This is a genomic window from Enterobacter sp. TMH.L2, from assembly GCF_050847315.1.
Classification (GTDB): domain Bacteria; phylum Pseudomonadota; class Gammaproteobacteria; order Enterobacterales; family Enterobacteriaceae; genus Cedecea.
On sequence record NZ_CP193791.1, the window covers coordinates 3,482,380 to 3,943,752 of the forward strand.

Annotated in this window: 408 protein-coding genes, 4 tRNA genes, 3 rRNA genes, 1 other RNA gene and 1 riboswitch (2 of these 417 cut by a window edge); of the genes, 180 read left to right on the forward strand and 236 right to left on the reverse strand. The window is 54.6% G+C overall.

Translation table 11 applies throughout. The features are described 5' to 3' along the window. A protein-coding gene (ebgR, locus tag ACREYP_RS16790; protein ID WP_008455976.1) for a transcriptional regulator EbgR crosses the window boundary here: on the reverse strand, positions 1-336 show its beginning. 648 nt of this gene lie to the left of the window's left edge; the window shows 336 of its 984 coding nt (coding positions 1-336); the start codon lies at positions 334-336; the stop codon falls past the left edge of the window. A 527-nt stretch (positions 337-863) separates the two neighbouring features. Between ebgR and ACREYP_RS16795 the strand changes: the two genes are divergently transcribed. Then, positions 864-1,529 (forward strand): EAL domain-containing protein, encoded by a 666-nt coding sequence (locus tag ACREYP_RS16795; protein ID WP_498881405.1) that lies wholly within the window; start codon positions 864-866, stop codon positions 1,527-1,529. Positions 1,530-1,742: 213 nt separating this feature from the next. On the opposite strand, the gene ACREYP_RS16800 is transcribed toward ACREYP_RS16795, so the two are convergent. Together ACREYP_RS16800 and ACREYP_RS16805 are read right to left on the reverse strand one after the other, a co-directional pair. Beyond that, on the reverse strand, positions 1,743-2,204 hold the full coding sequence (locus tag ACREYP_RS16800) for a YqeJ family protein (protein ID WP_166994516.1): 462 nt from the start codon (positions 2,202-2,204) through the stop codon (positions 1,743-1,745). A gap of 3 nt (positions 2,205-2,207) precedes the next feature. Continuing rightward, positions 2,208-3,014 (reverse strand): winged helix-turn-helix domain-containing protein, encoded by an 807-nt coding sequence (locus ACREYP_RS16805; protein ID WP_336818544.1) that lies wholly within the window; start codon positions 3,012-3,014, stop codon positions 2,208-2,210. Between the two features lie 533 nt (positions 3,015-3,547). Between ACREYP_RS16805 and tssB (ACREYP_RS16810) the strand changes: the two genes are divergently transcribed. From tssB (ACREYP_RS16810) to ACREYP_RS16885, 16 genes are read left to right on the forward strand one after another with little or no spacing between them, the layout of a single operon-like run. Continuing rightward, the gene (gene tssB / locus ACREYP_RS16810) at positions 3,548-4,036 is read left to right on the forward strand and encodes a type VI secretion system contractile sheath small subunit (protein WP_336818543.1); all 489 of its coding nucleotides are present in this window, start codon (positions 3,548-3,550) and stop codon (positions 4,034-4,036) included. Positions 4,037-4,047: 11 nt separating this feature from the next. Beyond that, positions 4,048-5,511 carry a type VI secretion system contractile sheath large subunit gene (gene tssC / locus ACREYP_RS16815; RefSeq protein WP_442892458.1) on the forward strand — a complete coding sequence of 488 codons (1,464 nt, stop codon included), beginning with the start codon at positions 4,048-4,050 and terminating at the stop codon, positions 5,509-5,511. A gap of 41 nt (positions 5,512-5,552) precedes the next feature. Beyond that, the gene (locus ACREYP_RS16820) at positions 5,553-6,035 is read left to right on the forward strand and encodes a hypothetical protein (protein WP_336818541.1); all 483 of its coding nucleotides are present in this window, start codon (positions 5,553-5,555) and stop codon (positions 6,033-6,035) included. A 46-nt stretch (positions 6,036-6,081) separates the two neighbouring features. Continuing rightward, a complete protein-coding gene (locus tag ACREYP_RS16825) occupies positions 6,082-6,504 on the forward strand; it encodes a GPW/gp25 family protein (protein ID WP_008455967.1) in 423 nt (140 codons plus the stop codon). Beyond that, positions 6,497-8,296 (forward strand): type VI secretion system baseplate subunit TssF, encoded by a 1,800-nt coding sequence (gene tssF, locus ACREYP_RS16830; protein WP_336818540.1) that lies wholly within the window; start codon positions 6,497-6,499, stop codon positions 8,294-8,296. Before ACREYP_RS16825 ends, tssF (ACREYP_RS16830) begins: the two co-directional genes overlap by 8 nt. Continuing rightward, the gene (gene tssG, locus ACREYP_RS16835; protein ID WP_336818539.1) at positions 8,287-9,249 is read left to right on the forward strand and encodes a type VI secretion system baseplate subunit TssG; all 963 of its coding nucleotides are present in this window, start codon (positions 8,287-8,289) and stop codon (positions 9,247-9,249) included. Before tssF (ACREYP_RS16830) ends, tssG (ACREYP_RS16835) begins: the two co-directional genes overlap by 10 nt. Further along, entirely contained in the window at positions 9,243-11,222 is a 1,980-nt protein-coding gene (locus ACREYP_RS16840) for a type VI secretion system Vgr family protein (protein WP_336818538.1), read from the forward strand. The genes tssG (ACREYP_RS16835) and ACREYP_RS16840 overlap by 7 nt, the downstream gene beginning before the upstream one ends. 9 nt (positions 11,223-11,231) lie before the next feature. Then, positions 11,232-11,681 (forward strand): DUF6931 family protein, encoded by a 450-nt coding sequence (locus tag ACREYP_RS16845; protein WP_008455958.1) that lies wholly within the window; start codon positions 11,232-11,234, stop codon positions 11,679-11,681. Beyond that, on the forward strand, positions 11,681-11,980 hold the full coding sequence (locus tag ACREYP_RS16850; RefSeq protein ID WP_166875959.1) for a PAAR domain-containing protein: 300 nt from the start codon (positions 11,681-11,683) through the stop codon (positions 11,978-11,980). Before ACREYP_RS16845 ends, ACREYP_RS16850 begins: the two co-directional genes overlap by 1 nt. A gap of 12 nt (positions 11,981-11,992) precedes the next feature. Continuing rightward, positions 11,993-13,051, forward strand: coding sequence for a type VI secretion system protein TssA (tssA, locus tag ACREYP_RS16855; RefSeq protein WP_336818537.1), 1,059 nt, complete (start codon positions 11,993-11,995; stop codon positions 13,049-13,051). Between the two features lie 14 nt (positions 13,052-13,065). After that, complete coding sequence (tssJ, locus tag ACREYP_RS16860; RefSeq protein ID WP_498880993.1) at positions 13,066-13,662, forward strand: type VI secretion system lipoprotein TssJ; 597 nt, start codon at positions 13,066-13,068, stop codon at positions 13,660-13,662. 1 nt (position 13,663) lies between these two features. Beyond that, positions 13,664-15,016, forward strand: a complete 1,353-nt coding sequence (tssK, locus tag ACREYP_RS16865; RefSeq protein ID WP_336818535.1) for a type VI secretion system baseplate subunit TssK — start codon at positions 13,664-13,666, stop codon at positions 15,014-15,016. Further along, on the forward strand, positions 15,016-15,627 hold the full coding sequence (locus ACREYP_RS16870) for a DotU family type IV/VI secretion system protein (protein ID WP_008455949.1): 612 nt from the start codon (positions 15,016-15,018) through the stop codon (positions 15,625-15,627). The genes tssK (ACREYP_RS16865) and ACREYP_RS16870 overlap by 1 nt, the downstream gene beginning before the upstream one ends. 5 nt (positions 15,628-15,632) lie before the next feature. Further along, a complete protein-coding gene (locus ACREYP_RS16875) occupies positions 15,633-19,043 on the forward strand; it encodes a type VI secretion system protein (RefSeq protein ID WP_336818534.1) in 3,411 nt (1,136 codons plus the stop codon). Between the two features lie 18 nt (positions 19,044-19,061). Further along, positions 19,062-21,587 carry a type VI secretion system ATPase TssH gene (gene tssH, locus ACREYP_RS16880; RefSeq protein WP_336818533.1) on the forward strand — a complete coding sequence of 842 codons (2,526 nt, stop codon included), beginning with the start codon at positions 19,062-19,064 and terminating at the stop codon, positions 21,585-21,587. Further along, a complete protein-coding gene (locus ACREYP_RS16885; RefSeq protein ID WP_336818532.1) occupies positions 21,584-22,690 on the forward strand; it encodes a VasL domain-containing protein in 1,107 nt (368 codons plus the stop codon). The genes tssH (ACREYP_RS16880) and ACREYP_RS16885 overlap by 4 nt, the downstream gene beginning before the upstream one ends. A 401-nt stretch (positions 22,691-23,091) precedes the next feature. On the opposite strand, the gene ACREYP_RS16890 is transcribed toward ACREYP_RS16885, so the two are convergent. Next, the gene (locus ACREYP_RS16890; RefSeq protein WP_008455939.1) at positions 23,092-23,433 is read right to left on the reverse strand and encodes a DUF1294 domain-containing protein; all 342 of its coding nucleotides are present in this window, start codon (positions 23,431-23,433) and stop codon (positions 23,092-23,094) included. A gap of 319 nt (positions 23,434-23,752) precedes the next feature. Between ACREYP_RS16890 and ACREYP_RS16895 the strand changes: the two genes are divergently transcribed. Continuing rightward, entirely contained in the window at positions 23,753-24,037 is a 285-nt protein-coding gene (locus tag ACREYP_RS16895) for a hypothetical protein (RefSeq protein WP_008455937.1), read from the forward strand. A gap of 31 nt (positions 24,038-24,068) precedes the next feature. Here ACREYP_RS16895 and ACREYP_RS16900 read toward each other — a convergent pair whose 3' ends face one another. Both ACREYP_RS16900 and ACREYP_RS16905 read right to left on the reverse strand, forming a co-directional pair. Further along, positions 24,069-25,355, reverse strand: a complete 1,287-nt coding sequence (locus ACREYP_RS16900) for a DUF445 domain-containing protein (protein ID WP_336818531.1) — start codon at positions 25,353-25,355, stop codon at positions 24,069-24,071. Beyond that, on the reverse strand, positions 25,355-26,263 hold the full coding sequence (locus ACREYP_RS16905; RefSeq protein ID WP_336818530.1) for a LysR substrate-binding domain-containing protein: 909 nt from the start codon (positions 26,261-26,263) through the stop codon (positions 25,355-25,357). The genes ACREYP_RS16900 and ACREYP_RS16905 overlap by 1 nt, the downstream gene beginning before the upstream one ends. 163 nt (positions 26,264-26,426) lie before the next feature. Here ACREYP_RS16905 and ACREYP_RS16910 point away from each other — a divergent pair, with 163 nt between their 5' ends. Then, a complete protein-coding gene (locus ACREYP_RS16910; protein ID WP_008455930.1) occupies positions 26,427-27,200 on the forward strand; it encodes an SDR family NAD(P)-dependent oxidoreductase in 774 nt (257 codons plus the stop codon). Between the two features lie 187 nt (positions 27,201-27,387). Continuing rightward, the gene (uspG, locus tag ACREYP_RS16915; protein ID WP_008455928.1) at positions 27,388-27,819 is read left to right on the forward strand and encodes a universal stress protein UspG; all 432 of its coding nucleotides are present in this window, start codon (positions 27,388-27,390) and stop codon (positions 27,817-27,819) included. Positions 27,820-27,863: 44 nt separating this feature from the next. Here uspG and ACREYP_RS16920 read toward each other — a convergent pair whose 3' ends face one another. Both ACREYP_RS16920 and ACREYP_RS16925 read right to left on the reverse strand, forming a co-directional pair. Then, complete coding sequence (locus tag ACREYP_RS16920) at positions 27,864-29,249, reverse strand: amidohydrolase family protein (protein WP_008455925.1); 1,386 nt, start codon at positions 29,247-29,249, stop codon at positions 27,864-27,866. A gap of 49 nt (positions 29,250-29,298) precedes the next feature. Then, entirely contained in the window at positions 29,299-29,904 is a 606-nt protein-coding gene (locus tag ACREYP_RS16925) for an ankyrin repeat domain-containing protein (protein ID WP_008455923.1), read from the reverse strand. Between the two features lie 178 nt (positions 29,905-30,082). Here ACREYP_RS16925 and ACREYP_RS16930 point away from each other — a divergent pair, with 178 nt between their 5' ends. The 16 genes from ACREYP_RS16930 to ACREYP_RS17005 all read left to right on the forward strand — a co-directional run bounded on the left by ACREYP_RS16930 (position 30,083) and on the right by ACREYP_RS17005 (position 43,181). Next, positions 30,083-31,012 (forward strand): LysR substrate-binding domain-containing protein, encoded by a 930-nt coding sequence (locus ACREYP_RS16930; RefSeq protein ID WP_008455922.1) that lies wholly within the window; start codon positions 30,083-30,085, stop codon positions 31,010-31,012. An 89-nt stretch (positions 31,013-31,101) separates the two neighbouring features. After that, positions 31,102-31,683, forward strand: a complete 582-nt coding sequence (locus tag ACREYP_RS16935; RefSeq protein WP_336818528.1) for a DUF2239 family protein — start codon at positions 31,102-31,104, stop codon at positions 31,681-31,683. Next, a complete protein-coding gene (locus ACREYP_RS16940; RefSeq protein ID WP_336818527.1) occupies positions 31,680-32,021 on the forward strand; it encodes a GIY-YIG nuclease family protein in 342 nt (113 codons plus the stop codon). The genes ACREYP_RS16935 and ACREYP_RS16940 overlap by 4 nt, the downstream gene beginning before the upstream one ends. Then, positions 32,005-32,886: an alpha/beta fold hydrolase gene (locus ACREYP_RS16945; protein ID WP_336818526.1), complete on the forward strand. Its 882-nt coding sequence runs from the start codon at positions 32,005-32,007 to the stop codon at positions 32,884-32,886. Before ACREYP_RS16940 ends, ACREYP_RS16945 begins: the two co-directional genes overlap by 17 nt. A 104-nt stretch (positions 32,887-32,990) precedes the next feature. Then, positions 32,991-33,341: a DUF1330 domain-containing protein gene (locus tag ACREYP_RS16950; protein ID WP_202801389.1), complete on the forward strand. Its 351-nt coding sequence runs from the start codon at positions 32,991-32,993 to the stop codon at positions 33,339-33,341. A gap of 217 nt (positions 33,342-33,558) precedes the next feature. After that, a complete protein-coding gene (locus tag ACREYP_RS16955; RefSeq protein ID WP_008460545.1) occupies positions 33,559-34,281 on the forward strand; it encodes a dienelactone hydrolase family protein in 723 nt (240 codons plus the stop codon). Between the two features lie 109 nt (positions 34,282-34,390). Beyond that, complete coding sequence (locus tag ACREYP_RS16960) at positions 34,391-34,642, forward strand: DUF1158 family protein (protein WP_008460543.1); 252 nt, start codon at positions 34,391-34,393, stop codon at positions 34,640-34,642. 234 nt (positions 34,643-34,876) lie between these two features. Next, positions 34,877-37,924, forward strand: coding sequence for a formate dehydrogenase-N subunit alpha (fdnG, locus tag ACREYP_RS16965; protein ID WP_336818525.1), 3,048 nt, complete (start codon positions 34,877-34,879; stop codon positions 37,922-37,924). Between the two features lie 11 nt (positions 37,925-37,935). After that, entirely contained in the window at positions 37,936-38,820 is an 885-nt protein-coding gene (gene fdxH / locus ACREYP_RS16970) for a formate dehydrogenase subunit beta (protein ID WP_336818524.1), read from the forward strand. After that, positions 38,798-39,463, forward strand: a complete 666-nt coding sequence (gene fdnI, locus ACREYP_RS16975) for a formate dehydrogenase-N subunit gamma (RefSeq protein WP_034809921.1) — start codon at positions 38,798-38,800, stop codon at positions 39,461-39,463. Before fdxH ends, fdnI begins: the two co-directional genes overlap by 23 nt. Before the next feature lie 210 nt (positions 39,464-39,673). Next, the gene (locus ACREYP_RS16980) at positions 39,674-39,937 is read left to right on the forward strand and encodes a YdgH/BhsA/McbA family protein (RefSeq protein ID WP_157141438.1); all 264 of its coding nucleotides are present in this window, start codon (positions 39,674-39,676) and stop codon (positions 39,935-39,937) included. A 32-nt stretch (positions 39,938-39,969) separates the two neighbouring features. After that, on the forward strand, positions 39,970-40,737 hold the full coding sequence (locus tag ACREYP_RS16985) for an alpha/beta fold hydrolase (RefSeq protein WP_008460535.1): 768 nt from the start codon (positions 39,970-39,972) through the stop codon (positions 40,735-40,737). 91 nt (positions 40,738-40,828) lie between these two features. Then, positions 40,829-41,095, forward strand: coding sequence for a BufA1 family periplasmic bufferin-type metallophore (locus ACREYP_RS16990; protein ID WP_008460533.1), 267 nt, complete (start codon positions 40,829-40,831; stop codon positions 41,093-41,095). A 16-nt stretch (positions 41,096-41,111) separates the two neighbouring features. Beyond that, positions 41,112-41,948: an MNIO family bufferin maturase gene (gene bufB / locus ACREYP_RS16995; RefSeq protein WP_336818523.1), complete on the forward strand. Its 837-nt coding sequence runs from the start codon at positions 41,112-41,114 to the stop codon at positions 41,946-41,948. Further along, on the forward strand, positions 41,945-42,691 hold the full coding sequence (locus tag ACREYP_RS17000) for an HvfC/BufC family peptide modification chaperone (protein ID WP_336818522.1): 747 nt from the start codon (positions 41,945-41,947) through the stop codon (positions 42,689-42,691). Before bufB ends, ACREYP_RS17000 begins: the two co-directional genes overlap by 4 nt. Positions 42,692-42,710: 19 nt before the next feature. Beyond that, positions 42,711-43,181 carry a DoxX family protein gene (locus tag ACREYP_RS17005; protein WP_336818521.1) on the forward strand — a complete coding sequence of 157 codons (471 nt, stop codon included), beginning with the start codon at positions 42,711-42,713 and terminating at the stop codon, positions 43,179-43,181. A gap of 250 nt (positions 43,182-43,431) precedes the next feature. Here the strand turns inward: ACREYP_RS17005 and ACREYP_RS17010 are convergent, their stop codons facing one another. Further along, positions 43,432-44,325: a LysR family transcriptional regulator gene (locus ACREYP_RS17010; RefSeq protein ID WP_008454704.1), complete on the reverse strand. Its 894-nt coding sequence runs from the start codon at positions 44,323-44,325 to the stop codon at positions 43,432-43,434. A gap of 157 nt (positions 44,326-44,482) precedes the next feature. Here ACREYP_RS17010 and ACREYP_RS17015 point away from each other — a divergent pair, with 157 nt between their 5' ends. The 4 genes from ACREYP_RS17015 to lldD all read left to right on the forward strand — a co-directional run bounded on the left by ACREYP_RS17015 (position 44,483) and on the right by lldD (position 48,715). Continuing rightward, positions 44,483-44,878, forward strand: a complete 396-nt coding sequence (locus tag ACREYP_RS17015; protein WP_336818520.1) for a (R)-mandelonitrile lyase — start codon at positions 44,483-44,485, stop codon at positions 44,876-44,878. A gap of 257 nt (positions 44,879-45,135) precedes the next feature. Further along, the gene (gene lldP / locus ACREYP_RS17020) at positions 45,136-46,791 is read left to right on the forward strand and encodes an L-lactate permease (RefSeq protein WP_008454702.1); all 1,656 of its coding nucleotides are present in this window, start codon (positions 45,136-45,138) and stop codon (positions 46,789-46,791) included. Then, complete coding sequence (gene lldR, locus ACREYP_RS17025) at positions 46,788-47,576, forward strand: transcriptional regulator LldR (RefSeq protein WP_166866296.1); 789 nt, start codon at positions 46,788-46,790, stop codon at positions 47,574-47,576. Before lldP ends, lldR begins: the two co-directional genes overlap by 4 nt. Beyond that, positions 47,573-48,715: an FMN-dependent L-lactate dehydrogenase LldD gene (gene lldD / locus ACREYP_RS17030; protein ID WP_008454700.1), complete on the forward strand. Its 1,143-nt coding sequence runs from the start codon at positions 47,573-47,575 to the stop codon at positions 48,713-48,715. The genes lldR and lldD overlap by 4 nt, the downstream gene beginning before the upstream one ends. Before the next feature lie 7 nt (positions 48,716-48,722). Here the strand turns inward: lldD and ACREYP_RS17035 are convergent, their stop codons facing one another. The 7 genes from ACREYP_RS17035 to cstA form a co-directional block, all read right to left on the reverse strand. Then, entirely contained in the window at positions 48,723-49,025 is a 303-nt protein-coding gene (locus ACREYP_RS17035; RefSeq protein ID WP_008454699.1) for an addiction module antidote protein, read from the reverse strand. Continuing rightward, entirely contained in the window at positions 49,015-49,344 is a 330-nt protein-coding gene (locus tag ACREYP_RS17040) for a type II toxin-antitoxin system RelE/ParE family toxin (protein WP_498880994.1), read from the reverse strand. The genes ACREYP_RS17035 and ACREYP_RS17040 overlap by 11 nt, the downstream gene beginning before the upstream one ends. 208 nt (positions 49,345-49,552) lie before the next feature. Continuing rightward, positions 49,553-49,849, reverse strand: a complete 297-nt coding sequence (gene ilvN, locus ACREYP_RS17045) for an acetolactate synthase small subunit (RefSeq protein ID WP_008454697.1) — start codon at positions 49,847-49,849, stop codon at positions 49,553-49,555. 3 nt (positions 49,850-49,852) lie between these two features. Continuing rightward, the gene (gene ilvB, locus ACREYP_RS17050) at positions 49,853-51,541 is read right to left on the reverse strand and encodes an acetolactate synthase large subunit (RefSeq protein WP_008454696.1); all 1,689 of its coding nucleotides are present in this window, start codon (positions 51,539-51,541) and stop codon (positions 49,853-49,855) included. A gap of 108 nt (positions 51,542-51,649) precedes the next feature. Then, a complete protein-coding gene (gene ivbL, locus ACREYP_RS17055; RefSeq protein WP_071842708.1) occupies positions 51,650-51,748 on the reverse strand; it encodes an ilvB operon leader peptide IvbL in 99 nt (32 codons plus the stop codon). A gap of 125 nt (positions 51,749-51,873) precedes the next feature. Then, complete coding sequence (locus tag ACREYP_RS17060) at positions 51,874-52,071, reverse strand: YbdD/YjiX family protein (protein ID WP_166866308.1); 198 nt, start codon at positions 52,069-52,071, stop codon at positions 51,874-51,876. 72 nt (positions 52,072-52,143) lie between these two features. Next, positions 52,144-54,249, reverse strand: coding sequence for a pyruvate/proton symporter CstA (gene cstA, locus ACREYP_RS17065; protein ID WP_008454692.1), 2,106 nt, complete (start codon positions 54,247-54,249; stop codon positions 52,144-52,146). Between the two features lie 391 nt (positions 54,250-54,640). Here cstA and ACREYP_RS17070 point away from each other — a divergent pair, with 391 nt between their 5' ends. Both ACREYP_RS17070 and gdhA read left to right on the forward strand, forming a co-directional pair. After that, entirely contained in the window at positions 54,641-56,869 is a 2,229-nt protein-coding gene (locus tag ACREYP_RS17070) for a TonB-dependent siderophore receptor (RefSeq protein ID WP_008454682.1), read from the forward strand. Positions 56,870-57,121: 252 nt separating this feature from the next. Next, entirely contained in the window at positions 57,122-58,465 is a 1,344-nt protein-coding gene (gdhA, locus tag ACREYP_RS17075; RefSeq protein ID WP_008454680.1) for an NADP-specific glutamate dehydrogenase, read from the forward strand. Between the two features lie 37 nt (positions 58,466-58,502). On the opposite strand, the gene ACREYP_RS17080 is transcribed toward gdhA, so the two are convergent. Continuing rightward, entirely contained in the window at positions 58,503-59,321 is an 819-nt protein-coding gene (locus ACREYP_RS17080; protein ID WP_498880995.1) for a GNAT family N-acetyltransferase, read from the reverse strand. A 62-nt stretch (positions 59,322-59,383) separates the two neighbouring features. Next, positions 59,384-59,998, reverse strand: coding sequence for a membrane protein YczE (yczE, locus tag ACREYP_RS17085; RefSeq protein WP_166994584.1), 615 nt, complete (start codon positions 59,996-59,998; stop codon positions 59,384-59,386). A gap of 91 nt (positions 59,999-60,089) precedes the next feature. Here yczE and yczR point away from each other — a divergent pair, with 91 nt between their 5' ends. Then, on the forward strand, positions 60,090-61,517 hold the full coding sequence (gene yczR / locus ACREYP_RS17090) for a MocR-like transcription factor YczR (RefSeq protein ID WP_336708312.1): 1,428 nt from the start codon (positions 60,090-60,092) through the stop codon (positions 61,515-61,517). 76 nt (positions 61,518-61,593) lie between these two features. On the opposite strand, the gene ACREYP_RS17095 is transcribed toward yczR, so the two are convergent. From ACREYP_RS17095 to ACREYP_RS17105, 3 genes are all read right to left on the reverse strand, one after another. After that, positions 61,594-61,818, reverse strand: coding sequence for a hypothetical protein (locus ACREYP_RS17095; protein ID WP_008454666.1), 225 nt, complete (start codon positions 61,816-61,818; stop codon positions 61,594-61,596). Beyond that, the gene (locus ACREYP_RS17100; RefSeq protein ID WP_008454659.1) at positions 61,815-62,069 is read right to left on the reverse strand and encodes a hypothetical protein; all 255 of its coding nucleotides are present in this window, start codon (positions 62,067-62,069) and stop codon (positions 61,815-61,817) included. Before ACREYP_RS17100 ends, ACREYP_RS17095 begins: the two co-directional genes overlap by 4 nt. A gap of 131 nt (positions 62,070-62,200) precedes the next feature. Then, on the reverse strand, positions 62,201-62,647 hold the full coding sequence (locus ACREYP_RS17105; protein ID WP_498880996.1) for an Lrp/AsnC family transcriptional regulator: 447 nt from the start codon (positions 62,645-62,647) through the stop codon (positions 62,201-62,203). Between the two features lie 105 nt (positions 62,648-62,752). On the opposite strand from ACREYP_RS17105, the gene ACREYP_RS17110 reads away from it, so the two are divergent. After that, on the forward strand, positions 62,753-63,646 hold the full coding sequence (locus ACREYP_RS17110) for a DMT family transporter (RefSeq protein ID WP_008454657.1): 894 nt from the start codon (positions 62,753-62,755) through the stop codon (positions 63,644-63,646). A gap of 17 nt (positions 63,647-63,663) precedes the next feature. Here the strand turns inward: ACREYP_RS17110 and ffs are convergent. Further along, positions 63,664-63,760, reverse strand: an RNA gene (gene ffs / locus ACREYP_RS17115) — signal recognition particle sRNA small type. A 171-nt stretch (positions 63,761-63,931) separates the two neighbouring features. Here ffs and ACREYP_RS17120 point away from each other — a divergent pair. Then, a complete protein-coding gene (locus ACREYP_RS17120; protein WP_008454656.1) occupies positions 63,932-64,243 on the forward strand; it encodes an MGMT family protein in 312 nt (103 codons plus the stop codon). Positions 64,244-64,271: 28 nt separating this feature from the next. Here the strand turns inward: ACREYP_RS17120 and ACREYP_RS17125 are convergent, their stop codons facing one another. After that, positions 64,272-64,844, reverse strand: coding sequence for a YbaY family lipoprotein (locus ACREYP_RS17125; protein ID WP_034807615.1), 573 nt, complete (start codon positions 64,842-64,844; stop codon positions 64,272-64,274). Positions 64,845-65,044: 200 nt separating this feature from the next. Here ACREYP_RS17125 and tesB point away from each other — a divergent pair, with 200 nt between their 5' ends. Next, positions 65,045-65,905, forward strand: coding sequence for an acyl-CoA thioesterase II (tesB, locus tag ACREYP_RS17130; RefSeq protein WP_008454654.1), 861 nt, complete (start codon positions 65,045-65,047; stop codon positions 65,903-65,905). Positions 65,906-65,996: 91 nt separating this feature from the next. On the opposite strand, the gene amtB is transcribed toward tesB, so the two are convergent. From amtB to ACREYP_RS17155, 5 genes are all read right to left on the reverse strand, one after another. Beyond that, positions 65,997-67,289 carry an ammonium transporter AmtB gene (gene amtB, locus ACREYP_RS17135; RefSeq protein WP_008454653.1) on the reverse strand — a complete coding sequence of 431 codons (1,293 nt, stop codon included), beginning with the start codon at positions 67,287-67,289 and terminating at the stop codon, positions 65,997-65,999. A 31-nt stretch (positions 67,290-67,320) separates the two neighbouring features. Next, positions 67,321-67,659: a P-II family nitrogen regulator gene (gene glnK / locus ACREYP_RS17140; protein ID WP_002891893.1), complete on the reverse strand. Its 339-nt coding sequence runs from the start codon at positions 67,657-67,659 to the stop codon at positions 67,321-67,323. 260 nt (positions 67,660-67,919) lie between these two features. Further along, positions 67,920-69,695, reverse strand: coding sequence for a multidrug ABC transporter permease/ATP-binding protein (locus tag ACREYP_RS17145; RefSeq protein ID WP_498880997.1), 1,776 nt, complete (start codon positions 69,693-69,695; stop codon positions 67,920-67,922). After that, entirely contained in the window at positions 69,685-71,466 is a 1,782-nt protein-coding gene (locus tag ACREYP_RS17150; protein ID WP_008454651.1) for a SmdA family multidrug ABC transporter permease/ATP-binding protein, read from the reverse strand. The genes ACREYP_RS17145 and ACREYP_RS17150 overlap by 11 nt, the downstream gene beginning before the upstream one ends. 74 nt (positions 71,467-71,540) lie before the next feature. Further along, positions 71,541-72,002, reverse strand: coding sequence for an Lrp/AsnC family transcriptional regulator (locus ACREYP_RS17155; protein WP_039290800.1), 462 nt, complete (start codon positions 72,000-72,002; stop codon positions 71,541-71,543). A 115-nt stretch (positions 72,003-72,117) separates the two neighbouring features. Here ACREYP_RS17155 and ACREYP_RS17160 point away from each other — a divergent pair, with 115 nt between their 5' ends. Continuing rightward, a complete protein-coding gene (locus ACREYP_RS17160) occupies positions 72,118-73,164 on the forward strand; it encodes a pyridoxal-phosphate dependent enzyme (RefSeq protein ID WP_166994436.1) in 1,047 nt (348 codons plus the stop codon). A 34-nt stretch (positions 73,165-73,198) separates the two neighbouring features. Here ACREYP_RS17160 and cof read toward each other — a convergent pair whose 3' ends face one another. Further along, a complete protein-coding gene (cof, locus tag ACREYP_RS17165; RefSeq protein ID WP_166994434.1) occupies positions 73,199-74,023 on the reverse strand; it encodes an HMP-PP phosphatase in 825 nt (274 codons plus the stop codon). A gap of 94 nt (positions 74,024-74,117) precedes the next feature. On the opposite strand from cof, the gene ACREYP_RS17170 reads away from it, so the two are divergent. Beyond that, the gene (locus ACREYP_RS17170) at positions 74,118-75,821 is read left to right on the forward strand and encodes an SgrR family transcriptional regulator (RefSeq protein ID WP_498880998.1); all 1,704 of its coding nucleotides are present in this window, start codon (positions 74,118-74,120) and stop codon (positions 75,819-75,821) included. Positions 75,822-75,895: 74 nt separating this feature from the next. Next, positions 75,896-76,591, forward strand: coding sequence for a 7-cyano-7-deazaguanine synthase QueC (gene queC, locus ACREYP_RS17175; protein WP_166876078.1), 696 nt, complete (start codon positions 75,896-75,898; stop codon positions 76,589-76,591). Positions 76,592-76,733: 142 nt separating this feature from the next. Here the strand turns inward: queC and ACREYP_RS17180 are convergent, their stop codons facing one another. The 9 genes from ACREYP_RS17180 to bolA all read right to left on the reverse strand — a co-directional run bounded on the left by ACREYP_RS17180 (position 76,734) and on the right by bolA (position 87,176). Next, positions 76,734-77,135, reverse strand: a complete 402-nt coding sequence (locus ACREYP_RS17180) for a YbgC/FadM family acyl-CoA thioesterase (RefSeq protein ID WP_008454627.1) — start codon at positions 77,133-77,135, stop codon at positions 76,734-76,736. Positions 77,136-77,266: 131 nt separating this feature from the next. Beyond that, entirely contained in the window at positions 77,267-77,623 is a 357-nt protein-coding gene (locus ACREYP_RS17185; RefSeq protein ID WP_008454624.1) for a ComEA family DNA-binding protein, read from the reverse strand. A gap of 139 nt (positions 77,624-77,762) precedes the next feature. Then, entirely contained in the window at positions 77,763-79,637 is a 1,875-nt protein-coding gene (ppiD, locus tag ACREYP_RS17190; RefSeq protein WP_008454622.1) for a peptidylprolyl isomerase, read from the reverse strand. Positions 79,638-79,873: 236 nt separating this feature from the next. Further along, a complete protein-coding gene (gene hupB / locus ACREYP_RS17195; protein ID WP_008454620.1) occupies positions 79,874-80,146 on the reverse strand; it encodes a nucleoid-associated protein HU-beta in 273 nt (90 codons plus the stop codon). 209 nt (positions 80,147-80,355) lie between these two features. Next, positions 80,356-82,710: an endopeptidase La gene (gene lon / locus ACREYP_RS17200; protein WP_498880999.1), complete on the reverse strand. Its 2,355-nt coding sequence runs from the start codon at positions 82,708-82,710 to the stop codon at positions 80,356-80,358. A gap of 176 nt (positions 82,711-82,886) precedes the next feature. Continuing rightward, entirely contained in the window at positions 82,887-84,161 is a 1,275-nt protein-coding gene (gene clpX / locus ACREYP_RS17205) for an ATP-dependent protease ATP-binding subunit ClpX (RefSeq protein WP_008454617.1), read from the reverse strand. Positions 84,162-84,293: 132 nt separating this feature from the next. Continuing rightward, entirely contained in the window at positions 84,294-84,917 is a 624-nt protein-coding gene (gene clpP, locus ACREYP_RS17210; protein ID WP_008454616.1) for an ATP-dependent Clp endopeptidase proteolytic subunit ClpP, read from the reverse strand. 294 nt (positions 84,918-85,211) lie between these two features. Continuing rightward, a complete protein-coding gene (gene tig / locus ACREYP_RS17215; protein WP_008454615.1) occupies positions 85,212-86,510 on the reverse strand; it encodes a trigger factor in 1,299 nt (432 codons plus the stop codon). A 348-nt stretch (positions 86,511-86,858) separates the two neighbouring features. Then, complete coding sequence (gene bolA, locus ACREYP_RS17220) at positions 86,859-87,176, reverse strand: transcriptional regulator BolA (RefSeq protein ID WP_008454607.1); 318 nt, start codon at positions 87,174-87,176, stop codon at positions 86,859-86,861. Positions 87,177-87,481: 305 nt separating this feature from the next. On the opposite strand from bolA, the gene ACREYP_RS17225 reads away from it, so the two are divergent. Both ACREYP_RS17225 and ampG read left to right on the forward strand, forming a co-directional pair. Beyond that, a complete protein-coding gene (locus tag ACREYP_RS17225; RefSeq protein WP_008454604.1) occupies positions 87,482-88,060 on the forward strand; it encodes a lipoprotein in 579 nt (192 codons plus the stop codon). Between the two features lie 57 nt (positions 88,061-88,117). Next, positions 88,118-89,593 (forward strand): muropeptide MFS transporter AmpG, encoded by a 1,476-nt coding sequence (gene ampG, locus ACREYP_RS17230; RefSeq protein WP_008454603.1) that lies wholly within the window; start codon positions 88,118-88,120, stop codon positions 89,591-89,593. 78 nt (positions 89,594-89,671) lie between these two features. On the opposite strand, the gene ACREYP_RS17235 is transcribed toward ampG, so the two are convergent. After that, positions 89,672-92,449 (reverse strand): flavocytochrome c, encoded by a 2,778-nt coding sequence (locus ACREYP_RS17235; protein WP_498881000.1) that lies wholly within the window; start codon positions 92,447-92,449, stop codon positions 89,672-89,674. Positions 92,450-93,095: 646 nt separating this feature from the next. Between ACREYP_RS17235 and ACREYP_RS17240 the strand changes: the two genes are divergently transcribed. Beyond that, on the forward strand, positions 93,096-94,607 hold the full coding sequence (locus tag ACREYP_RS17240) for an anion permease (protein ID WP_166876093.1): 1,512 nt from the start codon (positions 93,096-93,098) through the stop codon (positions 94,605-94,607). 47 nt (positions 94,608-94,654) lie between these two features. Here ACREYP_RS17240 and ACREYP_RS17245 read toward each other — a convergent pair whose 3' ends face one another. Together ACREYP_RS17245 and ACREYP_RS17250 are read right to left on the reverse strand one after the other, a co-directional pair. Continuing rightward, positions 94,655-95,974 carry a J domain-containing protein gene (locus ACREYP_RS17245; RefSeq protein WP_336818512.1) on the reverse strand — a complete coding sequence of 440 codons (1,320 nt, stop codon included), beginning with the start codon at positions 95,972-95,974 and terminating at the stop codon, positions 94,655-94,657. A gap of 2 nt (positions 95,975-95,976) precedes the next feature. After that, complete coding sequence (locus tag ACREYP_RS17250) at positions 95,977-97,677, reverse strand: molecular chaperone HscC (protein ID WP_166994418.1); 1,701 nt, start codon at positions 97,675-97,677, stop codon at positions 95,977-95,979. 540 nt (positions 97,678-98,217) lie between these two features. On the opposite strand from ACREYP_RS17250, the gene cyoA reads away from it, so the two are divergent. The 6 genes from cyoA to ACREYP_RS17280 all read left to right on the forward strand — a co-directional run bounded on the left by cyoA (position 98,218) and on the right by ACREYP_RS17280 (position 104,526). Continuing rightward, positions 98,218-99,180, forward strand: a complete 963-nt coding sequence (cyoA, locus tag ACREYP_RS17255) for a cytochrome o ubiquinol oxidase subunit II (RefSeq protein WP_008454597.1) — start codon at positions 98,218-98,220, stop codon at positions 99,178-99,180. Between the two features lie 19 nt (positions 99,181-99,199). Further along, on the forward strand, positions 99,200-101,191 hold the full coding sequence (gene cyoB, locus ACREYP_RS17260) for a cytochrome o ubiquinol oxidase subunit I (protein WP_336818510.1): 1,992 nt from the start codon (positions 99,200-99,202) through the stop codon (positions 101,189-101,191). Further along, entirely contained in the window at positions 101,181-101,789 is a 609-nt protein-coding gene (locus tag ACREYP_RS17265) for a cytochrome o ubiquinol oxidase subunit III (RefSeq protein ID WP_008454595.1), read from the forward strand. Before cyoB ends, ACREYP_RS17265 begins: the two co-directional genes overlap by 11 nt. Continuing rightward, positions 101,789-102,118, forward strand: a complete 330-nt coding sequence (locus tag ACREYP_RS17270) for a cytochrome o ubiquinol oxidase subunit IV (RefSeq protein ID WP_008454594.1) — start codon at positions 101,789-101,791, stop codon at positions 102,116-102,118. Before ACREYP_RS17265 ends, ACREYP_RS17270 begins: the two co-directional genes overlap by 1 nt. Before the next feature lie 11 nt (positions 102,119-102,129). Beyond that, positions 102,130-103,017 carry a heme o synthase gene (cyoE, locus tag ACREYP_RS17275; protein ID WP_008454592.1) on the forward strand — a complete coding sequence of 296 codons (888 nt, stop codon included), beginning with the start codon at positions 102,130-102,132 and terminating at the stop codon, positions 103,015-103,017. Positions 103,018-103,164: 147 nt separating this feature from the next. Then, a complete protein-coding gene (locus tag ACREYP_RS17280; protein ID WP_336818509.1) occupies positions 103,165-104,526 on the forward strand; it encodes an MFS transporter in 1,362 nt (453 codons plus the stop codon). Between the two features lie 69 nt (positions 104,527-104,595). Here the strand turns inward: ACREYP_RS17280 and ACREYP_RS17285 are convergent, their stop codons facing one another. Further along, a complete protein-coding gene (locus ACREYP_RS17285) occupies positions 104,596-105,087 on the reverse strand; it encodes a YajQ family cyclic di-GMP-binding protein (protein WP_008454581.1) in 492 nt (163 codons plus the stop codon). 141 nt (positions 105,088-105,228) lie between these two features. On the opposite strand from ACREYP_RS17285, the gene panE reads away from it, so the two are divergent. Both panE and yajL read left to right on the forward strand, forming a co-directional pair. Beyond that, positions 105,229-106,146, forward strand: a complete 918-nt coding sequence (gene panE, locus ACREYP_RS17290; protein ID WP_336818508.1) for a 2-dehydropantoate 2-reductase — start codon at positions 105,229-105,231, stop codon at positions 106,144-106,146. Beyond that, complete coding sequence (yajL, locus tag ACREYP_RS17295; protein ID WP_008454578.1) at positions 106,106-106,702, forward strand: protein deglycase YajL; 597 nt, start codon at positions 106,106-106,108, stop codon at positions 106,700-106,702. The genes panE and yajL overlap by 41 nt, the downstream gene beginning before the upstream one ends. Positions 106,703-106,834: 132 nt before the next feature. Here yajL and thiI read toward each other — a convergent pair whose 3' ends face one another. Then, positions 106,835-108,283 (reverse strand): tRNA uracil 4-sulfurtransferase ThiI, encoded by a 1,449-nt coding sequence (gene thiI, locus ACREYP_RS17300; protein WP_008454575.1) that lies wholly within the window; start codon positions 108,281-108,283, stop codon positions 106,835-106,837. A gap of 221 nt (positions 108,284-108,504) precedes the next feature. Here thiI and xseB point away from each other — a divergent pair, with 221 nt between their 5' ends. The 4 genes from xseB to ACREYP_RS17320 all read left to right on the forward strand — a co-directional run bounded on the left by xseB (position 108,505) and on the right by ACREYP_RS17320 (position 112,694). Beyond that, positions 108,505-108,747 carry an exodeoxyribonuclease VII small subunit gene (xseB, locus tag ACREYP_RS17305; RefSeq protein WP_039290760.1) on the forward strand — a complete coding sequence of 81 codons (243 nt, stop codon included), beginning with the start codon at positions 108,505-108,507 and terminating at the stop codon, positions 108,745-108,747. A gap of 1 nt (position 108,748) precedes the next feature. Continuing rightward, a complete protein-coding gene (gene ispA, locus ACREYP_RS17310) occupies positions 108,749-109,648 on the forward strand; it encodes a (2E,6E)-farnesyl diphosphate synthase (protein WP_336818507.1) in 900 nt (299 codons plus the stop codon). Positions 109,649-109,677: 29 nt separating this feature from the next. After that, complete coding sequence (gene dxs, locus ACREYP_RS17315; RefSeq protein WP_336818506.1) at positions 109,678-111,540, forward strand: 1-deoxy-D-xylulose-5-phosphate synthase; 1,863 nt, start codon at positions 109,678-109,680, stop codon at positions 111,538-111,540. Positions 111,541-111,719: 179 nt separating this feature from the next. After that, positions 111,720-112,694 (forward strand): aldo/keto reductase, encoded by a 975-nt coding sequence (locus ACREYP_RS17320; RefSeq protein WP_336818505.1) that lies wholly within the window; start codon positions 111,720-111,722, stop codon positions 112,692-112,694. Positions 112,695-112,779: 85 nt separating this feature from the next. On the opposite strand, the gene thiL is transcribed toward ACREYP_RS17320, so the two are convergent. The 5 genes from thiL to nrdR all read right to left on the reverse strand — a co-directional run bounded on the left by thiL (position 112,780) and on the right by nrdR (position 116,377). After that, entirely contained in the window at positions 112,780-113,754 is a 975-nt protein-coding gene (gene thiL, locus ACREYP_RS17325) for a thiamine-phosphate kinase (RefSeq protein ID WP_008454565.1), read from the reverse strand. A 63-nt stretch (positions 113,755-113,817) separates the two neighbouring features. After that, complete coding sequence (gene nusB, locus ACREYP_RS17330; RefSeq protein WP_008454563.1) at positions 113,818-114,237, reverse strand: transcription antitermination factor NusB; 420 nt, start codon at positions 114,235-114,237, stop codon at positions 113,818-113,820. A 19-nt stretch (positions 114,238-114,256) separates the two neighbouring features. Beyond that, positions 114,257-114,727: a 6,7-dimethyl-8-ribityllumazine synthase gene (ribH, locus tag ACREYP_RS17335; RefSeq protein ID WP_008454557.1), complete on the reverse strand. Its 471-nt coding sequence runs from the start codon at positions 114,725-114,727 to the stop codon at positions 114,257-114,259. 76 nt (positions 114,728-114,803) lie between these two features. Continuing rightward, entirely contained in the window at positions 114,804-115,922 is a 1,119-nt protein-coding gene (gene ribD, locus ACREYP_RS17340) for a bifunctional diaminohydroxyphosphoribosylaminopyrimidine deaminase/5-amino-6-(5-phosphoribosylamino)uracil reductase RibD (protein WP_008454555.1), read from the reverse strand. Between the two features lie 5 nt (positions 115,923-115,927). Continuing rightward, positions 115,928-116,377, reverse strand: a complete 450-nt coding sequence (gene nrdR / locus ACREYP_RS17345; RefSeq protein WP_008454553.1) for a transcriptional regulator NrdR — start codon at positions 116,375-116,377, stop codon at positions 115,928-115,930. A 153-nt stretch (positions 116,378-116,530) separates the two neighbouring features. On the opposite strand from nrdR, the gene ACREYP_RS17350 reads away from it, so the two are divergent. Together ACREYP_RS17350 and ACREYP_RS17355 are read left to right on the forward strand one after the other, a co-directional pair. Beyond that, complete coding sequence (locus ACREYP_RS17350; RefSeq protein WP_008454551.1) at positions 116,531-117,091, forward strand: SadB/YajI family lipoprotein; 561 nt, start codon at positions 116,531-116,533, stop codon at positions 117,089-117,091. Positions 117,092-117,638: 547 nt separating this feature from the next. Next, positions 117,639-118,493 (forward strand): nucleoside-specific channel-forming protein Tsx, encoded by an 855-nt coding sequence (locus tag ACREYP_RS17355; protein ID WP_008454549.1) that lies wholly within the window; start codon positions 117,639-117,641, stop codon positions 118,491-118,493. 41 nt (positions 118,494-118,534) lie between these two features. On the opposite strand, the gene ACREYP_RS17360 is transcribed toward ACREYP_RS17355, so the two are convergent. The 7 genes from ACREYP_RS17360 to queA all read right to left on the reverse strand — a co-directional run bounded on the left by ACREYP_RS17360 (position 118,535) and on the right by queA (position 125,423). Continuing rightward, positions 118,535-119,236: a helix-turn-helix transcriptional regulator gene (locus tag ACREYP_RS17360; protein ID WP_034807592.1), complete on the reverse strand. Its 702-nt coding sequence runs from the start codon at positions 119,234-119,236 to the stop codon at positions 118,535-118,537. A gap of 60 nt (positions 119,237-119,296) precedes the next feature. Then, positions 119,297-119,662, reverse strand: a complete 366-nt coding sequence (locus ACREYP_RS17365) for a VOC family protein (protein ID WP_166994395.1) — start codon at positions 119,660-119,662, stop codon at positions 119,297-119,299. Between the two features lie 132 nt (positions 119,663-119,794). Further along, positions 119,795-120,766: a protein translocase subunit SecF gene (gene secF, locus ACREYP_RS17370; RefSeq protein ID WP_008454542.1), complete on the reverse strand. Its 972-nt coding sequence runs from the start codon at positions 120,764-120,766 to the stop codon at positions 119,795-119,797. Positions 120,767-120,776: 10 nt separating this feature from the next. Then, complete coding sequence (secD, locus tag ACREYP_RS17375; protein WP_336818504.1) at positions 120,777-122,624, reverse strand: protein translocase subunit SecD; 1,848 nt, start codon at positions 122,622-122,624, stop codon at positions 120,777-120,779. Between the two features lie 27 nt (positions 122,625-122,651). After that, positions 122,652-122,984, reverse strand: coding sequence for a preprotein translocase subunit YajC (gene yajC, locus ACREYP_RS17380; RefSeq protein ID WP_166866388.1), 333 nt, complete (start codon positions 122,982-122,984; stop codon positions 122,652-122,654). A gap of 21 nt (positions 122,985-123,005) precedes the next feature. After that, positions 123,006-124,133 carry a tRNA guanosine(34) transglycosylase Tgt gene (tgt, locus tag ACREYP_RS17385; protein WP_039290735.1) on the reverse strand — a complete coding sequence of 376 codons (1,128 nt, stop codon included), beginning with the start codon at positions 124,131-124,133 and terminating at the stop codon, positions 123,006-123,008. A gap of 219 nt (positions 124,134-124,352) precedes the next feature. Further along, positions 124,353-125,423 carry a tRNA preQ1(34) S-adenosylmethionine ribosyltransferase-isomerase QueA gene (gene queA, locus ACREYP_RS17390; RefSeq protein ID WP_008454534.1) on the reverse strand — a complete coding sequence of 357 codons (1,071 nt, stop codon included), beginning with the start codon at positions 125,421-125,423 and terminating at the stop codon, positions 124,353-124,355. A gap of 114 nt (positions 125,424-125,537) precedes the next feature. Between queA and acpH the strand changes: the two genes are divergently transcribed. Together acpH and ACREYP_RS17400 are read left to right on the forward strand one after the other, a co-directional pair. Next, positions 125,538-126,119 carry an ACP phosphodiesterase gene (acpH, locus tag ACREYP_RS17395; protein WP_008454532.1) on the forward strand — a complete coding sequence of 194 codons (582 nt, stop codon included), beginning with the start codon at positions 125,538-125,540 and terminating at the stop codon, positions 126,117-126,119. A gap of 200 nt (positions 126,120-126,319) precedes the next feature. After that, on the forward strand, positions 126,320-126,922 hold the full coding sequence (locus tag ACREYP_RS17400) for a peroxiredoxin C (protein ID WP_336818503.1): 603 nt from the start codon (positions 126,320-126,322) through the stop codon (positions 126,920-126,922). Between the two features lie 52 nt (positions 126,923-126,974). On the opposite strand, the gene ACREYP_RS17405 is transcribed toward ACREYP_RS17400, so the two are convergent. The 3 genes from ACREYP_RS17405 to ACREYP_RS17415 form a co-directional block, all read right to left on the reverse strand. Further along, a complete protein-coding gene (locus ACREYP_RS17405; RefSeq protein ID WP_336818502.1) occupies positions 126,975-128,843 on the reverse strand; it encodes an amidohydrolase in 1,869 nt (622 codons plus the stop codon). Positions 128,844-128,863: 20 nt separating this feature from the next. Continuing rightward, positions 128,864-129,409, reverse strand: a complete 546-nt coding sequence (locus ACREYP_RS17410) for an antibiotic biosynthesis monooxygenase (RefSeq protein ID WP_336818501.1) — start codon at positions 129,407-129,409, stop codon at positions 128,864-128,866. Positions 129,410-129,475: 66 nt separating this feature from the next. Beyond that, entirely contained in the window at positions 129,476-130,117 is a 642-nt protein-coding gene (locus ACREYP_RS17415; protein ID WP_336818500.1) for a hydrolase, read from the reverse strand. A gap of 163 nt (positions 130,118-130,280) precedes the next feature. Here ACREYP_RS17415 and ACREYP_RS17420 point away from each other — a divergent pair, with 163 nt between their 5' ends. Beyond that, positions 130,281-131,198: a LysR family transcriptional regulator gene (locus tag ACREYP_RS17420; RefSeq protein ID WP_336983005.1), complete on the forward strand. Its 918-nt coding sequence runs from the start codon at positions 130,281-130,283 to the stop codon at positions 131,196-131,198. Between the two features lie 24 nt (positions 131,199-131,222). Here ACREYP_RS17420 and malZ read toward each other — a convergent pair whose 3' ends face one another. The 5 genes from malZ to phoB all read right to left on the reverse strand — a co-directional run bounded on the left by malZ (position 131,223) and on the right by phoB (position 138,502). Continuing rightward, positions 131,223-133,040 carry a maltodextrin glucosidase gene (gene malZ, locus ACREYP_RS17425; protein ID WP_336818498.1) on the reverse strand — a complete coding sequence of 606 codons (1,818 nt, stop codon included), beginning with the start codon at positions 133,038-133,040 and terminating at the stop codon, positions 131,223-131,225. Between the two features lie 254 nt (positions 133,041-133,294). Continuing rightward, positions 133,295-134,665 (reverse strand): proline-specific permease ProY, encoded by a 1,371-nt coding sequence (gene proY, locus ACREYP_RS17430; RefSeq protein WP_166994385.1) that lies wholly within the window; start codon positions 134,663-134,665, stop codon positions 133,295-133,297. Positions 134,666-134,737: 72 nt separating this feature from the next. Next, the gene (gene brnQ / locus ACREYP_RS17435) at positions 134,738-136,057 is read right to left on the reverse strand and encodes a branched-chain amino acid transporter carrier protein BrnQ (protein WP_008454510.1); all 1,320 of its coding nucleotides are present in this window, start codon (positions 136,055-136,057) and stop codon (positions 134,738-134,740) included. A gap of 425 nt (positions 136,058-136,482) precedes the next feature. Further along, positions 136,483-137,790, reverse strand: a complete 1,308-nt coding sequence (gene phoR / locus ACREYP_RS17440) for a phosphate regulon sensor histidine kinase PhoR (protein WP_008454508.1) — start codon at positions 137,788-137,790, stop codon at positions 136,483-136,485. Positions 137,791-137,812: 22 nt separating this feature from the next. Beyond that, positions 137,813-138,502 (reverse strand): phosphate response regulator transcription factor PhoB, encoded by a 690-nt coding sequence (phoB, locus tag ACREYP_RS17445; RefSeq protein ID WP_008454506.1) that lies wholly within the window; start codon positions 138,500-138,502, stop codon positions 137,813-137,815. Between the two features lie 199 nt (positions 138,503-138,701). On the opposite strand from phoB, the gene sbcD reads away from it, so the two are divergent. Next, positions 138,702-139,919, forward strand: coding sequence for an exonuclease subunit SbcD (gene sbcD, locus ACREYP_RS17450; RefSeq protein WP_008454503.1), 1,218 nt, complete (start codon positions 138,702-138,704; stop codon positions 139,917-139,919). After that, positions 139,916-143,071 (forward strand): exonuclease subunit SbcC, encoded by a 3,156-nt coding sequence (sbcC, locus tag ACREYP_RS17455; protein WP_336818497.1) that lies wholly within the window; start codon positions 139,916-139,918, stop codon positions 143,069-143,071. Before sbcD ends, sbcC begins: the two co-directional genes overlap by 4 nt. 480 nt (positions 143,072-143,551) lie before the next feature. Here sbcC and mak read toward each other — a convergent pair whose 3' ends face one another. After that, positions 143,552-144,463: a fructokinase gene (gene mak, locus ACREYP_RS17460; RefSeq protein ID WP_166994379.1), complete on the reverse strand. Its 912-nt coding sequence runs from the start codon at positions 144,461-144,463 to the stop codon at positions 143,552-143,554. A 125-nt stretch (positions 144,464-144,588) separates the two neighbouring features. Here mak and rdgC point away from each other — a divergent pair, with 125 nt between their 5' ends. Beyond that, a complete protein-coding gene (gene rdgC / locus ACREYP_RS17465; protein ID WP_008454497.1) occupies positions 144,589-145,500 on the forward strand; it encodes a recombination-associated protein RdgC in 912 nt (303 codons plus the stop codon). A 60-nt stretch (positions 145,501-145,560) separates the two neighbouring features. Here rdgC and ppnP read toward each other — a convergent pair whose 3' ends face one another. The 3 genes from ppnP to aroL form a co-directional block, all read right to left on the reverse strand. Next, on the reverse strand, positions 145,561-145,854 hold the full coding sequence (gene ppnP, locus ACREYP_RS17470) for a pyrimidine/purine nucleoside phosphorylase (protein WP_008454495.1): 294 nt from the start codon (positions 145,852-145,854) through the stop codon (positions 145,561-145,563). Positions 145,855-145,936: 82 nt separating this feature from the next. After that, positions 145,937-146,614, reverse strand: coding sequence for an AroM family protein (locus ACREYP_RS17475; RefSeq protein ID WP_336818496.1), 678 nt, complete (start codon positions 146,612-146,614; stop codon positions 145,937-145,939). Positions 146,615-146,943: 329 nt separating this feature from the next. Beyond that, a complete protein-coding gene (gene aroL / locus ACREYP_RS17480; RefSeq protein ID WP_008454483.1) occupies positions 146,944-147,468 on the reverse strand; it encodes a shikimate kinase AroL in 525 nt (174 codons plus the stop codon). A gap of 351 nt (positions 147,469-147,819) precedes the next feature. Here aroL and ACREYP_RS17485 point away from each other — a divergent pair, with 351 nt between their 5' ends. Then, on the forward strand, positions 147,820-148,563 hold the full coding sequence (locus ACREYP_RS17485; RefSeq protein ID WP_008454482.1) for a DUF2076 domain-containing protein: 744 nt from the start codon (positions 147,820-147,822) through the stop codon (positions 148,561-148,563). On the opposite strand, the gene ACREYP_RS17490 is transcribed toward ACREYP_RS17485, so the two are convergent. Beyond that, positions 148,560-149,021 (reverse strand): YaiI/YqxD family protein, encoded by a 462-nt coding sequence (locus tag ACREYP_RS17490; protein WP_008454481.1) that lies wholly within the window; start codon positions 149,019-149,021, stop codon positions 148,560-148,562. The two genes, ACREYP_RS17485 and ACREYP_RS17490, sit on opposite strands and share 4 nt — an antisense overlap. A 324-nt stretch (positions 149,022-149,345) precedes the next feature. On the opposite strand from ACREYP_RS17490, the gene proC reads away from it, so the two are divergent. After that, on the forward strand, positions 149,346-150,155 hold the full coding sequence (gene proC / locus ACREYP_RS17495; protein ID WP_008454480.1) for a pyrroline-5-carboxylate reductase: 810 nt from the start codon (positions 149,346-149,348) through the stop codon (positions 150,153-150,155). A gap of 192 nt (positions 150,156-150,347) precedes the next feature. Here proC and ACREYP_RS17500 read toward each other — a convergent pair whose 3' ends face one another. The 4 genes from ACREYP_RS17500 to ACREYP_RS17515 all read right to left on the reverse strand — a co-directional run bounded on the left by ACREYP_RS17500 (position 150,348) and on the right by ACREYP_RS17515 (position 154,025). Beyond that, positions 150,348-150,659, reverse strand: coding sequence for a PsiF family protein (locus ACREYP_RS17500; protein ID WP_008454479.1), 312 nt, complete (start codon positions 150,657-150,659; stop codon positions 150,348-150,350). Between the two features lie 102 nt (positions 150,660-150,761). After that, positions 150,762-152,180 (reverse strand): alkaline phosphatase, encoded by a 1,419-nt coding sequence (gene phoA / locus ACREYP_RS17505; protein ID WP_008454478.1) that lies wholly within the window; start codon positions 152,178-152,180, stop codon positions 150,762-150,764. 93 nt (positions 152,181-152,273) lie between these two features. Then, on the reverse strand, positions 152,274-152,534 hold the full coding sequence (gene iraP, locus ACREYP_RS17510; protein WP_008454477.1) for an anti-adapter protein IraP: 261 nt from the start codon (positions 152,532-152,534) through the stop codon (positions 152,274-152,276). Positions 152,535-152,807: 273 nt separating this feature from the next. Further along, positions 152,808-154,025 (reverse strand): multidrug efflux MFS transporter, encoded by a 1,218-nt coding sequence (locus tag ACREYP_RS17515; protein WP_498881001.1) that lies wholly within the window; start codon positions 154,023-154,025, stop codon positions 152,808-152,810. 232 nt (positions 154,026-154,257) lie between these two features. Between ACREYP_RS17515 and ddlA the strand changes: the two genes are divergently transcribed. Further along, positions 154,258-155,358: a D-alanine--D-alanine ligase gene (gene ddlA / locus ACREYP_RS17520; RefSeq protein WP_008454473.1), complete on the forward strand. Its 1,101-nt coding sequence runs from the start codon at positions 154,258-154,260 to the stop codon at positions 155,356-155,358. 3 nt (positions 155,359-155,361) lie between these two features. Here ddlA and ACREYP_RS17525 read toward each other — a convergent pair whose 3' ends face one another. Then, positions 155,362-155,574: a DUF2754 family protein gene (locus tag ACREYP_RS17525; RefSeq protein ID WP_034807641.1), complete on the reverse strand. Its 213-nt coding sequence runs from the start codon at positions 155,572-155,574 to the stop codon at positions 155,362-155,364. Between the two features lie 272 nt (positions 155,575-155,846). On the opposite strand from ACREYP_RS17525, the gene ACREYP_RS17530 reads away from it, so the two are divergent. Then, a complete protein-coding gene (locus ACREYP_RS17530; protein WP_039296508.1) occupies positions 155,847-156,185 on the forward strand; it encodes a DUF2755 family protein in 339 nt (112 codons plus the stop codon). Between the two features lie 39 nt (positions 156,186-156,224). Here ACREYP_RS17530 and ACREYP_RS17535 read toward each other — a convergent pair whose 3' ends face one another. After that, on the reverse strand, positions 156,225-157,337 hold the full coding sequence (locus tag ACREYP_RS17535) for a DUF1615 domain-containing protein (RefSeq protein ID WP_498881002.1): 1,113 nt from the start codon (positions 157,335-157,337) through the stop codon (positions 156,225-156,227). A gap of 136 nt (positions 157,338-157,473) precedes the next feature. On the opposite strand from ACREYP_RS17535, the gene ACREYP_RS17540 reads away from it, so the two are divergent. The 3 genes from ACREYP_RS17540 to ACREYP_RS17550 are packed head-to-tail and all read left to right on the forward strand — an operon-like array spanning position 157,474 to position 160,680. After that, a complete protein-coding gene (locus ACREYP_RS17540; RefSeq protein WP_008454465.1) occupies positions 157,474-157,929 on the forward strand; it encodes a transcriptional regulator, SarA/Rot family in 456 nt (151 codons plus the stop codon). Positions 157,930-157,955: 26 nt separating this feature from the next. Then, positions 157,956-159,134, forward strand: coding sequence for an HlyD family secretion protein (locus ACREYP_RS17545; protein ID WP_008454462.1), 1,179 nt, complete (start codon positions 157,956-157,958; stop codon positions 159,132-159,134). 10 nt (positions 159,135-159,144) lie between these two features. After that, positions 159,145-160,680, forward strand: coding sequence for an efflux MFS transporter permease (locus ACREYP_RS17550; protein ID WP_498881003.1), 1,536 nt, complete (start codon positions 159,145-159,147; stop codon positions 160,678-160,680). Positions 160,681-160,733: 53 nt separating this feature from the next. Here ACREYP_RS17550 and sbmA read toward each other — a convergent pair whose 3' ends face one another. Together sbmA and lpxP are read right to left on the reverse strand one after the other, a co-directional pair. Then, positions 160,734-161,951, reverse strand: coding sequence for a peptide antibiotic transporter SbmA (gene sbmA / locus ACREYP_RS17555; RefSeq protein ID WP_008454456.1), 1,218 nt, complete (start codon positions 161,949-161,951; stop codon positions 160,734-160,736). Positions 161,952-162,198: 247 nt separating this feature from the next. Further along, the gene (gene lpxP / locus ACREYP_RS17560; protein WP_498881004.1) at positions 162,199-163,125 is read right to left on the reverse strand and encodes a lysophospholipid acyltransferase family protein; all 927 of its coding nucleotides are present in this window, start codon (positions 163,123-163,125) and stop codon (positions 162,199-162,201) included. Between the two features lie 412 nt (positions 163,126-163,537). Here lpxP and ampH point away from each other — a divergent pair, with 412 nt between their 5' ends. Then, positions 163,538-164,695, forward strand: coding sequence for a D-alanyl-D-alanine-carboxypeptidase/endopeptidase AmpH (gene ampH, locus ACREYP_RS17565; RefSeq protein WP_008454453.1), 1,158 nt, complete (start codon positions 163,538-163,540; stop codon positions 164,693-164,695). 16 nt (positions 164,696-164,711) lie between these two features. Here the strand turns inward: ampH and ACREYP_RS17570 are convergent, their stop codons facing one another. The 6 genes from ACREYP_RS17570 to pheP form a co-directional block, all read right to left on the reverse strand. After that, positions 164,712-165,734 carry a sensor domain-containing diguanylate cyclase gene (locus tag ACREYP_RS17570; protein ID WP_008454451.1) on the reverse strand — a complete coding sequence of 341 codons (1,023 nt, stop codon included), beginning with the start codon at positions 165,732-165,734 and terminating at the stop codon, positions 164,712-164,714. Between the two features lie 133 nt (positions 165,735-165,867). Continuing rightward, positions 165,868-166,770 (reverse strand): EamA family transporter, encoded by a 903-nt coding sequence (locus ACREYP_RS17575; RefSeq protein ID WP_166876213.1) that lies wholly within the window; start codon positions 166,768-166,770, stop codon positions 165,868-165,870. A 111-nt stretch (positions 166,771-166,881) separates the two neighbouring features. Further along, the gene (locus ACREYP_RS17580; protein WP_336818494.1) at positions 166,882-167,307 is read right to left on the reverse strand and encodes a hypothetical protein; all 426 of its coding nucleotides are present in this window, start codon (positions 167,305-167,307) and stop codon (positions 166,882-166,884) included. Positions 167,308-167,483: 176 nt separating this feature from the next. Beyond that, a complete protein-coding gene (locus tag ACREYP_RS17585) occupies positions 167,484-167,906 on the reverse strand; it encodes a hypothetical protein (RefSeq protein WP_008454444.1) in 423 nt (140 codons plus the stop codon). After that, the gene (locus ACREYP_RS17590; RefSeq protein WP_008454442.1) at positions 167,899-168,603 is read right to left on the reverse strand and encodes a hypothetical protein; all 705 of its coding nucleotides are present in this window, start codon (positions 168,601-168,603) and stop codon (positions 167,899-167,901) included. Before ACREYP_RS17590 ends, ACREYP_RS17585 begins: the two co-directional genes overlap by 8 nt. Before the next feature lie 252 nt (positions 168,604-168,855). Next, entirely contained in the window at positions 168,856-170,250 is a 1,395-nt protein-coding gene (gene pheP / locus ACREYP_RS17595; RefSeq protein WP_008454440.1) for a phenylalanine transporter, read from the reverse strand. 141 nt (positions 170,251-170,391) lie between these two features. On the opposite strand from pheP, the gene ACREYP_RS17600 reads away from it, so the two are divergent. The 6 genes from ACREYP_RS17600 to ACREYP_RS17625 all read left to right on the forward strand — a co-directional run bounded on the left by ACREYP_RS17600 (position 170,392) and on the right by ACREYP_RS17625 (position 176,722). Continuing rightward, the gene (locus tag ACREYP_RS17600; protein ID WP_008454438.1) at positions 170,392-170,787 is read left to right on the forward strand and encodes a VOC family protein; all 396 of its coding nucleotides are present in this window, start codon (positions 170,392-170,394) and stop codon (positions 170,785-170,787) included. Positions 170,788-171,113: 326 nt separating this feature from the next. Further along, positions 171,114-172,823 carry an ABC transporter substrate-binding protein gene (locus ACREYP_RS17605; RefSeq protein ID WP_442892455.1) on the forward strand — a complete coding sequence of 570 codons (1,710 nt, stop codon included), beginning with the start codon at positions 171,114-171,116 and terminating at the stop codon, positions 172,821-172,823. A 53-nt stretch (positions 172,824-172,876) separates the two neighbouring features. Further along, on the forward strand, positions 172,877-173,836 hold the full coding sequence (locus ACREYP_RS17610) for an ABC transporter permease (protein WP_008454434.1): 960 nt from the start codon (positions 172,877-172,879) through the stop codon (positions 173,834-173,836). Next, entirely contained in the window at positions 173,836-174,783 is a 948-nt protein-coding gene (gene opp4C, locus ACREYP_RS17615) for an oligopeptide ABC transporter permease (RefSeq protein WP_008454432.1), read from the forward strand. The genes ACREYP_RS17610 and opp4C overlap by 1 nt, the downstream gene beginning before the upstream one ends. Further along, the gene (locus tag ACREYP_RS17620; RefSeq protein ID WP_336818493.1) at positions 174,780-175,760 is read left to right on the forward strand and encodes an ABC transporter ATP-binding protein; all 981 of its coding nucleotides are present in this window, start codon (positions 174,780-174,782) and stop codon (positions 175,758-175,760) included. The genes opp4C and ACREYP_RS17620 overlap by 4 nt, the downstream gene beginning before the upstream one ends. After that, the gene (locus ACREYP_RS17625; protein WP_008454429.1) at positions 175,757-176,722 is read left to right on the forward strand and encodes an ABC transporter ATP-binding protein; all 966 of its coding nucleotides are present in this window, start codon (positions 175,757-175,759) and stop codon (positions 176,720-176,722) included. Before ACREYP_RS17620 ends, ACREYP_RS17625 begins: the two co-directional genes overlap by 4 nt. 9 nt (positions 176,723-176,731) lie before the next feature. On the opposite strand, the gene ACREYP_RS17630 is transcribed toward ACREYP_RS17625, so the two are convergent. The 4 genes from ACREYP_RS17630 to ACREYP_RS17645 are packed head-to-tail and all read right to left on the reverse strand — an operon-like array spanning position 176,732 to position 183,372. Continuing rightward, a complete protein-coding gene (locus tag ACREYP_RS17630) occupies positions 176,732-178,351 on the reverse strand; it encodes a cyclic peptide export ABC transporter (protein WP_336818492.1) in 1,620 nt (539 codons plus the stop codon). A 33-nt stretch (positions 178,352-178,384) separates the two neighbouring features. After that, positions 178,385-180,382 carry an iron ABC transporter permease gene (gene fhuB / locus ACREYP_RS17635; protein WP_498881005.1) on the reverse strand — a complete coding sequence of 666 codons (1,998 nt, stop codon included), beginning with the start codon at positions 180,380-180,382 and terminating at the stop codon, positions 178,385-178,387. Beyond that, a complete protein-coding gene (locus ACREYP_RS17640) occupies positions 180,375-181,235 on the reverse strand; it encodes an ABC transporter substrate-binding protein (RefSeq protein ID WP_336818490.1) in 861 nt (286 codons plus the stop codon). The genes fhuB (ACREYP_RS17635) and ACREYP_RS17640 overlap by 8 nt, the downstream gene beginning before the upstream one ends. 4 nt (positions 181,236-181,239) lie before the next feature. Further along, positions 181,240-183,372, reverse strand: a complete 2,133-nt coding sequence (locus tag ACREYP_RS17645; protein WP_336818489.1) for a TonB-dependent siderophore receptor — start codon at positions 183,370-183,372, stop codon at positions 181,240-181,242. A gap of 180 nt (positions 183,373-183,552) precedes the next feature. Here ACREYP_RS17645 and ACREYP_RS17650 point away from each other — a divergent pair, with 180 nt between their 5' ends. The 3 genes from ACREYP_RS17650 to dcuR all read left to right on the forward strand — a co-directional run bounded on the left by ACREYP_RS17650 (position 183,553) and on the right by dcuR (position 186,720). Then, on the forward strand, positions 183,553-184,317 hold the full coding sequence (locus ACREYP_RS17650) for an AraC family transcriptional regulator (protein WP_166876253.1): 765 nt from the start codon (positions 183,553-183,555) through the stop codon (positions 184,315-184,317). Between the two features lie 64 nt (positions 184,318-184,381). Next, complete coding sequence (locus ACREYP_RS17655; protein ID WP_008454419.1) at positions 184,382-186,004, forward strand: sensor histidine kinase; 1,623 nt, start codon at positions 184,382-184,384, stop codon at positions 186,002-186,004. Beyond that, positions 186,001-186,720: a two-component system response regulator DcuR gene (gene dcuR / locus ACREYP_RS17660; RefSeq protein WP_008454417.1), complete on the forward strand. Its 720-nt coding sequence runs from the start codon at positions 186,001-186,003 to the stop codon at positions 186,718-186,720. The genes ACREYP_RS17655 and dcuR overlap by 4 nt, the downstream gene beginning before the upstream one ends. Here dcuR and ACREYP_RS17665 read toward each other — a convergent pair. Together ACREYP_RS17665 and ACREYP_RS17670 are read right to left on the reverse strand one after the other, a co-directional pair. After that, positions 186,701-187,672 carry an FAD:protein FMN transferase gene (locus ACREYP_RS17665; protein WP_336818488.1) on the reverse strand — a complete coding sequence of 324 codons (972 nt, stop codon included), beginning with the start codon at positions 187,670-187,672 and terminating at the stop codon, positions 186,701-186,703. The two genes, dcuR and ACREYP_RS17665, sit on opposite strands and share 20 nt — an antisense overlap. Before the next feature lie 58 nt (positions 187,673-187,730). Continuing rightward, positions 187,731-190,511: a flavocytochrome c gene (locus ACREYP_RS17670; protein WP_336818487.1), complete on the reverse strand. Its 2,781-nt coding sequence runs from the start codon at positions 190,509-190,511 to the stop codon at positions 187,731-187,733. Positions 190,512-191,130: 619 nt separating this feature from the next. On the opposite strand from ACREYP_RS17670, the gene ACREYP_RS17675 reads away from it, so the two are divergent. The 6 genes from ACREYP_RS17675 (at position 191,131) to ACREYP_RS17700 (ending at position 197,675) form a co-directional block, all read left to right on the forward strand. Further along, positions 191,131-192,642: an anion permease gene (locus ACREYP_RS17675; RefSeq protein ID WP_008454410.1), complete on the forward strand. Its 1,512-nt coding sequence runs from the start codon at positions 191,131-191,133 to the stop codon at positions 192,640-192,642. A gap of 55 nt (positions 192,643-192,697) precedes the next feature. Further along, a complete protein-coding gene (gene fumA, locus ACREYP_RS17680; protein WP_336818486.1) occupies positions 192,698-194,347 on the forward strand; it encodes a class I fumarate hydratase FumA in 1,650 nt (549 codons plus the stop codon). A 111-nt stretch (positions 194,348-194,458) separates the two neighbouring features. Then, entirely contained in the window at positions 194,459-195,766 is a 1,308-nt protein-coding gene (locus ACREYP_RS17685; protein WP_008454406.1) for a sensor histidine kinase, read from the forward strand. After that, entirely contained in the window at positions 195,766-196,383 is a 618-nt protein-coding gene (locus ACREYP_RS17690; RefSeq protein WP_336818485.1) for a response regulator transcription factor, read from the forward strand. Before ACREYP_RS17685 ends, ACREYP_RS17690 begins: the two co-directional genes overlap by 1 nt. Positions 196,384-196,475: 92 nt before the next feature. After that, positions 196,476-196,973: a GlcG/HbpS family heme-binding protein gene (locus ACREYP_RS17695; RefSeq protein WP_008454402.1), complete on the forward strand. Its 498-nt coding sequence runs from the start codon at positions 196,476-196,478 to the stop codon at positions 196,971-196,973. Between the two features lie 18 nt (positions 196,974-196,991). Continuing rightward, entirely contained in the window at positions 196,992-197,675 is a 684-nt protein-coding gene (locus tag ACREYP_RS17700) for an outer membrane protein (RefSeq protein ID WP_008454400.1), read from the forward strand. A gap of 35 nt (positions 197,676-197,710) precedes the next feature. Here ACREYP_RS17700 and zinT read toward each other — a convergent pair whose 3' ends face one another. Both zinT and ACREYP_RS17710 read right to left on the reverse strand, forming a co-directional pair. Beyond that, positions 197,711-198,355, reverse strand: a complete 645-nt coding sequence (zinT, locus tag ACREYP_RS17705; protein ID WP_166994334.1) for a metal-binding protein ZinT — start codon at positions 198,353-198,355, stop codon at positions 197,711-197,713. A gap of 62 nt (positions 198,356-198,417) precedes the next feature. After that, positions 198,418-199,611, reverse strand: a complete 1,194-nt coding sequence (locus ACREYP_RS17710; protein WP_336818484.1) for an MFS transporter — start codon at positions 199,609-199,611, stop codon at positions 198,418-198,420. Positions 199,612-199,719: 108 nt separating this feature from the next. Here ACREYP_RS17710 and ACREYP_RS17715 point away from each other — a divergent pair, with 108 nt between their 5' ends. Further along, positions 199,720-201,381: an SgrR family transcriptional regulator gene (locus ACREYP_RS17715; RefSeq protein WP_336818483.1), complete on the forward strand. Its 1,662-nt coding sequence runs from the start codon at positions 199,720-199,722 to the stop codon at positions 201,379-201,381. 166 nt (positions 201,382-201,547) lie between these two features. Here ACREYP_RS17715 and ACREYP_RS17720 read toward each other — a convergent pair whose 3' ends face one another. The 22 genes from ACREYP_RS17720 to tssH (ACREYP_RS17825) form a co-directional block, all read right to left on the reverse strand. Further along, a complete protein-coding gene (locus ACREYP_RS17720; RefSeq protein ID WP_336818482.1) occupies positions 201,548-202,054 on the reverse strand; it encodes a GNAT family N-acetyltransferase in 507 nt (168 codons plus the stop codon). A gap of 50 nt (positions 202,055-202,104) precedes the next feature. After that, on the reverse strand, positions 202,105-202,665 hold the full coding sequence (locus tag ACREYP_RS17725; protein ID WP_008454391.1) for a helix-turn-helix domain-containing protein: 561 nt from the start codon (positions 202,663-202,665) through the stop codon (positions 202,105-202,107). Positions 202,666-202,730: 65 nt separating this feature from the next. Beyond that, the gene (locus ACREYP_RS17730; protein WP_442892453.1) at positions 202,731-205,646 is read right to left on the reverse strand and encodes an autotransporter outer membrane beta-barrel domain-containing protein; all 2,916 of its coding nucleotides are present in this window, start codon (positions 205,644-205,646) and stop codon (positions 202,731-202,733) included. Between the two features lie 29 nt (positions 205,647-205,675). Next, positions 205,676-206,284, reverse strand: coding sequence for a helix-turn-helix transcriptional regulator (locus tag ACREYP_RS17735; protein WP_008454387.1), 609 nt, complete (start codon positions 206,282-206,284; stop codon positions 205,676-205,678). 626 nt (positions 206,285-206,910) lie between these two features. After that, positions 206,911-207,414 (reverse strand): type VI secretion system baseplate subunit TssE, encoded by a 504-nt coding sequence (locus ACREYP_RS17740; RefSeq protein WP_008454385.1) that lies wholly within the window; start codon positions 207,412-207,414, stop codon positions 206,911-206,913. Continuing rightward, positions 207,401-208,201, reverse strand: a complete 801-nt coding sequence (locus ACREYP_RS17745) for a type VI secretion system accessory protein TagJ (RefSeq protein WP_008454383.1) — start codon at positions 208,199-208,201, stop codon at positions 207,401-207,403. The genes ACREYP_RS17740 and ACREYP_RS17745 overlap by 14 nt, the downstream gene beginning before the upstream one ends. 14 nt (positions 208,202-208,215) lie before the next feature. Further along, complete coding sequence (locus ACREYP_RS17750) at positions 208,216-209,058, reverse strand: TagK domain-containing protein (RefSeq protein ID WP_008454380.1); 843 nt, start codon at positions 209,056-209,058, stop codon at positions 208,216-208,218. 3 nt (positions 209,059-209,061) lie between these two features. Then, the gene (locus ACREYP_RS17755) at positions 209,062-209,325 is read right to left on the reverse strand and encodes a PAAR domain-containing protein (RefSeq protein WP_008454379.1); all 264 of its coding nucleotides are present in this window, start codon (positions 209,323-209,325) and stop codon (positions 209,062-209,064) included. A 67-nt stretch (positions 209,326-209,392) separates the two neighbouring features. Next, positions 209,393-212,104 carry a type VI secretion system Vgr family protein gene (locus ACREYP_RS17760; protein WP_498881406.1) on the reverse strand — a complete coding sequence of 904 codons (2,712 nt, stop codon included), beginning with the start codon at positions 212,102-212,104 and terminating at the stop codon, positions 209,393-209,395. Positions 212,105-212,164: 60 nt separating this feature from the next. After that, positions 212,165-212,857 (reverse strand): hypothetical protein, encoded by a 693-nt coding sequence (locus ACREYP_RS17765; protein WP_008454376.1) that lies wholly within the window; start codon positions 212,855-212,857, stop codon positions 212,165-212,167. A 28-nt stretch (positions 212,858-212,885) separates the two neighbouring features. Then, positions 212,886-216,719, reverse strand: coding sequence for a type VI secretion system membrane subunit TssM (gene tssM / locus ACREYP_RS17770; RefSeq protein ID WP_336818480.1), 3,834 nt, complete (start codon positions 216,717-216,719; stop codon positions 212,886-212,888). 11 nt (positions 216,720-216,730) lie between these two features. Beyond that, positions 216,731-218,098: a type VI secretion system protein TssL, long form gene (tssL, locus tag ACREYP_RS17775; protein ID WP_336818479.1), complete on the reverse strand. Its 1,368-nt coding sequence runs from the start codon at positions 218,096-218,098 to the stop codon at positions 216,731-216,733. Continuing rightward, on the reverse strand, positions 218,098-219,444 hold the full coding sequence (tssK, locus tag ACREYP_RS17780; protein ID WP_008454372.1) for a type VI secretion system baseplate subunit TssK: 1,347 nt from the start codon (positions 219,442-219,444) through the stop codon (positions 218,098-218,100). Before tssK (ACREYP_RS17780) ends, tssL begins: the two co-directional genes overlap by 1 nt. A gap of 3 nt (positions 219,445-219,447) precedes the next feature. Beyond that, the gene (tssJ, locus tag ACREYP_RS17785) at positions 219,448-219,984 is read right to left on the reverse strand and encodes a type VI secretion system lipoprotein TssJ (protein WP_008454371.1); all 537 of its coding nucleotides are present in this window, start codon (positions 219,982-219,984) and stop codon (positions 219,448-219,450) included. Positions 219,985-220,124: 140 nt separating this feature from the next. Further along, entirely contained in the window at positions 220,125-220,610 is a 486-nt protein-coding gene (locus ACREYP_RS17790; protein ID WP_008454370.1) for an Hcp family type VI secretion system effector, read from the reverse strand. A 209-nt stretch (positions 220,611-220,819) separates the two neighbouring features. Next, on the reverse strand, positions 220,820-222,319 hold the full coding sequence (gene tssC / locus ACREYP_RS17795; RefSeq protein ID WP_008454369.1) for a type VI secretion system contractile sheath large subunit: 1,500 nt from the start codon (positions 222,317-222,319) through the stop codon (positions 220,820-220,822). A gap of 15 nt (positions 222,320-222,334) precedes the next feature. Further along, positions 222,335-222,859: a type VI secretion system contractile sheath small subunit gene (gene tssB / locus ACREYP_RS17800; protein ID WP_008454368.1), complete on the reverse strand. Its 525-nt coding sequence runs from the start codon at positions 222,857-222,859 to the stop codon at positions 222,335-222,337. An 86-nt stretch (positions 222,860-222,945) separates the two neighbouring features. Next, positions 222,946-223,533 (reverse strand): fimbrial protein, encoded by a 588-nt coding sequence (locus tag ACREYP_RS17805; RefSeq protein ID WP_336818478.1) that lies wholly within the window; start codon positions 223,531-223,533, stop codon positions 222,946-222,948. Continuing rightward, positions 223,524-226,160: a fimbria/pilus outer membrane usher protein gene (locus ACREYP_RS17810; protein WP_008454364.1), complete on the reverse strand. Its 2,637-nt coding sequence runs from the start codon at positions 226,158-226,160 to the stop codon at positions 223,524-223,526. Before ACREYP_RS17810 ends, ACREYP_RS17805 begins: the two co-directional genes overlap by 10 nt. 83 nt (positions 226,161-226,243) lie before the next feature. Then, positions 226,244-226,999, reverse strand: a complete 756-nt coding sequence (locus tag ACREYP_RS17815) for a fimbria/pilus periplasmic chaperone (RefSeq protein ID WP_498881407.1) — start codon at positions 226,997-226,999, stop codon at positions 226,244-226,246. A 115-nt stretch (positions 227,000-227,114) separates the two neighbouring features. Then, on the reverse strand, positions 227,115-227,648 hold the full coding sequence (locus ACREYP_RS17820) for a fimbrial protein (protein ID WP_008454360.1): 534 nt from the start codon (positions 227,646-227,648) through the stop codon (positions 227,115-227,117). A 77-nt stretch (positions 227,649-227,725) separates the two neighbouring features. Further along, positions 227,726-230,422 (reverse strand): type VI secretion system ATPase TssH, encoded by a 2,697-nt coding sequence (gene tssH / locus ACREYP_RS17825; protein WP_336818477.1) that lies wholly within the window; start codon positions 230,420-230,422, stop codon positions 227,726-227,728. Between the two features lie 369 nt (positions 230,423-230,791). Here tssH (ACREYP_RS17825) and tssF (ACREYP_RS17830) point away from each other — a divergent pair, with 369 nt between their 5' ends. The 7 genes from tssF (ACREYP_RS17830) to ACREYP_RS17860 are packed head-to-tail and all read left to right on the forward strand — an operon-like array spanning position 230,792 to position 239,513. Beyond that, the gene (gene tssF, locus ACREYP_RS17830; protein WP_008454358.1) at positions 230,792-232,672 is read left to right on the forward strand and encodes a type VI secretion system baseplate subunit TssF; all 1,881 of its coding nucleotides are present in this window, start codon (positions 230,792-230,794) and stop codon (positions 232,670-232,672) included. Then, positions 232,669-233,697 carry a type VI secretion system baseplate subunit TssG gene (tssG, locus tag ACREYP_RS17835; RefSeq protein WP_008454357.1) on the forward strand — a complete coding sequence of 343 codons (1,029 nt, stop codon included), beginning with the start codon at positions 232,669-232,671 and terminating at the stop codon, positions 233,695-233,697. The genes tssF (ACREYP_RS17830) and tssG (ACREYP_RS17835) overlap by 4 nt, the downstream gene beginning before the upstream one ends. Before the next feature lie 46 nt (positions 233,698-233,743). Continuing rightward, positions 233,744-234,826 (forward strand): type VI secretion system protein TssA, encoded by a 1,083-nt coding sequence (locus tag ACREYP_RS17840; RefSeq protein WP_498881006.1) that lies wholly within the window; start codon positions 233,744-233,746, stop codon positions 234,824-234,826. Between the two features lie 3 nt (positions 234,827-234,829). Continuing rightward, a complete protein-coding gene (locus ACREYP_RS17845; RefSeq protein ID WP_008454353.1) occupies positions 234,830-235,825 on the forward strand; it encodes a fimbrial protein in 996 nt (331 codons plus the stop codon). Between the two features lie 18 nt (positions 235,826-235,843). Beyond that, positions 235,844-237,190, forward strand: coding sequence for a UDP-N-acetylglucosamine transferase family protein (locus ACREYP_RS17850; protein ID WP_498881007.1), 1,347 nt, complete (start codon positions 235,844-235,846; stop codon positions 237,188-237,190). Beyond that, on the forward strand, positions 237,184-239,010 hold the full coding sequence (locus ACREYP_RS17855) for an OmpA family protein (RefSeq protein WP_498881008.1): 1,827 nt from the start codon (positions 237,184-237,186) through the stop codon (positions 239,008-239,010). Before ACREYP_RS17850 ends, ACREYP_RS17855 begins: the two co-directional genes overlap by 7 nt. 11 nt (positions 239,011-239,021) lie before the next feature. Continuing rightward, positions 239,022-239,513 (forward strand): DcrB-related protein, encoded by a 492-nt coding sequence (locus tag ACREYP_RS17860; RefSeq protein ID WP_008454347.1) that lies wholly within the window; start codon positions 239,022-239,024, stop codon positions 239,511-239,513. A 66-nt stretch (positions 239,514-239,579) separates the two neighbouring features. On the opposite strand, the gene ACREYP_RS17865 is transcribed toward ACREYP_RS17860, so the two are convergent. Beyond that, positions 239,580-240,266, reverse strand: a complete 687-nt coding sequence (locus ACREYP_RS17865; protein ID WP_498881009.1) for a glycosyltransferase family 25 protein — start codon at positions 240,264-240,266, stop codon at positions 239,580-239,582. Between the two features lie 501 nt (positions 240,267-240,767). Between ACREYP_RS17865 and ACREYP_RS17870 the strand changes: the two genes are divergently transcribed. The 4 genes from ACREYP_RS17870 (at position 240,768) to ACREYP_RS17885 (ending at position 244,818) form a co-directional block, all read left to right on the forward strand. Next, a complete protein-coding gene (locus ACREYP_RS17870; protein WP_498881010.1) occupies positions 240,768-241,907 on the forward strand; it encodes an SGNH/GDSL hydrolase family protein in 1,140 nt (379 codons plus the stop codon). 126 nt (positions 241,908-242,033) lie between these two features. After that, positions 242,034-243,152, forward strand: coding sequence for a membrane-bound O-acyltransferase family protein (locus ACREYP_RS17875; RefSeq protein ID WP_166876646.1), 1,119 nt, complete (start codon positions 242,034-242,036; stop codon positions 243,150-243,152). Next, a complete protein-coding gene (locus ACREYP_RS17880; RefSeq protein ID WP_498881011.1) occupies positions 243,149-244,582 on the forward strand; it encodes an acyl-CoA synthetase family protein in 1,434 nt (477 codons plus the stop codon). Before ACREYP_RS17875 ends, ACREYP_RS17880 begins: the two co-directional genes overlap by 4 nt. Before the next feature lie 17 nt (positions 244,583-244,599). Further along, positions 244,600-244,818 carry an acyl carrier protein gene (locus ACREYP_RS17885; protein ID WP_008454337.1) on the forward strand — a complete coding sequence of 73 codons (219 nt, stop codon included), beginning with the start codon at positions 244,600-244,602 and terminating at the stop codon, positions 244,816-244,818. A 106-nt stretch (positions 244,819-244,924) separates the two neighbouring features. Here the strand turns inward: ACREYP_RS17885 and ACREYP_RS17890 are convergent, their stop codons facing one another. The 8 genes from ACREYP_RS17890 to fimA form a co-directional block, all read right to left on the reverse strand. Beyond that, positions 244,925-246,400: an EAL domain-containing protein gene (locus tag ACREYP_RS17890; protein ID WP_498881012.1), complete on the reverse strand. Its 1,476-nt coding sequence runs from the start codon at positions 246,398-246,400 to the stop codon at positions 244,925-244,927. Next, the gene (locus ACREYP_RS17895; RefSeq protein WP_008454332.1) at positions 246,387-247,292 is read right to left on the reverse strand and encodes a fimbrial protein; all 906 of its coding nucleotides are present in this window, start codon (positions 247,290-247,292) and stop codon (positions 246,387-246,389) included. Before ACREYP_RS17895 ends, ACREYP_RS17890 begins: the two co-directional genes overlap by 14 nt. 16 nt (positions 247,293-247,308) lie before the next feature. Further along, entirely contained in the window at positions 247,309-247,812 is a 504-nt protein-coding gene (fimG, locus tag ACREYP_RS17900; protein ID WP_498881013.1) for a fimbrial protein, read from the reverse strand. A 12-nt stretch (positions 247,813-247,824) separates the two neighbouring features. After that, positions 247,825-248,352, reverse strand: a complete 528-nt coding sequence (gene fimF / locus ACREYP_RS17905; RefSeq protein WP_498881014.1) for a fimbrial protein — start codon at positions 248,350-248,352, stop codon at positions 247,825-247,827. A 9-nt stretch (positions 248,353-248,361) separates the two neighbouring features. After that, positions 248,362-250,995 carry a fimbrial biogenesis usher protein gene (locus ACREYP_RS17910; protein WP_008454326.1) on the reverse strand — a complete coding sequence of 878 codons (2,634 nt, stop codon included), beginning with the start codon at positions 250,993-250,995 and terminating at the stop codon, positions 248,362-248,364. A 72-nt stretch (positions 250,996-251,067) separates the two neighbouring features. Beyond that, on the reverse strand, positions 251,068-251,730 hold the full coding sequence (locus tag ACREYP_RS17915) for a fimbria/pilus periplasmic chaperone (protein WP_498881408.1): 663 nt from the start codon (positions 251,728-251,730) through the stop codon (positions 251,068-251,070). Between the two features lie 97 nt (positions 251,731-251,827). After that, positions 251,828-252,367 (reverse strand): type 1 fimbrial minor subunit FimI, encoded by a 540-nt coding sequence (gene fimI / locus ACREYP_RS17920; protein WP_008454322.1) that lies wholly within the window; start codon positions 252,365-252,367, stop codon positions 251,828-251,830. Between the two features lie 75 nt (positions 252,368-252,442). Beyond that, positions 252,443-252,982, reverse strand: coding sequence for a type 1 fimbrial major subunit FimA (gene fimA / locus ACREYP_RS17925; RefSeq protein WP_008454320.1), 540 nt, complete (start codon positions 252,980-252,982; stop codon positions 252,443-252,445). Between the two features lie 693 nt (positions 252,983-253,675). On the opposite strand from fimA, the gene ACREYP_RS17930 reads away from it, so the two are divergent. Further along, positions 253,676-255,181 (forward strand): EAL domain-containing protein, encoded by a 1,506-nt coding sequence (locus ACREYP_RS17930; protein WP_083845835.1) that lies wholly within the window; start codon positions 253,676-253,678, stop codon positions 255,179-255,181. A gap of 515 nt (positions 255,182-255,696) precedes the next feature. Here the strand turns inward: ACREYP_RS17930 and ACREYP_RS17935 are convergent. Continuing rightward, complete coding sequence (locus tag ACREYP_RS17935) at positions 255,697-255,834, reverse strand: hypothetical protein (protein ID WP_157141367.1); 138 nt, start codon at positions 255,832-255,834, stop codon at positions 255,697-255,699. Between the two features lie 358 nt (positions 255,835-256,192). On the opposite strand from ACREYP_RS17935, the gene ACREYP_RS17940 reads away from it, so the two are divergent. Further along, positions 256,193-256,657 (forward strand): hypothetical protein, encoded by a 465-nt coding sequence (locus tag ACREYP_RS17940; RefSeq protein WP_008454316.1) that lies wholly within the window; start codon positions 256,193-256,195, stop codon positions 256,655-256,657. Positions 256,658-256,947: 290 nt separating this feature from the next. Here ACREYP_RS17940 and ACREYP_RS17945 read toward each other — a convergent pair whose 3' ends face one another. From ACREYP_RS17945 to ACREYP_RS17965, 5 genes are all read right to left on the reverse strand, one after another. Then, positions 256,948-258,558, reverse strand: a complete 1,611-nt coding sequence (locus tag ACREYP_RS17945) for an MOSC domain-containing protein (RefSeq protein WP_336818470.1) — start codon at positions 258,556-258,558, stop codon at positions 256,948-256,950. A gap of 114 nt (positions 258,559-258,672) precedes the next feature. Then, complete coding sequence (locus ACREYP_RS17950) at positions 258,673-259,434, reverse strand: AraC family transcriptional regulator (RefSeq protein WP_336818469.1); 762 nt, start codon at positions 259,432-259,434, stop codon at positions 258,673-258,675. A 240-nt stretch (positions 259,435-259,674) separates the two neighbouring features. Then, a complete protein-coding gene (locus ACREYP_RS17955; protein ID WP_336818468.1) occupies positions 259,675-260,151 on the reverse strand; it encodes a WbuC family cupin fold metalloprotein in 477 nt (158 codons plus the stop codon). 199 nt (positions 260,152-260,350) lie between these two features. Beyond that, positions 260,351-261,499 carry an integrase core domain-containing protein gene (locus ACREYP_RS17960; RefSeq protein ID WP_498881015.1) on the reverse strand — a complete coding sequence of 383 codons (1,149 nt, stop codon included), beginning with the start codon at positions 261,497-261,499 and terminating at the stop codon, positions 260,351-260,353. Between the two features lie 289 nt (positions 261,500-261,788). Further along, positions 261,789-262,736, reverse strand: coding sequence for an NADP-dependent oxidoreductase (locus tag ACREYP_RS17965; protein ID WP_008457361.1), 948 nt, complete (start codon positions 262,734-262,736; stop codon positions 261,789-261,791). Positions 262,737-262,851: 115 nt separating this feature from the next. Between ACREYP_RS17965 and ACREYP_RS17970 the strand changes: the two genes are divergently transcribed. Further along, on the forward strand, positions 262,852-263,199 hold the full coding sequence (locus ACREYP_RS17970) for a winged helix-turn-helix transcriptional regulator (RefSeq protein ID WP_166994280.1): 348 nt from the start codon (positions 262,852-262,854) through the stop codon (positions 263,197-263,199). Between the two features lie 414 nt (positions 263,200-263,613). Here the strand turns inward: ACREYP_RS17970 and ACREYP_RS17975 are convergent. From ACREYP_RS17975 to proB, 3 genes are all read right to left on the reverse strand, one after another. After that, positions 263,614-263,689 (reverse strand) — tRNA-Thr (locus ACREYP_RS17975). 111 nt (positions 263,690-263,800) lie between these two features. Beyond that, positions 263,801-265,054 (reverse strand): glutamate-5-semialdehyde dehydrogenase, encoded by a 1,254-nt coding sequence (proA, locus tag ACREYP_RS17980; RefSeq protein ID WP_336818467.1) that lies wholly within the window; start codon positions 265,052-265,054, stop codon positions 263,801-263,803. Positions 265,055-265,065: 11 nt separating this feature from the next. Continuing rightward, the gene (proB, locus tag ACREYP_RS17985; protein ID WP_008457354.1) at positions 265,066-266,169 is read right to left on the reverse strand and encodes a glutamate 5-kinase; all 1,104 of its coding nucleotides are present in this window, start codon (positions 266,167-266,169) and stop codon (positions 265,066-265,068) included. Positions 266,170-266,467: 298 nt separating this feature from the next. Between proB and ompC the strand changes: the two genes are divergently transcribed. Beyond that, the gene (gene ompC, locus ACREYP_RS17990; protein ID WP_008457352.1) at positions 266,468-267,577 is read left to right on the forward strand and encodes a porin OmpC; all 1,110 of its coding nucleotides are present in this window, start codon (positions 266,468-266,470) and stop codon (positions 267,575-267,577) included. A 55-nt stretch (positions 267,578-267,632) separates the two neighbouring features. Here the strand turns inward: ompC and crl are convergent, their stop codons facing one another. The 3 genes from crl to gpt form a co-directional block, all read right to left on the reverse strand. Then, complete coding sequence (gene crl / locus ACREYP_RS17995; RefSeq protein ID WP_008457351.1) at positions 267,633-268,034, reverse strand: sigma factor-binding protein Crl; 402 nt, start codon at positions 268,032-268,034, stop codon at positions 267,633-267,635. 57 nt (positions 268,035-268,091) lie between these two features. After that, positions 268,092-269,339 carry an esterase FrsA gene (frsA, locus tag ACREYP_RS18000; protein WP_008457350.1) on the reverse strand — a complete coding sequence of 416 codons (1,248 nt, stop codon included), beginning with the start codon at positions 269,337-269,339 and terminating at the stop codon, positions 268,092-268,094. A 121-nt stretch (positions 269,340-269,460) separates the two neighbouring features. Then, complete coding sequence (gene gpt, locus ACREYP_RS18005) at positions 269,461-269,919, reverse strand: xanthine phosphoribosyltransferase (RefSeq protein WP_008457349.1); 459 nt, start codon at positions 269,917-269,919, stop codon at positions 269,461-269,463. A gap of 255 nt (positions 269,920-270,174) precedes the next feature. Between gpt and pepD the strand changes: the two genes are divergently transcribed. After that, positions 270,175-271,632, forward strand: coding sequence for a zinc-binding metallopeptidase family protein (gene pepD / locus ACREYP_RS18010; protein WP_498881016.1), 1,458 nt, complete (start codon positions 270,175-270,177; stop codon positions 271,630-271,632). A gap of 126 nt (positions 271,633-271,758) precedes the next feature. Here pepD and dinB read toward each other — a convergent pair whose 3' ends face one another. Beyond that, positions 271,759-272,814 (reverse strand): DNA polymerase IV, encoded by a 1,056-nt coding sequence (dinB, locus tag ACREYP_RS18015; protein WP_008457347.1) that lies wholly within the window; start codon positions 272,812-272,814, stop codon positions 271,759-271,761. A gap of 292 nt (positions 272,815-273,106) precedes the next feature. On the opposite strand from dinB, the gene dpaA reads away from it, so the two are divergent. Further along, positions 273,107-273,847, forward strand: a complete 741-nt coding sequence (gene dpaA, locus ACREYP_RS18020) for a peptidoglycan meso-diaminopimelic acid protein amidase (RefSeq protein WP_039300629.1) — start codon at positions 273,107-273,109, stop codon at positions 273,845-273,847. On the opposite strand, the gene ACREYP_RS18025 is transcribed toward dpaA, so the two are convergent. Both ACREYP_RS18025 and lpcA read right to left on the reverse strand, forming a co-directional pair. Then, the gene (locus ACREYP_RS18025) at positions 273,818-274,585 is read right to left on the reverse strand and encodes a class II glutamine amidotransferase (RefSeq protein WP_008457309.1); all 768 of its coding nucleotides are present in this window, start codon (positions 274,583-274,585) and stop codon (positions 273,818-273,820) included. The genes dpaA and ACREYP_RS18025 overlap by 30 nt on opposite strands. A gap of 55 nt (positions 274,586-274,640) precedes the next feature. Beyond that, complete coding sequence (lpcA, locus tag ACREYP_RS18030) at positions 274,641-275,222, reverse strand: D-sedoheptulose 7-phosphate isomerase (protein ID WP_008457307.1); 582 nt, start codon at positions 275,220-275,222, stop codon at positions 274,641-274,643. A 229-nt stretch (positions 275,223-275,451) separates the two neighbouring features. On the opposite strand from lpcA, the gene fadE reads away from it, so the two are divergent. Together fadE and ACREYP_RS18040 are read left to right on the forward strand one after the other, a co-directional pair. After that, on the forward strand, positions 275,452-277,896 hold the full coding sequence (fadE, locus tag ACREYP_RS18035) for an acyl-CoA dehydrogenase (RefSeq protein ID WP_498881017.1): 2,445 nt from the start codon (positions 275,452-275,454) through the stop codon (positions 277,894-277,896). A 96-nt stretch (positions 277,897-277,992) separates the two neighbouring features. Continuing rightward, entirely contained in the window at positions 277,993-278,760 is a 768-nt protein-coding gene (locus ACREYP_RS18040; RefSeq protein ID WP_008457303.1) for an amidohydrolase, read from the forward strand. A gap of 42 nt (positions 278,761-278,802) precedes the next feature. Here the strand turns inward: ACREYP_RS18040 and hpxK are convergent, their stop codons facing one another. The 3 genes from hpxK to ACREYP_RS18055 form a co-directional block, all read right to left on the reverse strand. Continuing rightward, positions 278,803-280,062, reverse strand: coding sequence for an allantoate amidohydrolase (hpxK, locus tag ACREYP_RS18045; protein ID WP_336818465.1), 1,260 nt, complete (start codon positions 280,060-280,062; stop codon positions 278,803-278,805). Further along, positions 280,062-281,303, reverse strand: a complete 1,242-nt coding sequence (locus ACREYP_RS18050) for a pyridoxal-phosphate-dependent aminotransferase family protein (protein ID WP_498881018.1) — start codon at positions 281,301-281,303, stop codon at positions 280,062-280,064. The genes hpxK and ACREYP_RS18050 overlap by 1 nt, the downstream gene beginning before the upstream one ends. A 186-nt stretch (positions 281,304-281,489) precedes the next feature. Further along, a complete protein-coding gene (locus ACREYP_RS18055; RefSeq protein WP_008457289.1) occupies positions 281,490-282,329 on the reverse strand; it encodes a MurR/RpiR family transcriptional regulator in 840 nt (279 codons plus the stop codon). Positions 282,330-282,451: 122 nt separating this feature from the next. On the opposite strand from ACREYP_RS18055, the gene ACREYP_RS18060 reads away from it, so the two are divergent. From ACREYP_RS18060 to hpxZ, 4 genes are read left to right on the forward strand one after another with little or no spacing between them, the layout of a single operon-like run. After that, a complete protein-coding gene (locus tag ACREYP_RS18060; protein ID WP_166994255.1) occupies positions 282,452-284,035 on the forward strand; it encodes a gamma-glutamyltransferase in 1,584 nt (527 codons plus the stop codon). Between the two features lie 11 nt (positions 284,036-284,046). Then, positions 284,047-284,235, forward strand: coding sequence for an oxalurate catabolism protein HpxX (gene hpxX / locus ACREYP_RS18065; protein WP_008457287.1), 189 nt, complete (start codon positions 284,047-284,049; stop codon positions 284,233-284,235). Continuing rightward, a complete protein-coding gene (locus ACREYP_RS18070) occupies positions 284,232-285,608 on the forward strand; it encodes an AtzE family amidohydrolase (protein ID WP_336818463.1) in 1,377 nt (458 codons plus the stop codon). The genes hpxX and ACREYP_RS18070 overlap by 4 nt, the downstream gene beginning before the upstream one ends. Then, the gene (gene hpxZ, locus ACREYP_RS18075; RefSeq protein ID WP_336818462.1) at positions 285,609-285,992 is read left to right on the forward strand and encodes an oxalurate catabolism protein HpxZ; all 384 of its coding nucleotides are present in this window, start codon (positions 285,609-285,611) and stop codon (positions 285,990-285,992) included. A gap of 227 nt (positions 285,993-286,219) precedes the next feature. On the opposite strand, the gene puuE is transcribed toward hpxZ, so the two are convergent. Genes puuE through ACREYP_RS18090 form a run of 3 tightly spaced genes read right to left on the reverse strand, consistent with a single transcriptional unit; the run spans position 286,220 to position 288,648 of the window. After that, positions 286,220-287,176 carry an allantoinase PuuE gene (gene puuE / locus ACREYP_RS18080; protein ID WP_336818461.1) on the reverse strand — a complete coding sequence of 319 codons (957 nt, stop codon included), beginning with the start codon at positions 287,174-287,176 and terminating at the stop codon, positions 286,220-286,222. Between the two features lie 18 nt (positions 287,177-287,194). Then, positions 287,195-287,932: an allantoin racemase gene (gene hpxA, locus ACREYP_RS18085; RefSeq protein ID WP_085542921.1), complete on the reverse strand. Its 738-nt coding sequence runs from the start codon at positions 287,930-287,932 to the stop codon at positions 287,195-287,197. 2 nt (positions 287,933-287,934) lie between these two features. Then, the gene (locus tag ACREYP_RS18090) at positions 287,935-288,648 is read right to left on the reverse strand and encodes a GntR family transcriptional regulator (RefSeq protein WP_336818460.1); all 714 of its coding nucleotides are present in this window, start codon (positions 288,646-288,648) and stop codon (positions 287,935-287,937) included. Between the two features lie 143 nt (positions 288,649-288,791). Between ACREYP_RS18090 and ACREYP_RS18095 the strand changes: the two genes are divergently transcribed. Together ACREYP_RS18095 and ACREYP_RS18100 are read left to right on the forward strand one after the other, a co-directional pair. Further along, the gene (locus ACREYP_RS18095) at positions 288,792-290,285 is read left to right on the forward strand and encodes an NCS1 family nucleobase:cation symporter-1 (protein WP_498881019.1); all 1,494 of its coding nucleotides are present in this window, start codon (positions 288,792-288,794) and stop codon (positions 290,283-290,285) included. Positions 290,286-290,431: 146 nt separating this feature from the next. Continuing rightward, positions 290,432-291,355, forward strand: coding sequence for a DMT family transporter (locus tag ACREYP_RS18100; RefSeq protein WP_336818458.1), 924 nt, complete (start codon positions 290,432-290,434; stop codon positions 291,353-291,355). A 112-nt stretch (positions 291,356-291,467) separates the two neighbouring features. Here the strand turns inward: ACREYP_RS18100 and ACREYP_RS18105 are convergent. Continuing rightward, positions 291,468-291,544, reverse strand: a tRNA-Asp gene (locus ACREYP_RS18105). A gap of 134 nt (positions 291,545-291,678) precedes the next feature. Continuing rightward, positions 291,679-292,410, reverse strand: coding sequence for a DNA polymerase III subunit epsilon (gene dnaQ, locus ACREYP_RS18110; RefSeq protein ID WP_008457272.1), 732 nt, complete (start codon positions 292,408-292,410; stop codon positions 291,679-291,681). Between the two features lie 66 nt (positions 292,411-292,476). Here dnaQ and rnhA point away from each other — a divergent pair, with 66 nt between their 5' ends. Next, entirely contained in the window at positions 292,477-292,953 is a 477-nt protein-coding gene (gene rnhA, locus ACREYP_RS18115; RefSeq protein ID WP_039290486.1) for a ribonuclease HI, read from the forward strand. Here the strand turns inward: rnhA and ACREYP_RS18120 are convergent. Continuing rightward, positions 292,907-293,671: a class I SAM-dependent methyltransferase gene (locus ACREYP_RS18120; protein WP_336818457.1), complete on the reverse strand. Its 765-nt coding sequence runs from the start codon at positions 293,669-293,671 to the stop codon at positions 292,907-292,909. The two genes, rnhA and ACREYP_RS18120, sit on opposite strands and share 47 nt — an antisense overlap. Positions 293,672-293,706: 35 nt before the next feature. On the opposite strand from ACREYP_RS18120, the gene gloB reads away from it, so the two are divergent. Both gloB and mltD read left to right on the forward strand, forming a co-directional pair. Then, on the forward strand, positions 293,707-294,462 hold the full coding sequence (gloB, locus tag ACREYP_RS18125) for a hydroxyacylglutathione hydrolase (protein WP_336818456.1): 756 nt from the start codon (positions 293,707-293,709) through the stop codon (positions 294,460-294,462). 70 nt (positions 294,463-294,532) lie between these two features. Further along, the gene (mltD, locus tag ACREYP_RS18130) at positions 294,533-295,903 is read left to right on the forward strand and encodes a murein transglycosylase D (RefSeq protein ID WP_336818455.1); all 1,371 of its coding nucleotides are present in this window, start codon (positions 294,533-294,535) and stop codon (positions 295,901-295,903) included. Between the two features lie 46 nt (positions 295,904-295,949). Here the strand turns inward: mltD and ACREYP_RS18135 are convergent, their stop codons facing one another. The 3 genes from ACREYP_RS18135 to ACREYP_RS18145 form a co-directional block, all read right to left on the reverse strand. Further along, positions 295,950-296,717: a class I SAM-dependent methyltransferase gene (locus ACREYP_RS18135; protein WP_008457263.1), complete on the reverse strand. Its 768-nt coding sequence runs from the start codon at positions 296,715-296,717 to the stop codon at positions 295,950-295,952. A 71-nt stretch (positions 296,718-296,788) separates the two neighbouring features. Beyond that, a complete protein-coding gene (locus ACREYP_RS18140) occupies positions 296,789-297,592 on the reverse strand; it encodes an endonuclease/exonuclease/phosphatase family protein (RefSeq protein WP_008457262.1) in 804 nt (267 codons plus the stop codon). A 146-nt stretch (positions 297,593-297,738) separates the two neighbouring features. Further along, on the reverse strand, positions 297,739-298,914 hold the full coding sequence (locus ACREYP_RS18145; protein WP_336818454.1) for an MFS transporter: 1,176 nt from the start codon (positions 298,912-298,914) through the stop codon (positions 297,739-297,741). 104 nt (positions 298,915-299,018) lie between these two features. Between ACREYP_RS18145 and yafC the strand changes: the two genes are divergently transcribed. Next, complete coding sequence (gene yafC / locus ACREYP_RS18150; RefSeq protein ID WP_336818453.1) at positions 299,019-299,921, forward strand: DNA-binding transcriptional regulator YafC; 903 nt, start codon at positions 299,019-299,021, stop codon at positions 299,919-299,921. Between the two features lie 6 nt (positions 299,922-299,927). On the opposite strand, the gene dkgB is transcribed toward yafC, so the two are convergent. The 7 genes from dkgB to gmhB all read right to left on the reverse strand — a co-directional run bounded on the left by dkgB (position 299,928) and on the right by gmhB (position 307,023). Continuing rightward, entirely contained in the window at positions 299,928-300,734 is an 807-nt protein-coding gene (dkgB, locus tag ACREYP_RS18155; protein ID WP_008457256.1) for a 2,5-didehydrogluconate reductase DkgB, read from the reverse strand. Positions 300,735-300,909: 175 nt separating this feature from the next. Next, positions 300,910-300,986 (reverse strand) — tRNA-Asp (locus tag ACREYP_RS18160). Positions 300,987-301,041: 55 nt separating this feature from the next. Next, positions 301,042-301,157: ribosomal RNA gene (rrf, locus tag ACREYP_RS18165) — 5S ribosomal RNA — on the reverse strand. Positions 301,158-301,255: 98 nt separating this feature from the next. Further along, positions 301,256-304,162: ribosomal RNA gene (locus ACREYP_RS18170) — 23S ribosomal RNA — on the reverse strand. 221 nt (positions 304,163-304,383) lie between these two features. After that, positions 304,384-304,459: transfer RNA gene (locus ACREYP_RS18175), tRNA-Glu, on the reverse strand. A gap of 85 nt (positions 304,460-304,544) precedes the next feature. Continuing rightward, positions 304,545-306,084 (reverse strand): 16S ribosomal RNA (locus tag ACREYP_RS18180). The 16S, 23S and 5S rRNA genes sit together here with 2 tRNA genes alongside, the layout of an rRNA operon. Positions 306,085-306,462: 378 nt before the next feature. Next, complete coding sequence (gene gmhB, locus ACREYP_RS18185) at positions 306,463-307,023, reverse strand: D-glycero-beta-D-manno-heptose 1,7-bisphosphate 7-phosphatase (protein ID WP_008456984.1); 561 nt, start codon at positions 307,021-307,023, stop codon at positions 306,463-306,465. Positions 307,024-307,211: 188 nt separating this feature from the next. On the opposite strand from gmhB, the gene metN reads away from it, so the two are divergent. From metN to proS, 6 genes are all read left to right on the forward strand, one after another. Beyond that, positions 307,212-308,243 (forward strand): methionine ABC transporter ATP-binding protein MetN, encoded by a 1,032-nt coding sequence (gene metN / locus ACREYP_RS18190; RefSeq protein WP_008456982.1) that lies wholly within the window; start codon positions 307,212-307,214, stop codon positions 308,241-308,243. Continuing rightward, positions 308,236-308,889, forward strand: a complete 654-nt coding sequence (locus ACREYP_RS18195) for a methionine ABC transporter permease MetI (protein ID WP_008456980.1) — start codon at positions 308,236-308,238, stop codon at positions 308,887-308,889. The genes metN and ACREYP_RS18195 overlap by 8 nt, the downstream gene beginning before the upstream one ends. A 30-nt stretch (positions 308,890-308,919) precedes the next feature. Continuing rightward, positions 308,920-309,735: a MetQ/NlpA family lipoprotein gene (locus ACREYP_RS18200; protein ID WP_008456978.1), complete on the forward strand. Its 816-nt coding sequence runs from the start codon at positions 308,920-308,922 to the stop codon at positions 309,733-309,735. Between the two features lie 113 nt (positions 309,736-309,848). After that, on the forward strand, positions 309,849-310,253 hold the full coding sequence (rcsF, locus tag ACREYP_RS18205) for an envelope stress sensor lipoprotein RcsF (RefSeq protein WP_008456976.1): 405 nt from the start codon (positions 309,849-309,851) through the stop codon (positions 310,251-310,253). Beyond that, a complete protein-coding gene (gene tsaA, locus ACREYP_RS18210) occupies positions 310,250-310,957 on the forward strand; it encodes a tRNA (N6-threonylcarbamoyladenosine(37)-N6)-methyltransferase TrmO (RefSeq protein ID WP_336818447.1) in 708 nt (235 codons plus the stop codon). The genes rcsF and tsaA overlap by 4 nt, the downstream gene beginning before the upstream one ends. Before the next feature lie 110 nt (positions 310,958-311,067). Continuing rightward, on the forward strand, positions 311,068-312,786 hold the full coding sequence (proS, locus tag ACREYP_RS18215; protein WP_008456972.1) for a proline--tRNA ligase: 1,719 nt from the start codon (positions 311,068-311,070) through the stop codon (positions 312,784-312,786). A 50-nt stretch (positions 312,787-312,836) separates the two neighbouring features. Here proS and nlpE read toward each other — a convergent pair whose 3' ends face one another. From nlpE to ACREYP_RS18230, 3 genes are read right to left on the reverse strand one after another with little or no spacing between them, the layout of a single operon-like run. Continuing rightward, entirely contained in the window at positions 312,837-313,526 is a 690-nt protein-coding gene (gene nlpE / locus ACREYP_RS18220; RefSeq protein ID WP_008456969.1) for an envelope stress response activation lipoprotein NlpE, read from the reverse strand. 36 nt (positions 313,527-313,562) lie between these two features. Then, positions 313,563-313,985 (reverse strand): alternative ribosome rescue aminoacyl-tRNA hydrolase ArfB, encoded by a 423-nt coding sequence (arfB, locus tag ACREYP_RS18225; protein ID WP_336818446.1) that lies wholly within the window; start codon positions 313,983-313,985, stop codon positions 313,563-313,565. Further along, positions 313,982-314,524: a YaeQ family protein gene (locus tag ACREYP_RS18230; RefSeq protein WP_008456965.1), complete on the reverse strand. Its 543-nt coding sequence runs from the start codon at positions 314,522-314,524 to the stop codon at positions 313,982-313,984. Before ACREYP_RS18230 ends, arfB begins: the two co-directional genes overlap by 4 nt. A 198-nt stretch (positions 314,525-314,722) precedes the next feature. Between ACREYP_RS18230 and ACREYP_RS18235 the strand changes: the two genes are divergently transcribed. Together ACREYP_RS18235 and rof are read left to right on the forward strand one after the other, a co-directional pair. Further along, positions 314,723-314,923, forward strand: a complete 201-nt coding sequence (locus ACREYP_RS18235; protein WP_008456963.1) for a YaeP family protein — start codon at positions 314,723-314,725, stop codon at positions 314,921-314,923. After that, positions 314,910-315,170 carry a Rho-binding antiterminator gene (gene rof, locus ACREYP_RS18240; RefSeq protein WP_336818445.1) on the forward strand — a complete coding sequence of 87 codons (261 nt, stop codon included), beginning with the start codon at positions 314,910-314,912 and terminating at the stop codon, positions 315,168-315,170. Before ACREYP_RS18235 ends, rof begins: the two co-directional genes overlap by 14 nt. 55 nt (positions 315,171-315,225) lie before the next feature. On the opposite strand, the gene ACREYP_RS18245 is transcribed toward rof, so the two are convergent. The 21 genes from ACREYP_RS18245 to rpsB form a co-directional block, all read right to left on the reverse strand. After that, positions 315,226-315,537, reverse strand: a complete 312-nt coding sequence (locus tag ACREYP_RS18245; RefSeq protein WP_008456960.1) for a c-type cytochrome — start codon at positions 315,535-315,537, stop codon at positions 315,226-315,228. Next, a complete protein-coding gene (gene tilS, locus ACREYP_RS18250; protein WP_336818444.1) occupies positions 315,534-316,841 on the reverse strand; it encodes a tRNA lysidine(34) synthetase TilS in 1,308 nt (435 codons plus the stop codon). The genes ACREYP_RS18245 and tilS overlap by 4 nt, the downstream gene beginning before the upstream one ends. Positions 316,842-316,902: 61 nt before the next feature. Next, entirely contained in the window at positions 316,903-317,292 is a 390-nt protein-coding gene (locus ACREYP_RS18255; RefSeq protein ID WP_008456956.1) for a VOC family protein, read from the reverse strand. Between the two features lie 57 nt (positions 317,293-317,349). Further along, entirely contained in the window at positions 317,350-319,491 is a 2,142-nt protein-coding gene (locus tag ACREYP_RS18260) for a lysine decarboxylase LdcC (protein ID WP_336818443.1), read from the reverse strand. Positions 319,492-319,606: 115 nt separating this feature from the next. Beyond that, the gene (gene accA, locus ACREYP_RS18265) at positions 319,607-320,566 is read right to left on the reverse strand and encodes an acetyl-CoA carboxylase carboxyl transferase subunit alpha (protein ID WP_008456951.1); all 960 of its coding nucleotides are present in this window, start codon (positions 320,564-320,566) and stop codon (positions 319,607-319,609) included. Between the two features lie 12 nt (positions 320,567-320,578). Continuing rightward, positions 320,579-324,061 carry a DNA polymerase III subunit alpha gene (dnaE, locus tag ACREYP_RS18270; RefSeq protein ID WP_166876682.1) on the reverse strand — a complete coding sequence of 1,161 codons (3,483 nt, stop codon included), beginning with the start codon at positions 324,059-324,061 and terminating at the stop codon, positions 320,579-320,581. Positions 324,062-324,095: 34 nt separating this feature from the next. Then, a complete protein-coding gene (gene rnhB, locus ACREYP_RS18275) occupies positions 324,096-324,692 on the reverse strand; it encodes a ribonuclease HII (protein WP_008456948.1) in 597 nt (198 codons plus the stop codon). Next, a complete protein-coding gene (gene lpxB, locus ACREYP_RS18280) occupies positions 324,689-325,837 on the reverse strand; it encodes a lipid-A-disaccharide synthase (protein WP_008456946.1) in 1,149 nt (382 codons plus the stop codon). Before lpxB ends, rnhB begins: the two co-directional genes overlap by 4 nt. Further along, the gene (gene lpxA / locus ACREYP_RS18285) at positions 325,838-326,626 is read right to left on the reverse strand and encodes an acyl-ACP--UDP-N-acetylglucosamine O-acyltransferase (RefSeq protein WP_008456945.1); all 789 of its coding nucleotides are present in this window, start codon (positions 326,624-326,626) and stop codon (positions 325,838-325,840) included. 3 nt (positions 326,627-326,629) lie between these two features. Next, positions 326,630-327,085 (reverse strand): 3-hydroxyacyl-ACP dehydratase FabZ, encoded by a 456-nt coding sequence (gene fabZ, locus ACREYP_RS18290; protein WP_039290428.1) that lies wholly within the window; start codon positions 327,083-327,085, stop codon positions 326,630-326,632. Positions 327,086-327,233: 148 nt separating this feature from the next. Then, on the reverse strand, positions 327,234-328,259 hold the full coding sequence (gene lpxD / locus ACREYP_RS18295) for a UDP-3-O-(3-hydroxymyristoyl)glucosamine N-acyltransferase (protein ID WP_336818442.1): 1,026 nt from the start codon (positions 328,257-328,259) through the stop codon (positions 327,234-327,236). A 3-nt stretch (positions 328,260-328,262) separates the two neighbouring features. After that, positions 328,263-328,763, reverse strand: coding sequence for a molecular chaperone Skp (gene skp / locus ACREYP_RS18300; protein ID WP_008456940.1), 501 nt, complete (start codon positions 328,761-328,763; stop codon positions 328,263-328,265). A gap of 124 nt (positions 328,764-328,887) precedes the next feature. Next, the gene (gene bamA / locus ACREYP_RS18305) at positions 328,888-331,293 is read right to left on the reverse strand and encodes an outer membrane protein assembly factor BamA (RefSeq protein ID WP_008456939.1); all 2,406 of its coding nucleotides are present in this window, start codon (positions 331,291-331,293) and stop codon (positions 328,888-328,890) included. A 33-nt stretch (positions 331,294-331,326) separates the two neighbouring features. Further along, entirely contained in the window at positions 331,327-332,679 is a 1,353-nt protein-coding gene (rseP, locus tag ACREYP_RS18310; RefSeq protein WP_008456937.1) for a sigma E protease regulator RseP, read from the reverse strand. Between the two features lie 11 nt (positions 332,680-332,690). Further along, positions 332,691-333,548: a phosphatidate cytidylyltransferase gene (gene cdsA, locus ACREYP_RS18315; protein ID WP_008456935.1), complete on the reverse strand. Its 858-nt coding sequence runs from the start codon at positions 333,546-333,548 to the stop codon at positions 332,691-332,693. Between the two features lie 18 nt (positions 333,549-333,566). After that, the gene (ispU, locus tag ACREYP_RS18320) at positions 333,567-334,319 is read right to left on the reverse strand and encodes a (2E,6E)-farnesyl-diphosphate-specific ditrans,polycis-undecaprenyl-diphosphate synthase (RefSeq protein WP_008456932.1); all 753 of its coding nucleotides are present in this window, start codon (positions 334,317-334,319) and stop codon (positions 333,567-333,569) included. A gap of 186 nt (positions 334,320-334,505) precedes the next feature. Then, the gene (gene ispC / locus ACREYP_RS18325; protein ID WP_008456931.1) at positions 334,506-335,705 is read right to left on the reverse strand and encodes a 1-deoxy-D-xylulose-5-phosphate reductoisomerase; all 1,200 of its coding nucleotides are present in this window, start codon (positions 335,703-335,705) and stop codon (positions 334,506-334,508) included. Between the two features lie 170 nt (positions 335,706-335,875). Continuing rightward, a complete protein-coding gene (frr, locus tag ACREYP_RS18330; protein WP_008456929.1) occupies positions 335,876-336,433 on the reverse strand; it encodes a ribosome recycling factor in 558 nt (185 codons plus the stop codon). A 138-nt stretch (positions 336,434-336,571) separates the two neighbouring features. Then, the gene (gene pyrH / locus ACREYP_RS18335; protein WP_008456928.1) at positions 336,572-337,297 is read right to left on the reverse strand and encodes a UMP kinase; all 726 of its coding nucleotides are present in this window, start codon (positions 337,295-337,297) and stop codon (positions 336,572-336,574) included. A 147-nt stretch (positions 337,298-337,444) separates the two neighbouring features. Next, positions 337,445-338,296, reverse strand: coding sequence for a translation elongation factor Ts (gene tsf / locus ACREYP_RS18340; protein ID WP_008456925.1), 852 nt, complete (start codon positions 338,294-338,296; stop codon positions 337,445-337,447). Positions 338,297-338,431: 135 nt separating this feature from the next. Beyond that, positions 338,432-339,157, reverse strand: coding sequence for a 30S ribosomal protein S2 (rpsB, locus tag ACREYP_RS18345; RefSeq protein WP_008456923.1), 726 nt, complete (start codon positions 339,155-339,157; stop codon positions 338,432-338,434). Positions 339,158-339,471: 314 nt separating this feature from the next. Between rpsB and map the strand changes: the two genes are divergently transcribed. The 4 genes from map (at position 339,472) to ACREYP_RS18365 (ending at position 344,425) form a co-directional block, all read left to right on the forward strand. Continuing rightward, positions 339,472-340,266 (forward strand): type I methionyl aminopeptidase, encoded by a 795-nt coding sequence (gene map / locus ACREYP_RS18350; protein WP_039300527.1) that lies wholly within the window; start codon positions 339,472-339,474, stop codon positions 340,264-340,266. Positions 340,267-340,330: 64 nt separating this feature from the next. Beyond that, on the forward strand, positions 340,331-343,003 hold the full coding sequence (gene glnD, locus ACREYP_RS18355) for a bifunctional uridylyltransferase/uridylyl-removing protein GlnD (RefSeq protein WP_336818441.1): 2,673 nt from the start codon (positions 340,331-340,333) through the stop codon (positions 343,001-343,003). 97 nt (positions 343,004-343,100) lie between these two features. Then, positions 343,101-343,925 carry a 2,3,4,5-tetrahydropyridine-2,6-dicarboxylate N-succinyltransferase gene (dapD, locus tag ACREYP_RS18360; protein ID WP_008456915.1) on the forward strand — a complete coding sequence of 275 codons (825 nt, stop codon included), beginning with the start codon at positions 343,101-343,103 and terminating at the stop codon, positions 343,923-343,925. Between the two features lie 110 nt (positions 343,926-344,035). Next, positions 344,036-344,425: a DUF3461 family protein gene (locus ACREYP_RS18365; protein ID WP_008456913.1), complete on the forward strand. Its 390-nt coding sequence runs from the start codon at positions 344,036-344,038 to the stop codon at positions 344,423-344,425. Between the two features lie 58 nt (positions 344,426-344,483). Here ACREYP_RS18365 and degP read toward each other — a convergent pair whose 3' ends face one another. Together degP and dgt are read right to left on the reverse strand one after the other, a co-directional pair. After that, positions 344,484-345,929 carry a serine endoprotease DegP gene (degP, locus tag ACREYP_RS18370; RefSeq protein WP_008456911.1) on the reverse strand — a complete coding sequence of 482 codons (1,446 nt, stop codon included), beginning with the start codon at positions 345,927-345,929 and terminating at the stop codon, positions 344,484-344,486. A gap of 142 nt (positions 345,930-346,071) precedes the next feature. Further along, positions 346,072-347,586, reverse strand: a complete 1,515-nt coding sequence (gene dgt, locus ACREYP_RS18375) for a deoxyguanosinetriphosphate triphosphohydrolase (RefSeq protein WP_498881020.1) — start codon at positions 347,584-347,586, stop codon at positions 346,072-346,074. A 94-nt stretch (positions 347,587-347,680) separates the two neighbouring features. Between dgt and mtnN the strand changes: the two genes are divergently transcribed. From mtnN to ACREYP_RS18390, 3 genes are read left to right on the forward strand one after another with little or no spacing between them, the layout of a single operon-like run. Continuing rightward, positions 347,681-348,379, forward strand: a complete 699-nt coding sequence (mtnN, locus tag ACREYP_RS18380; protein WP_336818452.1) for a 5'-methylthioadenosine/S-adenosylhomocysteine nucleosidase — start codon at positions 347,681-347,683, stop codon at positions 348,377-348,379. After that, positions 348,372-349,172, forward strand: coding sequence for a vitamin B12 ABC transporter substrate-binding protein BtuF (gene btuF / locus ACREYP_RS18385; protein ID WP_008456905.1), 801 nt, complete (start codon positions 348,372-348,374; stop codon positions 349,170-349,172). The genes mtnN and btuF overlap by 8 nt, the downstream gene beginning before the upstream one ends. Before the next feature lie 22 nt (positions 349,173-349,194). Next, positions 349,195-349,815, forward strand: a complete 621-nt coding sequence (locus tag ACREYP_RS18390) for a TRIC cation channel family protein (protein WP_008456904.1) — start codon at positions 349,195-349,197, stop codon at positions 349,813-349,815. A 49-nt stretch (positions 349,816-349,864) separates the two neighbouring features. On the opposite strand, the gene erpA is transcribed toward ACREYP_RS18390, so the two are convergent. Both erpA and clcA read right to left on the reverse strand, forming a co-directional pair. Beyond that, entirely contained in the window at positions 349,865-350,212 is a 348-nt protein-coding gene (gene erpA / locus ACREYP_RS18395) for an iron-sulfur cluster insertion protein ErpA (RefSeq protein WP_008456903.1), read from the reverse strand. Between the two features lie 80 nt (positions 350,213-350,292). Beyond that, positions 350,293-351,714 carry a H(+)/Cl(-) exchange transporter ClcA gene (clcA, locus tag ACREYP_RS18400; RefSeq protein ID WP_336818440.1) on the reverse strand — a complete coding sequence of 474 codons (1,422 nt, stop codon included), beginning with the start codon at positions 351,712-351,714 and terminating at the stop codon, positions 350,293-350,295. A 177-nt stretch (positions 351,715-351,891) separates the two neighbouring features. Here clcA and hemL point away from each other — a divergent pair, with 177 nt between their 5' ends. Continuing rightward, on the forward strand, positions 351,892-353,172 hold the full coding sequence (gene hemL, locus ACREYP_RS18405) for a glutamate-1-semialdehyde 2,1-aminomutase (RefSeq protein WP_336818439.1): 1,281 nt from the start codon (positions 351,892-351,894) through the stop codon (positions 353,170-353,172). A 107-nt stretch (positions 353,173-353,279) separates the two neighbouring features. Here hemL and fhuB (ACREYP_RS18410) read toward each other — a convergent pair whose 3' ends face one another. From fhuB (ACREYP_RS18410) to hrpB, 6 genes are all read right to left on the reverse strand, one after another. Beyond that, entirely contained in the window at positions 353,280-355,256 is a 1,977-nt protein-coding gene (gene fhuB / locus ACREYP_RS18410; protein WP_336818438.1) for a Fe(3+)-hydroxamate ABC transporter permease FhuB, read from the reverse strand. Beyond that, complete coding sequence (gene fhuD, locus ACREYP_RS18415; protein ID WP_336818437.1) at positions 355,253-356,155, reverse strand: Fe(3+)-hydroxamate ABC transporter substrate-binding protein FhuD; 903 nt, start codon at positions 356,153-356,155, stop codon at positions 355,253-355,255. Before fhuD ends, fhuB (ACREYP_RS18410) begins: the two co-directional genes overlap by 4 nt. Next, positions 356,155-356,952: a Fe3+-hydroxamate ABC transporter ATP-binding protein FhuC gene (fhuC, locus tag ACREYP_RS18420; RefSeq protein WP_008460370.1), complete on the reverse strand. Its 798-nt coding sequence runs from the start codon at positions 356,950-356,952 to the stop codon at positions 356,155-356,157. The genes fhuD and fhuC overlap by 1 nt, the downstream gene beginning before the upstream one ends. Positions 356,953-357,000: 48 nt before the next feature. After that, positions 357,001-359,238, reverse strand: coding sequence for a ferrichrome porin FhuA (fhuA, locus tag ACREYP_RS18425; RefSeq protein WP_008460369.1), 2,238 nt, complete (start codon positions 359,236-359,238; stop codon positions 357,001-357,003). A gap of 255 nt (positions 359,239-359,493) precedes the next feature. After that, a complete protein-coding gene (mrcB, locus tag ACREYP_RS18430) occupies positions 359,494-362,052 on the reverse strand; it encodes a bifunctional glycosyl transferase/transpeptidase (protein ID WP_008460368.1) in 2,559 nt (852 codons plus the stop codon). Positions 362,053-362,202: 150 nt separating this feature from the next. Further along, the gene (gene hrpB, locus ACREYP_RS18435) at positions 362,203-364,638 is read right to left on the reverse strand and encodes an ATP-dependent helicase HrpB (RefSeq protein ID WP_008460367.1); all 2,436 of its coding nucleotides are present in this window, start codon (positions 364,636-364,638) and stop codon (positions 362,203-362,205) included. A gap of 73 nt (positions 364,639-364,711) precedes the next feature. Here hrpB and thpR point away from each other — a divergent pair, with 73 nt between their 5' ends. The 9 genes from thpR to panD all read left to right on the forward strand — a co-directional run bounded on the left by thpR (position 364,712) and on the right by panD (position 371,672). Next, positions 364,712-365,251 carry an RNA 2',3'-cyclic phosphodiesterase gene (thpR, locus tag ACREYP_RS18440; RefSeq protein WP_008460365.1) on the forward strand — a complete coding sequence of 180 codons (540 nt, stop codon included), beginning with the start codon at positions 364,712-364,714 and terminating at the stop codon, positions 365,249-365,251. Continuing rightward, a complete protein-coding gene (sfsA, locus tag ACREYP_RS18445) occupies positions 365,252-365,956 on the forward strand; it encodes a DNA/RNA nuclease SfsA (RefSeq protein ID WP_166993583.1) in 705 nt (234 codons plus the stop codon). It begins immediately after the preceding gene. 191 nt (positions 365,957-366,147) lie between these two features. Further along, entirely contained in the window at positions 366,148-366,603 is a 456-nt protein-coding gene (dksA, locus tag ACREYP_RS18450) for an RNA polymerase-binding protein DksA (RefSeq protein ID WP_008460361.1), read from the forward strand. Positions 366,604-366,674: 71 nt separating this feature from the next. After that, a complete protein-coding gene (gene gluQRS / locus ACREYP_RS18455) occupies positions 366,675-367,559 on the forward strand; it encodes a tRNA glutamyl-Q(34) synthetase GluQRS (protein WP_336818435.1) in 885 nt (294 codons plus the stop codon). Between the two features lie 56 nt (positions 367,560-367,615). Next, positions 367,616-369,016 carry a polynucleotide adenylyltransferase PcnB gene (gene pcnB / locus ACREYP_RS18460; protein ID WP_213715251.1) on the forward strand — a complete coding sequence of 467 codons (1,401 nt, stop codon included), beginning with the start codon at positions 367,616-367,618 and terminating at the stop codon, positions 369,014-369,016. Beyond that, positions 369,013-369,492: a 2-amino-4-hydroxy-6-hydroxymethyldihydropteridine diphosphokinase gene (gene folK, locus ACREYP_RS18465; protein ID WP_008461854.1), complete on the forward strand. Its 480-nt coding sequence runs from the start codon at positions 369,013-369,015 to the stop codon at positions 369,490-369,492. The genes pcnB and folK overlap by 4 nt, the downstream gene beginning before the upstream one ends. A 44-nt stretch (positions 369,493-369,536) precedes the next feature. After that, positions 369,537-370,331: a 3-methyl-2-oxobutanoate hydroxymethyltransferase gene (panB, locus tag ACREYP_RS18470; protein WP_008461851.1), complete on the forward strand. Its 795-nt coding sequence runs from the start codon at positions 369,537-369,539 to the stop codon at positions 370,329-370,331. 13 nt (positions 370,332-370,344) lie between these two features. Then, positions 370,345-371,199 carry a pantoate--beta-alanine ligase gene (panC, locus tag ACREYP_RS18475; protein ID WP_008461848.1) on the forward strand — a complete coding sequence of 285 codons (855 nt, stop codon included), beginning with the start codon at positions 370,345-370,347 and terminating at the stop codon, positions 371,197-371,199. Positions 371,200-371,291: 92 nt separating this feature from the next. Then, entirely contained in the window at positions 371,292-371,672 is a 381-nt protein-coding gene (gene panD, locus ACREYP_RS18480; RefSeq protein ID WP_008461846.1) for an aspartate 1-decarboxylase, read from the forward strand. 70 nt (positions 371,673-371,742) lie between these two features. Here panD and ACREYP_RS18485 read toward each other — a convergent pair whose 3' ends face one another. The 4 genes from ACREYP_RS18485 to ACREYP_RS18500 all read right to left on the reverse strand — a co-directional run bounded on the left by ACREYP_RS18485 (position 371,743) and on the right by ACREYP_RS18500 (position 375,325). Beyond that, positions 371,743-372,993 carry a polysaccharide deacetylase family protein gene (locus ACREYP_RS18485; RefSeq protein ID WP_008461844.1) on the reverse strand — a complete coding sequence of 417 codons (1,251 nt, stop codon included), beginning with the start codon at positions 372,991-372,993 and terminating at the stop codon, positions 371,743-371,745. Positions 372,994-373,084: 91 nt separating this feature from the next. Beyond that, the gene (locus tag ACREYP_RS18490; RefSeq protein ID WP_008461841.1) at positions 373,085-373,516 is read right to left on the reverse strand and encodes a PTS sugar transporter subunit IIA; all 432 of its coding nucleotides are present in this window, start codon (positions 373,514-373,516) and stop codon (positions 373,085-373,087) included. A 115-nt stretch (positions 373,517-373,631) separates the two neighbouring features. Next, a complete protein-coding gene (locus tag ACREYP_RS18495) occupies positions 373,632-374,402 on the reverse strand; it encodes an ABC transporter permease (protein ID WP_008461840.1) in 771 nt (256 codons plus the stop codon). Next, positions 374,399-375,325 (reverse strand): ABC transporter ATP-binding protein, encoded by a 927-nt coding sequence (locus ACREYP_RS18500; RefSeq protein ID WP_008461839.1) that lies wholly within the window; start codon positions 375,323-375,325, stop codon positions 374,399-374,401. Before ACREYP_RS18500 ends, ACREYP_RS18495 begins: the two co-directional genes overlap by 4 nt. Before the next feature lie 97 nt (positions 375,326-375,422). Between ACREYP_RS18500 and can the strand changes: the two genes are divergently transcribed. Beyond that, positions 375,423-376,103, forward strand: a complete 681-nt coding sequence (can, locus tag ACREYP_RS18505; RefSeq protein WP_008461838.1) for a carbonate dehydratase — start codon at positions 375,423-375,425, stop codon at positions 376,101-376,103. Positions 376,104-376,169: 66 nt separating this feature from the next. On the opposite strand, the gene hpt is transcribed toward can, so the two are convergent. Continuing rightward, positions 376,170-376,706 carry a hypoxanthine phosphoribosyltransferase gene (gene hpt, locus ACREYP_RS18510; RefSeq protein WP_008461837.1) on the reverse strand — a complete coding sequence of 179 codons (537 nt, stop codon included), beginning with the start codon at positions 376,704-376,706 and terminating at the stop codon, positions 376,170-376,172. Between the two features lie 181 nt (positions 376,707-376,887). Between hpt and ACREYP_RS18515 the strand changes: the two genes are divergently transcribed. Then, a complete protein-coding gene (locus tag ACREYP_RS18515) occupies positions 376,888-379,293 on the forward strand; it encodes a glucose/quinate/shikimate family membrane-bound PQQ-dependent dehydrogenase (RefSeq protein WP_336818434.1) in 2,406 nt (801 codons plus the stop codon). Positions 379,294-379,329: 36 nt separating this feature from the next. On the opposite strand, the gene cueO is transcribed toward ACREYP_RS18515, so the two are convergent. Next, entirely contained in the window at positions 379,330-380,922 is a 1,593-nt protein-coding gene (cueO, locus tag ACREYP_RS18520) for a multicopper oxidase CueO (protein ID WP_336818433.1), read from the reverse strand. A gap of 144 nt (positions 380,923-381,066) precedes the next feature. On the opposite strand from cueO, the gene ACREYP_RS18525 reads away from it, so the two are divergent. Next, complete coding sequence (locus tag ACREYP_RS18525; protein WP_008461833.1) at positions 381,067-381,414, forward strand: YacC family pilotin-like protein; 348 nt, start codon at positions 381,067-381,069, stop codon at positions 381,412-381,414. A gap of 93 nt (positions 381,415-381,507) precedes the next feature. Here the strand turns inward: ACREYP_RS18525 and yacL are convergent, their stop codons facing one another. From yacL to pdhR, 6 genes are all read right to left on the reverse strand, one after another. Continuing rightward, entirely contained in the window at positions 381,508-381,870 is a 363-nt protein-coding gene (yacL, locus tag ACREYP_RS18530; protein ID WP_008461832.1) for a protein YacL, read from the reverse strand. 193 nt (positions 381,871-382,063) lie between these two features. Beyond that, complete coding sequence (acnB, locus tag ACREYP_RS18535; RefSeq protein WP_336818432.1) at positions 382,064-384,661, reverse strand: bifunctional aconitate hydratase 2/2-methylisocitrate dehydratase; 2,598 nt, start codon at positions 384,659-384,661, stop codon at positions 382,064-382,066. Between the two features lie 781 nt (positions 384,662-385,442). Then, positions 385,443-386,867: a dihydrolipoyl dehydrogenase gene (gene lpdA, locus ACREYP_RS18540; RefSeq protein ID WP_008461828.1), complete on the reverse strand. Its 1,425-nt coding sequence runs from the start codon at positions 386,865-386,867 to the stop codon at positions 385,443-385,445. A gap of 175 nt (positions 386,868-387,042) precedes the next feature. Next, a complete protein-coding gene (aceF, locus tag ACREYP_RS18545; protein ID WP_336818431.1) occupies positions 387,043-388,932 on the reverse strand; it encodes a pyruvate dehydrogenase complex dihydrolipoyllysine-residue acetyltransferase in 1,890 nt (629 codons plus the stop codon). Between the two features lie 14 nt (positions 388,933-388,946). After that, the gene (gene aceE, locus ACREYP_RS18550; protein WP_008461826.1) at positions 388,947-391,610 is read right to left on the reverse strand and encodes a pyruvate dehydrogenase (acetyl-transferring), homodimeric type; all 2,664 of its coding nucleotides are present in this window, start codon (positions 391,608-391,610) and stop codon (positions 388,947-388,949) included. A 145-nt stretch (positions 391,611-391,755) separates the two neighbouring features. Continuing rightward, positions 391,756-392,520: a pyruvate dehydrogenase complex transcriptional repressor PdhR gene (pdhR, locus tag ACREYP_RS18555; RefSeq protein WP_039290334.1), complete on the reverse strand. Its 765-nt coding sequence runs from the start codon at positions 392,518-392,520 to the stop codon at positions 391,756-391,758. Between the two features lie 537 nt (positions 392,521-393,057). On the opposite strand from pdhR, the gene aroP reads away from it, so the two are divergent. Then, entirely contained in the window at positions 393,058-394,428 is a 1,371-nt protein-coding gene (aroP, locus tag ACREYP_RS18560) for an aromatic amino acid transporter AroP (protein ID WP_166876758.1), read from the forward strand. 49 nt (positions 394,429-394,477) lie between these two features. Here aroP and ampE read toward each other — a convergent pair whose 3' ends face one another. Both ampE and ampD read right to left on the reverse strand, forming a co-directional pair. Then, positions 394,478-395,332: a beta-lactamase regulator AmpE gene (ampE, locus tag ACREYP_RS18565; RefSeq protein WP_336818429.1), complete on the reverse strand. Its 855-nt coding sequence runs from the start codon at positions 395,330-395,332 to the stop codon at positions 394,478-394,480. After that, positions 395,329-395,892: a 1,6-anhydro-N-acetylmuramyl-L-alanine amidase AmpD gene (ampD, locus tag ACREYP_RS18570; RefSeq protein ID WP_008461820.1), complete on the reverse strand. Its 564-nt coding sequence runs from the start codon at positions 395,890-395,892 to the stop codon at positions 395,329-395,331. Before ampD ends, ampE begins: the two co-directional genes overlap by 4 nt. Before the next feature lie 83 nt (positions 395,893-395,975). Between ampD and nadC the strand changes: the two genes are divergently transcribed. The 4 genes from nadC (at position 395,976) to hofC (ending at position 400,081) form a co-directional block, all read left to right on the forward strand. Continuing rightward, complete coding sequence (nadC, locus tag ACREYP_RS18575; RefSeq protein WP_008461819.1) at positions 395,976-396,866, forward strand: carboxylating nicotinate-nucleotide diphosphorylase; 891 nt, start codon at positions 395,976-395,978, stop codon at positions 396,864-396,866. 185 nt (positions 396,867-397,051) lie between these two features. Further along, on the forward strand, positions 397,052-397,507 hold the full coding sequence (gene ppdD, locus ACREYP_RS18580; protein WP_008461818.1) for a prepilin peptidase-dependent pilin: 456 nt from the start codon (positions 397,052-397,054) through the stop codon (positions 397,505-397,507). Then, on the forward strand, positions 397,504-398,883 hold the full coding sequence (gspE, locus tag ACREYP_RS18585) for a type II secretion system protein GspE (RefSeq protein WP_336818428.1): 1,380 nt from the start codon (positions 397,504-397,506) through the stop codon (positions 398,881-398,883). The genes ppdD and gspE overlap by 4 nt, the downstream gene beginning before the upstream one ends. Further along, positions 398,876-400,081, forward strand: coding sequence for a protein transport protein HofC (gene hofC, locus ACREYP_RS18590; protein WP_336818427.1), 1,206 nt, complete (start codon positions 398,876-398,878; stop codon positions 400,079-400,081). The genes gspE and hofC overlap by 8 nt, the downstream gene beginning before the upstream one ends. A 29-nt stretch (positions 400,082-400,110) precedes the next feature. On the opposite strand, the gene ACREYP_RS18595 is transcribed toward hofC, so the two are convergent. After that, the gene (locus ACREYP_RS18595) at positions 400,111-401,154 is read right to left on the reverse strand and encodes a GMP reductase (RefSeq protein WP_008461816.1); all 1,044 of its coding nucleotides are present in this window, start codon (positions 401,152-401,154) and stop codon (positions 400,111-400,113) included. A gap of 387 nt (positions 401,155-401,541) precedes the next feature. Between ACREYP_RS18595 and coaE the strand changes: the two genes are divergently transcribed. From coaE to yacG, 3 genes are read left to right on the forward strand one after another with little or no spacing between them, the layout of a single operon-like run. Then, positions 401,542-402,162: a dephospho-CoA kinase gene (gene coaE, locus ACREYP_RS18600; protein WP_008461815.1), complete on the forward strand. Its 621-nt coding sequence runs from the start codon at positions 401,542-401,544 to the stop codon at positions 402,160-402,162. Continuing rightward, complete coding sequence (zapD, locus tag ACREYP_RS18605) at positions 402,162-402,905, forward strand: cell division protein ZapD (RefSeq protein WP_008461814.1); 744 nt, start codon at positions 402,162-402,164, stop codon at positions 402,903-402,905. The genes coaE and zapD overlap by 1 nt, the downstream gene beginning before the upstream one ends. 9 nt (positions 402,906-402,914) lie before the next feature. Further along, entirely contained in the window at positions 402,915-403,112 is a 198-nt protein-coding gene (gene yacG, locus ACREYP_RS18610) for a DNA gyrase inhibitor YacG (protein ID WP_008461812.1), read from the forward strand. Here the strand turns inward: yacG and mutT are convergent. The 3 genes from mutT to secM form a co-directional block, all read right to left on the reverse strand. After that, a complete protein-coding gene (gene mutT / locus ACREYP_RS18615; protein WP_008461811.1) occupies positions 403,109-403,498 on the reverse strand; it encodes an 8-oxo-dGTP diphosphatase MutT in 390 nt (129 codons plus the stop codon). The genes yacG and mutT overlap by 4 nt on opposite strands. 62 nt (positions 403,499-403,560) lie before the next feature. After that, positions 403,561-406,266: a preprotein translocase subunit SecA gene (secA, locus tag ACREYP_RS18620; RefSeq protein WP_336818426.1), complete on the reverse strand. Its 2,706-nt coding sequence runs from the start codon at positions 406,264-406,266 to the stop codon at positions 403,561-403,563. Positions 406,267-406,329: 63 nt separating this feature from the next. Continuing rightward, entirely contained in the window at positions 406,330-406,836 is a 507-nt protein-coding gene (secM, locus tag ACREYP_RS18625; RefSeq protein ID WP_336818425.1) for a secA translation cis-regulator SecM, read from the reverse strand. Positions 406,837-406,858: 22 nt separating this feature from the next. Between secM and ACREYP_RS18630 the strand changes: the two genes are divergently transcribed. Further along, positions 406,859-407,374 (forward strand): DUF721 domain-containing protein, encoded by a 516-nt coding sequence (locus tag ACREYP_RS18630; RefSeq protein ID WP_008461805.1) that lies wholly within the window; start codon positions 406,859-406,861, stop codon positions 407,372-407,374. Positions 407,375-407,382: 8 nt separating this feature from the next. Here the strand turns inward: ACREYP_RS18630 and lpxC are convergent, their stop codons facing one another. The 20 genes from lpxC to leuO all read right to left on the reverse strand — a co-directional run bounded on the left by lpxC (position 407,383) and on the right by leuO (position 430,554). After that, positions 407,383-408,300, reverse strand: a complete 918-nt coding sequence (lpxC, locus tag ACREYP_RS18635) for a UDP-3-O-acyl-N-acetylglucosamine deacetylase (RefSeq protein ID WP_336818424.1) — start codon at positions 408,298-408,300, stop codon at positions 407,383-407,385. A 101-nt stretch (positions 408,301-408,401) separates the two neighbouring features. Then, a complete protein-coding gene (gene ftsZ / locus ACREYP_RS18640; RefSeq protein ID WP_008461800.1) occupies positions 408,402-409,553 on the reverse strand; it encodes a cell division protein FtsZ in 1,152 nt (383 codons plus the stop codon). Between the two features lie 63 nt (positions 409,554-409,616). Further along, positions 409,617-410,873 carry a cell division protein FtsA gene (gene ftsA, locus ACREYP_RS18645; protein WP_008461798.1) on the reverse strand — a complete coding sequence of 419 codons (1,257 nt, stop codon included), beginning with the start codon at positions 410,871-410,873 and terminating at the stop codon, positions 409,617-409,619. Then, complete coding sequence (ftsQ, locus tag ACREYP_RS18650; protein WP_008461795.1) at positions 410,870-411,706, reverse strand: cell division protein FtsQ; 837 nt, start codon at positions 411,704-411,706, stop codon at positions 410,870-410,872. The genes ftsA and ftsQ overlap by 4 nt, the downstream gene beginning before the upstream one ends. Position 411,707: 1 nt before the next feature. Continuing rightward, the gene (locus ACREYP_RS18655; RefSeq protein WP_336818423.1) at positions 411,708-412,628 is read right to left on the reverse strand and encodes a D-alanine--D-alanine ligase; all 921 of its coding nucleotides are present in this window, start codon (positions 412,626-412,628) and stop codon (positions 411,708-411,710) included. Continuing rightward, positions 412,621-414,096 carry a UDP-N-acetylmuramate--L-alanine ligase gene (gene murC, locus ACREYP_RS18660; protein ID WP_336818422.1) on the reverse strand — a complete coding sequence of 492 codons (1,476 nt, stop codon included), beginning with the start codon at positions 414,094-414,096 and terminating at the stop codon, positions 412,621-412,623. Before murC ends, ACREYP_RS18655 begins: the two co-directional genes overlap by 8 nt. A 70-nt stretch (positions 414,097-414,166) precedes the next feature. Beyond that, positions 414,167-415,234: an undecaprenyldiphospho-muramoylpentapeptide beta-N-acetylglucosaminyltransferase gene (gene murG / locus ACREYP_RS18665; RefSeq protein WP_008461791.1), complete on the reverse strand. Its 1,068-nt coding sequence runs from the start codon at positions 415,232-415,234 to the stop codon at positions 414,167-414,169. After that, positions 415,231-416,475, reverse strand: a complete 1,245-nt coding sequence (gene ftsW, locus ACREYP_RS18670) for a cell division protein FtsW (protein WP_039290282.1) — start codon at positions 416,473-416,475, stop codon at positions 415,231-415,233. The genes murG and ftsW overlap by 4 nt, the downstream gene beginning before the upstream one ends. Then, complete coding sequence (gene murD, locus ACREYP_RS18675; RefSeq protein WP_336818421.1) at positions 416,475-417,791, reverse strand: UDP-N-acetylmuramoyl-L-alanine--D-glutamate ligase; 1,317 nt, start codon at positions 417,789-417,791, stop codon at positions 416,475-416,477. Before murD ends, ftsW begins: the two co-directional genes overlap by 1 nt. Before the next feature lie 2 nt (positions 417,792-417,793). Then, entirely contained in the window at positions 417,794-418,876 is a 1,083-nt protein-coding gene (gene mraY, locus ACREYP_RS18680; RefSeq protein ID WP_039290277.1) for a phospho-N-acetylmuramoyl-pentapeptide-transferase, read from the reverse strand. After that, positions 418,870-420,228, reverse strand: a complete 1,359-nt coding sequence (gene murF, locus ACREYP_RS18685; protein ID WP_336818420.1) for a UDP-N-acetylmuramoyl-tripeptide--D-alanyl-D-alanine ligase — start codon at positions 420,226-420,228, stop codon at positions 418,870-418,872. Before murF ends, mraY begins: the two co-directional genes overlap by 7 nt. Next, positions 420,225-421,712, reverse strand: a complete 1,488-nt coding sequence (gene murE, locus ACREYP_RS18690; RefSeq protein WP_336818419.1) for a UDP-N-acetylmuramoyl-L-alanyl-D-glutamate--2,6-diaminopimelate ligase — start codon at positions 421,710-421,712, stop codon at positions 420,225-420,227. The genes murF and murE overlap by 4 nt, the downstream gene beginning before the upstream one ends. Continuing rightward, entirely contained in the window at positions 421,699-423,465 is a 1,767-nt protein-coding gene (locus tag ACREYP_RS18695) for a peptidoglycan glycosyltransferase FtsI (RefSeq protein WP_008461778.1), read from the reverse strand. Before ACREYP_RS18695 ends, murE begins: the two co-directional genes overlap by 14 nt. A gap of 15 nt (positions 423,466-423,480) precedes the next feature. Then, complete coding sequence (gene ftsL / locus ACREYP_RS18700) at positions 423,481-423,843, reverse strand: cell division protein FtsL (RefSeq protein ID WP_008461776.1); 363 nt, start codon at positions 423,841-423,843, stop codon at positions 423,481-423,483. Then, positions 423,840-424,781, reverse strand: coding sequence for a 16S rRNA (cytosine(1402)-N(4))-methyltransferase RsmH (gene rsmH, locus ACREYP_RS18705; RefSeq protein WP_039300407.1), 942 nt, complete (start codon positions 424,779-424,781; stop codon positions 423,840-423,842). The genes ftsL and rsmH overlap by 4 nt, the downstream gene beginning before the upstream one ends. Positions 424,782-424,783: 2 nt before the next feature. Then, positions 424,784-425,242 (reverse strand): division/cell wall cluster transcriptional repressor MraZ, encoded by a 459-nt coding sequence (gene mraZ / locus ACREYP_RS18710; protein WP_008461772.1) that lies wholly within the window; start codon positions 425,240-425,242, stop codon positions 424,784-424,786. Between the two features lie 562 nt (positions 425,243-425,804). Continuing rightward, positions 425,805-426,809: a catabolite repressor/activator gene (gene cra, locus ACREYP_RS18715; protein ID WP_008461770.1), complete on the reverse strand. Its 1,005-nt coding sequence runs from the start codon at positions 426,807-426,809 to the stop codon at positions 425,805-425,807. A 176-nt stretch (positions 426,810-426,985) separates the two neighbouring features. Then, positions 426,986-427,477, reverse strand: a complete 492-nt coding sequence (gene ilvN, locus ACREYP_RS18720; protein WP_008461768.1) for an acetolactate synthase small subunit — start codon at positions 427,475-427,477, stop codon at positions 426,986-426,988. A gap of 2 nt (positions 427,478-427,479) precedes the next feature. Then, positions 427,480-429,204, reverse strand: a complete 1,725-nt coding sequence (gene ilvI, locus ACREYP_RS18725) for an acetolactate synthase 3 large subunit (RefSeq protein ID WP_336818418.1) — start codon at positions 429,202-429,204, stop codon at positions 427,480-427,482. A 405-nt stretch (positions 429,205-429,609) separates the two neighbouring features. Continuing rightward, positions 429,610-430,554: a transcriptional regulator LeuO gene (leuO, locus tag ACREYP_RS18730; RefSeq protein WP_336818417.1), complete on the reverse strand. Its 945-nt coding sequence runs from the start codon at positions 430,552-430,554 to the stop codon at positions 429,610-429,612. 427 nt (positions 430,555-430,981) lie between these two features. Between leuO and leuL the strand changes: the two genes are divergently transcribed. From leuL to leuD, 5 genes are all read left to right on the forward strand, one after another. Beyond that, on the forward strand, positions 430,982-431,065 hold the full coding sequence (gene leuL, locus ACREYP_RS18735) for a leu operon leader peptide (RefSeq protein ID WP_139827388.1): 84 nt from the start codon (positions 430,982-430,984) through the stop codon (positions 431,063-431,065). 90 nt (positions 431,066-431,155) lie between these two features. Further along, positions 431,156-432,733, forward strand: a complete 1,578-nt coding sequence (leuA, locus tag ACREYP_RS18740; RefSeq protein ID WP_336818416.1) for a 2-isopropylmalate synthase — start codon at positions 431,156-431,158, stop codon at positions 432,731-432,733. Continuing rightward, a complete protein-coding gene (leuB, locus tag ACREYP_RS18745) occupies positions 432,733-433,824 on the forward strand; it encodes a 3-isopropylmalate dehydrogenase (protein ID WP_166993533.1) in 1,092 nt (363 codons plus the stop codon). Before leuA ends, leuB begins: the two co-directional genes overlap by 1 nt. A 2-nt stretch (positions 433,825-433,826) precedes the next feature. Continuing rightward, entirely contained in the window at positions 433,827-435,227 is a 1,401-nt protein-coding gene (leuC, locus tag ACREYP_RS18750) for a 3-isopropylmalate dehydratase large subunit (protein ID WP_336818415.1), read from the forward strand. 11 nt (positions 435,228-435,238) lie between these two features. Continuing rightward, a complete protein-coding gene (gene leuD, locus ACREYP_RS18755) occupies positions 435,239-435,844 on the forward strand; it encodes a 3-isopropylmalate dehydratase small subunit (protein WP_008461753.1) in 606 nt (201 codons plus the stop codon). A gap of 36 nt (positions 435,845-435,880) precedes the next feature. On the opposite strand, the gene ACREYP_RS18760 is transcribed toward leuD, so the two are convergent. Both ACREYP_RS18760 and sgrT read right to left on the reverse strand, forming a co-directional pair. Beyond that, on the reverse strand, positions 435,881-437,059 hold the full coding sequence (locus tag ACREYP_RS18760; RefSeq protein ID WP_336818414.1) for a sugar efflux transporter: 1,179 nt from the start codon (positions 437,057-437,059) through the stop codon (positions 435,881-435,883). Positions 437,060-437,171: 112 nt separating this feature from the next. Beyond that, entirely contained in the window at positions 437,172-437,351 is a 180-nt protein-coding gene (gene sgrT, locus ACREYP_RS18765) for a glucose uptake inhibitor SgrT (protein ID WP_008461749.1), read from the reverse strand. An 87-nt stretch (positions 437,352-437,438) separates the two neighbouring features. Between sgrT and sgrR the strand changes: the two genes are divergently transcribed. From sgrR to thiQ, 4 genes are all read left to right on the forward strand, one after another. After that, positions 437,439-439,097 (forward strand): HTH-type transcriptional regulator SgrR, encoded by a 1,659-nt coding sequence (gene sgrR / locus ACREYP_RS18770; RefSeq protein WP_336818413.1) that lies wholly within the window; start codon positions 437,439-437,441, stop codon positions 439,095-439,097. Between the two features lie 49 nt (positions 439,098-439,146). Then, positions 439,147-439,248, forward strand: a riboswitch (TPP riboswitch). Between the two features lie 31 nt (positions 439,249-439,279). Beyond that, a complete protein-coding gene (thiB, locus tag ACREYP_RS18775; RefSeq protein WP_336818412.1) occupies positions 439,280-440,263 on the forward strand; it encodes a thiamine ABC transporter substrate binding subunit in 984 nt (327 codons plus the stop codon). After that, positions 440,239-441,849, forward strand: coding sequence for a thiamine/thiamine pyrophosphate ABC transporter permease ThiP (gene thiP, locus ACREYP_RS18780; protein WP_336818411.1), 1,611 nt, complete (start codon positions 440,239-440,241; stop codon positions 441,847-441,849). The genes thiB and thiP overlap by 25 nt, the downstream gene beginning before the upstream one ends. Continuing rightward, entirely contained in the window at positions 441,833-442,531 is a 699-nt protein-coding gene (gene thiQ / locus ACREYP_RS18785) for a thiamine ABC transporter ATP-binding protein ThiQ (RefSeq protein ID WP_498881021.1), read from the forward strand. The genes thiP and thiQ overlap by 17 nt, the downstream gene beginning before the upstream one ends. Here thiQ and ACREYP_RS18790 read toward each other — a convergent pair. Beyond that, a complete protein-coding gene (locus ACREYP_RS18790) occupies positions 442,528-443,295 on the reverse strand; it encodes a DedA family protein (RefSeq protein WP_336818409.1) in 768 nt (255 codons plus the stop codon). The two genes, thiQ and ACREYP_RS18790, sit on opposite strands and share 4 nt — an antisense overlap. Before the next feature lie 198 nt (positions 443,296-443,493). Between ACREYP_RS18790 and polB the strand changes: the two genes are divergently transcribed. The 3 genes from polB to rluA all read left to right on the forward strand — a co-directional run bounded on the left by polB (position 443,494) and on the right by rluA (position 449,779). Further along, entirely contained in the window at positions 443,494-445,854 is a 2,361-nt protein-coding gene (polB, locus tag ACREYP_RS18795; RefSeq protein WP_336818408.1) for a DNA polymerase II, read from the forward strand. A gap of 222 nt (positions 445,855-446,076) precedes the next feature. Then, complete coding sequence (gene rapA, locus ACREYP_RS18800) at positions 446,077-448,983, forward strand: RNA polymerase-associated protein RapA (protein ID WP_498881022.1); 2,907 nt, start codon at positions 446,077-446,079, stop codon at positions 448,981-448,983. Positions 448,984-449,119: 136 nt separating this feature from the next. Then, a complete protein-coding gene (gene rluA / locus ACREYP_RS18805; protein WP_008461732.1) occupies positions 449,120-449,779 on the forward strand; it encodes a bifunctional tRNA pseudouridine(32) synthase/23S rRNA pseudouridine(746) synthase RluA in 660 nt (219 codons plus the stop codon). A 29-nt stretch (positions 449,780-449,808) separates the two neighbouring features. On the opposite strand, the gene djlA is transcribed toward rluA, so the two are convergent. Then, positions 449,809-450,627, reverse strand: a complete 819-nt coding sequence (gene djlA / locus ACREYP_RS18810; RefSeq protein ID WP_008461730.1) for a co-chaperone DjlA — start codon at positions 450,625-450,627, stop codon at positions 449,809-449,811. A gap of 181 nt (positions 450,628-450,808) precedes the next feature. Between djlA and lptD the strand changes: the two genes are divergently transcribed. The 6 genes from lptD to apaH are packed head-to-tail and all read left to right on the forward strand — an operon-like array spanning position 450,809 to position 457,563. Beyond that, the gene (gene lptD, locus ACREYP_RS18815; protein ID WP_498881023.1) at positions 450,809-453,172 is read left to right on the forward strand and encodes an LPS-assembly protein LptD; all 2,364 of its coding nucleotides are present in this window, start codon (positions 450,809-450,811) and stop codon (positions 453,170-453,172) included. 58 nt (positions 453,173-453,230) lie between these two features. Continuing rightward, positions 453,231-454,523, forward strand: coding sequence for a peptidylprolyl isomerase SurA (gene surA, locus ACREYP_RS18820; RefSeq protein ID WP_336818405.1), 1,293 nt, complete (start codon positions 453,231-453,233; stop codon positions 454,521-454,523). Further along, positions 454,516-455,505, forward strand: coding sequence for a 4-hydroxythreonine-4-phosphate dehydrogenase PdxA (pdxA, locus tag ACREYP_RS18825; RefSeq protein ID WP_008461723.1), 990 nt, complete (start codon positions 454,516-454,518; stop codon positions 455,503-455,505). The genes surA and pdxA overlap by 8 nt, the downstream gene beginning before the upstream one ends. Continuing rightward, complete coding sequence (gene rsmA, locus ACREYP_RS18830) at positions 455,502-456,326, forward strand: 16S rRNA (adenine(1518)-N(6)/adenine(1519)-N(6))-dimethyltransferase RsmA (protein ID WP_039300352.1); 825 nt, start codon at positions 455,502-455,504, stop codon at positions 456,324-456,326. Before pdxA ends, rsmA begins: the two co-directional genes overlap by 4 nt. Positions 456,327-456,329: 3 nt before the next feature. Next, entirely contained in the window at positions 456,330-456,707 is a 378-nt protein-coding gene (apaG, locus tag ACREYP_RS18835; RefSeq protein ID WP_008461718.1) for a Co2+/Mg2+ efflux facilitator ApaG/CorD, read from the forward strand. A 4-nt stretch (positions 456,708-456,711) separates the two neighbouring features. After that, a complete protein-coding gene (gene apaH, locus ACREYP_RS18840) occupies positions 456,712-457,563 on the forward strand; it encodes a bis(5'-nucleosyl)-tetraphosphatase (symmetrical) ApaH (RefSeq protein WP_008461716.1) in 852 nt (283 codons plus the stop codon). A gap of 36 nt (positions 457,564-457,599) precedes the next feature. Here the strand turns inward: apaH and folA are convergent, their stop codons facing one another. The 5 genes from folA to carB form a co-directional block, all read right to left on the reverse strand. Next, on the reverse strand, positions 457,600-458,079 hold the full coding sequence (gene folA / locus ACREYP_RS18845) for a type 3 dihydrofolate reductase (RefSeq protein ID WP_008461713.1): 480 nt from the start codon (positions 458,077-458,079) through the stop codon (positions 457,600-457,602). Between the two features lie 205 nt (positions 458,080-458,284). Next, positions 458,285-460,147, reverse strand: a complete 1,863-nt coding sequence (kefC, locus tag ACREYP_RS18850; protein ID WP_008461711.1) for a glutathione-regulated potassium-efflux system protein KefC — start codon at positions 460,145-460,147, stop codon at positions 458,285-458,287. Continuing rightward, positions 460,140-460,670 (reverse strand): glutathione-regulated potassium-efflux system oxidoreductase KefF, encoded by a 531-nt coding sequence (kefF, locus tag ACREYP_RS18855; RefSeq protein ID WP_336818404.1) that lies wholly within the window; start codon positions 460,668-460,670, stop codon positions 460,140-460,142. The genes kefC and kefF overlap by 8 nt, the downstream gene beginning before the upstream one ends. 104 nt (positions 460,671-460,774) lie before the next feature. After that, on the reverse strand, positions 460,775-461,008 hold the full coding sequence (locus ACREYP_RS18860) for a YgdI/YgdR family lipoprotein (protein WP_336818403.1): 234 nt from the start codon (positions 461,006-461,008) through the stop codon (positions 460,775-460,777). A gap of 139 nt (positions 461,009-461,147) precedes the next feature. Continuing rightward, on the reverse strand, positions 461,148-461,373 hold the final stretch of the coding sequence (carB, locus tag ACREYP_RS18865; protein WP_498881024.1) for a carbamoyl phosphate synthase large subunit. It continues 2,999 nt past the right edge of the window; the window shows 226 of its 3,225 coding nt (coding positions 3,000-3,225); the start codon falls outside the window, past its right edge — the gene reads right to left on this strand; it ends in the stop codon at positions 461,148-461,150.

Consider the following 461,373-nt stretch of genomic DNA (forward strand, 5'->3'; position numbering starts at 1 on the left):
CATCTCAGGCAAAGAATGCCCGAGATAACAATTCGTTAGTTCGATCCCGAGTTTCTCACATTGCGTCTCAATACCGTGGCGAATAGCCAGATAGTAGGGATCGTTAATTTCCAGATCTTGCTGATAGCTGTAGAGAGCCAAAAAATGATGCTGACCCACGGGATTAGCCAGCATTCTGCGCGAACTGCTGTTTTTGTATTCCAGCTTTTCCGCGATTTCAAGGATCCGCCGCTTGGTCTCTTCTTTCACATTCAGGCTGGGGTCGTCATTCAACACCCGTGAAACCGTCGCCAGCGAAACGCCCGCCTCAACCGCAATGTCTTTCAATGTCGCCATCTTTTTTCCTATCGGACGCAGCTCTTTGTTTGCCACATAGTGTAAAGCAAGCCAAGGGACATGCATCTGTTTTTAGTAAAAATAACCGTTTTTTCAGTCCTAACGGCTAGTAAACTCGATGAAAAAATACCGACGGTAAGCCTTTATGCATAGCAAACGGCGAAGTTCTCTTTTTCACGGACTACTGCGCATAAATCGCCCCATTAAGACTTTTTTTTCGATGATAAAAAAATAAGAATTATTTTTAACACCCTCACGTTGTTCCACCAGGTGCTTAAGACTAAACAGGGAAAATTAAGTTTGTATTTATTTACAGATAACAATTTTATCGTTAAAGTTTAGCCCTGCTTAGGGTCATTAAAAGGAGCCAATCATTAAAAAAACATCAAAAAGACTGAAGACAATCAATAACAACTTCACCTGAAATTATCTGAAGGGAAATTATGCGGTATTATTTTCTATTAGATTCAATACACTTATAAAGGCTTACAGTGTTTAAATATATTATAGAACCGTATTCACAGCCAGTGACAAACTGTAACACAGGCCGCATTATTGGCTTTGAAATATTACTTAGGGTGATGAAGGAAACGCCCATTAAAAAATACCTATCACCAGACTCACTGGTACACATCTTCAAGTCAAACGTAGAATACAACCACTTGACGATATCCTTAATGAGACATGTCAATGAGCGAATAGAGGAGATCACTGACAAGCTACCGCCTGATGGCTTCATCAGCTTCAATATTATTCCCAATCAACTATTGTCCACCTCTTTCATGAAGTATTTGCTCTCGTTCAGGAAAAAGATAAGAGAAGACATAAAACTCGTTCTGGCGCTGGTGGAAGGCAATGGAGCAATACTGACAGATAGCATGATTGATGCAATAAAATCACTGTCAGAAAACAATATAGATATTGCAATTAATTTTTGCAACAACTCCATATCCATAAAATACATTGAAGCAATGGGGTTTTATATGCTCAAACTCGACAGGGAATTGTCTCTAACTCATGGTAACAGTCTGATTTATGAAAGTACGATAAAATCGTTAGTTTATTTATCTTCTCTGGTCAATACCATACTTGTTGCTGAGGGTGTTGAAACAAAAAACCAAAGAGATTTACTTCATAAATGCGGAGTAAATTATATGCAAGGATACTATTTTGGTGCGCCGGTATCAATTTAGAAGACACTACCATCCAGGTCAACTAAATAAATAGATCAATGCAAAAAAAATGGCATTCACTGAATAACAATGACATTCTAATTTAACATTAAGCAACACCATTTCATCCCTATTAAATAAAAATTAAATATATAGGAAAAGACCACCCCACGCTTGAGGTGGCATAACGTGTTTTTTTTAAGAAAGCCTGAACTATAAATGAATGGAGCTATATTATCGCTTGCAGAAAAATACCGGAATCCCTCCTCTTAAAAAAAGGTAATCGTCTCCCTGAGGAAGAATATCATAAATCACACTCGACCCTTTGTTATAATAAAACTCCGGCAAAATCCTTTCAATCTTTTCTTTTTCATCACTTAGTTCAACTGTATTTTTTGTTGCAGTCAGTACAAATGATTCTTTAACCCTCTTAACATCAAACATTGTAGAAATAACAATATTACTGACTTTAGTTGAATCACTTTCGAGTACTCCACTTAGAACAGCCGTTCCTTCACTGCCGGAAAATGTCATTCGCGCATTAGCATGAAGCACAACGTCATTGTAAGATACAGAATATACCCCATTACAGCTAAAGTGATTGGCATGATAACGCCGTAGCACGCCCACCGAGATGACAACAATAAGTAAAAAAACAAGAAATGATATCATCATTAAATATCGTCTATTATTCACACATCAACTCCCCACAAAAAAATAAGCTGACTTGCAACTATTTTTTTTATTGCTTCCCAGCGGCTGCGCACATGAAATAACAGAAATATCAGAAAATAGATTACTGTAGGAAACATAATTCCATGGCGTTCTTTCACATTTGCTGATTAACTTATCGGTAACAAACTTGATATCTCTTTGTGTCGTTACTGAGGTATATATATTGCAACCATCATTATTAAGGTACGCATGATAGCTAAGAAAGTACGAAGACTGACGTGATGTACTGGAAACAAATAACGCCGAGGCAATGGTAGTCAAGACAGCCAATGAAATGATGACCATAGGATGGAGTATTTTATTTTTTACAACGTCGTTTGGAGCAACATTAACACCAGGAGCTGGCTCTTTTTTTACCTCTATCGGATTTTCATGGCGCTCATGGCTTTCATCATACTCAACTTTCTCCGAAGGAATTTTTTCAACTTTTATCTCGGTATCTATCGAAAAACCTATTCTGGGGATTGTTTTTATTAAATTGATACCTGGACTTAACTTTGATAGCGCGCGGCGAATGAGCGAAATATTTTGATATAGATTGTTGGGTGTGATCATGCTCTCATTTTCACCCCAGACATATGAGTATATAGTTGCCTGGTCAACGATTCCGTTGCGTGATATTAGCAAAAGAAAGCATTTTGTTGTGGGGGTATTAAGAGTTTCAACATTGGCCTCGTCATCCACACGATACAAAACTCGCTTATCAGGATTGAAGATTATCTCATCATTTATCATATAGTTATATGAACCACTTGAGCTACACTGCTCCATTTCCACTTATCCTTAGTCTCCAATAGGCATGTATTCAACTCCGTGTACTATTCAATTATGAGAAACCACAATAGGCAACAGTACCGGAGAAAGGACCATACCCAAATAATGATCTTAACACAAAGACAAAAAGCTAAACAAGTTAAGGCCCATCTTAATTAAGACCGGAAATTTAATTTCCTACCCATTCACTTTTACTGTTTTGATTAATAATGATTAATTAATAACATTTTCATTGCTATGAAATACACCTTCCTGTCTAATTTCTCAACTAACAGATAATGGCGATTGCACTTGCCGGTCACAGACATGATAAATAATAAGGATCATAGCAATATCATTTCATGATTCTGATTGTGAGGATTTAGCTATAAAAACCTCAGTAGAGTTGTTAAATATTTTTTGTCATCGGTGTTTTCTTTCATAACACCACATTTAAGAAATGGCTTCCAACGGCCTTGACGCTAACTGCATGGCTTTTTTTTTGCTAAATAATGTTTTAACACTCAATCTTTTATTTAATGGATAAACTTATGAGCAATACACAACATAAATTGGATAAAGCTCGCCCACCGCGAGTACAAATTACCTATGATGTTGAAATAGGTGATGCACAAACGGCAAAGGAACTCCCTTTGGTTGTGGGTGTGATGGGTGATTTCACCCAAAGTTCCGATACATTGAAAGATCGTAAATTCATTAATGTTGATAAAGACAACTTTAATGAGGTTATGCGTTCAATGAAACCTGAAGCTGAGTTTTTGGTGGATAACACGCTTACGGGTACGGATGGAAAACTGGCCGTTTCGCTGACCTTCAATAGCATTGATGATTTTTCTCCAGACAATGTTGTACGCCAGGTAGAACCGCTTAAAAAGCTCATGGATTTACGTGAGCAGCTTAGCGATCTCAAAAATCGGGCTGCAAGTAATGAACGTCTAAAAGAACAACTCCTGGAAATGGCTAAAGAGCAAAATACCTTAGCAGGTAAAACTGAGATAGGTGGGGACGATCAAGAATGAGCACCGAACAAATGCAGGAAGCAGTGGTAGAATCCTCGTTTAACGATGATTATCTTAATCAGGTTATCGATAATACCCAGGCTATTCGTCGTGAGTCCGACCGCGACCGCATGAAGTCTCAGCTGAATAATTTCCTGTCCGAAGTCCTTTCCGGCGAAGTTGTTATATCCAGCGATCTGATTGGCAGTATTGAACAGCGAATTGCCGCTATTGACGTCCTGTTGTCTGAACAAGTGAGCCAAATTATTCATGCTCCAGAGTTTCAGAAAAAAGAATCTTCCTGGCGCGGTTTGCATAAACTCATCCAATCCAGCGTAACTGAAAATACGCAGGTTCGCTTGCTGCAATGTACCAAGCAGGATCTGATTAAAGATTTTAAATCCGCCAGTGATTTTGACCAGTCGATGCTCTTTAAGTGTGTCTACGAAAGTGAGTATGGCACATTTGGTGGCACACCTTTTTCTGCCTTTGTCGGTGATTTCCAGTTCGACAATACCCCTCAGGACATCTCTTTACTGGAGCAAATTTCGCACGTTGCCGCTGCGGCACATGCACCGTTCCTTAGCGCCGTAGCCCCTGGCATGCTGTCAATGAATGATTTCTCGGAGATCCCACGCCCGCGCGATCTTGCAAAAATGTTCGACACCACCGACTACGCCCGCTGGCGTTCTTTCCGTCAAAATGACGACAGTCGCTATATTGGCCTTACGCTGCCTCGCGTCCTTGGCCGACTCCCTTACGGTACAAAAACAATCCCGGCGGAAACTTTCACTTTTGAAGAGTCCATCAAGGAAGATGCCGCAGGACAGGATTACCTCTGGATTAACTCCGCGTGGGAGCTCGCGGGTCGTATTGTTGAATCATTTGAAGAATATGGCTGGTGTGCATCCATTCGTGGTGTAGAAGGCGGCGGACTGGTTAAGTCACTGCCGGCTTATACCTATGTTTCTGAAAGCGGAGAGCACACTTTGCAGTGCCCAACGCAGGTAGCCATTTCCGATCGTCGCGAAAAAGAACTGTCCGATCTTGGTTTTATTCCCTTAGTACATTGTAAAGGCACCGACTATGCGGCCTTTTTTGCCGTACAGTCTATTAATAAACCGCGTCTTTACAACTCCGATGAAGCAAATGCCAACGCTCGCTTATCAAGCCAGCTACCTTATTTGCTTGCGACATCCCGTTTTGCGCATTACCTCAAATCTATCGTCAGGGACAAAGTCGGTAGCTTTATGTCCCGCAGTGAATGTGAGGAATATTTGCAGAAGTGGATCATGCAATATGTCGTCGCCTCAGATAATGCAGGCCCTGAAACCAAAGCACGTTTTCCACTCCGTGAAGCCCAAATTAATGTTGTAGAAGTACCAGGATTACCGGGTACCTACAAAGCAATTGCATGGTTAAAACCTCATTTCCAACTTGAGGGATTAAGTATGTCTCTACGCCTGGTAGCTGAATTGCCATCTGCTGCGGGCTAATTATTTCATGTTGTTAATATCACCACTAGAGGAAGTTTTTTATGGCTAAATTGCAAGACTGCCAATTTATTGAAGTTAAGATTGATGGAAAAACCATTGCAGGCTCTTCAGAAGAGAAGAAATACAGCAAATGGATGGAGGGCTACGCCCCTGCTGGTCTGAATACTTTTTCTGGCCCTGACGGAACCTATTTTGACTCCGTTCAGATGTCTATTCTGGTAACGAAAGAAACCAGCAAGATATTTGAAAACTATCTAAAAAGAGGTCACAAAGACGTAACGATTACCATCGTACACCGTGGTTCTGATAAATTTGACGCGGACTATGAAATACAGCGCGCTGTATATTCCACTTGTACAATTCAAAGCCTTAGCTTTGAAATGCGTGACCAACTTTTCATTAACCTGACCTTCTCATTTGAAGGAATGGTTGAAGTTGTCTTTAACGTTGCCAATGCTACAGAATCAGGCCTCGATAAGATTGGGCCGATTAAATATAGCATTCCAGAAAAAGTGCTGAAATAAAATTCTCCCGCCCATAGTCCCTATGGGTGGGAACAGGAACGCCATAATGATACCTTCGCTTCTTTCCAGACTCAGTGATAATCATCCTTTTGAATTTGAGGATGATTACCACTGTGAAGAAAGGCCAGAGGATACATTATTAAAAGAGTTGATGATGCTGCTGACTTCCCGCTCACGCACTCCGGACATTGAAACGGTCCAGTATGTTAACGCATCGATATTAAATTATGGCATAGACGAATCATTCAGCAGAGTACATGAAGTAAATACGCGTAAATCAACAATAGAAAAACGCTTAATGAATACTATTGACAGATTTGAACCTCGTCTGACAAGCATTTCGGTAGCAAGCCATACGGGCAATAACCAAAACATTATTTTCACGCTGCAAGGATATTACGATCAATCCCCTGTGCTCTTCGAGCTGGAATGGGACGACTGTAACGGAAGATTTTATCTCCATGAATAAATTACTTTCTTATTATCAGAAAGAACTTCGGTTTTTAAAGGAACACGGAAAGGTTTTTGCATACCGTTTTCCGAAAATCGCGCGTCGTCTCGGATTTGTTGAAGGTGAGTCAGAAGACCCTCATATCAGTCGCCTCATTGAGTCTTTTGCACTATTAACATCCCGCATCCATCAACGGCTGGATGATGACATCCCCGAAGTTGTTGATGCATTACTCAACACCCTTGCACCTCAATTTCTACGGACATTACCGTCAACGTGTATTGTAACGATCACGCCGGATACTTTGCGTTCCGGAATTACTGACAAAAATAGGTTTGATGCAGGTACGTCTCTTTTTACACGACAAAGCCCAGAGCTACCTTATCAATTTCAAACAATCTATCCGGTAACGTTGTTACCTTTGTCTGTTAACGAGGCAAAACTTAGTTTTGACAGCGATGCGTTAAGCTGGAAGCTACAATTACTTTTCCAGGTTTGGCCTGGAGCAAAACTGGCTAACGAGCGAGTGCGTATTTATCTGCATGGTCCCGTTAATGCCGTAAATACGCTTTACACTTTACTCTGCTCTGAGGTTGAAAGGTTATTTCTCCGCCAAAATGATATCAGCATATCTTTAGAGCCCCATGTATTGTCCTCAGTGGGATTTGATGCTGGTGAAGCGCTGCTCACGCCAGATCCCCGGATCGCCCCCATTCATATCTTATTAATGGATTATTTCTGGTTTCCACAGAAGTTCTCTTTTATCGACATCCAGCTTCCTGATGGCTTCAGTGTACAGGGCAATGGGGTATTTGAATTACAGGCAGTAATAAAACGGAATGCATTAACTGAACGTCTGGAAAAACTGGCCGAATTAGTCGACAAAAACTTTTTCCGCCTCAACTGCACGCCAGCCATTAATCTATTTCCGCAGCGAGCAGAACCGATCACGCTGACCAATAGCCAGCCAGACTATCCCATTGTGCCCGATGCTCGTCATCAAAATCAGATTCATGTGTGGGCAGTGCATCAAGTTTCCCTGCAGCGGAAAGTGAATAACAGTATTGAACATCTGCCCGTGCAGCCTCTCTTAGAGAGCCACGTTGCCTCCGCCAACGAGCAGGACGCTGGACTTAGCTGGCAGGTATTACGTCGTGAACTCCCCACCGGAAACAGTCTGGAATTAAAACATTTTATCGCATTTAGCGAACACAAAACGCGTCAACCTTCTGAAAGCCCAGAAATTATTACCATCAACACGACCTGTACTAACCACGCGCTGCCACATCAACTGCAGTATGGCCATCATGAGGGCGATTTTGACTCCTCAGCCCCTATTGCAGGATTGAAGATTACCTGCCTCACGCACCCTACCAGCCCGATAAGCCCACTGGAAAAAAGCGCTCTGCGCTGGCGTTTCCTTTCACAGCTTTCACTCAATCATCAGTTGCTGGATGGCGTGCATGGGGCTCAACGCCTGAAAGATATGCTGGCACTTTACAATATTGCAGGAGACACCGAAAAAGCCCGCCTGGTCAATATGATAAAGCACTTATCCTGTGAACCCGTGACGGCCAGGCTGATTAGCAACGATCCTCACTCGCTTGCACGGGGAATATCAATATCCCTGACGTTTTGCCACGATGCGTTGGGAGAACCCGATTATTACCTGCTTTGCTGCTTACTCGATCGCCTGTTGGCGCTTTACGCACCGGTCAACAGCTTCACCCGCCTGACAACCGTCATTGAACAAGAATCACAAACCACGCGCATCTGGCCCGTGAGAGCGGGGAGACTGTCATGGCTATGATCCCCGTTATCAGCAAATTCAACTGGTACCAGCAGATCCGCTTGCTGCTACGTAAGCTGAGAAAGGGCAATATTCCTGATGAAAAGCTGCTTGATAAAAAACTGCGAATAACCTCCACGCTTTCGATGGATGCACCCGATGGGCAAGTCGAAGCCCTGAGTCAGGCCTCTGATGATGCCCCCATCGCAGTTAGTACCTGGATCAACGGATTAACGGGTGCAATGGGTGCACTTCCGACGGCGTATACGGAATGGATGATTGAACGCCAGTACCGTTACAGCGATCTCAGCGCTAAAGCCTTTATCGATCTCTTCGGGCACCGCCTTTACTGCCTTGATTACCTGGCATGGCAAAAGCATCACCTTTGCGCCCAGGCAGAATCTCAAGAGGAAAAACCGCTGCAGCTTGCGCTGCTATCGTTAACAGGCCTGCTGGCTGAAGCTAACGCGCAGGCGCTAACAATGCATGCCCCTCTTTTTTCATCCCCCGTGAGATCAATGGTGAATCTTGAGCGCTGGCTTAGCCAAAGATTTGGCGTTGAGGCCAGCATCGTGCCCTTCACTGGCGGATGGCGCGAAGTGAAAAAAGAAGAGCGCTGCCAACTAAATAACCCAACCCAAACATTATCCACGGCGCCAATGATTGGAAGCGCGCGCCTCGAAGTCCATTCCCATTTCGACGTGATACTTGGCCCCATGTCACCAGAAGTATCACGCCAGTTTGCCTCTTCAGGCCAGGCCAGAGAGGCCGTCTGGTCTTGCATCCGGGACTATGTCGGTCCCGTGGTGGATTTCTCTGTCTCTCTGGTAATCAGTAGCGCCAACCTGGCGCCGCGTGGGCTTGGTATGAGTGCCTTAGGGTTAGATCTCTGCGTTGGACAAAATAACGAGTCGCACTTGCATCTGGTACGGCTCCCTGCCCCTGTCCTCTCATCAGGATGTACTTCATGTTAAATAGCAATCAACTTAAAACGGATCAGGAAAACCACTTCATTCGGTGGAATGGGGATATTGCCAACGACCTGCGCCTCGTTTCTCTGGCTGGAAAGGAGTCGTTGTTCGTTCCTTATGAATACGAACTCCATTCGTTGACGCATAAAAAGGAAGCGGAATTACTGCGCTGGCACGGGCAGGAAGTTTCCTGCCAGATAGGGGGCGGCGGTAATGAACTCCCCCAGCGCGTTTTGCATGGCGTTGTGACCCGGATTCGCTATGCCCAACGCACATCTGAAGAAGGCGAATGCATCCTGACGCTGGAGCCTGCATTTTCTCAGCTGAAACACGGCCGGGGAATGCGCGTCTGGCAAAATATCAGCGTACCGGATCTGGTTCATGACTTGCTCAATGAACACAAGATTAGCCAGCTAGACCTTCAGCTCAACGGCACGTATGACAAACGCGAATATTGCGTGCAATACCGCGAATCGGCCTTTGACTTTATTCAGCGGCTTTTGCAAGACGAAGGGATCTACTACTACTTCAAACACAGTGAAAGCGGGCACACCTTAGTCCTGACCGATCACGCAGCCGGCCATAAGCCGACGCCTGGAAAAGCGTTACTCTGGCACCATCATGGCGATGTGATTTCTGAGGGCACCATCACCAAACTTGAGTCCTCGGCAACGCTGCTTCCTGGAGGCGTGGCGCTGCATGGCGTCAATATGCAGCAGTCTGCTGCAATTGAAGATCTACAAAAAACCAGCGGCAAAGCGGCTAACAACGAGTCCGTCATGTTTGTCGACATCACCCCGCAGGGTGAACGCGCGCTGATTACTCAGGAAGCCAAAAACACCCTTGCGGCCTGTGAAGCCAATAATCAGTTCTTTTCTGCAACAGTGCAGGCTCACTGGTTAAATGCAGGGGAAACGTTTGATCTTAAAGAACATCCAGCCGGAGACCAGGCATACCTTATCCACGCGATAAGCATTGTGGTAAGCAATAATTTTGATGACAGCAGCAGTAGCCAATGCCAGATTGAAGCCACCCACGCCGACAAGCCCTGGCATCCCCCTTTTCTCCACCAGCAGCCTCAAATCCCAGGCATTCTGACGGCCACCGTCGTCGGCCCCGACTCGGAAGAGATCCACACCGATGAGTATGGCCGTATCAAAATCCAGTTCCCCTGGGATAAAGAAAACAAAAACGACGATGCCAGCTCCTGTTGGGTGCGCGTGGCGCAAACCTGGGCCGGTGGGAAGTTTGGGGCGCAGTTTATTCCCAGAGTCGGTAGCGAAGTTCTGGTGAGCTTTATCCAGGGAAATCCCGATTATCCCCTGGTCACCGGTACGGTCTACAACGGTCAAAACAAACCACCTTTCGACCTGCCGGCGCAAAAAACACAGAGCGGATTCGTGACCCGCAGTGCAACAAAAGGCAGCGTCGAAGACGGGCACCGCCTGAGCTTCGACGACAAAAAGGGCGAAGAGTTAATGACCATTGTCGCTCAGAAGGATCTCGAGCTGACCGTTAAAAATGATGTTACCAGCACCATCGCAGCCAACCGCAGCACCGAACTCACCAAAGGTAATGACCTGCTGCTGCTGAAAGAGGGAAATTTGAACCTCACCCTGGAAAAAGGGAACTGGCAACAGGAAATCAGCGGGAACATCACCACCAAAATTAAAAATGGCCACTACATCCTGGACGTCGCAGGCGGCAGTGGCAGCGTCAAAGTGGAGAAAGCGCTAAGCATTGAATCCACACAGTCTATCGAACTAAAAGTCGGCAACAACAAGATAGCCATTTCAACCAGTGGCATCACCATCAACGGTGCAGCATTCAAGGTTGAAAGCAGCGCTGGCGCTGAATTGAAAGGCGCCATGGTGAAAGTTGAAGGCAGCGGAACCGTCGAACTTAAAGGCGCGATGGCCACCGTTTCTGGCAGCGGCATGACCACTATCTCTGGCGGCATTATCAACATTGGATAAAAACAAACCATGACACAGAACGAATTCAATCCAGACAAGCTGCTGGAGGAAGGTCGGTGGGAGGAGGCTCTAACATGCTGGGCACATTCCCTGCCCGCCAATCGACTCGGTTCGCAGCTCGTCGCATTGCTTCGCGAAGCCGTTCCGCCGAGCCTACATCCACTTCTTAGCGAGATGAATCAGCAGTTTAGCCAGTACGATAACGCGCGCAGATGGCGTATTTTTGAACAGGCTCAAAGCCAGGACCTTAACTCCCCCACAGGTGCCCTGGCACTTTCGCTGTTTTGGGCCAACGGTAGCATGAGCCCAGACGATCTGCCCCCGGTGTATCCCGAGCCGCAGCTTTCCTCCCGGATGCTTGAGTGCGCGCTCGTTATGCTGGCCGTCGAGCTGGGAGAAACTCCCGTTGAAGGCGCTCGTCACCTTATACAGCGATGCCTGACTAAGGAGGCTTCCTGATGGCTCAACCTGCAGCCCGCGTCTCTGACATGCATGTCTGCCCGATGGTCGCTCCGGGTCTCCCGCCTCTGCCTCATGTAGGCGGCCCCATTTTACCCCCCGGCGCTCCCACCGTGTTGATCGGTGGGCTACCCGCGGCGACGGTAGGTTCAATGGCAACCTGCGTAGGCCCGGTGGACTCCATTGTGATGGGCAGCACAAAGGTGCTGATCGGCAAAAAACCAGCAGCGCGTATGGGCGATAGCTGTGCCCACGGCGGCACCATCGTGGCCGGATGTCCCAAAGTATTAATTGGATAATTGAGGTTCTCTATGCAGTCAGATTTTTCAACTCTGCTGGCACCAATATCGCTCGACAACCCTATGGGAAATCACCTCGAGTATGAACCCGTCTTCGACCAAATCCGCCAGGCGCGAGAAAGCGATGAGGACGATCTTCCCCAAGGTGATTGGGCCGTTAGCGAGCCTCGCCAGGCGGACTGGCATCTTGTTCAATCCTTGAGTGAACAAGCGCTGGCGGAACAAAGTAAAGACCTGCAGCTTGCGTGCTGGTTTGTCGAAGCAACATGCCACCAGAAAGGGCTGGAAGGCCTGCTGGGCAGTATTGATTTTCTGAGTGAGTTCATGACTCGCTTTTGGTATCAATGCTGGCCGTCGCTGGAAGAAGAAGGTCTCACCATCCGCCGTAGCAAGCTGGTGCGGTTGGATCGCGAGCTCAATCAAATTTTATTTACCCAGCCGATGCTGCGCCAGACCAACACCACCCTGGCAAAATGGCGGCAAATCCTCGCCTTTGAACACAAAATCAATAGCAACCCGGAGTCCCTTGATGCGCTGATAGAGCAAGAGGGGGATCTGACGATGGCGACCTTTGACAAACAGGCCGCCGCATTTTCCTCCATTGAAATCAGTCAGCAGGCCGCTCGGGTAGAACAAATCACCACCCTATTGAAATCGCTGGAAAGTCGCTATGCCTCGCTGAGCCAGGATCAGGAGGGGGAATTATTTACCCAAACCCGCCAAACGCTGAGCGATCTTAGAGACTACCTTCAGCGCCTGACACAGCGTGCGATCCCACTTCCTGATGAAGCCCTCACGCTTACCCAAGTTCTTGAAGACTCTCCGCCGCAGTCAACAGAAGCGCCAGTGCGCCATTCACCACAGGCAATGAGCCGTGAGCTTGCCATCAGCCAAATGTTGGCGATCGCGGCCTATTTTCGCCAGTCAGAACCCTCCAGCCCGGTTCCTTTCCTGATGGAAAGAGCCGCACGCTGGGCAAACATGACGCTAACTGACTGGCTGCAGGAAATGATCGAAGACAGCAGCAGTATCAGGGAAATCAATAATGTACTGACAGGAAAAGTGGACTGATGCGCAGAGCAACCATGTTAATCGCGCTCCTCTCCGTCGTGTTACTAAGCGGCTGCGCTGCCGATGCCGACTCACAGGCATCTGAAAAACTGGCTATAGAGCAGGTTAAAGCACCTTTTTCATCCGGGGCCATCACGGTGCAACTTCAGGCGGATCCGGATCTCAATTCTCTGAATGGGATTGCAAACAGCTGCACCGTTTTGATTATTCAGGCAAACAAGGCTGAGACGCTAACACAGCTATTTTCAACGCCCCTGACGCTGAAAAACCTGTTCCGTGCCGCCGGCAGCCATAACGACATTCTCAAGATAGATCGCTACGCCGCCATGCCGGGGCAAAACGCCACTCTGCATATAGACCGCAGCGAGAATACGCGCTTTTTTGCCGTCGTGGCGGGGTATTACCCCTTTCCACAGAGTCAGCATATGGCCCTCGTACCCGTGCCCGTCACCAGCACAAAATCAGGCTGGTTGCGGCCTGGCTGGCAAGCACATCTGACCCCCGTCACGCTGAATATTCGGCTTGGCAGCGACAGTATTAGCCAGTTCTCCGGGGCAGAAAAAGCCCCCTTCACGCTCAATAACACCGCGCCAACGGACACAGGAGAATAACGTGTATCCAGAACTTCAACAGATCTACTGGTACTCCGGCGTGTACCTTCAGCCACAGCATCTACAGTCGGTCGATTTACACCACAACTATATGTTGGCGCGGCATCGCCAGCTGTCGCAACCCTGGAACACCGGCCTTATTCACTGTGATTTCAATCCTGAAACACTGGTGGACTTCACCCTCAAGATAGACCGATTGCAGGCTATATTGCCGTCCGGTGATTATCTCGAATATCCCGGAAATTGCTTTTTACAGCCTCGCATGTTCCGTGAAGCCTGGAAGCAAATTGAAAAACCCTTCACGCTTTGGCTAGCTTTACGCCGGTTCGATCCAGGCCATGTCAATGTTGGGGACTCCCCCAACAGTCGATGGCTAAAACCTCGCCAGGAAGATGTCATGAAAGACGTTTACTTCAACGGCCCGGAATGTAGCGTATCCCGAATTTTATATAATGTTCAGATCCTTAGTGACGATGAAAAAGCCTCCGTCGTCGACTGTGAATTTTTACCTTTATTAAGGCTTCGCTATGAAAATGACAGGGTAGTCATCGATCCAAACTTTGCTCCTCCCGTAATCACGCTGAATGGGTCGCCGGCGCTAAAAACGCTCCTGGACGGTCTGTATGCTGAACTGGCTAATCGCGCGCACCAGCTAGCGGAGTACAAACGTTCGGATCAGCTCAAAAACGCCAGCTCGGGGGACATGACTCAACTGCTGGTCATGCGTTCATTAAACCGCGCTCTTCCTCTGTTACAGCATTGCTGCCGCGTATCCTCCATGCATCCATGGCACATTTATGGGCAGCTGTTGCAGCTTATCGGTGAGCTCTCCAGCTTTAGCGAGCAGTGTTCTTTCAACGGTGAGTGGGAAGGTGAAACCCCTTTACTGCCGTACGACCATTTCAACCTCTGCGCCTGCTTCACCAGCGCCAGAAAATTCATTCTTGCCCTTCTGAATAACCTGACGTTAGAAGACAACACCTGGGTGTCGTTAGTTGCAGACGAGCAGCGCGTTTTTTACGGCGATTTGCAGGCATTACCGTGGGAAAAAACCGGCAATGTTCTCTTAATGCTGAGTTCAGAAACCGCGTCCAACCCGGACAGTTCAAACTTTAAAGTTGCCGCAAAATCGGCCATTCACACCTTGATTCAGCATGCCCTACCGGGCATTCCAGTTTCCCGGCTAACGCCAACCCCACGAGGCGTACCTAACCGTAAAGATGCTTTCTACTTCATGATACAAAAGCAAGATGACCTATGGAAAAGCATTGAAAATCAAAAAAATATTGTTTTTTACTGGGATGACGCTCCCGACGATCTTGTGGTTCAGGTGATTTTTATGGGGGCGGAATAATGCAGCTCCTTGACAGCTATCTTCCGGTATTCAAGCAGGTATTACATATCACGGGGGGAAACGAGCTGACCGACTATGAGCAAAGCCGTCAGCTCTGCATCAAGCTGTTCGAAAAAGCAGAACAGGACGCTGCGTTACAGGATACCTGCGGGGATGAAAAAGAAGCGGCACGTATCGCCGTTATCGCCTGGCTGGATGAAGCCATTCTCAGTTCTGACATTCCCTGGCGGCATCACTGGAGAAGTGAGCTGCTGCAGCGTAAGTATTTAAATATCACAACGGCAGGAGAACTTTTTTTTACTCAGCTTGAGAAGCTTAACCCCGCGTATGGCCAGGCACGCAAAGTGTTTCTCTTTTGCCTGCAGCAAGGTTTTCAGGGCCAGTACAGCACGTCTGAAGACAAACAGCCTCTTCATATCGTGATCGAAGAACAGCGAAAACTTTGCTTGCCCGAAAAATGGCAAAAATGGCCGAATGAGGCGGAAATCATGCCGGAACGAATGCCAAAATCCACCTCCATCTCCCAGCGGCTGCGCCCGCTTCTTTTGGCCGCGCTGGTCGTATTCCTGCTTTATTCGATTCTCTTTTTCGCCCTTTACGATATGTCCTGAATACTATGCTTAAAAAATTAGCGTGTTTTACCGGCTGGCTGCTGGTTCTTTGTTTCTCGGTTTTATTTAGCTTTACCCTCGGCTTATGGCAAAACTGGAGTACAACCTCAATACTGGTCTTTTGCCTGTCAATGCTGCTCATTACCGTCTTGTTATGGTGCGCTGGGCATGGCCTTGTTCTGATAATAAAGGGCAAAAAAGGGCGACGCCTCTTTGAAAAATATCGTCTTTCCCGCCGTGAATTTGTGCTGAAAGCGCACTGGAAAACCGGGGCCAGCATTATCAAAGGGGCACGCCGTCAGCGAGAGACAGTCCCGCTATATTTGATATTGGGCGATCGCTGCGGAAAGAGCACGCTGTTGGCCAGCGCTGGTTTGCCAACATTTTATAATAGCGCCGATGATACCGAGATAAGACCAACCAGAACGCTGCGCTGGTGGTTCTTCCGCCAACTTTGCGTCCTGGACGTCTCCAGTAATTTTCTCTCCGGTTCACCAGCTATCGCCCAGGCATGGAAAAGGCTGGTGCAATGGTGCACAAGCATGCCAGCCCCCGCAGGCGTGATTATTGCGATTCCGGTAACTTCGCTGCTAAACCAGGATCTTAGCGCATTGCATTCACTTATCCGCCAGCAAAGAGCGCTTCTCGAGCCGCTGGTTCGTCGTTTTGGTGAACAGCTGCCGCTGCATATTTTAATTACCCAATGCGATCGTTTTCCCGGCTTCAGCCTTTGGGCTCAGCAGCTCTCCTCTGAGCAACGCCTACAGCCGTTGGGCTACACATGGAGCCAACCCCCGCATATAGATGGGCAAGATGAGCAGATCCTGCAACCGCTGTTTTCAGCGTTAAGACAGGGTATGTCACACATCAGGCTCAGCATGGGGCGCTCTGACGGTCTCACGGCAACTGAATACGCCACGCTACTCGACTTCCCGGAAGCGTTCTCCCGGCTGGAGCCTTCACTTTGCTATACCGTGGCGTCTTTGTGCGAACCCAACGCGTATTTTCGACACACCACTCTCAGCAGCATATGGTTCTGTGCGACGGAACCTTTAGAGGAAAATCGCAGCCGCCGGACGGGGCTTTTTATTCATCATCTACTGGCCCACCATTTAAAAGATCTTGGCCTGCGTCGGGGCAATCAACACTGGTTCCAGCGCTCCCATGCCAGAAAAATATGCTCCGTTGCAATCGCATTTATCGCAGTTTGGATCACGGCCAGCGCGTGGCTAAGCTTTGACTATCTAAACGCCAAAGCCCCCCAACAGTCCCCCGATAGCCTGGCGGCATTTTTAGCCAAAGATGAAGCGCGACATTCTCTTTCCCCTCGCTATCTGCCGTTTTTGCCTTTACTTGAGCAGCGGCGAGAGAAAGCAGAAACACGTTTAGTGCAGTCGCCATCCAGTAAACGTCAACCAGAGGCTGCTCTGGATGCCTATCAATGGCAGGTATTACGTGCGGCCCCTGAAGAGCAGCGAGCTCTTATCCTCTCCCTGGCCAATGCGGTAATTACCTGGCAGCAAATGCGGGCTGGCGCCACGCTTGATGAACTGCAAAAAAACGCATCGGTAAAAGAAGCCTTGCTGCAGCGTGATTACCCACAAACGCTCTCTCCGCTGACTGTTATGGCGATAGAACGCCACTTCATGCGCAGCCCGGACGGCGAAAAGTGGCTGCATACGGCCCAACGGCTGCTGGAGAGTTTAGTGAATCACGATCCAGCTCTGCAGTGGCTCGTTGCACCTGGCGCTATGCCATCCCCACTTCAGGCAGCGGCCTGGTGGCCGTCGCTCTCCGATTCGATAGCGCTCTCAAGTCTCTGGACACTCGAGGGTGAAAAAACCTATTTCGGGTGGATAAATACCCTGGAAAAAGCGGTCGCTCATCCCCTGCCTATTCTTACGCAGGAAAAAATGCGATGGCCGGCACGGCGACAGGATGCCTGGCAGCGATATCTGATTGAGGTGAGCGCCCATTTGTCTCCTACAACGCCCTCAAAGGTGTCGCATCCGCATCTCATCGCAATGGGGCAAAATAAAAGTGCGGCGATGCAATTTATGCACCGCACACTGAACGAACTTCAGGGCATAACGGCTGCCCAGGCGCAGCCATGGCTGCAAACGCTTCGCCAGCTTCAGCAACTGTCAGCCGATGCAAACACCAGTGCCATGGTACGCCGTACCAGGCAAATAGACAGGCAGGTTCGCCAGTCTTTTATCGCCTGGCTACAAGGCAGAAAAGATAACAACATCCCCGGCGGTTCCGCGCCCGCCGATCGGGCATGGCTTCACTGGCAGGACGTTCGAAACAAAGCCGTCAAAGAGGCCGTATCACAGGGGATCCCTGACGCACACCTGACCCGAGCCCTTTTTGCAAAAAATGATAACGGTGACGGTAATCCGCTAACCGATTTATTACCGGCTCTCACCGCGCTTCAGGAACACCTGACACCTCAGAATACCGACGCAGGAATCAACGCCGTATGGCTGTTTTATCAAAATGATGCCCGCCGCTTAGCGGCGAATGCCATCCATCAGAGCGCCTGCTGGCTTAATGAACAATGGAAACGATCTGTCATCTGGCCCCTGGGGAAAAATAACGAAACCCGTGACTACGAACAGCAGCAGGCGCTAAGCCAACAGCTGGTAGGCGATTTTTTGCGTGGCCCCGCCAGCCCTTTCCTCGCAAAAGCTAAAAACGGCCTGGGGGCAGTCAGTTTTACCGGCATACAGGCTCCTCTGACCGAGGAGTTTATTCATCTCGTCAGGCACAATTTTTCGGCAGAAAAGCTTCTGGAAGTTCAGGACCGGCAATCAACGCGAGACGGAGACCAAATGGCGGCGTTGGTGGCAAAAGTGGCCACCCTGGAAGGCGAACAAACCACGCTGTCGAAAAAAATCTGGAAGCTCAATGTCGCCAGTATGCCAGCCTCCGTGCCAGGTGGCGCACAGCTAGTGCCTACCGGTACGCAGCTAACGCTGAGCTGCCAGAAGGGTGAACAGAAATTTCTCAGCATGAACTTTGCCGACAAACATGACTTTAGCTGGCAGCCCGGCCAGTGTACCGACGTCACTGTCAGCGTCATTTTCCCTGGGTTCACCGTCCACCATCGCCTTTATGGCGAAGACGCCTGGCCGGCCTTCATTCGCCGCTTTAATTCCGGCGAAGCATTATTCCAAAGCGATGAATTTGGCGACGATGAAGACTTGCTCAAACAGACCGGAATCAAACATCTGCTGGTGCGGTTTGCCCTCTCCGACACGAACCAACTGGAAACGGCCTGGCAAAGCTGGGATGCCCTGGCGCAAAACATTGACAGTCTTAACACGCAAATTGCCGACCTTGCCTTTCGTTCAGAAACACAACTTAGCAACCCTATTTCAGCGCTGCCCGGCGATATCGCTCAGTGCAATTAATACCTGATGGGAGAAATGATGAACCATTATTTAAAATCTATTATCAGCAGACTTAATACCGATACCCGAGCCGCGCTCGATACTGCCGTTAGTCATGCAGCCTCCCAGCAGCATACGGAGGTGACGCCAGAGCACCTGCTGCTGGCTATCATTCAGCAGCAAAGCACCTTATTTGAAACGCTAAGTTTGCAAACAGGTTTACCCGTCAGCCAGTTATTCAGTGCGCTGCAACATGCGCTGACCCAGGCGAATAAAGCGCAGGTGCCCACGCCGGTATTTTCCACCGAGCTGGTAGAGTGGTTAACGAATGGGTGGATGCTGGCCAGCGCACGGTGGGGAAGCGGCACACTAACGCCTGAAGCGCTAATTGCCAGCGCTTTCAGCGATATAGTTAAACCGCTTTTCACTAAACAGGTTCAGGATGCCCTGCACTGCGAATCGGACAAAGTTAATGAACTTCTTCGTGCTTCTTCGCCAGCCAGTTCCCAGCCAAATAATGACCACCTTGCCACGCAGTCTTCACTGAAAAAATATACCCGCAATCTGAGCGAATTGGCCCAAAAAGGTGCCCTGGATCCCGTGCTCGGACGTGAATCTGAAATAAGGCAAATGGTCGATATCCTGCTGCGACGCCGGCAAAACAACCCGATTTTGACGGGCGAACCGGGCGTGGGTAAAACAGCTATCGCCGAAGGGCTGGCGCTACGGATTGCCGAGGGCACGGTGCCGCCTGAACTGAGAGCGATGGAAGTTCTGACCCTGGATCTTGGGTTGCTGCAGGCCGGAGCCAGCGTAAAAGGAGAATTTGAAAACCGTCTTCAGGCATTGCTAAAAGAAATCACGCGTGCCCCCAAACCCATTATTTTGTTTATTGATGAAGCCCATATGCTGATTGGCGCCGGTGGCCAGGCGGGTCAGAACGACGCGGCCAATCTCCTGAAACCCGCCCTGGCTCGCGGCGAACTGCGCGTGATTGCCGCCACTACCTGGGCTGAATATAAAAAGTACTTCGAAAAAGATGCCGCATTAACCCGCCGCTTCCAGGTTGTCAAAGTCGCAGAACCTGATATCGAAAATGCGACAACCATGCTCAGAGCAATGTCTCCGGCAATGGAGCAACACCACGGTGTGCCCGTATTAGAAAGCGCGATCCATGCGGCGGTTACTCTTTCCAATCGCTATATCGCCGGGCGGCAAATGCCGGACAAGTGCGTCAGTCTGCTGGATACGGCCTGTGCCCGAGTCGCCGTGTCTCAAACCCACGAACCCAAAGAAATTGAAGCGCTCAACGTCCAGCTACGGGCGATTAGCAGTGAATGTGAAGCCCTGAGACGAGAAGACACAGCGCCAAAGCGCCTTGAAATATTGACGCGGCAAACCACAGAGTTAACGCAAAAGCTTGAAGCCCTTACCAAGGAATGGAGGGAACAAAATGACCTGGTTCAGCAATTGCTGAACAGCAAAGATGCCGCATTTATTTCCCACGGCCGGGAGAGACTGTCGGCCAGACATCAGCAACATGCCATGGTATTTGAATGTGTCGATGCGACCTGCATTGCAGATGTAGTGGCCGACTGGACGGGCATTCCACTAGGGCGAATGCTGGAGAAAGAGCATCAGCAAATCGATGCTTTATTTGAGCGACTGGCCGGAAGAGTGATTGGTCAGGATCACGCTCTCAAACAGATCGCGCAGCAGGTACGAATCAGCCGGGCAGGTATGGGGGACCCGCTCAAGCCAATGGGGGTCTACATGCTGGCAGGTCCATCCGGCACGGGAAAAACGGAAACCTCGCTTGCGCTGGCCGAATTGCTGTTTGGCGGTGAGGAAAGCATGGTGATCATCAATATGTCCGAATACCAGGAAGCGCATTCAGTTTCCGGCCTGAAAGGCTCCCCTCCAGGCTATGTCGGCTTCGGCCAGGGTGGCGTACTTACTGAAGCTGTTCGTCGCAATCCCTACTCTGTCGTCTTGCTTGATGAAGTAGAAAAAGCCCACCCGGACGTTATGGAGCTATTTTATCAAATCTTTGATAAGGGCCAGATCGAGGACGCAGAAGGCCAGCAGATCAACTTCCGCAATACGCTGATTATTATGACGTCCAACCTCGCCAGCGAAACGTTGATGGCAACCTATGATTCAGGGGAAATCAGCCCTGAGGCGCTGTGTAATGCCATTCGCCCGGAATTTGAACGCGTATTTAGCCCGGCACTCATGGGGCGCATGACGCTGACGCCCTATCTGCCGCTCTCTTCTGACGCGATGAATGAAATCATTGGTCTTAAATTGCAGCGTTTGTGCCAGCGATACCAGAAAGCAGCAGATGCCTCCGCGCAGCCGGGTTACAGCAAACGAGCCGTCAGTTGGATTGCCGAGCGCTGCCGAGTGGCTCAAAGTGGTGCCCGCGATATTGATCAGGTTTTGAATCAGCATCTGCTCCCGCTGATGGCCGACAGCGCATTGCATGGCGCGCCGGGAATCCCCTTAAGAATCGACGTCAGTAAAAAAGTCCTCACCCTGCGCGCAGAGAAGGTCACAACATGAGCGAGTCCATCCATTCTGAGCATACCCGCACGCTGAAAATTAACAGCCACGATCCGCGTGGCCATCATACTTTTCTCCAGTTCAGCAACGACATGCACCGCTGGAAGATTTATTCAGACGACGGTAACTGGTGGAGAGAACGGGAAAAGGACTGCAATCAGCTATTCCAAAAATTTGGCTACGACCTTCAAATTGGGATGTGGTACTGCCTGATTGCCTGTCAGCGAAATGGCTGGAAAGGTGTTGCCAGTGCAACCCAGGTCTTTACCAGTGGTTTTGCCAAACAGCATCCTCCCTGTTGGCCTCCCCTGTCAGCGCTCGATCTGCGTCGCCAAATGATCGATAGCTACTGCCGGTACCTAACGCCGTTAATTTATTGCCTTCCGCTACAGACGGACAACATCCCGGCGATGGAACAGTTGCTAATGTCATCGGGGATGTTAGAAGCCCAGGCCGTTGAGCTGCAATCTTCCCAGGGAGATGTTTTTCGGCAGCTCTCACTGTGGCTGGAGATGAACATCAAAATGCTCCAGCAGCAAACCCAGCAGAGCAAACCCGCCGTACCGGCAGCGCCAAAGCTGGAACCCACGATAACACACCTGCAGCTCCCCGAATCCCGGCCATTAACCTGGCCCAATAAGCTTTGCTGGAGTGCAGCTGGCGCAGCCTTTGCACTTTCCATTTTGTCCCTCTACCAAAGTGCCGATAATCCAGACGTACTGCGAGTGACCAACAGCATCTGGCAAGATAATCCGTTGGTCACTCAATGGAAAAACAAGCAGGAAATTGCCAGCAAATCTGCGCCGGCTAATACAACCTATGAAGAGTTGATTTCACAGCTTACAGCCATTGAAAAACGACTTTTAGAGGCGGAACAAAAACGAACCTCCTATATGACTATTTCCGAGTTAAAAACGGCAATATATCAATTACGTGAAACAGTTTACCGGCAGAGCACTATGGTAGAGAATCAGCTCAATCAGATCCAACGTTTAAAAGATAACGACAGGCAGATACCACCGGCGCAACTGTATGCGCTATCAGCCAAAATAGAAGGATTGAAAAGTAAATTCTTGCTATTGAAAATGGAAGATGGAATTTAATTAATAAATAACACTCAAAAAAACCCTTAATTTAAATAGCGTTAAGGGTTTCTCAGTGTTCAGATTATGAATATTTATCAACGCGCATTCATTCAATACGCTCCCTGCAGCAAGAAAGATAAAAATGCCATGTATTATCCACATGGCATTTAGCTTTCTTAATTTATCCTGCTTTATGCTTCAACCGAAAACATTCACCGGCAACATTAAAAATATACACATCCGGGCGTAACGTAGATAATATTGTTTTGATTCTGCTTTCCGCGAACAAGACAGGTATTTGCCACGTCATCCGCTTTTTCGGCATTCGGCCAGATGTAATGCTTCCCCCGGCAGCTAAACTGCCCTGACATCACCTCATCCCCGGCGTTTATCGCTTTCATGAACATACAAAATTAATATTACCTGGGTAAATAAAACTCATATGCCACGACAATAACGGCAATTAAATTTATTATCACAGTAATAAAAAACCAGCGTCTGAACGGCTGTTTCTGAGTTTTATGGCGAAAACTTTGCTGAGCCAGAATCGCCCCGGGCCAACCGCCCGTCAGCCCAAAGAGAAGCAATGTTGCCTCCGGCACGCGCCGCCAGCCTTTTACCGCAGCCAGTTTGTCAGCACCGTAAACCAGCAGCGTGAGCACATTCACCAGTACAAACCACATGCCCAAAGAGTGAGGCATAAAAGTGCTGCCCAGCGCGGCGAACATCAGAAGACAATAGCAGAAATGGTTAAGGGTCATCAGTTACCGCAGTAATATCCCATTGAAAATAAGACGAAATGATACCTAAAAATTGTTCATGGGTCCTGCCGGGTTATTGGGCGGTTCAGTCACTTAATAAATAACGGCCATTATCATTAGCGAATTAATTATTTCACAAGAAACATATTCACTGTCTATCTTATTGAATAGTTTGATATCGTCGGTAAGCAATTGTGGCAAATGACACGCTCTTTTACTTTTCCTCGCCAGCGCATATTTCTCGCCGCAGTAGACTTATCGGTACCGCCATCTCCTCCGGAGCTGGCACCCAAAACGCTAATGTCAGCAGGTGAATAACATGCATAAAGCCATCAAAATGCTGCTTGCCAGCTCGATTTGCTTGCCTTTATTCGCCGCAGCGGCCGACCCCGTCATTCCCTGGGCCGACAACAGCGGTGGAACAGAAAGCCAGCACATCGCCGCCATGGGGCAAAACCTTAACGGCCAGCATCAGGCCATCAGCAAAACGCAGGAAGGTGTCTGGGCGGATAACAGCGGTTCGATAGGCGCTGACGAACAGGCTCTAAGCAGCAGTAAACCCGCTTTTGCCGGTGACCCAAAACTGATGCCTCATCAGGGCTAACCACGCTGCACAGGGCTTTGCGCCCTGTGCCTTAAAACCGCAGCCCCCAGCCCTCAATCACGCCCGGCAATTGTGAAAGTAAATAGAGCACCAGTCCGACCGAGCCCCCCACCAGAGTGCCGTTAATGCGAATGAACTGCAGATCTTTGCCGATGTTGAGTTCAATCTGCCGCGACATGTCTTTTGCGTCCCAGCTTTTCACCGTGTCGGTAATGTGCCGGGTGAGAAAAGCTGAGAAATCCGGCGCGATATGCCGGGCAGCCTGCTCAAGGTGCTCATTCAGCGAGGCCCGCAGCGAAGCATCGGCCGTTAGCGTTTCCCCGAGCCATTGCCCCGCTTCGGCAATGCGCTTTTGCACCCGCGAATCATCGCGGGCGATATCTGTTTTCAGCCAGCCCCGCAGGTCATTCCAAAGCTCGCCGAGGTAGAGATTAAACTTCTCATCCTCCTTCAGGTAACTTTTGATCGTTTCCGCTTTAGCCGCCATTTCCGGGTCATTTTTCAGGCTGTCGATAAGCCGCTGCACGGCGCGATCGAATGCCCGGCGAAGCTGATGCGTTTTGTCCTGGCTCACGTCATCCAGCAGAGAGTTAACGGCGTCGGACACCAGCTCTGCGCTTTGCTCGCCCAGCCATTCGGTGGGCAGCACTCTGGCCTTAACCGGGTGCTCAGTTTCCAGCCAGTGGACGATCTGGCGGGCAATAAATTCCCGGCTGGCCGGTTTCTCGAGCAGCGCCAGCAGTTGAGCTATGACCGAGTCGAGCAAGGCCTGATGACGGTTGTTTTTGGTCAGGCTTTCCAGCAGCAGCGCGCTGGAATAACTGAGGTCGACTTTATCAATAGCTTTGTGCACCGCCCGGCGAATCAGCCCCTGAATCCGCGTGTCATCGGTCAGAGACAGCCAAGCCTCCATCACCTTGAGCATATGCCGCCCTACCTGCTGAGCATTTTCGGGCTGCCGGAACCAGCTCCCCATCATCTGCGCCGGCTCATGGCGACGAATCAGGTCAATCAGCGACTGGGTATCCAGAAACTTTTCCTGCACGAACTTGCCGAGATTCTCGCCGATACGGTCTTTATTACGCGGAATAATGGCGGTATGCCGGGCGATAAACGGGATCGGTACGCGGCGAAACAGCGCCACCACCGCAAACCAGTCGGCCAGGGCGCCGACCATCGCCGCTTCAGAAATTGCTTTCAGGCCGCTCACCCAGAAATTAGGGGGCAAGAACAAAGTGGCGACAAACGTCGCGGCGGCAATCAGCAAAAGTGAGAGCGCCAGGCGTTTGGCGCGCTTTAATTCGATGAGTTTTTCCATTACTTAAGCGTAGCGCCCGTCTCTGCCACCAGCCAGTCATGGAACAGCGTCACCTCCGGGCGTCGACTGGAGCGCTCTGAACGCACGATAAAATAGGACCAGGTCAGCGGCCATTTGTGCTGCGGGAAAAGCTGGCGCAGCTGCCCAAGATCGATTAGCTGCTGGACCAGCGCTTTGCGCACCACCGCCACACCACGCCCGCTTAGGGCTGCCAGGATAACGGCCGACGTAGAGTTAATGTGCAGGCCGTTTTGCTCACACAACGCCACGCCAATGTCCTGAGAAATCGTTTCCCACTCCGGGAAATTCGCCCCGGGATGCGGTGTATCATCATAAATAAGCTTCTGTTTCGACAGCCAGTCAGCTTCGGTGACGCCAGTCAGCAAATGCGGACTGCAGACAATCACCGCCTCTTCGTCCATTAACCACGTTGACTGTAAACCGGGCCAGCTGCCGGGACCACAGCGTAGGCCGACATCGGCCTCGCCGTGCAGCACATCGGTCAGTTTTTCCGTGACGTTAAGGCGCAGGTCGATGCTGTCATGCTCCTCGGAAAAGCGGTTGAGGCGCTCCATCAGCCAGTTCATCATCAGTACCTGAGAAGCGGTAATCACCACCACCGCGCGGGCTCTGGCACCTCGCAGCTTATTCAATCCCTGCTCCAGGCTGTCCAGCCCAACGGTAATGTCCTGCAGCGCCTCCCTTGCTTCCTCCACCAGCGTAAGTCTTTCTTTTCCGCTGCGCGTGCGGTGCAGCAGCGGATGGCCGACCCACTCTTCCAGGGAACGAACAAGCTGCCCCACAGCGGCGGGCGTTACGCCCAGCTCTTCCGCCGCGCCGGTAAAACTGCCGTGGCGCGCCGTGGCTTCAAAGGCGTGCAGCCATTTCAGGCGATTCAGCGATCTCATATTTTCTCTTCGACAAGGACGACATACCGACAAGATAGTTTTTCTTTCTCGATATGCAAGTTCTTATGCTTCGCCAGGCCGAAATAGGTTTGGCATTCTGTCGCCATTCCGAAGCGCCAGGCAGGCTGCTTCACCTTATTAAGCAAAGAGAAACGAGGTCATCATGTCTACATCATTCGCAGGTAAGAAACTTTTAGTTGTTGGCGGCACCAGCGGTATGGGTCTGGAAAGCGCCCGTCAGGTGCTGGAAAACGGCGGGAAAGTTGTGCTGGTCGGGAATCGCGCGGAGAAAGCCGAACAGGCACGCCAGGCGCTGTCTGCCCTCGGGGAAGTGTCCGTCATCGTCGCAGACCTGATGAGCAGCGAAGGGATGCATAAAGTGATGGACGTGATTAACGCCGAGCACCGCGACATCAGCCTGCTGGTGAACGCCGCCGGGGTCTTCTTCCCGAAAGCCTTTACCGAACACGAAGAGGCGGATTACGACATGTACATGAACATCAACCGCGCGACCTTCTTCATTACCCGCGAAGTGGTGAAAAACATGGTTGCCGCCGGCATCAAAGGCTCAATCGTCAGCATCGGTTCCATGTGGGCGCAGCAGGCCATCGGCGCAACACCATCTTCCGCCTACTCCATGGCGAAAGCCGGTCTGCATGCGCTGACGAAGAATCTTGCCATTGAGCTGGGTTCGCACGGTATTCGCGTCAACGCGGTTTCTCCGGCCGTGGTGCATACGCCAATTTATGAAGGCTTCATTCCTAAAGAGGATGTGGCGGGCGTGATGGGCAGCTTTGATAGCTTCCACCCGATTGGCCGCGTAGGTACACCACGCGACGTTGCCGAAGTAGTGAGCTTCCTGCTGTCCGACAATACCACCTGGGTGACAGGCGCCCTGTGGGACGTTGACGGCGGCGTGATGGCGGGTCGTAACTAGGCGCGATCGCCCCTCACCTCAGCCCTCTCTCCAAAGGGGGAGGGAGAAAATAAAAGCCTGGGAAACATTGGTTATCCCCTCTCCCTTCCAGGGCGAGGGGATAAATGCCTTATTTCCCCGCCAGATCACGGCGAAACCGCATCGTTAGTGCCAGAATGGTTGAAACGTTACCAAAAGGAGCTGAACGATGTATAAAACCATCTTAATGCCGGTGGATGTTTTTGAAATGGAGCTCACGGATAAAGCTATTCGCCATGCCGAATATCTGGCGAAAGAGTCTGAGGGCACAATCCACCTTCTGTACGTTCTGCCTAAATCCCCGCTGTTTAATACCCACGGTTTTTCCTCTGACATCCGTAAATTCGACGAATACCTGAAGAAAAACGCCGAAGAAAAGATGGAAGAATTGCGCGGGCACTTCTCACTGCCTAAAGAACGCGTCGTGCTGGAGATTCGCTACGGCTCGGTGAGGGACGAAGTGAACGAAGTCGCACAGGACATTCATGCGGATGTGATCATTGTAGGTTCGAAGAACCCGTCTATTTCCACCCACCTGCTCGGCTCCAACGCTTCCAGCATTATTCGCCATGCCCGCTTCCCGGTCTTTGTGGTTCGGTAAAGTGTCAATAAATAGCCTGCTTTTGCAGGCTATTCTACCTCGGATTAAATCACGCTTCCCCAGACTAAATTGCCCTGATGGAAGGTCGCGGTACGCGGCGAAATACGCGCCACCGCTTCCGCTGAGCATGATGCATCCACCAGCACAAAACTCGCCTCATCCTGCGCCTTCGGCCACACCTGTTTACCTTTATCATCCAGCGGCAAAACATTGCCGGTGGCAATGGCCAGCGAACGCGACAGGCTAAACTCGCTCGGGCGAACGTAGAGCTGCGCATACAGGTTGGCTTTTTCCAGCATGTCGCCTAGCCCGTACGGCGACCAGTGATCGATCACGCTGTCGGTGCCGGTCATCACCAGCACGCCTTTGTGCTGGAGCTGCTTCAGCGGCATATGCAAAGTCCCGATGGGCACCGTAGAAGCGAGACTGATCTGCTGGGCAGCCATGCGCGTGGCAATATCATCCACCTGCTGCGGCGTAAGGGTCGCCAGTGCAAAACCGTGGCTGATGGTCAGTTTTCCCTTAAGCTGCGGGGTTTTCTCAACCGTTTCCACCATGTAATTCACCGCCGCCACGCCCGCCGGGCTGGTTTCATGCAGGTGAATATCCACGCCTTTGTCGTAATCAAGCGCTATCTGGAACATGGTATCAAGGGATTTCTCCATCGCGCCATCCACGTTGGTTGGATCCAGCCCCCCTACGTAGTGGGCCCCGGCCTGCATCGCTTCGCGCATCAGCGGTTCAGATTTTGAAAGCAGCAAGCCATGCTGCGGAAACGCCACAATTTCACAGTTCAGACCTGACTTTCTCTCCGCCAGCACCGCCTGCAGGTTTTCAAGGTTTTTCAGCCCGGAAACCGGCTCAATGTTGCAGTGGCTACGGGCAATCGTCGACCCTTTGGACTGGATAAGATCGATAAGCTTGCCGGCGCGCTCGCGGGTGTAGGGCTGCAGCTCCGGCAGAATTTTACGCTCCCAGGCAATCATATCCATGATGGTGGTACCTTCCGGGCGGTTATGTACCTGCCACGGGCCGCCATAAAACGTCTTGTCCAGATGGATGTGCATATCACGCATCGCCGGCAGCAACAGCTTACTCCCGGCGTCATAGCTGTGCAGCGTGCCGTCAGGGTGCGATTTATTGGCACGAACTGCCGCAATTTTGCCGTCTTTGATTTCTAACGTGTGCAGTTCGGTGCGGGTACTGACGGCGGTTTCGCCTTCATAATTAAACCCGGTTTCCAGCAGCACATTGTCGAGGTAATAGTGTTTTTCGCTGATAGCATTCATTTGGTGGCTGCTCTCACAGGCGGTTGCAGGTGTTTTCACGGCCCAGGCTGCGGTGCCGCTAGCCCCAAACAGCGCGCAGGCTGCGGCGACCTTGCCGCCTCCGCTAATAAAGTCGCGACGGCTTTTCTCAATCTCAGTCATTATTATTTTTCTACCCAGAGTGTGATGGTGGTTGTCAGGCATACAGCGGCTAAGCGCCCGCCTCTCTCAGCAATTGAGCGATTTCGCGGTAGCCTTTTTCTTCGGCCAGTTCCCGCGGCGTTTTACCGTATTTATCCGTCATGTGCGGGTTGGCGCCGTGTTCCAGCAGCAGCGAGATAATCTCCTGCTGCTTTTTGCCGCCGTCGTTCAGCACGATAGCCTCAAGCAGCGGCGTCCAGCCGAGGAAGTTGGTGTGATTGACGTTAATCTCGGTATGCACCAGCAGCTCGCGCACAATCTCGACGTGGCCTTTCTCGCTGGCAGGCGTAATACCCACCCCGCCAAAACGCGTTAAGCGAGTCAGGTCAGGCTTCGCGGGTAGCAACAGGCGCAACAGCTTGAGATCGTTATTCAGGCAGCTAATCAGGAAGGGATTAAAGCAGGTTTCATCCTGCTGATTAATGTCCACACCCGCCTCAATAAGCAGCGCCACGCAGTCATATTTTTGGTTCAGACTGGCGATGGTGATGGCCGTTCTGCCCTGCCGGTTGGTGACGTTAATATCCACGCCCTGCGCCACGCATGCTTTCAGCGTTGACACGTCCCCGTTCAAAGCCGCCGTCAAAAACCCGGTTATCAGCTCGTTGTCAGACATCATGTTCTCCTGTCGTTCGCGGTTATGGTCGAAATTCGAGAATAACAACGCCCTGGCGGGAAAAACATCCGCTTAAAAAAGATTCATCGCTGATGCCGCTATTGTTGAATGTGTTTTAATAATCTTTTTCAGAATGTGTCAAACTCCCCGCATCACGCGTCATCGAAGGGAGCCCGGAATGCACTCCATCTTTACCGAAGAGAACCTGCAGGCTTTCACCTGCGCCGCCCGCTACGGCAGCTTCAGCCGGGCTGCCGAAGAGCTGGGCGTGACCACCTCCGCCATCAGCTACACCATAAAACGTATGGAAACGTGGCTCGATGCGCCGCTGTTTATCCGCAACACCCGCAGCATTGAGCTGACCGAATCCGGGATCTATCTCTACCGCAAGGCCAGCGACTTGTTGAATGATTTTCAAGGGATCCGGCGGGGCATTGAGACCATTTCGCAGGGCATTGAAGCGAAAGTCAGGATCTGCATTAACCATCTGCTGTACACGCCTCAGCACACGGCCAGACTGCTGAATATTTTGAAAAAGCAGTTTCCCGGCTGCCAGATTGCCGTCACCACCGAGGTGTACAACGGCGTCTGGGATGCGGTGCTCAACAATCAGGTGAATATTGCCATCGGCGCGCCGGATGCGCTGCTGGGCGGGGGCGGCATTGACTACACGGAGATTGGCGTTATCCGCTGGGCGTTCGCTATCGCGCCAGATCACCCTCTCGCCGCGGCACAGGAACCAATCCCCGAAAGCCAGCTCAGGCTGTATCCGAATATCATGGTGGAAGACACCGCCTCCACCATTAATAAAAAAGTGGGCTGGCTGCTGCACGGCCAGGAAACCCTGGTGGTACCGGACTTCCCGACCAAATGCCAGTGCCAGATTTTAGGCGACGGCATTGGTTTTTTGCCGGATTACATGGCGCGTCGCGAGGTAGAAAACGGCCTGCTGGTGACCCGCCAGGTCCATAACCCACGCCAGCATTCCCGCATGTTGCTTGCCACACAGCACGCGGCGACGGGTCAGGTTACTCGCTGGATCAAACAGCAATTTCGCCCCGGCGGCGTGCTCGCAGAGCTGTATCAGGACTTGATGCACCAGGCCTGACCTCACCCACCTATTTTACCCGGGTATAATTGACAAGGTCGGGCTACCCCGATAGGCTACTATTTTTACCCGGATAAAATAGGTCACCCATGTCTTCTGTCACCCTTACCGCCTTTATGCAGCGGCAGTTGATTGCCCACGGCAGCCTGAACGAACTGTTGCGGCAGCTAAAGGCCACGCCAATCGGTAACGAGCCGGTGTTTATCTTCCATGACCAGACCGGCAAACGGCTGGATATCCACGTCCACGGGGACGAAGCCAGCGCCATTGCGGCTTACCCCGAGTTGGCCGAACAGCTAACCGAAGAGACCGCTGCGGTTAAAACTCGCGGCAGGCCTAAGCTTGGCGTATCGGCGAAGGAGGTCACCCTGCTGCCCCGCCACTGGGAGTGGCTGGCCACGCAGCCGGGCGGCGCTTCTGCAACCTTACGTCGACTGATCGAACAGGCCAGAAAAGCCAGCGAACCGGCGGACAACAAGCGCCGCAGGCACGAAAGCGCCTACCAGTTTATGCACGAGGTGGCGGGCGATCTGCCGGAGTATGAAACTTGCCTGCGCGCGCTGTTTGCCGATGACGAAACGGCCTTCAACGCCGCGATGGAAGGCTGGCCGCAGGATATTCGCCGCTATGCGGCAACGTTAGCTTTTGGCAAGCAGGAGTCCAAAAAATGACTGAGACACTAAGCAAAAAAGATCTGAAGCAGAGCTATAAAGACAGCCCGACCACGGCGGGCATCTATTTGATAGCCAATACGCAAACCGGCCATAAGCTGCTCGCCAGCGCCGCAAACGCTCAGGGCGTGTTAAACCGCCATCTGTTTGAACTGAAGTTCGGGCAGCACCGCAATAAGGCGCTGCAGCTGGCCTGGAACCAGTATGGTGAGTCCGCTTTCGAGTTCACCGTGCTTGAAAAGGTCAAGCCGGATGAGCAAAACGTTAAAGCCGCGCTGGAAAATCTGCTGGAAGCCTGGCAGAAAAAAATGAGGATCGCCCATGAACACAGCGACTAACCTGCCGGTCTCCCTCTACTTCGACAGCTTCGGTGATAAAAAGCACCCGGCAATAGTCCTGCTGCCGGGGCTGGGAAGCCAGAGCATCAGTTGGTCGCAGCGTTTTTGCCAGCGGCTGGCCGACGCTGGTTTCTATGTTTTACGGGCCGATAATCGTGACTGCGGGCTGTCCCCCTCCTTGAACCACGCGGGCGTGCCCGACCTGCAGGCGCTCTCCCAGGGCCAAAGGATCCCCATCGCCTATACACTCCGGGACATGGCGGCGGACGTTGCCCTCACGCTGGACAACGCCGGTATTCCGGCGGCGCACATTGCTGGGCGCTCTATGGGCGGCATGATTGCCCAGCTGTTTGCCGCGCAATATCCGCAAAAAACGCTGTCTCTGTGCGCTATCATGTCCAGCACAGGCAATCCTCAGCTTCCGCCTCCGGCCCCGGATGTGATGGCAATGCTAATGGGGCCTAAGCCCGATCCGCATTCGCACCAAAGCGCCTGGCTTGAGCAGCAACTCGCGTTCTTCAGGCGCATTGCCTCAACGCACCTCCCGTTTGACGAGGAGTACTACACGGCGCTGCTACAAACCTCGCTGGCGCGCGCCAGTTCTATGCCAGGCATGCTGCGTCAGATTGCAGCGATGGCGGCCACAGGCGATCTTCGTCAGGAGATAAAACAGATCGTAGCCCCCACGTTGGTGCTTCACGGCACTCACGATCCCCTCTTCCCCGTAGAAGCCGGGCAGGACATTGCCGAGACGATCCCCGCCGCAAAATTGCAGCTCATTGCAGGCATGGGGCATGAAATTCCTCCTGCGCTGGAAGAAGACGTGGCCTCTCTGCTTCTCGCTCATTTTGCCGCTGGAAAATAACAGGAATAATTATGGTCACGTCCTCAAACACGACTCCTTACCTGCAGCCCACCCCGCAGGCCGCGCGACATTTTGTGATGAAACAAATTTACGGGGAGGTTTATATGCTCAACCTCCTGCGTTTTAGGGCAATGGCGGATTACTCAGCCACCCCGGAATTAATGCCGCTTAGCCCGATTAGCGGCGCGGAAGCTTTTCAGCGCTATATACAGCACACGCTGCCGTTTTTACGCCAAAGCGGCGGGGACATTATTTTCTTTGGCGCCGCAGACAGCTGGCTGATTGGCCCGCAGGATGAACGCTGGGACTGCGCCATGCTCGTGCGGCAGAGCAGTGCCGAAGCTTTTCTGGCCTTCGCGAATAATGAAGCCTGTATGCAGGGAATTGGCCATCGCACGGCGGCGCTGGAAGACTCTCGCCTGTTACCGATGACGCAGCGTGATGCCCTAATGTGAATAAGGCCTGGAGATAGAATGGATATTCCCTGCCCGAACATCGTTAATTACAATTATTCACATAAATTATTTATCGCTAACAAATAAACGTTTTTTAAATTAAATTAAATAGCATTTCATGCGCTTGTAAATTTAATAAATTGCTAATTTGTTAGCATTATGAAATTAATTAGACTTCACCTGCCGACCAATAAATTTTATTTAGGGGTTAATTCTGATGTCAGAAATTATTTCAACACCCGTTACTTATCAAGTCGAGAATCAAACCTTTGAAAGCGTACTGGTCTACCAGGAAAACCAGAGCGCTGCGCGGCCCGGCGTCCTGATCGCACCTAACTGGATGGGCGTGAGCACTGGAGCGGTTGAACAGGCCAAAGGGATCGCCGCCCAGGGCTATGTCGTGCTAGTCGCCGATCTCTATGGCCAGGGCAAGCGCCCTACCAACGCCGATGAAGCCGGTGCCCTGATGATGGGCGTGAAGGACACCCCGGCGGAAGTAGGCCGTATGCAGGCCGCGCTGGACACGCTTGCCACGCAGAAAATTGCCGCCGTCGACGGCAGCAAACTGGCGGTAGCGGGCTTTTGCTTCGGCGGGCACTGCGCGCTGGAGCTCGCAAGAAGCGGCGCGGATATTAAAGCGGCTGTTTCCTTCCACGGCACGCTGAATACCCTAAAAACCCACGCCGCCGGAGAGATCAAAGCCTCTATTCTGGTGCTGGACGGTGCGGAAGATCCGCTGGTGCCGCGCGAGCAGCTGAGCGAGTTTGTCAGCGAAATGAACGCCGCATCGGTAGACTGGCAGCTGGTGAGCTACGCCGGTGCCGTGCACTCGTTTACCGACCCGGGCGCGAACGTTGAAGGCGTCGCGAAATACCACCCGGAAGTGGCAAAACGCGCTTTCACCCAGATGTACACGCTGCTGCAAAACGTTTTTAACTGATGATGATGGCCTCTGTTCGCAGGGGCCGCTTTTTTACCCTTTCTCAAATGGTTTACACTTGGGTGCACTTTCCCGGACAATAGCCTTTTAACTTCAGGCTAACAACGTCATGAACCATCCACATCAAGCGCTGTTGAGCGCGGGCGGCATTTTGCTGCTGGCCTTTCTGTCATGCCTGCTGCTCCCGGCCCCGGCGTTAACGCTGACGCTGGCACAAAAGCTGATAGACACTTTCCACCTGGTCGACCTTAGCCAGCTTTACGTGATCCTGTTCTGCATCTGGTTCCTCGCTTTGGGCACCATTGAATATTATCTGCTGCGCTTTATCTGGCGCCGGTGGTTCACAATCACCCGCATCTGACTCAACGCCTGCCTCGTGCCGTTTCCCTGATAAACGGCACCGCCTCTAACCACGCCGCTTTACTCCCCTTTTCTCTGCCCCAGGCACACGCCAGTGTTATCTCCGTCAAATAACCACTAATACCAAAGGGGTAATCACCTACCCAATGTTTATCGAATTGATTTCACGCAATATCTGAATGGCTATAGCTGCTATTTTCGCCCGTACTAAAAACGTCATAACAATGAGGTGACGATGAACGTCAGTCGCAGGAAGTTTTTCAAAATCTGCGCCGGCGGAATGGCAGGTACAACGGCGGCGGTGCTGGGCTTTGTCCCAAAAGCCGCGCTGGCGGAAACGCGCAACTACAAGCTGCTGCGTGCAAAAGAGACTCGCAATAGCTGTACTTACTGTTCTGTTGGCTGTGGTTTATTGATGTATAGCCTCGGGGATGGCTCGAAAAATGCCAAATCCAGCATTTTCCATATTGAAGGGGACCCGGATCATCCGGTCAACCGCGGCGCGCTGTGCCCGAAAGGCGCGGGGCTGCTGGACTACATTCACAGCGATAATCGCCTGCGTTACCCGGAATACCGTGCGCCTGGGTCAGACAAATGGCAGCGCATCAGCTGGGACGAGGCGTTCTCCCGTATTGCCCGCCTGATGAAAGACGACCGCGATGCCAACTTCATCGAGAAAAATGAACAGAACGTGACGGTTAACCGCTGGCTTTCTACCGGGATGCTGTGCGCCTCGGCGGCCAGCAACGAAACCGGCATGTTAACCCAGAAGTTTGCCCGCTCGCTGGGCATGCTGGCGGTAGATAACCAGGCGCGCGTCTGACACGGACCAACGGTAGCAAGTCTTGCTCCAACATTTGGTCGCGGTGCGATGACCAACCACTGGGTTGATATCAAAAACGCCAACGTGGTGATGGTGATGGGCGGTAACGCCGCTGAAGCCCACCCGGTCGGTTTCCGCTGGGCGATGGAAGCCAAAAACAACAACGACGCCACGCTGATCGTGGTCGATCCGCGCTTCACCCGCACGGCATCGGTGGCGGACATTTACGCGCCGATCCGCTCCGGCACCGACATTACCTTCCTGTCGGGCGTGATTCTGTACCTGATCTCCAATAACAAAATCAACGCCGAATACGTCAAACACTACACCAACGCGGCCCTGCTGGTGCGTGAGGACTTTAGCTTCGAAGATGGCCTGTTCAGCGGCTACGACGAAGAAAAGCGCCAGTACGATAAAACCACCTGGAATTATCAGTTCGACGAAAACGGCTTTGCGAAGCGAGATGACACGCTAACCGACCCGCGCTGCGTCTGGAACCTGCTCAAAGAGCACGTTTCCCGCTACACGCCGGACGTCGTCGAGCATATCTGCGGCACGCCGCAGGCAGATTTCCTCAAAGTCTGTGAAGTGCTGGCCTCCACCAGCGCAGTCGATCGCACAACTACGTTCCTGTACGCGCTGGGCTGGACTCAGCACACCGTGGGCGCGCAAAACATCCGCACCATGGCGATGATCCAGCTGCTGCTCGGCAATATGGGAATGGCGGGCGGCGGCGTCAACGCGCTGCGTGGCCACTCCAACATTCAGGGCCTGACCGACCTCGGCCTGCTGTCCACCAGCCTGCCGGGCTACCTCTCTTTACCGTCCGACAAGCAAACCACGCTCGACGGTTACCTGGCCGCCAACACGCCAAAAGCGACGCTGCCGGGCCAGGTGAACTACTGGGGGAATTATCCGAAGTTCTTCGTCAGCCTGATGAAAACCTTCTACGGCGACGACGCGCAGAAAGAGAACGGCTGGGGCTTTGACTGGCTGCCGAAGTGGGATCAGGCGTACGACGTGCTGAAGTACTTCGACATGATGGATCGCAACCTCGTCACCGGCTACCTGTGCCAGGGCTTTAACCCTGTCGCCTCATTCCCGGATAAAAACAAGGTTGTCGCCTGCCTGAGCAAGCTGAAGTACATGGTGGTTATCGACCCGCTGGTGACGGAAACCTCCAACTTCTGGCAAAACCACGGCGAGATGAACGACGTTGACCCGGCGAAAATCCAGACCGAAGTGTTCCGCCTGCCGTCCACCTGCTTTGCGGAAGAAGATGGCTCCATCGCCAACTCGGGCCGCTGGCTGCAGTGGCACTGGAAAGGCGCGGATGCGCCGGGTGAAGCGCTGAATGACGGGGAGATCCTTGCCGGACTTTACTACCGTCTGCGCCAGATGTACCAGGCCGAAGGCGGTAAAGGTATTGAGCCGCTGATGAAAATGCGCTGGCACTACGAACAGCCCGATCATCCCGAGTCCGAAGAAGTCGCTCAGGAGAGCAACGGCTACGCGCTGGAAGATCTGTTTGACGCCAACGGCAACCTGCTGGCGAAAAAAGGCCAACTGCTTGATTCCTTCGCGCTGCTGCGTGATGACGGCTCCACGGCTTCCGGCTGCTGGATTTACGCCGGAAGCTGGACCAGCAAAGGCAACCAGATGGCAAACCGCGACAACGCGGATCCGTCCGGGCTGGGTAATACGCTGGGCTGGGCATGGGCGTGGCCGATGAACCGCCGCGTGTTATACAACCGCGCCTCGGCAGATCTGCAGGGCAAGCCGTGGGACGCCAAACGTATGCTGATTGAGTGGAACGGCACGAAATGGGTCGGGAACGATATCCCGGACTTCAGCACTGCCGCCCCGGACAGCGGCGTCGGGCCGTTCATCATGCAGCAGGAAGGTTTGGGCCGTCTGTTTGCCCTCGACAAACTTGCCGAAGGGCCGTTCCCGGAGCACTACGAGCCGTTTGAAACGCCGCTGGGCACCAACCCGCTGCACCCGAAAGTGGTTTCCAACCCGGCGGCGCGCCTGTACGAAGCGGACGCTAAACGCATGGGTAACAGGAAGCAGTTCCCGTATGTCGGCACCACTTATCGCCTGACTGAGCACTTCCACACCTGGACCAAGCACGCGCGGTTGAACGCCATCGTGCAGCCGGAACAGTTCGTAGAAATAAGCGAAGGGCTGGCGAAAGCGAAAGGCATTGCGCACGGCGATCGGGTGAAAGTCAGCAGCAAACGCGGCTTTATTAAAGCCGTGGCCGTGGTGACGCCACGCCTGCAAACCCTGCAGGCGGGCGGCCAGGAAATCGAAACCATCGGGATCCCGTTGCACTGGGGCTTTGAAGGCGTGGCCCGCAAGGGCTATCTCGCCAACACCCTGACGCCGTCGGTGGGTGACGCCAACTCGCAAACGCCGGAGTACAAGGCGTTTCTGGTCAACATTGAGAAGGCGTAAGGGAGGAAACAATGTCCATGCAATCTCAGGATATTATCAAACGCTCGGCGACCAACAGATTCACCCCGCCGCCGCAAGCACGTGACTTCAAGGAAGAAGTCACCAAGCTCATCGATGTCACAAGCTGTATCGGCTGCAAGGCCTGCCAGGTGGCCTGCTCGGAGTGGAACGATATCCGCGACGAAGTCGGCCACTGCGTGGGGGTATACGACAACCCCGCTGACCTGAGCGCCAAGTCCTGGACGCTGATGCGTTTTTCAGAAACCCGTGAAAACGGCAAGCTGGAATGGCTGATCCGCAAAGACGGCTGTATGCACTGCGAAGATCCGGGCTGCCTCAAGGCCTGCCCGTCCGCTGGGGCAATTATTCAGTACGCCAACGGCATCGTGGACTTCCAGTCCGAGCACTGCATCGGCTGCGGCTACTGCATCGCGGGCTGCCCGTTCAACATCCCTCGCCTGAACAAAGACGATAACCGCGTGTATAAATGCACCCTGTGCGTTGACCGCGTTAGCGTAGGCCAGGAACCTGCCTGCGTGAAAACCTGCCCGACAGGTGCGATTCGCTTTGGTATTCGCAAAGAGATGCTGGACATGGCAGAGCAGCGCGTTGAGAAGCTGAAAAAACGCGGCTTTGAACAGGCGGGCGTTTACAACCCGCAGGGCGTGGGCGGCACACACGTCGTTTACGTGCTGCACCACGCGGACCAGCCGGAGCTGTACCACAACCTGCCGAAAGAGCCGAAGATTGATACCCCAATCAACCTGTGGAAAGGCATTCTGAAGCCGCTCTCGGCTGCCGGGTTTGTTGCTACCTTCGCGGCCCTGATTTTCCACTATGTCGGGATCGGGCCGAACGAAGAGGTGGACGAAGATGAGGAGGACAAGCATGAGTAAGATGATCGTCAGAACCAAATTCATCGACCGTGCCTGCCACTGGACGGTAGTGATTTGCTTCTTCCTCGTGTCGCTGTCCGGCATTGCCCTGTTCTTCCCGACGCTGCAATGGCTGACGGAAACCTTCGGCACGCCGCAGATGGGGCGCATTCTTCACCCGTTCTTCGGCGTGGCTATCTTTGTGGCGCTGATGTTTATGTTCGTGCGCTTCGTGCATCACAACATTCCCGACAAGCAGGATCTCCCCTGGCTGAAGGGCATTGTTGAGGTGCTGAAAGGCAACGAGCATAAAGTGGCGGACGTGGGCAAGTACAACGCCGGGCAGAAGATGATGTTCTGGAGCATCATGAGCATGATCTTCGTGCTGCTGGTGACCGGGATTATTATCTGGCGGCCCTGGTTTGCGCACTACTTCCCAATGTGGATGATTCGCTACAGCCTGCTTATCCACGCCGCTTCAGCCATTATTTTGATCCACGCCATCCTGATCCATATGTACATGGCGTTTTGGGTGAAAGGATCGATTAAAGGCATGGTCATTGGCAAAGTCAGCCGCCGATGGGCGAAGAAGCACCACCCGCGCTGGTATCGCGCCATCGAGGCTGAAGAAGCCAAAAAAGAGAGCCGGGAAGGCATAAACTAACCCCACGCTTCCCCTCTTCCCGCTCGGGGAGAGGGGTTATCCAGGCTCAGCACAAAAGAATTGTGTTGTTTTGTATCCACACCGCCCACGGCTAAACAACAAAACAAATCCCCTTCCCTCTGACACAGCCCACATACAAACCAGGCGTTAAATAAGCGCATCCGCCACCTTCAGGCGGCAACGTATTCAACGACCCGATATGTGAGGCTTATGATGAAACTGTTCCGCACCGTTATTCTCCCGCTCGTCCTGGCCGCTGCTGTAGCGCCTGCCTTTGCTGCCAAAGAAGTCCACAGCGCTCAGGGCCTGGTCAAAATTGGCACCGTCACAGAAAGCGATAGCACCACGCTGTCTCTCGATCAGCTCAATGAAAAACTGGCTGCAAAAGCTGAAAAAGCCGGGGCCAGCGCCTGGCGAGTGGTCTCCGCCGGCGGCAACAACAGCTACTTCGGCAGCGCCGATATTTACCGCTGATTTATTCCCTCCCCCTAAAACAGGAAAAGAAGATGAAACCCACGCGTAAAACGCTGCTGGCGCTGGCTGCGGCTGGCCTGATGACCGGATTTGCCGCCCAGGCGGAAACTCAGCACACCATCGTGTTAGTGCACGGCGCCTTCGCCGACGCGACCGGCAGTTGGGAGCAGGTGATCCCGGTTCTGCAAACGCGCCATTACGAAATCATCACCGCGCAGATCCCATTAACCTCACTCGCAGACGACGTGGCGGCGACCAAACGCGCCATCGCCCGTGCCAAAGGCGACGTTATTCTGGTAGGTCATTCCTGGGGCGGGACGGTGATTACCGAGGCGGGTAACGATCCGAAAGTGAAAGGCCTGGTGTACATCAATGCCTTTGCACCATCGCCGGGTCAGTCCACGGCCGATCTGGCCAACAGCTTCCCGGCCCCGCCCGGCAGCGCAAAAATCATCAAGGGTGCGGACGGCTTTCTGAGCCTCGATCCGAAGGCCGTCGCCACCGATTTTGCCCAGGATGCGACGCCTGAAGCGCAGAACATTATTGGCATCACCCAGATGCCGATCGCCGCCGCAAGCTTTACCGAAAAAGTGACCACCGCTGCCTGGCAGCAGAAACCGAGCTGGTTCCTGGTCGGCAGCAATGACCGGATGATCAACCCGGATCTGGAGCGAGCGATGGCGAAGAAAATTCACGCCCACGTCACCGAGTTACCGGTCAGCCATGTGCCGATGCTGTATGACCCGAAAAATGTCGCCCGCACGATATTTAAAGCCGTGAATATTACGTCGGGAAATTAATGCGTCTTATTCAATGAGGAGGAAATAACGCTCTCAATAAATAGCCGATGATTGCCGTCCCTAAATTCATTTTAATTATCTGGAGAACACGATGAACCGTATTGCTATGTCCGCGATTGCCCTGTCTTTGGTTTCTTTCAGCGCGGCATCCTTTGCCGCTGAATTAACCGGGCCAAACCTTGAGCGCTGTTTTGGCATTGCCAAAGCCGCAGACAACGACTGTAAGGCCGGCGCCGGTACCACCTGCGCGGGAACCTCCAAAGTCGATTACCAGAAAAATGCCTACAAAATGGTGCCAGCGGGGACCTGCACCGCGATCCAGACGCCGAATGGCCACGGCTCGCTGACCGAAGGCTAATCAAAGGGCCACTCCCATGACGATGACACACTCTTTAGGCGCCGGATTAAGCCTTAAGCCCGAGCATTACGCCGACGCCTGGGCCAGTCCATCCTCTCTCTGGTTCGAGGTTCACAGTGAAAATTATCTCATGGCGGGTGGCCCGCGCAGAGAGTGGCTGGCGGCCATCCGCCAGCAACACCCGATCTCGCTGCACGGCGTTTCGCTTTCACTGGCCGGTGACGAGCCACCGGACGCCCAACTGCTCGCGCAGCTAAAAGCGCTAGTGACTGACATCAAGCCAGCGCTTGTTTCCGAGCACCTCGCCTGGTCGCGCTGGAACGGGATTTATTATCCTGACCTGCTGCCGGTGCCGAGGACAACGCGGGTGATGCACCGCGTTATTGACAACATTAACCGCACGCAGGACACGCTGGGCTGCCAGATTTCACTGGAAAATCCTACGCACTATTTGCAGATGCCGGAACACGAATGGGATGAAATCGAATTTCTCGACGAAGTCAGCCGCCGGAGTGGGTGTGGCCTACTGCTGGATCTGAACAACGTCTGGCTCAGCGCCCACAACCTCGGCTTTGAGGCCGCAGCCTGGCTGAGCTGTTTCCCGGTCGAACGTGTGACTGAGATCCACCTGGCGGGCTTTAGCCCCGACGAAGGGGGCAGCGATTTGCTGATCGACAGCCACGATCAGTCAATATCCGAGGAGGTCTGGCGGCTGTATACGCAACTGATTCAGCGGGCGGGAGCAAAACCCACGCTTATTGAACGGGATGACAACCTGCCTGTGTTTAACGTGTTGCTGGCCGAACAGCAGCGTGCCCAGCGCATCCTCGACACAATGGGAGCCGCCGTATGAGCACTCAGTTAAGCCGCTACCACGAGGCATTTATTGGCCTGTTATATGGCGAAGCTCGCCCCGAACTTAGCCATTTCCAGACTCAGCCCGGCCTTGCCGTTTATCGCAACAGCGTGATCAAAGCCTGCGTTGACGCCCTGGACGCTAACTTCCCCAGCGTATCCAGGCTTACCGGAACAGATTTTTTCCGTCAAATGGCGCGCGGCTATGCGCTTGAACGCCCCCCATACGAAGGTGAACTGGTTCGCTATGGCGACGCCTTCCCCGCCTTTATTAGCGCTTATCCTCCGGCCAGAGAACTGACTTATTTAAGCGCCGTGGCCGAGCTGGACAAGCTGTGGCTGGAGGTGTTTTGTGCCCCGGCCTCGGCCCCGCTGGACGTGCATGCACTGGCAAGCACCACGGCGGATACCCTGGGCACCACATCATTACGGCTGCGGGACAGCGTTCGCTGGTACTGGCACCCCACGCTGCCGGTGTTCACGCTCTGGGCGTTCAACCGCGAACAAACCGCCGCGCCGGAGACGATTCACTGGCAGGGCGAAGGCGCTCTGCTGGTTCGCTGCCAGCAGCGCATTTTTGCCGAACCCTTAAGCCAGGGCGGATCGGTCTTCCTGACTGCCTGCCGCTTGGGGGCAACCCTCGATCAGGCTAGCGAACAGGCCCTGGCTGCCGAGCCAGCCCTCGCCCTCGGCCCTTTTTTCAGCAACCTGCTTAGTCGCGGCGTGTTCGCCGCATTTTAATCACACCTTTTGAGGCTAAATGATGAAAGTATCTGAACAACACATGACAGAACAAGGCGTGAGAGCGCTATGGAATAGACTCTGGGATCGCATCGAGAGAGGCGTCGGCGACAACTTGCTGTTGCTGATAGCCCGCGTGGGCGTTGCCGCCGTGTTCTTCCTTTCTGGCCGCACAAAAGTCACGGGGTTTATGACGCTAAAACCGTCCACCTACGAGCTGTTCCGCACCGAATATGCGCTGCCGCTTATCCCCTATGATATCGCCGCGCACCTGGCCACGCTGGCCGAACATACTTTCCCTGTTCTGCTGGTGCTGGGATTATTTTCACGCTTCGCTGCAACGGGATTGCTGTTTATGACCCTGGTGATTGAAATTTTTGTCTACCCGGACGCATGGCCCACGCACCTGATCTGGGGCGGATTACTGCTGCTGGTTATCGCCCGTGGCGCTGGCCGCTGGTCGCTGGACTGGGTTCTGAGGCTGGTATGAGAAAAACAGGCGAGGCACTTCATCTATCGCGCCTCGCCTGCTGCCTGTACGGCAGTGAACAGAGCTTTTCACAGCTAACGCCTTGTTGAAACTGATAAAGCTGTCTCTTTTCTCCTTCCTGTCCTTTTTGGGACACGACTCTGCTGAATGGATAAATCAATGAGTTACGAAGTGGGCCAGGAAAAGGGTCTGCGCGTCTTCGGGCTTTGATGTCGCTGAACCAGAATAAAATCCGCTTATCACCAACGGCTCAGGAAGAGTATCTCAGCGCATCCACCAGCAGGGAGAACGCGGTCGTGTGCTGCTTACGGCTGGGGTAGTAAAGGTAATAACCTGGGAACGGTTTGCACCAGGACTCCAGAACCCGGACCAGCCGCCCTTCGGCAAGCTCATCGGAAACCGTGTCGCTCGGCACAAATGCCAGGCCGAGACCTTGCAGCGCGGCATCAATGCGCTGGCTCAGGCTGTTGAACGTTAGTTGCCCATCCACGCGAATTTTCAGCTCACGCCCGTCCTTTTCGAATTCCCACGCATACAGTCCTCCCAGGGTAGGCAGCCGCATATTGATACAATTATGCTGCTGGAGATCCTGCGGCGTCGCCGGGTAGCCATGTTTCGCAAAATAGGTCGGAGAACCAATGACCGACATAGTAAGCTCCGGGCCAACGCGCACGGCCACCATATCTTTTGCCACCTGCTCGCCGAGACGAATCCCGGCGTCGAACTGCCCGCTGACAATATCGGTCAGGGCGTTATCCACGCTGATTTCTACATTGATGTCCGGGTAGTCGACCAGGAAAGTTTTCAACACCGGCCATAAAACCGACTGCAAGCTGTGTTCGGCCGCATTGAGTCGAATATTGCCCGCCGGCCGCGCACGCATTTCACTCAACGCAACCAGCTCGTTTTCAAGATCGGCAAAGCGAGGCGACAGGCTGGCAAGCAGCTTTTCACCGGCTTCAGTGGGCGCGACGCTGCGCGTGGTGCGGGTCAGTAAGCGCAGTTGAAGACGCTCCTCAAGACCACGAATCGCGTGGCTGAGCGCGGACTGGGACACGCCAAGCTTTGCCGCTGCTCGGGTAAAGCTGCGCTCGCGTGCCACTTCGATAAATGACATTAGATCGTTGAAGTTTTCTTTCAGCATGGCCGAAACAAGCCTCACTAAGGAACAGAATATTCCCAGTATAGCGAGATTAATGAACTGGATTCATAAGCTCTTGTACTTTTCCCTGGCTAGTTCTCTACAGCGTTCGGGACTACCGTATGAGAACGAACGATGACCTTCTCGACTGGAGCATTTGATGAAAATTATCCGCAGCGGTTCACAACCTTCACAGCAGGGCCCGGAAAGTTATTTCACCGGCACAGTACGCATTGATTCACCTTTTAGTGGCACTGAAAACGCCCGCGTTGGCGGAGCAATTGTCACCTTTGAGCCGGGGGCACGCACGGCCTGGCATACTCATCCCCTCGGCCAGACGCTGATAGTCACCCAGGGGCGAGGCTGGCTTCAGGCATGGGGCGAAGAAATTCAGGAGCTGAATCAGGGCGATATCGCATGGATACCTGAAGGCGTTAAACACTGGCATGGCGCATCGCCGGAGACGGCAATGACGCATATCGCCATAGCGGAGTCCTTAAACGGCAGCCCCGTTGAGTGGCTGGAAAAAGTCAGTGACGAGCAATACAAAAAATAAGCCGCAAAACCTGCGTTGTCATCCCCCCGGCAATCGCTTTCTCCCTTCACTGCTCTCCCGCCAGGAGAGCCGTTTTTTGGTCCTACCAATCTGACTAAAAACGTGCCCTTTTCTACAAAACGCTGATAAACACTCGTCGGGCCGTTGCCTTTCATTAACACAAGATTAACCATTAGCCATCATTTGCTCTACAAAGCAAAATTGGTCCTACCAATCTAATAAAAAACGATAAACGCCTCACCCTGGAGAACACCTGCATGCAAGTCTGGCCCCAACTCTACGACCCGCTCGGGAATATCTGGCTGTCGAGCCTGATTGCCGCGCTCCCTATTCTGTTTTTCTTCTTCGCGCTGATTAAGCTGCGGATGAAGGGCTACAAAGCGGCAACGATCACGGTATTTCTCGCCCTGCTGGTTGCCCTGTTTTTATACCGCATGCCGGTGGATCGCGCGCTTGCCTCGGTGGTGTACGGCTTCTTCTACGGCCTGTGGCCCATCGCCTGGATTATTGTGGCCGCGGTGTTTGTCTACAAAATTTCGGTCAAAACCGGGCAGTTCGACATTATTCGCTCCTCTATCCTGTCGATCACGCCGGACCAGCGCCTGCAAATGCTGATCGTCGGTTTCTCTTTCGGCGCCTTTCTGGAAGGGGCTGCCGGGTTTGGGGCGCCGGTTGCCATTACCGCAGCCTTGCTGGTCGGCCTCGGGTTTAAGCCGCTGTACGCCGCAGGTTTGTGCCTGATAGTGAACACCGCGCCGGTGGCCTTCGGCGCGATGGGGATCCCCATTATCGTTGCCGGGCAGGTTACCGGCCTGGACAGCTTCGAAATCGGCCAGATGGTAGGCCGCCAGCTGCCGTTCCTGACGATCATTGTGCTGTTCTGGATCATGGCGATTATGGACGGCTGGCGCGGAATCAAAGAGACCTGGCCGGCGGTAATCGTAGCAGGCGGCTCGTTTGCTATCGCCCAGTATCTCAGCTCTAACTTTATCGGCCCCGAGCTGCCGGACATTATCTCTTCGCTGGTGTCGCTGGTGTGCCTGACGGCGTTCCTGCGGGTCTGGAAGCCGGTGCGCATTTTCCGCTTTGATAGCGAGAACGCGGCTGCAACCGTGCAGGCGCAGACTGCGCAGAAATACACGACCGGGCAGATTGTCAAAGCCTGGATGCCGTTCCTGTTTTTAACGGCCACGGTTACGCTGTGGAGCATTCCGCCGTTTAAAGCGCTGTTCGCCAAAGGCGGCACGATGGCGGACTGGGTCTATAATTTCTCCGTGCCGTTCCTGGATAACCTTGTCGCCAAAATGCCGCCGGTCGTTACCGCCAGTGCGCCTTACGCCGCGGTGTTTAAGTTCGACTGGCTGTCAGCCACCGGCACGGCAATCCTGGTCGCGGCGCTGATCTCAATTGTTTACCTGCGCATGAAACCGAAAGCGGCGCTGGTTACTTTCGGTGAAACGCTCAAGGAGCTGGCGCTGCCGATTTACTCCATTGGCATGGTGCTGGCGTTTGCTTTTATCTCCAACTATTCCGGGCTGTCGGCGACGCTGGCCCTGGCGCTGGCGCATACCGGCCACGCCTTTACTTTCTTCTCGCCGTTCCTTGGCTGGCTGGGCGTGTTCCTCACCGGGTCGGACACCTCGTCTAACGCGCTGTTTGCCGCGCTGCAGGCCACGACCGCCCAGCAGATTGGCGTGTCGGACCTTCTGCTGGTGGCGGCCAATACTACCGGCGGCGTGACCGGGAAGATGATTTCACCGCAGTCGATAGCCATTGCCTGTGCGGCGGTGGGGCTGGTCGGGAAAGAGTCAGACCTGTTCCGCTTCACCGTGAAGCACAGCCTGATTTTCACCTGCATGGTGGGAGTGATTACCACGCTGCAGGCCTATGTTTTAACCTGGATGATCCCATGACCCAAGCTGTGCCGCGCCTTGCCGACCAGATGGTTGAGCGTGTTAAGGCGCTGATTGAAGAACGTAATCTGGAGGCGGGCATGCGGTTGCCCGCCGAACGCCAGCTGGCCGCCGAACTGGGCTGTTCGCGCTCGATTTTACGCGAGGCGATTCAAAAGCTGATTGGCGAAGGCGTGCTGGCCAGCCGGCGCGGCGGCGGCACTTATCTGCGTTACCAGACCGAACAATGGTCGGAACAGCGCATCGTACAGCCGCTGAAAACGCTGGTTGAGGGCGATCCCAATTACCAGTTGGATATCCTCGAAGCGAGGCACTCCATTGAAGGCAGTACGGCCTGGTACGCCGCCATGCGGGCGACGCAGGCCGACAAAGAAAAGCTGATCGCCTGCTTCGATGCCACGCTCAAATTTAAAGAGAGCGATGACCCGGATTTAGCCGCCCAGGCCGACGTCAGGTTTCACCTGGCGATTGCCGAAGCCTCCCACAATATCGTGCTGCTGCAGACCATGCGCGGGTTCTTCGACCTGCTGCAATCTTCGGTGCTGCACAGCCGCCAGCGCATGTACACCGTCCCGGCCATTTTTGCCGGGCTAACCGAGCAGCATGACGAATTATTGCAGGCGATTCTGGCCGGAGACGCCGAGCGCGCAAGGCGAGCCGCCCAGTCGCACCTCGGCTACGTCCACACCACTATCAAAACTCTGCAGGAAGACGAAGCCCGTCAGGCACGCATTACCCGCCTCCCGGACGAAGCAAGTGATGAAATAAGGGAAAAGAAACGATGATTATTTCCGCAGCAACCGACTACCGTGCCGCCGCCGAGCGCATTCTGCCGCCTTTTTTATTCCACTACATTGACGGAGGAGCCTATGCCGAGCATACGCTGAAGCGCAACGTGGAAGATCTGGCGCAGGTGGCGCTGAAGCAGCGCGTGCTGAAAAACATGTCGGCGCTGAGCCTGGAAACCCGGTTGTTTAACGAAACACTCTCTATGCCCGTCGCCCTCGGCCCTGTGGGGCTTTGCGGGATGTACGCCCGACGGGGAGAAGTTCAGGCCGCAAAAGCTGCCGCAGCAAAAGGCATTCCTTTTACCCTGTCGACGGTGTCCGTTTGCCCGATTGAAGAAGTCGCACCGGCGATTAACCGCCCGATGTGGTTCCAGCTTTATGTTTTGAAAGATCGCGGTTTTATGCGCAACGCGCTGGAGAGAGCGAAAGCCGCCGGGTGCTCCACGCTGGTATTTACCGTCGATATGCCGACGCCAGGGGCGCGCTATCGTGATGCTCACTCAGGCATGAGCGGCCCTAATGCCGCGATGCGCCGCTATTTCCAGGCGATGACGCACCCGCAGTGGGCATGGGACGTTGGCCTAAATGGCCGCCCTCACGATTTGGGCAATATTTCCACCTATCTCGGTAAACCAACCGGGCTGGAGGATTATATTGGCTGGCTGGCCAATAACTTCGATCCGTCCATTTCATGGAAAGATCTGGAGTGGATCCGCGAATTCTGGGACGGCCCGATGGTGATTAAAGGGATCCTCGACCCGGAAGATGCTCGCGATGCGGTGCGCTTCGGCGCCGACGGGATCGTGGTGTCTAACCACGGTGGCCGCCAGTTGGACGGCGTGCTCTCTTCCGCCCGCGCCCTGCCCGCCATTGCCGACGCGGTAAAAGGCGATCTTACCATTCTGGCGGACAGCGGCATCCGCAATGGCCTGGACGTGGTACGTATGATTGCGCTTGGCGCTGACACTGTGCTGCTGGGGCGCGCTTTCCTGTATGCACTCGCCACTCATGGTGAGGCTGGCGTTAGCAATCTGCTGAACTTAATGGAGAAAGAGATGCGCGTGGCGATGACGCTCACCGGCGCGAAGTCCATTGCCGAAATCACCCCTGACCTGCTGGTTCGCCAGGGTTTATAGCGTACGGTCAGCCCGCAATCTCTGAAAAATGAATCCCCACCGCGTGCAGAACCTTTTTGGTGGTTTTGATGGTGGGGTTTCCACGCTCCGACAGCGTGCGGTACAGCGTTTCACGGTTTAGGTTTGCCGCTCTGGCAATCTCCGTAAAGCCACCTCTGGCTTCTACCAGCCGACGCATGGCAATGAGAAACACCGCTTCGCCGTCGTCACCGTCCAGCCCAATAAAAGCTTCTTTCAGGTACTCCACGGCGAAGGCACGATCGTCGCGGAGCATATCAATAACCGTTTGATCAAATTCGCTAAATTTCATTTTTTCTCCCTTGATGTTCAAGCCACCATTCTTTTGCACGTTCGACATCCGCCTGTTGATTGCGTTTATCTCCCCCCGCCAGTAGCAGCCAGACTGCTTTGCCGTCCTGGGCGTAGTACACCCTATAGCCAGGCCCTTCATCGATGCGCATTTCCCATACGCCCTGTCCACAGGGTTTATGATCGCCAGGGTTACCAAAGGAAAGTCGGTCGATCCTCATGACTATTTTGGTTTTTGCCCTCGCATCTTTTAACGCCTTTAGCCAGGCTTTGAACGGCGTTTTTCCTTCTGTCGTTTTGAAGAACGTAATCATGTACATCCCTGACTCCCTAAGTGTAGCTTTAAAGCAACGGGCAAGCACGAACAAAATTTAATCGCACTTATTTTTCTCAGGGCAGGCTAACGAATTCTTGCTTGAGGTTGGTTGAAATCGTTCTTTGGTATGCAGGGTTTGCGGCACGGCTTCCGGGGAGTTATTCATCCTGGCGCGGGGCTTTCAAAAATATGCCTGAAAGCCCCTGGTTTATTTACTGCACAAATGCGGTCAGGCGGTTAAAGATGCCTGGGTCATCGGCGTGGCGAATGATCTGCACCACATCCTCCAGCTTATCGACCTGACTGACCATCTGCTCCAGCCGCTGATCGTCTGCTACCTGCAGCCAGATGCGGCTCTGATCGCCTTCCGGCAGCGGTAAACAGAGAATGCCTTCCACGTTAAATGCGCGGCGGGCAAACAGGCCGCAGATATGTGACATCACGCCCGGGTGGTTGCGCACCGTGAGTTCCAGAATGACGGTGGATTGTTTAGTGATAGATTGCTGCATGACTTACTCTCCAATCATCTGAGTGTTGGCGGCACCCGGCGGCACCATTGGGTAGACTTTTTCATCGGCGTCGATACGCACGTGGATCAGGCAAGGCCCAGGGCGAGAAATCGCTTCCTGCAGCGCGGCCTGCGGATCTTCCGCCTGGTTCAGGTCGCAGGTTGCCAGGCCAAAGCCACGGGCGATGGTCAGGAAATCCGTCATGCCGGGGTAAGTCGCGGCGAAGATATTCTGCTGATAGAACAGCGTCTGCTGCTGGTGTACCAGCCCCAGCGCCTGGTTGTTCATCAGGATGATTTTTACATCCAGATTATTTTCCGCCGCCGTCGCCATCTCCTGGATATTCATCATCAGGCTGCCGTCGCCGGAGAAGCACAGCACTTTACGGCCAGGTTCGGCCAGCGCCGCGCCAACCGCAGCCGGTAAGCCAAAGCCCATGGTGCCCAGGCCGCCGGACGTCAGCCACTGGCGCGGACGGTTGAGCGGATAAGCCTGAGCCACCCACATCTGGTGCTGGCCTACGTCGGTGGTAACAATAGCCTCATCGTCTACGCAGGCCGCTGCGGCTTTGATCAGTCCATAAGGCATCAGCGGATTATCTGCTCCCGGCGTGGCAAATGGGAACTCACGCTGCAACTCGCTCACCGTCTGCAGCCACTCGCTGCGCCGGGCGTTTTTGGTCTGCGGAATAAGCTGACTCAGCACTTCACGTACGTCACCGCGAATCGCCACGTTGGCCTGCTTAATTTTGCCCAGCTCGGCACGATCGATGTCAACGTGGATAATTTTGGCATTCGGGCAAAACTCCTCGGTTTTACCAATGGCACGGTCGTCAAAGCGTGCGCCCAACACGATCAACAGATCGGCTTCGTGCAGGATAAAGTTGGTGCTCCGCGCGCCATGCATTCCCAGCATTCCCAGAGAGAGCGGATGTCGGGCGGGGATCGTCCCCAGTGCCATCAACGTCATGGTTGTCGGCAGCCCGGCACGCTCCGCCAGCTCTCGCGCCTGCTCCGCTGCACCCGCGCTGATAATGCCGCCGCCCAGATAAAGCACCGGGCGTTTGGCTTCGTTGATCATCGCTGCCGCACGGGCGATGTCCTGATGGTCAAAGGCCGGGGCAGCGGAAGGCGCGGCTACCGCAGGCAGTTCGGCAATGTCGATTTCAGCGGTCTGAATGTCTTTAGGAATATCGATCCAGACGGGCCCTGGGCGGCCGGACTGTGCGATACGAAAAGCGTCGGTAATCACCTGCGGCAGCTCGTCAATGCTGCGCACCAGGTAGTTATGCTTGGTGATAGGAATCGAAATACCGTAGGTGTCCACTTCCTGGAAAGCATCGGCGCCAATCATCGAAGTGGGGACCTGGCCGGTGATACAAACCAGCGGAATAGAGTCGAGACGCGCGTCGGCAATGGCGGTGACAAGGTTTGTGGCCCCCGGCCCGCTGCAGGCGATGCAGACCGCCGGTTTGCCGCTGGTACGCGCCATGCCCTGCGCCATAAATCCCGCGCCCTGCTCGTGGCGAGCCAGAACGTGGCGAATGCGGGGGCTTTGGCTCAAGGCATTGTAGAGCGGCAGTACGGTGCCACCGGGAATGCCACTAACCGTTGTAATGCCATGATGCTCCAACATTTTTACAATCAGCTGGGCGCCGGTGATGCGTTGTGCGGGTGTGTCCGAAATTGCCATGCTCCAGTCCTTCTAATTAGCCGGTTCGCTTCTGGGCAGGCACTTAAAACAAGAAACCCCGCCCGGTTTGCGCCGGCGGGGTTTGGAATCGATGCGTTGATTCAGTCCCTACGGCGCATTGCCGACGACCACCACCACACGCACGACGACCACCGCGGCTGGTAGCGCGGTAACTAGTAGGGTCGAAGTCTGCAGGGAATGAGTCATGGGTTTCCTGAATCAAGATTAAAAGTCGATATTGATAAAATCATACTCGCTGGTTTCGCACAACAGGATTTTTACCGTCAGCTAAAAAACGAGCTAAATGTCACATTTTTGTTAAATGCTAAGTCTTAGCAGCAGCGTCCGCCGCCTTTACCGCTGTAGCGGGCATCCTGCCGCTCGCGGAAAAATTCTTCATAGGTCATTGGCGTCTGCTCAGGGTGCGTCAGGCGCATGTGCTGCACGTAGTTGTCGTAGTCGGGTACGCCAATCATCAGCTTCGCGGCCTGACCGAGGTATTTCCCGGCTTTGGCTAGACTATCGAACATGGTACCTCCAGTGGGTTGCCCCTCGCCCCAGCCCTCTCCCTTTCAGGGAGAGGGTTAGGGTGAGGGTAAAAATCAATGTACGCTCTTCGCCTGCGCCACGATCTGTTCGTAATTCTCAGGCATCGGCTCATACGGCGTTTCGCTCGACGTCGGTTGCTCAGACTTCAGCGCCTTAAGCGCAGTTTTCAGCGAGAACCAGCCGAGCACCACAACCACCACCATAAAGAAGATGGTCAGCCCCGCATCCAGGCGGTTGTTAAACACCAACTGGCTGAGCTGCGACTGCGTGTACTGCGCCGGAATATTACCGCTGTCAATCATCGCCTGGAACTTATTGGCGATGGCGAGGAAGCCCACTTTTGCATCCGAGCTGAACGCTTTCTGCCAGCCTGCGGTTAACGTGCACACCAGCAGCCAGGCGGTCGGCATCAGCGCCACCCAAGCATAGCGCTGCTTCTTCATTTTGAACAGCACAACGGCGCACAGCATCAGCGCCATGCCCGCCAGCATCTGGTTGGCGATACCGAACAGCGGCCACAGCGTGTTAATGCCGCCCAGCGGATCGACCACGCCCTGATGCAGGAAGTAACCCCAGGCGAGCACACAAAGCCCGGTGGCAAGCAGGTTGGCCGGCAGCGAGTCCGTCCGTTTCAGTCCCGGAGAGATTACGCCCAGCAGATCCTGCAGCATAAAACGTGCCGCACGAGTCCCGGCATCCACCGCCGTCAGGATAAACAGCGCTTCAAACAGGATGGCAAAGTGGTACCAGAACGAGACGTCCATCAGCCCGCCGAGCGCGCCGTGCAGAATATATGCCATGCCAACGGCCAGCGTTGGTGCCCCACCGGCGCGGGAGATGATGCTCTGTTCGCCCACTTCGTTGGCAATGTTGGTCAGCGTTTCCGGAGTGATATGGAAGCCCCACCCGCTCACCACCTGCGCGGCAGAAGCGACAACATCCGCCGTGCCAGCAGGCGCCAATACAGCCATCGGGCTGTTCATCGCGAAGTACACGCCCGGATCGATGATACAGGCTGCCACCAGCGCCATGATCGCGACGAAGGACTCCATCAACATGCCGCCGTAGCCAATGAAGCAGGCCTGATTTTCGTTCGCCAGCATTTTTGGCGTGGTGCCGGAAGCAATCAGCGCGTGGAAGCCGGAAACGGCCCCACAGGCGATGGTGATAAACAGGAACGGGAACAGATCCCCACTCCAGACCGGGCCGGTGCCATCAATGAATTTTGTTAATGATGGCATTTGCAGCGTCGGACGCATGATCAAAATGCCGATAGCCAGCCCGATGATGGTGCCGATTTTCAGGAAGGTGGAGAGGTAATCACGCGGGGCCAGCAGCAGCCACACCGGCAGCACCGAGGCCACAAAACCGTACCCTACCAGCATCCAGGTGAGCTGCACGCCCGTAAAATCAAAGTACGGCGCCCAGGTCGGGCTCTCCGCTACCCAGCCGCCGGAAATAATGGCAAACACCAGCATCACCAGGCCAATCACCGACACTTCGCCGATACGCCCCGGGCGCAAATAGCGAATGTAGACGCCCATAAACAGCGCCAGCGGGATGGTAAAGGCCACGGTGTAAGTCCCCCACGGGCTGTGGGTTAACGCCTTCACCACGATCATTGCCAGCACGGCCAGGATAATCACCATGATCATAAAGCAGGCGACCAGTGCGATAACCCCCGCAGTGTTGCCCATTTCTTCTTTAACTAACTCCCCCAGCGAACGCCCGTTGCGACGCGTGGAGACAAACAACACCATAAAGTCCTGCACGGCGCCCGCCAGCACCACGCCTGCCAGCAGCCAAAGCATGCCAGGCAGGTAACCCATTTGCGCGGCAAGCACCGGTCCCACCAGCGGCCCCGCCCCGGCGATGGCGGCAAAGTGGTGGCCAAACAGCACTTTTTTATCCGTTGGGACGTAATCAAGGCCGTCATTGTTTCGCACGGCAGGCGTCATGCGCGTGGCATCCACCGTTAGCACGCGTTTAGCGATAAACAAACCGTAGTAACGATAGGCAATCAGGTAGATACAAACTGAGGCAATAACAATCCACAGCGCATTTATCTGTTCACCGCGATTCAGTGCGATGTAGCCGAGGGCGAATGCGCCGATCAAAGCGAGCACGACCCAGACGAGGTGTTTCCCAAATCTATCCATCAATTTTGTCCGTTTTCTAAGTGGATACCGAGAGTTGTTACATTTTGTTTCTAGCCTGGAATAGCGATTCTCACAATCGGAAGGGGGCAAAACACGGGGCATTTACCTCAGTTTGTTAATGAGATCACCTAAATATGTATCGGAACCGTAACAGCGGAAGGTCAATTGTGGAGCATCAGGTTAATGAATGATTGATACGGGGAGTAATAACCCAGGCTGATTAATTAGCGGCTTTAATAGATTGCAAAAATGCAATTGATAAAGACATTGATAATTGTTTTCATTTGCAATAGCGTGTTTCCGCACTTTCAACTCCAGGCACTTTTGCCGCGTCCTTCCTCGTTTGGGAAAGGAACTTAAGGGACGCAGGCGGTGACACTCAGGATAAATAATGAACAATACATTATCGTACTCCCTCGCCACACTGGTGAGTCTGGGCCTCTACGGCACCGCTTTTTCAGCGGCAGCAGCAGAGGTAACCCCCGCTGAAAACGAAGACACGCTCGTCGTCACCGCAGCCCAGCAAACGCTGCAGGCACCCGGCGTGTCGGTGATTACTTCCGAGGAATTAAAGAAGCACCCGGTCGCGCGCGATGTCTCTGAAATCATTCGTACCATGCCGGGAGTTAACCTGACCGGCAACTCCACCAGCGGGCAGCGCGGCAACGGCCGCCAGATCGACATTCGCGGTATGGGGCCAGAAAACACGCTGATCCTGGTTGACGGTAAACCCGTCACCAGCCGCAATTCAGTGCGCCTGGGCTGGCGCGGCGAGCGTGATACCCGCGGCGATGCCTCCTGGGTTCCACCGGAAATGATCGAACGCATTGAGGTCCTGCGCGGCCCGGCAGCAGCCCGCTACGGCAATGGGGCGGCTGGCGGCGTGGTGAACATCATCACCAAACGCAGCAGCAACGAATTCCACGGCAGCTGGAACACCTATTTCAATGCCCCGGAGCACAAAGATGAAGGCGCAACGAAACGCACCAACTTCAGCCTGACCGGGCCGCTCGGTGACGACGTGAGTTTCCGTCTCTACGGCAACCTCGATAAAACGCAGGCGGACGCCTGGGACATCAACCAGGGGCACCAGTCACTGCGCACCGGGTCTTACGCCAACACGCTGCCAGCGGGCCGAGAAGGCGTAATCCATAAAGACCTGAACGGAATGATCCGCTGGGAATTTGCCCCGATGCAGGCGCTGGAGTTTGAAACCGGCTACAGTCGCCAGGGGAATCTCTATTCAGGTGATACACAGAATACGAATACCAGCCAGTTGGTGAAGGACAACTACGGCAAAGAGACCAATCGTCTCTACCGCCAGACCTATTCCGTGACCTGGACCGGCGGCTGGGATAACGGCGTCACCACCAACACTTATGCGCAATACGAACACACCCGTAACTCGCGCATGAATGAGGGCCTGGCGGGCGGCACGGAGGGGATTTTCTCCAACAACCAGTTCTCAGATATCGATCTCAGCGATGTCATGCTGCACAGCGAAGCAAGCATTCCGTTTACCCTGCTGGTGAATCAAAACCTCACCGTCGGTAGCGAATGGAATCAGCAGCGCATGAAAGACGGCACCTCCAACACCCAGTCGTTAAGCGAAGGCGGGCCGATTCCGGGGCTCTCATCCACCGGCCGAAGCCCTTATTCCAAAGCGGAGATCTTCTCTCTGTTTGCCGAAAACAATATGGAGCTAACCAGCAGCACCATGCTGACGCCGGGTCTTCGGTTCGATCATCACTCCATCGTGGGGGATAACTGGAGCCCGTCGCTGAATCTGAGCCAGGAATTGGTGGAAGACTTGACGCTGAAGCTCGGTATTGCCCGGGCTTATAAAGCGCCAAGTCTGTATCAGACCAACCCGAACTACATCCTTTACAGCCGCGGTCAGGGCTGTGCAGCCAGCGGCGGGGCGTGTTATCTGATGGGGAATGAGGATCTGAAAGCCGAAACCAGCGTCAACAAAGAAATTGGCCTGGAGTTCAAGCGTGACGGCTATCAGGCAGGGATCACCTGGTTCCGGAACGACTATCGCAACAAAATTGAATCCGGCTATTCACCTATTGCCTCTAACAGCAAGAAAACCGACATCTACCAGTGGGGCAACGTGCCTAAAGCGGTGGTGGAAGGTCTTGAAGGTACGATTAATCTGCCGCTGACGGAGACCGTAAGCTGGAATAACAACCTGACTTACATGCTGCAAAGTAAAAATAAGGAAACCGGCGATCGCCTGTCGATCATCCCTGAATACACGCTTAACTCCACGCTTAGCTGGCAGGTTCGCCCGGACATTTCGCTGCAAAGCACCCTGACGTGGTACGGCAAACAGGCACCGAAGAAGTACAACTATAAGGGAGTTCCTGTCACCGGCAGCGACACCAACGAGGTCAGCCCTTATAGCATCCTTGGCATGAGCGCGACCTGGGACGCGACCAAAAACGTCAGCTTCACCGCCGGGATCGACAACCTGCTGGATAAGCGCCACTGGCGCGCAGGTAACGCCCAGACCACCGGGAATGACACGACCAAATCCTACATGTACGGCGCTGGCGCGGAGACCTACAACGAGCCTGGCCGCACGTACTACATGAGCGTCAATACACACTTCTAAGCTCGGTTCGGGAGGCTAATAAGCCTCCCAAATTGATCGCCAACGGCCGAAAAACAGAGAAGACAATTTATTGTCTGTTATTAGACCGAAATTTAGATTTTTTTAGGGTTAATAGCCCGACTAAACGCTTCCCTTCTTTATTGCCTTTCCGGTGAAAAAATCGCTTGATGCCCGTTCATAAGAAAATGTTATAGTCGAAAAATCACCCAAAAAAAGACAGACAACATAATTTTCAACAAGGAGTTACCTCTGATGGCTCAAGCATTATCCCTCGAAGGCTTTTTAACCTCAGTACAGTCCCGCGATCCGCACCAGGTAGAATTCGCTCAGGCGGTTCGCGAAGTGATGAGCACGCTGTGGCCGTTTCTGGAAAACAATCCGCAATACCGCCAGCAGGCGCTGCTCGAACGTCTGGTTGAGCCAGAGCGCGTGATTCAGTTCCGCGTCGCCTGGGTGGACGACAACAATCAGGTGCAGGTGAACCGGGCCTGGCGCGTGCAGTTCAACTCGGCCATTGGCCCGTTCAAAGGCGGCATGCGCTTCCACCCTTCCGTTAATCTGTCGATCCTCAAATTTCTCGGCTTTGAGCAGACCTTTAAAAACGCCCTCACCACGCTACCAATGGGCGGCGGCAAAGGCGGCAGCGACTTTAATCCGAAGGGCAAAAGCGAAGGCGAAATCATGCGCTTTTGCCAGGCGCTGATGCTGGAGCTTTATCGCCACCTTGGCCCGGACACCGATGTTCCGGCAGGGGATATCGGCGTTGGTGGCCGCGAAGTCGGCTACATGGCGGGGATGATGAAAAAGCTCTCCAACAACACCGCCTGCGTGTTTACCGGCAAAGGGCTGTCGTTCGGCGGCAGTCTGATCCGCCCTGAAGCGACCGGCTACGGCCTGATCTACTTCACCGATGCCATGCTGCAGCGCCACGGCCTGGGCTTTGAAGGCCTGCGCGTGGCGGTTTCCGGCTCCGGGAACGTCGCTCAGTATGCGATTGAAAAAGCCATGTCGCTCGGCGCTCGCGTGGTCACGGCGTCTGACTCCAACGGCACCGTGGTAGATGAAGCAGGCTTTAACGCAGAGAAACTGGCCCGCCTGTGCAAAATCAAAGCCAGCCGCGATGGCCGCGTCGCCGACTATGCCCGAGAGTTTGGCCTGACTTATCTGGAAGGCCAGCAGCCGTGGAGCGTGCCGGTCGATATCGCTCTGCCTTGTGCTACACAGAACGAGCTGGACGTCGATGCTGCCCAAACGCTTATCGCCAACGGCGTGAAAGCGGTAGCCGAAGGGGCAAATATGCCAACCACGATTGCTGCGACGGACCTGTTTGTGGAAGCTGGCGTGCTGTTCGCGCCGGGTAAAGCGGCAAACGCAGGCGGTGTAGCAACGTCCGGGCTGGAAATGGCGCAGAATGCGGCCCGTCTGAGCTGGAAGGCCGAAAAAGTAGATATTCGCCTGCACCACATCATGCTTGATATTCATCAGGCCTGCGTGGATTACGGTGGCGAAGGAAAACAAACCCAGTACGTTCGAGGCGCGAACATCGCCGGGTTCGTAAAAGTTGCGGACGCGATGCTGGCTCAGGGCGTGCTGTAACTTGCAGGGTGAGGGCCTTCGCCCTCACCTTCTCTGCCTACAAGGTAAGCTTCATCTCGTATTGCCGAATCTTATCCAGGGTAAAGCCGCTGCCTAAAAACACCGGCGAAACGGTTTCGGGCAGGCTGGGAATAGTCACTAATCGGGGGAACTGGCGCTGAAGTAAAGCCAGCAGCTTTTTTGCCTTACCGGATCGTCGCGCAGACGGCTCAACAAACAGCCCTCTGAGCTTCGGTATTTCGCCGGGAACGACCATCGCATAAGCCACTTCATCCAGTACAAAAGCCTTACCGGGCAGCTTATACAGCGTTTCAGCCGCGCAAAGCCACGGCAGCGGCGCATCGTTAGCGGCCATCATTCTATGGGTCATTTGCAGCGGATCGATTTCCAGCAGTTCGCCGTCGGCCTCGCCTTCAGGAACACCTGCAGACTGGAAGCCCACCAGCGTTTGCTGGGGCACAAAGCCCATTCGCTCATAGAGCGCCAGCCCGCCTTCGTTGCCTAAAATCACTTCCAGATAAAATTGCTTATCCCCGCGCTCGCGCGCGGCATCAATAAGCTGCTGAATGAAGATCTTGCCTAAACCCTGCCCGCGCAGTTCCGGGCGAATCGCAAACGCGGCCAGGCGGCAGGTTTGCCCGCGTCGTGTCACCAGCGCCATTGCTTTGGGCTCTCCACGGTAAAGCCAGATAGGGCTGTCGCCTGGGAAAAGATCTTCTGAGGCAAAACGCCAGCCGAACGTTTCCCCTTCCAGACGAAAAGGCACCACGTACTGTTCAAAACAGTGGGTTAATATCTCTGCCAGCTGAAAGCTGTTCCAGTTCAGCGCGGGTTTACTCACAATCTCGTGCCGCATACTCTCTCCCGTTTTAAGCAATTATTATTCTCCGGAAGATACTGTTTAGCACAGCTACGGCATCAGAATGTAGCTTCCTGTGCAGGAGTCGCTGTGTTATTCAACGGCTTAACGCGAAACCACGGCAGGCAAAGCTGAATGAGAGGCCCGATAGCTAACGCATAAAGCACGGTGCCCACGCCAAAACTACCGCCCATCAGCCAGCCGGAGATCAGTACGGTCACTTCGATGGCGGTACGTACGCTGCGCACCGACCAGCCCGTTCTGGCATGGATCCCGGTCATCAGCCCATCTCGCGGCCCGGCACCAAAACCAGCGCCGATATACATGCCTGTCGCAAGGGCATTCACTATCAAAGCACCGACCAGCAAAACGGATCGCGCAAAAAGCGATTCCAGCGGCGGCATTAGCGCCAGCGTGGCATCCGCCGCCAGCCCCAACACAATCACGTTGCTAATGGTGCCAAGGCCTGGACGCTGACGCAGCGGGATCCACAGCAGCAACACCAGCGCCCCCACAATAATCATCACCAGCCCGAGGTTGAGCGAAAAAAGCCTGGCCACGCCGAGGTGGAAAACGTTCCACGGGTCCGCGCCCAGATCGGCACGCACGAACATAGCGGTTGAAATGCCGTAAAAGACCAGGCCGGTATAAAGCTGCAGCAGGCGACGAGCCATCATGACAAAGATCCTCAGTGTGTTTTTATGGCTATACCCTCTCGCAAAATGGACCTAGTATTAAGGTCCAGTTATCAGAAAGTGGACTGCTATGACGCTGCGCAGAATCGGAATTTCATCTTTAACACGCCTGCTGGGCCACTGGCATCAGGCCTCATCCCGCTCGCCTGTCTATCGGCAACTGGCGGACGGGCTACGGCTGCTGATCCTGGATGGCCGCTTACCACTCGACAGCAGGCTGCCAGGGGAAAGAGAGCTTTCTGGCGCGCTGGGCGTGAGCCGCACCACGGTGGCCTCTGCGCTGGCGCAGCTCCGGGAGGAAGGGTATCTGCTGAGCCGCCAGGGCTCAGGCTCTGTCACCATGCTGCCCGAAAGCAGCCCGGCCATTTCCCCCTTGCCCGGCAATGCTCCGGTACTGGATCTCTCCACCGCCGCCCTCAGCGCCGGGCCGGAAATTCATCGGGCATACTCCACCGCGCTCACTTTCCTGCCGGAACATTTGTCCTCAACCGGCTATGACAGCCAGGGCTTGCCGGAGCTGAGAGAAGCAATTGCGCGGCATTATGCGTCACGGGGATTACCCACGACGCCTGACCAAATCATGGTGGTCAACGGTGCCGTCAGCGGACTGGGGCTAATACTTAGACTGTTCACCGGCCCGGGCGATCGCGTAGTCGTAGACCATCCCACTTACCCGATGGCGTTGGCGGCGATTCGCGGCGCCTCCTGCCGCCCCGTGCCGGTCAGCCTGCCCGCAAGCGGTTGGGATGTTGACGGTTTAGCGGCGACTATCGCCCAGACTTCTCCCCGGCTGGCTTACTTGATTCCAGATTTCCATAACCCAACTGGCCGCTGTATGGACGCGGCCACGCGCCAAAGGGTGAACGAGATAGCCGCCCGCAGCCACACCACGCTGGTTGTGGACGAAACGATGGCCGATCTCTGGTTTGATGCCCCTCCTCCTCCTCCCCTGGCGGCTTTTGGCCCGGAAGAACACACCATCTCGCTCGGCTCCGCCGGGAAAAGTTTCTGGGGCGGGCTGCGCCTCGGCTGGATAAGGGCTTCAGGCAAAACCATCAGTTCGCTGATACAAATCCGCAATACCTTTGATTTAGGGACGCCTCTGCTGGAGCAACTGGCTGCCACGCAGTTGTTTGCCGACGCGGCGCAGTTCTTGCCTCAGCGCAGAGAGATGCTGCGCCAACGCTGCGAAAGCAGCTTCGCCGCGATGCAAGCGCTGTTCCCGGACTGGCAAACATCTCCCCCGGAAGGCGGCCTGTCGTGGTGGGTGGAATTACCGAAACCGCTGGCCACGATTTTTGCCGCCGCCGCCGAGAGTCAGGGCATTCGGATCGGTGCCGGGCCAAGGTTTGGGGTCGATGGGGCTTTTGAGCGCTTTTTACGCCTTCCCTTCAGCCTTGAACCCGCAGAGATGCAGCTTGCCCTGCAGCGGCTACAGCCGCTTTGGCATCACCTGGCGGCAACAAGAAATGAAAGTCTGCGGGGAATGGTATTTTAGAAAGCGAAATATTTCCCTCTAAAATAAAAGAGGGAAATATTATTCTGCAAGCACAGCAATAAGGCGATGCAATAAATTAGTTTTGTGAAATTCTGGGAATAGCGAACCCTTTTAGGGTGATGGTGAAATGTTCACCCTCTTTTTTAATACTGGCCCCGGTATCGCACCAGTCTGAAGCAATGCGGAAAAATTCATCGCTGCCAATATTCCAGCCAAGCTTCACTTTTTTCAGGTAACCTGAACGCAATAACTCACAGGCTTGCTGATAGCTGTAGGCGGTACTGTCCGTACCGGCGTTCATTTTTTCTTCTTCAACAGTTTACGCAATGCCTTGATCTCACGATCGTTTAATGGCGTCACGCGGGCCTCAGAAGTATGCTGACTGTCCACATCATCTTCATCGACGCCCACGTCGCTGTCGAGCTCGTCAAAGGCTTTGGACAGAAGTCGTTCCGTTACGCTTGCCAGGGTTTCACTATTCTCTTCCGCATAGTGACGAATCTTCTCTTTTAACTCGATGCTTATTTTTACGTTCAGCGTAGCCGTCGTCATTGCAAATCCTTAGTGCTTAAACAGAGGTTGGTGTTTAATACTATAGAGAATAAATAAGATCCAGCCAGTGAGATAAATTTAATATTTCTGTCATAATTCAAATACCCGGAAAATATATCAGGTTTATTTATTTACAAAGGCGGCAGCCTGCGTTTCACCGGCGTGCTTTTGACGATAGACGTATTGCACTGGGCAAACTCAGCCAGCTCATCAAGAATTTCATCAAGTTGCCCAATAGAGCGGATCACCAGCCGGATGATGAAGCAATCTTCACCGGTGATTTTGTCGCATTCTATACACTCGGGAATCGCCTGAATCATCTTCTCCACTTTATGCAGCATACCCGGTAACGGTTTCATGCGAACCAGTCCCTGCAGGGTGTAACCCAGAGCCGTGAGATTGGCGTTCATGGTGTAGCCGTTAATCACGCCGCGTTCCTCCAGCCGCTTTACTCGTTCTGCCGTGCTCGGTGAAGAGAGACCAATTTTTCCACTAAGCACTTTCAGGGAGATACGCGCATCCGCCGCAAGAATAGTCAGAATATGCCTGTCGATATCATCGGGAAGGTAATCACTCATTTTTATCTCATTTATAAAGGCAAAAGTATCTTATAACCTAATTTTTACACTTCAACGAGTTCGCAGCAGTGCGCAGAATAAAGTTCTTTATTCTGGAGAGACAAAATGATTCGCGAGATAAGAACCGGCAGCCTGCAAATGATTGTGGCGATGCTCATCTCCGGCACCATCGGCGCCCTCGTAGTAATATCTCAGCAGCCTATCGCCAACGTCGTTTTCTGGCGCTGCGTGTTTGCGACTATTACGCTGTTCATATTGGGCCTGATGAGCGGTAACTGGCGCAGCCATCTGACCCGCAGGGTCGTTGCGATATCCGCCCTCGGCGGCGTGGCGCTGGTCGTCAACTGGCTGCTGCTGTTCGCCGCCTATTCACGAACGTCCATTGGGCTTGCCACGGTCCTGTACAATACGCAGCCGCTGATGCTGGTCGGGATGGGCGTTTTTATCCTGAAAGAGAAAGTCAGCCGCAGCAAGTGGCTTTGGCTGGGAGCATCCTTTATCGGCATGCTGCTTGTGCTCTCAAGCGGGCTAAATCATGACGGGAATGGTGGCTGGCTTTTGGGCATCGTGCTGGCGCTGGGCGCAGCGTTCTTTTATGCCCTGACGGCGCTTATCACACGCCAGTTGAGGGGCATTCCTCCACAGCAAATCGCACTCGTTCAGGTGGCCGTCGGCACGCTGCTACTGCTGCCACTGGTAGATTTCCAGTCGCATATGACATTCACGCATTGGGGAATTGTCGCCACGCTGGGCATAGTGCATACCGGCATTATGTACCAGTTGCTGTATGGCGCGATCCAAAAGCTGCCGACGTCGATTACCGCCTCACTCTCGTTTATCTACCCCATCGTGGCGGTGATCGTGGATCGCTTCGTCTTCCATCACAGTCTGAGCCCGATTCAGTTTATCGGTGGCGTGATGATTTTGCTGGCAGCGGCTGGGATCAACTTAGGATGGGGAGAAAAGCGCATGACTAAAACATTGCTGGCTAAGGGGTAGCCAGAATTGGGTGGGGGCCCTGCCAGCTACATCCCGGCACACACGTCGCCTGCTGCGGCTGCTTCCTTCCGGACCTGACCGAGTTCACAAGTTAGTGTTGCGGGAGAACCAACAGGGCCCCCATTGAGAGCGTTGTTATCCAACGCGCTGGCGCATTATCCACATCCCCCCCGCGAATTGCAAGCCAGCGGCGGTCAGGTGTTGGTTTATTGCGCACCAACGGTTTAACTTGGTGCTTTCTCCGTCGCCGATTATCCTTAGAAGCGATTTTTCCAGGAGTTCTCTATGGATAAGCACGATTCCTTTCCACAGCGCGTTTACCAAATTGTTGCCGCCATTCCCGAAGGTTGCGTGACCACCTACGGCGAAATTGCCGCGCTTGCCGGGTCGCCCCGGGCTGCCCGCCAGGTGGGTGGCGTACTCAAGCGTCTGCCCGAAGGCAGCCGTTTACCGTGGCATCGGGTGGTGAACCGGCAGGGTGTGATTTCATTGACAGGACCCGATCTCCAGCGTCAGCGGCAGGCGCTGCTTTCTGAAGGAGTGATGGTGTCAGGCGACGGTCATATTGATATGCTGCGTTACCGCTGGAAATATTAAAACGCCCCCAATTTGGGGGCGTTTCGCTTTAGTAAGTTGTTGGCGCAGGCACCGCTGAAGATGGCGTCACCTGAGTCGGCGAGGTGGATGGCACCGTTGTTGCCGCCCCACCGCCTTGCTGAACTGGAATCGCCGTATTTTGTACCGGCACCAGCGTCAGATCTGCCTTCGTCCCGCCCTGGTTGATCACCGGCTGGAAGGTATCGGTGATAAACATCAGCTTACCGTCCACGGTGATGGCGGCACTCAGCAGGATACGCGCGTTCGGCTGAATGTCAGCCGGGTTGAACGGAATCACGAAGCTGAAAGGCGCCTGTTTACCTTCGGTACGCGTAACTTTCTGGGCAATGACTTTGGAAGGGGCATCGGCCAGCGAAGCGTCGGAGACGGTCACCGTCAGCACGGCATCTGGCGGCAGAGCAACCCGCTGACGGATCCATGCCGTACCGGATACGTTAGGCATTGCGATGTTAGATTGCTGGGCAGATGCGGCCCCGGCGGATGCACTCGGCGCAGGAGTAGGCACATCAGCACTCTTGTGTGCGCAACCTGCAACAGCAACCGCGATAGCCAAAGCACTTAACATAGGCACAAGTTTCATTGATTTTTTCTCCTTATTATCAATGTCGCGCCGGGGACTAACCCCGTTGAAAAACGCGCTTAACGGCTTAAGTGTGGCACAGATCACTGAATTCTGCTGAAAACCAGGAATGTTCCCAGCGGCAGTGCATCAAATACGCTGTTTACGGGCATGTTATAATCGAGAAAATTTGCCGCATTCCCTTTTATTGAGGACATTTTATGAGTCAGGCGCTCAGCAATTTATTGGCGTTACTTAACCTGGAAAAAATTGAAGAGGGATTGTTCCGTGGCCAAAGCGAGGATTTAGGCCTGCGTCAGGTGTTTGGTGGGCAAGTGGTCGGCCAGGCGCTTTACGCAGCTAAAGAAACCGTACCGGAAGAGCGCCTTGTTCACTCTTTCCACAGCTATTTTTTACGCCCGGGCGACAGCCAAAAGCCCATTGTTTATGACGTAGAAACCCTGCGCGACGGCAACAGTTTTAGCGCCCGCCGCGTTGCTGCGGTGCAGAACGGCAAGCCGATTTTCTATATGACCGCGTCATTCCAGGCCCCTGAATCTGGCTATGAGCACCAGAAAGAGATGCCCCCAGCGCCAAAACCGGATGGCCTACCGTCCGAAACGGACATCGCCCGCTCGCTGGAAAAATTCCTCCCGCCGCATGCGAAAGAGAAGTTTCTTAGCGAAAAGCCGCTGGAAATTCGCCCGGCCGTATTCCACAACCCGCTGAAAGGCCATGTCGATCAACCTTCCCGCCAGGTCTGGATCCGCGCGAACGGCAACATGCCGCAGGATCTGCGCGTGCATCAGTATCTGCTCGGCTATGCCTCAGATTTCAATTTCTTGCCAGTCGCCCTACAGCCGCATGGCGTAGGTTTCCTGGAACCGGGGATGCAGGTCGCGACTATCGATCACTCAATGTGGTTCCATCGTCCGTTCGACATGAACGAATGGCTGCTGTACAGCGTGGAAAGCACCTCCGCGTCGAGCGCTCGCGGCTTTGTCCGTGGAGAGTTTTATACGCAGGATGGCGTGCTGGTCGCGTCGACGGTTCAGGAAGGCGTCATGCGCCATCGCGGGTAGTTAACGCTGAAATAAAAAAACCACCTGCGTGACAGGTGGCATTCTGAGAGAAGTAAAACCTCGTCCAACCGGGCGAGGTTTTGATAACGAATCAGTTGTTGTACGCGTTTTCGCCGTGGCTGTTCACATCCAGGCCTTCGCGTTCCTGCTCTTCTGGAACACGCAGACCTACGGTCAGGTCAGCAATCTTGAACGCGATGAACGCCACCACGCCGGACCAGACAATGGTAATTGCCACGCTTTCAAGCTGAACCAGAAGCTGATGCCCCATAGTCACGCCTTCTGCATAACCCACGCCGCCCAGAGAAGTTGCCGCAAAGATACCGGTCATGATGCACCCGATGATGCCGCAGACGCCGTGCACGCCGAACACATCACATGGGTCATCCACGTTCAGCCATTTTTTCAGCGTCGTCACGCCCCACAGCCCAGCCAGACCAACAACCAGACCAATCAGCAGCGCACCGCCCACGCCAACGTAGCCACACGCCGGGGTAATACCCACCAGACCCGCGATAGCACCGGAACAGGCACCCAGCAGAGAAGGTTTACCGCGCAGCGCCCACTCGCCAAAGACCCAGGAGAGAATCGCCGCCGCAGTGGCGACAACGGTGTTCACGAACGCCAGTGCAGCGATTTCGTTGGCCGCACTTGCAGAACCGGCGTTGAAACCGAACCAGCCGAAGTAGAGGATTGCGGTGCCGATAAACACCATTGGCAGGTTGTGCGGCTTGAACGCTTCTTTGCCGAAGCCAACGCGTTTACCCACCAGGTAAGCACCTACTAAACCAGCAACAGCGGCGTTAATGTGCACCACGGTACCGCCCGCGAAGTCCAGCGCGCCGTGCGTAGCCAGAATACCGCCGCCCCAGACCATGTGCGCAATCGGCACATAAGAGAGCGTCAGCCAGACGGCAGCAAAAATTACCACTGCAGAGAAGCGCACGCGTTCGGAGAGAGACCCTACCACCAGTCCAACGGTAATACAGGCGAAAGAACCCTGGAACGCCACATGAATATACTGATAGAAAGTGCCCATCAGCGCTTTCAGCTGGATATTTTTCAGCATCACCCAGTCAAAGCTGCCGAAGAAGTTATTGCCGGTGCCAAACGCCAGGCTATAGCCATACACGACCCACAGCACGCAAACCAGGGCGAAGGTGACGGAGATTTGCGTCAGCATCGACAGCACGTTTTTAGAGCGAATCAGACCGCCGTAAAACAGCGCAAGGCCAGGGATGGTCATAAACAGCACCAGCGCGGTGCATATCATCATAAAGGCGTTGTCGGCTTTGTCCGCGACCGCAGGCGCGTCCGCAGCGAAGGCGAGCGTCGGCAGTAATGCCAGGGCGCCTAAACCAAGGAGTGCAGCTAATTTTTTCATTTTTCCCATCCCAATCAAGGCTTGCCAGCAGTTACAGAGCGGCTTCGTCGGCTTCGCCGGTACGAATACGAATAACGCGTTGCAGTTCTGCAACGAAGATTTTCCCATCACCGATTTTGCCGGTGTAGGCGGCTTTGCTGATCACGTCGATAACTTCATCGAGCTGGTCGTCAGCAATAGCAACATCGATTTTTACTTTCGGCAGAAAGTTGACGCTGTACTCGGCGCCACGGTAAAGCTCCGCATGGCCTTTCTGGCGGCCGAAACCTTTCACTTCGGTCACGGTAAGCCCCTGAATACCGATTGAAGAGAGCGCTTCACGCACGTCTTCAAGCTTGAACGGTTTGATTACCACGGTTACCAGCTTCATAAATTCTCTCCACTCAGAATTAGGTCGTTACCTGCACGTAGAGAGCAAAGCAAAGCCCATGCCAGGAATAAAAAAACAGGGATATTCAGCACGTTTTCAGGCTTCAGGCGGGTTACCGGAAAGCCAGATGAAGGCGTCGGATCGGGCGGGATTAGTCTGAAAAGAAAAAACGCACCACTGCAGTGCAGGATGCGTTTTTGTTTTGCACCAACGCGGAGAAGCGAAGGTTTTTATGCGACGCGTTGCATGGTTGTGGTGCATCAGGCCGTGAGCGATTCTTCCTGCGCGGCGGCGACCAGTTCCTCACCGGCTAACTGAAGCTGATACATCTGCCAGTAGCGGCCCTGCTGCGCCAGAAGTTCACTGTGCGTACCGCGCTCCACGGCCTGCCCGCGATGCAGCACCAGAATCGTGTCGGCATCGGTGATGGTAGACAAACGGTGGGCAATCACCACTAGGGTTGTGTGCTGACGAACTGCCGCCAGCGCCCGCTGAATAGCCTGCTCGGTGCCGGAGTCGATATTCGCCGTGGCTTCGTCGAGGATCAGGATCTGCGGGGCTTCAACCAGCACGCGCGCCAGAGCAAGCAGCTGCTTCTGGCCAACGGAGAGATTGTTCCCCTGCTCGCCCAGGCGGGTATGGATACCTTCCGGCAGCGCTCGCGCCAGTTCGGCCAACTGAACCGTCTCCAGCGCCTGCCAGACCCTCTCTTCGCTGATGTCCCGCCCCAGGGTTACGTTGGCAAAGAACGAATCGGCCATCACTACCGGATCCTGCTGCACCATCGCCACGCCGCGGCGCAGCGTTTCATGGCTGAGGGAGTCCAGCGGCCGGCCATCGAGGCGTATTTCGCCTTTCATTAACGGGTAATAGCCCATCAGCAGGTTGGCCAGGGTGCTTTTTCCGCTGCCGGTATGCCCGACCAGGGCAATAAAGCTCCGCGAAGGCACTTCCAGATTAATGTCCTGCAGCACCAGGCGATCGCCACGGTAGGCAAATGAGACGTTGTCGACGCTGATCGCGCCGCTGGCGAGGGGCCGGTTGTCATTGCCGTAATCCTGACGTTTGCCGTCCATCAGCTCAAACACGCGTTCCCCGGCCACCACCGCCTGTTGCAGAATGGATTGCTGGGTGGTCAGCTCAATCAGCGGTTCGTTCAGGCGGCCAAGGTAGTTAATAAAGGCATATAGCACGCCAACTTCGATGGTGCCGCGCGAGGTAAAGCCGAACAGCATCAGCAGGCCACACAGAATCATCGCCGAAAACAGGCTAAGCAGCGGCCGCAGAAGCCAGCCATCAAGCCGCAGGGTTTGCATCCGCGCCAGGTAGTGAGAGCGGCTTGCCTGCCCCATGCGTTCGCCGAAGCGGGCCTGCTGTCGGAACTGCTGAATCACGCTCATGCCGTTGATGACTTCATTAAAACCGTCGTTGATGTCCGCCAGATAGCTGCGCACCCGGCGCACAATCGGCGTGCTGTAGCGCTGGTAGATAAACATCACGGCGATAACCGCTGGGAAGATGGTGATCGCCACCAGCGCCATGCGCCAGTCGAGCGTGAACATCGCCACCAGCATAGCGCCGATCAGTGCCGCGCTGCGCAGCACCGTTGCCACAACGGTGACATACAGGTCCCGGATCACTTCGGTGTCGTTTGTTACGCGCGAGATCAATTGCCCTACCGGCTGCGTGTCAAACGCACTCAGCGGCTGGCGCAGCGCAGCGTCCATGACATCGGTACGCAGTTTTTGCACCACACCTACCGCCGCGCGGTTAAACAGCAGCGCCTGAAGGTAGTGCAGCCCGGCAGCGCTAATCGACAACAGGATATAAGCCACCGCCAGTCCGGCCGCCAGGCCAAGCGGCATCTGGTTTTTCGCCACCAGGTTATCAATAAAATAGCTCACCAGCACCGGGCCACAAACCTCAGCGGCAGCCGCAACCCAGAGCATCAGCATCGCCCCACCCAGCGGTTTGCGCCACGGCGATCCGTAAGCCAGCAGGCGTTTAATGGTAGGCCACTGTTGTTTACGACTCATTGGCGCTCTCCCTGACATCTTCCTGCTCCGGGGCTTCGTCCAGCGCGGCCTCCAGCTGTTGATAGCGGTACATATCCCGATACCAGCCCGGCTGAGACGCGAGCGCATCATGGCTGCCACGCTGGGCGATATGCCCGTGCTGCATCACCAGGATCTCGCTAGCTTCCGTTAATGCAGACAGGCGGTGGGCGCTGATAATGACCGTGCGGTGTTCACCCCACTCGCGCAGGTTGTGCAGAATTTGGTGCTCGGTGCGGCCATCTACTGCGGAAAGCGCGTCATCCAGAATCAGGATTTCGGCATCAAGCAGCAGCGCCCTCGCAATAGAGATACGCTGTTTTTGCCCGCCGGAAAGCATGACCCCACGCTCACCCACTTCGGTGTCGTACCCTTGCGGCAAGCGCAGGATATCCTCATGAACGCTGGCCAGGCGAGCGACACGCTCAATGTCCTCCTGGGTGGCACCCGGTTTACCCAGCGCAATGTTGCTGGCCACGGTGTCAGAAAACAGGAACGGCGTCTGGTTCACGATAGCCAGACGGCTTCTCCAGCCGTCAATTTTCAGCGCCGTGAGCGGAATATCGTGGTAGCGAATATCGCCCTCTTCCACGTCGAAATGACGCTGGATCAGCGCGAGAATCGTGCTTTTACCGGACCCCGTTGGCCCGCACAGGCCAAGCATTTCACCCGGCTTAAGGGTGAAGTTGACGTTTTGCAGCGTCGGCTGAGCGGTCTGCGGGTAGTGGAACTGGCGAATCGAAGCCACCAGTTCAGCCCGCCCTTCCGGCAGCATTTTATCACCGTCGACCACGCCCGGCTCTTCTTCCAGCATCGCGCGGATACGGCTGTAGGCCGCACTTCCTCGTTCGACAATATTGAACATCCAGGCCAGCGCCAGCATCGGCCAGATCATCAGGCCGAGGTACATCACAAAACTGGTGAGCTGCCCCAGGGTAAGCGAGCCCTCGATAACCATCCAGCTTCCGCCGCCGATGGCTAAAAGGTTTGCGGCCCCAATTGCCACATAAATGATGGGGTCAAAGCGGGCATCAATGCGCGCGACGCGCATGTTTTTCGCCCCGGCATCCTGAGCTTCTGCGGCAAACAGCGCCGACTGCCTGTCTTCAAGGCCGAACGCCTTGATCATGCGGATACTGGTCATGCTTTCCTGAGTACGATCGTTTAAGGCTGAGAATGCCGCCTGCGCCACTTTGAAGCGATCGTGCAAACGCGCGCCGTCACGTTTAATCACCACGGCCATAATCGGCATCGGCAGAAGCGCCAGCAATGTGAGCTCCCAGCTGATTTGGGTGGACATGACTATCAGCACCGCCAACCCCATGACCAGCGAGTCCACCAGCGTTAGCACCCCTTCCCCCGCGGCGAATACCACGCGATCGACATCGTTAGTCGCGCGCGCCATGAGGTCGCCGGTACGGTGACGGAGATAAAATTCAGGATGGTGGCGGCTTAGCTGGCGGTAATAGTTTTCCCGCAACTCAACCGCAAGCTGGTAAGACGCCCCGAACAGCAGGACGCGCCAGACGTAGCGCACCAGATAAACTACCACAGCAATAAGCAGCATCAGGCCAATCCACATCAGCACCTGCTGAGAGGAGAGACTCTGCTGCACCACGCCATCCACAATCACGCCCACCACTTTTGGCGGCACGAGCTGCAAAATAGCGATGATAATAAGCAATGCCACCGCGCCGAGGTAGCGTCGCCACTCGCGGGTGAAGTACCAGCTTAATTGAGCAAATAATCGCACGAAGTTTAGATCCTGAAATGCTGCCTGCCGGCCAGGGCAAAAGAGTAGAGGCTACTGTTCCGCACATTGCGGAATCAGGAAGTTAGAGGTAATGCTGTGGTGTATTTTATCTGTTCCATGGCAAAACTCGAAGTGACATCGCTTAATCCCGGGATGCCGTTCACCAGCCGCTTATAAAAGTCGTCGTACCGCTTCATGTCGGCGACCTGAACCCGAATCAGATAGTCATATTCGCCGGCCATGCGCCAGAACCCCAGAACTTCGGGCATGGCTTCCACCACCGAGACAAATTTGCAGTACCACTCGCTGCTGTGCTGCTGGGTTTTAATCAGCACAAACGCCGTCAGGCCCAGGCCGAGTTTTTCCGGGTCCAGCAGCGCCACTTTGCCGCGAATATAGCCTTCGTCTTCCAGACGTTTTAAGCGTTTCCAGCACGGGGTGGTGGTCAGATTAACGGCATCCGCCAGCGCCTGCAAAGACAGGGTACAGTCCTGCTGCAGCATCGCAAGCAGCTTTTGGTCAATTTTATCTATCATGAGACCACCGGAGAGAAATATTTTCTCTAATGGAAGCGCTAAACAGGCAAAATGGCAACTTTTTTATCCTGACTTTGGATTACGCTAAGCACAAATTGATAAATGAGAATTTTCCATGACCAGTACCTGGGTGACCAACGCCATCAGCGAGATCAACGCCGATTATCAACGCTCTGCGGATACGCATCTGATCCGCCTGGCTTTGCCCGCATTTCCGGGTATTCAGCTGTATCTGAAGGATGAGAGCACTCACCCGACCGGCAGCCTGAAGCACCGCCTCGCGCGCTCCCTGTTCCTGTACGGGCTGTGTAACGGTTGGATTAAAGAAGGCACCACGATTATCGAAGCCTCCTCTGGCTCAACGGCGGTGTCAGAAGCCTATTTTGCTCGTCTGCTTGGCCTGCCGTTTATTGCCGTAATGCCCGCCAGCACCGCAAAACGCAAAATTGAACAGATCGAATTCTACGGCGGCCGCTGCCACTTTGTAGACAGCGCCTGCGAAATTTACGCCGCTTCGGAAATGCTTGCCCGCGAGCTGAACGGCCATTATATGGATCAGTTCACCTACGCTGAGCGGGCAACCGACTGGCGCGGGAACAACAATATCGCCGACAGTATTTTCCGCCAGATGACCCATGAGCCGAATCCGGTACCGGATTACATCGTGATGAGCGCGGGGACCGGCGGCACCTCAGCCACCATTGGTCGTTATCTTCGCTTCCAGGGCCACGACACAAAGCTGGTCGTCGTCGATCCGCAGAACTCAGTATTTCTTGATTACTGGCAGCAGCGCGACTGTGGCCTGAAAAGCGCGGTGGGCAGCAAAATCGAAGGAATTGGTCGCCCGCGCTGCGAGCCTTCGTTTATTCCCGATGTGATTGACGAGATGATGCGCGTGCCGGACGCCGCCAGCGTCGCCACCATGCAATGGCTGGAATCCCAGCTTGGCCGCAAAGTGGGGGCCTCAACCGGCACCAATATGTGGGGCGTATTGCAGCTTGCCGCGAGAATGCGTGAGGAAGGCCGGAGTGGTTCTATCGTGACGCTGCTTTGCGACAGCGGCGAACGCTACCTTGAGTCCTACTACAATTCAGCCTGGGTCAACGATCATATCGGCGATCTCTCACCATTTAAGGCTGAGATTGGCCGTCTGATTAAATAAAAAAACCGGGCGAAATGCCCGGCGCTGTAAGGTCTCAATATTCGGGGGAATAGGTGAGATGTGGAGTGTCCAGCCAGTGCGTCAAATAGTGCGAGACCGCCTGGTTACGGCAGTGGCCGATAACCGGCAGATGGGGTAAATCCGCTTTTAGCTGCGGCATGGCGTTGCCCATAATCAGGCCGTGCCCAACCGCCGAGAGCATTTCGCGGTCGTTCATCGCGTCGCCAAATGCCATGCAATCCTGCAGAGTCAAACCTAAGTGGGCACTCAGTACATCAAGCGCTGCGCCCTTGTTGCTGCCCACCGGCAGCACTTCCAGGCAGTCCATTGCCGAGAAGCAAAGAAAGGCGCGATCGCCCAGCGCTTCATTGAGCTGAATGCGCAGGCGGCACAGATCGTCATGATCGCCGCAGAAGCAGATCTTGGTGACCTCGTGAGCCGGTAAACGACGAAGATCGACGATATGTGGCCGGAAACCGCTGTATACGTGTGCATGAAGCATTTCCGGGATTTCATGGCTGGTTAGCCAACCTGAATCGTTAAAGGCATGCATGCTCGCTTCGGTATCCCAGTGGCCGTGTAGCACCGTCTCTACCGCCCACGGCGAGAGATCGTTGCGGTGCATTAGCTCACCTTCCATGCTGTGAATGCGCGTGCCGTTGCCGGTGATCAGGAAAGCGTCGAGATCGATCTTGCCGAGAATATGGCGCATCTCCAGCTCGTGGCGGCCGGTTGCAAAAGCCAGGGTTATCTGGCGCTCTTCACGCAGGCGCTTCAGCGTATTCAGGGTTGCTTCCCCAAGGTGATGGTCGGGCAGCAGCAGCGTGCCGTCCATATCAAATGCAGCCAGACGAGCCATGGTTACTCCAGAAGTGATCGTGACAGGCAAAAGTATCCTCTGGAATATGCGGAACTAATAGTGAATACTTGGAAAAAAATGTTCCGGGTTTATTATGCGACTTCTGAATCGGCTCAATCAATTCCAGCGTTTATGGCAGCCTTCCGGCGGGGAACCGCAGCAGGTGACCGTTGCCGAGCTGGCCGAGCGCTGTTTTTGTAGCGATCGCCACGTCAGGACGCTGCTTAATCAGCTTGAAGACGCGGGCTGGCTGCGCTGGCGTGCACAGTCTGGCCGCGGTAAACGCGGTGACCTGACGTTTCTGGTTTCGCCGGAAAACGTGCGTTCCGGCATGATGGAGCAGGTTCTGGATAAGGGCCAGCATCAGAATGCGCTGGAGCTGGCTCAGCTTGCGCCGGAACAGCTTCGCCAGTTATTACAACCGTTCCTCGGCGGCCAGTGGCAAAATGACGTCCCCACGCTGCGTATTCCTTATTATCGACCTCTCGATCCCGTTGCCCCTGGTTTTCTGCCGGGTCGGGCCGAGCAGCACCTCGCCGGGCAGGTGTTTTCCGGCCTCACGCGCTTTACCCGTGAAAGCCCGGAGCCCCAGCCTGACCTCGCCCACCACTGGCAAATATCAAACAATGGCCTGTGCTGGGACTTTTTTATTCGCTCAACCCTGCACTGGCACAACGGTGAGCCCGTAGAAACCCATCAGCTTCAACAGCGGCTGATGATGCTGCTCGAGCTGCCCGCCCTGCGGCGGCTGTTTATCAGCGTCAAGCGTATTGAGATCCCTCACGCACAGTGCCTGCGCTTTATTTTGCATCGGCCGGACTATTGGCTCGCGCATCGCCTGGCGAGCTACTGCAGCCGCCTGGCCCATCCGCAGGATACACAACTGGGCTGCGGCCCATTCCGCATTGTCAGCTTCAAGCCGAACCTGGTGCGGCTGGAAAGCTTTGAAAGTTATCATCTGAAACACCCGCTGCTGAAAGCCATCGAATACTGGATCACCCCGCAGCTCTTCGAAACCACGCTCGGCACAAGCTGCCTGCATCCGGTGCAAATCGCCATCGGCCAGCAGGATGAGCTGGAGAACCTGCGTCCGGTCAGTAATAGTATCAGCCTGGGCTTTTGCTATTTAGGCATCAGGCCACAGGGAAGGCTCAGCGCAGAGCAGGCCAGAACAATCATGCAGATTGTCCGGGAGCCAGAGATGATAGGCTCGCTGCCGCTTAACAGTGAGCTGATCACGCCCAATAGGGAGATGATCCCTGGCTGGCAGATTCCCGGCTGGGATGCGCACACAGCCGTCACGTTACCGAAAAAACTGACCCTGGTTTACCATTTGCCGGTCGAGCTTCATGCGATGGCTCTTCAGCTCAGGCACTATCTGGCAGAGCGCGGCTGCGAACTGACGGTCATTTTTCACGACGCTAAAACCTGGGCTGGCTGCGAAGATTTAGCCCAGGCCGATATCGTGATGGGCGACAGGCTGATTGGCGAAGCGCCGGAATACACCCTGGAGCAATGGCTGCGCAGCGATGTATTGTGGCCCAATTTATTAAGCGCCGGCCATTATGCCCATCTGCAGGCCACGCTGGATGCCGTGCAGGCTTCCCCTCCTTCTTATGAACGCAATGAAGGGCTGAAAGACGTTTTTCATGGCCTGATGCGGGAGGCCGTGGTCACACCGCTGTTTAATTATCGCTACCAGATAAGCGCCCCACCCGGCGTGAACGGCATTGAACTGAATGCCTGGGGCTGGTTTGATTTTTGCGAAGCCTGGCTCCCGCCGCCGGGAATGACGTGAAGAAGCTGGCTCACGCCCTGGCGGGACGTTACCATAGCCTTTTCCAGACACCCTAATGAACGACAGGATAGAGAATGAAACGTACAGTCGTGGTTTTCAGCGGCGGACAGGACTCCACCACTTGCCTGATTCAGGCCTTACAGCAATACGATGAAGTCCACTGTGTGACCTTTGATTATGGTCAGCGCCATCGGGCAGAAATTGACGTGGCCCAAAAGCTCTCGCTGAAGCTTGGCGCCCGTGCGCATAAAGTCCTGGACGTTACCCTGCTGAACGAACTCGCGGTGAGCAGCCTGACGCGAGACAGCATTCCGGTGCCGGGTTACAACCCGGAGGACAAAGGCATCCCAAGCACTTTCGTCCCAGGCCGCAATATCCTGTTCCTGACCCTGGCGGCGATTTACGCTTATCAGGTTGAAGCGGAATCCGTGATAACCGGCGTCTGCGAAACGGACTTCTCTGGCTACCCGGACTGCCGCGACGAGTTTGTCAAAGCACTTAACCATGCGGTAAGCCTCGGGATGGCAAGAGATATCCGGTTTGAAACGCCGCTGATGTGGCTTGACAAAGCGGAAACCTGGGCGCTGGCCGATTACTGGCAGAGCCTGGAAACGGTCCGCCAGGAGACGCTGACCTGCTACAACGGCATCCAGGGCGACGGCTGTGGCGAATGCGCCGCCTGTAATCTGCGAGCTAAGGGCCTGAACCACTATCTGGCCAATAAACCCGCAGTCATGGCCGCAATGAAGCAAAAAACAGGCCTCAAATAAAACATAACGGCGTGGTCACAAGCCTCTGTCGATAGAAGAAATACCGGACAGTTCGTAAAAAAGACCGGAAAATCAATTCATTGATTTTCGGCTGATAATAACAAAGAGGGAAAACCAGGCTTTTCCCTCTTTGTCGGCGATTTTAGGCACTCATCATCTGTTCCAGTTTCTCACGCAGTTCACCTTCCAGCGGAACGGCCTTTTGCGTCTTTAAATCAATGCAGACGAAGGTCAACAGCGCGTCGGCCACGGCTTCGCCTTCAGGCTCCAGCGTCACCACCTGGCTCAACACACCGCTTTTACCGTTAATCTGCTGGAGTTTGCTGTCAATGCGCAGCAGATCCCCAAGTACCGCCGGACGGCGGTAGCTAATATTGATGTTCACCACGATAAAAGCGATGTTGTGTTCCGTCATCCACTGGAAGCCCGTCGTTTTTTCCAGCCCTTCCCAGCGGGCCTCCTCGAGGAACTCAAGATAACGGGCGTTGTTAACGTGTTGATAGACGTCCATGTGGTATCCACGAACTTTGATATGTGTCTGCATAGCGCGAAGCCCTTGTTCTGTTCTTGTTGTCATCAGGTGAAGGTAAGCGAGGCCATACCCCGACAACTGGTATGACCTCTAACTCAGCGTAGCAAACTTTTCTCTTCAGGTGGAAGCCTGAGCACATAAACTCAAAGTTTTATGCGAGCCAGATTACGTTCTACCAGCGATGCGCCAATGCCCGGGACCTCCTGCAGCTGATCTAGCGTTTTAAACGGGCCGAACTCGTCACGGTAGCTGACGATGGCCTGCGCCTTTTTCAATCCCACGCCATTCATTTTCTGGGCAAGTTCTTCCGCCGGGGCGCTATTGATACTCACCAGCCCCTCCCCTTGCTCTGCCGTTTTGGCGGAGGCGGCTTTAGGCTGCGTCGCTGCCGAGCTGACCGAGGCCGAACCGGCTTTTTCTGCGGCGGCATGTGCCGGGGCGCAGCCAAGTAAACCAGCCAGAACGAGGGAAAGTGAAAATGCTTTAATGCCTGATGTCATGCTGTGTCCTCCATGTATGTTGACAGCCCGGTCACCATAGCGAGGATAAAAATCAGGAACAAACGCCGGATTTAAAATGTGGAAAAGGCCGCGAAAGCGGCCTTCAGGTATTACACTGCGTTGCAAAAATTTGCGAGGATTACTGCTGTTGGTCGATGCTATCGCCCAGTTTGATCTTCGCTTCTTTGCGCAGGTTGGACATCAGCGCTTCGAAAGCAATCTGGGCATTGTTCTGGGTGATCCCCTGCACCATCGCTTTTTTCTGCTCGTCCGGCATAGAGCCTGCTTTCACTTCATCCAGAGACAGCAGCACAACGTTGCCCTGCATATCATTGGCGACGCCATAGCTCGGCTTGTCTTTCGCCGGCAGAGGCAGCCCAAAGGCGGCCTGGCTGATCGGATCCTGCCCGGTACGGCTCAGGGTTTTCGCTTCGCCGAAGCTCAGGCCCGCTGCTTTCAGTTCGTCACTGCCTTTGCCCAGTTTCAGCGCGTTCAGCAGTTTGTCAGCATCCAGCTTCGCCTGCTGCTCCGCTTTCTGCTGCTTCACGGCGGCAATCACCTGGTCACGCACTTCGGTGAGTGGTTTAACCGCTTCAGCTTTGTGCTCGGAAACACGCAGGACGAAAGCGCGATCGCCATCGACGGTGATAATGTCTGAGTTGCTGCCCGGCGAACCGTTTTCACCCACCAGACCACCGCTGAAGATAGCGTCGGCAACCGGTTTGAAGTTCAGCTCTTCCGGCAGGTTGTCGTGGCCGAACCAGCCAGTTTCAACCGCTTTAACCCCGGCGACTTTCTCAGCGCTTGCCAGAGATTCGTTGTCGTTGCTCGCGGCATCGCTCACTTTCTGCTGCAGCGCATAGTAAGCATCAACGGCTTTTTCCTGCTTCACTTTAGCCACGATGCCATCGCGAACTTCCGCCAGCGGCTTCACAACGGCAGGCTGGATGTCATCCAGGCGAACGATCAGGAAACCAACGGAAGATTTAACGACGCCGGACAGCTGACCTTTTTCTTTCAGGCCGGCATTTTTCAGTTCGTCAGGCGTGGTAGAGGCTTCCAGCCAGCCCATATCACCGCCGTTGCGGGCAGAGATGATGTCAGCAGACTTAGCCTTCGCCAGTGCAGCAAAATCGCCGCCCTTGTTCAGCTCGTCGAGAATCGCTTTCGCTTCATCTTCGGTTTTCGTCTGAATCACGCTGTAGCGGTTACGCTGCGGCTGGGTGAATTCGTCTTTGTGCTGGTCGTAGTAAGCCTGAACGTCCGCATCACTGGCCTCTTCCTGCATGGAAGCCGCATCCAGCTTGATGTAGCTAACCTTAAACTGTTCAGGGGTGATGTAGCGGTTTTTGTTCTGCTCGTAGTTGGCGTTGATTTCCTGCTCGGAAGCGTTTTGCTTCGCGGCCAGCGCTTTCACGTCGATTGTGGCTTCACGCACGACGCGCTGCTGGGAGACCAATGCCGCCAGCTCGTCGGTTTCACCGGTGAGCATAAAGTCGGTGCCGACCACGGCTTTGATCAGCTGGTCGGTGGTGAGCTGATTGCGCAGCGCCTGTGCATATTGGTCGGCAGTTAATCCCATGTTGCCGATGATGGCGTTATAGCGAGCGTTATCGAACTTACCGTTAGTCTGGAAGGCAGGCTGGCTGAAGATAGCCATTTTTACCTGCTCGTCGCTGATACCGAGGCCCAGATGTTTGGCGTACTGGTCAAGCAGCGATTCATCAATCAGCTGGTTGAGAACCTGCTGGCGCATTTGCTTCATATAGCCTTCGTTACCGGCAAGAACGGAAAACTGGTCGCCCAGCTGCTGCTGCTGACGATTACGTTCGTTCGCTACGGCATTTTCGAACTGGCCACGGCCAATCTCCTGGCCATTTACTTTTGCGGCATAATTATTGTTACCGCCAGTCAGGTAGCTACCCACGCCAGTCAGAACGAATGACAAGATAATCAAACCCAGAATGATCTTGAGCACGACATGGTTAGCCGCCGCTCGTAAATTGTCCATCATGGTGTAACAACACTCCGCTGTAGTATGACTTGGTAAACCTGCGCAGGCGCTAAGCTGGCATCCTTAATGACTCAAGCTGCCCTGTGCTGCGCGCAAGGGCGTATTGTGACAAGAAACCCGCTGCAAATCATCAACACCTGCGTAAAATTCGGCTTCAGGCAATAAAAAAGGCACATCAAATGATGCGCCCCTGCGATACCTGACACCATCTACCCCAGTCAGTCGGGGCCAATAAATCAGTTAACAGCGTCTTTCAGCGCTTTACCAGCACGGAAGCCTGGTACTTTTGCTGCGGCGATGGTGATTTCTTTACCGGTTTGAGGGTTGCGGCCAGTACGGGCAGCACGCTCTTTAACAGCAAAGGTACCAAAACCTACCAGTGCTACGTCTTCCCCGGACTGCAGAGATTCAGTAACAGAAGCAATAACAGCATCTAATGCACGTCCAGCCGCGGCTTTAGAAATATCAGCACCTGCGGCAATTTTGTCTATCAGTTGAGATTTATTCACTCTTCTCTTCCTCTCTTTATAATTTATATCGCACCTGATATCCCTCAGGCGCGACCGCGCAGCAGTTATAACAGGCTCGTCATGCCCTTACAACAGGAGTTGTGGACGATAAGCTCAGCCAGCAACTAAATTAGCGACACAAAAAAAAGCTGGCAAGTGACAATTCACTTACCAGCCCTAATTTTATTGACTGTATTTGCGTCAGGTCACTATTTTGCGGTGACCACCTGCATGCCGGAAGGCTCATTCTGCAGCGCGAGGGCCAGAACTTCCTCAATACGCTTCACAGGATGAATCGTCAGGTCTGCAATCACGTTGTCCGGAATTTCTTCCAGATCGCGCTTGTTGTCGTCCGGGATCAGCACGGTTTTGATGCCGCCACGATGCGCTGCCAGCAGTTTCTCTTTCAGGCCACCAATCGGCAATACCTGGCCACGCAGGGTAATTTCACCGGTCATTGCCACATCGGCACGAACCGGGTTCCCTGTCAGGCAGGACACCAGCGCGGTACACATTGCGATACCGGCGCTTGGGCCGTCTTTTGGCGTTGCCCCTTCCGGCACGTGGACGTGAATATCACGTTTTTCGTAGAAGTCACCGTTGATACCCAATTTTTCAGCACGAGCACGGACAACGGTCAGCGCCGCCTGGATAGACTCCTGCATAACTTCACCGAGGGAGCCGGTATAAGTCAGCTTGCCTTTACCCGGTACGCAGGCGGTTTCGATGGTCAGCAAATCGCCGCCCACTTCCGTCCACGCCAGCCCGGTCACCTGGCCTACGCGGTTTTCGCTGTCGGCACGGCCATAATCAAAGCGTTGCACCCCAAGGTAATCCTTCAGGTTGTCGCCGTTGATTTCGATGTGCTTGAGCGATTTATCCAGCAGCAGCTGCTTCACCGCTTTACGGCACAGTTTGGAGATTTCACGCTCCAGGCTACGGACGCCCGCTTCACGAGTGTAGTAGCGAATGATGCCCACAATGGCGCTGTCATCCACTTTCAGCTCGCCTTTTTTCAGGGCGTTGCGCTCAATTTGCTTCGGCAGCAGGTGCTGTTTGGCAATGTTCAGCTTTTCGTCTTCGGTATAGCCAGACAGGCGAATCACTTCCATACGATCCAGCAGCGGCGCCGGAATGTTCATGGAGTTAGAGGTCGCCACAAACATCACGTCGCTGAGATCGTAGTCCACTTCCAGGTAATGATCGTTAAACGTCACGTTCTGTTCTGGATCAAGGACTTCCAGCAGCGCAGAAGCAGGATCGCCGCGCATGTCGGAAGACATCTTGTCGATTTCATCCAGCAGGAACAGCGGGTTTTTGACGCCGACTTTGGCCATCTTCTGAATCAGTTTACCCGGCATAGAGCCGATGTAGGTCCGGCGGTGACCACGGATTTCCGCTTCGTCACGCACCCCGCCCAGCGCCATACGCACGTATTTACGACCCGTGGCTTTAGCGATGGACTGGCCCAGAGAGGTTTTACCTACCCCCGGCGGCCCAACCAGGCAAAGAATTGGCCCTTTCAGCTTGTTGACACGGCTTTGGACTGCGAGGTATTCCAGAATGCGATCTTTCACACGTTCCAGACCGTAATGGTCGGTATCGAGGATTTCCTGCGCCTGACGCAGATCTTTTTTGACCTTGCTGCGCGCGTTCCAAGGAACCTGAACCATCCAGTCGATATAGCCGCGCACGACGGTAGCTTCCGCAGACATCGGCGACATCATTTTCAGCTTCTGCAGCTCGGCTTCGGTTTTCTCGCGCGCTTCTTTCGGCATTTTTGCCGCGTCAATTTTGCGCTTCAGCGCTTCATTTTCATCAGGCGCGTCGTCCATTTCGCCCAGTTCTTTCTGAATCGCCTTCATTTGCTCATTCAGATAGTACTCGCGCTGGCTTTTTTCCATCTGCTTTTTAACGCGGTTGCGAATGCGTTTCTCCACCTGCAGCAGATCGATTTCCGACTCCATCATCGCCATCAGGTATTCCAGACGCTCGTTGATATCGGACATCTCAAGCACAGATTGCTTGTCCGACAGCTTAAGCGGCATATGGGCGGCAATGGTATCGGCCAGACGTGCAGGATCGTCGATGCTGTTCAGCGACGTCAGCACTTCTGGTGGAATTTTTTTGTTCAGCTTGATGTAGCCTTCAAACTGATTAATTGCGGTGCGAACCAGCACTTCCTGCTCGCGCTCTTCAATCGCCGGCGAGTTCAGGTACTCCGCCTGCGCAGAGAAGTGGTCGCCGTTGTCAGACAGCGTGGAGATACGCGCGCGCTGAAGCCCTTCTACCAGTACTTTTACCGTACCGTCGGGCAGTTTCAGCATCTGCAGAATTGAAGCAACGGTACCTACAGTGAACAGGTCGTTAACACCTGGCTCATCCGTCGAAGCCTCTTTCTGCGCCACCAGCATGATTTTCTTATCATGGTCCATTGCAGCTTCCAGGCAGCGAATGGATTTTTCACGCCCGACAAACAGTGGAATAACCATGTGCGGATAAACCACCACATCGCGCAGCGGCAATACGGGGATTTCAATGCGTTCAGAACGCTCAGGATTCATAGAGCTCTCTCTTAGTTTAATGTCCGCCAGGTGATTTGGTGAACGCTTCCGCTCCACCAACAAGTAAATCAGTATATGGGGCTGTTTCCCGGACATTCAACTGTGGGAATGCAGGAAAAATAAATGGGGGATAAAATCCCCCATTTTCTTATTAACTGACTGGTTATTCTGGCGAATTATTCACCGGATGCCTGCTGAGCTTCCGGCTTACCATAAATTAATAGCGGCTTGGACTGGCCAGCGATTACGGACTCGTCAATCACCACTTTTTCCACGTCGTCCAGAGATGGCAGATCGTACATGGTGTCCAGCAGCGCGCCTTCCACGATGGAACGCAAGCCACGAGCACCGGTTTTACGGATCATCGCTTTCTTCGCAATCGCGTCGAGCGCTTCATCACGGAATTCCAGCTCTACGCCTTCCAGGTTGAACAATGCCTGATACTGTTTGGTAAGCGCATTTTTCGGCTCTTTCAGGATCTGAATCAGCGCGTCTTCGCTCAGTTCGCTTAAGGTTGCGACCACCGGCAGACGACCAATGAACTCAGGGATCAGACCGAACTTGATCAGATCTTCCGGTTCAACCTGTCCGAGCAGCTGGCCTTCGCTGGCTTTCTCAGACTTAGCTTTTACCGTTGCGCCAAAGCCGATACCAGAACCCGTTTCCACGCGGTTGGCGATCACTTTATCCAGGCCTGCAAATGCGCCGCCGCAGATAAACAGAATCTTGGAGGTATCAACCTGCAGGAATTCCTGCTGCGGATGCTTACGGCCACCCTGAGGTGGAACGGCAGCCACGGTGCCTTCAATCAGCTTCAGCAGCGCCTGCTGTACACCTTCACCGGACACGTCACGGGTGATGGACGGGTTATCAGATTTGCGGGAGATTTTATCGATCTCATCGATATACACGATGCCGCGCTGGGCTTTCTGTACGTCGTAGTCGCATTTCTGCAGCAGCTTCTGAATGATGTTTTCAACGTCTTCGCCCACGTAACCTGCTTCGGTCAGCGTGGTTGCATCGGCCATGGTAAATGGCACATCCAGCAGGCGAGCCAGCGTTTCTGCCAGCAGCGTTTTACCGCTACCTGTCGGGCCGATCAGCAGGATGTTGCTTTTACCCAGCTCAACGCCGTTGGACGTGTCGCTGTTGCGCAGACGTTTGTAGTGGTTGTAAACCGCAACCGCCAGCACTTTCTTCGCCTGCTCCTGGCCGATAACATAATCGTCAAGATGGTGGCGAATTTCGTGCGGCGTTGGCAACGCACTGCGTTCACGGTGCGGCGCAACTTCTTTAATCTCTTCGCGAATGATGTCGTTACATAAATCGACACACTCATCGCAGATATACACTGACGGCCCGGCAATCAGCTTGCGCACTTCATGCTGGCTTTTGCCGCAAAAAGAGCAGTACAGCAGTTTGCCTGAACCGTCTTTGCGCTTATCTGTCATCAGTAAAACCTCTTCTCTGTTTCTGTGTGCTACCACCGGTAGCACAAGTGCCATTCTACGGCGCAGCCGATAGTGAAGCGTTAAGTCAGGCCGCGACGTTGACTATAGTATAGCGGCCTAAAGCTTCGGGCATTAGTTACGGTGAGTCAGGATCGAATCAACTAAACCGTACTCTACCGCTTCGCTTGCGGAGAGGAAACGATCGCGCTCGGTGTCTTTCTCGATTTGTTCAAGCGATTTGCCCGTATGTTCCGCCATCAGCTCGTTCATACGTGCTTTCACTTTCAGGATCTCTTTAGCGTGGATTTCGATATCCGTCGCCTGGCCCTGATAGCCGCCCAACGGCTGGTGAATCATGACGCGGGAGTTCGGCAGGCAGAAACGCTTACCTTTTGCCCCAGCGGTCAGCAGGAATGCGCCCATCGAGCAAGCCTGGCCCATACAAATGGTGCTGACGTCAGGCTTAATAAACTTCATGGTGTCGTAAATCGACATCCCGGCCGTAATTACGCCACCCGGAGAGTTGATGTAAAGATAGATATCTTTTTCCGGGTTTTCTGCTTCCAGAAACAGCATCTGCGCCACAATCAGGTTAGCCATATGATCTTCTACCTGACCGGTCAGGAAGATGACGCGCTCCTTAAGCAGACGAGAATAGATATCGTATGAACGTTCGCCGCGGGATGTTTGTTCAACAACCATCGGCACCAGGGCCATATGGGGTGCTAATTGATCTCGTTCGCCACTGTATGACATGTCCGTCTCCTGGAGTAATTAAGCCTACTGTACTGATTCTACTTGAGACGCAGGATATTGACTATGTTCCTTGCGCCGATTCTGGACGGAGTCAGTCAGGGATTGTTAATGGAACCTCACCCGAATAATGGGGATGATTTGCCCTGTTTCAAGCATAACAACCTTTTGTTGTTACGCTAACCCTGAAATGGGGTTTTATTGATGGCTTATCGTGTGATTTAGCAATAAAAAAGCCCGCCACCAAAAGGTGACGGGCCCGATGCTGCGTTTTTTGGCTAATCAGCCAAAAAGCACTTACGCCTGCTGGTTCATCAGCTCGCTGAAAGTGGTCGCTTTTTCGGACACTTTCGCTTTAGCCAGAACGGCTTCAACAGCCTGCTCTTCCAGCGCAACGTTGCGCATGTTGTCCATCAGCTCTTTGTTTTTACCGTAGAACTCGATGACTTCAGTCGGATCTTCGTAGGCAGAAGCCATTTCTTCGATCAGACCTTTAACACGCTCTTCGTCAGCTTTCAGCTCGTGGGTACGAATCACTTCGCCCAGCAGCAGACCAACAACAACGCGACGTTTAGCCTGCTCTTCGAACAGTTCACGTGGCAGTTCCAGAGCCTGTTTCTCGTTGCCACCGAAACGCTGTGCAGCCTGGCGACGCAGAACGTCGATTTCGCCGTCGATCAGCGCAGCTGGCACGTCGATGTTGTTAGCGTTAACCAGACCGTCGATTGCCTGAGACTTGATGCGGTTACGCACGGCGCCTTTCAGTTCGCGATCCATGTTTTTACGCACTTCGGTACGCAGGCCAGCCACGGAACCATCTTCAACGCCGAAACGCTTGATGAACTCTTCGGTGAATTCTGGCAGCTCGCGCGCTTCAACTTTCTTCAGCACGATGTCGAACTTCGCCGCTTTCCCTTTCAGGTTTTCAGCGTGATATTCTTCCGGGAAGGTTACTTCGATAGTGAACTCTTCGCCCGCTTTGTGGCCAACGATGCCGTCTTCGAAGCCAGGGATCATACGACCCTGACCCATTGCCAGCACGAAGTCAGAGGCTTTGCCGCCTTCGAACACTTCGCCGTCAACGGAACCGGTGAAATCGATGGTAACGCGATCTTCTGCAGTCGCTGCAGCGTCGCTGTCTTTCCAGGTCGCCTGCTGCTTGCGCAGGGTGTCCAGCATCGCATCAACGTCTTCGTCGGTCACATCAACAACCGGTTTTTCAACTTCGATGGCTTCCAGACCCTGCAGCTCAACTTCTGGGTACACTTCAAACTCTACCGCGTAGGTGAAGTCTTCGCCCAGTTTGTATTCGCCCGGCACATAGTTAGGTGCGCCAGCCGGATTGATCTTCTCTTTGATGATCGCATCAATAAAGTTGCGGCTCATCAGCTCGCCCAGCACGTCCTGACGAACGGAAGCACCGTAGCGCTGCTCAACGACGGTCATCGGCACTTTGCCTTTACGGAAGCCATCGATACGTACTTTTTTAGCTACGTTGACCAGCTCGCTTTTTACAGCGGTTTCGATGCTGTCTGCAGCGATAGTAATCGTGAGACGGCGGCCAAGGCCCTGAGTGGTTTCAACTGAAACTTGCATCTTGTTACCTCAAAAAATCACAGTGCTCGGTCAACTCTGGAAGCCCTGGTGGCTTCACAGAACCAGGATGTTCTCTGAATCAGAAACACATTCCCTGTCGTCAGAATCATCCCGAAGACATTCAAAAAATAAGACGCAGCATTATAGCGGCATCGCTGGGGTGAGTCGAGAACGGCAATAGCGCTCGGCTGCGGCCTTTTTCACACTTCTTTGTCATTTATTCTTCTTTGCCCGCTCCCTTAAAGAGACGGACAAAACAAAACGGCCCGCAGGCCGTTTTGGGAAACGCAGTATACATACCGCAACATAACGGAAAAGTTCCCTTAGTTGCAAACGCTTAGCGGTTAATCAGGCAATGCTGCCCGCGCCACGGCAGTTCGGGGAGGCAAACACCGTGTCCTGCAGCCCTTCCCACTCTTTGACGGTGTAAGTGTGCAGCGCCAGCGCGTGTACCGGGCCTGCCAGTTCCTCGCTTAATGTGCCATAAATCATGCGGTGGCGGTTTAAAAAACGCTCGCCGGTAAAACGATCGCTAACCAGCACCACCTTAAAATGGCTTTCGGAGCCCGCCGGGACATTGTGACGATAGCTTTCATCCACGACTTCCAGGTACGCGGGGGTAAAGGCGGCTTTTAACTTCTCTTCTATCTGCTCGCGTATCAGCATGAACTTTCTCCTCGACAACGTAGAGATGCCACTCATCCCTTTAAATGTTAGCCGCTTTTAGCCAGATTTTGCTTTGAACACAACAAAAATTTAACTTTCTCGGGCCTTTCTTCACCCGGTTATCAGAACGTTCATAGGGTTAAGGCACTAAACCGAATGAAAAGTGTCAGAAGGTTTTGCTGAAGCCCAGAAAAATGGCAACGCGATGAAATTCCGTGCGTTAAGCACTTCCCCTGCACGACCGCAGTGTTATGATGGCGTGATTTTTTATCAGCCTGCCCTTTGAGTACATTGAGAAAGCGAACATGTTAAAAAAATTACTTTTCCCGCTGGTTGCCATGTTTATGCTGGCCAGCTGCGCAACACCGCCAACCACCATTGAAGTGTCACCAAAGATCACCCTGCCACAGCAGGATCCAAGCCTGATGGGCGTGACGCTAAGCATCAACGGTGCCGATCAGCGTACCAGCCAGGCGCTGGCGAAGGTGACCCGCGACAATCAGCTAGTCACGCTGACGCCATCCCGCGATCTGCGCTTCCTGCTGCAGGAAGTGCTGGAGAAGCAGATGACCGCCCGCGGTTATATGATTGGGCCAAACAGCCCGGTTGATCTGCAGATCATCGTTAACCAGCTGTATGCAGACGTTTCCCAGGGTAACGTGCGCTACAACATCGCCACTAAAGCGGATATCTCCATCATTGCTACCGCGAAGAACGGTAACAAGATGACCAAGAACTACCGCTCCAGCTATAACGTTGAAGGCGCGTTCCAGGCTACCAATAAAAATATCGCTGACGCGGTTAACTCCGTGCTGACCGATACCATTGCGGATATGGCTCAGGACACCAGCGTTCACGACTTCGTTAAGCAGAACGCTCGTTAATTTTTACCCCGTTGGCCTGCTCACGCGGGCCAACAACAGAGTTTGTACAATTCCCCTATGTCCAATCATTATCTGCGCATCTTTCAGCAGCCAAAATCAGCCATTTTACTGATTCTGGGCTTTGCGTCCGGCCTGCCTCTAGCCCTGACTTCAGGTACGCTTCAGGCCTGGATGACCGTCGAAAACATCGACCTGAAAACCATCGGTTTCTTCTCGCTTGTGGGCCAGGCCTACGTCTTTAAGTTTCTTTGGTCGCCGGTAATGGACCGCTATACCCCGCCACTGCTCGGGCGTCGTCGTGGCTGGCTGTTAATCACGCAAATTCTGTTGTTGGTGGCAATCGCCGCCATGGGGTTCCTTGAACCCTCCTCGCAGCTGCGCTGGATGGCTGCCCTGGCGGTGATCATCGCCTTCTGTTCTGCCTCCCAGGATATCGTCTTTGATGCCTGGAAAACTGACGTTCTGTCTGCCGAGGAACGCGGGACCGGTGCCGCCATCAGCGTGCTGGGCTACCGCCTGGCAATGCTGGTTTCCGGCGGTCTCGCGCTCTGGCTGGCGGACCGCTATTTAGGCTGGCAGGCCACCTACTGGCTGATGGCAGCCCTGCTTGTGCCCTGTATTATCGCCACGCTTTTGGCGCCAGAGCCTACAGATGCCGTCCCCGTCCCTAAAAGCCTGGAGCGCGCCGTCGTTGAACCGCTGCGTGACTTCTTTGGCCGCAACAATGCCTGGCTGATTTTGCTGCTGATTGTGCTTTATAAGCTGGGCGATGCCTTCGCCATGAGCCTGACCACCACGTTCCTGATCCGTGGCGTTGGCTTTGATGCCGGTGAAGTCGGCGTGGTGAATAAAACGCTGGGGCTGTGCGCCACCATTTTCGGCGCGCTGCTTGGCGGAATGCTGATGCAAAAGCTGACGCTGTTCCGCGCCTTGCTGATCTTCGGCATTTTGCAGGGCGTGTCCAACGCCGGTTACTGGCTGCTGTCGGTAACGGATAAAGACATGATTACCATGGCAAGCGCGGTGTTCTTCGAGAACCTCTGCGGCGGCATGGGCACTGCAGCCTTCGTGGCGCTGCTGATGACGCTGTGCAACAAGTCATTCTCAGCCACCCAGTTTGCGCTGCTTTCCGCGCTTTCCGCCGTGGGCCGCGTGTATGTCGGCCCGATTGCCGGCTGGTTTGTGGAAGCCCACGGCTGGCCGACGTTCTACCTGTTCTCCGTAGTCGCCGCTGTACCGGGGATCCTATTATTACTGGTCTGTAAGCGCACGCTGGAGTTCACCCAGCAAAACGAAACCTTCATGACGCGCAGTGAATTTGCTCCGGCTTACCGCCTGGCGCTGCGTATTCTGGGCTTTGGCTGCCTGCTGCTGGCGGCGTGGCTGCTGGTTATTATCAGCAATGCGCTTGGGCTGACCGAATGGGCATTTGGTTTACAGCTGCTGGAATGGGGCGCTTTGTTCGCCATCGGTGGGATTCTGTTTGGCGGCCTGCTGGACTTCCTCGCCCTGCGCAAAACGTCACTTATCTGATAAGAATAAAAAAACCGGGCGGATAAACGCCCGGTCTGAGAAAGCCGGCAAGGTCACCCTGCCGGCTTTTTTATCGCCTTAAGCCAGCGCGTGCGCTGCCGCGTTTTGCCCGGCAAGTGTACCAAAGATGATGATATCGGCGACGGCGTTGCCGCCGATGCGGTTTGCACCGTGAATGCCGCCCACCACTTCACCTGCGGCCCAGACGCCCTGAATCACCTGATGCTGTTCGGTCACCACTTCTGCGCTGGTGTTAATAGTGACACCGCCCATCGTGTGGTGAACCCCTGGCGCAATGCGGATCGCGTAGTATGGCCCGGTGTCCAGTGGGAAACGCATCCCGGTGGTACGCCCAAAGTCTTCGTCCTTTTTCTGCTTCACAAAGCCGTTGTAGCGATCCAGCGTTTGCTGCAGCGCGTGCGCATCCATATTCAGCTTCACCGCCAGCTCTTCCGCCGTTGGCGCGCTGATCACAAACCCACGGGCAATATATTCATCCGCCGCTTTGTTGTTCTGGCGTACCTGCTCATCAAACAGGATCCAGGCACTTTTCTCCGGCAGAGCGATAATCTCTGCGGAAACCTTGTCACGGGTTTCCAGCTCATTGAAGAAGCGCTGCCCTTCCTGACTGATCAGAATAGCCCCGCCGCCGCGAATGGACTCGGAGATCAGATAAGAAGTCGTTTGCTCCACGGTCGGGTGGATCTGGATCTGATCCATGTCCACCGTACCGGCGCCGATCTTCTCCAGCAGGGCAATACCGCTCCCGGTCGCACCTTTATGGTTGGTGGTCACAAAACCTTTCAGCTCAGGGCGGTAGTGAACCACCATTTTACGGTTGGCGCTGAAGCCACCGGTAGCCACAACTACGCTTTTCGCCAGCAGAATATGGTGTTCGTTATATTCGTTCGCGACCTTAACCCCGGTTACCACGCCGTTTTCATGCAGAATCTCTTCCACGGTGGTATCCAGCAGTACGTCGATGCTGCGCTGGTTGACGTTGTTGACCAGGCCGCTTATCAGGAAGCCACCAACGGCCGAGCGGTCTGCCGGGCGGTGTGTACGGTCAATGCTCATCCCGCCGGTGATGGTAATGTCGTTCAGGACGATATCCAGGCTTGCCAGCCAGTCAATGGCGCCTGGCGCGCGCTCGACGAACTCTTTCAGCAGCTCGGTATTGTTTCTGAATTTACCGCCTTTCAGCGTCTCATCGTAGAACAGCTCTTTGCTGTCTTTGATGCCCTTCATCGCCTGGAAGCGCGTTTCCGCGGCGTTCATGCCCACGGAGGCTTTGATGGTGTTGCCGCCGATGGTTGGCATCTTCTCGATGATCACCACGCGGGCACCGGCATCGGAAGCACGAATAGCCGCCGCCAGGCCTGCACCGCCGCTGCCGATCACCGCCACATCGTAGCTTTGAGGTGCATCCGGGTTGCCGCCTTCTTCAATCACATGTTCTTTGCTGGAGGTGGTCATCGCGCGGGAGACCGCTTTCTTCAGGGCCTCACTTTGTGCCGTTGCCCCGGTCACCGCATCCACATACGGGCTGTTGGCCACCAGCATACGCGAGCGCAAAATTTCGAAACTTGGGGTGAAATCGACATCCACCGAATCGTCCTGCACCAGAGTAATGTCGGTGATACGGTCAGTGTCGAGCGTGACGCTGATTTTGAGCTTGAGCGCTTCGGCCTCCACTTTTTCCTGGAAGACCCCGGCTTTGTATTTGCGGCCAGTGGTGCTGGTGTCGCGGATCATGGCATCGACCAGCGAGAAGCGCCACAGCGGCTCAGGGATCAGCAGCTCTTCACGCTTGGTGCTGTCAATGAACAGATCCAGCGTTTCATTTTTTAGAATGCGATCGGCCCAGTCCGGGTAGGCAATACAGGCTTTCCCGACGGCAATCAGGTCGTACCCGAGGCCCAGCGCTTCTTCGGCATCAGTGCGATTAACGACCCCACCCACCCCGATAACCGGCACTTTCGCCAGCGTTTCAGACCGCATCGCCAGATACTTGTTGATCAACATGGTCGGATCTTTGGTATCAACGATCGACGCACGCTTGAAGTAGCCCACGGAGAAGTGCACGTAATCAACGCCCCTTTCCGCCAGCTTTTCCAGCAGGTACATGGTGTCGTCGAAGCGGATGCCCGGCACCTCAATCTCTTCCGGCGAGAAACGGTAGCCGATAATAAAGGAAGCATCGGCGAAGCGGCTGGCCATTTTGTGGGTGATTTCGAGCACTTCCAGCGGGAACCTGGCGCGGTTGTCGCGGCTGCCGCCCCACTTATCGTCACGCTGGTTAGAGTTTGGCGAATAGAACTGCTGAATCAGGTAAGTGTTTGCGCCGTGGATCTCCACGCCGTCGAATCCGGCTTTGATTGCACGGTTCACGGCATCGCCAAACTTGGTGATCATCACATCCACTTCTTCGGCGGTCAGGGCTTCTGGCGTGGTGGCCCCTTCACGCGGTGCGGCAATGGCGCTCGGCGCGACGGGCTTCTTGCCGCCAATCAGCTCCGGCTCAACCATTCGGCCGCCGTGATAAATCTGCAGAATGGCTTTAGAGCCACGGGATTTAATCGCGCTGGCAATTCGCGCCAGGCCAGGAATTTTGTTGTCACTGTCGATAGCCAGAGCACCGGGGAAAGCAGGGCCTTTAGGATCGATAAAGCAGCATTCGACGATAACGGTGCCGATGGTGCCCGCGCGTTCGCGGTAATACTCAACCAAATCGCTGGGCACGCTGCCGTCGTAAAAACCGGTACAGGTGGTCATCGGCGCCATGATCAGGCGGTTTTTCAGCACCGCGCCGTTGGGCAAGGTGAGTGGCTTCAGGATCGGAGTTTTGGAGTTCATTCTTTATCATTCCAGCAGGTGAGGTCGACATTGTCCGGCACTCAATGAATAGCCCCGGCAGGCAACACAATTATCAGGGAGTAACGTAATTTGAATTAGAGAACAGAAACGGCAATTTTGCGGAATATATTTTTCGAATGTTAGTCAACGCCTTAAAAAAAGCAAATACAAATAATAACCATAAATAACAAAAGGTTTTATATCACTTTGCTTCTACTGAATAGTCGATGGCAATCAGCGAAGCGGCTTATTTACATCAGGTTACGATTTGATCTTTAACCACTTAAAGACTATGGATATAAATGAAGCGGATTTTTTTAGTTAAATAAAATCGTTGGCTTTTTGCTATACAGAAACCAAAATCAAATACCTGACACGGCCAGCAGGAGCGCAAAAGAAGGGATAATATCCCATTGTTTCAGTATGATGAAGGATTCAAGAAACAATCTCTTATCACTCAATAAATATGAGGTTAAATGGAGGCAGGGAGCAGGTGCGATGGGTGGTCAGATTTGCACCGGTTAAAAAAACTATCATGAATGTATAAAATTCCGCCTATAAAAGATGAGGTGGAAATAAAAGTCGGGAAACAGGTTTTGCAGGGAATATTAATCGAATTCATCATGATAACTTTAAGGCACAGGCTATGACTAACACCTCACCAATAAGCGCGACAGCGAAAGCATCGCCCCCGGACGCGGGGAATAAAAAGCGCTTGATATTGCTATTTTTACCTATCCTTATCAGCATCATTATATTACTGCTTCCGGTTCCGGCCGGATTAGAGCCCTACGCATGGCACTTCTTCGCCATCTTCGTCGGGGTGATTGTCGGGCTAATCTTCGAACCCTTACCAGGCGCAGTTATCGGGCTGACAGGCATCGTGGTTATCGCGCTGTTCAGCCAGTGGCTATTGTTTAGCCCGGCCGAGCTGGCAGATCCTAAATTTAAGCTGGCGAGCCAGTCCTTCCAGTGGGCGGTCAGCGGCTTTAGCAACTCCACCGTTTGGCTGATCTTCGGCGCCTTTATGTTTGCCGCCGGCTACGACAAAACGCAGTTTGGTCGCCGTCTGGCGCTGATCCTGGTGAAGTACCTGGGCCGACGCAGCCTGACGCTGGGCTACGCGATCACCTTCGCCGACCTGCTTCTCGCCCCGTTCACTCCGTCTAACACCGCGCGCAGTGGGGGCACGATTTACCCGATTATTGCTAACCTGCCGCCGCTGTATGGCTCTCTGCCCAATGACCCAAGCTCACGCAGAATTGGCTCTTACCTGATGTGGGTGGCGATCAGCGCCGCCTGTATCACCAGCTCGATGTTCCTCTCCGCGCTGGCACCGAACCTGCTGGCGCTGGCGCTGGTGAAAAGCATCATCGGCTTTGAGATCTCCTGGGGCATGTGGTTCCTTGCCTTCCTGCCGCTGGGCGTGCTGCTGATCCTCACCATGCCGCTGCTGGCTTACTGGTTCTATCCGCCGGAAGTGAAGGTGAATGACGAAGTGCCGAAATGGGCTGCCGCAGAGCTGGAAAAACTGGGCAAACTGTCGCGCAACGAAATCCTGCTGCTGCTGTTTGTCTGTAGCGCCCTGCTGATGTGGATTTTTGCCGCCGCATGGATTGAGCCTGCCATGGCCGCTCTGCTGGTTATTATCCTGATGCTGTGGACCGGCGTGCTGAACTGGAACGACATTATCAGCAATAAACCGGCCTGGAATACCTTTGCCTGGTTTGCCACCCTGGTGGCGCTGGCCGATGGCCTCGCTCGCGTGGGCTTTATTGCCTGGCTGGGTAAAGAAGGTGCCGCGCTGCTGCACGGCTTCGACCCGCAGGTGTCGGCGGTGATGCTGCTGGTGGCGTTCTACCTGCTGCACTATCTGTTTGCCAGCACCACGGCGCACACCACCGCGCTGCTGCCGGCCACGCTGACCATCGCCGCATCCATTCCGGGTATCAATATGCCTGTCTTCTGCCTGATGATGGTGACTTCACTCGGCGTGATGGGGATCATCACCCCTTACGGCACCGGTCCAAGCCCGATTTACTACGGCAGCGGCTACCTGCCAACCAAAGATTACTGGCGAATGGGTACCATCTTTGGCGCTATCTTCCTCTGTTCGCTGATGCTTATCAGCTACCCGTGGATGGTGCTGATGTTCTGATGCACAACGTTTGATGCAAAAGCCCCCGGTATAAACCGGGGGCTTTTTTATTTTATGAAGTAAACCATTTCGATGGTGATGCCATAAAGCATAGGCAGCAATATCATGCCCAATAGATTCACCAGGGGAGGAAGCTGACGGATAAATAAAACCGGGAACATCAGGACAACAACCACAATCCTGACAGGTAAGTTACGCCAGTCGCCACGTCTTTGCCAAAGCGCCCATCCCACCGGGATAACAAGGAAGAGCAGGATAACCAGCGCCCGCATCGTTATGACATCTTTTCCCTGCCATGCGCTCGCTCCACGCCATGCGCTATAAAATGCCATCGCAAGAAGCAGCCACGATGCCAGCCAGAAAACAGTATGGACGCATTTGCTTGCCGCTCCTCCGGATTTAAATCGGCGTTCAAGAAACGGATATCCCCAGAGAAAAGTCGCCACTATGGCCAGCATGACGCCTGACTGAAACGCGGCTTTCGGTGACTCATGGCCCGTTAGCCAGGCCGTATACCCCCAGAAAACTACGGCAATGATGGCGCCCCAGCTTAGCGCCAGGGTTGGTTTTTGCAGCACCTCAAGGAGTGAAGGATTAAGGCGCTCCAACAATGCGGGCGACTGCTGGCGTAATTCCCCCACCTGCTTCGCCAGCTGCGACAGCAGATCGGGAACCAGCCTTACCCACCCTGGAATCGCCATCCCTTTTTCCGTCAGCAGTCGCCATTTCAACTGAGCATAACGATTGCCTCCATATTGCCTGGCCAGATACTGCCAGTAGTTCTCCCGGTTAGTTATCGCAATCTGCTGTTCGAGGGCATGTACCAGCCAGTCAGGAAGTTGAGATGAGCGGTAGCTGTCAATCTGCCAGTCCATCACCGCAGAGACTTCATTTAACAGGCTGCGGTTAAGCCACTTCTGCTCGCTTAGTGCTTCGGCGAGCATCAGGCTAAACACGTGTCGGGCTTCAAGTGCATCGGGGATTTCATTATCAAGGTAACGATGCAGCGTCCCCAATCCTTCAAGTTCATCCCTGATTAACAGAGTCGAAACTGACTGCGCCTGTTCCCAGAGTTCATTTTTGCTCCAGAGTGTTTGTGGCTGAGAGGTCTGCTCCTGCATCAGTTCCCGAACATAATCCATCATCGGCGTAGGTTCAGGTTTATCCGGGAAATGCTCATCTTCGTCGTTCAGAACAACCGTCGAACTGGCATAGCGTTTGGCGCTATCAAACGCCTCGCGCAACGCCTGAAACCCCTTCGGGTCTTTGTCCGGCCGCCGTAGCTTTAGCTCCCGGGCATAAGCCCGACGAATTTCGCTTTCATCTCTTGTAGGCTCAATGCCCAGCACATCCCATATCGTCGCCATCTTTACAGTCCGTCGTTAAGCTGGTCTAACACCCGACGCAGGTCGTCCCGCGCGGCAGCAATAACACGCAGATCCTGGCGGTCCAGCGCCTGTTCAAACTGCGTCGCATAATGATCGATAATCTGGCGTCTGTCTCCCAGCGTCTGCTCATAGCGTTTTGCCGCTTCGGCAGCCAATTGGCGATTTTCAGGCACGTCCCGGGGATGTTGTTTGAGCGCGTCCAGCTGTTTTAAGCGGTTTGCAATATCCTCAGCGCTGAGCATGCCCGGCGATTTCTCGATAACCATTGTGGACGCGGTTTGCTCGCCGCTGACCCTGCATTCCACTTCCAGGATGCCGTCAAGGGTATAGGTGAAACGCACGTCCACGCTAACTTCCCCCGCTTTGCGCGGCGGGATCTGAATCGACATGCTGTCCAGGCGCAGGTTGTCGCTGACTTTGCGGGATTCTCCCTGATAAACCTCAATATCGATCTTGCGCTGGTTATCATTCATGGTGCTGAAGGTCTGCATCACGCTAACCGGCACGAAGGCGTTGCGCTCAATCAGCGGCGAGAAAAAGCCTTCTTCTATTTTGTCCCCGTGCCGGCGGGCCACTTCGATCCCCAATGAATAAGGCATCACATCGGTGAGCACCACGTCGTCCAGCGCTTTGTCTTCCGCTATAAGTCCGGCCTGAACGCCGGCGCCCAGCGCCACCACTTCGTCAGGATTCAGTTCATTACGAGGGAAGCGACCAAACATGCGGGTCACCAGTTGACGAACCAGCGGCATGCGGGTTGCGCCGCCCACCAAAATAACGTGGTCGAGTTGCGCAACGTCAAATTGCGCATCCTGTAACGCCTGAACCACCGGTTTTTTCAGGCGGGACAGCAGCCCACTGCAACATTCCTGGAAAGCCTCTTCGGTCATATCCCAGCCGTATTCCTCACCACCGCAGGTCAGTTTCGCAGTGGCTTTTTCCTGATTGCTGAGCTGGCGTTTTAACGATTCTGCCTGGCGGGTCAGTTCTGCGGCAAACGCCGGGTCATCAAGCGTTAGCTGGGGATAGTGGCTTAGCATCCACTGGCGGATTGCTTCGGTAAAATCATCGCCCCCCAGCCAGGCATCGCCGCTGCTGGCGCGCACCTCTATGACGCCTTCAAACATATCGACGATGGAGACATCAAACGTTCCGCCGCCTAAGTCGAAGACCAGGAATTTTTGCTCACGGCTGTCGGCCAGCCCGTAGGCCAGCGCGGCTGCGGTGGGCTCATTAAGAAGGCGCTCAACGTCCAGGCCGGCCATCTGCCCGGCAGCTTTCACCGCTTTACGCTGGGTATCGTTGAAGTAAGCCGGTACGGTAATGGCCGCACGCGTGACGCTGCAGCCAAGCGTAACCTCGGCATCCGCTTTTAATTTTCTCAGCACTAACGCGGCAAGCTCTTCAGCACGAAATGACTGCTGGCCAAGAGTGAAGGTTTTATCGGTGCCCATATAACGCTTGAAACTGGCGACAGTGAGATGAGGATGACTAACCAGTCGGGCCTTTGCCGCCTCGCCAACCAGCAGATGCCCATCGTCATCCAGCCCGACAACGGAAGGGGTTAAACGCTCACCGCGGCGGCCCAAAATTAACGTTGTCCCCGCAGCACCAAACCAGGCCACGGCGCTATTGGATGTGCCGAGATCGATACCAATAATGGGTGAAATATCTCCTGCCATGATCTTATCCCTGATTATAAAGTGGCTACTTAACGCCCTTAACCCTGTCGTTTTCACCTGCTTTGTGATTAAGAAAATGTAATTAATACCGGATAGTTACTTTTTTTGTCTATTAATTACCCAGGCCATAAAGTGTTACCGTCGAGGACTATTTATCGTAATTAAATACAGTTTTCTTTAATTACTTTGTTCAATAAGCATTAAAAGATTATCCTTAACGATTCAGCCCGGTGAGAAATTAATATTTGTTGGAAACATGTGACAAATGCTGCCGCATTGTTAATTAAATGTATTTTAATTTGACTGGTTATACTCATTTCCCCGGACTATTTCCGCCAACATAGGTTTTCGTTATAACCTGCGGAGCCCGCGCACCAACGCTAGATTTTACAGTTTGTTGCATTCTGTGTGACATCGTAGGCAGAACCCGGTAACACCCTACTGACACTGCGCCATTCATGTTTACAGTAATGTAACCTTCCCGTAAAATGCCGGCACACTTTAAACGACAATAGAGCTCCCTGGAATTGAGGTCGTTAAATGAGACTCAGGAAATACAATAAAAGTTTGGGATGGTTGTCATTAATCGCAGGCGCTTTTTTACTCAGTGGCTGCGATTCTGCACTCCTGGATCCCAAAGGACAGATCGGACTGGAACAACGTTCACTGATACTGACGGCCATCGGCCTGATGTTGATTGTCGTTATCCCTGCAATTGCAATGGCTATCGGTTTTGCCTGGAAGTATCGGGCATCCAACAAAGACGCCAAATACAGCCCTAACTGGTCGCACTCGAACAAAGTGGAAGCTGTAGTCTGGACGATTCCTATCCTTATCGTTATCTTCCTCGCGGTACTGACCTGGAAAACCACTCACTCTCTTGAACCTAGCCGCCCGCTGGAACATGAAGCGAAGCCGGTGACCATCGAAGTTATCGCCATGGACTGGAAATGGTTCTTCATCTATCCGGAGCAGGGTATCGCTACGGTGAATGAAATCGCCTTCCCGGCCAATACCCCAGTGGAATTCAAAATCACCTCTAACTCGGTGATGAACTCCTTCTTTATTCCGCGCCTGGGTAGCCAAATCTACGCAATGGCAGGTATGCAGACCAAACTGCACCTGATTGCCGATGAAGCCGGCACCTACGACGGTATTTCGTCAAACTACAGCGGTAAAGGTTTCTCCGGCATGAAGTTCAAGGCTATCGCCACGCCGGACATGGACACCTTTAACCAATGGGTTGCTAAAGCGAAACAGTCTCCTGAAGTCATGAACGATATGGCGACCTACGAGAAACTGGCCGCGCCAAGCGAATACAACAAAGTCGAATACTTCTCCAGTGTTAAACCTGATTTGTTTAAAGACGTGATTAACAAATTTATGGGACACGGGAGCATGCACATGACCAAGCCGGAAGGTGAACAGGCTTCCCATGACGATATGAAAGGCATGGAAGGTATGGAAGGCATGGACATGAGTCACGCGGAAACCTCTCACTAAGGGGCCGAGGAATAATACGATGTTCGGAAAACTTACACTGGATGCAATCCCGTACCATGAGCCAATTGTCATGGTTACGGTTGCGGCAATCATCGTCGGGGGACTGGCGCTGCTTGCGGCTATCACTTACTTCGGTAAGTGGGAATATTTATGGAAAGAGTGGCTAACCTCCGTTGACCACAAACGCCTCGGCGTGATGTACATTATCGTCGCTATCGTCATGCTGCTGCGCGGCTTTGCCGATGCGGTAATGATGCGTAGCCAGCAGGTACTGGCCTCCGCCGGCGAAGCAGGCTTCCTGCCGCCTCACCACTACGATCAGATCTTTACCGCCCACGGCGTTATCATGATCTTCTTCGTAGCGATGCCATTTGTTATCGGCCTGATGAACATCGTTGTGCCTTTACAGATTGGCGCGCGTGACGTTGCCTTCCCATTCCTGAACAACCTGAGCTTCTGGTTCACCGTTGTCGGCGTGGTGCTGGTTAACCTGTCACTGGGCGTGGGCGAATTCGCTCAGACCGGCTGGGTAGCTTATCCACCGCTATCGGGGATTGAGTACAGTCCGGGCGTCGGGGTCGATTACTGGATCTGGAGTCTCCAGCTGTCCGGTATCGGTACGACACTGACCGGTATTAACTTCTTTGTGACCATTCTGAACATGCGTACCCCGGGTATGACCATGTTCAAAATGCCGGTGTTCACCTGGGCTTCGCTGTGTACTAACGTACTGATTATCGCCGCGTTCCCAATCTTCACCGTGACCGTCGCGCTGCTGACCCTTGACCGCTACCTTGGCACCCATTTCTTTACCAACGATATGGGTGGCAACATGATGATGTACATCAACCTCATCTGGGCATGGGGCCACCCGGAAGTTTATATCCTGGTGCTGCCGGTGTTTGGTGTGTTCTCTGAGGTGGTTGCAACCTTCTCTAAAAAGCGTCTGTTCGGTTACACCTCCCTGGTGTGGGCGACCATCGCGATTACCGTTCTGTCGTTCATCGTTTGGCTGCACCACTTCTTCACCATGGGCAGCGGGGCGAACGTAAACGCCTTCTTCGGTATTGCCACCATGATTATCGCCATCCCGACCGGGGTGAAGATCTTCAACTGGCTGTTCACCATGTATCAGGGCCGCATCGTCTTTAACTCCGCGATGCTTTGGACCATTGGCTTCATCGTCACCTTCTCTATCGGTGGGATGACCGGTGTTCTGCTGGCGGTGCCGGGCGCGGACTTCGTGCTGCACAACAGCCTGTTCCTGATTGCACACTTCCACAACGTTATCATCGGCGGCGTGGTCTTCGGTTGCTTCGCAGGTCTGACCTACTGGTGGCCAAAAGCGTTCGGCTTCACGCTGAACGAAACCTGGGGCAAACGCGCCTTCTGGTTCTGGATTATCGGTTTCTTCGTGGCATTTATGCCGCTGTACGTGCTGGGCTTCATGGGCATGACCCGTCGTCTGAGCCAGCAGATCGATCCACAGTTCCACACCCTGCTGGTTGTTGCAGCCTGTGGTGCGGCGCTGATCGCTCTGGGCATTCTGTGCCAGCTGATTCAGTTCTACGTTTCTATCCGAGACCGCGAGCAGAACCGCGATCTGACCGGTGACCCATGGGGTGGCCGTACGCTGGAGTGGGCAACGTCTTCCCCACCTCCGTTCTATAACTTCGCCCACCTGCCGCACGTTCACGAGCGTGATGCATTCTGGGAGATGAAAGAGAAAGGTGAAGCGTACAAGCAGCCTGCGCACTATGAAGAGATTCATATGCCGCGTAACAGCGCAGCCGGTATCATCATCGCTGCATTCAGCACCGTGTTTGGCTTTGCCATGATCTGGCACATCTGGTGGCTGGCGATTGTTGGCTTTGCCGGCATCGTTATCACCTGGATTGCGAAAAGCTTCGACGAAGATGTGGATTACTATGTTCCGGTGGCTGAAGTCGAAAAACTGGAAAATCAGCATTTCGAAGAACTCACCAAAGCAGGGCTGAAAAATGGCAACTGAGACTGTAAATAACGCCCACGCCGCGGAGCACGGGCACCACGATGCGGGAACCAATAAGGTCTTTGGTTTCTGGATCTACCTGATGAGCGACTGCATTCTGTTCTGTTGCTTGTTCGCGACCTATGCCGTTCTGGTGAACGGCACCGCAGGTGGCCCGGCAGGGAAAGACATCTTCGAGCTGCCGTTCGTGGCCGTTGAAACTGCCCTGCTGCTGGTGAGCTCCATCACCTACGGCATGGCGATCATCGCCATGAATAAAGGCAACAAAAGTCAGGTTATCTCCTGGCTGGCGCTGACCTTCCTGTGCGGTGCAGGCTTCGTTGGGATGGAAATCTATGAATTCCATCACCTGATCAAAGAAGGCTTCGGCCCGGATCGCAGCGGCTTCCTGTCAGCGTTCTTCGCGCTGGTCGGTACCCACGGTCTGCACGTCACTTCCGGTCTGGTGTGGATGGCATTCATGATGATTCATGTTTCCCGCCGCGGCCTGACCAGCACCAACCGTGCGCGTCTGATGTGCCTGAGCCTGTTCTGGCACTTCCTTGACGTGGTTTGGATCTGCGTATTCTCTGTAGTCTATCTGATGGGGGCAATGTAATGAGTCATTCAACTGAACATAGCGGCGCCCACCACGGTAGCGTGAAGACCTACATGACAGGTTTTATCCTGTCTATCATCCTGACGGCTATTCCGTTCTGGATTGTAATGGAAGGCACGGCCTCTCACGGCACCATGCTTGCCGTGATCCTGGTGACTGCAGTCGTCCAGATTCTGGTGCACCTCGTGTGCTTCCTGCATCTGAACACCTCGTCGAGTGAGCGCTGGAACCTGGTGGCCTTCGCCTTTACGGTGCTGATTATTGCCATTCTGGTGATTGGCTCGATCTGGATTATGTGGAACCTCAACCTGAACATGATGGTTCACTAAGAGCGGCATGTATGATTAAGCAATACCTGCAAGTAACGAAACCAGGAATTATTTTCGGTAATTTAATTTCTGTCATTGGGGGATTTTTACTGGCCTCGAAGGGCAGCATTAATTACCCGCTGTTCCTCTATACGCTGGTTGGCGTATCACTGGTGGTCGCATCAGGTTGTGTTTACAACAACTTTATCGACCGTGATATCGACCAGAAGATGGAGAGAACGAAAAATCGGGTGCTGGTTAAAGGCCTGATTTCACCGAAAATTTCGCTGGTGTACGCCACCGTGTTGGGTATTGCTGGCTTCATGCTGCTGTGGTTTGGTGCTAATCCGCTGGCGATGTGGCTGGCCGTGATGGGCTTCGTGGTGTATGTCGGGGTGTATAGCCTCTACATGAAACGCCACTCGGTCTACGGCACGCTCATCGGCAGCTTGTCCGGTGCGGCTCCTCCGGTTATCGGCTACTGCGCCGTAACCAACGAGTTCGACACCGGCGCCGCTATCCTGCTGGCTATCTTTAGCCTGTGGCAGATGCCGCACTCCTATGCGATTGCCATCTTCCGCTTTAAAGATTACCAGGCCGCCAATATTCCGGTTCTGCCGGTGGTAAAAGGCATTTCCGTCGCCAAGAACCACATCACGCTGTACATCATCGCTTTTGCGGTGGCGACGCTGATGCTTTCTCTGGGCGGCTATGCCGGATACAAATACCTGATCGTCGCCGCGGCGGTCAGCGTCTGGTGGCTGGGTATGGCGCTGCGGGGCTATAAAGTGGAAGACGATAAGGTCTGGGCGCGCAAGCTGTTCATCTTCTCTATCGTGGCCATTACCTCGCTGAGCGTCATGATGTCGGTCGATTTTATGGTGCCAGACTCACATAATCTGCTGACTTACGTCTGGTAAGTCGCGAAAAGCATAAAAGGGCACCTCGGTGCCCTTTTTTATCAGTATCATCAAAGCACCTGCCCTGTAATATCTGCTAAATAACTAACGATTTACCCTCCCCTGCCCTCGCACTACACTAAGGCCGACTTTTTATCTGAGGTGGTAATGAACGATTACAAAATGACGCCCGTCGAGCTGCGTGCGACGTGGGGTTTAGGCACTGTCTTTTCCCTGCGTATGCTGGGTATGTTTATGGTATTGCCGGTTCTTACCACCTGGGGTATGGCGCTGCAGGGCGCAAGCGAAGCGCTCATCGGCCTGGCAATCGGCATTTATGGCCTGGCGCAAGCCGTCTTCCAGATCCCTTTCGGCCTGCTTTCTGACCGTATTGGCCGCAAGCCGCTTATCGTTGGCGGGCTGGCTATCTTTGTGCTTGGCAGCGTTATTGCCGCCCTGAGCGACTCCATTTGGGGCGTCATTTTAGGCCGCGCGCTGCAGGGCTCCGGCGCAATCGCCGCCGCTGTTATGGCGTTACTCTCCGATCTAACCCGTGAACAGAACCGAACCAAAGCGATGGCCTTTATCGGCGTCAGCTTCGGGGTAACCTTCGCCATCGCGATGGTGCTCGGCCCGATCATTACTCAGGCGCTTGGCCTGCAGGCGCTGTTCTGGATGATTGCCGTCTTAGCCAGCTGCGGCATTCTGATTACGATTTGGCTGGTCCCGAATAGCAAAACGCACGTGCTTAACCGCGAGTCGGGAATGGTCAAAGGCTGCTTCCGCAAAGTGATGATGGAGCCAAAGCTGCTGAAGCTGAATTTCGGCATCATGTGCCTGCATATCATGCTGATGTCCACCTTTGTCGCCCTACCGGGCCAGCTTGAACAGGCAGGCTTTCCGGCGGCTCAGCACTGGAAAGTCTATCTTTGCACCATGCTGATTTCGTTTGTTTCGGTCGTGCCCTTTATTATTTATGCCGAAGTTAAACGCCGCATGAAGCACGTCTTTGTCGGCTGCGTGGCGGTACTTTTGATTGCTGAGATCGTGCTTTGGGGCGCGGGCCCGCACTTCTGGGATCTGGTGATTGGCGTGCAGCTGTTCTTCCTCGCCTTTAACCTGATGGAAGCGATTCTGCCTTCGCTTATCAGCAAAGAATCTCCGGCGGGCTACAAAGGCACCGCCATGGGCATCTACTCCACCAGCCAGTTTATCGGCGTAGCCATCGGCGGCTCGCTCGGCGGCTGGCTGAACGGGCTGTTTGATTCGCAAACCGTCTTCCTGGCAGGCGCGGTGCTGGCGATGATCTGGCTATTCGTCAGCTGGACAATGCAGGAGCCGCCTTACGTCAGCAGCCTGCGCATTGAGCTGCCGGAAAGCAGTGCGAACGACGAACATTTGCGTGAAAGGCTGCTGGCTCAGCCAGGCGTGAGTGAAGCGAACATCATTCCAGAAGAACGCAGCGCGTATGTGAAAATCGACAGCAAGCTGACGAACAGATATGAGATTGAGCAGGTGGTGAAAGGATAGAACATCCCTCACCTGATGCGGTGAGGGATTAAGCAGCATGCCCTCTCATGTTTCAGGAGAGGGCGTGAATCAGTCGCGGAAGTTCTTAAACTGGAACGGCTGCCCCAGATTGCCGCCACGAATCAGCGCCATTACGGCCTGTAAATCATCGCGGGCTTTACCCGTCACGCGGATCTCTTCGCCCTGAATCTGGGTCTGAACCTTCAGCTTGCTGTCTTTAATCAGCTTAATGATTTTCTTCGCAACGCTTGCTTCAATACCCTGTTTCAGCTTAGCTTCCACGCTCCAGGTTTTGCCGCTGTGAACAAACTCTTCAGGCACATCAATAGAGCTGCCTTCGATGCCGCGCTTAAGCAGCTTGGCGCGCAGGATATCCAGCAGCTGGTTTACCTGGAAGTCAGATTCGCTGGCAACTTTGATGGTCTGATTTTTTTCATTCAGTTCAAAGCTTGCCGGCACGTTACGGAAGTCAAAACGGGTCGCCAGCTCGCGCTCGGCGTTCTCTACCGCGTTGTTTACTTCCTGCAGGTCGATTTCAGAAACGATATCAAAAGATGGCATGTGTTTTCTCCCTCTCTGGTTTGCGTTGCATAATACCCGCTGGGCTGCGCAAAACAACCTGTTAAAGAGCCGGGAAGCCGATAACGCTATAATAGAAAGTAAGTTTAGCATTCGCGCAGTGTGCGAATGGGGGAGGCAATAATGAAAATCACCGTGCTGGGTTGCGGTGCGCTGGGTCAGCTCTGGTTGACCGCACTTCACAAGCAAGGGCATGAGCTTCAGGGCTGGCTGCGTGTGCCGCAGCCGTATTGCCACGTCAATCTGCTCGATACCACCGATGGCAGCGTCTTTAACGAGTCCTTCACGGCTAACGATCCCGAATTTCTCGCCACCAGCGACCTCCTGCTGGTGACGCTCAAAGCGTGGCAGGTATCTGATGCCGTGCGCACTTTGGCAGCCCAACTGCCTTCGCGCTGCCCGATATTGTTGCTGCATAACGGGATGGGGACGCTGGATGAGCTAAACGGATTGCCCCAACCTTTGTTGCTCGGATTAACCACTCAGGCCGCGAAAAGAGACGGAAGCGTGATTGTGCACGTCGCTTCCGGCATCACTCACGTTGGCCCGGGGAACGCTAAAGCCAGCGACTTTAGCTACCTTGCAGATACACTCCATGCCGCGCTGCCCGATGTAGCCTGGCACAACAATATCCAGCCGGCGAGCTGGAACAAACTCGCGGTAAACTGCGTGATAAACCCGCTGACCGCGCTGTACAACTGCACTAACGGCGAATTGAAGAATCATCTCGATGAGGTGACCAGCATTTGTGAAGAAGTCGCCCAGGTGATGACGCGCGAGGGCCACCATACCTCACCCGAAAACCTGCTGGATTATGTCGGGCAGGTGATAGAAAGCACGGCAGAAAATACCTCATCGATGCTGCAGGACATCCGCCTGGAGCGCCACACGGAAATTGACTATATCACCGGCTACCTGCTGCGCAGAGCGAGAGCTCACGGCGTCCCTGTGCCTGTGAATGCCCGGCTCTATGAGCAGGTTAAACGTAAGGAGAATGAATATGAGCGCACAAGCGCTGGTCTGCCTGGCACCTGGCACTGAAGAGACCGAAGCGGTTACCACTATCGATCTGCTGGTCCGCGCCGGGATCAAGGTGACGACGGCGAGCGTTGCTCCCGATGGCGACCTGAAAATTGTTTGCTCACGCGGCGTGAAATTACTGGCGGATGCACCGCTGGTTGAAGTGGCCGACGGCGATTTTGACATCGTGGTGCTCCCCGGCGGCCTGAAAGGTGCCGAATGCTTCCGCGACAGCCCGCTGCTGGTCGAGACCGTGCGCCAGTTTCATCTGTCAGGCCGCATCGTTGCCGCCATTTGTGCGGCGGCAGGCACTGTTCTGGTCCCGCACGAGCTGTTCCCGATAGGCAACATGACCGGTTTTCCAGGCCTGAAGGACACCATTCCCGAAGGGCAATGGCAGGATAAACGCGTTGTCTGGGACCCACGGGTTAACCTGCTCACCAGCCAGGGGCCAGGAACCGCGATTGATTTTGCACTGAAGATTATCGATTTGCTGGTGAGCCGCGAAAAGGCTCATGAAGTGTCGCAGCAGCTGGTGCTGGCGGCGGGGATTTATAGCTTCAGGGATTATCAGTAAGAACCCCTCACCCTAACCCTCTCCCCAGAGGGGCGAGGGAACCAGGACGGTGCACTCCCTCTTCTTTCGAGAAATCGAGCTAACCAGAACTCTCTCCCTTTTAGGGAGAGGGCCGGGGTGAGGGTCAGTCCTTTATGGGCGGTAAACCTTAATATTCTTAAAGCCCTGCTCGCTCAGATACAGAGCCTGCAGACGGCTCATCACGCCACGCTCGCACCACAGCAGGTAAGTTTTGCTCTGATCGAGATCGCCGAACTTAGTGCTCAGCTTGTAGAACGGCAGCGCCACAACCTCAACGCCTTCCAGCGCGAAAGGTTTCTCGTCCACTTCGTCGTTGGAGCGAATGTCCAGCAATACCTCGTTGGCGCCAAACGCATTAACCGTTTCGACTTCCACGACGTCCTGCTTCGTCTGGGTCGCAATATCGCGGATATCGATATTGGTCGCCTCGGCAACCACGCGATCCAGAATCGAGAAGTCAAACTTCTGCTCTTCTTCCTCAATCTTCGCCTTCACAGCTTTCACGGTCGGGCTTTTCGAGATCACGCCGCAGTATTCTGGCATGGTGCGAGCGAAATCAGCGGTACCGATTTCACGGGCCAGATCGATAATGTGCTCTTTGTCGTGAGAGATCAGCGGACGCAGGATCAGCGTATCGGAAACGTTGTCGATCAGGCGCAGGTTGGTCAGCGTCTGGCTGGACACCTGGCCTAACGCTTCGCCGGTCACCAGTGCCTGAACGCCATAGCGCTCGGCAACCTGAGAGGCGGCGCGCACAAACATACGTTTCAGCACCACGCCCATCTGCCCGTCTTCCACTTTCTCCAGGATCTCGCCGACCACTGGCTCAAAGTTAATGGCAACAAAACGCACACGGTGAGAGCTGCCGAAGCGGTTCCACAGATAATGTGCCACCTGCTTCACGCCGATTTCATGAGCAGCGCCGCCCAGGTTGAAGAAGCAATAATGCACGCGGCAGCCGCGACGCATCAGCATGTAGCTGGACACGCCGGAGTCGAAACCACCGGAAATCAGCGACAGTACGTCTTCCTGAGTCCCGATTGGGAAACCGCCGATGCCTTCGTAACGGCCTTTAACCAGCAGCAGGCGATCGTTTTCGATCTCAAGGTTAACCGTCACGTCCGGATCGTTGAGCTTAACGCGCGCGGATTCGATGTGCTGATTCAGGCCGCCGCCAACGTAGCGCTCAACTTCAATGGAGCTAAATTCGTGTTTGCCACGGCGTTTTACGCGCACGCAGAAGCTCTTACCTTCCAGCTTGTCGCGGTACAGCTCCAGCGCCTGCTCAAAGATATTGTGCATGTCGGTGTACGGCACATCTTCAACTTCAAGAATGTGGTGGATACCCGGAATGCGGGTCAGCGCTTCACGAATGGCGATACGCTGGTTTTCATCTTTGGCGCGAACTTCAATGTTGTCCCAGTGGCGAACAACCGCCAGGCTCTCATCGTAGTGTTTTAAAACGTTACGAATATTCCCGGTGAGCATCTTAATAAAGCGTATGCGCACAGATTGGCTCTTGATGGTGATTTCCGGGAACAATTTAATGATAAACTTCATGGCGGTAAGGGTTCGTTTAGTCAGCCGGGCTGGCTGCGCAGCACGCGGGCATAGAAAGAAGTACTTGCAGCGGCGTCATGCCACCTGCATCCGAGGCGCGCAAGTATATCACCATCCCACAAAGACTGCGCACCTTAACCGACTTGCACGAGCTAGCTTGATAATCACATTGACTCCGCTACCATGTCGGCGTCGAATTAAAACAGAGTCAGACATTCACCATGCCGAAAAAAACCGAATCTCCGGCCAGCTTCGAAACCGCACTGGTCGAACTGGAGCAAATAGTTACTCGTCTGGAAAGCGGCGATCTTGCCCTTGAAGAGGCGTTAAACGAATTTGAGCGCGGCGTGCAGCTGGCTCGCCAGGGACAAGTGAAACTCCAGCAGGCAGAGCAGCGCGTACAGATCTTACTGAGCGACAGCGAAGACGCCCCTCTGACTCCCTTTACCCCGGACGCCGAGTAATATGGATTTTAATCAACAGCTTCAGGCCCACGTTGTACGGGTTAACGACGCTATTGCGCGCTTTCTGGCGCCGCTGCCGTTTCAGAACAGTCCACTGGTTGAAGCGATGCACTATGGCGCACTATTGGGCGGTAAACGCCTGCGCCCGTTCCTGGTGTACGCCACCGGCGAAATGTTTGGCGTCGCCGACGAAGCGCTCGACGCGCCTGCTGCGGCAGTGGAATGCATTCACGCCTACTCCCTGATTCACGATGATTTACCGGCCATGGATAACGACGATTTACGTCGTGGGCAGCCGACCTGCCACATAAAATTTGGCGAAGAGAACGCCATTTTGGCCGGAGACGCCCTGCAAACGCTGGCGTTTTCTATACTGAGTGATGCGCCAATGCCCGGCGTTGATATTGCCGATCGCTTAGCCATGGTTTTGGAATTAGCCACCGCCAGCGGTGTGGCAGGTATGTGTGGCGGCCAGGCGCTGGATTTAGAAGCCGAAGGCAAGCAAGTTGACCTGGCTTCCCTGGAGCGCATTCACCGCCATAAAACCGGAGCATTGATTCGCGCCGCCGTTCGCCTGGGCGCGCTGAGCGCCGGTGAAGCAGGCCGAAAAGCTCTGCCAATTCTGGACCGCTATGCTGCAAGCATCGGCCTCGCTTTCCAGGTTCAGGATGACATCCTGGACGTTGTCGGCGATACCGCTACGATAGGCAAACGCCAGGGTGCCGACCAGCAGTTAGGCAAAAGTACCTATCCGGCGCTGCTGGGACTTGAACAGGCGCAGGCAAAAGCGCAGGATCTCTATCAGGAAGCACTGCAGGCTCTGGTCGAACTTGCCGAGCTGTCGCTGGACACGGCGGCACTGGAAGCGTTAGCCAACTACATTATCCACCGTGATAAATAACGTATAACAACGATGAGTTTAGATTTCTGATGAGTTTTGATATCGCCAAATACCCGACCCTCGCTCTGGTGGATGCCAGCCCGGATCTGCGAGTGCTGCCTAAAGAGAGCTTACCTAAGCTTTGCGATGAGCTGCGCCGTTACCTGCTCGACAGCGTAAGCCGCTCCAGCGGGCACTTTGCCTCCGGCCTCGGCACGGTCGAACTGACCGTGGCGCTGCACTACGTCTATAACACGCCGTTCGATCAACTCATCTGGGACGTCGGCCACCAGGCCTACCCGCACAAAATTCTGACTGGCCGCCGCGATAAAATTGGCACCATTCGACAGAAAGGCGGCCTGCATCCGTTCCCATGGCGCGCGGAAAGCGAGTACGACGTGCTGAGCGTGGGCCACTCTTCCACCTCCATTAGCGCGGGTATCGGGATCGCCGTTGCCGCTGAAAAGGAAGGGAAAGACCGGAAAACCGTTTGCGTGATTGGCGATGGCGCCATTACCGCCGGGATGGCCTTCGAAGCGATGAACCATGCCGGCGATATCCGCCCGGACATGCTGGTGGTGCTTAACGACAATGAAATGTCTATTTCCGAGAACGTCGGCGCGCTGAACAACCATCTGGCGCAGCTGCTTTCCGGCAAGCTTTATTCGACACTGCGCGAAGGTGGCAAGAAAGTCTTCTCCGGCGTGCCGCCAATCAAAGAGCTGCTGAAGCGTACCGAAGAGCATATCAAAGGCATGGTGGTGCCGGGCACGCTGTTTGAAGAGCTAGGCTTTAACTACATCGGGCCAATTGATGGCCACGACGTGATTGGTCTGGTCAATACGCTGAAGAACATGCGCAGCCTGAAAGGCCCGCAGTTCCTGCATATCATGACTAAAAAAGGACGCGGTTACGCGCCAGCGGAAAAAGATCCGATCAGCTTCCACGCGGTACCTAAGTTCGATCCGCAGAGCGGGACGCTGCCGAAAAGCACCGGAGGCCTGCCAGGTTACTCGAAGATTTTCGGCAACTGGCTGTGCGAAACCGCAGCCCACGATGACAAGCTGATGGCAATTACACCTGCCATGCGTGAAGGCTCCGGCATGGTGGAATTCTCGCGCCAGTATCCTGACCAGTACTTTGATGTGGCGATTGCCGAGCAGCACGCAGTGACCTTCGCGGCGGGCCTGGCGATTGGCGGCTATAAGCCAGTGGTTGCGATCTATTCCACCTTCCTGCAGCGCGCTTACGACCAGGTGATTCACGACGTAGCGATTCAGAAGCTACCGGTGATGTTTGCCATCGATCGCGCAGGCATTGTCGGCGCTGACGGCCAGACGCACCAGGGCGCTTTTGATATCTCCTTCCTGCGCTGCATCCCAGACATGGTTATCATGACGCCAAGCGACGAAAACGAATGCCGCCAGATGCTGCACACGGGTTACCACTACAGCGCAGGCCCAAGCGCCGTGCGTTACCCGCGTGGGACCGGAACAGGCGCAGAGCTGGAACCGCTCGTGGAGCTGCCGATAGGTAAAGGCGTTGTGAAACGCGAAGGCGAAAAAATTGCGCTGCTCAACTTCGGCACTTTGCTGCCAGAAGCCGCAGCGGTAGCCGAAGCGCTGAATGCCACGCTGGTCGATATGCGTTTTGTTAAGCCACTGGATGAAGCCCTGATTCTGGAACTTGCCGCCAGCCACGACTCTCTGGTGACGATTGAAGAGAACGCCATTATGGGCGGGGCCGGGAGCGGCGTAAACGAAGTACTGATGGCTCACCGTAAACCGGTTCCGGTGCTTAACCTCGGCCTGCCTGATTTCTTCATTCCTCAGGGCACCCAGGAAGAAGCACGTGAGGCGATTGGCCTTGATGCGGCCGGGATCGAAGCTAAGATTCGGAGCTGGGTGGATTAACTTCATCCGTACACTAAATAATTCAACCCACAGCACAACGGCAAGTGAGCATATCCCGATGAGCTTACTCAGGTAAGTGATTCGGGTATGAGAGCGCCGCCAACACCGCAGTGGTTTGAAGGATGACGTGTACGGCCTGCTATGCTTAATAGATATTCCTACATAGCAGGAGCGATATCATGCAATACAACCCGTTAGGCACCACCGACCTTAGCGTCTCCCGCCTTTGCCTCGGCTGTATGACCTTTGGCGAGCCGGATCGCGGCAGCCATGCCTGGACGCTTCCCGAAGAGAGCAGCCGGGAAATAATCCGCCGCGCGCTGGAAAACGGCATCAATTTCTTCGACACCTCAAATAACTACTCCGACGGCAGCAGCGAAGAGATTTTAGGCCGCGCGCTGCGCGACTTCGCTCGCCGCCAGGACGTTGTGGTTGCCACTAAGGTTTACAACAAAGTTGGCGATCTGCCTCAGGGCCTCTCCCGCCCACAGATCCTGCGTTCGATCGACGATAGCCTGAAACGGCTCGGCACCGACTACGTCGATTTGCTACAAATCCACCGCTGGGACTACAGCACGCCTATTGAAGAGACGCTAGAGGCACTTAACGACGTGGTTAAGGCCGGGAAAGCACGTTATATCGGCGCCTCTTCAATGCGCAGCGATCAGTTTGCTCAGGCCCTGACTTTGCAGTCTCAGGCAGGCTGGGCAAGATTCGTTACCATGCAGGATCACTACAACCTGATTTACCGTGAAGAAGAGCTGGAGATGCTCCCGCTGTGCTACAAAGAAAAAATTGCGGTGATCCCCTGGAGCCCGCTCGCACGCGGCAAACTGACTCGTCCATGGGGAGATACCACAGCAAGATCTGTCTCGGATGAAGTGGGCAAATCGCTGTACCAGACCAATAACGAAAACGACGCGCTTATCGCCGAGCGGCTGGCAAATATCGCCGCAGATAAGGGCGTTTCACGCGCGCAGGTAGCGCTGGCCTGGCTGCTTAGCAAACCGGGTATTGCCGCACCAATTATTGGCCCATCAAGGCAGGAACAGCTGGACGACCTGCTTGGTGCGGTAGATTTAACGTTGAAACCCGAGGAGATTGCCGAGCTGGAGACGCCGTATCAACGGCATCCCGTGGCGGGATATAAATAATCGCCCTCGCAGGTTCACTCTTTCGACTTTGGGTTTTGCTCCCTCTCCCTTTTAGGGAGAGGGTTGGGGTGAGGGTCATGACCAGCTACCAGGAAAAGTGATCGTAACCCTTCATATCCAGCGTCACAGGCTTCCCTTCACGGGTAAACTGCAGTCCTTCAGAGGCAGAAACAATCTGCCCGATACAGGTATAAGGCACGCCCAGATTGCCGATAGCCACTTCCAGCGCCCCGCGATTTAGCTCCGGCACGGTGAAGCACAGCTCATAGTCTTCGCCGCCGGACATCGCCCATTTCAGCGCCTGCTCTGGCTCAACGTGCTCGCGCAACGCTTCGGAATACGGCAGCAAATCGAGATCGATACGTGCCCCGCAGTCGCTGGCCTTCAGGATATGACCGAGATCGGAAATCAACCCGTCTGAAAGATCGATGGCACTGTTGGCCAGATCGCGCAGCGCCTGCCCGTGTAAAACACGCGGCGTTGGGCGCAGGTGCCGCTTAAGCAGATAATCCGCATGCTGTGTATTCGCAACATGCAGACGCTTCTGCAGAATTGCCAGACCAGCCGCGCTGTCGCCCGGCGTGCCGGTGACATAGATCCAGTCCCCTGCTTTTGCACCGCTGCGCTTCAGCGCCCGGCCAGCCGGGATCATGCCGTGAATACCCAGCGTCAAAGAGAGCGGGCCACGGGTTGTGTCGCCGCCAATCAACTGCATATCGTAATAATCCAGCTGTTCAAACAGGCTGTCGCTGAATGCCTCCAGCCACGCTTCATCCACTTCCGGGAGCGTGATCGCCAGCGTCAGCCAGGCCGGATCTGCGCCCATTGCGGCCAGATCGCTTAAATTCACCGCCAGCGCTTTGTAGCCCAAATCACGCGGGTCGATATCCGGCAGGAAGTGATTACCGCTCACCAGCGTATCGGTGCTGATCGCCAGCAGTTGTTTTTCGGGTACCGACAGCAACGCACAGTCGTCGCCAATACCGGCTTCCACATCACGACGAGAACTTGTAACGCGATCGAAGTAACGGGCAATCAGGGAAAACTCACCGCATGCCATGCGTGATACCTCAGGAATGTCAGTTGCAGGAAAAAAGAAGGCCGGGAAAACCCGGCCAGGAGATTACTTCTTGTGGGGACGAATAGCGGGAGCAGCTTTGTCGAGAACGCCGTTAACGAACTTATGGCTGTCTTCGGCACCGAAGGTTTTCGCCAGCTCAATCGCTTCGTTGATGGCCACTTTGTATGGCACATCATCACGTTTGGACAGTTCAAACAGCGCAATGCGCAGTACCGCTTTTTCCACCTGGCCCAGCTCTTCAAGCAGACGGGACAGGTAAGGCTTCATCAGCCCATCCAGATACGCGCTGTTGGTAGCCACGCCGCTCAGCAGCTCGCGGAAATAGACAACGTCAACGTCTTTGACGTCCTGTTCCGCCAGGAACTGGTATTCAACATCAGCGATGTCGTTTTTAGACAACTGCCAGGAGTAGAGCGCCTGGACGGCACACTCACGGGCGCGGCGACGAGCAGCAGGTTTCACGGATTTCCCCTTACAAAAATCAGGCCTTGATGGCTTTCAATACATTAATCATTTCAAGCGCGGTCAGTGCAGCTTCTGCACCTTTGTTACCGGCTTTGGTGCCAGCACGTTCGATGGCTTGTTCAATGCTTTCAGTGGTCAGCACGCCGAAGGCAACGGGAATACCGCTGTCCTGGCCTACGCTTAACAGACCGTTGCTGGCACCGCCGGCAACGTATTCGAAGTGTGCAGTGCCTCCGCGAATCACGGTACCCAGCGCGATAACAGCATCGTATTTACCGGTTTTAGCCAGTGCATCAGCGGCCAGCGGCAGCTCGTAAGCGCCCGGCACCCAAACTACGGTGATGTTTTTGTCTTTCACCTGACCAATGCGTTTCAGGGCGTCGATAGCACCTTCCAGCAGGCTGTCATTGATGAAGTTGTTAAAACGCGCGATGGTGATGGCGACGCGAGCGTCAGGAGTAGCAACAGCAGCTTCAATAATGTTCATAATCTTCCTTTACGGGTTCTGTTTAGCCCCGCAGGGGGGCGGATTTTATCATAATCTTTTCGTGACTGCTTACGTTTTACTGGCGTCCGTAAATGGGCGTCAAATGCAGGCACAAATCGGGGCCAACCTGGCGGACTTCGCTAAAGCTGAACGCCGGCGCATCAGCAAGTTTTTCAAGGCCAGGAAGCTCGCACAAACCGCGGGCATCATTGCCTAATAATTTAGGTGCGACATAGACAATCAGTTCATCCACCAGGCCTGCCTGTAACAGCGCCCCGGCAAGCGTTGCCCCGGCCTCAACCCAGACAGAATTCACCTGGCGTTTGCCAAGCTGCATCATTAACACGACCAAATCAAGATGCCCATTATGTTCAGGCACCAGCAGTTGCTCGACGTCCTCCGGCCAGGATTGTTCATCCGCCTGGCTGCGGGCAAGCCAGGTTTGCCCCGGATTGGCAATAATTTGGTGCTGTGGCGTTACCCGGTTTTGACGATCCAGCACAATGCGAATCGGCTGACGTAAATCCTGTTGGGAATAAATAGCCTGGCTGGCGCTATCCAGCTCATCCCAACGAACCGTTAATGACGGGTTATCTGCCAATACGGTCGCGTCGCTGGAAAGAATCGCGGCACTTTGCGCGCGCTGGCGCTGCACATCGCGACGCGCCTGGGGAGAGGTAATCCATTTGCTCTCTCCGCTTGCCATCGCGGTACGGCCGTCCAGCGAAGCACCAAGCTTAAGCTGGATAAATGGAAAACCCGTGCGCATACGCTTGAGGAACCCGCGGTTCAGCGCTTCAGCTTCGTTCATCATCAGGCCGTGGCTGACTTCAATGCCCGCCTGCTGCAAGCGGTAGAGGCCCCGGCCGGCAACCTGCGGGTTAGGATCCTGCATGGCGGCTACCACGCGAGAAACGCCTGCGGCAATCAAGGCATCACAGCACGGTGGCGTGCGGCCATGGTGGCTGCAGGGTTCGAGGGTGACATAGGCCGTTGCGCCCCGGGCCTGTTCGCCTGCCATGCGCAAAGCGTGAACTTCCGCATGAGGTTCCCCGGCGCGAAAGTGGAACCCTTCCCCCACAATATTGCCGTCTTTAACTATCACGCAGCCGACATTCGGGTTCGGTGCAGTGGTAAAACGCCCGCGCTTAGCCAGCTCAAGCGCTCGAGCCATAAACTGTTCATCAAGGGACATCAGCATTAATCCTGTAAACGGGCGATTTCTTCACCAAATTCTTTGATATCTTCAAAGCTACGGTAGACCGAAGCAAAGCGAATATAGGCGACTTTATCCAGCTTTTTGAGCTGCTCCATCACCAGGTTACCGATGAGTTTACTCGGGATTTCGCGTTCGCCGGTTGCTCGAAGGTGCGACTTAATATGGCTGATGGCCATTTCCACGTCGTCAGAATTGACCGGACGTTTTTCCAGCGCTTTCAGGATGCCGCTGCGCAGTTTGTCTTCGTTAAACGGCTCGCGCACCTCATTACTCTTCACCACTCTCGGCATCACCAGCTCCGCAACCTCGAAAGTCGTGAAGCGTTCGTGACAGACCAGACACTGGCGCCGACGGCGTACGGAGGAACCTTCACCCACCAGGCGAGAGTCAATAACTTTGGTGTCCACGGCGAAACAGAATGGGCAATGCATAGCGTTTCCTGCTGGGATTATAAAGATGAACAATAGTTTACCGCGAAGTTGCGGGAGTACAAAGACAGCGCCGACACTGCAACATCAAATATGACTTTTCAAGCGCGAAGAACTACGCTTAAATCAGCGAACCTTAGCAAGGAAAAACTAACCATGACAAAGACTTACTTAAGAATTATCCTGGTTTCAAGCCTGATAAGCCTGACCGCTTGTGCCCAGCAAACTGAAGTGCGCCAGATGCGCAGTCAAATTGGTTCGTTAAATCAGGAAATGACTAAACTTAGCCAGCAAACGGTGAAGCTGACCCAGCAGAATGCCCTGAACGCGAAGTCGACCAGCGGCGTTTATCTGCTACCGGGTTCAAACACGGCAGCGCGCCTCAACAGCCAGATAGGTAACCTGAAAATGTCGCTGACAAACGTTGCGGCTGAAGCCAACGGCACCCGCGCCACGCTGCTGATTCAGGGAGAATCCAACGATCCGCTGCCGGCATTTAGCGGCAAAGTAGAATGGGGGCAGATCCAGGGCACCACCGACAGTTTCCAGGAAGTTAACGTGCAAACGCAGTCCATAGACGCCCCGGCCAGCATTCTCGCCCCAAGCGACGTGTCGATTCCGCTTCGCCTGTCCGGTATCACGCCCGATCAATTAGGGTTTGTGCGCGTCCATGATATCCAGCCAGTTTCTTCCGCGCAGCCAGCACCCGCGCAATAATTCTTTCGCCCCCTTATCCGCCGCTCGCTTCAACCACAGCTTCGCTTCTTATCCTCCCCCTGGCCCTCTCCCTAAAAGGGAGAGGGAATAAATCATCGGCAGTTTTCCCCCTCTTCCTCCGGGAGAGGGCCGGGGTGAGGGCTGAAGTCACCCCACTCATCCGCAAAAATGTGAAAGCAAAAGATGACTAAGAGACATTTTCCGGCGAGGCGCGCCTGTCACACTCTTTCACACCCCCCGCACAATATGTGAAGCAAACCCCCTGTTATCATCTCGTCTTTATAGTGATCCATATCACACTTACATGTAACAACTGGGCATACGTTTGCGTAATTTGTCGAAGCAGGTACAATCACGCCGTTTTTAATGTGCGCAAACGTGAACGCAATCGATTACGCATATGAGAAGAATGTGAAATAGAACATATTTTTGTGAGCAGGGATTTCTATAATAGTCGCGCTGCAAAGGTCCTTCCCTGAGACCGGCGGCCAGGGATGACATCTCACATCCGCATCGCACCAAAATTACGTAAACAGTGGCTAAAAATATGAAAAAAATTATTCTGGCAGCCGGCACCGTTCTGGCACTTTCCAGCTCTTTCTCTGCCAGCGCAGAAGAAGCAAAAAACAGCGAATACCTCTCCGACTGGTGGCACCAGAGCGTTAACGTTGTCGGCAGCTATCACACCCGTTTCGGGCCGCAGCTGCGCAACGATACCTACCTGGAATATGAAGCGTTCGCCAAAAAAGACTGGTTCGATTTCTACGGCTACGTGGATGCGCCAGTCTTCTTCGGCGGCAACACTCAGGCGAAAGGGATCTGGAACCACGGCTCCCCACTGTTTATGGAAATCGAACCTCGCTTCTCCATCGACAAGCTGACCGGGACCGACCTGAGCTTTGGTCCGTTCAAAGAGTGGTACTTCGCGAACAACTACATTTACGACATGGGTCGTAACCAGGCTAATCGCCAGAGCACCTGGTACATGGGTCTGGGTACCGACATCGATACCGGCCTGCCAATGAGCCTGTCGATGAACGTGTATGCCAAGTACCAGTGGCAGAACTACGGTGCGTCTAACGAAAACGAGTGGGATGGCTACCGCTTCAAGGTGAAATACTTCGTGCCGATTACCTCCCTGTGGGGCGGTAAGCTGAGCTATATCGGTTTCACCAACGTTGACTGGGACTCTGACCTGGGCAACGAGCAGTACCGTACCAATAACTCCGTTGCGTCCAGCCACATCCTGTCGCTGAACTACGATCACCTGCACTACTCCTTCGTGGCCCGTTACTTCCATAACGGCGGCCAGTGGAAAGATGGCGAGCAGCCGTTCTTCATGAACGAACGCGTGAAGTCGACCGGCTTCGGCTACTACGTGGTTGTCGGTTACAACTTCTAATCACCACCACTTGTAAAAAACCGGCCCGCTGGCCGGTTTTTTTATTTCTCAGGCAGGTAACCTTTGGCCTTCTGAAGGGCAATAAAAGCCTGCAGAGAACGATCGTGTCGCTCCTGAAACACATTTCCTGTTAAATGAATATCCCGGCAGCGATCCAGCCTGAAGCTACGATAATCATTCCGAGCCTCGCACCAGGCCACCAGCAGCCAGACCTCTCCCCAAAATGACAGCCCCAGAGGGTGAATATCCCGCTCCGTCAATTCCCCTTTTTCATCCTCATACAGCAAATGAACAACCTGGCATTTGTCGATGGCGGAATGAAACAGATCGAACCGGGCTTTCACCTGCGGAAACTTGTTAAAATTTGGCGAGATAATACGGCTGCGTTCGGCAACCCGACGCTTTTCCGGGGTGAGCACTGCGAGAAGCTTTTCATGCACGGACTCGGCAGATTTCGCCAGCGTTTCTCCGCTCCAGGTTTGCACCATTCTTAACGCCGCAATCACCGCCTCCACCTCTCCGGTCGTCAGCATCAGCGGTGGAAGATCGTACCCGGCCAGCAGGCGATAGCCGCAGCCAGCCTCCCCTTCTATCGGCACGCCGGAGAGGGAAAGATCCTGAATGTCGCGGTAGACAGTCCGCTCTGAGACTTCCAGCCGTTCGGCAAGCTGTGCAGCCGTCGTCAGGCGCCTGCCGCGTAGGATTTGCACTATCTGAAATAATCGATCGGCTCTTCGGCTCATGGATGTTCCGGAAAAAATAAGGCCTGCCCGAGCGGCAGGCTTTAGCGTCAGTATTGAGGCTTAAACAGGCTGATGCAACCCAACGCGATTGCCTTCGCTGTCGATCATTAACGCAATCGTGCCGATATCATAGGGCAGCACCTGAGGACCAAAGTCCAGCCGGCCTCCCGCCATCTCTACCTGCTGTAATGCTTTAACAATATCGGGCGTATAAAGATAAATCACCGCGCCAGTCGCAGAAGGCACAAACCGCTCCCCTTTCACTAAAGAACCACCGGTGGCCGGTTGGTTATACGAAAATACAGCATTCTCCACGCCGGCTATCGTTTCGCGACGAAATTCAGCGTTCAGTACTCGTTGGTAAAAAGCGACCGCTCGCGCCATATCGGTAACGGGGATCTCAAACCAGTTGATGAGTGTGCTCATTGTTTTTCTCCTGTGTTGTCAGTAACCACGAGTCTACTGGCCCCCTCCTGACACCATACTGTCAGGAGAAAAACACCAGGCGAAAAAAAACCGCAGCTCGAAGGCTGCGGTTTTATCAAACGCTTAACGCTATTACGGCAGAATGGACGGCTGATCCGCCCCTTCTTTCTCTACCTTTTGCTGCAGCATGTGCTCGCGCTTCATGCCCAGTTTCAACGCCAGCGCAGAGGCGACGTAGATAGAAGACACGGTACCGATGGTGACACCGATAAGCATCGTCAGGGAGAAGCCTTTCAGCAGCGCCCCACCGAACAGATACAGCATCAGGATAACCACTAAGGTGGTACCGGATGTGATCAAGGTCCTTTGCAGCGTCTGGGTCAGGGAGACGTTAAAGATCTCGTAAGGCGTCCCGCGGCGGATCTTGCGGAAGTTTTCACGAATACGGTCCGAAACCACGATGCTGTCGTTCAGCGAGTAGCCGATAACCGACATCAACGACGCGACGATGGTCAGGTCAATCTCAATGTGGAACAGCGACAGCACGCCCATGGTAATTACCACGTCGTGCGCCAGCTTGATAACCACACCGGCAGCCAGACGCCACTCGAAGCGGAACCCAACGTACACCAGAATCGACAACAGCGCGACGAGCAGCGCCATCGCACCGTTTTGAGCCAGATCCGCACCCACGCTTGGGCCGACAAACTCAATACGCTTCACTGCCGCATTCTGACTGGTCGCTTCGTTAATCACGCTCACAACCTTGCTGCCGAGCACCTGGCCGCCAGTTTCGCCTTTAGCAGGCGGCATGCGCACCATGATGTCACGGCTGCTGCCAAAGTTCTGCACCAGCGGCTCTTCAAAGCCCGCCTTCTGCAGCGCGGCGCGCATGGTGTCCAGCTCGGCTGGTTTTTCCAGCCCGATTTCGATAACCGTACCGCCGGTAAAGTCCAGGCCCCAGTTGAAGCCTTTCACGCCGATAATCGCGACGGAAAGGATCAGCAGGATGCCGGAGATGCCGAAGGCCCAGTTGTCCCAGCGCATAAAGTCATAGACTTTACGGCCGTGGTTCAATTGTTCAACAGTATATTCCTGTGCCACAACGCACTCCTTAGATAGACAGCTTGTTGATGCGTTTGCCGCCGTACAACAGGTTCACGATGGCACGGGTGCCGACGATTGCGGTAAACATCGAGGTCGCAACGCCAATACCGGTGGTAATAGCAAACCCTTTGATCGCCCCGGTGCCCACGGCATACAGGATGATAACTTTGATAAGCGTGGTGATGTTGGCATCGAAAATGGAGCTGAACGCGCCTTTGTAGCCTTCATCAATTGCCTGCTGTACCGAACGTCCGTTTCGCAGTTCTTCTTTGATACGTTCGTTAATCAGTACGTTGGCATCCACCGCTACCGCAAGGGTTAAGACGACACCCGCAATACCCGGCATGGTCAGCGTCGCCCCCGGCAGCAGGGACATGATCCCCACAATCAGCACCAGGTTAGCCAGCAGCGCAGAGGTCGCAATCAGGCCAAACTTCTTATAGAAGAAGAGCATGAAGATGATAGAGACCACCAGACCCGCCAGACACGCTTCCAGGCCCTGCTTGATGTTTTCCAGGCCCAGGGTTGGACCGATGGTACGTTCTTCAACAATCTGAATCGGCGCAATCAGCGCACCAGCACGCAGCAGCAGAGAAAGCTGGCGAGCTTCATTCGGGTTGCTGATCCCGGTGATGCGGAAGCTGTTACCCAGGCGAGACTGAATGTTCGCCACGTTGATAACTTCTTCTTCTTTCATCAGGACGGAACGGCCATTCGCGTCTTTCTTACCGCTGTCCTTGTACTCCACAAAGAGGGTTGCCATCGGCTTGCCGATGTTGTCTTTAGTGAAGTTAGACATGATGTTACCGCCAGCGCTGTCCAGGGAAATGTTTACCTGAGGCTGGTTGTATTCATCCATGCTGGACGTGGAGTCAGTGATGTGGTCCCCGGTCAGAATCACGCGCTTGTACAGCACAACCGGCTGACCTTCGCGAGTCTGCTTCACTTCGGAGTCACCCGGCACGCGGCCAGAGGCTGCCGCAGAGGCATCCACGTTGGTGTTCACCAGGCGGAATTCCAGCGTAGCGGTTGCACCCAGGATTTCTTTCGCACGTGCGGTGTCCTGAATACCCGGCAGCTCAACCACGATACGGTCAGCACCCTGACGCTGCACCAGTGGTTCGGCGACGCCAAGCTGGTTTACACGGTTACGCAGGATATTGATGTTCTGCTGGACCGCGTACTCACGCGCTTCGCTCAGGCGAGCATCGCTCATCACGGCACGCAGCGTATTGCTCCCCAGGTTGGAGAACACCAGATCGCGATGGCGGGAGGAGAGGTAATCTCTTGCTGAGTCGCGCGCGCTAGAATCACGGAAGACGATGTCTACGCCGTAATTGTCGGCTTTACGCACGTTGGTGTAAGCAATGCCCTTGTCACGCAGGTCGCTGCGCAGGCCATCGATATTTTGTTCCTGGAGCTTGCCCAGCGCTGTGTCCATATCGACTTCCATCAGGAAGTGGACGCCGCCGCGCAGGTCAAGGCCGAGCTTCATCGGGTTCGCACCGATAGTCGACATCCAGCGAGGGGTAGCAGGAGCAAGGTTAAGCGCCACGACATAGTTGTCGCCCATCACGCTCATCAGCGCTTCACGCGCACGGAGCTGGGTATCGGTAGAGTCGAAGCGAGCGAGAATAGCGCCCTCTTCCAGCGCCACAGACTTAGCGGTGATATTTTCTTGTTTTAAGGTGTTTTCGACCTGGATCAGCGTTTGTTCACTGGCGGCGGCACCGCGCACGCCAGTTAACTGAACTGCCGGATCCTCACCATACAGGTTGGGAAGCGCATACAGCAGGCCAATCGCCAGTACGGCGATCAGCATGATGTACTTCCACAAAGGATAACGGTTTAACACGTGTAGTTCCCTTAGGGAAAACGAAAATTACAGCGCCTTCATGGTGCCTTTCGGCAGAACGGCAGCTACGAAATCACGTTTGATAACCACTTCGGTGGTATCGTTCAGCGCGATAGCAACATAGCCAGTTTCAGCTACTTTGGTCACGCGGCCAACCAGGCCACCGTTGGTCAGCACTTCATCACCCTTGGAGATGGAGTCCATCAGTTTTTTATGCTCTTTGGTACGCTTTTGCTGCGGACGCAGGATCATAAAATAGAAAATCAGGCCAAACACCACCAGCATAAGAATCAAAGAGTACGGGCTACCCTGCGATGGAGCACCTGTTGCAGCTACCGCATCAGAAATGAAAAAGCTCATTAAAATTCCCTCATTATTAAATTAATCAACGTTCAAAGGTGGAACCGGCTTACCTGTCCGCTCGTAAAAATCCGTCACGAAGTGGTCTAATTTACCCTCTTCAATGGCCTGACGTAAACCAGCCATTAAACGCTGGTAATAGCGCAGGTTATGAATGGTATTAAGACGCGCGCCCAGTATTTCGTTGCAACGGTCAAGATGATGCAAGTAGGCACGTGAATAATTGCGACACGTATAGCAATCACACTCGGCATCGAGCGGGGCGGTGTCATCTTTATGCTTAGCATTGCGGATTTTCACTACGCCGTCCGTCACGAACAGGTGACCGTTACGCGCATTACGAGTTGGCATGACGCAGTCGAACATGTCGATACCGCGACGAACCCCTTCAACCAGGTCTTCCGGTTTACCTACGCCCATCAGGTAACGTGGTTTGTCGGCAGGGATTTGCGGGCAAACGTGCTCCAGAATACGGTGCATGTCTTCCTTCGGCTCGCCTACCGCCAGGCCGCCGACAGCGTAGCCATCAAAGCCAATCTCTACCAGACCTTTTACCGAGATATCTCGTAAATCTTCGTAAACACTGCCCTGGATAATGCCGAACAGCGCATTTTTATTTCCAAGGGAATCAAAGCGATCGCGGCTACGCTGCGCCCAACGCAGGGACATTTCCATGGAGCGTTTAGCGTAATCCCAGTCCGCCGGGTACGGCGTACATTCGTCGAAGATCATGACGATATCGGACCCCAGATCGTACTGAATTTCCATGGATTTTTCAGGATCGAGGAAAATAGGATCGCCGTTGATCGGGTTGCGGAAATGCACGCCCGCTTCGGTGATCTTACGGATATCGCCCAGGCTGAATACCTGGAAACCACCGGAGTCCGTCAGGATTGGGCCTTTCCACTGCATAAAATCATGCAGGTCGCCGTGCAGTTTCATGATTTCCTGGCCAGGACGCAGCCATAAATGGAAGGTATTGCCCAGGATAATCTGCGCGCCCGTGGCTTCAACTTCTTCCGGCGTCATCCCTTTTACGGTGCCGTAAGTACCCACCGGCATAAAGGCCGGGGTTTCGACGGTGCCACGTTCAAAGACCAGGCGACCGCGTCGTGCGCGTCCGTCGGTGGTATCTAATTCAAATTTCACATTTCCTCCAGCACCAGAGAAACAGTCTGGTGAGTCAATTAACGCCGTGGGCGGTGCTCACGGCGGAATAAGCGGGGGTGGGTTACCCTCACCCCGGCCCTCTCACTGGAAGGGAGAGGGAGAATACTTTCTCTGTTACCCAATACTCTCACGAGGGAGAGAGGATACATCCCTTATTATCCCCTTTCCCCGCGGGGAGAGGGCCAGGGTGAGGGGCAATCACGCCCCCGGGCGTTCGTTTATCGCCTGCGGATTACAGGTAATGAACATCGCATCGCCGTAGCTAAAGAAGCGATATTCCGCTTTCACCGCCTCGTGGTAAGCGTGCATTGTGTTTTTATAACCGGCAAACGCGGAGACCAGCATAATCAGCGTAGACTCCGGCAGGTGGAAGTTCGTCACCAGCGCGTCGATCACTTTGTACTGATAGCCCGGATAGATAAAGATTTGGGTATCGCCGAAGAACGGCTCGATCAGGTCGTTCTGCGCAGCCTGAGCGGCGCTTTCCAGGGAGCGTACCGACGTAGTTCCGACCGCAATAACGCGATTGCCACGCGCTTTACAGGCCAGCACTGCGTCCACAACGTCCTGAGGCACTTCGGCATACTCAGAGTGCATGATGTGGTCTTCGATGCTGTCCACGCGCACCGGCTGGAACGTCCCCGCCCCGACGTGCAGCGTGACGAACGCCATATCGACACCTTTATTGCGCAGTTTTTCCAGCAGCGGCTCGTCAAAGTGCAGACCTGCTGTCGGCGCAGCAACCGCCCCCGGCTTCTGGCTATAAACCGTTTGATAAAGCTCGCGGTCGGCTTCTTCATCCGGGCGGTCGATGTACGGTGGCAGCGGCATATGGCCGATGTTATTTAAGATATCCAGTACGGCGCGCTCGTCGTTAAACTCGACCTCAAACAGCGCATCGTGGCGCGCAACCATGGTGGCGTGTACGCTTTCATCATCGCCCAACAGCAGCTCGGCGCCGGGTTTTGGCGCTTTAGAGGCGCGAATATGTGCCAGAATGCGTTTATCATCCAGCATACGCTCGACCAGTACTTCAATTTTCCCGCCGCTGGCTTTACGGCCAAACAGGCGAGCCGGGATTACGCGGGTGTTATTGAACACCAGCAGGTCGCCGGGGTTGAGCTTGTCGAGCAAATCGGTGAAAGTGCCATGCGCCAATGCGCCCGTCGGCCCGTCAAGTGACAGCAAGCGGCAGCTGCTGCGCTCGGCTTGCGGATAATGAGCAATCAGGGATTCAGGCAGTTCAAAGGAAAAATCAGCAACGCGCATGGTATAGCACTCAGACTTAAAAACAGGCGGCTTAGTCTAGTGGCAGGGGGCTTTCCCTGCAACACGTTTACCCTGCTCAGGCCGTTTTAACGCCATAAATGGAATAACTATTCGATGAATTTTCTCGCCCACCTGCATTTGGCACATCTGGCCCAAAGTTCACTGCTGGGAAATTTGCTGGCGGATTTCGTGCGCGGCAGCCCGGACGACAGCTTTTCGCCCGAGGTCGTGGCCGGCATTTATATGCACCGCAGAGTCGATGTCCTGACGGACGGACTGCCGGAGGTGGCTCTAGCGCGCGGCTGGTTCAGCCCAGAGACGCGGCGAGTGTCGCCGATTTCTCTGGATGTCATGTGGGACCACTTCCTGTCGCGCCACTGGCATAAAGTCTGCCCGGATATCGGGCTCGAGGATTTTATCGCCTATGCTCGCGGGCAGATTGTGCCCAAGCTTAACGACACGCCGCCGCGCTTCATTAACCTTAATAACTATTTATGGCGTGAACGCTGGCTGGAGCGTTATCAGGATATGGATTTTATTGCTAACGTTCTCAATGGGATGGCAAGCCGTAGACCAAAACTTGATGCCCTGCGAGCCTCCTGGCACGATCTCGACGCCCATTATGACCAGTTGGAGGAGTTGTTCTGGCAGTTCTACCCACGCATGATGGTGATGGCGGAACAAAAAAGTTTGTGATCGTTCCCGGTTCACGTTAGAACAACTTGCCCTTTTCGAAAAAAGGGCTATCTTGGTTATCGGCATCAAGATATGCGTCTTTTTGATAGCCAAAACCTATCTGATTGATTGGCAAGATGCCATTGAGCTACATGGAATGGAGCCCCTATACTCCCCCCGTTGCGTTAACATTCACTTTAACAAAATTAACAGGAGTACATATGGTCCTGGTTACTCGTCCAGCCCCTGACTTTACCGCTGCTGCCGTTCTGGGCAATGGCGAAATCGTTGAAAACTTCAACTTCAAAAAACACACCAACGGTAAAGCAACCGTTGTGTTCTTCTGGCCGATGGACTTCACCTTCGTTTGCCCGTCTGAACTGATCGCGTTCGACAAGCGTTACGAAGAATTCCAGAAACGTGGCGTAGAAGTCGTTGGTGTATCTTTTGACTCCGAGTTCGTTCACAACGCATGGCGTAAAACCCCGGTTGATAAAGGCGGCATCGGCGAAGTGAAATACGCGATGGTTGCTGATATCAAACGTGAAATCCAGCAAGCCTACGGCATCGAACACCCGGAAGCGGGCGTTGCGCTGCGCGGTTCCTTCCTGATCGACAAAGCCGGTATCGTTCGCCACCAGGTTGTGAACGATCTGCCGCTGGGTCGTAACATCGACGAAATGCTGCGTATGGTTGACGCGCTGCAGTTCCACGAAGAGCACGGCGAAGTGTGCCCGGCTCAGTGGGAAAAAGGGAAAGAAGGCATGAACGCGTCTCCGGACGGCGTTGCTAAGTACCTGAGCGAGAACATTGCTAAGCTGTAATGGCTAAGCAAGTTCGAAGAAAAGGCCGCGATTGCGGCCTTTTTTGTTTTTGTCAGAAGGCGAAGCAGGAACAGCCCATCACGCCCCAGAACGCCGTCTCATCGCCGACGGGAATCGAGGAATTAAGCGCCACATCATGCTGATGCCCGTGGACGTTACAGCTCCCGCAGCACTGATGCACCGATGCCATCATCCCCACTTTTGCCGCCGCTGGTGGCGCGGAGCGGTAATGCCCCGGCACGTTCACCACAGGCGACCAGTCAGGCACAACGGGAATGGCTGGCGGTGCCAGAGGCGTAAAGGCTCCGGTGGCATAAACCACTTTTCCATCCACCACGGTCATCACCGATTCAATACCCTTGATAGCCTCTTCCGCCACGCTGAAGTAGTCCTGAGACAGCACAACCAGGTCAGCCAGTTGCCCCGCCTGAATCCGCCCTTTCTTGCCCTGCTCGTTAGAGAACCAGGCGCTGCCTGCGGTCCATAGCTCAAGGGCGACATCGCGGGACATACGGTTATTCTCGTCGTACATCTGCATACCGCCCACAGTGCGCCCGGACACCAGCCAGTAAAGCGCCGTCCACGGGTTGTAGCTCGCCACGCGCGTGGCGTCGGTGCCTAACCCCACGGGCACACCTGCGGCTAGCATTTTCGCCACCGGCGGCGTTTGTTTCACCGCCTCAATCCCGTAGCGCTCCGCATAGTATTCGCCCTGGAAAGCCATGCGGTGCTGAACCGCAATCCCACCGCCCAGCGCCTTAACCCGGTCGATATTGCGTTCGGTAATCGTCTCTGCGTGGTCAAACAGCCAGTGCAGACCGTTGAACGGAATATCGCGATTGACCTTTTCGAACACGTCCAGCATGCGGCTGATGGACTCGTTGTAGGTGGCATGCAGCCGGAACGGCCAGCGGTGTTCAACCAGATGGCGCACCACACGCTCCAGCTCCTGTTCCATGCCGTCCGGCAAATCCGGGCGTGGCTGCAGGAAGTCTTCAAAGTCTGCCGCCGAGAACACCAGCATTTCACCGGCCCCGTTGGCGCGGTAGAAGTCGGTGCCCTGCCCCGGCGTCAACATGTCGGTCCATTTTTCAAAATCTTCCAGCTCATGCTGAGGGCGCTGGGTAAACAGGTTATAGGCAATGCGCACCGTCATCTGCTTTTTACTGTGCAGCTCGTCGATAACCTGGTAATCCTCAGGGTAGTTCTGGAAACCACCGCCCGCGTCAATCGCGCTGGTCACGCCCAGGCGGTTCAGCTCCCGCATAAACTGCCGCGTTGAGTTCACCTGCATCTCCAGCGGCAGTTTCGGCCCTTTTGCCAACGTGGAATAAAGGATCATCGCGTTAGGCTTCGCCACCAGCATTCCGGTCGGATTCCCGTTGCCGTCACGGACAATCTCGCCACCCGGCGGGTTTGGCGTCTCTTTGGTATAGCCCACCGCTTTCAGCGCGGCGCGGTTGAGCAAAGCTCTGTCGTACAGATGCAGAACGAATACCGGCGTATCGGGCGCGGCCTCGTTAAGTTCTTCGATGGTAGGCATGCGGCGTTCGGCAAACTGGAACTCTGTCCAGCCCCCCACCACGCGTACCCACTGCGGAGACGGCGTGCGCAGCGCCTGTTCTTTTAGCATGCGCAGGGCATCGGCCAGCGAAGGCACGCCTTCCCAGCGCAGCTCAAGGTTGTAGTTCAGCCCGCCGCGAATCAGGTGCAGGTGCGAATCGTTCAGGCCGGGGATCACCGTGTGGCCTTTCAAATCGACGACCTGGCTACCTTCTCCGGCAAAGCTCATCGCATAGGCGGTGCTGCCCGCTGCCAGAATTTTACCGTCTTTAATCGCTACCGCTTCTGCAAGCGGATTCTCTTTATCCAGCGTGTGAAACTGGCCATGAGTTAAAATCAGTGAGGCATGTTGAGACATAATCAGGGACTCCTGAGAAATCATGCTTTTTTTAGCCAACCGGCAAACAGCTTCGTCACCATCGGCATCCAGAGCCAGACCACCAGCGCTACCACGCAGGCATCGTTAAGCAAGTGCCCGGGAAGCGTGCCGCGTAAACCTGGGAACAACATGCCCGTCACCCACGGCACAAGGTTGGTACTGGGGAAGATTACCAGCAGCGTGATCAGGAACTGCTTCCACTGCGGCGGGCGTTTCACCGTCGCACTTTCCGGGGTAAACCAGAAGGCCGTTTCGGTGTGCACCTGCACTTTGTCGTCATCGGCAAGAGAGGATTTGATCTCTGCCACAAGGCGATGGCGTTCAGGGGAGTCAGTCCAGGCATTGAGATGCTCGAGCGTGTCGAAGCGAATCACCACGTTATAGGTGTCGTTCCCGGCCGTGGGGCGAATCACATGCACCCCAAGGTGACCGGGGAAACGAGCGGCGGTCGGCATGATCTTTTCCAGCCATTGTTCGTAGCGAGCGGCCTCGCCTGGCCGGATTGCGTGGGTGATCACCAGCGTAACGGTATTGTTGTCGGCCATGCCGCAATTCCTGAGTCAGAATAGGGAGGAAAAACGGAGCGGCGAACCCGCCCCGAGTGTGATCCATCAGGCTTTACGTTCCGGCGCGCCGTGAACCATCGTATAAGCGTAGTCGACGCCCATGCCGTAAGCCCCGCTGTGCTCACGAACCAGGTTCATCACCGCGTCATAAGTTTCTTTGCGTGACCAGTCGCGCTGGTACTCCAGCAGAACCTGCTGCCAGGTCACCGGCACGGCACCGGCCTGCACCATCCGGTCAATGGAGCGTTCGTGGGCATCCACAGAAGTCCCGCCGGAAGTATCGGTCACCACATACACTTCAAAGCCTTCTTCCAGCGCCATCAGCGCCGGGAAGGTCAGGCACACTTCGGTCCACAGCGCTGAAATAATCAGTTTTTTACGGCCCGTCGCCTTCACCGCCTCAACAAAGGCTTTATCTTCCCAGGAGTTCATGGAAGTGCGCTCAATGGGCTTAATGTCAGGATGAACGGCTAATAATTCAGGCCAGATATAGCCGCTGAAGCTTTTGGTTTCGACGGAGGTATAAATCGTCGGCACCTTAAATATTTTGCCCGCCTTTGCCAGCGCCACGGTGTTATTTTTCAGGGTCTGGCGATCGATATTCGCCACGCCGAAAGCCATTTGCGGCTGGTGATCGATAAAAATAAGGGCGGAGTTAGTTGGGTCAATCAGTTCACGAATAGACATTTTATTCCCTCAGCTATCAATGAGTTATTAAGGTATCCATCTCTGGATGACGCCTTTATTTTCTGCATACAGCCGCAGGGTTGATAGCCGGAATTTTCTAACGTCTTATTTAATTTTTTGGTGATAGACTTTTGCAAGGCCAAAGCCCGAACGGATTATCACTATGCGTGTAAATTTAGATGTGCTGCTCATTCTTGATGCCTTAGATAAGCACGGCAGTTTTGCCGCCGCCGCTGAATCGCTGTTTAAAACGCCTGCGGCGCTGAGTTATATGGTGCAGAAGCTAGAAAACGATCTGAATATTAAACTGCTGGATCGCTCAGGCCATCGGGCAAAATTTACCGACACCGGCAGGATTGTGCTGGAAAAAGGGCGGATGGTGCTCAGCGCCGCGAAGGATCTGGAAAGCCAGGCTTTGCGCTCCACCTCCGGCTGGGAAAAAACGCTTACCATTGCGCTGGACGGTTCATTTCCCTTCCACCTGCTGCTGCCGCTGATGGAGGAGTTCTACGCCCTCGACCAGCAAACCACGCTTAATTTTACCCACCATACGCTGGCAGGAGCCTGGGAAGAACTGACCCACAACGGCGCGAACATTATTCTCGGCGCCATTAACGAGCCGCCGACGTCATCCGAATACGCCTACAAGATGCTGGGCACGCTGGACAACGTGTTTGTCGTCTCCCCCAAGCACGCGCTGGCAAAAGCGGAACATGTGCTTTCCAGCGACGAAGTTTGCCGCCATCGTGCGGCCATCATTGGCGATACGGCACGTTACTGCCAGCCAATCAACACCAATTACATTGAAGAGCAAGAACGCGTGGTGGTGTTCGACTTCCCTAGCAAGGTCGCTATTTTAGTCTCGGGCCTGGCCTGCGGATTTTTACCCCGCCACATCGCCCAGCCACTCCTGAACAGCGGCAAATTAATTGAAAAACCGGTTGTATCGTTCCGTCAGACGGACGTGACCTACATCGGCTGGCATAACCGGGGTGAAGGCCTGGCCGCACGCTGGTGGCGAGAAAAGATCATTGAAGGGGATTTGGTCAACGCCCTTTATCAGCCCCCGGCGGAGAGCTAAACCTCTCCCCGCCGGGTCATCGACCTAAAGACTGCGCCAGACCGCGGCGCTGACGGCAGGCAAGTTCAGCTCGCGGTTATTGAGCGCCGCCTCGCCTTCGATCTGCGTCAAGGCTCTGCCGCTCAGCAAGGCATCCCACGGGAGCGTGGCCTGAACCTCGCTGCCGCGATTGATGGCCACCAGAACACGTTCGTTTTGATAAGCACGCACGAACACTACGACGTCCTGCTCAGCGTAGATGACCCGGCAACCACCGTGACGAAGCGCCCGGCTTTGCTTGCGCAGCTTGCCGAGCCGCTGATAAAGCGCCAGCAGATCTAAATCCTGATCCTGTTTCTGCCACGGGAAAGGCTTGCGGCAGAAAGGATCGTTGTTGCCATCCAGCCCCACCTCATCGCCGTAATAGATACAGGGCACGCCGGGCCAGGCGTACAGCCAGATGACAGCCAGCGGCAAGCGGGCAACATCTTTACCAAGAATCGACTTAAAACGGGCGGTATCGTGGCTGTCGAGCTGGTTAAACATGCGCAGCTGCTGCTGATGGGAAAGTGCCGAGCGGTACTCTTCCATCCATGCTATACAGGTTTGGGCGTCAATATCCTGCGGCTCGTAAGAGATATCGGTGTTTGCCAAAAATCCCCACAGCGGGAAAGTAAAACCGCGATAATTCATGGCGGCATCTTCGGCATCGGCCTGCAGCCACTGCCGGGCATCGCCAAAGTGCTCGCCGAGGACGTAAGCATTCTGTTTGGTTTCTTTTGCCGCCTGGGTAATGCCGCTGACGTGCAGAAGATTATTTTTCGCCCCGCCTTCCTCTCCCAGCATATGCACTACGTCCAGCCGCCAGCCGTCAATGCCCCAGGGCTCCCGCAGCCAGTGCCGCACAATGCTTTGCTCGCCGCGATAGATCTCATCCACCAGCGTGGCCGAGCGATAATCCAGCTTAGGCAGGCTGGAATAGCCCAACCAGTCCAGCGCCAACCCTTCGTCAGAAAAGCTGTACCAGTCGCGCCACGGAGACTGTGGGTGATGGCAGGCGCCATTCTCACCGTTCTGATGCCTGTCAAACCAGCCGTGCGTATCGCCGCTGTGGTTAAAAACGCCGTCCAGCATCAGCTTCATCCCCTGCCGGCGCGTATTTTCCCTCAGCCGCAGGAAAGCGGCATTACCGCCAAACTGCTCGTCTACCTGCCGGTAATCCTGAGTGTCGTACTTATGCACGCTGGGCGCGGTAAAAATAGGGTTCAGATAAAGTGCCGTCACGCCGAGCTTTTTCAGGTACGGCAGCTTTTCACTGATCCCGTCCAGATCGCCGCCGTAAAACGTCGATCCTCCGGCTTCCCCGGTTAAAGGCTCATGCCACTCCCGGCGGACGATATCCCGCCCGGCCGCATGATGAAAATAAACGTTATCCTGCACCGGCTGGCGATTAGCCCCGCGCGCAAAACGATCCGGGAAGATCTGATAGAACACCTGGTCCTGCACCCAATCCGGGCCGTCATCCGGCGTATCAAAAGCGAACTGTTCCAGCCGGGCCGGCGGCGTTGTCTGGAAGCCCTGAGGTGTGTACCAGCGCTGCCTGTCCTGCCAGAGTAGCTTAAAGCTGTAGCGACGGCGCGGCTGCCCTTCGGCGGTATCGAGGGTGACTTTCCAGGCGACAACGCCCTCAAGGGGAGCCTGTTTCTGGCGCACCATGCCCAGAGAAATCTCTTCGTTATCTTTTTCGCCGCGCAGAATCACTTTTTCCGGCAAGTCATCCCCCGCCAGCCACAGGGTAATGACAAGACTGCGTTCCCGCGTCTGGATAAACGGCGCCACCGGCAGGTGCCAGGCATTCAACATAGTAACTTTCCCATCGCTTAAAAATGACGCCACCTTGCCACAGCATAAGGCTTTATCACTCATCATTCCGGGTTAATTTAGGGGAGGACAGGAGGGGTGGAGACGGGAGAAATTATTCCCCTCACCCCGGCCCTCTCCCCAAAGGGGCGAGGGGGAAAAACGAATGAGGAGAACGCTATTTATCCCCTCTCCCTGCCAGGGAGAGGGTCAGGGTGAGGGTAAAACCAGATACCGCGTTCTAACCGAATCAGCCACTACACTGGCAACGACTGCGCCTTAACCCGGCGCTTAACAACCCAGCCAATAAGCAGCAGCGCAATCCAGCCGCAGCCCACGTACAGCGAAATACGGGTATCCGGGTGGTAACCAATCAGCCCGATAATAAACACCAGGAACACCAGGCCCACGACGGTCGTCGCTACGCCACCGGGGATCGGGAATTTCAGCGCTTTCGCCTCTTCCGGCGACAGGCGGCGGCGGAAGGCAATCTGCGACAGCAGGATCATTATCCAGACCCAAACGGTGGCGAACGTTGCCAGCGACGCAATCACCAGGAAGACGTTTTCCGGCATGATGTAGTTCAGGTAAACCGCCAGCAGCAGCGCGCAGGCCATCACCACAACTGTGACCCACGGAATACCGTTGCGGGAAGTCCTGGCGAAGATTTTAGGCGCGCTACCCTGCTCGGCCATGCCGTGCAGCATGCGGCCCACGCCAAACACATCGCTGTTAATCGCCGAGAGCGAAGCCGTGATAACCACAAAGTTCAGAATACCGGCTGCAGCGGTAATGCCCATATGCTGGAAGGTCATCACAAACGGACTGCCTTCGGTGCCCACCTGGTTCCAGGGATAAATGGACATGATGACGAACAGCGTCCCCACGTAGAACACCAGAATACGCAGCGGCACGGAGTTTATTGCGCGCGGAATGGATTTTTGCGGATCTTTCGCTTCGCCTGCGGTGATGCCGATAATCTCAATCCCGCCGTAGGCAAACATCACCATCTGCAGAGACATGATCATGCCCAGCCAGCCGTTGCTGAAGAAGCCACCGTTGCTCCACAGGTTGTGGATACCGGTCGCCTGGCCGCCGTTGCCAATCCCCCACACGATAATGCCGATCCCGGCAATAATCATGATGATGATGGTGGCTACTTTGAAGAATGAGAACCAGAACTCCAGCTCGCCGAACACCTTCACGCTCATCAGGTTGATGGCGCAGATAATCAGCACCACGCTCAGCACCCAGACCCAGTGCGGCACCGCCGGGAACCAGATACCCATGTAGATCCCGAACGCGGTCACGTCGGCGATGGCAACAATCAAAATCTCAAAGCAGTAGGTCCAGCCGGTAATATAGCCAGCCAGCGGCCCAAGGTTGTCCTGAGCATAGCGAGAAAACGAGCTGGCAGCGGGATTGTGCACCGACATTTCGCCCAGCGCGCGCATAATAATATAGGCCGCCACGCCGCCGATGATATACGCCAGCAGAACGCTCGGCCCCGCCATTTTGATGGCGTCCGCCGAACCGTAAAACAGCCCTGTGCCAATCGCCGACCCCAGCGCCATAAATCGAATGTGCCGGGTGCTCAAACCGCGCTTGAGCTTGTTGGTGTTTTCCATGAATCCAGGTTCCACGCTTTACAATAAAAAAACCACGGAGGACGACTCCGTGGTTACTTAGCAATCAAAAAATTAGTGGGCGGCGGAGGTGACCTGACGCCCCGCTGCTTTGTCCCAGATAGCGGTGATCACCACCATCGCAACGGTCGGCAGCAGCCAGGCAAGTCCCTGATCCGCCAGCGGCAATTTCGCCGCCCAGCCAGGCAGCATGTCGCTGATGGCCGATGCCTTAATGCCGTCAATCATACCAAACAGCAGGCTTATCAGCATCGCCGGGGCAATAACGCGGGTGGAGTTGTTCCACCACGGACGGGTGAAGCTCAACACCACCAGGGCAATACAAGGTGGATAGATTGCCGTCAGTACCGGGATCGAAATCTGAATCAGGTGGCTCAGGCCCAGGTTAGATACCACCATCGAGAACAGGCCGAGGATAAACACCAGCGAGCGGTAAGAGAGCGGCAGATACTGGCTAAAGAACTCCGCGCAGGCACAGGTCAGGCCCACGGCGGTAACCAGACAAGCCAGGAAGATCAGCGCCGCCAGGAAGAAGCTACCGGCCCCGCCAAAGGTATGCGCCACATAAGCGTGCAGAATAGCCGCGCCGTTGGCTTTCTGATCGACCAGGTTCGCGCTATCGGAACCGAGGTGGAACAGTGCCAGGTAGATAACCGTCAGGCCGATACCGGCAATCAGGCCAGCCCAAATCGTGTAGCGGGTCAGCAGGCGAGATTCGGTCACACCGCGAGAGCGCGCGGCATTCACGATAACAATCCCGAACACCAGCGAAGCCAGCGTGTCCATCGTCAGGTAGCCGTTCACGAAGCCGTTAGAAAACGCCGCGTTCTGGTAGGCTTCAGTCGCCGTGCTCAGGCCACCGGCTGGCCACAGCACCGCCCCGGCCGCCAGGATCAGCAGCGCGATGATTTTCACCGGCGCCAGCACGTGGCCCACGGTGTCCAGCAGCTTACCCGGATAAAGAGAAATCCCGATCACCAGCGCAAAGTACACCAGGCTGTAAATAAACAGCGGCATATCGCCCATACCGGTCAGCGGAGCAATTCCCACTTCAAAGGAAACGGTGGTGGTACGCGGCGTGGCAAACAGCGGCCCTACGGCCAGGTAGCAGACGGTCGCCAGCAAAATACCGGCGCGGCGGCCAATCGGCGAGCTAAGGCTGTCAATACCGCCGCCGACGCGGGCAATCGCCACGATAGTCAGAACGGGTAAACCTACCGCCGTGACCAGGAAGCCAAGCGCCGCCGTCCAGACGTGCTCGCCAGCCTGTAAGCCAACCATAGGAGGGAAAATAATGTTGCCCGCGCCGACAAACAGCGCAAAGGTCATAAAGCCCAGAGCGATGATGTCACGAGATTTCAAATGATAGGTCATAAAATAAAGCAGCCTGTGGATGTGTGGTGTTGAAAATGCTCAAATTTTTAAACCGACGTTCAGTCCAAATAACGTTCGGTAAAAACGCGGTTATTACCGGTAACGACAGCGGAATATGCTTCTCCGGATCGGTGGCGAAGAATAGTTAGTCGAATTACCACGCAATTTCAGTCGGTCTGGTAATAACAGGGGGGCAATTAAAACGCTTATAGCGTTTGAAGACAAGAAGGGATCGGGAAACCAGAAATATATCCTTTAAAAATACGCATAACCAGTGAATAAAGTTGATTATACGCTTTTGTTATGGCTTATCATGCGGACAAAAAAGCATCAATTCGATATTCATCGCTTAACGAGTGGTGAAAATACAAACAAAAAGGCCAGAAAACTGGCCTGTGGAAAGTGTACTTGACGGTTGCGGTGAATTAATGTGCAGCCACCGCTGACTCAGGAGCGATTAAGCGCTCGGGCAGGATGAACGAAAACGTCGAACCCTGCCCCGGTACGCTTTCGATATCCAGCCGCGCATCATGATGGCTAAGGGCATGCTTCACGATGGCCAGCCCAAGCCCGCTGCCTCCGGTCTGCCGGGAACGCGCTTTGTCTACTCGGTAGAAACGCTCCGTCAGGCGCGGAATGTGCTCGGCGGAGATCCCCGGCCCGGTATCCTTCACGCTGAACGCTACGCCGTGAGGCAGCCTGCGCCAGGTGACGGTGATGTGCGTCCCGGCAGGCGTGTGATTCACCGCGTTATACACCAGGTTAGAGATCGCGCTGCGCAGCTGCTCTTCGTTACCGTAAACCTGCAGCCCTGGCTCAACGTTAAAAGTGAGCGTTTGCTTCTGCTGGCTCAACGTCTGCGCCTCTCGTTCCACCACGCGCAGCATCAGCGGCACGTCGATTTTCTCATTCATCGACAGCGTGGGCGCGGCTTCTATGCGCGACAGCGTTAACAATTGCCTCACCAGCCCTTCCATGCGTGAAGTTTGCTCGCGCATGGTATGCAGGGCTTTATCCCGCAACGGCCCTTCCAAAGCCTGATCCTGCATCATCTCCAGGTAACCCTGTAACACGGTCAGCGGCGTGCGCAGCTCATGGCTAACGTTGGCAAAGAAATTGCGGCGAGCGCCTTCAAGCTGGTGCATCTGCGTGACGTCTCGCGCCACCATCAGCCACTGCCCGTCGGCGTAGGGCATCACGCGGAACTCAAGATGACGGCCATTGTTGAGTATCAGCGTCAGCGGGCGACCAAACTGCTGCTTCGCCACGTATTGCGAGAATTCAGGGTAACGCAGCAGGTTGAGGATATTTTGGCCGCTGTCGTCAGGCCAGCGCAGGCCAAGCAGCTGTTGCGCCAGGCCGTTACACCAAAAAATGGTGCCTTCTTCGGTGGTCAGCACCACCGCATCGGGCAGCGATTCGGCTCCGCTTCGGAAGCGTTTGATCAGGTTGCCCAACTCTTTGCGGCGCTTTTTATTACGCAGCTGCATCTGGTGCAGCCCGTACAGCAGAGGTTCCCAGCTTCCCCGCCCGGGCGGCGGGGTCATGCTGCGGTCAACCCACAGCCACCAGGAAAGACGAAGTAAATTCCAGAAATGCCAGCTTAACAGGGCGGTCACCGCCGCCAGTAAAAACCACGGCAGGTGGCCAAAAATCAATCCGAGAATTGCCGCTGGCATACAACAGAGCACCAGCTCCAGTACCAGCCTTTTCCATGACAGCCGTTCCAGCACGCGTCACGCTCCTGTCAGCATATTAAAAACGGGTTGAAAAACGATAACCCGTGCCGCGAACTGTTTGCACCATTTTGTCATGACCACTTGTTTCCAACGCTTTACGCAGGCGACGAATATGCACGTCTACGGTACGGTCTTCAACGTAAACGTTCGTTCCCCACACGTTATTGAGCAGCTGTTCACGGCTGTAAACGCGCTCCGGGTGGGTCATAAAGAAGTGTAACAGCTTAAATTCAGTTGGCCCCATGTCGAGCGGATCTTCGCCGGTCATCACGCGGTGTGAGGACGGGTCCAGGCTCAGCCCCTGCATCTCAATCACTTCTTCCACCGCCATCGGGGAAATACGGCGCATCACCGCTTTAATACGCGCCACCAGCTCTTTAGGCGAGAACGGCTTAGTGATGTAATCATCGGCACCGACTTCAAGGCCACGCACGCGATCTTCTTCTTCGCCACGCGCGGTCAGCATCATCACCGGGATTTCGCGGGTCAGCGCTTCACGCTTCAGGTGCTTGATAAACTGGATCCCGGAACCGCCTGGCAGCATCCAGTCCAGCAGGATCAGGTCGGGGAAAGGTTCAATCAGCAGGTTAACCGCGCTGTCATAATCTTCCGCCTCTACCGACTGGAAGCCATTTTGCTCGAGCACAAAGCTCACCATTTCACGAATCGGAGCTTCATCTTCTACGACTAAAATGCGTCTCGCCATGATTTACCCTGTTGAAAAGAGACCATCTCTTATTAATTGTGCGCCAGTATGCGTCAGATTTGTGACAGATTTATGAAAAAGATGACGGCAAGATATTTCACCTTTTTGAATTATGACAGCCATGGATTTTTACTGGCGGTTACGCTGCCAGCTCAATAGCTTATAATCGGTAATTCGCCTCTTTGCCATGGGACAGGTTATGCGCATTCTCCACACATCAGACTGGCACCTCGGCCAAAACTTCTATACCAAAAGCCGGGTTTCTGAACATCAGGCCTTTCTCGACTGGCTATTAAACGCCGCGGTCGAGCATCAGGTGGATGCGATCCTCGTCGCGGGAGATATCTTTGATACCGGCTCGCCGCCGAGCTACGCCCGTGAAATGTATAACCGTTTTGTCGTGCAGCTGCAGGGCACCGGCTGCCAGCTCGTGGTGCTGGCGGGGAATCACGATTCCGTAGCTACCCTGAATGAATCCCGGGAGCTGCTGGCCTGCCTGAACACCCGCGTCATTGCCAGCGCCCGCCATAACAAAGACGAACAGGCGCTGCTGCTCAATCAAAAAGACGGCACGCCGGGGGCGATTCTCTGCCCAATTCCTTTCCTGCGTCCTCGCGACATTCAAAGCAGCCAGGCGGGGCTGTCCGGCCATGAAAAACAGCGCTCTTTAATGGAAGCCATCAGCGAACATTACCAGCAATGTTATGCCGCCGCCGTGGCGCTTCGCGGTGACCAGCCGCTGCCGATAATTGCCACCGGGCACCTGACCACGGTAGGCGTCACGAAATCCGATGCGGTGCGTGACATTTATATTGGCACGCTGGATGCCTTCCCGGCGCAGCACTTCCCGCCCGCCGACTACATTGCGCTCGGGCACATTCATCGCGCGCAAAAAATTGGCGGCACGGAGCATATTCGCTACAGCGGCTCGCCGATTCCGCTGAGCTTCGACGAAACCGGCAAAGCAAAAACCGTTTTTCTGGTGACATTCAGCGGCGGAGCGCTAACCAGCGTCGAGCCTCTGGAAGTCCCCATCAGCCAGCCGCTGGCCATCGTGAAAGGGTCGCTGAGTGAAATCGAGCGGCAGCTAGAGCAGTGGCGAAACGCGCCTGCTGAACCCAAAGTCTGGCTGGATATCGAAATCGCCACCGACGAATATCTGCACGACATGCAGCGCCAGGTGCAGGCGCTCACAGACGATTTGCCGGTTGAAGTCGTTCTGCTGCGCCGCAGCCGCGAACAGCGCGAGCGGGTGATTGCCAGCCAGCATAAAGAGACGCTGAGCGAGTTAAGCGTTGAAGAAGTTTTTGAGCGGCGACTGAGTCAGGAAGAAACCAGCGAGGAGCGCGCCGCCAGGCTAAGAACGCTGTTTGCCCAAACCCTTTCAGATTTGCACCAGCGGGAGGAACAGGCATGAAGATCCTCAGCCTGCGGTTAAAAAACATTAACTCCCTGAAAGGCGAGTGGAAAATTGATTTCACCCAGGAGCCTTTCGCCAGCAACGGGCTGTTTGCCATCACCGGCCCCACGGGCGCGGGCAAAACCACCCTGCTGGATGCCATTTGCCTGGCGCTGTACCACAAGACACCGCGCCTCAGCACCGTGTCGCAGTCGCAAAATGACTTGATGACCCGCGACACCGCAGAATGCCTGGCCGAAGTCGAGTTTGAGGTAAAAGGTACGGGCTATCGCGCCTTCTGGAGCCAGAACCGCGCCCGCAACGCGGCAAACGGCAACCTTCAGGCGCCGCGCGTGGAGCTGGCTCAAATCAGCGACGGCAAAATCCTGGCGGATAAAATCAAAGACAAGCTGGAGATTATCGCCGCGCTCACCGGGCTGGACTACGACCGTTTCACCCGCTCAATGATGCTCTCCCAGGGGCAGTTCGCCGCCTTTTTAAACGCCGATGCCAACGACCGCGCCTCGCTGCTTGAAGAGCTGACCGGCACGGAGATTTACGGCACCGTTTCCGCCGCGGTGTTTGAAAATCATAAGCAAATCAAAAGCCGCCTTGAAAACCTGCTGGCTCAGGCTTCCGGCGTCGCGCTACTAACTGCTGAGCAGCAACAGCAGCTTACCGAGAGTTTGCAGGCGCTCACTCTGGAAGAGAAAAAGCTTTCCGTGGAGCACCAACAGCAGCAGCAGCACCAGCAATGGCTCGCTCAGCTAACCCGGCTTTCTGCCGACAAAGTCCAAAAGCAGCAGGCGCTGGGCACAGCCAGTCAGGCGGTCAAAGACGCAGAGCCCATGCTGGCGAAACTGACCCGAGCTTTGCCCGCCGAAAAACTTCGCCCTGACTGGCAGCGGCTGCAGGAAAAGCAGCAGTCGCTGAAGCAAAACAGCGAGGCGGCGGAGAAAGTGAATACCCGCTTACAGCAGCTTTCCGTCCGCCGGCAGCAAACCCGAATGCTGGCCGCCGAACAGGCTCAGCGGCTGAAGAGAGAAGCTCAGCAGGTCGAAGACTGGCTCGCGGCGAATGACCGTTATCGACTTTGGTCTGCCGAACTGACGGGCTGGCGCATGGCATTCACGCAGCAGCAGCGCGACGAAAAACAGCTTACCGAGCTAAAGCAGGCGCTCGAGGCCAGTCGGCAAAAGCTGCAGGTGCTGCCGGAGCCAAAGCTTAGCCTTTCTCCTGATGAAGTGAGCGCTCATTTACAGCGGATGCTGGCAACCCGGCCTGCCCGCCAGCTGTTGGCTACTTTGCAGCCGCAGTTTGCCACGCTGGAGAAACGCAAAACCGAGCAACGGCGCGAGCTTGCCGAGCTGGAGAAACAGATTGCCGAGCGAGACGTTGACCTGGGGCAAAAGCGCCAGCAGTACAAAGACAAACGCCAGCACGAAGCGGATCTGGAAAAAGTCGTCGAACAGGAAAAGCGCATCCAAAGCCTTGAAGCCGAGCGCGCACGCCTGCAGCCTGACTCGCCGTGTCCGCTTTGCGGCTCAACCCAACACCCGGCTGTAGAGGCGTATAAGGCTCTCGAACCTGGGGAGAACCAACAGCGCCTGGCCGCCCTTAAGCAAGAAGTGGCTAAACTCGCAGAGCTTGGCTTTGCCCTTAAAGGTCAGCTTGATACCCAGCGCCAGCAGCGCGAAAAACTGGCGCAGGCCAGCACCGCCATTGAGGCAGAAAAAACTGTACTGTCAGCCCGCTGGCAGCAGCAGTGTGCGGAACTTGCCATCGCTTTAACGCCTCAGGACGATCTCAGCGCCTGGCTTGACGATCAGGAACAGCGCGAGCTGCAGCTGCGCCAGCTTGGCGAGCGGCAGGCGCTGGAGGCGCAATATCAACGCGACAGCCAGCAGCATGAAAAACTGAAAGCAGACTACCTGGCACAGCGCGCGTCGCTGCAAGCGGGGCTGGAGCAGGCCGGTCTCCAGCATCCTGAGCCTGGCGAAGAGCAAACCTGGCTGGAGGCTCGCCAAAGGGAATCTCAGCAATGGCAGCACCAGCAGGACAAACTGCCGCAGCTTCGCCAGCAGCTCTCCGCTCTCGACATGTTGCTCTCAACCCTTGCGGACGATGGCTCCGCCCCGCAGCCGCTGGATGAACACGAGCACCAGGCGGCGCTGCAAAACTGGCAAACGCTGCATAACGATTGCAACCTGCTGGAAGGGCAGCGCCAGTCCCTGCAACAGCAGCTGAAGCAAAGCGAAGAAGAAACCACGGAGGCGCAGACACAGTTCAGGAATGCGCTTTCGGCCAGCCAGTTCAGCGACGAAGCCGATTTCCGCCGCGCTCTGCTGGAAGAGACCGAGCGCCTTGAGCTGGAACAGCGTAAACAGCTTCTGGAGCGCCAGCATCAGCAGCAAGTCACTCTGCTGGAACAGGCGGAAAGTGCGTTGACTCAACACTTATCGGCGCGGCCAGACAATCTGCACGAAGAAACAGATCCTGGCGCACTGGAGGCGCAAATCTCGGCGCTTGCCCTCCAGCTGCGTGAGAATGCTTCACAACAGGGTCAAATTACCCAGCAGCTGCGGCACGACGAGGAAAACCGGGTTCGCCAGCAAACGCTGATGCAGGAAATAAAAGCCTGTGAAGCACAGGCGGAAGACTGGGGCTACCTCAACGCGCTTATCGGCTCCAAAGAAGGGGATAAATTCCGCAAATTTGCACAAGGTCTGACGCTGGATAACCTCGTCTGGCTGGCAAACAATCAGCTCAATCGCCTGCACGGGCGCTACTTGCTACAGCGTAAAGACAGCGAAGCGCTTGAATTACAGGTGGTCGATACCTGGCAGGCCGATGCGGTACGTGACACCCGCACGCTTTCCGGCGGCGAAAGCTTCCTGGTAAGCCTGGCGCTGGCGCTGGCGTTATCCGACCTGGTCAGCCATAAAACCCGGATTGATTCCCTGTTCCTGGATGAAGGTTTTGGCACCCTGGACGCGCAGACGCTGGATACCGCACTCGACGCGCTGGATACGCTCAACGCCAGCGGCAAAACCATCGGCGTGATCAGTCACGTTGAGGCGATGAAGGAGCGGATCCCGGTGCAGATTAAGGTGAAGAAGATTAACGGGTTAGGTGTCAGCCGGCTGGATAAGGCTTTCGCGGTGGAGTGATCCTTGCCAGGCTCTCACCAAAGGGAACGCTCTTTAAGTCACAAGTACGCTTATGAAGGAACGGTTAAGGTTCCGTTCACTTCCAGTTCGGTTTCATATGTCACCACCGCATCGGTGAACGTCTCAGGGGAATCACCGTCATTCCCCTGAGAACCCGGACTCCCGGCGAAATAAATCGACCGCTGAAGCGGCAGACCTCCGTTTTATCTCCCAGTCCTGGGCCGGCTGAGATGCGTTCCCGACGCTCTCAGCCTCCGGCCGTTCCCGACGTCCGGACCCTGGCCAGTCGGAGAGAAAACGAAGGCGATTTAAGCCGGAACCGTGTTTCGCTTTAAACCCGGTACTAACTTCAACTACGCTGTCGCTACTGGTTTTTCCCTTCCCCCTACTCCTCTCCCAGAGGCATAGGGAAAAAACCACGTTTCCGGCATCTGTTTTCCGTCTCTCCCCTATGGGGAGAGGGCTGGGGTGAGGGGCGATTTACTTCTCTATCGGCCACAGCCACGCCGCACCTCGAACGCCGCTGGAATCCCCGTGCACCGCTTTGCGAACGGGCGTTTCACACTCGCCACCAAACACCCACGGTTTGATCAGCTGCGGCACCGTCCGGTATAAACGCTCCACGTTGCTCATCCCGCCACCCAGCACGATCACGTCCGGATCCAGAATATTGACGATATGCGCCAGCGACTTCGCCAGACGCGTCTCATAGCGGCTGATAGCCAGCTCTGCCAATGGATCCTGCTGCTCTGCCAGGCTGATGATTTCGTGCCCTTTCAGCGTTTTCCCGCTCAGGCGCTGGTAGTCCGTGCCGAATCCGGTGCCGGAAATAAAAGTCTCAATACAGCCCTGTTTGCCGCAGTAGCACGGCACCTCTTTCCGAAAACGCAGTTCGTCTTCATCCATCCACGGCAGCGGGTTATGCCCCCACTCGCCCGCGGTGCCGTTGCCACCGATCAGACTTCGGCCATTGATCGCCACGCCCGCGCCGCAGCCGGTGCCGATGATCACCGCGAAGACGATCGGCGCCCCTGCGGCAGCGCCGTCAATCGCTTCCGACACCGCCAGGCAGTTAGCATCGTTCGCCAGCCTGACTTCGCGCTTGAGCGCCACGCTAAGATCCTTGTCAAACGGCTGCCCGTTCAGCCAGGTTGAGTTCGCATTTTTCACCACTCGGGTATAAGGGGAGATCGATCCCGGGATCCCAAGCCCTACCGTACCGGTCTCGCCCGTGGCTTCTTCCGCCAGCCGCACCAGCTCAACAATGTTTTTGATGGTGGCCTGGTAGTCGTTTTTTGGCGTGGGCAAACGGTGGCGATAAAGTTGTTTACCGTCGTCTGCCAGCGCGATCACTTCTGTTTTAGTCCCACCGAGATCGATACCTATGCGCACAAGAACTTCCTCATTTGGTGATAATTATCAACTACCTAAAATGCAGGCCAAGCAAAGACAATGAAACGAGGCCGTCAATTCGTTATCATGCCCGCTGCGTTTAACTGACAACCTGGGACAGAATCATGCTGTGGTTTAAAAATTTAATGGTTTACCGTTTAAGCCGTGACATCACGCTGACGGCGGATGCAATGGAAAAACAGTTAGCCGCCTTCACCTTCACCCCTTGCGGCAGCCAGGACATGGCCAAAACCGGCTGGGTGTCGCCGATGGGCTCGCACAGCGATGCATTAACCCATGTTGCCAACGGCCAGATTGTGATTTGCGCCCGTAAAGAAGAAAAAATTCTGCCCGCTCCGGTCATCAAACAGGCTCTTGAAGCCAAAATCAATAAGCTCGAAGCGGAACAGGCCCGCAAGCTGAAGAAGACCGAGAAAGATTCCCTCAAAGACGAAGTGCTGCACTCCCTGCTGCCGCGCGCTTTCAGCCGCTTTAGCCAGACTATGATGTGGATAGACACCGTCAACGGCCTGATCATGGTTGACTGCGCCAGCGCCAAAAAAGCGGAAGATACGCTGGCCCTGCTGCGTAAAAGCCTGGGTTCTCTGCCGGTGGTCCCGCTGGCGCTGGAAAACCCTATCGAACTGACGCTGACCGAGTGGGTACGTTCAGGGGATGTTCCGGCAGGCTTTGCGCTGATGGACGAAGCTGAGCTCAAGGCAATCCTTGAAGGCGGCGGCGTGATCCGCTGCAAGCAGCAAGAGCTGGTATGCGATGAAATCGCCGCGCACATTGAAACCGGCAAAGTGGTCACCAAGCTGGCGCTGGACTGGCAGGAGCGTATTCAGTTCGTGCTGGCGGACGATGGCTCAGTCAAACGCCTGAAGTTTGCCGATATCCTGCGCGAACAGAACGACGATATCGACCGGGAAGATTTTGGCGGGCGTTTCGACGCCGATTTTATTCTGATGACCGGCGAGCTGTCGGCGCTGATTACCAACCTGGTGGAAGCCCTCGGCGGAGAAGCACAGCGTTAATTGCCGTGGCTGACGCATAAAAAAAGCCCCTCGCGGTGAAACGAGGGGCCTGAAAGTCAGTTATTTATCGGCCAGGTAGCGGCAAAGGTAGGACGTTGGCTCAGCAACCTGCAGATGAAACTCGCTGTGGCCCGGAACGTTAAAGACTTCGCCCGCAGCATAGGTTTTCCACTCTGTTTCCCCCGGCAGCAAAACGTGCAAAGCGCCGCTCACTACGGTCATCTCTTCCGGCTGGGCGGTCCCGAAGGTGTATTCCCCCTCCGCCATCACCCCAACGCTCGCACGGCCAGTGCTGCTGCTGGTAAAACCGATGGATTTTACTTTCCCGGAGAAGTACTCGTTACTCTGAAGCATGGACAGGCCCTTTATCGACATTAGTGAAAAAACCACTATAGAGGCGAACTCTCCGACCTGTCACGCAAATTGTTAATTCCGTTCAGATAAGCAATTCTGCGGCTAATCTGGCCACCAGTACGTTGGATAAGAGCACCGGCACATCCAGCTGCTTTTGCAATAAATCCCGGTGTTTTTGATGGTAGCCAAGGCAGTCGAGGACCAGAACATCCGCCCCTTCAGCCATCAGTTTTTTTCCGGCCTCCAGCAGCTCGGCTTCGCTACCGTGGATCGGGTTCGCAAGCGAATAAAGCGGCGGATGGGTCAGCTTGCGCCACTTCAGCTCCTGAAACTTAATCATTTCTGCAACCGGCAGAATGATCCCTACCTGATGACCATCCACAATCGACGCTACCAGCGGAGGAATGATGCGCTCAGGCTCCAGCAGAATGGCATTGCGGGCGCTTAACCCCGTCAGCGGCATCGTGCTCATCAGCAGGATAACTTCGTAGCCCTGATTATCCAGCTGTTCGATGATGCCCTGCATCGCAATGGAGATTTTGTCCCGCCCGACTGACGTAATGGTGTTATCCGCCAATAGCGTGAGCAGCGTTTCTTCACCGGGGGACGGGGAAAACTGACGGCGAACCTCACCGGGGGAGAGATTGCCCAACAGGCTGACCTGAGAGATTTGTTGTTCAGAGATATGTTCAGTTAAAAAAGGTAAAACCTCACTGACTGACACTTTGCCGACGGTGAGAATGGCTACAGTTGGTTTCATGCTTCGCTCCGCTATTACTCAGTTACCGCCCTCTTCGCTGCATTGCTCCACGTCCGCTATGAAATAACTCCGCCGTGTCGATCATTTTTTGATCGCCACAATCCGCAGCATACAACCAGAGCGACATCGAAATCCTTAACGAAACATCAACTACTGAGCAACATCTCTAAGGAATATATTTTAGCTAAATGAATGAGATAAAAGTTTCTCTTAGGAAGAAGGTCGCACGCGCGGCGTACGCCTGATCCTGCCGGTCAGGCTCTCGACGAAAAGTGGCTGAATGGCCATCGCTCGTCCTTAATTTCTTATGGATGAGCGTTAAGTATAGGCTAACTGGCGCGGGCCATTTGTAACGCGCTGAGGATTGCTTCCACTACCGCATCAGGAGAGCGAGTGGCGTCCACAATGTGGCGGGCAACCTGCCGGTAGAGCCCTTCGCGAGCGGCGAGCACGTCAACGATTTCATCGGTAACGCCTTTCCCTGTGAGCGTTGGGCGTTGCCCTTCTTCCGGAGAGGCGGTCAGGCGTGAAGCCAGAACCTGCGCCGGGGCATGTAACCAAACGGGGATGCCGTTTTCCTGCATAAACTGCCGATTGCCCTCTGCCAGCACCATGCCACCACCGGTTGCCACCACGGTCGCCGGGGCCGTCACGCGCTGCAGCGCATCGGATTCACGAGCCCGAAACCCTTCCCAACCCTCTTCGGCCACAATCTCCGCCACGCTCTTGCCGGTGTGGTTCAGCAGAAAACTATCGGTATCGACAAAGGCGTAACCCAGCGTTCTCGCCAATGCCTGACCGACGGTCGTCTTACCACAGCCGCGAGCGCCGACTAAGAATAGGGGTTGAGTCATCAAAGATAATCCTCGGAAATGCGGGCCTGAGGCCACAAGGGGTAAAAGCAGGAAAACAGAATGCGATAATACCACTAAACTAGTACGCGACAAGTGTAAACCAATGATTACAAAAAATGAAACCTGTCGCTTAAAACCCAGCTATAACGGCATTAACTGATGCGTAACAAGTGTAAACTAAATCCACCACCTGCTAACTGCGCCACAATACTTTAAACGCCAGGCCAATGACAACCCTTAATCTGAGATTCGGTAACACATTTATGGTTAGCTTTACGATTAAGGCGTTTCACCTACGCTGAATGTGATCCAGACTCGTTTTAAGATTTCATCATGACAGAGGTATGAACCATGCAAGCTGAAGAGCAGCGTCTTATTGACGGGCTTTTTGACCGTCTGAAACAGGCCGAAAGCCAAAGTGCCACCCGCGATGCGGCCGCCGAACAACGGATTGCGCAACACCTCAGCCAGCAGCCGGGTGCCGCCTACTACATGACGCAGACGATCCTTATCCAGGAAGCGGCCATGAAGCAGCTGAATGGCAAAATTCAGGCCCTGGAAGCGCAGGTGAGCGAGCTGGAGCAGAAATCTCGCCAGCAGCAAAGCAGCGGTGGTTTCCTTGCCGGGTTGTTCGGCGGCGGCAGCAGCAGTAATAATACTGCGCGTGGCTCCGATCCGATTCCGGGTAGCCAGAACTATGGCACCTCTTCTGCGCCAGGCTACGGCGCGCCACAACAGGGCGGATATGGTGCACCACAGCAACAGGCTGCCCCGGCCAGCGCCCCACGTGCCGGAGGCGGGTTCTTATCTGGCGCGCTGCAAACCGCAGCGGGCGTAGCCGGTGGTGTCGTGGTGGCAGAAATGCTGACCAGCATGTTCCACCGCAGCCAGCCGGAAGAGATCGTCAATATTATCAATGAACCGGCGCCGACCTTCGACAACAGCTCATTCGACTCGGTCAACGACTACAGCCAGGTCGATGACCGTCAGTTCCAGAACCAGGGCGGCTGGCAGTCGCAGGACAATACCGATTACGGTAACGATGATTTTGGCGGCGACGATTACGGCGACGACGACGACGACAGCTTTATCTAAGACTTTTGCGCCCGCGCGACCTTCAGCAGCCACTTTTCCAGCTCATTGGCAAACTGCTGGCGGTCGCGCTGGCTCAGGCTGTCCGGCCCGCCGGTTTGCACGCCGCTGGCGCGCAGAGTATCCATAAAGTCACGCATCGTCAGGCGTTCACGAATGGTTGCAGGGGTATAAAGCTCGCCCCGGGGATTCAGCGCCACCGCCCCTTTCTCCAGCACGTCTGCCGCCAGCGGAATATCGGCGGTGATAACCAAATCGTCTTTCTCGCAGCGACGCACAATTTCGTTATCCGCCACGTCAAATCCAGAGGCAACCTGCAGGCTGCGAATAAACCGCGACGGCGGCGTTTTCATCCCCTGATTGGCCACCAGCGTGACCATAACCTGAGCGCGATCTGCCGCGCGAAACAGCACCTCTTTGATGACTTTTGGACACGCATCGGCATCCACCCAAATTTGCATTATGGCTCCTGACTTTCGGTGGGAATGGGGGCGATTTTGCCGTGCTTTTGCCGAATGACAAAATTTATCTGTTTCCACCCCGGCCGTTCGCCGTTGCGTGCAAACATAGGCTAAGCGGTAAAAAGCGCGTTAAGAGATTGCTGACAAAGAGGGAAAAAGCGTGGTTTTTCCCTCTTTGTGGTTATCAGCCGAAAATCAATGAATTGATTTTCCAGTTTATTTTTATGGCGACACGTTGCAGAATTTTATCCCCATTAGATTTGTCAGAAGTCTGGTTAAGCTATTACCATCAAATAACAAAACACATCACCATGGAGTCATGCTATGGACAAGAAAATAGGGTTTATTGGCTGCGGTAACATGGGCAAAGCCATCCTCGGCGGCCTGATTTCCAGCGGCCTTGTGCCTGCCGGCAATATCTGGATCTACACCCCGTCGCCGGACAAAGTTCAGGCCCTGTGCGAAGAATACGGCATTAACCCGGCGCAGAGCGCGCAGGAAGTTGCGCAGATAGCCGACATCGTCTTTGGTGCCGTGAAGCCAAACATCATGCTTAAGGTGCTGAGTGAAGTTAACTCCGACCTGAACAAAGACACCGTGATTATCTCCATTGCCGCGGGTATCACTCTGGAAACCCTGGCCAAAGTGCTGGGCCATGACCGGAAAATTATCCGTGCAATGCCGAATACCCCTGCGCTGGTGAACGCGGGCATGACGTCGGTCACGCCAAACGCGCTAGTCACGCCGGAAGACATTGCCGATGCGGTGAGCATTTTCCGCAGCTTTGGCCAGGCCGAAGTCGTAAGCGAAGCGATGATCCACCCGGTCGTGGGCGTCAGCGGCTCTGCCCCGGCTTACGTATTTATGTTTATCGAAGCCATGGCCGATGCCGCCGTGCTGGGCGGTATGCCGCGCAAACAGGCCTATCAGTTTGCCGCTCAGGCGGTGATGGGCTCGGCGAAGATGGTGCTGGAAACCGGTACCCATCCGGGTGAGCTGAAAGACATGGTTTGTTCCCCTGGCGGCACCACCATTGAAGCGGTCAAAGTGCTGGAAGAGAAAGGTTTCCGCGCTGCCGTGATGGAAGCGATGGTGAAGTGTATGGCGAAGTCAGAGCTGCTCGGGAAGTCCTGATTTTGATATAGCCCCTCACCCTAACCCTCTCCCCCCGGGGGAGAGGGGATTAGATCGAGCATAAATCCCCTCATTAAAACCCAAAATAAAAGCCCTCTGCCGAGGGGAGAGGGCTCTGAATCGAGCATAAATCGACCGTCCCCCCCTCTCCCTCTCAGGAAGAGGGCCGGGGTGAGGGTCATTCAAAACAACTTATTTTTTCTTCAGGCAATTACTCATAAAGGTTTTTCTGGCGTCGCCCTTCAGCGATTGCTTCGCCGCGTCCGCATTACAGTCCTTCATTTTTTGTTGCTGAGGCGTCAGGGTTTTCCCCGCCGCGGCAGGCGCTTCCCCTTTGAGACAGCTGCTCATGTAGCTCTTACGCTGGTCCCCTTTCAGAGACTGCGAAGCCGCCTGCTGATTACAGGTCGTCATACGCTGCTGCTGCGGCGTCATCGTTTTATCCGCCGCCGTTGCTGACCCAACCAGCCCTACCAGTAACACCGCTAATAATGAAAATTTCATACCTTATTCCTTTTTTATTGTGACGTTTAAAGTCTGGCCTAAGGCAAAAAAAATGCGACGTTTCCGCCGCATTTTTTTCTTACCTGTTACGCAAGCTCACCTTTACTCCAGCGCCATCGCTGATTTCATGGTGTAGAACAGGTCGGTCTGATCGGTCAGCCCCACCACATTGGCTGCATGTGGGCCATAGGCCGCCACGCGTAGCTGGGTGCCGGTGTGCTCCTGAGATTCACCCTCGGAGTTGCCGTAGCTGATGACCATCACCGCGCCATCTTTGGTGTTCAGCGCCTGAGTCAGGCCAGGCGCTTTGGTGTCCGGCGCCACAATCTGGCTGGAATGGGCGTGGTCTGCGGTGACAACAACCAGGGTATTGCCATCTTTACGGGCAAACTCCAGCGCTTTTTGCACGGCTTCATCGAGATCGACCGTCTCGCCAATCTGCCCGCATGGGTTAGCGGCGTGATCCTGTTTATCAATAGAAGCGCCTTCGACCTGAAGGAAGAAGCCTTTCTCGTTTCCTTTCAGCAGGTCGATAGCTTTTTCGGTCATCTGCGCCAGGGTCGGCACGCTGCTGTCGCGCTTCGGATTAGGCGTACAGGTCACGGCTGGCTGATCGATATTCCCGTGGTAAGTGGCCTTCGGCCCTTCCCAACGCACAGGCATATTGCCGTCGGCGAACATACCGATCAGCGGTTTTTGCTGGTTAGCTTCTGTCACCGACGCAAGGCCGGCGGCGTTATCCACCCACTGATAGCCACGGGCATCGGCCTGCTCGCGCAGCGTTTTCCCGTTCCATTCACCGGCTTTTGCCGTTTCACTAAAGGTTTTTGCCCCACCACCAAGCGTCACGTCGGCGCGGGTATTCAGCAGTTGCTCGGTAATGGAGCCTTTGCCCCCGTTTTCCAGCGCGTTAGTGGCACATTTTTCGCTGGTGGCGCTTGGGCCATAGCATTTACGCCCCGTCACGTGGGAAACCAGCGCCGCTGGCGTGGCATCCTGAATTTCCGCCGTGGATACGTTACCCGTCGCCTTACCGGCCGCCTTCGCCAGTTCGAGGATGGTGACGTGATCTTTCCCGTCGACGTCCACGCCCAGCGCGCCGTTATAGGTTTTCACGCCGGTACTCCACGCCGTGGCGGAAGCCGCAGAATCGGTGACGTAATCCGGCTTTTTCGTTTTCTTGTCTAAAGAATAATGGGTGTATTGCCCGGTCAGCGGTAAGGCATCAATTCCTTTAAAGAAACCACCAGCCCCTTCGGCATAGTTTCTGGCGGCGGTAATTTCCGAATCGCCCATTCCGTCGCCAATCAGCAGAATAATGTTCTTCGCTGTTTTATTGTTGAGCGAGGCACGGATCGCTTCAGTTTGATCGCCTGTAATACGGCGAGCACCGCCCGGCTGAGTTAAATCTCCCTGAGCGGCGCGATTTTCCAGAGGGGAAGAGGATGTTTCTTGTGATTTTGATGGGGCGCTGGCAAGCAGCAAAGGCAGCAGGCTGGCGATAATTACGCTCTGTTTCACTTTATTTTCTCCATGTAGTAACTACTGAATATAAATAAAAACAGAGCGAGTATAAAAATGACTTATGACACTAATATGACAGTAAAATTTGATTCAACTACGAGGATAGATAAGGAGCTTTTTTAAATATTGTCGGAGTAATTCGGTATCCTGGACCGGCACTGCCGTCTTTGGGGAGGCATCATCTAACGCCCCTTCAATGCTGGCAACCAGCGCCGAACGTTCTCCCTGTTCAAGGCGTCTCAATAAGGCTGTGACCACTATTTCCAGCGCTTCAACCTGAGCAACCAACTCTTTCGATTCTTCTTCCTTTTCGGCGAGCTTAACCAATAACTCAGCAATAAGATTTTTCATTTTCTCAGTCCCTGCGGGGTTAAGGCATGACGTTAACACTCAGATCCACCTGAGAGCAATATCTCAGGTTAAATATGTGCGTCACAGCAAATAGCAGCAATATTAAAATGATTCCGTCTGATAATAATCCCGACAACGAATTTTTTGCACCACAAAAAAAGAATAATGGAATATTATTCTCTAAATCTGTGGTAGCGACTAAATGAATAATAAGTCGAAATCAATCTTCATATTTTGCTCAATAATATCCCACACAGAGAAACTGGCTGGCGGCTAAGTGCTTTTACTGGCCAGCGCCTGACGGGCATTCTTGCGCTTAAAAGCCACCGCCAGCTGCCAGACATTGAACAGCACAACCACGGCGGTTGCCGCAAAAACGTAACGAAAACCGGCCATTGCGGAAACCCCTGCCCCCATTAAAGGCCCGGCGACATTCCCCAAATACATAAACGACTGGTTATAACCGAAGATACGCCCGGTGACCTGGTCGCTGCAGTATTTGAGCAACAGCGTTTGCACCGCCGGTAACATTGCCCCGTCGGCAAAACCCAGCAAAAAGCGCAAGATGCCAAGCTGCATCGGCGAGGTGACAAAGGACATGGCAAGGAATAACACCACGGCGCAGCACAGCGTCGCCATCAAAATACGTTCAGTGCCAATCCTGTCGCCCAGTTTGCCCAATTTAGGTGCGGCAAAGAGCGCGGATATGCCCGGCAAGGCGGCGATAAATCCGCTCATAAACGCAATATTGTTGCTGTCCGGGGCCAGCTGTTTAATAAACAGCGCCAGAATCGGGCCAATCGAGCCGTTACAGAGCTGGATCACCAGCGTGGTGATAAACAGACTGAGGATCAGCCAGGGATAAGGCAGCGTGGCGAAAACTTCTTTCCCGGTCAGGCGATCATCTTTACTGATTTTCGGGCGAGCGCCCTCTTTTATCAGCAGCAGCGTCACCAGGAAACTGACCATCAGCAGCCCCGCGGTGGCAAAGAATACCGGCCTTAGCCCAAGATGATCCGCCATAAAACCGCCGAGCAGCGGGCCCACAATCACGCCGCTGATTTGCCCGGTTGAGAGCGTACTGATAGCCCAGCCGCTGCGCTCGCGTGGCACCTGAGAGGCAATCAGCGCCATTGCATTAGGAATATAACCCGACGTTAACCCCATTACCGCGCGCAACAGGAACAGTTGCCAGACGTTGGTGGCAAAGGCCTGGAGAAGAATCGCCACCGCCATACCAAACGAGGCGCGAAGCAACATCAGCTTGCGCCCTTTGCGGTCGGCCAGGCTGCCCCACATCGGCGAAACGATAGCCGAAACCAAAAACGTGACGCTGAACGTCAGGCCGGACCAAAGGGAAAGGGCTTCGTGGGAAGTGACGCCAAGCTGCTCAACGTAGAGCGGAAGAAAAGGCAAAATTTGGCTGATCGCAAGGCCGGTAAAAAAACAGCCGAACCAGACCGAAATGAGATTGACCTTCCAGGACTCCATAGCGCGCTTTTTCAAAGGGGATGCAACCAGAATAGAACGATTTCTGGAAAGCTTATCACACTAATGAATATTGCCGTCAGCGCCCCGGCGCTGTCATTACGATCCAGACATGATTGCTTACTAAAGCACATATCCTGCCCGACCGGACAGGTTGTTGCAGGAACCACATGAATCCCCGGAATGAGCGTGCTATGTTGTCCTCTTTCGTAAAGTTTATGGGTGGATTAAAGGCATGGCAAAACTGCGGGTTGGTATCGTGTTTGGTGGAAAATCGGCAGAACACGAGGTGTCGCTGCAGTCGGCAAAAAATATCGTCGACGCCATTGATAAGTCGAAGTTTGATGTTGTGCTGCTGGGGATTGATAAACAGGGCCAGTGGCATATCAACGATGCGTCCAGCTACCTGCTGAACGCCAACAATCCGGCGCTTATCGCCCTGAACCGGTCAGAGAAAAACGTGGCGCTGGTCCCCGGCCAGACCGAACACCAGCTGATTGAAACCAGCACCGCAGAACAGCTTTCCCAAATTGACGTGATTTTCCCGATTGTGCACGGCACGCTGGGCGAAGACGGTTCCCTGCAGGGCATGCTCCGCGTCGCCAATCTGCCGTTCGTCGGCTCCGGCGTGCTGGGCTCAGCGGTCAGCATGGATAAAGACGTCGCCAAACGCCTGCTGCGCGATGCGGGCCTGAACGTGGCTCCGTTCATCACGCTAACCCGCGCTAACCGCGCCAAAATCAGCTTCGCCGAGGTTGAAAAACAGCTGGGTCTGCCGCTGTTTGTCAAGCCAGCCAACCAGGGTTCCTCCGTCGGCGTCAGCAAAGCCAGCACCGAAGAGCAATATCACGCGGCGGTGGCGTTAGCCTTTGAGTTTGACCATAAAGTGGTGGTTGAAACCGGTATTAAAGGCCGTGAAATCGAGTGCGCCGTGCTGGGGAATGATTACCCGCAGGCCAGCACCTGCGGCGAGATCGTGGTGAACAGCGAGTTCTATTCGTACGACACCAAGTACATTGATGAGCAGGCGGCACAGGTTGTCGTTCCGGCGGCGCTCGACGCCGACGTTAACGACAAAATCCGTAAAATTGCGGTTCGTGCCTATCAGGCGCTGGAATGTAGCGGCATGGCCCGCGTCGACGTGTTCCTGACGGAAACTAACGACGTGATCATCAATGAGATCAACACGCTGCCGGGCTTTACCAACATCAGCATGTATCCCAAGCTGTGGCAGGCCAGCGGTATCAGCTACCAGGAGTTGATAACCCGCCTGATTGAGCTTGCCCTTGAGCGCCACCAGCAGGATTGCGCGCTGAAAAGCTCGATCACTTCGTAATCCTTAAGGCTCCGCCGTGCCCGACTCTTCCCGGGGACGGCGGATAATAAAGCCCGCAAGCCAAAAACCGATCGCCCAGGTCACCAGCCCCACCGCATAGCTCTGCCAGCCCTTCGTTTCCAGGCCCAGCAGGCCGACCACGCCATTCAGAATAAAAATCAGCCCAATCGCCACCGCATAGTAGTGCCAGTCCCGACGCATTTTCAGGGTTAACATAGCCGCCTCACGCATTCAAAAATAAGCCTGCTGGCATTGTCGCACATCGGCGGCAGAGAAACGCGCGGTTGCCACGCACTCAGCTAGCATAATGTTAACGAGATTTACCTTAGGTTACGAAAATGTGAACTTGAGCAAAAAATGCAAATCCAGGAGGATTCTGGCCTCCAAATTACCAGCAATCTGATATTGACAACGCTTATCACCTGCCAAAATTCACGCCATGAGATGCCACACATTCGGTTCAGATTGCGTTTTTACGGGAGGTCGTGATGCCTGATATTTCATTGTCGAAAGCCGTTATTCCGGCTACTCGGGTCATAATGACAGCAAAATCAGAAAGATCGGTGCCGGGCAATATCGCCTATGCGCTGTTCGTTCTCTTTTGCTTCTGGGTGGCCACCCAAATGCTGAATCTTATTGTGCAGGCGCCCGGCCTGCTGGAATACCTGGCGCAAGGCAACGATGCCAGCCGCCCACGCATTGAGATGGGCCTGGCGGTCAGCACCGTGTTCGGGCTGATTCCCTTCCTGCTTGGCGCTGTCGCCATCGGCATTGTCGCCCTGACGATACGCCTGAGAAACCGCCGCCACTCCGCCTGGTATTACTGATCAAAAAGGCGGAAGCTATGCCGCTTCCGCCCGCCATCGTCACCTCTGCATACAGCTTGCCCGCCTGTCGTCCACGCGTTTTGCAAACCAGGCCGTGGTCAAATTACGGGTGATTTTAGGGCTTTCAAGCACGATCCCCGGCAGCACTTCTCTGGCCAGCGGCTGCCCCGCTTTTTTCTCCGCTATCGCGAAGACCTGCTTGTAAAGACTGGTTTTTTCAAACCCAATGCTGTCGCCTTTTTGTAGCGCCCGGCGGATTTCGCTGTCGCTCATATCCAGCTGTTTCGACAGCTTACGTACCGCCATTTCGGTGCTGCTCGGTTTATCGCTGGTGTAAAGGATCAGATCCCCGTCCAGCGCCAGCTTCACGCCCGTCGCCTTACTCACTGCGCTCTGGAAAGCCGCATTGCGGCTGGCGTACCAGCCCGCGTTGTAGTCGGCGAAGCGATAAAGCGGTTTCGTATAGTTAGCCGGGTAATTCAGCAAGTGGTAAGTCCCGAACCAAAGCCCACCGCGGCGGGTGAAAACGTCCTGCCTCACCGTCCCCTCTATTTTCCACGGGTAGCCATCGGTATGTTTCTCGGCAAACGCCACGCTGACCTGCATCGTGCCACCGGTACGTACCGGGTTAAAGCTGCCGAACAGCTTTTGCCCCATCGGCACCATCGTCAGGAAATCATCGAAAATAGCGCTGAGCTGCCCTTCGGTTTTGACGTTATCCAGCCGCTCGCTATAGCTTTTGCCGTTGGGGGAGTTAATGCGCAGCGCGGTGTGCACCAGCAGCAGCGGGATGTGCATTTTTTCCGCGCGGCGGTCGATCTCTTTCCAGGCAATTTTATTCAACCCCGGCACCGCCGGATCGGCCTGCAAATTAGACTCCTGCAGCGCCACCGCCAGCACCGAACAGATATTCTCTTCGCTCTGCTCGAGGTTCTGGCTTTTCAGGGTCGTCAGCAGATCTTTTGCCAGCCCCGCGCGGTCCTTCACCCCGTCAGGGATTTTGCGCTGGGCCAGGGTTTCGATATCTACCGGTTTTGCCGCCGTTGTCGTGGTACCCGGCGTTGTGGTTTTAGTTGCACAGCCGGCCAGCACAAGCAGCGCCAGCAGCCCCGGCACGGCAAGCCGCCGGGCCGGAGAGAGAGAACCCACCATGTTAATATCCTTTCCCTTTCATCATCAACCGCACCACCCTGCCTGTTTTTCAGTTTGTGCGCTACTGGAAATCACCGATTGACAACTAGATGCCTGGTCAGTAATTTCATTTGCAACTACTGACCAGGCAAATACCATGAGTAATACTACGGGTAATCCCTATTCCAAACTGCACCTTGGCCTGCTGATTCACCTGTCGAACCAGTTCAAAGACCAGCTCATCACCCAGTACTTTTCGCCGATGGGCATCACCGGTGCGCAATTTAAAGTCTTGATAAGCATCTTTAAGGGCTTTAACAGCCCGGTAGAAGTCAGCAAAAACCTGGTGATGGATACCGGCGCCATGAGCCGCATGCTTGAACGAATGGTGAAGCGAGATCTGATCGTGCGAAACGTGAATCCCGAAGATAAACGCCAGGTCATTCTGGCGCTGACTGAGAAAGGGCAAGAGCTGTGCGAAGCTTTCCAGAACGATGCGCTGGCGTCGATCATCGGCACCCTTACCGAGCGCCTGACGCCTGAAGAAGCAAAGCAGCTCAATGAACTGCTGATCAAAATGCTGCCGGATGAGATCACCGAGCGCCACCTCTAAGCTTTCTGATTAAGGCCACATACAAAATGCAAACCTCTACCGAGCAGGTTGAACGCGCGCCGAGCAAGCGCAAGCGTAACTTCGCCATTTTTCTCATTATCCTACTGCTGATCGGCGCCGGCTGCGTGGCGTGGTATATGCTTTACGCGCGCTACTACGAAACCACCGACGACGCCTACGTCAACGGCAACCAGGTCACGCTGACGCCGCAAATCGGCGGCACGGTAACGCAGGTCAGCGTCGATGAAGGAGACTACGTCGAAAAAGGGCAGCCGCTGGTACAGCTCGACCCAAGCGACACCGAAATCGCGCTCCAGCAGGCAGAAGCCAACCTGGCGAATACCGTGCGTCAGGTACGTGGACTTTACAGCACCGCGGATAACTACCGGGCTCAGGTCGCAGCGAAGCAGGTGGCACTGCAAACGGCACAGAGCGACTACGCTCGCCGCCAGAAGATTTTTGCCACCGGGGCTATCGCCGCTGAAGACCTGTCCCATTACCGCGATGCCGTGACCAGCGCGCAAAGCGATCTCACCGCCGCCCAGCAGGCATTACGCACTAATTTAGCGATGGTGGATGACACGGTTATCGACAGCCATCCGGAAATTAAAAGCGCCGTAGCCACGCTGCGCCAGCGCTTCCTCGATAACGCCCGCAGTACCATCGTTGCTCCGGTGAGCGGCTTTGTCGCTAAACGCGCCGTTCAGCTGGGAATGCGCGTTGATTCCGGCACCACCCTGCTGGCGATTGTGCCGCTGGACCAGGTCTGGGTTGACGCCAACTTCAAAGAGAGCCAGATGCAGGACATGCGCCTGGGGCAGAAGGTAACGCTCACCGCCGATCTCTACGGGGACGACGTGGAGTATCACGGCACCATTGAAAGCCTCGGCATCGGCACCGGCAGCGCCTTCTCGCTGTTACCGGCCCAGAACGCCAGCGGGAACTGGATCAAAATCGTTCAGCGTCTGCCGGTGCGCATCACGCTTGATCCGCACGACATGCAGAAACACCCGCTGCGGGTAGGCCTGTCGATGTTCGCTCGCGTTGATATTCGCAATGCAGACGGCCACCTGCTGCCGCAAAAAACCGTCGCCGCGCCGCGCTTTACCACCGACGTTTACCAGAACGCGCTGGACGAAGCCGACCAACTGGTCACCAAAATCCTTCATGACAACAGCCAGCCGGTAGCGTCAGCCAACCGCTAAGAGAGACGTTATGCAAGATAAGGCGGCGTTTACGCCCCCCAGCCTGCTGCTGGCGACGATCGCGCTGTCGCTGGCGACGTTTATGCAGGTGCTGGACTCCACCATCGCTAACGTGGCGCTGCCGACGATCGCCGGTAACCTCGGCGTCAGCGCCGACCAGGGTACCTGGGTTATCACTTCGTTCGCGGTGTGTAACGCCATTGCCCTGCCGCTGACCGGCTGGTTTACCCGCCGGTTCGGGCAGCTCAAGCTGTTTGTGGGTTCTGTGGCGCTGTTCACCCTCACCTCGTTCCTGTGCGGCTTTGCCCACAGCATGACCGAGCTGATTATCTTCCGCGCGCTGCAGGGCTTTTTCGCCGGGCCGATGTTCCCGATGTGCCAGACGCTATTGCTGATTATCTTCCCGTCCAGCAAGCGAAGTATGGCGCTGGCGCTGCTGTCGATGGTGACGGTTGTCGCGCCTATTGTCGGGCCGATCACCGGCGGCTGGATCACCGATAACTATTCCTGGCCGTGGATCTTCTACATCAATGTGCCGATCGGGATCTTTGCCGCCATCGTGGTCTGGACGCAGCTGCGCGAGCGTGAAGAAACGACCACCATCGCCCCTATCGACTACATCGGGATTGCGCTGCTGGTGCTGGGCGTGGGGCTGCTTCAGGTGGTGCTGGATAAAGGGAACGATCTCGACTGGTTCGCCTCGCCGGAGATCATCACCATGTCGGTTATCTCCGCGGTTTCACTGGTGTCGTTTGTCATTTGGGAGCTTGGCGAGCGTCACCCAATAGTCAACCTGCGGCTGTTCGCCGACCGCAACTTCGCCATCGGCACGCTGTCGCTGACGCTGGGCTACGCCGCGTTCTTCGCCATCAACATTATTCTGCCGCAGTGGCTGCAAACCCAGATGGGCTACACCGCCATCTGGGCCGGGCTGGCCGCCGCGCCGATGGGTGTGTTACCGCTGTTGCTGACGCCGATTGTCGGGCGCTACGCCAATAAGGTTGATATGCGCCTGCTGGCCACACTGTCGTTCCTGACCATGGGCGCTTCGTGCCTGCTGCGCGCGCAGTTTAATACCAGCGTGGATTTCCGCACCATCGCCGAAGTGCAGCTGTTTATGGGGATCGGCGTGGCGTTCTTCTTCATGCCGATCACCACCATTGTGCTGTCGAACCTGCACGGCGTTGAGGTCGCGGAAGGCTCCGGGCTGGCAACCTTCTTCCGCGTGCTTGGCGGGTCGTTTGCTTCGTCCCTGACCACCTGGATTTGGTCGCGCCGCGAGGTTTATCACCATGCCAACCTGACGGAGAGCGTCTCAGCCTACAATCCGTCGGCGGTGGATTACCTGCACAAGATGGGCGGCGCCACGCAGCAGCACCTGGCCGTGGTGGATAAAACCATTGAGCAGCAGGCCTATATGATGTCGACCATCGACTACTTCTGGCTGCTGGGCTGGGGCTTTATGGCGCTGATTGTCGTGATTTGGTTTGCCCGTCCGCCGTTTATACGGGCTGGAGCGCCGGGTGCCCCTTCCGCAGGGCATTGATCAGAAAGAACCAGTAAAAGGGATGGCATTACGCCATCCCTTTTCTTTTCGCCTCAGACGGCTTCTTCGGTGCCCGGCACCGGCACATCCTGCAGCGTTCGCTCGAAGCTGCGCAGACGTTTGTAGATAGACATCAATTCAACCAGCGTGGTCCAGGAACTGATCAAGTACTGGAACGAGCCGCGCACCTGGCCAAAAGCGTTGGTGATCTGCTGCATCAGCCCCAGGGTAATCGCGCCTGCGGCAATAGAAGGGAACAGCAGGAAAAGACCAAACACGTTGTCTATCTGCAGATAAAGAATCCGCACAATATTAAAGTAGGTGTAGTGGAAGTAGAGACGGAAATAGTTATGCCGCACGTCGCCAAACAGCGCTTTAACCGTTGGCGGCGTAGCACGGCTGCCGTCGTCTTCCCCGTAAACCAGCTCTTTACGGTAGGCGGCCTCAACTTTTTGGTTATTAAACTGCAGCCCCGGCAGCTTTATCCCGACCGCGGCCAGCAGGCCGGTTCCCATTAGCGACCAGATAATCGCCGCAATCACCAGGCCATAAGGCACCGCCCCGACAATCGGCAATTCTTTCACGTGTGGAGACAGCGCGACAAGAATCGGCAGGAAAGCAATCAGCGTCATCACCGACTGCAGCAGGCTCACACCCATATCCTCAAGCGTTGAGGCAAAGCGCATGGTGTCTTCCTGCACACGCTGGGCAGCCCCTTCGATATGGCGCAGCTTCTGCCAGTGCTCCATATAGTAGTCGTTCATCGCCGTGCGCCAGCGAAACACATAATGGCTGATAAAGAAGCTGTTCAGCACGCCGACGGTGACATAAATCAGCGCGATACCAAGAAACACGCCGGTTTCGCTATAGAATCGCTGCAGCGGGACTTTATTCGGGGACGCTAACGCGGTTTGGATAAGGTCAAAGAACGGTGCATACCAGGCGTTGATCGCCACGCCCAGTTCGACCATAAACCAGGTCACAAAGACGATAAGCGAAGAGCCGAGAATTGACCAGCGCTGCCACGGATGCGGACTCACCAGTGCCCATACACCGGCAAAAAGGCCCACACTGACAGCATAAAAAGCATAAAAAACAAATGCTTTTAACGTCCAAAAACGTGCCGCACTGATCGGTATTTGCTGGCTGGCACCCGCAAGGTTTTCCAACCAGAGGCCGCCGCCGGCCTGCCAAAATATGACTGCGAGTAGTCCCCATATTGCCGCCGAAAGAAAAAACAGCTTCGGCGACGGGAAGAAAGATTTGAACATGACAACACTCCTGGGACGACTTTTTGTTGTTATATCTGCCGGTTATAGCGAACGTTCTACGATAATGCTTGCAGAATGTTGTATCAAGGAGTGAGAGAGGCTTACATAAGCTGGCGCCAGCCCTGGAGACAGGCCTCGGCCGTTTTTATGCGGGGGCCAGGAGACCGTTGTGCCCCTTCCCCGCTACCACAAGGCGGGGTTCAGGCCTGCCAACGCACTTCAAAAACGTGGCACGCCTGCCTGAAGATTAAATCGTGTAAAGCCTGGCGTGGCCAAAAGGCCGGGTTTTAAAACGGCGGTGCAGCCACAGATACTGCTCCGGCGCGCGCATAATTTCGTGCTCAATTTTACGGTTCATATAGGCTGCGGCGGCCTGCTCATCTTCGCCGGGATAATCACAGAACTCCGGCTCGATGACCAGCTGGTAGCCCGTCCCACAGGGCTTGCGGATCAAAACCGTGGTCAGAATGGCGGGTTTTGCCAGACGGGCAATAGTAAAGGTACCGTTGGTTGTCGCGGCCTGTTGAACCGCGAAGAAAGGCGCAAAAGAACTGCCTTTCGGACCATAGTCCTGATCCGGGGCGAACCACACCGCCTCGCCGGATTTCAGCGCTTTCACCATTCCCTTCAGGTTACGCCTGTCGAGCATCGCTTTGTTGGAGCGCGAGCGCCCACGGGTTTGCACATATTCCATGACTTTGTTGTTGTGCGGCCGGTACATCGCCATCATCGGGCGACACAGCCCCATGACGCGCCCGCCCAGTTCCAGCGACATAAAATGCACGCCGATAACCATCACGCCTTTGCCTTTGTCGCAGGCGGCATTGATGTGCTCGAGGCCACGAACATCAAACCATTTTTGCACTCTCTCATCCGGCCAGAACCAGGCCATACCGGTTTCAATCAGTCCCATGCCGAGGGAGGCAAAGTTTTGCCGCACGGTGGCCTCAACCTGCGCTTCGCTGTAGTGCGGGAAGCAAAGGTGAAGATTCTGGCGGGCAATGGTGACCCGGCGCTTGAGAAAATGCATCGAGAAACGGCCAATCAGGTCGCCCATTTTCATCAATACCGGGTACGGAAGCTGAACCCACAGCCAAAGCACACCCAGCCCAAACCAGGTTAGCCAATAGCGAGGATGCAGGAGGCACTTATAAAACAGCGGGTTAGTAGACATATTCACTTCTTTAATGCGAGGGGATGATGTATCGCATAAAGAATTGAATCAATCGCGGTACGCCTTAAGCCGTTACTAAGATTCCGGGGTTCAGAAATAGTTGCACTCAGACCGTTAATAACGAGCAGGATAATACGCACTTTTTGCTAAAGCAGCGTAGCGAAATCATCGGTCTTTAATCTTATTTAAGATCTTTCTTTATGGTCGCCGGGCAACAGCGCCAGCCTGAGTGTAAAAACAGGCAAAAAATGCTTTATTAAACCGCAACTGACAAACTTTTGTGCGTCATCTGGTGATGTAACGCACGGTTACGCTTTTCAGGCCGTAAAGGCTGAATTGACGCTTTGCATAAGGGCGCGGAGTAGTATAAATACCTGCTATACCGCCTTATTTTTTAAACTGGATTTTTGCGTTGAAAACTCGTCTTCCTCGTCTTCTTTTGCTGGCCGCTGCGCTGCTACCGGCGCTCAGTTTTGCGCAACCGTCTCCGGCACCTGAATTTGCCGCCGACGTTGTCGATCGCTATGCCAACCATATTTATTACGGCAGCGGAGCCACCGGCATGGCTATCGTGGTGATTGACGGTAACCAGCGGGTGTTTCGCAGCTTCGGCGATACCCGGCCAGGCAATAACGTTCGCCCGCAGCTGGATTCCGTGATCCGCATCGCCTCACTGACAAAGCTGATGACCAGCGAAATGCTGGTAAAAATGCTCGATCAGGGGAAGGTTCAGCTCAACGATCCGCTCAGCAAATATGCGCCTCCCGGCGCCCGGGTGCCGACCTTTAACGGCCAGCCGATTACGCTGATTAACCTGGCCACTCATACCAGTTCCCTGCCGCGCGAACAGCCCGGCGGCGCAGCGCACCGCACGGTGTTCACCTGGCCGACGCGGGATCAGCGCTGGAACTGGCTCTCGCAGGCCACGCTGAAAGCCGCCCCGGGTACCGTGGCCGCCTATTCAAACCTGGCGTTTGACCTGCTGGCTGATGCCCTGTCCCGTGCAACCGGCAGGCCATATGCCGACCTGTTCGATGAGCAAATCGCTCGCCCGCTGGGGATGAAAGACACCACCTTTACCCCGTCACCAGACCAGTGCAAGCGCCTGATGATTGCCGAGAAAGGCGCCAGCCCTTGCGATAACACGCTGGCGGCGGTGGGCAGCGGCGGCGTCTATTCTACCCCCGGCGATATGATGCGCTGGATGCAGCAATTCCTCTCTTCCGACTTCCATCATCGCGGCGGCCAGGCAGACAGAATGCAAACGCTGATTTATCAGCGCAGCCAGCTGCATAAGGTCATTGGCATGGATGTGCCGGGAAAAGCCGACGCGCTGGGCATGGGCTGGGTCTGGATGTCACCGAAAGAGGGCCGCCCGGGCATTATTCAGAAAACCGGCGGCGGCGGCGGCTTCATTACCTATATGGCGATGGTGCCGCAGAATAACGTGGGCGTTTTTGTGGTGGTCACACGCTCGCCGCTGACTCGCTTCGTTAACATGAGCGACGGCGTGAACGATCTGGTGACTGAACTTAGCGGTAATAAGGCTGTAGTAACACCGGCATCCTGAGGATTGCGCGCGGCGTTTAGCTTACCGCCGCGCCATTTTTACGGCGCTTCTTATCCACATACATAAGCGTGTCCGCCTCGCGTATCGCATCGTCCGGCGTGATAGTAGCCGGATTCACGGCGATAGCCCCGATGCTGGGCCCCGCATAATCAATCACGCAGGATTTTAGCTGGTACTCGCCGCTCAGCAGCTCTGCCAGTCTGGCACGAAAAGCCATGGTCGCTCGCAGAGCTTCGCTGTATTCCGTGGGCCCCGCACCGGCAACGATAAACTCATCGCCGCCCAGGCGACCTAATATTTCGTCCCCCCTCACGCCCTCTTTCAGCCGCTGGCCGATGGCGCAAAGGAAATCGTCCCCGGTTTCATGCCCGTGCAGATCGTTTATCTGTTTAAATCCATCCAGATCGGCAAAGGCCACCAGCACGTAGCGGGCGTCATCTTTGGCGCGCGAGAACAAACGAGGCAGCTGATCGAAGACCGCGCGGCGGTTAGGCAACCCGGTTAATTCATCGGTGTAGCTGGCGGTCGTCAGCGCGACGTTGGCCTGCTGAAGCTTTTTCAATAGCTGCTCATTCTGAATCTGCTGTGCAATCAGCTGAGAAAACAGCTGCAAGACCTGTTCGCTATGATCGGTCAGCTCGCGCTGTTCAGAACTGGCGGCGCAGAGCGTGCCGTAGAGCGAACCATCGGCAAGGGTCACGGGCGTGCTGACGTAGGTCACAATCCCCAGCGCCTTTGCCGCTTCAGAGTCACCCCATACTTTTGCGACATCGCAGGTATAGCGGCGGCCTTCGTCTAAAGCGCGTTTACATAGCGTGTCTTCCCAGGGCACGGAAAGCCCTTCGGGAATATTCATCGCCTTGGTATTGCGGGAGAAAACAATTTGCTGCTGGCTACCCTCCGCATCAATGCGGGTCAGGTAGGTGGATTCCATGTTAGTCACCAGCTCCAGCATTTCCAGCAGCTGTCTGACCAAACCTTCCAGGGTGTATTCGGCGTCTAAAGCGGAAGAGATTCGCTCAATCAGATTATCAATCATCACACTGAAATACCTTTATCGGAGGTGCAGACTTGCGCCGGGAAGCGCACTTTTTACCGTATCACAACGGCAACTTCTACCCCTCAAAATATGATATTTCTGCCGGTAATTAAACCTTGCAAAATGTAGCGACTTAGTGTGAATGCAGCTTGCCCCGGGAATCCAGAGAGATAAGCACCACCGAAGAGATAATCAGCAGCGACCCCAGCCAGTCCGGCAGCGTAAAGCTAATGCCCAGCAGCAGCACCGAGAGCAATGCGCTGCTCAGCGGCTCCGCGCAGCTAAGAATGCTGGCCTTTGGCCCGCCAATCATTTGCGCCCCTGTCAGGTAGAGGCTGAAAGTGATCGCCGTGCCGACTATCACCAGGTAGAAGAAGGCCAGCAGCGTGCCGCCGGTGGCGGTGAAACTGCCGATCTGGCTGGCGTAAAACGGCAGCAGCGCCGCGCCGCCCAGCAGCATACTCCAGCCCACAACGGGCAGTGTGCCGTAGCGAGCAATCAGCTTCGAGGGATAGGTCGTGTAAAACGCTGCGGCAAACGCGGAGGCGATACCCCAGAACAACGCGCTGCCGGAAATGGTAATCGACGCTGGGTTGCCATGAGTCACCAGCACAAACGTCCCGATTAACGAGGTGCCAATCGCGGCATAAACCAGTTTGCCGGAACGCTTTTTCCGCACAAAGGCAAACCAGGCCACGATAATGGTCGGCGAAAGGAATTGCAGCACCGTCGCTGTCGCGGCGTTTGACTGTTCGATGGTCAAAAGGAAGGTCAGCTGCACCGTCAACGCGCCGCAGAGGGTAAAAATCAGCAGGGAAATCAGGTCGTTTCGTTGCTTAAACACGGCGAAGATTTTGTCCCCGTGCATAAACGACAGCATCAGCAGAATCAGGCCGGAGAACAGCAGTCGGAGCATGGTCAGTGACGCCGAGGAAATATGGCTTTGCTCCATGATGTACTGCGCACAAACCCCGGAGCTTCCCCACAGCACCGCCGCAAACAACACATACAGCATCCCTTTCCGACTAACGCTCATTCCCCTGCCCTTTTAACACCCGTTTCTTTAGCGCAGCATGATAGCGTAAATCAGGGAGGATTAGTTGCCGAACGTTGCTGTTGTCCACCTCCGGCCTGGCATAATCAGCGGCTATCGTAGATTGTAAATGACACTTACCTGAATGAATTTTTTTTTCTCGTGGTGTGCAACCGTAATCGTCTCCTCGGGATCGCTTCCTTTCCAGCACGTTCCATCGATAAAACAATCATCCTGTTTTGTATATCCTTTTTCCTCCAGATAAAGATCAACTTTGCTGGAGTCATCAATATCATAAAAGCTGACTGCATGGATAAATGCGGCAGGTCCGGTAATATTCACATAATTAAAGTCGTAGCGGGGGGAAATACGCGGCATTTGTCGCAGGATATCGGGGGTATAAAATTTATATTTCCGCTTGTCCTGTTCGGTGTAATGGGCGCTACCCTCAAAGCTCATCTCTATATAGGGCCAGGCCCAGATCAGCCCGGCGGTAATCACCACAGCGACCGCGATAAGCACTTTTAAAGCGTTACGCATAAGGCAACGTCCCTCCCTTTGCTTTATCGATATATGAGCCATCGGCGCTGACGACCCTGACAATGCCTGTACGGAAATCGTTCCACGGCCTGGCGGTTTGCATAAAGTTATCCTAAATCCGGGAAGGAGACGGACGTTGCTATCGGCAACTTCCGGTACAGCAAAAGTAGCGGCAATCAGTAGTCATAAATGACGGCGATCTGGATAATATTTTTTTCTGCCAAATGGCTTACTGTGATCGTCTCCTCGGGATCGCTCCCCTGCCAGCAAGCAGCTTCTATAAAGCAATCATTTTGTTTTACATACCCTTTTACATCCAGATAGGTATCTATTCTGCTGGAGTCAGCAACATCATAGAATCGGATCGCATGAATAAATGCCCCAGGCCCGGTAACGTTCACATAGTCAAAGTCGTACCGGGGGGAAATCCGCGGCATTTCTCGCAGAATATCGGGGGTATAAAATTTATATTCCCGTTTGTCCTGCTCGGTGTAATGGGCGCTACCCGCGAACTCCATTGTTATATAAGGCCACGCCCACACCAGCCCGGCGGCAATCACCACAACGACCGCGGTAAAAATTTTTAAAGCGTTACGCATAAGGTAGTACCCCGTTTCTTCCATTATCGATATATGAGCCATCGGCGCTGACGACCCTGACAATACCTGAGCGGAAGTCGCTCCACGGCCTGACGGTTTGCATAAAGTTAGGCAAGTTGCCCTTGTAAGGTCTGGCGTTGGGGAAGATATCGGGGTCGGGAAACAGCAGCGGCCGGAACGATTCGTTTTTCCAGCCGCCAATTTTGCCGTAATGATCCCAGCGTTTAAGCGCTTTTTCTCGGCTGACTACACGTAACATGCCAAATGGCTTTGGGATAGAAACAACCCGATAGAACCCCAGCAAATTTGACACCAGATCCTCGCCGCTAAATCCGCTGTCCGTCACCAGGCTAACGGGGAATGACGCCTGCAGCCCTTCGAACTTGCGCGCCAACGACATCATCATTGCCAGCGCAATACTTCTGCGCTCAAGTGGGGTGCGGCCACGTTTAATCCGCCATTTAATAAATTTGCCCATTTTAATCAGTCGGCCCGGGCTGGTCATAGCCTGTGAATAAGCTACATCGTAATACTCCTTTTCCTGCCTTTCCCCCGAGTCAATGTCCCGCAACAAATTTCGTATATCGGTCCCCTGAGCGTGGCCCAAATCGACCCATCCCAGTACTTCTGTATAAATAAGACCATGGGAGATATCAACAGCAACCTCTCCACCAATTATATCACTCCGCTTGCTCATCGCTTTACACTCCTTGTTCAATAGATGAGATTTAATTTATGCAGTCACCTGTTTCATTCATCATAATTATATTACCCAGACATCACATCATTAAATATAATAACTCATAAAACAAACCCCTCTCGATTATATATAATCTCTCAAACCAGGAGATAAATTGCCACTGGAGAATATAAAATAAAAACTTAATTAATATTTAATTATAAATAACGCCAACCCGATTAAAAGCAGCTGGCGTTATTGGGGGGGACTTTAGTGGGTTTTACGGCGCAGCAGCTTAAAGGCAATAAAGAGGAACACTATCCAGGCCGGCAGCAGCATGGCAGACACGCGCATCCCGTCAATGGTACACATCAGCCCCAGCACCATCATCATAAAGGCGATGCACAGGTAGTTACCGAACGGGTAAAGCAGCGCCTTGAAGCGGGTTTCATGCCCCTGACGGCGCATCGCGCGACGGAACTTGATGTGCGCCAGCGAAATCATGATCCAGTTCAGCAGCAGCGTTGCCACCACCAGCGCCATCAGCAGGCCAAAGGCGTCATGCGGCAGCACATAGTTGAGGACGACAACCAGCGAAGTGATCGCGCCAGACAGCAGCAGTGAATTCACCGGCACGCCACCGCGGCTGACTTTCGCCAGGAATTTTGGCGCATTGCGCTGCACGGAGAGGCCGAACAGCATCCGGCTGTTGGAATACACGCCGCTGTTATAAACCGACAGCGAAGCCACCAGAATCACGAAGTTGAGCGCCGAGGCAACCACATTGCTGTTCAGCTCGTGGAAAATCATCACAAACGGACTGCTGTTGGACTTGATCTCCAGCCACGGGTAGAGCGAAAGCAGCACCACCAGCGAGCCGATATAAAACAGCAGAATGCGATACACCACCTGGTTCACCGCTTTCGGGATGGTGGTTTGTGGCGAACGCGCCTCGGCCGCCGTAATACCGATAAGCTCCAGCCCGCCGAACGAGAACATAATCACCGCGAGGGACAAAATCAGCCCGTGCCAGCCCGTGGCGAGGAAGCCGCCGTGCTGCCAGAGGTTGCTCACGCCCGCGCGCTCGCCGCCGTGGCCGGAAGCCAGCAGCCAGATGCCGAAGCCAATCATGCCGACAATCGCCAGCACCTTAATCAGCGCAAACCAGAACTCCATCTCGCCATAAAGGCGCACGTTCACGAGGTTCGCGGCGTTAATCACCACGAAGAACAGCGCCACCCAGGTCCAGGTCGGCACGTCCGGGAACCAGTACTGCATATAAATGCCGCCGGCGGTCAGCTCTGCCATGCCGACCAGCACGAACATCACCCAGTAGTTCCAGCCGGACAGGAAGCCGGCAAACGGCCCCCAATATTTATAGGCAAAATGCGAAAACGAACCAGAAACCGGCTCTTCAACCACCATTTCACCGAGCTGGCGCATGATCAGAAATGCAATGATCCCCGCCACGCCGTAGCCCAGCAGGACCGCAGGCCCCGCCATTTGGATCGCCGGGCCAATGCCGAGAAAGAGTCCGGTGCCGATCGCACCGCCCAGCGCAATCAGCTGAATATGGCGATTCTGCAAGCCGCGCTGTAATTGATGGCCATCCTCCGGCCCCGCACTCTGGCCCTGTGGCTCAGAGGCGACTGACGTGTTTTTCACGCCCTGCTCCTTTGTGATTTGTCAAAGGGGCACCTTTTAACACCTGAAGCTAAGAGTGGCAAGGAATGGTTACACTTCGGAAATAATCCTTGGTGAATGTTATGCTCACGCCCGTTTATCACCGGAGGAAAGGAGCAGGCATTGAAAACGCAAAAACGGGCGCTGGGCTGCGTGGCTATCGTCGTGGATGATTACGACAAGGCGATTGAATACTACACCCAAAAACTGGGCTTCACGCTCGTGGAGGACACGCCTCAAGAGGGAAAACGCTGGGTTGTGGTCACGCCAAACCCGGAAAGTGATTGCCACCTGCTGTTAGCCAAAGCCACCAACGAACGCCAGCAGGCTTCTATTGGCGATCAGTGCGGCGGCAGGGTTTTCCTTTTCCTTCACACCGATGATTTTTGGCGCGATCACGCCATGATGACGGCCAACGGCGTGCATTTCTGCGAAGTTCCACGAGAGGAAGAATACGGCACGGTTGCCGTCTTTGAAGATCTCTACGGCAACCGCTGGGACTTGCTCCAGCACAACTAATACGCTTTGTACGGGCTACGGAAGTAAAAAGTTAAATACTCTAAATAATTCAAGCTACAACAAGGCGGCAAGGCCAGTCATCCCCAGGAGCATAGCTAAACTATGTGACTGGGGTGACAAATCCGTCGGGAACGGATTTGAACGCTGCTCGCAGCGGCCCTTTAGGGTGAGGCTCATGGATAAGCCGAATAACAGGTGCGGTCAACGCGGGTATAGCTTGAAGAATGACGAGTATAAGGCATAGCGTTTCGTTATTAGACAGGCAAGATCTGGGCTTTTATCTTTCGTCATGATTTGTAAATTTTACAGCAAAAAATCTTGAGGGAATGCTATTGGCCAGGTTACTTGACGCATTACAAACAAAACCCACGCGCTTTCGCCTGGCCTTACAGGCAGCCCTGATTAGCAGCGTGGTGGCTTTCTCCGGCGCGGCGGCGGCCGATGACCTCTTAAAAGAGGGCATCACGCCCGCCACCGACGCCAGTCAAATCCCGGCCACGGCCAAGCTGCGCAAAGACACCGTGGTCGCCGGGATTTCCGAACCTCAGGGGATCTTCAACCCTTACTTCTTCGTTAACGGCTGGGATGAAAACGTCACCAACGTCATTTTCTCACGCCTGATCGACTGGGACAGCCATGGCAATCTGGTCCCTGGCCTCGCCGAAAGCTGGACGGTCAGCCCGGATGGCAAAGTCTATACCATCAAACTGCGCCCTGGCCTGACCTTTAGCGACGGTTCCCCGCTGACCGCCGAAGACGTCGCGTTCACGCTCACCGTGCTGTATGACCCGAAATATGATGGCGATACCGACATCACGCTCGCCAACATCGCGGGCGGTGCCGAATACAAAGCCGGGAAAGCCGACAGCGTCAGCGGCCTGAAGGTGATTGACCCGCTCACGCTGCAGGTCACCACCACCCAGCCGGGTGCGACCACGCCAGGCAAAATCGGCGGCCCCGTGCTATCGAAGGCGTACTACGGCAAAGGCTACCAGCGCGGCAACCTGGATTACCTGCGTACCCTGCACGGCAAACCGCTGGGCAACGGCCCGTATGTGTATGAGAAATACATCCCAGGGCAGGAAATTCGCTTCCACGCCAACACCCATTTCTATCGCGGCACCCCGCCAACGCCGCGCTTTATTTACCGCGTGACTAACCCGTCCACCAACTTCCAGCTGTTCCAGACCGGCGAGACGGATTACGACGCCTTTACTTCCCGCCCGGATGATATTGAGCAGCTAAAACTACTGGGCTTCGCCAATATCAACCTTTACGGCTCCAGCGACTACAGCAAGGTCGAATTCAACGTTCGCCGCCCGGCGCTGCAGGACGTAAAAGTTCGCCAGGCGCTGATCTACGGTCTGGATCGCCAAAAACTGATCGACGTGGTCTACCAGGGCTACGGCACGGTCGCCAACGAGCCGATCTCGCCGATTTCCTGGGCTTATAACCCGGAGGGCGTGAACCCGTATAAATTCGATCAGGCGCAGGCGAAAAAACTACTGGATGAAGCAGGCTGGAAGCCTGGCCCGGACGGCATCCGCGTGAAGGACGGCAAGCGCCTGGAGCTGACGCTGCTGGTCAGCAAAAAAGTGCTGAACGACGCGCTGATCCCTATCGCCAAAGAGAACTGGCAGCAGATCGGCGTGCTGCTGAAGCCGCAGGTTGTCGACTTCAATGCCCTGATGGCGCAGCGTAAAGCGGGCAACTACGATCTGGCCTCCTTTAGCACCAGCACGCTGAACGATCCGCACGACGGCGTGTGGGATTACTACAGCACCGAAGCCAAAGAATCCGGCTATAACAATCCGCAGGTGGACAAGCTGATTAACGAAGGCAATGCCATCCTCGACGAAGAAAAGCGCAAGGCAATCTACCACGAGCTGTATAAAGTACTGGCGGCAGATCCCCCGGCGATTCTGCTCGGCAACCGCAAAATCCTGTCCGCCAGCAGCGCCCGCGTCACCGGCTTTAAGCCAGACATCTACAACGGCCTGACCGGCAGCCTGCCGGATGTGAAAATCGTTAAGTAACGCAGTAACCCTTGCCGCCACCCTTTCACCGGGGCGGCGGCAGTGAGAACGTGATGAAAAATTTTATTCTGCGCCGCCTGCTGCAAACCCTGCCGATGCTGCTGCTCGCCTCGTTTATTATCTTTATGCTGTTTGCAAAAACGCCCGGGGATTTTATCGACGGCAATATTACGCTGACCGCCGCCCGCGCTGCCGAGCTCAAAGCAATTTACGGCCTCGACCAGCCGCTGTTCACCCGCTACCTTCACTGGCTTGGGCAACTGCTGACGGGAGACCTGGGCTTCTCTCTGCAATATCAAATCCCCGTTAGCCAATTGCTGAACCAGTACATCTGGAACTCTTTCCTGCTGGCCGCCATTGCGCTGGTGTTTTACTGGGGGATTGGTCTGGCGGTGGGGATTGTTTCGGCCATGAGACCCAATTCGCTGTTTGATCATCTGGTCAGCGTGCTGGTGTTCGCCGCCATGTCTTTCCCGACCTTTTTCCTCTGCCTGCTGCTGATCAAGTGGTTCGCGGTAGACCTGCACTGGCTGCCAGTCGGCGGCATGACCAACACCGGCAGCGACGCCACCGGCTGGGCCTACGTCGTGCAGGTTGCCGCCCACCTTGTGCTGCCCGTACTCGCGCTGGTGATGCTGCAGGCGGGCAGCCTGACGCGCTACTTCCGCGCCAGTATGCTCGACGTGGTGAAAATGGACTTTATCCGCACCGCCCGCGCCAAGGGGCTGCGCGAGCATACCGTTATTCTTAAACACGCCCTGCGCAATGCGCTGCTGCCGATCATCACCCTGCTGGGCTTTGAGCTGCCGGGGCTGTTCTCCGGGGCAATCATTACCGAAAAGGTCTTTAACTGGCCGGGCGCCGGCCACATTCATATTGATTCCCTCGCCGCCCGTGACTACCCGGTTCTGATGGGCTTCACGCTGTTTCTGGCGGTACTGACCATCCTCGGCAACCTGATTGCCGACGTGCTTTACGCGTGGGCCGACCCGCGCATTCGGGTGAGGTCGTGATGCTCAGTTCTCTGTTTTCTACCAATCGCCGCCTGCGCAAAGCCGAAATTCCGGCGCTGGCACAGGTGACGCCTTCCCCGTGGCATCAGGCCTGGCAGGCGCTGAGGCGCAACCGCCTGGCGATGTTCTGCCTGATTCTGCTGATAGTGATGGCAATCTGGTGCGCCCTGGGGCCGCTCTGGTCGCCGTGGAAGGACGACGCCACCGACGCCCTGATGATCAACAAGCCGCCTGGCGAAATCCACTGGCTGGGCACCGACTTCCTCGGGCGCGATGTCTACACCCGCCTGCTGCTGGCCGGGCGCATCTCATTAATTATCGGCCTGCTGACCATGCTGCTCTCGGTTACCCTCGGCTACCTGCTCGGCGCGATTTCCGGCTATCTCGGCGGCTGGACCGACAAACTGATTATGCGCCTGGCGGATCTGGTGATGACCATTCCCAGCCTGCCGCTGCTGATCGTCGCGGGCGCGATGCTGTCGGAGCTCGACTTCTCGCCGGACTCGCGCATTTACATGGTGGTTATCATGCTGAGCCTGCTGGAGTGGCCGAAGCTGGCGCGCCTGGTGCGCGGGCAAATTCTCTCCCTGCGTGAGCGCGATTTTATGCTGGCGACCCGCGTATTAGGCCTTTCCGCCCGCCGCCGCCTGTTCGGGCACTTGCTGCCGAACACCATTCCAATTCTGGTGGTGATGGCGACGATGGCGGTGGCCAACGCCATTCTGATGGAGTCCGCGCTGAGCTACCTCGGCCTCGGCGTCGTGCCGCCCACGCCTTCGTGGGGCAACATGATGGACAGCGCCAACAGCCTGATCGACTTCCAGCGCCGCCCGTGGCTGTGGATGCCGCCGGGTATCGCCATTTTTATCACCGTGATCGCCATTAACGTGCTGGGCGACGGCCTGCGCGATGCGCTGGATCCGAAAATGAAGCGAGGCGCGAAATGAACGAAGCGCTGATTGAGTTCAATAACCTTTCCCTCTCCTTCGCCGGAGAGCATGGGCGCGTGCGTGCCGTGCAGGACGTGTCGTTTACCGTTCGCGCCGGGCAAACCGTCGGCGTCGTCGGCGAGTCAGGCTGCGGCAAAAGCGTGACCGCCATGTCGCTGATGGGGCTGCTGCCTCCGCAGGCGGCACGTATCGACGGCGGCGAAATCCTGTTTCAGGGGAAAAATCTGCTGGGCCTGAAGCCCGCGCAGATGGCAGATTTGCGCGGCAACGAACTGGCGATGATTTTCCAGGAGCCGATGACCGCCCTGAACCCGGTGCTGACTATCGGCGACCAGCTTTGCGAGCCGCTGATCCGCCACCGGGGCGAAACGCCCAAGGCCGCCTGGCAGCTGGCGACACAAATGCTGACCGACGTCGGGCTGGCGCGAGCGGAAAGCCTGATGGCCAGCTACCCGCACCAGCTTTCCGGCGGGATGTTACAGCGCGTGATGATCGCCATGGCGCTGAGCTGTCGGCCAAAGCTGCTGATCGCCGATGAGCCGACGACGGCGCTGGACGTCACCGTTCAGGCGCAGATCCTACGTCTATTGCGGGATCAGGCTCGCCAGCACCGTATGGCGCTGATGCTGATCACCCACGATCTCGGCGTTATCGCCCAGATGGCCGAACACGTCGTGGTGATGTATGCCGGACGCATCGTTGAGCAGGGGCCAACGGCGGAGGTGCTCCGCAATCCGCTGCACCCTTATACCAAAGGGCTGATTTCTTCCCGGCCTGTTCCCGGCGAACGCCGCCGCAGGCTCTATTCGATCCCCGGCCAGGTGCCCGATTTAGCCGCCCTGCCGCCCTACTGCGCCTTTACCGATCGCTGTGAACGTGCCACCGAGCGCTGCCGCCAGGGCATTCCGTCGCTGCTCGGCCAGCAGCGCCAGGCCGCCTGTTTTTACAGTGAGTTAGCGGAGTCCGCATCGTGAACACTCAGTACGTTATTGAAGTCGAAGGGCTCAAAAAACACTTCCCGCTGCGCGACGGGCTTTTTGGCCAACAAACTGGTGAGCTGCGCGCGGTCGACGGCGTCAGCTTCAACATTCGCCAGGGCACGATTTTCGGCCTCGTGGGCGAGTCCGGCAGCGGAAAAACCACCGTTGGCCGCACCCTGCTTGGCCTGTATGACAAAACCGCCGGTAGCGTGAAGTATCGCGGCAAAGAATTGAGTGAGTTGAGCGCCAAAGAATCGCGGGCGCTGCGCCCCCAAATCCAGCTGGTATTTCAGGATCCTTACAGCTCTTTAAACCCGCGCATCCGCGTGGGCGATGCCATCGGGGAAGCGATGCTGGAGCACAAGCTGTGCACCCGCGCCGAACTGCGGGACAAGGTGCTGGAAGTGATGAAGATTTGCGGGCTGGCACCGCAGCATTACACCCGTTTCCCGCATGAGTTTTCCGGCGGCCAGCGCCAGCGCATCGGTATTGCCCGCGCGCTGATCCTTAACCCCGATTTTATTATTGCGGACGAACCGATCTCGGCGCTCGACGTCTCCATTCAGGCGCAGATCATCAACCTGTTTTCCGATCTGCGCGACGAACGCGGCGTGACGTTTCTGTTTATCTCGCACGATCTCGGCGTGGTGGAGCACCTCTGCGACGACGTCGCGGTGATGTATCTCGGCCAACTGGTGGAAACCGCCAGCCGCGACACGCTGTTCAGCCGACCACTGCACCCGTATACGCAGGCGCTGTTAGCCGCGGTTCCGACGCTGGATCCGGACAGCGAGCCGGTGGCCGCCATTCAGGGCGAAATCCCCGATCCTTCTCGCCCGCCTTCCGGCTGCCGCTTCTCCTCGCGCTGCCCGCTGGTCACCGACCGCTGCCGCCAGGAGGTCCCGGCGCTGCGGGAAGTGGGCGATGCTCATCGCGTCGCGTGTCATTTGGTGTAGCTCTGTGATTCAGGCAGACAGCGGCCTGAGTACGCTGTCTGCCACCACCTGCCCTGACTCCAGCTTGATCAGCCTGTCCGCCAGCGGGAAATAGCGGTCGTCGTGGGTAATGGCGAGCACCGTTTTGCCTTCCGCTTTCAGCATCGGCAGCAGCACTTTGTAGAACACCTCTTTAAAACCGGGATCCTGATCCGCCGCCCATTCGTCAAACAGATAAAAAGGCCGATTCTCCAGCCACGCCTGCAGCAGCGCGAGACGTTTACGCTGCCCCTGAGAAAGCGCGGTGGTCGAGAAACGCCCGCCCCGGAAGGCCACTTTGTGGTCGAGCTTCAGCAGGTGCAGCAGCTTGTTCACCTGGTCCGCCGTGCGCTCGTGGACGTTATCCACGTCATCGAACAGGAAGAAATCATTGAATACCACGGCAAAATGCTGGCGGTAGATCTCACGCTGCTCGGGCGTTATCAGCCTGCCGTTTAGTCGGAGGTCGCCGCTGTCCGGCGGGTAAAGGCCCACCAGCAGATTGGCCAGCGTGGTTTTCCCGCTGCCGTTGCCGCCCACCAGAAAGACCAGCTCGCCCTGAGTGAAACGAAGATTAAGCGGCCCGAGAGTAAAACGTTCCCCCTCTTCGCCCTGATATTCGTAGCGAATATCGGCCAGCTCAAGGCCGTCAAAACGCGGCGGGCTTTTCAGCGGCAGCAGCTTTTCCTGCGGCAGATCGGTTTTAAGCTGGGCGATTCGCTGGAGCGCGATGCGGGCGCTGGTCGCCGTCGGCAGCGCCGACAAAACGCCTTCCACCGGCACAATCATGTACAGAAAAATCATCGTGTAGCCGGTCATCACCGCCGAACTCAGCGCCAGCGACTCCCGCAGCCAGTAAAGCACCACGCCGATAAACGCGAAGAACAGCACGCTACCCCAGCTCTTCGCCAGGCCGTAAAACACATACCCACGAGTGCGTTCGATGCGCACCGCCTCGATATTCTCGCTCAGCGGTCCGTCGACAAAATGCCGCCTGCGCGACGGGTTCAGGCGAAACTCGCGCCCGCCATCGAACAGTTTTTTACACTGGGCAATCAGCGTATCTTCCCGCTGCCGCGAGCTACGCAACAGCCCCAACGCTTTACCGTGGGCGGCGCGGTAGCCCATCGCCCCCAGGCCAAGCACCAGCAGCGCCAGCAGCAGGACCTGCCACGACAGCGTGCCGAGGTAAATCAGGCAGCCGACAATCGCCGCCCCATAGATAAGCAGCCCCGGCAGGCTGACGAAAAAGACCACCAGCGTGTCGAGATCCTGAGTCAGAATGGACACCGCTTTTGCCATGCCGGTTTTCTCCAGCTGCGCCCAGGCGGTTTCGCTGACGTGATCCACCACGTCTTTGCGCAGCGTGGCCTTCACTTTTTGCCCGAGCCACATAAACAGCGTTTCGGCCAGCACGCGGGTGCCCAGCATTAACGCGGCCAGCAACACAAACTTCAGCGCCACGTCGGCCAGCCCGCCGGGCGGCAGCGTCAGGCTATGGTTGATCACCGCCAGCAGCGAGGCGTTGCTTAACCCGCTGACCACGCTGGCAAACGCCGCCAGCACCAGCCAGCCGCCCACCAGGCGGAACAGCATCATTAACAGAGACATTGTTACTTCCTTTTCGACATTACTCTGCCGGCGCTATTGTTGATGTGTATGCGCCCGGCTACGGATCAGCGGCCATACCAGCAGCGGTACGCCGACCAGCGACGCCACCAGCCCCACGGGCAGCTGACGCGGATAGAGAAAATTGCGGCCCATCCAGTCCGCCAGCACCATAATCAGCGCGGACAGCAGCGCGGCGGTGAACAGCTGTGCCATCGGGCGTTTCGCACCGGCTTTTCTCGCCAGATGCGGCCCCAGCAGCCCGACAAACGACACCGGCCCGACGATCAGCGTGGCCAGCCCGGTCATCAATGCGGCCAGTGCCAGCACGCTGATCCTCGCCCTGGCGACATTCACGCCCAGCGAACCGCTCACCTGCCCGAGCGGCAGCAGCAGTAGCCAGCGTTTGCACAGCGGAGAAACCGCCAACAGCAGCAACATGGCGAAGGACACGCCGATGGCGATGCCGTTATTGACGTAGTAGGTGCTGCCGGTCATCAGCTGCAGCAGCATCGAACTGGCCTGGCGGTTATTCAGCATCACAATGCTGGCGATGGCCTGGAACAGCGCGTTCAGCGCCAGACCGTTCAGCAGCACCCGCTGCGGGTTAAAGGCGCTCTGGCGGCTGCTCCACAGCGTTACCAGCAGGCTGATCAGCGCCCCGGCGGCGCTGCTGAGGATCATCAGCCCCGTTCCGCCCGTGGGGAACAGCAGCAGAAATGCCGTCACGCCCATCGCCGCCCCGCCGCCAATGCCGAGGATCTCCGGGCTTGCCAGCGGGTTACCGCTGACGCGCTGCATCAACACGCCCGCCGCCGCCAGCAAAGCCCCGGCGCTCAATGCCGCCAGCAGGCGCGGCAGGCGCATCGGCAGCAAAGCGGGTTGCTCCGCAAGGGTCGTCCAGTGCCAGCCGTGCAGCCCCTGGCCGACAAACAGCGACAGCACAACAGCCACCAGCAGCAGCGCAGAAGCCATGCCCGCCGGGAAGCGCACGCCGCCCGCTTCGCCTTCGTAAGCTGAAGGCGTGGTATCCAGTACCTGGTGCCGGGCCTTGCCCGCCAGCAGGATTAGCAGCGGGCCGCCGGTCAGGGCAGTTAACATCCCCACCGGCAGCAGCTGCCCGTCCAGCAGCGTGATACGGCTGACGCACAGGTCGGTGAACCACAGCAAACCGGCCCCAATAAGCAGCGAGTGGCTGAGCATTTGCCGGGTGGTACGCGCCCCACCTAAGCGCGCCAGGTGCGGGGCGGCCAGGCCGATAAAACCAATCACCCCGACGCTGTTAATGATTAAGGCGCTCATCACCAGCGCCAGCGCCATCGCTACCGAACGGATCAGCAGCGGAGAAGCCCCCAGGCTGCTCACCATCGCCTCCGGGAGCCTGAGCAGCGCCAGCGGGCGCAGCAACAACAGCAAAGCCAGGCCGCACAGCCCGAGCCAGGGCAGAATCGCCGTCACGCCGCTCCAGTCCTGCTGCGCCAGCGAACCGCCGCCCCACATCAGCACCGACAGCAGAAAACGGTCGTTGATCACCGCCATGATCATCGTCAGCGAGCCGCACCACAGGTTGACCAACATCCCCGCCTGAATCATCACCAGCGGCGACAGACGCTGCCGCCAGGAAAGCAGCAACACCAGCAGCAAAGCGACAACTTCCCCGGTAATCACTATGCCGGTTCGTGCAGAGAGCAGCGTCGCCGGGAACCACATCGACGCCACACCCAAAGCCAGCGTTGCGCCGGAAGTCATGCCGAGGGTAATCGGTTCCGCCAGCGGATTGCGCAGCGCCCGCTGCATCAGCCAGCCGCAAAGGGCCAGCACGGCGCCGCCGAGTAAGGCCATCACCTGGCGCGGGAACCACATGGAGTGCAGGATCACCGCCTGCGCGTCGGCCATTTTCGAGCTAAACAGCACGTTAAGGCCATGAAGAAGCCCGCCGTGCTGCGCGACGTTTTGCAGCGCCATGACGATGCTCGCCAGCCAAAGCCCGGCGATCGGCAGCCAGGAAGCCGTCGTTTTTCCCGTCTCAGCCATGCTGCCACCCCGCCACGATTTGCCCCAATGCTTCGGCAATGCGCGTGGCCGTCACCAGCGCACCACCGGAATTGAATTTTTGCGCCGGGAAAGCCAACTGAGTCTGAGAAGTGAGCGGCAGGCGCTGCCAGAGCAGTGAACTCTGCCAGCGTTGGATCTGCGGCCATTGCCCGTCCTCCGGCAAAAGAATCAGCCCGGCATTGTCTGCCCCAATGCGCGTCAGCTCGACCATAGCCTCGCCCTGCGCGTTAACGCCGCCGCGCCAGGCATTGCTGAAACCGCAGCGCGACAGCACATCTCCGGCGAGGCTGCCCGTGCCGTAAAGCCGCATATGCAGCGCGTCTACCGGCGTGGCGATAAACAGCGGACGTTGATAAGCAGAAGCGGATTCTCTGGCTCGAATCGCAGCCTGCTCAAAAGCCGCCGTGACCGCACGAGCCTGCACCTGGCGTTGGAGTACAACAGCCAGCTTATCGAGGGAAATTTGCCATTCGGCGAGACTGCCGGTTGGCAGCGTCAGCGTGGGCGCAATACGATCCAGCTGAGGCTTAAGAAGCGCATGACCCGGCGTGATAACGATCAGACCGGGCTTCAACGCATACAGGGTTTCGAGGTTTGGCTGAAACAGCAGGCCGATATCCACCACGCTGGCGGGGAGTTCCGGCGTGCCTATCAGCTTGCGATACCAGTCGGGGGCCGATACCGACTGCGGCGTCACGCCAAGCGCCAGAATCAGCTCAGTCAGCCCCCAGTCCAGCACCGCCAGGCGCTGCGGAGGCCCGGAAACGGCACCAGCCGCCCCGATAAACGGGGCGGCCAGCGCAAAGGTCAGTAAACGTCTGCGGGAGAGCATTCGCTTACCACTGGTAGCTTAACGTTGCCACGTACTGACGCTTAACCGCGTACTCACAGCCGTTGTTTTGGCAGGCTGCAAGGTAGGTTTTGTTCGTCAGGTTAGCGGCGTTAAGGGCAACCTGCCACTGGCGGTACTGCCAGCCGATGCGGGCGTCATACACCGTGGCGCCCGGCACCTGCAGCGAGTTATCCGTTGTCGCATAGCTTGGGCCGACATAGCGCACGCCGCCGCCGAGGGAGAAACCATCCAGCGGGCCGCTGAACGCGTACTGGCTCCAGAGCTTGGCCAGGTTGCGGGAAATGCCCATCGGGTGTTTGCCTTCGCTGCCGTCGTTCGCCTGCAGCACTTCCGGGTCGGTCAGCGAGTAGGATGCGAGGATCTGCCAGGCTGGCGTGACGTTCACTTTACCTTCCAGTTCGATCCCACGGGAGCGGATCTCTCCGGTCTGCACGCTGTAATTCACATGATCGGGATCCGGCGTGGCGACGTTGGTTTGGCGCAGATCGAACAGTGCCAGAGTAAACAGCGCGTCCATTCCGACCGGATCGTACTTCAGCCCAACTTCGGTCTGCTTGCCTTTGGTTGGCTTAAACGCATTGCCGTTAAACCCGGTACCCGCGCTTGGCACAAACGAGGTGGAATAGCTGATGTACGGCGCAATGCCGTTATCAAAGTGGTACAACAGCCCCGCACGGCCGGTGGTGGCGTAGTCATTGCGCGTCTGGTGAGAACCGTCCAGCAGGTTGGTCGCTTTGGTTTGCGCGCTGTCATACCGCCCGGCGAGGCTCATCACCCAGTTGTCCAGCGTCAGCTGATCCTGCAGGTAAAGCCCCGTTTGATCCATCGTCGAATGGCTGTTGCTGGTAAACGCCGGGATCTCGACCGGCGTGCTGTAGTCCGGGTTGAGGTAATTCAGCGGCACAGCGTCGCCGTAGCCCGCCTGGCTGCGCACCGAGGAGTGCATCACATCCACGCCGAGCAGCGCGGTGTGCGACACTGGGCCGGTATCAAAGCGGAACTCGCCCTGGTTATCCGCCGCAAAGTTACTCATCGTTTCGGTAAGGTTCATGGAGTAGCGGTCAACCAGCGGCTGGGTTGGGTACGTCCCGAACGGGTACACCATGCGGTAATCGGCGCTGCTGCTGATGTAACGCACGTTCTGGCGCAGCGTAATGTTATCGCTCAATTCGGTACGGAACTGATAGCCGATGCTGCCCTGCCTGCGGGTGTAGGTATCAAAGCCCGGCTGGCCGCCGTAGAAGTGGGTGCCAATATTACCGTTCGGGTTGTTCACCAGCGTGCCTTTGACCGGCAGCATGTTGTAGAAACCGGTGTCAGGATCCTGGCGCAGCTGGGCCAGCAGCGTCAGGCTGGTGCGATCGTTTGGCTGCCAGGTCACGGACGGCGCAATGTCGTAGTGCTGGTAGCGGGTATGATCGACCTGCGTTTTGGTGTCGAAGAAGGTGCCCGCCACGCGGCCAAGCCACTCTTTGCTGTCGGTTAGCGGGCCGGTGACGTCAAAGCCGGTGCCAAACTGGCTGTTATTCCCGGCGCTGACGTAAACCTGGCCGCCCGGCTGGGCCTGCGGCGTTTTGCTGACAAGATTCACTACGCCGCCGGGGTTGGCCTGGCCGTAGAGCACCGAAGCCGGACCTTTGACCACTTCAATGCGGGAGAGCAGGAACGGATCCCACGCCGGGCGGCTCCACCAGGCTTCGCGCGGCAGGCGCAGGCCGTCCAGATATTCGTCGGCTTCAAAGCCACGCACCATGATGGTGTCAAAGCGGGTATCCGGGCCGGCATCTTCCGAGGAGACGCCCGCGACGTAGCGCAGCGTCTGGGGAATGTTTTTTGCCGCCATGGCCGCGATTTGCGCCTGTGTCACCACCGAAATACTCTGCGGCGTGCGGCTAATCAGCGAGCTGGATTTGGTGCCAGCCACCGCCTCATGTGCCACCACATTGGTTTCATCTTCCTGCCCGGAAGAAGAAGGTGCCGTGGCCGTAACAACCATCGTGCTGTCCTGTGCCGCCGGTTTGTCTGCTGCATGGGCAAAGCCCGCGCACGCCGCAAAGACCGCACAACTTAACGCCTTTAAAGGCATGTTCCCGTTTACCCATCCGCCCTGTTTCATATCGACCGTATCATGTTATAAGAAGAGGATCGAAATGATAATTATTCACCTTTAAAAGAGAAGAGCACCCGTGGCAGAATAGCGCGATCGGTTGACGGGATATCGCAAAGCGGACAGAGATTGTCTTAACGCGCTACTGCATCATGAAATGGCGAGAATCGGACGAACGGCAGGCAACAAATGATAAAGCAATTCACACAGCAGAGTCCGCAGGAAGCGTTTCTGGAAGTACGAGAACTCCATTATAGCGCAGGAAGCCAGGAGCCGTTTCACGCCCACGAGCAGGGCCAGCTGATTTACCCGGTCAGCGGCGTGGCAAAAATCCGCAGCGAGCAAAACGTCTGGGTCGTCGCCCCTGGCCACGCGCTTTGGCTGCCGGGGCGCCTGCCTCACGGCCTGGAAGCCATCGGCAACGTGGTCACCCACAATCTCTACATGACGCCAGCGGCTTCTGCCGCGTTCAGCCGCCACAGCCGCAGCCTGGCCGTCACGCCGCTGTTTCAGTCCCTGACCGTCGCTGGCCTGGAAAAACCCGCCGACCCGCAGCGAAGCCAGCTATTGCACGACCTGCTGCACAACGAGCTGCTGCGCCTGCAGGATATTGCCCTGTGCCATATCACCCTTCCCCACGACAGGCGTATTCGCCAGCTTTGCGATGCGCTGTGCAGCGACCTTTCCCAGCGGGAAACCCTGGCCTGGTGGGGAAAACGGGTCGGCGCAAGCGAAAGAACCCTGGCGAGGCTGTTCCGGGAAGAGACGCAGCTCAGCTTTACCGAATGGCGGCAGCAAATGCACCTGGTGGAAGCCGTCTGCCACCTTGCGCGCGGCACCACCATCAGCAATCTTTCCAGCACGCTCGGCTACGCCAGCAGCAGCGCGTTTATCGCTATGTTCAGGAAAAAGCTGGGCGTTTCCCCGCAGAGGTATATTGGCCGCTATCTCTGACACGGCTTTTACAATCCGGTTCCATCGGCGATAATCACCGTTTGCGCCCCGGACCGGAACAACCATGAGCGACACGAAGCCCCCGCAAACGACGGCCAAGCGCCCGATGAAACTCAGCACCTCGGTGACGCTGATGCTGTGCGCCGTTATCGGCTCGGTGCTGCTTGTGGTTTACGCCCTGTACTTTATCCAGATCAGCAACGCCACCCGCAGCGGCCTGAAAGACACCGCGCTGGCGGTGGCGAGAACCCTGGCCGACGATCCGACGATCAAATACGGCCTGACGCAGCCCCACAGCAAAGACATTATTCCGCCGGTAGCTACCCGCGTACAGGAGCGTAATGACCTGCTGTTCGTGGTGGTGACCGACATGAACGGCATTCGCTATTCACATCCCCAACCCGGCAATATTGGCTCGCATTTTATTGGCGACGACATTTTCCCGGCGCTGGAAGGCAAAGAGAATGTGTCGATCAACCACGGCGTGCTGGCGGAAGCCCTGCGCGTCTTTACGCCGGTCTATAACGAACAGCATAAGCAGATAGGCGTAGTCGCCATCGGCATCTCGCTGAGCAAAGTGGACGAGCAGATCAGCAAGAGCCGCTGGAGCGTGCTCTGGACGGTGTTGTTCAGCGCCCTGTTCGGCTCGCTCGGCACCTGGGTGCTGGTGCGGGTGCTGAAACGCATTCTGTTCGGCTTCGAGCCGTATGAAATCTCCGCGCTGTTCGAGCAGCGCCAGGCTATGCTGCAGTCCGTTAAAGAGGGCATTATCGCCGTTGACCGCGAAGGCCGCGTGACGCTTATCAACCACGCGGCGCGCAAAATGCTGCTCTCCCCGGACGATTTCCGCCTCGGTAAAACCGTGCCGCCGGGGCCGCTGGTGGCCACGCTGTGCGAAGTGCTGCACACCGGCACGCCGATTCAGGATCGGCAAATCATCAGCTATGGCCGCCTGGTCTTGTGTAATGCGGTGCCAATTCGTATAAATAATCAGGTGATCGGCGCCATCAGTACCTTCCGAGACAAGACTGAAATCAATTTGTTGACCCAGCGTGTAGACGGCATGGTGAATTATGTCGACGCGCTGCGCGAGCGCTCGCACGAATTTATGAATAAGCTGCACGTCATTCTTGGCCTGCTGCAGCTTAAGCATTACGACAAGCTTGAAGAGTACATTCTGCAAACCGCCAGCAATTACCAGACGGAAATTGGCACGCTGCAGAGCAAAATTAAGTCGCCGGTGATTGCCGGGTTCCTGATCGGCAAGATTAACCGCGCGCGGGAAGCGGGCCACCATCTGGCGCTTGCCGACGAATGCCAGCTGCCGGACAACCCGAACGAACTTCAGGTGATGGCGCTGATTACCGCGCTGGGCAACCTGATTGAAAACGCGCTGGACGCGATGGGCGACCAGCCTGATGGCGAAGTAGGCGTGCTGCTGCACTACCAGAACGGCGTGCTAAGCGTGGAAGTCAGCGACGACGGACCGGGTATAGAGCCGGACCATATTCAGTCTATTTTTGACAAAGGCTACTCCACCAAAGGCGAGCAGCGTGGCGTGGGGCTGTTCCTTGCCAGGCAGCAGCTTGAGCGCCTTGGCGGCAGTATTCAGGTGGAGTCAGAACCCGGCGTCTTCACCCAATTCTTTGTGCAGTTACCCTGGGATAGTGAAAGGAACAATGCGTGATTAATGTCTTAATTGTTGATGATGATGCGATGGTTGCGGAACTTAACCGCGCCTACGTCAGCCAAATCCCGGGCTTTAGCTGCTGCGGTTCCGCCTCCACGCTGAAACAGGCGCGGGAGATGGTCAGCAACCCGGAGCTAAAAATAGATCTGATCCTGCTGGATGTGTATATGCAGCAGGATAACGGCCTGGATCTGCTGCCGACGCTGCGTGAAGCGGGAAAAACCATCGATGTGATCGTTATCTCCTCGGCGGCGGACGCGGCGACTATCCAGAAGTCGATGCACTACGGCGTGGTGGATTACCTGATCAAACCGTTCCAGTTCCCGCGCTTTGAAGAAGCGTTAACCAACTGGCGCGAAAAGAAAAACCTGATGGGCACCCACAAATATTACGAGCAGGCGGACGTTGACCGACTGCTGCACGGTGGCTCCCCGGTGGTCGCGGACGCCAAGCGCCTGCCGAAAGGGCTGACGCCGCAAACGCTGCGCACCATTTGCCAGTGGATCGACACCCACCCGACGGAAGAGTTCTCCACCGACGAACTGGCGGCGGCGGTGAATATCTCTCGCGTGTCATGCCGTAAGTATCTGATCTGGCTGGCGCAGATCAATATCCTGTTCACCAGCATTCATTACGGCATGACCGGCCGCCCGGTGTACCGCTATCGCCTGCAGGCCGAACAGCTTGGCCTGCTCAAGCAGTACTGCCAGTAATCAGCCGGTAGCTGTCATCCAGTAACGTAAAGCGGAACTGGCTGCTGGCGGAAGAGAGAATAATCTCTCGCTGTTTGGTGACAAAAATCGCCTCGATATCGGGGCGATTCGCCAGCACGGCGCCGCCCTTTTCTAATCCCATGCCGTAAATCAACGTCGTCCAGATGTCCCCATCCAGCGAGTCAGTCGAGACGATCGTCACGCTATCCAGGTCGTTATCCAGCGGGTAGCCCGTGCGCGGGTCGAGAATATGGTGATAGCGTTTGCCGTCCAGCTCGAAATAGCGCTCGTAAACGCCGGATGTCACCACCGATTTGTTCGCCACCTCAATCACGCCCAGCATCTCTTCCGGGCCGCTAAACGGCTTTTTCAGCCCGATGGACCAGCCGCCTTCCGGCGAGCCCAGCGTCTGCACGTTGCCGCCGAGGTTAATCAGCCCCTGCGCCACGCCCTGCCGCTGCAGGAAGTCGCGTACCCGGTCGGCAATGTAGCCCTTGGCTATCGCGCCCAGGTCTATTTCCATCCCGCTATGTGCCAGATAAACGCTGCCTTCGGCTTCGTCCAGCACCACCTGATGCGGCTGCGTGCGCGGCAGCAGCGCGGCGATGTCTTCTGCCGGCGGAACGCTATCGCCCTTGAAACCAATCTTCCACCGCTTCACCAGCGGGCCAATGGCGAGATTAAAAATACTGTCGGGGAACAGGCTGGCGGCTTTGGCGCATTTGATAAGCTCGAACACCGGACGGCTGACGGCAACCGGATGTTTGCCCGCCGCGTGATTAATGCTCATCACCTGGGATTCGGCCCGGTTCACGGTGAGCAGATCTTCGTATTGTTTGATCAGGCGGAACACCTGAGAGGCGAGAGTTTCGTTGGGTTCGAACAGCTTGAGGAGAATGGGCGAGCCCATTAAAACGGCAGAGTAGCCATAAACACCTTCGGGTTGCGACATAGCGGGCTCCTTTTGCTGAAAAGGTTGCGCCCCGGCGAGGGCCGGAGCGCAGTTGGGCTTAGCGTTTTGCCCAGCTTGCCGCCTGATGGCCCGCCAGGGTACCAAAGACAATAATATCCGCCACCGCGTTACCGCCGATGCGGTTGCCGCCGTGAATACCACCGGCCACTTCACCCGCCGCGAACGCGCCAGGGATAACCTGATGCTGTTTATCCAGCACTTCGGTTTCGGCGTTGATGGTCACGCCGCCCATGGTGTGGTGCACCCCAGGGGCGATGCGGATGGCGTGGAACGGGCCATCTTTAATCGGGTTGCGCAGCGCGGTTTTACGGCCAAAATCTTCGTCGTACTGATTTTCCACGAAGCCGTTGTAACGCTCAAGCGTGGCGAGGAAGGTGTGGTAATCCATTCCCAGTTTCTCCGCCAGTTCGCGAGGCCCTTCGGCGCTGACCACAAAGCCTTTGGCGATGTACTCATCTGCCGCTTTGTTTTTAGTGCGAACGTTCTCGTCGAACACGATGTAAGCGTATTTCTCCGGCAGCGCGATAATCTGCGCCGACACTTTATCGCGGGTTTCCATTTCGTTGAAGAAGCGGCTGCCTTTTTGGTTCACAAGGATGGCACCGCCGCCGCGAATGGACTCGGAAATCAGGTACGAGGTGGTTTGCTCCACGGTTGGGTGAATCTGTATTTCGCCCATATCCACGGTGCCTGCGCCCAGTTTTTCCAGCAGCGCGATACCGCCGCCCGTGGCGCCTTTGTGGTTAGTGGTGACAAAGCCTTCCAGATCCGGGCGGTATTTCACCACCATCGAGCTGTTGGCGCTGAAGCCGCCGGTCGCCACGATCACGCTTTTCGCGTGGATGGTCAGCGCTTCGTTTTCGTCCGTCAGCAGCGCCACGCCGCTGACTGCGCCCTGGTCAAACAGGATTTCCGTTACCGCCGTTTCCATCAGCACGTCGATGCTGCGTTTGTTGATGTTACGCAGCAGGCCGCTGATCAGGTAGCCGCCGACCGCCGAGCCGTCACGTGGGCGGTGGGTGCGGTCAATGCTCATCCCGCCGGTGGTGGTGATGTCGTTCAGCATGATGCCGCGATCCGCCAGCCACTCAATGGCCTGCGGGGCGTTTTCCACAAAGCGGTGCAGCAGCTCTGGGTTATTTTTGTTGTAGCCGCCTTTCAGGGTTTCGGCATAGAACAGCTCTTTGCTGTCGAAGATACCTTTGACGCGCTGGAAGCGGGTTTCCGCCGCGTTCATCCCGGCAGATGCCTTAACGGTGTTCCCGCCGATGGACGGCATTTTCTCAACGATCAGCACGCTGGCACCTTCGTCGTGAGCCTGAATCGCCGCCGCCAGACCGGCACCGCCGCTGCCGACCACAACGACGTCGTAGTTCTGCGGGGCGCTAACGCCGCCGCTTTCTTCAAACGCCTGCTGCTTGCTGGATTTCACCATCGCTTTAGAAACGGCTTTTTTCACCGCTTCGCTCTGGGAAGTCGCGCCGGAAATGGCATCCACAAACGGCGAGTTGGCGGTCAGGATACGGGTACGAATTTCTTCGAAGTTAGTGGTGAACTCCACGTCGTCCTGCGGGCCAGCGGCCAGCGCGATATCGGCGATGCGATCGCTGTCGAGGCTGACGTTAATCACCAGTTGGTTGACGTCATCGCTGACGGTTTCTTCGAAGATCCCCGGTTTAAATTTAGAGGCTCCGCCCATGCTCATGTCACGGATCATCGCCTCGACCAGCGAGAAGCGCCACAGCGGCTCAGGGATGGTCAATTCTTCGCGTTTGGTGCTGTCGATAAACAGATCCAGCACTTCGCCGTTGGCGATGCGGGCAGTCCAGTCCGGGTAGGCAATGCAGGCGCGGCCTACGGCCACCAGGTCATACCCGTGCTCCAGCGCGGTTTCCACGTCGGAAGCATTCACGATGCCGCCCACGCCCATCACCGGGATCTGCGCCAGCGCGTCGGAGCGCATTGCACAGTATTTATTGATCAGCGGCGTCGGGTCGGTGGTGTCGTTAATGGACGGACGCAGCGAGTAACCCAGAGAGAAGTGCAGGTAGTCCAGGCCTCGCTCGGCCAGTTTTTCCAGCAGGTACATGGTGTCGTCGAAACGAATCCCTGGCACTTCAAGCTCTTCCGGGGAGAAACGGTAGCCGATGATGAATGCATCGTCAGCAAACTGACGCACCATCTGATGGGTGATATCCAGCACGGCAAGCGGGAACTTAGCGCGGTTGTCGCGGCTGCCGCCCCATTCGTCATCACGCTGGTTTGAGTTCGGGGAGTAGAACTGTTGAATCAGATAGGTGTTCGCGCCGTGGATTTCCACACCGTCGAAACCAGCCTGAATGGCGCGGCGAACGGCCTCACCAAATTTAGTCACCATGCCCGCCACTTCTTCTGTGGTCAGGGCACGCGGTGTTGCAGCACCGTCGCGTGGTGCGGCCAGCGCGCTTGGGCCAACCGGCGTGCGGCCACCGATGAGTTTAGGGTCGACCATGCGGCCGCCGTGGTAAATCTGCAGCAGGGCTCTGGAGCCTTCAGCTTTAATCGCGGCGGCGATTTTCGCCAGGCCAGCAATTTTTTCGTCGGTGTCTATCCCGATAGCGCCAGGGAAGGCCAGGCCTAAATCGTCAATAAAGCAGCATTCCACCACGATGGTACCGATGCTCCCGGCGCGGACGCGGTAGTACTCCACCAGCTCTTCGGTCACGGTGCCATCAAAATACCCGGTACAGGTAGTCATCGGTGCCATTAGCAGACGATTTTTTAACGCCGTACCGTTAGGTAAAGTAAATGGGCTTAACATGTTTTTGTCGGTGCTCATAATGTCGACTCCAAACTTTAAAATTTAAAACTGAGAATTCGGTTGCTGGCACTATTTTCGTTCTGGTTATTGGCCATTTCGCATGTCAACAATATAAGACTATTTTTAGTTACCAAACTATTTACGTTAGTTTAAAAACTATTGAAGAACCGTAATAACACAATTACCCACAACGTGTTATTAATTAAAATATAAAAGATAACAGCTTATTAAATTAATATAACATTTTAGTTACCTACCGGATGCACGCCGTGAACACGCGCCAGACCATGCGGCAAGCGGAATCGAGTCAGCAAAAAACATCAAAAATGACCTGAGCGCCGCTTTTTTAATGATCAAACTGATAACTTTTCGCCGTAAATAACCCTGCTAAAACACGAACTATTATTTTTTACGAAAAGAATAACCAGAATCTGTTTTTTTGATCTCGATCAATTGTCATATACCCCGAAAGCGCAATATATAACTATCCATAAAATTTAATTCACCGCCGATAAAAAGCGATGAATACCTATTTCCGCAACCGCTAACCAAGAGCGTTTAATTAATAAAGTAAGTTTAAAAACTAAAGTAAGCGGAAATATAAAACGAATCCTTAACTCCTTATAACGGTGTCATTATGAGTGTAATAACCACCAATCTACCGCCGCTCAAAGAGAGCAATAAAAAAGCAGGCAACAACAAACGTTGGCTGATGATGGCCCTGCCCATCATTGTGGCGCTGTTGCTGATGCTGGTTCCGGTCCCGGACGGCCTGCCGCCGTACGCCTGGCACTTCTTCGCTGTCTTCGTCGGCGTTATCGTCGGGCTTATCTTCGAACCGCTGCCGGGCGCCGTTATCGGCCTGACCGGGATCGTCGTCATTTCGCTCGGCAGTCAGTGGCTGCTGTTCAGCCCGGAGCAAATGGCCGACCCGAAATTCAAGCTGGCGGGAGCCTCCTTTAAATGGGCGGTCAGCGGCTTCGGGAACTCCACCGTCTGGCTTATCTTCGGCGCATTTATGTTTGCTGCCGGTTACGATAAGACCCAGTTTGGCCGCCGACTGGCGCTGATTCTGGTGAAATACCTTGGCCGCCGCAGCCTGACGCTGGGCTACGCCATTGCTTTCGCCGACCTGCTGCTGGCACCGTTTACCCCGTCCAACACCGCACGCAGCGGCGGGACCATCTACCCGATTATCGCTAACCTGCCGCCGCTGTATGGCTCAAAACCTAACGACCCAAGCGCGCGTAAAATCGGTTCTTACCTGATGTGGGTGGCTATCACCGCAGCCTGTATCACCAGCTCAATGTTCCTCTCTGCGCTGGCCCCTAACCTGCTGGCACTGGCTTTGGTGAAAAGCATCGTTGGCATCAACATCTCCTGGGGCATGTGGTTCCTCGCCTTCCTGCCGCTGGGCCTGCTGTTACTGCTGACCATGCCGCTGCTGGCTTACTGGCTCTACCCGCCTGAAGTGAAAGTGAACGACGAAGTGCCAAAATGGGCGAGCCGTGAACTGGAAAAACTGGGCAAACTGTCCCGCAACGAAATCCTGCTGCTGGTGTTCGTCTGCTCCGCGCTGGTGATGTGGATCTTCGCGGCAAGCTGGATTGAACCTGCGCTTGCGGCCCTGCTGGTTATCGTGCTGATGCTGTGGACCGGCGTTCTGAACTGGAACGACATCACCAATAACAAAGCGGCGTGGAACACCTTCGTCTGGTTCGCCACCCTGGTTGCCCTGGCCGATGGCCTGTCTTCTACCGGCTTCATCTCCTGGCTGGGTAAAGAAGGCGGCGCGCTGATGACCGGTATCGCCCCAGGCACCGCGACCATTGTCCTGCTGCTGGCGTTCTACCTGCTGCACTACCTGTTTGCGAGCACCACCGCGCACACCACCGCGCTGCTGCCAGCGATGCTGACCATCGCCTCCACCATTCCGGGCATGAATATGGAAGTGTTCTGTCTGCTGATGGTGACCTCGCTGGGTATCATGGGCATCATCACTCCATACGGCACCGGCCCAAGCCCTATCTACTACGGTAGCGGCTACCTGCCAACTAAAGATTACTGGCGCCTGGGCACCATCTTCGGTGGCCTGTTCCTGGCCGCGCTGCTGGTGATTGGTTATCCGTGGATGTCCCTGATGTTCTGATTTAAAGCCGCTGGAGGGCAACCTCCGGCGGTTTATTTTTATGGAGTAACGAGCTATGTCGAACAAACCTTTTGTTTACCAAAATCCCTTCCCGCAGGCGCATGACGACACCGAATATTACCTGTTAACCCGCGACCACGTTTCCGTCAGCGAATTTGAAGGCCAGTCCATCCTTAAAGTTGAGCCACAGGCGCTGACCCTGCTCGCTCAGCAGGCGTTTCACGATGCGGCGTTTATGCTGCGTCCGGCACACCAGCAGCAGGTGGCGGATATCCTGAGCGACCCGGAAGCCAGCGAAAACGATAAGTACGTCGCGCTGCAGTTCCTGCGTAACTCAGACATCTCGGCCAAGGGCATTCTGCCGACCTGCCAGGATACCGGCACCGCCATCATCATGGGCAAAAAAGGCCAGCGCGTCTGGACCGGCGGTGGCGATGAAGCGGCGCTGTCTCAGGGCGTGTACAACACCTACATCGAAGATAACCTGCGCTACTCCCAGAACGCCGCGCTGGATATGTACAAAGAGGTGAACACCGGCACCAACCTGCCTGCACAAATTGACCTCTACAGCGTGGACGGCGATGAATATAAATTCCTGTGCGTCGCCAAAGGCGGCGGTTCTGCCAACAAAACCTATCTGTATCAGGAAACTAAAGCACTGATCACCCCGGCGAAGCTTAAAAATTACCTGGTTGAGAAGATGCGCACGCTGGGCACCGCGGCCTGTCCGCCGTATCACGTCGCGTTTGTGATTGGCGGCACCTCCGCAGAATCCACGCTGAAAACCGTGAAGCTGGCGTCGACCCACTACTACGACGGCCTGCCAACCGAAGGTAACGAGCACGGCCAGGCGTTCCGCGACGTGCAGCTTGAGCAAGAGCTGCTGAAAGAAGCGCAGGAGCTTGGCCTGGGCGCGCAGTTCGGCGGCAAATACTTCGCCCACGATATCCGCGTCGTTCGTCTGCCACGCCACGGCGCATCCTGCCCAATCGGCATGGGCGTCTCCTGCTCCGCCGACCGCAACATCAAGGCGAAAATCAACAAAGACGGCATCTGGATTGAGAAGCTGGAAAGCAATCCGGGCAAATACATCCCGGAAGAGCTGCGCCAGGCCGGAGAAGGCGAAGCGGTGAAAGTGAACCTGAACCGCCCGATGAAAGAGATCCTCGCGCAGCTGTCCGACTTCCCGGTGTCCACTCGCCTGTCGCTTAGCGGCACCATCATCGTGGCACGCGACATCGCCCACGCGAAGCTGAAAGAACGCCTCGATAACGGCGAAGCGTTGCCGCAGTACGTGAAAGATCACCCGATCTACTACGCTGGCCCGGCTAAAACGCCGGAAGGTTACGCTTCCGGTTCCCTGGGCCCAACCACGGCAGGCCGCATGGACTCCTACGTGGACCAGCTGCAGGCCAACGGCGGCAGCATGATCATGCTGGCCAAAGGCAACCGCAGCAAGCCAGTGACCGACGCCTGTCACAAACACGGCGGCTTCTACCTGGGCAGCATCGGTGGCCCGGCGGCTGTGCTGGCGCAAAACAGCATCAAGAGCCTTGAACTGGTGGAATACCCTGAGCTGGGTATGGAAGCCATCTGGAAAATCGAAGTGGAAGACTTCCCGGCGTTTATCCTGGTGGATGACAAAGGCAACGACTTCTTCCAGCAGATCCAGAACAAACAGTGCGCGGGCTGTAACAAGCACTGATTTCAGTGAATACGGATAATAAGGCGGGCGCTACGGTGCCCGCTTTTTTTTGCCCCAAAGTTACCCCATACTGAGGCCACATTTCAGCCAACGCCAACGCAAGGACTTCACATGTTAAGGATAATCAGCTGGCTACTGCTCACGCTGCTTAGCTGTGCGGGACTTGGCGCCTGGTTTTTACAGCAGCAGTACGAAGATAAATCCGCCGACTTCCGCATTCTTTACCGCGAAATCACGGTTAAGCTGTCCCAGCACGATGCCATCATTCCTCTGCTGCCCGTCAGCCAAAACGCCGTTGAGGTGCAGCACATTCTGCCGCAGATCGTCGAGTGGCGACGGCATGACAACCCGGAGCCTCGCCTGGCGATTGTGCCAGAAGCCAATGGCCGCTACTGGCTGAACCGCCCTAACCTCTCTCTGCTGATCGATCTCCCGACGCTGCTCGACACGCTGGGCGAGAAAAAGACGTTTCAACACCTCAGCATCAGCTGGAATAACACTCTTCTTTGCGAACAGGGCACCGCCAACAAGGGTTACTGGCAGTGGGATAAAACCGTCGCCAGCCCGACGCAGCCGTTTTTAGTTTCGGCCAGCGACAGCCCGGCATGGGCGAAACTGCCCTGGTGGCTGATAGCATCCCCGGCGCTGTTTTGGGCGCTGGCGATCTACTTGCTGACGCAATATCAGGCCAACAAACGCCGCCGGGACATTGCCGACCTGCGCGCCCGCTACGCCGAACTGACGCGCCTCAATACCATGGGAGAATTGGCGGCCGGCATGGTGCACGAGCTGAACCAGCCGCTGAGCGCCATCATGAGCTATAACCAGGCAGCAGTACGGCTGATTAAACAGGATAATCCGGCTCAGGTACCAGAACTGCTGGACGCCGCCGTGCTGCAGATAAAGCGCATCGACGGCCTGCTTAGCCAATTTCGCCAGAAGCTCACCAGCGAACGCGCCGAGCACCAGCGGGTCGATCTCCCGTCGCTCTGGCAGCGCGTGTGCAAACTGTTGGATAACGAACTGAGCCACAGCAAAATCCGCGTCACCAGCCATTTTGCCGACGACCTGCCGCCGCTCATCGCCCCGCCGCTGTGGGTTGAGCAAATCCTGCATAACATCGCCAGCAACGCGATTCAGGCACAAACCAACGGCGCAGGCTGGGTACACCTGGAGGCAAGCTCGGATAATAACGGCATCGCGCTGACGGTAACCGACGGCGGGCCGGGGCTTTCTCCTGAGGCGCTGGAACAGGTCTTTATTCCGTTCTTCACCACCCGAGCGCAGGGCGTCGGGCTGGGGATGGCGCTCGCCGACACGCTGGTACAGCGCCTGAACGGCACCATTGAGGCCGGCAACACATCAGCGGGCGGAGCCTGCTTCCGCCTGTGGTTCCCGCTTAAGGATGAGGAGAAATAATGGCACCATGTATCTGGCTGATTGACGATGACGCCGCCATTCGTGACTCGCTGAGTCTGCTGCTTGCCACCGTCGGTTGGCAAACCCTGGCTTTTGACAGCGCCCAGGCGTTTCAGCAAAACGCCGGTGACTTAAGCCAGCTCGACGGCTGTATGCTGCTCGATATCCGCATGCCAGGGAAAACCGGGCTGACGCTGCTGGAGGAGTGGACGCAGCAGGGCCTGGCGCTGCCGGTGATTATCATGACCGGACACGGCAACATCGATTTATGCCGCCGCGCCTTTAAGAACGGTGCCTTTGAGTTCCTGACCAAGCCGGTTGATGCCGATCTGCTGTTCGAGGTCGTGGGTACCGCAATGGAACAACAGAAAGCGAAAGTTGAAGCCCGGCAGCAATGGCAGCCGCTACAGGAAAAGCTAGCCACGCTCACCGCGCGGGAAAAAGAGATGCTGAAGCAGCTTATTCAGGGCTATTCCAGTAAGGAGATCGCGCAGCTGTGTTCGCTGTCGCCGCGCACCGTGGAAGCGCACCGCGCCAATATTTTCTCCAAACTGGAAGTCAACTCGCTGCCCAAACTGCTGAAAACCTACGGCGACATCGCCAGAGAGACTAAGTAAAACTACCTGGAAAGTTAGGTGTTCGCGCCAATTTCCCGCTATCTCCGCGTTGCATAGTATTGCCCCATAGCCAACAACTCTGGAGCAACATCATGAAACGTCTTCTGTTAAGCGCCCTGCTGCTGGGCGGTCTTGTCTCCACGGCCAGCGCCGCCACCGGCGTACTGAGCCAAAAAAACATCTCCCTCGACCTCGCCGATAAGCTGGCGCAAAACGTCCTTCAGGCCTGTGCCAAAGACAACTACAACGTGGCGGTCACCGTAGTCGATCGTTCAGGCACGCCGCTGGTGATGAAGCGCATGGACAACGCCGGGCCGCATACCGTGGAAGCCAGCCGCATGAAGGCCTTCACCTCGCTGACCACCAAAAACCCAACCGACAACGTGATGAAGGGTTCCCAGTCCAATGCGGGCGCGGCCAACCTGCGTGATATTCCAGGCTTCCTGCTGCTGGCGGGCGGCGTGCCGGTGAAGTCGGGTGAACAGGTGATTGGCGCGGTCGGCGTCGGCGGCGCACCGGGCGGCCATCTGGATCAGGCCTGTGCCCTGGCAGGCTTAAACAATATTGAGAAAGAACTGAACGCGGGATAACACCACAAGGAGCAGGACATGCATGACAAGAAAAGCTTACTGACGCTGGCGCTTCTGCTGAGCGCAGGCCATGCCGCCGCAGCCACCAGCGATGAAGGCTACTACGCTTCGGCGAAATATGTACACAGCGAGCAGCGCGCCAGTGACCAGGACACCAGCAGCCGTCCCGGCGTCGGCCAGTTTGTTGGCGGTAAAGAGAAAGACAGGCTCGGCGGCGCGTCACTGGCGGCTGGCTACCAGTACGGCAACGGCTGGCGCACCGAAGGAGAATACACTTTCCGCCAGAAAACTGAATTTACCAGCGGCTCAACCGCCTTCCCGACCAGCCTGAACCACCTGAAGCTGAACACCGAGCGGCTGATGCTGAACGTCTATCGCGATTACGACATTGGCTATGGCTTGTCGCTGTTTGGCACCGCTGGCTTAGGTATTGCGAAAGTGAAGGCCGGTGGCTGGCAGGGCAACGCCGCCCGTGAATACGCCGACAGCACGCAAAACAATCTCGCTTATTCGCTGGGCGCGGGCATCAGCTACTCACCGATCGCTCGCCTGAGTTTCGACGTGGGCTATCGCTACGTGGATATGGGGAAAGTGGAAAGCGGCTATAACACCTTCGGGAACGTGCGCGGCCTGAAGGATGAGCAGATGAAAGCTCGCCTGGCCTCCAGCGAGTTCACTCTGGGTGCTCGCTACCTGTTCTAACAATAAGGCGGCCACCGGGCCGCCCTTTTACATTGTTAGTGATGCAGCATCTCGTCCACAACCTGCGCTTTGGTCATGTTGTACGGGTAATACGTCGGCCAGTTGTCCATCTCTTTCAGCAAAGCATCTTGTGATTCGCTCCCCATAAAGATATGGAAATGCTGCGACTGGCGCGGGGCGATGATGTGGTCGCTAAACTGCACGAACTTTGGCGCTTTGGACTGCGCATCTTTGCACTCAAACAGGTAGCGAACGCCCTTCTTTCCCGAGGCATAGGTCAGGATTTTATGCCCGGCATAGTCGTAATGACAGCTTTGCACCGCTTTGCCGACGTGAAACTCGATGACATTATTTTCAATCCCTATCATCTCCACGTCAGTCGCATAGCCCTTTTGATAATACGCCCGATACTCCGCCACGCTTTTGCCGCTCTTTTTGGCTTTTTTCTCCAGCACCGGATCGAGGTCGCCGCTGAGCAGCAGGGGATTGACCGACTGCCAGATCCCGTCCCAGTCGGACAGCGCGCGATCTTTCACGTTAACGTCGTCAAAGATCCCTTCGCTCGCCTTTTGTTCCACTTCCGTGAGCGGTTTGCCGTGATGGTGGCCGTGCGCCAGCGCCTGATGGCTAGCCAGTAACACGCCCATGCCCAGAATAAACGCCGATTTTTTCATGATCATACTGTTCCCCTGTGTATTCCTTACACGAAAAAGAAAACGTTATAACATAACAAATCACGAAATCAACTACAGCCTGCGGTGAGCGTGCCCGGCGCCTGCCGAAGACGCACTCTTTCGCTGTAAAGTGCCAGCAGCATACCGGCCAGGCAAAGCGCGCCCATCAGCAAAAATATCCCTCTGTCCAGCCCGGCCATCAGCCCTAAAGAGAACACCATTGGCCCCAGGCTACTGCCCAGTGAGGAGAGATTTTGTGCCCCATAATAGCTGGCCTTCAGCGCCTCAGGCGCGATGTCGTCGATGTAGATGTATTCACTGGGGATCAGAATAATTTCACCCAGGCTGAAAACAAACATCGCCACACACAGCCCCGGCAGCGTATCCAGCTCGCCCATCGCAGTAATAGCGGCCGCCAGCAGGGCAAAGCCCACCACAATCAGTTTAATTAACGGCCTGCGATGCAGCAGCCAGAGGCTGACAGGATATTGAAGCAGTATCACCGTCAGAGAATTACAGCTAATGAGCACCGAAACAAAGCGCATTGCTTCGGGCTTGCCCATGCTGGTTAAGAACCAGAGCGGCAGGTAGTCAGAGAAACGCCCCATTACCACCCACGCAAATACGCTACTCAGGGTAAACCAGATTAAGACACGATCTCTTGCCAGCACGGACAGCGTCTTTAAAAATGATTCAGGCCGGTTGCCTGTGAATGCATTCTTAAAACGAGGCTGGAATAACACCCCCAGCAACGAGCAGACTCCCGCGGCCAAATAGACACTTTCAACATTCGGGGATAATACAAACGTGGTCAATAACGGGCCTGTCGCCCAGGCGACATTAATTAAGGTATAGCGAAGAGAAAATACTTTGGTTCTTTCGCCCTGAGGAACCAAATCGCTCAGGGAAGCCTTAACGCCAATGGCATAAAACGTATTCGCGACCTCGCTCAGGGTCAATACGAACAGCACGCCAGCCAGACTTTCCATCCAGCCAAGCAGCAGCCAGCCAACGGCCATCATCAAACCACAAAGCCTTAAAATAAGCGAGCGTGACAGCCTGTCCAGCCAGTATCCGCCATACACGCCCAGCCCGGAAGAAACCAGCAGCGCGCCGCCGAGCAGAAGTCCCGCAGACTCGAATGAAATATGTAAATTCTTACCGAGCGTAAGTACTAAAACAGGGGCAATCATCGCCCGGGAAATAGAGGATAAAAATGAGGACGCCAGAAGAAAATAAACGGTTAAAACCCGACCTGACATTTTTTTAATTCCGTTGACGGCTAAAGAGGAATTCACTATAGATAAAAAAGAGGAACACAAAAATGGATGAATAAAGGTTAAATTCATTCCTCTTTTTAGAGAAAAGTCATGGCGCTGATCGATAAATTCAACGTGTTATACCGACGCTTCGGGGATGCACCGGCCCAGCCGGGATTAGAGCAACTGGCAGACTTACTGCATTGCAGCGAACGCTATGCCCGTATTCAGCTGACTAAAATGCGCGAGCTGGGCTGGATTGACTGGCAGCCCGGTATCGGGCGAGGAAAACGCTCGACGCTACGGCTGGTGACCAGCCCGGAGCAAATTGAATGGTTACGGCTCAGGGATCTGGTCGCCAAAGGGCAGCTGGAGGCCGCCTTCGCGCACCTGACGTCGCCGCAGAGAAACCGGCTACTTGCCGATCTGAGCAGCCATCTTGGCGTGGTGGGCAAAGAGGTCAGAATCGCCATTCCAACCCTGCCAGCCACCCTGGATCCACGGCGCATCAAAAACAGGATTGAGTCATATCTGGTCCGGCAAATTTACGACAGGCTCGTGGATTACGATGAAATAAACCAGCGAATCACCGGCGCCCTTGCCCACCACTTCGAAACAAATGCTCAGGCCACGGCCTGGACATTTTGGCTGAGGCCCGGCGTCACGTTTCACACCGGAGAGCGCCTGGACGCAAGTATCGTCGCGCAAAGCCTGCTGCGGCTGAAAGAGCCGCCGGGACACTATGCCGGCCTTTTTCAGTCGTTAGATCGTGTTGAAGTTCTGAGCAGCGAGGTACTGACTTGCCATCTCACGCACACCGACTGGCTGTGGCCCCACAAACTGGCGACGGCGACCGCCTCTATCACACTTCCTTCGTCCCGGCACGGACGGCCCATCGGCAGCGGTCCATTCCAAATGGAGCAACAGAGCAAGCAGCGCATTGTGCTGCGGGCGTTCGATCGCTACTACGGCACACGCGCTTTAATTGAAAAAGTTGAGTTTTGGTCCCTGCCGGAATCCCCCGATCCCGTGACAGACATTACCTTTGATCCGGGGGCTGCAACTCAGCAAACCGATGTTCAGAACGGGTGCACCTATCTGATAGTGAGCACCCGCAGTCAGCTCATCCCAGTGGGAGAACGCCAGGCGATACTGGGGTTACTGAGCAACGCGCTTCCACCGGCAAACAACGCGGAACGAACGCCAGCCCTCAGCATTATCCCCGGCTGGGAAAGCCCACGTTCTTTGAGGCAAAATTCGCCGCCAGACATAACCGGCACGCTAAAAATCTACTCTTACGATCTGCCGTGCTTCACTACGCTGTTTGCCCGCCTGCAGCAGGTTCTTACCGCCGCAGGCATAAGGGCTGAACATATCATCCTTGGAAGCGAGGCTTTTCTTCGCCCGGAAGAGTGGCTCAGCGAGGCCGACCTGATCATGGGGAGTGAAATCCTCTACCACCGCAGTGCCTACGACATTTACGAGTGGCTCCACAGCTCAAAACTATTGAGTGCGGGCATGACTAAGACGGAGCACGAACGCCTGCATGACAGGCTCGCGCAGATAAGAACCGATCCCCACGAGCAATCCAGGCAGGAAAAGTGCAAAGCGCTGGCGGACTGGCTGATTACCGAAGGCATCTTGCTGCCTTTGTCCCATGAGCGAGTGGGCTACACGGCAAACCATCGCCTGCACGGCACCGGGCTGGCAGGCTATGGCTGGGTCGACCTCGCCCGCATCTGGATTAAAAATAATGAACTGAGTGTGTCCTGATGTGATACGCGTGGGGCAGAAATAAAAATAACAATCCCCCGAACTTTATACAGGCTCACGTACAGGCTTATAGGAATGAAGGGCAAAAATAGAAGACAGCAGGTTAGAAACTCAGCCTCTATCATCCAGACGTTGGGCCATAGATTTAAAACCTGATTCCACCGGGCTAAATACTTCTGCCGAGAATGTATAAAGTGCTGGTCTGCGTGGCGCTGGAAAACGTCTCGTTTGTTAAGTGGCGCATGCCCTGGGCCTCATAAAAGCGCCGGGCGCCTTCGTTCCCTTCCAGAACCTGTAGCCACAGATAATGCTGTTCTCGCCGCTGCGCCAGCCGAAGCATTTCTTCGAAAATCATCTGACCGTAGTTTTTCCCCGTCTCACCTGGGGCAAGGTAGAGCTTATTAAGCAGGGCGCCGGAAAACGAATGCTCCGGCACCGGCAGGTTCCAGCTGATTTTGGCAAATCCCACCGGCTTTTCTACCTCAGCAATAAACCAGCTGACCCCGGAGTCGACCAAGCTCTCGGCCAGCGTCTGTGGAGCGTATTCCTCTTCAATAAAAGCCTGAAGCTCCTCAGCAGAAACCCAGTGTCGCTCAAAGTGATGGCGATAACTTTCGCTCCCCAACGTCGCTAAGAGCGGCACATCTTCCAGCCTTGCTTTACGCATTTTCATACTCATGCCTTTCCCCCAACAAAGAAGATTTTTGCCATCAAAATTTGAATTTAAGCGATAGCGTCTAATAACTTAACCTTAAAGTAGAGCTCAGCGAAGCTTTTCACCTGGAGCTTACTCATTGCTGAACGCTTATGGAGGCTGATCTGCCGAATCGTTATGTTGAGAGAGTCTGCAATCATGGCGGGCCTATAGCCTTTTAACAAAAAGCGAATAACATTTATTTCATCGCAGTCTAAACGGCAGTACGGGCAGGAAGGCACGATACGCTGCCTTTTAGGGTACAGTATTTTCGCAATGGCTGAGTTGATTTTTCCGCCGATCGTATAACAATCATCGCTCAACGAAATAAAATAGATTTCTTCCCTGTACCAAATATCCTGAAGGAAAGTCTTCGCCCGGTCGGAACAAAATATGATCGACGGCGAAGGTATTCGGTGTCGAAACGCGCTGTTATAAAGCGCGTAGGCGTTATTTTCTGTAAAAATAAAAAACGGGATAAAACGCTGTCCGGTGATCCAGATACCCCATTCGGTGTAGTCGAGATGCATTCTTTCTAACAGCGTTAACAATCCGTCCAGATAAAAACATTCCTTTGCAACGATTCTCATATCCGTCATCACCTCAACCCATAAAAAGCATTCGGGCAGGCGCTAACCTGCCCGAATTTAAGGGCTTAGAAATTGTATTTCATACCAAACATCGCCGCAGCGTCGCTGTAGCCCGCATCCCCTATCTGCACGCCGACATTACCCCACAGATTCACCCGGGCGCTGATCTGCCCCTCGAGCCCAACTTTGGCTTCTGCAATATTGGTCGCGCCATTCTGGCCGATGCGAACCTCATCGAGGGTTGTTGCAAAACTGCGCGTGTTGTGCAGCCAGTTCAGCTCAACAAAGGGCTGGAACTCACGCTGCTTATGGCCATCACGTGCGTGGTGGCTTTTGAGCCAGGTTTTAACCCCTAAGCGGGTCAGCACATTGCCGTCTCCCTCCTGACGGACGCGGGTGCCGTTCTCTTCCTGATGCTTGTCTGCGCGAATGCCCATCCAGACCGCCTGGGCGTGTGGCTGCACAAACCATTCGTTGACGGTACCCTGGCTGCCCCAAAACTGGCCCAGTTTCCAGGCATAACCTGCTTCCAGCGAGGCGGTTATCCCATGCGACTTATAGGCTTCCGTCGCAAGGCTATCGCCCTTCACTTCGTTATTAAACCAGCCGTACTGAAGCCAGCTGTCCAGCCATGCGCCGGTGCGATCCTCTTCGTTAGCGTACCAGGTGCCGTAGCCGCCAATACTGTAGCCGTCCACCGTGCCTTTCGAACGATAGCCGCTGGAACTATTCTCCGTCGTGCTGCTGTTTTTCCCGTAACCCGCCATAACCCCAACATGCCAGCGGTCGGTGCCGTCCGTGCTCCAGCGAGCCACGTCGCCGCCCATCTGCGTCAGGTAACGGTTACTTTGTGTTTTTAGCTGCCCGCTGCCATCGCGCCAGACATTGTGGCCGCCAACCTGGCGTAGCCAAAGACTGGTCACCTCCCGTTGGCCGGTTAACGCATCAATAAATTGCGTCTCTCCGAGTCGGTCATGCAGGGTCATGATAAACAGGTTATTCGCTGCCGCGAGGTTAGCCGTATAGCTCCCGCCCTCAGGTCGAACGATAGGATCGACTTTCGGTTCGGGTGTAGGTGCAGGATCTGGCCCGGGTGTAGGTTCAGGATCTGGCTCGGGTGTAGGTTCGGGATCCACCGGGGTAAGCTGGCTGGTGAGATACCAGCTGTCGTTTTTCCGAACCAGATCGTAGTCGTAGGCTCCCGCAACAATACGGCCCGCCTTAACGAAGCTGCCTTGGGACGTTCCCTGCACATCAACCAGTTCGATGCCTTCCACGGTACTGGCCCCGTGCCCCCCCAAATTATTCACGCTAACGTGCGTTGTGCCGGGCAAGACGTCGCCCTGAACTATCAGCTTATTCGCCGGAGAATTATCGTCGCCAAGCACGCTGTTCATCACCATCTGCCCGCCATCACCGGCGTAATCGCCTGCTACCGTAAGCGAGTCAAAATTGTTCTCGTCGGTAAAAACGAGCGTGCCATTATTGGTCAGTTGCCCAACGACGGAGCGGTTATTGATATTCCAGCGGCTGCTCTCGTCGAGCATCAGCGAGGATGCATGGGTCACGGCTCCCGTCAGCACGGAGCCGGATGTCAGATTTACCGCCACGCTATTGGCCGGATCGTCCACCACAATGTCACCTTTCAGCGCGCTGCTGGCAGCATTAAATGTCACCTTGCTGTAGACGTTGTTGACGCCGCTGGCCCCGTCATCATAGTGCTGCACCGACATCAGTTGGCCGTTGCCACCGCTGATGTCGGAATCCTTGACGTTCAGCAGCAGTTCGGTAGCCGTAACGTCAATGGCCCGAGCCTGGGCGGCATTCAGCCCCACATTTTCCAGCGTCACGGTGTTACTGATTGCCGTTGACGATGAGCTGCCATTCACATAGAGGCCGCTCGCGCCCTCTCCTGTGGTAGAAATCGTGCTGTGCCTGACGTCAAGCTCTCCCCCCTGGCTCCAGAGGCCAAAACTTGTTTTTCCCGTGGTTTCGATCTGCACATGGTCCGCTTTGATTTGCGCATTGGGGTAGGCCAGCAGGCCCGGGGCAAGCTCGCCCGACGTCGAGATATGGCTATTTGTTAAGCTGCCTTGCCCACCGCGTGCGGTAAACATGCCCACGCTGCCTTTGCCCGAAGTGGTGACAGACAGGTTATCGCCGGTAATCAGGTATTCGCTGTACAAACCGTGGGCATTATCGCCCAACGTTTCAATGGTACTGCGGGTCATCCGGGCCTCACCCCGCTGGGCATTAACGGCAATAGCGTTATCCCCTTTTGTGGTGATTTTCGCGTTGTTCACTACGACGGAGGAGTCCCTGGATGCCACCCAGACGGCATCGCTGTATGCGCCTTCGGTAGTGAAAGTGCCGCCTTCAATCGCAATTTTTGCGGCTAAATTGGCGTTAACCGCATAGCTGTGATCGCCCTCAGTACTGGCAGAGACGTTATTCAGCGCCAGCTCCCCGGCCATCACCCTGATAGCATCGCCGCCCTGTGTGGCGATCGCCCCATTGGATGCCTGCACCACCGACGTTCCCTGGTTTGCCGTCCAGTAACCGTCCAGTACCAGACCCAGCGCGTTGTCCTGCCCGGTAATGTTAAATTTATCTAATGTTCCAAGGCTGTCATTGGCAAAGTAAACCCCGCTGCCGCCCCTGCCGGTCACGTTGACCTGCAAATCCTGCACGTTGAATTCGCTATTATCTATCCATGCGCCTCCCCCATTCTTTCCGGAACTATTAAGAACCAATTGAGAGGCGGAGACGGTCGCATTATTTCGCGCCTGGACAATAAAATTGCCTGTAACCTCATTATTCAACGTCGTGTTGCTTAGGGTGCTATTACCGCCGTTGATAATAATCGTGTCATTATTGGCCGCCCACGCGGGCGAACAGCCAGCCGCAAGTACGCTTAAAATACACAGCCGTTGGGGCAGTAAGGGGTTTAATCTCCATTTGATGTATATTTTATACTTCATTTTCAATTCCTTTTAAGTTGATCATTGCCTCACAGGCAAAGGGTGTTTCTTTCATCGCGTCCGCAGCGGGCAATAAATGATGCGAACCGATAAAATTCGGCTCTATTTGCCGCCCCCATTTTTCGGCTGGCGTTACGATAATGCGTGCTAATGGTTTTTCTTGAGCGATTAAGGATCCTTGAAATATCGGTGCTGTTGTACCCCCGACCAATCAGAATCATTACATTATTTTCAGTATCAGAGAGCTGTGCATATTTCTTTAGCCCCAGGCTCCAGTAGGCCTCTTCCTTGTTGATGAGCAGGTTATAATCCGAACGCGCAATCGCAAGTATCTTGCCGATCTTCATGGATATGTCGTTAAGCGTTTGGTTTCTGGTTAAAAATGGAACATGGACAATTATTTTTTCATTCTCCTTGTATCCGCCATCAAACGAAACTTCATTATTCCGTTGGTTATTAATTTGAATCGTTACTCTGTCATCCTGAAAGATAATGTTAGCGATGTCATAACTCATTTCTTCGGACGGTAATAAAAAACAGACCTCACCGAGGCTTTCATCAGCAAGTTGGTTAGTAATTAAGAGGCTCAGTCCCGATGTCTGGTAATAGTTAGAATCCAATAATAATATGTTCAACATACTTCACACCCATGTGTTGCGATTCCCATCCAAGTTGCAGCTACTCCAGGGCATACGAAATGCTTGTCAGAAAAGACAAAGTGAGCGAATAGAAACAACTTATGGTAAGTTAAGCCATTCAGACATAACCTATCCGGCCCCTGACGTAATGCCTTCCTTAAATATTTTCCTCCATACGAAGATGAGAAAGATTAAGCTAACATACTGTTAAAGATAGAAAAACAGCCTATGTGATTAAACCAACCAGAGATAGAGACTAATTTTAATGAGACACAAAAATTGGTGCAGGAGGATAAACGCCCCTCCTATTCTTAGATTAAGACTTTGTTGGAAGTCGGACTTAAGTTTACCCTCAACCCATAAAACGATCAAATATATCATTAACATGCGTTTTTTCAAAATTATCGTCTAGATAATAGGCTAAAATATAGTATTTTAAACTACAAACAATAAAAACAGCCGCGCACATTAATATAATGCGCAGCAATTTATTACACAGGAAGCATGGGGATTTAGCTAATGAGGATATTTTGAGATAAGTAGCCAGGAAAAAAGCCCGACCACATTTCTTAAAGATAAGAACACCCAGAAATGGGCATACCCCAAAGAGTAAATCTGTGATGCACTTATAGCAACTTCAAATCGACTTTTTCAGACTCAAAGTCATAACGCCCGCTCATGCACAAATCAACCGGCCTGGGCTGCCAGTATATGAGCCCGCGGATTTCGAACGGTATAACGGCATGCCGGGCTACACCCTCCTTATCCTGCAGTGAGCGGACGATAAGCGTCTCAGGAATAATTCTTGGCTCAAAGCGTAAAATAGTGTTACGAATCGTTTTTTCTATAACACTCCAATTCTTGTGATTTTCCTGGGTGCCTATCAAGGCCGGCACCCCATAATTGAGAACAGAAGCCATAATTAGCTTATGTTGCTGCTCATTTAGTCTATCTTCTATATTGGTATGATTAATAAGATCAACAATCTCCTTTTGAACCAGACTCCGCATCCCCTTTATGTCAATTAATCTCGCGCGATCGTGAGGACTTTTGGGTTCATCGTCCTGCAGGCGCTGTAGCAGCGTGGGAAGATATTGCTGCTTTCGTTCTGAGGGATTATTCGAAAACAATGTCGCCAACTTCCATTATTGAACGATCGCTAATATCGGTCACCAGCACTTTACGCCCGGTACCCGCCGAAAGATCTTCAGACAGCGTTATCCACTCTGTTTTCAGTCCCAGTTTTTTTTGCTGATCGTCCTGAGGTTCTACGGGGTAACGGGCAGGGATATACCCGTGGTATACCTCATCGGCAACCTTGATGGTTGCAGGCAGCCAAATCAGATCAAGCAAATCGCCAGGGGTGGAAACGCTGAGCGTTTGTATTGAGGCAAACGGCAGCCAACGATAGCCTCCTGCACAAATAAATTCGCAGACCGGCCCCAGGCGGCCATCGCTGTCGGCTATCCACTTGAATGCCGCCAGCGTGTCGCTTTGCCCTGCGCTTTCAGGTGCAAGCTCAAAAGCCTCATCGCGAGAAAGCGCCGCCAGTCGGGTCTGCCCCTGATAATGCTCGACGTTCGCCTGATGGAGCTTTTCCATCCATAACGGCATTTCTCCCTGCAGCGTCGCAGCCTGCCGCTCACCGGTTAAAACCTGCAAACGCTGCATTTCGCTGAAGACCAGATTTTTATACAGCTCTGTCTGCTTGTGCAGGGCATCGTCCAGCAGCGCCAGGGTTTGCAGCTGCAACAGCGCCTTGTCCCAGCTCCCCTCGACGCAGTAGAGCTTAAACAGCACTTCACGAGCTTTAAGATCCTGTGGATTCGTTTTAACCTGCGCCAGCACCTGCTCTAGCAGCGCATTCAATGACGCGTTTTTAAGCGCCTGGGTAAGTGAAGTAAAATCCTGCATCATGACAATTCCTTTAATTAGTAATAAGAGTCCAGACCCACTTTATTGAAGTCCTGAAATACCAGCTCAGGCACCGTATTTTTTCCTTTGGCCGCAATGTGCTCGGGCGACAGGGCAAGCAGCAAGTCGGTTTTTTCCTCCTCGCTAAAAATGTCATCCGCCGCTTCGCCGCGTTCCAGCTCTGGCCACACCTTCTCCATGAGAAAATCTTTAGCAACAATACATTCGGTCAGCGTCTTGCCTTTGATCTGCGCGTTGACATCATCAAATCGGAGATCCGTTTTGATGATGTAATCGGCATGCTGAGCCATTCCACCTGAATAGCCGCCATCCTGCTCGCGCCAGATGAGAAAACGCTTGTATTCAACCTCAAGCGTTTTCAGCACATCATTGCCCCTGGCCTGCGCGAGGATAACGTCATTGAAATAGCGTAAGTCGTTGATGTAATGCCCGCCGTTGGGCAGGATATCTTCAACCTCAGGCACCTTATCCGCAGACTGCCATGCACCGCCGGGGTAAATCAGCCGATAGAAAGTTTGCTCATCGACGTCAGTGCTGTCCTGGCTGACAAAGCCCAGTTTGAAGTGGCCTAGCTGCAGCTGGCTTTTATCGTTCAGCGGCTGGCTGCACCCATAGGCCACTTCGCAGCCATCAAGCAGGCACACATGGTGCAAGCAAAGGCTTAACATCACCGGTCTTGCCAGATGCCAGTAGAAGATGACGGCATCCTGCCCGGAATGGGCGTTATGGATGCCGAAACAGCCACTGGCTACATCAAACACGGCAGCCGTCTCGGCCGTCAGGTTTCTGGGCAGCGCGACAGGCGGGCGTGAAGCAGGCCATTCAAAGTGAATATTCACGGCTTAGCCTATGTAGACATCGCCGGAACCTGTGGCGACAACCGCGCCGCAGCCGGTCACGTCCCCCAGGCGTGCTGCCGGTAAACCATTGATAAAGACCGACCCGGAGCCTGTCGCTACGGGGGCTGCCCCGTGCCCCAAAGCACAAGGCGCGACGCTCATACCAGCCATTGCCGCCGGCAATCCGTTGATATAAACATCACCCGATCCACTGCATAATGCTCCGCCATGCGCGGTCGCATCGCCTACTCGTCCTGCGTTTTGCATCGTTCGCACTCCTTAATAAAACAGTCAGGGCGGAGGCAAACGAACCACCGCCGTAATCATTTGAATGTTAAGGCTCTATTGTTTCACTTCCGGTCGGCGTCTCCGTTGGTGTCTCCGTTGGCGTTTCCGTCGGTGTCTCCGTTGGTGTCTCAGTTGGCGTCTCCGTCGGTGTCTCCGTCGGTGTCTCCGTCGGTGTCTCCGTCGGTGTTTCCGTTGGCGTCTCCGTCGGCGTCTCCGTCGGTGTCTCCGTTGGCGTTTCCGTCGGTGTTTCCGTTGGCGTTTCCGTCGGTGTTTCCGTTGGCGTTTCCGTCGGCGTTTCCGTCGGTGTCTCCGTTGGCGTCTCCGTCGGCGTTTCCGTCGGTGTCTCCGTCGGTGTCTCCGTCGGTGTCTCCGTCGGTGTTTCCGTCGGTGTTTCCGTTGGGGTTTCCGTCGGCGTCTCCGTTGGCGTTTCCGTTGGCGTTTCCGTCGGTGTTTCCGTCGGTGTTTCCGTCGGTGTTTCCGTCGGTGTTTCCGTCGGTGTTTCCGTCGGTGTTTCCGTTGGGGTTTCCGTTGGCGTTTCCGTCGGTGTCTCCGTTGGCGTTTCCGTCGGTGTCTCCGTTGGCGTTTCCGTCGGTGTCTCCGTCGGCGTTTCCGTCGGCGGTTGAGTTGGCGTTATCGTAGGCGGCGGCGGCTCTGGCGTTGGCAGCGGTGGTAAAGGAATAACCACACCAAACAGAGCCGTAATAGCCGGCAGCCCCGGCAAACCAATCATACCGCCACCGCCGCCACCGCCACCGCCGCCTCCGCAGTTGTCACCGCAGTCGCCAGGGTTAATATCCACTTCGCCGCCCTGGATAATCACCTGGTCTGAGCCGACGATTTTGATTTTCTTCGCGGAAATAACCAGCTCGCCCCCCGCGGAAAGCGTCATCGCCCCGCCGGCCACCATGGTGCTCGCGCCCCCCACGGCCAGGGAATGGTAACCGCCTACGTTGACCTGATGTGCGCCCCCAACGGAAAGCGAATGGTAGCCCCCAACGGCAGTCATAAATGCGCCGCCGACGTTGATGCCTTTTGCCCCTAAAACATTGTCGCTTTGGCTGCCGCCCACCTGGATTGCCAGCGCCGCACCGATAATGGCGCTGCTGTTCCCGATAACGTCAGACATGTAGTTGGCCCCGACAAAGAGGTTGCGCGACAGGCCAACATTCACGTTAGAGTTCATGCCTATGGTCTGGTCTTCGTTCTGTTTCGTCAGGCGACTCATGTTGCGTTCAGCCTGCTCCCAGTACTGCTCCAGCCCCGGCTTATCCTCAAAACGGATCCCGTTAAAGTTGCTGCGACCGCCGCCTACGGTCCGGCTAACCAGCCCGCTCTGGGTGGCGTTAACCGGGAGATCCCAGGGCGGCATGGTGACGTTGTTGTAGAGGCTGCCGGTGATAAGCGGCCTGTCAGGATCGCCATTGATAAAATCAACAATCACTTCGTGACCAATGCGGGGAATGTAAATCCCACCGAAATTGTTGCCGGCCCAGGCCTGGCTCACTCGCAGCCAGCAGGAGTCCGATTCACGGTTTTTGCCGTAGCGATCCCAAAGAAAACGGACTTTTACCCGGCCATATTCATCGGTCCAGATCTCTTCCCCCGGAGGGCCAACGACGATAGCCGTTTGTGGACCGCTGGTTTTTGGCCTCGCCACCGTCATCGGGTGACGATAAATCTTGGTCGTCGGCTGAACGGTAAAGTTACAGCTATAAAGGAATTCATCGTGCGACGAGAGCTGATCGATTTCCTCAACCAGCAAATGGCTACGCAGCACCATGTACTCACGGTTGGCCTTTTCAACGGGATAGTTAACAAGCTCAAAGTCGCAGCCGCAGACAATCCCACGAAGTTCACCGGAACCTTCACAGCGGGAGCCTAAGGCGCCACGCTCTTCCATGCGGACGCGCGCAAGCTGCTCCCCGATGCTCGGCTGTTCGTAATCTCCCGGCCAGTGGAAGATCTCCATCTGGTTGAAGCTGGTCTTCCGAGGTTTGCTGTCCAGCGCCATGATATCGGCGCGTGATTTGGTGAAGTCGTAGTCATTCGTTACCCATTTCCCGGAAGTAATGGTCTCCTGGAAATGGAACTGGCTGACGTATTCCTGATCCATTTTTGGACGGTCTGAAGCGTACTGAATAACGTGATAAGCCTCGCTGGAGAATCGCTTATGCGCGCCCACGTTATCCACGAGGATCAGCTTATGACTGCCCTCGCTATGCTCGAAGAACCAATAGATCCCCCACTCTTCCATCAGGCGTTCAATAAAATTGAAATCCGTTTCGCCATACTGAACCTGGAAATCGAGAAGCGGATAATTCCCTGCAAGGCGCTTCTCAAACGGGAAGTTATAGTCGCCCAGCACCTCATCGATAATGGTCACCACCGATTTTTGCTGGAAAATTTTAAAGTCAGCCGTCAGCTCAGCGAGGTGCAGCCAGGGGCGAATAATAACTTCATACAACGCCTGATAGCCGTCGCGGCCAACATAGCGGGCACGCTGAACCATGCCGGAAATTTCACGAATCTCCTGACCGACACCGTGAACGTCTCCCAACCCATTCCCGTCGAGTTCAATATGAACCGTCATCTCTTTACCAATCAGCGACTTCAGGTCGACATTAGAAGCTGACTGCCAGGGTATTTGGGGATTGGCTGGCGTTTTAGCGGTAATCGCGTAGCTGTAGAGAGAGGAAAGTGACTCTTCCCCTTCCAGCTTCGAGATAACCAGCGCGGGTTCCCCAAGCAGCACAGGCATCGCCGGGCTGCTTAATCTAATAGTGCGTGACATGTAATCACCCGATGCGTTGTCAATAACTTAGAAGGATGCGTCGGGCGGTTTAGCCTCAGCGCGTCGTAAAGGGATCCTCTGAGAATCCACTATTTTTCTGTGCCGGCTTTGCCGCCAAATCCAGATACCCGCCTCCTGCTCAATACAGTCGGGCCAGTTCTTCCACGGCATAGCCTCAACACCATCACGGTTATGAATGCGATAATCTTCCTGTGACCCCTCCCTGAGTAACACCTGAGAATGATTTTTGAACTGCCAGGCTGGCGTCAGCACCAGCTTCTCCCAGAGCGGCGAATACGCTCGCCTCAGCGCTTTAACCCACTGCCACAGCGGGCGCCAGTTTTGCCCGGCCACGTCGCTATCGGGCACATTGTTTAAAATCCTTGATGCCCAAAAGGGCAGTGGACATTCATCCTGCAAATTTTTCTTCAGCCACGGCCAGGGCGCTTCGCCATAAATAATGACCAGCGAGGGAACGCCTCCTTTTCCAGGCCGCAGCATAAAAGCACCGCAATAAGCGTCGTGCCCTCGCGACGAAGGTGACGAAATAACAAACGACCACGGATAGTGCTCAGGTAAATAGTCGTCCGGTAATGAGGAGCCAATGCCCGGCAGAATCTGTTGGGTAATAATGGAGCGCACCTCTCGCTGCTTTTTCCCTCTTCTGCGAAACAGGCCAGCCCGCGACTCATCAACAAGTAAATACAGGCGTAGCAACATATTTTCCTCTGGCGAATGGTGGAGACGGCTATGCGTCTCCGGGGCAGCGAAACGCTTTTAAGAGATCCCGGACGGGGATGTCTTTATAGGTCAGGCCTGAAACCTGAATATTTGCCCGTCGCGAATCCAGCTTATAAACCAGCACCGTGTCATCACCTTCGCTGGCCACCATATCGTCGGCGCTGTCCATCCAGCGGAACAATGCCCACGGCCCGCTGAAGCTCAGGGACGAGGTGCCCGCCGTCACGCGCGGAGTCGCATTGATGCTGACCCTTGACGTCATGCGCGAGGCAGGCCAGACGAGAGAAACAGGGGCAACCGGCCAGTGGGCATAGCTCACCTGTTTGCCGTCAAAATTCATGTTCAGCTGCGTAATGGCCGGATCCAAATAAGGCACCGCAATGTCGAAGGTGAGGGAAAGTTTGCGCCCGCCTTCAGACTGGAAGAACGCGTCGCGAATCTCAGCGGCCTGCTCAAACACCTCCAGAGTGTCTTCGTTGCCCTCGACGTCACCCTTAAAGCGCCACGGATGCGAAGAGGTATCCACCTTGTCCGCCAGGTTCTTTTTGAAGTACTCATCCACCAGGCCACCCGCGGCAAAGAAGCGTTCGAAATCAGACGGTTTTACGTCACGCTGGCTCCAGGCAAACGGGTAACGCCCCTGCAAAGTTGCGCGGCAAACGCGCCCCAGGTTTTCATCTATCCCTTCGCTGCTTTTGGCGATGGCTTCCTGGTTGGCCCGCGTCCATGCCCCATCCAGCAGAGGGGCAATCACATTCGGTAACGGATCGGGCCAGGTTTGCGACTCTGCGCCAATTTTTCTGGCCGTGCCGGATAACGCCACGGCATTACCGTTCTTCAGCGCATCATCGTAAATAACGAACAGCGTGTACTGCTCGCTTAACGCGCCAAGCAGCTTGCTCAACTCCGCCCCCGGCCCCGCGTTACGCTCTCCTTCAGCCGGTTCACGGCTGCCGGTCACAAACTCGCGTAGTGGAGAAAAGTGGTCATCCACCCGCTCCCGCAGCAGCTTTTTTTCCATCGCGGCATAGGCCAGGCTGACCTTAGCGGCGGCATTCAGGATCCGTCCTTTATTCGGGACGTTATCGAGCAGCGATTTATCCTCTTTCCCGACCAGCGTCGTTTCCCGCACCGCCCGGGTCACCAGGCTTGCCAGCGGAGAATCAGAGGCGCTCAGCGCCCGCAGCATATAAATATCTGCCGCCACTCCCGCGCTGCCGTAGCCCAGCGGCAGTACGTCCGTTTTGATACGAATATTGCTGAGAAAATCCTGCCAGTGCCGCGTGTACTCATCGAGATAGAGCGCCAGAACCTGCTGCTGTATGGGATTAACCAGCACGCCGTTGCCGGCCATTTTTACCTGCGGCTTTGCCTCCTGGCTGCCCTGCTCTTCCCCATTCCCGGACACCCAGGCATCCTCACGCTCCAGCCACATCAGGCCTGGATCCATTTTTTTTTTAAACACGTCGTAGTAACCCGAACGGGTAAATAGACCGGGAATGGCGATTTCAGCGTGTTCATCAATCACGGAGAAAAGCTCACCGCTGCGTGACTTCGCCATGTCACTGAGCGTTAAATCAGCAGGCGCATCCTGAGCGGCGGCGTCTTTGAGACGCTCATACAGCCGACTGGCCAGGTCCTGACGCTGCAGTATGGCGCGCGCATATTTCACCAGCCCGTCGTCAGCGGGCTGGCCATAGCGGCGCCACTCTGGAGAAGAAAGCAGATTTCTCAGATGGGAAACAAAGATCTGGCGCTCCTCGTAAGGCTGAAGCTTGCCGCGAGCCTCCCACAGGTTAGTGATGCTCTCCGTCAGAGACTGACGATCGAATTTGCCCTGTCCAAAAACCTGCAGATACAGCTTCAGCTGGTCATAGATACGTTCAGGTTTTCCGCCATCAACCGCTTCCTGTAACGCCAGCGTAGCCTGCTGTTCAATCTGCGGCAGCAGCAGACGCTGCAGGAAATACTGGTACAGCGAACCCGAGGCCTCAACCACATCCGTGCCGGTGTACAAGCCATAGCGCCAGTCGAGGGTCGGGTTAAAGACGTCGAGAGAGCCATACTCCGGCAGAGACTGCGCCAGCATTAAGGTACGCGGCAGCAAATTATCGTTTGCCGAACTGACGAATCGATTGACCTCGCCGCCCAAAACGGCAACCCGGCTCTTCACCTCGGCGAGGTATTCGCTGTTGTTCCCGTAGCTGTTGTAGAAGCCATTCAGCAGAATAAAGGCGATAACAACGCTAAGCGTGTGGCCCAGCAAACGCTGTAAACGGAACTTCGATTCATTCGCCAGGTTATGGCGCGCCAGGTCTTTGTCTTTGACGATCACGTCACTGAACAACTGCTTAAGGAAGTACTGACGCCCGTATGAAACGTCGCTTATCAGGAAGTCCCTGTCTTTTGGCTGCGCAATCAGGGTGGCCATCACCGGCGGCGTTTTATGCTCCACGTAGTTGAACCACTTGCGCATGATGCTTTGGTTATTCACCAGGCTAAAGTCGACCGGCTGATGGCTGCTACAGAAATAGATCCCGCGCAGCAGGGTATAGCTCTGCGACTCGTTGTAGCGGGAGGCAAAGAAGATGTTATGCACCACATCCGCCACCAGGCCGGAGAGCAAATGGAAGTCCTGCGGCAGGGCATACATTTTTTTGCGATCGCGGTTGTCGTACTCTTCCTGCTGACGAACGATCATGTCACGCTCGATCCTCTCTTCCAGCAGGGCCAGTTCGTCTCTGATTTGCCCGCTCAGCTCGGATACAGGCTCGGTGCGCGCCTCGCCGTAAGGGAAAGTCACGCCCCAGACCTGCTCACGCTCCTGCTCGGTCAGGATCCTGAAATACTCGGCAAAACCGGGAAGCTGATCGAGTTTGGTGACGAGGACATAAACCGGGAAACGCACGCCCAGCGTCTGGCGCAGATCCTCAATTCGGGCACGCAGGCTCGCCGCCAGCTCAAAAAGTTCGGCGGTGCTTCGCCCCAGGAGATCGGCGGCGGAAAAAGTGACGACGGCGCCATTCAGCGCTTTGACCGGCCTGTGTTTTTTTAACGCTTTGAGTATGGCCCGCCACTCACTAAGGCTTTGCTCAGGATCACTAACGTACTTGCCTGCGGTATCCACATAGATGGCGTCATTGGCGAACCAGCATTTGCAGTTACGCGTCTGCACGGCGGATTTGCCCACTTGATTAAGCTGCTCCGGCACCGGGAAGTTCTGTCCGGAAGCCAGAATCGCCGAAGTTTTCCCGGCATCATCAGTGCCGAGCACCATGTACCACGGCAGCAGATCGAGCGGCTTACGCGCTAAAATCACACGCTGGAAAAAAGAGAGCGTACTGCGATTTTTGTTCACATAGTCGACGGCGTTGCCAATGGCGGCAGCCGCTTCTGACGTATCATTTTCAACCGTAGACGTCTTGCCGCGGGTGAGTTTATCCAGCAGTTTTGGGTTGTCTTTCAGCGCCAGCAGCAGCAACCACAGGCCGTAAAGCAGCGCCAAAAACAGCATAACTGCAATGACCATCAGCCTGATGCTCACCGGCTCCAGCGGATGTTTTTCGCCCACCAGGAGGAACGGCCCCAGCACCCAGACCACCACGCAAAGTGCCGCAATCACCATGATGAAGACCGGCCAGCGTAGCCAGATCCCGGCGAGGCAAAATGCCGCCAGCAGGATAAAAATAATGCGTGACTCAACGCTAAGCAGCGGGCGCGACTCACCGAATCCAAAGAACGGCCCCAGGAACCATATAGCGGCAACCAATAGCCCGATACAGCACATAATCAGCAGCGTCTTCAAAAACCGCGCCGCGAAGACTCTATTCAAATAAGACATTGTCGCTCTCGTTAATACGTGACAAAAAACTCTACGCGGCGATTCTTCGCCCGTCCCTGAGCGGTAGCATCAGAGGCCACCGGCTGGCTGCTGCCCACCCCTTCAACTTTCACTTTGCTCTCCGGCACGCCCGCCTCAATAAAGTAGCGGGCCACTTCGGCGGCTCGTTTTTCTGAAAGCACTACGTTGTTGGGTAAGCCCGGCCGGCTGATCGGCGTGACGTCGGTGTGGCCGACAATCACCAGATCGCCGTTAACGCGACGGACTTCACGGGCCACGCGTTCAATCACGTTGATCATCTCAGGCTGGACTTTGGTTGAGCCGGATAAGAACAGGGAATCGCCCTTCAACACGACTTTGCTTTGCTTTTGCGTTTCATCGACGCTAAGCAGCTGCCGTTGAATTTCATTGCGGAGCAAAACGCTCAGCCTGAGCCGCATTTTCACCGGCGGCGCGCTGACCTTAATGTTCTTCATCGCATTGATATCGCTGATGATTCTTGTGCTATTCACCAGCAACGAGTACTTACACCAGATAAAGGCCGAGGCCACCAGAATGCCCGCGCAAAGCGCGGTCAGCCGGACAGGTACAATCAGCCTTTCCCGCCGGGCCGGGCCATGAGGCTGAAGCCCGTGCGGTGACAATGCAGGCGGCGTGGTGTTGCGCGTGCTTTGTACCAGGGTCAGCAGACGCTGGCGGATCTTGGTGAGCTGGCGATCCCCGTCCTCAATGATGCTGTATCGGCCCTCGAAGCCGAGGCCAAGGATGCGCAGCAGGACCTCAAGGACGTCAGCAAACTCGGTCGGGTTCATCGACAGGCGACCGATGAGCAGGAAGAACTTGTTCCCGCCATCGTTATCCCCTTCAAAGTGGTTGAGCAGGTTGCTTTGAGACCAGCCCGCCTCGAGCCCCCACGGCGCGGTGTGTGCCGCTTCATCCAGCGCGGTGCACAGGCAATAGCGAACTATCGCCATTTTTTTCCACGGGATGTTCACTTCATCGCAGACGATGCCGAAGAGATTAATCTGGCTCTTAAGCGTATTTTTCAGGATCTCAACGTGCGTTAAATCGCCAATCTGCTCCGGCATATCGCTCAGCGCACGCAGCAGCGGCTGAGCGGCTTCAAGCAGCGGATTCTCAGCGGCGCTGACCTTGATCATGCGCTGCTGAACGCTTTCGCTTCTTAACGCCCGGTCATCGCCTGTCCTGGTCTCGCTATTTTCCCCGGCGCGGCCCTGATCAGTCGGCGTGGCTTCCGGCTCCTGGATCCAGTCCCCCTGCTCATCAAGAAGAAAACGGCCCAGCGCCTGAGGAGAGGTATCGTCATCCTGCATGCCCCCCGGCGTTGGCGTAGCGTGCTGATTAATCTCGTCTTTCATCAGGTCCGGATTCCCCAAAGTTCCATTTTCAGGCCAGGGAACTCACCGGCAACGTGCAGCGCCAGCGCGCCGGTTGCCGAGATTTTTTCCCAGAAAGGTCCGTTTTTAAGCAACTCGAAATACACGTACCCGGTGCTGTAGGGAATCTGCCGCGGCGGTACCGGCAGCCCCTGCAGAACCAGCCCCGGCAGGTGGGAGCGCACCAGCTCGTGCAGCTGCTGTGGCGCGCTGATTTTGGCCTGGGCCTGGAACTGCTGATGCAGCACATCCATCGGCAGCTGCGCGTGAACGGCCAGCACCAGGTTAGAGAAGGAACGCAGCTCGTTCGGCAGCACGGAAGCCGCCCATACGCCGTTGCCTTTCGCCTGCAGGTCAATGAGCTGGCCCGCACGAACCAGAATCTGGTTCAGCAAATCGTGTACATCATCGACCAGAGGACGGATCGAAGGATAAAGCCGCGCATGATCGTATCCCGGCGCAGGTTTTGGCCGACGCGTTTTGGTTCGAACAAAGGTCGAAAGCTCCCCTGCCAGCTTGGCCAGCTCTTCGTAAAGCACAATGGGCGGTAGCTCGGGTATGTGGCGTAAATGGTCGAGAATCGGCTCGTACTTGTTGAAGATCTGCAGCAGCAGGTAATCAACAATTTCGGCGCTGGCGCTGGCTTTGCCGTCGGAGGAGGAGAGGCGATTAGCCAGCATGCCGGCACGCATTTTTACCAGACCATTAAGGTGCGTCAGCCATTCCCCCAGCAAAGGATTCGCCGCATAGCCGGTCACCGGCGGGATGTAGTCATCCGTGTGAAGCAGCACGCTCCCGTCTGGCTGAATCGCTTTCACCCGCGTCAGCGGAAGACCAATCCAGGATTCGGTCATTTCAGTTTCAGAGACCAGCTTGAGCCTCAGTTGGGCAATCTGTACGGGTTTTGGCCCCTGGCGAATGGCGTTGGTATCGCAGAGTTCGGCTTCCTGAGCGCGGAAACGCGCCAGCGAGCTGGCGTCATGCTGGCTGAAGATCGTTTCATCGCTGTTATCCAGACGCAGCGGCACCGCCAGATAGATCATTTTGCCCAGATGTTCAGGCAGGATCGTCAGCGGCTCAGGTAAATCGGCATGATCGGGGACATCGAACGGCGTGCCGTCGGGCAGGACGCCGCGCGCGGTGCGCAGCACCAGTTTGCCGTATGACAATGCCTCACGATCGATTTCGTACTGAGAGAACCCCCAAAAGAAAGGGCTGAGCGTCGACGCTCTTTTGTGGGCAAAATATTCAAAGTAGCGTTCTTGCTGTTGAAAAAGCTGCGGGCGCAAAAACAGCCCTTCACTCCAGACGACTTTATTTGTTCTCATGGTTTAATCCATTTTTTTAATTGTAATTGCTGTTTTTTGGAAATGTGCCTGCAGGGTCAGCGAGTCGTCGCTGAACATGTTCCGCCACCACGATGTTTCCTTTTCCGGTCGCGTCCATGTCGCCAGCCAGATAGCATTATTTAGGTCACGATAAGCACCAATAAACCCCAGGGTTCTGCCGTCACCATCAGGCTTAATTGTGACGCTACGCGACTCACCCGGCTGAAGGATGGCCTCGTACTCTTTTGATATAGCGGTTTGCAGGGTTTTATTATTTCCTTCTACAATTTCAAAAAAATCGGCATTGGTGAAAACATCCCGCTCTTTGACGTTATAAATAAATATGTTGAGCGGTGCCGGATGGCCGCCATCGTTAGGATTAATATCTTTGTCTGCAACCAGATTAATTTTTATTTCACTGCCAGCAGGCTGCTTATCGTTACTGCTGCTGCAGGAAAATAACAAAGTCCCCAGCCCAATAATCAGCAGACACTTCACAAGCGCTACCCGGCAATTCTTTATTTCTGTTTTGCAAAACATATCCCTATCCACGCACTTTATTTCCTGAACGATGTGTATCGAATTAACGCGCGACCCGCGCAGGGAGCGACATATCCCGCTCCCCCGCCTGGAGAAAGTTTTGCCGCCGAAGCGGCAAAACCCTTGATAACCCGGCAGTATTAGCTGCGCAGGTTAGCTTTAACGTCGTAGCTGGTAGAAATAACGCCGGATTTAGCGCCTTCTGCATTCTGCATCACGTAGTCCTGAGTGAGTTTGGTGAAGGCGAAGGTCACCTTCTCACGTGGACGCGTTTCGTCTTCGCTGGAGCCCGCAGTTTCAACGTGAGTAATAATCACATCGGTGAATTTCAGCGTCAGGTATTCCAGCGGATCGCCACCGGCTTTACGAATAACAAACTGAATGTCTTTGATGTGCTTACCGGACAGGCAGTAGCTCAGCAGGTTGGTGCTGGCCTTGTCGACATAGTGCTCGAAGCAGAAATCGTCCACCGTAGCTTTACCGGAACCGCCGCCGGAGCCGCTGTGCATATTTGAGTGCTGTGAGCTGGCCCAACGCCATGCGAGCACTTCAATTTCATTTTTATGGGTAGCATCCAGAGACTCGCCTTCGATGCCATCAATTTTAATAAACATATCCTGAGCCATAATATTTCCTTTTCAGCTCTCATTTAAGAGTGTCACACAGTGTGCAACGTTAAAATTAAGTCGTAGAAGCAATTTCATTATGATGAAAATTCTCTACAACATTTTCGGCGCGCAAGAATCCCCGGCGCGGCCGCACCTTTAAAGAATAATGAAGTGATTATTCTTTATTTAAATTGCCTGAATCAGACAACCATTTTTAAATTGCCTTATCAGGCAACGTCTTTCAGCGAAGGTAATTTGGCTACCATACGCAGTGACACCGTCAAACCTTCCAGCTGGAAGTGTGGACGGAGGAAGAACTTCGCCTGGTAATAACCCGGGTTGCCTTCAACATCCTCAACCACCACTTCGGCCGCGGCCAGAGGGCGGCGAGCTTTCGTTTCCTGAGAAGAGTTTGCCGGGTCACCGTCCACATAGTTCATTACCCAGTTGTTCAACCAGCGCTGCATATCTTCACGCTCTTTGAAGGAGCCGATCTTGTCGCGCACGATACACTTCAGGTAATGCGCAAAACGCGAGCAGGCGAACAGGTAAGGCAGACGTGCGGACAAATTGGCGTTCGCCGTTGCGTCCGGATCGTAATATTCGGAAGGTTTCTGCAGCGACTGGGCGCCAATAAAGGCCGCATAGTCAGTATTTTTGCGATGCACCAGCGGAATAAAACCGTTTTTGGCCAGCTCGGCCTCACGACGGTCAGAGATAGCAATTTCGGTTGGGCACTTCATGTCCACGCCGCCATCATCGGTCGGGAAGGTGTGGCACGGAAGATCCTCCACCACGCCGCCGCTTTCTACGCCGCGGATCATGGTGCACCAGCCGTAATGTTTGAATGAACGGTTGATGTTCACCGCCATCGCATAAGCGGCGTTAGACCACACATATTTGCCGTGATCGGCCCCGTCGGTGGTTTCTTCGAAGTTAAAATCATCCACCGGATTGGTATTGATGCCGTAAGGCAAACGCGCCAGGAAGCGCGGCATCGCCAGGCCAATGTAACGAGAATCTTCCGACTGGCGCAGCGAGTTCCAGGCCGCATATTCCAGGTTTTGGGTGAAGATTTTCGTCAGATCGCGCGGGTTAGCCAGTTCCTGCCAGGAATCCATCTGCATAACGGACGGCGCCGCGCCGGTAATAAATGGCATATGGGCGGAAGCCGCCACTTTACCGATGGACGAGAGCAGATCTACGTCCGGCGCGCTGTGGTCGAAATGGTAATCCGCCACCAGGCAGCCGTAGGGCTCGCCGCCAAGCTGGCCATACTCTTCTTCGTAAATTTGCTTGAACAGCGGGCTCTGATCCCAGGCAATCCCTTTGTAACGCTTCATGTTGCGGCGCAGATCGTTTTTAGAGATGTCCATAAAGCGCAGTTTCAGCTTTTCATCCGTCTCCGTGTTGTAGACGAGATAATGCAAACCGCGCCATGCGCTTTCGAGGCGCTGAAACTCTTCGTGATGCAGAATCAGGTTGATCTGCTCGGAGAGTTTCATGTCGATCTCGGCGATGATCGCGGCAATGTTTTTATAGGCGTCATCGGCCATGGTGATCGAGGTGCTTAGCGCCTGCTCAGCCAGGGTTTTTACGGCAATTTCGACCGCGGTTTTCGCCTGATCGGACTTTGGTTTAAATTCACGGGTCAGCAAAGCGTTAAAGTCGCTTTGGGTGGCGGCCTGCGGGGCTGCCTGTTTATTTGTTTCTGCTTGAGTAGCCATTATTATCTCTCTTCATCACTTTTGGGACGCGGCTTCATCAGCCTGTTTTGGCTTTGGCGACGAAGCCAGCGTGTTCAGCAGCGACTTATCGTTCAACACTTTCATCACCAGGCTTTCCGCCCCGGCTTTACCGTCCATATAGGTTTGCAGGTTGGCAAGCTGGGTTCTGGCTTCAAGCAGCTGGGATAACGAATCGACTTTGCGTGCAATGGCGTCGGGGGCAAAATCGTCCATGCTGTCAAAGGTCATATCAACCATCAGCTGCCCTTCGCCCGTCAGGGTATTCGGGACTGCAAACGCCACGCGCGGGCGCATAGCCTTCATACGCTCGTCAAAGTTATCGATGTCGATGCTGAGGAACTTTCTGTCGGCGACCGGGGGAAGCGGCTCAAGTGGCTTGCCGGACAAGTCCGCCAGAACGCCCATAACAAACGGCAGTTCAATCTTCTTTTCACTGCCATAAATTTCCACGTCGTACTCAATCTGTACGCGCGGAGCACGGTTTCGTGCGATGAATTTTTGCGAGTTGCTTTTGCTCATAGTAGTCAATACTCTTTAATAACCGTTTATGGATAAACCGTCGCTTGTCGGATGGTCAACGTTCAAATAATCAGCAAGCCTCCCTGTTATTTATAAACAAGCTCGACCCCCGCCACGGCGTGAACCTGGCCCGCGGTGACGGTCGAGTTCCCTTTTGCGTAATAGCTCGCTGTAAATCTGTGGCTCAATGGTTCGGCCGTGGCGGAAATAACGTAATCCTGCCCTGAATCAGCACTATCAATAATGACCTGCGAACTATTTTCTTTACGCAATCTAATTTGAACGCCGCGGCTTAAGTCCGTTCCGCTGCTATTCACTAAGTTTCCCGTTTCGGTATCAGCTGCAGAAATGGTGCTATTAAAAAATACCGTTATCGTTCTGCTGGCCGGGCAATCCTTGAGCGTAATATCGAACGGAACGCTGCCGGCCTCATTGCCGTCGCGGCTAAGCGAGGCCACGGCGACACGTGGGAGCGTCACAATTTCATTGCTGCTGGCGTTATTGATCGCCACACTGCAGGTTTCATCGGTGTAATTACCGGTAAAGAAAACATCTATCGAACAATTCGTTGAGCAGGCGTTCGCCGCGGCGAAAAACTGAGCGCCCACCAGGGCCGCATAGCACAGGCCACGGAAAGTGCCTCGCCCGGCGGCAAGAGTATTCATCAATGACATAAGACCTCTACCTGAGTAATAGAGCCACGCGCGCCCTTCATTTTATTTGCAATATTGCTATCGGAATAAATAGTGCAAAGTCGCTGACCGGAAGCACTTTTTAAATACAGATTATTTTTCTCAGCCTGCCAGCCACGAATAAAGGCCATGCCTCCCTGACCAATAATACCGAGGCTGGCGTCACGCTCATCGTAAACATCCATCCCGATTGGCAGCGGCTCACCCTTGCTATCTTTCACAATCAATACAACCGGCTCACCGACGAGCGTTTTCACATTCACTTTTACCGCCGCACCCATGCGCGGGATGACCGTGCTCTCGCTTTCCAGGACGTCTACCGTGTCCGGCAGGCCGCGGGTATTCACCGCCACAATATTTTCCCGGTAAGGCGTCAGCGAAGGCACAATGGCAAACCCATTGCCATCAATTTGCGACCCATAGCCATTCAGCATTCTCGCGCCTTTGGCGCCTTCCGCCTCAACGAGGGCAAACGGATAGTCGCCCAGGCGAGGCCCGGCAGTGATCCCGCCCTGGTGCGCCACCAGGCTACCGTTGGCCGAGAACGAGAGCTGGTTCGATTTATTCCCGACGGAGGCCGTTGATCCGAACTGGCCAAACGGCGAGTTGTAGTTCACGTTGCCGTTGAACGCGCTGCGCGTCCCCGCGTTTCTCGCTTTGTTAACGGAAGTCCCGACGCCGTAGCTCAGTTCGTTTTGCTCGCCCTGGCTGCCAATGGCGTTCATCTGTACCGCACTGCCGCCCTGGTTATCGTGGCTGACCGAGGAATAAAGTGAGTTAAACAGCGGTTTGCTGGTCATGCTCGCTCGGCCCAGCGGCACGCTGACGGACAGCATCACGCTATCGATATTCTCCCCGTCGCTGTTATAGGCCCGGGACGCAGACACCGCCCAGGAGAAATAGCGCTCGGATTTGTTGTACGACAGCATGTACTGGCTGGTGGAAGACCTGTCGTCCCAGTAGCTATAGAAGTTGCCGGACAAATTCAGCCTGGCGCCATTCCACAGCGGCTGCCCGACGTTCACGGTAAAGCGCTCTTTGGTCCGGTAATCGACGATAAAATTATCGCTTTTGGCCCCATAGCGATCTAACGCCGCGTCCCTCAGGCTATAGAACCCTTTCGAAGAGTAGCGGTAAGCCGCAAGCGTAACGTCGGTAGACGTCGTATCCAGATATTTACTGAAGCCAACGTTATAGCTATTCCCGGTGGAGACTCTGCCATTACCAAGCTCACTGCGTGCGCGGGTAATATCCATCGAAACCCCGCCCAGCGGCGTGTTGAAGGCATGACCAATCCCCAGCGCGCTGTAGTTATCGGCCAGCTGCCCGCCGCCGTATAACGTGTACATGTTGCCGATGCCGTACTGGTAAAATCCCTGCGCCAGCCCCGGCTCTTCTTTCAGCGAGTCATCCTTCAATTTGCCCACGGTGACGTCGAAGCGTGATACGCCATCGTGAAGCAGCATCGGCGGTGAGGAAAACGGTACGAGCTGGGTTCTCTGGCGCCCGTCAGCCTCGGTTACGGTAACCTGCAGATCGCCGCCATAGCCCATAGCCCCGATATCGCTCAGTTCAAACGCGCCAGGTGGCACGGTCGTTTCATACAGGACCTGCCCTCGTTGCCTGACCTGAACTTTGGCGTTGGTCTCCGCAAAGCCACGCACCAGCGGGGTGTAATAGCGAAGCCCATCCGGCAGCATACGATCGTCGGACTGGAGCTGGACGCCTCTCACCGTCATGCTGTCAAACAGATCGCCGCTGGTTGTGCTGTCGCCCAGCGTGAGCTGGCTTTTTAACACCGGGATATCGCGCTGAAGATACGTAAACAGGGACTGGCTGTGGGACGATTGATCGTTGCTCCAGCTGGTATTGAACCGTTTACGCAGCCGCCAGTCGAAAAAGTTAAGTCCCGCCAGCATGCCAAGATTACCGCTTACGGAATGCCCGTCTTTGCTGTCAAACCGATTGTTAGTCTGCTGCACATAGACGTTGGAGTTGTAATCCAACAATCCAATGGGTACGCCAGAATCCCACGTATTGGGGTCGGTATAGCCCCTTGGGTACTGAACCGTGGAGGCCTGGGGAACCGTCAAATCGAGATAGAAGTCGCCGGGCTGATAGCTGGCGCTGGCTCCGTCAACCCAGCGGTCAAGCGTGGCGCACTGTTTGTCTCCGTCATCTCCGGCGGTATGCGCCGCGCCGTCGAGCGGGTTATGTGACACTTTAATGCCCATTCGACCCAGCTGCTCCTGGCTAAAACAGGGCACAGCCCCGACGCTGCCGTTTACGTCCTTGAACAGAACCTTGTACTGGCCCCGCCCTTCTCCATTGACCGCAACCTGTACGCTGTATTCTCCGGCTGGAGCAGGGTTTCCTTCAAAATACCGAGAGACATCAACGCTCTGCCCATGGATAAAGGCGCTGTTAAATTTCACGCTTTCCGGGCGAGAACTCTGTTCATTTCTGGTCGGCAGGCTGGCGGTATTTCCCTGAGCCAGTACGGAAAAGCTAGCTCCTAAAGAAGCCATAAGGATATGGCGAACAGCAAACGCGACTTTCGATTCGCGCGTGACTCGTCGTGCATATTTCTTGCTTTCTTTTAGTCTCACGTCCCTGACTCCCTGACCACAAAGCGTGGCTATCCGGCCTTAAATAAAAAGCATTTCTGGCTCAGTTGAAAAACCGATGAAATTTATTGCAACTTTCTTTCTATTGTTAAGGTATTTCCCGAGGCGGGAATTAAGCGATATTCAATTACGCTGCCATAATCATTAATGACACGAACGACTGCACCGCTAATAGCCCCCGATACAGAACCTTTATTTTCTGGTAAAAACACTTTGCTGCTAAAGGGCGCGATCATATCCACTGCCAATGGCTGCTTTACCGTCCCGGACATCAGCGATGCGCTATCAAAAGAGAAATGGTAAGGCGTAGGATTGTTCACTTTTATGCCTTTTCCTGCCCCCAGATTTTCCCAGGTCAATTTACCAATCTCCTGAGAGCTGCTGCTCTTCAAGACCGACGGACGGTAAAATATTTTAATTCGGGTGCGGAAGGCCAGCTCCAGATGGTCCGTTTCTTTGGCCCCCTCTTTCATTGGTGGGATCTCTAACATATTGAACCAAAATACAGATTCTCGATCCTGAGGCAGATTCATGCCATTGTATATCAGACGGATACTTTGCCCTTTGCCCGGATCAACACGATACACGGGCGGCGTAGTGGTAAAAGGAACTTTTATCTTATTAATGTCGTCATTTTTACCACCATCATCGACCCAAACCTGTACCAGCAAAGGCGACGGGCCTTTATTTGTCGTACGCACCGTCTGCTCTCTTTCACCGCCGGGAAATATAATCCGGGTACCGGATATCGTCATCCCAGAAAACGCCGACTGGGAGACGGCCAGCAGGAGAATAAATAAAGCTGTCAGTTTTGAGAATATTGCATATTGATATTTCATAGCACGGCCCTGCGCGTATAACATCTACCTGATAATGAAAGCAGGTTTTAAGAATGGGGCGATTGCTCGCCCCGCACTTCATTTAGAAGCAAACCTGTTATGGGTATGCCAGGGTGTAGCTAGCTTTCGCCTGAACCAAACCTGCGGTAGTGGCATCGGTCGCATAGTAACCACCGTAGTAACGCATAGTCGCTTTACCGCCAGTTACAGGGGCCGGAGCACCGGTTTCGCCCAGTTTCAGCTGCTGCTCGTCGGAGTTGTACAGACGAACTTCAACTTTGGTTGCGGCACCGGTGGTCGCGCTGTTGGTCAGGTTACCGGTCTGGCTGTTTACGCCGCTGCTGCCGACGGCTTCGAAATGCGCAGCCACCTGAGTGATGCCGGTAGGGCAGTTTTCAACGTTCAGATCAAAACCTTTAGAACCCGCGGTTGTGCCGGAGGCATTCAGGGTCTGGATAGACACCTTTGGCAGCTGAACCTGGCGATCGACAGAATCGCTGGCGATGGTGCAAGTTTCGGCAATCAGTTGACCGTTGAAGGTGACGGTGCCCTGCGTTTCATCCGCCGCCAGGGCAGAAGTTGATACCGCAGCCAAAGCCATGGCGCACAGCGTCATTTTAAAATTGCGCATGATATAATTCCCTATATTTCAGTAAGTAAAAACTTTATAAACAGTAGATACATAATTCCTGGTGCAACTTTCTTAAATTACGTCGTCGGCAATTCCTCCGTTTGATGGATAAGTTCAATGCCTTTCTCATGTGAATAAGCCACACGCATGGCCACATTTTTATTTTGTGTAGCAGCTGCGCCAGTCGAATTTAAGATAGCTACGCCAACTTTCGGCAAAATGTTTTTCTCAATAAAGCGGATTAGCATCCTTGCCCCGGTTTCCGCCACCGGGCACTGCTCCACAACGTGCTGCACCAGTTCTTCGCTGAAGCTTAATTCAAGGTCATAATTCGCCTTAGCACGTTCGGCAATACGATTAAGATGAATATTAACAATGCGCTGGAGTGAAGACGTTGCCAGCGGTAAATAAGGTATTACGGTAACTCGACCTAAAAATGCTGCCGGGAAGACTTTCAGCAAAGCAGGCTGAATAACCTTCAGCAAACTTTCTTCGCCCGGCAGGGTTTCAGGATCCGCACAAGCGCTGCTAATAATGTCGCTCCCCGTATTACTTGTTAGCAATATAATGGTATTACGGAAGTCGATTTGCCGCCCTTCACCGTCTTCCATCGATCCTTTATCAAAGACCTGGAAAAACAATTCGTGCACGTCTGAGTGCGCCTTTTCCACTTCATCCAGCAGAATGACGCTGTAGGGTTTACGCCTGACGGCCTCGGTTAATACGCCCCCCTCGCCGTAGCCAACGTAGCCCGGAGGTGAGCCCTTCAGGGAAGAGACGGTGTGGGCTTCCTGGTATTCGCTCATGTTAATGGTGATAAGGTTTTGCTCACCGCCATACAGCTGGCTGGCAATGGCCAAAGCCGTTTCGGTTTTCCCCACCCCGGAAGGCCCCACCAGCATAAAGACGCCAAACGGTTTTTTCGGATCCGCCAGTCCTGCGCGAGCGGTCTGAATGCTCTGGCTCAGGCAGTCCAGCGCGTACTGCTGCCCGATAACGCGCTCGGCCAAACGCTGCGGCAGCTCCATCACCGCGCTGACATCATCTTTAAGCACCTGCCCGACCGGGATCCCCGTCCAGTTCGCCACAATCGAAGCCACCACGTCGGCATTCACTTCGGCCTGCACCAGCGGCTGCTCGCCGCGAATTTCGCTCAGCGTGGTTTCAAGCTCTCCTAAACGCTGCTGCAGATAGGCCACCTTTTCCGTTTCTGATACTTCGGTATCTTCAACCGTGGCCGCAAGAAGCTGCTTACGCGTGTCGATAATGCTGGAGACTAACTCGCATTCCTGGCTCCAGCGGCTGTCCAGAACCTTAGCGTTTTCGGCGTGTTCAGAAATCGCGTTCTGGATAGGCTCTCTGCGCTTATCGTCCTCTTTGCCAAAGCCGATGGCTTTTTCCAGCAGCGACAGCTCGGCCTGGGCCGACTCGCTGTGGAACTTCAGCATCTGCAGCTCGGCCGGCGGCGCGTGCTGTGCCACGGCAACCCTGGCACAGGCGGTATCCAGCAGGCTAATCGCTTTATCTGGCAGCTGGCGGGCCGGAATATACCGGTGTGAGAGCCTGACGGCGGCGCGAATAGCTTCATCCATGATCCACACGCCGTGATGCTTCTCCAGCACCGGCAGCAGGCCTCGCACCATCGCAATCGCCAGCGCTTCTGACGGTTCTTCAACCTGCAGAACCTGGAAGCGGCGCGTCAGCGCAGGATCTTTCTCAATATGACGCTTGAATTCGCTCCAGGTCGTCGCGCCAATAGTGCGCAGCTGACCACGGGCCAGCATCGGCTTCATCAGGTTCGCGGCGTCGCCGGTTCCGGCGTTACCGCCAGCCCCCACCAGCGTATGAACTTCGTCAATAAACAGGATGACGGGCTCAGCCGAATTGACCGCTTCTTCCAGCACCGCTTTCAGGCGAGCTTCAAACTCACCTTTCATGCTGGCGCCTGCGGAAAGGGCAACCACATCCAGCGTAAGCAGGCGAACTTTTTGCAGGGAAGGCGGCACATCCCCGGCCGCAATCGCCAGAGCAAGCCCCTCCACAACCGCCGTTTTACCTACCCCGGCCTCACCGGTGAGCAGCGGGTTATTCTGGCGACGGCGCAGCAGGATATCGACCATGGTGTTGATCTCTTTATCGCGCCCCAGCACAGGATCAATTTTTCCTTCCCGCGCCAGCGCCGTCAGATCGGTAGAATACTGCGCCAGCCCACCGCCCTGAGCGCTGCCCATTGCGTGGCTGGCTTCGCCAGGCACCCCGGCCTCGTCGGACACCGCTGCGCCACCGGCTAAATCATTTTGTTCCGCCGACTCACGGGTGATGTACCCGAGATCCTTACTTAAATGTTCGAGAGGAATTTTTTCAAACGCCGGAGAGATAGCGAACAGCGCGCGGCGCAGCTCCATCGTCGTCAGCAGGGCAATCAGCAAATGGCCGCTGCGGATGCAAGTGTTATGGCATTCTAGGCTGGCAAATACCCACGAGCGCTCAATGGCCAGCTCAATGTGATAGGAGAAATCAGAGATAGCGCTGGCCCCGGCAGGCAGGCGAGTCAGCGCCTGAGAAAAATCACGCTCCAGCATTTCCGCATCAAGCTCGAAGTGCCGAATGATGTGCCGAATATCGCTATCCTGCTGCTGATATATCTGATTTAACCAGTGCACCAGTTCAACATAAGGGTTACCGCGTAATTTACACAGCGTTGTGGCGCTCTCTACGCCTTTAAACAAGATGGTATTTAGCTTACCGAATAGGTTTTTTCTGGTTATCGCCACGATAAAACTCGCCCTGTTTTAATTCGATTATTCGATTGTTTTATTCATCCACTTATCCACGTGGATCAGAGAGCCGAAACAACGCATTAAGCGCATCACGGAACGTTACCTGGAGGGCATAGTAATTAACAAAAATTGAAATAAAAACCCTTGCCGGCCAACATCACGGGTTTTAAGAATTACGCCCGGAAGTCATTCTTAAATTCTCTAAAACGCATGATGCAGGCATACGAAAATTTAACGTTTACTTTTAGAATCGGGTTCATAAACAGAAGAACGCCTCCGACAAAAAAAGATTTTTTCTGTCTTCAAATATTTATCTCCAGCATGGCAAAAACATATTTGCTGTAATAATTGACAGGGTGACAAGTGGAACACAACTTTCTGGATTACTACAACCGGGAGCTAACTTTCGTCAGAGAAATGGCGCAAGAGTTCGCCGAACGTCATCCCAAGATTGCCGGGCGCCTGGGGATGAACGGCATTGAGATTGCCGATCCTTACGTTGAGCGTTTAATCGAGGCGTTTTGCTTCTTATCCGCCAGAACACAGATAAAGCTGGACGCTGAGTTTCCCAAATTTACCCAGCGCCTGCTGGACATTGTCTATCCGAACTATAACTCCCCAACCCCCTCGATGGGGGTGGTGCAGCTGGAGCCTAACCTCAGCGAAGGCGATCTCACCCAGGGCTACAGGATCCCAAAACAAAGCGCCTTTTATAGCCGCATTTTGCCCGGTGAGATGACCCGCTGCGAGTTCAGAAATAACCAGGATGTGACGCTTTGGCCGCTGGAAATTGCCGAGGTACGCCTGACCTCAATCCCCCCGGATATCCCTAACCTTGAACATTACCGCATTAAGCATCATCAATTAAAAGGTGCTTTGCGAATTAAACTAAAGCTGCAGGGAGAGCTGGTCTTTTCTGAACTGAAGGGGCTGAATGAACTGCCGATATATATCCAGGGCGATGAGCGTATCGTCTCTCATACGTTCGAACTGCTTCACGGCAGTCACGTTGCGATGGTGGTACGCAGCGGAGAACGGGAAAAAAACCGTTATCATGTCATCAATGAACAGCCGCTGAAATTTGAAGGCATGGCGCCAGATCAGAGCTTATTGCCGCTACAGTGGAATATGTTTCATGGCCATACGCTGATTCAGGAATATATTTCCTGCCGTGAAAGATTTTATTTTTTCTCACTCACGCAGCTGGCTGAATCCTTTGCGGATAATAACACCAATGAAGTAGAGATAATTATCCTGTTGAATAAGTTACCGCAGGATTTAGTCGCCCACCTGGACGCATCGCGCTTTCTGCTGTTCTGCACGCCCGTCATTAACCTTTTCCCTAAACGTGTCGACAGGATTGAGGTTAACCGGGCGCTCAATAACTTTCATATCGTGCCGGACCGCAGCCGTCCTCTCGACTATGAGGTGTTCTCGGTCAATAAAGTGTTTGGTCTGCAGGCCGAAACCAGCGAAGAGCTGACCTTTAACCCGCTCTATCAGACCCGCCATAGCGATACCGGCAACTTTGGCCGCTATTTTTCCGTCAACCGCACGGTGAGAACCAAAGAGTCCAGCAGCCGAAAATACGATACCCGCACGCCCTACAGCGGGACTGAAATCTTCATCTCGCTGGTTGATCAGCAAGAAGCGCCTTACGGCGAGCATATTCGCTATCTGCTGGTCGATGCGATGGTCACCAATCGTGATTTGCCCCGCCTGCTGACCAGCAGCGGCAGCCTCGATCTGACAATGTCGGACTCGGTTCCCATTCACGGCGCGCGCTTTGTCAGTTCGCCCAGCGCGCCCCGCTCACCGTTTGCTCTCGGTGAAACGGCCTGGCGCCTGATTCGTCAGCTGAGCTTCAACTATCTGCCGCTGTCGGATATGGACCATGCTCAAGGGGGCGAGGCACTGCGTAATATGCTGCGGCTGTTCACTACCGCCTCCGATCTGGAGTCCATGGCGCAAATTAACAGTCTCGTGGGCTGCCAGACCCGCCCGGTGGTTCGCCGCCTCTCGGATGAGGGCTTGCTGGTTTACGGGCGCGGCGTGAACTGTAGCCTGACGGTTGACGAAGAAGGGTTCTCCGGGGTCAGCCCTTATCTGTTTGGGCTGATTATGGAGAACTATTTGTCGCGGCATGCCGCCATCAATATTTTTACCGAAACTGAGCTGCACTCGATGCAGCGAGGCCTTGTCGCACGCTGGAAAGCGCGCCCGGGCAGGCGAGGCGCGCTATGACCCTCCCGAAGTTGCCACAGGCCTCGTCATTACCGCCAGGGCTGGAAAACTGGTTCGATCCCAGCGCCCCCTGGGATGCGGGATTTATCAGCATTATGCGGGCTATTGCCGCCCGCACGCCGTCCCTGCCGCCGCCGGGTAAGGCCGCTCTCCCCTCTCAGGAGCGGTTCAGGCTCGGCCAGATCTCCAGCATGGCCTTCTCCCCTCGAGAGATAGCGGCCATCCATCAGCAGGACGACAAAATCAAACTGCAGCTTTTTGGGCTGGGGATCTGGGGCGCTCAGGGGGCAATGCCGCTGCACCTCTCTGAGCTGGCTTATTCCCGCTACGAACAGCACGACCCGACGCTGATTGATTTCGTGGATATCTTCCACCACCGGGCGCTGAGCCAGTTTTATCGGGCCTGGTTCTTATCGCAGGACACCGCCTCGCTCGATCGTAAAGAAGACGAGCGTTTTTCATTCTACGTGGGCAGCCTGGTGGGGCTGGATCCCTCCGAGCTCGATCCCGCCCCGCTGCCGATTCACGCCCGCCTGGCGTCATCCGCGCACCTGATTCGAGAAGCACGTAACCCTGATGGCCTGCTAGGCGCCATGGAGTACTACTTCCAGGTTCCGGTGCAGATGGAAGAGTTTGAGCTGCAGTGGATTTTCCTTGAGGGAAAAGATCAAACCGCTTTGGGCGACGACCGCTACGCCGCGCTGCTGGGCGACGGGGCCATCCTCGGGAATACAGTCCTCGACCGGCAGCATAAATTCAAGCTGATGATGGGCCCGCTCACGCTGGCTCAATACATGCTGTTCAGCCCCTGGGGCAGCGATATGGCGGTGCTGCGCGAGCTGGTTCGAAGTTTTATCGGCTTTGAGTATGCCTGGGATGTGCAGCTGGTGCTTGCCGCCGATCAGGTGCCCCGGGCCACGTTAGACGGCAGCCACCAGCTGGGTTATGCGAGCTGGCTGGAAAGAGAGGCCAGCGAAACCCCCGTTTTCGGGATGAGCTTTGAGCCCGAGATGTACCGCCGGTAGCCCTTCGCCTGGAAGAGAACGTAACCATGGATGAAAAGACACGCACATGAATCAATACGAAAGCCTGACCTGCTCGGACTATTACCAGTCATTGATGCAGCCCTTTCAGGGCGACTCGCCCTGCGGCGAAGCGCTCGATTACGATCCTGCTTTTATCATGCTGCAGTCGCGCCTGCAGCCAAAGCTTGGGGCCGAATACGGCGACTTCGTTGAAGCCGCTGAGCCGGTGAACTGGACGGAAACCGAACGCGACTGCCAGGCCCTGCTGCAAAAAAGCAAAGATGTTCGCCTGGTGGTTATTTTGATGCGCTGCCGCCTGCGTAAGCGCGGGCTGTCTGCGCTGGCCGAAGGCGCGGAGGCGCTGCTTGCCCTGCTACAAAGCTGGCCGGACGACCTTCATCCACAGCTGCTTGACGAAGGGGAGTTCGAGCCAATGCTGCGGGCAAACGCCTTCGCCGAGCTGGAGGATATCGGTGGTCTACTGACGGATCTGCGCAACCAACCGCTGCCCAAAGCTTCCGGGCTGCAAATTACCGTTAAAGAATTTGAAAAAGCCCATCAGCTGCCGAGAGAAGAAGGTGCGCTGTCGGACGAGGCCGTCGCCGCCATCATTCGCGAATGGCACACCAGCGCACGAGAAGAGATTCGCCCGCTAACGCAGGCCCATTACTTTGTGCAGCAGATAAAACAGATCCTGGCGGAGACGCTGGGGCACGAGGCACCTGAGCTGCCGCTGTTGTCCGGCATTCTTGGCATGTTTAGCCGCGAGTTTGGCAGCGAAATGCCCGCCAGAGATCTCCCTTTGGAAAAAGCCCCCGAAAGCGTGCCGGAGCCTTTGCCCACGCAGCCCCCTGGTCAGGTAGCCGTCCCGGCTGACGAAGCGGCCTGGCAGCCTCCTGTCCCGGTGCCTCGTCCTGCGCGGCATGAACCGCAAAAAGGGGTTAATACGCGCGCGCAAGCGCTCCAGCGCCTGCAGGAAATCCGCAGTTGGTTTGCCGTGGCAGAGCCAAGCAGCCCGCTGGTGCCGGTGCTGAAATACGCGGAGGAAAGCATAGGCAAGAGCTTCGCCGAGCTGCAAAAAATGTATCCCCCAGAAGTTATCGCAATGCTGAACCAGGAAAAGGAATAAACAATGTTAAGGATACTCACCCTTCTGATTTCCGGGCTGCTGATGTCGCCTGGCGCATGGGCCGTTTGTACGCTGGCGCGCGGGACTCCCACGCCGCTCACCATTGACGCTAAGACAATCATTATTTCCGCTGATGCGCCGGTGAGTACTTCTACGCCAATAGCCCAATATGACAGCCCGACGGTAGGCGGCGCTGGCGTAGGTTATGACGACTGTATAAAGGGAACAGAGTACGGCAAACGCGCCGTGTCGCTGTCCGGGCAGGATACATCCACAAAAATTTATGCGACCAACATTCCGGGCATTGGCATCAAAATGCTGGCGAGCAACGGCTCGGCGTTTGGTAATTTCCCGTCGACCAGTTATCTGACTTTCTCAAATGGCAGCTCGGTTGGTTCACTCGATATTCCACCGCAGTCTTTTTATCGAATTGAGTTTTATAAACTCAGCAATAACCTGCGCCTGGCCAATGCCGCGACGGGGGATACCATCCTGCCCGCCGGACAAATTGGCTACAACTATATCCTGTCAGATAACCCCGCGTCGTTCACCCATAGCCTCTCTATCGGGGAAATGAAAATTATCAGTACCCCGGCCTGCACTGCGGATAACGCTAAAACTATCGACTTTAACGACGTGACGCCCACGCTGCTAAAAGCCGGGGTTACCCGAAGCCTGGACTTCGCCATCGTCTGTAAGAGTGACTATGGATCCTACTCGGCCTCCGCGTCGATGATTACCGATACCCCTACGGCAGACGGCGGTTTTATTCGTATCAAAGACTCTGACGGCAATATGGATCGCTTGAAAATCCGCATCACCGACGGCGACAACAAAACCATGAAAGTCGATGGATCCACCTCTGAATCCTCACGGGTTATCACCAGCCAGGGTCCGGCTGAATTTGCCTGGAAAGCGACGCTGCTCCAGGGCAACGGTACGGCACCTGCCGGTGGCCTGTTCACGGCAAAAGCAGAAATTATTTTTAGTATTCAGTAAGCCAGGGAATAAGGAAATATGGGCAACCCCGCAACAATTTTTATCAGCATTGCCAGCTATCGGGATCCGCAGCTGATCCCGACGCTTCAGGATATGCTGCGCCACGCCAGCCAGCCTGAAAGGCTGCACATTGCCGTGTGCTGGCAGGACGATGAGGATCTCAGCCTCTTTACGCGACACGGCTTCGTCCCCATGGGCAGCCGGCATGTTGCCGGACATGAGGCGTTTATTTTCAGTTTCCAGCAGGCCCGAATCGAACTCATCAGCGTGCACTACTATGCCAGCCAGGGGGCCTGCTGGGCGCGGAGCCTCGCGGAATCGCTATTTGAGGCAGCAGACTATTTTCTGCAAATTGATTCCCACTGCCGGTTTATCCCCGGCTGGGATAACGAAATGATAACCACGCTGCGCCAGCTAGCGGCGACATCTCCCCGGCCAGTGCTCTCATCCTACCCGCCTGCGTTTGTTCCCGGAGAAGACGAAGAAGCCAGTAAAAAACGTTATGTGAGCCGCTTAATCTTCCGGGAGTTCAACCCGCAGGGGCTCCCGATGTTCAGCTCCACGCCTTTTGAATCTCCCGAGCCCGTCAGGGGCAGCTACCTGGCCGGAGGATTTATTTTTACCCGCGGGGACTTCGTAAAAGAGATCCCCAACGACCCACAGATTTTCTTCGCCGGTGAGGAAATAGCCATGGCCGTGCGCGCGTTTAGCCACGGCTACGATATCTACCATCCCCATAAGCCTCTGCTATGGCACTACTATCAGCGCAAAGAGCACAGCAAGGTCTGGGGCGACCACACGAATCAGGCCAAAGAACAGGGCTCCGTTGAGAAGGCCTGGTGGGAGCGCGATGCCGCGTCGAAAAAGCGAGTCAGAACCGTGCTGGGTCTGGAGAGCGAGCCCAAAGGCGGCCTGGCCCCCTATGGGCTGGGAAAGATCAGAACGCTGGCACAGTTTGAATATCAGGCAGGTATTTGCCTGAAAAACGGCACAGTTTTACCGGAAGTCATGGCCGAGGATAAAGTGAATTTCTTCTCCGACCCGCCCGCCGACCATGCCGAATGGCTACGTCGGCAATATGCCTGGCATAAGAAGACCCTTACGCTGAGCAAGACTGATTATGAAGCAGACAACGGCGACGTAAGCGCACTGCATATCAGCGTCTATACCCAACAGAACGAGTTGTTCCACAGGCAAACGCTCACCCGCAGCGAACTGCATGAACTACGCCAAAAAACGTCCTCGGAAGACATCTCGCTTCCGGTGGAATTTAAAACCACCAGCCTAAGTAAACCAGGCTCGATCAGGCTGTGCACCTGGTCAGACAGCCTGGGCTGGGGCACCGTCACGGAGAAGACATGGTGAAAAGTGAAGCCCTTTTTTGTCGATTAGTCAGCGTGGATACCCTGTTTTCTTTTGACGGCATTATTCCCTCTGCGCCGGACTTTCAGCTCAGGCTGATCTCGCTGATTGAGCAGTTCAACAAGGCGCTGCTGGTGGAAAACCAGGCGCCTGAAGAAAGCGAGGCGCTATGCCGGGCGCTGTGTGATTATTTTGATAAGCGCTTGAGCAGCAATGCCCAAAACAACTCTCTGTCCTGGCAACGCTACTCGCTGGTGCAGTATTTCTATGGCTTTGTTGACAGCGAGGAAGCGCTCCCCCTTTCCGCCCGGCTGGATGCCCTGCTTAACGCCGACAGCGAGATCATTTTTCGCTACGCCTGGAAGCTGCTGACGCTGGTGATGCAAATTGAAGGCAGTACCGATGCCCTGGTCTCGCTGCGGGCGGCTAAACGCGCCCGCTATTTTTCACGCGCCCGGGCAGAGACGCCTCCTTCGGAACACGCAACGGCATCCTGGGTGAGCCCGCGGGCCGGGGCGGCAGGATCCCCGCGCTTAATGATCTTCGTCATCGGGCCGTTTGCTGGAAAATGGTTCAGCCAGTCAAACCTGTCATCCGGCAGCGAGCATGGGATCCTGTGGGTGATTGAGGAGAACGCCAACGGCCTGGCCAAACGGATGGCGTATTTAAAGAAAAATAACATCGCCCTTGCTACGATGGCTTATTTCCCGCTGCTTGCCGACGGCTTTGAAAGCAGTAGCATCATGATCGAGCAAATTACCGCCTGGCAATACGCCTTTTCATCCATCCGCCTTTCTGAGCCTTTACCCTGCATGCTGGGGCTCTACACCCGGCTCAGCCAGCAGCGCTCCGCCCACGATCCGGATCGGGCTATCTGGACCGGCGGGCTTGCCGAGCCGCCTTACGGCCACCTCAAGCTTGAGCATCAGTGGGCGAGCCTGCTGGCCGAGCTGGAAGCTAATGACGACGGGAAAGATCTCTACGCCATTCAGCGCCACGCGGTAGCCAGCACGCTGCTCTCCTGGCTGGCTGAAAGCCGTATCATGAACGTGTTACAGACCCTGTTTGACAGCACCCAGCTCGACTTTGCCGGCATCACTCTCGCCGATCACGGCCATGGATTCACCCGGCATGGGGCCTGGTCCCTGTGGCTTTCAGAGCGATACGGTATTTTGCCAGGCCTGTCGGCTTCTATCGCCCTGCCTCCGCTGCCGGAGATTCCCCTGCCGCCGGTTGAAGAGCCGCCTCCTACCCCCTCTCCTGCGCCGATTCCAGTGCCGGTGGAGATCCCACGCCGCCGACGCTGGCCTAAAGCACTCGCCGCCCTGCTGCTGCTGTGCCTCGCGGGCGGCATTGGCTACGCCATACAGCAGGATGCGGTGGAAATTCGCGGCCAGATTAGCCAGATAAAGCCGATCCAAAGGCTACTGGGAATAAATGACAAATCCGATGCATCGGCATTCCTGCAGCTCGTGAACAACGCGCCTTTATTTGAGAACGGCAGCAGTAACCTGATGCCGGAAAGCCAGCACATTCTGACGCAGCTGGTGCCTGAGATGGCGCGCAACCCGCTGCAGATGTATCTGATCATCGGCCATTCTGACAACACCGGCTCTGCCACTGTCAACATGGCCCTGTCCACAGAGCGCGCTCGCGTTATCCGCGACTGGCTGGTGGAACACTCGGGCCTGGCCGCCAGCCAGTTTATCGTTGAAGGCGCGGGCAACTCTCGCCCGATAGCCAGTAACGCCACCCAGGAAGGACGCGCGCAAAACCGCCGCGTCGAAATCATTCCGTTATCTATGCAAGACTACAAGGATTGAGAGAGTCGCTTATGAGTAACAAACCTGTGACCTACCCCCTCAATGAGGGCAGTTTCGTGACGTTGAATCCGCAGGAGGATCAGTCGATCAATATCCTTCGCTACATGGATGAGGATCACAATCCCTATAACATCTTGATCAACCGCACCACTCTTGAAGAAGAGCAGACCGTTGATCAGTTCTGTGAAAAACAGTGGGATAAAATGAAACGCTTCGTCCCGGGATTCGAGGTCGAAGGGAAGAACCTCAGGCATGAGATCGGGCCTGCCAAACTGCCGGTCCTGCAAACCGCGAATAAGTTTCTCGAGGACGGCACCTGGATCCGCCAGGTCTCGTCTATCATTACGCTTCCGGGGCACCCGGTGCTGAACCCGAATAAACGTAAGCTGCTGGTGTTTACCCTGGCCGTAAATAATGATTTCACCGAAGCACAGCGTAAACATTATGTCCGGATTATTAACAGCTTTGTTCCTCTGGAAGCGCCCCTCGGCGAAAGCGAATAACCCTCCCGCTGAAGCATCCCTTCTTTTCGGGGGCTGATGCTTCAGCCCCTTCATTCTTCGCCAGGATTAAAATGAGCCGTAGCGTTTAATGTCTTCAATTGGCCGTTTAAAATACTCTCGTCTGTCCATGACCGTATTTTCTATATCACTGAGCCCGGGCCGCTGATGCCCGATGCAGGGATATACGCCGTACCAGTTTCCCTGAGCCATCAGTTTTAACCAGTTGGTATCCAGTCCGGCTTTATTGCGCGCTTCGCCCTGCTCCATTCGATAAATGGCCCGAGAATAATTGTGCATCAGCGTTCGATAATAAGGCCTGTTCACCAGATAACTGTTTGCCAGAAAAGCGAACTCGACTTTATAAAAAGCGGAACTCACCTTTTTAATGATGTAATAGCTGGCCGAAAGAAACCCCACATCCCAGTCAGTGCGTGCTAACTCACCCAGAAAAATATTAGCTCTTTCAATAGATTGGGGATCCTCATCGAACACCATATCATCTTCAAGAATCAGGACGTTTTTCCAGCCATTTATTTGCGCCATGATCAGGACATTCAGGTGGGACTTTGCGCAGCCCAGCGCGCCCTCTTCTTCCTCAATGGCCTGAAAATGGATAATTTTTTCTTCCGGAGCCTGAACCTTCTTTAACTCCGCGATAATTTCAGCCTTTCTATCCTGACGTTTCGCCAGATTGATATAGACAATTTTATCAATAAAATCCCAGTTAATTACGCACATATTCAGCCATTCCAAATAATTGCCAGCTTGTATTTTATCGCAAACTCCATGCCCTTACGGGCAACAGGTCTATTTTAGGATTATGGCTTTATTTTTCTTTCAAGATACTGTCATTGAATCTTTCTTGCCGATAGCCCTGCCGGGGGAAGTTTTTATATTCAGTTCGAATTCTGCGCTCACTCAGGAGCGCGAGATTATTTTCATCAAGAGCGTACTGAGTCATCCGCTACTTTTAACGAAACGCAGAGGAAATTCCCAAACGTGGCGGGATGTTGACAGAAAAATACCTGACGTAAGTCCATAAGCCTTCGCGGCCTGGCCATACAACTTCCCCCGTCATCAAAGCGTAGCGGGAATTATTACAATACGTACTTCGTTGTACATACCGTTACACAGCAACGCTCATCATCGGTGAAAGGCTGGTATATAGTGCAGCGATGCACAGGGATGATTTGTTGTGTTGATAAAAAATAACAAATTTTAAACAAATGGTAGTCATGTAACCTCATATTAATAATGAAAATCAAGAATACTCTCTGCCTACATATCCTGATGGCGCTGCTTGCCGTTCTGGTCTTATGCGTTCCGGCCCTGGTGACGGGCTTGTTCACGCCGCTAACATTCCAGCCGCTGATTAAAAGCATGGACGGTACAGCGAAAGAGCAATCAGAGAAAATAGCGACAATTTCCCATGCATTACAGGGTAATGCATTATTTTTCCTCGGCGCTTCTGAGGTGTCGACATCGGAAGATGAACATTACGCTGTATATAATTACTTTAATAAGCAATTACATCAGCCGGTGGTGGCTTACGGGGATAGTTATGTCGATAACATCACACAATTCCTGCTGCTCTCACGTTTTAAAAACGATATAAATGCCAACAGTAAAATTGTTCTGCTGTTTGCCCCGGACAGTTTTTATTTTGACACTATTCCTCCGGCTATTTTTGCCGATCATTTCCCGGCCGCTATTTTTAACCCACTGATGGCGGATGAAAAAGCCCGTCCTTTCCTGGTCAATTACTTACACCATATTGATGAAGAGGACATCAGCCATTTAACCCTGGGAGAAATGAAAATATATGGCTGGCGGCCAAAAGTAATTTGGCAGTCTATTAATTATGAGTTTGCTAACTTCTGCACCCTGGTAAAAAACCATTGGCTGGCGTGGCTGCGCATTGCGCCTGAACCTCACCGCCCATGGCCCGCTCCCGCTGATAAGTACGCCGCGCCAGACTGGAACGAACAGCTGGCCCATGCCCGCGTATTGAATCAGGTTCGCCAGCAAAGTGCCGCCACGTTGTGGATGGACAAAAGCGTTTATGAAGACGGAAAAACGGCGGAAGAATGGTATGAAACGCCGGTGGTAAACCGCCAGATGGAAGCCTTCAAGGCCACCATCGATCTGCTCAAATCTCGCCATGCCCAGTTCGTGGTGATCGTCGATCCGCTTAACCCGTGGGCGCTGAAAAACACGCAAAAATTCCAGCCCGTTGACCGCCAGATCAGGGCGTATCTCGAGCAAAACCAGGTGCGCTATTTCGATATGTACGCCCAGCCTTATCAAAACGGCTGGAACTGGGATCGCCTGCATCCCACCGAGCTGGCGTGGGTTGCTATGGACCGCTTTATTGCCGAGAGCTTTACACGATGAAAACTGCCGTTCGCCTGTTTGTGCTTTACCTCTTGCTGGCCATCACGGTGATCGCATGGTCTTCCGTGGACGACAGCATGAGTATCAAAGTGCATTTTGAATATCAAAAATTCTGAAGGATGAATGATGTATAGCTCCGGGGCATTTTTTTTCTTTCTGTTTTCATCGGCGCTGCTATTTGCGCTGGTTAACCGCGTACTGCATTACCGGCTGACCTATTTAGCAGCATTCTCCGTGCTGGCGGCGCTGGCATGGGGATATATTTTCCAGGGCGATTACCTGGTTCCGGTGGCTGTATTCTTTGCGTTTTATCTTCTTGTCACCCTGAAAGAGAAAGGCTGGTTAAAAACCTGGCAAGCGGTCACCCTCACGCTGCTCCCGCTATTGCTGGTGAAATTACACCTGAATAATCACTGGGGCATGATTGGCCTGTCGTTTATGACCTTCCGCGCCATTGACGTGCTGCTTTACCGCAGCAAAAAAGATGGCCAGAACTTTTTGCATTATTTCTGCTATCTGTTTATGCCGTTTATTATTCTCGCCGGCCCGATGTACCGCTGGCGAACCTGGGTCGGCGATATTAATAAGCCGGTATTCAGGCTGACCCGCGAACAGTTTTTACTGGCCGTGGAGCAAATCGTCACCGGCGTCGTGCAAAAGTTTTTGTTTGCGATGCTTATCGACAATCTGGTGATTGAGTCCTGGAGCCACCGGCCGTTCACGCTCACCGTCGGCGTGGTGATGTCGGTCGCCTACAGCGCCTATCTCTACTTTGATTTTGCGGGCTACAGCAACATGGCTATCGGCGCCGGGCGGCTGTTTGGCCTGAATATTCCGGCCAACTTCAATATGCCGATTCTGGCCAAAAACCCGCAGGACTTCTGGCGCCGGTTCCACATCAGCCTGTCTGAGTGGCTGCGCGACGTGGTCTTTATGCCGATTTACATGAATCTGATGAAGCTCGATTTCTTCCGTCAAAACAAAACCCTGGCACAGAACGTGGGCATCTTCTGCACGCTCTTTTGCATGGGGGCCTGGAACGGGCTTGAACGACACTACGTCATCAGCGGCGCGCTGTTCGGCGCCATTTCCGTTGCCCATAACATGCTGCTTTGGTCAGCCAAACGCAGCCCGGCCTTGAGTAACGGCTTACGCCATCCGGTTATCGCGTTTTTTGGACGAATTCTGACGCTGGCTAGCGCCGCGGTCTCCCTCTACATCTTTAGTGGAATGTCACCTCTATGAACCTTCATCCAGAGCTTCAGGAACTGCAGGATTTTCTGCGTGCGGCATTACTCGACCCCGCGCGCCCCAGCCAGTTAGCCATCAGCGGCAGCGATATCGCCCTGACCTGGCAACAGCTTTCCGTCGCCGCAACCGACTGGGCGCAGCGCTACGCGCAGTGCGAACAACCCGCCGGCACGCCGGTGGTTTTATACGGGCATCAGCAGGCCGAATTTGCCGTAGCAATTTACAGCTGCCTGCTGCACAACATCCCGTATATTCCGGTGGACTGCATCTACCCGCAGGAGCGGCTGAAAGAGATCTGCCAGCTAGCCAGCGCCCCTTATTACTACGACGTCGTGGCGAAGCAGTTTGTCGCGACCGGCGAAACCGGCAGCGTGCTGGCCGAGCCCGATCTGGCTTACATCATGTTTACCTCAGGCAGCACCGGGAAACCGAAAGGCGTGCAGATTGGCCGCGAGAGCCTATGGCACTTCATGAAGTGGGTGCGCGATGACTTTGCGCTGCCGGACGTGCCGGTATTAATGAACCACGCGGTATTCAGCTTCGACCTGTCTCTTATTCCTTTGCTGGCGAATCTCGCCACCGGCGGGCACATCGTGCTGAACGCCAAGGAAGATATTGCCGCTGAAAACTGGCTCGATCGCCTGAAAACCAACGAAGTTTCGGCCTGGGTCTCCACGCCTTCTTTTGCCTACCAGAAGCTACTTTCCCCTCAGTTCAGCGCCGAGTATTTGCCCGCGCTGAGCGTGTTTGTGTTTATTGGTGAAGTGCTGAATAAGGCGCTAGTCAGGCAACTGCGCCGCCGTTTCCCGCAGGCCAAAATCCTGAACTCCTATGGCCCAACGGAAGCCACCATCGCCACCACGGTGATTGAAATCACCGACGAGATCCTGCACAGCGAAAACGACGTGCTGCCGGTGGGCACCATGATGCCGGAATCCCACATGGAGATTACCTCCGAAGGTGAGCTGATTATCTGGGGGAAAAACGTCATGCGCGGTTATCTCGGCCTGCCGCAGGAAAACGCCGCTAAGTTGCTGCACCGCGAAAGCGAGCAATACCGCGGCTACCGCACCGGCGATCTCGGCTACGAAGACGGGCTACTGTATTGCCAGGGCCGTAACGACAGCCAGATCAAGCTGAACGGCTACCGCATTGAAATCAACGAAATTGAAAACCGCCTGCTGGCGATGTCCGGTATTAGCGAAGCCGTGGTACTGCCGCTGATGAAGTCCGGCGGTGGCGTGCTGCGCATTGCAGCGTTCTGCGTCACTGGCCTTGCCCCGGAGGCGATCAAGACTTCGCTCGCGAAGGTGATCCCGCCTTATATGGTGCCTTCACAAATCATTATTAAAGACGCTTTGCCGCTGAACCCTAACGGCAAAATCGACCGCAAGCTGCTGGATACCCAGGCTCGCACGAATTAATGACCCAGGAAAATAAGATGGAACAAGAAATTCTCGCCCTGTTTGAAAAAGTGTTATCCCGCAAGGTCGGTTTTAACGATGAACTGATCGAGTCCGACATTCTCGACTCTATTCTGGCCGTTGATTTGGTGCTGGAAGTGCAGGATGTGTACGGCTGCATGATCCCGCCGACGGAAGTCGCCACCGTGCTGAAAACCCCGGCGGATCTGGCGCGTTATATTGAAGAGAATCGCTAGTCACGGTTATGAGCGGTCTCACTCAAACATACGGGAACAGTTCAACCCCTCACCCCGGCCCTCTCCCTTCCAGGGAGAGGGTTAGGGTGAGGGTAATAGCGCTCATTCAGGCTATAGGCTGCACCGTCTCTCTTTTTTTCAAAGCCGCGATCATTTGCCGCAGTTCAAACTTAAAAACGGGCTGAGAGATACTGAACCCCTGAAAGAGATGCACCCCGGATGCCAGCAGCAACCTTAATTTCTCGCGGCTATCAATCCCCTCGGCAACGCAGTAACTTCCCGTTAATTCACAGTAGTACGCCAGGCTTTTGATCAGCGCCAGCGCGTGAGGTTCATACTGCGCGTCGGCCACGACTTTGCGATCCAGTTTGTAATCGTTGAACCGCACCGCCCGCACCGGGAAATAAACGCTGCTCTGCGAAAAGCAGTCATCAAGCATCACCCGGTATCCCTGGTGCTGAAGCTGGGTAATAAAGAATCGACTCTCCTGATGCTGATTCAAATTCAGATCTTCTGAGATTTCCAGCACCAGCCTGTCCGTCCAGAATGGATTTATCAGTCGGGTACTCAACTGTTTAATAATGCCGAACAGACTTTCACTGTTTGAAACCGCGGCCGGAATATTCACCGCGAAATAATACTCCCCCTGGTACTGATTAATGCCGCCCACCGCCTCTTGCAGCATAAAGGCCGTTAACAGCCGCCACGTATAGCTGGAGCGGATCTGCGGCAGAAACTCTGCGGGCTGTAGGGTTTGCCCATTTCGATGCCAGCGGGCCAGGATTTCCAGCCCTTTGAGCTGCAGCCCGCCGTTCACAATAGGCTGGAATACCGGGTAAATCTGGCGGTTGTGGATGGCATAAACCAGCTCCCTTTCAAACGGTGAAAGGGCAGCCAGCATCCCCGCCGAGTCTCCTTTTTTCTGCTGATTACTCGCCATCGGCGCCTTCTCATGCAGCAGCGGATGAACCATTTTTTTTAACCCGGATATTCGCTGCACATACAGCGTCTTATGGCTGACGCCGCGCTGTTTCGCCTGCTCCTGAATCGTCTGCCCGGCGAGAGAGTCCACCAGCACATCCAGCTCTTTTCGGGTCAAACCTTCGGGCCGGATCTGGCTCACCAGCTCCTCTTCAAGGGCGTGTTTTTTGAGGCTGACGCTGTTATCCCAGTCCCCGTGCAGCAGCGCGGCCAGGCTGGCGCAGGGCAGATCGGACGGCACCACCCGCACGCCGCCAAGATAACCGTCTTTTTTCACTAATTTCTGCAGCGAACGCCAGATCCATGAGGCTGAACTTCGGCTCAAAATGAGCATGGGGAGTTGGCCATCATGGCGATCGAGCAGCTGCGCTACCTGCCGCAAGACGACAAGCAGCCAGTAAGGTTGATCGGGCAGATAGACCACAAACCGTGCCCCGCTCTCTTCCTGCAAACTTTCTTCCCCTGAGCCTGGGAAAAATACCGCCCGGGTTTGACCTGCGGCTAACAGATTCTCAAGCCCGCACGCCATCATGTTGCAGGGCGAGAGAATGTAGGTCACGCGCTCGCTTACTTTTCCAGGTGCGCCGCTACTGGTAAACAAACGTCACCCCAACGATCGACTGCACATTACCCGCCGTAACCTGCCCGGTCGTTCTCGCGTAGGTCGCAGTCAGCCCCAGACTAACGGGGGTCGTCCCTACCGTTCCCAGCGAAACGGTGTTAGCGCTGCCGGCCCCCAAAGCGGCACCATTTCGCAAAAGCTGAACGCCAATTCCCTGAGCAGGCGAGCTGGAAGACGTATTGGTGAAAATGGAGTTATCGCTGCCCAGCGTGTTGCCAGACAAAAAGTAACCGATTCTCTGATTCTGCGCGCAGCGCACGGTGACGGGCGCAGGCGCCGTGCCAGGGTAATCCGGCAGATTCACCGTCACGTTACGGGCGGATACGTCACAGCCACCGGTGGGCACCACAACATCGTTGTTGGCGTAGATATTCCAGTTGATGATCTGGCGATTCCCGTTAATGGAATCTTCTTTTTCCAGAATAAGCTGGGCAATCATGGTGTTGGCTTTAACCACTACGCCGCTGGCGGTGCTGATAGGCGTTAAATACAGCACCGCCTGCCAGCCACGATAATCCCCCCAGGTGTGGTTCACCCAGGCGGTTTCCGTTGTGGTCGGGAAAGGATATTGCACCCCGAAGTAACCTAATGATCCTCTGAAAGCAGAGAGCACGCCCTGATACGCCGAGCCGGACCGGATCCTTACCGGATCGGTATATTGGCTTGGGGCATCGTTTTTGCACTGAATCGACTGGGAAAGATCGACCACTAAGTTTTGCCCTGCCGAAATGGACGGCACAAGATTAACATTGACGTTCACGGTGCCGGAGCCGCTGATGGATGTCCCCAGCGACTGGCAGGTAAAGGCCTGGCCTGCGGTTGACCATCCCAGCCCGGCCAGAGTGGCCAATAACGCGATGATTTTTTTCATTCCATCCTCCTTGCGATCAGGACCAGGTGTAAGTGACATTGATCACCGCCTGAATGGTTCCCTGGGTAGTCCCGCCGTTGACCGTTATCGCTCTGACCTGCAGAGGAAAACTCGTCGCCTGACTGCCGGCATCCACCGGCACGGTTTTATTGGCACCGTTATTCAGCGTTGCCCCGCCGATGTCCCGCAGCTGGAGCTGGAGGTTACGCGCCGTGCCCTGGTTGGCGTAATACCCCGTCGCATCCGCCGTGCCGCTGAACGTTGCGGTCACTTTAGAGGTCCCGACCGGGCAGTTGGTCAAGCTCAGGACAACATCATGCCAGGCGGATGAAGCACCGGCCTGCACCAGGCTAAAGGTATAGAGATCGCCCAGATCGACCGTGGCCGTTGGGGTCGAGATCGTGCAGGGCTTCGCCACTACTCTGCCGTTCACGGTAATGGTGACGTCATCCGCCTTTGCCGTGGCAGAGAGCACCAGCAGCACTCCGGCAAGCACCCTCCCGGGTAGAATCCATTTCATGTCCGCCTCCGGTTACTGAAATTCAAGTGTGAATATTGCGGTCGCATTTACGTGCCCGGCGGTGACCGGCAGCTGCGTTGCCATCAGGCGCGCATAAAAACCCAACACGTTGGTCTGGCCGGGCACCAGCGTGGTCCACTGAATTGCCGACGATCCCGCGTTGATCGGCATCGGCGTCCGGGCGCTGTTCAGGATTTGTATCCCCATGCCTGCAGCCGCTGCCGCGCCGCTATCCAGCTTTAATAAACTGGTGTTGACGCTATCCGCCACGCCGGTAAAGCCCACTTTCACCGCGGTAGCCAGGCCGCCACACGGGGAAAGCACGATGCGAAAAGGCACCAGCGCGGTGGTGGCTCCCACCGCAGAAAACTGTTTGGCCGGGTTATTCATCAGATCGACGATGAAATCTTTCGACTCCGCCGCAACCGCGCAGGCGTTGTCCCGAACATTGCCACTAATCGTAATGGTGCTGTCTGCCGCATCCGCAGCGGCGGCGAACAGTGACAGGGCGATGCCGACGATATAAAGAGATTTAGTCATGCTTATTCCTTAGCGACACAGCGCCGAAAGCGAGCTCAGCATCTGCTTCTGGCTCTCTTCACCCAGACGGTAGTCCGCCACGCAGCTGGCACCCGGCCCGTCTCCCCATTTGGCCAGCACCTTGCCCACCAGCGGCATTCCGCTCAGGTACACCTGCCCGCCGTCGGCCACAATACTGCTCACCTGCAGGCCTTCGGCGGTCACAACCGCCCCGAAAGGCAGAGGCTTGCCGTTGTGGGTCAGCGTCATGAGCATTTTCACCCCAACCTGTGGCTTGAATTCCGCGCGCACCACGGCGCCGTGGGTGGGCACCACGTTGGCGACCGCATCCTGAAGGTCTACGTTGTCAGCCAGCGTGTTGGTGTCCAGCGCGATCCTGTTTTCGCGGTAATCGCTGGCATACGGGAGCACGGCATAACCGCGCCAGTCAGTACGAACCCCGGTTTGGTTTTCGACTTTGACGTCCCCGGCTCCGGGGGCTTTCACCAGCACGACCGTGCTGTTCAGCGGCTGGCTGAAGGTCACACCATCCGCATGCGCCAGTACGCCACCGCTCGCGCCGTAGTAAACCTGTTTCATGCCGTCGCTGCGGCTGTAGCCCACGTTCGCGTTGCCGTATCCGCCGCGGTAGTTCAGTGCGGCATAACCTGTACTGCTGCTATTCCCGTGCCCGCCGCCCGCATAGCCGGTCTGCACGCTATAGCTCAGGTTATTGTCCTCCAGCAGCGTGCCGTACAGCCCGGCCAGGTTGGTCATCCGGCCATTAAGATCGTGTGAGGCGCTGTAGCTGGCGTTGGCATTACGCCAGACGGATTTGCTGTCGGAACGCAGCCAGTGGCTGAACGGGATATTGACGTTTACCGCCAGCATCTGGTCACGCCCTTCCTGCCAGGCGTTTTTCGTCAGGCTGTAGCTGACCGTCCAGTTGATGTCATCCACGGCGGTGTTTAACCCCACCTGCATCTGTTCGTCGGCGCTGCTACTGTTCCAGTAAGTCTGGTGGCTGCCGCTGAGATAAAGCGTTGTTGTTCTGCCCAACTGTTGGGTCAGGCTCAGCTGCACCCTGCCGCGCTTGTTGTAGGCGAGGTTGTAGTAGTCGGTAAACTTAGGTTTAACCTGAATGACGCCGTCCTGCGTTTCCACGCGGTAACCGCTCATCCGGCTGTAGGCACTGTCGGCGAGGGTAAAATAGCCGCTGGTTGAATACCGGTAGCCCACCAGCTGGATGTTGGTGCCCAGTTCATTCAGCGATTTGTTATAGAGGAAACGCAGCGATTGCCCCTGGTGTTCGCTGTCATCGGCGAGCCTGGCGTTGGCCTGAGTGACGTCCATCGACAGCGCCCCCAGCGCCCCCATGTTTTTCCCTACGCCCAGGTTGAAGCTGCGGTAACGGTCAGCCAGCTGGCTGCCGCCATAAAGCGTCCAGCCATCGGGCAAACCATGCAGCACCGTGCCCTGGAAGAACTTAGGCTCTTCCTGCTGGCGGTTGCCGCTGCGATATTCCCCGGCCGTCAGTGAAAAACGCGTGCGCCCTTCGCGCTGTAAAACAGGCACGGATGACCACGGCACGCTGAAGATCTGGCTGCTGCCGTCGGTTTCTTTGATAGTGACCTGCAGATCGCCGCCGCTAGTGGCAGCGTAGAGATCGTTAATCGTGAAAGGGCCTGGCGGAACGGTGCCCTGATAGATTTCATAGCCATTTTGTTTGACGATGACGTGCGCCGTGCCCCGGGCAATACCGCGAATCACCGGCGCAAAGCCTTTCATGCTGTCGGGCAGCATATTATCGTCGGAGGCTAATTGAGCCCCCCGGAAATTGATCCCGTCAAAAATATCGCTGTCGGTATAGCTGTCGCCCAGCGTTAACCGGGAGCGCAGGGAAATAATATCGCGCTCAAGCCAGGTGTTTACGTGCTGCCATTTGTTTTCGTTCGCTGAGCTGCCGCCGCCGCTGTTGTAGCTCCAGGTGGTGTTGTCACGCAGTCGCCATGCCCCGAGGTTGATCCCGCTCTGAAGGTTCAGCCAGGCATAATTGCTGTTACCACCGCGATCGTTTTGCACGCTATTGCCGGTAAAGTTGTAATTCAGCAGGCCGGCGTTAATGCCGTTATCCCAGCGTTCAGGCGGGATATAGCCTCTGGCCCGGTTGCCCATAAACGCCTGCGGCACCGTCAGGTTGAGCCTTTGGAGACCAACATCAAACCCGGCGGTCGCCTCAGGAATAAGTTCAGTCATCGGGACGCAGGCGTCCGACGCCAGGGCGTTCATGCCGGCAATGGCCGCCACATCGACGCCCATTCCGGCCCATTGCTCACGCGTCAGGCAGGGAGCCAGGCCGCTGCTGCTCTTTGCCGCATCAAATTTGACGTCCCGCGTGGCGACAAATCCCTCGTTGAGATAAATATCGACGCGATAGGTCCCCGGCGGCGCTTCCTGCCCACTTTCGAAGCTGGACAAATCAGCCACCGCAGAGGGATCGTCGGCTAAAAAGCGCGGGTTAAAATAGAGATCCGCATGGGCGGAACAGGCTTGCATAGCAATGAAAAGCGCCAGCGGCGTTTGTACCAGAGTAAAAAAAGAAGCTAATTTGCGCCGCGGACGACGGAAGCCGAAACGCGCTAATCCATATTTTAGATGTGACATTGTCCCTCCGGTCAGCATTCGCCCGGCAGTCAGTTCTTCGTTGTTATTTAACGCAGGACGGCCTGTCCTGAATTACTGCATAACGCCCTGCATCCGTGGCGTAAGCGCCCCGTAGTCGTTAATGGTCTGGTAAGTGATGTTGGCCCCGGCATCGGCCGGTATCTTCACGGAGGTTTTTCCCATCGGTGGGACAAGCGCATTGTCCAGCACGCGGGTGCCGGCATTTATATCCGTCACCGTCAGGTAATACGGGGTGGGATTGTTTACTGTCAGCTGGCCGTTGCTGCGGCTAAAGGTCAGCTTTTCTGCCGCTTTCTCCGGGGCCAGCGCCAGGTTATCCGGGCGGTAATAAAGTTTAATTCGGCTGATGATCGCCAGCTGGAGCGTGTTCTCATTCAGCTTTGATTTTTCCATGGATGGAATGGCTTTCACGTTCAGCCAGAACAGGCTCTCCCGATCCTTCGGCAGCTGATTATTGGTCGCATCTAAAATGCGTAACGTGGTTTCTTTTTTCCCTTTGATGGCAAACAGCGGCGGGGTAATCACGAACCGGCTGTCTTTATCGCCATTAGCGTTTTCTACCCACGACTGAATAAGGTAAGTACTTTTTTCATCGTTGCTGGTTACCGCCAGCTGAACCTGCTTTTGCCCTTCAGGATAAATAACGCGAGTCGCCCCTAACGCTACACCCGCCTCTGCAGGAGCCATAAAGCCGATTGTCGCAGCTATCATCATCGCCGCCAGTAAACCGCGACCTCTTAGTAAGCTTTTTGTCACGCTCGCACCTTTGTCCTTGTCGTTGTTGTTTGTGTCCACTACGCCCTCATTCTGGCTACAGGTAGGTCAAAGAAAACCAGGCCTGGGCATTAGCCAGCCCGCCGGTAACCTGATGCCCGGTGGCGCGATATTTGGCGATAAAATGGAGAGTGTTTGGCCCGGCGTATATCCGGGTCCAGGCCTTTGCAGGGGCATTCAATGGGATTTGGCGCTCCTCGGCATCAAAAAGGGCAACGCCCACGCCTTCAGCTATGCCCGGTCCCTCGCCCACCGAAAGTACCGCCGGATTTTTACCGTCGGCCACGCCCATAAACGCCACGCCAACGTGCCGGCTAACATTGGTATTACAGTCCTGAAGGTGGAGCGCGAAAGGCACCGGGTCGCTGTCTTCGCCTGGCGCGTGGAAGCGATTGCTGCTGATCCTGCCCATTTCGACCGTCATTTGGCGGTCGCCCGCTTCCACGCGGCAGGATTCGGCAACGATCGTGCCCTGGAAGCGCATATTGCCGCCCGGCAGCATCACATGCGTTCGGTTACCGGCCAGCGCCAGGGATGGCAGGAGAACGCTCAATAGAATCAGCTTGATTCCTCTCATCATTATCACCTTCAAATCCGTAGTAGATGACGGGCCGTCCCTGGCCCCGAGTGATTTCCCTGTATGACTGACTGATTACTCGTACTGAACTTTAAAGGTCGCGTCCGCGTTAGCGGTACCGGCCGTAGCCGCACCCAGCGCGATGTAACGGGCCTGCAGAGGAATAATATTGGTGCCATCGTTCAGCGTGGTTTTGGCGCTGAAGGTTGCCCCATCCAGTGCCAGCGGTGTGCTGGTGTTGTCGAGAATTTGAATCCCCACATTAGTCGCACTGCCCGCCGCAGGGCCCTGAATTGCCAGCGTGTCGGTCTTGCCGGTGACGGCAACGCCAGAGAACGCAACGGAGGCTTTGGTGGAAACAGTGGTATCGCAATCGTTCAGTTGGATGTTGAAACCTACTGCAGAACTGGTGCTACCTGCCGCAGCCAGTCGGGCAGAACGAACCTGGCCCAGTTGAACAGTCTGGTCCACCGACCCCGCATCAACGGCACAAGCTGCGTTAACAATTTCACCTTTGAAATGAACGGTGCCACCGTTAACCGTCACGGCATAAGCCGCACCCGAGCTCAAAGAGAGGGCTGACAGTGCAACGAGAGCCAGATTTTTGATTTTCATAATTTATTCCTTTAAACAATTTCACTAAAACGAATCAGAACCGGCAGTCGCTATGCCTTCCATAAGACCTATGTTTCAGCTTCACGAAACGATCGCCTATTCACATAAGCTCGCCCCTAAGAGAGCTACCCTCTCAATATTGGTGGGAGCCGGGGTGAAATATTAATAAAGTATCCCGAGTCGTCTTTGAAATTATATTTAACAAAACATCAATATCATCACATTGCATTGATTTTAAATGTTTTTTATATTTCATCCTATTAGGATTTTTCCCTAAATTTATTCTCAATAGCGCTTTTGAAATTAATTTCTATTGACATTCCACACGTTGTAAAGAAACTAGAGAAGAAACAGGAATGTTGACTAAAAATTCAAAAAAAAGACTACACATAAAAAACAACAGGGATAATTTCGCTTAAAATAATTATAAAACATTCATTGCATTGAATTTATCATTAATATTACAGACGAATAATCATCCAGAATTTATTAAAAGGAACTTAATATGCAGCGTTAATCTGGCATCAGCCGCAAATCTTAGTTTGCACATTTAAAAAGTAATACCTGACGCAAACATCTTTCATGCTGCGTAGGCCGGGCTTTCACATATCAAAAAAACCTCTGGCGAGGATATACCACGCAATAAAACCTATTGCATCGGGTATAGAAAATAATGACTAATGGACAATTGATATGAATATAACCTCACCGTTATTGCCTGTGCCACCTCAACATTCCCACGTTGAGTTTGTTTATCATATACTTTCTGCCTGTCATTTTTCCGCAACGGGTCTTTCTGAGTTGCTTCATGAAAAGGGAATGAATACAAAACTGATTAGCCCCGAGAAAAGCAGCCAACTTATTTCTAAAAATAATGAAAACGATGAATTTAACCATCTGATAGTTTTTATTCCTGAAGATCCCTTTCAGATGCTGATGACGCTGAAGAGCCTGATATCGCTATTACAAATGCATCACCATAAGATAAATGTCCTGATCATAAGTGGGCTATCGTCGTCCTGGCTGTTTAGTTATTTTAAAAATGTGATGCCGCGAAAATCGAATCTCAGTACCATCAGAGTAGTCAGCATTTTTACCAGCGTGGTTAAACTCAGAAATACGCTGCATAAAGACCTTAAAAACATTCCCACGCTTGTCTCGCTTGCCAGACAGGAAGAACGCAACGGCGGTTTGCGCCACGAAGGCCTCACTATCCATGAGGTCAATACGCTGCTGGAGCTTTTTAGCCCGTCCGGCCATGAAGATACCGCGGCAATAAAAAGCTTCAGTACTAAAACGCTCTATAACCTGCGTTCAAGTGGGTTAAAAAAGCTGGCGGCCATTCACCCGATGATGTCCAGACTGCTGCCGGGCCGGCATCGCAAAGCACAGCGCCAGTCGAAGCCCAGGGGATTAACGACCAGAATGCTCAGCAGCGAGGAGAGGAAAATTACCCATGCCCTGCAGCATGGCCTGATCTTCCCCGTTTTCCAGCCCATTGTAGACGGCGAGATGCAGATAGCGGGCTTTGAGATATTTTGCCGCTGGTACACTAACGGCAACGTATTGTTGCCGAGAGACTTTTTCCATGAGATCAGGACGCGAGAAACGTGGATCATGCTCACGGCCTACATCATCAGAGAAGCCGTGGTGAATATAAATAACTATGCGGGGAAATTGGAATTTTCGGTCAATATCCCACGGGTTCTCACCGAGAGTGCTGCTCTGTTTAAAATAGTTGAGACGGCCAAAGCTCAGCTGCTTGATCCGACCTGGATAAGCCGCCTGGTGCTGGATATTAACGAAAATGTGGATTTAAGCTACGAGTCTAAAACGGTCACGGTATTAAATCAGCTTGCCGGGCTGGGCATAAAGCTTGCGCTGGATGATTGCTTCGCTAAAAATAGCGTCACGTTTCCAGTCAGGCAGCTAAAATTTAATAGCTATAAGCTGGACCGCTATATCGTAGAAAACTTTACGAGCAATCTAGATGATAAACATCTCATTGATGGCTTAATCTATTATGCGAGCGTAACAGGCAGCCAGTGCGTGGCGGAAGGTGTCGACAACCCGCAAAAATTCCTCATGTTAAAGCAAATGGGCGTCAGTTTATTTCAAGGGTATTATATTTCGAAGCCGGTGCTCCGCGAGGAGTTAGATGCGTTAGTTTTTCGTGGACTTCAACAACCCCAGACATAAAATGTCATTCGATTTATAAAAATGATTCTATTATTCGCATTATTTGCGGACAGGAATAGAACATTCTGTCTCAGATCCCTTATTTTTTGGCAGACTGGGAATTAACAAACCCCTGCCGTATGCATATATTATGCATAAATAAGCAATGCGGAGTATTCATTCATTACGACAGAGCTATTCAAATTAACTACGCCCTGTCCCGAATGGATCTCGTGAGTGGCGCTTACCCTGAGAACCGGCGCTAAGATTTACAAGAATAATAGGTTTAGAAACCAGAGCTAAAAGTGCGATTAAAGCCCGTTTCAATGGGCTTTATCCTACTGAAAGGCCTACTTTTTGAGATACAGCGCTGAGTCAAAAAGTGTTTTTTGCTCCTTCAAGAAGGCATCCACAGATTCAACAGATTTGGCGTACAGATGCGTGCCAACCGGTAAATCAACCGTTTTCGTCCCAAGCACCAGGGTGAATACCGGCTGGTACTCGCGGCGGTACCTTACTGTAGTGGTAATTTTTAATTAGGCCGCCGCCGTCAGAGACTGGCTCTCTGCCGTCGTATTATCTTCTTTTTTGCTGCCCTTATTAACTAAATATGCCAGCTCGGTGAGCTGGTCTTTAAAGGCGACTTTATAATCATCCGCATTAGCCTGCGCCAAAAACTCCTGATTCGAGACGTTGTCACCAAAAATCAGTTCGCAGAGACGACTTTGTGCTCATCGTAGATGTTACCGAGTTTCACTGCATCGCCGGTGACGGAAATAATATTTTCACTCTTAAATAAAACCGGACCGGAAGTAATTAAGGATGAAACGTTAAGCGCAGCCCAACGATGGCGCTGCCAGCAAGAATTGACCTCATTATAAATTCCCTGAGGTATTTTTAATGCCGGGATTATAGAGCACCCGAGCCGTTATTTAATAACAATATAATCTTGTTGCTTAAGTCAACGGCACTCACTAAATTAACGGCATTCATGTTAGTTCCCCCTTTTACTACGAATATGGACTGTCGGTAATGAAACGCAAATACCTCGCCTTTGCTCTATTCCTTAGCCTGCCTGCCATAGCGGCTAAGCCTTCGCTCATTGTCTGCGAGCCACAAGATAAGAGCTCAACGACTTCCTCTGAGATTTGGCCCGCACCTTATCTGGATAACAGCCAGCTGTGTTTCAATATGCAGGCAGATAAAGGCAGCACTTGCGTGGGTAACGGCCAGACAACCCAGTGGATGACCGAAGCGGTGATCGTGGACATCGGCGGTGAACCGCAGGGCCGCGACGATACCTGGTTCCGGGTAGTGCAGCCGGTCGTCAATGACAAAGAGATCGCCTATAAAATCGAAGGTTCACGGGACCAAAAAACCTGGGGCCTGGTTTCCAATGTGGAAATCAACCGCCTTACAGGTGGCGCGGTTGACTGGTTTGTGGCCGAACACGGCGGCACCGCGTACCAATGCCACCTGGAAGGCCCGAAGATTTAATGTCTAGCTGAGGTATAGCGGTCGAATTAAACGCTATGCCTCTGGTTGTCTTATAGGCTGTGCAAACGCATTAATTTCTGTCGTTCGATAAGGTTGCCCATTTTGTCGTAATAGCGGCTAAGCCAGATCTCCGATGGCACCCTACCTGACGCCTCGACAATAATATGCTCGCCTTTAATCCCACAGTCAGACACAGCGCACACAAAGCTTTAAATAAGCGGTGGCAGATATTTATGCACTTTCTAACACTGTCTTACAGTCGTAAGACAGTGTGTATTCAGGGTGAGATGCTATGGATTCACCTTAGGCAACGAGATAGTCAGCTCAGCCTGCTTCGCCCTGGAAACACAGGGTGTCATACAGCTTTTTCGCTCGCTTTGGCTTAACACCGAATCCCGGTGATCGACTTCGCCGTCATAATCTACCCTGCACTTGCCGCAGACGCCGGTTTCACAGGCAGATTCCAGCTGAATGCCGTGATTTCTGAGCGCATGGAGCATAGTTTCCTGCGGCTCCACCTGAATTTTTTGCCCCGTTTCTCTGACTGTGACGACAAAAGCGCTCTCCCCGCTTTGCTCTTCGGCGGCGAAGTTTTCAAAATGGACATAGTCAGCATGCCAGTGGCTGGCACTCTCTCTCACTCGCTGCACAAAAGCGGGGCTTCCGCAGGTATAAACGTGCGTCCCTCTCGCGTGAGTGTCCAGCAGCTGGTTGATGTCCAGCGGGTTATCGAGCGAGTAAATCAGAACATGTTCTACATATTTTTCCAGCTGCGGCCTGAAGGCAAAGCTGCCCACATCACTCACGCAATAGTGAAGCTCAAAGGTTTCTTCCCGGGCCAGGGCTTCCTCTATCATCGGAATAAATGGCGTGATACCGATCCCGGCGGCAATAAAAATATGATGTTTATCCCGGGCCATGCTGAAACAGTTCGCGGGCTCAGAGACCGTTAAAATATCCCCTGGCCTGGCGGTTTGATGTAAATACTGAGAGCCGCCGCGGCTATTCGGGGCGTGATTGACCGCAATATGGTATTCGTTTTCAGCCCATGATTCACACAGGGAATAGGCTCTCGACAGGCCGTTGGGGAGCTGGAGAATAATATGCGCCCCCGCCGAATATTCAGGTAATGCCCCATCGTCAACGCGGCTCAGAATAAAACGCTTAATCCCTTTAAACTCATCCACAATGTTGATGATGCGCATTTCAAGCCCGCCGCTGCGGCCCGACAGCCTTCCCCCCCAATCCTCAACGTCATTATTGTCAAGGCGGCGCTGAAAGACGCTTTTGACTTCGTTTCCCAGCGGCTCCAGCTTCGCCAGCTGCCCGGTTACCGCCAGGTTGTCAGTTTCGGTATAGAGGTAGTGCAGTATTTGCGCGATGCTCCACTGCGGCCAGGCACGCACGATCACCTCGATGGGATCGCCGGCATGAATCGTCCCTTCTTTCAGGACGCGGTAAAACCAGCCTGTTTTACCGTTATCCTGCACAAATCGGGAGAGCGTAGGTTGTTTAAAGCGGTGATTAAGTTTAAAGCAGGGCTGCCTTGGCTGAGTGACCTGGAGGATTGCCGTCCCAGCCCGAACAATATCCCCGACGCATATATTGCTTTCATTCATTCCGCTGGTGACCAGATTTTCACCAAATCCGCCCGGAACAAACAACGAACCGGAACCCGGGAATCGGCTGGCCAGAGAAGCATAATGCGCAGAGTCATAGTGCAGAATTGCCCGCTCCTCCCCACCATGGAAGGTTTCGGCCTGTTGGTCGCCGCTAAAACCGGTCAGGGTGACCTGAACACTGTTCGTCGGGTGCTTATCAATCCCGGTCTTGACCGAGAATAACTCTTTGACTTCACCTTGCCGTAATTCATCAATAATTGTGCCAGGGTACACGGACATGCCTTTAATGTTGCCGGATTAATTCCCCCAGTGTACTGACTCAGGCGCCGTAAAAATTTAGAACAACTGACTAATAATTGCTAAAAACGGTCAAATGAAACCAGAGGGCTGTCGTCAAGCCTGGCCGATATAGCGCTTCGGAGACTTCCCCAGCGCCTTTTTGAACATGGTGATAAACGCGCTCACGGATTCATAGCCCAGCTGCTCTGAGACGGACTGCACGCTGCCCCCCGCCAGCAAACGCTGAAGCGACACAACAATATGCAGCTGCCGCCGCCACAGGCCAAATGTCAGCCCGGTTTCTTTCACCACCAGCCGGGTGAACGTTCTTTCACTCAGGGCAAGAAAAGCGGCCCATTCCCTGGCGGTTCTTCTGTCCGCGGGATCGGCCAGCAGCATGCTCGCCACTTGCCTGAGCCTGGCGTCTTTGGACAGCGGAAAGTTCAGCCGCTCGGCTGGCATTTGCGCCATCATGAAAAACAGCAGATTAACCAACTGACGCGTCTGCTCTTGCCCCGCCTCTGCCGGTGATATCCTGGCTAAATGAAGGATCACTTCCCGTATCAGGGGACTGACCGCGAGCGTGCAGCTTTTTTCCGGCATGGCGGCCCGCGACGTTTCAATAAACACAAAGCAGAACGTGGCTGAAGCAGCCGGGGTATTCCTGTGCGGCAGACCGGCGGGGATCCACATGGCTGACTCGCTGGGCACCATCCATATTTCATCCTCGACTTCGCAGGTCATTGACCCGGTCACCGGCATAACCAGCTGGCCGCGCCGGTGAGAATGCAGCGGCACGTCGAATGCTAAATCTGGTGCGGTGAGAAACAGGACATCGATCGGCGCCCCGGACGAGTCAGGGTCAAAATAATCCATATCATTCATATTTCAGGCGCCCATTAAATCCAGTTCGCAGAGATCTTACCCGTTGTTACCGGCGCACCTGGTACTCTGGTTATCATTTTTTTTCAATAAACTCGATGACGTTCCCTGCCCCCACCTTGAGCAACAGGGCCACACACACCGCAAACACCAAAGTAACGGGCTAAAGCCGTTGTAGACGGCTTTACGTTTATTTCGTGAGGTCAGGAAAGAGGTCGAGAGAGTGCGGGAATATTACAGGGAAAAACCGCCGTCACCCACTTGCGCTACGGCATACCATTTCATCAGCTCAGCCGCTCCCGGCTCGTTTTCAGCGGGTGCCCATGGGGCCATATCTTGTTCAGCTACGGGCTGGTACGCCCCCTGTTTTACCTCAAAAATAACCCCATCTTTATCCAGCGATAACACCGCATGCCAGGTCCCGGCATCCGTCTCCAGCACCTTGCAGTCTTCACCTAACACTGCGCGCTGGGTCACGTTGCCATTCTCATCAAAATGCAATACCAAAAAGCGCCCGCTAAGGGGTGTCAGCAGCTCAAACGTGTGCGGATGGCGGTGAGGCCGCACATAGGTACCCGGCTCCATAGCAATAGCCAGGCGCTGAACAGGATCGCTCAATTCAGGATGGAGATTACGATTGGCACGTAAGCGAGGGGAGTTTGCGGCCTGCTCGCTTTGTTTTTGTAGATCGCTGAACGTAATTTGTTTCATATTAACCTTTGTGAATGTAGGTCGCTCGCGGCACAGGGAGCCCGGATGCCGCAAGGTTGTATGCTATCTCAACGGACGATTAGCCACGGCATTCGCGGCACAAATCTCTGCCCGGATTATAGACGCTGGGGCTAAAGTCCTGTATGAACCGGTCACATGGGTTACAGAACTGACCGGTCACATGGGTTACACCTTTCTCTCAATCTAACCTCAGGATACGGTGATTGATTCTGTCGTAATGCGCCAGTATCAGTTCACCAAATCCTATTTCGTCGCATTGCTCATTCAACGGTTTCATCCAGACCCACTCATTTCGTAGCGCTTCACTCAGAAATATTCGGGTACTGTTGAACCATAAATCTCCTCTCTGCGCGACTCTCAACATTCTGGCATTATCCGGGACAGGCATTTCTGTTCGTGGCCCCGTAAACTGTCTTTCCGAAGGTTTCCAGACCGAGGCCGGCGTTTTACCCTGAAGCGCTTTATGCGGCCTTATCTCGTTGAATTCCTTTCGCCATCTGTCAAACCATTGTTGCTGTTCTTCCAGAGAAGAAAATGAGCAATGTTGGTTGAGCGCTTCCTTCATTGTCCGGTGCATTCTTTCGTGACGCCCGTTTTCAGTCGGTTTACCTGGCCGGATACGTTCAGGAATAATGCCACATTTTAATAACCAGACGGACATGACACTCAACCCCCACACCCCATGTCCGGCAAAGGGTGCACCGTTATCAGTCCGTAATAATTGGGGCATGCCGTTTTCAATAAAAATGCGCTCGAGGCAGGAAACGACAAAGGCATTATTAGGGGAATAGGTCGCCTCACTGGCGAGGATGATCCGGCTGCAGTTATCCGTCAGCGTGAGCGGGTAACACCATTTCCCGTTAGCATGTTTAAATTTCCCTTTAAAATCAGCACTCCAGACATCATTGGGCTCTTTGACCTCATACAGAACATGGGGCTGTGTCGGCTTGAATCGAACAGGGGGGCGTGCTTTTACCAATCCATGAGACTTGAATATCTGGCCGACAGTGCTTGCGGCAGGGACACCGGGAGTATCCAGATTGATCAGATATTGCCTGATTTTTTCTGGCCCCCACAGCATGTACTGCTTTTTAGTTTTCAGCAGCAACTGAACCATCGACTCAGGAATGGTGTTTTGATGATGGCGTGCCCTGGAACGGTCAGCCAGAGAGTTAACATCTTCGCCTGAAAAACGAGCTAACCACTTATAGCCCGTTTTACGGCTGATATTGAATCTGCGACAGGCATCGCTGACAGATAATCCGTCTACAAGGCATGCCATGACAAATTGCATTCGTTGCATGGTAACAGTCTCAAGCCAGGGCACGATAAACCTCCTCACTCAGTTTACCGTACCAGTTATAACCTGTTACCCATGTGCCCGGTTTAAAGTGTTACCTATGTGCCAGTTCATACAGTCCCATAGCCCCGGAACGGGTCTATTTACAATGCCGCCGGCGTTCCGGCCGAGGTTTGCTTCCGCATGGCGCTGGCTGTCAGTAAAACGCTTTTCATGGGCCATGATAATGAGGCGGGACCTTAACACTTCCTGCCTTATACCTTTTATCAACGAAACCATTTAATTATTAAATTGTTAATTATTGCCACCCAATAAATCAGGTTAATATTACGATTTTCCCTTTTCTACCACCGGACTCCATAATAGTATGGGCCTTAATAATTTCATCAATATGCATGACTTTCTCAACAACAGGAACAATTAATTTTTTTTCAACTGCACTTGCAATTTCTTTTAATCTTTCTGCCGACTGAGTATTGAAGACAAAGTGAACCTCTCCATTTACAGCCCAACCTCCTAATAAATTTTGAGGAATAGATTGATCAACAATAGAGACGATTCTTCCTTTATTCGAAAGCAACCCTAAGCTATTTTGAATTGTATTCCCGCCTACCGTGTCGAGTATAATATCGAATCCATCAAGATGATCTTCAGCTATTTTACAATACAAGTCACAATCTTTGTAATTGTAACAACTCTGTGCTCCCAGGGAACGGACAAACTCGAAATTACCAGGAGAACAAGTTGTCACGACATGAGCGCCAAAAAGTTTCGCGATTTGAAGGGCATAGACGCCAACACCTCCAGAACCTCCATGAATCAACACCTTATTTCCTTTTACTAATCGTCCTCGTTCCACCAAACATTCCCAGGCAGTTCCTGCGGCTAACGGCAGTGCAGCGGCATCCTGGTGAGATAAGTTTTTAGGTTTAAGTGCAACAATAGATGATTTTTCAACATGGTGTGTAGCGTAGCTTCCCTCGTTGGCAAGAAGCCTTGGTACATAATAAACTTCATCACCAATTTTAAAATTGGTCACATCTGAACCGACCTTCTCTACGACACCAGATATATCCACACCTAAACAAGCTGGAAGGTTAATATCAGCAGAATAATCACCGCGCCTTGTTTGAATATCTACAGGATTAACGGACGTAGCGACTACTTTTATCAGAAGTTCGTCAGCACTAACTTCTGGTGTCGGTAGTGTTACATACTCCATATTTTTTGCCGGGCCAAATTCTCTAATGATAATTGCTTGCATCTTTTCCCCTTTTTTATTAACGCGAAAAGGTGCATCATACATAACAGATTTTAAGTTTGTAAGAACGCAGTTTTATGATACCAAGTATTATAAAGTATACCTTGAGGAATAAATAGTGGACTACAATGCACCGTATGGATGTTCAGTGACAACGACTTTGAAAGTTATCGGCGGCCGTTGGAAGCCCGTGATCCTGTTCCATTTAATGGAAAACGGAGTATGTCGTTTTAATGAACTGAGAAGAATGATTGATGGTATCACACAGAGAATGTTAACTTCACAGTTGAAGGAACTTGTCGAAGATGGAATTATTATCAGAGTTGTTATAGAAAGTTCACCACCTCACGTTGAGTATTCATTAACAAAATATGGCAGTACTTTGGAGAATATTTTAAAAGAAATGCGTGACTGGGGTGCACAACATGCTGAAATACTTAATAATTATCATTCATCCGGTCTTTAAAATGAAAACACATTCATAAGAATGTGTTTAATTACAGCATCAATTTTCGCAGTGAGTTTTGATATTATAAAAATTACTACCTGGCCATTTAAATTGACATCGTAGCAGAATATCTATCTTACAGCCCCAGAAATCATATTTAGTCCTGAACTATTTTGACTTATTATATCAATGCAATGATTTTTCGAAAAATAGCTGAGCTGCATCATTTTTACATGATAAATCGTAATACGCTCAGATTATCGCTTTTATTTCATCAATAATATTTAAAACGCTTGTATAGCGGTCAGTGAAAATGGTTTGCTGCCCCTTACACAGGAAGAGTACCGGCTGATAGCTCAAAACCCGAAAGTTTCAAAAATGTGTGGTGCAAAAAGGGGAGTACTTACATATAGGCTTGAGAAGAATTTGAAATGGTGCCGATAATAGGAGTCGAACCTACGACCTTCGCATTACGAATGCGCTGCTCTACCAACTGAGCTATATCGGCTTTCCGGACGCGCCACTAGCGTGGCTGCGGTGTAAAAGGTTAAGGAAGATTGGGTGATGCGTCAACCACTTATCAAACTAACTGCTGGTTTTTGCATCACCCTGTCTTCAATTACGCACGAATAGTGTCGTCGCCAAAACCGATCCACTTATAGGTGGTTAAGGCTTCAAGCCCCATCGGGCCGCGGGCGTGCAGCTTCTGGGTACTGACCGCCACCTCCGCACCGAGGCCGAACTGGCCGCCGTCGGTGAAGCGGGTTGAGGCGTTGACGTACACGGCAGAGGAATCCACTTCGTTAATAAAGCGATTCGCGTTGCGCAGCGTGCGGGTCAGGATAGCGTCCGAATGCTGGGTACCGTGCTCGCGAATATGGGCGATGGCATCATCGAGATCCGCCACCACTTTCACATTCAGGTGCAGCGACAGCCATTCGTCGTTGTAATCCGCCTCTTTCACCGCTTCCACCGCCGCCGGGCCGGTTTGCAGCACAGGCAGCGATTTCTCGTCAGCATGCAGCGTTACGCCGGACTCCGCCATCTGCTTGCTCAGCGCAGGCAGGAAGCGGTCGGCAATTGCCTGGTGCACCAGCAGCGTTTCCACCGTGTTGCAGGTGCTCGGGCGCTGGGTTTTGGCGTTCACGATGATTTTCAGCGCCGGTTCAATCTCGGCGGTGTCGTCCACTACGATGTGGCACACGCCGATGCCGCCGGTAATCACTGGGATCGTCGACTGTTCACGGCAGAGTTTATGCAGGCCCGCGCCACCGCGAGGGATCAGCATGTCGATGTAGCGGTCGAGGCGCAGCATTTCGGTGACCAACGCGCGGTCCGGGTTTTCAATCGCCTGAACCGCCGCTTTCGGCAGGCCGCACTCTTCCAGCGCCTGCTGGATCACCGCCACCGTGGCGTTGTTGGTGCGCCAGGTTTCTTTCCCGCCGCGCAGAATGGCGGCGTTGCCGGTTTTCAGGCACAGGGAGGCGACGTCCACGGTCACGTTCGGGCGAGCTTCATAGATTACGCCCACCACGCCGAGCGGTACGCGGCGGCGCTCGATGCGCAGCCCGCTGTCCAGCAGCCCGCCGTCGATCACCTGCCCTACCGGGTCAGCGAGGCTGCATACCTGCCGCACATCGTCGGCGATGCCTTTCAGGCGAGCCGGGGTGAGCTGCAGGCGGTCGAGCATGGCTTCGCTGAGGCCGTTTTTACGCGCCTCGTCTACATCCTGCTGGTTGGCGGTCAGGATCTGCTCCGAACGCGCTTCAAGGTAGTCGGCAATTTTTTCCAGCACGCGGTTCTTTTCGTGGCCGGAGAGCAGTGCCAGCTGGTAAGAGGCCTCTTTTGCCGCTTTGCCCATTTGTTCAAGCATTAGTCTGCTCCTTAATTAACAATCATGTCGTCGCGATGCACGGCCACCGGGCCGTATTCATAGCCGAGGATGTCGTCGATTTGCTGGGAGTGATGCCCGGCAATGCGGCGCAGCGCGTCGCTGTTGTAGCGGCAAACACCGTGGGCGATGTCGCGCCCTTCCAGGCTGCGAATGCGGATCACCTCGCCACGGGAGAAGTTGCCGCTCACGCTTTTGATGCCTTTAGGCAGCAATGAACTACCGCGCTCCAGAATAGCGGACAGCGCGCCGTCATCCACGGTGATTTCGCCGGCAGGCGGAGCGCCAAAGATCCAGCGTTTGCGGTTCTCCAGCGGCGACTGCTGCGCGTGGAAGCGTGTCCCCACAGGGTTGCCGGCCATGACGTCGCCGATAACGCCCGGCTTGCTGCCTGCGGCGATGATGACGTCGATACCCGCGCGGCAGGCGACGTCGGCCGCCTGGAGCTTGGTGCCCATGCCGCCCGTGCCGAGGCCGGAAACGCTGTCGCCCGCAATGGCGCGCAGCGCATCGTCGATGCCGTGCACTTCTTTAATCAGTTCCGCTGCCGGGTTGTTACGCGGGTCGGCGGTGTATAGGCCCTGCTGGTCGGTGAGCAGCAGCAGCTTGTCGGCCCCGGCCAGAATCGCGGCCAGCGCGGAAAGGTTGTCGTTGTCGCCGACTTTGATCTCAGCCGTCGCCACGGCGTCGTTTTCATTAATGACCGGCACGATGTTGTTATCTAACAGCGCTCTGAGCGTGTCGCGGGCATTAAGGAAGCGTTCGCGATCTTCCATATCGGCGCGGGTCAGCAGCATCTGCCCGACGTGAATGCCGTAAATAGAGAACAGCTGTTCCCAGAGCTGAATCAGGCGACTTTGCCCTACCGCGGCCAGCAGCTGCTTGGACGCGATGGTGGCGGGGAGTTCGGGGTAGCCGAGGTGTTCACGCCCGGCGGCAATCGCCCCGGAAGTCACAATCACAATACGATGCCCCGCCGCGTGCAGCTGGGCACACTGGCGAACCAGTTCAACAATATGGGCGCGGTTCAGGCGGCGGGAGCCACCGGTTAATACGCTGGTGCCTAGTTTTACGACCAGCGTCTGGCTGTCACTCATGATTCTCTGCCGTTTCTACAAATAAGGGGAAATTAAAAAGCCAGATGACGTTGTAACAGGAGTCGCGCGGCTTGCCAACAGGCGGCGTGGGAAAAGGGCTAATAAGCCAGAAAGGATCGCTGAGGATAGCGGATATATTTTACATTTTTATGACATATAAACTTTATTACGTTTATTTAATCTTTCTCCTAAATTGTCATAAATCTTTAATCTGAGAACGATAAAACCCTTCCTGTTTTTAGCAGGAGCCCGACTCCTGGATCAATTTTGCAAGCGTTCATCATTCTTGGGATAACAAATGAAAAAGAGCACACTGGCATTAGTGGTAATGGGTATCGTGGCTGCTTCTGCTTCTCAGGCAGCCGAAGTTTATAACAAAAACGGCAACAAGGTTGACATCTATGGCCGCGTTAAAGCTGAACACTACTTCAGCGACAACACCGGTTCCGATGGCGACCAGACTTACGCTCGCCTGGGCTTTAAAGGTGAAACTCAGATTAACAGCCAGCTGACCGGTTACGGCCAGTGGGAATACCAGATTGCGGGTAACAAAGCAGAGAACGACTCTACCGGCACCAAAACTCGTCTGGCGTTCGCGGGCCTGAAAGCCGGTGACTACGGCTCATTCGATTACGGTCGTAACTACGGCGTGCTGTACAACATCGCCTCTTACACCGATATGATGCCAGAGTTCGGCGATGACTCTTTCGTCAGAACCGACACCTTCATGACCGGCCGTGCGACCGGCGTGGCGACTTACCGCAACAACAACTTCTTCGGTCTGGTTGACGGCCTGAAGCTGGCTCTGCAATACCAGGGCAAAAACGGGGCTGACAGCGCGAACACCCGTTCCGATACTTCTCGCCAGAACGGCGACGGCTTCGGTACCAGCCTGTCCTACGACATCGCTGACACCGGCCTGAGCGTGGGCGCAGCATACGCCAACTCTAACCGTACCAACGCGCAGAAAGCCTCCGTTTACGGTAAAGGCGATAAAGCTGAAGCCTGGACCACCGGCATCAAGTACGACAAAAACAACGTGTACCTGGCAACTATCTACGCTGAAACCCGTAACATGAACCCAATCAGCGTTCCGGGTTCCCTGGCGGGCACCAGCAGCAGCGTGTCTGGTTTTGCTAACAAAAACCAGGCGTTCGAAGCCATCGCTCAGTACCAGTTCGACTTCGGTCTGCGTCCATCCCTGGGCTACGTGCAGTCTAAAGCGAAAGACATCGAAGGCATTGGTGATGCGGATCTGGTGAAATACATCGACGTGGCCGCCACCTATTACTTCAACAAAAACATGTCTGCGTTTGTTGATTACAAAATCAACCAGCTGAGCGACAACAACAAGCTGAAGCTGAACAACGACGACGTTGTTGCGGTAGGTATGGTGTACCAGTTCTAATTCGCGATACTGCGGATAAAAAAATCCCCGTCAGCTTGACGGGGATTTTTTATTTTCAGGCGGAGAGTTTAAGCGACTTTTCCGCAAAGTTCTCGGCAGGCACCAGCCCAAGCTCAAGGGTGGCGAGTAAATCTTTCAGGCGTCCGTGGAAACCGCGCAGCGTCTGCTCCAGTTTTTCATCCACTTCTTTATCTTTTGCCGGGGTCGCCGTCCATTTTCCGTCTTTATCAAACAGGCCGAACTGCCAGGTGTAGGTAAACTGCTTTTCCTGGGCTTCCAGCACCATCCACCATCCCCAAAATTCGCGTTTCTCCGGCGCGGGCTTTACGTTAACGCACACCGCCAGGCAATCGAAGAAGAAACGGTTGTCTTCACACTGCTCTTCCCGGATATACGGGCCAAGCGAGGCGAACTTTCTGATCAGTCTACTTTTCGGGTGTCCACTCGGTAACGTCATTACGATCTCCTGTTGTGAAGCAACTGTTTTAGCAAACCGCCGTAATTTAGCAAATATTTAACGTAATCTTTGTTTCATCCAGCCGGTAACTTCCTGCAGCGCTTTGTCAAAATTTTGATACACCGGCTTAAACGGGATCTGGAGTAATTTGCCGTCGGCAGATGACGAAGTGATTAAACGGGATTCTTCTTCCGGGCTGAACGGATCGTTCTCCCAAAAGCCGGATAGCATCGGCGTTGGGCAGCGGCGACCCAGCAGCCCCTGCGTTTTCAGGGAGTAGCGGTTCAGCTCCACGCTCAGCGCGCTGTCGGAGATGCTGGTCATGCCCAGGCGGCTCGCAAGCACGTCAATGTACATTTCCGGCACGTTGGCCTGGCGCTGCGGGTCGCTCAGCAGGGCGTGAACCACCGGCCCAAGGCAGGCAACGGCTTTCAGGCGCGGCGCTTCGAGGTAGGCCAGGCGCACGGCAACGTTGGCGCCAAAGCGGAAGCCAAATGCTGCGACGCGCGTGTGGTCAACCCAAGGAATGTTGGGCAATGCTTTGAGCACGTGCTGGTGCAGCACGCTGGAATCCTGGGTCAGTTTCCACTTAGAGGAAAAACCGACTGACGGCATGTCGATGGTCAACATCGCGATGCCCTGTGGGGCAAAATATTTCTCAAACAGGCTGTAATAATCGCTCTGTAGGGCATCGAGGCCGCCGCACATCAGCACGGTCGGGAATGGCCCTTCTGCCCCTTTAGGCATGTGCAGGAAGCCGCTGATGGTGCCGCCACCGGTCATCGGGAATTCAAGCTCGCGCAGCCCGCCGGACAACCGGGGAGCCGCCTCTTCGTAAGCCCGATTAGCCAACACCTGGGCCTGCTCCGCCAACGCGTCCCCTTTCAGGTGCGGGTACGCCGCAATGCTGTAGAGGTTAGCCGCCTGCAGCCAGCATTTGCCGATTTTCTCTTCGTCCGTTTCCTGGCCGGCACGCTGCTGCCAGAGCATCGCCTGCTTCGACCATTCGTAGATCCAGTTCCCCCCGCGATAGCCCATCACGGTATCAAACAGGTCGTCGTTGGTACGTTCAGCCTCGGTGCAGGCAATCCGGGCCTGGACTTCGAGGATTTCACGCGGATCGACCCCGCGCCAGATCCACATCAGGCGGTTGATCATGCGGTACCAGTGGGGCACGTTTTTGCCGTCCAGCGCGGACTGGATCGCGGGCGTGGCGGTATGCCGTGCGCGACGAACAAGCGTGGACGTTTCCGGGTGTTTGAATCTTGGCTTAAAGAGGGTTTCGCTGAGGTTGGCCTGCGACATCGTTTCACTGCCTCCATGAATACGAGAAACGTCGCTATTGTAGCCTGATACGGTCCAAATAACACAAACGCCCGGCTATGCCGGGCGCCAAATAAATGACAAAGCTCAAATCATGGAGGGATTAACGGCCAGCCAACGGCGGCACAAACACCACGCCCATATCCCACGGCTGCTCAATCCAGGTGTCCTGCGGGATATCAATCACGTAATCGTCCACCAGCGGCTGACCGGCTGGTTTAGCGAAGATAGTGACGAAGTGAGCTTTCGGATACATTTCGCGAATGGCTACCGCGGTACCGCCGGTGTCGACCAGGTCATCGATCACGATAAAACCTTCGCCGTCGCCTTCCGCACGCTTCAGCACGGTCAGCTCACGCTGGTTGTCGTGGTCGTAGCTGGAGATACAAACGGTATCAACATGGCGAATACCCAGTTCACGAGCCAGCAGCGCGCCCGGCACCAGGCCACCACGGCTAACGGCAATAATGCCTTTCCACTGTTCGGCTGGCAGCAGACGCTGAGCCAGTTTGCGGGCGTGAATCTGCAACATGTCCCAGGTGACGACGTATTTTTCGCTCATGTGAAGTGTCCCGGCCTGTAAATAACGGCTTAAAAAGTATTCGAAGGAGTTTTGGTTGCGCGAGATTATAGAGATCTGGCGCACTAAAAACCAGTGCCGCAGGCCACTGGCAGCGGATTTTGCTCGTATTCAGCCTTCACGCAACAAAAGAAAGTGGTATTCTCAGAACATCGCGCAAGCCGTGCTTGTGGTGTATCTGAACCCGGCTAAAAACGTAACCGGTCAGCCAAAAAAACGACTCCAGGGAGACTCAACGTGTCTGAATTGTCTCAATTATCGCCACAGCCGCTGTGGGATATTTTTGCCAAAATCTGTTCTATTCCGCATCCGTCCTATCATGAAGAAGCGCTGGCGGAACACATCCTGTCCTGGGCAAAAGAAAAAGGCCTGCACGTCGAACGTGACCAGGTGGGGAATATCCTGATTCGCAAGCCTGCTACGCCGGGCATGGAAAACCGCAAACCTGTGGCGCTTCAGGCGCACCTCGACATGGTGCCGCAAAAAAACAGCGACACCGTTCACGACTTCGCTAAAGATCCTATCCAGCCGTACATCGACGGCGAGTGGGTAAAAGCGCGCGGCACCACGCTGGGCGCAGACAACGGCATCGGTATGGCGTCCGCGCTGGCGGTGCTGGCTGACGACAGCGTGGCGCACGGCCCGCTGGAAGTGCTGCTGACCATGACCGAAGAAGCCGGGATGGACGGCGCATTTGGCCTGCAGGCGGGCTGGATGCAGGCAGATATCCTGATCAACACCGACTCCGAAACGGAAGGTGAGATCTACATGGGCTGCGCGGGCGGGATCGACTTTATCACTACGCTGCCGCTGCAGCGTGAAGCCGTTCCGGCTGGGTTTGACACCTTCAAGCTGACCATCAAAGGGCTGAAAGGCGGCCACTCCGGCGCAGATATTCATCTGGGCCTGGGGAACGCCAACAAGCTGCTTGCTCGCTTCCTGCTGGCTCATGCCGCGGAACTGGACGCACGTCTGCTCGACCTGAACGGCGGCACCCTGCGTAACGCCATTCCGCGCGAAGCCTTCGCCACGCTGGCCGTGCCTGCGGCGAAAGCGGCCGAGCTGAAGTCTGCGGCTAACGCTTACCTGGCCGTTCTGAAAAATGAACTGTCTGCGGTCGAGAAGAACATTACCGTGCTGGTGGAAGCCACAACGTCTGACAAACAGGCGCTGACCGCTAAAACTCGCGATACCTTCCTGCATCTGCTGAACGCAACGCCAAACGGCGTGATTCGTAACTCAGACGAAGTGAAAGGCGTGGTTGAGACTTCCCTGAACGCGGGCGTCGTGACCATGAGCGACGACAGTGCAGAAATTATCTGCCTGATTCGTTCCCTGATCGATTCCGGTAAAGACTACGTGGTTAGCGTGCTGGAGTCCCTGGGTGAATTGGCCGGGGCGAAAACCGTGGCGAAAGGCAGCTATCCTGGCTGGCAGCCGGACGCTAAGTCTCCGGTGATGGCCCTGGTACGCGAGACTTACCAGAAGCTGTTCAACCAGACGCCGAACATCATGGTTATCCACGCGGGCCTGGAATGTGGTCTGTTCAAAAAGCCGTATCCGGAGATGGATATGGTTTCCATCGGGCCAACCATTACCGGCCCACATTCCCCGGACGAGCAGGTACATATTGAGAGCGTTGGCCAGTACTGGAAGCTGCTGACCGAGCTGCTGAAGGCGATTCCGGCGAAGTAGGTTTTACCCTCACCCTAACCCTCTCCCTAGAAGGGAGAGGGGATTTTCTTCGTCTGCCTCACTTTCAGCGAAAACGTGTTTTTCCCCTTCTCCCTTCCAGAGAGAAGGCCGGGATGAGGGTCTAATTCACAACCCCAGCAGCAGTTGCCTCTCCAGTTGCGGGTCGAGCAGCGTCACATGCAGCCCCACCAGCCGGACGCCGCGCCCTCCCCGCCGTTCTTCCCATGTTTTACGGGCGGTGGCAATCAGGTCTTCTTTGTTCAGCTTCGGCCAGACGTGCTCCTGGGTCGTCAGCTGAAAGTCATTAAACTTCAGCTTGATGCCTTGCCGGGCGATACGCAGGTCGGCCCGCTCTTTGGCAAGTCGCCTCTCAAGCTCCGGGTACAGGCGTTCAATAATCTCTTCGCATTCTGGCCATTCATGAATGTCTTCCGCGAGCGTCCGCTCTACCCCCACCGACTTTCTCTGACGATCGTTACTGATCTCGCGCTCATCAATGCCCTGGCTGCGCTCCCACAGCACCCGGCCAAATTTCCCAAAGCGTTTTAACAACATGGCCAGGTCAGCATTTTGCACGTCAGCGCAGGTTCGCAGACCGAGCGTTTCCAGCTTTGCCACCGTGACTTTGCCCACGCCGGGAATTTTCCCGAGCGGTAGCGTCGCTAAAAAGTCCGGTACCTGTTCGGGCGTAATGACATACTGGCCGTTGGGTTTATTGAGGTCGGAGGCAATCTTTGCCAGAAACTTTATCGGCGCAATGCCAGCTGAGGCGGTCAGGTTCAGTTCGTCGGCAATGGCCTGACGAATTTCGCGGGCGATCAACGTGGCTGAACCCTGGCAGTGTTCGCTGTCCGTAACGTCCAGATAAGCTTCATCCAGCGACAAGGGTTCAATCAGCGGGGTATAGCGGGAGAAGATTTCACGAATATGGTTGGAGGCTTCTTTATAGGCGTCGAACCGGCCCGGCAATAGCGTGAGATGCGGACAGAGTTTTAGCGCCATCGCGGTCGACATCGCGCTGCGCACGCCGTATTTTCTGGCGGGATAGTTCGCCGTGCTGATCACGCCTCGCCGTTGGGCGCTGCCGCCAATAGCGAGGGGAATATCGCGCAGGGCCGGGTTATCACGCATCTCAACGGCGGCAAAAAAGCAGTCCATATCGACATGAATGATTTTGCGCATATCCACTCAACCAGAAAAATAACACTGGATAAGTATACAGCTAATTTTCAAAATGAGGAAATTGTCGCAGGCCAACAAATCTTTCCCTGCGAGTGGCATCACCTCGGGCATAAAGTGACACACCGCAAAAACTCCAATTGATTCCAATAAAATGTGTAAACGCCCGCGTCTGGCGCTTGCGAAAATTAGCCACGATGCTAATGTGAGCGCAATCCTGTACAGAATTTTCTGATTTCGGGTCCCTTTAGCCGTCCTGGCTGTTAGTTTCAGGTTTATCAAGGAATCAAGCAGTATGCGTAAGATCGCACTGATTATTGCGATGCTCTCTATGCCGTTTTTCTCTTTCGCCAGCCTGCTTAACAGCAGCGGTGTCGCCGCCCCTGTCGGCAAAGATAGCAGACAGCAGCTAATGGGCTCCCCGGTTTATATTCAAATCTTTAAAGAAGAGCGCACCCTGGAACTGTGGGTGAAGATGGGCGAGCAGTACCAGCTCCTCAACAGTTACCGCATCTGTAACTATTCCGGCGGCCTGGGGCCAAAACAGCGTCAGGGCGATTTTAAAAGCCCGGAAGGGTTTTATAGCGTTGATCGCAGTCAGTTAAAACCGGACAGCCGCTTCTATAAAGCCATTAATATTGGCTTCCCGAATGAATTTGACCGCGCTCACGGCTATGAAGGGAAATACCTGATGATTCACGGCGCCTGCGTGTCGATTGGCTGCTATGCCATGACCGACTCCGGCATCGACGAAATCTTCCAGTTTGTGACCGGGGCTTTGGTGTTTGGCCAGCCGCGCGTACAGGTGAGTATCTTCCCGTTCCGCATGACCGACGCCAATATGGAACGCCACAAGTACTCCACCTACATCAACTTCTGGAAAGAGCTGAAACCGGGCTATGACTACTTCGCGGCTAACCATCAACCACCGGGCGTGGCCGTGGTCAGCGGGAACTACGTTATCAGCAAACCTGCCGTGATGACGCCAGTTCAACCGCAGCTGGCTTCAAACTATAAGCTCACCGAGGCAAAATAACGCCGACTTGCCTGGCTCAATTTTGTGCCAGGTTTCGTTGGCGGTCAGCGGCTGAGTTGCGATGACCGTGACCACATCGTTCGGTGTGGTCTCTTCCTGAAAATCAATTTCCACGTCCTGATCCAGCAGCTTAGCGACACCGAATGGCGCTCTGCGGGTGATCCAGAACAGGTTCGTCGAGCAAAACGCCATCACGTAGCGCCCGTCCGACAGCAGCATGTTAAACACGCCCTTTTCTCTAAGCTCTGCGCCCAGTTCAGTGATATAGCGGAATACCGCTTCCATATTGCCCGGCGTGCGCGGGTAACGCTGCGTGAGTTTGTGCAGCAGCCAGCAGAACGCCTGCTCGCTGTCCGTTTCGCCAATCGGGCGGAACGTCCCCGTCTCCAGCGTGCGATAGCCCTTGAGTTGCCCGTTATGGGCATAGGTCCAGTTGCGGCCCCACAGTTCGCGGGTGAACGGATGGGTGTTTTCCAGCGCAACCTTGCCGCGGTTTGCCTGGCGAATATGCGCAATAACCGAGCAGGATTTAATTGGGTAATCCTGGACGAGGCGGGCGATGGGCGAGTTAAAGCTCGGCTGCGGATCTTTAAACGTGCGGCAGCCTTTCCCTTCGTAGAAGGTTATACCCCAGCCGTCTTTATGGGGGCCTGTTCCGCCTCCGCGCTGCACCAGTCCGGTAAAACTAAAACAGATATCCGTCGGTACGTTGGCACTCATCCCGAGCAATTCGCACATCTCTTCTCTCCCACAACGAATGCCCCTGCTCCGGGAGGAGCTGGGGCATTACGGGCTAAGCTTTAACCATTTCTTTTTCGATTAACTGAATCAGGATGTGGATCACTTTGATGTGAATTTCCTGAATGCGGTCCGCATAGCCGAAGTGCGGCACACGGATTTCGATGTCAGCCGTACCGGCCATTTTGCCGCCGTCTTTGCCGGTCAGGGTAATGACTTTCATGCCTTTCGCGCGGGCAGCTTCAATCGCTTTGATGACGTTGCCGGAGTTGCCGGACGTGGAGATCCCCAGCAGCACGTCGCCTTCGCGGCCAACGGCTTCAACGTAGCGAGAGAAGACATAGTCGTAGCCAAAATCGTTGCTGACGCAGGAGATGTGGCTCACGTCAGAAATCGCGATCGCCGGGTAGCCCGGGCGGTTCTCACGATAGCGGCCCGTTAACTCTTCCGCAAAGTGCATAGCATCGCAGTGTGAGCCACCGTTCCCGCAGGACAGTACTTTGCCGCCCGCTTTGAAACTGTCTGCCAGCAGCACCGCTGCGCGCTGGATGGCATGAATGTTGGCTTCATCCTTAAGGAAGTTAGTCAGCGTTTCCGCCGCTTCATTTAGCTCACTACGAATAAGATCCTGGTACATGAGGAGGTCCTTGAGGTTTGAGTGAATTTCACATCCCGCAGTGTACCGGATAGCGCCGAAAGCGAGAAGCGTAACCCCGCGTGTAAAGCCGGGGTTTTCCCTGGAAGTGCGGCAACAATGTGAGCGAGGTTGTAATTATTTTGTAAACACATTGCTAAAGAAAGCAACATCCACTACAACCAATACATCACAAGTGGTCAGACCTCCTACAAGCAAGGGAGCTTTCTTTATGTTGATTTTAAGCATTGTCCTTACCGTTGTTCTGCTGGGTGTGTTGTTCTATCACCAGGCAAATCTGCTGCTTAGCAGCGTGCTTCTGCTCGCGTGGACCGCCGCGCTGGGCTTCGCTGGCATCTGGTCTTTCTGGATGCTGGTTCCGCTGGCGGTAATTCTGGTGCCGCTGCTGGTCACGCCGCTGCGTAAATCGCTGATCTCCGCACCGATCTTCCGTGGCTTCCGAAAAGTCATGCCGCCGATGTCCCGCACCGAAAAAGAAGCCATCGACGCCGGGACGACCTGGTGGGAAGGCGATCTGTTCCGCGGCAAGCCGGACTGGCAAAAACTGCATAACTACCCACAGCCAAAGCTGACCGAAGAGGAACAGGCGTTCCTTGATGGCCCGGTGGAAGAAGCCTGCCGCATGGCGAACGATTTCCAGATCACCCATGAGCTGGCCGACCTGCCCCCTGAGCTGTGGGCTTACCTGAAAGAGCATCGCTTCTTCGCGATGATCATCAAGAAAGAGTACGGCGGCCTCGAGTTCTCAGCCTATGCTCAGGCTCGCGTGCTGCAAAAACTGTCCGGCGTTTCCGGGATCCTGGCGATTACCGTCGGCGTGCCTAACTCCTTAGGCCCGGGCGAACTGCTGCAGCACTACGGCACCGAAGAGCAAAAAGATCACTACCTGCCTCGCCTGGCTCGCGGCCTGGAAATCCCTTGCTTCGCGCTGACCAGCCCGGAAGCCGGTTCCGATGCTGGCGCAATCCCGGACAGCGGCGTGGTTTGCATGGGGGAATGGCAGGGTGAACAGGTGCTCGGTATGCGCCTGACCTGGAACAAACGCTATATCACGCTCGCCCCTATCGCCACCGTACTGGGCCTGGCGTTCAAATTGTCTGACCCGAAACGCCTGCTCGGCGGCGAAGAAGACCTCGGCATTACCTGTGCGCTGATCCCAACCCACACGCCTGGCGTGGAAATCGGCAAACGTCACTTCCCGCTGAACGTGCCGTTCCAGAACGGCCCAACCCGTGGGAACGACATCTTTGTGCCTATCGACTTTATTATCGGTGGTCCAAAAATGGCCGGTCAGGGCTGGCGTATGCTGGTTGAGTGCCTGTCCGTAGGTCGCGGCATTACCCTGCCGTCTAACGCTACCGGCGGCCTGAAATCCGTGGCGATGGCAACGGGTGCTTACGCGCATATCCGCCGTCAGTTCAAAATCTCTATCGGCAAAATGGAAGGGATTGAAGAGCCGCTGGCACGCATCGCCGGTAACGCGTATGTCATGGATGCCGCAGCTTCTTTAATTACCTACGGCATCGTGCTCGGTGAGAAACCCGCCGTACTGTCTGCGATTGTTAAGTACCACTGTACCCACCGTGGCCAGCGCGCCATTCTTGATGCGATGGATATCGTCGGCGGGAAAGGCATCATGCTCGGCGACGCTAACTTCGTGGCCCGTGCTTACCAGGGCGCGCCGATCGCCATCACCGTTGAAGGCGCTAACATTCTGACCCGCAGCATGATCATCTTCGGCCAGGGCGCAATTCGCTGCCATCCGTACGTGCTGGAAGAGATGGCCGCGGCGCAGAATAACGACGTGAATGCCTTCGATAAGCTGCTGTTCAAGCACATCGGCCACGTGGGCAGCAACAAAATGCGCAGCCTGTGGCTGGGCCTGACCAACGGCCTCGGCAGCAGCACGCCGACCCGCGATGCAACTAAACGCTACTACCAGTACATCAACCGCCTGAGCGCCAACCTGGCGCTGCTGTCGGATGTCTCCATGGCCGTGCTGGGCGGTAGCCTGAAGCGCAGAGAGCGTATCTCTGCCCGTCTGGGTGATGTGCTGAGCCAGCTTTATCTGGCGACGGCGGTGCTGAAACGCTACGAAGATGAAGGGCGTAACGAAGCCGATCTGCCGCTGGTTCACTGGGGCGTGCAGGATGCGCTGTTCCAGGCCGAACAGGCGATTGATGACCTGCTGCGCAACTTCCCGAACCGCTTTGTGGCCGGTACGCTGCGGCTGGTTATCTTCCCGCTGGGTCGCCGCTACGATGCGCCGTCCGATGTGCTGGACCACAAGCTGGCGAAAATCCTGCAGGTGCCGTCCGCAACCCGGTCGCGTATTGGCCGCGGTCAGTACCTGACGCCAAGCGAGCATAACCCTGCTGGCCTGCTGGAAGCCGCTCTGCTGGATATTATGGCCGCCGAGCCAATCCACCAGCGCGTATGCAAAGAGCTGAAGCGCAATCTGCCGTTCACTCGCCTGGATGAGCTGGCGAAGCAGCTGCTGGGTGAAGGCAAGATCACCGCCGATGAAGCGGCGATTCTGACCAAAGCGGAAGCCAGCCGCCTGCGCAGCATCAACGTGGATGAGTTTGATCCGGAGGCGCTGGCGACACAGCCGGTGAAGGTGCCGGAAAAGCACAGAAAGGTTGAAGCCGCCTGACCATTAACCCCTCTTATGAGGGGTTTTTTATTGCCAACAAAAGCACGTTTTCTCGTGCTACAGTGGATGAAATATTCTGCTAAGAGGCTGCCGATGGTGTCTGGTCTGAAAGTTTCCGTTCTGCAACAACCGCTCGTCTGGATGGATGGTGCCGCGAACCTGCGTCATTTTGATGTGCTGCTGGAGGGCGTGCGCGGGCGTGACCTGATTATTCTGCCGGAAATGTTCACCACCGGCTTTGCGATGGAAGCTGCCGTGCAGTCAATGCCGGAACAGGAAGTGATTGACTGGATGCAGTTCAAAGCCCAGCAAACGCAGGCGATGATCGCCGGCAGCGCCGCTCTGCAAACCGAACGCGGGCCGGTGAACCGCTTCCTGCTGGTTCAGCCGGACGGCAAAGTGCATTTCTACGATAAGCGCCACCTGTTCCGCATGGCCGATGAGCATCATCATTATCAGGCCGGGGAAGAACGCGTGATTATTGAGTGGAAGGGCTGGCGTATTTTACCGCTGGTTTGCTACGACCTGCGCTTCCCGGTGTGGTCCCGCAATCGCAACGACTACGATCTGGCGCTGTACGTCGCCAACTGGCCCGCGCCGCGCTCTCTGCACTGGCAAAGCCTGCTGCAGGCGCGCGCCATTGAGAACCAGGCTTATGTGGCAGGCTGCAATCGCGTGGGCACCGACGGCAACGGCCACCATTACCGGGGCGACAGCCGGATCATCAGTCCACAGGGCGAGATCCTGGCGAGCGTTGAACCTCACCAGGCGGCACGACTTGATGCCGATCTTTCGCTGATTGCGCTGCGGGAGTACCGGGAGAAATTCCCGGCCTGGCAGGATGCCGATCCTTTCAGCCTTTAAGAATGAAAGTATGCAGAAACCGGCCTATTCAGGCCGGTTTTTTTATTGTTCCGCCAGCACAGTCACGGCGCGAGTGAAAGCCTGGACGGCAAGGGCCACGTCGCTTTCCATGACGGATTCCGCCGGATGATGGCTGATACCCTTCTCGCAGCGAACAAACAGCATAGCGCTCGGCCAACGCTCGGCGATGGCAATGGCATCGTGCCCTGCGCCGCTTGACAACGACAGGCTCCGCCCCTGAACTTCGCTCACCGCCTGCGTTAGCGTTGCCTGCAACGCCGCATCACACGGCGTGGCCGGAATAGCGTAGTAGGCTTCTGCGTTAAACTGCATACCGCGACGGGCGGCAATCGCTTCCCCTTCGGCAAGAAGCTGGCCTAACAAACTCGCCAGGCTTTCGTCACGCGGGCTGCGAATGTCCAGCGTAAGCTGAACGTCGCCAGGGATGACGTTCACCGCGCCTGGCGCGCAGCTTAACGTTCCCACCGTGGCAACTTCGTCGGGGCCGTGGCGGCGCGTGGCGGATTCAATAAATGTCATCCATTCGGCAGCGGCGGCCAGCGCATCTTTACGCAGCGCCATTGGCACCGTCCCCGCATGGCCCGCATGGCCGGTAAAGCTGCAGTTCAGGCGACGGGCGCCGTTAATGGCCGTGACCACGCCCAGCGCAAGGCCCTGCTCTTCCAGCACCGGTCCCTGCTCGATATGCAGCTCAAGGTAAGCGCTGAAATCGCTTTTTGGCCGCTCCGCGCTGGCAATACGCGTCGGATCCAGACCGGCAATCGTCATGGCCTGCGCCACGCTGACGCCGCTGGCATCTTCACAGCTCAGCCAATGCGCCGGCCAACTGCCGGTGATGCCTCGGCTCCCCAGCAGGGTAACCCCAAAGCGGGTGCCTTCTTCATCGCCAAAACCGACAATTTCGATGGCCTGCTCGAGCTGGATATTGTTTTGATAAAGGTACGCGACCACTTCCAGGGCACACAGCACGCCGAGCATCCCATCGTAGCGGCCCGCATTGCGCACCGTATCAAGATGGGACCCCAGCAAAATCGCCTGCGCGCCTTCTTGCCTGCCTTCGTAACGCCCACAAATATTGCCGACAGCGTCCTGCCAGGTCGTCATGCCGAGCTGTTCCATCCAGCCAGCGACCAGCTGATTCGCCCGCAAATGTTGCACCGAAAGGTAAACCCGGGTCAGCTGGCCCGCGCTTTCGCTGATAGCAGCTAGCTGGTCAGCCCTGTCCATGACGCGCTGGGCGGCAACCGCGGCATAGTTAGCATCCATAAGCGGCGCGCCCATTAGCGGGCCCCCTGCGCGTAAACGTTCCACGCGGCCTGCATCGCTTCACCCTGCACGCTTTTAAAGCCGAGACGGTTAAGCACCGCTTCCAGCGCGGTGAGCGTTTGCAGCACGCAGTCTTTGCGTGCGTTGTAGCCCATGGTGCCGATGCGCCAGATTTTGCCCTGTAGCGGGCCGAAGGAGGTGCCGATCTCGATATGGAAATCTTCCAGCAGCAGCTTACGAACCTCTTCGCCGTGAACCTGCGCCGGGATAGCCACGCCGAGGACGTTGTTCATCTTGTGGTCAAGATCGCCGAAAGTTTCCAGCCCCATGCCGTGGATCCCCGCCACCATCGCCCTGCCGTGCAGCTCATGACGGGCAATACCGACGTCCAGACCTTCTTCCAGGATCACTCGGGCGCACTCACGGGCAGCAAACAGCATGCTCGTCGCTTCGGTGTGGTGATTCAGACGTTCCGGCCCCCAGTAGTCCATGATCATGCCCAGATCGAAGTAGTTGGAGTAGATCATCTCTTCGTCCCCGTCCTGATGGGCGGCAGTGCGAATGCCTTCTTCCACGCATTTACGGCGGCGAATGGCCTCTTCCATTTTCGGACTAAGGGTGACCGGTGAGCTGCCTGACGGGCCGCCCAGGCACTTCTGCAATCCGGCGGAAACGGCATCCAGTCCCCAGGCATCGGTGAGCAGTTCGTTCCCGCCAAACGATGCTGTAGCATCGGTGTAGAACAGCACGCCGTGGCGGCGGCAGATCTCCCCCAGTTCGGCCAGCGGCTGCAGCATCGTGGTGGAAGTATCGCCCTGCACGGTCAGTAGCAGGCGAGGTTTTACCACTTTGATGGCGTCTTCGATTTGCTGCGGGCTGAATACTTCGCCCCACGGCACTTCAATGGTGTGCACTTCGGCGCGGCAGCGGCGGGCAATCTCACACAGCAGGTGACCAAAACGGCCAAACACTGGCACAAGCACTTTATCGCCAGGGCGAATAACCGACAGCAAAATGGCCTCGATCCCGGCACGGGAAGTGCCGTCCACCAGCATCGTCCATTTGTTTTCGGTGCGGAAGAGCTCGCGGTACAGCACCATCACCTCATTCATATATCCCGTCATCACCGGGTCATACTGGCCGATAAGCTGACTCGCCATGGCACGCAGCACGCGCGGATCGGCATTGATCGGGCCTGGCCCCATCAGCAAACGGTGCGGCGGGTTGATCTGGGAAAACTGCTGAATATCAAACATGGCGATTCCTTGAGTCTGAGATTGAAACAAAAGATTCTTATAATCATCTTTTGCAACTAATGTGCCAGCCGCAGGCAAAATTTTTTCCGGCTGACAGGCTTAAGCCAGCGCGGAAAAACAGGTTTGGGTAAAAACGATGAACTCTTTTGGCTCACCCGAACTGTGCAGTTGCACCGTCGAGGAGCATTAACGCTGTTCGAGTTCGTCCAGCTCTGTATACAATTCAGCGATATTATGGATACGCTGACGCCCACTGGTCAATGATTCATGCAGCACCGCGTTAGCCAGTAAATTCACCAGGCTCATGGCGCTGCTGTAGCTGTCAAACGCCGAAACGCTGTCGAGCGGCGCGCTCAAATGCCAGCCAGGATAACTTGCCAGCACCGCCGAACCCGGTTCGCTCAGCATCACCAGCGGTATACCGCGCTGCTGTAAACTGGTGAGCAGTGGCTTGATAATGCGCGGCCTGCGGCGAAACGCCACGGTGACGACGCAATCTTCCGGACCGATATCCACCAGCTCTTCCGCCAGCGTCTGCCCCGGCTGCGGGAGCAGATGTACGCCGCTGCGCACCTGCAAAAGCTGCTGGCGCAAGTGCATCGCCACCGGCCAGGAGTTTCGCATCCCAATGATAAACAGCCGTTTTCCGGTCACAAGGGCCTTGACCACTTCGGCAAACGGGCCCGCTTCCAGCTGATTCACCAGTTGAGTAAGGTTCGCCATTTCCTGCTTGTAATGACGCGCCAGCAGCGTGTTGCCCTGCACGGCATCGCGGTTTTCCGTCAGCGGCATCCCGCTCTGGCGCAGGGTCCGCAGCTCTTCGCGCATATCTTTGTAGCGCTCGTAACCTAAGCGCTTAAACAGGCGGCTCACGGTGGCCTTGGACACACCTGAAAGCCGCGCCAACTCGGCGCTGTTGTAGCTGATCAAGTCATCAAAGTGGTCAACGATGAACGAGGCCACGCGCTGCTCCTGCGGGGAAAAGAGCGCCCATGACGCCCGCAACCGCTCGTCTAACTGTTTCATGCCGACTCCTGCAACTTTTGTTTCATCAAAGCCTGACACAGTGAAACGATCTTCGTCAACCTGGAACATCTCTTGCTTCTGACTCCCCTACCCGAGCGGATTTCCTGCAAGAGAAGAAAAATATGCAAAGCAATATGGCCCCCGGAGGCATGGCGGTGACGCCCCATCATCTGGCTTCTGAAAGTGCGCTGTCTGTGCTGCGCCAGGGCGGTGATGCCGTTGAAGCGATGGTCGCCGCAGCCGCCACTATCGCGGTGGTTTATCCCCATATGAACGGTATAGGCGGGGATGGATTCTGGCTGATTGTTCCGCCTGAGGGGGAACCTGTGGCCATCGACGCCAGCGGGGCCGCCGGATCGCTGGCGTCACTGGATTTCTACCGGGGAGAACGCGCAATTCCCCATCGCGGCACCCGTGCTGCGTTGACCGTGCCCGGCACGCTGAGCGGCTGGGCAGAAGCACTGAAAGTGTCATCGGAGCTTGGCGGCGGGCAGATGCCGCTTTCCCGCCTGATGGCCGATGCTATTCGCTATGCGGCGGACGGGATCCCGGTCACCGCCTCTCAGGCGAACGCGACACAAAGCAAATACGCCGAGCTGGTTGATATTCCAGGTTTTGCCGACACGTTCCTGCAGCGCGGTGAAGTGCCCGCGACCGGGAGTCGTTTCACGCAGCCCCGGCTGGCCAGGACCCTGACGCGAATGACCGTAGAAGGCCTGGACAGTTTCTATCGCGGCCCGCTGGCTTCAATCATTGCCGAAGAGCTGGCCGAACTGGGATTGCCAATCACCGCGGCTGACCTCGCCGCACATCGGGCAACCCGCAGCAAACCGCTTCGCCTTGAGCACCAGGCCGGGGAAGTTTTTAACCTCGCCCCGCCTACGCAAGGGCTGGTCTCGCTGGCGATCCTCGGCATTACCGACCGCCTGTCGATGGCAAACGCCAGTGAAGTTCAGACCGTACACCGCATCGTGGAAGCCACTAAAAAAGCCTTTGCGCTGCGCGACAAGCACATCACCGACCCGCGCCTGATCGCGACCTCAATACAAAACCTGTTAGATCCCGAGGCGCTGGATCTGCTGGCCGCAAAAATTGATGACCAAAGCGCCGCTCCGTGGGGCAAAGGTAAAGGCCCCGGCGACACGGTCTGGATGGGCGTCATTGACGGGAATGGCCTGGCCGTGTCGTTTATTCAAAGTATTTATCACGAATTCGGCAGCGGGGTTGTGCTACCCCAAAGCGGCGTGCTGTGGCAAAACCGCGGGGCATCTTTCAGCCTCGATGCAGAGCATCTGCTGGCGCTGGCGCCGGGCAAAAAACCGTTCCACACCCTGAACCCGGCAGCAGCCAGGCTCGCCGACGGCAGAACGCTGGTTTACGGCTCGATGGGCGGCGACGGCCAGCCGCAGACGCAGGCGACAATCTTTACCCGCTATGTACTTCAGGGCATCGGTTTACAGGAGGCCATTTGCGCGCCGCGCTGGCTGCTGGGCCGCACCTGGGGGCAAGTTTCCGACAGCCTCAAGCTTGAGAGCCGCTTTAGCCAGGACACCGTCAACGCGCTTGAAGCCCTCGGACACGAGGTAGAAACAGTCCCCGCCTTCAGCGAGATCGTCGGCCACGCCGGCGCCATCGTCAGACATACCAATGGCATGCTCGAAGGTGCGTGGGATCCGCGCAGCAACGGCAGCGCCGCAGGCTTTTGAGGAAAATACCAATGAACCAATCTTCTTTTGACTGGCAGCACTACATTGTCCTGATGGAGCAACTACTCGCCGTGCCGCTGACCGACGAGCGCCGCAAAGAGCTGGAGTTGCAGCTGACACGCATTGCGGCCATGGCTGGACCGCTGATGGCCTTCCCGCTTGCCGATCGCCAGGAAACCGCCGGAGTTTATACGCTATGACCGCCCTTTCTATCCGACAGATCCAGCAGGGACTGCGGGACAAAGATTTTTCAGCTACCGAACTGGCCCGGCAAACGCTGGCAAAGATTGAGCAGCGAAACCCGCAGCTTAATGCCTTTACCGAAATCACCCAGGATCGTCTTCTGGAGGAGGCGGCCTCGGTAGACCAATTGATCGGTCGCGGCAGCCCTTTGCCAGCGCTCGCGGGCGTGCCTTACGCGGTAAAAAATCTTTTCGACATTAAAGGGGTAACAACCCTTGCAGGTGCGGAGTTGTTTGCCGGGCAACCCGCGGCCTCTGAAGATGCCTTCGCTATTACACGGCTGCAAAAAGCGGGGGGAATGCTAAGCGGGGCGTTGAATATGGATGCCTATGCCTACGGCTTCACCACGGAAAACAGTTATTACGGAGCCACCAAAAACCCGCACGATCTGTCGCGTATTGCGGGCGGCTCGTCCGGCGGCTCAGCGGCAGCTGTAGCTGCGGGCATGGTGAACTTCACCCTTGGCACCGACACCAACGGCTCCATTCGCGTCCCGTCTTCACTTTGCGGGCTCGTGGGCCTGAAGCCGACTTTTGGCCGCCTGTCGCGCGGCGGCAGCCATCCTTTTGTCGCCAGCCTCGACCATATCGGCCCGCTGGCTCGGAGCGTGGAGGATGTCGCGGCGGTTTACGATGTGCTGCAAGGGTACGACAGTAGCGATCCTTTTCAGACTTCGCGCGCCATTGAGCCGGTTTGCGCAGCGCTTGAGCGTGATACGCCGCTTCGCGTGGCGGTGCTGGAGGGTTTCTTTGAAAGCTGGTGTGACGCGGATGCCAAAGAAGCCGTTAGCCGGGTAGCCAAAGCGCTCCAGGCTACGGAAAAAGTTTCTATGCCGGAAGCCGAACTCGCCCGTTCGGCGGCTTTTTTGCTGACCGCCGCCGAAGGGGGAAATCAGTACCTGCCCGCACTGCGAACCAGCCCTGAGCGCTTCGAACCTAACTCGCGCGAACGCCTGCTGGCGGGGGCCATGACGCCGTCGGCCTGGTACACCCAGGCTCAGCGCTTCCGGGCCTGGTTCCGCGATCGCACGCTGCCGCTGTTTGACCATTTTGATCTGCTTGTTGCCCCCGCCACGCCATGCTGCGCCACGCTTATCGGGCAGCAAACCATGCATATCAACGGGCAAGATATCCCGGTCAAAGCCAGCATGGGCATCCTGACGCAGCCAATCTCTTTCCTGGGATTACCTGTTGTCAGCGCCCCGCTGGTCGCGGCCAGCGGTTTACCGATTGGCGTGCAATTAATTGCCGCACCCTGGCGGGAAGACGTGTGTTTGCAGGCCGCTCGCCGCCTGGAATCTCAGGGTATTTTACAGACGAAGGTAAGTTAAATGATGCGAGATAATATCGACCGCCCGGCCGTTTTAAATGAAGTCACTGCGGCATTTTATCGCTACGAGCAGGCGCTGATTACCAATGATGTCGCCGTTCTGGATGAGCTGTTTTGGGAGGATGCTCGCACCGTGCGTTTTGGCGCAACGGAAAACCTTTATGGCATTGAGCAGATCCGCGCTTTCCGCAACGGGCGTTCGCCGAAGGGGCTGGATCGCCAGTTGAGAAATACCGTTATCACCACCTTCAGCGACGACCTCGCGGTAGCGAGCACAGAATTTACCCGAGAAGACAGCGATAAGATTGGCCGCCAGATGCAGACTTGGGTCCGGTTTGCCTCAGGCTGGAAGATTGTGGCGGCGCATGTAAGTTTAATGGGGTGATAGTCTGTTTCTTCACCATAAAAATCTTCTGTTTATGAAAGCCCATGTCGTGTTCCGTTCACCTTAAATACCGCTTCATATGTTGCCACCATACAGGTGAACGTGCAGGGGAAGCAGAGATACGGGTGAACGGAACAGCAACAAAGTAACAAATATCTCAGAAACGAGCCTCAAAGACATATCTGTATAAAAATGGCATCCACAAAAGAATGGGAAGGCCAATAACATCATTCAACAAACGGGTGCGTCTTCACCCAATGCTCAGCAATGTCCTGCCTTCTGCAAATCCACACCCCTTCATGTTGCTGCACGTAATCCAGAAAACGCTGCAAGGCCCGGAAACGGCCCGGTCGCCCTAACAGGCGGCAATGCATGCCGATAGACATCATCTTCGGTGCCGTGTCGCCTTCTTCATACAGCACGTCAAAACTGTCTTTCAGGTAGGTGTAAAACTGCTCGGCGGTATTGAACCCCTGCGCGGTGGCGAAGCGCATGTCATTGGTATCCAGCGTGTACGGCACGATCAGGTGAGGTTTGGTGCTATCGTCTTCGCAGGCCACTTTGCTCCAGAAGGGCAGATCGTCGCCGTAGTAATCGCTGTCGTACAGGATACCGCCGTGCTCAACCACCAGCCTGCGGGTATTAGGGCTGTCGCGCCCGGTGTACCAACCGAGCGGGCGGGAGCCAAACAAATCCTCCAGGATTTCCATCGCCTGATGCAGGTGCTGGCGCTCGGTGGCAACGTCCATATTCTGATAATGGATCCAGCGCCAGCCGTGGCTGACCACGTCGTAGTCAGCGGCTTTGATCGCGGCCACAATCTCCGGGTTGCGGGCCAGCGCCATGGCGACGCCAAAGACCGTCAGAGGCAGACCGCGCTTCTGGAATTCATTATGGATACGCCAGAACCCTGCCCGGGAGCCGTATTCGTACAGGGAGTCCATCGACATATGGCGGTCCGGGAAACTGGCCGCCCCGATGATGTCGGAGAGAAATTGTTCCGAGCCGCTGTCGCCGTGCAGCACGTTGTTTTCCGCCCCTTCTTCAAAGTTCAGGACAAACTGAACCGCAATACGCGCGCCGTTCGGCCACTGCGCATGGGGAGGATTGCCGGCATAACCGGCGAGATCGCGCGGGTAGTTTTCGGTAAAAGGGTAGCGATTAGGCTTTTGTTCTTCCGTCATAGTTGGCCTCTTTTAACCTTAACCCAGACGAGCAAAAGAGCCGGAAAGCGGCTTTTTATTCGGATAAGCGAGATCGCCAAATTTGCTGGTGCCGATCCCCAGCGCAACCAGCGACTCCACCAGCTTCACCGCCGCGGTGACGCCGTCGATAACCGGGATACCGATCTCTTCGGTCAGCTCTTTCGCCAGGTTTGCCATGCCGCCACAGCCCAGCACGATCGCCCCACTGTTGTCTTCTTTTTTGGCCTGAATGCAGCGCTCACGCACCATGCGCTGGGCCAGCCCGGTGCCGTCTTCCAGCGCCAGCACGGGCAGATCGATGGCATGCAGCGCCGCGCAGTGATGCTCGAAGCCGTATTGCTGCAGCAAATGGCGGGCGATGATCACCGTGCGTGGCAGCGTGGTGACAATAGAGAAGCGGGTGGCGACCATCGTGGCCATATGCATGGCCGCTTCGGCAATGCCAATCACCGGCCCGCTGGCTATCTCACGCGCCGCCAGCAGCCCAGGGTCGCCAAAGCAGGCGATGACGTGCCCGCTCGCGCCCTGCGCTTTGCCCTGCTGAATTTGTTCCAGCACACCGATGGCCGCAATGGCTTCGTCAAAGTGCCCTTCTATTGACTCCACGCCCTGCTCCGGGCAGGTCGCGAGGATTTGCGTACCGGGGGCGGCAACGCTACGCGCGGCTTCTGCAATGGTGTGCGTCATCGCCAGGCTGGTGTTGGGGTTGATCACTTGAATAATAGGCTGTGGCATGGTTATTCCTGTCGGGTGCCAAAGAGGCGGGCGAAGTCTGGGGTGGTTTCACCGCTGCGCTCAAAATGCAGGCTGGAAACAATGTGATCGAAGTGGTGCTTCATCGCCAGGGTCAGCGGCTCAATGTCTTTTTTGCGCAGCAGATCGATAAGGTGTTCATGATCGTCACAGCGGCAGCCCCGCTGCCACGGCGCGCCCCAGGCAGCGATCACCAGCGAGGAGCGGTGCGTCAAACTGGTGACCATTTCCGTCAGCACGGCATTGCCGGAGATAGCCTGCAGCTGAATATGAAACGCCGCTGAAAGGCGGATGGCCGCCGGCCCGTCTCCGTCGCGGTGCGCTTTTTCTTCCTGCTGGATGATTTTACGCAGCGCGGCCAGGTGCGGCGCCTGAAGATGCTCGAGGACATGAGGCAGGTTGGCGCATTCGAGGAGGGAGCGCGTCTGGAAGATCGCTTTTGATTCTTCGACGTCCGGCATCGCCACAAATGCACCACGCCCGGGCAGCAGGGTGATCATTTGCACCGTTGCGAGGCGCGTTAAGACTTTACGGATCCCGGTTCGGCTAATGCCAAAAACGTCCGCCAGCGCTTCTTCCGGCAGTTTGCTGCCCGGCGGCAGCTGGTGTTCGACCATCGCCGTCATCAGCGATTGCCAGATAACGGCTTCTTTATCATGCAGTTCTGCTGGGGCTGTCACCCCGAAATCACGTTTCATTCACCTCTCCTGTTAGCACCAGGCACCCTATATTTGTATACAATATCATTGATAATTGAATACAAGAAATGCAAACCTGGCCTGGTTCCTGCAATACCTATGGCAGACGTAATCCATCTTCTGTTTTTATAGGAGCAGATCCCATGCCAGGTATAGAGAACAACGCAACAGCCATGAAAGAGAGTGCCAACGCCGGCTACAGCCCGCGCCTGTGCAACGATGACCTGGCCCCAACCCGCCACCAGACTTGGTCCTGGTATAATATTTTTTCGTTTTGGATGTCAGATGTACACAGCATGGGCGGCTACGTGGTGGCAGCCAGCTTCTTTACGCTCGGGCTTGCCAGCTGGCAGGTACTGATTTGCCTGCTGGCAGGGATTTGCATCGTGCAGTTTTGTGCCAACCTGGTCGCCAAACCCAGCCAGATGGCGGGCGTGCCTTACGCGGTGATTTGCCGCCAGGCTTTCGGCGTCTTCGGCGCGAATATTCCGGCGGTGATCCGCGGGCTTATCGCCTTCGCCTGGTACGGGATACAAACTTACCTGGCCGCTAACGCCTTAATGCTGGTGCTCTTGAAGTTCTGGCCAACGCTTGCGCCGATGACCAGCGTCAGCTTCCTCGGCCTGTCTCAGCTCGGCTGGATCTGCTTCGGTATTATGTGGGTGCTGCAGGCGATGGTGTTCTGGCACGGGATGAATGCGATTAAGCGCTTTATTGATATCGCGGGCCCTGCGGTATACATCGTGATGATGGCGCTGGCAGGCTGGATCCTGTATCAGACTGGCTTCGATGGCATCTCCTTTACCTTAGCCAGCAAACAGCTTAGCTCCGGCGAGCAGGTGTGGCAGATGATCACCGCCACCGCGCTGGTGGTGTCGTACTTCTCCGGCCCGCTGCTGAACTTCGGCGACTTCTCTCGCTACGGTAAAAGCATGAATGAGATCCGCCGCGGCAACCGCTGGGGCCTGCCGTTTAACTTCCTGCTGTTCTCTATTGTCACCGTGGTGATTGTGTCCGGTACTCAGTCGCTGTTCGGCAAGATGATCACCGACCCGATCGAGACCGTGAGCCATATCGGCAACAGCCTCGCGATGGCAATTGGCCTGCTGACGATGATCACCGCGACTATCGGGATCAATATTGTGGCGAACTTTGTTTCTCCTGCGTTCGACTTCTCTAACTGCTCGCCGCAGAAGATCAGCTTCCGTGCGGGTGGGATGATCGCCGCGGTGGGTTCTGTGCTGCTGACGCCGTGGAACCTGTTCCAGTCCCCGGAACTTATCCACTACACGCTGGATGTGCTGGGCTCGTTCATTGGGCCGCTGTTCGGCATCCTGCTGGCAGACTTCTACCTGGTGAAAGGCGGTAAAATTCACGTCGACGATCTGTTTAACGACACGCCGAAAGGCCGCTACTGGTACAGCCACGGCTTTAACCCGAAAGCGATCATCGCCCTGGTGCCTTCGGTTGCCGTTTGCCTGACCATCAGCTTTATTCCTTCGCTGCATGAAGTCGCCAACTTCAGCTGGTTTATCGGCGTGTTCCTCGGCCTGAGCTGCTACCGCTGGCTGGCTCGTAGTGAAAAAGTCAGCGTTGCTGCCGGTTTTGCTGGCCGCGTCGCCACCTCCAAAGAGTAAACATTGAGGCCTGGGCCCGAAGGGGTTCAGGCTTTTTCATTTCCAGACATACTCTTTTTCTTCTCTGAGACGACGGCTGGCCCAGCACGAGTGATATATTCTCCCTTCGACCTTTCCAGCAAAATCCCGTGTCAAAGGAGAGTCCCTTGCTCAGCAGTAAGAAGTCGGCCACTGAGGCTGTCCCCCATAAGCCGTCGGCCTGGTATGTTTTGCTCCTGTTCACCATTCCGCCGCTGCTTTGGGCGTGCAATTACATCGTCGGCAAAGCCGTTCGCAATGATATTCCCCCGGTGGGGCTCACCTTTATGCGCTGGCTGGTGGCGCTCATAGTGATCCTGCCGTTTGCGCTGCCTTATATAAAAAGAGACTTTCGTCGCTACCGGGAGTATCTGGGCTGGATTGTCGCCGTCTCGGTAACGGGGATCGTCTGTTTCAGTCTGCTGGTGTATATCGGCCTGCACCACACTTCGAGCACCAACGCGCTGTTGCTTAACTCCTGTATACCGGTGCTGATTATGCTGTTTGGCGCGCTATTTTTTGGGCATAAGCTCAGCGTTAAGCAGGTGGTGGGCCTGGCAATTTCCTGCTGCGGTGTGCTGTTCATTATCTTTAAGGGCGATATCCACGGGCTGCTGCAAATGGCGTTTTCATCGGGTGACCTGATGCTGCTGGCGGCCATGGCTTGTTTTGCGCTGTATACGCTGTGGATCCGAAAAATTCCTTCCGATATTAGCCGCATGGGGCTGCTGGGCGTTCAGGTGGCTATCGCGCTGGTGGTGACGCTGCCGCTGTGGCTGCATGAAATGAGCACCGGGGCTGTGCCACACTGGGATACCATGACGATTTCAGCGGTCGTGTTCCTCGGTGCATTCCCCTCTTTTGTTTCCTATCTGCTGTACGGACGCTGCGTGGAAGCCGTCGGTGCCGCGCGTGCCGGGCTTAGCATTCACCTGATCCCAGTCTTTGGCGTAGTGCTGTCGCTGGTGTTTCTCGGCGAAACGCTGCATCTTTTCCATATCATCGGGATTGCGACTATTTTAGTAGGTGTGGCGTTGGCCAGCAGGCACTAGAGGTGGTTTCAGCCAACCCTCGCGCGATTGCGGCGCGAGGGTTAGGTGAATTTTTAAGAAAGACATAAAAGACGAAGGCCTGAGTCATTGCTGACTCAGGCCTTCTGAATTGTGGCGGAACGGACGGGACTCGAACCCGCGACCCCCTGCGTGACAGGCAGGTATTCTAACCGACTGAACTACCGCTCCGCGTTTTGTTCCCCGTCGGGAACGAAGCGGATATTACGGATTGCCCCGATAACCGTCAACGCTTTTTATCATAAAATTAACCGTTTGCCGCAAAAATCACCTGAGTGGTGATTTTTAACTCGTTTTGGCTATTTTTAGCTGCGCCAGAGGCAGCTGCCGCCTTTCTTCTGCACCAAATCAAGGCGCGATTCATGGGCCACCAGCTCTTCATCACTGGCGTGGATCACCCGCATACCTGTTGCACGACGCACCACGCGCTGAATGCCGCCGCTGCCCTGCTGCTGCTGCACATCACCTTCCATAGAAAATTTGAGTGACGTTTGCCCGCCGGTCATCATCAGATAAACGTCGGCCAGGATTTGGGCATCGAGCAATGCGCCGTGCAGCGTACGTTTGCTGTTGTCTATTTCATAGCGAGAGCAGAGCGCATCGAGGCTGTTCCGCTTGCCCGGGAACATCTTACGGGCCATTGCCAGGCTGTCGGTTACCTTACAGAAGGTATCCGTTTTAGGAATGTCGCGCCGCAGCTTGCTGAACTCGTAGTCCATAAAGCCGATATCAAACGAGGCGTTATGAATGACCAGCTCGGCGCCGCGAATATAGTCGAGGAACGAGTCTGCAACCTGATCGAAGGTCGGCTTATCCGCCAGGAACTCGTCCGCAATACCGTGAACGCCAAAGGCTTCCGGATCCACCAGCCGGTCGGGCTTGAGGTAGACGTGGAAGTTGTTGCCCGTCAGGCGACGGTTGATCACTTCAACCGCACCGATCTCGATAATGCGATGCCCTTCATAATGAGCACCGATCTGGTTCATACCGGTGGTTTCGGTATCGAGGACTATTTGTCTGGTGGGGGTAGAAATCATATAGCTGTGCTCATCGCGCTCGTTTGTGTCAGACTTGACGTTTTCATCACAGGAAGTCTACCAGAGATGCGTAAACAGGTAGAAGTTTTCACCGATGGCTCCTGCCTGGGGAATCCAGGGCCGGGCGGCTTCGGGGCAATTTTGCGGTACAAGCAGCACGAGAAAATCTTCAGCGAAGGGTTTCGTCTCACCACCAATAACCGCATGGAAATGATGGCCGCTATCGTCGCGCTTGAGGCGCTGATCGAACCCTGCGATGTGGTCCTCAGCACCGACAGCCAGTACGTCCGCCAGGGCATTACCCAGTGGATCCACAACTGGAAAAAACGCGGCTGGAAGACGGCAGATAAAAAGCCGGTGAAAAACGTCGATTTATGGAAGCGCCTGGACGCAGCCCTGAGCCATCACCAGATTAAGTGGGAATGGGTCAAAGGGCATGCTGGCCACCCGGAAAACGAACGCTGCGACGAACTGGCGCGCAACGCAGCCTCCCGCCCTACTCATGAGGATGTGGGTTATCAGCCGGACGCGGCGGCACCTTAGCAACGGCTTCGCGGTACTGCCGCGTGGCCCCTACCGCCGAGCGAATCTGATTTTTCGCTTTGCGGCTTTTCATTGGGTTCAGCGTCAGCGGCAGCGTGCGTTTTCGCGCCACGATAACGTGCATACAGCCCAGCGCCGGCAGATGCGTACTCAGCAAACGCCCACCTTGCTTATGCCAGGGCAGGACCTGAAAACTGCGCCGGTACATCACTTCAAAATTCAGTAACGACAGCCAGTCTTGTTGCCTCATGGGGGTAAACATTCGGCTATTATAAGGCACACGCTTACGCAGGAACGGGACCATTTTCCCCAGCCCCAGCAAGCTAATGGGATTAAAACTGCTGAGCACGATCCAACCGTCGTCGATCAGGACACGATCCACTTCCCGCAGCAGGCGGTGGGGATCAGGGCACCAGGGTAACGTGTGGGCCAACAGGCAAGCATCCACCGACTTCGCCGCAAAAGGCAAGTGCAGAGGATCGGCATTAACCTGTAGATGCTCACCCTGCAGGGCCACATTAACCTGATGCGAAATCGCACACGCTTCGGTGTTCACTTCCGCACTCAGGTTGCCAATTTTCAATAAGTGAAAGCCGAACATTTTCGCCAGCCACGGGCGGAGCTGCTCTTCGAGCGCATCCCGATAGTGTTCTCCCCACCGCAGCTGCGCCCAATGATGGGGGGAAGTGATAATCTCAGGTATCCTTGCCGGTTTCATCACTACCTTCTTAATGGCCATAGAGAGGTTGAACTATGAATCTTAACAGTATTCGTGCCTTCCAGGATAACTACATCTGGGTGCTTAATAACGAGCAGGGAAAATGTGTGATCGTTGACCCTGGCGACGCCGCACCGGTATTGAGGGGAATAGAGGAAAACGGCTGGCAGCCAGAGGCCATTCTGCTGACCCATCATCATGCCGATCATGTGGGTGGCGTTCAGCAATTAAAGGACAAGTTTCCGAAGATTAAGGTCTACGGCCCGGAGGAAACCCGGCAGAAAGGCGCCACTCAGATCGTGGGCGAAGGGGATAAGTTTAGTCTGCTTGGGCGTGAATTTCGCGTGATAGCAACACCTGGTCACACTTTAGGACATATCTCCTTTTTTAGTTTTCCTTATCTATTTTGCGGCGACACAATGTTTTCAGGCGGCTGTGGAAGGCTTTTTGAAGGCACGGCAGGTCAGATGTTTAATTCATTTCAAAAGCTTAATGAACTCCCCGCCGATACACTGATTTGTTGCGCACATGAGTATACGGAATCGAACATAAAGTTTGCCTTAAGTATTCTACCCCATGATGAGCATTTAACGGGATACTATCGAAAAGTTAAGGAGTTACGCGCAAAAAATCATTCAACATTGCCGTCTTCCCTGCAAACTGAACGTAAAATAAATATTTTTTTACGCACTGAAGATGTTGTTTTAAAAGAAGAAATAAAAAAAGAAACAAACTTGCAACAACCCCATGAGATATTCGCCTGGTTAAGGACAAAGAAGGACAGCTTCTGAATATTCTGGTTGTGTTGTCGAAAAGGCGACGGTATCATCGCTCGTCTTTTAAGCAACCATTGACACACACATGAAGGCAAAAGCGATACTACTCGCCTCTGTCTTGCTTGTCGGGTGCCAGGCGTCAAAGCATGATGCCAACATTCAACAGCACGCACAGAGTCTGTCTGCAGCTGGTCAAGGTGAAGCAGGAAAGTACACGGGTCGAGTGACCTCCGCGCGATGGATGGATGATGGAACCTTCCTCGCGCAAGATCAAAACCTGTGGAACTTCATCGGCAACGAGCTAAAGATGGGGATACCGGAAAACATCCGTATCCGCGAACAGAAACAGAAGTACCTGAGTAATAAGAGCTATCTCCACGATGTAACATTACGGGCAGAGCCGTATATGTACTGGATTGCCGGGCAAGTTAAGAAACGCAACATGCCAATGGAACTAGTACTACTACCCATAGTGGAGAGCGCTTTTGACCCCCACGCGACGTCTGGTGCAAATGCCGCAGGCATTTGGCAGATTATCCCAAGTACGGGGCGCAATTACGGTCTGAAGCAGACCAAAGCGTACGATGCACGCCGTGATGTAGTGGCTTCCACCACTGCCGCACTGGATATGATGCAGCGTTTGAACAAGATGTTTGACGGCGACTGGTTGTTGACCGTGGCGGCGTACAACAGCGGTGAAGGCCGCGTGCTGAATGCTATTAAAGCGAACAAATCGCGGGGTAAACCTACCGATTTCTGGTCGCTGGCTTTGCCACGTGAAACAAAGATCTACGTACCGAAAATGCTGGCGTTGAGTGACATACTCAAAAACAGTCAGAAGTACGGCGTACGTCTGCCGACAACGGATGAAAGCCGCGCGCTGGCGCGTGTTGAAGTAAGCAGTCCGGTTGAGTTAACGCAGGTCGCCGAAATGGCAGGCATGTCGCTCACCAACCTGAAGACCTTCAACGCCGGCGTGAAAAGCACCACCGTTGGAAAAAATCAGCGCTATGTGATGGTGCCGAAAAAGCATGCCGAGCAGCTGAAAGCCTCTCTGGCTTCTGGGGAAATCGATGCTTTACAGCCAACGTTGGTGGCGGATAACCGTCTCAACGCGGGTGGCAACAAATCCTATAAAGTGCGTTCAGGGGATACTCTGTCCAGCATTGCTTCACGCCTCGGTGTGAATGCTAAGGATTTGCAGAGCTGGAATAACCTGCGCGGTTCGCACCTCAAAGTTGGGCAGACGCTCAGCGTGAAAGGTGGCGCCACACAGCTGGCTGATAACAGCAGCATCACTTATCAGGTGCGTAAAGGTGATTCGTTGTCGAGTATTGCTAAACGTCACGGCGTGAACATCAAAGATGTGATGCGCTGGAACAATGGTACCGATGACCTGAAACCGGGTGACCGTTTGACGCTGTTTGTCAGCGGCAACAGCTCGCCGGATACCTGATAGCCAGAACAAAAAAGGCACCTTACGGTGCCTTTTCTTTTTTACCTCACGCCTTTCGCGCTTCCAGCATGATGATATCGCTGGTGAATGAGCCGTCCCGCTGCAATTCAAAGTATTGTTTCACCTCGTCCGAGGCGCTTTTTTGATAGGCGCGGATTGCGTCCGATAACACTATCGGCGTGCGCATTCTGGCGATCCAGCTGGTAAATTCCAGATTCAACCTGTCACACAACACGCTGTGCGTGACCAGGCCCGCCTCATTGAACAGGCTAAGCCACTCTCCGCTGGAATAATTACGCACATGCGAGGTATCTCGCAGCGCCTCGACCGTTTGCAGCCAGATATCCTTAACCGGATGGCCTGGCGAGGTCACATCCATAAAGATGGCAATACCACCGGGCTTAAGCACGCGCTTTACTTCGCGCAGCGCCTGACCAACATCGTGCCAGTGATGCGCTGAGTAGCGACTGATCACCACGTCAAAAATACCGTCGTCAAACGGCAATGATTCCGCGTATCCCTGACGTGTCGCGATATTCGCTATTCCGCGCGTTGTTGCCGCTTCAGCAACGACCGCCAGCATCTGCTCGGACAGATCATAAGCCACCACCGATTTCACTTTAGCCGCGGCAATAAAGCTGGCGTGCCCTGCCCCGCATCCCATGTCCAGGAGCGTGGCATGAGGGAAGTCATTCAGCCTTGCGCTAAGCCGCTCCAGATCGCGCCCGGAAGCATGAACCGTACTGGTCAAATAGGCGCTGGCCTGAGATCCAAACTGCTGGCCGACTTTGTCGTGATGGGATTGCGTTGTCATCGTTATGTCCTTGCGGTTAAGTGAGAAAAAGGGCAGCGCACAGGTCTGCCCAACGGCAGACCTGACGAACCTTATTTCAGCTCAGGCTTGCCGGGACGGAATTCAACTAGTAGCGGATTATGGTCTGATGCACGAGTCACCAGCACCGAAGCTTCGGTGACGTTCAGGCCACGATAGAACACAAAATCAAGAGGGCGACCAAACGCCCGGCGGCGGTGATCGTCAGTAAAGCGGACTTCCCTGAGCGTCATCTCGCGGGCAAAGCGGAAGAGCGCGTTCATGCGTGGACGGCTCCAGGCATTGAAATCACCGGCCATGATCACCGGCCCGTTGTGATGCCCTATCTGGTCTCCAATAGGCCCCAACTGCTTGCTGTAGACATCGACACCGAGGCTAAAATTGACGGCGTGGATATTAATCACCATCAACATGCGTCCGTCTGGCAGCGGATAGACCGTGACCAAAGCTGATTTAGACAAGCGCAGGATCGGCTCGCGTTCACGCAGCGGGCAGCAATATACCGGATGGGCTGCAGACAACGTCATCACGCCAGAAGGATGCTGGGGTAAAACAAAGGCAGGAACCTGGTCGGCAGCCAGATAGTTAGAAGTCGCAAACCTGACCAGCTCAGGCGTCGTTTGCGCTTCCTGGAGCAACATCAGATGTGCGTCTTTGCCGAAGGTTTGCAGCACTGAAAGCCAGTCGGCCCGCTGCTGCTTAAAGATGTTCCACACCAGAACGCGAATTGTGTCCTGACCGGGTAAAGGTTCACCGGGGGGTAATGCCTGGCCGATAGTCGCGAACGAGCCAGGAGGCAGAATGCGCTCTGCTGGCTGTCCGGCTACATATCTCATGGCATAGGTATTCTTGTGCACGTTTGGCTAACGACCTCAGTAACTCAACTTGCCCGCAGCTCGCAGGCTATCTTTCAGTTATAGGGACTTTAGCGCAGACTTTCAACGACCATTACAAACCATTGCCTTTCCGGAACGTAAACAATCACGCTCCGGAAGGATAAAACTTAACCGATGGCAACCCGTGATTGCTTATCGAGTCGGCCACTTAAGCCTATTAACAGCAGTGCCACAACAACAATCACGGCGCCAATCCAGGGCGTTTGCGCCAGGCCGAAGTTCTGTACAGTCTGACCGCCAATGATGGAGCCCAGGGCAATCCCTACGTTAAAGGCCGCGATGTTGAGCCCAGAGGCAACATCTACCGCGTTGGGCGTGTATTGCTCAGCCTTTTGGACAACATAAACTTGTAATCCCGGCACATTGCCGAAAGCAAAAACACCCATCACCAAAATCGTCAGCAAGGCAGCAACATGTGAATGCGCTGTGACCTGGAAGACCAGAAGTAACGCAGCCAGAGCAGCAAAGATAAACTTCAGGGCCGGCACCGCACCGTGACGATCCGCCAGTTTCCCACCCCAGATGTTACCGATAGCCACCGATACGCCATAACCGAGCAGGATCCAGCTAACCGCAGAAGGTGAGAAGCCGGCCAGATCCTGCATCATTGGAGCAAGGAAGGTGAAGGCGGTGAACACGCCACCATAGCCCAGAGCAGTAACCAGATAGATCAGTACCAGACGCGGATGCGTCAGGACCTGTAATTGCTCTTTTATTCCCGCCATCGCACGGTTAGGAATATCTTTCGGGATAAGGATCATGCTGCTGATTAACGCGATCACGCCAATAGCCGATACCGCGAGGAAGGTTTCACGCCAGCCAAAATGCTGCCCGATGAAAGTGCCTAATGGCACGCCGGTCACCAGCGCTACCGTCAGGCCACCAAACATAATGGCAATGGCCGAAGCAGCTTTCTCTTTAGGCACAAGGCTTGTCGCAATCGTCGAGCCAATAGAGAAAAACACGCCGTGCGCCAGGCCAGTTAGTAGACGTGCCACAACCAGGGTCTCGTAATTAGGCGACAGCCAGGCAATAACGTTACCCACTGTAAAGAGAGCCATAAGCCCGATCAACAGCTGTTTACGCGGCAATTTACCCGTTAAAGCGGTCAGGACAGGCGCGCCAATGGCTACGCCCAGGGCATAGATAGAAACCAGCAATCCTGCCGACGGCACGGAGATCGCGAGTTGTTCAGCGATGGTCGGCACAAGCCCGACAATCACAAATTCAGTAGTACCGATTGCGAAAGCACTGATTGTCAGTGCCAGAAGCGCCAGAGGCATAATTTACTCCATAACAGGTGTCTTTTGATGACACGCAGTATGGCGGGATGCTTAAATAACAAAAATATGTAAAATCTCAATAGAATTTTGCTTGTGGAGCAACAATGAAGGCTACATCGGAAGAACTTGCGATTTTCGTTGCCGTAGTAGAAAGCGGGAGTTTTAGCCGCGCAGCAGAACAGCTGGGACAGGCTAACTCTGCGGTAAGCAGAACGGTTAAAAAGCTGGAGATGAAGCTGGGAGTAAGCCTGCTCAACCGCACAACCCGGCAGCTGAGCCTGACGGAGGAAGGTGAACGCTACTTCCGTAACGTGCAGCAGATTCTGCAGGCGATGGCCGCAGCCGAAAATGAAGTGATGGAAAGTAAGCAAACGCCGCGGGGATTATTGCGCATTGATGCCGCAACGCCGGTAATGTTGCATTTACTGATGCCGCTGATAAAACCGTTCCGCGAACGCTACCCGGAAATGACGCTCTCGCTAGTCTCTTCAGAAACCTTCATTAACCTCATCGAACGCAAAGTCGATGTGGCGATCCGCGTGGGCAATTTAACCGACTCAAGCTTACGTGCCCGCCCACTCTTTAGCAGTTATCGCAAGATTATTGCATCACCTGAATATCTGGCGGCACACGGTGTGCCGGAGACTGCTGACGATTTGATGAATCATGTCTGCCTGGGCTTTACCGAGCCGTCATCTCTTAACCGCTGGCCTGTTTCACAAGCGGATGGGCAGCTTTTTGAGATCAAGCCTGGGTTATCTTCGAATAGTGGCGAGACACTTAAGCAGCTCTGCCTGACGGGAAACGGCATTGCCTGCCTGTCGGATTTTATGATTGATAAAGAGATTGAGAGCGGAGAGTTCGTTGAGGTGCTGGCCGATAAACTTTTGCCGGTCAATATGCCTTTCAGTGCGGTGTACTATAGCGACCGGGCGGTCAGTACACGTATTCGTGCATTTATTGATTTTCTGAGTGACGCAGTAAAACGGCCCCATGCAGGGCCTTAATCAGGATCAGTTATCCCACTTTGGTGCCAGACCTTCCGGGCTCACCAGGCGGTCATTGCATTCCAGAGCAGCAATAGCCGCCATGTCTTCTGCATCCAGCTTCAAGTTCAGCGCCTGCAGGTTGCTTTCGAGATTCACACGTTTGGTAGATGAAGGAATGACTGCGTAACCCAGAGCCATCGCCCACGCCAGAATCACCTGAGCAGGGGTCGCCTGATGCTTCTGTGCAATGCGGCCAATCGTTTCGTCTGCCAGTGCCTTGCCATACGCCAGCGTCATGTAAGACGTGATGTGGATGTTATGCTGTTTTGCCCACTCAACAACGGTACGGTTTTGCAGGTATGGCGACAGTTCGATCTGGTTAGTCGCAATGTTTTCAGCGCCAATGGCGTCAATGGCCTGCTGCATCAGCTCAACCGTAAAGTTCGAAATCCCAATCTGGCGAGTCAGACCCGCTTCTTTCGCCGACAACAGCGCCTGCATAAATTCAGCAACCGGTACGGCGTCGTTTGGTGATGGCCAGTGGATCAGGGTCAGATCGACATAATCAGTATTCAGTTTCGCCAGGCTATCCTTCAGGCTCGGGATCAGCTTGTCCTTACTCAGATTTTCGATCCAGATCTTGGTGGTGATAAACAGTTCATCACGCGGAATACCGCTTTCTTCCAGGGCCTGACCAACAGCCGCTTCATTATCATAGATTTGAGCAGTGTCTACTGCGCGATAGCCCAGTTCCAGCGCAGTTTTAACCGATGCGATGACGACGTCGTCTTTCAGGCGGAAAGTGCCCAGACCGAATGCAGGAATTGCCATTATTAACCTCATTATAGGGTGTGCGTTTGTATGAGGCAGAGTATGCAGGGGAGAACTTTGATGAAAAAGGCAGATAAATGCAGAAGATTTTTGCTAAATCAGCAACAATGCCGCCGTGTGTGATGAAATTTAAAAACAAAAAAGCCCTGAGTCTAAGACTCAGGGCTTAAATAAGTGGCGGAACGGACGGGACTCGAACCCGCGACCCCCTGCGTGACAGGCAGGTATTCTAACCGACTGAACTACCGCTCCACCGAATTTTTCTACAACCACCGGTTTGTTGCCCCGGTTTACTGCTTAATTTGATGCCTGGCAGTTCCCTACTCTCGCATGGGGAGACCCCACACTACCATCGGCGCTACGGCGTTTCACTTCTGAGTTCGGCATGGGGTCAGGTGGGACCACCGCGCTACGGCCGCCAGGCAAATTCTGTTATTGACCGTTATATTTCCATATAACCATCAATCTAATCCTGAACTAAGCTGAAAATCTTTCGTCTCTCAAAACACCTTCGGTGTTGTAAGGTTAAGCCTCACGGATCATTAGTACTGGTTAGCTCAACGTATCGCTACGCTTACACACCCAGCCTATCAACGTCGTAGTCTTCAACGTTCCTTCAGGACCCTTAAAGGGTCAGGGAGAACTCATCTCGGGGCAAGTTTCGCGCTTAGATGCTTTCAGCGCTTATCTTTTCCGCATTTAGCTACCGGGCAATGCCATTGGCATGACAACCCGAACACCAGTGATGCGTCCACTCCGGTCCTCTCGTACTAGGAGCAGCCCCCCTCAATTCTCCAGCGCCCACGGCAGATAGGGACCGAACTGTCTCACGACGTTCTAAACCCAGCTCGCGTACCACTTTAAATGGCGAACAGCCATACCCTTGGGACCTACTTCAGCCCCAGGATGTGATGAGCCGACATCGAGGTGCCAAACACCGCCGTCGATATGAACTCTTGGGCGGTATCAGCCTGTTATCCCCGGAGTACCTTTTATCCGTTGAGCGATGGCCCTTCCATTCAGAACCACCGGATCACTAAGACCTGCTTTCGCACCTGCTCGAGCCGTCACTCTCGCAGTCAAGCTAGCTTATGCCTTTGCACTAACCTCACGATGTCCGACCGTGATTAGCTAACCTTCGTGCTCCTCCGTTACGCTTTAGGAGGAGACCGCCCCAGTCAAACTACCCACCAGACACTGTCCGCAACCCGGATCACGGGTCTACGTTAGAACATCAAACATTAAAGGGTGGTATTTCAAGGTTGGCTCCACGCAGACTGGCGTCCACGCTTCAAAGCCTCCCACCTATCCTACACATCAAGGCTCAATGTTCAGTGTCAAGCTATAGTAAAGGTTCACGGGGTCTTTCCGTCTTGCCGCGGGTACACTGCATCTTCACAGCGATTTCAATTTCACTGAGTCTCGGGTGGAGACAGCCTGGCCATCATTACGCCATTCGTGCAGGTCGGAACTTACCCGACAAGGAATTTCGCTACCTTAGGACCGTTATAGTTACGGCCGCCGTTTACCGGGGCTTCGATCAAGAGCTTCTCCTTGCGGATAACCCCATCAATTAACCTTCCGGCACCGGGCAGGCGTCACACCGTATACGTCCACTTTCGTGTTTGCACAGTGCTGTGTTTTTAATAAACAGTTGCAGCCAGCTGGTATCTTCGACTGCCTTCAGCTCCACCCGCGAGGGGCTTCACCTGATGACAGCGTGCCTTCTCCCGAAGTTACGGCACCATTTTGCCTAGTTCCTTCACCCGAGTTCTCTCAAGCGCCTTGGTATTCTCTACCTGACCACCTGTGTCGGTTTGGGGTACGATTCAATGTTACCTGATGCTTAGAGGCTTTTCCTGGAAGCAGGGCATTTGTTACTTCAGCACCGTAGTGCCTCGTCATCACACCTCAGCGTTTAATAAGCGTCCGGATTTACCTAAACGCTCCGCCTACATGCTTAAACCGGGACAACCGTCGCCCGGCTAACATAGCCTTCTCCGTCCCCCCTTCGCAGTAACACCGAGTACAGGAATATTAACCTGTTTCCCATCGACTACGCCTTTCGGCCTCGCCTTAGGGGTCGACTCACCCTGCCCCGATTAACGTTGGACAGGAACCCTTGGTCTTCCGGCGAGCGGGCTTTTCACCCGCTTTATCGTTACTTATGTCAGCATTCGCACTTCTGATACCTCCAGCAAACCTCACAGTTCACCTTCGACGGCTTACAGAACGCTCCCCTACCCAACAACACATAGTGTCGCTGCCGCAGCTTCGGTGCATGGTTTAGCCCCGTTACATCTTCCGCGCAGGCCGACTCGACCAGTGAGCTATTACGCTTTCTTTAAATGATGGCTGCTTCTAAGCCAACATCCTGGCTGTCTGTGCCTTCCCACATCGTTTCCCACTTAACCATGACTTTGGGACCTTAGCTGGCGGTCTGGGTTGTTTCCCTCTTCACGACGGACGTTAGCACCCGCCGTGTGTCTCCCGTGATAACATTCTTCGGTATTCGTAGTTTGCATCGGGTTGGTAAGCCGGGATGGCCCCCTAGCCGAAACAGTGCTCTACCCCCGAAGATGAGTTCACGAGGCGCTACCTAAATAGCTTTCGGGGAGAACCAGCTATCTCCCGGTTTGATTGGCCTTTCACCCCCAGCCACAAGTCATCCGCTAATTTTTCAACATTAGTCGGTTCGGTCCTCCAGTTAGTGTTACCCAACCTTCAACCTGCCCATGGCTAGATCACCGGGTTTCGGGTCTATACCCTGCAACTTAACGCCCAGTTAAGACTCGGTTTCCCTGCGGCTCCCCTATACGGTTAACCTTGCTACAGAATATAAGTCGCTGACCCATTATACAAAAGGTACGCAGTCACCCCATAAAGAGGCTCCCACTGCTTGTACGTACACGGTTTCAGGTTCTTTTTCACTCCCCTCGCCGGGGTTCTTTTCGCCTTTCCCTCACGGTACTGGTTCACTATCGGTCAGTCAGGAGTATTTAGCCTTGGAGGATGGTCCCCCCATATTCAGACAGGATACCACGTGTCCCGCCCTACTCTTCGAACTCACAGTATGTGCATTTTAGTGTACGGGAGTATCACCCTGTACCCTGCGACTTTCCAGACGCTTCCACTAACACACAAACTGATTCAGGTTCTGGGCTGCTCCCCGTTCGCTCGCCGCTACTGGGGGAATCTCGGTTGATTTCTTTTCCTCGGGGTACTTAGATGTTTCAGTTCCCCCGGTTCGCTTCATTACGCTATGTATTCACGTAATGATAGTGTGACGGATCACACTGGGTTTCCCCATTCGGAAATCGCCGGCTATAACGGTTCATATCACCTTACCGACGCTTATCGCAGATTAGCACGTCCTTCATCGCCTCTGACTGCCAGGGCATCCACCGTGTACGCTTAGTCGCTTAACCTCACAACCCGAAGGTGTCTCGTAAGACACAATCGATATTGTGAAAATTTGAGAGACTCGAACATGTCTTAACCTCATTCTTTATTACGGAAGAATAAGACGACATGTCGTTTCAATTTTCAGCTTGTTCCGGATTGTTAAAGAGCAAATATCTCAAACATGACTCTTTCAAGTCAGCTTTGAGATAGTTCGGCACGCAACTTTCACTTACATACCAGCAAGTGGCGTCCCCTAGGGGATTCGAACCCCTGTTACCGCCGTGAAAGGGCGGTGTCCTGGGCCTCTAGACGAAGGGGACACTGAAGTCTCAATCGCAAGACGCCTTGCTTCTCTACATCTATCAGACAATCTGTGTGAGCACTACGCGGGTTGTATCTTTTAGGTAAGGAGGTGATCCAACCGCAGGTTCCCCTACGGTTACCTTGTTACGACTTCACCCCAGTCATGAATCACAAAGTGGTAAGCGCCCTCCCGAAGGTTAAGCTACCTACTTCTTTTGCAACCCACTCCCATGGTGTGACGGGCGGTGTGTACAAGGCCCGGGAACGTATTCACCGTAGCATTCTGATCTACGATTACTAGCGATTCCGACTTCATGGAGTCGAGTTGCAGACTCCAATCCGGACTACGACGCACTTTATGAGGTCCGCTTGCTCTCGCGAGGTCGCTTCTCTTTGTATGCGCCATTGTAGCACGTGTGTAGCCCTACTCGTAAGGGCCATGATGACTTGACGTCATCCCCACCTTCCTCCAGTTTATCACTGGCAGTCTCCTTTGAGTTCCCGGCCGAACCGCTGGCAACAAAGGATAAGGGTTGCGCTCGTTGCGGGACTTAACCCAACATTTCACAACACGAGCTGACGACAGCCATGCAGCACCTGTCTCAGAGTTCCCGAAGGCACCAATCCATCTCTGGAAAGTTCTCTGGATGTCAAGAGTAGGTAAGGTTCTTCGCGTTGCATCGAATTAAACCACATGCTCCACCGCTTGTGCGGGCCCCCGTCAATTCATTTGAGTTTTAACCTTGCGGCCGTACTCCCCAGGCGGTCGACTTAACGCGTTAGCTCCGGAAGCCACGCCTCAAGGGCACAACCTCCAAGTCGACATCGTTTACGGCGTGGACTACCAGGGTATCTAATCCTGTTTGCTCCCCACGCTTTCGCACCTGAGCGTCAGTCTTTGTCCAGGGGGCCGCCTTCGCCACCGGTATTCCTCCAGATCTCTACGCATTTCACCGCTACACCTGGAATTCTACCCCCCTCTACAAGACTCAAGCTTGCCAGTTTCGAATGCAGTTCCCAGGTTGAGCCCGGGGATTTCACATCCGACTTAACAAACCGCCTGCGTGCGCTTTACGCCCAGTAATTCCGATTAACGCTTGCACCCTCCGTATTACCGCGGCTGCTGGCACGGAGTTAGCCGGTGCTTCTTCTGCGAGTAACGTCAATCACCAAGGTTATTAACCTTAATGCCTTCCTCCTCGCTGAAAGTACTTTACAACCCGAAGGCCTTCTTCATACACGCGGCATGGCTGCATCAGGCTTGCGCCCATTGTGCAATATTCCCCACTGCTGCCTCCCGTAGGAGTCTGGACCGTGTCTCAGTTCCAGTGTGGCTGGTCATCCTCTCAGACCAGCTAGGGATCGTCGCCTAGGTGAGCCATTACCCCACCTACTAGCTAATCCCATCTGGGTTCATCTGATGGCAAGAGGCCCGAAGGTCCCCCTCTTTGGTCTTGCGACGTTATGCGGTATTAGCTACCGTTTCCAGTAGTTATCCCCCTCCATCAGGCAGATCCCCAGACATTACTCACCCGTCCGCCGCTCGTCACCCAGGAGCAAGCTCCCCGTGCTACCGCTCGACTTGCATGTGTTAGGCCTGCCGCCAGCGTTCAATCTGAGCCATGATCAAACTCTTCAATTTAAAAGTGTTTGATGCTCAAAGAATTAAAACTGTTTATAAAATCAGTAGTCACTCTTCAAGACTTGATATTTGTTTGCATCCGGAGATGCTGAGATATCAATCCTGCGAGTGCCCACACAGATTGTCTGATAAATTGTTAAAGAGCAGTGAGTCAGTCGCTTTCGCTTGCTAACTCGAGGTGGCGTATATTACGCTTTCCTCTTTCAGAGTCAAGCGTTTATTTTCGCTTTCGTCTGACTGACTACCGGGTTGTGAAGCCGCTTTCGAAGCCGCTTCGCCGTGTCAGTGGAGGCGCATTATAGGGAGTTCTCAGAGCCTGACAACCCCTAATTTGAAAAAACTTTCTGACAGGCTATTTTTTAGGCGAAATGCTTATTTTTAGCGCTTTTTGATGAGTTTTGGCAGGTCTGCGAGGCTATTAATAACCACATCTGCGGCCGCCTCACCTGCTTCTGTCACTGGTTTGCCGGTGCGAACCAGCACTTTAGTCCCCACCATTGCGGCAGCACCAGCCTGCATATCTTCAATTTTATCGCCGACCATATAAGAAGAAGCCATATCAATGTGCAGGAAGTCACGGGCAGAAATCAGCATGCCAGGCTGCGGCTTACGACAGTCACAAGTCTGGCTAAACTCTTTCACGCTCCCATCCGGGTGATGAGGGCAATAATAGATGCCGTCGAGATCGACGCCGCGGTCCGCCAGCGACCAGTCCATCCATTCGGTCAGGTTTTCAAAGTCAGCCTCGGTGAACATCCCGCGCGCAATGCCGGACTGGTTAGTCACCAGCACCAGAGCAAAGCCCATCTCTTTTAATTCGCGCATTGCTTCTATAACACCATCAATAAACTCGAACCGGTCAACTTCATATACATAGCCATGATCGACATTAATGGTGCCATCGCGGTCGAGAAAAATAGCGGGTACGGACTGTGCCACTTGAGAACTCCTGAAACGGGTTAATGACGTTTAGTATCGCATGATTTAGTAATAAGGAGAGAACAGTCCTTCACTCGCTGATTGATTTAGACGTCTGGATGCCTTAACATCCATATCGATTACGGTAACTTTGGTTACTGGTAGCAGAAAATTCCACGGCTAATACAGATACGATAATAAATAACTCAATGATTAAACTTTCAAATATCACCAAGGTGTTCCAGCAGGGAAACCGCAGCATACAGGCATTGAACAATGTCAGTCTGCACGTACCTGCCGGGCAAATTTATGGCGTGATTGGCGCGTCCGGTGCGGGGAAAAGCACCCTTATCCGCTGTGTAAACCTGCTTGAACGTCCAACCGAAGGTTCAGTTCTGGTTGACGGTCAGGACCTGACAACGCTTTCTGAAACCCAGTTAACCAAAGCCCGCCGCCAGATCGGTATGATCTTCCAGCACTTTAATCTGCTTTCTTCGCGTACCGTTTTTGGTAACGTCGCTCTGCCGCTCGAGTTGGATAACACGCCAAAAGAAGAGATTAAACGTCGCGTTACCGAGCTACTGGACTTAGTAGGTTTAGGTGAAAAGCACGATGCCTGGCCTGCAAACCTTTCCGGCGGTCAGAAGCAGCGCGTCGCGATTGCTCGTGCGCTTGCCAGCAATCCAAAGGTCCTGCTGTGTGACGAAGCTACCAGCGCGTTGGACCCAGCCACGACCCGCTCTATTCTGGAGCTGCTGAAAGACATTAACCGCCGCCTGGGCCTGACCATTCTGCTTATCACCCACGAGATGGATGTGGTCAAACGTATTTGTGACTGCGTGGCCGTGATCAGCAACGGCGAGCTTATTGAGCAGGATACGGTGAGCGAAGTGTTCTCCCATCCGAAAACGCCTCTGGCGCAGCAGTTTATTCAGTCCACACTGCACCTCGACGTGCCGGAAGATTACGCGCAGCGTCTGAACGCAGAGCATAAAGAAAATGCGGTACCTTTATTACGCCTGGAGTTCACTGGCCAGTCGGTCGATGCCCCACTGCTCTCAGAAACAGCACGTACCTTCAACGTGAACAGCAACATTATTAGCGCGCAGATGGATTATGCCGGTGGGGTGAAGTTCGGCATCATGCTGTGTGAAATGCACGGCGAGCCAAAAGATACGCAAGCGGCTATTGCCTGGCTGCAGGAGCAACACGTGAAAGTAGAGGTGCTGGGTTATGTCTGAAGCAATGATTTGGTTACTGGCTCGCGGCGTATATGAAACGTTGGCCATGACCTTTGTTTCCGGTTTCTTCGGATTTGTGCTCGGTCTGCCAGTCGGCGTGCTGCTTTACATCACTCGTCCTGGGCAAATCAGCGCCAATGCGAAGCTTTACCGCAGCCTCTCGGCGATCGTTAACATTTTCCGTTCTATTCCATTCATTATCCTGCTTGTCTGGATGATCCCTTTTACTCGCGTCATCGTAGGAACATCTATCGGCCTGCAAGCGGCTATCGTTCCGTTGACCGTTGGTGCCGCGCCGTTTATTGCGCGTATGGTTGAAAATGCCCTGCTGGAAATTCCAACCGGCCTGATTGAAGCTTCACGCGCGATGGGCGCTACGCCGCTGCAAATCATTCGTAAAGTACTGCTTCCAGAAGCGCTTCCAGGCCTGGTCAATGCCGCGACGATTACCCTTATCACTTTAGTGGGCTATTCTGCTATGGGTGGTGCCGTCGGTGCCGGTGGTTTGGGGCAGATTGGCTATCAGTACGGGTACATCGGCTACAACGCTACCGTAATGAATACCGTACTGGTTCTGCTGGTCGTGCTGGTTTACTTAATTCAATTCTCTGGCGATCGTATCGTCCGGGCTGTTACACACAAATAAACACAACTGCATTCATACAAGGAAAAGGACATGGCTTTTAACTTTAAAACGTTCGCCGCGGTCGGCGCTCTGATTGGCTCTCTGGCCCTGGTGGGTTGCGGTCAGGAAGAGAAAGATCCAAACCACATTAAAGTCGGCGTGATTGCTGGCGCTGAGCAGCAGGTTGCGGAAGTGGCTCAGAAAGTGGCTAAAGAGAAGTATGGCCTCGATGTTGAGCTGGTGACCTTTACCGACTATGTCCTGCCAAACGAAGCACTTAGCAAAGGCGATATCGACGTTAACGCCTTCCAGCACAAACCTTACCTGGATCAGCAGATCAAAGATCGTGGTTATAAGCTGGTTTCCGTAGGCAATACCTTTGTTTATCCAATTGCCGGCTACTCCAAAAAAATCAAATCACTGGCTGAACTGCAGCCGGGTTCTCAGGTAGCACTGCCAAACGACCCGACTAACCTCGGCCGTTCTCTGCTGCTGCTGCAGAAAGAAGGTCTGATCAAACTGAAAGACGGCGTTGGTCTGTTGCCAACCGTGCTGGATGTCACCGAGAACCCAAAAAATCTGAAACTGGTTGAGCTGGAAGCACCGCAACTGCCGCGTTCTCTTGACGATGCGCAGATTGCTCTGGCCATCATCAACACCACTTACGCTAGCCAGATTGGCCTGACACCAGCGAAAGACGGTATCTTCGTTGAAGACAAAAACTCGCCTTACGTGAACCTGATCGTTTCTCGTGAAGACAACAAAGATGCAGAAAACGTGAAGAAGTTCGTTCAGGCCTATCAGTCTGATGAAGTGAACGAAGCGGCTAACAAAGTCTTTAACGGCGGCGCGGTTAAAGGCTGGTAAGTTTCCATTCTTCAGTTTTACGTAAATAATTAAAGGCGGGCGCAAGCCCGCCTTGTTATTTTGGTTCGAGCTTGCTTCAATGTTCCCCGTTTTACATTCATTGAGGAAATATTATGCGTGCTTTACCGATCTGTTTATTAGCCTTCGCGCTGAGCGGCTGTTCAATGCTAAGCAGATCCCCAGTAGAACCCGTTCAAAGCACGGCAGCTGCGCCGAAGACAGAAACAGAGAAACCGAAAGCGCCTCGCCCTGTTCCGGTCAGAATCTACACCAACGCAGAAGACTTGGTGGGTAAACCGTTCCGTGATTTAGGCGAAGTCAGCGGCGAGTCTTGCCAGGCAAGCAATCAGGATTCTCCCCCGAATATCCCGACAGCACGTAAACGCATGCAGATTAATGCCTCCAAAATGAAAGCCAATGCGGTCCTGCAGCACAGCTGCGACATCACCACCGGCACGCCAGGGTGCTACCGTCAGGCTGTTTGCGTTGGCTCCGCGCTGCAAGTTTCGGCGCAATGACCCCATTTCAATTTGCACAAATAGGCGTTATTCGCTCCCCTTATAAAGAAAAGTTCGCCGTCCCGCGTCAGCCCGGTCTGATCAAAGACGGCGGCGGTGAACTGCGTCTGCTTGCGCCTTACAACCAGGCCGATGCCGTTCGTGGGCTGGAAGAGTTTAGCCACCTGTGGCTATTGTTTGTCTTTCACCAAACGATGGAAGGCGGCTGGCGCCCAACCGTACGTCCTCCCCGGCTTGGCGGAAACGCGCGAATGGGCGTGTTTGCTACGCGTTCCACGTTTCGCCCGAATCCAATCGGCATGTCGCTGGTTGAGCTTAAAGGTATTCGTTGCCAAAAAGATGAAGTGATCTTACAGCTCGGCAGTCTGGATTTGGTGGATGGCACGCCCATTGTAGATATCAAACCGTACCTGCCATTTGCAGAAGCCGTGCCGGACGCACGTGCTGGCTATGCACAGCAGGCTCCGCAGGCGGACATGCCTGTGATGTTTACACCAGAAGTGCAGCATCAGTTGACCGGGCTGGAAAAACGCTATCCGCATCTTGCGCGTTTTATCAGTCAGGTGCTTGCTCAGGACCCTCGTCCTGCCTATCGTAAAGGTGAAGATGTCGGGAAAACTTACGCCGTTCTGCTGCTGGACTTTAACGTTCGCTGGCGCATCACAGAACACGGTTTTGAAGTGTTCGCTCTCGAAACGAGTTAATTTAGCCCTCTCTCTTTTGACATCTCTGCCACACTGGTAAACTAAACCACTTTTTTTGAAGCAGGCCGCCGCTGGCCTGCGCTCTGCCGTTCAAATGGAACCGTAACAACATGCGTACTAGCCAATACCTGCTCTCCACTCTGAAGGAGACACCTGCCGACGCTGAAGTAGTCAGCCACCAGCTGATGCTGCGCGCCGGGATGATCCGCAAGCTGGCCTCCGGTTTATACACCTGGCTGCCAACCGGTTTGCGCGTCCTGAAGAAAGTCGAAAACATCGTGCGTGAAGAAATGAACAACGCCGGTGCTATCGAAATGTGCATGCCGGTGGTTCAACCCGCCGACCTGTGGCAGGAGAGTGGACGTTGGGAACAATACGGCCCGGAGCTGCTGCGCTTTGTTGACCGTGGCGAACGTCCTTTCGTGCTGGGTCCAACCCACGAAGAAGTGATCACCGACCTGATTCGCAACGAACTGAGCTCCTACAAGCAGCTGCCGCTGAATCTGTTCCAGATCCAGACTAAATTCCGTGACGAAGTGCGCCCACGTTTTGGCGTAATGCGTTCCCGCGAATTCCTGATGAAAGACGCCTACTCGTTCCATACGTCTCAGGAATCCCTGCAGGAAACCTACGACAAGATGTATGAGGCTTACAGCAAGATTTTCTCCCGTATGGGTCTGGATTTCCGTGCCGTTCAGGCAGATACCGGCTCTATTGGCGGCAGCGCTTCCCATGAGTTCCAGGTACTGGCCCAAAGCGGTGAAGACGATGTAATCTTCTCTGACAGCTCAGACTATGCGGCAAACATCGAATTCGCTGAAGCTTTAGCGCCGGCAGCAGGCCGCGCAGCGCCAACCGCTGAAATGAGCCAAATCGACACCCCGAACGCAAAAACTATCGCCGAGCTGGTTGAGCAGTTCAACCTGCCAATCGAGAAAACGGTTAAGACTCTGCTGGTGAAAGCCACCGAAGGCAGCGCTTATCCGCTGGTTGCTTTGCTGGTTCGTGGCGATCACGAGCTGAACGAAGTGAAGGCTGAGAAACTGCCGCAGGTAGCAAGTCCGCTAACATTCGCCACCGAACAAGAAATTCGCGACATCGTGAAAGCCGGTCCTGGTTCCCTGGGTCCAATCAATCTGCCTGTTCCAGTTGTGATTGACCGCAGCGTTGCGGCAATGAGTGATTTCGCCGCTGGCGCAAACATCGACGGCAAACACTTTATCGGCATTAACTGGGAACGCGATGTTGCGCTGCCAGAAGTTGCGGATATCCGTAACGTTGTGGCCGGCGATCCAAGCCCGGACGGCAAAGGCACCTTGATGATCAAGCGCGGCATCGAAGTGGGTCACATCTTCCAGTTGGGTACCAAGTACTCTGAAGCGCTGAAAGCCGCGGTTCAGGGTGAAGATGGCCGTAACCAGACCCTGACCATGGGTTGCTATGGCATCGGTGTTACCCGCGTGGTCGCGGCTGCGATTGAACAGAACTTTGACGATCGCGGTATTCTGTGGCCGGACGCTATCGCCCCGTTCCACGTTGCGATTCTGCCAATGAACATGCACAAGTCATTCCGCGTGCAGCAGCTGGCTGAAGAGCTGTATACCACGCTGCGCGCGCAGGGCATCGACGTGCTGCTGGACGATCGTAAAGAGCGTCCAGGCGTGATGTTTGCCGACATGGAGCTGATTGGTATTCCTCACACTATCGTTATCGGCGACCGCAATCTCGACAACGAAGAGATCGAATACAAACATCGCCGTGCCGGTGAGAAGCAGATGATCAAAACCAACGAGATCGTTGATTTCCTGGTGAAGCAGATCAAAGGCTAATTAACCGCTGAGCATAAAAAAGCCCGTCCATCTGGACGGGCTTTTTCGTTTTAGTCGTTACACTCTTTGCCGGGCTTAAACTTCGCACCCTTATCCGCGACCAGCGCTTTTTGTAACTCCCCACTGTCTGGAGAAGCCTGCAGCGTAAAGTGCCCTTCTACCACCAGCAGGATTGGCGCGCTGTTCTTGCCGCGTGCTGCCGCATAGGCTCTTTCGAGCTCGGCATTATCCGCAACGGCAAAGGTTTTACCGGTCGCACAGTCCTGGAATACCGCCGCGTCAGCCATGTATTTATACTTGCCTTTCATCGGCATTGGCGTTGACGGCAGCTTCGCATCCACCGCTTTTAGCGTGTAGTTGAACTGCGAATCAATCGGATTGCCTTCACGATCCAGCATCACCAGGCTGTCGCCTTTAGGGTGGTAATACTGCTTCTCGCCTTCGCTGTCGGTTAAGACCAGTTTATCGGCAGTCCGCGCCCATTTACCGTAGCTGGCAAATGAGGCTCCTTTACCCTGGTAAGTCTGATTCATCACCCAGGTGCCGTCCTTTTCCAGGAACAGCGAGGTTTCAATCCCTTCACAATCCGCACACGGCACTACGCCGCGATAGCTCTGCTGCATCGGTTTCAATTCCGCCGCCTGAGCCGGGATCAAAGTTTGCGTTTCCGTACGATTATTACAGCCAAATAGCGTGAACAGGCTGAGCGCTGCCAGCGCAGCCAGAAGACTCTTCTTCATGCTTCATTCCTTATGCCGTTGTCCCAATGTTCGTCGCTACTCCGGATGACGACGAACTTTGCCGCGTAGTGCTTTGGTTGTCGATTTCTGCGCCTTTGAGGCCAGACGCCGCTCTTTAGAAGCCCGCGTCGGCTTTGTGGCACGGCGGCTCTTCTGCACTACGGTGAGTTCTTGTATCAATGAAACCAGGCGAGCCACCGCCGCTTCGCGGTTCATCTCCTGGCTTCGGTATTCCTGGGCTTTAATCACCACCACGCCCTCAGGCGTGATCAAATGGTGACTTACCGCCAGCAGACGTATCTTATACGACTCCGGCAGGCTAGAGGCAGGAATATCAAAATGCAAATGAATCGCCGTTGAGGTTTTATTCACATGCTGCCCGCCCGCCCCCTGGGCACGAATCGCGGTAATCGTGACTTCATTGTCCGGGATAACGACCGTTCGCGACACGGAAATCATTGTTGCAGCCAGGCCGTAAAGTGAATTTCCAGATTATTCTCGCTGTCGGACAGCCAGATTGCGCCATCCTGAATCGTCGCCTGCAGGTTCATGGTGCGCGTACCAAACTCACTTAGCTTCGCCAGCTGTGCGTCATCCAGATACCAGATGGACAGGTTTTTAAACTGGCTCAGGCGGGTCTGGTTTTGCTGCCACCAAATTTCCGCCGCCCGACTATTATAGGTAAACAATGCCACCTCAGCCGACTGGCTGCAGGCTTTTTTGACCCGACGTTCTTCCGGTAACCCTAGTTCTACCCACAAATCAATGCCAAGGTGATCGTTTTTACGCCAGATTTCCGGCTCGTCTTCTGCGCTGAGGCCACGGGTAAATTCCAGACGCTCATCCGCATATTTAATCCATGCCAGCAGGCGCAGCATCATGCGCTCCTGCGTTTCCGAGGGATGACGCGCCAGCGTCAGGCTGCTGTCCAGAAACCGATTACGATCGAGATCGGCCACATTCACCGTCGCCTTATAAATTGTCGCTTTTAACGCCATCACACTTCTCCATACACAATTGCGCGCTATTGTAGCGAAATAACACTCCTTCGGCTCTGAGTATGACGGGTATATTTGCGTGGCTGATATCGGTTACATTGCTGTGGTATAGTCACCTTGCTAAACAGAGTTTATCTTCGTAGGCTTAGACTTGACCCCACGAGTAGGTCTGAAGTCGGGACTCTGAGAGGAGGGTATGTGGAAAAGTATTGTGAATTAGTTCGGCAACGCTATGCGGAAATTGCCAGCGGCGATTTAGGCTATATTCCTGATGCCTTAGGATGCGTATTGAAGGCTCTGAACGAAGTTGCCTCCAGCGAGGCCGTATCGGAGTCGGTCAGGGAACAGGCGGCTTATGCTGCCGCGAACTTACTGGTGAGCGATTATGTCAATGAATGATGCGTATCAACCCATCAACTGTGATGATTATGACAATCTCGAGCTCGCCTGCCAGCATCATTTGTTACTGACGCTGGAGTTAAAAGACGGGGAGGTTTTGAAAGCCAAAGCGAGCGATCTGGTTTCTCGTAAAAACGTCGAATACCTGGTTGTCGATAACGCTGGCACTACGCGTGAGCTACGCCTCGATAAAATTAACAGCTTTAGCCACCCCGAAATCGGCACTATCGTGGTGAGCGTCGAATAAATCTGATCACCCCATCTCAAACAAAACGGGCAGCTATCGAGGCTGCCCGTTTTGTTTACGGCTTCATTGAGGCGTAGTAGGCCGCTAAATCAGAGATATCCTCGTCTGAAAGCCCGCTGACGTAAGCCTTCATGATTTCTGCCTGCCCACCGCTGCGCTCCCCTTTTTTATAAGCCTGAAGCGAATGCTCCAGATAAGCTTCGCTCTGCCCGCCAATGTTTGGGTACAGCGGCGCAGAAGCTTTCCCACTCATGCCATGGCAGGCAACGCAGGTCATGGCCTTCGCTTCCCCGGCCTGGGGATCGCCTTTCGCCAGAGCAGGTAAACTGCAGACTATCAGCCCAAGCAGCAATACGACTTTTTTCATTGCTCAACTCCCTTTTGCCAGTCTATGTGCCAGCATGAATGTTCCGTAGCTTGTCCTTCACGAGTGACAAAAATACCCGGCGCAGCGATAAGTTGCTCGCCATAAAACAGCAGCGGCGTGGCGTCACGTTCCCATGGCGGAATGCGCAATTCCTGCCAGATTTTTTTCAGCGTTCGCCTTTTATCACGGCCGACAATATGCAGCAAACCCGAAGCCTTAAAACGCAGGCTAACAATTTCGTCCTCTGCTGGCGCACGCACCGGCATTCCCTTCTCGCTGAGTAAAATCATTCCCAGCCCAGGGAGATTCATGGGGTGATAAGGTGCGGGCCATAAATAGCTTTTTTCCCGATCGATGGTCAGCAGCGGAACCCAATACAGTTCCCCCTGAAAACGCCTGATTTCATGTTCGCCCAGGCGAAGGCGAGGATTGGCATCTTCCCGACTTAAAGCGACTTCCTGCCATAAATGTTGAAGAGAAGCCCGGGACGGCATCGCAGCCCGATGCCAGGAGAGCCAGCGCCGCAGCAGGGCAAATCGCCGTGCCTCACTCATCGCCAGCATCGACTCAATATGCAGCGCGCCCTCGGGTGACATCAAGTTATCCAGCTGTTCGGCAAGCAGTTCATCAAGCAGCTGTTCCTGCTCGCCGCATAACGCAGCGCTGCGGGCAACGCTGCGGGAAAAATGGGGCCATCTTTGCTGCAGCAGAGGAACGACTCTCAGACGCAGGAAATTCCGGTCATACTTATCGTCCTGATTACTTTCGTCCTCAATCCAGCTTAGCCGGTGAACGCCAGCCCACTCCTCAAGCTGTGCCCGTGAAGTTGCCAGCAACGGGCGCAATAATAATGTGTCGCTAAAAGGCAAAATCGCAGGCATCGACGCCAGCCCGGCCGGGCCGCTGCCGCGTTTAAGCGCCAACAGGAAGGTCTCACACTGGTCGTCCAAATGCTGTGCCGTCAGCAGCACTTCACCTGCCAAAAGCGAGTCAGAAAGCGCCTGGTAGCGGGCCGCCCTCGCTTCCCCTTCAACCCCCTGGCCGCCGGAGGGAAGCTGAACATAAGCCACTTCGAAGGGCACGTTCCACTTCTCACAAATTGCCCGGCAATGTTCCACCCAGCTGTCTGCTCTCGGGCTGAGTCCATGGTGGATATGCATTGCCCTGATATTCAGGCCAGGTTGCAGAGTATCTCGCAGGGTAACGACTTGATGCAGCAGAACCGTCGAATCCAGCCCACCGCTAAACGCCACCAGCAGTTGGCGGTGAGGATGCAGAAAAGACTGAAGTTCGCGGCTAGTCATAGTTTGTCGTTACGAGGGGTTTGCCCGGCAAATTACCGGGCATTCGCGGCGCTGGCAAGGTTTACTGCTGATAAAGTTCCAGCGGCAGGCCGTCGGGATCGCTGAAGAAGGTGAAACGTTTGTTGGTATAGGGATCGATGCGGATGGGCTCGCATTTCACGCCGTGGCTTTCCAGGTGCGTAATCGCCTGGTCAATGTTTTCCACGCTGAATGCCAGGTGACGAAGCCCGCAGGCCTCCGGGCGACTTGGGCGTACTGGCGGAAACGGAAAAGAGAATAGCTCAATAACGTACTGGCCGTTTAGCGCCAGATCGCCTTTCCAGGAGTCCCGCTCTTTGCGGTAAACTTCCGCTTCCAGCGTAAACTCCAGCACATCGCAATAGAATTGCTTACTGCGTTCGTAGTCCGACGCGATAATCGCGACGTGATGAATTTGCTTTAAACCCAGCATAAAATCTCCTTAGTCACTTCAGGCAAGGTAATCATCGCTTCCCTGCAAAGCAAGCGCTCAAGCCTCTTTTAAGACTCGTACTCTGTAGACGCCGTCCTCACCGAGTTTAGCCCCGTGAATATCCGTTTCAAAGCCCGGATAATGTTCCCCCACAGAGCACAGCATCAGCAGGAAGTCGAGCACCGCCCGACTCTCTTTGGTGATCACTTCTCCCGGCATCACCACCGGCACGCCTGGCGGATAAGGCAGGATCATATTGGCTGAAACTCTGCCCAACAGTTCCTCTATTTCTACCGTTTCTACGTTGCCTTTCACCTGCTGCTGATAAGCCTCATGCGGCGTCATACGCATTTCTGGCAGGACATCAAAAGCGCGCAACATTAGATCGGGCAGGTTATGTTGCTTAATCAGTTTGTGGATCCCCTGCGCCAGCGTCTGAATGCGCATGTTGCGATAAAAGTCCGGATCTTCCGCAAAAAGATCCGGCAGCATGTTCCTCACACGCAAATTAAGATCGTAAGACCGCTTAAACTCCGTCAGCCCGCGCAGCAGGCTTAGCGCTTTTGTCTTATCAATACCGATACTGAACAGGAACAGCAGGTTGTACGGACCGGTCTTCTCAACAACAACGCCCCGCTCGTCGAGAAACTTGGCCACCAGCGCCGCCGGGATCCCCTCTTCTGCCATTTCACCCAACTCGCTCATGCCCGGCGTCAGAATAGTGACTTTGATAGGGTCGAGATACATGTGTTCGGCATCGGCATCCCTGAAGCCATGCCAGTCTTCCTCTCCGGGGGCAATGGGCCAGCACTCGGCCTCATCAACATGATCGGGTTGCCAGATATCGAAGAACCAGTCTTCTGACTCTTCGCGCAGGCGCTGCACTTCACGGCGGAAATGCAGGGCACGCTCAACGGAACGGTTGATCAGCCGTTTCCCCGTATTACCGCGCAGCATCGCCGCGGCCGTTTCAATCGAGGCCACCAGCGGATAGCTCGGGGAAGTGGTGGTATGCATCATGTAGGCTTCGTTAAAGGTCTCTTCATCGTAATCACCTTTAATGTGAATCAGCGAAGCCTGGGAGAACGCCGCCAGCAGCTTATGGGTCGACTGGGTTTCATAGATAATTTTCCCCGGTACTCGATCACCGCTCATGCCGCTTTTTCCCTGATAAATCGGATGGAAGTTGGTATAGGGCACCCAGGCGGAGTCAAAGTGAATCGACGGCACATCTAGCGTTTGCTTGATGAAATCGGTGTTGTACAGCAGCCCGTCGTAGGTCGAGTTGGTGATAACCGCGTGCACCGGCCACTGCGCATTCGGGGTTTCAGCGACCTTTTTCTCGATATTTTCACGAGTAAATTCACGCTGCGGAATACCGCCCAGGATCCCCAGCGCGTTACGCGTTGGCTTCAGCCAGATTGGCACCAGATTGGTCATCATCAGCAAATGGGTCAGCGATTTATGGCAGTTACGATCGACCAGAATTGTGCTGCCGGATGGCGCGGCATACATGCCGACTATCTTGTTCGACGTCGAAGTCCCGTTAGTCACCATATAGCTTTGTTCGGCGCCGAAGGTGCGGGCAATGTACTCCTCCGCCTCCAGATGAGGGCCGGTATGATCTAGCAACGAACCCAGCTCCGTAACCGAAATCGACACGTCGGCCTTCAGCGTGTTGCCGCCAAAAAAGTCGTAAAACAAGCAGCCGACCGGGCTTTTCTGGTAGGCGGTACCGGCCATATGCCCTGGCGTACAGAAAGTGTATTTTCCCTCTTTCACATAGGTGAACAGCGCTTTGGTCAGCGGCGGCGTAATCGTATCCAGGTACTCGTCGGTGTACTGGCGAATACGCAGGGCGATGTCGTCGGCCGCGCTCAGCGCATACTCGAAGAACCACAGCGCCATGCGCATTTCATTCACGCTAACGTTTAGAGAGGAATGTGTATTGATGAATGCATACAGCGGCAGATCTTCATTCAGCAGGTTAATTTCGCTGCACAAGTCGAGGCTGTATTCGTCCCAGTCAAAGACCACGCCGCAGATACGAGGGTTGTGCTCAATCAGCTTAAGCAGGTCAGTGCTGTTGGTGGGGTAGATGAGCTGAAAGCCCTGCAGCTCCAGCGCGCGATGCAGTTCCTTAATAGGTTCGTCTTTGTAGAAAACGCCGTGCGGCCCCATAATCGCAATGGTATTCAATGTTCACCTCCTGGAAATCACCTGGCTAAGCATAGCGCAATGGGATTTTCCATGAAGCAATAAATGCAAAAAGGGCCGGAAAATCCGACCCTTATCGCTATTTTACAACTCAAAATCAGGCGTAGCCGTAGCTCATCAGGCGCTGATAACGACGGTTTAACAATTCATCTTTGTTCAACACGTCGAGATCCGCCAGATCGGCCAGCAGCTGTGCACGCAGGGAAGCAGCCATCACTTCTGGATTGCGATGCGCACCACCCAACGGCTCTGGGATCACGGTATCGATCAGCTTCAGCTCTTTCAGGCGAGGAGCAATGATCCCCATCGCTTCTGCGGCCAGCGGGGCTTTATCCGCGCTCTTCCACAGGATTGACGCACAGCCTTCCGGGGAAATAACGGAGTAAGTGCTGTACTGCAGCATGTTTACTTTGTCACCCACGCCAATGGCCAGCGCACCACCGGAACCACCTTCACCGATAACGGTACAAATGACCGGTACTTTCAGGCGGGACATTTCACGCAGGTTGCGGGCGATCGCTTCAGACTGACCACGTTCTTCGGCGCCAACGCCCGGATAAGCACCCGGCGTGTCGATGAAGGTAATGATCGGCATGTTAAAACGTTCAGCCATTTCCATCAGACGCAGCGCTTTACGGTAGCCTTCTGGTGCCGGCATACCGAAGTTACGACGGATTTTCTCTTTGGTTTCGCGCCCTTTCTGATGACCAATGATCATCACCGGACGACCTTCCAGACGAGCAATACCGCCCACGATAGCTTTATCGTCGGCATAGGCACGATCGCCGGCCAGTTCGTCGAACTCATCAAAAGCCAGACGAACGTAATCCAGGGTGTACGGACGCTGCGGATGGCGCGCCAGCTGCGCAATCTGCCATGCACCTAAATCAGCGAAGATCTTGCGGGTCAGCTCAACGCTTTTCTCGCGCAGACGCTGCACTTCTTCGTCCAGATTAATATCCAGTTTTTCATCCTGGCGGCTAACGGCCGTCAGGGAATCGATTTTCGCTTCCAGCTCTGCAATCGGCTGTTCGAAATCAAGGAAATTCAGACTCATAATATTCCTGTTTTAGTCAAACTCCAGTTCCACCTGCTCCGAACCAATCAGCGTTCGCAGATCGTTAAGTAAACGATCGCTAGGGGAAACACGCCATGTCGCACCGAAGCGCAACCGGGCTCGTGCATCCACCCTCTGATAGTAGAGATGTACTGGAATTGTCCCCGAACGATGGGGTTCCAGAGACTGACGGAGACGGTTTAAAAGCTGGTCATCAATTTGCCTGTCCGTCAGCGAGATAGCAAGCCCACGCGCGTACTTTTCACGGGCTTCGTCGATGTCCATCAGCTCGCGGGCCGTCATTTTAAGCCCTCCGCTGAAGTCATCAAAGCTGACCTGTCCGCTAACGATCAGGATACGGTCTTTTTCCAGCAGATGCTGGTATTTTTCTAGCGCATCTGTGAATAACATCACTTCCAGACGACCAGAGCGGTCATCCAGCGTACAGATGCCGATGCGATTACCTCGCTTGGTGACCATAACCCGCGAAGCAATCACCAGACCCGCAGCCGTGGTCATTTTACCACGTTCCGTCGGGTGCATCTCTTTCAGGCGCATGCCACCGACATAGCGCTCGATTTCTTTCAGGTACTGGTTGATCGGGTGACCGGTAAGATACAGTCCGAGCGTCTCACGCTCCCCTTCCAGCACCACTTGTTCAGGCCAGGGAATCACGCTGGCGTAGGACTTTTCGACCTGCTCAGGCTCTTCGGCCAGAACGCCGAACATATCTGCCTGGCCAATAGCTTCCGCTTTCGCGTGCTGATCAGCTGCTTTTAACGCATCACCCAGCGCATTCATCAGCGCCGCGCGGTGAGGCCCAAGGCGGTCAAAAGCCCCGGACATAATGAGTTTTTCCAGCACCCTGCGGTTAAGCTTTTTGATATCGGAACGCGCGCACAAATCAAAGAGATCGAGGAAATGCCCGCCTTGATTACGCGCTTCGATAATGGCTTCAATCGGGCCTTCACCCACGCCTTTTATCGCGCCGATGCCGTAAACAATTTCCCCGTCATCGTTAACGTGGAAATGGTAAAGGCCAGAGTTAATATCCGGCGACAGGACTTTCAGCCCCATGCGCCAGCACTCATCCACCAGGCCCACCACTTTCTCGGTGTTATCCATATCGGCGGTCATTACGGCCGCCATAAACTCTGCCGGGTAGTGCGCCTTCAGCCACAGCGTCTGATACGAAACCAAAGCATAGGCGGCAGAGTGAGATTTGTTAAATCCGTACCCGGCAAATTTCTCTACCAGGTCAAAGATTTTCATCGACAGCTCGCCGTCGACGCCGTTTTTGATTGCGCCCTCTTCAAAGGTGCCGCGCTGCTTGGCCATCTCTTCCGGTTTCTTTTTACCCATCGCACGACGCAGCATATCCGCGCCGCCGAGGGTATAACCGGAAAGCACCTGGGCAATCTGCATAACCTGTTCCTGATACAGGATGATGCCGTAGGTAGGCTCCAGTACCGGCTTCAGGCTTTCGTGCTGCCATTCCACATCCGGATAAGAAATCGCTTCGCGGCCATGTTTACGGTCGATGAAGTTATCTACCATCCCCGACTGCAGCGGGCCCGGACGGAAAAGTGCCACAAGGGCGATCATGTCTTCGAAGCAGTCAGGCTGCAGACGCTTAATCAGGTCTTTCATGCCGCGGGATTCAAGCTGGAAGACCGCGGTGGTTTCCGAGCGCTGCAGCATGTCGAAGCTTTTCTTATCGTCGAGCGGAATGGCGGCGATATCAATCGGCTCCAGCCCCTGTTTTGCCCGACGCGGGTTGATCATTTTCAGCGCCCAGTCGATGATCGTCAGCGTACGCAGCCCCAGGAAGTCAAACTTCACCAGGCCCGCATATTCAACGTCGTTCTTGTCGAACTGGGTAACCGGATGCTGCCCCTGGTCATCACAATAAAGCGGCGCAAAATCGGTAATTTTGGTTGGGGCGATAACCACGCCCCCGGCATGCTTACCGGCGTTACGCGTGACGCCTTCCAGCTTGCGCGCCATGTCGATCAGGGCTTTAACTTCTTCGTCAGCTTCGTAGATCTCCGGCAGCTGCGGCTCCGCCTCAAAGGCTTTCGCCAGCGTCATGCCGGGATCCGGCGGCACCAGTTTGGAAATGCGATCGACAAAACCGTAAGGGTGACCGAGTACGCGACCTACGTCGCGAATAACCGCCTTCGCCGCCATCGTACCAAAGGTAATGATCTGCGAAACGGCTTCACGCCCATACATCTCGGAAACGTGGTCGATCACCTGGTCGCGTTTTTCCATGCAGAAATCAACGTCGAAGTCAGGCATCGAAACACGTTCCGGGTTAAGGAAACGTTCGAACAGCAGGTCAAACTCAAGCGGGTCGAGGTCGGTAATCTTCAGCGCATAGGCCACCAGCGACCCCGCACCTGAACCACGCCCAGGCCCGACCGGCACGCCGTTATCCTTCGACCACTGGATAAACTCCATCACGATCAGGAAGTAGCCGGGAAAGCCCATCTGGTTGATAACCTGCAGCTCGATATCCAGGCGCTCGTCGTATTCAGGGCGTTTCTGCGCACGCACTTCCGGGTCCGGGAACAGGAACTCAAGACGTTCTTCCAGCCCCTCTTTGGATTTCATGACCAGGAAGTCTTCGGTGGTCATCTCTCCCGTCGGGAATTGCGGCAGGAAGTACTCACCCAGGCGCACGGTCACGTTACAGCGCTTGGCAATCTCAACGCTGTTTTCCAGCGCTTCCGGGATGTCCGAAAACAGCTCGCACATCTCTTCTTCGCTACGCATATATTGCTGGGCGGAGTAGTTACGCGGGCGCTTAGGATCGTCCAGCGTGAAGCCATCGTGGATCGCCACTCGGATCTCGTGGGCATCAAAGTCGCCGGCATCAATAAAGCGGACATCGTTGGTGGCAACCACCGGCAAGCCGCGTTCGTCAGCCAGCGCCACGGCGGCGTGAAGATAGTTTTCTTCATCCACCCGACCGGTGCGAATCAGTTCCAGATAGAAGCGATCGGCAAAATGCTGCTGCCAGAATTCCAGGCACTGATCGACCAGCGGCTGGTTTCCACGAAGCAGGCTTTTGCCAATATCTCCCATGCGCCCACCGGAGAGCAGAATTAGCCCTTCGTTTAACTCTACCAGCCACTCTCGGTCAATAATCGGGCCCGCTGCGCCGTAGCCACGCTGGTAGGCACGAGAGATCAGTAAGGTAAGGTTTTGATAGCCTTCATTGTTTGCAGCCAGCACCGTCAAGTGACTAAGCTCATCGCCTAACAGCTCGTTGGCAACGTTAAAGTCCGCACCGATGATCGGCTTAATACCGGCTCCATGGCCGGAACCATAGAATTTGACCAACCCACAGAGGTTGGTGAAATCGGTGATAGCGAGAGCAGGCATTCCCAGCGCCGCGGCTTTTTTTACCAGCGGCCCGGTCTTCGCCAGCCCATCAATCATGGAATAGTCGCTGTGCACCCGAAGGTGAATGAAACGTGGTTCAGCCATCTCTCACCAATTACTCTGTATCAGCTACTAAGGCTCAGGAGACGAGCCCAAGCGCGCGTTTGACGGGGCCAAAACTGCGGCGATGGTGCTCAGTGGCACCATGCTCGGCCAGCTTTTCGAGATGAAAAGCGGTTGGGTAGCCCTTGTGCTGAGCAAAACCGTACTGCGGGAAGCTGAGATCCAGTTCGGCCATTTCACGATCGCGCGTGACTTTGGCAAGTATTGACGCCGCACTGATTTCTGCCACCCGGCTGTCGCCTTTAACAACCGCCAGCGACGGCATAGGCAACACAGGGCAACGGTTGCCGTCAATCAACACATATTCAGGCACAACATTCAGGCCCGCAACCGCACGCTGCATGGCCAGCATCGTGGCATGCAAAATGTTGATATTGTCGATCTCGTGCGGCTCGGCACGGCCCAGACTCCAGCTTAATGCCTTTTCGACAATTTCGTCATACAGCGCCAGACGGCGTTTTTCAGATAATTTTTTCGAGTCCGCCAGCCCGATAATCGGCTTTGCCGGATCGAGGATCACAGCTGCAGTAACAACGGCGCCGACCAAAGGCCCGCGCCCTACTTCATCCACGCCGGCGACAAGGTGCGTATGCGGGTAAACAAATTCGATCATTGAGCCAGCTCCAGCACGGCGTCCGCCGCCTGCTTGTCCGCATTACAACGGATCTGCTGATGCAAATCCCGGAAGGTGTCATGCATCTGATGGCTGACGGCACCGTCTTCCAGCAACGGCTCCAGCGCACAGGCAAGCCCGATAGGCTCACATTCGTTTTGCAGCAGCTCTTTAACCAGCTCGCGGCCTGCCAGTAAATTTGGCAGGGAAACGTAATCGGTTTTCACCAGCCGCTTCGCCAGCCAGAACGTGAACGGCTTCATGCGATAGCCAACCACCATCGGGCATTTGGCCAACATACATTCAAGCGCAGCCGTGCCGGAGGCCAGAAGCGCCGCGTCACTGGCAATCATCGCTTCACGTGCTTTTCCGTCCAGAAGATGTACATGCAGTTCGGGGGCAATCTCAGCTTTAATCTTTTCGAACTGCTCACGACGCTTTGCATTCACCAGTGGCACCACGACTTCCAGTGCAGGCCAACGCTTGCGAAGCAGTTGCGCTGTTCTGAGGAAGTCTGCGCTAAGCATTTCGACTTCAGCGCCGCGACTGCCGGGCAACAACGCCAGGCATTTTGCATCTGCCGCAATGCCTAACGTCGCACGCGCAGCGTTTTTATCCGGATCGAGCGGCATGGCATCCGCCATGGTATGCCCGATGAAACGACACGGTACATTAAACCGGTCGTAAAACGCTTTTTCGAAAGGCAGAAAAGCCAATACCAGATCGGTCGCTCTACCAATTTTGAAAACGCGTTTTTGTCGCCATGCCCAAACGGACGGACTGACGTAGTGGATCGTACGGATCCCTTGTTTTTTGAGGTTGCCTTCAAGCGTGATATTGAAATCCGGCGCATCAATGCCGACAAAGACGTCGGGCTGCAGCTCGGTGAAGCGCTTCGTGAGATCGCTGCGGATCTGCAGCAGGCGACGTAAACGGCCAAGCACTTCAACGATGCCCATGACCGCAAGCTCTTCCATTTCATACCAGGCTTCACAACCTTCAGCCTGCATAAGCGGCCCGGCCACGCCAACAAAGCGAGCATCAGGCACGCGAGCTTTCAGTTCGCGAATAAGTCCGGCACCAAGAATGTCGCCGGAGGTTTCTCCGGCGACCAGGGCAATCGTAAGGGGACGACCAGGCTTCATTTAACGAATCAAACCGCGCGTGGAGCGGGCAAAGAATTCAATAAATGCATTCACTTCCGGATGCTGAGCTGCAATTTCAGCAATTTCCGGCTTCGCCTCTTCAAGCGTCTTGCCGCTGCGATAGAGGATCTTGTAGGCGTTGCGAATAGCGTGCAGCGCTTCTTTGCTGAAACCGCGACGCTTCAGGCCTTCAATGTTCACACCAAACGGCGTCGCATGGTTGCCCTGTGCGATAACGTAAGGTGGAACGTCCTGAGCAACGCCGGAACAGCCGCCAACCATCACGTGGGCACCGATGATGCAGAACTGATGCACCGCAGTCATTCCACCGATGATGGCGTGATCCCCGATTTGTACGTGACCCGCAAGCGTTGCGTTGTTCGCGAGGATAACGCGATCGCCAATCTGGCAATCATGCGCAACGTGCGCATTGATCATCAGCAGGTTGTCGCTTCCCACCTTCGTTAATCCAGCATCTTGCACCGTGCCGCGATGGATGGTGACGCTTTCGCGAATGCGGTTGCGGTCGCCAATTTCCACGCGAGTTGGCTCACCCGCATATTTCAGATCCTGGTTAACTTCACCGATAGACGCGAACTGGTAGATCTCATTGTCACGGCCAATTTTGGTGTGACCATTGACGACAACATGAGATTTCAGCACCGTGCCTTCGCCGATTTCAACGTTTGGACCTACGAGACAAAACGGGCCAATGTGAACGTTAGCGCCAATGACGGCACCTTCTTCCACAATAGCGGTTGGATGAATAAAGGCGGACTTATCAATCACGTATTATGCCTCCCGGCTGCGTGCACACATCATGGTCGCTTCGCAGACAATCTTGCCGTCAACAATTGCGACGCCTTTGAAACGCGTCAAACCACGACGAGTTTTCTCAAAGGTCACTTCCATAATCATCTGATCGCCAGGCACAACAGGGCGCTTAAAGCGCGCTTCATCGATGCCAGCAAAGTAATACAGTTCACCCGGCTCAAGTTTACCCACGCTTTTGAATGCAAGAATACCGGTAGCCTGTGCCATCGCTTCCAGGATCAATACGCCCGGGAAAATCGGCTTACCAGGGAAGTGCCCCTGGAAAAACGGCTCATTTACAGAGACATTTTTTACTGCGCGCAGAAAACGACCTTCTTCAAAATCCAGCACGCGATCAACCAGCAAGAACGGATAACGGTGCGGCAGAAGCTCTAAAATCTCTTCAATGTGCAGAGTATGAGTGTCAGTTGTCAAAATACTCTTCCTGTCTAAATATTCTAAATGACAATAATAACACGGCCTGCGGCAATCAAAGAATGCCAGCAGGCCGCAAATCAAAAAGCGCGGCTTACGCTCCAGCCCTAATGGCCGGAAACACGGCAGCGCAGGGAGCAGGCGACGATCAGTCTTGTTGATTGACCTTACGTTCGATGGCTTTTAAGCGTTTGCTCATCTCATCGATGTTCATCACCAGGGCGGCGGTTTTACGCCACGCTTTGTTCGGTTGGAGCGGGATCCCCGAAGAGTAAACTCCCGGTTCAGTGATTGGACGCATCACCATTCCCATTCCTGTCACGGTCACCTTGTCACAGATTTCCATATGGCCGTTGATTACGCTGGCACCACCAATCATGCAGTAACGGCCAATTTTAAGGCTGCCCGCCATGATAACGCCACCCGCAACCGCAGTATTGTCGCCAATCACAACGTTATGTGCAATCTGGCACTGGTTATCAATGATAACACCATTGCCGATGATCGTGTCATCCAGGGCGCCGCGATCGATTGTCGTACAGGCACCAATTTCAACGCGATCGCCAATAATGACCCGGCCTAGCTGAGGAATTTTCACCCAGTTACCGCGATCGTTAGCGTAGCCAAAACCATCTGACCCAATCACCGTGTTGGACTGAATCAAGCACTGAGCACCGATTTCGATGTTGTGATAGATGGAGACATTGGCCCATAAACGGCTACCCGCGCCGATTTTGGTATTTTTTCCTACAAAGCAGCCAGCGCCGATCACCACGTTATCGCCCAGCTCAACGCCTGATTCGATAACGGCATTTGCGCCGATAGAAACATTTTGACCAAGCCTCGCGGTCGCATCAACAGCTGCGCTTGGCGCAATATTGCTTGCAGGCTGAGGCGTGGTATCAAGAATTTGCGCCATACGGGCATAGGTCAGGTAGGGATTCTTCACTACCAGCGCCGCGCTCTTAGCGTATGGAAGGTCGGCTTCGGTCATCACGACGGCAGAAGCCTGGCAGACAGCCAGCTGTTCACGATAGCGAGGGTTAACCATGAACGTAATGTGGCCAGACTGGGCAGTTTGCATAGATGCAACGCCGGTGATGACGATATCGCCATCACCGTGCAATTCTGCATCCAACTGCTGGGCTAATTCAGCCAGTCGAATTGAAGACATTACTTATTTAACCTGTTTCAGTACGTCTGCAGTGATGTCTTTAACGTCGTTACCTGCGTAAGCAACGGTGTTTGCATCCAGAACAACATCATAGCCTTTATCGTCTGCAACTTTCTTCACAGCGGCCTGGATACGAGTAACCAGTTTGCTGCGCTCTTCGTTGGAACGACGGTTACGATCCTGCTCAAAAGCCTGTGCTTTTTCGGAGAACGACTGGCGCTGAGCCATGACGTCTTTTTCCATTTTGCTGCGATCTGAAGCTTTCATGGTTGAACCATCGCGCTGCAGGCGCTGCATTTTGGATTGCAGATCGTTTTCCATTCCCTGCAGTTCGCTGGCGCGGCCTTTGAACTCATTTTCCAGGGTTTTAGAAACACCGGTGTTTTGTGCGACCTGTTGGAACAGGTTGCCCATGTTAACTACTGCGATGCTGGAGGCAGCCTGAGCGCCGGCTGAAGCAACCATAGCAATCCCGAGACCTGCGGCAACTAACCACTTTTTCACTATAAACTCCTTACCATCCCATAGGCGTCCGAAGACACTGTTTTTTTGCGAGCACCTGCCAACTGACTAAACGGCTAACAGGTGCAGCGCCTCACTGCTGTTGCGTTCCATCGCGCAGAACAAATTACCAGGTTTTACCAATGTTAAACTGGAACTGTTCTGCCTTGTCTCCATCATATTTCTTATACGGCTGAGCATAAGAGAAGACCAGCGGCCCCAGAGGCGACATCCACTGCAGCGCAATACCTGCAGACATACGGATGTTACTTGGCGTGCTGTAATCAGGTATACCTGCCGCTCTGGTCGCGTCGGTGTTCTCCCATTTGGTATCCCAAACGGTACCTGCATCGACAAACAGGGAAGTACGAACAGAGTTTGCGTACTTCTCACTCAGGAACGGCGTCGGGGTAATCAGCTCAAGGCTGGCCACACCCATGGCGTTGCCGCCCACCGCATCGTTAGAGTTACACACAGTACCAGTGCCACAGTTACGCTGGTTCGGGCCGTAATAAGCGGCTTTTGGACCAATGTTGTTTGACTGGAAACCACGCACGGTGCTGGAACCACCTGCATAGAAGTTCTCGTAGAACGGCAGTTCTTTACCACCCAGACCATCGCCGTAACCCCAACGGGTACGACCCAGCACAACCCACGTATGATTGTCATTGATCGGGAAATAACTCGCCGTATCTAACGTCACTTTGTAGAACTCGTTATCGGAACCCGGAATGGTGACTTTACCATTCAGGTTGACGCGAGAACCATCCGTCGGGAAGTAACCGCGGTCAAGGTTGCTGTATGTCCAACCATAGTTCAGAGTGAAGTCATCTGCCGAGAAACTGTTGTCGTTGGCATTCATAGTTGGGTGCTGACCCACAGAATCCAGGTAGCGCCACATAGCTATCTGCGGCTGCATGTTCGACAGATCGTTATGCACGTAACCCAAACCAAGGCGCAGCGTGTTGTATTCATTCACCGGGAAGCCCAGTGTTGTATCCAGCCCGTAGCTCTTGTTGGTGTAGTCAGACAGGTCCGCGTCATCAGCTTTAAAGTCGTTGAAGAAGATACGACCACCAAGGCTAACACCATCCACCGTAAAGTACGGATCGGTCGCTGACAGTTCCGCGTAGGTCTGGTAATCGTTTTTGGTGCCGCTGATCCCAACCGAGTAGCCTGTACCCAACCAGTTATCCTGCTGAACACCGACCTGGAAGCTCACACCGCTTTCAGTACCGTAGCCAACACCGAAGTTGAAACTACCGGTGTTACGCTCTTTCACTTTATAGACAACGTCAACCTGATCCGGGCTGCCGGATACGCGCTGGGTGTCCACATCGACGGTCTCGAAGTAACCCAAGCGGTTCAGACGTTCTTTACCGGCATCAACAAGGTTGCTGCCCAGCCACGCCCCTTCCATCTGGCGCATTTCACGGCGCAGAACGGCATCTTTACTGGTGTCGTTGCCTTCAAAGCGGATCTTACGCACGTAGTAACGGTTACCGGAGTCGACGTTAACGTGCAGCTTCACGGTTTTGTCAGCGTCATTAATTTCTGGCTGAGTCTGTACGCGCGGATAGGCGTAACCATAGCGACCCAGCAGTTTCTTAATGTCGTCTTCCATTTTAGTGACTTTGGTGCCGTTATACAGCTCACCCGGCTGCATCTTAGTCAGGCTTTCAATTTCCGCAGAATGCCCGGCCAGATTGCCTTTCACATCCACGCCGGCGATCTTGTACTGCTCGCCTTCGGTGATGTTGATGGTCACATAAATGCTTTTCTTATCCGGCGTCAGGCTAACCTGCGTGGAGTCAATATTGAAACGCGCATAGCCGCGATCCAGATAGTAGCTACGCAGGGTTTCGAGGTCCCCCGCCAGCTTTTGCTTCTGGTATTTACGATCGCCGACAACGTTCCACCACGGCACTTCATCACGCAGTTGGAAACGGGAGATCAGCTCATCCGTGGTAAACGCGTGGTTACCGACGATGTTGATCTGCTGGATTTTTGCGGAGACGCCTTCCTGGAACACCAGTTTTAGGTCAACACGGTTACGCGGCAGCGGCGTGACGACAGCTTTGACGCTGGCGCTGTATTTCCCGACGCTGTAGTAGAAATCTTCCAGCCCTTTCTCGATGTCGCCGAGGGTCGTGCGGTCGAGGGATTCCCCCACGCGTACCCCGGAAGCTTCAAGGTTCTGCTTCAGCATGTCATCTTTCACCGACTTGTTGCCGGAGAAGGTGATGCTGGCAATGGTTGGACGCTCTTTGACCTGCACAAGCAGCGTATTACCATCACGCAGAACTCGCACATCCTCAAAGTTGCCGGTGGCAAACAGTGAGCGGATTGTATTACTGATATCCTCGTCAGAGACGGTGTCGCCTACGCGCACCGGCATACTGAGGAGGGCCGCACCGACGGCGACTCGCTGCAGGCCTTCGAAATGAATGTCTTTCACCACGAACCCGTCTGCACCGTATACGGTGGCGCTGCTAAACAGCAGCGTCGCTATGAGGAGCTTTTTCATCGCCATCGTTGTTATGCGTTCTTCCTAACCTAATTCTCTCTATAAACGAGAGAAATCATTGAAAAGTGCAAGCCCCATTAATAGCACCAGCAAAATAGAGCCAATGCGATAACTGAAGTCCTGAACTCGCTCGGAAACCGGAGTGCCTTTCAGTTTCTCAACCGCCAAAAAGAGCAGGTGCCCGCCGTCAAGGACGGGAAGAGGAAACAGGTTAATGATCCCTAAGTTGACGCTGATAAGCGCCAGGAACATCAGAAAGTAAATTAACCCATATTCCGCCGACATACCTGCCCCCTGAGCTATGGAGATTGGCCCACTGAGGTTGTTCAGTTTTACATCACCGGTTATTAATTTCCCCAGCATGTTGACCGTCAGCTTCATCAGTTGCCAGGTTTTATCCGTGGCTTCTGCTACAGCGGTAAACGGCCCATACTGACGCACTGTTTTGTACTCGTCGGGCAGCGGGATAATTTTAGGTACTACCCCTGCAAACCCTTCTGCCTTCGCTTTACCCGGTTTTGTATCCGGTATCAGCGTCAAAGACAAGGGGCTCCCCTGTCTTTCAATCTCTAAGGCTAGCGGTTGACCTGGATTGTCACGCACCAGGTTAACAAACTCACTCCATTGAAGGAGTGGCTGACCGTTGACTTTAACGATCCTGTCCCCCGCTTGCAAACCTGCCTTATTGGCCGCGGACTGCGGCTGAACTTCGTCCAGCACGTTTTCAATTTGCGGACCACGGGGCCTGAATCCAAGTGATACGACCGGATCCTGCTTATCAGGCTCAAACTGCCAATGGCTTAGATCAAGGGTGACATCACGCGTTTGATTTGTCCCAAACGGCGCATAAGACACTCTCGCGCTCGCATCGCCAATCTTACCGATTAAAGCTAAACGAACAGCATCCCAATCAGGCGTTTCGATACCATCTATCGCTTTTAGTTCCATGCCGGCGCTAATTTGTGCTTCCGCCGCGATAGAGTTGGGGGTTATTTCACCGATCACTGGACGCAGGCTGGGAATGCCAATGATAAACACCAGCCAATAGGCAAAGATAGCGAAGATGAAGTTAGCGATTGGGCCAGCGGCGATAATCGCCGCTCGCTGAGAAACCGTTTTATTGTTAAAAGCAGCATGACGCATCTCCGGCAGCACCGGCTCAACGCGTTCATCCAGCATTTTAACGTAGCCACCCAGCGGGATCAGCGCGATAACAAATTCGGTTCCCTGACGGTCAGTACGACGCCAAAGCGCCTTACCAAACCCGATGGAGAAGCGTTCCACACGAACGCCACAGCGGCGAGCAACCCAAAAATGGCCGAACTCGTGCACGGTAATTAAAACACCCAGTGCAACGATAAACGCAGCCAAATTCCAGAGTATGCTCAACATAAAACCTTCCGTTAAATCGTCCTGAATACCAGAAGCAGCAGACAGGCAAACACCGGCACTGCCGCTGTCAGGCTGTCAATGCGGTCAAGAATACCACCATGTCCCGGGATAAGGTGACCACTATCTTTAATCCCTGCTTCGCGTTTGAACATACTTTCGGTCAAATCACCTAAAACGGAAGCCAGCGCGGCAACAATGGAACAGGTTAGCAGAACAACAGGTGCCACGTTCAAATTCGCCCACATGCCGAACAACAACGAGATGACGGCAGAAGTCGCAAGGCCACCAATAAACCCTTGCCAGGTCTTGCCAGGAGAAACCTTTGGCGCAAGTTTATGCTTGCCAAACATCTTCCCGAAGACATAAGCGCCAGAGTCTGCGCCCCAGACCAGGAACATCACATACAGTAACCAAACAGAGCCGCTGTAGTGGTTAATATCATAATGCCAGCTGCGCAACGCTACCATGCCCCAGAAGAAGGGAACAATGGTCAGCAGGCCAAAGACCAGGCGAAGCGGTTTGGAATTACGCCACAGCGCCGCAGAAGCCGGATAGAACAGAACCAGCAACAGCGCCGCTACCCACCACACTAGCGATGCCCAGAGTGAGAATTCGATTATCGGCAAATGCACCGAATGCCGATACTCCGGCAACGAAATCAGCATGACGGCAAGCAACAGACCACATAGCACCGCCAACCAGACACGTTGCGAACGCGCAACAAAACCGGCGAGTTGCCCCCATTCCCATGCGGCCAGCATACAAATCACCAGCGTAGCAATCGCAAATCCTACTGGCGGAAGCCAAAACAGCGCCGCGATGACAACGGGAATCATAATAAACGCGGAAATCAGGCGATACTTCAGCAAAAGTGACCCCCAACAGGCTTATTCACCACCAGGTGCTGTGCCACCAAAACGACGCTCTCGGTTTGCAAAAGCATTTAGCGCACCTTCAAAGTCTTGTTCATCGAAATCAGGCCAAAGAACATCGGTAAAATAAAGTTCCGCATAGGCAATTTGCCAGATGAGGAAGTTACTGATGCGATGCTCTCCTCCTGTCCTAATTACTAAATCTACGGGAGCCAGCTCATGCATGCAGATCTGCTGACCGAGCAGTTCTTCATCTATCTGATCCGGGCGCAATAAGCCTTCCTGCACCTGCGACGCAAGCTGTCGCACTCCCTGAATGATATCCCAACGCCCGCCATAATTCGCAGCGATATTGAGCGTCAGCCCAGTGTTCTCACTGGTTAATGCTTCAGCTTTTTTGATTCTTTCCTGCAGGCGGAGATTAAATCGGCTGGTATCGCCGATAATACGCAAGCGAACATTATGACGGTGCAGGCTTTTCACCTCACTGTCTAATGCCCAGACGAACAGCTCCATCAACGCGGTCACTTCCTGAGCGGGGCGGTTCCAGTTCTCGCTGCTAAAAGCGTAAAGCGTCAGCGCATCGATACCGTTATTCGCTGCAAAAGTCACAGCGCGGCGTACCGATTTCGCGCCAGCTTTATGACCGAAAACCCTCATTTTACCCTGACGCTTAGCCCATCGGCCGTTGCCATCCATGATGATGGCAACATGGCGGGCGCCATGCGTAGTTAAGGATTCGCTTAATTGTTGATTAGCAGACAACATAACGCGTAATGATTCCCTGAAAAAAATTAAGCGGTACTCAGGAATATTGAAGCCTGGTGCATAAAAAAGCCGTGTTGTGACACGGCTTTCCACTCAACGCTCAGTCACATCTGGCGATTAAGTGGCGCAGACTATATCACTGAAGCACAAAGCGAACAAATGGCGGTACTTCAGCCGGATGAATTATCACCGGCTTGAGAGGTGCATCACTTGTTTCCTGGCGATTTCACGAGCAACAGCGTCCACACTAAGCACTTCATCCACACTTTGTGGATCAGTTAAATTCATTTGATCCAGCACGCTGCGGTTCAGCACGGCGATATCGGTAAATCTGACCTGCTGATTCAGGAACGCCTCAACAACCACTTCGTTTGCCGCATTTAGTGCGGTTGTCGCCGCCTGCCCCTGCGCGCTGGCATCAATGGCTAACTTAAGGCATGGATAGCGCTCAAAATCAGGTTCCATGAAAGTCAGCGAACCGATTTTGCAGAAATCGAGTGGTGTAACACCAGATTCTACGCGCGCGGGGTAAGCCATCGCATGGGCAATAGGCGTACGCATGTCGGGCTCACCAAGCTGAGCCAGCACGCTGCCATCGCGGTAACGAACCATAGAATGAATGACAGACTGAGGGTGAATCAGCACTTCCATTTGTGCAGCTGAAGCGTTGAACAACCAGCGAGCTTCAATGTATTCGAGACCTTTGTTCATCATAGTGGCAGAGTCGACGGAAATCTTACGCCCCATCGACCAGTTCGGGTGGCTGCATGCCTGATCCGGCGTCATCGCCGCCAGGTCTGCATAAGCCGTTTCCCGGAACGGGCCACCCGATCCGGTGAGGATAATAGACGACACGCCATTATCTTCGAGGCTAGCGTATCCCAGGTTACGCTGGATTGTTTCCGGCATACTCTGAAAAATGGCGTTATGTTCGCTATCGATAGGCAACAACTGCGCTTTGCTACGAGCAACCGCTTCCATAAACAAACGCCCGCAGGTAATCAGCGACTCTTTGTTCGCCAGCAGAACCTGCTTACCGGCGGAGATAGCGGCAAGCGTTGAAGACAGCCCTGCCACGCCCACAATAGCAGCCATCACCTGATCCACTTCGTCAAGCGTAGCAACTTCGCAAGCGGCCTGCTCACCGGCCAAGACTTCAGTTTTACTCCCCTGCTCTTTCAGGGTACGACGGACTTCCGCCGCCGCAGACTCACTGGCCATGACCGCATACTTCGGCGAGAACGCCAGGCACTGCTCCACCATTTTCCCGACATTAGTGCCCGCAACCAGAGCCGTAACGGCAAATTTTTCAGGATTATGACGAACGACGCTAAGCGTGCTGACGCCAATAGAGCCGGTGGAACCAAGAATAGTGAGCTGCTTCATGAGGTACTCGGGGTCGTAAAATGAAGGATTAATGGCGCAATAGTTTGCGGCGCGGGACGCCCATTGTCTACGCCTTTACTTGACGTTTTTATAAAGCAAAACGCCGCCCGTAAACGCTTCGCGGTGCGCGAGGGCTTACTGGGCGGCGAATTTTCCACAGAAATTGTGGATTAGAACTGCATCAGCTCGGTTTCTTTTTCAGACAGAGCCGCATCCACTTTCTTGATAGCAGCATCAGTCAGCTTCTGCACGTCGTCCTGAGAACGGCGATCGTCATCTTCACTGATCTCTTTGTCTTTCAACAGCGCTTTAACTTTATCGTTAGCGTCGCGGCGAACGTTACGAACAGCCACGCGTGCGCCTTCGGCTTCGCCACGTACCACTTTGATCAGGTCTTTACGACGCTCTTCGGTCAGCGGAGGCAGTGGAACACGGATATCGGTGCCCGCAGAGCTTGGGTTCAGACCAAGGTCAGAGGCCATGATCGCTTTCTCTACCGCCGGGCCCATAGAACGATCGAAGACGTTGATCTTCAGAGTACGGGTATCTTCAACGGTGACGCTGGCCAGCTGGCGCAGCGGCGTTGGTGTGCCGTAGTATTCTACGACGATGCCGTCCAGCAGGCTTGGAGAAGCGCGGCCGGTACGGATTTTGCTGATTTGGTTTTTAAACGCTTCGACGCATTTATCCATACGCACTTCAGCATCTTTTCTGATATCGCTAATCACGTTACGAATCCTTGAAAACTGGTTTAAGGCAGACCACGCTTATTCTCTGCAGCTGCAACGCCGCAGGCTAAGTATAGCCCTGTTTATTCCTGGCTGTAGATAAAGCCAAATCTTACCCTGATTACCGGGCAACTGAAATTATTCAGTAATTAAAGTGCCTTCTTTCTCACCCATTACCACACGACGCAGCGCACCCGGCTTGTTCATGTTGAACACGCGGATCGGCAATTTGTGGTCACGAGCAAGGGTGAACGCGGCAAGATCCATCACTTTCAGCTCTTTATCCAGCACTTCACTGTAGGTCAGCTGATCGTACATGGTTGCAGCAGGATCTTTTGCCGGATCGGCAGTAAACACGCCATCCACTTTAGTGGCTTTCAGTACCACGTCTGCTTCGATTTCGATTCCACGCAGGCAGGCCGCAGAGTCAGTGGTAAAGAACGGATTACCGGTACCGGCAGACAGGATAACTACGCGGTTAGCGCGCAGCAGGCTGATCGCTTCAGCCCAGCTGTAGTTATCACAAACGCCATTCAATGGAATAGCGGACATCAGGCGGGCGTTCACATAGGCGCGGTGGAGCGCATCGCGCATCGCCAGGCCATTCATTACGGTCGCCAGCATGCCCATGTGGTCGCCCACGACGCGGTTCATGCCGGCTTTAGCCAGGCCTGCACCACGGAATAAATTGCCACCGCCGATTACCACCCCGACCTGAATGCCAAGTTCCACCAGCTCTTTAATTTCCTGAGCCATACGGTCCAGAATACTCGCGTCAATACCAAAGCCTTCTGTGCCTTGCAGAGCTTCGCCGCTCAGTTTGAGCAGAATACGTTTGTAGACGGGTTTTGCATTGGTAGCCATGTTTCTTTCCTGAGAACAGTCAACGAATGGGGGATGGTTAATTCTGGCGACATTCTGTCGCATTTCAGCCCGCTCGCCTAACGGAGCGCTCTGAAATTGTAAGGCTGGATAAAAAGGAACCGCCGGTTGGCGGTTCCTTTTAAACCATTAAGACTGCTTGGACATGGCAGCAACTTCTGCTGCAAAGTCAGTCTCAACTTTCTCGATACCTTCACCCACTTCGAAGCGGATGAAGTTAGTTACGTCAGCATTGTGCTCTTTCAGCAGCTGAGCAACAGTTTTGCTTGGGTCCATGACGAACGGCTGACCAGTCAGAGAAACTTCACCGGTGAATTTCTTCATGCGGCCTTCAACCATTTTCTCTGCGATTTCTTTTGGTTTACCGGACTGCATCGCGATGTCCAGCTGAACCTGGTACTCTTTCTCTACAACTTCTGCAGAAACGTCTTCAGGCTTAACGAACTCAGGCTTGCTTGCAGCGATGTGCATGGCCAGCTGTTTAACCAGCTCTTCATCAGCACCTTTAGCGGCAACCAGAACACCGATACGTGCGCCGTGCTGGTAAGAACCCAGAACTTCGCCTTCCAGGGAAGAAACGCGACGGATGTTGATGTTCTCACCGATTTTAGCAACCAGTGCAACGCGCTCTTCTTCAAACTGCGCTTTCAGAACTTCAACGTCGGTGATTTTACCCGCGACTGCTGCATCCAAAACTTTGTTAGCAAATGCCTGGAAACCGCCGTCTTTAGCAACGAAGTCAGTCTGGCAGTTAACTTCCAGAATCACGCCGTAGTTGCCGTCGATCTTAGTGATGATCACGCCGTCAGCAGCAACGTTGCCTGCTTTTTTAGCCGCTTTGATCGCACCGGATTTACGCATGTTCTCGATTGCCAGCTCGATGTCGCCGTTGGCTTCGGTCAGCGCTTTTTTACAATCCATCATGCCAGCGCCAGTTCGCTCACGCAGCTCTTTTACCAGGGATGCGGTAATTTCAGCCATTCTAAAATCCTCGGAGATGTTGCCTGCCCGGCGCATTGGCCAGACGGGCTTAAAAGTGAAAAAGGGGCCATAAAAAGGCCCCTAACCAAACTAGATACTACCTGGTTAAATAAGGGCTCTAGCGAGCGTGCCTTATTATTCTGCTTCTACGAAGCTTTCTTCCGCCTGGGAAGCCAGATCCTGAGAACGGCCTTCACGAACGGTTGCAGCTACAGCGCCCAGGTACAGGCTAACAGCACGGATAGCATCGTCGTTACCAGGGATAACGAAATCAACACCGTCCGGATCAGAGTTGGTATCAACGATAGCAAATACTGGGATACCCAGGTTGTTTGCTTCTTTGATAGCGATGTGCTCGTGATCGGCATCGATAACAAACAGTGCGTCCGGCAGGCCGCCCATGTCTTTGATACCGCCCAGGCTGTTTTCCAGCTTGTCCAGCTCACGAGTGCGCATCAGCGCTTCTTTCTTAGTCAGCTTGTCGAAAGTACCGTCTTGAGCCTGAGTTTCCAGGTCTTTCAGACGTTTGATGGACTGACGAACGGTTTTCCAGTTAGTCAGCATGCCGCCCAACCAGCGATGGTTCACGAAGAACTGATCGCAGCTGTTAGCAGCGTCTTTCACCGCTTCGCTTGCAGCGCGTTTAGTACCAACGAAAAGGATTTTGCCTTTGCGAGAAGAAATCTTGTTCAGTTCAGCCAGAGCTTCGTTGAACATTGGTACAGTTTTCTCAAGGTTGATGATGTGAACTTTGTTACGTGCGCCGAAGATGAAAGGCTTCATTTTCGGGTTCCAGTAACGGGTCTGGTGACCGAAGTGAACACCAGCCTTGAGCATGTCGCGCATGGAAACAGTAGCCATGTTTTAAAACCTCTATATAAAGTATGGGGTTATGCCTCCACGTATCCCATATTGCCGACCCCAAAGGGCACCCCGGAATATGTGTCGATACGTGTGTGTTATTTACACAAAGTGAGCGTATTTGGCTGTACCCGAAAAATCGGAATACAAGTCCGGCGCGCTTTATACCATAAATGGCGCCCAGACTCCAATAGTTGTTGCCGTGATACGCACTTGATGATTCTCAATTTTGCAGGGAGACGCCCCCCCTGATACCATTACAGCAACTTCCCTGCTCATTTCATGTCGACGTTATCGACATCTGCGGATCTGATATGGCTATCTCAATTAAGACACCTGAAGAAATCGAAAAAATGCGCGTCGCTGGCCGCCTGGCTGCCGAAGTGCTGGAAATGATCGAATCCCACGTTAAACCGGGCATTACCACCGGCGAGCTGGATCGCATCTGTAATGATTACATCGTGAATGAACAGCAGGCTATTTCCGCTTGTCTGGGCTATCACGGCTTCCCAAAATCCGTCTGTATCTCTATCAACGAAGTGGTTTGCCACGGCATTCCAGATGATGAAAAAGTGCTGAAAGACGGTGATATCGTCAATATCGACGTGACCGTTATCAAAGACGAATACCACGGCGACACCTCTAAGATGTTCATCGTGGGCAAGCCGACGATTCTCGGCGAACGCCTGTGCCGCATCACCCAGGAAAGCCTGTATCTCGCGCTGCGCATGGTGAAACCGGGCATCCGCCTGCGCACGCTCGGCGCGGCAATCCAGAAGTTTGTTGAAGCAGAAGGTTTCTCCGTCGTACGTGAGTACTGTGGCCACGGCATTGGTCGCGTATTCCATGAGGAACCTCAGGTACTTCACTATGACGCAGATGACGGCGGCGTAGTGCTTCAGCCGGGCATGACCTTCACTATTGAACCGATGGTTAACGCCGGTGATTACCGCATTCGCACTATGAAAGACGGCTGGACGGTGAAAACCAAAGATCGCAGCTTGTCTGCTCAATACGAGCATACTATTGTGGTGACGGAGAACGGCTGCGAGATTATGACCCTGCGTAAAGATGACACCATCCCGGCAGTGATTTCGCATAACGAATGATGCCCTGACGTCAGTCAGCAATCTAAGCCGGCCCTGAGCCGGCTTTTTTTATGGGTAGCGCACAATGAGTCCAGCTTTGCCAGAGCAGTTTGCCAACACCACCGAACCCGAGATCGCCGGCCAGCCGGACTATCCAAACAGCTGGCAGGAAGCCGAACTTAACTGCGCAGACATCAAGTCGCACTTAGACACTTTTCAGAAATGGCTGGGTAAAGCCTTCGATAGCGGCGTTTCCGCTGAACGGCTTATAGATGCCCGCACCGAATTTATCGATCAGCTGCTGCAGCGGCTGTGGATTGCCTACGGCTTTGCCGATGTTCCCGAAGCCGCGCTGGTTGCCGTGGGCGGCTATGGCCGCGCCGAGCTTCACCCGCTGTCGGATATCGATCTCCTGATTCTGAGTAGAAAACGGCTAACGGACGCCCAGGCGCAGAGTATCGGCGAGTTGCTGACCCTGCTTTGGGACGTGAAGCTGGAAGTGGGCCACAGCGTACGTACGCTGGAAGAGTGCCTGCTGGAAGGCTTGTCCGATCTGACGGTCGCCACTAACCTCATCGAATCTCGCTTGTTAATTGGCGATGTCGCCCTGTTCCTTGAGCTTCAGAAACACATTTTCAGCGAAGGTTTCTGGCCGTCGGCCAAATTCTTTGCCGCCAAAGTCGAAGAGCAAAACGAGCGTCACCAGCGCTATCACGGCACCAGCTACAACCTTGAGCCCGACATCAAAAGCAGTCCTGGCGGCCTGCGTGACATTCACACGCTGCAGTGGGTTGCCCGCCGTCACTTCGGCGCCACCTCCATGGGCGAAATGGTGGACTTTGGTTTCCTGACTGAAGCAGAGCGTAAAGAGCTGGATGAATGCCAGCATTTGCTGTGGCGCATTCGCTTTGCCCTGCATCTGGAAGTCAATCGCTACGACAACCGGCTGCTGTTTGACCGCCAGCTTAGCGTGGCCCAGCGCCTGCACTACAGCGGCGAAGGCAACGAGCCGGTCGAACACATGATGAAGGACTTCTACCGCGTCACTCGCCGCGTGGGCGAATTGAACCAGATGCTTTTGCAACTGTTCGATGAAGCCATTCTGGCGCTCGATGCCAGCGAAAAACCGCGCCCGCTGGATGATGACTTCCAGCTTCGCGGCACGCTTATCGATCTGCGGGATGAAACCCTGTTTATGCGCGAGCCGCAGGCTATACTGCGCATGTTTTACATGATGGTGCGTAACCGCGACATCACCGGCATTTACTCCACGACGCTGCGCCACCTTCGTCACGCCCGCCGTCACCTGACCCAGCCGCTCTGCTACATCCCGGAAGCGCGCGAGCTGTTTCTGGTGATGCTGCGTCATCCTGGCGCGGTAAGCCGTGCGCTGGTGCCAATGCATCGCCATAGCGTGCTATGGGCCTATATGCCGCAGTGGTCGCATATTGTCGGTCAGATGCAGTTCGACCTGTTCCACACCTACACCGTGGATGAACACACCATTCGCGTCCTGCAAAAGCTGGAAAGCTTCGCGAAAGAAGAAACTCGCTCTAAGCACCCGCTGTGCGTCGATCTTTGGCCGCGCCTTTCCCATCCTGAGCTGATTTTAATCGCCGCTCTCTTCCACGATATCGCCAAAGGGCGAGGCGGCGATCATTCAGTGCTGGGCGCGCAGGACGTGCTGAAATTTGCCGAGCTTCATGGCCTTAACTCCCGCGAAACTCAGTTGGTTGCGTGGCTGGTCCGTCAGCATCTACTGATGTCCGTCACCGCTCAGCGCCGTGATATTCAGGATCCTGAAGTCATTAAACAGTTTGCCGAAGAGGTGCAGACCGAAAACCGCCTGCGCTATCTGGTCTGCCTGACGGTGGCGGATATCTGCGCAACCAACGAAACGCTGTGGAACAGCTGGAAGCAAAGCCTGCTGCGTGAGCTGTACTTCGCCACCGAGAAACAGCTGCGCCGCGGGATGCAGAACAGCCCGGATATGCGCGAACGTGTTCGTCACCACCAGCTTCAGGCGCTTGCCCTGCTGCGGATGGACAACATTAATGAGGAAGCGCTGCATCACATCTGGGCGCGCTGCCGGGCAAACTACTTTGTCCGCCATACGCCAAACCAGATCGCGTGGCATGCCCGGCATTTGCTGAAGCACGATCTTAGTCAGCCAATGATCCTGCTGAGCCCGCAGGCAACGCGCGGCGGCACGGAGATCTTTATCTGGAGCCCGGACAGGCCTTATCTGTTTGCCGCCGTCTGCGCCGAACTCGACCGTCGTAATCTCAGCGTTCACGACGCGCAGATCTTCACGACCCGCGACGGTATGGCGATGGACACCTTTATCGTGCTCGAGCCCGATGGCAGCCCGCTGTCCATTGACCGACACAATATTATTCGCCACAGCCTCGAACAGGCGATCACCCAGACGACCTGGCAGCCACCGCAGCCACGCCGTCAGTCGGCAAAACTGCGTCACTTTACCGTCGATACCGAAGTCAATTTCCTGCCAACGCACACCGACCGGCGTACGTTCCTTGAGCTGATTGCGCTCGATCAGCCGGGTCTTTTGGCCAGGGTGGGTGAAGTGTTCGCCGACCTCGGTATTTCGCTCTACGGGGCGAGAATTACGACAATTGGTGAGCGAGTAGAAGATTTATTTATAATCGCCACCGCAGACCGGCGTGCACTTAATAATGTGCTCCAGCAGGAAGTGCAGCAACGGTTGACAGCGGCCCTTAATCCAAACGATAAATAACGGTCTTTTATTTTTTACCTTTTTAGCCCGAAAGCGACAGTCAAGTTGATTGTCGCCCAAAAGTTGAAAGGTAAGTCACAATCAGGAAATGTTCATCATGCAGCAGCTACAAAATGTAATCGAAACCGCTTTCGAGCGTCGCGCCGAGATCACCCCGGCAAATGTTGATACCGTGACCCGCGAAGCGGTAAATCAGGTGATTGCCCTGCTCGACAGCGGTGCGCTGCGCGTTGCTGAAAAAATTGATGGCCAGTGGGTTACTCACCAGTGGCTGAAGAAGGCGGTACTGCTTTCTTTCCGCATTAACGACAACAAAGTTATCGAAGGTGCAGAAAGCCGCTATTTCGATAAAGTCCCGATGAAATTCGCCGACTACGACGAAGCGCGCTTCCAGAAAGAAGGTTTCCGCGTTGTGCCACCGGCGGCAGTACGCCAGGGCGCGTTCATCGCACGTAACACCGTGCTGATGCCATCCTACGTCAATATCGGTGCTTATGTTGATGAAGGCACCATGGTCGACACCTGGGCAACCGTGGGCTCTTGCGCGCAGATCGGTAAAAACGTTCACCTGTCCGGCGGTGTCGGCATCGGTGGCGTACTGGAACCACTGCAGGCTAACCCAACCATCATCGAAGACAACTGCTTCATCGGCGCGCGTTCCGAAGTGGTTGAAGGCGTGATCGTTGAAGAAGGTTCCGTGATCTCCATGGGCGTTTACATCGGCCAAAGCACCCGCATCTATGATCGCGAAACCGGTGAAGTCCACTACGGCCGCGTGCCAGCAGGCTCCGTTGTCGTTTCCGGCAACCTGCCTTCAAAAGACGGCTCTTACAGCCTGTACTGTGCGGTGATCGTGAAGAAAGTAGACGCCAAAACCCGCGGTAAAGTGGGCATCAACGAACTGCTGCGTACCATCGACTAAGTTTTTTGCACCAAAAGGCGGGTTATCCCGCCTTTTTTGCATCTGGCACTAGCGGAAAAGGAATTTTCCGTTAACTCTCTAATGGTTATTGATATTGAAGGGTACCGCTTATGTACGATAATTTAAAAAGTCTGGGTATTACCAATCCTGATGAAATCGATCGTTACAGCCTCCGGCAGGAAGCCAACAACGATATCCTGAAAGTCTATTTCCAGAAGGATAAGGGCGAGTTTTTTGCCAAAAGCGTGAAGTTTAAATACCCACGCCAGCGCAAAACCGTGGTGGCCGATGGCGTAGGCCAGGGCTACAAAGAAGTGCAGGAGATCAGCCCCAACCTGCGCTATGTGATCGATGAACTCGATCAGCTTTGCCAGCGTGACCGCACCGAAGTCGATCTTAAGCGTAAGATCCTCGACGATTTGCGCCACCTCGAGTCCGTGGTGACCAACAAGATCAGCGAAATTGAATCCGATCTGGAAAAACTGACTCGCAATAAGTAGTGCAGAACTCAATAAAAAAAGGGCCGCAAACGCGGCCCTTTTCAGCTCTACACGAAGATTACTGCATCAGAAGGTAAATCTGCGCATCACCGCGCTGGATGCTCAGCGCCATCACCGACGGCTTGCTGTCCATCACTTTACGCAGCTCAGCGATATTGTTCACCGCCTGCTGGTTCACGCCGACGATAATGTCACCTTTTTTCAGGCCAATACGCGCGGCCGGGGTATTTGGCTTCACGCTGGTGACCTGCACGCCTTTCTGGTCTTTACCGCCGCGGTTGCTCATCTCCGCACCTTCAATACCGGTGAAGATAGTGGCGGCATCAACCTGATTCTGAGTGCTTTGCTGCAGCTCCAGACTCACCGTCACTGGCTTGCCATCACGCAGCAGACCCAGCGAGATTTTGCTGCCCACTGGCATAGAACCCACTTCTGCGCGCAGTGCGGCAAAACTACTGATCGCCTTGCCGTTCAGCGTGGTGATCACATCTCCTGCTTTGATCCCTGCTTTAGCCGCGGAAGAGTTCGGCATGACCTGGCTGACAAACGCGCCACGCTGAGCGTCGACTTTCATCGCTTTCGCCAGCTCGGAGTTCAGCTCAGTGCCCATAATCCCCAGCTCGCCGCGACGAACCTGACCGTACTGCACCATCTGAGCGGTCAGGTTTTTCACCATGTTACTCGGGATAGCAAAGCCGATACCGATGTTGCCGCCGTCCGGGGCCAGAATCGCCGTGTTGATACCGATAAGCTCGCCGTTCAGGTTAACCAGCGCCCCGCCGGAGTTACCGCGGTTGATCGCCGCATCGGTCTGGATAAAGTTTTCGTAGTTTTCCACGTTCAGGCCGCTACGGCCCAGCGCAGAAACGATACCGGAGGTCACGGTTTCGCCCAGGCCATATGGGTTACCGATGGCTACGGTGTAATCACCTACGCGCAGCGCGTCGGAGTCGGCAATTTTAATCGCCGTCAGATTTTTAGGATCCTGCAGCTGAATCAGCGCGATATCGGAGCGTGGGTCTTTACCCACCACTTTGGCGTCAAACTTACGGCCATCGCTTAGCTGAACTTTAATCACGGTGGCGTTATCCACCACGTGGTTGTTGGTCACGACATAGCCTTTCGCCGCATCAATAATTACCCCAGAGCCCAGGGCCATAAATTTCTGCTGCTGGCTGCCTCCGTCACCACCACCGCCCTGAGCACCACCGCCCTGGCAGAAAGGTGAGCTTTGGAACGGCGAACCGTCCTGGCAGAACGGGGAATTGTCGCCGAAGAATTGCTGGAAATTACGCCCCATACGCGGAGTATTTACCGTTGTGCTCCCTTCAACGTTGATACTCACCACTGAAGGCATCACCTGCTCCAGCATCGGCGCAAGGCTTGGCAGCGGCTGCGCAGCAGATGCGGAAGAGGCCGTCTCAGCGGCGGAGGCAGACATCGGACTCAGCGCCAAACCCAGACTAAGAGCCAGCGCACTCATTGCTAACGTGGTTTTTTTCATGGAATCATCTCAACTTTCAAATAACGCAAAATTGCTGTGTTGGTACACCATTCAGAGTGAAGTTTACGCGCTAAGTTCAGCGCTTAAGTGCATGGAAAAAGTAAAAATTTATTCTCTATCTTTACAAAACTCCCGAGAAAACTCACTCCACCGCCATCAGGCGTCGATACTCATCCCAGGCATATAAATCGGTCATTCCACTGATGTAATCCTGAATAAGCCTTGCACGGAAATAGTATTCCCACACGGAAAAATCAAGGCTTGCCGGGTGCAAAGCGCTCACCGCTTCTACATAGGCAAGCCTATGTTTAGTTGAAAGTTTGTGGAAAAGTCTTGATTCAATAGGCAGACGACGCAGGCTTTCCTTGCTCACCAGCTCCGTGAAGTCCTCCGTTGAAAGCTCGAGTAAGGGACTGTAAATATCCAGTAAACCGCTGATAACCCGATAACCCTGCAGCTCCAGTTGCTCAATATCCGGGTGGCTGAAGACCTGCCGCACGGCCACCTGCTTGTACAGCTCCAGCAGTCGGGCATACGGGCTGTCGTCCTCCAGCAGCGCATGATTGAACTCGCCGGAATAAATCTCAGGCAAATTGTCGATAAAACGCTGGGCGGCATACGGCGCCAGTTTGTTTAGCGTATTGACGCGCAGGTACATAAAGAACTGATCTTCCGCACTGCGGCGCATTTGGTTGGTGCGGGATTTCTCCCAGGCATCTTTGACTACCAGCTCAAAGAGATCGCCTTTCTTCTGCTCGCCCCAGGACTCGCTCAGATGCTGATAAAGCTGCTCGACGCTGAAAATACGTTTCTCAACGGCATCTTCGAGATCCGCCACGCAGTAAGAAATATCGTCCGCTGCCTCCATGATCCAGGTTAGCGGAAAACGGCTGTACTCGCCCAGGTTCAACTCTTTGCGCAGGCGCTCGATGTATCCTTCTTCCGACAAATAAAAGCCCGGCTTCTTCATCAAATAAGCGTGGCTTGCTGGCGGCTTTTGGGCAAACCAGGCCGGGCGGGTGTATTTGAGAATGCAGCCGACCTGCGCCCAGGTCAGGTTCATCCGCAGCAGGCTGTGCACCAGCCGGATGCCTTGCGCATTCCCTTCAAAATGGCACAAGTCCTGGCGAACTTTGCTGCGTAACGTATTTAATCCCTCTTCGCCTTCGCGCAGCCGGAGCACCTCCACCTTGCAGCGATCGTCACTGCGTGGCTGTCCGCCGCTGTCTTTCGGCTGCAGACGCTGGCGGAACCAGTCGTTAATCGCCGACTCGCCAAAATGCCCGAACGGCGGATTGCCGATGTCATGCATCAGGCAGGCCATTTCCACTATGCTTTCAAACGGGCCAGTTAGCTCATCCAGCCCATATTTCTCCAGCGCCTTCTGCTCTTTCAGGCGGCTAAGGATCTCTTTGGCAATGTAGCGCCCGACCTGCTGCACCTCCAGCGAATGGGTAAGACGGGTGCGCACGGCAGCATTACGCTCCAGCGGGAAGACCTGCGTTTTCTGCTGCAGGCGGCGAATTGCGGGAGAATTAATGATCCTGCCGCGATCGCTTTCGAAGATACGCAGGATCTCAAGTTCGCTCTTCTCTCCTTCGGGCGAGCGGAAGCGTCGGTGCCAGTTAATTTTTTTGCGGAAGTCTATTTCGCTCATGCCCACTCCTGTTCCGTTGATAAGGAGACTGTATGCCATGATAGACTATGCCCCGAAAATTGAGTCATGTTCCACCACATTAGCGAGTATCTCTATGAAAGCAGGCATTATTGGTGCAATGGAAGAAGAAGTTACGCTGCTGCGTGACAAAATCGAAAACCGTCACACTCTGAGCATCGCCGGTTGCGAAATTTATACCGGGACGCTGAACGGCGTTGAAGTCGCGCTGCTGAAGTCCGGCATCGGCAAAGTTTCTGCGGCCATGAGTGCTACGCTGCTGCTGGAACACTGCAAGCCAGACGTGATCATCAACACCGGTTCCGCAGGTGGCCTGGCGCCGACGCTGAAAGTGGGTGATATCGTGGTATCTGAAGAAGTGCGTTATCACGATGCTGACGTCACTGCTTTCGGTTACGAATATGGCCAGATGGCGGGCTGCCCGGCAGCTTTCATTGCCGATAAAAAGCTTATTGAGGCAGCAGAAACCTGCATTAAAGAGCTGGATCTGCACGCGGTTCGCGGCCTGATCGTCAGCGGCGATGCGTTTATTAACGGCTCAGTGGCGCTGGCAAAAATTCGCCACAACTTCCCGCAGGCCGTGGCGGTAGAAATGGAAGCGACGGCCATCGGCCACGTTTGCCATAACTTCAACACGCCGTTTGTGGTTGTACGCGCCATCTCCGACGTGGCCGATCAGCAGTCCCACCTGAGCTTCGAAGAATTCCTGGCCGTCGCCGCCAAGCAATCCACCCTGATGGTGGAAAAACTGGTTCAGCACCTGGCTCGTGGCTAAGCTCATCCTTTGGCGCGGGGCGACCGCCCTGCTCCTTTGCCTCCCGGCGCTGCTGTTTGCGGCGCCTCGGGTCATCTCCCTCTCTCCCGCTAATACAGAACTGGCCTTCGCCGCCGGTATCACCCCTATTGCGGTGAGCGCTTACTCTGATTACCCGCCGCAGGCAAAGCAGATTGAACAGTTAGCCAACTGGCAGGGCGTGAACTTCGAGCGCATCGTTGCCCTGAAACCGGACGCAGTCCTCGCCTGGCGAGGTGGTAACCCGGACAGGCAGGTAAACCAACTGGTTTCGCTGGGCATTAAGGTCATCTGGCTGGATCCTAAAAGTGTTGCCGACGTTGAGGCCGCGCTGCGTCAGCTAGCCCCGCTCAGTCCAACACCAGAAAAGGCAATCAAAGCCGCAGAGACGCTATCCCGGCAGTTTGCAGAGCTAAAAACTCGCTACAGCCATACCCAAAGCAAAAAAGTGTTCCTGCAGTTCAGCCAGCAGCCGCTGTTTACCACCAGCAAAGATTCCATTCAGAACGAAGTCGTTGAGCTTTGCGGTGGACGCAATATTTTCGCTGACAGCCGGGTTCCCTGGCCGCAGGTCAGTCGCGAGCAGGTTCTGACGCGCCAGCCGCAGGCTATTATTATCTCGGGCGATGCGAGCAATATTCCGTCGGTGCAGCAGTTCTGGAGTAATCAGTTGAAAGTTCCGGTTATTGCCGTGAATGATGACTGGTTTACTCGCTCGGGCCCGCGTATTATCCTCGCCGCAAAACAGCTCTGCGAAGAGCTGGCGAAAGCTTAACGTCATGCTCTGAGGGTCATAAATGCTGGTCTATTGGCTGGATATTGTCGGTACCGCCGTGTTCGCTATTTCCGGCGTTTTGTTGGCCGGAAAGCTGCGGATGGATCCCTTTGGCGTGCTGGTGCTTGGGGTAGTTACCGCGGTAGGCGGGGGAACCATCCGCGATATGGCGTTAGCCAACGGCCCGGTATTCTGGGTGAAAGATCCCACGGACCTTGTCGTCGCCATGGTGACCTGTATGCTGACGATCGTCCTGGTTCGCCAGCCGCGACGCCTGCCTAAGTGGGTACTTCCCGTGCTGGATGCCGTCGGCCTGGCCGTGTTTGTTGGCATCGGCGTCAATAAAGCGTTTCTGGCCCATGCCAGCCCGCTGGTTGCAATCTGCATGGGCGTAATCACTGGCGTAGGCGGCGGGATCATCCGCGACGTATTGGCTCGTGAAGTCCCGATGATTCTGCGCACCGAGATTTATGCCACCGCCTGTATTATTGGCGGTATTGTCCACGCCACGGCTTACCACACCTTTAACGTCCCGCTGGAGCAGGCCAGTATGATTGGTATGGTGGTCACGCTGGCGATTCGCCTGGCGGCCATCTACTGGCACCTTAAACTGCCGACCTTTGCGCTAAATGACCGACAATAGCGATAAAAAAGCCGCGTTTGATACGCGGCTTTTTTATTTCAGCAACTTATCAGATGCTGAAGGAGGAACCACACCCGCAGGTGCTTTTCGCGTTCGGGTTAGTCACCACGAAGCGGGAGCCTTCCAGGCCTTCGCTGTAATCCACCGCGCCACCGACCAGGTATTGCAGGCTCATTGGATCCACAACCAGGGCAACGCCCTGCTTCTCTATGGTCATATCGCCGTCGTTGATCTGGTCGTCAAAGGTAAAGCCATACTGGAAGCCGCTGCAACCACCACCGGTGATATAGACGCGAAGTTTCAGATTCGGGTTCTCTTCGTCTGCAATCAGACTTTTCACTTTATTGGCTGCGGCTTCGGTAAACTGCAGCGGCAGCGCTACTACGTCATCACTCATTTTTTGCTCCCAACAATTAACAAGTCGGGCAGAAAACAACCCGCACTTTTGCGGCATTATCTAATACCCGAGTAATTCGTTCAAGTATTCTGCCCGGCGGAAGCCTGCTCGCCCGCACGCGCTTTCTCAGCTTCTTGTTTTGCCAGAGTTCTTGCCAGAATCACCGAGTATAGCGGTTTCCCGCCCAAAAATTGTGCCAACAGTGTCGCCCCAAGACAGGTGATAATCATTGGCAGAATGAGCTGGTAATTATCCGTCATCTCAAGCACCAGCACGATAGCGGTGAGCGGTGCACGCAGTGAGGCGGCGAGTAACGCTCCCATTCCGGCAATCGCAAAGGTGCCCATATCAAGATGATACGCGGGGAACCAGGCGGCACAAGCCGTGCCAAACGCGGTGCCAAGCAGCGTGCCCAGCGCCAGCATCGGGGCAAAAATACCGCCCGGTGCACCGGAGGAGAAACAGAGTAAAGTGGTGATGACCCGAGCGATGAACAGGAACAGCAGCATGCCGATGGTGTAATTCCCCACGGCCGCAATCGGGATAAGGCTAAACCCGCCGCCGGACGCCGCCTGCTGAATAAGCCCCAGCACACCGCAAAGCCCGCCAATAAGCCCGCCGATCAGCACCCACTTCTTAATGTTGCCGCCGTGAATGCGCTGGAACATATCCTGAGCGCCGATCACCAGCCGGTTAAACACCACGCCGACAATGCCAAAAATCATGCCGAGGATCAGATACAGCCAGAGCGTGTTGACCGGCGCATCCGCAAGTTTGCCCACCTGAATCACCGTGGTTTCGGTATTAAAGATCCGAAACACGATGCTCGACATAATCACGCCGATAAACACCGCTTTTATCGAAATCAGGTTATAGCGGAACTGGGTACGCATCTCTTCGATGATAAACAGGATCCCGGCCAGCGGCGCATTAAATGCCGCAGACAGCCCGGCAGCAGCGCCAGTTGCCAGCAGCGAATGACGAGCTTCCGCACTTTTCATGCGGAAAATGTCCGTCACCATACGCCCGATGTTACCGCCAAGCTGTACGGTCGGCCCTTCACGCCCCAGCACCATTCCCGCGCCGAGCGTGCCCATCCCGCCGATGAATTTCACCGGGATCACGCGCCACCAGCGCACCGGCCGCAAATCCTCCAGTGCCCCTTCGATTTCAGGAATGCCCGACCCACCGGCTTCAGGCGCGAAACGACGCACCAGAAAATAGCCGACCATCGCCAGCAGCGCCGAGCTGATAAACGCCAGCGGCCACACCAGCCAGGCGCTGTCCGCGACCTGCGCCAGCATACCGATACGGTGCTGAAGCACCCAGTTAACCGACTTCTCAAACGCCACGCCGACCAGGCCCGCTAGCGTGCCAACCACCGCGGCCATCAGCAAAATCATTAGCGGCATTTTATCCTGGCCAATCAGACGACGCAGAATCGCTCCGCGACGCTGTTGGACGCTTTGCGCCTGATCGAGAGAGTTATGGGCTAAATTCATGGTTCCGAACCGGTTAGTCATACAAATAAGGCGGGCATTTTACCCACAGAAAAGACCTTCGTCTTATTAAATTAGCTAATAAACCGTAACGTTTGATTTGGGCAAATATTTCAACGCGAGGCAGGTTTCACATAGAATAGCCCGCTGTCACCATTTCCACGAATCAGGAGCCGATTCATGAGTAAGTCTGAAAACCTGTACGCCGCAGCCCGCCAGGTCATTCCCGGCGGCGTTAACTCTCCGGTACGCGCCTTTACCGGCGTAGGCGGAGTGCCTCTTTTTATCGAGCGTGCGGACGGGGCTTACCTGTATGACGCAGACGGTAAAGCCTATATCGATTACGTTGGCTCATGGGGCCCAATGGTGCTCGGCCACAATCACCCGGCGATCCGCAACGCGGTCATTGAAGCCGTTGAGCGCGGCCTGAGCTTTGGGGCGCCAACCGAAATGGAAGTGAAAATGGCGGAGCTGGTTTGTGAGCTGGTGCCGACCATGGACATGGTTCGTATGGTGAACTCCGGCACCGAAGCCACCATGAGCGCTATCCGCCTCGCTCGCGGCTACACTGGCCGGGATAAAATCATCAAATTCGAAGGCTGCTACCACGGCCACGCGGATTGCCTGCTGGTGAAAGCCGGTTCCGGGGCTCTGACGCTCGGCCAACCAAACTCTCCAGGCGTGCCGGCTGACTTTGCGAAGCACACCCTGACCTGCACCTATAACGATCTGGCCTCCGTGCGCGAAGCCTTTGAGCAATATCCTCAGGACGTGGCCTGTATCATCGTTGAACCCGTCGCGGGCAACATGAACTGTATTCCTCCGCATGCGGACTTCCTGCCGGGCCTGCGAGCGCTGTGCGACGAATTTGGTGCACTGCTGATTATTGATGAAGTGATGACCGGCTTCCGCGTGGCGCTGGCGGGCGCCCAGTCTTACTACGACGTCGAACCAGACCTGACCTGCCTCGGCAAAATCATCGGCGGCGGGATGCCAGTCGGCGCCTTCGGTGGCCGTCGCGAAATCATGGACGCGCTGGCACCAACGGGCCCGGTTTACCAGGCGGGCACGCTCTCCGGGAACCCTATCGCCATGGCGGCGGGCTTCTCCTGCCTGACAGAAGTGTCGCAGCCCGGCGTTCATCAGACCCTGACCGAGCTGACGGAAATGCTGGCTAACGGCCTGTTGAATGCGGCTAAAGCAGAAAACCTCCCACTGGTGGTGAATAACGTCGGCGGCATGTTCGGCCTGTTCTTCACCGATGCCGAAACCGTCACCAGCTATAAAGACGTGGTTGCCTGCGATGTAGAGCGCTTCAAGCGCTTCTTCCACCTGATGCTGGAAGAAGGTGTATACCTTGCGCCGTCTGCGTTTGAGGCGGGCTTTATGTCCGTGGCGCATAGCAAAGAAGATATTCAGCGGACCATCGACGCGGCACGCCGCGTGTTTGCGAAGCTGTAATTTTACCCTCACCCCGGCCCTCTCCCTGGAAGGGCGAGGGGGAAAACAGCAGATTTATGCTCTTTTCAGTTCCCTCTCCCCTTTGCGGAGAGGGTTAGGGTGAGGGGTTACCGCCCCTGCTTTCTCAGCAAATAAACGAAATAAGGCGCACCGATAAATGTTGCCAGCAGCCCCGCCGGCACCTGATTCGGGAAAAGAATCATCCTGCCGCACCAGTCCGCCAGAATCATTAACATCCCGCCAAAAATCCCGGCCATCGCTATCTGCGGCATTGCCCTGCGGAAGCCAAGCATGCGAGCAATATGTGGCGCCATCAGCCCGACAAAACTCAGCGGGCCGACGATTAACGTCGCCGTGGCGGTAAGCGTTGCCGCCAGCAACAGCAGCGCAAAGCGCGATGGTGTTAACGCCATTCCCACCGCCCGTGCGGTGGCACCGCCCAGCGGTAAAATTACCAGCCAGCGGCGCAGTAGCGGCGTGATGGCTAACAGCCCAACCATGACACCCAACGTTCTGACTGCCTGCTCGCCTGTAACGTTATACGTCGAGCCAGAAATCCAGGTCAGCAGCGTCGCCATACGTGGATCGCCGCTTGCCATCAGCATCATCAGTAGCATGGTAAAGGCGGTGCTGAGCGCCATCCCGGCCAACAGCATACGCTGAGGAGAAAACCCGCCTCGTCCGGCAGCCATCATGATGATCAGCAGCGTTACCGCCGCACCAAGACTGCCCGCCGGCAACAGCCAGACAAACGCGTTCCCCGGCACAATAAACAGCATCAACACCACGCCGAAGGCCGCGCCGGAGCTAATACCCAAGACTTCCGGACTTGCCATCGCGTTGCCGGTTAACCGCTGGATAAGGCAGCCCGCAACCGCCAGCATCACGCCTGCGGTCAAAGCCGCCATAACGCGCGGCCAGCGCCACGGCAGCACATCGTCAAAGAGCGCACCACTTAACCATCGCCAGCCGTGTGCGTCACGCCCCAGTGCCAGCGCGGCGGCAATCACCAGCAGCAGAATGACAAGTCCCGTGGCCACCCAAAGCAGCACACGCTGGCGTTCAGCCTGAACATGATCTCCGGCGCTCATGGACGGCGCACCGCTGGTACGCAGACGAGGCAGCAGCCACAGCAGGATAGGTGCGCCAATCAGCGCAGTGACCGTCCCGGTAGAGACTTCACCCCACACGCTGGAAAGCCAAACTACCACCTGGTCAGACAGCCAGAGAATCAGCGCCCCAATGAGCGGAGCCAGGCACAAACGAGCAACCAGGCGCCGAGCCCCCAGCATTTTTGCCAGCAGCGGCGCAAACAGCCCGATAAAACCAACGATCCCGACCGCATTAACCAGCTGAGCACTGATCACAATCGCCAGCGCCAGCGTCACCAGCCTGACCAGCGAAAGCGCGAGGCCCAGATTACGCGCCACGCCATCATCCAGTCCCATCAGCGTCAACGGACGCAGCAGCAGCAGCGTTAGCAGCAGGCCGCCCAGCAGGCGTGGCCACAGACTCTCAACGCTGCTCCAGTCCTGTTGATTGAGCGATCCAGTGCTCCACAGGAACATATTCTGCAGCTGGTCATGGTGGAAGATTGCCAGCAGTTGGTTGACCGCCCCGCAATAAAGACTCAGCACCAGGCCCGCAAGAATCAGCGTGACCGGCGACATCCGCTTGCCCCAGGCGACGCCAAAAACAAGCAGGCCAACGACCGCCGCACCAATCAGCGCCGCAAACGGCTGGGCAGCCAGCGGCAGCACCCAAAGCGTAGCAACCGTGACGCCAAGCTGAGCCCCGCTGGCTACACCAAGCGTTGTCGGCTCCGCCAGAGGATTGCGCAGCACCTGCTGGAACAGCACGCCGACGAGACCCAGCCCGGCACCAACCAACAGCGATATTGCGAGACGCGGCAGCAGACTGAAGTGAAACAGCATCTGTTGAACATTGTCGATGTCCGGCTGGATAAAAGCACTGCGCCACTGCGAAGAGGGTAAGACGCCATGCATGTTATGCAGCGTCAGCCACAGCGCACAAACAAATAGCACCAGCAGCAGGCTGGCGGGGAAAATAACGTGACGTCTCATCGGGCCAGGCTCCTCAGGCCGTCGTCCAACACGCGGGCAAAGTGCATAGCCGACATGGTCGTGCCATAAAGCCAGACGGCGGGAACTTGCTGAAAACGGTTCTGGCGGATAAACGGCATCGCTTTCCACAGCGGCGTGGCCGTCACCTGGCGGGCCACCGCTTCGTTTTTATGATCGAAGCACAGCACATCGGCGTCTTTTATCGCCGCCAGGCGTTCAATCCCAACGACCGCCGTCCCCCAGAAGTTCGTTTCTTCATGCCAGGCATTCTTCACCCCCAGCAAATCCATCACCTGCTCGAACAAGCTGTGCTTGCCCACCACCAGCGCATGGCGATTATCCAAAAATGACATCAGCAGCACTGGACGGTTGCCGCGCGCGGCAAAGCGAAGCTTCATGCTGGCAATAAACGCATCAAATTCGGCCAGATGCCGACTGGCGGCCTGCTGCATACCCAGCGTATCCCCCAGTTGAATGAGCGATTTACGCGCAATATCCAGCGGCTTGCCGGAGCCATCGTTAAAATTGAACCCAAGCCCAGGGGCGATACGGGTGATTTTTTCCGGCGAAGGGCCGTAGCCCGCAGAATAGAGAATCAGCGATGGTTTTAGCTGCGCCATCAGCTCGAGGTTAGGTTCGGTGCGCAGGCCAACATCAATCACGCCTTCCGGCAGCTTAGGTTCGTTCACCCAGATTTGGTAATTAGGGATGTCGGCGACGGCCATCGGCGTGACGCCGAGCGCCATCATCAGCTCAACGGGCAGCCATTCCAGGGCGATGATGCGTTTTGCATCCGGCACCGCCGCCTGCGCGGCAGGTAATTTTAGCAGCAGCGGTGAAAGCGCCATCGCCGCCAAAAGGCGGCGACGGGTTAAAATAAAGTCATTCATACGGCTCATCAATAAACAAAACTCACCGGCGCAGCCCCCGCCGGGTGCGGCAGGATGCCCATCGGAATACCGTAGATATGCTCCAGCGTATCACTTTGCATTAAGGCTTCCGGCGTCCCTTGCGCGATCATTTCGCCACCGCGTAGCGCCACCAGATTGTCGCAGTACCGCGCAGCCATATTAATGTCGTGCAGAACGGCAACCACCGTCAGGCCGCGCTCCTGGCTAAGGCGATGGATCAGCGCCAGCACGTCCACCTGATGCGCGATATCCAGCGCAGACGTCGGCTCATCCAGCAGCAGGCAGCGGCTATCCTGCGCCACCAGCATGGCGATCCATGCCCGCTGGCGCTCGCCGCCGGACAGGCTGTCTACCAGACGATGCGCAAACGGCTTCAGCCCTACCAGACTGATTGCCTCATCCACCAGCTCACGGTCAGCCACGCCAAAGCGCCCTAAAGCCCCATGCCACGGGTAACGGCCAATCGCCACCAGCTCACGCACCGTCATACCCTCAGCGGCAGGAAGCTGCTGGGGAAGATAGGCCACCTGCCGGGCAAAAGCTTTGCTGCCCCAGCTGTCCAGCGGCTGTGAGTTCAGCAGAATTTCACCCTCAGAAGGTTTCTGGTGGCGACCCAGCATTTTCAGCAGCGTCGATTTACCGGAGCCGTTATGGCCAATCAGGCCAGTGACTTTGCCCACCGGGAAGGTGATAGACAGCGGATGGAGTAGCGTGCGGCCGGGCACGCGAAACGTGACATCAGTGAGGCTAAAAGTCGTGTCGGGATGAAGCTGTTTATCCTGCATGGTAGCCATCTTAGTGAAGGGCACGGCGAACCGTGCCCGGGAGACAAGTTAGAAGCGGAAGGTCGCGGTAGCAACCACCTGACGCTCAGCGCCCCAGAAGCAACCGTAGGTGTCGAAGCAACTGGCAACGTATTCACGGTCAAGCAGGTTATTCACGTTGACCGCAATGCTGGAGCCGTTCAGGCCGAAGCGACCGAGGTCATACTTCACGACCGCATCCATAACCGCAGCGCTGCCCACCTTGAAGGTGTTAGCCGGGTCACCGTAGCTGGAGCCGATAAAGCGTCCACCAGTCCCCAGCGTCAGGCCACTCAGGATGCCGCTGTTGAAGGTGTAATCCCCCCACAGGGAAGCCATATGTTTAGGAACCTGAACCGGGCTATTGCCCTGAAGGGTCGTGTCTTTAGTGTACTGCGCATCGGTGTATGTGTAGGAAGCCGTCACGTTAATGTTGGCGTTCAACGCCGCCTTCGCTTCCAGCTCTACGCCACGCGCACGGACTTCGCCCGCCGGAACCTGATTCAGAGCGTTCGTCGGATCAGTCATCAGGGTATCGGTTTTCGTCAACTGATAAACTGCACCCGTCACAACGATCGGCATATCCTTAGGCACATATTTCACACCAGCTTCATACTGCTCACCTTTGGATGGCTGATAGGCCACACGAGGTGTGCTGTAGAGACTGAACGCGTTCGGCTCAAAGGATTGGCTGTAGCTGAAGTACGGAGAGATTCCGTTGTCGAACAGGTAGTTAACTCCACCGCGCCAGGTAAACTGGTGATCATTACGGTCTATATAACCGTTATCACTGCGAACTGTGGTTGCCTGTTTAGACCAGTCATAGCGTCCACCCAGCGTCATCACCCACTTGTTCCACTCCGCCTGATCCTGCACGTAAAGACCCGTTTGCTTACTTTCGTTCATCTGGTAAGGCACAGCGCTGCCAAAATCGACATCGCTCATTGAGGGCAGATTGTTTAGATCGAGGGCAGGTGCATTACCAAACAGAGCGCTAATGTCATTACGCATGCGCATATAATCCACACCGGTTAACAGCGTGTGATCGATAGCTCCGGTTGCAAATTTACTCTGTAGCTGAGTATCTACGCTAAAGTTTTGCAGACGTTCATTATCAACAACGGTACCACGCCCTAAATAGTGAGCTTTTTGCTCTGCAGTCAGTGCCTGACAGTAGACATTGAAAGCATTCATGCTGTTGTTGCACAGCCCGGTACCATAAGCGCTTTGTTGAGCAACTTTCATTTCAGAGAAACGCAGGTTTTGACGCACGGTAAAGGTGTCGTCGAAACCATGTTCAAAGCTATAGCCCACCATTTTCTGGTTACGGGAATAGCTATTGTTAGTTGCCGCTTCGTTGAAGCTGGTCGACAGACGCCCACCGTTTGGCAACGGTTGAACGGTACCTTCTTTCGGCAGCCAGCCGTAATAGCCTGTATCAGGCTCATTCTGGAAGTAAGACAGGAAGGTGAAGTTTGTCTTGTCGTCAGGACGCCATGAGAAAGAGGGTGCAATGGCATAACGTTTCTGTTTGGCATTATCCTGCTGCTCGTTATTAGAGCGCGCAACGCCGGTCAGGCGATAAGAATAAACACCCGCATCATCCAGGGCATCGCTGAAGTCAAAGCCTGTCTGATACAGGTTGTCCGTGCCCATTTTGAACTGAATTTCATGCAGCGGCTCGGTAGTCGGTCGCTTGCTGACCATATTCACAATACCTCCCGGGCTGCTTTTGCCGTACAGCACGGAAGTTGGACCGCGCATCAGCTCCACGCGCTCCAGCATATAAGGGTCAATGACCGCGTCGTTATAGAAATCACCCTGCATTTTCAGGCCATCCAGATAGTTATTCTGATTCAGGCCCACGGATGAAAAACCACGGATAATGACAAAGTCGTAGGTATTGGAAGCACCACGGCTGCTAACCGTTACGCCCGGCGTATAGCCCAGCGCTTCTTTCACAGACTGGAATTGATGCATCTGCATCTCTTCGCTGGTCACCACCGAAATAGACTGCGGGGTCTTTTCAATGGGGGTATCGGTTTTGGTCGCCGTGGCGCTGCGTTTAGCGGCGATGGTTGGCGATGGCCCCCATGCGCTTTCGGCAGGCACTGCGGCGGCTGAAACGGTGATAGTGTCTTCTTTTTTGGTCGTGCCGGTGTCCGCCGCGAAGCTATTAACGCTGACGGTGCCCACCGCCGCCGCCACAAACAGGGCAAGCTTACGGACAGGGTTTTTGGCTGGCTGACCTGGGAGTGAACGCGCCATGATATTTTCTCTGGTGAAGTGGTAAATGATAACGTAAACGATAATTATTATTATGCCCGCAGGATAATAGACGAAACGCTGGCTGCATAGCAAGCGCCTCACACCCTCAGGCTTATTAAGGGAATAAGAAATAACCAGATGGTTTATGTGGTGTTAATTGGGCGTGAAATTTAAGATAAGAAACGCGTTATGGCGGACAAAAAAGCAAAAAAAAACCTCCCCCGGTTAGGGAGAGGTTTGTAAGTGAAGCGAGGCTTAATTGCTGCCGAACATGTCCTTAATCCAGCCGGCAACGCCGTCGCTCTTCTGTTCCTGAGCGGGCTGTTGCTGCTGAGGCTGCTGCTGCGGTTGTTGCTGCGGCTGCTGGCCTGCTGGCGCCTGGCTGAATGGATTAGCCGACTGCTCTTCCTGCTGACTTTGCTGGCAAAGCGCGCTCGGGTTCGTCGTCCAGACAGGCAGCACACGGTCACCACCGCCGCTACACATGAAGTAACCCGCGCCGTTGACGCCCATGTCCACGATATCTTCCGGCTGGGTCAGATCCAGCGGGATCGGAGACTGGTTTGACAGATAACGCTGGTACAGCGACATTGCGCCGCTGGCACCATACAGCTTGGTTGGCTGGTTGTTATCACGTCCTACCCAGGTAATGGTCACTTCACGGCCATCAACGCCGGCAAACCAGGTATCCACGTTGTTGTTGGTGGTCCCCGTTTTCCCGGCCAGATGCAGGTTCGGGTATTTCCCGCCCAGCGCACGGCCTGTACCGCGAGCCACCACCTGCTGCATACCAAACAGCGTCAGATAAGCGGCCTGCGCAGGCACCGCCTGCTCCGCCTGTGGGAAGCTCTGATACAGCACGGTGCCGTCTTCAGCAATCACCGACCGCAGCGCGGAAAGCGTGGCGCGGTTCCCGCCACTGGCAATCGTCTGGAACGCCTGCGCAACCTGAATAGGCGTCAGGTTCAGCGCCCCCAGAATCATCGCCGGCACCGGATTAAGCTGGTCTTTGGGTACCCCAAGCTTGGTCCAGGTATCGGTAATGGCCGGCAGGCCCAGCGTCATCCCCAGGTTTACGGTTGGCACGTTCATCGAACGCGTCAGCGCATCCACCAGCATCACTTGCCCGCTGTACTGGTGGTTATCGTTCTGCGGCGACCAGACCTGGCCATTCGACAGTTTGATGCCAATCGGGGCATCGGCAAGCCAGGTGTTCAGGCGGAACTTATCCGGCTGGCTCAACGCCGTCAGATAAGTGGCCGGTTTTGCCAGCGAGCCAATGGAGCGACGAGCCTGCAGCGCACGGTTAAAGCCCGCAAACTGCGGTTCAGCGCCGCCGACGACCGCGCGAACTTCACCGGTAAAGCGGTCAACAATGACCATCGCCGCTTCCAAGTCGTTCAGCTTACGGGAAGCACGCAGCACCGGAACGCCTTCGGTCACTGCTTTTTCTGCCGCATCCTGAGACACGGAGTCAAAGGTGGTGAAGATCTTCACGCCGGACAGGTCTTTCACCTTGTCGCCCAGCTTATCCTGAAGCTCCTGACGCACCATCTGCATAAAGGCTGGCTGTGGCGAAATCACGCCGCCGCGAGGCTGCACGCCCAGAGGACGCGCGCTCAACATGTCGTACAGCTCCTGATCGATAACTTTCTGTTCCTGCAGCAGGCGCAGGACCAGATTACGACGTTCAAGCGCCAGCTTCGGATTTCGCCATGGGTTATACAGCGATGCCCCTTTCACCATACCTACCAACAGCGCCTGCTGGTCGAGGCTAAGCTCTTCCACCGGGCGGCCGAAGTAATACAGGCTGGCCAGCGGGAAGCCACGAATCTGATCGTCGCCGCTCTGGCCGAGGTACACCTCGTTCAGATACAGCTCAAGAATGCGATCTTTGTCGTAGCGAGCATCCATGATCAGCGCCATGTAGGCTTCGTTGGCTTTACGCCACAGCGTACGCTGGTTGCTCAGGAAGAGGTTTTTCACCAGCTGCTGAGTCAGCGTACTGCCGCCCTGCACCGCTCGCCCGGCCGTCAGGTTAGCGACAACGGCGCGGCCAATAGAGTAAATGCTGATCCCGTCGTGCTCATAGAAATGGCGGTCTTCGGTAGCAATCAGCGTGTCCACCAGCAGATCCGGGAAGCCGGAACGCGGCACGAACAGGCGCTGCTCACCGTTTGGCGAAGAAAGCATGGTGATCAGCCGCGGGTCGAGGCGGAAGATACCGAAGCTGCGGTTATTATCCATGTTCTGGATAGATTCCAGATGGCCACCGTCGAACACCAGGCGAGCGCGAATCTGCCCTTCTTTACCGTCCGGGAAGTCAAACGGGCGGCGAATCAGCTCGATGTTGTTCCCCTGCACGGTGAACTCGCCCGGGCGAGTCATGCTCGACACCTGCCGGTACTGCGTCGCTTCCAGCAGCTTCACCATCTCCGCTTTGCTGTAAGGCATATCTGGCTCAAGGTTTACCATGCGGCCATAGACCGCCGCCGGAAGCTGCCAGACTTTGCCGTCAATGCGGCTGCGGATCTGCTGATCGAGGTACACGCCGTAAATAACCAGCACCACAAAGAAGATGATCGCCAGCTTCACCAACAGCCAGAAGAAACGGCGTTTTTTCGACGGGCGGCCCGAGCCTTTCCCCTTACCTTTTCCTTTCCGCGGCGGCATAGGTTCTTCGTCCTCGTAATCATCGTCTTCGTACTCGTCGTCATACTCCTCTTCCTTGAGTCGACGACGGCTCACCTTCTCTTTCGCCGGACGCGTTGGTTTTCCTTTACGTCCAATAGGCTCGCGGTCATTCCCCGCCATGCATCTTCTCCACAAAAGTTCAGGCGCAAAGGCCCGATTCTCCGTTCTTCCGCGTAATACGAAAGAAGAAATCTCTCAAAAAAAAACAACCGGACATTCTTTTCAAGAATGCCTTTTCATGCTTGCTCCCTCTCCCATTGGAAGAAGGTATCAGGAATACTTTTTCGTCCGGCGCGTCGGGGCAGTATTCGCCGGATCGTCCGGCCAGACGTGCTTCGGGTAACGTCCCTTCATCTCTTTTTGCACTTCGCGCCAGGCCCCGTTCCAGAACGCCGTTAAATCACGGGTGATCTGCAACGGCCGCTGCGCCGGAGATAATAGCTCAAGCACCAGCGGAACGCGCCCCTCGGCGATGCAAGGCGTCTGTGCTTCACCAAACATTTCCTGAATACGCACCGCCAGTACCGGCGGATTTTCGCTGTCATAGCGAATCGCAATCTGGCTTCCGGTCGGCACAGTGTAATGAGTTGGCAGGGCACTATCCAGCCGTTGACGCATTGGCCAGTCAAGCAAGTTGCCCAGCGCCCGGCTAAGGTCGATATTTTTCAACGCACGTAGCGAATGCACGCCGCGCATTTCCGGCAGCAGCCAGTCTTCGAGCTTTGCCAGCAGGGAGTCATCGTCCACCGCAGGCCATTTCTGCTCCGGCAGCCAGCGAGCCGCGCAGCTCAGGCGCAACCGCAGCTGCTGGGCTGGAACGGACCACTCCAGCAGGCCCAGCCCGCGTTCACGAATGCCGTTTAAAATCGCCTGCTGCATTTCCTCTTCGGAAGGCTTCGCTAGCAGCTGAGTTTTCACCACTAATTTGCCGATCTGACGCCGCCGCCAGGCTTTTAACGCCCCCCGCTCTTCATCCCACTCCACCGAATCACTTTCCGTCAGCAGATGCGGGATACGAACGACAAGCTCTTCAACATCCAGCGGCAGCGCCAGCAGGATGCGGGCATCCGGCGACTGGCTGCCCTGCAGCAAAAGCGGCGCTATCATCCATTCATGCCGCGTCATGGCGTCATCCTGCTCCAGCATCGCACCCATGCCGTTGGCTAACTGATAGCGACCTTCTGCCCCGCGCCGCCGGGCGATACGGTCGCTAAACCCGCTTGCCAACAGCGGCATGGCTAGCGAGATATCCGGCTCCCCGCTTCGGGCATTTATTCTTTTCAGCAGCTGAGCGGCGCGCTGCCGCCAGTTACCGTTCCTGCTGTCGAAAAGTGACCGCAAATCGCCGCCGCCCTGAGTACGCGGCGGTTCCTCCAGGATTGCCGCCAGCCACGCGGCTGTGGCCTGCTCATCCGGCGTTTTGGCCGTCACCAGCATTGAGGCAAGACGCGGATCGTTACCCATTTTCGCCATTTTTTGCCCTTCTGCCGTCAGGCGTTGCTGCTCGTCAACGGCCCCTAGCTGACGTAGCAGACGTTGAGCTGCCGCCAGGTTGACCTCCGGCGGCGCATCAAGCCAGGTTAGCTGGCGCACGTCCTGGCTGCCCCATTGCAATAGCTCCAGCAACAGGCCGGATAAATCGCTTTGTAAGATTTCCGGTTCGCTCTGGGCCGCCGCACGTTCGGCCTGGTCGGCGGCGATCAGATGCAGGCATATACCCGGCTCCAGACGCCCGGCGCGTCCGGCCCGCTGGGTCATTGAGGCTTGACTCACACGCTGAGTGACCAGCCGGGTCAGCCCGGTACGAGCGTCAAAGCGAGCGACGCGCTCCTGCGCTGCATCCACCACCAGGCGGATACCTTCAATGGTCAAACTGGTTTCAGCAATGTTAGTCGCCAGCACTACTTTTCGGGTTCCTGCCGCAGCGGGCAGAATCGCTTTACGCTGCTCGCTCAGAGGTAAAGCGCCGTACAGCGGGCAAAGCTGAACATCGCTCGGCACTCGCTCTTTGAGTTGTTCCTGTACACGCTGAATTTCACCCACGCCGGGTAAAAACAGCAGCAGCGATCCTGACTCTTCACGCAGCAGCCCGGCCACGGCAGCGGCAACTGCGTCATCAAAGCGCTGATGCGCTGGCAAAGCCATGTAGCGGCGCTCAACCGGGAAAGCACGACCTTCAGAGGTAATCACCGGTGCATCCGGCAGGCATTGCTGCAGACGCTGGTTGTCCAGCGTCGCCGACATAATCAGAATTTTAAGGTCATCGCGAAGCCCGGCCTGCACGTCCAGCAGCAGCGCCAGGGCGAGATCGGCCTGTAAACTGCGCTCGTGAAATTCATCGAGGATCACAAGCCCAATACCGTTGAGCTCGGGATCCTGTTGGATAAGCCGCGTTAGAATCCCTTCGGTCACCACCTCAAGCCGGGTGTTTGGCCCCACACAGCTGTCAGCTCGCATCCGGTAGCCGACAGTTTCACCCGGTTTCTCACTCAATAATTCGGCCAGCCGCTGAGCAACATTGCGGGCGGCAAGGCGACGAGGTTCAAGCAGCAGAATGCGGCCTTCCAGCTTACTCTGCTGAAGGATTTGCAGCGGCAGCCAGGTAGATTTACCTGCGCCGGTAGGGGCATTGAGCAATACTTGCGGGGCGTACTCGAGCGCTTTCAGCACTTCCGGCAGTACGGCCGCAACCGGTAATGAGGACACAAATGGCTCCAAAGGGTTAACATCGGCAGTCGCGCATTGTAGCATCCCGCCAAACCATAACCGAGAGACAAGCATGGCCGAAAATCGACGCCTGTTTTTTGCCCTGACGTTACCGTCCGAGGTTCAGCAGCAAATCATTCACTGGCGAGCCGCCCAGTTCCCGGCGGATGCTGGCCGACCGGTAGTCGCGGCCAATCTGCACCTCACGCTGGCGTTTTTGGGGAAGGTCTCCGAAGAAAAACGCCAGGCACTGTGTCGCCTCGCCGGAAGAATTAACCAGCCCGGCTTTACGCTGCGCCTGGACGATGCCGGGCAATGGCTTCGCTCAAGCGTCGTCTGGCTGGGGCCACGCCAGGCTCCGCGCGGCCTGCTGCAACTGGCCAATATGCTACGCTCCCAGGCCGCTCGCAGCGGCTGCTATCAGTCTCCGCAGCCGTTTCATCCCCACGTGACGCTTTATCGCAATGCCATACGCTCCGTGGCGATCCCCGCCCCGGGCTTTAGCTGGCAATTTCAGGTGAATGAATTTTCGCTGTACGAGTCCGTTTTTGAACAGGGTAGAACCCGCTATCAGGCGCTGGAGCGCTGGTCGCTCACTAATAAGGAAGAGTAGATGGAGTTTTCACCCGCGCTGCAGCCCGCCACGCTAATTAAACGCTATAAACGCTTTCTGGCGGACGTTGTAACCGCCAACGGCGAAACCATGACGCTGCATTGCCCCAATACCGGAGCAATGACAGGCTGTGCCACGCCGGGCGACACGGTTTGGTATTCCACATCGGCCAGCCCAACGCGCAAATACCCCCATACATGGGAGCTTACTCAAACACAAAAGGGTGAGATAATTTGCGTCAATACGTTACGAGCAAACACTCTGGTCAGAGAGATGCTGACGACATATCCTCCGACACAACTGGCGGGCTATGACAGCCTTCAGGCCGAAGTAAAATACGGTGAAGAACGCAGCAGAATTGACTTTATGTTACAAGCGAGTAACAAGGTTAACTGCTATATTGAAGTGAAATCAGTCACGTTGCTCCAGCAGGATAAAGGCTATTTTCCCGATGCTGTTAGCCTGCGGGGCCAGAAGCATTTAAGAGAGTTGATGAATGTGGTTCAGCAAGGAGAGCGCGCGGTGCTACTGTTTGCGGTTTTACATTCTGCTATAAATAGCGTCTCGCCAGCCCGCCACATTGATGAGAAATATGCGCGGCTGTTAACCGAGGCACAGCAGTGTGGGGTTGAAATTATCGCCTGGAAAGCAGAACTTTCTGCCGAGAGGATCACTCTAACTACGCCGTTGCCTGTCTATTTATAATCAGCATCTGGTTAAGGACAGATAACGTATTGTCTTTTTTATAGTCGGGTCGTTTCGCAAATAAGCTTTTCTTCACACGGTTGTCAAGAGAGGAGTTTATATAATTGCCAACCTGAAAAGCATCTGCTATTTATAGCGGCCTGATTTTACCCCGACAGGGGACCGATAAGTGCGTGTTAAGGAGAAGCAACATGCAAGAAGGGCAAAAGCGTAAAACGTCGTCCCTGAGTATTCTCGCCATCGCTGGGGTGGAGCCATACCAGGAGAAAACGGGCGAAGAGTACATGAACGAAGCCCAGCTGTCGCACTTCAAGCTTATTCTTGAAGCATGGCGTAATCAGCTCAGGGACGAGGTAGATCGCACCGTTTCGCACATGCAGGATGAAGCGGCTAACTTCCCGGACCCGGTAGACCGTGCGGCCCAGGAAGAAGAGTTCAGCCTCGAACTGCGTAACCGCGATCGTGAACGCAAACTGATCAAAAAGATCGAAAAAACGCTCAAGAAAGTGGAAGACGAAGATTTCGGCTACTGCGAATCCTGCGGTGTAGAAATCGGTATTCGTCGCCTTGAAGCACGTCCGACCGCTGATTTGTGTATCGACTGCAAAACGTTGGCAGAAATCCGCGAAAAACAGATGGCCGGCTAACGGCCCTCGGAAATGCCAAACCTCTATGGCGGGAGACTCTCCCGCCATATTACTTTATTGCACCCCAAAAAATGTCAGCTCAACTCTACATTGGCCGTTTTGCCCCCTCACCTTCCGGGGAACTGCATTTTGGCTCACTCATTGCCGCTCTTGGCAGCTACCTTCAGGCTCGCGCTCAACAGGGTCGCTGGCTGGTACGCATCGAAGATATCGATCCTCCTCGCGAAGTTCCCGGCGCCGCCGACACCATCCTCAAACAGCTTGAGCATTACGGCCTGCACTGGGATGGCGATGTGCTATGGCAATCCCACCGCCATGAGGCCTATCGCGCCGCGCGGAACTGGCTCCGGCAGCAAGGGCTGAGCTATTACTGCACCTGCACTCGCAGCCGTATTCAGCAGATCGGCGGTTTCTACGATGGGCATTGCAGAACCCTTGGCAACGGGCCACAAAACGCCGCAATGCGCCTGGTGCAAAACAACCCGGTGCTGAGCTTCCAGGACGGCCTGCGCGGGCAATTGCATGCCGATGAGTCTTTGGCGCGGGAAGATTTCATCATTCACCGTCGTGACGGTCTGTTCGCCTATAATCTTGCTGTCGTGGTGGATGACCACTTCCAGGGCGTGACGGAGATCGTGCGCGGTGCAGATTTGATAGAGCCGACGGTACGGCAAATCTCGCTATATCAGCAGTTTGGCTGGCCCGCTCCCGGCTATATTCATCTGCCACTGGCGCTCAACGAGCAGGGTTCTAAGCTTTCGAAGCAGAATCACGCGCCCGCGCTGCCGCAGGGCGATCCTCGCCCGCTGCTGGTGGAAGCGTTGCGCTTTTTAAATCAACAAGTAGCGGACGGCTGGCACGATCTGACGCTGGAAAGGCTGCTGGAGCAAGCCGTAATGAACTGGTCGCTTAATAGTGTGCCGGTGAATACATCATTCTCAAATGCCCCACACTGAGCTATGATTAGCCGCTGTTTTTTTTGTCCCTATGATTGACACTGCCGAGGTGGACTATTTTTACCCGAGTCGCTAATTTTTGCCGCAAGGTGCTTAACCGCGATGACGTCGTGGTCGAGGAGACCGAAACTCTCCCGCACATTACTGTTATCCCGCGCGATCAGCACGCTATTTCCCGCAAAGATATCAGTGAAAATGCCCTCAAGGTACTCTACCGTTTAAACAAAGCAGGCTACGAGGCTTACCTCGTCGGCGGCGGCGTCCGCGACCTGCTGCTGGGCAAAAAACCGAAAGATTTCGACGTCACCACCAGCGCGACGCCAGAACAAGTTCGCAAACTGTTCCGTAACTGCCGCCTGGTTGGCCGCCGTTTCCGCCTGGCTCACGTGATGTTCGGGCCTGAAATCATCGAAGTGGCCACCTTCCGCGGCCATCATGAAGAGCAGCAGTCTGCCGACCGTCAGACCTCGCAGCGTGGCCAGAACGGCATGCTGCTGCGTGATAACATCTTTGGTTCTATCGAAGAAGATGCTCAACGCCGCGACTTCACTATCAACAGTCTTTACTACAGCGTGGCCGATTTCTCCGTGCGGGATTACGTCGGCGGCCTGAACGATCTGAACAAAGGCATTATTCGCCTGATTGGCGACCCGGAAACGCGTTACCGCGAAGATCCGGTGCGAATGCTGCGCGCCGTGCGCTTTGCCGCCAAGCTGAATATGACCATCAGCCCGGAAACCGGCGAGCCGATTCCTCGCCTTGCCACGCTGCTGAACGATGTGCCCCCGGCGCGTCTCTTTGAAGAATCGCTCAAACTTCTGCAGGCCGGATACGGGTTTGAAACCTACCAGCTGCTGCGTGAATATCAGCTCTTCCAGCCGTTGTTCCCGATCATCACCCGCTATTTCACCGAGCAGGGCGACAGCCCGATGGAACGCATTATTGCGCTGGTGCTGAAGAACACCGATACCCGCATTCATAACGATATGCGCGTAAATCCGGCGTTCCTGTTTGCGGCGATGTTCTGGTATCCACAGCTGGAAATGGCGCAAAAGATTGCCCAGGAAAGCGGCCTCGCCTACTACGACGCCTTTGCGCTGGCGATGAATGAAGTGCTGGATGAAGCCTGCCGTGCGCTGGCGATTCCAAAACGCATTACTACGCTGGTGCGCGATATCTGGGGCCTGCAGCTTCGTCTGTCCCGCCGCCAGGGTAAACGCGCCTGGAAGCTGATGGAGCATCCTAAATTCCGGGCGTCTTACGACCTGCTGGCGCTGCGCGCGGAAGTCGAGAACAATCAGGAACTGCTGCGTCTGACCAAATGGTGGGGCGAGTTCCAGGTCGCTGCGCCGCCAATGCAAAAAGATATGCTGAACGACCTTGGCGATGAGCCTGCAGCTCGCCGCCGCACGCGTCGCCCACGCAAACGCGCGCCACGTCGCGAAGGTAATTCATGACCCTCGCGTATATCGCGCTGGGCAGTAACCAGGCGTCGCCGCTGGAGCAGGTTTCATCTGCCCTTGACGCCCTGGCCGCCATTCCACAAAGCCGAATGGTGGCCACTTCTTCGTTTTACCGCACCCCCCCGCTCGGCCCGCAGGATCAGCCAGATTATCTGAATGCTGCCGTGGTGCTGGACACCGACCTGTCTGCCGAAGCCCTTCTGGACCATACCCAACGTATTGAACTGGAGCATGGCCGCGTGCGCAAAGCAGAGCGCTGGGGGCCGCGGACGTTAGATCTCGATCTTATGCTGTTTGGCGATGAGGTGATGCACACCGAACGCCTGACTGTGCCTCATTACGACATGAAGAACCGCGCGTTTATGCTGGTTCCTCTGCTGGAAATAGCACCGGAATGCCGCTTTCCCGACGGGCAGTCTGTTGCCGCGATACTGGCTAGCCTCTCCCAGGAGGGCATCACCCGCTGGTAAACAGCGCGCCCGTATCCTGTTCTAACCTTTCTCCGGGGATGATGATGAAACCCACTACCACCTCCACCCTGCGTAAGCTCAAGCAGGATAAAAAGAAATTCGCCACCCTTACCGCCTATGACTTTAGCTTCGCTAAGCTGTTTGCTGACGAAGGCGTCGGCGTTTTGCTGGTTGGCGATTCGCTGGGCATGACGGTTCAGGGCCACGACTCTACGCTGCCGGTCACGGTGGCAGACATTGCCTACCACACTCGTGCGGTTCGCCGCGGTGCACCAAACTGCCTGCTGCTGGCTGACCTGCCGTTTATGGCCTACGCCATGCCGGAGCAGGCGTTTGCCAACTCCGCAGAGGTAATGCGTGCCGGGGCTAACATGGTGAAAATCGAAGGCGGCCGCTGGCTGGCTGACACGGTGAAAATGCTGACGGAGCGCGCCGTTCCGGTTTGTGGTCATTTGGGATTAACGCCGCAGTCGGTCAATATTTTTGGCGGGTATAAAGTTCAGGGCCGCGACGAACAGGCCGCGCAAACGCTGCTGGATGACGCTCTGGCGCTGGAAGCCGCTGGCGCCCAGCTGCTGGTGCTGGAGTGCGTTCCCGTTGAGCTGGCTAAACGCGTAACCGAAGCGCTTTCTATCCCGGTGATTGGCATTGGCGCGGGCAACGTCACGGACGGGCAGATTCTGGTGATGCATGATGCCTTTGGGATTACCGGCGGCCATATTCCTAAGTTTGCGAAGAATTTCCTTGCTGAGACCGCCGATATTCGCACCGCGGTGCGCCAGTACATTAGTGAAGTCGAATCCGGCAGTTATCCGGGCAACGAACACAGTTTTTACTGACAGGAGATAGGTTGTGCTGATTATCGAAACGTTACCGCTGCTGCGTCAGCAGATTCGCCGCTGGCGCCAGGAAGGAAAACGCATCGCCCTGGTGCCGACCATGGGCAACCTGCACGATGGGCACATGACGCTGGTGGAAGAAGCCAAAGCCGTGGCTGATGTGGTCGTGGTCAGTATTTTCGTGAACCCGATGCAGTTTGACAGACCGGACGACTTAGCCCGCTACCCGCGCACCCTGCAGGAAGATTGCGAAAAGCTGAACCGCCGCAAGGTGGATATGGTCTTTGCCCCGGCGCCGGTTGACGTTTACCCTCAGGGCCTCGACACACAGACATTTGTGGATGTGCCGGGCATCTCCACCATGCTGGAAGGCGCCAGCCGCCCAGGGCATTTCCGTGGTGTTTCCACCATTGTCAGCAAACTGTTCAACCTCGTTCAGCCCGACGTTGCCTGCTTTGGCCAAAAGGATTATCAGCAGCTAGCGCTGATCCGCAAAATGGTCGCCGATATGGGCTACGACATTGAGATTATTGGCGTACCAACCGTGCGCGCTAAAGACGGCCTGGCGCTCAGCTCACGTAATGGCTACCTGACTGCAGAGCAGCGTAAAATCGCCCCGGGATTGAGCAAGGTCATGAACGGCCTGGCGGAAAAACTGAGCGGAGGCGACCGTGATACCGAAGAGATGCTGATCCTCGCGGCCACAGAACTGAACGAAAAAGGTTTCCGTTCTGATGACCTGCAAATCCGCGATGCGGACACTTTGCTGGAGCTGTCAGCGGAAAGCAAACGTGCGGTGATCCTGATGGCGGCCTGGCTCGGTCAGGCCCGACTGATTGATAACGTCACCGTCGATCTGGCGCAGTAGACAGCCTAAATAAAAAGGGCAATACTGCCTCGAATATCCACGGCGCGGGTGATATCCGCGCTTTTTAAGCCCAGTAACAAAGGTTCAAGTTTATGATTCGCACCATGCTGCAAGGCAAGTTACACCGCGTCAAAGTGACTCAGGCGGACTTGCATTACGAAGGCTCCTGCGCCATCGATCAGGACTTCCTTGAGGCGGCAGGCATTCTGGAATATGAAGCCATCGACATCTACAACGTCACCAACGGGAAGCGTTTTTCTACCTACGCTATCGCCGGTGAACGTGGCTCTAAAATCATCTCCGTTAACGGTGCGGCGGCACACTGCGCCGACGTCGGTGACATCCTGATTATCGCCAGCTACGTTACTATGCCAGATGAGCAGGCGCGCAGCTGGCAGCCAAAAGTGGCCTACTTTGACGGTGAGAATGAGATGAAGCGTCTCGCAAAAGCCGTGCCGGTTCAGGTCGCGTAACAACCGCCCTCGCCCTAACCCTCTCCCCACGCGGGAGAGGGATCGAACAACCCCAGTTTAGCTCACGTACTCACGATTCAGGCTGATTGGTAATCGTCCTCGACATCGTCTCCAGAGAATCCGTCCTCATAATATAAAGCCGCTTCAGCAAGAACGGGTTGTCGCCCGGTTTCACCTTCCCACGCACCGTGGTTACCGCCATATGGAATCCTGCATCGTTCGCCGCTTTTACCGCAATATCGTTATAGCCGCCAAACGGATAAGAGAGATAAAGCACGTGCGGATTGAACTGCGACAGCGCACGGCGCGAGTGCTCAAAATCAAACAGGATATTGTGGTAGCTACGGCTCAGAAGAATCGGGCGGCGGTAGTTATCCACGCGATGCAGGAAATGCGTGTGCGACTGAATATCGAACACGCTTTGAATCGCCTCCAGCTCAGAAATACTCATAAACTGCAGAGACTTTGGATTCCACGGCTGTGGATGACGCTTAATGCGCGACGAGATAATGTAAGCCGTCGCTTTAAAGCCGTACTGTTTCAGAATCGGGAACGCGTAGCGGTAGACTGATTTCAACCCGTCATCAAAGGTGATCACCACCGAGCGAGCCGGGAGATTCATACGGTTACGCAGATAACCTTCCAGCTGATACATCGTCAGCGTGGTGTAGCCCATGTCACGCAGCCAGGTCATCTGGTTGCTGAACGCAACCACCGAGGTGGTCGTCGACGTATGGCGGAAACGCGTATTTTCCTCATCACGCAGGATGTGGTGATAGGTCAGAACCGGAATGCCGTTATCCGGCTGCGCGTCCAGGCTGCTGATGTAGCCCAGGCGATTGCCAATGCGAATTTGGTACCAGGTCTGGTTCAGGCGATCTTTGAGCTTGCCGATGATTGGGTAACGCAGGTTATCTGCCAGCGTGCCGAACACCGCTGACGAAGTGGCCGGCTCGCTATAGATAGCCACGTCGCGGAAGGTGATCAAGTTTTGGTTACTCAACGGATTGTTGAGATCCCCCAGCCGGTCTTCCACTCGCTGCTTGCCTTTTACCGGGCCAAGATGCGCCTTGTCGATAAACCCGGTACCGAAGCCGAAATTAAACTCGTAGTAATCTGCGGCCGTCGGCACCACCGCCAGGATTTGCCCCTGGCCGATACGGCCGACGGAAATCACATTATCACCCACCTGCGCCCAGATATCGGCATCTTCGGTGGTTTGCATATATTGGGCGGGAGTGTCATGGCTACTGAGCAGGCTAGCCTGAGCAGTTCCGATGCTGATGACCAGCATGACGCAATAAACAAGGCGAGTTAACATGGCAAATTAGTCAGTTTTTGTCGGAAAGACGGAAGGAAGTCATTAGTTTAGCAAAAGACAGAGGAATACCAACCTCAATAGATACATACCCTTAATAATTGTGCAGCAATACAAACGGCGGGTTCTTTTGCTGCTGATGCCAAAGGCTGGTCACCGCCTCCCCGCCCTGTTCCACAATAAGCTGCCGAAAGGCTTCGCTGGAGATATTTTCCCGCTGCTCACGCATCGCTAAAAGCAGCGGCAGCGTTACCCCGGCGATAACTTCGCAATGCTCATGCTTATGGTTCATCAATGCCGCTGCCCGGTAAGGTTCCGCCCCGGTGAGATCGGTCAGAAAGATAACGCCGTCGCCCGAATCGCAGTGGTGAAGAGCATCGCACATCATCCGGCTCAGCATATTGGTGCTTAACCCGTGCCAGAAATTCACCGCACAGCACTGAGGCTGCGGCCCAAAGCGCTGCTCGAGAGCATCCAGTATCTTTTGTGCGTAGTCGTCGTGTCCGGCAATGACCCAGCCAAGCATAAAGTCTCTCCTGTTTATGGAGCGACAGTGTGCCAGAACGCTGAATAAGTAGCCTGATGCGTATCAATTTGGCGTAAAAAAATCCCCCTAAAGAGGGGGATTTAATCAGGAACTATTAGGTCCGGAGCCCGCGACCGCGCTGGATGAGATACCAGCACAACAAGTAAAACACGACGATAAAGATTGCCAGCACACCGACGGTGGTCACCAATGGCACATCGGTAATGCCCAGGAAACCAAAACGGAAGCCGCTAATCATGTAGACGATGGGGTTCAGGTGCGAGAGCGCCTGCCAGAACGGAGGCAGCAGGGTCAGGGAGTAAAACACCCCACCCAGATAGGTCAGCGGCGTCAGCACGAAGGTCGGGATCAGGCTGATATCATCGAACGTTTTGGCAAAGACGGCGTTCAGCAGACCGGCCAGCGAGAACAGAATAGCCGTCAGTACCAGCGTCAACGCCACAAACAGCCAGGAATGCACCTGGAACGGGACGAAGAACAGCGACACCGCCGTGACCAGGATCCCCACGCACAGACCGCGCGCGACGCCGCCACCAACATAGCCCGCGATGATCACGTGCGTGGGTACCGGTGCCACCAGCAGCTCTTCGATATTGCGCTGGAACTTCGCGCTGAAGAATGAGGAAGCGACGTTGGCGTAGGCGTTGGTGATCACCGCCATCATGATCAGGCCCGGCACGATGAACTGCATATAGGTGAAGCCGTGCATTTCGCCGATACGCGAGCCAATCAGGTTACCAAAGATAATGAAATACAGGGTCATGGTGATGACCGGCGGAACCAGGGTCTGGATCCAGATACGGGCGAAGCGGTGAACTTCTTTGGTCCAGATGCTTTTCAGCGCCACCCAGTACAGCTGCATCATGCCTGATCCCCTTGTTTACCGTTTACCAGCGTCACGAACAACTCTTCGAGACGGTTAGCTTTGTTACGCATACTCTGTACCTGAATCCCCTGCGCGCTTAGCTGGCTGAACACGCTGTTAATCCCCTGTTCACGCAAAACTTCGACTTCCAGCGTGGACGTGTCCACCAGCCGATACTGGTAACCGTCGAGCTTAGGCAGTGGACTTTTAGGGGCCAGATCCAGGATGAAGGTTTCTGATTTCAGCTTGGAAAGCAGCGATTTCATCGAGGTGTTCTCTACCAATTCACCACGCTGGATAATGCCGATGTTGCGGCACAGCATTTCGGCTTCTTCCAGATAGTGAGTAGTCAGAATAATGGTAGTGCCTTTGTCGTTGAGATCTTTCAGGAAGCCCCACATAGAGCGGCGCAGCTCGATGTCTACGCCGGCAGTAGGCTCGTCCAGAATCAGCAACTTAGGTTCGTGCATTAACGCACGGGCAATCATCAGGCGACGCTTCATCCCTCCCGATAACATCCGCGCACGTTCGTTGCGTTTTTCCCACAGATCGAGCTGTTTTAAATACTTTTCGCTGCGCGCTATCGCTTCGCTGCGCTCAACGCCGTAGTAGCCAGCCTGGTGCACGACGATCTGCTGCACCGTTTCAAACGGGTTGAAGTTGAATTCCTGGGGAACCAGGCCAAGCTGGCGTTTGGCGTTGACCACGTCTTTTTGCAGATCGTAGCCAAACACCCGCACGCGGCCGGAGGTTTTATTCACCAACGAACTGATAATGCCGATAGTGGTGGATTTTCCCGCACCGTTAGGGCCGAGCAGCGCATAGAAATCACCCGCTTCAACGCGAAGATCTATGCCACGTAGCGCCTGGACGCCACCGGGATAGGTTTTCGTTAACTGTTCCAGTTCCAATGCAATTGTCATGGATATTCGCTTACCTTATTCGGTACTTGTTTGAAAATTCGTTGAGTTACCCTATATTACCCCATCGCACTTCTCGGGTGACAGGCGTTAACCTCACATGAAAGACATTGATTCCCTTATCAGCAATAATGAACTTTGGTCAAAAATGCTGGTTGAGGAAGACCCCGGTTTCTTCGAAAGACTTGCCCAGGCACAAAAACCTCGCTTTCTCTGGATTGGCTGCTCCGACAGCCGTGTTCCCGCCGAACGACTTACCGGCCTGGAGCCAGGCGAACTCTTTGTTCACCGTAACGTGGCAAACCTCGTTGTTCATACCGATCTGAATTGCCTTTCCGTTGTGCAGTACGCTGTAGACGTCCTTGAAGTTGAGCACATTATTATCTGCGGTCACTACGGCTGCGGCGGCGTTCAGGCTGCGGTAGAAAACCCGGAGCTGGGCCTAATTAACAACTGGCTGCTGCACATTCGCGACCTGTGGTTCAAGCATAGTTCGCTCTTAGGGGAACTGGCACCGGAACAGCGGATGGACACGCTCTGCGAATTGAACGTCATGGAGCAGGTATACAACATCGGCCATTCCACCATCATGCAGTCTGCCTGGAAACGCGGCCAGAAAGTCACGGTTCACGGCTGGGTCTACGGTATTCACGACGGGCGCCTGCGCGACCTTGAAGTGACGGCCACCAGCCGCGAGTCACTCGAGCAGGGCTACCGCAGCGGCATAGCCAACCTGAAGAATACCCACCATAGCCACCGGAATCGCGCAGCTTCGCAATAATTCCGTGAAATGTGGATAGCAAAAAGGGCCTTTTAAGGCCCTTTTTTGTTAGCTTACGACGATTGATTACTCGTCCAGCATCACCACTTTGCCAACGAACGGCAGGTGGCGATAGCGCTGGGCATAGTCGATGCCGTAGCCAACGACGAATTCGTCTGGGATAGAGAAGCCAACGTATTCAACGTTAACATTCACTTCGCGGCGCGTCGGCTTGTCCAGTAGCGTACAAATGGCCAGAGATTTGGGTTCACGCAGGCTCAGGATCTCGCGCACTTTACTCAGGGTGTTGCCGGAGTCGATGATATCTTCCACGATCAGCACATCTTTCCCACGGATATCTTCGTCCAGATCTTTCAGGATCTTCACGTCGCGAGTGGTGGACATGCCGCTGCCGTAGCTTGAAGCGGTCATAAAATCGACTTCATGGGAAACCTGAACTTCACGGCACAGATCCGCCATAAACATAAATGAACCACGCAGTAGACCCACCAGCACCATGTCACTGCCGCTGTCGCGATAGTGTTCGGTGATTTGACGACCCAGTTCAGCGACACGGGCTTTGATCTCCGCTTCCGGGATCATCACTTCAACAGTATGTTTCATATCTCTAACCATATGATTTAAAAACAAATCATTTAATGCTGGTTCACCTGCAGCCAACACAAAATAGTGAGGCGTGGAGTATACCAGCAAATCGCCTTCACATCCCCACTTCAAAAAAAAGCCATAAATGTGACAACCATCACACTTGTTAATAACTATAATTAAATGCTATCAAAACTTTATGAGTGTGATAATTGTGAAAATAAATAAAACCGGATCGCAACTATTTGTGACCCTCTCGGCCCTCTTTGCTGTACTTTGCGGGCTCTATTTACTCTTTGGCGGGATATGGTTAGTGGCTATAGGCGGGTCGTGGTATTACCCGATCGCCGGCCTGGTGATGCTCGGCGTCGCCTGGCTGCTGTGGAAGAGCAAAGCCTCCGCGCTTTGGCTCTACGCGGCCCTGCTGCTGTGTACGATGGCCTGGGGCGTCTGGGAAGTCGGCTTCGACTTCTGGGCGCTGACGCCGCGCTGCGACGTGCTGGTGTTCTTCGGCGTCTGGCTTCTGCTGCCGTTTGTGTATCGCCGCCTGGTGATTCCAGCAAGCGGCGCGGCAGCATCGCTGGTGGTTTCCCTGCTGATTACCGCCGTTGTGCTGGTCTGGGCGGGCTTTAACGACCCGCAAGAGATCAACGGCACGCTGAATCTGGATAATGCCGCAGCTACCGCTGAGTCTTCCATTCCTGATGCCGACTGGCCAGCTTATGGCCGCAATCAGGAAGGGCAGCGTTTCTCTCCGCTCAAGCAGATCACCACGCAGAACGTGGGCCAGTTGAAGGAAGCCTGGCGTTTCCAGACCGGCGACGTGAAGCGTGCTACCGACCCGGGTGAAATCACCAACGAAGTCACCCCGATCAAAATCCGCGATATGCTTTACCTGTGTACCGCCCACCAGCAGCTGTTCGCACTGGATGCCTCCACCGGGAAAGAAAAGTGGAAATTTGACCCTCAGTTAAATACCGACCCTTCGTTCCAGCACGTGACCTGCCGTGGCGTTTCTTACCACGAAGCCACCGCGGATAACGCCCCTGCGGATGTAGTGGCCGACTGTCCTCGCCGCATCCTTCTGCCGGTGAACGATGGCCGCCTGTTCGCGCTCAACGCCGATACCGGCAAGCTGTGTGAGAGCTTTGCAAACAAAGGTATTCTGAACCTGCAGACCAACCAGCCGGTGACTACGCCAGGTATGTACGAGCCGACTTCACCGCCTATCGTGACCGACAAGGTGATTGTGATTGCCGGGGCAGTGACCGACAACTTCTCTACCCGTGAGCCTTCCGGCGTTATCCGTGGTTTTGACGTTAATACCGGTAAACTGCTGTGGGCGTTTGACCCTGGCGCGAAAGATCCAAACGCTATCCCGGATGACGAGCATCATTACACGCTGAACTCGCCGAACTCGTGGGCTCCGGCGGCATATGATGCAAAACTGGATCTGGTTTACCTGCCGATGGGCGTGACCACGCCAGACATCTGGGGCGGCAACCGCACGCCTGAGCAGGAACGCTACGCCAGCAGCATCGTGGCGCTGAATGCCACCACCGGTAAGCTGGCCTGGTCCTATCAGACCGTCCACCACGACCTGTGGGATATGGACATGCCTGCCCAGCCAACGCTGGCGGATATCACCGACAAAAACGGCAACAAAGTGCCGGTGGTGTACGCTCCGGCTAAAACTGGCAACATTTTTGTTCTGGACCGCCGCGACGGTAAATTAGTGGTGCCAGCCCCGGAGCAGCCTGTTCCGCAGGGTGCCGCCAAAGGCGACCATGTTTCCCCTACCCAACCATTCTCCGAGCTGACCTTCCGTCCGAAGAAAGATCTGAGCGGGGCGGATATGTGGGGCGCGACCATGTTCGATCAGTTGGTCTGCCGCGTGATGTTCCACAGCATGCGCTATGAAGGCATCTTTACCCCGCCTTCCGAAAAGGGGACGCTGGTGTTCCCGGGCAACCTGGGCATGTTCGAGTGGGGCGGGATCTCCGTTGACCCAAATAATCAGGTCGCGATGACCAACCCAATGGCGCTGCCGTTCGTGTCTAAGCTGATTCCACGCGGGCCGGGTAACCCAATGGAACCACCAAAAGATGCGAAAGGCTCAGGCACTGAATCCGGCGTTCAGCCGCAGTACGGCGTGCCGTATGGCGTCACGCTGAACCCGTTCCTGTCGCCGTTCGGCCTGCCGTGTAAACAGCCGGCCTGGGGCTACATCTCTGGCGTTGACCTGAAAACCAACGAAATCGTGTGGAAGAAACGTATTGGTACCGTGGAAGACAGCATGCCGTTCCCAACCGGTATTCCAATGAAATTCCGCATGGGGATGCCGATGCTGGGTGGCCCGATCTCCACCGCCGGTAACGTGATGTTCATTGGTGCTACCGCAGATAACTACCTGCGCGCGTTTGATATGCGTGACGGGAAACAGCTGTGGGAAGCACGTCTGCCAGCCGGTGGACAGGCTACGCCGATGACGTATGAAGTGAACGGTAAGCAGTATGTGGTGATTTCCGCAGGTGGCCACGGTTCCTTCGGCACGAAGATGGGGGATTATATTGTGGCGTACGCTCTGCCGGACGACGCAAAATAAAACATTGCGGGTGGCTCAGGCCACCCGCTCTTTCTTTTATGCGACGGTAAAACCAAGCATCATTCCGGTATCTTCATGCTCCAGCAGATGGCAGTGCGCCATATAGGCCGCTTCCTTTGGTGCAGCATGATCGAACTTCACCAGCACTTCGCTGCGCGCACCTTCCACCTTCACCGTGTCTTTCCAGCCCTGACGATGCGCCGCCACCGGTTTGCCGTTTTCGGACAGGATACGGAACTGGGTGCCGTGAATATGGAACGGGTGCAGCATCATGTCGCCTTCCCCGGATATCGTCCACTTCTCGTATTTCCCTTTTTGTGCAGCAAACGCCGGGGTTGCCATATCGAAAGCTTTGCCGTTGATTTTGTTGGCATTGTGGAAATCAAAGCCGTGGCTCATACCGCCGTGATTCATCTTCCCCATGCTGCCGTGGTCCATGTTCTTCATGCTGCCATGGCTCATACCGCCCATATCACCGTGGCCGTCCATCGACATGCCCGCCATCGCCTGCATGCCATATTTATCCATCAGCGCCTGCATGCCCATCATGTCGAGCATCGGATCCATCATCAGTTGCAGCCAGCGTTCAGTTGCGCCTTCCAGCGACGGGAGCGCAGGTACGTTGACCAGTTTGTCCGGCAAAGTGCCAGAGGCTGCGATAATCAGCGGCTGAATGCGAACCACCGGGGCAGGTTTGTCGAAAGGTGCCACGGTCATGCCCATTTGCTTCACCGGCAGGGTGACAATATCAAAAGGCTTGCCGTCACGGGTATCGACCAGCACCTCGAACCGTTCCCCCATCAGAATTTCCAGCTCCGTGACTTTGACTGGCTCGGCCAGCAGTCCGCCGTCGCTGGCGATGACATAGAGCGGGCGATTGTCGCTGGCAGCAATGTTCAACGAGCGGGCATTACAGCCGTTAAGCAAACGCAGGCGCAGCCAGCCGCGCGGATTGGTGTGCTGGGGATAAACGGCGCCGTTGCATAGCAGCGTGTCGCCAAACCAGCCTACGGCCGCGCTCATGACGTCCAGCTGGTAGTCAATTTCTCCGTCCTTACCGAAACGTTTATCCTGGATAATCAGCGGAATATCATCGATGCCCCACTGCTTCGGCAGCATCAGTTGGGCACTTTCGTTATCTTCAATCAATACGAGGCCACCAAGCCCCATGGCCACCTGATGCCCTGTTTTACCATGCTGATGCGGGTGGAACCAACAGGTCGCCGCACGCTGCTGCGGCGTAAAGGTGACGCTGCGTTTTGCACCGGCGGCGATAACGCCCTGCGGGCCGCCATCGACTTCGCCGCCGACCTCAAGCCCATGCCAGTGCAGCGTGGTTTCTTCTGCCAGGTTATTATGGATATCGACCGTGACCGCTTCCCCTTGCGTTAGCTTTAACGCCGGGCCAAGCAAAGCACCGTTATAGCCCCAGGTCGTGGCAGATTTCCCGGCAAAAACGCTCTTTCCTGCGTTTACGGTGAGGCGAATGCTATTTTTGGCATCCGGGGCAAGCAAAGGTGGGAAAGGCAACGCCGGACGATCGGCCGCCAGCGCGGCACGGCTCCAGAGTGGCAGCGCGCTGAAAGCCCCCAGCGCCGCGGTATATTTTAGAAAATTACGGCGATGCATAGTCAGTTCCTTTAGTTGGCATACTTGTCGGCGAGCATAAACCTTTCCCTAACGGTAAGGTCAAGTTTTAAGCTCATAATAAATATCGTCGACGCCCATTTAACTGTGTTAACGTTTCGTATCTGAGAAAAAGTGGTAGACGTGATGAAGATGGGAGTTAGGGCGTTATTACTGGGCATTTTGCTGGCTTTTTCTACCAGCAGCCTGGCGCTGAGTGAGTCTGAAGCAGAAGATATGGCCGATCTGACTGCGGTATTTGTGTTCTTAAAAAATGATTGTGGCTACCAAAACCTCCCTAACGGCCAGATCCGACGCGCGCTGGTCTTTTTTGCCCAACAAAATCAATGGGATCTCAGCAACTACGATAGCTGGAACATGAAAGCATTAGGTGAAGACAGCTACAAAGATTTGAGCGGTATTGCCATCCCCACGGCAACAAAATGCAAATCTCTGGCGCGCGATTCCTTAAGCCTGCTGGCCTACGTTAAATAACGCTTTCCCCGCCTGGCCTGAAATAATGACCGTGAAACCACGGTCATTGGCTCTAAGACCAAACAAGGTCGGGGCGGTATCAGCCCCAGCGCGTTAACGCTGCTGCAGGAATTCCCGGTAAGCGTGTACCACCTGCAGGAAGTCCTCTACGCCGCAAAAAGAGAGGCTCTCTTCGTCGTAGTAGCTCATTCCCTCTTCCATCTCATCCCCGGAAATTTCCAGCTGGTTAGCGCGGACGATGACCTCCTCCTCGTCCAGCCACAGCGTATATTCGTGCCCGGCACGCTGCCACTGCCGCTCGCTGCCTTTCACGGAAAGCACGGCCTGTTCGACTTCATCCAGAAGCGCCAGGTTACCCTTCACTTCCTCATTAAACCAGTGGCCGACAACCTCGTGCCCCATTGACATACGCACCTTCACCATACCGGTGATGTCACGCAGAAATTCATAGTCCATCGCTGTTTCCTCTACATCGCGGGGGAAATCCTCACCCACGCCTATAGGCTTAATTATCGCAGCAAAGTCAGGGGAAAACAGCGTGGCGAGTAGAAGGACGAGAAATAAAAAGGAGAAACGCAGAAGGGTCTGGAGCCCTCACCCCGGCCCTCTCCCACAGGGAGAGAGAGCACAGAGTGAGGGTATTTAGCCTTTAAACGGCAGTCTGGAAGATGACGCCGTCCGCTTTCTCGATGTACTGAGACAGCTGGTCAAAGTTCAGATAACGGTAAGTGTCTACCGCCGTTTTATCAACCTGAGTCATGAAGGTCTGATATTCGTCAGGAGTTGGCAGTTTACCCAACAGGGAAGCCACGGCCGCCAGCTCAGCAGACGCCAGGAAGACATTTGCGCCGGTTCCCAAACGGTTCGGGAAGTTACGGGTTGAAGTCGACACGACCGTCGCGCCATCTGCCACACGAGCCTGGTTACCCATGCACAGGGAGCAGCCTGGAATTTCGATACGGGCCCCGCTCTTACCGAACACGCTGTAATAGCCTTCTTCCGTCAGCTGAGCCGCGTCCATACGGGTTGGCGGCGCCACCCACAGGCGAGTTGGCAGCTGACCTTTGTGGCTGTCCAGCAGTTTACCCGCCGCACGGAAGTGACCGATGTTGGTCATGCAGGAACCGATAAACACTTCGTCGATCTTCTCCCCGGCCACGTCGGACAGCAGACGAGCATCGTCCGGGTCGTTTGGCGCACAGAGGATTGGCTCTTTGATATCGTTCAGATCGATGTCGATCACTGCCGCATATTCTGCATCAGCGTCGGCTTCCATCAACTGCGGATCTGCCAGCCATTTTTCCATGCCCTGAATACGGCGCTCAAGCGTACGACGGTCACCGTAACCTTCGGCAATCATCCACTTCAGCAGCACGATGTTGGAATTCAGGTACTCTTCGATCGGCTCGCGATCCAGTTTAATGGTGCACCCTGCGGCAGAACGCTCTGCGGAAGCATCGGTCAGCTCAAACGCCTGCTCAACTTTCAGCGTCGGCAGACCTTCGATTTCCAGGATACGGCCAGAGAAGATGTTTTTCTTGCCTTTCTTCTCCACGGTCAGCAGGCCCTGTTTGATCGCGTACAGCGGGATCGCATGTACCAGGTCACGCAGAGTGATGCCAGGCTGCATTTCGCCTTTAAAGCGAACCAGCACGGACTCAGGCATATCCAGCGGCATAACGCCGGTCGCCGCGGCAAACGCCACCAGACCAGAACCTGCCGGGAAGGAAATCCCGATTGGGAAACGGGTATGGGAGTCACCGCCGGTGCCGACGGTATCCGGTAGCAGCATGCGGTTCAGCCATGAGTGAATAACGCCATCGCCCGGGCGCAGAGACACGCCGCCACGGTTCATGATGAAGTCAGGCAGCGTGTGGTGCGTTGTCACGTCCACCGGCTTAGGATACGCCGCGGTGTGACAGAAGGACTGCATCACCAGATCCGCAGAAAAACCAAGGCAGGCAAGGTCTTTCAGCTCATCACGGGTCATCGGCCCGGTGGTGTCCTGGGAACCTACGGAAGTCATCTTCGGTTCGCAGTAAGCGCCAGGGCGAATACCTTCCACGCCACAGGCGCGGCCAACCATTTTCTGCGCCAGCGAGTAACCGCGGGTGCTAGCGGCAACGTCTTTCGCCTGAACAAATACGTCGCTATGTGGCAAGCTCAGTGCTTCGCGCGCTTTGGTGGTCAGGCCACGGCCGATGATCAGCGGAATACGGCCGCCGGCGCGGACTTCATCCAGCAGCACGTCGGTTTTCAATTCAAAGTTGGCGATCACCGCATTGGTTTCGTGGTTACGCACTTCGCCTTTGTACGGGTAAATGTCGATCACATCGCCCATATTCAGATCGTTAACGTCAACTTCGATCGGCAGTGCGCCAGCATCTTCCATGGTGTTGAAGAAGATGGGGGCGATTTTGCCGCCCAGCACAACGCCACCGCCGCGCTTGTTTGGCACATTCGGAATGTCATCGCCCATGAACCACAGCACGGAGTTAGTGGCAGATTTACGGGAAGAACCGGTGCCTACAACGTCGCCCACGTAGGCCAGAGGGAAACCTTTTTTCTGCAGCGCTTCGATCTGTTTGATAGGGCCAATTACGCCAGCCTGATCCGGCTCAATGCCTTCGCGGGCGTTTTTCAACATCGCCAGGGCGTGCAGCGGGATGTCCGGGCGGGACCATGCGTCCGGGGCCGGGGACAGGTCATCGGTGTTGGTTTCACCGGTGACTTTAAAGACGGTAACGGTGATTTTCTCGGCCAGTTTAGGGCGAGACAGGAACCACTCGGCTTCGGACCAGGACTTCAGCACTTGCTGAGCGTAGGTGTTGCCCGCTTTGGCTTTCTCTTCTACGTCGTAGAAGTTATCAAACATCAGCAGCGTATGGGACAGCGCTTTGGCGGCAATCGGCGCCAGCTTTTCGTTATCCAGCGCGTCAATCAGCGGATGAATGTTGTAGCCACCCTGCATGGTGCCCAGCAGTTCAACGGCTTTTTCAGGGGAGATCAGCGGGGAAGTGGCATCGCCTTTGGCAATGGCAGCAAGGAAACCGGCTTTCACGTAGGCGGCTTCATCAACGCCCGGCGGTACACGGTTAGTAATCAGATCTAACAGGAATGCTTCTTCACCTGCTGGTGGGGTTTTCAGCAGCTCAACCAGTGCGGCCATTTGGGTGGCATCTAAGGGTTTTGGAACAATCCCTTCTGCGGCACGTTCAGCTACGTGCTTACGGTATTCTTCTAGCACGACGGTTCTCCTCGCTCTCATTGTCATTTGGCGACACCGGATCTCTCTCTTCACGCTCCTGTGAGACAGCAGTTTGTAGGGTAAATGCCCGGTACCGCGTCGGGCAGCATAGCAGGATTTTCAGGGGGTGTTAATCTGTTTACAAAAAAGCAACATTAAAACGTTGCTGAATCGTTAAGGGGGAATAGATTACTTTTTGATATGATCCTCAGACACAAAAAAACCGCCTTTCGGCGGTTCGTTTGCCCTGACAAAGTGGTAGCACACGATGAAAGGAAATGTTTTGTGGCAAGCCCCAAACGCTGTCTATTCTGCATTTGAAAATGAATCACGGCAAGATGAATTGTACCTTTTGCGTACAACGTTATAAAAACAACTGCAACTTACTGCAAATTAAAAATGATGATTCAGCGTTCAAGCGATCTACCGTAACGTTACTCTTGGCCTGCTTCGCTGGCGTAGCAGCCAGTCGCCGGGCATGGGAGCAGATCTACCGCTCTACGTGGCAAGCCTCAAACACTTGCCTGATTCTGCCTTTCCCGGTGAAGAAGGAATCGCCGTAGCCCAAAGGGTATACACGCAATGGAAATGCGTTTGCTGTACGCGCTGCTTCTGTTGTTAGGTTCACTGCTTTCGCTGAGCCAAAGTGACTGGAATATTTCAGACATTACCGTTCAGTTCGTTTTGAACCTGGGCAATTAAGCTACTGGCCGCTCGCAAGGGCGGCCTTTTACGGACAAAAAAAACGGCCCCAAAGGGCCGCTTTATCAGACGCTGAAAGTTACTTTTTCTTCGCTTTCGCGTTTGGCAGGTCGGTGATGCTGCCTTCGAAGACTTCAGCCGCCAGGCCAACGGATTCATGCAGCGTTGGGTGAGCGTGGATGGTGAGCGCGATGTCTTCTGCGTCACAACCCATCTCGATAGCCAGACCGATTTCGCCCAGCAGCTCGCCGCCGTTGGTCCCAACAATCGCCCCACCGATAACGCGGTGAGTCTCTTTGTCGAAGATAAGCTTGGTCATACCGTCTGCGCAATCGGAAGCGATAGCACGGCCAGAAGCAGCCCACGGGAAGGTGGCGGTTTCGTAGCTGATACCTTTCTCTTTCGCTTCTTTCTCAGTCAGACCAACCCATGCAACTTCTGGCTCGGTGTAAGCGATAGATGGGATCACTTTCGGATCGAAGTAGTGCTTCATCCCGGCGATAACTTCTGCGGCAACGTGGCCTTCATGAACACCTTTATGTGCCAGCATTGGCTGACCGACGATGTCGCCGATAGCAAAGATGTGTGGCACGTTGGTGCGCAGCTGTTTGTCAACGCGGATAAAGCCACGGTCGTCAACTTCAACGCCGGCTTTGCCTGCATCGAGGTTTTTACCGTTCGGCACGCGGCCGATAGCCACCAGAACCGCGTCGTAACGCTGTGGTTCTGCAGGGGCTTTTTTGCCTTCCATGGAAACATAGATGCCGTCTTCTTTCGCTTCAACGGCAGTCACTTTGGTTTCCAGCATCAGGTTGAATTTCTTGCTGATGCGCTTGGTGAAGACTTTAACGATGTCTTTGTCTGCGGCAGGGATAACCTGGTCGAACATTTCAACCACGTCAATGTCTGAACCCAGCGCATGGTATACGGTGCCCATTTCCAGGCCGATGATACCGCCGCCCATTACCAGCAGGCGTTTAGGTACGGATTTCAGCTCCAGCGCATCCGTGGAATCCCACACGCGTGGATCTTCATGAGGAATGAACGGCAGCTCGATCGGACGGGAACCCGCCGCGATGATAGCGTTGTCGAAGTTGATCACGGTTTTACCGTTTTCACCTTCCACTTCCAGGGTGTTAGCCCCGGTGAATTTACCCAGACCGTTTACCACTTTCACTTTACGGCCTTTGGCCATACCCGCCAGGCCGCCGGTCAGCTGAGTGATAACTTTCTCTTTCCAGGTACGAATTTTGTCGATATCGGTTTTCGGCTCACCGAAAACGATGCCGTGTTCGGCCAGTGCTTTTGCTTCTTCGATAACTTTAGCAACGTGCAGCAGCGCTTTAGAAGGGATACAGCCGACGTTCAGACAAACACCACCAAGGGTGCTGTAACGCTCTACGATGACGGTTTCCAGACCTAAATCCGCGGCGCGGAACGCTGCGGAGTAACCTGCCGGGCCTGCCCCAAGTACTACGACCTGAGTTTTGATTTCTGTGCTCATCATGACCTCTTAATTTATACCCGTCGTCCACCGGGTCGTTCTATCCGCCCGCAGTTTACAAAATTGTTAACAATTTTGAAACAACAAACGGCTCACGAATTGTCGCTTTCGCCAATAACCTCACAAACACCATGAGATTACCAGAAAAAAGCCGGCCGATTGGCCGGCTTTTCAATTACATCACCAGGCGGCGAATATCAGACAACATGTTGTTGATGATGGTGATGAAGCGAGCTCCATCAGCGCCGTCGATTACGCGGTGGTCGAAGGAAAGAGACATCGGCATCATCAGACGCGGCGTGAACTCTTTACCGTTCCAGACTGGCTCCATCGCAGACTTGGAGACACCCAGGATAGCCACTTCTGGCGCGTTAACGATCGGCGCGAAGTGAGTAGTCCCGATACCGCCCAGGCTGGAGATGGTGAAGCAGCCGCCCTGCATTTCGCCAGCGGTCAGCTTGCCGTCGCGAGCTTTCTTGGAGATAGCCATCAGTTCGCGAGACAGCTCAGTGATGCTCTTCTTGTTCACGTCTTTGAAGACTGGAACAACCAGACCATTCGGGGTATCAACCGCCACACCGATGTTGATGTATTTTTTCAGCGTCAGCTTCTGGCCATCTTCGGACAGGGAGCTGTTGAAGCGAGGCATCTGCTCCAGCGCGGCCGCAACGGCTTTCATGATGAACACTACAGGAGTGAACTTCACGTCCAGCTTACGCTTAGCGGCTTCGTCGTTCTGCTGCTTACGGAACGCTTCCAGATCGGTGATATCGGTTTTGTCGAAGTGGGTAACGTGCGGGATCATCACCCAGTTACGGCTCAGGTTAGCACCAGAGATTTTCTGGATGCGGCCCATTTCCACTTCTTCGATTTCGCCGAACTTGCTGAAGTCAACTTTCGGCCATGGCAGCATGCCTGGCAGACCACCGCCGGTCGCAGCCGGAGCTGCTTCAGCGCGTTTAACAGCGTCTTTCACGTAAGCCTGAACGTCTTCACGCAGGATACGACCTTTACGGCCGGTGCCTTTCACTTTCGCCAGGTTAACACCGAACTCGCGAGCCAGACGGCGGATCAGCGGAGTCGCATGAACGTACGCGTCGTTTTCAGCGAATTCAGATTTACCTTCTGCTTTAGCAGCAGGTGCAGCGGCTTTGGCTGCCGGGGCTGGTGCCGCAGCGGCTGGAGCTGGTGCAGCAGCAGTTGGAGCCGCAGCAGGTGCAGCGCCTTCTACTTCGAAGACCATGATCAGGGAGCCGGTGGACACTTTGTCGCCGGTGCTGATTTTGATTTCTTTCACGGTACCGGCGAATGGTGCAGGCACTTCCATGGAAGCTTTGTCGCCTTCTACGGTGATCAGTGACTGCTCAGCGGCAACTTTGTCGCCCACTTTCACCATCACTTCAGTGACTTCAACTTCATCACCGCCGATGTCCGGGACGTTAACTTCTTTAGAGCCGGAAGCCGCAGGTGCTGCGGCAGCAGCCGGAGCAGCAGCCTGTGCTGGAGCGGCAGCACCTGCGGCACCCGCCACTTCGAAGACCATGATCAGAGAGCCGGTAGACACTTTGTCGCCGGTGCTGATTTTGATCTCTTTCACCACGCCCGCGAACGGCGCAGGGACTTCCATAGAAGCTTTGTCGCCTTCTACGGTGATCAGAGACTGTTCAGCAGCAACGGTGTCGCCCACTTTCACCATGATCTCGGTAACTTCTACTTCGTCACCGCCGATGTCTGGCACGTTAACGTCTTTTGCGCTCGCGGCAGCAGGTGCTGCGGCCGGAGCGGCTTCTTTCTTCTCTTCTGCCTTAGCAGGTGCAGCGTCTGCTGCACCTTCGGCGGAATCGAAAATCATGATCAGTTTGCCGGTCTCGGTTTTGTCGCCGACAGAGACTTTGATCTCTTTCACGACGCCAGCCTGTGGAGACGGAACTTCCATAGAGGCTTTATCGCCTTCTACAGTGATCAGCGACTGTTCAGCTTCAACTTTGTCGCCAACTTTGACCAAAATCTCGGTGATTTCAACTTCATCAGCGCCGATGTCTGGTACTTTGATTTCGATAGCCATTGTCTCTTTACCTCTTACGCCAGACGCGGGTTAACTTTTTCTGCATCGATGTTGAATTTAGTAATTGCGTCAGCAACCACTTTCTTATCGATTTCGCCACGTTTAGCCAGTTCGCCCAGGGCTGCTACGACCACGTAAGAAGCATCAACTTCGAAGTGGTGACGCAGGTTTTCGCGGCTGTCAGAACGACCGAAGCCGTCGGTGCCCAGTACGCGATAATCATCAGCTGGTACGTAAGTACGAACCTGCTCAGCGAACAGTTTCATATAGTCAGTAGAAGCAACCGCCGGAGCGTCGTTCATCACCTGAGCGATGTAAGGTACGCGCGGAGTTTCCATTGGGTGCAGCATGTTCCAGCGCTCACAATCCTGGCCATCACGAGCCAGTTCGGTGAAGGAGGTTACGCTGTACACGTCAGAGCCCACGCCGTAGTCGTTCGCCAGGATCTGTGCTGCTTCACGCACGTGACGCAGGATAGAACCGGAGCCCAGCAGCTGAACTTTACCTTTGCTACCTGCAACGGTTTCGAGTTTGTAGATACCTTTACGGATACCTTCCTCGGCACCTGCTGGCATAGCCGGCATGTGGTAGTTTTCGTTCAGGGTGGTGATGTAGTAATAAATGTTCTCTTGTGCTTCACCGTACATACGGGTCAGACCGTCGTGCATGATGACAGCCACTTCGTACGCGTAAGACGGATCGTAAGAGATACAGTTAGGAATAGTCAGAGACTGAATGTGGCTGTGGCCATCTTCGTGCTGCAGACCTTCACCGTTCAGCGTAGTACGACCGGAAGTCCCGCCGACCAGGAAGCCGCGAGCCTGTTGGTCGCCAGCCTGCCAGCACAGGTCACCGATACGCTGGAAACCGAACATCGAGTAGTAGATGTAGAACGGAATCATCGGCAGGTTGTTGGTGCTGTAAGACGTCGCAGCCGCCAGCCAGGATGCGCCAGCACCCAGTTCGTTGATCCCTTCCTGCAGAATCTGGCCTTTCTCGTCTTCTTTGTAGTATGCAACCTGCTCGCGGTCCTGCGGGGTGTACTGCTGGCCGTTCGGGCTGTAGATACCGATCTGACGGAACAGACCTTCCATACCAAAGGTACGCGCTTCATCGGCGATGATTGGAACCAGACGGTCTTTGATAGACGGGTTCTTCAGCATCACGTTCAGGGCACGAACGAAGGCGATGGTGGTGGAGATCTCTTTGTTCTGCTCTTCCAGCAGCTGAGAGAAGTCTTCCAGCGCAGGCAGTTCCAGTTTTTCGGAGAAGTTAGGCTGACGAGCAGGCAGGTAGCCTTTCAGCGCCTGACGACGTTCGTGCAGGTACTTGTGCTCTTCAGTGCCTTCTGGGAAGGTGATGTAAGACAGGTTTTCTACCTGCTCATCGGTCACTGGCACGTTGAAACGGTCGCGGATGTAACGCACGCCGTCCATGTTCATTTTCTTCACCTGGTGAGCGATGTTTTTACCTTCTGCGGTATCGCCCATGCCGTAACCTTTGATGGTGTGGGCCAGGATAACGGTCGCTTTACCTTTGGTTTCCTGCGCTTTTTTCAGTGCAGCGTAGACTTTCTTCGGATCGTGACCACCGCGGTTCAGGGCCCAGATCTGCTCATCAGTCCAGTCTGCAACCAGCGCTGCGGTTTCAGGGTATTTGCCGAAGAAGTGCTCACGAACGTAGGCACCGTCTTTGGATTTGAAGGTCTGGTAGTCACCGTCAACGGTTTCGTTCATCAGTTGGATCAGTTTACCGCTGGTATCTTTACGCAGCAGCTCATCCCAACGACCGCCCCACATCACTTTGATAACGTTCCAGCCAGCACCGCTGAAAATGCCTTCCAGTTCGTTGATGATCTTGCCGTTACCGGTGACCGGACCATCCAGACGCTGCAGGTTACAGTTGATGATGAAGCACAGGTTGTCCAGCTTCTCACGGGTCGCGATGGTGATCGCGCCTTTAGATTCTGGCTCATCCATTTCACCGTCGCCCAGGAAGGCGTAAACGGTTTGCTCAGAGGTGTCTTTCAGGCCACGGTGTTCCAGATATTTCAGGAATTTAGCCTGGTAGATCGCACCGATTGGGCCCAGCCCCATGGAAACGGTCGGGAACTGCCAGAATTCTGGCATCAGTTTAGGGTGCGGATAAGAAGACAGACCTTTACCGTGAACTTCCTGACGGAAATTGTTCATCTGCTCTTCGGTCAGGCGGCCTTCAAGGAAAGCACGTGCATAGATGCCCGGAGAGATGTGGCCCTGGAAGTACACCAGATCGCCGCCGTCTTTCTCGTTGGCTGCACGGAAGAAGTGGTTGAAGCACACTTCGTAAACGGTCGCAGAAGACTGGAAGGATGCCATGTGGCCACCCAGTTCCAGATCTTTCTTGGATGCGCGCAGAACGGTCATGATGGCGTTCCAGCGGATAGCAGAACGGATACGGCGTTCCAGATCCAGATTGCCCGGGTATTCCGGTTCGTCTTCAACGGCAATGGTGTTCACATAGTTGCGAGCACCTGCAGAAGCAGCGACTTTCACACCGCCTTTGCTGGCTTCGGACAGCAGCTGATCGATCAGATACTGTGCACGCTCAACACCTTCTTCACGGATAACCGATTCGATCGCCTGTAGCCAGTCGCGAGTTTCAATCGGATCCACGTCATTTGGGAAACGTTCTGACATGGGGGTATTCCTTATCTGTCTAATACGTTGATTTATCTGGAACCTGTCCCATTGCGCTCTTGCCCGAATGAATTCGGGTAACTGAAGAAAAGAACGCAATAAGACAGGTTCTGTGTTTAGTTGCCGCGCGCTAAAAGTTTGGCGCTTAATCCTTACGTTGCTGAAGGAGACGGAGAGAGCGCTCACGACGGCTCTGCTCACGGCTGCGATCCAGCAATATTTCCTCAATAAACGCCAGGTGACGGTGCGACGCTTCTCGCGCCTGCTCCGGCTGGCGAGCCATAATCGCCGCAAAAATGCTGGCGCGATGGCTGCTCACTTGCGCCAACATCTCGCGGCGCGCGTAGAGCAATTCAAAATTCTGGCGAACGTTCTGTTCGAGCATAGGCTCCATGCAGCGCAATAAATGAAGAAGCACAACATTATGCGCGGCTTCGGTTACGGCAATTTGATACTGCATGACGGCATCGGCTTCGGCGTCTAAATCACCGGACTCCTGAGCCTGCTGGATGGCAATATGGCAATCACCAATGCGCGAGAGATCTTCTTCGGTTCCGCGCAGCGCCGCGTAATAAGCAGCAATACCTTCAAGCGCATGGCGGGTTTCAAGCAGATCAAACTGGGATTCGGGATGGTCTGAGAGCAGTTCGACCAGCGGGTCGCTCAGGCTCTGCCAAAGGCTGTTCTGGACAAAAGTACCGCCGCCCTGGCGACGAAGCAGCAAACCCTTGGCTTCGAGACGCTGGATGGCCTCGCGCAGCGAAGGACGGGAAACATCAAATTGTTTCGCCAGTTCGCGTTCAGGTGGAAGTTTTTCGCCCGGGCGTAGAGTGCCCTCAAGGATGAGAAACTCCAGCTGCTGCTCTATCACATCGGATAATTTTGGTTGGCGGATTTTGCTGTAGGCCATCGTTCCCTATCTCTGCCATTAGCCCGGAGTCAATTGGTAAGACCAATTTCACGTTCGTGAGGCTAAAAGTAACAAAGTATTCACCTTCTGTCCATATTGGTTTTGATTGAAATCATGAAAGCAGGCACATTTTAACAATAACAAAAGAAGGGATTTTCAAAACCATAACTTGGGCACTAACTCGCGTTTACCCACAAAGCGGTAAGTTAACGTTTATGAAACGATATATTTTTCAAAAACAACCGAAAGACGCGGTGAATGTATGTCATTTTTGTGACGCAAAACGGCCGCTCAAGAAGTATTCCCGACTCACCTTGTCCTTCCCTCTTTTTTACAAATGGTTTCTTTTTGCCCAACTCGTCAGAGCAGTGGCAGAAAGCAGGTGCAAAGGCCTGCGCTTAACATTATTCTTTGCGATGCGGTAGCCCTATCCGCAAAATTCATAATTGATAACCGTAAAAAAAAGACTACACATTACGGAATACAACAATTACATCCGCGTCAATGTAGCGCAGACATTAACCACTACGAGGTTACATGATGGAAGGTCAACAGCACGGCGACACGCTGAAGCGCGGTCTTAAAAACCGCCACATTCAGCTTATCGCGCTGGGTGGAGCTATCGGGACGGGCCTGTTTCTGGGCAGCGCATCCGTCATCCAGTCCGCAGGTCCGGCAATTATTCTCGGCTATGCTATCGCCGGGTTTATCGCATTTTTAATTATGCGCCAGCTGGGTGAAATGGTCGTTGAGGAGCCGGTAGCCGGGTCCTTCAGCCATTTTGCTTACAAATACTGGGGTGGTTTCGCGGGCTTCGCTTCAGGCTGGAACTACTGGGTACTCTACGTTCTGGTCGCCATGGCTGAACTGACGGCCGTCGGCAAATACATCCAGTTCTGGTGGCCGGAGATCCCAACCTGGGCTACGGCGGCGGTATTCTTCGTTGCTATCAACGCCATCAACTTAACTAACGTTAAAGTCTTTGGCGAAATGGAGTTCTGGTTCGCCATTATTAAAGTGGTGGCGGTTATCGCCATGATTCTGTTCGGCGGCTGGTTACTCTTTAGTGGCAACGGTGGTCCACAGGCGTCCGTCAGCAACCTCTGGGATCAGGGTGGCTTCCTGCCGCACGGCATCACCGGGCTGGTCATGATGATGGCTATCATTATGTTCTCCTTCGGCGGGCTTGAGCTGGTCGGTATTACCGCCGCTGAAGCAGACAACCCGGAAGTGAGCATTCCAAAAGCGACCAACCAGGTTATCTACCGTATTCTGATTTTCTATGTGGGTTCGCTGGCAATTCTGCTGTCCCTGCTGCCGTGGACACGCGTGACCGCAGACACCAGCCCGTTCGTGCTGATCTTCCATGAGCTGGGCGATACCTTCGTGGCCAACGCCCTGAATATCGTGGTGCTCACCGCCGCCCTGTCGGTTTACAACAGCTGCGTATACTGCAACAGCCGCATGTTGTTCGGCCTGGCGCAGCAGGGCAACGCGCCGAAGATGCTGAAAAGCGTCGATAAGCGCGGTGTACCGGTGAACACGATTCTGGTTTCCGCAGGCTTTACCGCCCTTTGCGTGCTGATTAACTATCTGGCACCGGAATCCGCTTTCGGCCTGCTGATGGCGCTGGTTGTCTCAGCTCTGGTGATCAACTGGGCGATGATCAGCCTGGCTCACATGAAGTTCCGCCGTGCTAAGCAGCAACAAGGGGTGAAAACCCGCTTCCCTGCCCTGTTCTATCCGTTAGGAAACTGGGTCTGCCTGCTGTTTATGGTTGGCGTACTGGTCATCATGCTGATAACCCCGGGTATGGCCATCTCGGTTTACCTGATCCCAGTGTGGATTGCGATTCTGGGCGTCGGTTATTTCCTGAAGCAGAAGAACCTGAAGGCAGTGAAAGCCTGATAAAAAAAACGCCCCGCAATGCGGGGCGTTTTATTACAGCCTTCCGGCCCTAAACCAAAGTGCCGTAAATCGTCATTAACGCCACAACCGCCACAATCACCAATGAAATCTTCTTCGCCAGTGATACCGCAGCTTTAGGCGTTTTCATCTTATCCTGATGGGGTTCTCTCGCCAGCGAGTACTGTGCCAGTTGTGTGAGAACCTGGTATTGAGAGGTATGCCTGTCGGCAAGGGATGCAAACCAGGCCGGAAGCGCTCGCTCACCGTGGCCCAACAGGGCATAAGCGACACCCACCAAACGCACGGGCACCCAGTCAAGAATATGAAGAATGCCGTCAATTCCCGCGAGCAAGCGCTCGTGTGCCGTATGATGCCGGGCAAGCCATGTCTGCCATGCGCGCAGGAAAGCATACCCTGCGAGCGTAACCGGCCCCCATGTTCCGCCCACCACAAACCAAAACAGCGGCGCGAGATAGAAACGGAAGTTAATCCACAGCAGCGCGTTTTGTAGCTCGCGCAGGTATTCACGCTCGCTGCACTCAGGCGGAACACCATGAATCAATGTAAGCTCTGCAGCCATTGCATCACGGGCATGTTCATCATCATGGCTGGCGGCTTTAAGATACGAATGATAATGCAGCCTGACCTGCCCGGCCCCGATGCAAAGCACACCCAGCGCAATCCAGAACACCAGCAGTGGGACGTTGAATAGTAACCCATGCAAAGCACGGAGAATCAGGAAAACCACGGCCATAAATGCAGCGGTCATTAACAGCGTTCTTAACAGAGAAAAATGCTTAACCCGTCCAAACAGGACTTCAAGACGATGATCTAACTGCCAGTGTTCGCCCATTTTGAACAATCGCTCGCCCATCAGGACTAACAGCAGGGTAAACAGGGTCATGTGCTCTCCTTGTCAGTTGCCTCTTCAACCGCACCCCAAAAGCGCGGCCAGTCAAACGAAGGGCCTGGATCGGTCTTCCGACCAGGTGCTATATCGCTGTGGCCCGTGATGTTTTTCGCCATATCAGGATAGTGTTGAATCAGTAAGTTAGCTAAAACGCTGAGCTGTTCATATTGAGCGTCGGTATAGGCCAGCGTATCGGTACCTTCCAGCTCAATACCGATAGAAAAGTCGTTGCACTTTTCTCTTCCCTGATAGCTCGAGACGCCCGCATGCCAGGCTCGTTTATCGAAAGGGACGTACTGAACAATTTCGCCGTCCCGGCGAATCAGACAATGGGCTGACACGCGCAAATGCGAAATACCGGCAAAGTAAGGGTGCGCTGCAGGATCGAGCGTTCCGGCAAATAACGCATCAATCCAGGGGCCACCGAACTCCCCCGGCGGCAAACTAATATTGTGCACCACCAGCAATGAGGGATTTTCCTCTTCCGGTCGGCCGTCACAATGCGGGGATGGCAGATGTTTTACCCCCACCAGCCAGCCGTCTTTAAGCTGCATGAGAGGTTCTCCTTAGAGTGGTACTTGAAGTCGCTTCAGAGTAGCATGAAACAATATTAACTTATTCATTCTGGAGTTTAATCATGCCGCCCCGCCGTTATAATCCTGACCGCCGACGTGACGAGCTGCTCGAACGAATTACCCTCGATATCCCTCTCGCCGTAGCCCAGGCGCTGCGAGAAGATCTGGGCGGCGAAGTTGACCCAAACAACGACATCACGGCACAATTATTACCCCCAGAAAACACGTCGCATGCGGTTGTTATCACCCGCGAAAAGGGCATTTTTTGCGGTAAACGCTGGGTAGAAGAAGTCTTTATTCAGCTTGGCGGCGACGTGACGGTGACCTGGCATGTCGAAGATGGCGCTGAAGTCACCATCAATCAGCCACTTTTTGAGCTTAATGGCCCGGCCCGTATTCTCTTGACCGGAGAAAGAACGGCGCTGAACTTCGTGCAAACGCTCTCAGGCGTAGCCAGCGAAGTTCACAGTTACGTGGCGCTGCTTGAGGGCACTAAAACGCAGTTGCTGGATACCCGTAAAACGCTTCCTGGCCTGCGCACCGCGCTGAAATATGCCGTGCTGTGCGGCGGGGGCAGCAACCATCGCCTCGGCCTTTCCGATGCTTTCCTGATCAAAGAAAATCACATTATTGCTTCCGGCTCTATTCGTCAGGCAGTGGAGAAAGCATTCTGGATGCACCCTGACGTGCCGGTAGAAGTGGAAGTTGAGTCACTGGATGAATTGGAACAAGCGCTCAAAGCTGGGGCTGACATCATCATGCTGGACAACTTTACCGTTGAGCAAATGCGTGAAGCCGTGGCACTCACCCAAGGGAAAGCGCGCCTGGAAGTCTCTGGCAACGTGACCAAAGAGACGCTTAGAACATTCGCTGATACCGGCGTGGACTACATCTCCGTAGGTGCTCTGACTAAACACATACGCGCCCTCGACTTGTCTATGCGCTTCCGCTAATGCAACACCACGGCGGGCCAGCCATTACTGCGCCCGCTTTTTTGCGTACTGACTTCCATTTTTATTGTCGATACATACAACTGCGTTAACTAACACGGAAAGCATTTCCCGAATGTCCGTTTCCCTGTTCGCTATTGCTTAGCCTGTTCAGCACAGTGTTGCCCTCTAACCAAAAGGAGCGACAGATGAACAAGCAAAAAGGATTTACGCTAATTGAGCTTATGGTGGTGATAGGCATCATCGCCATTCTGAGCGCCATCGGCATTCCTGGATATCAAAACTACCTTCGTAAAGCAGCTTTGACCGATATGCTGCAAACCTTCCTGCCCTATCGTACCGCCGTCGAACTTTGTGCCATCGAGCGTGGAGGGATCTCCGATTGCAATGCCGGCAGTAACGGCATCGCTGAAACCAAAACGACGCGCTACATCAATTCAATGAGCGTTACCAGCGGGATTGTGACGCTCAACGGCCAGGAGTCCTTGAACGGGCTGGCGGTTGCGTTCACCCCTCAGTGGAACGATGCTAACGGGGTAACCGGCTGGACAAGGGTCTGCACTGCGGAAAACGGCTCGCCGCTGAAACAAGCCTGTGAAGACGTATTCCGTTTTAACGAAGCGCAAGCGGGGGCTGGCAAATGAGCACAAAAGAACAGCTTAACGCTCTATGCCAGCACTACAACGCCATACTGATAGAGGAAACGCCTGAAGCGGTACGAATTGCTGCTGTTGAAGCCCCAAACGAGCAAATGTACGAGGCGCTCCGCTTTCTTTGTGATAAACACATTGATGTAGAGATCTGGCCCATTGAACGGCTCGAGAAATGGCAAACGCTGGAGCCCTCTCAGCCTTCGGAGCACGACCGCAGCAGTTCAGCGGTCGCACTTTTGAATACAACACTTGCCACCGCCGTACAGCAGCGTGCATCCGATATCCATTTTGAGCCCTTCGAAAATGCCTATCGAATTCGGCTTCGCATTGATGGCGTGCTGCAATGTCAACCGCTACTGCCTCAGGCAATGGCAGCGTCCGTCACTGCAAGGCTCAAAATTCTGGCTAACCTGGATATCGCGGAAAAGCGGCTGCCTCAGGACGGACAAATGGACTACCTCGCCGAGGAGGTGAAAGCGTCATTTCGCGTCTCGACGCTGCCTTGTCGATACGGCGAGAAGGTCGTTTTACGGCTTCTTCAGCAGGGCAAACAGCATATGGACATTCATTCTCTGGGGATGTCAGAGGATGAAAAAAAACAACTTCAGCAATCACTCCAGGCCCCGCAGGGGATGATTCTGGTAACCGGTCCTACAGGGAGCGGAAAAACCATTACGCTGTATAGCGCCCTGGCGGCGCTTAACCAACCGGGTATCAACGTCTGCAGCGTAGAAGATCCCATAGAAATTCCTCAGGAAGGGCTGAACCAGACGCAGATAAACCCTAAGGCTGGTCTCACCTTTCAGCACGTCCTACGCGCATTACTGAGGCAGGATCCAGACGTCATTATGGTCGGTGAAATCAGGGATGGTGAAACAGCAGAAATTGCCATCAAAGCTGCCCAGACCGGGCACCTGGTTTTATCGACATTGCACACCAACTCCACCGTTGAAACGCTTGTCCGCCTGGAGCAAATGGCCATTCCTCGCTGGATGATCGCATCTGCCTTGAATATCATCGTGGCTCAAAGGCTGGTGAGAAAGCTTTGCCCTCACTGCAAAACACACCACGAACCAGCCATAACATTACCTGGACACATTTGGCCTTCCGCGCTGCCCAATTGGCATCCGACAGGATGTGAACGTTGCTACGGAGGATATTATGGGCGAACAGCGTTATTTGAAATCCTGCCGCTATCCGCCGCTCTAAGACAAGCCATCACGCAAGGCAAATCCGCAAGTAACATTGAAAGTCTCGCCAGAGAGCAAGGGATGAGTACGCTTTTCGAAAATGGCTGCGTTGCCGTAGCACAAGGCCATACGACGCTGGAAGAGGTTTACCGCGTGCTGGGTATGCCACATGCCTAAACCTCTGCTTTGGCTATGGGAAGCCATAGACCACGAAGGCCAATTAAAAAATGGTGAATCACTTGCCGGCGAGCGCGCTTCTCTTGAGGAGGAGCTTGCTCAGCAGCAGCTTCAGCTCCTGTCCGTTAAAAAATCATCGCTGTCAGGGAGATCCTGTTGGCATATTCAGCACAAAATTGACTTTGTCCGGCAACTTGCAGCGCTGATCCATGCCGGTATCGCCTTAACTGACGCGCTGTTGCTCATAGCCCGACAGCATCCCAAACCTGCATGGTCGGCATTATTACAGCACATAGAACGACAGGTAGCGCAGGGCATACCGTTTTCCGAAGCGCTTAAGCAATGGCCCCATATCTTCCCGCCCCTGTTTATTGCATTACTGCATACCGGAGAGCTGACGGGAAGGCTTGCAGAGTGCTGCCAGCGGCTGGCAGAACAACAAGAACAACACTACCAACTCAGCAAAAAGGTCGTGAAAGCCCTGCGTTATCCGCTCTTTATTTTGATTGTTGCACTGCTGGTAACCGCAGGCATGGTTGGGTTTGTTCTGCCTGAGTTTGCCAATATCTATCGTTCTTTTAACGCGCCTCTGCCCGCGATCACCCAGGCCGTTATGAGTCTTTCAGAGTGGGCAACGTCTCAAGGAGGATGGTGGATTTTAACCGCTATGCTCTTAGCCGTTATAGGTTGGTGGCTTCGCCGCACCCAATCCGTCATTCGAGAAAAAGAACAATTACTGCTGTTAAAAGTACCTGTCATTGCTCCCTTGAGGCGAGGCCAGCTACTCAGCCAGATATTTACCGTACTAACGCTGTCTCAGCACTCTGGCGTCCCCTTGTTACAGGGTCTTGAAGCGGTTGAAAAAACGCTGGCCCAAACGTTCTGGCAACGGCAAATTATTGAAGTACGCGATCGGGTTTCCGAGGGAAAGCCCCTCTGGCAGGCGTTGGAGCAGTCGGGGTATTTCACACCACTTTGCCAACAGTTGGTTCGAATTGGTGAAGAATCCGGTTCTCTGGATCTGATGCTTGAGCGCCTGGCGCGCTGGCATTATGAGAAAACGCAGGAGCTGGCTGAAAATCTTGCCGCCACGCTGGAGCCAGTCATGATGCTGGTCATTGGCTTGATCATTGGCACGCTGGTGATAGCCATGTATCTACCTATTTTCCAGATGGGGGATGCCATGGGAGGAGGATGACGCAGCCTGAGCTGCGTCATCGATGCTCATCAGAGGCTATTGAAAACGCGGTTTTCCTGTTCCGCTACGCGGATGAAAGTTGTGCGTTTAGTCAGCTCTTTAAGGCGAGAGGCACCTACATAGGTACAGGCAGAACGCAGGCCGCCAAGGATATCGCGAGCGGTATTTTCCACCGGCCCGCGCAGAGGCAGCTTAACGGTTTTGCCTTCTGCAGCGCGGTACTGCGCAACACCGCCTACGTGGCGGGTCATGGCAGACTCGGAGCTCATGCCGTAGAACAACATAAACTTCTCGCCATCCTGCTCAACAACGGTACCACCGCTTTCTTCATGCCCTGCCAGCATACCGCCCAGCATAACGAAGTCAGCTCCACCACCAAAGGCTTTAGCTACATCGCCCGGCACAGTACAGCCACCGTCGCTGACGATCTGGCCGCCTAAGCCGTGAGCTGCATCAGCACATTCAATGACGGCGGAAAGCTGAGGGTAGCCCACGCCGGTTTTAACGCGCGTGGTGCATACAGAGCCTGGGCCAATGCCAACTTTCACGATATCGGCCCCTGACAAGATCAGCTCTTCACACATTTCACCGGTAACCACATTACCCGCACAGATAACTTTATCAGGCCATGCTTCGCGGGCTTTGCTGACGAACTGGGTGAAGTGCTCAGAGTAGCCGTTCGCCACGTCGATGCAGATAAATTTCAGTGCAGGAGTCAGAGCCAGAATCTGCTTAGTTTTGGCAAAATCTGCATCAGAAGTGCCGGTTGAGACCATGATATGGCGCAACAGGTTTTCAGGCACGGAACGAATAAAGTTGCTCCACTCTTCTACAGAGTAGTGTTTGTGCACGGCGGTAAGAATATCGAATGAGGCCAGCGCCTGCGCCATCGCGAAAGTGCCTACGGTGTCCATATTCGCAGCAATAATAGGGACGCCAGACCAGGTGATACCGGAATGCTTGAATGTGAATTGACGTTCCAGCTCAACGTCTGAACGGCTTTTGAGGGTGGAGCGTTTTGGGCGAATTAAAACGTCTTTAAAACCTAACTTCAAATCTTCTTCAATACGCATGATGCAGATCCCTGGGTCGAATGGCGATGAACGCGATCGGCGGTAGGCTCTTCATTACTCAAGACAGAGAACAACGGCAAGCCCGGAACCCAGATATACAGAAATCAGACACTGGGGTGAGCAAGCACGGAAAACGTACCTGTGGCTTAAAGTAAAACGAGCAAACAACAGCCAACTCCAGTGACGCTATCATACGCAGTAATAATGACTCCGCAAGACTGCGAAAACCGACTTTTTTACGCTACAATCGTTTAAATTTACCTGGTAAACGGTAAAAAGCCCGCAGACGGCGAATACCCGATTTTTACGTGATACAAAATCACCTAAAATCACGCCACCAAAGACTTTTTATCTTATTGATAAATATAGCATCAGGATCGGTTATTTATGGTTTACACGGTTGCACTTACGGGCGGCATTGGCAGTGGTAAAAGTACCATCGCCGAAGCCTTTTCCCGCGCTGGAGTCACCGTCATAGATGCAGATGTAATTGCCCGTCAGGTTGTTGAGCCAGGCCAACGTGCGTTAGCTCTCATTTCTCAACATTTTGGCCCAAAGATCCTTCTGGAAGATGGTTCTTTAAACCGTCGAGCGTTGAGAGAAACGATCTTCAGCTCCCCGCAGCAAAAGCAATGGGTTAATAACCTGCTACATCCTATTATCCAGCAGCAAACTCGTGATGAGATTGCTCGTGCTACCTCACCTTACGTGTTGTGGGTAGTCCCTCTGCTGGTAGAAAACAATCTGCAACAAAAGGCGGACCGGATTTTAGTGGTGGATGTTTCCCCCGAGACCCAGATTGCGCGTACTATGCTGCGGGACAATGTTTCCCGCGAACACGCCCAGCAGATTCTGGACGCTCAGGCGTCCCGGGAAGCTCGCCTCGCCGTGGCAGATGATGTAATTAATAATGACGGCAGTCCCCAGGACGTTGTCGTGCATGTTGACCGCCTGCATCGCCAGTACCTGAAACTGGCTGGTCTGGCCGCACAACAGGAAGCAGAATGATGAACACTCAGGTTCTTTTCGAACACCCATTGAATGAGAAAATGCGCACATGGCTGCGTATTGAGTTTTTGATCCAACAGATGCAGTCAGCACTTCCTATCAATGACAGCGCAAAGGCGCTGCATTTTTTTCGTAACGTCGGTGACTTACTGGATGTGTTTGAAAGGGGCGAAATTCGCACCGATATTCTCAAAGAGATAAGCCGTCAGCAGCGTAAACTGCTGAGCTGGTCAGAAGTCCCGGGGGTTGATATGCAGCGCATCGACTCGCTGCGAAGCCAGTTGGAGAGCTGCGGCAGCGTGTTGATGGCCGCGCCGCGCATCGGGCAAATTCTGCGAGAAGATCGCCTTATTGCGCTGGTACGCCAGCGGCTTAGCATCCCAGGCGGCTGCTGTAGCTTTGACCTGCCTACCCTGCACATTTGGCTTTATCTGCCGCAGGAACAACGCGATGCTCAGGTTCATTTTTGGCTAAACAGTCTCGAACCAGTGAAACAGTCGCTCGATCTTCTGCTGGACATCATCCGCAATTCTGCGCCATTCCGGAAACAAACCAGCCTCAATGGATTCTACCAGGACAATGGCGACGATGCCGACCTGCTTCGTCTTCATCTCACTCTCGGCGATCAGCTTTATCCACAGATTTCCGGCCACAAAAGCCGCTTTGCGATTCGTTTTATGCCGCTGGATTCAGAGAATGGCCTGGTGCCTGAACGCCTCGACTTTGAGCTGGCCTGCTGCTAAGGAAACAACATGAACGAAGAAACCATCGTTAATTGTCCTGGCTGCGGCAAAGCGGTTATCTGGAACGAAAGCAGCCCATACCGACCATTTTGCAGTAAGCGCTGCCAGCTTATCGACCTGGGCGAGTGGGCCGCTGAGGAAAAACGTATTCCCAGCAGCGGCGACCTCTCTGAAAGCGAAGGCTGGAGCGAAGAACAGGAACGCTAATCGTTTAGCAGCTTTAAAATGACGGGCTCATTGGCTGGCGGAAACTCGTCGGCGATGAGTTCCCCTTGAGCAACCCAACGCCCGGGTTGCCCTTCTTTGCCCCAGGGTTCACCTTCCCAACTTTCTATCAGATAGAACCACAGGGAAATATGACGATCCGGGAACTGGTACTCCAGGGTTTCAAACAGGCTGGCACTTTGCACCACAATACCGGTTTCTTCCTGTAATTCCCGGATAACGGCCTGTTCCGGGGATTCACCTGCCTCAATCTTCCCGCCGGGAAATTCCCATTTATTCGCCATGTGCGCATCGGCTGCGCGCTGCGTGATAAAAATTTCACCCTGTTGATTACGGATAATGCCGACAGCGATTTGCAGTTGCTTCATACTCTCAAACTCCATGCGTAAAAAAGGCGCAGCAAGCTGCGCCTTTTCGATTTTGTCAGACCTTAGCTCAGACGGCCATGGCACTGTTTGTATTTCTTACCGGAACCGCAAGGGCAAGGATCGTTCCGACCCACTTTACGATCGCCAGTTTCTGCTGCCAGCGCCTGTGCGGCCTGAGTTTCATCATCCACATGACTAAGCTGCTGCATACGTGCCAGACGCTCGGATTCTTCACGACGCTGTTGTTCCATCGCTTCAACTTCTTCCGGCAGGCGGACCTGGACTTTGCTCAGGGTGCTGATCACTTCATATTTCAGTGACTCCAGCATCGCGGCAAACATAGAGAAGGATTCACGCTTGTACTCCTGCTTCGGATCTTTCTGCGCATAACCGCGCAGGTGGATCCCCTGACGCAGGTAATCCATTGCGGCCAGATGCTCTTTCCACAGGGAATCCAGCGTTTGCAGCATCACGCCTTTTTCGAAGTGGCGCATCATTTCTGCACCCACGACTTCTTCTTTACGTTGATAAAGCTCAATCGCCGTCTGCAGAATACGCTCACGCAGCGTTTCTTCGTGCAGCTCAGGTTCTTTATCCAGCCACTCTTTGATTGGCATCTCGAGATCAAAGTCGTTTTTCAGACGCTCTTCCAGACCTTCTACATCCCACATTTCTTCCAGAGACTGAGGCGGAATATGCGCATCGATGGTGACTTTGAAGACGTCTTCACGAATGCTGGCGATGGTTTCGCTCACGTCGGTAACGTCGAGCAGCTCATTACGCTGGGTATAAATAGCGCGGCGCTGATCGTTTGCGACGTCGTCGTATTCCAGCAGCTGCTTACGAATATCAAAGTTACGGCTTTCGACTTTACGCTGTGCGTTGGCAATCGCCTTGGTTACCCAAGGGTGTTCAATGGCTTCGCCCGGCTTCATACCCAGTTTACGCATCATATTGGATACGCGATCCGAGGCGAAGATACGCATCAGGGCATCTTCCATCGACAGGTAGAAGCGGGAAGAACCGGCATCACCCTGACGACCAGAACGGCCACGCAGCTGGTTATCGATACGGCGGGATTCATGACGCTCGGTGCCGATGATATGCAGACCACCTGAAGCCAGTACCGCATCGTGGCGAACTTTCCAGTCCGCTTTGATCTGAGCAATTTGCTCTGGCGTTGGCTCATCCAGCTCGGCAATCTCTTCCTGCCAGCTCCCGCCCAACACGATATCCGTACCACGACCCGCCATGTTAGTCGCGATAGTTACCGCGGCTGGGTAACCCGCCTGAGCAACGATAGCCGCTTCGTTGGCGTGGAACTTGGCATTCAGAACATTGTGTTTGATACCGGCCTTGGTCAACTCATTGGAAACCACTTCAGATTTCTCAATGGAGATGGTCCCCACCAGCACAGGCTGGCCGTTCGCGGTACGCTCTTTAATGTCTTCGATAATCGCGCCAATTTTATCCAGTTCGGTCATGTAAACCAGATCCGGCATATCTTTACGGATCATTGGGCGGTTGGTCGGCACAACGATGGTGTCGAGCTTATAAATAGAGCTAAATTCAAACGCTTCGGTGTCTGCAGTACCGGTCATCCCTGCCAGCTTCTCGTAAAGACGGAAGTAGTTCTGGAAGGTGATGGACGCCAGCGTCTGGTTTTCATTCTGAATTTCGACGCCTTCTTTTGCCTCAACGGCCTGGTGAAGACCATCTGACCAACGGCGCCCCTGCATAGTACGGCCCGTGTGTTCATCAACGATGATGACTTCGCCATCTTTAACGATGTAGTCAACGTCGCGGGTGAACAGCGCATGGGCGCGAAGTGCCGCGGTCACATGATGCATCAGCATGATGTTGGCTGGTGAGTACAGCGACTCGCCCTCTTCCATCATGCCTTCTTGCACAAGCAGCTCTTCAATCAGCACCAGACCACGTTCGGTCAGGTTAACCTGGCGAGATTTTTCATCCACGGAGAAGTGGCCTTCACCCTGGAAGGTATCAGAGTCTTCTTTTTCCTGACGCATCAGGTGCGGAATGATTTTGTTCACGCGTTTGTACAGCTCAGAGCTGTCTTCCGCAGGGCCGGAGATGATCAGCGGCGTACGCGCTTCGTCGATCAGGATGGAGTCAACTTCATCCACCAGCGCATAGTGAAGCTTGCGCTGCACGCGCTCTTCAGGGCTGAAAGCCATATTGTCGCGGAGGTAGTCGAAACCGTATTCGTTGTTGGTACCGTAGGTGATGTCTGCTGCGTAAGCTTCACGCTTAGCCGGCGCTGGCATGCCTGGCAGGTTGATACCTACGCTCAGCCCCAGATATTCAAACAGAGGACGGTTGTTTTCGGCGTCACGCTGGGCCAGGTAGTCGTTCACGGTAACAACGTGCACACCTTTGCCGCTCAGTGCGTTCAGATAAGCTGGCAGCGTTGCCGTCAGGGTTTTACCTTCACCAGTACGCATTTCCGCGATGCAGCGATCGTTCAGGACCATACCGCCCAGCAGCTGCACGTCGAAGTGACGCATGCCGAAGACGCGCTTACTTGCTTCACGAACAACAGCGAAAGCTTCCGGGATTAGCGTTTCCAGCACTTCACCTTTTTCCAGACGCGCGCGGAACTCACCGGTTTTAGCCTTCAGCTCATCATCCGTGAGCTTTTCCATCTGCGGTTCCATGCTGTTGATCACGGAAACCACTTTGCGCATACGGCGCAGTGTACGATCGTTACGACTACCGAAAACTTTAGTTAATAATTTGATTAGCATAATAAATTCTCAAACGCCTGCCGTCAGTACGGTCAATAAATTGTTGTTAGTTTGGAAGATGAATTAGCTGAGGCAAAGCGGGCCTGCGCGGATGCCCTGTACCTGACGGATCCACGCCACGGTACTGAAAACGTCTCCTACAGGAGATGCCCTAAACGCAGTCTGGCGAACAATAACGGGGGGTTTACTTTCCTGCGTTAACAGCGCGCTAAGCGTGTCCAGCAGGGCAAGGTGCTGTGCCTGAAGCGGCACGCTTTCCTGTGCCACAGGCAAAGCCTGAGGTGCCATAGCAAAGGAAAGATGACGGATAACGGTGCGGATTGCATGCTGGTGCCAGTAGTCCACACTAAAAGAAGGACGGCGAGTGCTTTCTTGCAGTTGAACAAGGCTATCGAAACGCAGCTGCCGTGCCGAATCGTGACGGCTGGCGGAAGCTTCAGCGGGCACACCGGTTTCTGTGTTACCGTTGAGCGCAGGCATGCCAAAACTCGCCGCGACCATCCCCAACAGGAGATGCGGCCAGAAATAACGTCTGCCAAATTGTCGCCAACGATTTAGAATACCAATCACTTTTTCCGCCGGAGCTTAATGTATGCGCGACAGTCGCCCGCAATCTTTAGAAAATCTGTTTGACGAAGCCGGTCAGGAAAGCATGCTACAGAACGTACAGCAACGTGCCGTCGCTTTGCTGCGTCTTAACCGGGCAGTGAAAAGCATTTTGCCTGCTCCACTGCATCCCTGGTGCCGGGTGGCCAACTTCCGTCAGGGCATTCTCGTCCTTGAAACCGCAAATGCCAGCTGGCTGATGCGCTTACGCTATGAACAAGCCACGCTGCTGAGTGCATTACGCGCCCAAATCTTACCATCATTGACATCAATCGACATCAGGATTAATCCTTCGCTGGCGGCAAAAGGGCAGGAATTTGTTCAAGAAAACACCACTCAGACAGAGACTGAGAAATACGAAGTGAATCGTCAACTGAGTAAGCAGAGTGCAGAAGCGTTGAGAGAGGTGGCTAAACGTAGCCCGGAGAAATTAAGAGCAACAATAGAACGACTGGCTTCACTGGCCGGAGAGGGTACCAGCAAAACCAGTCGTAATCGCTAATTTAAGCGTTACGCCAGCACCAGTTTAGCTGCTTTAAACGCCAGCGGAAGTTCGGCTTCGTCTTCGAAGGTCGCCCATTCCCAGGCTTCCTGTTTAGCCAAAACAGCCTGCAGCAGTTTGTTGTTCAGGGCATGACCAGACTTATAGGCGGTAAACGCGCCGATAATGTTGTGGCCACACATGAACAGATCGCCGATAGCATCCAGCATTTTGTGACGAACGAATTCATCTTCAAAACGCAGGCCGTCTTCGTTCAATACGCGATAATCGTCAACAACGATGGCACAATCGAAGCTGCCGCCCAGGCACAGGCCGCGGGACTGCAGATATTCGATATCACGCATAAAACCGAAGGTACGCGCACGGCTAATCTGACGCATAAATGCTTCAGCAGAGAAGTTCATGGTGTAGCGCTGGGTGCTTGCATCAATCGCCGGATGGTTGAAGTCGATGGTAAAGTCCAACGAGAAACCATTAAACGGTGACATTTCAGCCCATTTATCGCCATCTTCCACGCGAACCGTCTCTTTCAGACGTATAAATTTCTTGGCCGAGTTCAATTCGTCAATCCCTGCATCAAGCAGCAGATAGACAAACGGCGCCGCACTGCCGTCCATAATAGGGATTTCTGGCGCATCGACTTCAACAATAATGTTGTCGATACCCAGCCCTGCCAGGGCAGCGTTGAGGTGCTCTACGGTAGAAATCCGTACATCATGCTCATTGACCAGACAAGTACAGAGCATGGTATCCCGCACGGATTTGGCATCAGCCGGAAAATCTACCGGAGGATTCAAGTCGGTGCGACGATAGATGACCCCGGTATTTGCCGGCGCAGGGCGCAGCGTCAGTGTGACTTTCTTGCCGGTATGTAAACCGACGCCAGTCGCCTGAACGATACGTTTAAGTGTCCTTTGTTTGATCATCGTATAATCCCGCCAAATTACTAAGCTAGCCGAGAGTGTATATCACTAACGGCAGGCCAGTTTAGCACAAAGAGCGAATATTCCCAACTTCCGGTTTATTCTTAATCAGCTTGCTTACGCAGGAACGCTGGAATATCCAGATAATCAGGCTCTTTCGCCGTCTGCGGTGTGTTGTCGTTCACCACTTTAGCGGCCGGCTTTTGCTCTTGCGTCAGCGGAGCCATACCGTGCTGCTGGTAGCGATCCATCACCGGCTGCTGTACCTGCTTGTTAGTCACCAAGGTAATCTCAGGACGTTTGTCCATGCCGATCCCAGTAGCAACAACAGTTACGCGCAGTTCGTCGTTCATCTCTGGATCCAGAGAAGTACCGATAACCACAGTTGCGTTGTCAGATGCGAACGCACGAATGGTGTTACCCACGGTTTCGAACTCATCCAGACGCAGGTCGAAGCCAGCGGTGATGTTAACCAACACGCCACGAGCGCCAGACAGGTCGATATCTTCCAGCAGCGGGCTGGAGATAGCCATTTCTGCCGCTTCTTCAGCACGGTCTTCGCCGCTGGCAACGCCAGAGCCCATCATGGCATAGCCCATTTCGGACATAACCGTACGCACGTCCGCGAAGTCAACGTTCATCAGGCCCGGACGAGTAATCAGCTCGGCAATACCCTGCACGGCGCCTTTCAGTACGTCATTTGCCGCACCAAATGCGTCAAGCAGAGAAATGCCGCGTCCCAGCACTTTCAGCAGCTTGTCATTCGGGATAGTGATCAAGGAGTCAACGTGCTTAGACAGCTCGGCGATACCCTGCTCCGCGAAAGCCATACGCTTCTTGCCTTCAAAGTTGAAAGGCTTAGTCACGACGGCAACGGTCAGGATACCCAAATCTTTAGCTACTTCGGCAACAACAGGAGCAGCACCCGTACCGGTACCACCGCCCATACCAGCAGCGATGAACACCATGTCTGCCCCGTCCAGCGCAGCGCGTAAAGCTTCGCGGTCTTCTTCCGCAGCGTTACGACCCACTTCTGGATTTGCGCCTGCGCCCAGACCTTTAGTGATCCCATTACCGATCTGGATCGTCTGGCCGACAGCGGTTTTACGCAGTGCCTGAGCGTCAGTGTTCACCGCAAAGAATTCAACGCCTTCGATGCGTTCACGCACCATGTGTTCAACGGCGTTACCGCCGCCGCCACCGACGCCGATGACTTTAATCACCGCGTCGTTGGTCAGTTCCATAGGTTCAAACATAGTTTCTCTCCGTTTTGTGCCTGTCGCCTGAGACCGCTAATTGTCTCCGGTCTCTTATAAAAATTAAAATTCTTTTCTCAGCCAGCTGTTCAGTCGCTTAAACCATGAGCCAACAGAGGTCCTTTTTTCCACTTCTGCTTCACCACTGAGATGTGACTCTTTCCCGTAGTGCAGCAACCCTACTGCGGTCGAGTAATACGACTCCTGGGCATAATCAGTAAGGCCAGTAATATTCAACGGCTGACCGATACGCACCTGCGTATGGAACACACGCTGAGCACAGGCTGCCAGGCCTTCAATTTGTGCCGCGCCGCCGGTTAACACAATCCCCGCCGCCAGATGATGTTTCACACCCTGCTGGCGAAGCTGTTCCTGTAACTGCAAAATCTCTTCATTGACCAGGTTGAGCAGCTCGGTGTAACGAGGCTCAATCACTTCAGCCAGCGTCTGACGCTGAAGACTGCGTGGTGGGCGTCCACCCACGCTCGGAACCTCAACATTCTCGTCTTTGCCGACGATAGATCCCAGGGCACAACCATGGCGAACTTTAATCGCCTCAGCATCGCTCGGTGGCGTTCCGAACGCATAGGCGATATCGCTGGTAACCACGTTCCCTGCATAAGGGATAACTTTGGTGTGACGCAGCGCACCGCCGGTATACACCGCCATATCCATGGTACCACCGCCGATGTCCACAACACAGACACCCAGCTCGCGTTCATCTTCGGTCAGTACCGCGTAGCTTGCGGCCAGACCGGCGAAAATTAATTGGTCAACTTTCAAACCACAACGTTCAACCGCTTTAACGATGTTTTTTGCCATATCGTTATGGCAGGTAATCAGATGCACTTTCGCCTGCATACGGACGCCGGACAGGCCTACCGGATTTTTGATCCCTTCCTGGTAATCAATAGCGTATTCCTGCGGAATCACATGCAGAACGCGGTGTTCATCGCGAACACGCACTGATTTTGCCGTATGCACCACATTTTCAACATCTTCTTGCGTCACTTCCTCTTCCGAAATCGGCACCATGCCTATCTCGTTTTGGCAGCTGATATGCTTGCCGGACAGCGCCAGGTAAACTGAAGATATCTGGCAGTCTGCCATCAATTCAGCCTGGTCAATCGCCCGTTGAACGCATTTAACCACCGACTCAAGGTCGTTTACTCCGCCTTTGTCCATACCACGCGAAGGGCAGCTGCCCACGCCAATAATATTGACCATACCGTCGGGCAGAACTTCCCCTACTAAAGCGGCAACCTTCGCGGTGCCAATCTCCAGTCCAACTACCAGTTTTCTGTCCGTCGCCTTGATCATCGTTGTTCTGCCTGTGCCTGATTCTGTTGCTGATTCGGATTAGGTACCGGAGGAGGAAGTGCCTCCCAACCTACCGCGGCGCCTGAATCGTATCGCAGGTCGACATAACTGATCCGTTTGTTATCAGCCTGCGCCTGCTGCTGCAGAACCGGGTACAGTTCTACAAAACGATCCAGACGTTTCATCGTGTCGCCCCGACCAAGGTTGAGCTTAATTCCGTTATTCAGCGTCAACTGCCAGGAGCGACGAGCGGTCATAGCCGCTTGTTTCAACGTAAATTTATCCTTTGCCAGCACCACGCCCATGTCACGGTAACCTTGCAGAACTTCGTTTTCGCTGCCTTCCGGGCCGGAAAGCATCGGCAAAGTCTGCTTGCTGGTGCGTTCTGCTGGTACGCTGAAGGAATTTCCCTCTGCGTCAACCATATGCTGGTCATTCCAACGTGCTATCGGCACATATTCAACCAGATGAATCTTCAATTCGTCCGGCCACTGCTTTCTAACGCTTGCCTGCTTGATCCAGGGCAAGCGTTCTATCTGCTGTTGGATGATATTCACATCCTGGGTCATAAAAGTACCCGGAGGCCCCAGGGCCAGAATTGACTGGCGTATATCATCATTACGTGTGTAGTGCCGCTCCCCGGTTACCACCAGCCTGGAGAGTGGTAAACGCTGGGCATCTTCCATCCAGCCCACCACAATCCAACCGCCGATAAACACGCTCAACAATACCGCGCCCAGGAAAATCATCCCTGCCAGACGGGAGCCGTTGCTGCGCCGAGCGCTGGCATTTTCCTCGGCACGATTACGCGCATTCAGTGCAGCCTGCGACATATCAGTCCGCCAGTTCCAAAATACGTACAACCAATTGTGAGAAGCTCATTCCCGCCTGGCGAGCCGCCATCGGCACCAGGCTGTGGCTGGTCATCCCCGGAGAAGTGTTCACTTCTAACAGGTAAAACTGACCATCGCTATCCAGCATCACATCGACCCGGCCCCAGCCGCTACAGCCGAGAATCTGCCAGGCCTGCAGAACTAATGCCTGCAATTCCTGCTCTCTTTGTTCAATTAATCCACCGGGGCAGAAATATTGAGTTTCATCAGAGAGATACTTCGCTTCATAATCATAGAAGGTTCCAGCGGGTTGGATGCGAATAGACGGTAAAATTTCCTCGCCTAAAATCGCAACCGTATACTCCGGGCCACTCAACCATTTTTCAATCAGCACTTCTTCGTCATGCTCGAAGGCCAGCTCAAGCGCGGCTGGCAGCACATCTACGCTGTCCACCTTAGACATACCTACGCTGGAACCTTCACGGCTCGGCTTGACGATAACCGGTAAACCCAATGCAGTAACACGCTCAACCAGCGCTGCGCTCAGGCCAGCTGCAAAATCCTGACGGTTGACGGCAACCCATGGTGCAACGGGTAAACCTGCCCCCTGCCACAGCAGTTTGCTGCGCAGCTTATCCATCGTTATCGCCGAAGCCATAACGCCGCTGCCGGTATAAGGCAGTTGAAGGAATTCCAACAGCCCTTGCAAAGTCCCGTCTTCACCACCGCGACCGTGCAGCGCGATAAAAACCTTGTCAAACCCCTGAGCCTTGAGCTCAAGTACAGACTCGCTTTGTGGATCAAAAGCATGTGCATCAATACCCGCTTCTTTTAATCCGGTCAGCACCGCGCTGCCGGATTGCAGAGAGACCTCGCGCTCGGCAGAGGTTCCTCCCAGAAGAACGGCGATCTTATCAGCCATGACGCCCTTCCTCTTTAGTTTGAGGCTGCAATTTGATTTCAGCCAGGTTTCGGGCGATTTTGCCGATATTCCCGGCACCTTGAACGAGGATCAAATCATTTCCCGTCAACACAGGGGCTAAAATTTCCGCCACTTCCGCATGATCGGAAACTAAAATAGGGTCAACTTTGCCACGGCCGCGAATGGTGCGGCATAAAGAACGGCTATCCGCACCAGGAATGGGTGCTTCACCTGCAGGATAAACTTCCAGCATCACCAGGGAGTCAACCTGGGACAGCACCCCAGCAAAGTCATCATACAAATCACGCGTACGCGTATAGCGGTGTGGCTGGAAAATCATCACCAGATTTTTATCCGGCCAGCCTGCGCGCGCCGCCTTAATGGTGGCATCCACTTCCGTCGGGTGGTGGCCATAGTCGTCCACCAGCATAGCGGTGCCCGCTTTGCCGTTTACCGGTGCCAGCGGATATTCGCCCAGGAAATCGAAACGGCGCCCCGTCCCCTGGAAGCTTTCGAGCGCACGCAAAATAGCGTCGTCTTCGATGCTCTCTTCCGTCGCCACGGCAACCGCGGCAGCCGCATTCAGCGCGTTATGGCGGCCTGGCGCATTCAGTACCACATGCATCTCAGGCTTGTCCTGACGCACAATGGTGAAAAAGCCCTGAGCGCCCTTTTGCTGATAATTTTCAACGCGCACATCCGCGTCGTCGCTAAAGCCATATGTGGTGATTTGACGACCCACGCGCGGCAGAAGCTCACGAATCACCGGATCGTCTACGCACATCACCGCACGTCCATAAAACGGCAAGTTGTGCAGGAAATTAATAAACGTCTGCTTTAAATTTTCGAAGTCGCCCTGGTAAGTATCCATATGATCGGCTTCGATATTGGTCACAATAGAGACCATCGGTTGCAGGTGCAGGAACGAAGCATCGCTTTCGTCAGCCTCTGCAATCAGGTAGCGACTGTTGCCCAGGCGGGCATGGACACCTGCGGCTTTCACCAGACCACCATTTACAAACGTTGGATCCAGGCCCGCTTCGGCATAAATGCTCGATACCATCGCCGTTGTCGTGGTTTTGCCATGCGTCCCCGCAATCGCAATGCCGTGACGGAAACGCATCAGTTCAGCCAGCATTTCAGCACGACGGATGACCGGAATACGCGCTTCGTGGGCAGCAACAATTTCTGGGTTATCCGCAGAAATTGCCGTAGAAACAACAACCACGCTTGCCTCGCGCACATTTTCAGGGCGATGGTTGAAATAAATCGTGGCACCCAGTGCCGACAACTGCTGCGTGACCGGGTTCGGCGCCAAATCGGAACCGCTGATCTGGTAACCTTCGTTAGCCAATACTTCAGCAATACCGCCCATACCGGCGCCGCCGATGCCAACAAAGTGAATGTGCCGGACGCGACGCATCTCAGGCACAATTGAACGCAGTTTCGCCAGTTGTTGTGTATTCATTCTCTAAACCTGCAAGCGGCATGCCGCCATTACATCAAATTTACGGGCGACAATTTGCCACCCACAAGTATTACGCGCGCGCTGCGGCGCTGACTTCGTTTGCTACACGTTCAGTTGCATCAGGAATGGAGGCAGCGCGCGCTCGCTCGGCCATTGCCAGCAGCGTTGCTCTGTCCCATCCGGCCAGGGTACGGGTAACGGCATCCACGGTAAACTGCGGTTGCTCCAGTATTTTCGCGGCGCCCGCTTTTTCCAGCGGCAGCGCATTCCAGTACTGCTGCCGATCTTTGTGCTGGAAAGGAACGAACAAGGCTGGTAACCCTGCAGCCGCGATTTCACTCACGGTTAACGCCCCGGAGCGACAAACCACAACATCAGCCCATTCGTAGGCTGCTGCCATATCATCAATAAACTCGGTGACCTTGTGCTGAGGCTGCCCTGCTTCAGCGTAAGCCTGCTGCACAACCGCCTGACCACCCTTTCCGGTTTGGTGCCAGACAGTCACGGATTCACCTAAACGCCCCGCGACCTGCGGCATGGTTTGGTTCAACACTCGAGCGCCCTGAGAACCGCCGACAACCAGCACGCGAACCGGACCTTCTCTTCCGGCAAAACGCTCTTGCGGCAGCGGTAAAGCAAGCACATCTGTCCGCACCGGATTGCCAACAACGTCCGCTTCAGGGAATGCACCGGGAAAGGCTTGCATTACCTTGGTGGCGATCTTTGCCAACCATTTATTCGTCAGACCGGCAATGCCGTTCTGTTCATGCAAGACAACCGGAATGCCAAGAGACCAGGCAGCCAGACCACCGGGTCCGGAAACATACCCGCCCATGCCCAGCACAACATCCGGCTTCCAAGCTTTCATGATGGCGCGAGCCTGGCGCCACGCGTTAAAAATACGTACAGGAGCCATCAACAAGGCCTTTACGCCTTTGCCGCGCAGGCCAGAAATGCGAATAAAATCGATCTCAATCCCGTTTTTCGGCACCAGATCGGCTTCCATACGGTCCGCAGTACCAAGCCAGCGAATATCCCATCCTTCCGCCCGAAGGTGATGGGCAACGGCCAGGCCTGGGAAAACATGCCCACCTGTACCACCCGCCATCACCATCAATCGCTTCGCTTTGCCCGTCATTTGGCACTCCGTGTAAACGCCTGAGCCTTAGCCAGACGCGTTTCATAATCTATTCTCAACAACAGCATGATTGCCGTGGACATAATCAACAGGCTGGAACCGCCGTAACTGATAAGCGGCAGCGTCAGGCCTTTCGTGGGCAACATCCCCGCCGCAGCGCCAACGTTAACCAGCGCCTGGAAGCTAAACCAGATCCCGATAGAACACGCCAGGAAACCGGAGAAACGCTGATCCAATTCCAGCGCGCGCTTGCCGATGGACATCGCGCGAAAAGCGACGAAGAATACCATCAAAAGTGCAAGCACCACACCGATATATCCCAGCTCCTCGCCGATGATCGAGAAGATAAAGTCAGTGTGCGCTTCAGGCAGATATTCCAGCTTCTGAACCGAGTTCCCAAGCCCTTGTCCCCACAATTCACCGCGCCCAAAAGCCATCAGTGATTGCGTTAACTGGTAGCCGCTGCCGAATGGATCTTCCCACGGGTTCCAGAACGACGTTACGCGGCGAATACGGTAAGGTTCGGCGAGGATCAGCAGGATAACTGCCGAGATCCCCATCCCGATGATCGCGATAAACTGCCACAGCTTTGCTCCTGCGAGGAACAACATCGCCAGCGTAGTGACAAACAGCACAACTACGGTACCAAGGTCAGGCTGGGCTAGCAGCAGAACGGCCATCACCAGAATCACGCCCATTGGCTTCAGGAAGCCGCGCAGGTTATTTCGAACTTCATCCACCTTGCGCACAAGGTAGTTGGCGAGATAACAGAACAGTGACAGCTTGGAAAACTCTGCGGGCTGAATACGCAGCGGGCCGAAAGCAATCCAGCGCGATGCCCCATTAACCGAGCTACCGACGACCAGTACAATCAGCAGCATCACGATCGAAGCCAGCAGCATGGCCGTGCTGTGACGCTGCCAGAAATCCATCGGCAAGCGCAGCGTCACCATCGCCAGCACAAACGCGACGATGATGTAGAGCCCGTCGCGTTTGGCAAACAGGAATGGATCGTTTGCCAGGCGCTGGCCTACCGGCATCGACGCCGAGGTCACCATAATAAAACCGATCGCAGCAAGGCCTAAGGTCAGCCAAAGCAGCGTGCGGTCATACAGCACCATGCTGTTGGCGTCGGCCTCACGGGAGCCCATTACCCACCCTTTTAACGCCGAAGCGACCCAGGCCAGGATACCAAACCCTGGAATACGGGGGACGCGAAGGCGAGGGAGAGATAAACGCATCAGCCTAGCTCCTTCGCTAATTGAGTAAACATGTCGCCGCGTTGTTCAAAGTTTTTAAACTGATCGAGACTCGCGCAGGCTGGAGAGAGCAGCACCATATCGCCAGATTCCACACGGGCCGAGGCAAGCTTCATCGCCTGCTCCATGGTTTCTGTACGCTCGGCAATATCCGGGCGTAACTCAGCCAGTTCAGCACCGTCACGACCAAAGCAGTAAAGGCGTACGCGATCACCCTGCAGGTAGCGAGCTAAAGGTGAGAAGTCGGCAGACTTGCCGTCTCCGCCTAACAAAAGATGCAGAGTTCCTTCAACGTGCAGACCGTTTAACGCGGCTTCAGTACTGCCGACGTTGGTGGCTTTAGAGTCATTAATCCAGCGAACGCCATTCCGTTCCCAGGCCAGTTGGAAGCGATGAGCCAGGCCAGTATAGGTGGTCAACGCTTTCAGGCTGCTGGAACGAGGCAGATTCACCGCATCCGCCAGCGCCAGCGCTGCCAGCGCGTTAGTGTAGTTATGCTGCCCAACCAGTTTCATTTCTTTGGTGTTGAGGATTTTCTCCCCTTTCACCCGCAGCCAGGTGTCACCCTGCTGACGATTAAGATGATAATCGCCGACGTCCACACCGAAGCTGATACAGCGCTCGTCCGCGCCGCGTACCGGCATCGTTAATGCGTCATCTGCGTTGACCACGCAAACTTTGGCATTTTCATAGATGCTCAGTTTTGCCGCACGATATTGCTGCATCCCGAACGGATAGCGATCCATATGATCTTCCGTCACGTTCAGAACGGTCGCCGCCGCAGCCTTCAGGCTATGGGTGGTTTCCAACTGGAAGCTTGATAGCTCAAGAACATAAAGCTCACAGCCTTTGTCCAGCAGCATCAACGCCGGCAGACCAATATTTCCGCCAACGCCCACGTTCACCCCCGCGGCTTTCGCCATCTCTCCCACCAGGGTGGTGACGGTACTTTTCCCGTTGGAGCCGGTAATCGCGACAATCGGCGCCTGGGCCTCTCGGCAAAACAGCTCTATATCACCAATAACCTCGACCCCGGCATCCACCGCCGCACTCAAGGCTGGAGTTGCCAGCGCCACGCCAGGGCTGGCAATAATCAAATCCGCCGCCAGCAACCAGTCCTCATTCAGCGAACCGGTATGACGATCAACGTTCTCAGGCAGCTTATCAAGACCAGGAGGGGAGATACGGGAATCCATTACGCGTGGCGTAATGCCGCGCGCAATAAAGAAATCCACGCAGGACAGGCCCGTCAGGCCCAGTCCAATGATGACAACATTTTTACCCTGGTAATCTGCCATATTTAGCGAACCTTCAGCGTAGCCAGGCCAATAAGCACCAGCATCAGCGAAATAATCCAGAAGCGCACAATCACGCGTGGCTCCGGCCAGCCTTTCAATTCATAGTGATGGTGAATGGGCGCCATACGGAAGATACGCTGCCCTCTGAGCTTGAACGAGCCCACCTGCAGGATCACCGAAAGCGTTTCAACGACGAACACGCCACCCATAATCACCAGCAGGAACTCCTGACGCAGCAGTACCGCGATAGTCCCCAGCGCCCCGCCAAGAGCCAACGAGCCTACATCGCCCATGAAGACCTGAGCCGGGTATGTGTTGAACCACAGGAAGCCCAGGCCTGCGCCGACAATCGCCGTACAGACGATAACCAGTTCACCCGCATGGCGCAGGTAAGGAATGTGCAGGTAGCCCGCAAAATTCATGTTCCCCGTAGCCCATGCCACCAGCGCAAAACCTGCAGCGACAAACACGGTAGGCATAATCGCCAGGCCATCAAGACCATCCGTCAGGTTTACCGCATTACCGGTACCAACAATTACAAAATACGCCAGCAGTACATAGAACAAACCAAGCTGCGGCATCACGTCTTTGAAGAACGGCACAACAAGTTCAGTTGCTGGCGTCCCTTTCCCGGCTGCATACATTGTGAAAGCAACGACCAGTGCAATCACCGACATCCAGAAGTATTTCCAGCGAGCAATCAGACCTTTGGTATCCTTACGAACCACTTTGCGGTAGTCATCGACAAAGCCAACAATCCCGAAGCCGATCAGTACGAACAGCACGCACCAGACGTAAGGGTTCGAGGGATAAGCCCACATCAGCACGGACACCACAATGGCGGTCAGGATCATGATCCCGCCCATGGTTGGCGTCCCTTTCTTGCTAAAGTGCGACTCTGGACCATCGTTACGTACAACCTGCCCGAAGGAAAGTTGCTGTAAACGAGCGATCATCCGCGGTCCCATCCACAGGGAGATAAACAGAGCGGTCAGCAGGCTGACGATGGCGCGAAACGTCAGATAGGAAAAGACGTTAAAGCCGGAATAATATTTGACCAAATGTTCGGCCAGCCAAACTAGCATGCTTGTTTCTCCTGTAATGCGCGAACCACCTCTTCCATGGCCGCACTACGTGAACCTTTCACCAAAATGGTTAAAATTGAATGTTCCGCGATAAGCGCTTTCAAACGCGCCACCACGGCCTGTTTATCGGCAAAATGTTCACCAACTTCTGATGCGTCACTCAGCGTTTTGCTTAACACGCCAACGCTCAAAACACGGTCAATACCTGCGGCTTTTGCCGCTTCGCCAACCTGACGATGGCAAGCTTCGGCTTCCTCACCCAGCTCGCCCATATCGCCAACTACCATCACACGGTAACCCGGCATTTCTGACAGAACCTGTGCCGCCGCGGTCATTGAACCCACGTTAGCGTTGTAGCTGTCGTCCAGAAGCAGTTGATTCTCTGCAAGCTGGATAGGGAACAGGCGGCCCGGCACGGCTTTAAGCTCAGCAAGCCCCGCTTTTACGGATTCGAGCGTCGCGCCAACGGACATCGCTAATGCGGTAGCCGCCAGCGAGTTAGCAATATTGTGGCGACCCGGCAAAGGCAGAATGACATCAACATCGCCCTGCGGCGTATGCAGAGTAAATTCGGTACCGTGGGAGGTGATATGGATATTCGTTGCGGTGAAATCGCTTCCGGCAGCGTTCGGTGAGAAGCGCCAGGTTTTACGATCGCCAATGATCGCCTGCCAGTTCAGCCAGTCGTTGTTATCTGCGTTAAGGATCGCCGTACCGTTTGCCGCGAGGCCGGTAAAGATCTCGCCTTTGGCTTTTGCCACGCCCACCAGGGAACCAAACCCTTCAAGATGCGCAGCCGCCAGGTTGTTTACCAGAGCCGCTTCCGGGCGGGTTAACCCTACGGTCCAGGCGATTTCCCCCTGGTGGTTTGCACCCAGCTCAATAACGGCATAATCGTATTCCGGCGTCAGGCGCAGCAGCGTCATCGGCACGCCAATATCGTTATTCAGGTTGCCAGCTGTATAAAGCGTGTTGCCGCACTGGCGCAGAATAGATGCCGCCATTTCCTTCACGGAGGTTTTGCCGGAAGAGCCGGTTAGCGCCACAACGCGAGTAGGCACCTGCTGGCGAACCCACGCACCTAGCTCGCCAAATGCAAGGCGGGTATCGGCCACAACCAGTTGGGGAACATCAATATCCAGCTTACGGTTAACCAATAATGCGCCTGCCCCGCCTTTCACCGCATCGGCGGCAAAGTCATGGGCATCAAAACGCTCGCCTTTCAGCGCAACAAACAGACAGCCAGCTGTCAGCTTACGGGTATCCGTTGTGACATCAATAATGTCGGCGTCTGCGCCATGTAGCTGCCCATTAAGAATGGATGCCAGTTGCTTCAGGGAGACGCGAATCATGCCACAACCCCCAGCAGGCGCGCTGCGGTAACGCGGTCGGAGTAATCCAGACGACGGTTGCCAACAATCTGATAGTCCTCGTGGCCTTTGCCCGCCAGCAGAACCACATCATTTTCTTTGGCCTGCATAATCGCGTTAGTCACCGCTTCTGCGCGGCCCAGCACAACGTGCGCACGGCCTGCATCCAGCATACCGGTCAGGATATCGTCGACGATGGCCTTCGGTTCTTCGGTGCGTGGGTTGTCATCGGTTACCACCACCACATCGGCATATTGTTCGGCAATACCGCCCATAATTGGCCGCTTACCTTTATCGCGATCGCCGCCACAGCCGAATACACACCACAGTTTGCCGGAACAGTGCAGACGAGCTGCCTGTAGCGCTTTTTCCAACGCATCCGGCGTGTGGGCATAATCCACTACCACGGTAGGTTTGCCGGTAGTGCTGAACACTTCCATTCGCCCACAAACAGGTTGTAGACGCGGGCCTGTGGCAATTAATGCTTCGAGCGGATAACCCAGCGCCAGCAGCGTGGCTAAAGCCAACAGCAGATTACTGACGTTAAACGCGCCCATCAGGCGGCTTTCAATTTCGCCATTGCCCCACGATGAACTGAAGTGAATCGTCGCTCCACCATCGTGATAAACCACTTCATCCGCTTTCAGCCAGCGCCCATGCGCCCCCGGCTCAAGGTTATTTTCCATTGTGACCGCCACGGCATCCGGCAGGCGCGCCAACCAGCGGTGACCCACTTCGTCATCGGCGTTGATGATCGCCTGACCGCAGTCATGCTCGGAAAACAACAGCCACTTAGCAGCTTCGTAATTCGCCATATCACCGTGATAATCAAGGTGATCGCGGCTTAAATTGGTAAACACTGACGCAGCAAACTTCAGCGCCGCCACGCGATGCTGAACCAGACCATGGGATGAAACTTCCATGGCACCAAAGGTTGCACCTTGAGCCTTCAGGCTCGCCAGCACGTGCTGCACGTCTACCGCAGAACCCGTGGTATTTTCTGTCGGCACAACCTGCCCGAGCAGGCCATTGCCTACGGTCCCCATCACTGCGCCGGTTTCATCCAGCAGCTGCGCCCACTGCGCCAACAGTTGAGTCGTTGTCGTTTTGCCGTTGGTGCCGGTGACACCAACCAGACGTAAGGATTCAGAAGGTTGATGATAGAAACGGCCAGCCAATGCAGACAGGCGCTGATGCAGCTGGCTCAGGTAAATGACCGGTACGCCGTGCATCTCGCGAACTTCGCCATCCGCCGCTTCACCGTCCGCTTCTGCGATCACGGCAGCCACACCCTGTGCTATCGCCTGCGGGATATAACGACGCCCGTCCGCCTGATGACCGACCACGGCCACAAAAAGATCGCCCGCAGCCGCCACGCGGCTGTCGAGTGTCATCTCTCGCAGCGCTCTCGCAGGTAGCCCGGCTACCCACGGAGCAAGAAGGTCGCTCAAATTACGATCTGCCACCTGATGCCTCTTTCTGATTAATTACAAATTCGCTTTTCTCACCGGTTGCCAGCGCATCCGGCTCGATGTTCATGGTGCGCAGTACGCCGCCCATGATGGCACCGAACACAGGTGCAGATACGGCACCGCCGTAATACTTACCGCCCTGCGGGTCATTGATAACCACCACCAGCGCAAATCGCGGCTGGCTGGCTGGCGCAACGCCTGCGGTGTAAGCAATGTATTTGTTTATGTATTTACCGTCCGGCCCGACTTTTTTCGCAGTACCGGTTTTAATCGCAATACGGTAGCCCTTAATGGCCGCCTTCACGCCGCCGCCGCCGGGAAGCGCCACGCTTTCCATCATGTGCACCACGGTGCGGACGGTTGATTCAGCAAAGATACGCTCGCCGGGAACCGGCGGGTCAACTTTGGTTATCGACAGCGGGCGATAAATGCCGTAGCTGCCAATCGTTGCGTAGACTCGCGCTAACTGTAACGGGGTTACCATTAGCCCATAGCCGAAAGAGAAGGTGGCCCTCTCTATGTCAGACCACCGTTGTTTTTGAGGATATAAGCCACTGCGTTCCCCGACCAACCCCAAATTGGTCGCTTTTCCCAGTCCAAAACGTGAGTAAGTATCTACTAACGCTGAGGAGGGCATCGCTAACGCCAGCTTAGAAACACCGACGTTACTCGACTTCTGTAATACCCCGGTAAGGGTCAATTCGCTGTACCGCGCCACATCTTTGATCTCATGACCATTAATGCGGTACGGAATCGTATTCAATACGCTATTTTCATTCACCACACCACGCTGCAACGCGGTCATTACCACCATCGGCTTAACGGTGGAACCCGGCTCGAAGACGTCGGTGATGGTGCGGTTACGCATTACGTCTTTTGCCGTGCCGGTTAGATTGTTCGGGTTGTAGGACGGGCTGTTCGCCATCGCCAGAACTTCACCAGTATTAACATCAACCAAAACGGCACTGCCCGATTCGGCTTTGTTGAAGGCAACGGCGTTATTCAGTTCACGATAAACCAGCGCCTGCAGGCGTTCATCAATGCTCAAAGCCAGGTTATGGGCGGCCTGGCTGTCGGTAGAGGAAATGTCTTCGATAACGCGCCCGTAGCGGTCTTTACGCACAATGCGCTCGCCAGGCTGACCGGTGAGCCATTTATCAAAGCTTTTTTCCACCCCCTCGATCCCTTCGCTGTCCACGTTGGTGAAGCCGATGAGGTGAGCAGTCACTTCGCCGGATGGGTAGTAGCGACGAGATTCCTGGCGAAGGTGAATTCCCGGAAGCTTAAGCTTTTTGATGTAGTCGCCAATATCCGGGTTAACCTGACGCGCAAGATAAATAAACCGCCCATTGGGGTTGCTGTTCACGCGGGATGAAAGCTGGTCGAGAGGCATTTTTAGTGCATCGGCTAGCGCTTTCCAGCGGTTGTCCAGCGTGACTCCGCCAGCGTCATGCAATTCTTTCGGGTCGGCCCAGACGGCATTTACCGGTACGCTAACCGCAAGAGGGCGTCCCGCGCGATCGCTTATCATCCCTCGGGAAGTAGACACTTCCTGCACGCGCAATGAACGCATGTCACCCTGACGTACCAGCATGTCCGGGTTGATTATCTGCAGCCAGGCAACACGGCCCAGAAGGAAAGCCAGCGCCAACAGAATGCAACCGCAGAGCAACGCAAAACGCCAACTCACAAAGTTGGCCTGTTCTTCCTGACGTTTTGGTTTAAGCGTTTTTGCCGCTGCTCTCATCTGCCGCACTGTTCCTTATTGCTGAACTACGATGTTTTCCTGTGAAGGATCGACATGCTGCAGCTGCAGCTTTTCCGTCGCGATCCGTTCTACCCGGCTATGATCGCCGAGCGCATTTTCTTCAAGAATCAGGTTGCGCCATTCAATATCCAGCGCATCACGCTCGAGTACCATCTGCTCGCGCTGTGCAGTGAGCAGACGAGTATGGTGCGCCGTCGTGACCACGGAAACCGCGGTCACAATAATGGCAACGAACAAGCAAAGTGCCAGTTTCCCATGGCGCAGAAGATCGCCACCAATCACGGCAGGCAGCGCATGACGCTCGTTGCTGCCGAGCTGCGTCACTCTGCTGAGGGTTTCTGTCACCCGATTGATCATGCGTTAGTCCTCTCCGCAATCCGCAAAACAGAACTACGGGCGCGTGGATTTTCCGCCACTTCTTCTTCCCCTGGCATCAGCTTACCTAGCGCTTTCAACTGGCGGCCACCCAGCTTATTCAGCTGTGCTTCCGTCATCGGTAAACCGGCTGGGACCTGTGGCCCACGGCTGTTTTCACGCATGAAGCGTTTAACAATGCGATCTTCCAGAGAGTGGAAGCTGATGATCGATAAACGGCCACCGGGAGATAACGCCTCCAGCGAGCCATTCAGCGCTTTTTCAATTTCATCCAGCTCGCTGTTGATCCAGATCCGGATAGCCTGAAATGTTCGGGTAGCCGGGTGCTTAAACTTATCTTTAACCGGCATAGCGGCAGAGACGACGGCCGCCAGCTCTTTGGTACGCGTCATCGGCTCTTCCCGGTTACGCTCAACGATGGCGCGTGCAATGCGCTTACCAAAACGTTCTTCACCAAAGGTTTTAATAACCCAGGCAATATCAGCCTCTTCCGCCGTCATCAACCATTGAGCAGCAGATTGACCTCGCGTTGGGTCCATACGCATATCCAACGGCCCATCACGCATAAACGAGAAACCGCGTTCTGCATCATCCAGTTGAGGAGAAGAGACGCCGAGATCCAGCAAAATGCCGTCGATCTTGCCGTCCAGTTCGCGCTCACGTGCGTAATCTGCAAGCGCAGAGAATGGGCCATGAATGATGGAGAAGCGTGGGTCATCGATAGCGGCAGCCGCAGCAATCGCCTGCGGATCGCGGTCGATCGCCAGCAGCCGTCCTTGCTCACCGAGCTGGGACAGAATCAGGCGTGAATGGCCACCGCGACCAAAAGTGCCATCAATGTAGATGCCGTCGGGACGAATATTCAGGCCGTTCACGGCCTCGTCCAGCAGCACCGTAGTGTGTTTAAAATTTTCCATCATTTCTAAAGTGACAAGTCCTGCAGACGATCCGACAAGGTGTTTGTCGAACCCTGCTCAGCGTCGATATCTTCCTTGACCTGTTGATGCCAGGTCGCTTCATCCCACAGCTCAAACTTATTGAACTGGCCGACCAGCATGACTTCTTTGGTAAGCCCGGCGTGCTGCCGTAAAACGGGCGCCAACAGCAATCGCCCGGCGTTATCCATCTGACATTCACTGGCATGCCCCAATAACAGACGCTGTACGCGGCGTTCTGCGGGGTTCATGCTCGACAGACGGGCAAGCTTTTGTTCAATGATTTCCCACTCAGGAACGGTATAAAGCAGCAGGCAGGGGTGATGGATGTCGATGGTACAAACCATCTGACCTTCTGAGGTTTCGATCAGCTTTTCCCTATAACGGGTAGGCACGGCGAGCCGCCCCTTGCTGTCGAGATTGACTAACGTTGCCCCACGGAACATGCCAGCCTCACCCTTTAATGACCCATTTCACCACTTTAACCCACAAATTCCCACATAAAGGAGTTTACGGAGGGGAGGAAAACCTTGTCAAGCCAGCCAGGCCGCTTACGGGAATAAATTCCCGCGCCTAAGCGATTGATAAATGGCTGGCGTGAAAAAGCCCGCAATAGCGAGGCAAAATTAACGTTATGAATATTTGAAAGAAAAAGACCAATAAACATCAACAGCGTTAAAACGACCGAATACTTGTCTGGAGAAATATTAAGTACTCAGTTTGCGACGCGGGCGGCATTTTAAGGTATTTCAAAGCGAGTGAACAGCGCCAGATGCCCGTCTGGCGCTGGCTCTGCGCGAGGCAGAAGTAAAGAGAGGTTGCTAATGATTAATAATCCAACATTTCTTAGCTGCTGGTGTGTAACAAAATAATACAAAGAAGAGATTTATTTCTCGATGGAGATTTTTTTACCCGATTTTTCCCGCCTAATTAATTGCCTTAAAAAATAAGGGTAAATATACGGGAAAAATCTTAATTAACTTTAAGTGGCTGATAATGATCTCTTTATCAGTAACGACTTAAGCTACCCCGACGATAAAGATTGCGGCGAATTCGGGTCAACCCAGGCTTCGGCTTACGTGGCTCATCAAGGCTTGCCAGCACCAGTTCCAGTACGCGTTCGGCAACATCGCGGTGACGCTGTGCGACCGCCAATACCGGACACTGCAGGAAATCCAGCAGCTCATGATCGCCGAAGGTGGCGATCGCCAACTCCGAAGGCAGCCGCCCCTGACGGCGCAGCGTGACATCCATCACGCCCTGCAGCAGTGCGAAGGACGTTGTGTACAGCGCATCAGGCATCTCGTGAGTTTCCAGCCACTTTTCAAAAAGCTGAGCGGCAGCCTCACGCTCATAGCTGTTAGCGTAGAGATAATTGACGGTACGAGGATCGTCTTTCCAGGCAGTACGGAACCCTTGCTCACGCAGGAAACTCACGGACAGTTCAGGTAATGCACCAAGGTAAAGGATATTTTCACCAGGGAATTTCCGCAGCTCTTCAGCCAGCATTTCTGCATCGTCCTGATCGGCACCGACAACGCTGGTAAAGTGTTCACGGTCTAACGCACGGTCGAGCGCAATAATCGGGAACGAATCGTTTGCCCAACGCTGATAAAAAGGATGCTCCGGCGGCAACGAGGTAGACACTATAATGGCATCAACCTGCCGCTGCAGAAGATGTTCAATACAGCGCATTTCGTTGTCGGGTTGATCCTCAGAGCAAGCGATCAGTAACTGATAGCCGCGCTGGCGAGCCTGACGCTCAAGGTAATTTGCTATACGGGTGTAGCTGGTGTTTTCCAGGTCTGGGATCACCAGCCCAATAGAACGCGTGCGTCCTGCACGTAGCCCAGCGGCTACCGCATTAGGGTGGTAATTATGCTCGCGTACCACCGCCATGACTTTCTCAACGGTTTTATCGCTGACGCGATACTGTTTTGCTTTTCCGTTGATAACATAGCTTGCCGTGGTGCGCGACACGCCAGCCAGACGCGCGATTTCATCCAATTTCACTGTAGCCCCTTACTCTCCAGGTGATCCATACCCATGCTCTGGTTATGGTTAACGACATTCACATCTAAGCGCAGAATAATAACTCCGGCAACCGCTTTTGCAGGCGCTTGTTTTCTTATTTGCAAAAAAAAGCCCGGCAGTGATTACCGGGCATGTGAATTAGATCACATTCGGGACTAACGCATGATCTTATCGCCACGCGAAACGCCAACAATACCCGAACGGGCCACTTCGACGATTTTCGCAACATCACGGATCGTATCAAGGAACGCATTGAGTTTATCGCTGGTCCCGGCAAGCTGGACGGTGTAAAGCGTTGGCGTCACATCAATGATTTGCCCACGGAAAATTTCCGTGCTGCGCTTCACCTCTTCCCGCCCGTATCCGCTGGCCTGTACCTTCACCAGCATGATTTCACGCTCAACGTAGGCCCCCTGCCCCAGCTCACTGACGCGTAACACATCCACCAGCTTATGCAGCTGCTTCTCAATCTGTTCCAGTACCTTCTCGTCACCCACGGTTTGGATTGTCATACGAGAAAGCGTGGGATCGTCCGTAGGCGCTACGGTAAGGCTTTCAATGTTGTAACCACGCTGGGAAAACAGACCAATGACCCGGGACAGCGCACCTGATTCATTTTCCAGTAATACAGATAATATCCGGCGCATAATCAGGTTCTCTCCGTTTTGCTTAGCCACATTTCATCCATACCGCCACCGCGAATCTGCATCGGATAAACGTGTTCAGTACCGTCAACTGTGACATCGACAAAAACAAGTCGCCCGCCGCGCACGGTTTCCAGCGCTTCGGCAAGTTTGCTTTCCAGTTCTTCTGGCTTAGTGATACTAATCCCCACGTGGCCATAAGCTTCAGCCAGGCGAACAAAGTCCGGGAGCGACTCCATATAAGACTGAGAGTGGCGGCCTGAATAAATCATGTCCTGCCACTGTTTCACCATGCCGAGGTAACGGTTGTTAAGGTTCAAAACCAGAACCGACAAGCCGTACTGCAGTGCGGTAGAAAGCTCCTGGATATTCATCTGAATACTGCCATCGCCGGTGACGCAAATGACCGTTTCATCCGGCAACGCCATCTTCACGCCAAGCGCGGCAGGAAGACCAAAGCCCATCGTGCCTAAACCACCGGAATTTATCCAACGGCGTGGCTTATCGAACGGATAATAGAGCGCGGCAAACATTTGGTGCTGGCCCACATCGGAGGTGACATAAGCATCACCGTTCGTCAGGCGATAAGCGGTTTCAATAACAGCCTGCGGCTTGATAGCCTGGCTATGGCGATCGAACTCAAGGCAGTGACGAGCGCGCCACTGTCCAACCTGTTGCCACCAGTCCCGAATATCATCCCCGGATTGCTGAACGTCTTCCTGAGCAAGCAAGTCCAGCATTTGCGTCAGAGCTTGACGCGCATCCCCCACAATTGGGATATCCGCCGCAACTGTTTTGGAGATAGACGTAGGGTCGATATCAATATGCAGCACTGTTGCATTCGGGCAGTATTTAGCGAGATTGTTAGTGGTTCGGTCATCAAAGCGAACGCCAACGGCAAAGATAACGTCCGAATGATGCATCGTCATGTTGGCTTCATAGGTGCCGTGCATGCCCAGCATACCCAGCGACTGCCGATGTGTAGCCGGAAATGCACCTAGCCCCATCAGCGATGAGACAACCGGAATATTGAGCTTTTCGGCAATCGTCAACAATTCTGCCTCGCAGGCTGAATTGATCGCCCCACCGCCTACGTACATCACCGGTTTTCTAGCCGCAATCAGCGTCTGCAGGGCGCGCTTGATCTGCCCTTTGTGGCCCTGCGTCGTTGGGTTGTAAGAGCGCATACTAACGGCGTCTGGCCAGGCATACGGCAGCTTATTCAGCGGACTCATGATGTCTTTGGGTAAATCAACGACCACCGGCCCTGGGCGGCCGCTGGACGCAAGCCAGAATGCCTTTTTGATGATCCCAGGTATGTCCTCGACCTGTTTTACCAGGAAGCTATGTTTAACGACTGGTCGGGAGATACCGACCATGTCACATTCCTGAAAGGCGTCGTAACCAATCAATGAAGTTGCGACCTGCCCGGACAACACAACCATCGGAATGGAGTCCATGTAGGCGGTTGCAATGCCGGTAATAGCATTTGTAGCGCCAGGCCCTGAAGTCACCAGCACAACACCGGTTTCTCCCGTAGCACGCGCCAGGCCGTCGGCCATATGCACTGCAGCCTGTTCATGGCGTACCAGCACATGATCGATCCCACCCATAGTATGAAGCGCATCGTAAATATCGAGTACTGCGCCTCCCGGATAGCCGAATACTTGTTTTACGCCCTGATCGATTAACGACCGGACGACCATCTCGGCTCCTGACAACATCTCCATGGTTTTGCCTCCAGGCTCACGTTTTTGACGGCATGCAGAAGTCATTTCCGCACCGTCGTTGCGACAGGTTGTGTCTCTGCCTGTATCATTTTTATAGGTTTAGCCCATTAACATAACCGCTCAAGATCCGTCAGGCAATTACCCGCCAGAGCAACCTGAAGAGAAGAAATTGCACTCACCTCTATAAAAATCAGACATAGCGGAGCGATCGACTAAATAGAGAGGGTGACTAATGACGAATATGCCAAAGATGCGGGGAATCACAGTGCGTTATGTATTAATTTAGCATTATTAAGCTGTGAGGAAGAGGCCACCAGAAAATGCTAAAGTACAAAATACTGCCTTTCTAACATAAAAAAGTGGAAACGGGCTGTTCAGGCCCGAGCATCCATAATACTGGTAACGTTATTGACATAAGCTTTTTGCTATCTGATTTTTCATCCACAAATGCCCCTTTTCTTGCCCGACTGAGCCATACCAGGATAAATAACAAGTACGCTTTCTTTTGATAAAAGGCACAGGAAACACTCTTAAATTCAATTCATTAGGAACACTATCAACCAACCAGCGTGGTGCAAGTGCCACAAGCCGTGTTTGTGAAACCACATTTAATACACAGGTCATTGCCATTCCCTGATAGGCAATCGCATTTTGCTTATTCAACGTGTCATACCACGGTGAACTGAAGGAGCCATAACATTCTGGAGAAGCCACCGCATGCTGCTGATTATAGAAATCACGCGTCGTTAGCGGAGAACAAAAACCAGGGTGCTCCTGGCCAGTGACTAAAACGATTTCATCCTCAAACAGTGGGATTCTTTTAAACTCAGGCCGAGAGATTTGATCATAACAAATCAAAAAATCAACTTCCTGATAGCGTAGCTGCCGCTCAACATCCTCATTAAAAGAAGATTTAAAAATTAATTGAACGTTAGGCGCTTTATATTTCATCGTATCTAAAATACTTGACATTATTTTACTGTCTAAAGGACTGGCAACGCAAAGCGTAAACTGCCGCTTGCTCCTCAGAGGATCAAAGTCCCCTTCCGGTAGCTCATTCTGGACCATCTGTAAGGCGTCACGAATCACGTCATAAAGCTGAAAAGCTCTGGCTGTTGCTTGTATCGTCCGCCCATTGCGAACAAATAACTCATCCTTGAAGGTGGTTTTCAACCGGGACACGGCGTTGCTGACGGCTGGCTGAGACATCCCCAACAATCTGGCTGCACCGGTAATACTTTGTGCCCTCATTACCGTGTCAAAAACAGTCAGCAGGTTTAAGTCTACATTACGTAACAGAGGTCTTATTGCATCCAGAGTCTCCCGACTCTTATGTATTTTAGAATCCATTTTTACTCCAGTAATAAATAGAGTGCCTTTCCACAATGCATAAGTTTGAAATTTAATTTTAATATCTTTCTGACAAGAATTTATAACAACTCAATTAACCAGAACAGTTATTACTGAAGCAATAAAACCACTCAATAAAAACCAGTAAGTCACCGGATGGGTAATAAGAAATCTGTCAGCCCGTGAACAATACATCAGTTCTATCATATTCATAAGATGAATTATTTAAATTCAGTCTGTTCTCAGACGATATTACGCCTTTTAATCTTAATTAATATATTAAGAAAAGACATTTTCTCGGTATCTTTCACTGAGCAAACACGACGAACGCATCGGCCCAGCGATGCCACAACCGGCCTAAAGGTTGACACCTGCGTTGAGATCAAGTACCAATAAATACATCACGAAATTGCACAGGGCTTGAAACATGAATCGCACCGTCCGCCTACTTGGTCTACTACTAAACGCATCTTATTTGCGCGGTAGACTGGTGGGCGACAATCAGCGTTGATTCAAGCCTTCAGACAGAAAAAACCCGCGCCAATGCGCGGGTTTTTTTATGCTCGTCGCGAAGGCACCCAAAGAGATAAAGGACCGAACCATGAGCCAGCAAGTCATTATTTTTGATACCACATTGCGCGACGGCGAACAGGCTTTACAGGCAAGCCTGAGCGTAAAAGAGAAATTGCAGATCGCTATGGCGCTGGAACGGATGGGCGTCGACGTCATGGAAGTCGGCTTCCCTGTCTCTTCCCCCGGTGATTTCGAATCCGTACAGACTATTGCCCGCAATATCAAAAACAGCCGCGTTTGTGGCCTTGCTCGCTGCGTTGAAAAAGACATAGATGTTGCCGCTGAATCCTTAAAAGTCGCTGAAGCGTTCCGTATTCATACTTTCATCGCCACCTCTCCAATGCACATCGCCACCAAGCTGCGCAGTACGCTGGATGAAGTCATTGAGCGCGCTATTTATATGGTGAAACGCGCTCGTAACTACACCGATGACGTAGAATTTTCCTGTGAAGATGCTGGCCGCACGCCGATTGCCGACCTGGCTCGCGTAGTCGAAGCCGCGATCAACGCAGGCGCAACCACCATTAACATCCCGGATACCGTCGGCTACACCATGCCGTTTGAGTTCTCCAACATCATCACCGGTTTGTATGAGCGCGTGCCGAACATTGATAAAGCGATTATTTCCGTGCACACCCACGACGATTTGGGGCTGGCCGTAGGGAATGCCATGGCGGCAGTTCACGCGGGTGCTCGCCAGGTGGAAGGCGCAATGAACGGTATCGGTGAACGCGCGGGTAACTGCTCACTGGAAGAAGTCATCATGGCTATCAAGGTGCGCAAGGACATCATGAACCTGCACACCAATATCAATCATCAGGAAATCTGGCGCACCAGCCAGATGGTTAGCCAAATCTGCAACATGCCAATTCCGGCCAACAAAGCTATCGTCGGCACCGGCGCCTTCGCCCACTCCTCCGGTATTCACCAGGACGGCGTGCTGAAAAATCGCGAAAACTACGAAATCATGACGCCAGAATCCATCGGCCTGAATCAGGTACAGCTGAACCTGACCTCACGCTCCGGCCGGGCCGCGGTGAAGCACCGCATGGACGAGATGGGTTACAAAGAGGCTGATTACAATCTGGATAACCTGTACGACTCCTTCCTGAAGCTGGCAGATAAAAAAGGCCAGGTATTTGACTACGACCTGGAAGCATTGGCCTTCATCAACAAGCAGCAGGAAGAGCCTGAGCACTTCAGCCTGGATTATTTCAGCGTGCAGTCGGGTTCTAACGGTATCGCGACGGCATCCGTGAAGCTGGTTTGCGGCGAAGAGGTCAAAGCTGAAGCAGCAAACGGTAACGGCCCGGTGGATGCGGTCTATCAGGCAATTAACCGCATCACCGATTACAACATTGAGCTGGTGAAATACAGCTTAACCGCCAAAGGGCAAGGCAAAGACGCCCTGGGCCAGGTAGATATCGTGGTGGATTACAACGGCCGCCGCTTCCACGGCGTAGGGCTGACAACCGACATCGTCGAATCATCAGCCAAAGCCATGGTCCACGTGCTGAACAACATCTGGCGTGCCGGTGAAGTCGAAAAAGAATTGCAACGCAAAGCTCAACATCAGAATAAAGAACAAAATCAGGAAACCGTGTAATGTCGAAAAATTACCATATTGCAGTTTTGCCGGGTGACGGTATTGGCCCGGAAGTGATGGCTCAGGCCCTGAAAGTACTGGATGCAGTTCGCAATCGCTTTGATATCCGCATCAGCACCAGCTCCTATGACGTCGGTGGTGCCGCGATTGATCGCCACGGCAGCCCGCTGCCGCAGGCCACAGTCGAAGGTTGTGAGCAGGCCGATGCGATTCTGTTCGGCTCTGTAGGTGGCCCGAAATGGGAACATCTGCCGCCAGCAGAACAGCCTGAACGCGGTGCCCTGCTGCCGTTGCGTAAACATTTTAAACTCTTCAGCAACCTGCGTCCTGCGCGTCTGTATCAGGGGCTGGAAGAGTTTTGCCCGCTGCGCGCCGACATCGCAGCTAACGGCTTCGACATTCTGTGCGTTCGCGAACTGACCGGCGGGATTTACTTCGGCCAGCCGAAAGGCCGTGAAGGTAGCGGTATGCACGAGAAAGCCTTCGATACCGAGGTTTACCACCGCTTTGAGATCGAGCGCATTGCACGCATCGCCTTTGAATCTGCCCGCAAACGCCGCAGCAAAGTAACCTCCATTGATAAAGCAAACGTGCTGCAAACCTCACTGTTGTGGCGTGAAATCGTCAATGAAATCGCTAAAGAATACCCGGATGTGTCGCTGTCCCACATGTATATCGACAACGCCACTATGCAGTTAATTAAAGATCCATCGCAGTTCGACGTTCTGCTGTGCTCCAACTTGTTCGGAGACATCCTGTCCGACGAGTGCGCCATGATCACCGGATCTATGGGCATGCTGCCTTCTGCCAGCCTCAACGAACAAGGCTTTGGCTTATACGAACCTGCGGGCGGTTCAGCACCGGATATCGCCGGGAAGAACATTGCCAACCCTATCGCGCAGATCCTGTCGCTGGCGCTGCTGTTGCGCTATAGCCTGGATGCCGAGGAAGCCGCGCAGGCTATCGAAAGCGCCATTAATCGCGCGTTAGAAGAAGGCCACCGTACCGGGGATTTAGCCCGCGATGGTCACGCAGTCAGCACCGACGAAATGGGCGATATCATTGCCCGCTACATCGCTCAGGGGAAATAATCATGGCCAGGACCTTATATCAGAAGTTGTACGACGCCCACGTCGTGTATGAAGCCCCGGAAGAGACACCGCTGCTGTATATCGATCGCCACCTGGTGCATGAAGTGACTTCCCCGCAGGCCTTTGACGGATTGCGCGCCCATGGCCGCCCGGTTCGTCAGCCGGGGAAAACCTTCGCCACAATGGACCACAACGTGTCGACCCAAACTAAGGACATCAATGCCTCCGGCGAGATGGCCCGTATTCAGATGCAGGAACTGATGAAGAACTGCAAAGAGTTTGGCGTTGAGCTGTACGATCTGAACCACCCTTATCAGGGCATCGTTCACGTTATGGGGCCAGAACAAGGGATCACCCTGCCGGGCATGACCATCGTGTGCGGCGACTCCCATACTGCCACTCACGGCGCATTCGGCGCACTGGCTTTTGGGATTGGGACTTCCGAAGTTGAGCATGTCCTGGCAACGCAGACTCTGAAACAGGGTCGTGCGAAAACCATGAAAATTGAAGTCCAGGGCAAAGCGGCTCCGGGGATCACGGCCAAAGATATCGTGCTGGCTATCATCGGCAAAACCGGCAGCGCCGGCGGCACCGGTCACGTGGTTGAATTCTGCGGCGACGCTATTCGTGCCCTGAGCATGGAAGGCCGCATGACGCTGTGCAACATGGCGATCGAAATGGGGGCCAAAGCCGGGATTGTTGCGCCGGATGAAACCACCTTCAGCTATGTGAAAGGTCGTCTGCACGCCCCTAAAGGCGCGGACTGGGATGAAGCCGTCGAGTACTGGAAAACCTTCAGCACCGACGATGGCGCTAAATTTGACACCATCGTCACCATAGACGCCGCCGACATTGCACCGCAAGTGACCTGGGGAACCAACCCAGGCCAGGTGATTTCCGTCACCGATAATATTCCTGCTCCGGAGTCTTTCAGCGATCCGGTAGAACGTGCTTCGGCAGAAAAAGCGCTCGCCTATATGGGCCTGCAACCGGGTATTCCCCTGACCGCAGTGGCTATCGATAAAGTCTTTATTGGTTCCTGCACCAACTCGCGTATCGAAGACCTGCGCGCAGCAGCTGAAGTCGCCAAAGGTCGCAAAGTCGCACCAGGCGTTTTGGCCATGGTTGTGCCAGGCTCAGGTCCGGTTAAAGCTCAGGCCGAGTCTGAAGGGCTGGATAAGATCTTCATTGAAGCCGGTTTTGAGTGGCGTTTGCCTGGGTGTTCCATGTGCCTGGCCATGAACAATGACCGCCTGAATCCAGGCGAGCGTTGCGCCTCCACCAGCAACCGTAACTTCGAAGGTCGTCAGGGACGTGGCGGGCGTACTCATCTGGTCAGCCCGGCGATGGCAGCCGCCGCCGCTGTTTCCGGTCATTTTGCCGATATTCGTACACTGAAATAAGGGGAACTACCATGGCAGAGAAATTTATCCAACATACCGGCCTGGTCGTTCCGCTGGACGCGGCGAACGTCGATACCGATGCCATTATCCCGAAGCAGTTTTTGCAGAAGGTCACCCGCACCGGTTTTGGCGCCCACCTGTTTAACGACTGGCGTTTTCTGGACGATGCCGGGCAAGTGCCTAACCCGGAGTTCGTGCTGAACTACCCGGAATTTAAAGGCGCCTCTATTTTGCTGGCGCGTGAAAACTTCGGCTGCGGCTCTTCGCGCGAGCACGCCCCGTGGGCATTAACCGACTACGGTTTCAAAGTGGTCATTGCGCCAAGCTTCGCGGACATCTTCTATGGCAACTCGTTTAACAACCAGCTGTTGCCGGTTATCTTGAGCGATGAGCAGGTTGATGAGCTGTTCAAGCTGGTCGATGCCCAGCCCGGCATTAAGTTTGTCGTCGACCTTGAAGCCCAGACGGTTCAGGCGGGTGAGAAAAGCTATTCGTTCGAGCTGGATAGCTTCCGCCGTCACTGTATGTTGAACGGCCTGGACAGCATCGGCCTGACGCTGCAGCACGAAGCCGCTATTTCTGGCTACGAGCAAAAACTGCCAGCGTTTATGCGGTAATTCATTTTCCCCTCTCACTCATGAGAGGGGAAAATTTTAAACGTTCTTAACCCGGCTAGTCAGGAACAGCGCAACCACCGCCAGCACCGCCATCAGCCAGTAAACAGAATAGTGACCAAAACCTTCCGCCAACGCGCCCTGCAGTATCCCAGCCAGAATCACGCCCGTTGAAATACTGTTGGTGAATAGCGTCGTTGCAGAGCCCGGTCTTCCAGGCATCAAATCCTGGAACCACAGCATGCCTATCCCCGCAATGATCCCGATAAACACCGCATTAAACAGCTGTAAGATCACCAATGCCGTTTTAGAGTGGAACAGAATCAGCCCAACATAAAACAGGATGCCAGCAACAACCGCCGCCACCATCATGTTACGTTTTCCAAAGCGTTTCACGTAGTAGCCGGCGAGGATCATCGCGGGGATCTCAATCCCTGCAGCCGTGCCCATTAATAACCCCGCCAGCTCATCCGGCAGCCCAAGATCATGGCTTATCCACAGCGGCATATCGATGATGTACATGGTGTTGCAGGTCCACATCAGCATCGAAGCGATAAAGAGCATCCGCACGTTACTGTCTTTCCAGCCGCTGACCTGCGTTATTGCCACCTCTGCGGGCTGCTCAACTCTCGGCACGGAAGGCAGCGCGAAAATAATCAGCGCCAGTGAAATAACGAATATCCCGGCAGCGATAAGAAACATCGTGGTAAAGCCATATTTCAGCGCCAGCATAAAAGAGAGTGGCGGCCCGATAACCCACGCCAGAGAAAGCTGCGCCCGCATGATCGAGCTGAACATCACCACTTCGCGGGCAGAACGGTCGGCGTACTCACGCGCCAGGGCAAAAATCTGCGGCATGGCGGTATTGGCTATTGAGGCAAACATCACGCCAAGCGTAATCAGCGTCAGATAATGACGATTAAAGGCAAACAGAACGCAGTTTGCCACCGCCATCGCGCAGCAAACCATAATCAGTTTTCGCCGGTCGCCCCGACTGTCCGACCTTTTGGCCAACAGCAAACTGACGCCAATCCCGGCAATCGCGTTAACGGTGTAAAACAGGCCGACCCAAAACGGCCTCACTTCGACTTCTCGAGTTAAAAACAGGCTAAGCGTCGGTGCCTGCAACGCCCCGGCCACGCCAATCATAAAAGAGACGGCCATGAAGGCAGCGTAAACAGGGTTAAAACGGCGTGCGCGGGTCAAAAACCAGAGCATGGAATGTCCTTAAAAGGAGATGTCGTCAGAGGTATTTGTTAAATGCATAAAGATTAAACGAAAAAAGCCAGCAGTAAACAGCTGCTGGCCGGTGAAAAGCACCAATACTCAGTCACACATGAGTCGGCGCGTTGGCGTTCTCGGGCATCGGGGTTGTAACCTCCCACTGCATCAAGTCTTCGAGCATCCTTAGTCTTTGCTCCACCGTCAGGCGAGCCAGCCATCCAGAGCAAACAAACTGTGTTGCGGCAAAGTACTGTTGGAAAAACTTCGCAGGTGATGACCGCTTCATAAACACCTCCTCGCTTCATCGGGAATCATTATTGACGTAATATAGGGAGAGTTAAATTGATGAGTTTCCGCCAGGAGTTCCTCTTTTATGTCTTCGTCACGCCTGCAACAACAATTCATCCGCCTGTGGCAATGCTGCGAAGGCAAACCTCAGGAAACCACGCTGAATGATTTAGCAGATTTGCTGAGCTGTTCCCGCCGCCATATGCGTACGCTGCTTAATGCGATGCAGGAAAAGGGCTGGCTAAGCTGGCAGGCGGAAGCCGGACGAGGCAAGCGCTCGCAGCTCACTTTCCTCTATACCGGGCTGGCGCTTCAGCAGCAGCGGGCGGAAGATCTGCTGGAGCAGGATCGCATCGATCAGCTGGTTCAAATCGTCGGCGACAAAGCCGCTGTCCGCCAGATGCTGATTTCTCATCTTGGCCGCAGCTTTCGCCAGGGTCGACACATTCTGCGTGTCCTTTACTATCGCCCGCTGCTAAATCTGCTGCCCGGCTCGGCGCTTAGGCGCTCCGAAACCCACATCGCCCGCCAGATTTTTAGCGGCCTGACGCGAATAAATGAGGAAAATGGGGAACTCGAAGCGGACATTGCTCACCACTGGCAGCAAATTTCCCCTTTACGCTGGCGCTTCTTCCTGCGCCCAGGCATCCATTTCCATCACGGTCGCGAGCTGGACATGCTCGATATCATCTCTTCCCTGCAGCGCATCAACGCCCTGCCGCTTTTTACCCATATCACGCAAATCACCTCGCCGACTATCTGGACACTGGATATCCACCTTAGTCAGCCGGATGACTGGCTGCCGTGGCTGTTGGGCAGCGTGAACGCCATGATCCTGCCGCGCGAATGGACAACGATGACAAATTTCGCCAGCCAGCCCATCGGCACGGGCCCCTATTCCGTGGCTCGGAACAACCGCAACCAGCTGAAGATCCACGCCTTTGATGATTACTTTGGCTTCCGGGCACTCATTGACGAGGTCAACTTTTGGGTACTACCGGAAGTTGGCGAGGAGTCCAGCTGCGGCGTGCAGCTCCAGGGCATGCCGGACAGCGAAAAAGCCGTGGAAAGCCGCCCGGAAGAAGGTTGCTACTATCTGCTGTTCGACAGCCGATCCAGCCTTGGCGTTGACGAAAGCGTGCGCCAGTGGATTGGGCATATTCTCTCCCCGGTTAACCTTATCTACCGCGCTACAGAGCAGTATCAGCAGTACTGGTTCCCGGCTTATGGTTTGCTCCCCCGCTGGCACCATTCGAGGCCCGGGCCGTTGCTCCCTAAACCTGCCGGCCTGGAGAGCATAACGCTCACCTACTACCGCGACCACGTAGAGCACCGGGTGATCAGTAGCATCATGACCGAATTACTGGCAGAGCAGGGCGTGAAGCTGGTTGTGCAGGAGATAGACTATGCTGAGTGGCATCAGGGCGAGGCCGAAAGCGACATCTGGCTGAACAGCGTGAACTTCACCATGCCGCTGGAATACTCTCTGTTTGCCCAGCTTTACGAAGTCCCGCTGATTCAAAAATGCATCCCTGGCGACTGGCAGGGCGATGCCCGTCGCTGGCACAGCAAAACGCTGGCCCTGCCTGAGTGGTGCAAGCAAATGCTGGAGCGCAATGACGTTATCCCATTGATTCACCACTGGTTGCGCATTGAAGGCCAGCGCAGTATGCGTGGGGTGAGGATGAACACGCTAGGCTGGTTTGATTTCAAATCAGCCTGGTTTGCCCCACCGGGCCCATAACGCTTTCGTAACATGACTTCCGTAACCCAAAGGAAATCAGTAGAATCCTCCCTGCTCAACGGGGTGCCAGGACAGTTTGTCCGCGCTGAGATAATACCCGTCGAACCTGATCCGGATAACGCCGGCGAAGGGATTTGAGACACTCAACTCAATTCCTTTGCCCCCTTTTACTGAGGTGCAAAGTGTTCAAAAAATTTCTGCCGCTGCTGGCGCTGGCCGCCATGCCCGTTTTCGCTAAACCTGTATTAACCGTTTACACCTACGACTCGTTCGCCGCCGACTGGGGCCCTGGCCCGGCGGTGAAAAAAGCCTTTGAGGCCGACTGTAACTGCGAGCTGAAATTTGTGGCACTGGAAGACGGCGTTTCTCTGCTGAACCGCGTGCGCATGGAAGGCAAGAACAGCAAAGCGGATGTCGTGCTGGGGCTGGACAACAACCTGGTAGAGGCCGCCACGCAAACCAAACTGTTTGCGCCTTCTAATATTGAAAGCGGCGTCCTTCAGGTGCCAGGCGGCTGGAAGAACAGCACCTTCGTGCCTTACGATTACGGCTACTTTGCTTTTGTATACGACAAGAACAAGCTAAAAACCCCGCCAAAAAGCCTGAAAGAGCTGGTTGAAAGCGATCAAAAATGGAAGGTCATTTACGAAGATCCGCGCACCAGCACTCCAGGGCTTGGCCTGCTGCTGTGGATGCAAAAAGTGTACGGCGACAAAGCCCCGGAAGCCTGGCAAAAGCTGGCGAAAAAAACCGTCACCGTCACCAAAGGCTGGAGCGAAGCTTACGGCTTGTTCCTGAAAGGGGAAGCCGACCTGGTACTGAGCTACACCACCTCCCCGGCCTACCACATCATCGAAGAGAAGAAAGACAACTACGCCGCCGCGGACTTTAGCGAAGGACATTACCTGCAGGTTGAAATTGCAGGCCGGCTGGCGAACAGCAAGCAGCCTGAACTCGCCGAGAAATTTATCAAATTCATCACCACGTCAGGTTTCCAGAACACCATTGCTACCGGCAACTGGATGTATCCGGTGACCAACGTGGCATTACCTGCGGGCTTCGACAGCCTGGTGAAGCCGCAAACCACGCTGGAATTTCTCCCTCAGCAGGTGGCCACCCAGCGCGCAGAATGGATCAATGAATGGCAACGCGCCGTCAGCCGCTAATACCAGGCTGGCTGTATCCAGGGCTCTTTGCCGCAACGCTGGTCGTGGCGGTAGCCCTGGCGGCTTTTCTGGCGCTGTGGCTTAACGCTCCGCAGACGGATGTCTTTGCCATATTGCGGGACGACTATCTTTGGCACGTCCTGCGCTTTTCCTTCTGGCAGGCCTTTCTTTCCGCCGCACTTTCCGTTTTCCCGGCCATCTTTTTAGCCCGCGCGCTCTACCGCCGCCGCTTTCCTGGCCGACTGGCGCTGCTGAGGCTGTGCGCCATGACGCTGGTGCTACCTGTGCTGGTCGCCGTTTTTGGTATTCTTTCCGTTTATGGGCGAGAAGGCTGGCTGGCCACGCTCTGCGGCTGGCTGGACGTTGAATGGCACTTTTCCCCTTATGGCCTGCAGGGCATTCTGCTGGCGCACGTCTTCTTTAATATGCCGATGGCGACTCGTCTTCTGCTGCAGGCGCTGAACAATATCCCTTCGGAACAGCGTCAGCTGGCGGCACAGCTGGGGATGCAGGGCTGGCATTTCTTCCGTTTCGTCGAGTGGCCCTGGCTGCGCCGCCAGCTACTCCCGGTTGGCGCCCTGATTTTTATGCTTTGCTTCGCCAGCTTCGCCACCGTGCTTTCTCTGGGCGGCGGCCCGCAGGCAACCACCATCGAGCTGGCCATTTTTCAGGCATTAAGCTACGACTACGATCCCGCCAAAGCGGCATTGCTGGCTCTGCTGCAAATGGCGTGCTGCCTTGGCCTGGTGTTATTGAGTCAGAAGTTAAGCAAGGCGATTCCCGTCGGCGTCAGCCAGCTTCAGGGCTGGCGCGATCCACAGGATTCTCTGCGCCGAAAACTTAGTGATGGCCTGCTTATTGTGCTCGCCCTGCTGCTGCTTCTCCCACCGCTGCTAGCGGTGATGGTCGATGGGATTAACGGCAGCATGGGCAGCGTGCTGCGGCAGCCAGCGCTCTGGAACGCGCTCTGGACTTCACTGAGAATTGCCATTGCCGCCGGGCTTGTCAGCGTGACGCTGACGCTGATGCTGCTTTGGAGTTCGCGTGAACTTCGGCTGCGTAACCAACGCTTCGCCGGGCAGGCCATTGAACTTAGCGGTATGTTGATTCTGGCGATGCCGGGCATCGTCCTCGCCACCGGCTTCTTCTTGCTGCTAAACAATACCGTGGGCCTGCCGCAATCCGCCGACGGCATTGTTATTTTTACCAATGCGCTGATGGCGATTCCTTACGCTTTAAAGGTGCTCGAAAACCCCATGCGAGACGTGGCGGAACGCTACTCTCAGCTTTGCCAGTCGCTGGATATCAGCGGCTTTAATCGCCTGCGATTTATTGAGTTAAAAGCGCTGAAACGCCCAATAGCCCAGGCGCTGGCCTTTGCCTGCGTCCTGTCGATTGGCGATTTCGGCGTGGTGGCGCTGTTCGGTAATGAAGATTTCCGCACGCTGCCCTTCTGGCTGTATCAGCAGATCGGCTCTTACCGCAGCCAGGACGGCGCAGTCACAGCGCTGCTCCTGCTGCTGCTTTGTTTTCTGCTGTTTACCTTGATTGAAAAACTTCCGGGGCAAGATGCTAACTCTGACTGATGTAACCTGGCTGTATCAGCACTTACCCATGCGCTTTTCCCTGAAGGTTGCGGCGGGGGAACGAATCGCCATCCTGGGGCCAAGCGGGGCGGGGAAAAGTACGTTACTGAGCCTGGTCGCCGGGTTCCTGGCGCCTGCCAGCGGCAGCATCGTCATCGACGGCGTGGATCACACCCGGACACCGCCTTCAGCTCGCCCGGTTTCCATGCTTTTCCAGGAAAATAATCTGTTTAGCCATTTGACCGTCCGGCAAAATATCGCCCTGGGCATGCATCCGGGAATGAAACTTGATGAAGCCCAGAAGCTGCGGTTGCAGGAAATAACGGAACGCGTGGGGTTAACTGACATGCTGGACCGTCTGCCGTCTCAGCTTTCCGGCGGACAGCGGCAGCGCGTCGCCCTGGCCCGCTGCCTGGTTCGTCAGCAGCCCGTTTTACTGCTGGACGAACCTTTCTCAGCGCTCGATCCGGCACTGCGCAAAGAGATGCTACAGCTGCTCGACGAGCTGTGCCGGGAGCAACGGCTGGCGCTGCTGATGGTCTCCCACAGTATTGAAGATGCCGCCCGCATCGCCAGCCGTAGCATCGTGATAAAAGACGGGCGCATTGCATGGGACGGCGAAACGGGCAGGTTGCTCAGCGGCGAGGCAAGCGCCTCCGCACTGTTAGGGATCGGTAGTTAGTGCGACAGCACCTTCCGCAGGATATCCCAGTAAACCGGCATCAAGGGATGCTGCAGCAAGGCGGCAAAACTGCCAATGCCCGCCACCAGCATCAACGGAGCCAGCCAGTTTAGTCGGGCCTGCGATAGATAGCTGGCCAGGCGATCTGAGCCACGCTTACCGCTGCGATACCAACGCCAGCACAGCCATGCAGCCAGCCAAAGCAGTAAAGCCACCGCCAAAAGCAGCCACTTGAAGCTGGCGCTTTTCATGTCCGCAGGAATATCTATGGCCGCTCCGGCAAGGATCCCCGGCAGAAAATAGAGCGGCGGCCAGAGCAGGCAGCCGATGATATTCGGCAGCAAAAACTTCGCCAGCGGTAAATCCAGCATCCCAGCAACCATCGGCACCAGCGGGCGCGTAGGGCCAACAAAGCGCCCCACCAGGATCGTAAACATGCTGTGCTGATGCAGCGCGTGTTCGGTTTTATCCAGCAGAGCTTTATTCTTCTTCATAAATGACCAGCGGTGCAGCGGCCCTTTGAAACGCTGCCCAAGCCAGAACGAGATCCAGTCCCCCAGCAGACAGCCGACGATCCCGGCGCCCCAGGCATAATAGAAATTCACCTGGCCACTGCCGATCAGCGCCCCCAGTCCGGCCATCATTACCGTGCCCGGCAGGATCAGTCCGACCAGCGCCAGCGACTCAAAAAAGGCCACCAGCATCACCGCGATAAGCGAATATGCAACTGACTGTGTAATAAAGTGTTCCAGTAAGGCTTCCATAGGCTTTCCGTCGATGAGCGAGCGGGCGATTCTCCAGAATTAACGTGACAGGCGTCAAGGTCTCATTTCTATGAATAAAGAATAGACGGTAAAGTTCCGGACAATTCGCACACCCGGCCAACAACACTGTATATAAATGCAGTAAGTAACGGTTGTTTGCGCTATAATCGAAACACTTTTCCTGAGAGAGAATGCAGCGTGTCTCAAGCTCGTCAGGGGTTTCTGCTGACCAGGCACTGGCGAGACACCCCGCGCGGTACCGAAGTCGATTTCTGGCTGGCCACGGACGATGGCCCGCTTAAGGTGCGCCTGCCGCCGCAGGAATCCGTCGCTTTTATTCCCCAGGCGCAGTTAGCCCAGGCGCAGCGTTTGCTAGCCGGTGAAAACCAATTCCGCCTTACGCCGCTTGAACTCAAAGACTTCCATCACCAGCCGGTGGCGGGCCTGTATTGCCAGCAGCACCGCCAGTTAATGCGGCTGGAGAAACTGCTCCGCGACGGCGGCGTGACGGTCTATGAGGCGGATATTCGCCCCCCGGAGCGCTTCCTGATGGAACGCTTTATTACCGCGCCGGTCTGGTTTAGCGGCCATCCTCAGGGCGAAGTGCTGCTGGATACCCGCCTGAAGCCCGCCCCGGAATACCGCCCGCCGTTGAAATGGGTCTCGCTGGATATCGAAACGAATCGACACGGCGAGCTGTACTGCATCGGCCTGGAAGGCTGCGGGCAGCGCCACGTCTATATGCTGGGGCCTGAAAACGGCGATGCTGCGGGCCAGGACTTTACGCTGGAATATGTCGCCAGCCGCCCTTTGCTGCTGGAGAAGCTGAATAGCTGGTTTGCCGAGCACGATCCCGACGTCCTGATCGGCTGGAACGTCGTGCAGTTTGACCTGCGCGTGCTGCAAAAAATGGCCGAACGCTACCAGGTTCCGCTCCGTCTGGGCAGGGGTAACAGCCTGCTAGAATGGCGTGAGCACGGCTTTAAGCAGGGCGTTTTCTTTGCCCAGCTTGCGGGCCGGGTGATTATCGACGGCATCGAAGCGCTAAAATCGGCGTTCTGGAATTTCTCTTCGTTTTCGCTGGAAGCGGTCTCCCGTGAACTTCTGGGTGAAGGGAAGTCGATTGATAATCCCTGGGATCGTATGGATGAGATCGACCGCCGCTTTGCCGAAGACAAACCCGCGCTGGCTACCTATAACCTCAAAGACTGCGAGCTGGTCACGCGTATTTTCCACAAGACTGAGCTGATGCCTTTCCTGCTGGAGCGGGCGACGGTCAACGGGCTCCCGCTGGATAAACACGGCGGCTCGGTAGCGGCTTTCAGCCACCTTTATTTCCCGCGTATGCATCGTGCAGGCTATGTCGCCCCCAATCTGGGCGAGGTTCCGCCGCAGGCAAGCCCCGGCGGCTATGTGATGGATTCCAGTCCTGGACTCTATGACTCGGTGCTGGTGCTCGATTATAAAAGCCTGTATCCGTCGATTATCCGTACCTTCTTAATCGATCCGGTCGGCCTCGTCGAAGGTACAGCCCAGCCGGACGTGACGCACTCCGTTGAAGGGTTTATTGGCGGCTGGTTCTCCCGCGACAAACACTGCCTGCCCGAGATCGTGAGCCAGATCTGGCATGGCCGGGACGAGGCAAAACGCCACGGCAACAAGCCGCTCTCCCAGGCGCTCAAGATCATCATGAATGCTTTTTACGGCGTGCTGGGTACCAGTGCCTGTCGCTTTTTCGATCCCCGCCTTGCTTCGTCGATCACCATGCGCGGTCACGAGATCATGCGCCAGACAAAAGCGCTGATTGAATCCCAGGGCTATGACGTTATCTACGGCGATACGGATTCAACCTTTGTCTGGCTGAAACAGGCCCGCAGCGAAAAGGACGCCGCACAAATTGGCAGGAAGCTGGTTGAACACGTAAACGGCTGGTGGCGCGAACACCTGAAAACGACGCAGAGCCTGGAATGCGCCCTGGAGCTGGAGTACGAAACGCACTTCTGCCGCTTCCTGATGCCCACCATCCGGGGAACGGACCAGGGCAGCAAAAAGCGCTACGCCGGGCTTATTCAGGAGGGCGACGAACAGCGCATGGTATTTAAAGGGCTTGAAACAGTGCGCACCGACTGGACGCCCCTCGCCCAACAGTTCCAGCAAACGCTCTATTGGCGAATTTTCCGCGGCGAGCCCTATCAGGACTACATCCGTGAGACCATTGCCAGCCTGATGTCGGGCGAGCTGGATTCACAGCTGATCTATCGCAAACGCCTGCGTCGCCCGTTAAGCGAGTACCAGAAAAACGTGCCGCCTCACGTTCGTGCGGCCAGGCTTGCCGATGAACATAACCAACGTCTGGGCAGGCCGGCGCAATACCAGAATCGCGGCACGATAAAATATGTCATGACCCTGAGCGGCCCGGAGCCGGTTGATTATCAGCAATCTCCGCTGGATTATGACCACTACCTGACTCGCCAGCTGCAGCCCGTCGCCGAGGGGATTTTGCCCTTCCTTGAGGACGACTTTGCTACACTGATGACGGGGCAGATGGGGCTATTTTAAAAACCCTCTACATAACTCAGCTTACGGCGAGGCGCTAAGAGCGCGCAGCCAGCGCCGCCGTAATTTGAAGCATGACGAGTGCGTGACGAATCCGTTGCCATCCAGTACCATAGCGCCCTTTCTTCGAATCCTTAGACCCAATTTTAAACAACTGCGCCGCCTGTGCGCGGTTGCCATGCTATTGCCTGCAAATTTAAGTCACTGAAATAGAGCCGAAAACTTATGCCTTTTACACTTGGTCAACGTTGGATCAGCGATACCGAAAGCGAACTGGGACTGGGAACCGTGGTGGCGCTGGATGCGCGTATGGTTACCCTGCTCTTCCCGGCAACGGGTGAAAATCGTCTGTACGCCAGAAATGACTCCCCGATCACCCGCGTGATGTTTAACCCAGGCGATGTGATTACCAGCCATGAAGGCTGGCAGCTGAAAGTTGATGAAGTTAAGGAAGAAAAGGGTTTACTCGCCTACCTCGGCACCCGTCTCGATACCGAAGAGTCTGACGTCCTGCTGCGCGAAGTGTTTCTCGACAGCAAATTGGTCTTCAGCAAACCACAGGATCGCCTGTTTGCCGGGCAAATCGACCGTATGGACCGCTTTGCGCTGCGTTTCCGCGCCCGCAAATATCAGAGCGAACAGTCGCGCCAGATTTGGAGCGGCCTGCGCGGGATGCGCACCAGCCTGATCCCTCACCAGCTAAACATCGCTCATGATGTTGGCCGCCGCCATGCGCCGCGCGTATTGCTCGCGGATGAGGTTGGCCTGGGTAAAACCATTGAAGCCGGGATGATCATCCACCAGCAACTGCTGGCCGGTAGCGCCGAGCGCGTGCTGATTGTGGTGCCGGAAACACTGCAGCATCAGTGGCTGGTCGAAATGCTGCGCCGCTTTAACCTGCGCTTCGCGCTGTTTGACGATGAACGTTACGCGGAAGCCCAGCACGACAGCAGCAACCCGTTTGACACCGAACAATTGGTCATTTGCTCGCTGGACTTCGTGCGCCGCAATAAACAGCGCCTGGAAAACCTCTGTGAAGCGGAGTGGGATCTGCTGGTTGTCGATGAAGCTCACCATCTGGTGTGGAGCGAAGATGCGCCCAGCCGTGAATACCAGGCCATTGAACAGCTGGCCGAACATGTTCCTGGCGTCCTGTTGCTGACCGCCACGCCTGAACAGCTGGGCATGGAAAGCCACTTCGCGCGCTTACGCCTGCTGGACCCAAATCGCTTCCATGATTTCGCCATGTTCGTCGACGAGCAGCAGAATTACCGCCCGGTTGCAGACGCCGTCGCCTTGCTGCTGGCAGGAGATCGCTTGACCGATGAGCAGCTGAATACCATGGGTGAGCTGATTGGCGAGCAGGATATCGAGCCACTGCTGCAAACCGCCAACAGCGATCGCGAAGGCAGTGAAGCCGCGCGCCAGGAGTTGGTTTCCATGCTGATGGACAGACACGGCACCAGCCGCGTGCTGTTCCGTAACACCCGTAACGGCGTGAAAGGTTTCCCGAAACGCGAACTGCACACCATTCGCCTGCCGCTGCCAACCCAGTACCAGACGGCGATTAAAGTCTCCGGTATTATGGCCGCGCGTAAGTCCGTGGAGGATCGCGCCCGGGATATGCTGTATCCGGAGCAGATTTATCAGGAGTTCGAAGGCGACACCGGCACCTGGTGGAACTTCGACCCACGCGTTGAATGGCTGATGGGCTACCTGACCAGCCACCGTTCGCAGAAAGTGCTGGTGATCTGCGCCAAGGCCGCGACGGCACTCCAGCTTGAGCAGGTTCTGCGTGAGCGCGAAGGCATCCGCGCAGCCGTCTTCCATGAAGGCATGTCCATCATCGAACGAGACCGCGCTGCAGCCTGGTTTGCGGAAGAAGATACCGGCGCTCAGGTCCTGCTGTGCTCAGAGATTGGCTCAGAAGGCCGTAACTTCCAGTTCGCCAGTCAGCTGGTGATGTTTGACCTGCCGTTTAACCCGGACCTGCTGGAGCAGCGTATTGGCCGTCTCGACCGTATTGGCCAGGCGCACGACATCCAGATCCACGTTCCGTACCTGGAAAAAACCGCTCAGTCGGTCCTGGTGGACTGGTACCATGCTGGCCTGGATGCCTTCGAACACACCTGCCCGACCGGCCGCACCATTTATGACAACGTCTATCCGCAGTTGATCGAATATCTCGCGGCACCGGAAAATACCGAAGGCTTTGACGCGCTGATCAAGCAGTGCCGCGAGCAGCACGATGCCCTGAAGCAGCAGCTTGAGCAGGGCCGCGACCGTCTGCTGGAAATTCATTCCAACGGCGGTGAAAAAGCGCAGGCGCTGGCAGAAGCCATTTCCGAGCAAGATAACGACACTAACCTCGTTAGCTTTGCCATGAACCTGTTTGATATCGTCGGCATTAACCAGGACGATCGCGGCGACAACATGGTCGTCATTACTCCGTCCGACCATATGCTGGTCCCTGACTTCCCGGGCCTGCCGGAAGACGGCTGCACAATCACCTTCGAGCGTGACGTCGCCTTGTCCCGCGAAGACGCGCAGTTTGTGACCTGGGAACACCCGATCATCCGCAACGGCCTGGATTTGATCCTGTCAGGCGATACCGGTAGCTGTGCCCTGTCTCTGCTGAAAAACAAAGCGCTGCCGGTGGGTACGCTGCTGCTGGAGCTGGTTTACGTTGTTGAGGCCAAAGCGCCTAAACAGCTGCAGCTCAATCGCTTCCTGCCGCCGACGCCGGTGCGCATGCTGGTGGATAAGAACGGCACCAACCTCGCGGCGCAGGTGGAGTTTGAAAGCTTCAACCGCCAGCTCAGCGCGGTTAACCGCCATACCGGCAGCAAACTGGTGAATGCGGTGCAGTCCGACGTGCACGCTATTCTGCAGGTGGCGGAAGAAAAAGTTGCCGATGCGGCACAGGCGCTGATCGACGCAGCTCGTGAAGAAGCCGATGAGAAGCTGAGCGCTGAGCTGTCCCGTCTGGAAGCGTTGAAAGCCGTTAACCCAAACATTCGTGACGACGAGCTTGCAGCTATCGAAACCAATCGCCAGCAGGTGATGGAAGCGCTGAGCCAGGCTAACTGGCGTCTTGATGCCCTGCGTTTGATCGTTGTGACGCACCAGTAAATATGCGTCGCTTTACTCAAATCATTCGAGTTGCAGCAAGGCGGCAAAAGAGAGAATTCCCAGGAGCTGACTAAAGTCAGTGACTGGGATAAGTGAGAGCAGCCAACGCGGCTGCAGCTTGAAGGATGCAGAGTAAATGCTGATGGAACCCTACAATCCGCCTCTCGATCCCTGGCTGGTTATCCTGTACCAGGATGAGCACATCATGGTGGTTAACAAGCCCAGCGGCCTGCTGTCCGTTCCGGGACGTCTTGACGAGCACAAAGACAGCGTGATGACGCGCATTCAGCGCGACTTTCCGCTGGCGGAATCGGTCCATCGACTTGATATGGCAACAAGCGGCGTGATCGTGGTGGCGCTGACCAAAGCGGCAGAGCGCGAGCTAAAGCGCCAGTTCCGTGAACGCGAGCCGAAAAAGCAGTATGTGGCTCGCGTTTGGGGACATCCACAGCCGGAAGAAGGTTTGGTGGATCTACCGCTGATTTGCGACTGGCCTAACAGACCAAAGCAGAAGGTATGCTACGAGACAGGGAAATCTGCGCAGACTGGATATCAGGTGCTGGAATACGCGGCGGATAATACCGCTCGTGTACAGCTCATGCCGATTACCGGGCGTTCGCACCAGCTTCGTGTGCATATGCAGGCGCTGGGGCACCCGATTCTCGGGGACCGCTTCTACGCGACGCCAGAAGCGCTTGCCATGGCGCCGCGTCTTCAGCTCCATGCCGAGATGCTCACCATCACGCACCCGAGCTACGGTACGCCAATGACGTTTAAAGCGCCGGCGGACTTCTAAAAAAGGCCTCTCAACTGAGAGGCCTTTTTCTACTTAAACCCTTTTGCGGTTTTAATCAGATCGTAAGCGCCCTGAATCTCCTGGGCCTTTTGCTTCGCCATCTGCATCATTTCCGGCGGCAGGCCTTTTGCCACCAGCTTGTCAGGATGGTGCTCACTCATTAACTTACGGTACGCGCGCTTGATAACCGTTGGCTCATCGCTGCTTTTTACCCCAAGCACCTTGCAGGCATCTTCCAGCGTCGGGCCTCTTTGTTGCTGCGCGAAGCCGCCTTGCGATTGCTGGTATTGGTACTGGCCACCACCGAACTGCTGGCCGCCTTCCATCATGCGCAAGAACTGGTCGAACTGGGCACGCGAGATCCCCAGTTCTTCGGCAATCACATACAGCACCTGACGCTCATTTGGGTGCAGCGAGCCATCCGCAAACGCAGCCTGGATTTGTATTTCCAGAAACATCCGAATTAAGTCAGAGCGGCCAAAACAGACGCTTCGCATCTGCCCCATCTTTTCTCTGAGCGGATAGTTATTTTCTTTCCCCGCGCGAAATGCTCGCTGAGCGGCGGCGCGCGCCTCACCATGAAGCTGCATTCGGTCCATCAATAAAGACGCTATTTGAATATCAGCTTCCGTTACCCGACCTTTCGATTTGGTGAGGTGCCCCATCACTTCAAAAGTGGTAGAAAAAAAGATCGCCTGACGCTGCTGTTGGTTAGCAAACCAGGCCCCGCGACGGCTGCGTGCCTTATCAAACATATGGCCGATAAGAAAACCTATCACCACACCCCAAAAGCCGCCGCCTGAGATTAACCCCAAAGCAACACCGAGTACTTTTCCCCAATACTGCATATACTCCCCAAATCATCATGCTGTCGTCTAGAATTTGCTTTATCATACCCGCCATTGATAGCGCTGCCTAACGGCATACTGCTAATGGGCTGGATTAACACTAGCGCTGTGGTGATGAGTACGTTAGTCTCTGACCGTTTGCCTTCGCTATACCCTGATGACGGAACAACAAATAACACGTATGAAAAAACGTATTCCCACCTTGCTGGCCACACTGATTGGTTCAGCCCTTTATAGCCAACAAGGTATGGCTGCCGACCTTGCCTCGCAGTGTATGCTGGGTATCCCAAGCTACAATCGTCCATTGGTTAAGGACGACGGCAATAGCCAGCCGGTAACAATCCAGGCCGATCACGCCAAAGGTGACTACCCGGACAATGCCGTTTTTACCGGGAATGTTGACGTTCAGCAGGGCAACAGCCGCCTGCAGTCAGACGAAGTTCAGCTTCACCAGAAGCTGGTCGAAGGTCAAACGGATCCCGTCCGCACCGTAGATGCCTTAGGTAATGTGCATTACGACGACAATCAGGTCATCCTGAAAGGTCCTAAAGCCTGGTCAAATTTAAACACCAAAGATACTAACGTCTGGGACGGTAATTACCAGATGGTTGGCCGCCAGGGTCGCGGTACTGCAGACCTCATGAAACAGCGCGGCGACAACCGCTACACAATTCTCGAAAACGGGACGTTCACCTCCTGCCTGCCGGGCTCCAACACCTGGAGCGTGGTTGGTACTGAAGTGATTCAGGACAGGCAGGAAGAAGTGGCGGAGATTTGGAACGCCCGCTTTAAACTGGGCCCGGTACCGGTGTTCTACAGCCCTTACCTGCAGCTGCCTATTGGCGATAAACGCCGTTCGGGCTTCCTGATCCCCAGCGCTAAATACAGCACCAACAGCGGCATTGAGTTCGCGCTGCCCTATTACTGGAACATTGCGCCAAACTTCGATGCCACTATCACGCCTCACTATATTGATAAGCGTGGCGGTATCCAGTGGCAGAACGAATTCCGCTACCTGACCCAGGCAGGTTCAGGCTTGATGGAGTTTGACTATCTCCCGTCGGATGACGAATACAAAAACGAGACGGGCGTTGCGCCGGGCGAAAAAGATCGCCGCTGGCTGTTTTACTGGACCCACAGCGGGATCATGGACCAGGTGTGGCGCTTCAACGTCGATTACACCAAGGTTAGCGACTCACGCTATTTCAACGACTTTAGCTCCCCCTACGGTAACAGTACCGACGGCTACGCTACGCAAAAATTCAGCGTCGGCTACGCTAATCAGAACTTTGACGCGACGCTGTCCGCTAAACAATTCCAGGTCTTTGCCAACCAGTTGGGCGCAGGCACAAGCTCCTACCGCGCAGAGCCGCAGTTGGACGTCAACTTCTACCAGAACGACGTGGGCCCGTTTGATACCCGAATTTATGGCCAGGCGGTGAAATTCACTAACGTGAATGACAACATGCCTGATGCAACGCGTCTGCACCTTGAACCGGTGATCAACCTGCCTGTCTCCAACGGCTGGGCAAGCCTGAACACCGAAGCCAAGCTGATGATGACTCACTATCAGCAAGGTAATCTTGATGAATATAAGCAGAAGATTAACGCCAACAGCACATTAGAAAACACCGTCAACCGCACGCTGCCGCAGTTTAAAATGGACGGCAAGCTGATCTTTGACCGTGATATGGACTCCGTTGCCGGCTGGACACAGACGCTTGAGCCACGCGCTCAGTACCTGTACGTGCCGTATCGCAACCAAAGTGCTATCAACAACTACGACTCATCTCTGCTGCAGTCTGACTACAGCGGCCTGTTCCGCGACCGCACCTATGGTGGCCTGGACCGCATTGCTTCCGCAAACCAGGTCACGACGGGCTTAACTTCCCGGGTTTATGATGACGCATCTGTTGAACGTTTTAACGTATCCGCGGGTCAAATCTACTATTTCACCCAGTCCCGTACCGGGGATGACAACATTAACTGGGAGAAAGATAAGAAAACGGGCTCCATGGTCTGGGCCGGTGACACCTACTGGCGTATGACAGATCGCTGGGGCCTGCGCGGCGGGGTACAGTATGATGCTCGCCTGGGTAGCGTAGCGAACGGCAGCGGCGCCATTGAGTACCGTCGCGATGCCGATCGTATGGCACAGTTGACCTATCGTTATGCCAGCCCGGAGTATATTCAGGCTACGCTGCCAGCATATTCAACCGCCGATCAGTATAAAGAAGGGATCTCGCAGGTCGGTATGGTCGCCAGTTGGCCAATCGTGGATCGCTGGTCCGTTGTCGGGGCCTACTACTACGATACCAATGCCCGACAGTCCGCTGACTCTATGTTCGCCGTGCAGTACAGCTCTTGCTGTTATGCCATTCGTGTTGGCGTCGAGCGTAAGATCAACGGGTGGGAAAATAACATGAGTAAATACGATAACGTAATCGGCTTTAACATCGAGTTACGTGGCCTGAGTTCCAACTATGGCCTGGGTATTCCGCAGATGCTGCGTACTAACATTCTGCCATACCAAAGTTCGATGTAATTCACTTTGACGAATTCTCTAAATAATCCGCTTTGCGGCTAAGTAAAATGGAAAAAGTATGAAGAACTGGAGAACGCTGCTTCTTGGTGTCGCACTTGTAGCGAACACAACTTTTGCAGCCCCGCAGGTTGTCGACAAAGTAGCTGCCGTAGTCAATAACGGCGTAGTCCTTGAAAGCGATGTTGACGGCTTAATGCAGTCCGTCAAAATGAACTCACGCGACGCGGGGCAACAGCTTCCTGACGACGCGACGCTTCGCCATCAAATCATTGAACGTCTGATCATGGATCAAATCGTCCTGCAGATGGGCCAGAAGATGGGCGTGAAGATCACCGACGATGAACTCGATCAGGCCATCGCCAACATTGCAAAACAGAACAACATGACCATGGATCAGATGCGCAGCCGTCTGGCCTATGATGGCGTGAACTACAACACCTACCGCAGTCAGATCCGTAAAGAGATGACGATTTCGGAAGTGCGTAACAATGAAGTTCGTCGTCGCGTCTCAATCCTGCCGCAGGAAGTTGATGCCCTTGCACAACAGGTAGGCAATCAGAACGACAGCAGTACCGAACTGAACCTGAGCCACATCCTGATTGCGCTGCCAGAAAACCCAAGCTCTGCTCAGGTTGATGACGCAGAAAAACAGGCACGTAACGTTGTCGATCAGGCACGCAACGGGGCAGACTTCGGCAAGCTCGCGATCAGCTATTCTGCCGACCAGCAGGCGCTGAAAGGCGGCCAAATGGGTTGGGGTCGCATCCAGGAACTGCCTTCTATTTTTGCCCAGGCATTGAGCACGGCGAAGAAGGGCGACATTATCGGGCCTATTCGTTCAGGCGTTGGTTTCCACATCCTGAAAGTTAACGATATGCGCGGTCAGAACCAGAATATTTCTGTGACCGAAGTTCACGCCCGCCACATTCTGCTGAAAACGTCGCCTATCATGAACGATACTCAGGCGCGCCAGAAGCTGGAGCAAATTGCCGCTGACATTAAGAGCGGGAAAACCACCTTTGCCGCAGCAGCGAAATCCTTCTCGGACGATCCAGGTTCAGCGAACCAGGGTGGCGATCTGGGCTGGGCGGCAACGGATATTTATGATCCTGCTTTCCGCGATGCACTGCAGAAGCTGAACAAAGGCCAGATGAGCGCCCCGGTGCACTCTTCCTTCGGCTGGCACCTGATCGAACTGCTGGACACGCGTAAAGTCGACAGAACCGATGCGGCGCAAAAAGACCGTGCCTACCGCATGCTGTTCAACCGCAAGTTCTCCGAAGAAGCGCAAACCTGGATGCAGGAACAGCGCGCCAGCGCTTACGTGAAAATCATAGGCAGCAATGGCTAACATCTTTCGTGTGACCATCACTCCCGGCGAACCCGCCGGGATTGGTCCCGACCTGGTCGTCGCGTTAGCGCAACGCGACTGGCCCGTTGAACTGGTCGTCTGCGCTTCTCCAGAATTGCTACTTGCCAGAGCCTCTCTGCTCGGTCTCCCCCTGACGCTCCAGCCTTTCGAGGCAAATCAACCGGCAAAACCACAGGCTGCAGGTACGTTAACCGTGCTGCCCGTTGAGCTACGTGCGCCGGTCATTCCAGGGCAACTGGATGTGCGTAACAGTGCTTACGTCGTCGAGACGCTCGCTCGGGCATGCGATGGCTGCCTGAACGGAGAATTCGCCGCGCTGATTACCGGGCCGGTACACAAAGGCATTATCAACGATGCCGGGATTCCGTTTATTGGTCACACCGAGTTCTTCGAAGAGCGCTCACACAGCGAAAAAGTGGTGATGATGCTGGCCACGGAAGAGCTGCGCGTTGCGCTGGCCACAACGCATCTGCCGCTGAAAGCAATTTCTGACGCCATTACGCCGGATTTACTACGCCAGATTGTCACCATCCTGTATCATGACCTGCAAACCAAATTTGGTATCCCGCAGCCGCATGTACTGGTTTGCGGTCTCAATCCACACGCCGGGGAAGGTGGCCATATGGGCACCGAAGAGATAGACACTATTATCCCGGTGTTAAATGAGATGCGCGCTCTGGGGATGCACCTTTCTGGCCCGTTACCGGCAGATACGCTATTCCAGCCTAAATACCTCGATAGTGCTGACGCCGTACTGGCGATGTATCACGATCAGGGTCTGCCCGTGTTGAAATATCAGGGCTTCGGCCGCGCGGTAAATATCACGTTGGGGTTACCTTTTATCCGTACCTCGGTTGACCACGGCACGGCTCTTGAGCTGGCAGGCCAGGGGAAAGCCGACGTCGGCAGTTTTATTACGGCGCTTAATCTCGCCATTAAAATGATTGTAAATAGTCAATGAATACTCGAGTCCACCAGGGCCACCTTGCCCGCAAACGTTTTGGACAAAACTTCCTTAATGACCAGTTCGTTATCGACAGTATTGTCTCCGCAATTAACCCACAGCCAGGCCAGGCAATGGTCGAAATTGGTCCAGGCCTTGGTGCACTGACCGAGCCTGTGGGTGAACGCATGGATAAAATGACCGTTATCGAACTGGACCGCGATCTTGCCGCACGTTTGCAAACGCACCCGTTCCTGGCCCCCAAGCTGACAATTTATCAGCAGGATGCCATGACCATGGATTTCGGCGATCTTTCGCAGAAAATCGGCCAGCCGTTGCGCGTCTTCGGTAACCTGCCGTATAACATCTCTACGCCGCTGATGTTCCATCTCTTTAGCTATACTGATGCCATTGCAGACATGCACTTCATGCTGCAAAAAGAGGTGGTTAACCGCTTAGTCGCCGGGCCAAACAGTAAAGCCTATGGCCGCCTGTCGGTGATGGCGCAGTACTACTGTAACGTTATTCCTGTGCTTGAAGTCCCGCCAACGGCGTTTACGCCTGCGCCAAAAGTGGACTCTGCCGTTGTGCGTCTGGTACCACACGCGACTTTACCGCACCCGGTGAAAGATCTGCGCGTGCTGAGCCGTATCACCACGGAAGCCTTTAACAAGCGTCGTAAAACTATCCGTAACAGCCTTGGTCATCTGTTCAGTGCCGACGTGCTGGCGGAGCTGGGCGTCGATGCGACGCTGCGTGCGGAAAACATTTCCGTTGAGCAGTACTGTAAGCTTGCAAACTATCTGGCTGACAACCCACAACAGCCGTCGGAGAGCTAAACTATGCTTGATTCGCCCCGCGTATGCGTGCAGGTACAAAGCTTTTATATTGAATCGCAGTCCTCGCCTGAGGATGAGCGTTTCGTATTTGCGTACACAGTCACTATTCGCAATCTGGGGCGAACAGCAGTTCAGCTACTTGGCCGTTACTGGCTAATTACCAACGGTAACGGCCGCGAAACCGAGGTTCAGGGCGAAGGTGTCGTCGGCGAACAGCCGCATATTGAACCGGGCAACGACTACCAGTACACCAGCGGAGCGGTTATCGAAACGCCGCTCGGCACCATGCAGGGCCATTATGAAATGGTCGATGCGCAGGGAGAGGCCTTCAGGGTCGAGATCCCCGTTTTCCGTCTGGCCATTCCAACTTTTATTCACTGATACCATGTCTACATATCTGATTGGCGATGTTCACGGCTGCTACGATGAACTGATCGCGTTGCTGCAGCAGGTTAATTTCAACCCTGAAGAAGATACGCTGTGGCTGACGGGCGATCTGGTGGCTCGTGGGCCAGATTCTCTGGAAGTGCTGCGCTATGTTCGCAGTCTCGGTGACAGCGTACGAGTGGTACTCGGTAACCATGACCTGCATCTTTTAGCCGTCTTTGCGGGCATCAGCCGCAACAAACCTAAAGACCGCGTTACGCCACTGCTGGAAGCGCCTGATGCCGACGAGCTTCTCAATTGGCTTCGTCGTCAGCCGCTCATTCAGGTGGATGAAGAGAAAAAGCTTGTTATGTCTCATGCGGGGATCACGCCTCAGTGGGATATCAATACCGCGCTGGCCTGCGCGCGTGATGTCGAAGCCGTTCTCTCCAGCGACAGCTACCCGCTTTTTCTGGATGCAATGTATGGCGATATGCCCAACAACTGGTCCAGCGATCTCTCCGGGCTGGCACGCCTGCGTTTCATCACTAACTCGCTCACCCGCATGCGCTATTGCTTCCCTAACGGCCAGCTGGATATGTACTGCAAAGACACGCCGGAAAAAGCGCCTTCGCCGCTGAAGCCCTGGTTTGCGATTCCTGGCCCCGTTACCGCCGAATATTCTGTGGCTTTTGGTCACTGGGCATCGCTGGAAGGGAAAGGCACGCCGGAAGGGATCTATGCGCTGGATACGGGTTGCTGCTGGGGGGGAGAACTAACCTGCCTGCGCTGGGAAGATAAAGCCTGGTTCGTACAGCCTTCAAATCGTCAGCAGGATAGCGGCGAAGATCAAACCGCTGCCGCCTCTTAGAAGTTACCCCTCTCTCTGTCGAGAGAGAGGTAAAACTTAACGACGCTCCAGAATTTCGAAGCAATAACCGTGGGAGTTATTCTCGTCGGCATCGTGGAATTCACTGAAGGTTGACTGCCACTCATCCGGATCGTAATCCGGGAAATGCGTGTCCCCTTCCACTTCCGCATCAATATGGGTCAGGTAAAGACGCTGCGCCTTGGGCAGGAACTGCTCGTATACGCGCCCCCCGCCAATCACCATGATTTCTTCGGCATCACCGCAGGCTTTAATAGCCTCTTCCACCGATTTCACCCACTCAACGCGATCGTCATTTCCGGCCTGGCTGCTAATAACGATGTTTTTACGTCCCGGCAGCGGGCGGCCAATAGACTCCCAGGTCAGGCGCCCCATAACAACAGGTTTATTGAGCGTATTGCGCTTGAACCAGGCCAGGTCGGCAGGCAAATCCCATGGCATGGCGTTTTCCATGCCGATAACGCGATCCACCGCCAAAGCAGCAATCAGACTGATCATTTATATAACCTAAGGATGATGAAAAAAATTGCCGCCACTATACGGAAAGCGCAATCTTTCGTCGACAGCAGGCGATGGGCGTAACGAGAATTTTTTTTATTCTGCTGCGGCCATCGCGCCCTGATTTTCAACTGCGGGATATGGAACAAGGGGTTAGCGTTAACCCCCGCTCACTATAAGGAAAAGTAAATATTTTTCAGCAAGTTCACTCTGCTGGCCTGACCGGGGGTTCATCGGAAAGTTTACCGCTGTGAAGACCCTCTTTTGTTCCCTGCCAGCCATCACGTTGGATAACGTGCAGGTGCGCACGATCCTCGTTAATAACCTCTGTCAGCATCGCGCTGTTGCGCTTAAAGACATCCGCGCGCTCGGCGGTCTTATCATCAGTCGGCACCATTTCTTCAAGCATTTGCAGGTTAAAACGGCGGAAGTGGTCGGCCCGCTCGCGCGCTTCGTATTTGCCGACGCCCAATCCCTCCAGCGCACGACGGCCAATCTTCAGCGAGCTTTCGAACGTTTCACGTTCCGGCATCTCGACTCCCGCCTGGCGCAGGCGGATGTAGTGATTAATATCGCGCGCGCGGGCAAGGATCTGCAGATGCGGGAAGTGCTCCTTCGCCAGTTCAGTGAGCTGCATGCTGGCTTCAGGATCGTCGATGGCGTTAATCAGCACTTCAGCGCCTGCGGCCCCGGCTGACTCAAGCAGGTCAACGCGGGTGGCGTCCCCATAAAAGACCTTGGTGCCAAATTTTCGCAGCGTCTCTATATGGTCAGGATCGTGATCCAGAATAACCACGTTCACTCCGCTGCTCAGTAACAGACGACCGGCAATCTGCCCAAAGCGTCCGAAGCCCGCGATGATAACCCGGGGCTGCTCTTCATCAATTTCGTCGGCCTCTCCGGCCTGCTCGCTGCCCGTTTTCTCGAGCCTGTTCAGCAGCACCAGCAACAGAGGCGTGGCCGCCATGGATAGCGCCACGGCAAGCGTCAGCGACTTCGACCAGTCGTCGTCCAGCACCTGAGCCATATGAGCCGCGCCGAAGATAACAAAAGCAAATTCACTTCCCTGCCCCAGCAAAACGGCAAACCAGCGTCGCTGCTTACGCGGCACTTTTAAAGGCTTAGCGACCAGCCAGAGCACCAGCGTTTTGATGACCAGGAAACCGACCAGCAGGACGAGAATACGCAGCGGGTTGTCGAGCAAAGTCCCGAAGTCGATAGACATCCCAACCCCGATAAAGAACAGCCCCAGCAGCAGGCCCTTGAACGGCTCAATATCGCTTTCCAGCGCGTGACGATATTCGGAGCTGGCTAACAGCACCCCGGCAAGAAACGCCCCCATCGCCATCGAAAGCCCGGCCTCTTCAAGCAGCAGACCAAAGCCAAACACCAGAAATAGCGCCACGGCGCTGAACACTTCACGTAACCCCGAGCGCGCCACAAATCGAAGCACTGGCCGGGTGACATAGCGCCCAAGCAGTACAACCAGAGCCAGCGCCGCCGCTACCTTAAGCGCGGAAATTAAAAACGTCGCAAAGGTCATCGTCCCGCCGCTGCTCGCCAGCAGCGGGATCATTGCCACCAGAGGGATCGCCGCGATATCCTGGAACAGCAGCACGGCAAACGCGCCTCGCCCCATCGGCGTGACGGTCAGGTTGCGTTCGTTCATCGCCTGCATAGCAATCGCGGTGGATGAGAGCGCCAGCGTCAGGCCAATAAGCAAGGCGATCTTCCAGTTGAGCCCCATCACGATACAAAATGCGCCGAGCGCCAGCCCGCAGGCCGCCATTTGCAGAAAACCGCCGCCAAACACCGAGGCGCGAAGCGTCCATAGCCGCTGAGGATCAAGCTCAAGCCCGATAACAAAGAGCATCAGCACCACGCCAATTTCAGCAAAGTGCAGAATAGTTTCGGCGTCGGTAACCAGCCCCAGCCCCCATGGCCCAATAATACAGCCGGCAATCAGGTAGCCCAGCACGGAACCTAATCCGAGCCGCACGGCGATAGGCACGATCAGCGCGGCAGAACCGAGGTAAATTAATGCCTGAATTAAGCTATGGCTATCCACGGTGAGCCTCCTGCCAGTCAATTAAGCGCTGCTTGTAGTCATCCGCCTGGCGGGCAAGCGTCAATTCATCGCAAACAAAGGTGAAATGAATCGCGAAGGCCGGAAGCCACTGCATTCCGCAGTAGAGCGCCGTGGCCTGCAGAGGCTGGGCGAGAACGTCAAATCCAGGGTGATCGCCCAGTTCAAAGTGTTTTTCGCTGCCGCCGGTTGTCACGGCCCACATCACCTCTTTACCGTGCAGGGCATTCCCACCTTTGCCGTATGCCCAGCCGTGCGAAAGCACTTTGTCTATCCACAATTTCATCAGCGGCGGCACGCTGTACCACTGCATGGGATGCTGCCAGATAACCAAATCAGCGCGGCTTAACGCCTGCTGCTCAGCGGCAATGTCGATATTAAAGTCGGGATAAAGTTCATAGAGGGAGCGAACCTCTACCCCCGGAAGCGCTTTGGCTCGATCGAGCATTTGCCGGTTGGCATGGGAATGCTGGGGATAGGGATGCGCATAGATTATAAGAATCATTGTTAAGCCTGTCTTCACTACTGCCTGTAATGACAGTGAGTTTAGTCAGTTAATCGACAGGCTAATAGTCAATATTGCTGAGCGTGTTGTTGGATATTTCTTAACTAGTTATCCAGCTCGCTCATCTCTTTCACCTGATCGCGGTTGATCTGCTCGGTTTTACCCGTTTCGGCATTTTTGTATGACACCAGGCCCGTGTCTTTGTCGACCTGCGGTTTGCCGTCGGTCACGATCGTTTTGCCATCACTGGTTTTAACTGCCTGATTGGACGAGCAGCCCGCCACGGTCAGCAGCGCTGCGGCAGTGAAGAGGGAAGCAAGTAAAGTTCGTTTCTGCATGGTGTTCTCCCAGCGTGTTTAGTCATTTTCAGTTGTGTGCTGGTTAACTGTAGACTATCTCGCTGGGTATAAAATAAAACGGCCTCTTTTCAGAGGCCGTTGGCGTTATTTTCGGAACATTCTTTCAGGACAAGAAAGCTTAACCCTTAATTTGGGCATGCATTTCCTGCACCGAAATCACCTTCTCGGTAGCATCGGCATTCAGCGCCATCGCCGTGGCGAAACCCCCGTTCAGCGTGGTGTCATAATGCACTTTGTACTGCAGTGCGCTGCGGCGAATCAGCTTGGAGTCTTCAATCGCCTGGCGGCCCGCGGTGGTGTTGATGATGTAGGTGTATTCGCCATTCTTGATACGGTCCTGAATG

Coding starts and splice junctions, on each gene's coding strand:
- rof (WP_336818445.1), top strand. CDS start 314,910: ATGTCAATGAATGATGCGTATCAACCCATCAACTGTGATGATTATGAC.
- ACREYP_RS18760 (WP_336818414.1), bottom strand. CDS start 437,059: ATGCTCTGGTTTTTGACCCGCGCACGCCGTTTTAACCCTGTTTACGCT.
- ACREYP_RS18200 (WP_008456978.1), top strand. CDS start 308,920: ATGGCTTTTAACTTTAAAACGTTCGCCGCGGTCGGCGCTCTGATTGGC.
- proC (WP_008454480.1), top strand. CDS start 149,346: ATGGACAAGAAAATAGGGTTTATTGGCTGCGGTAACATGGGCAAAGCC.
- tssJ (WP_498880993.1), top strand. CDS start 13,066: ATGTTAATCGCGCTCCTCTCCGTCGTGTTACTAAGCGGCTGCGCTGCC.
- mutT (WP_008461811.1), bottom strand. CDS start 403,498: ATGAAGCAACTGCAAATCGCTGTCGGCATTATCCGTAATCAACAGGGT.
- folA (WP_008461713.1), bottom strand. CDS start 458,079: ATGATCAGTCTGATTGCTGCTTTGGCGGTGGATCGCGTTATCGGCATG.
- ppdD (WP_008461818.1), top strand. CDS start 397,052: ATGAACAAGCAAAAAGGATTTACGCTAATTGAGCTTATGGTGGTGATA.
- apaG (WP_008461718.1), top strand. CDS start 456,330: ATGCTTGATTCGCCCCGCGTATGCGTGCAGGTACAAAGCTTTTATATT.
- ACREYP_RS18120 (WP_336818457.1), bottom strand. CDS start 293,671: ATGAAACCGGCAAGGATACCTGAGATTATCACTTCCCCCCATCATTGG.
- ACREYP_RS17540 (WP_008454465.1), top strand. CDS start 157,474: ATGAGTAATACTACGGGTAATCCCTATTCCAAACTGCACCTTGGCCTG.
- clpX (WP_008454617.1), bottom strand. CDS start 84,161: ATGACAGATAAGCGCAAAGACGGTTCAGGCAAACTGCTGTACTGCTCT.
- ACREYP_RS17225 (WP_008454604.1), top strand. CDS start 87,482: ATGTTAAAAAAATTACTTTTCCCGCTGGTTGCCATGTTTATGCTGGCC.
- ACREYP_RS16940 (WP_336818527.1), top strand. CDS start 31,680: ATGACTGAGACACTAAGCAAAAAAGATCTGAAGCAGAGCTATAAAGAC.
- tig (WP_008454615.1), bottom strand. CDS start 86,510: ATGCAAGTTTCAGTTGAAACCACTCAGGGCCTTGGCCGCCGTCTCACG.
- ACREYP_RS17095 (WP_008454666.1), bottom strand. CDS start 61,818: ATGAACGCCGGTACGGACAGTACCGCCTACAGCTATCAGCAAGCCTGT.
- ppnP (WP_008454495.1), bottom strand. CDS start 145,854: ATGCTTCAGAGTAACGAGTACTTCTCCGGGAAAGTAAAATCCATCGGT.
- ACREYP_RS18050 (WP_498881018.1), bottom strand. CDS start 281,303: ATGTTTGATATTCAGCAGTTTTCCCAGATCAACCCGCCGCACCGTTTG.
- ACREYP_RS17735 (WP_008454387.1), bottom strand. CDS start 206,284: ATGTTGAACATATTATTATTGGATTCTAACTATTACCAGACATCGGGA.
- ACREYP_RS18490 (WP_008461841.1), bottom strand. CDS start 373,516: ATGCTTGGCTGGGTCATTGCCGGACACGACGACTACGCACAAAAGATA.
- panD (WP_008461846.1), top strand. CDS start 371,292: ATGATTCGCACCATGCTGCAAGGCAAGTTACACCGCGTCAAAGTGACT.
- ACREYP_RS18500 (WP_008461839.1), bottom strand. CDS start 375,325: ATGACAATTGCATTGGAACTGGAACAGTTAACGAAAACCTATCCCGGT.
- ACREYP_RS16890 (WP_008455939.1), bottom strand. CDS start 23,433: ATGACCCTTAACCATTTCTGCTATTGTCTTCTGATGTTCGCCGCGCTG.
- dksA (WP_008460361.1), top strand. CDS start 366,148: ATGCAAGAAGGGCAAAAGCGTAAAACGTCGTCCCTGAGTATTCTCGCC.
- tssL (WP_336818479.1), bottom strand. CDS start 218,098: ATGAAAGACGAGATTAATCAGCACGCTACGCCAACGCCGGGGGGCATG.
- ACREYP_RS17160 (WP_166994436.1), top strand. CDS start 72,118: ATGACCAGTACCTGGGTGACCAACGCCATCAGCGAGATCAACGCCGAT.
- tssF (WP_336818540.1), top strand. CDS start 6,497: ATGAATAAATTACTTTCTTATTATCAGAAAGAACTTCGGTTTTTAAAG.
- ACREYP_RS17915 (WP_498881408.1), bottom strand. CDS start 251,730: ATGATGATAGCTGCGACAATCGGCTTTATGGCTCCTGCAGAGGCGGGT.
- ACREYP_RS17530 (WP_039296508.1), top strand. CDS start 155,847: ATGCCTGATATTTCATTGTCGAAAGCCGTTATTCCGGCTACTCGGGTC.
- mraZ (WP_008461772.1), bottom strand. CDS start 425,242: ATGTTCCGTGGGGCAACGTTAGTCAATCTCGACAGCAAGGGGCGGCTC.
- fhuC (WP_008460370.1), bottom strand. CDS start 356,952: ATGCAGGATAAACAGCTTCATCCCGACACGACTTTTAGCCTCACTGAT.
- ampD (WP_008461820.1), bottom strand. CDS start 395,892: ATGCAGCTTAAAGACGGCTGGCTGGTGGGGGTAAAACATCTGCCATCC.
- ACREYP_RS17955 (WP_336818468.1), bottom strand. CDS start 260,151: ATGAAACAAATTACGTTCAGCGATCTACAAAAACAAAGCGAGCAGGCC.
- fimF (WP_498881014.1), bottom strand. CDS start 248,352: ATGACTAAATCTCTTTATATCGTCGGCATCGCCCTGTCACTGTTCGCC.
- ACREYP_RS16895 (WP_008455937.1), top strand. CDS start 23,753: ATGCATAAAGCCATCAAAATGCTGCTTGCCAGCTCGATTTGCTTGCCT.
- sbmA (WP_008454456.1), bottom strand. CDS start 161,951: ATGTTCAAATCTTTCTTCCCGTCGCCGAAGCTGTTTTTTCTTTCGGCG.
- ACREYP_RS17645 (WP_336818489.1), bottom strand. CDS start 183,372: ATGAAACAGGGCGGATGGGTAAACGGGAACATGCCTTTAAAGGCGTTA.
- tssH (WP_336818533.1), top strand. CDS start 19,062: ATGAACCATTATTTAAAATCTATTATCAGCAGACTTAATACCGATACC.
- ACREYP_RS17745 (WP_008454383.1), bottom strand. CDS start 208,201: ATGATGCAGGATTTTACTTCACTTACCCAGGCGCTTAAAAACGCGTCA.
- ACREYP_RS17720 (WP_336818482.1), bottom strand. CDS start 202,054: ATGAAAATGCGTAAAGCAAGGCTGGAAGATGTGCCGCTCTTAGCGACG.
- ACREYP_RS17000 (WP_336818522.1), top strand. CDS start 41,945: ATGAGCACTCAGTTAAGCCGCTACCACGAGGCATTTATTGGCCTGTTA.
- ACREYP_RS17715 (WP_336818483.1), top strand. CDS start 199,720: ATGGCGCTGATCGATAAATTCAACGTGTTATACCGACGCTTCGGGGAT.
- ACREYP_RS18195 (WP_008456980.1), top strand. CDS start 308,236: ATGTCTGAAGCAATGATTTGGTTACTGGCTCGCGGCGTATATGAAACG.
- lpxB (WP_008456946.1), bottom strand. CDS start 325,837: ATGAAGCCTGGTCGTCCCCTTACGATTGCCCTGGTCGCCGGAGAAACC.
- fhuB (WP_498881005.1), bottom strand. CDS start 180,382: ATGGCTGAGACGGGAAAAACGACGGCTTCCTGGCTGCCGATCGCCGGG.
- ampG (WP_008454603.1), top strand. CDS start 88,118: ATGTCCAATCATTATCTGCGCATCTTTCAGCAGCCAAAATCAGCCATT.
- lpcA (WP_008457307.1), bottom strand. CDS start 275,222: ATGTACCAGGATCTTATTCGTAGTGAGCTAAATGAAGCGGCGGAAACG.
- pyrH (WP_008456928.1), bottom strand. CDS start 337,297: ATGGCTACCAATGCAAAACCCGTCTACAAACGTATTCTGCTCAAACTG.
- ACREYP_RS18135 (WP_008457263.1), bottom strand. CDS start 296,717: ATGACAACGCAATCCCATCACGACAAAGTCGGCCAGCAGTTTGGATCT.
- ACREYP_RS18495 (WP_008461840.1), bottom strand. CDS start 374,402: ATGATGCAGCTGTACTGGGTGGCGCTGAAAAGCATCTGGACCAAAGAA.
- mraY (WP_039290277.1), bottom strand. CDS start 418,876: ATGCTAGTTTGGCTGGCCGAACATTTGGTCAAATATTATTCCGGCTTT.
- ACREYP_RS17415 (WP_336818500.1), bottom strand. CDS start 130,117: ATGTCTATTCGTGAACTGATTGACCCAACTAACTCCGCCCTTATTTTT.
- lldD (WP_008454700.1), top strand. CDS start 47,573: ATGATTATTTCCGCAGCAACCGACTACCGTGCCGCCGCCGAGCGCATT.
- fhuA (WP_008460369.1), bottom strand. CDS start 359,238: ATGGCGCGTTCACTCCCAGGTCAGCCAGCCAAAAACCCTGTCCGTAAG.
- ACREYP_RS17820 (WP_008454360.1), bottom strand. CDS start 227,648: ATGCGCAATTTTAAAATGACGCTGTGCGCCATGGCTTTGGCTGCGGTA.
- ampE (WP_336818429.1), bottom strand. CDS start 395,332: ATGACCCTGTTTACCCTGCTGTTAGTCCTGATGGGCGAGCGATTGTTC.
- leuB (WP_166993533.1), top strand. CDS start 432,733: ATGTCGAAAAATTACCATATTGCAGTTTTGCCGGGTGACGGTATTGGC.
- ACREYP_RS17930 (WP_083845835.1), top strand. CDS start 253,676: ATGAATATAACCTCACCGTTATTGCCTGTGCCACCTCAACATTCCCAC.
- ACREYP_RS17365 (WP_166994395.1), bottom strand. CDS start 119,662: ATGAGCACACTCATCAACTGGTTTGAGATCCCCGTTACCGATATGGCG.
- sbcD (WP_008454503.1), top strand. CDS start 138,702: ATGCGCATTCTCCACACATCAGACTGGCACCTCGGCCAAAACTTCTAT.
- pdxA (WP_008461723.1), top strand. CDS start 454,516: ATGGCTAACATCTTTCGTGTGACCATCACTCCCGGCGAACCCGCCGGG.
- ACREYP_RS17870 (WP_498881010.1), top strand. CDS start 240,768: ATGAAAATCAAGAATACTCTCTGCCTACATATCCTGATGGCGCTGCTT.
- panE (WP_336818508.1), top strand. CDS start 105,229: ATGAAAATCACCGTGCTGGGTTGCGGTGCGCTGGGTCAGCTCTGGTTG.
- ACREYP_RS17605 (WP_442892455.1), top strand. CDS start 171,114: ATGCTATTGGCCAGGTTACTTGACGCATTACAAACAAAACCCACGCGC.
- ACREYP_RS17950 (WP_336818469.1), bottom strand. CDS start 259,434: ATGGATTATTTTGACCCTGACTCGTCCGGGGCGCCGATCGATGTCCTG.
- proS (WP_008456972.1), top strand. CDS start 311,068: ATGCGTACTAGCCAATACCTGCTCTCCACTCTGAAGGAGACACCTGCC.
- surA (WP_336818405.1), top strand. CDS start 453,231: ATGAAGAACTGGAGAACGCTGCTTCTTGGTGTCGCACTTGTAGCGAAC.
- ACREYP_RS17120 (WP_008454656.1), top strand. CDS start 63,932: ATGGATAAGCACGATTCCTTTCCACAGCGCGTTTACCAAATTGTTGCC.
- degP (WP_008456911.1), bottom strand. CDS start 345,929: ATGAAAAAAACCACGTTAGCAATGAGTGCGCTGGCTCTTAGTCTGGGT.
- pdhR (WP_039290334.1), bottom strand. CDS start 392,520: ATGGCCTACAGCAAAATCCGCCAACCAAAATTATCCGATGTGATAGAG.
- ACREYP_RS18090 (WP_336818460.1), bottom strand. CDS start 288,648: ATGAAACGTGATTTCGGGGTGACAGCCCCAGCAGAACTGCATGATAAA.
- ACREYP_RS16820 (WP_336818541.1), top strand. CDS start 5,553: ATGGCTAAATTGCAAGACTGCCAATTTATTGAAGTTAAGATTGATGGA.
- clpP (WP_008454616.1), bottom strand. CDS start 84,917: ATGTCATACAGTGGCGAACGAGATCAATTAGCACCCCATATGGCCCTG.
- cyoA (WP_008454597.1), top strand. CDS start 98,218: ATGAGACTCAGGAAATACAATAAAAGTTTGGGATGGTTGTCATTAATC.
- amtB (WP_008454653.1), bottom strand. CDS start 67,289: ATGAAAAAATTAGCTGCACTCCTTGGTTTAGGCGCCCTGGCATTACTG.
- ACREYP_RS16935 (WP_336818528.1), top strand. CDS start 31,102: ATGTCTTCTGTCACCCTTACCGCCTTTATGCAGCGGCAGTTGATTGCC.
- ACREYP_RS16960 (WP_008460543.1), top strand. CDS start 34,391: ATGAACCATCCACATCAAGCGCTGTTGAGCGCGGGCGGCATTTTGCTG.
- rseP (WP_008456937.1), bottom strand. CDS start 332,679: ATGTTGAGCATACTCTGGAATTTGGCTGCGTTTATCGTTGCACTGGGT.
- rdgC (WP_008454497.1), top strand. CDS start 144,589: ATGCTGTGGTTTAAAAATTTAATGGTTTACCGTTTAAGCCGTGACATC.
- djlA (WP_008461730.1), bottom strand. CDS start 450,627: ATGCAGTATTGGGGAAAAGTACTCGGTGTTGCTTTGGGGTTAATCTCA.
- cyoE (WP_008454592.1), top strand. CDS start 102,130: ATGATTAAGCAATACCTGCAAGTAACGAAACCAGGAATTATTTTCGGT.
- yacL (WP_008461832.1), bottom strand. CDS start 381,870: ATGGACTATGAATTTCTGCGTGACATCACCGGTATGGTGAAGGTGCGT.
- ACREYP_RS17350 (WP_008454551.1), top strand. CDS start 116,531: ATGACAAAGACTTACTTAAGAATTATCCTGGTTTCAAGCCTGATAAGC.
- clcA (WP_336818440.1), bottom strand. CDS start 351,714: ATGAATTTAGCCCATAACTCTCTCGATCAGGCGCAAAGCGTCCAACAG.
- zinT (WP_166994334.1), bottom strand. CDS start 198,355: ATGATCATGAAAAAATCGGCGTTTATTCTGGGCATGGGCGTGTTACTG.
- nadC (WP_008461819.1), top strand. CDS start 395,976: ATGCCGCCCCGCCGTTATAATCCTGACCGCCGACGTGACGAGCTGCTC.
- ACREYP_RS16870 (WP_008455949.1), top strand. CDS start 15,016: ATGCAGCTCCTTGACAGCTATCTTCCGGTATTCAAGCAGGTATTACAT.
- ACREYP_RS17640 (WP_336818490.1), bottom strand. CDS start 181,235: ATGCTCTCCCGCAGACGTTTACTGACCTTTGCGCTGGCCGCCCCGTTT.
- aroP (WP_166876758.1), top strand. CDS start 393,058: ATGATGGAAGGTCAACAGCACGGCGACACGCTGAAGCGCGGTCTTAAA.
- gdhA (WP_008454680.1), top strand. CDS start 57,122: ATGGCTCAAGCATTATCCCTCGAAGGCTTTTTAACCTCAGTACAGTCC.
- can (WP_008461838.1), top strand. CDS start 375,423: ATGAAAGACATTGATTCCCTTATCAGCAATAATGAACTTTGGTCAAAA.
- apaH (WP_008461716.1), top strand. CDS start 456,712: ATGTCTACATATCTGATTGGCGATGTTCACGGCTGCTACGATGAACTG.
- tssK (WP_008454372.1), bottom strand. CDS start 219,444: ATGAGAACAAATAAAGTCGTCTGGAGTGAAGGGCTGTTTTTGCGCCCG.
- fdxH (WP_336818524.1), top strand. CDS start 37,936: ATGTCCATGCAATCTCAGGATATTATCAAACGCTCGGCGACCAACAGA.
- lon (WP_498880999.1), bottom strand. CDS start 82,710: ATGAATCCTGAGCGTTCTGAACGCATTGAAATCCCCGTATTGCCGCTG.
- rsmA (WP_039300352.1), top strand. CDS start 455,502: ATGAATACTCGAGTCCACCAGGGCCACCTTGCCCGCAAACGTTTTGGA.
- ACREYP_RS18790 (WP_336818409.1), bottom strand. CDS start 443,295: ATGGAAGCCTTACTGGAACACTTTATTACACAGTCAGTTGCATATTCG.
- ACREYP_RS17410 (WP_336818501.1), bottom strand. CDS start 129,409: ATGGCCGACAACAATACCGTTACGCTGGTGATCACCCACGCAATCCGG.
- hpt (WP_008461837.1), bottom strand. CDS start 376,706: ATGAAACATACTGTTGAAGTGATGATCCCGGAAGCGGAGATCAAAGCC.
- ppiD (WP_008454622.1), bottom strand. CDS start 79,637: ATGATGGACAATTTACGAGCGGCGGCTAACCATGTCGTGCTCAAGATC.
- tsaA (WP_336818447.1), top strand. CDS start 310,250: ATGACCCCATTTCAATTTGCACAAATAGGCGTTATTCGCTCCCCTTAT.
- ACREYP_RS17840 (WP_498881006.1), top strand. CDS start 233,744: ATGAATCAATACGAAAGCCTGACCTGCTCGGACTATTACCAGTCATTG.
- lpxD (WP_336818442.1), bottom strand. CDS start 328,259: ATGTCTTCAATTCGACTGGCTGAATTAGCCCAGCAGTTGGATGCAGAA.
- hpxX (WP_008457287.1), top strand. CDS start 284,047: ATGAACCAATCTTCTTTTGACTGGCAGCACTACATTGTCCTGATGGAG.
- ACREYP_RS18630 (WP_008461805.1), top strand. CDS start 406,859: ATGCGCGACAGTCGCCCGCAATCTTTAGAAAATCTGTTTGACGAAGCC.
- proA (WP_336818467.1), bottom strand. CDS start 265,054: ATGCTTGAACAAATGGGCAAAGCGGCAAAAGAGGCCTCTTACCAGCTG.
- kefF (WP_336818404.1), bottom strand. CDS start 460,670: ATGATTCTTATAATCTATGCGCATCCCTATCCCCAGCATTCCCATGCC.
- ispA (WP_336818507.1), top strand. CDS start 108,749: ATGGATTTTAATCAACAGCTTCAGGCCCACGTTGTACGGGTTAACGAC.
- ACREYP_RS17005 (WP_336818521.1), top strand. CDS start 42,711: ATGATGAAAGTATCTGAACAACACATGACAGAACAAGGCGTGAGAGCG.
- ACREYP_RS18060 (WP_166994255.1), top strand. CDS start 282,452: ATGCAAAGCAATATGGCCCCCGGAGGCATGGCGGTGACGCCCCATCAT.
- lptD (WP_498881023.1), top strand. CDS start 450,809: ATGAAAAAACGTATTCCCACCTTGCTGGCCACACTGATTGGTTCAGCC.
- ilvN (WP_008461768.1), bottom strand. CDS start 427,477: ATGCGCCGGATATTATCTGTATTACTGGAAAATGAATCAGGTGCGCTG.
- gspE (WP_336818428.1), top strand. CDS start 397,504: ATGAGCACAAAAGAACAGCTTAACGCTCTATGCCAGCACTACAACGCC.
- lpdA (WP_008461828.1), bottom strand. CDS start 386,867: ATGAGCACAGAAATCAAAACTCAGGTCGTAGTACTTGGGGCAGGCCCG.
- thiQ (WP_498881021.1), top strand. CDS start 441,833: ATGCTAACTCTGACTGATGTAACCTGGCTGTATCAGCACTTACCCATG.
- ACREYP_RS18145 (WP_336818454.1), bottom strand. CDS start 298,914: ATGCCTCTGGCGCTTCTGGCACTGACAATCAGTGCTTTCGCAATCGGT.
- ACREYP_RS17590 (WP_008454442.1), bottom strand. CDS start 168,603: ATGAGCAAGCGGAGTGATATAATTGGTGGAGAGGTTGCTGTTGATATC.
- map (WP_039300527.1), top strand. CDS start 339,472: ATGGCTATCTCAATTAAGACACCTGAAGAAATCGAAAAAATGCGCGTC.
- yajC (WP_166866388.1), bottom strand. CDS start 122,984: ATGAGCTTTTTCATTTCTGATGCGGTAGCTGCAACAGGTGCTCCATCG.
- bolA (WP_008454607.1), bottom strand. CDS start 87,176: ATGCTGATACGCGAGCAGATAGAAGAGAAGTTAAAAGCCGCCTTTACC.
- mltD (WP_336818455.1), top strand. CDS start 294,533: ATGAAGGCAAAAGCGATACTACTCGCCTCTGTCTTGCTTGTCGGGTGC.
- murF (WP_336818420.1), bottom strand. CDS start 420,228: ATGATTCGCGTCTCCCTGAAGCAACTGGCATCCATTCTTAATGGGCAG.
- tssG (WP_008454357.1), top strand. CDS start 232,669: ATGACCCTCCCGAAGTTGCCACAGGCCTCGTCATTACCGCCAGGGCTG.
- ACREYP_RS17885 (WP_008454337.1), top strand. CDS start 244,600: ATGGAACAAGAAATTCTCGCCCTGTTTGAAAAAGTGTTATCCCGCAAG.
- ilvI (WP_336818418.1), bottom strand. CDS start 429,204: ATGGAGATGTTGTCAGGAGCCGAGATGGTCGTCCGGTCGTTAATCGAT.
- ACREYP_RS17940 (WP_008454316.1), top strand. CDS start 256,193: ATGAAACGCAAATACCTCGCCTTTGCTCTATTCCTTAGCCTGCCTGCC.
- ACREYP_RS17515 (WP_498881001.1), bottom strand. CDS start 154,025: ATGGAGTCCTGGAAGGTCAATCTCATTTCGGTCTGGTTCGGCTGTTTT.
- fhuB (WP_336818438.1), bottom strand. CDS start 355,256: ATGAGACGTCACGTTATTTTCCCCGCCAGCCTGCTGCTGGTGCTATTT.
- ACREYP_RS17965 (WP_008457361.1), bottom strand. CDS start 262,736: ATGCAAGCAATTATCATTAGAGAATTTGGCCCGGCAAAAAATATGGAG.
- ACREYP_RS17105 (WP_498880996.1), bottom strand. CDS start 62,647: ATGAGTGATTACCTTCCCGATGATATCGACAGGCATATTCTGACTATT.
- mtnN (WP_336818452.1), top strand. CDS start 347,681: ATGAAAGCAGGCATTATTGGTGCAATGGAAGAAGAAGTTACGCTGCTG.
- ACREYP_RS16955 (WP_008460545.1), top strand. CDS start 33,559: ATGTCAGAAATTATTTCAACACCCGTTACTTATCAAGTCGAGAATCAA.
- crl (WP_008457351.1), bottom strand. CDS start 268,034: ATGACGTTACCGAGTGGACACCCGAAAAGTAGACTGATCAGAAAGTTC.
- acpH (WP_008454532.1), top strand. CDS start 125,538: ATGAATTTTCTCGCCCACCTGCATTTGGCACATCTGGCCCAAAGTTCA.
- lldR (WP_166866296.1), top strand. CDS start 46,788: ATGACCCAAGCTGTGCCGCGCCTTGCCGACCAGATGGTTGAGCGTGTT.
- tssB (WP_336818543.1), top strand. CDS start 3,548: ATGAGCAATACACAACATAAATTGGATAAAGCTCGCCCACCGCGAGTA.
- tssG (WP_336818539.1), top strand. CDS start 8,287: ATGGCTATGATCCCCGTTATCAGCAAATTCAACTGGTACCAGCAGATC.
- ACREYP_RS17535 (WP_498881002.1), bottom strand. CDS start 157,337: ATGGTGGGTTCTCTCTCTCCGGCCCGGCGGCTTGCCGTGCCGGGGCTG.
- ACREYP_RS16990 (WP_008460533.1), top strand. CDS start 40,829: ATGAACCGTATTGCTATGTCCGCGATTGCCCTGTCTTTGGTTTCTTTC.
- rnhA (WP_039290486.1), top strand. CDS start 292,477: ATGCGTAAACAGGTAGAAGTTTTCACCGATGGCTCCTGCCTGGGGAAT.
- coaE (WP_008461815.1), top strand. CDS start 401,542: ATGGTTTACACGGTTGCACTTACGGGCGGCATTGGCAGTGGTAAAAGT.
- ACREYP_RS17235 (WP_498881000.1), bottom strand. CDS start 92,449: ATGAACTCCAAAACTCCGATCCTGAAGCCACTCACCTTGCCCAACGGC.
- ispU (WP_008456932.1), bottom strand. CDS start 334,319: ATGTTGTCTGCTAATCAACAATTAAGCGAATCCTTAACTACGCATGGC.
- rpsB (WP_008456923.1), bottom strand. CDS start 339,157: ATGGCTACTGTTTCCATGCGCGACATGCTCAAGGCTGGTGTTCACTTC.
- zapD (WP_008461814.1), top strand. CDS start 402,162: ATGAACACTCAGGTTCTTTTCGAACACCCATTGAATGAGAAAATGCGC.
- yafC (WP_336818453.1), top strand. CDS start 299,019: ATGAAGGCTACATCGGAAGAACTTGCGATTTTCGTTGCCGTAGTAGAA.
- ACREYP_RS17910 (WP_008454326.1), bottom strand. CDS start 250,995: ATGTCACATCTAAAATATGGATTAGCGCGTTTCGGCTTCCGTCGTCCG.
- thiP (WP_336818411.1), top strand. CDS start 440,239: ATGGCAACGCGCCGTCAGCCGCTAATACCAGGCTGGCTGTATCCAGGG.
- ACREYP_RS17575 (WP_166876213.1), bottom strand. CDS start 166,770: ATGAGCGTTAGTCGGAAAGGGATGCTGTATGTGTTGTTTGCGGCGGTG.
- glnD (WP_336818441.1), top strand. CDS start 340,331: ATGAGTCCAGCTTTGCCAGAGCAGTTTGCCAACACCACCGAACCCGAG.
- ftsA (WP_008461798.1), bottom strand. CDS start 410,873: ATGATCAAGGCGACGGACAGAAAACTGGTAGTTGGACTGGAGATTGGC.
- bufB (WP_336818523.1), top strand. CDS start 41,112: ATGACGATGACACACTCTTTAGGCGCCGGATTAAGCCTTAAGCCCGAG.
- hofC (WP_336818427.1), top strand. CDS start 398,876: ATGCCTAAACCTCTGCTTTGGCTATGGGAAGCCATAGACCACGAAGGC.
- ilvN (WP_008454697.1), bottom strand. CDS start 49,849: ATGCAGCAATCTATCACTAAACAATCCACCGTCATTCTGGAACTCACG.
- ACREYP_RS16900 (WP_336818531.1), bottom strand. CDS start 25,355: ATGGAAAAACTCATCGAATTAAAGCGCGCCAAACGCCTGGCGCTCTCA.
- ACREYP_RS17765 (WP_008454376.1), bottom strand. CDS start 212,857: ATGTTGCTACGCCTGTATTTACTTGTTGATGAGTCGCGGGCTGGCCTG.
- yczR (WP_336708312.1), top strand. CDS start 60,090: ATGACGCTGCGCAGAATCGGAATTTCATCTTTAACACGCCTGCTGGGC.
- ACREYP_RS17700 (WP_008454400.1), top strand. CDS start 196,992: ATGCATGACAAGAAAAGCTTACTGACGCTGGCGCTTCTGCTGAGCGCA.
- ispC (WP_008456931.1), bottom strand. CDS start 335,705: ATGAAGCAGCTCACTATTCTTGGTTCCACCGGCTCTATTGGCGTCAGC.
- queA (WP_008454534.1), bottom strand. CDS start 125,423: ATGCGCGTTGCTGATTTTTCCTTTGAACTGCCTGAATCCCTGATTGCT.
- hpxA (WP_085542921.1), bottom strand. CDS start 287,932: ATGCCACAGCCTATTATTCAAGTGATCAACCCCAACACCAGCCTGGCG.
- ACREYP_RS17760 (WP_498881406.1), bottom strand. CDS start 212,104: ATGCCTGTGCTGCTTGGGGAACCCGCGCTGGTTATCTCGAAGCTGGAA.
- sfsA (WP_166993583.1), top strand. CDS start 365,252: ATGGAGTTTTCACCCGCGCTGCAGCCCGCCACGCTAATTAAACGCTAT.
- ACREYP_RS17280 (WP_336818509.1), top strand. CDS start 103,165: ATGAACGATTACAAAATGACGCCCGTCGAGCTGCGTGCGACGTGGGGT.
- ribD (WP_008454555.1), bottom strand. CDS start 115,922: ATGTCCCTTGATGAACAGTTTATGGCTCGAGCGCTTGAGCTGGCTAAG.
- ACREYP_RS18595 (WP_008461816.1), bottom strand. CDS start 401,154: ATGCGTATTGAAGAAGATTTGAAGTTAGGTTTTAAAGACGTTTTAATT.
- ACREYP_RS17355 (WP_008454549.1), top strand. CDS start 117,639: ATGAAAAAAATTATTCTGGCAGCCGGCACCGTTCTGGCACTTTCCAGC.
- ACREYP_RS18230 (WP_008456965.1), bottom strand. CDS start 314,524: ATGGCGTTAAAAGCGACAATTTATAAGGCGACGGTGAATGTGGCCGAT.
- lldP (WP_008454702.1), top strand. CDS start 45,136: ATGCAAGTCTGGCCCCAACTCTACGACCCGCTCGGGAATATCTGGCTG.
- ACREYP_RS17710 (WP_336818484.1), bottom strand. CDS start 199,611: ATGTCAGGTCGGGTTTTAACCGTTTATTTTCTTCTGGCGTCCTCATTT.
- accA (WP_008456951.1), bottom strand. CDS start 320,566: ATGAGTCTGAATTTCCTTGATTTCGAACAGCCGATTGCAGAGCTGGAA.
- ACREYP_RS17685 (WP_008454406.1), top strand. CDS start 194,459: ATGTTAAGGATAATCAGCTGGCTACTGCTCACGCTGCTTAGCTGTGCG.
- dinB (WP_008457347.1), bottom strand. CDS start 272,814: ATGCGCAAAATCATTCATGTCGATATGGACTGCTTTTTTGCCGCCGTT.
- tssC (WP_442892458.1), top strand. CDS start 4,048: ATGCAGGAAGCAGTGGTAGAATCCTCGTTTAACGATGATTATCTTAAT.
- ACREYP_RS17240 (WP_166876093.1), top strand. CDS start 93,096: ATGACTAACACCTCACCAATAAGCGCGACAGCGAAAGCATCGCCCCCG.
- ACREYP_RS17585 (WP_008454444.1), bottom strand. CDS start 167,906: ATGCGTAACGCTTTAAAAATTTTTACCGCGGTCGTTGTGGTGATTGCC.
- ACREYP_RS16840 (WP_336818538.1), top strand. CDS start 9,243: ATGTTAAATAGCAATCAACTTAAAACGGATCAGGAAAACCACTTCATT.
- ACREYP_RS17125 (WP_034807615.1), bottom strand. CDS start 64,844: ATGAAACTTGTGCCTATGTTAAGTGCTTTGGCTATCGCGGTTGCTGTT.
- ACREYP_RS16825 (WP_008455967.1), top strand. CDS start 6,082: ATGATACCTTCGCTTCTTTCCAGACTCAGTGATAATCATCCTTTTGAA.
- gluQRS (WP_336818435.1), top strand. CDS start 366,675: ATGTCAGCTCAACTCTACATTGGCCGTTTTGCCCCCTCACCTTCCGGG.
- ACREYP_RS16945 (WP_336818526.1), top strand. CDS start 32,005: ATGAACACAGCGACTAACCTGCCGGTCTCCCTCTACTTCGACAGCTTC.
- ACREYP_RS16980 (WP_157141438.1), top strand. CDS start 39,674: ATGATGAAACTGTTCCGCACCGTTATTCTCCCGCTCGTCCTGGCCGCT.
- murD (WP_336818421.1), bottom strand. CDS start 417,791: ATGGCAGATTACCAGGGTAAAAATGTTGTCATCATTGGACTGGGCCTG.
- ACREYP_RS17360 (WP_034807592.1), bottom strand. CDS start 119,236: ATGAGCCGAAGAGCCGATCGATTATTTCAGATAGTGCAAATCCTACGC.
- tssJ (WP_008454371.1), bottom strand. CDS start 219,984: ATGTTTTGCAAAACAGAAATAAAGAATTGCCGGGTAGCGCTTGTGAAG.
- dpaA (WP_039300629.1), top strand. CDS start 273,107: ATGCGTAAGATCGCACTGATTATTGCGATGCTCTCTATGCCGTTTTTC.
- tssB (WP_008454368.1), bottom strand. CDS start 222,859: ATGAGCAAAAGCAACTCGCAAAAATTCATCGCACGAAACCGTGCTCCG.
- mrcB (WP_008460368.1), bottom strand. CDS start 362,052: ATGGCGGGGAATGACCGCGAGCCTATTGGACGTAAAGGAAAACCAACG.
- cyoB (WP_336818510.1), top strand. CDS start 99,200: ATGTTCGGAAAACTTACACTGGATGCAATCCCGTACCATGAGCCAATT.
- ACREYP_RS17880 (WP_498881011.1), top strand. CDS start 243,149: ATGAACCTTCATCCAGAGCTTCAGGAACTGCAGGATTTTCTGCGTGCG.
- ACREYP_RS17730 (WP_442892453.1), bottom strand. CDS start 205,646: ATGAAGTATAAAATATACATCAAATGGAGATTAAACCCCTTACTGCCC.
- cueO (WP_336818433.1), bottom strand. CDS start 380,922: ATGCATCGCCGTAATTTTCTAAAATATACCGCGGCGCTGGGGGCTTTC.
- ACREYP_RS17250 (WP_166994418.1), bottom strand. CDS start 97,677: ATGGCAGGAGATATTTCACCCATTATTGGTATCGATCTCGGCACATCC.
- ACREYP_RS18245 (WP_008456960.1), bottom strand. CDS start 315,537: ATGAAAAAAGTCGTATTGCTGCTTGGGCTGATAGTCTGCAGTTTACCT.
- tsf (WP_008456925.1), bottom strand. CDS start 338,296: ATGGCTGAAATTACCGCATCCCTGGTAAAAGAGCTGCGTGAGCGAACT.
- ACREYP_RS17080 (WP_498880995.1), bottom strand. CDS start 59,321: ATGCGGCACGAGATTGTGAGTAAACCCGCGCTGAACTGGAACAGCTTT.
- ACREYP_RS17550 (WP_498881003.1), top strand. CDS start 159,145: ATGCAAGATAAGGCGGCGTTTACGCCCCCCAGCCTGCTGCTGGCGACG.
- lpxC (WP_336818424.1), bottom strand. CDS start 408,300: ATGATCAAACAAAGGACACTTAAACGTATCGTTCAGGCGACTGGCGTC.
- ACREYP_RS17845 (WP_008454353.1), top strand. CDS start 234,830: ATGTTAAGGATACTCACCCTTCTGATTTCCGGGCTGCTGATGTCGCCT.
- ACREYP_RS17400 (WP_336818503.1), top strand. CDS start 126,320: ATGGTCCTGGTTACTCGTCCAGCCCCTGACTTTACCGCTGCTGCCGTT.
- ACREYP_RS17855 (WP_498881008.1), top strand. CDS start 237,184: ATGGTGAAAAGTGAAGCCCTTTTTTGTCGATTAGTCAGCGTGGATACC.
- ACREYP_RS17475 (WP_336818496.1), bottom strand. CDS start 146,614: ATGAAACCAACTGTAGCCATTCTCACCGTCGGCAAAGTGTCAGTCAGT.
- yczE (WP_166994584.1), bottom strand. CDS start 59,998: ATGGCTCGTCGCCTGCTGCAGCTTTATACCGGCCTGGTCTTTTACGGC.
- dkgB (WP_008457256.1), bottom strand. CDS start 300,734: ATGGCAATTCCTGCATTCGGTCTGGGCACTTTCCGCCTGAAAGACGAC.
- dnaQ (WP_008457272.1), bottom strand. CDS start 292,410: ATGATTTCTACCCCCACCAGACAAATAGTCCTCGATACCGAAACCACC.
- metN (WP_008456982.1), top strand. CDS start 307,212: ATGATTAAACTTTCAAATATCACCAAGGTGTTCCAGCAGGGAAACCGC.
- ACREYP_RS17180 (WP_008454627.1), bottom strand. CDS start 77,135: ATGCAGACACATATCAAAGTTCGTGGATACCACATGGACGTCTATCAA.
- ACREYP_RS16875 (WP_336818534.1), top strand. CDS start 15,633: ATGCTTAAAAAATTAGCGTGTTTTACCGGCTGGCTGCTGGTTCTTTGT.
- leuO (WP_336818417.1), bottom strand. CDS start 430,554: ATGGATTCTAAAATACATAAGAGTCGGGAGACTCTGGATGCAATAAGA.
- ACREYP_RS17695 (WP_008454402.1), top strand. CDS start 196,476: ATGAAACGTCTTCTGTTAAGCGCCCTGCTGCTGGGCGGTCTTGTCTCC.
- ACREYP_RS17060 (WP_166866308.1), bottom strand. CDS start 52,071: ATGTTCGATAGTCTAGCCAAAGCCGGGAAATACCTCGGTCAGGCCGCG.
- ACREYP_RS18095 (WP_498881019.1), top strand. CDS start 288,792: ATGCCAGGTATAGAGAACAACGCAACAGCCATGAAAGAGAGTGCCAAC.
- ACREYP_RS18525 (WP_008461833.1), top strand. CDS start 381,067: ATGAAGATGGGAGTTAGGGCGTTATTACTGGGCATTTTGCTGGCTTTT.
- tssM (WP_336818480.1), bottom strand. CDS start 216,719: ATGTCTTATTTGAATAGAGTCTTCGCGGCGCGGTTTTTGAAGACGCTG.
- aceF (WP_336818431.1), bottom strand. CDS start 388,932: ATGGCTATCGAAATCAAAGTACCAGACATCGGCGCTGATGAAGTTGAA.
- nlpE (WP_008456969.1), bottom strand. CDS start 313,526: ATGAAGAAGAGTCTTCTGGCTGCGCTGGCAGCGCTCAGCCTGTTCACG.
- ACREYP_RS18365 (WP_008456913.1), top strand. CDS start 344,036: ATGTACGATAATTTAAAAAGTCTGGGTATTACCAATCCTGATGAAATC.
- ACREYP_RS18390 (WP_008456904.1), top strand. CDS start 349,195: ATGCTGGTCTATTGGCTGGATATTGTCGGTACCGCCGTGTTCGCTATT.
- leuC (WP_336818415.1), top strand. CDS start 433,827: ATGGCCAGGACCTTATATCAGAAGTTGTACGACGCCCACGTCGTGTAT.
- gpt (WP_008457349.1), bottom strand. CDS start 269,919: ATGAGCGAAAAATACGTCGTCACCTGGGACATGTTGCAGATTCACGCC.
- aceE (WP_008461826.1), bottom strand. CDS start 391,610: ATGTCAGAACGTTTCCCAAATGACGTGGATCCGATTGAAACTCGCGAC.
- dxs (WP_336818506.1), top strand. CDS start 109,678: ATGAGTTTTGATATCGCCAAATACCCGACCCTCGCTCTGGTGGATGCC.
- glnK (WP_002891893.1), bottom strand. CDS start 67,659: ATGAAGCTGGTAACCGTGGTAATCAAACCGTTCAAGCTTGAAGACGTG.
- fhuD (WP_336818437.1), bottom strand. CDS start 356,155: ATGAGCCGTATGAATGACTTTATTTTAACCCGTCGCCGCCTTTTGGCG.
- ACREYP_RS18515 (WP_336818434.1), top strand. CDS start 376,888: ATGAGTGTGATAATTGTGAAAATAAATAAAACCGGATCGCAACTATTT.
- ACREYP_RS16910 (WP_008455930.1), top strand. CDS start 26,427: ATGTCTACATCATTCGCAGGTAAGAAACTTTTAGTTGTTGGCGGCACC.
- hemL (WP_336818439.1), top strand. CDS start 351,892: ATGAGTAAGTCTGAAAACCTGTACGCCGCAGCCCGCCAGGTCATTCCC.
- sgrR (WP_336818413.1), top strand. CDS start 437,439: ATGTCTTCGTCACGCCTGCAACAACAATTCATCCGCCTGTGGCAATGC.
- ACREYP_RS17170 (WP_498880998.1), top strand. CDS start 74,118: ATGCGACTTCTGAATCGGCTCAATCAATTCCAGCGTTTATGGCAGCCT.
- ACREYP_RS17040 (WP_498880994.1), bottom strand. CDS start 49,344: ATGTACATGATTACGTTCTTCAAAACGACAGAAGGAAAAACGCCGTTC.
- ftsW (WP_039290282.1), bottom strand. CDS start 416,475: ATGCGTTTATCTCTCCCTCGCCTTCGCGTCCCCCGTATTCCAGGGTTT.
- ACREYP_RS17265 (WP_008454595.1), top strand. CDS start 101,181: ATGGCAACTGAGACTGTAAATAACGCCCACGCCGCGGAGCACGGGCAC.
- ACREYP_RS16845 (WP_008455958.1), top strand. CDS start 11,232: ATGACACAGAACGAATTCAATCCAGACAAGCTGCTGGAGGAAGGTCGG.
- ACREYP_RS17630 (WP_336818492.1), bottom strand. CDS start 178,351: ATGTCTCTGTTAATGATGCTGTTCCGCCTGGTGGGCGGCTGGCTGGTG.
- ACREYP_RS17755 (WP_008454379.1), bottom strand. CDS start 209,325: ATGCAAAACGCAGGACGAGTAGGCGATGCGACCGCGCATGGCGGAGCA.
- ACREYP_RS18070 (WP_336818463.1), top strand. CDS start 284,232: ATGACCGCCCTTTCTATCCGACAGATCCAGCAGGGACTGCGGGACAAA.
- ACREYP_RS17525 (WP_034807641.1), bottom strand. CDS start 155,574: ATGTTAACCCTGAAAATGCGTCGGGACTGGCACTACTATGCGGTGGCG.
- dapD (WP_008456915.1), top strand. CDS start 343,101: ATGCAGCAGCTACAAAATGTAATCGAAACCGCTTTCGAGCGTCGCGCC.
- gloB (WP_336818456.1), top strand. CDS start 293,707: ATGAATCTTAACAGTATTCGTGCCTTCCAGGATAACTACATCTGGGTG.
- ACREYP_RS17850 (WP_498881007.1), top strand. CDS start 235,844: ATGGGCAACCCCGCAACAATTTTTATCAGCATTGCCAGCTATCGGGAT.
- ACREYP_RS17420 (WP_336983005.1), top strand. CDS start 130,281: ATGCGTGTAAATTTAGATGTGCTGCTCATTCTTGATGCCTTAGATAAG.
- ACREYP_RS17070 (WP_008454682.1), top strand. CDS start 54,641: ATGAACAATACATTATCGTACTCCCTCGCCACACTGGTGAGTCTGGGC.
- ACREYP_RS17110 (WP_008454657.1), top strand. CDS start 62,753: ATGATTCGCGAGATAAGAACCGGCAGCCTGCAAATGATTGTGGCGATG.
- puuE (WP_336818461.1), bottom strand. CDS start 287,176: ATGACGGAAGAACAAAAGCCTAATCGCTACCCTTTTACCGAAAACTAC.
- cof (WP_166994434.1), bottom strand. CDS start 74,023: ATGGCTCGTCTGGCTGCATTTGATATGGACGGCACGCTGCTGCTGCCC.
- rnhB (WP_008456948.1), bottom strand. CDS start 324,692: ATGATCGAATTTGTTTACCCGCATACGCACCTTGTCGCCGGCGTGGAT.
- leuL (WP_139827388.1), top strand. CDS start 430,982: ATGAATCGCACCGTCCGCCTACTTGGTCTACTACTAAACGCATCTTAT.
- rapA (WP_498881022.1), top strand. CDS start 446,077: ATGCCTTTTACACTTGGTCAACGTTGGATCAGCGATACCGAAAGCGAA.
- frsA (WP_008457350.1), bottom strand. CDS start 269,339: ATGTCGCAGGCCAACCTCAGCGAAACCCTCTTTAAGCCAAGATTCAAA.
- phoB (WP_008454506.1), bottom strand. CDS start 138,502: ATGGCGAGACGCATTTTAGTCGTAGAAGATGAAGCTCCGATTCGTGAA.
- ACREYP_RS17655 (WP_008454419.1), top strand. CDS start 184,382: ATGAGCGACACGAAGCCCCCGCAAACGACGGCCAAGCGCCCGATGAAA.
- ACREYP_RS17610 (WP_008454434.1), top strand. CDS start 172,877: ATGAAAAATTTTATTCTGCGCCGCCTGCTGCAAACCCTGCCGATGCTG.
- ACREYP_RS16905 (WP_336818530.1), bottom strand. CDS start 26,263: ATGAGATCGCTGAATCGCCTGAAATGGCTGCACGCCTTTGAAGCCACG.
- ACREYP_RS17945 (WP_336818470.1), bottom strand. CDS start 258,558: ATGTCCGTGTACCCTGGCACAATTATTGATGAATTACGGCAAGGTGAA.
- panB (WP_008461851.1), top strand. CDS start 369,537: ATGAAACCCACTACCACCTCCACCCTGCGTAAGCTCAAGCAGGATAAA.
- ACREYP_RS17675 (WP_008454410.1), top strand. CDS start 191,131: ATGAGTGTAATAACCACCAATCTACCGCCGCTCAAAGAGAGCAATAAA.
- ACREYP_RS17500 (WP_008454479.1), bottom strand. CDS start 150,659: ATGAAATTTTCATTATTAGCGGTGTTACTGGTAGGGCTGGTTGGGTCA.
- aroL (WP_008454483.1), bottom strand. CDS start 147,468: ATGACTCAACCCCTATTCTTAGTCGGCGCTCGCGGCTGTGGTAAGACG.
- ACREYP_RS17860 (WP_008454347.1), top strand. CDS start 239,022: ATGAGTAACAAACCTGTGACCTACCCCCTCAATGAGGGCAGTTTCGTG.
- fdnI (WP_034809921.1), top strand. CDS start 38,798: ATGAGGAGGACAAGCATGAGTAAGATGATCGTCAGAACCAAATTCATC.
- ACREYP_RS17690 (WP_336818485.1), top strand. CDS start 195,766: ATGGCACCATGTATCTGGCTGATTGACGATGACGCCGCCATTCGTGAC.
- sbcC (WP_336818497.1), top strand. CDS start 139,916: ATGAAGATCCTCAGCCTGCGGTTAAAAAACATTAACTCCCTGAAAGGC.
- tilS (WP_336818444.1), bottom strand. CDS start 316,841: ATGACTAGCCGCGAACTTCAGTCTTTTCTGCATCCTCACCGCCAACTG.
- ACREYP_RS17805 (WP_336818478.1), bottom strand. CDS start 223,533: ATGTCATTGATGAATACTCTTGCCGCCGGGCGAGGCACTTTCCGTGGC.
- ACREYP_RS16885 (WP_336818532.1), top strand. CDS start 21,584: ATGAGCGAGTCCATCCATTCTGAGCATACCCGCACGCTGAAAATTAAC.
- xseB (WP_039290760.1), top strand. CDS start 108,505: ATGCCGAAAAAAACCGAATCTCCGGCCAGCTTCGAAACCGCACTGGTC.
- iraP (WP_008454477.1), bottom strand. CDS start 152,534: ATGAAAAATCTTATTGCTGAGTTATTGGTTAAGCTCGCCGAAAAGGAA.
- rcsF (WP_008456976.1), top strand. CDS start 309,849: ATGCGTGCTTTACCGATCTGTTTATTAGCCTTCGCGCTGAGCGGCTGT.
- ACREYP_RS17725 (WP_008454391.1), bottom strand. CDS start 202,665: ATGAGAATCGTTGCAAAGGAATGTTTTTATCTGGACGGATTGTTAACG.
- ACREYP_RS18655 (WP_336818423.1), bottom strand. CDS start 412,628: ATGGCTGATAAGATCGCCGTTCTTCTGGGAGGAACCTCTGCCGAGCGC.
- ACREYP_RS18255 (WP_008456956.1), bottom strand. CDS start 317,292: ATGCTGGGTTTAAAGCAAATTCATCACGTCGCGATTATCGCGTCGGAC.
- ompC (WP_008457352.1), top strand. CDS start 266,468: ATGAAAAAGAGCACACTGGCATTAGTGGTAATGGGTATCGTGGCTGCT.
- fimA (WP_008454320.1), bottom strand. CDS start 252,982: ATGAAAATCAAAAATCTGGCTCTCGTTGCACTGTCAGCCCTCTCTTTG.
- thpR (WP_008460365.1), top strand. CDS start 364,712: ATGGCCGAAAATCGACGCCTGTTTTTTGCCCTGACGTTACCGTCCGAG.
- ACREYP_RS18695 (WP_008461778.1), bottom strand. CDS start 423,465: ATGAGAGCAGCGGCAAAAACGCTTAAACCAAAACGTCAGGAAGAACAG.
- tssC (WP_008454369.1), bottom strand. CDS start 222,319: ATGGCTACTCAAGCAGAAACAAATAAACAGGCAGCCCCGCAGGCCGCC.
- ACREYP_RS17405 (WP_336818502.1), bottom strand. CDS start 128,843: ATGTCTCAACATGCCTCACTGATTTTAACTCATGGCCAGTTTCACACG.
- ACREYP_RS17570 (WP_008454451.1), bottom strand. CDS start 165,734: ATGATTGATAATCTGATTGAGCGAATCTCTTCCGCTTTAGACGCCGAA.
- ACREYP_RS18860 (WP_336818403.1), bottom strand. CDS start 461,008: ATGCAGAAACGAACTTTACTTGCTTCCCTCTTCACTGCCGCAGCGCTG.
- uspG (WP_008455928.1), top strand. CDS start 27,388: ATGTATAAAACCATCTTAATGCCGGTGGATGTTTTTGAAATGGAGCTC.
- ddlA (WP_008454473.1), top strand. CDS start 154,258: ATGGCAAAACTGCGGGTTGGTATCGTGTTTGGTGGAAAATCGGCAGAA.
- ACREYP_RS17670 (WP_336818487.1), bottom strand. CDS start 190,511: ATGAGCACCGACAAAAACATGTTAAGCCCATTTACTTTACCTAACGGT.
- ACREYP_RS17015 (WP_336818520.1), top strand. CDS start 44,483: ATGAAAATTATCCGCAGCGGTTCACAACCTTCACAGCAGGGCCCGGAA.
- ACREYP_RS17185 (WP_008454624.1), bottom strand. CDS start 77,623: ATGACATCAGGCATTAAAGCATTTTCACTTTCCCTCGTTCTGGCTGGT.
- fadE (WP_498881017.1), top strand. CDS start 275,452: ATGTTGATTTTAAGCATTGTCCTTACCGTTGTTCTGCTGGGTGTGTTG.
- opp4C (WP_008454432.1), top strand. CDS start 173,836: ATGCTCAGTTCTCTGTTTTCTACCAATCGCCGCCTGCGCAAAGCCGAA.
- ilvB (WP_008454696.1), bottom strand. CDS start 51,541: ATGGCAATTTCGGACACACCCGCACAACGCATCACCGGCGCCCAGCTG.
- ACREYP_RS17155 (WP_039290800.1), bottom strand. CDS start 72,002: ATGATAGATAAAATTGACCAAAAGCTGCTTGCGATGCTGCAGCAGGAC.
- ACREYP_RS17035 (WP_008454699.1), bottom strand. CDS start 49,025: ATGAAATTTAGCGAATTTGATCAAACGGTTATTGATATGCTCCGCGAC.
- folK (WP_008461854.1), top strand. CDS start 369,013: ATGACCCTCGCGTATATCGCGCTGGGCAGTAACCAGGCGTCGCCGCTG.
- brnQ (WP_008454510.1), bottom strand. CDS start 136,057: ATGACCTATCATTTGAAATCTCGTGACATCATCGCTCTGGGCTTTATG.
- nrdR (WP_008454553.1), bottom strand. CDS start 116,377: ATGCATTGCCCATTCTGTTTCGCCGTGGACACCAAAGTTATTGACTCT.
- ACREYP_RS17580 (WP_336818494.1), bottom strand. CDS start 167,307: ATGCGTAACGCTTTAAAAGTGCTTATCGCGGTCGCTGTGGTGATTACC.
- ACREYP_RS16925 (WP_008455923.1), bottom strand. CDS start 29,904: ATGTCTGACAACGAGCTGATAACCGGGTTTTTGACGGCGGCTTTGAAC.
- ACREYP_RS17620 (WP_336818493.1), top strand. CDS start 174,780: ATGAACGAAGCGCTGATTGAGTTCAATAACCTTTCCCTCTCCTTCGCC.
- ACREYP_RS16850 (WP_166875959.1), top strand. CDS start 11,681: ATGGCTCAACCTGCAGCCCGCGTCTCTGACATGCATGTCTGCCCGATG.
- secA (WP_336818426.1), bottom strand. CDS start 406,266: ATGCTAATCAAATTATTAACTAAAGTTTTCGGTAGTCGTAACGATCGT.
- yacG (WP_008461812.1), top strand. CDS start 402,915: ATGAACGAAGAAACCATCGTTAATTGTCCTGGCTGCGGCAAAGCGGTT.
- dnaE (WP_166876682.1), bottom strand. CDS start 324,061: ATGGCTGAACCACGTTTCATTCACCTTCGGGTGCACAGCGACTATTCC.
- ACREYP_RS16950 (WP_202801389.1), top strand. CDS start 32,991: ATGCTCAACCTCCTGCGTTTTAGGGCAATGGCGGATTACTCAGCCACC.
- ACREYP_RS17285 (WP_008454581.1), bottom strand. CDS start 105,087: ATGCCATCTTTTGATATCGTTTCTGAAATCGACCTGCAGGAAGTAAAC.
- bamA (WP_008456939.1), bottom strand. CDS start 331,293: ATGGCGATGAAAAAGCTCCTCATAGCGACGCTGCTGTTTAGCAGCGCC.
- ACREYP_RS17490 (WP_008454481.1), bottom strand. CDS start 149,021: ATGCAAATTTGGGTGGATGCCGATGCGTGTCCAAAAGTCATCAAAGAG.
- lpxP (WP_498881004.1), bottom strand. CDS start 163,125: ATGTCTACTAACCCGCTGTTTTATAAGTGCCTCCTGCATCCTCGCTAT.
- ACREYP_RS17665 (WP_336818488.1), bottom strand. CDS start 187,672: ATGTCGCAACCCGAAGGTGTTTATGGCTACTCTGCCGTTTTAATGGGC.
- ACREYP_RS17895 (WP_008454332.1), bottom strand. CDS start 247,292: ATGAAAAAAATCATCGCGTTATTGGCCACTCTGGCCGGGCTGGGATGG.
- leuD (WP_008461753.1), top strand. CDS start 435,239: ATGGCAGAGAAATTTATCCAACATACCGGCCTGGTCGTTCCGCTGGAC.
- erpA (WP_008456903.1), bottom strand. CDS start 350,212: ATGAGTGATGACGTAGTAGCGCTGCCGCTGCAGTTTACCGAAGCCGCA.
- ACREYP_RS16930 (WP_008455922.1), top strand. CDS start 30,083: ATGCACTCCATCTTTACCGAAGAGAACCTGCAGGCTTTCACCTGCGCC.
- hpxK (WP_336818465.1), bottom strand. CDS start 280,062: ATGGGCGCGCCGCTTATGGATGCTAACTATGCCGCGGTTGCCGCCCAG.
- ACREYP_RS17875 (WP_166876646.1), top strand. CDS start 242,034: ATGTATAGCTCCGGGGCATTTTTTTTCTTTCTGTTTTCATCGGCGCTG.
- ACREYP_RS17320 (WP_336818505.1), top strand. CDS start 111,720: ATGCAATACAACCCGTTAGGCACCACCGACCTTAGCGTCTCCCGCCTT.
- murC (WP_336818422.1), bottom strand. CDS start 414,096: ATGAATACACAACAACTGGCGAAACTGCGTTCAATTGTGCCTGAGATG.
- ivbL (WP_071842708.1), bottom strand. CDS start 51,748: ATGACTCATTCCCTGCAGACTTCGACCCTACTAGTTACCGCGCTACCA.
- ACREYP_RS17270 (WP_008454594.1), top strand. CDS start 101,789: ATGAGTCATTCAACTGAACATAGCGGCGCCCACCACGGTAGCGTGAAG.
- arfB (WP_336818446.1), bottom strand. CDS start 313,985: ATGATTTCCGTGTCGCGAACGGTCGTTATCCCGGACAATGAAGTCACG.
- ACREYP_RS17650 (WP_166876253.1), top strand. CDS start 183,553: ATGATAAAGCAATTCACACAGCAGAGTCCGCAGGAAGCGTTTCTGGAA.
- murG (WP_008461791.1), bottom strand. CDS start 415,234: ATGACGGGCAAAGCGAAGCGATTGATGGTGATGGCGGGTGGTACAGGT.
- ACREYP_RS17245 (WP_336818512.1), bottom strand. CDS start 95,974: ATGGCGACGATATGGGATGTGCTGGGCATTGAGCCTACAAGAGATGAA.
- malZ (WP_336818498.1), bottom strand. CDS start 133,040: ATGTTGAATGCCTGGCACCTGCCGGTGGCGCCGTTTATCCAGACGCGG.
- ftsL (WP_008461776.1), bottom strand. CDS start 423,843: ATGATCAATCGGGTGACAGAAACCCTCAGCAGAGTGACGCAGCTCGGC.
- ACREYP_RS18025 (WP_008457309.1), bottom strand. CDS start 274,585: ATGTGCGAATTGCTCGGGATGAGTGCCAACGTACCGACGGATATCTGT.
- ftsZ (WP_008461800.1), bottom strand. CDS start 409,553: ATGTTTGAACCTATGGAACTGACCAACGACGCGGTGATTAAAGTCATC.
- ACREYP_RS17145 (WP_498880997.1), bottom strand. CDS start 69,695: ATGAGTCGTAAACAACAGTGGCCTACCATTAAACGCCTGCTGGCTTAC.
- ribH (WP_008454557.1), bottom strand. CDS start 114,727: ATGAACATTATTGAAGCTGCTGTTGCTACTCCTGACGCTCGCGTCGCC.
- ACREYP_RS17485 (WP_008454482.1), top strand. CDS start 147,820: ATGCAAGCTGAAGAGCAGCGTCTTATTGACGGGCTTTTTGACCGTCTG.
- rluA (WP_008461732.1), top strand. CDS start 449,120: ATGCTGATGGAACCCTACAATCCGCCTCTCGATCCCTGGCTGGTTATC.
- fimG (WP_498881013.1), bottom strand. CDS start 247,812: ATGAAATGGATTCTACCCGGGAGGGTGCTTGCCGGAGTGCTGCTGGTG.
- tssA (WP_336818537.1), top strand. CDS start 11,993: ATGCAGTCAGATTTTTCAACTCTGCTGGCACCAATATCGCTCGACAAC.
- ACREYP_RS16920 (WP_008455925.1), bottom strand. CDS start 29,249: ATGACTGAGATTGAGAAAAGCCGTCGCGACTTTATTAGCGGAGGCGGC.
- thiI (WP_008454575.1), bottom strand. CDS start 108,283: ATGAAGTTTATCATTAAATTGTTCCCGGAAATCACCATCAAGAGCCAA.
- ACREYP_RS17545 (WP_008454462.1), top strand. CDS start 157,956: ATGCAAACCTCTACCGAGCAGGTTGAACGCGCGCCGAGCAAGCGCAAG.
- proB (WP_008457354.1), bottom strand. CDS start 266,169: ATGAGTGACAGCCAGACGCTGGTCGTAAAACTAGGCACCAGCGTATTA.
- dgt (WP_498881020.1), bottom strand. CDS start 347,586: ATGAGCGAAATAGACTTCCGCAAAAAAATTAACTGGCACCGACGCTTC.
- rsmH (WP_039300407.1), bottom strand. CDS start 424,781: ATGATGGAAAATTTTAAACACACTACGGTGCTGCTGGACGAGGCCGTG.
- ftsQ (WP_008461795.1), bottom strand. CDS start 411,706: ATGTCGCAGGCTGCACTGAATGCGCGTAATCGTGCCGAGGAAAATGCC.
- ACREYP_RS18055 (WP_008457289.1), bottom strand. CDS start 282,329: ATGAAACAGTTAGACGAGCGGTTGCGGGCGTCATGGGCGCTCTTTTCC.
- ACREYP_RS17790 (WP_008454370.1), bottom strand. CDS start 220,610: ATGGCTCAGGATATGTTTATTAAAATTGATGGCATCGAAGGCGAGTCT.
- thiL (WP_008454565.1), bottom strand. CDS start 113,754: ATGGCATGCGGTGAGTTTTCCCTGATTGCCCGTTACTTCGATCGCGTT.
- sgrT (WP_008461749.1), bottom strand. CDS start 437,351: ATGAAGCGGTCATCACCTGCGAAGTTTTTCCAACAGTACTTTGCCGCA.
- ACREYP_RS18485 (WP_008461844.1), bottom strand. CDS start 372,993: ATGTTAACTCGCCTTGTTTATTGCGTCATGCTGGTCATCAGCATCGGA.
- ACREYP_RS17100 (WP_008454659.1), bottom strand. CDS start 62,069: ATGACGACGGCTACGCTGAACGTAAAAATAAGCATCGAGTTAAAAGAG.
- tesB (WP_008454654.1), top strand. CDS start 65,045: ATGAGTCAGGCGCTCAGCAATTTATTGGCGTTACTTAACCTGGAAAAA.
- proY (WP_166994385.1), bottom strand. CDS start 134,665: ATGGAAAACACCAACAAGCTCAAGCGCGGTTTGAGCACCCGGCACATT.
- fumA (WP_336818486.1), top strand. CDS start 192,698: ATGTCGAACAAACCTTTTGTTTACCAAAATCCCTTCCCGCAGGCGCAT.
- fimI (WP_008454322.1), bottom strand. CDS start 252,367: ATGAGAGGAATCAAGCTGATTCTATTGAGCGTTCTCCTGCCATCCCTG.
- leuA (WP_336818416.1), top strand. CDS start 431,156: ATGAGCCAGCAAGTCATTATTTTTGATACCACATTGCGCGACGGCGAA.
- ACREYP_RS17010 (WP_008454704.1), bottom strand. CDS start 44,325: ATGCTGAAAGAAAACTTCAACGATCTAATGTCATTTATCGAAGTGGCA.
- cstA (WP_008454692.1), bottom strand. CDS start 54,249: ATGGATAGATTTGGGAAACACCTCGTCTGGGTCGTGCTCGCTTTGATC.
- hpxZ (WP_336818462.1), top strand. CDS start 285,609: ATGATGCGAGATAATATCGACCGCCCGGCCGTTTTAAATGAAGTCACT.
- ACREYP_RS16805 (WP_336818544.1), bottom strand. CDS start 3,014: ATGGAGCAGTGTAGCTCAAGTGGTTCATATAACTATATGATAAATGAT.
- ACREYP_RS16985 (WP_008460535.1), top strand. CDS start 39,970: ATGAAACCCACGCGTAAAACGCTGCTGGCGCTGGCTGCGGCTGGCCTG.
- yajL (WP_008454578.1), top strand. CDS start 106,106: ATGAGCGCACAAGCGCTGGTCTGCCTGGCACCTGGCACTGAAGAGACC.
- queC (WP_166876078.1), top strand. CDS start 75,896: ATGAAACGTACAGTCGTGGTTTTCAGCGGCGGACAGGACTCCACCACT.